The following is a 451,960-nucleotide window of genomic DNA, read 5'->3' on the forward strand; positions in this document are numbered from 1 at the left end:
AGCACTCGATCACCGTCCTGATGTGGGCAAGGACTACGCGCAACGCCTTGGCATCACGGCTGACCGAGCTTATGGCGACTGGCAAGAGATGTTGGCAGGTGAAAAAGATCGTGAAGATCGGATTGATCTGGTGACTGTGGCCACGCCAAACTCGACCCACTTTGAGATCACCAAATCTTTTCTCGAAAGTGGTTTCAACGTGCTGTGTGAGAAGCCGATGACCATGACGGTGGAGGAAGGCGAGGAGATCGTAAAAATCGCCGCAGCGTCTGGCAAAATCTGTGCGGTGAACTATTGCTATTCGGCCTACCCGATGGTGCGTCAAGCCCGCGCGATGGTGCGCCACGGTGAAATTGGCAAAGTGCGATTGGTGGTCACAAACTTCAGCCACGGACATCATGGTGACGCAACAGATGCGGACAACCCAAGGGTTCGCTGGCGTTATGACCCTGCCATGGCAGGTGTGTCGGGCCAGTTTGCCGATTGTGGCATCCATGCGCTGCACATGGCCAGCTTCATTGCGGATGACGAAGTCGAAACGTTGTCGGCGGATTTTGCCTCCACCATCCCCAGCCGCGAGTTGGAAGATGACGCAATGGTCAATTTCCGCATGACCGGGGGCACTGTTGGTCGGCTCTGGACCTCGTCGGTGGCGATCGGACGACAGCATGGTTTTGATATTCAGATCTTTGGCGAGACCGGCGGGCTTCGTTGGACTTCTGAGCAGCCAAACCAGTTGATTTACACACCGGTTGGCGGTCGCACGCAGATCATCGAGAAAGGCGAAGGCGGGCTACATGAAGATGCAAACCGTTTGAGCCGCGTTGCCATTGCCCATCCCGAGGGATTTCCACTGGCCGTTGCCAATATTTATTGCGATCTGGCGGATGCCATTTCTGGAGAACACCGTGACGGATTGCCTGATGCCGCCGCAGGTGTTCGGTCGATGGCTGCGGTCTATACGGCAGTAAAATCTGCCAAAGACGGTGGTGCGTGGATGGATGCGCGCCCCCCGATGTATCGGTAACCTCCGTTCTTCTTGCGGCGAACACTTGAAAGGGCCTGCTGGCCCTTTCAAATCGCGTTTCACTTTCAAAAATCGGCAAACCATCGGAATTTTTGGCCCAGAACAAGGCACACGCTTGCGGGAATAGTAAATCCTTAACTCCCGCATGAGCATATTTTCGTTGTCTTCAACCTAACGATGGAAAAACTAAATGAGCTTAAAATGGGCAGTGATTGCAGGTTTGGTGGCGCTTGCCGGATGCGGGTCAGGCAACGGCGCAGTGGTTGGTGTATCGTCAGACACGGGCGAAAGCTATAGCTCGACCGTGAATGCCGAAACTGACCATGCCAATGTCACCAAATCCTCAATTGAAACGTGCTGGACGCGGGCAGGTCTGAAAGGTGACATCTATAAATTTATGACGCCTGAGGAAGCCGCAGGCCTAAAATCCGTGGGGGGTGCATCGGACTCTCAGGTGACTGCGTTTCGGAGCTGCCTCACCTCTTAGATTTCTAAGATCTCTTAAATTGGCTAAAGCGCCCTGTGACAGGGTGTTTTAGCCAAACTTCCTCTAGACCATATTTCAATTGGCCTGCGCACGCAGGGTGCCCCGCTCGACAACCGAACAGGGAAAAATACGGGTTTCCGGATAGCGGTCCGGCTCATCTAACATGGTCACCATGAGCTCTATGGAACTGGTCACAATTTGGCGGATTGGTTGGTGAATGGTGGTAAGGTTGATGTTTTCCCACTTCGCCATTTCCATATCATTGAGGCCGATGATGCCCACATCATTTGGACAAGACAGATCGCTGTCATCAACCGCCGAGAGCGCGCCAATGGACAAAACATCATCGCCACAGAAATAGGCCTCAGCTGGCGCGGCGCGCAGCAAACGTAGCATTTCGCGTCGACCTGCATCAAAGGAATAGGCCTCCGCGAAGGAATAGCTGACTTTGACCTTCGGATGCGCCGACATTTCTGACATGAAGCCGGTATAGCGGTCTTGGGTTGAGGTTGCGTCTTGCGGCCCCCCCATAAAACCGACGTGATTGTAGCCGCGCTCCACCAATGTGCGGGCCGCCATCCGGCCGCACTCCGTGTTGTCGATACCGACCACATGGACCTGCGGGCTTGAGGAGGCGCGCCCAAAGGAATGCACAACCGGCACACCGGCATCGCGAAAGGCTTTGGCAAAGTTTGGTGGCAATGTGGATGAGGCGACCACAACGCCATCCACTGAATACTGCCGCAACATCCGCACCGAGTTTTCGGGGTTGATCTCATCCGTTAGGTTCACCAGCAACGGCCGCAGCCCGCGATCCTGCAGACCACGCGTAAAAAGGTCAAACACCTCAAGAAAGATCGGGTTGTGAAAGTTGTTGGACACAAGGCCAATCAGTTTGGTGCGTCCCGTGGTGAGCGAAGAGGCCAATGCGTTCGGGCTGTAGCCCAAATCGCTCGCCGCCTTCTCCACCTTCCGGCGCATCTTGTCAGAAACGGAGGCACCATCAGTGAATGTGCGAGACACAGCAGAGCGTGAAACCCCCGCCCGTTCTGCAACCTCTTTCAGTGTGATGGCCATTTTCGTCAGTCCCCAAGTCGTATTAAGCGCCTTGTTTAGCTTGTTTTCTCAATAGGTGCAGCATGAATCGAATTTACATATTTTGCAACCGGTTGCAAAATGACAAAGGATATGCTTTAACTTGAGTCGGAGAGGCGGCCCAAGCCGCCCACGTGACACGAAGACGTGATTTTGGGAGGAAAACATGACGTCACTTACAAAGAAACTGGCTCTGGCCACTGCCCTGGTGGCAGCGCCATTTGCCTTGGCAACCTCGGCGGCTGCCGATGGTGAGAAATATATTCTCGTCAGCCACGCTCCAGACAGCGACAGCTGGTGGAACACCATCAAGAACGGCATCGCACTTGCCGGTGAGCAGATGGATGTGGAAGTTGAGTACCGCAACCCACCGACTGGTGACTTGGCCGATATGGCCCGCATCATCGAGCAGGCTGCGGCCTCTGGCCCCAACGGCATCATCACCACTCTGTCCGACTATGATGTGCTGTCAGGCCCAATCAAAGCTGCTGTGGACAGCGGCGTTGACGTGATCATCATGAACTCCGGCACGCCAGATCAGGCGCGCGAAGTGGGTGCGTTGATGTATGTCGGTCAGCCAGAGTATGACGCAGGTCACGCTGCTGGTCTGCGCGCCAAAGGCGACGGCGTTGGCAGCTTCCTATGTGTGAACCACTATATCTCTTCACCGTCCTCCACAGAGCGTTGCCAAGGTTTCGCGGATGGTCTGGGTGTAGATCTGGGCAATCAGATGATCGACAGTGGGCAAGACCCGGCTGAGATCAAAAACCGTGTTCTGGCTTACCTGAACGCAAATCCAGATACGGATGCGGTTCTGACGCTTGGTCCAACATCGGCAGATCCAACTCTGCTGGCTTTGGATGAAAACGGCATGGCCGGCGACATCTACTTCGGCACATTTGACCTCGGCGAAGAGATCGTCAAAGGCATCAAAGCTGGCGTAATCAACTGGGGTATCGACCAACAGCCGTTCCTGCAGGCGTATCTCCCAGTTGTCGTACTGACCAACTACCACCGTTACGGCGTACTGCCAGGCAACAATATCAACTCCGGCCCTGGTTTCGTGACCGCGGACGGGTTGGAAAAAGTCGAGGAATTCGCAGGCGAATACCGCTAAGCGATACCCAATTCGCAAAGGGCGCCTAAGAGCGGCGCCCTTTGCCCCTACCCTACCAAACCCCACAATTCAAACCAAACGGGAGATGTCGCATGACAAGCGCGACGCAACCCACGGCCAATTCCGATGAACGCGTTAAGGAAATTTCCAGTTTCCGCAAAGCGTTGATCCGCCCCGAGCTGGGCGGGATCGTCGGAACCGTAACCGTGTTCACTTTTTTCCTTTTGTTCGCCTTTGACAGCGGCATGTTCAACAGCCAAGGCATCATGAACTGGAGCCAGATTTCGGCGCAGTTTATGATCATCGCGGTGGGCGCTTGCCTGCTCATGATTGCAGGCGAATTTGATCTGTCGGTGGGCTCGATGATCGGGTTTGCGGGCATGTTGATCGCCATTTTCAGCGTCACACTTGGCTGGCCGGTCTGGTTGGCGATCATCCTGACGTTTGCCATTGCTTTGGCGATTGGCGCACTCAACGGATTTATCGTGGTGCGCACTGGCTTGCCAAGTTTCATCGTGACCTTGGCGTTTTTGTTCATCCTGCGCGGCTTCGCAATCTACCTGCCACAAACACTCGAGCGCAAAACCATCATTGGCGGCGTCGCGGATGCAGCTCAAGGTGATTGGTTGGCCTCACTGTTTGGCGGAACCATTTTCAAAGGCTTCTTTCAGTGGCTTGGTGACAACGACATCATCGCGGTATTTGAACGCGGCACCAGAAAAGGACAGCCGGTGGTCGACGGGATACCCATGTTGATCGTCTGGGCCATCGCGCTCGTGATTGTTGGGCATATCATCCTGACAAAAACCCGCTTTGGGAATTGGATCTTCGCTGCCGGAGGCGATGCTGAGGCGGCCCGAAATTCGGGTGTGCCGGTTAACAAAGTAAAGATCTTGATGTTCATGTTCACCGCATTCTGCGCCACGGTGTTCGCCACCTGTCAGGTGATGGAGTTTGGCGGTGCGGGATCAGATCGTGGATTGCTCAAAGAGTTTGAGGCCATCATCGCCGTGGTGATTGGCGGCGCGCTACTGACGGGCGGTTACGGCTCGGTGATTGGCGCCGCGCTTGGTGCACTGATCTTTGGTGTGGTGCAACAAGGCTTGTTCTTTGCTGGCGTCGAGAGCTCGCTGTTCCGGGTGTTCCTTGGCATCATCCTATTGTTTGCCGTGATCCTGAACACTTATATCCGTCGCATCATCACGGGGGAGCGTTGATATGACTTCTGAACACGCACCTCTCATCCAAATGAAAAACATCGAGAAACACTTTGGTCGTGTGATTGCGCTCGCCGGCGTGTCTGTTGATGTGTTTCCTGGCGAATGTCACTGTCTGCTGGGCGACAATGGTGCAGGCAAATCTACCTTTATCAAGACCATGTCTGGCGTGCATAAACCCACCAAAGGAGAGATCCTATTTGAGGGAAAAGAGATGCATTTCTCCGATCCCCGAGATGCCATTTCGGCGGGGATTGCCACGGTGCACCAACACCTTGCCATGATCCCGCTGATGTCAGTCAGCCGCAACTTTTTCATGGGCAACGAACCGGTGAAAAAAGTAGGCCCAATGCAATTTTTCGACCATGACTATGCCAATCAGGTCACCATGGAAGAAATGCGCAAAATGGGGATCAACCTTCGGGGTCCTGATCAGGCGGTGGGCACTCTATCGGGCGGCGAACGCCAGACAGTTGCGATTGCAAGGGCCGTGCATTTTGGCGCCAAAGTGCTGATCCTAGATGAGCCAACATCAGCGTTGGGTGTGCGCCAAACGGCCAATGTTCTGGCGACCATCGATAAGGTGCGCAAGCAAGGCATTGCGGTGGTGTTCATCACCCACAACGTGCGCCATGCCCTTGCTGTGGGGGATCGCTTCACAGTGCTCAACCGCGGGCAGACGCTCGGCACCTCACAACGTGGCCAGATCACCCCTGATGAGCTGCAGGACATGATGGCAGGTGGTCAGGAACTGGTTGCGCTGGAAGGCAGCCTAGGCGGCACGGTATAAACACCAGTCACCTAAAGAACGATGCCCCATCGCCTTTTGGCGGTGGGGTTTGTCGTTGAAACGCTGAGACATCTAAGATTTTCGAAGCTTATCGCAAAATGTTATTGGTCGCTGCTCGGCTGGCAGTTGTCGCAGCAGTCGCCTCTGCGGAGACGTTCGAAATCACCTGTCCGCAGCTGAAAAACAATGCCGCACGGTTTGACGAGATCGACACCTATGAGGACTTCATAGCGCAATCGATCTGCCAGGGCCGCAAATGGGGCGACACGCATTTTGCGCGCGCATATATCGGTGACGCCTTGTACGGCCTTCAGCGTTTTTGATCGAATTGAACGCTACACAGAGACGCTGTTGAGCAACTCATCGCGGTCGATTTCCGCCTTCGTGCCCTCTAGCAAAACGGAACCTCGGCGCAGGACAACAAAGCGATCAGCCAGCCCGTAGGCAAAATCAAAGTACTGCTCCACAAGCACAATCGCCATATTGCCTTGATCTCGGAGCAATTTGATGACCTCCCCGATTTGCTGGATGATGTTGGGCTGAATGCCTTCTGTGGGCTCATCGAGCAACAGGAGTTTCGGCTTGGTGATCAACGCCCGAGCGATGGCAAGTTGCTGCTGCTGCCCACCCGACAAATCGCCACCACGCCGGTTTTGCATTTCTTTCAGCACAGGGAAGAGTTCAAACATCTGCTCCGGTACAGCGCGCTCGCCTTTGGGCAGGCAGTTAAAACCGGTTTCCATGTTTTCACGAACGGTCAGCAATGGGAAAATCTCCCGACCCTGAGGCACATAAGCCACGCCTTTGTGGGCCAAAGCCTGTGCGGTCAACGCGGGCAGTGTTTCCCCATCCAGCGCAAGAGTGCCACCTGAGCGCGCATGGGTGCCAGAGATCGCTTTGATCAAGCTGGTTTTTCCAACACCATTGGTGCCCATGACACAGGTGACTTCGCCTTTCTGGGCCTCCATTGAGATGCCATTTAGGATCTGAGAGTGGCCATAGTGCAGCGTAATATCATCTAGTTTTAGCATCTTAACGCTCCAGATAGACGTCGATGACGTTTTGATCAGACGTCACGTGATCAAGGCTGCCTTCGGCCAACACTGCGCCTTCGTGCAGCACGGTGACTTTGCAATTGAGGCGCCGCACAAATTCCATGTCGTGCTCCACCACCACCACCGCGCGGGTTTTGGCGGCTTCAACCAAAATGTCGGTGGTGTGCTCTCGCTCTGCCGGGGTCATGCCGGCGGCGGGTTCGTCCACGAGCAAAAGGCGCGGCTCTTGCGCGAGAAGCATGCCGATTTCCAGCCATTGTTTCTGACCGTGGCTCAGCTCTCCTGAGGTGCGTTGCAGCTGATCACGCAGGCCGATTTGGTCCGCAAGGTCATCCACCTTCTCAAGGTCTTCGTCGCTGGGGCGATACATCAACACCGAAAACCAACCCCGCGGCTTTTTGAGCGCCATCAGCAGGTTGGCCTGCACTGACTGATCCTCAAACACAGTGGGTTTCTGAAATTTACGGCCAATGCCAGACTGCGCGATCTTTGCCTCATTCATTTTCAGCAGGTTCACCGAGGCTTCCCCCCAGATCACACGCCCCTCATCGGGACGGGTTTTGCCGGTGACAATGTCCATAAATGTGGTTTTGCCTGCCCCGTTGGGACCAATCACCGCGCGCATTTCGGCTTCGCCAATTTGGAACGAGAGGTTGTTGATGGCACGAAACCCATCAAAGGTAACCGAGACGCCAGAGACTTCGAGAAGCGTTTTCATTGGCTTGCCTCCTGTTCACGCAAGGCACCGTCATCCGGCCCAAGGTCTGTACCGTGACGATTGGGTGCCCGACGGTCAGTGTAGAGGTCAATCAGGCCGCCGATGCCTTTGGGAGCAAAGAGTGTGACCAGCACAAAGGACAGCCCCAGAAGCACCAACCACCAGTCGACCCATTTGATGGTGTAAAAGCCGAGGTTGATGTCAGGGGCTTGCCCGCCGGTGAACCACGTGGACAGCAAGCTGACAAAGGCCGCGCCGATCACTGCCCCATAGAGCCGCCCGCGCCCACCGATGGCGACCCATACCGCGAGGTAGATAGATGCGATGGGCGCGATTTCGGCTGGGTTGATGATGCCCGCTTGCGGATAGTATAGCGCACCCGCGATGGCGGCGATGCAGGCCGTCAAAGTGAAGATCACCAGCTTATAGGTCTCCACCGAATACCCAAGAAAGCGGGCGCGCGCCTCATTGTCGCGAATGCCGCGAATGACAGAGCCGAACTTGCCGCTGACCAACCACGCGCAAAGCACGTAGCCTGCGGCCAGTGCCGCAGCAGAAGCCCAGAAGAACCAGAGCGATACGTGATCTTGGTTGGCTGTCACGCCCGGCAGGTTTTGCAAGCCAGACAACCCGTTGTTCCCGCGCAATCCGCTGTCGTTTTGGAAAAGATACAGCGCCAGTGCGAGTGTCATGGCTTGGGTCAGGATGGACAGGTACACGCCGGTCACACGGCTGCGAAAGGCAAGCCATCCGAAGACCAACGCCAACACGCCGGGCACCAAGAGCACCAGGATGAGTTGGAGCGTGAGGCTGTCTGCGAAGGCCCAGACGACAGGGAACTCGCTGCTTCCAACCACACCAAAAATCTGATTGCCGATCGCGTCGATGACTTCACCGTCTGTGGGCGGAATTTCCGCGCCAGACAGGCTTTCAACCACGATCAAACGGGTGCGCTCATACATGAGCCACATGCCGATCATGTAACCGCCAAGCCCAAAGAAGGCGAAATGGCCAAGGCTGAGAATGCCTGTGTAGCCCCAGATCAGATCCATCGCCAAAGCAATCAGGCAAAGGCAAAGCGTTTTGCCCAAAGTCTTGATGAAGCTGGTGGAAATGCCGCCGACGCCGAAACCTTCAGACATCACAGTGACCAACAAAGTGAACAGTGCCAACACGGCAAGGAAGATCAAGACCGATGGATTTTTGGCAATAAAACTACGCTGCATGGCTCAATCCCCCGCCGCGCGGCCTTTGAGGGCGATAATGCCCCGTGGCCTAAATTGGATGAAGATGATGATGAAGATGATCATATAGGTCTGCGCCGCCAACGTATTGGATGGGTTCATCCATTCGATGCCTTTTTGCAGGAAGCCAATCATCGCAGCCCCCGCCAAGGTGCCCCAGATGTTGCCAACCCCGCCAACAACCACGGTCATAAAGCTTTGCACGATATAGTCGCTGCCCAGTTCCGAGGTCACTTTGGCAAACAGGCCAATGGCGACCCCCGCAATCCCAGCAATGCCGGAGCCGAGACCAAAGGTCAGCATGTTCACTTTGTCCGGGTTGATGCCCATGGAGGCTGCCATGCGAGGGTTTTGCGTCACGGCGCGGGTTTCAAGACCCAGCCGCGTGCGCTTCATGATGTAGAGGAAAACACCGAGGAAAATTAGTGCGAGAATGAAGATCGCGATGCGAATATAGCTGATCGACACCACATCGTTCATCACCCATGCGCCATCCAGCCACCCCGGTGCGGTCAGCGGGCGCGCCTGTGTGCCAAAGATATTTTTCGCCAGCTGTTGCAGTGCGATAGAGATACCGAAGGTCGCCAGCAGGGTTTCCAGCGGACGCGCTTGCAACCAGCGGATCACCAAGCGCTCCATGGCGACACCTGCAGCAAAGGTCACAGCAAAGGCTGTGGGGATTGCCACAATGATTGACACCGTGTGATCCGGGATGAGTTGCTGCACCACATAACCAGTGTAGGCACCCATCATGATAAACTCACCATGTGCCATATTGATTACCCCCATCACACCAAAGGTGATGGCAAGACCAATGGCCGCAAGGAAATAGATCGACGCCAACGAGAGTGCATCAAGTGTCAGATCAAGTGTTTGGTTCAGGCCCACCTTCAATTCGATGTCTTTGAGGGCTTGTTTGGCGGCATCTGTTACGGCCGCGGAGGGCTCCGAATACGCATCAAAGAACACATGCGCGCCCAGCGCGGCATCAATGTCTGCTTCGGTCACATTGGCAGGCACTTTGCCCTCTGCCGCCAGCGTGTTGTAGGCCGTAAGCCGGGTCGCTTCTGTGTTGAGCTGTGCCACTGGCAGGCCACCAACGCGGCCCCCTTCTATGTTTTCACCCAAAGAGAGGCGGATGTCATTGCTCGACAGACGCGCGGGCGCGAGGCCATTTTCGGCAAGCATGTCATATGCGGTGAGGCGACCAAAATCTTCCTGCCCGGGCTCCAAAAAAGTGGCCACATTCACATCTTCGGGCACCTCAGAAGGGGCCACCTGACGTGTGGTGGTCAAAAGCGGATTTAGCGTGGCGCGCACATCCACACCCAGATCACCGGACATATCGGTGATGGCGGCAATACGCGCGGTATCATCCGCGTCATAGCCAATGGTCAGAAGGCGCTCGAGCCGCTGTTTCTGTGCCTTAAGCACCGCGTCCGGTTCCCCTGTGATCGAGGCGCGCAGCGGGATCAACAATTCGGGTTCGGGATCGCGTTCAATCGACAACAGTGCAGCACGGCGATTGTCGGCATTGGGATCACTCAGCTGGAACTGCACCAAGGCGGTGCCAATCAGGGCGCGGATGCCGCTGTTGGGTTTGATCTGTTTCAGATCGCTTTTGGCAAACTCACCAATGGCATCACCGGTATCAAAATCGGTGAGCGCATAGGTTTTGCTATCAATTTTTTCGCCAATGAAGAACAGCCCGTCTTCTGTGCGCTGCCACATGTTCTTTGCGGCCCAGACTTGCAGCACGTTTTGCGCTTGCGGCAGCCCTGAACTTGCGACGGCATCAATCGCCGGACCAATGGTCTTGCGCGAGCTTTTCACGATCAGCGCCTGATGTTCTTGGAGTATCGGTTGGATGTTGGCGTCTTGGGCCAACGTCGTGCCGGGCGAAATCAGGCAAGCCACCAAGAAGGCAAGGCTGGCCAAAAAGATCTGTCTCATGTGAGGAAGTCCGAGCGTGTTTGAATGGGGCCGCCTATGAAGCGGCCCCCAAAATGGTCTCTACTAAGAATTAGTAGTTTGACAGAGTCTGTACGCAGGTTTTGGTTTCGGTGTTGTACATACCACAATCCAAGTCTTTCCAATCCGACATCAGAACAGCAGATTCTGGCAGGAAGTCTGTCCATGCATCGCCGGGAACTTCGGTGGTCTGGGAGATGATATCAAACTGACCGTCGGCCTGGATCTCGCCGATCAGAACCGGCTTCGCCAAGTGGTGGTTTGGCAGCATGACAGCGGTACCACCGGTCAAGTTTGGATACTCCTGACCATACATTTCTGCGCGAACCGCATCAACTTCAGTAGAGCCTGCTTCGGTTGCCGCGTTCACCCACATGTTGAAGCCGATGAAGTGGGCTTCCATTGGATCGTTGGTCACGCGCTCGTCGCCCATGGTGGCTTTCCATGTTTCCACAAACTCTGCGTTCACGTCAGCATCTGCAGACTGGAAGTAGTTCCAAGCAGCCAAGTGGCCAACGAGGTTGGATGTGTCCAGACCAGCAAGCTCTTCTTCGCCCACCGAGAATGCCACAACTGGAATGTCGTCTGCAGAAATGCCAGCCGCGGCCAGCTCTTTGTAGAAGCCGATGTTTGCGTCACCGTTGATTGTGGAGATCACACCAACTTTTTTGCCGTCAGCGCCGAGTGCAACAACGTCTGCTACGATCTTGGACCAGTCAGAGTGTCCAAATGGCGTGTAGTTTACGAAGATATCTTCGTCCGCGATGCCTTTGCCCTTCAGGTAGGACTCAAGGATGTTGTTGGTGGTCCGTGGGTACACATAGTCGGTGCCCAACAGAGCGAATTTCTCGACACCCAGTTCGTCCAAGAAATAGTCAGTCGCTGGGATCGCTTGTTGGTTCGGCGCCGCACCGGTGTAGAATACGTTCTTGGAGCTTTCTTCACCTTCGTACTGAACAGGGTAGAACAGCAGGCCGTTCAGTTCTTCGATCACTGGCAGCACGGACTTACGGGACACAGATGTCCAGTTGCCGAAGATCACGTCAACTTCGTGTACGGTCAGAAGCTCACGTGCTTTCTCAGCAAACAGGGGCCAGTCAGACGCTGGATCAACAACAACCGCTTCCAGTTGTTTGCCCAGCAGACCACCTTTGGCGTTCTGCTGATCGATGAGCATCAGCATGGTGTCTTTCAGCGTGGTCTCAGAGATGGCCATTGTGCCGGACAGCGAGTGCAGCACGCCAACTTTAATGGTGTCGTCGTCAGCCATGGCAGCGCCGGCGAGCGAGGCAAAAACCAAAGATCCTGCGAGCGTGGATTTCAGAAAGGTCATTCTTTTCTCCTGGCGGGGAGGCCATAGAAACGCTTGCGCCCAGACGCGAGGTTCCATTACCTAAACCCGCAACTTCATGTTGCAAATCGTGTGGCGGCCGTTTCGAGGTCCAATTCGTCGGTCGTCACACACCCACCGGTTTCCCAGACATCCCGTCCCGTGGTAGGCGCTCCAACCCTTTGACATGCCTTGCTCAGAAGCAAACTCACGCACGGAAAAGGATTAAGAATTCGTGCATTCGGCTATTTTTTGGGCGGATATGGCGCAGTAAGCGACTTTTTTGGGCAAAATTCCGGGCAACCCACCTCAACTGTGCGTGTTTTTGGGGCATATGACCTAGAAGAGAGTCATTTCTTGATCACAACCAATGAGTGCGCTCATTTCCGCCGATACATTTATTTGGGACATGTCGTTGGCAGACAACAAAAAACGCCCAACAGGTAAACTGTCAGGCGCTTTTCGATTTTCTGAAATCAAACGGGGACTATGTGTTGAACAGAAAGTGCATGACATCGCCATCTTGCACTTCATAGCCTTTGCCTTCTGCACGCATCTTGCCCGCTTCTTTGGCGCCACTTTCGCCATTGCAGGCGATATAGTCCTCATAGGCAATGGTTTCGGCCCGAATGAAGCCCTTTTCAAAGTCTCCATGGATCACACCCGCCGCTTGCGGCGCCATGGTGCCCTGACGGATTGTCCAAGCCCGCGCCTCTTTTGGGCCAACGGTGAAATAGGTTTCCAAATGCAGCAACTCGTAGCCTGCACGGATCAGGCGATCGAGACCGGCCTCTTCCAAACCCATTTCCTCTAAGAACATGATCGCTTCGTCATCTTCTAGCTGACTGATCTCTTCTTCGATCTGCGCAGAGATAATCACATGGCTGTTGCCCTGAGCCGCCGCCATTTCGGCAACCTTTGCAGAATGCGCATTGCCATCAGCAGACTCAGCTTCGCCAACGTTGCACACATACAAGACGGGCTTGGTACTCAGCAGCTGCAACATTTTCCAAGCTTTGCTGTCGTCTTCATCAACCTCAACCACACGTGCAGGCTTGCCGTCTTCCAACACGGCCAGCGCCTCTTTGAGCAGACGCTCCTGCTGGACTGCTTCTTTGTCGCCGCCGCGGACTTTGCGGACCAAACCCTGAAGACGCTTCTCGATGCTGTCGATATCTGCAAGCATCAGTTCCGTCTCAATGGTTTCCGCATCTGCCACAGGATCAACGCGGCCATCTACGTGGGTTACATCGCCATCTTCAAAGCAGCGCAGCACATGGGCAATCGCATCGGTTTCGCGAATGTTGGCCAAAAACTGGTTGCCCAAGCCCTCGCCCTGAGAGGCGCCCTTCACAAGACCCGCGATGTCCACAAAGGTCATACGGGTCGGAATGATCTGTTTGGACTGTGCAATTGCAGCCAGCTTGTCCAGACGTGCGTCTGGCACACCAACCTCACCCACGTTGGGCTCGATGGTGCAGAACGGGAAGTTTGCCGCCTGAGCGGCAGCTGTTTTGGTCAACGCATTGAAGAGCGTGGATTTGCCGACGTTTGGCAAACCAACAATACCCATTTTGAAACCCATGTCCGGACTCCTGTCAGATGTTTGTGCCGCTCATAGGCAGAGTTGGATCGCGGTGCAAGCAGTGTGTTTGGTTCATAGGCCTTATTCCCCAATGGAAGAAGACCCCCAAAGGGCTCTGAGGCAACCGCCAAGCCGGGCACGACATCGGCTTAGCAGCGCAAACTGACCCTCTTCGTAAGTCAACACATCACGAAAACAGCATCCTCGATCACGAAGGCGTAATTCACCAAACCAGAGGGGTTTTAATACTTCTTTCTGCCCCCAAATCCTGCAGCCTCAACATCGCTACTTTGGACCATCACGACATGAAGTTTCTGGCCACACTTATTTCGCTGACCTTGTTTTGCACACCGATCTCTGCGCAACAGCTTATCTTTGGCATTGGGTATTCAGATTTTTCAGAAGGCAGTGCGCTTGATGCGCAATCCTTCAGCATTGAATACGTTGGCAAACCCTTTCGAGAGGTCGGGCGGCTTTCGGTTTCGCTCTCCGCCATTGCGTCTTTTGATGATGAAGACAACACGTTTGTGGGGGTGGGGATCACCAACCTTTATGATTTTACGGATCGCTGGTTTGCAGAGCTCAGCTTTATGCCGGGCGTATATTTGGAGGGGAACCCTCTAAACGATCTTGGCAACACATTGGAGTTTCGAAGCCTTCTGGGCTTGGGATTCCGGGTGACGGAGACCTCCGCGATTTCTCTCGCGTTTGATCACAAATCAAATGCGGGCATTTCTACGCGCAACCCGGGTGTGAACACATTGGCCTTGCGCTACCACTACAATTTTTGAGGGGATCCACTTCACAGCGCCGCGTGGGATTGATTTCCCCAGCGCCTTCCGGCACATGAAAGGGATCAAAGTACAAGGACCCGCCGATGACCCGTATCGACGCCAAATTCGCCGAACTCAACGCCGCAGGTAAAAAAGCCTTTGTTGCCTATGTGATGGCCGGAGATCCCGACTACGACACCTCGCTTGAGATTGTAAAAGGTTTGCCCGCAGCTGGTGTGGACATCATCGAGTTGGGATTGCCTTTCACCGATCCGATGGCAGATGGGCCCACCATTCAGCTGGCAGGTCAGCGTGCGCTCGACAAAGGCATGACTTTGGAGGACACGCTTGATCTTGCCACAGAGTTTCGCCGCGTCGACACCACCACACCAATTGTGCTTATGGGCTACTACAACCCGATCTATTCGCGCGGTGTTGATAAGTTTCTGATCGACGCTCAGACCGCTGGCATTGACGGCTTGATTGTGGTGGACCTGCCACCTGAAGAAGACAGCGAGCTGTGCATTCCAGCGCAGGCAGCGGGTTTGAACTTTATCCGTCTTGCCACCCCCACCACTGACGACAAGCGCCTGCCTACTGTTCTGCAGAACACTTCCGGCTTTGTCTATTATGTTTCCATCACCGGCATCACCGGCGCGGCTGAGGCCGAAGCGACAGATGTGGGTCCGGAAGTGGAGCGCATCAAAGCCAGCACCGATCTACCGGTCATCGTGGGCTTTGGCATCAACACGCCAGAAAAAGCGCAGAACATCGCATCTGTGGCAGACGGCGCGGTGGTGGGCTCTGCGATCGTTGGCCAGATTGGTGCCGGTAAATCTGTGGATGAGGTGCTCGCTTTTGTGAAGACCTTGTCGGACGGCGCGCACAGGGCCTGATCGCACCCTTCGGAGCATTGAGCCGCGCCCCAAGCAAAATTGAGGGGCGTTTAGGGCAGCACCCCTCTGGTTCTCAAGGCAGATTGCATGGCTGTCGCGAGCGTGTCGCGGCTGATGGGCTTGGGCACATGGCCACTCATACCTTCGCTCATATAGCCGGCAACTTGATGGACCATGGCGTTGGCGCTGACCGCCAAAATCGGAATGGGATCGCTCATGTTCCGGTATTCGCACTGCCGGATTTGACGCGTCGCTTCTATGCCATCCATGCCCGGCATATTGATGTCCATCAAGATGAGGTCGAATTCGCCTTTCTCCCATTCTTGCACCGCTTCCGCGCCATCACTCACAATGGTCAAGGACAGATCAAATTTCTTCAGCATGTGACGCAGGACAATTTGATTTGTTTTATTGTCCTCCGCAGCCAGCACTTTGAGCCCTTTGAGAGAAGGCTGCGTGGTGCCAACGGCATCAGCCTGCAGCGTCGTATCTTTGTCGGCGAGCACATCCACAGTCAGACTGGCCGCAAATGCAGCGCCTTGTCCGACATCACTTCGCAAGGTCACCGTGCCCCCTTGCAACTCACAGATTTGGCGCGAGATCGCCAACCCCAGACCTGTGCCACCGTGTTGGCGGGTGATGCTGCTGTTGGCTTGACTGAAGCGCTGAAACAAGTGCGCCTGTTGCTCTTTGGGAATGCCAGGGCCGGTGTCTGACACCGTCAAGACAACTCTGGCTCTCCCATCTGATCGCGGCAGCAAATCAACTTTCAGCCGGACACAGCCAGACGTGGTGAATTTGATTGCGTTGGACAGCAAATTGCCCACCACCTGCTGAAGCCGGACAGGGTCAGTCCGAACAACAGATTTCGCCCTGTCTGAGAAATGCACCTCAAAATCGAGCCCCTTTTCGCGGGCACGAAATCCAAATTGCTGCTGCATACTCTCTACCAGATCGGTCAGCGCATAGGGAATATACTCAAAATCAAGCTTGCCCGCTTCGATTTTGGACAGATCTAACACATCATTGATCAACGACAGCAACAGGTTGCCGCTGTCTCTGAGCAACTCCACCAGCTTGCGCTGCTCGCGCAACAAACCACTGTCTTCCAATGCCTGTGCCATCCCCAAGATGCCGTTCAGCGGCGTTCGGATTTCATGGCTGATTGACGCCAGAAAGATCGACTTGGCCTCGTTTGCAGCTTCTGCCGCGGAACGTGCCTCTTCGAGCTCCTTGGTGCGCTCTTTGACAGCGGTCTCAAGGGATCCAAGGAGCCTCTGCAAGCGTTGGTTGGACTCAAAAAGTTCACGGCTCTTAGCCTCAAGCAGGCTCTCGGCTTCCTCCCGGGCTTTCCGTTCCCGTGCATACCGCCGTCGGGAGACCTCCCCGGTTGACGGCGCAATTTGCTGGCCAAGAAACATTAAGCGGCCTTTGTAATGAGAAACTCTGCACAAAACCGCGTGTCATCAGGTCGTTCAGTCATCTGCAACGTGAACTCTTGTTCAAAATGCGCCATACAGGACTCAACCATGCCTCGGCAAAAGTGATGAAGTGGTCGCTCACTTGAATAGACCATTTTCAACGTATCTGTGCCGATCCGCTCCGTGGCGAAAGTGGGCAGTTCCACATCGGGATAGAGTTTGCGCACTTCGACATGCACTTCGTTTTCAATGGACTCAAGCATGCCAAAGCCGTCAGTCTTGCCTTCAAAAAAGATGGGGTAGCCCTCAACAAAGCGGCCAAACATCCAATTGCCAAATTTTTCATGAAGCGCCTCAACCGGCGCGTTCAATCGTTCCCCGATGGCATCAACAAGCGTGAGCAATTCGGAACACGGGTAGTTTCCCACGGAGCTAAAGGCGCCGTCACTTTCCAAATCAGCTGAATCCAAAATTTCATCAACAGCATCCTCACCCATTACGGATTCGGCCATGCGGACCAATTCGACAAAAACAACGCCCTTCATGCGAACCTCGCAGTACTAATAACAATCACAATAGGAACAGAATAGGCACAAAGGATAAACAATGCCTTAACCACACAAATCGTTTGCGCCAATTTGCCATCATTGGTAAGGAAGCCTTACCAAAATGAGGAGTTCCGTGAAGCCATGGCTGTCATCACCTGTATCGAGGACCTGAAGCGTCTTCATAAAAAGCGCGCACCGCGCATGTTCTATGACTATGCAGAATCCGGCAGCTGGACAGAAAAGACGTTCCGCGAAAACACCTCTGATTTCGAGGAGATTTACCTGCGTCAACGTGTGGCTGTCGACATGACCGGCCGCTCCACCGCAAGCCAGATGATTGGTGAGGACGTGGCGATGCCCGTGGCACTGGCTCCAGTTGGTCTGACCGGTATGCAATGTGCAGATGGCGAGATCAAAGCGGCGCGTGCGGCGGAAGCGTTTGGTGTGCCCTTCACGCTCTCGACCATGTCAATCAACTCCATTGAAGAGGTCGCCGAGGCCACCACCAAACCCTTCTGGTTTCAGCTGTATACGATGACAGACCAAGATTTTGTCGACCGGCTGATCCAGCGTGCCAAAGACGCCAATTGTTCGGCTTTGGTGATCACATTGGACCTGCAAATTCTGGGCCAGCGGCATAAGGACCTTAAAAACGGCCTGTCCGCCCCGCCCAAACTCACACCATCGACGATTGCCAACCTGATGACCAAATGGCGTTGGGGCATCGGAATGCTCGGCGCCAAACGGCGCAACTTTGGCAACATTGTTGGCCATGTCTCAGGCGTGACCGACACCGCAGACTTGGGCGCATGGACCGCTCAAAGCTTTGATCCGAGTCTGGATTGGGACAAAATTGCCAAGATCAAAGAACAATGGGGCGGAAAGGTAATCCTGAAGGGGATTTTGGACTCCGATGACGCACGCATGGCGCTGAAGGTCGGCGCGGATGCCATCATTGTGTCCAATCATGGCGGACGCCAGCTGGACGGCGCACAGAGCTCCATCCGGGCCTTGCCTTCCATCCTAGAGGCGGTCGGGGATCAGGTCGAAGTGCATTTGGACAGTGGCATACGGTCAGGGCAAGACGTACTGAAAGCCATCGCAATGGGGGCAACGGGCACCTACATCGGGCGTGCGTTTGTTTATGGCCTTGGCGCAATGGGCGAAGCAGGCGTCACCAAAGCATTGGAAGTGATCCACAAAGAGCTGGATATTTCGATGGCCTTGTGCGGACGCCGCACCGTTGCGGAACTGGACCGGGACGTTCTTATGGTGCCAGAAAACTTCGAAGGGCACTGGCAAACCTGACCCGTAGCCAATTCACTTTGACAAGCTCTTGCCCGGCACGCCATAAACAGGCCGGGCAAAAGGTATCAGGCATATGTTGGTCTTTTTTAAGCAGAATCTCGCGTTTTTGGCGGTTCCGAAAACTGGGTCCACCGCCTACGAGACCACTTTGCGTCGCAAGGCGGACGTCGTGTTCTCCAAAAGCGTGAAACATATGACGGTGGGCAAGTATCACGCCAAGCTCGCTCCTTTTCTTAAAAAGACATATGGGGTGATCCCAGAGCGTATGGCGGTGATGCGCGACCCTGTCGATCACGCCCGCAGCTGGTACAGGTACCGCAGTCCGGCCCGGATGGAATTGACCAACCCTGCCTGTCACGGCGGTATCAGCTTTGACGACTATATTCTGGATGCCATAAGTGAGGCCCCCTCCAAGCCCGCAGGCATAGGCTCACAAGCATCGTTTTTGTCTCTGGGTGTTGGCGTTGTACCGCTGCATCATCTCTTTGCTTATGAACGTCAGGATCTATTGCAGGCCTTTTTGTCCAATCGTTTTGAGGAGGACATCAAGCCGCGCTGGAAGAACGTTTCCCCGGCGGTGGACGCGGTTTTGTCTCCAGAGGTTGAGGCCGCTTTTCGGGCCGCCCGCCCTGCTGATTTTGCGCTTTATGACAGGGTCATGCAGGCAGATGGAGTTTTGCGCGATTTTCGCAGCCAATAGGTGCGAATTCCCTTTGCTTTCTTACCAAATCGCGCTATAGGCGCGGCTTCACGCGGGGATACAGCCTTGGAGGATCCCCGCCTATGCATATGGAGAATTCAAAATGGCTGGTCAAATTCCTGATCTTATTGCCGAAGCACGCACGGGGACAGGCAAGGGCGCCGCTCGTCAAGCGCGTCGCGACGGATACGTACCTGGTGTTGTTTACGGTGGCGACGCCGACCCAGTGTCGATCCAAATCCCTTTCAACGTTCTGCTGAAGAAGCTGAAAGACGGCCGCTTCCTGTCGACCCTTTTCAACCTGAAAGTTGAAGGCCAGGAAGATGTACGTGTGATCTGCCGTGGCGTTCAGCGCGACATCATCAAAGATCTGCCTACCCACATCGACTTGCTGCGCCTGCGTCGCACATCCAAAATCAGCCTGTTCATCCACGTTGATTTTGAGAACGAAGACGAGGCACCCGGCATCAAAAAAGGCGGCGTGCTGACCATCGTGCGCCCTGAAGTTGAGCTGAACGTGACCGCAGGTGACATTCCTGAGCGTCTGGTTGTGGATCTGACCGGTAAAGACATCGGCGACACCATCACCATCAGCCAGATCGATCTGCCTGAAGGTGCAAAGCCAACCATCGATCGTGACTTTGTGATTGCCAACCTCTCCGCGCCGTCTGGCCTGCGGTCTGCTGGTGATGATGAGGACAGCGAAGCCGCTGAAGGCGAAGAAGCAGCAGCTGAAGAATAAACACATCCCGGCTTTGGCCGATTGTGTGAACGCGGTGCCTTCGGGCGCCGCGTCTTTTTTGTGCGTGCGTTTGTATAGAGAACAGCCATTTTTGCGGAACGAAGCTACGTGAAATTCGACCCGGGCCGTTTGTCAGTTCAGCTGTGGGCCCGCTGGCTGATTGGCATACCCCCATTGTCTTGGAGATTGGCCGTACATGCGTTTAAACTCTCGGCTGAACTGCGACGCGCTGATGTAGCCCACATCGATAGCAGCGTCGTTGACCGTCATACCTGCTGCAATCTTCATAGCGGCATTGTTGAGGCGCATGGCTTTTACAAACTGAATCGGCGACATGGTCGTTGCCTGTTTAAATTTACGGTGAAACACCGCCCGACTCATCCCGGTATGCGCAGCCATGTCTTCAATCGTGATCGGTTCATTGACGTGCGAAGATAGAAACTCAATGGCGCGTGCGATTTCGTTGCCAACGCCAAATGCGCGCCGCGCAGAGGCGCCCGCCTCTCCCTTCAACACAGCATAATAGAGTTCCCGCAGTCGCCCTTCGCCAAGCACAGCGGTATCTGTCGCGCTATCGCCCAATTGCAGCAACCTTAGCAACGCCTCCGTAAAGGCATCGTCCCACTGCGAAAGCGCGATTCCCTGCGGGAGGGGCCCGCTTTGGGGGCGCCGAATGGCACCCGCCGCGCTTTCCATTTCGATCGCCAACTCGGTCATTACTTTTGTTTCGAGGGAAACGATCACGCCCAACAACGGGTTGTCAGAAGAGGCGGCAGGCGTTCCTGCTTCCACAGGCATCGACATGGAACAACACATGTATTGATCACTGCCATAGACGTAGCTGTTGCCGTCCAAAATCGCCTCTTTGGTACCGCTGACAATGGCTACAACGCTCGGTTCATACACAGCCGGAGCGCATCGCACCGGATCACTCACCCGAAACAACTGTACGCCCGCCACACCAGTTTCCACGACACCATCTTGGGACAGGGCGTGCTCAAGAAGGCACTTGATACTTTGCTTGCTCATAAGTTGATCATATCATCAAGCGGTCGCAACTCAAACACAACGATACAAATAGGCATGTATTTGCGAGTATTTCATCTATTTTAGAACCTTCCTGAGACCTAGATGTCAGTTCGACCCAAGAACAGAACGAACGTGCATACTTAGGAGATCTCGCATGAAACAGACACAGTTTGGCGCCAAAGGTTGGACGCCCGATCAAATCGGCTCTCTGAAAGGCAAAACATATGTCATCACAGGCGCAAACGCCGGTGCAGGTTTTGAGGCCACACGCCTGCTCCTATCCAAGGACGCAAGCGTGGTGATGATGAACCGAAGCGCTGAGAAGTCCGCGGCCGCTATCAAAAAGCTGCAACAAGAATTTGGCAGAGCTGTCCCTGTGAGCTTTGTGCGTATGGATTTGGCGGTGTTACAATCCGTGAGAGATGCGGCGGCTGAAGTTTTGGAGACAGCGCACAACATCGATGCCCTCATCTGCAACGCAGCCATTGCACAAGTCGCAGACCAAACCATCACCGTGGATGGTTTTGAAAGTCAAATTGGTGTGAACCACTTTGGCCATTTTCTCTTGTGTGGCCTGTTGTTTAACAGGATCGAGCGGTCAGCAGGACGCGTTGTGGTCGTCGGCAGCAATGCCTACAAAATGGGGTTGAAGAGAATTCAGTTTGAAGACCTGAACTTTGATACGAAGTACTCCGCCTGGAACGCCTATGCCCAGAGCAAGTTGGCGCAAATGGTTTTTGCGTACGAGCTACAACGTCGGGCCCGAGCGGCAAACAAATCCGTGCAGATTCAAGTCTGCCATCCCGGCGCGTCACGTACGAATTTGATCGGTGGCCAAACCAGCTTTGCCACAAAAATCATGTGGAAACTGATGTCCCCATTTGCACAATCCGCCGAAAAAGGCTCTTGGCCGGAAGTTTTATGTGCGACACAAGATGGGCTGCACCCCGAAATGTATCACGGCCCAACGCGATTTGAGATGGTGGGCCCAATCGATGCAAGGCCTGTCGAGAAAGTGGCCCTAAACCGCGATATGGCAAACAGGCTATGGGAACTATCCGAACAAAGTACGTCCTTAAACTGGTCGTTTTGACCGCGATCAAAGCCTAAGGTCGCTCCGGACAAATGGCACAGACATCCTGCGTAAAGAGCGGGTTTTCCATGTGTGTTGGAACGGCACTTTCCGTCACCTGTCGCGCGTTGCCGTGAGCTGCAAGAGGTCCCAACGGTTGCCGAAGGGGTCTCTCCAAACCGCGACTTTTCCGTAGTCTTCTACGCGGGGTGTTTCCTCAAACTGCACGCCCAGCGCAACCATCCGGTCATACTCTGCGTCAAAGGCATCGGTATGTAGAAACAAGCCAACGCGGCCGCCAAATTGATCACCCACTGCGGCCTCCTGGCGCCCGCCTTTGGCCTTTGCCAGCAAAATATTGGAAACACAATCTGCGTCAGGCGCAATCACCACCCAACGTTTTTCATCCGACAACCGAAGATCTTCGCGCAAAACAAAGCCAAGTTGTCCCACAAAAAAGTCCAGTGCCACATCATAGTCCGGCACCACCAGCGCAACAGCATGCAAATGACGGGCCATATTAGAATTTGGTGGCGCGCATGTCTGGTAAGGAGATGTTGGCGACCTGTTCGGCAATCGGCGGCGTGGACAGAGGATGGCGTTCTTCAGCAAACTCTTCCGGATTGCGCATCTCGCGCCACTCACCGGCAAAAAACACCTCAAGTCCGGAAAACTTGGCTTTGTAACTCATCTTAGCGCTGCCCGGCACCCAATAGCCGAGGTAGACATAGGGCAAGCCAGCTTCACGTGCGATTTCGATGTGATCCAGAATAAGGTAAGTGCCAAGAGAGGTGCGGCTGTGCTCAGGCTCATAGAAAGAATAAACCATGCTCAGCCCATCTTCGAGCATGTCCGTCAGACACACACCAATCAACTGCTCACTGTCTTTGTCTGTGTATTCCACCACGCGGCTGCGGATCGGCGTTTCCTCAATCATCGCAGCAAATTCAAACACATCCATATCCGCCATGCCGCCATCCGCGTGGCGCGCGCCCAAATACTTCCGAAACAGGTCGTACTGTTCTTCGGTCGCCCAAGGTGAGGTTGCCCTGCGCGTCAGATGGGTGTTGCGGCGCACAGCGCGACGCTGGCTTTTGGTGAGTGTGAATTTGGAAACGTCGATGCGGGCCGACATACAGGCGTTGCAGTCGGTGCAGGACGGACGATACAGCACGTTTTGTGAGCGGCGAAACCCCTGCCCTGACAGCGCATCGTTGAGCGTCGTGGCGTTGTCGCCCTGAAGCGCGGTAAACAGTTTACGCTCCATCCGCCCGTCCAGATACGGACAGGGTTGAGGGGCAGTGACATAAAACTGCGGTGCTATGGGTAGAGTATGACGCATGAGGCTCCTGCAACACGATACGGGAGCAAAGTTAGCAACAGGTTTGTGACAGGCCAAGCCCTCAAACCCCAACAAATGCGGGTTTTTGAGGTCTTGGTTAAAATTTGAAGGGTATTAACCGTACATTCGCCGCTCATTCATCGGAGTTTTTGATCAATTTCTATACCCATTGGTAAGGTGCTAGGTACAGGCCGCCAGCAACTTCTGCATAAAGTCATGGCCGGCGTCGAACTGAGCCACCGTCAAAAACTCATCAGGTTGATGGGCTTGGGCGATGTCGCCTGGGCCGCAGATCACCGTGGAGTACCCTGCTTCCTGAAAATGGCCGCCCTCTGTGCCGTAGCTGACCACGCGGCTGGCGTTGTCTCCCGTCAGGCGACGCACGAGGGATTCGGCCGCGCCGTCCTCTTCGGGCGTCAGTGGCGGAACAGAGAAGAATTCCTGCATGTCGATGTAGGTTTCTGGCACGACAGCCTGCATTTCCGCTTCGATGTCTGCGGCTTTCGCTTTGGCGCGCGCCACCCAATCGGCGCGTGATTCCCCGGGAACGAACCGAAAATCGAGGCCAAAGTGGCAATCCAGTGCGGTGATGTTGTGTGCGGTGCCGCCCTCGATCGTGCCCACATGCACGGTTGTCCAAGGCGGCTCAAAGGTCGCCGCAATCGCGGTTGGGTCATTGGCTCGGTTTTCGATATTCATCTCGTTGGCCCAGTCAATCAACTTGGCCCCATACATGATCGCGTTCACTCCGGTGTGCATCAGCGAGCTGTGCACCTCAAAGCCACGCACATGCACTTTGAAGCCAGTGCCCCCTTTGTGGCCGGTCACAGCCCCCATCATCGAGGGTTCGCCCACAATCACGGCGGATCCTTTTGGCAGATATTTGTTCATACTGACAATCAAAGGGGCCGCACCCGTGCAGCCGATTTCCTCGTCGTAAGACAAAGCCAGCTGTAGTGGCCGCGATAACCCAGCGTAGTGGCCCTCAACCAAAGCCCAGATGGCCAAAGCGTCAAACCCTTTCATGTCGCAGGTACCACGCCCAAAGAGCTTTCCGTCTTTCTCCACCACCGTGAACGGATCGGTGGACCATGGTTGCCCCGCAACTGGCACGACATCGGTATGCCCTGACAGCACAACCGCGCCTTCAATGTCAGGCCCCACATGCGCAAAGAGCGCGGCCTTAGCCGGGTCGGTTTCATGTGGGTGCTGACGCGCGGTGATGCCGTGGCCTGCAAGATAGGCCTGTACCCATTCAATCAGTGGCAAGTTGGTGTCATGACTAACCGTCGGAAAAGATACCAATTTGTCCAAAATCGCCCTTGGGCTCAGCTTTTCGGTCATCAGATCAATACCCACTGTCGGTGATCAGAACTTTGTGGCCGGGTCCAACCTCTTTGTACTCCGACGGGGCTGCTTCATAATTCGCCGGGTGAATCGGCGACGGGATTGGTTTGAAGTTAAGGTCTTTCTCAGACTTACGACGACGCGGGTCCGCAATTGGCACCGCTTTCATCAAGGCTTGTGTGTAGGGGTGCTGTGGGTTCTCAAACACTGCGCGGCGTGGGCCAATTTCAACGATTCGACCAAGGTACATCACCCCAACGTGGTGGCTCACACGCTCCACAACAGCCATATCGTGGCTGATGAACACAAAAGAAATTCCCAACTCTGCCTGCAATTCCATCATCAAGTTCAAAACTTGTGCCTGCACCGAAACATCAAGGGCGGAAACCGCTTCGTCAGAGACGATCAATTTCGGGTTCAGTGCCAGCGCGCGGGCGATTGCGATCCGCTGGCGTTGGCCACCTGACATCTCATGAGGGAAGCGCCTCATGAAGCTGCGAGGCAACTCCACGCGGTCAAACAACATCTCTACGCGCTTTTGCAATGCGTCACCGGAATGGGTGCCATAGTTGCGCATCGGTTCTGCCACTTGATCCTGCAACATCATCTGCGGATTCAAAGATGCAAAGGGATCTTGAAAAATCATCTGCATGTCTTGACGCGCTTTGTGCATATCACGCGGGTTAAGAGACAAGATATCTTGGCCATCAAAGCGTACCTGCCCAGATGTTGGCTCTACCAAGCGCAGCAAAGAGCGCCCCGCAGTGGATTTGCCACAACCGGACTCACCCACCAGCGACAATGTCTGACCTTTGTTGACCGTAAAGGACAGATCTTCAACCGCATGCACATTGGCCACAGTGCGGCGCATCAAGCCGCCTTTGACCGGGAAACGTGTCACAAGGTTGCTCACTTCAAGGATCACTTCGTCGGTGCCCGGAATCGGATCGGTGCTGTGTGTGTTGTCGCCAAACAGCTTCATGGGGCTTGGCACGTCTGTGCCCGTCATCTCACCCAGTTTGGGTACCGCAGCCAGAAGGGCTTTGGTGTAGTCATGTGTGGGATTCTCAAAGATCTCTTCGACAGTGCCCTCTTCGACTTTATTGCCGCGGAACATCACCACCACGCGATCCGCCATCTGCGCTACAACCGCCATATCGTGGGTGATGAACATCACCGCAGTGCCGGTCTCACGTTTCAAACGGTCCATAAGCGCCAGAATTTCTGCCTGAATGGTCACATCCAAGGCGGTTGTCGGCTCATCTGCAATTAGCAGGCGTGGCTCACAGGCCATGGCCATCGCGATCACAACACGCTGGCGCATACCGCCAGACAGCTCATGGGGATATTGCTTCAGACGGCGCTCTGGTTCTGGAATACGCACTTCCCGTAAAAGTTCTAATGCGCGGGCTTCTGCAGCGGCTTTTGATAGTTTTTTGTGCAACCGCAGCCCCTCAGTGAGCTGACGGCCCACTGTGAACACAGGATTGAGGGCCGTCATCGGCTCCTGAAAGATCATGCCAATCTCGTTGCCACGAATCGTTCGCATCATATCTTGGCTGGCTTTTGAGAGGTCGACGTCCTCCTGATCTTTGCGATCAAACAACAAGCGTCCATCGGCGATATCGCCGCCGCCAAACTCAACCAAGCGCATCAAGGACAGGCTAGAAACAGATTTCCCAGATCCGGATTCGCCAACAATACATACCGTTTCACCGGGATTGACCTTAAAGGACACGTCCTCGACGCCCACCACAGGCCCGTCTTTGGTTTGGAACTCGACGCGCAGATTCTCGATGGAGGCGATTGCGTTGTCCAGCATATGGGTAACTCCCCTAGTCTTTTTGTTTTCCCCTAAGCGCCGACGCTACAGACGACGTTCCATCAGGTCAAACCGATGGGAACGTCGTTCCTCAACGACGCGACAGCTAAAAACAAACGAACCCTTGCAATTTTTTACCGGCTGGTCTGTGATGCCCACAGTCGGAGGGGAGTACGGCGCTTTTTTGTGCACAGGCTGTGATAGATTCGCCGCCGGCTCCTTTTGTATGACAAAAAAAACTGGACGGAACCAATCCGCCCTTACGCACGATATTCGTGCCCAACTTGGAGTGAGACATGAAAGCAAAATCTCTTATGCTCGGCGCAGCTGCTGCGTTTGTGATGGCCCCAGCGGCCATGGCAGAACGTGGCGCAGACGGCCATGTGAACATCATCTATTGGCAAGCGCCATCGATCCTGAACCCCTACCTTTCCGGCGGGACCAAGGACATCGAAGCCGCGTCTCTGACAATTGAGCCACTGGCCCGCTATGACGAAACCGGCAAGATGGTTCCGTATCTGGCGACAGAGATCCCAACCGTTGCCAATGGCGGCGTATCTGAGGACCTCACCTCGATCACGTGGACCATCGCTGATGGCATGATGTGGTCTGATGGCACTGCAGTGACCTCTGCTGACGTCGTTTTCACCGGTGAGTACTGTATGCACCCTGAAGGGGGCTGTGCGCAGGCTGCATTCTTTGACGGCGTTGAAAGCATCGAAGCTCTGGACGAGAAAACCGTTAAGGTGACGTTCAATCAGCCAAAGCCAAACCCATACGGTCCTTTCGTGGGTGGTCAGTCTCCGATCATCCAGAAAGCTCAGTTTGAGAACTGCATCGGTGCTGCTGCACCTGAGTGTACAACTGAGAACTTTGGCCCAATCGGCACCGGCCCGTTTGTCGTAACTGAATTCAAAACCAACGACGTGATTCAGTACGAAGCCAACCCAAACTTCCGTGATGCGGCCAAGCCTGCATTTGCAACCGTGACTTTCAAAGGGGGCGGAGACGCAACCGGTGCTGGTCGTGCGGTTCTGGAAACAGGCGAATTTGACTACGCTTGGAACCTGCAGCTGGCACCCGATGTGATTGCCAAAATGGAAGAAGGCGGCAAAGGCGTTGCGATTGCTGGCTTTGGTCCTTTGGTTGAGCGTATCGAAATGAACATGACCAACCCATCTTCTGACCTACCAGAAGGTGAGCGCGCGACTGTTGCACATCCACACCCGTTCCTGTCTGACATCAACGTGCGCAAAGCACTGTCGATGGCGATTGACCGCGAACTGCTGGTGGAGATCGGTTACGGCAAAGCAGGTAAAGTGACCTGTGATCTGGTGCCTGTTCCTGTGAACTACGCATCTGGCAACACCGACTGTTTCACACAGGACATCGCCGGTGCGAACGCCCTGCTGGACGAAGCTGGTTGGGTTAAAGGTGGCGACGGTATCCGCGCAAAAGACGGCGTGAAACTGTCCCTTCAGTACCAGACGTCCACAAACGCTGTGCGTCAGGATTTCCAAGCGCTGATCAAACAGTGGTGGAGCGAAATCGGTGTTGAAACCGAACTGCGCAACCTGTCTGCATCCGTATTCTTCGGTGGTGACCCAGGTTCTCCTGACACTTTCCAGAAGTTCTACGCAGACGTGGAAATGTATGCCAACACCTTCAACGGCACCGATCCTCAGCAGTACCTCGCAGCGTATCGCTGTGGTGGTGAGCCGAAGCCGGACAGCCAGTGGCAGGGTGAGAACATCAACCGTTTCTGCGATCCAGCATATGACGCTCTGATCGACGAGCTGGCCCGCACCGGTGACATCGAGAAACGCGGCGAGATCGCGAAGAAGATGAACGACATGTTGACCAACGAAAGCTTCACCATCGTGCCATTGGTGCACCGTGGCCGTGTGTCCGCACACGCGAGCTCTCTCGGCGGCGTTGTTCTGAACACTTGGGACTCCGAGCTGTGGAATGTTGCTGATTGGCATCGTGTGAAGTAATCACACATTGCGGGGCGGGCCTTCAGGGGGCCGCCCCAATTCTTTCTAGCCCCGCAGTCAGGTCACTGCGCGCGGCTCAACAAAAAAAACAGACGCAAAAGGCGCCTTAGATGCTGACCTTCACAATACGACGTCTGATCCTTGCGATCCCGACGCTCCTCTTTATCTCGCTTGTCATCTTCCTCCTGCTCGAGCTCGCGCCGGGCGATCCGATGGCTCAAGTCCCGCTCACCGTTCCGCCGGAAGTCAAAGAAAAGATGCGCCAGGCTCTGGGCCTCGGCGAACCTGGCTACATCCGCTTCTACAAGTGGTTGGTGCAGTTCTTCTGGGTGGAACCTCAGGTCCTATTTGACCACATGTTTGGCACGACCTTCTCTGAAGGAAAGCTGCGTATCATCAGCTGGCAGCACCGCGGCCCCGTGATGGACGTGGTTGTCGAGCGCCTGCCACAGACCCTATGGGTCGTCGGCATGTCCTACATCGTGGGCATCCTGATCGCCCTGCCGATCGGGATTTATTCGGCCTACAAACAGTATTCGCTGTTTGATCAGGCTGGTACGTTCATCACCATGATCGGCTATTCCATTCCGCCTTTCTTCACCGGCCCGCTGGTGATTGTGTTGTTCTCGGTGAACCTAGGTTGGTTCCCATTTATCTATGACACCACCCATGAGGTGGTGGATTGGGACAGCTTTGTCTATCAGCTGCGTCAGATGATTATGCCAGTGATGGTGCTTGCCATGCAGACCACGGCGCAGATCAGCCGCTACATGCGCGCCTCGATGCTGGACAACCTCAATCAGGACTATGTGCGCACGGCGCGCGCCAAAGGCCTGAGCGAGCGGGTGGTTGTGCTGGTGCATGTGCTGCGCAACTCGATGATTCCGGTTGTCACTGTGATTGCTCTGGGGCTGCCAGCCATCTTTGGCGGCGCGATCATCACCGAACAAGTGTTCTCAGTGAACGGCATTGGCGGACAATTGATTGGTGCCATTCAGGCCAACGATCTGCCCACCGTGCAGACGCTGACCTTTATGTTCGCTATTTTGATTGTCTTCTTCAACCTGATCGCAGACGTGCTTTATGGCATTCTTGATCCGAGGATCCGCTATGACTGATACCACCAACACCGAACCGACCACACCGCAGCGGTCCCAATGGGTAGACGTCTGGCATCAGTTCAAAGCCCACAAAGGTGCGCTGCTCGGTGGGATCATCTTTTTGTTCATCGTGTTTGGCGTGTTTATAGGCCCATGGTTGTGGCCTTATGATGCGACCTACATCGACATCCGAGCCCGCAACCAAGGCCCAAGTTTCGCACACCCGTTTGGCACCGACCAATTGGGCCGCGACCTACTTGCACGTATGATGGCAGGTGGGCAAACGTCGATTGCCGTGGGCCTGACCGCCATGTTGCTGGCGCTAGGTTTAGGCAGCTTTGTTGGCATTGTCGCTGGGTACTTCAAAAAGTTGGATGGCCCACTGATGCGGTTGACCGACCTGTTTCTGGCGCTGCCGATCCTGCCGCTACTGTTGGTGATGATGATGCTGTTTCGCGAACCTTTGTCCTCCGCTGTGGGGCCGGAGCGCGGGATATTCATCCTGATCGTGGTTGCGATTGGCGTCACATCCTGGATGCCTACGGCACGGATCGTAAGGGGCGATGTGTTGGCGCTGAAAGAACGTGAGTTTGTTCTGGCAGCACGGTCCATTGGCACATCGAACACGAACATGATCACGCGGCACATCCTGCCCAACGTGCTGTCCCCAATCATGGTGTCCGCCACGCTTGGCATCGCAAACGCGATCATCACAGAAAGCGCGCTGTCGTTCCTAGGCCTTGGCTTCCCACCGGATTTCCCAACCTGGGGCCGTTTGCTGAATGACGCAGTACAGTATCTGCAAGACTATCCAGAGCGTGTCTTCTGGCCCGGTCTGGCAATCTCGTTGACCGTGCTGTCGGTGAACTACCTCGGCGATGGTCTGCGTGATGCGCTTGATCCGCGCATTCGTGGCCGGTAAGCCGCTTCTCTTCACAAACAAACAAAAGGCCGAGTGCATGCTCGGCCTTTTGGCGTTTAGTCGTAGTTACACACTTCGATCAAATTTCGATCCGGGTCGCGAAAGTAGACAAATTGAATGGGTCCCATCGCACCAGTGCGTGTAATTGGGCCCTCTTCAATTGTCACTCCCTTCTGCTGGAGATGTACAACCACCGCATCCAATGGTGTTGTTGCAATGAGGCAAAGGTCCGCAGAGCCCGGTGTGGGCCTATCGGCTTTGGGTTCAAACTCTCTCCCAGCCTCATGCAAATTGATTTTTTGCTCCCCAAAGGATAACGCCAAACGCCCATCTCCAAAGGCCACAACACCAAACCCCAAGACATCCCGATAAAACGCCACTGTGGCGTCAATACTGGCCACCGTCAGCACCAAGTGGTCGAGTCGGTTGATCTTTATCATGAGGGCCCTTTCATCCATTTTGTCAGCGGCACAAACGGCAGCCAGCTGTCTGCGTTCACTTTTCTGAATACACGCCTGATTTCCGGCTGCACAGCCAAAGGCGCCTGTTAGGGTGCCCCCATGTTGTTTGATCTGCCTTCCCATGACACACTTTATGCCGCGCTTTTGGCCCGCGACCCAGCCTACGACGGCCGCGCATATGTCTGTGTGTCTTCCACTGGTGTGTTCTGTCGCCTGACCTGTCCGGCCCGCAAACCAAAGTCGGAGAATTGCACGTTCTTTGCCTCTATCGGGGAATGCATCGAAGCTGGTTATCGCGCCTGCAAACGCTGCCATCCAATGGCGCCAGCCGCAGAGTCCGACCCCGCCATAGCCGCACTTCTAAGTGCCCTAGACGAACGCCCCGACATCCGTTGGTCTGAACGTCACGTGGCACAGATGGGCTTTGATCTCTCCACCGTACGTCGGTCTTTCAAACGCCAGTTTGGCATGACGTTTCTGGAGATGGCACGACAACGGCGATTGCGTGAAGGTTTTGAAGCCCTCAGTTCCGGTGAAAAGGTGATTGATGCCCAGCACAGCGCCAGTTTTGAAAGCCCTTCTGCGTTTCGCGCAGCCTTTGCGCGCCTTCTCGGATGTGCCCCTGCCGATTTACACCAAGGCGGACTATTGTGCGCTGACTGGATCACCTCACCTCTGGGCGACTTGATCGCGGTGTCCAGCGCGTCCCATCTGCACCTTCTGGAATTTGTTGAGCGCAAAGCCCTGCCCCGTGAGCTGTCCCGCCTCCGAGACTTTGCCAAGGGTGATCTTGGGTTAGGTCGGTACGCCCCCACCGATCAAGTCGAAGCTGAACTGCGCATGTTCTTCGCGGGAAAAAGCGCCAAGTTTCACACCCCCCTGGCTTTCCATGGCACGCCGTTCACCAAGGACGTTTGGCACGCGCTGTGCGACATCCCCGCCGGAGAAACTCGCACCTATTCCGAGCTGGCCCAAGCCATGGGCCGTCCCGCAGCCACACGTGCAGTGGCTAGAGCCAATGCGGCCAATCAAATTGCCTTGCTGGTGCCCTGTCACCGTGTGTTGGGCGCAGATGGCGCTCTGACTGGCTACGGTGGCGGTCTCTGGCGCAAGCAAAAACTCATTGAAATCGAACGCCAATACACCAAAGGACTAGCTCATGACTCAAGCTGACCGCGCCCGCATCTTTGCCGATCTTCACACACCCGGCACGCCGTTGGTGCTCTACAATTGTTGGGATGCTGGCAGCGGCGCAGCAATTGAGAAAGGCGGCGCGCCTGCCCTTGCCACCGGAAGCTGGTCGGTTGCTGCGGCCCAAGGCTATGCAGATGGCGAAGCCTTACCACTGGATACGCTTTTGAGCATCGCTACACGTATCACCTCAACCTGTGATGTGCCTGTATCGCTAGATTTTGAAGGCGGGTACGCGGTGGCACCAGATGCATTGCGTGCCAACGTAGCCCAAGTTCTGCAAGCCGGTGTCATCGGCATCAACTTTGAGGACCGCGTGGTCACAGGCGAAGGGGTGCACAGCGTAGAGACGCAATCCGACCGCATCCAAGCGATCCGCGCCGCAGCAGATGATGCGGGCCTGCCCCTCTTCATAAATGCCCGAACCGATCTCTTTTTACAATCGGCACCGGAGGCGCACGGCACCCATTTGCAAGAAGCTATCACACGTGGCAAAGCCTATGCCGACGCCGGAGCCAGTGGCTTTTTTGTTCCCGGACTAAGCGATCCAAAGATGATCACCCAAGTCTGTGACGCCAGCGCTTTGCCCGTGAATGTGATGTGTTTGGATATTTCTGCGGATACCGCTCCGTTGGCAGAGCTAGGTGTGTCTCGTATCAGCTTTGGTCCGGCCCCATATCGGGCGGCCTTGCGTGCGCTTACAGCTCAAGCAAAACAACTTTACGGCAAAGCAGGTTGAGGGCGGGGACGCGTACGGCCAAGACAAGAACAAAGGCACGCGTTTCTCAGGTCATCTTGGGTTGAGAGAAAAAATCATCTCTGGACTGGAGTATTCGTCAAACGCTGCGCCAGACCAGTCCCCCCAAAGCGCCGTCACACCAAAACCCGCAGCATCCGCCATCGCCAAAATCTCCGTTTTGCTCGAAAACCGCAATGTTGACGTGGACCGTTTTTGCCCGCCCCCGGGCAGGAACGTGTACCGTTCCTCAAACGTTACATAAGGGCCATCTTGCTTGATCACCTCATGTGTGAGCTGCACCGCGCGGCCATCCTCCAGAACAACAGGAGGCTCTGCATGGGCCGGTGTCCATTGCTGCCAGGCCTTGGTGTTTGGGTTGCGGCTCTCAAACAACAACACACCGCCGGGCGCCAACAGCGCCAAGGCGCTATGAAAGAATGCATCCATATCCGCAACTGTCAGCAGGCATTGAAAGGCGTGGCCGGTCATGACAATCACTTCAAACCGCTGTGTCACTGCAAAATCTGAAAGCACGCCGGTGTGCCATATTACCTGATGCGCAGCTCGGCGTGTTCTGGCAACAGCCAGCATTTCCACCGCCGGATCCAACCCGGTGACTGAGTGGCCAAGTGTGGCCAGTTCAACTGCAAAAAGCCCGGTGCCACAACCGACATCCAAGATGGTACAGGGGGTGCTAGGCAATTGTGACAGGTAAAAATCGAAATCAGCGCGCCCCGCATTGATTGCATCATAAATCTGCACAAGCTCTGGCTCTGAATATAAGCTGTCGATGTTCTTCATATCTGCCAAAAGATGTAAGTCAACGCGCCCTTGAGCTTACCCAAATCACCGCCTCGTTCCAAAAGAAAAACCCCACCATCACTGGCGGGGTTCTCCAATTCTGTAAGCGATAAAAGGTCGATTGACCTTATTCGTCGCCTGTTTTCAGCGCTGCGCCGAGGATATCGCCAAGAGACGCGCCGGAGTCGGAAGACCCATACTGTTCGACGGCTTCTTTCTCTTCTGCAATCTCGCGTGCTTTGATCGACAGACCCAGACGACGAGTCTTGCTGTCGATGTTGGTCACGCGCACATCAAGCTTGTCACCAACATTGAAGCGCTCTGGACGCTGGTCTGCACGGTCGCGAGACAGGTCGGAGCGACGGATGAAGGATTTCATGCCTTCATAAGCCACTTCGATGCCGCCATCTTCGATCGCTGTCACTTCACAGGTCACGATAGAGCCGCGCTTCACGCCGCCAACTGCATCTGCGAATTTGTCGCCGCCGAGTGCTTTGATCGAAAGAGAGATACGCTCTTTTTCGACGTCAACTTCGGAGACAACCGCCTGAACAACGTCGTTCTTGTGGTAGCTCTGGATCGCTTCTTCGCCGCGCTCGTCCCAGGACAAGTCGGAGAGGTGAACCATGCCGTCGATCTCGCCAGGCAGGCCGATGAACAGACCAAATTCGGTGATGTTCTTGACTTCGCCTTCGACCTCGGTGCCCTCTGGGTGTGTTTCTGCAAACACTTCCCATGGGTTGCGCTGAGTCTGCTTGAGACCCAAGGAAACGCGACGCTTGGAGCCGTCGATTTCCAGCACCATGACGTCCACTTCTTGCGAGGTGGAAACGATCTTGCCGGGGTGTACGTTCTTTTTGGTCCAAGACATCTCAGACACGTGAACCAGACCTTCAACACCCGGCTCCAGCTCAACAAATGCACCGTAATCGGTGATGTTGGTCACGCGGCCTTTGTGCACAGAAGACAGTGGGTACTTGCCAGCAACCAGATCCCATGGATCTTCCTGCAGCTGTTTCATGCCCAAGCTGATGCGGTGGGTTTCTTTGTTGATCTTGATGACCTGAACTTTGACGGTTTCGCCAATTGTCAGGATCTCAGATGGGTGGTTCACACGGCGCCATGCCATGTCCGTGACGTGCAGCAAGCCGTCAACACCGCCGAGGTCAACAAACGCACCGTATTCGGTGATGTTCTTGACCACACCGTCGACCGCTTGGCCTTCGGTCAGGTTGCCGATAACTTCGGCACGCTGTTCTGCGCGGGACTCTTCGAGGATCGCACGACGCGATACAACGATGTTGCCACGACGACGGTCCATTTTCAGAACCTGGAACGGCTGCTTCAGACCCATCAGTGGGCCAGCGTCACGCACTGGGCGCACGTCAACCTGAGAACCAGGCAAGAAGGCCACGGCGCCGCCGAGGTCAACTGTGAAGCCGCCTTTGACGCGACCAAAGATTGCGCCTTCAACGCGCTCTTCGTCTGCGTATGCTTTCTCGAGGCGATCCCATGCTTCTTCGCGGCGCGCCATCTCACGGGAGATAACCGCTTCGCCACGGGCGTTTTCAGCCGAGCGCAGGAAGACTTCTACTTCGTCGCCAACAGCGATTTCAGCAGCTTCACCAGGATTTGCGAATTCTTTAAGATCAACGCGGCCTTCCATTTTGTAGCCAACGTCGATGATGGCTTGGCCCGCTTCAATTGCGATGACTTTGCCTTTGACAACCGAACCCTCGTTCGGTGTGTCCATTTCGAAGCTTTCATTAAGGAGGGCTTCGAATTCCTCCATAGTTGTATCAGCCATGTGGCGTCATTTCCTTTACAAACATTTTTTCTGGCCGTGCGGTTGTCTCCGCCGGTCTGGGTTAGCGCCCCGCCATTCTGGCAGAACAGGTTGGTCAAGGGCGCGCCAACAACAAGAAAACACACAAAAAACAAAGAGGGCCGGTGCGTCCGACCCTGCTCGTCTTGTTGTTTTATGGCATTTGCGCCTTATAGACAGGGCGCTCTATAGCGATAATCGCTTATGTGGGCAAGTCGATTCCGACATGCATCTGGTCACGGCGCAGCGTCGCCTGCTCAATCATCTTAAGGCGTTCGATCGCCGCGTTGGGGTCTTTATGTCCACCCGCTTTGCGCCAAACCCCTCGTGCAGACGCCGGGCTCCATGGCAACGCCGCCGTGTGCAACCACTTGCGCAACTCGGGCGGGAGCGCATCATAGGCGGTCATGCTGTTTCCGTGCCGGCGCCGGCCACGCAAGCTGCTGTTCAGGTTTCTGCTCATGAGTCTCTGCCAAATCAGAAATTTGATATAGTATTACATATCAAATTGAAACAATGGCAACCGGGAAACTTTGGGCGAGGACCCTGTGCCCGAAACTGCGCGGCCAGCGCTGACAACAGGTGTGCCGGCCGCGCAAAATAGGAGGTTAGCTGATGGACTTGACCAAAGTATCGCGCGATTTTCGGACCTTCTGCATGGGTAACAACCAATCAGCGCCTTCTTGGCGGTATCCAAGCGGAAGGAGTGTGACAGAGCGCAGCCCCAGCTCCTTCAGGCCCATGATCTCGTCCACGGCCTCTGGATCAAATCCTTCCATAGGGCATGTGTCCACGCCAAGCTCTGCTGCCGCCAGCATGGCAAAACCCAACGCAATGTAACCCTGACGGGCCGCATGGTCGTGATTGACCTGCGTGTCGCGTGGCAGGTAGATGGACTTCAATTTTTCGTAATATTCGGTAAGCATCGGGTTTTCGCCCCGCAGCTCTTCCATGTGCGCACGCACAGCATCAATGCGTTCTGCCGTGTAGTTGTCCCACGCCGCAAACACCAACAAGTGACTGCTTTCAGTGATCTGGCTCTGATCCCAACCAACTTCACGAATTTTGGCACGCATCTCATCATTTGTCACCACAAACACTTCAAACGGCTGAGTACCGCTGGACGTTGGAGCCATGCGGATTGCATCAAGGATGGCCTCCACTTTGTCCTCAGAGACAGTTTTGCTCGGGTCCATTTTCTTGGTGGCATAGCGCCAGTTCATCAGGTCTTTAAGCGTGGTCATGTCGGCCTTACCTCTTGTCCCTCGGGGCTTTCAGAAGTCGCCTGAAGGGTGGTTTAATTTTGGTACTGACGATATAAGAGGAACCAGATTTGGCCACAAGAAGGCACTATTTTGAGACCTGGTTACACGGAAGGAACCACTATGACAGCGCCCAAAGCTCTGCCGCAATGCCCGGACTGCTCTCGCATCAACGAGGTGCTGGGACGCGTCGGGGATCGCTGGTGTGTGTTGATTGTGATCTCACTGGCAACCTACGATGTGCTGCGGTTCAACGCCCTCAAACGCCACTTAGGCATTTCACAACGCATGCTAGCACTCAAACTGCGGGAGTTGGAACGTGACGGGTTGGTCAGCCGCACCTATTACCCAACGATCCCACCCAAGGTGGAGTACTCTTTGACTGATTTGGGGCGTTCGTTTCACGAACCTTTGAGCGTGCTTGGCTATTGGGCTTTGAACAATTTGCCGAACATCGACGCTGCGCGCGCAGACTACGATGTCGAAAATCCCGAAGCCAAGACAGCTTAAAGCGCTAAGTGCGCGTCTGGATGTAGTTTGACAATCGCTGCGACAGCAGCGGACAACGCATCGTCAATGCTCAGATCCGTCGTATCAATCACAATTGCACTTTCGGCAGGCTTGAGCGGTGCCTCTTTGCGTTCCGTGTCACGCGCATCGCGCTCCAGAACGTCAGCCAACACAGCGTCCAACGTGATCTCGACACCTTTGTCGGAAAGCTCTTGAAAACGTCGCGCAGCGCGGATCTCAGCGCTGGCAGTGATGAACAGCTTGGCCTCAGCATTTGGACAAATCACTGTACCAATGTCGCGCCCATCAAGCACAGCCCCCCCTGCCCGACGCGCAAATGCACGCTGAAAATCCACAAGTGCAGCGCGCACCTCAGCGATGACGGCCACTCGGCTCGCCGCTTGGGCCACTTCCGGAGTACGCAATGTATCGGCCTGCAAATCCTCAGCCACAAGTGCTTTGGCCGCTTCAACCGGGTTGGTGCCGTCCAATGTCCGTGCGCCAACCGCCCGGTACAACAATCCTGTGTCCAAATGGGCAAATCCAAAATGCTCAGCCACTGATTTGGATATCGTGCCTTTGCCTGCAGCCGCGGGCCCATCAATCGCAATTGTGAAACGCATGTTCCGTCCTGTGTCTTCCGCGGCGACCAATGGAATGGTCTATCTGTCGCTGTACCCAGCAGCTCTGTTTAACGCAAGTCTTGCGTGTGTCTACACCCACCGACGGCGGGCCTTTCCCATCGCGCCAAGCAACAGTGCACAAAAAGCCACAGTTGCAGAGACCGATTTGCACGTTGTCCAAAAGCTTGCCAAAGCAACAACACTGTCATTGATACCGCTGGCACCGCCATGCAGCATTATGGAGATCATGTAGTTCTCCAAGTAGTCCGCCGACACCATGATCAAGGCCACCACAGAGAAAACGGTGGACCAAGGTGTGCCAAACACACGCTGAAAACCAATCACCAACATCATCCCAAGCAAAGCCGGGTAGAGCAGGTCGAGCCGAAGCTGCACCGACAGATAAAAATCGCGCCCCTCTTCACTTAGTGCCGCGAGAAACTGACGTGCATCTTGTACGGAATACCCCGTCGGACGCATGTCAAATGGCACAAGCCCGCCTGCCGATGCGCTGATCACTGGCAGCGACCAAAAGAGCATCAGTAGGTAAACCCCGCCAGCCGCCACAAAGCTACACCAGAACGCTCTCTGCATTTGGACCCTCTCTGTGTCCCCCCAACCGAATGTGGTGGAGGTGATCATGACCATGGCACTCGCAAAATCAACAAAAAGCTTTGAAAGCCCTCTGCGATCAATCCCGCGTCACGTTTGCGCCTAAACCGGCCATGAGGGGTTCAAAGATTGGGAAAGATGTTGCGATTGGACTGCCATCATCCACGCTGACTGGTTTCTGAGTGGCCATCCCCAGCACCATGAAGCTCATGGCAATGCGATGGTCCAAATGGCTTTCACAGGTTGCACCACCGGGTACGTTGCCATGACCAAGACCTTTCACGACCCACCAATCCGGGCCTTCGTCCACGTCAACACCATTGGCACGCAGACCTGTGGCCATGGCATCAATTCGGTCACTTTCCTTCACGCGCAGCTCTTTCACGCCCTTCATGACAGTGTCACCCTGAGCAAAGGCCGCAACCACCGACAGAACAGGATATTCATCAATCATGCTAGCGGCACGGGCTGGGTCAACCTCGATACCCTTGAGACCCGGCGAAAACTTCGCCCTCAGATCGGCCACGGGCTCGCCGCCCTCTTCGCGCTGGTTTTCATATGTCAGGTCCGCGCCCATTTCTTTGAGCGCCGTGAACAAACCTGCACGTGTGGGGTTCAGCCCGATGTTGGGCACCAACACATCAGAACCCGGTGTGATGATAGCCGCGCACACCGGAAACGCTGCCGAACTGGGATCACGGGGCACCACAATGGTTTGCGGTTTTAGCTCTGGCTGACCGGTCAAGGTAATCACCCGACCTTCGTTCGTTTCCTCAACAGAAATGTCAGCCCCAAAACCTGTGAGCATGCGCTCGGTATGGTCGCGTGTGGCCTCTTTTTCGATCACAATGGTTTGACCCGGCGCATTCAGACCGGCAAGCAACACCGCGGATTTCACCTGCGCGGAGGGCATCGGCACCTCATAGCGCACCGGGAGAGGATCTTTTGCACCCACTATGGTCATCGGCAAACGGCCACCTGAGCGACCAACCGCTTGCGCTCCAAACAGAGCAATCGGATCGGTCACTCGGGCCATCGGACGTCCATTGAGACTTGCGTCCCCTGTGAAAGTCACTGTGATGTCGCTGGTTGCCATTGCGCCCATGATCAGGCGCACACCGGTGCCGGAATTGCCGCAATCGATCACGTTGTCTGGCTCCGCGAACCCGCCGACACCCACGCCGTGCACCGACCAATTGCCGCCACCATGGTTGATCACCTCGGCACCAAACGCCGCCATAGCCTTGCCGGTGTCGAGCACATCTTCACCTTCCAAAAGGCCACTGATCTTGGTTTCGCCCACCGCCATCGCGCCCAGAATGAGGCTGCGGTGGCTGATCGATTTGTCGCCGGGCACATGCGCCTCGCCAGAGAGCGAGCCGCAGGGGGAAGAGGTCATCGGGATCGGAGTGCCGTGTCCGGACATAGGTGCGTTATCCTTCTTGCGTTCAGCCCTGCTGTTAGCGCAACAACTGAAGCGCGTCCATGGTCATAGGCTCAATGCCAAAAATTCTATCCAAACACGCCTGCACCTTCTATCGTTTAACGGGAAATTTACGGACATCATAACCGCCGGTGGAATAGGGAGATTGACAGGTGTGGCTCTTTGACCTTTTGGCAAACGGAACGACAAGGCGCTTTCAACCGGACGAAAGTTTGTTAGATCCAAGTAAATCCGACCCCACTCTCAAAAAGGCATCCAGCGAGCTCGCGGAGGTTTTGGGCCTTCTGGGACAAGGAGGTCTACCAACCGCTGCGATTGTACAGCCCGCGACCGGGCTAAACGTGCCGACACATCTCGCGGCGATTCGCAGAGCTCTTTCTAGAGCACTCAAGGCACACGCCGTGTCTTTTGGGCTCGAACAATCGGTCGATCAAAAGCGGCTCGCGTTTCTGGTCGGCGCTGTGAGCTTTTTGTTACCAGTTGCTGTTTCCAAAGTGGCAGACGTGACCGAGAACTGCGCAAGAGACAGCATTAGCCATTTCTATTTTGATCCCTATGCAGGGCCGATCTTTGTCGGCATGCTCTTCTTTATTGGCGCATTCTTGATGGCCTATAGAGGCGGGAGCAGAGGAGAGAACACGTGGTCCAACATCGCGGGCATTGGAGCTATTCTACTCGCGATTTTTCCAACAGCGGGCACGGGGTGTGACGAGACCGCACAGAGCATGTCTCGCGTCTTTGTAATGGTCAACAATCAAACCCCACCCAGTATTTCCGCCCAAAGTGGCGATGATCTTTTGCGCCTTTTTGATCACTCTGCCCTGCTTCATGCAGTTGGGGCGGCAACGGTCTTCCTGTTTTTGGGGTTCTATTGCTGGCGCCCGTTGCGACGCATTGTCCCTTCGATCCACCAACCAGACGGCGAGCTGTTACGTTCCAAATACTGGAGAAACAATCTCTATGGCCTCTGTGCACTTGTTGTTTTTGCGAGCTGCGCGCTTTTGGCGGCCAACACGGTTTCAGAGGCTTTGCGCAGTGCGCCTTTGTTTTCGGCCTGGAACCACTGGAATTTTACCTACTACGTTGAGGCCGCAGCTCTCTGGGCTTTTGGGTTGGCCTGGATTGTAAAAGCCCGGATCGTGTTGTTTCTCAACGACCCAGTGCAGCCTAAACCTTCCTAAACGTCAGATAGTGCGGCGTGCGCCCTTCACGAAATGCCTTTTGCTCATATCGTGTTGAAATCCAATCCTCCCAAGGCTCGCGCCAATCGGAGGGTTTTTCTGCGAGCCACTCAAACCCTTGACGTGGGACCTGCTCTAACGTCTGGCGCACATAGTCCTCAATATCCGTTGCGACCCGAAAAATTGCGCCCGGCTTAAGCTTGCGCGACAGAGGTTCGAGGTGATCTGCGGTCACAAAACGGCGGCGATGGTGGCGCTTTTTCGGCCAAGGATCAGGGTAGAGCAAAAACGCGCGGCTGAGACTTTCATCCGGCAGCACATCAAACATGTCACGTGCGTCGCCGGGGTGAACACGGATATTATCCGTCCCTGCCTGCCGGATCTTACCCAACAGCATCGCGACACCATTGATATAAGGCTCGCAGCCGATCATGCCCACATCAGGGTTTTGCGAAGCCTGATGCACCATATGCTCTCCGCCGCCAAAACCAATTTCCAGCCAGACGTCTTTGTCTCCAAACAATGCCTTCAGGTCGATGTTGTCGCGTTCAGGATTTTCCTCCCACCCTACTTTGCCGGGTGACAACGCTGCCAAATCTTCATCCAGATATGCTTCTTGGCTGGGGCGCATGCCTTTGCCTTTGAAACGTCCATAGAAGTTGCGCCAAGGCGCACCAGAAGGATGGTGGGTTGGGTTTTTGTCGTCAGACATGACAGAGTGATCCTTATATGCGGCCCCGCCTTTGCCCAAAGCCGCGCCAAAGGTCAAGTTTTGCCAAAGATCATCCGCAAAACGAACATGCCTGGAATGGTGACAACATACATCGTGATGCCGTACACAGCAGCGGGAATAGCGTAGTCCGGAATGCCTCCGGTTTGGGCAATAAGGCCCGCGACGGCAATGCCCAAAGTGGCATTCTGCACGCCCATTTCGACCGAGATACATAACCCGTCCGGTCCCGAAAGCCCTAAAACACGCGCCACAACCACCCCCAATATCAACAACACAGCATTGAGCCCGATGAGGATCGGCCCCAAACCAGCAATATGTGTCACAAACATCGTCCAGTTGGTGGCCAGAGCCGCAGCCACGATCACCACAAAAAGGACCAAGGCCGCCATCGAAACACGACTTTCTTGTTTGTCCGCAAAATCAGGCGCGATAAATCGCAACAAAACCCCCAGAGTGACCGGTACGGCCGTTATGACAAACATGCTCATACCTATGGCGGTGACGTTTATCTCAGGCGCAGCGCTGCCCAAAAACGTCGTTGCAGCCCACCCCACAAGCACGGGCACCGTAACAACCGAGAAGAGGCTCACCACAGCAGTGAGTGTGATGGACAATGCCACTGTGCCGCCTGCCAGTTTCGTAAGTATGTTTGACGTCACCCCACCGGGGCAGAAAGACAGGAGCATCACACCGAAGGCCATTGCCGGCGGCAGGTTTGTGAAACTAACCAAAACGAACGCCACGGCAGGCACCGCCAGAACTTGCATCGCCATCCCTGTGATCACCGCCCTTGGGATGGTCAACACCCTACCAAAATCGGCAAACGTCAGGCCAAAACCAAGTGAAAACATGATAATCGCCAGTGACAGCGGCAAAGCCACATCAATCAGCATTGCGTACTCCTCCCTTTTCCCAAGGCGAAGGTCGCACAAAACCCGATGCAAACCAAAGACTTCCGTAAGGTCAGAACGTCGAACAAAAAAGCCCGCCGGGATCACCAGCGGGCTTCTGTCTAAGGCTAAACAATTTTGCTTAGATGGCTTTCTTCAGATCCTCAACGAGATCCGTACGTTCCCAGCTAAAGCCACCATCTGCATCCGGCGTCCGGCCAAAGTGGCCATAGGCAGCAGTGCGTTGGTATATCGGCTTGTTCAGTTGCAGTTTCTCGCGAATGCCGCGCGGAGTCAGGCTCATCACATTGCGGATCGCTTTTTCGATCTCAGCAGGAGCAACATCGCCAGTCCCATATGTATCCGCATAGATCGACAGCGGCTCAGGCACACCAATCGCGTAAGACAACTGAATCGTACAGCGTTCTGCCATGCCCGCTGCGACAACGTTCTTGGCCAAATAACGCGCCGCGTAAGCCGCAGAGCGATCCACTTTTGTGGGATCTTTGCCCGAGAAAGCGCCGCCGCCATGCGGTGCTGCACCGCCATAAGTGTCCACGATGATCTTGCGACCAGTCAAACCTGCGTCGCCGTCGGGGCCGCCGATTACGAACTTGCCGGTTGGATTTACATGCCAGGCGGTGGACTCGGTGATCCAGCCACTGGGCAAGGTTTCAAGGATATAAGGTTCAACCACAGCGCGAACATCGTCGCTGGTCATGTTTTCGTCCAAGTGCTGAGTGGACAAAACAATCGAGCTCACCCCTACCGGCTTGCCGTCCTGATAGACAACCGAAAGCTGCGATTTGGCGTCTGGACCCAGCGTTGGCTCCTGGCCCGACTTACGCACTTCCGCCAAGCGACGCAGGATCGCATGTGCATACTGGATCGGCGCTGGCATCAGCGCGTCGGTTTCTGTGGTCGCGTATCCGAACATAATGCCCTGATCACCCGCGCCCTCGTCTTTGTTGTCTGCGGCATCAACCCCTTGGGCGATATGCGCAGACTGCTCGTGCAACAAGTTGGTGATCTCCACCGTCTCGTGGTGAAACTTATCCTGCTCATACCCGATGTCTTTAATGCATGCGCGCGCTATTTCATCAATGCGGCCCATGTAGTCATGCAGCTTGTCCTGATCAGACAGGCCCACTTCGCCCCCGATCACCACACGGTCAGTGGTGGCAAAGGTTTCTGCTGCAACGCGCGCTTCTGGCTCTTCGGCCAAGAACGCATCAAGCACAGCATCTGAGATACGGTCACAGACCTTATCAGGATGGCCCTCCGATACGCTTTCGGAGGTAAACGTGTAGTTCTGTCGTGTCATGAAATGCTCCATTGAAGTAGATCGCCACGTCAGGAAGCCGTTGTGGCGACAAAGTCCTCTTTGCCTTACGCAACCGTCAGGATGGGGTCAATCTCATTCGCCCCCCCTTGCGCCACCCTGTCAACAGAAGCAGCAGCACAACAATAGCTGCGACGGGCTTATCACCGCTTTGTGTATAAAGTGTTGCGGGGCGCGCCTCTGGGAGGGGTACGTCCAAGTACCCTTCTGTGTTTAGGTCCAATGCTGCCAGCACCCGTCCGTGCGCGTCGATCGCAGCGCTGACCCCGGTGTTGGCTGCGCGCAGGACCGGTAAGCCGTTTTCAATCGCGCGCATCCGGGCTTGGGACAAATGCTGAAAGGGCCCAGAGAAGTTTCCAAACCACGCGTCGTTGGTCAGGTGAAGAATGAACTCGGGGCGCTCCGGCGCGGCCCGCACGTCTTGCGGAAAAACCGCCTCATAACAAATCAGCAACAGCGCTTTGCCCAGCACACCAAGGTCCATCACCGTCGGACCTGGACCTGCTGAAAATCCATCTCCATCTCGGCTGGCCATACCGGTGACACCAAACCAACTCAATAGATCTCCAAGCGGTATATACTCACCAAACGGCACTAGGTGATGCTTGTCGTAAATTGCCGAAACACTTCCGGCGCTGTCCAACAAAACGGCCGCGTTATAAAGTCGATTGCCTTCAAACCGATTGAGCCCCAAGACAACCGGCACGCCTCGGGCGGATTTCGCTATGATCTCGAGGGACTCATCAGCGTAGTTCAGCAAAACCGGAACCGCAGTCTCCGGCCAAACAATCAAGTCAGGCCGTGCCTCACCTGCCGACGTGAAGCGCACAAGGCGCTCAAAAAAGATACCAACGTATTCGCGATCCCATTTCTGATGTTGCGGTGCATTTGGTTGGATCAAACGCACAATCGGGCGCACATCAGGTATGCTGGCCGTGGAGTTTGGGGCTGACATCGGCCAGCCAAGCACCAACAGCGCCACCACACTTGCCACGGCAAAAGCCCCACGTTTGCGGCCCCGTTGGGTGATGAAATGCGCCAATATCAGCGCCGCCGACAGAAATAGAAGGTTCAGCCCATGTGACCCCACAAAGGAAGCCACCTGCCCCACCATGCGATCCACCAAAACGTAAGCGGGCATCGCCCAGGGAAAGCCGGTCAGGATGTAGGCCCGCACAAGCTCCGCACCAGTCATGGTCAGCACAACAGGCCACGCTGATGGGCTGAGCAATTTTCCCAAGGCGAAGGCGGCTGCCCAAAACAAACTTAACCCAACAGACAAAAACACAATTGCAAACGGCGCCATCCAAGCGTGGCGCAGCGGATCAACAAAAAAGGGTTCCACAATCCAGTTTAACGAAACGGCGAAATAGCCGGTGCCAAAACTCAGCCCCAACCAAAACGCCGCGCGCCATCCAGCCGTCTGCATAAGCAGCGCAAATGCACCCGCAAAAGCCACAAGTGTCAGAGGCCAAAGATCAAAGGGCGGATGACCCAAGCCAGCCACACCGCCCAATCCAATTGCCAGCGCCACCGGACGCAGACGACCCCATCGCCCTCTGCCTCGCATCACGGCGTCAGCCATCTTGCACTACAACCGAGGGGCTGGGCATAAACACGCGCAGGCGTTTGATCCGGCGCGGATCAGCATCCACAACTTCAAACTCGACCCCATCCGGGCTCTCGACCACTTCACCACGCGCGGGCACATGACCGCTCAGCATGAAGACCAACCCGCCCAGCGTATCAATCTCTTCCCGGTCAACTTCCGCGTGATGACTGAGGGAGCGGCCTATGGCGGCCTCAAAGTCTTCCAGCGGAGTTTTGGCCAACGCCAGATAGCAGCCGGGTTTTTCTTCGATAAACAAATCGGCCTCTTCGACGTCATGTTCGTCTTCGATGTCCCCGATGACTTGTTCGATCAGGTCCTCGATGGTCAGCAACCCGTCGACACCACCATATTCATCGATCACCAACGCCATATGACGCCGCTCGGTCTGCATCTTGGTCAGCAAAACGCCAATCGCCATTGATGGGGGCACAAACAACAAATCACGGAGTTCTTTGGTGACGTCAAAGTCGCCGTTGCCATTGCCATTAAACCCATAACGCAGGGCGAAATCTTTCAAATGAACAAAGCCAACCGGCGTATCCAGAGTATTTTCATAGACCGGCAAGCGGGTCAGGCCGCTGTCGCGAAACAGCTGCACCAATTCGGGTTTGCTGATCGTAGAAGGCACCGACACAATATCTGCCTTAGGAACAGCCACATCTTCAACGCGCATGCGTCGTAAGTTGACCATACCATGTGCTTGATGGGGGGGGACCTTAGGCGTTGCCGCGCTATGCGCCTCGGCTGCTGGGGGCTCCGTCATACCAAAGAGGCGGGCAAACCAGCCTTTTGTCGGTGATGTTTGGCCTGTCGGCTGCGCGCGAAGCGCTGCGTTAGAAGACCCGTCTGTTGTGTCGCCCATTGGCCCTTTCCACAATTTATTTTCCGGGACTACCCCGTCAGTTCACGTCATATGGGTCCGATAGACCCATTTTGCCAAGTATGGCCACCTCAAGCGCCTCCATCAAAGTGGCATCTTTGTCACGGATATGGTCGTAACCCAAAAGATGTAACGTTCCGTGAACCATCAAATGGATGACGTGATCGGTGATAGGTTTCACCGCATCCGCCGCCTCCCGAGCACAAGTATCATAGGAAATCGCGATGTCACCCAGTTCTTCAGGTATGCTTGGAAATGCTGGTTCTGGTGGATCGGGTACTTCGCCGTCGATGTCTACGCCCCGCTCCTCACTGGGCCAGCTCAGCACATTGGTGGCATTTTCTTTGTCGCGAAAATCTGCGTTTAAAACCGCAATCTTCGCATCATCACAGGCCAGAACCGCGATTTCGAAGTCAGCAGGCCTTAGGTTCAGGTGCAGGAGAGTGGTTGTTGCGGCCGTTTCGGCTAGCGTTTCAAACTCTAGGACACGCCAACGATCGTCTTCGATGAGCGTTTCGGTCAACATTTAACGTGCGCCGCGTGAGGGCTGATAGCCCCCACGCCCTCGTGGATACCTTTGGTCATGGAGTGCCAAGTCTATTTTTCTTTGTTCTGCAGCGCACGTATAGCATCCGCATCGTAGGCTTTGATGATCGCAGCCACCAGAGGATGACGCACTACGTCATCTGCGGTGAAGTAATTGAAGCTGATATTGGGAATATGGGACAGGAGACGTTCCGCGTCTTTCAACCCCGATGGCACACCACGGGGCAAGTCTATCTGGCTTCGGTCACCCGTGATCACCATGCGTGATCCCTCGCCCAAACGCGTGAGGAACATCTTCATCTGCATGGTTGTTGCGTTTTGAGCCTCATCAAGCACAACAAAGGCATTCGCTAAGGTACGCCCGCGCATAAAGGCCAAAGGCGCGATTTCGATTTTCTTTTCTTCGATAAGCTTGCCCAGCTGTTTGGCGGGCAAAAAATCATTCAACGCATCGTAAAGCGGCTGCATATAAGGGTCGACTTTGTCCTTCATATCGCCGGGCAAATAGCCAAGTTTCTCGCCGGCTTCCACAGCGGGCCGCGATAAGATAATGCGGTCCACTTGGCCGGAGATGAACATGGACACGCCCACCGCCACCGCCAGATAGGTTTTGCCGGTGCCAGCCGGGCCAATTCCAAAGGCCAGCTCGTTGTTAAACAGCGACAACACATAGGCTTTTTGCGCATCTGTGCGCGGCTCGACCAGTTTTTTGCGGGTTTTGATTTCAACCGGCCCGCCTTTGAACATCTCGATCTGATCGCCGTCGCGAACACCGGTATCAACTTCAGAGCCCCCCATGCGCACTTCTCGATCAATGTCACCCGTTTCAACAGATTTGCCGCTTTCCAGCCGGGTGTAGAGCGCGTTCAGGATCTCAGCGGCTTCGGCCTGTGCGGTCGCGTCGCCGTGGATATCGAGCAAATTGCCACGTCGCAGGATCTGCACCCCGACCTTTTGTTCAATATCTGCAAGGTTGCGGTCGTATTCACCACAAAGCTCAATCAACAAGCGATTGTCTGGAAATTCAACAGCGGTGGGCTGAGCTGCAGAGGTGGCGGGCGGTGCGGTGGTTGTGCCGTTGGGCAATCACGTCTCCTGTGGCGAAAGGTCTGACCCAATGGTGCCAAGTTGCGTGCACAGGCGCAAGCGGTGACAAATGAATTTTCCATGACGGGCCACTTAATTTCGCGTTAGGCCCTGTTTTTCCGCAGCAAACGCAAAATCGCCGCCAGACATTTGTCGGCGGCGATTTACAATATTTTCTATGCGATCAGATCGAATCGGCGAAACCCGAGCCCGATTTGAACGGCCCCGTGGCCACACCGGGAGGGGCTGCACCAGAGCAGACTGGTTTGCCATATGGATCCAAGCGCTGAGACAAGTAGCCTTCAACACCATCATCAATAATCCAATGGTCACAGCCGTTGGGATCAACCCAGATGCCTGCTGTCAAATTGCTCAGGTGGCCGCTGTCACGCGCGTTGTCTACAGTTTTGTCAACTTTGTTGGTGATGCAACCGGACACGGCAGTGGCCAGAGACAAAAGCAAAACGCCTTTGATAAGTTTCATATCCAGCCCTCCTCAGCGCAGACAGATGATTTCGACACGACGGTTGTCCGCCATGCCAGCAGCTGTGCCGTTAGACGCACGCGGCACGCGTTCACCATAGCCACGTACATCCACAACCCGTGCGCCAGTGCCACGGGCAACTTTTGCCACAGAATTCGCGCGGTTATAGCTCAAGCGCATGTTGTATTCATCGCTGGCGCGGCTGTCAGTATGTCCCGCAATGATAAATGCCGAGGCCGTGGAGCTCTGAAAGAACTCCGCCAATTTTTGGCGGTTGGCCGTATTGATGTTGTACCGGTCAGTCGCAAAAAACTGATCCGCGTTCATCACGCCACATACGTTACCACGCCGACATACTGGTATGCCCTGACGATTGACGTGTGGTGTCATATATCCTTCCACACCGTCGTCCATCACCCAATGCTCACATCCATCCGGGTCAACCCAAACGGTCGGTACATACCGTTGTCCCAGAATGGTGCGCTGGTTTTGCGCCATTGCGGGCTCAACAACGCTCAGAAGCGCAACACAGGCAGCCGCCACGCCCCCCAGCGCAGCCCGCGCCTTGTTCTTGGAATTCTTCGCCACAGCGACTACCTCTCCATATCCCCCGAAAACCCGCTTAGTTGAAACACGTTCTAAATCAAGGCTTTCACTATCCGTTCAAGATGAACCGAATTGGGCCTTATGTGAAGAAGAAATCCTTAATTCACTGACCTCAGACGAGAAAATATGACCAAAATGTGGCAACGGCGCCCTACTTGATGCAGGACGCCGTTCTCAATGCTTTCATATGAGCAGTTATTGTTTCCGACTCGGGATCAATCCGACACCAGAACCCCACCCAGAGAATTACGCTCGCTTTCCACGATTCTCACACGTTTGATCTCGCCGATTTTTGCATTGGCATCAGCCACATGCACCGCATGCAAGTATTCCGACTTGCCAACCATCTGCCCCTCAAGACGCCCAGGCTTCTCAAAGAGCACATTCACGTTGCGTCCGACCATGCTGTCTTGAATGGCGCGCTGTTGTTGAGCAATCAAAGCTTGCAAGCGATACAGCCGTTCGCTGGCCTCAGCATCATCCACCAAGGGGCGCTCTGCCGCAGGAGTGCCGGGACGGGTGGAGTATTTGAAACTGAAAGCCTGCCCATATTTGACCTCTTCGATCAAATCCATGGTGTCCTGAAAATCCTGCTCTGTTTCTTCAGGAAAACCAACGATGAAGTCGCCAGACAACAAAATATCAGGCCGCGCCGCACGAATGCGCTCAATCAATTTGATGTAGCTTTCCCGGTCATGGTTGCGGTTCATACGTTTGAGAATTTTGTTGGAACCAGACTGCACGGGCAGATGCAGATAGGGCATCAGTTTGTCACAGCTGCCATGCGCCTCGATCAGATCGTCCATCATGTCATTGGGATGACTGGTGGTGAACCGAATGCGCTCGAGGCCGTCAACTTTGTTGAGTTCCCAGATCAAGCCAGCAAGCGTCATATCTCCGCTGTTGTGCGCCCCGTGGTAGGCATTCACATTCTGACCAAGCAAGGTGATTTCCCGCACACCGCGCTCCACAAGATCGCGCGCCTCGGTCAACACACGGTCTACTGGGCGGCTGACCTCGGCACCCCTAGTGTAGGGCACGACACAGAACGCGCAGAACTTATCGCAGCCCTCCTGCACCGTCAGAAAAGCAGTTGGCGCGCGTTTGGCTTTGGAGCGGCCTTTTAGCTTTTCGAACTTGTCCTCTTCGGGAAAATCCGTGTCCAGCGCTTTGACGCCTTGCTGCGTCTTGGCTTCCATCTCCGGCAAGCGATGATAGGCCTGAGGCCCAACAACCAAATCGACCAAAGGCTGGCGCCGCATGATTTCCTTGCCTTCGGCCTGAGCCACACAGCCAGCCACACCAATTTTCAGGTCCGGATTGTCCGCCTTCAATCCTTTGAACCGACCCAGCTCGGAATAGACTTTTTCAGCAGCCTTTTCTCGAATGTGACAGGTGTTCAGCAGGATCATATCTGCATCATCCGGCGTGTCAGTGGTCTCATATCCCGCGCCGCCCATGGCTTCGGCCATGCGCTCGCTGTCATAGACGTTCATCTGGCACCCGTAGGTCTTGATGAAGAGCTTCTTTTTGTCAGCGGTCGTGTTGTCGGCCATAAGACATATCCTGTCGCGGTTTCAGGGCGCTTCCCTACATCAAAAAGGGGGGTGCTTGCAATGCAGTGGATTTTGACCGATTTTGAAGCGCATAAAGGCAAAAACCACATGCGGGGCAGTGCATGACGTACGATTCATTGGCGCATTTTTTGCGCGATGGCAAAGAGCATTTTGCAAAAGGACCGCTTGCGCTGGTCTTTGTCGAAGATGATGTCGAAATTGACAGCACATTGCATCACCATCTGACACTTGGCTTCAAATCCGTGATCGCCTTTATGCCGCGCGAATTCGAATTGACCGAGGAACTGCAAGCGCTTTGCCCGCGCATCGACATGCCCTCACCCCGCGGGCAAGCCATGCTCGATACCGTCAATGCCATCAGCAAGGCCGCCCCGGACCTATGGGTCTATTATTGTTTCAATGCCGAATATCTGTTCTTTCCGTTTTGTGAGACTCGCAGCATCGCGGAGATGCTGGCCTTTCACACAGAAGAGCGTCGCGACGCGATGCTCACCTACGTGATAGATTTGTATGCCTCTGACTTGAACACCCACCCCAATGCCGTTTCTCTGGACGCCCCTTTGCTTGACCGCTCAGGCTATTACGCGCTGGCCCGCCCCGATGCAGACAACCACAACCACCCAAAAGACCGGCAGTTGGATTTTTTTGGCGGTCTGCGCTGGCGTTTTGAAGAGCATATCCCAACCACGAAGCGCAAAATCGACCGCATCTCGATTTTTCGCACACAAGAAAACTTGTCTCTGCTTGAAGACTTCACGTTTGATAACCAAGAATACAACACCTACGCCTGCCCATGGCATAACAATCTGACCGCCGCCGTGGTCTCATTTCGCACAGCCAAAGCGCTGAAATCCAATCCTGGCTCCACGTTCGATATCCAAGAATTCAGCTGGCACAACTCTGTTCCGTTTGAATGGCATTCAAGACAGCTGCTTGATCTAGGCCTGATGGAGCCCGGACAGTGGTTCTGAGCTGACGTCTCAATGGTTTTCCTGGTTGGTTTCCTCGCAATTTTTCTTGTTTCAGGATGGTGGGGTGCCATTATTTGGAGCCTCGCAAGGACGATTTCGCAAGAGAACCTCACGCATCAAAACAAACTTCACGTGGCGATGTTGCAGTCCTCGGTGATCTTTGTGTTTCTGGCGTGCTATGTGCCAATCGTGCACTGGCTGTATGTTGTGCCATTTCCGCCCTTGGTGGCGATGATTTGGGGTAACGTCGTACTTTCGTCCCTCAGCCAATCCAACCTTTTGGGTGTTTCCGCAATCACCCTAGTGCTTCTGTGCGGAGTGTGGGGCTTTGCCACTCAAAAGCTCGCCATCTTTCAACGCGTCTTGTTTCGCGTCGCACTCTTTCCCGTTTTTGGCGTACTAGCTCTGATTTTGACCATCAGCGCCACACAGTTTGCTGCACAACGGCAAATCGACAAAGCAGGAACACGCCAAGATGCCGCATGCGTCTCGTTGCTCGACCTACGAAGATCAGTGTCCCAATTGTTTGACCCCTATGGCCGCGCGCCACATGCGATTGCACTTATCGATGGTCAGGTTCTGACCTACAGCTTTGAAGAGGATCAATTCCTTGTTCAAGGTTGGGTTGCCAAGCTTGCGCCACCGTTTGATGACCGCTGCCGGACAATCCGGGGCTGATTTCAAAACGCAACAAGAACCGCACCTTTTCGACCACCTGCCTCCACACATTCATGTGCGGCTGCGGTCTCTTCAAAACCAAAAACATTGGGCGGCTCCATCGAGAGTGCGCCATCTGCTAGCGCGGCATGCAAACGTGCAATTGCCGCGTCACGCGCAACCTTAGGCAAAATGTAAATCAAGGAGATGTCGATCTTCAGTGCCTTAAACAGCATCGGACCAAACGGCAGTTCCGGCGACATGTCTTTGGCCGATCCATAGGCTGCAATCGTGCCAAGTGGTGCCATGACCTCCGCCAACAGCGCCAAATTAGCGCCCAGCTCAACCTCAACCGCCCGGTTCACACCAGTGCCCCCTGTTGCAGTAAGAATATCGCTGGACAGTGTTGGACTGGCGTAGTCAAAAACATGGCGGGCACCTGCCGCCTTAACCCGTTCGACATCGCGCGCACCACATGTGGCGATCACATGCGCCCCGCCCCAAACGGCCAACTGTACGGCCAAATACCCAACAGCACCGCCGCCGCCGGACACCAAAACGGTCTGTCCAGTCACGTCATCTCCGCCAAACACAGTATGCGCAGCGGTAAGTCCGGGAATACCCATCACCGCGCCCTCTTCAAATGACACGTCATTTGGCAATGTCACAGCCTGTGCCGCTGGCAACGCAACATAGTCTGCACATGTGCCTAAAGGGCGTTGCCATTGTCCGTTCCAAATCCAAACCCTTTCGCCAATGCGCGCAGGGTCAACAGACTCGCCCACAGCCTCAATAACGCCAGCGCCATCACTATGGGGAACAATCATTTCAAACGGCGGCTTGGTCACGCCCGGTCTGGCCCCGCTGCGCGCCTTGGCATCTGACGGGTTCACACCAGAGAACGCAATCTTGACCAAGACCTCTCCCGCCTGTGGCTGGGGTGTTGGCAAATCTTCGACACTCAAAACGTCTTGGGCGGGACCAAACGCCCGCCAAGTCACTGCTTTCATAAAACATCTCCCCACTTTGCATCCATGGTGTCACAGGCGCGCAGGCAGAACAATAATGTCGAATGAAAAGGACCCGGCGTCGCTTATGTGCGGCGCAGGCGAATGACCACGTCGATCTTGGAGATTTCAGCGCCCTCAGGCGCATTCGGCAAGCGCGAGATTTCCAACTCTTCGGCCGGAGCGTCCGTTAGCACCCGATCATCCTCCCAAAAGAAGTGTGGGTGATCCCCAGTGTTCGTGTCAAAATAGCTCTTGGCACCATCCACCGTGATTTCCTGCATCAACCCGGCATCGCAAAACGCCCGCAGCGTGTTGTAAACGGTGGCCAAAGACACGCTTTCGCCAGCGGTTTGAACCGACGCAAACAAGCTTTCGGCGGTTACATGCCGATCTTGGCCATCGCCCACCAGCAAAGCGGCCAGTGCGACGCGCTGCCGTGTCGGGCGCAAACCGCCCGATGCGAGCCAATGGGTGCCAGTGCGAAGTGCCTCGGTGCTCATGCAGTCATTCCTGTGTATCGGCTCTGGATGTAGCGCATTTTAGAGGGGGATTTCAATTGAAAAGGAGTTTCAGTCTATTTTGGACACCAGCTCAAACGCCACAGCCGCCTTGCAGGACGACACACGCAGGTGCTAGAGGGAGCGTAACTGACGCACTTAAGACAAGGGACCTCCAGAATGGCCAACCACCCCACGAGCTTTGACAAAGACGACTTGATTAAATGCGCCCGTGGTGAGCTGTTTGGTCCCGGCAACGCGCAATTGCCAATGCCGCCAATGTTGATGATGGACCGTATCACAGACATTTCCGCGGATGGCGGCGAGTTTGGCAAAGGCCATGTTGTGGCGGAATTCGACATCACTCCGGACCTCTGGTTTTTCGAATGCCACTTCCCCGGAAACCCAATTATGCCCGGCTGTCTGGGGCTTGATGGGCTGTGGCAACTGACCGGCTTCAACCTCGGCTGGCGCGGCATGCCGGGCAAAGGCATGGCGATGGGTGTTGGCGAAGTGAAGCTCAAGGGCATGGTCAAACCGGACCGCAAAATGCTGACCTACCACGTGGATTTCACCCGCATCATCGACCGCAAACTGAAACTGGGTGTTGCCAACGGCACCGTGCACGCAGACGGTGAGGAGATTTACGCCGTGAAAGACATGCGTGTGGGACTGGCGGCTGAGTAAGTCGACGCGGTTTTGAGTTTTCCAAAGAGGCCTACGGGCCTCTTTTTTGTTGTATTGAACGCACAATGCCGTTTGGTTGCTATTACCACTCACAATCATAGCGATAGTATAAACCAGCAAAAGCAAACATAAGCAGCACACAGCTCGAACGGAGATACTACCTTGCACTTCCGCCCATTGGTCGCACTCGCGTTATTCTCTTTCATCTCCGCCTGCGATCTGATCAATCCAAGTCCGATGGTCAATCTTACAGACGCCGAAGCTTATGAAATCTACAATGGTTGCAAGGAAGAAGCATCTTGCGTTGTTCCGAGGATTTTGGCCGCGAGGTTCCAAAAAACGCCGGAACAAGTCTTGATGAAGGGGTGATACTACGCGGTGGCAGAATCGTTGGGAACCGGACAATTTTTGAAGTCGACACAACCGAAGAACTTGGTCTTATCTGGGCGACCCAAAATGAAGCCCGCAAATTCGAAGAAGACATTCTCGATCTCATGCGAGCGGACTTCTGTGATGGCGACGTTTTCGAAGAGTACATCAACAGTGGCAACCAGATCGAATTTCACCTCTACCTGCCTTCTGGCAAGTTGTTCAGCAACAGCGCGCTGTCCCAATGTTAGACATATTATGCCAGAACAAATTATATAATCGCCACGCACCAAACTCGAAACTACCGCGACGCTCCGGCACCCGTACGCCCGTTGGGCAGGCGTGCATAGGCTACGTTACCTAATTCATATGCCTCTAACGGCGGCGCTCCAATCCCCCAACTTGCACCCTGTCCCCTAAATCCCCTACATAGCCCCCACAATTTATGAGGGAGTGCACATGCACCGTTTTTTTGCCACTCTTTGCCTCGTTGGGCCGGTAGCCGCCTGCAACGACACACCGACCAGCAAACCGACAAACAAGGCTTGGGTTATGCCCAGCCGAGCGGAGTCATTGGCGCTTCACGAATCCTGCAAAGGTGACATCCTGTGCTATTTCCCAAAGTCCCTTGAACAAATCGGCGACCTGAATACCGGTCGCAACATGGGCGGCGGAGCGGTGCTGCGCGACATCAAAGCACACGGAAGCAAAACGTTTGTCAGATGGGATGTGCCTCAGAATATGATCAAAGATTTGGACGAATACGGATTTCCCATCGGCAAACGGAGCTACGAGGCCAGTCTAAAAGAGTATCTCAAGAACAATTACTGCGGCGAACAGAACAGCCGTGCATATTTCGCAGCAGGCGGGCAGATCATTCTCGAAACCTATTTGCCATCCGGAGAACGCTTCAGCCGTAGCGTGGCCAGTTCTTGCTAATCGCTAAACCGCCCGAAGCTTTCAGCCCACCTTGCACCCTGCCCCCTAAATCCCCTACATAGTGCTCAACAAACTATGGGAGAGCGCACATGCGTCGCGTCGTTGTCACCGGACTGGGTATCGTGTCCTCAATTGGCACCAATGCCGAAGAAGTCACCGCATCACTCAAAGCGGGCAAATCCGGCATTTCCGCCAGTGCAGAAATGGCTGAACATGGCTTTCGCAGCCAGATTGCTGGCCACATAGACATCGACCCCAAAGAGCACGTGGATAAGCGCACGCTGCGCTTTATGGGTCCGGGGGCTGCTTATGCGCATATCGCCATGCAGCAGGCCATTTCTGATGCAGGGCTGTCTGAGGAGCAGGTGGTCAACGAACGCACCGGTCTGGTGGCGGGCTCTGGCGGCCCATCGACCTCTTCCATGTTGGTTGCGCATCAAACCGTCGCAAAAACCGGGGCGACCAAACGCATCGGGCCCTTTGCTGTGCCAAAATGCATGAGCTCGACAATTTCGGCGAACCTCGCCACTGCCTTTAAAATCAAGGGTATCAATTACTCGATCACCTCGGCCTGCTCGACCTCCCTGCATTGCATCGGCAACGCCTCTGAGCAGATCATGATGGGCAAACAAGACATCATGTTTGCGGGCGGCGGCGAGGAGCTTGATTGGACATTGTCCTGTCTGTTTGACGCCATGGGCGCGATGAGCAGCAAATACAACGACACCCCTGAAAAAGCCTCCCGCGCGTTTGACGAAAACCGCGACGGCTTTGTGATCTCTGGTGGCGGCGGCATTGTTGTGCTCGAAGATCTCGACCACGCTTTGGCACGTGGCGCCAAGATTTACGCCGAAGTCACCGGTTTTGCGGCCACCTCTGACGGCCACGACATGGTGGCTCCTTCCGGTGAAGGTGGCGAGCGCGCAATGCGTCTGGCGCTGTCCACGCTGCCTGAGGGCCGCAAGGTGAGCTACATCAACGCGCACGGCACCTCGACACCCGTGGGCGATGTCGGCGAAGTGGAAGCCGCGCGCCGTGTGTTTGGCGCCGGACACGTGCCCCCAATTTCATCGACGAAATCCATGACCGGCCATGCACAGGGCGCCGCAGGTGCATTGGAGGCAATCTTCTGCCTGCTGATGCTGGACCAGGATTTTATCACCCCATCCATTAACGTAGACACGCTGGCCACCGGTATTGAGCCGGGTGAAGTCGCCACCGCATATGTTGAAAACGCAGGACTGGACAGTGTTATGACCAACAGCTTTGGCTTTGGTGGCACCAATGGTTCTATGGTTCTCAGCAAATATAAAGGCTAAGAAATTTGATGTCCGATTTACTTAAAGGCAAACGCGGCCTCGTCATGGGCGTGGCCAACGACCGTTCGATTGCTTGGGGCATTGCCAAAGCCATGTCAGAGGCTGGTGCTGAGCTGGCGTTTACCTATCAGGGTGACGCCTTTGGCAAACGCGTGGCTCCTCTTGCAGAGCAATTGGGCAGCGATTTCTTGGTGGACGTGGATGTGACCGACGATGCCTCTCTGGATGCCGCCTTTGAACAGCTTTCATCTAAATGGCCCACCATCGACTTTGTTGTACATGCCATTGCCTACTCCGACAAAAACGAGCTGACCGGCCGTTTCGTGGACACGACACGTGCCAACTTCAAAAACTCGCTCGATATTTCCTGTTATTCGCTGATCGAGGTGGCGCGACGCGCACACCCGATGATGGCAGAAAACGGTGGCACCATCCTGACGCTGACCTATCAGGGCTCCAACCGTGTGACGCCCTACTACAACGTGATGGGCGTGGCCAAAGCCGCCTTGGAAAGCGCCACACGCTACCTTGCCAATGACCTTGGCCCTGACGGCATTCGCGTGAATGCGATCTCACCCGGACCAATGAAAACACTGGCGGGCGCGGCCATTGGCGGTGCGCGCAAAACGTTCAAGCATACCGACCAAAACGCGCCGTTGCGCAGCAATGCCACGTTGGAGGCCGTTGGCGGCACTGCCGTGTATTTGGCCTCTGATGCGGGCGCCTGCACCAGTGGTGAAATCCTGCGGGTGGATGGTGGCTATCACGTTTTGGGTATGCCACAGCCCGACAACCTCTAAAGTCAGCTCTAACTTATTTGGCTTCGCACACAAAGAAGGCCCGCACTGATTGATCAGCGCGGGCCTTCTTTGTGCCGGGTCTCTGAAAGCGACCTCTTACCCCTGGATCGCCATTTGTAGCAGCGACAGAGTGCCCAGCGCGATGTGGGGCAAACACAATTGCTCGGTCATTCTAGCATCCGCCTCACCATCGCGTTGGTGCAACAATTCATTGCTGGCCAATACACTGTGACACAGCGCCTGCGCAGTGGGCGTATCCACCACAACCGCCTCAGCCACCGTCGCCAAACAGCTTGAAATCGCGAGAACGGAAGCAGGCGCTGAGGCAGGTGTGCCCAGCTTCAAAGCCTCAGCTATCGCCTCACCCGTTGCCACATCATCCACAAACGCCACATGCAACGCGGTGCCTTTCACCGTTTGCAGGGCGGCCAATTGGGGCTCCACGACCATCCGACCTTGAAGCGCTGTCAGATCCGTTTCCGCCTGTGACAAAAGCTGCCTCAAGCGCAGCATCAGAGCCGTATCAGCGATGTCTTGCGGCGATGTCGCCTGCATCAAAAACTTGCTGTGCATCGACGCCTCCATCGCTTTGGCAAACGCAGCCACCAAGGCCGGCACATAGATCCCGTCGTGCGCAACCCCATCAGCCAACCCCGCCGGATCCACCTGAACCTCAATCGCGCTGCGATGAATGAAAAACGCGCTGTCCTCTGGAATATCGCCGCGCGTGCCTTGGACTTTTGCCAATGTACCCAGCACCAGCAGAGCGGCCCGGATTTCGGTACTGTGGGTGAACAGACGCCCGGCTTCTCCCACCGGAAACAGTTTGGTGAACATCGGGCTGTCAAATACAGAGGCAGTCATGTCGGGTCTTTCACTATACGATCCACAAGTTCAGCAAGCCCCACAGGGTCCGCAAAAAACGGCGAGTGGCTGGTGTTCATCTCATACACATCAGACACTGGCCAGTCCTGTGTCATTGTGACCTGAAATTCAGGCGGGATCGTCTGATCATCCAAGCACCGAATGTAGCTTTTCGGGCATGTCTTATGACCGTCTTTCAGGGTGATTTTGGTGTTCTGGGCCGCGATCGACTGCGGTGACAGATGCGCATTGGCGAAATCTTCGGTACCTTCCGGGCAGTCGTGATAAAACGCCGCGCGTGTTTTGGCGGGATCAACGGTGTAGCTTGCTCCGTCTGCACTCTTGACCACCGCATGCATCAAAGGTTGACGCGGCGCCGCGCGGCGCATGTCCGCGAGCGAAAACCCATCCCACGGCACATAAGCACAAAGGTAGATCAACCGAGCAATCCGGCCCGGCGCCATATCAGCGGCGCGGGTGATCGGGTAGCCTCCCCAACTGTGGCCCAACACCACTGTGTTTTCCCTCAGCGCGGCCACAACGGCTTGGGCACAGCCATCCAGTGTGACCTCGGTCACGGGTGTGAGGTCATCTCCATGAGACGGCAAATCAATGCTGCGCACTTGATGCCCTAGTGAAGTGAGCGCTGGGATCAAATCGCGCCAACACCACGCGCCGTGACACGATCCATGCACCAACAGAATGTCAGACATGTCCAATCTCTTTCATAAAATCAGTCAGCAACGCGCCATACTCCGTGGGCTTTTCCACACAGGGAAGATGCCCCGTACGACGCAGCAATTCCATCCGTGCCCCCGGTATCAACTCCACAGTTTCGCGCACCAAATCCGGCGGCGTCGCGCCATCCTCTGTTCCCGCAATGCCCAATGTAGGCAATCTCAGACTGGCAGTGGGTGTGTAGAAATCCGTGCCCTTGATGGCAGCACAACAGCCCGCATATCCGTCCACTGAAGTGCTCTCAAACATGGCCCTCCAATGTGGAAGTTCTGGCCGCGCGAGAAAATCCCGACTGAACCAGCGGGTCATTGTGCTCTCGGTCAGGGCGTCCAAGCCTTCGGTCTGTGCGACCATTATGCGGTCATCCCACATCTTTGGTGACCCGATTTTGGCCGCTGTATTGGACAACACAAAGGCACGCACCAGATCCAGACGCTTTACCGCCAGCCCTTGCGCGATCATGCCGCCGATCGACAGCCCCACCACCAGTGCGTCTTTAACCGTCAGGTGCATCAACAGGGATTCTGTATCACGCACCAACTGTCCCATAGAGTACGGCGCAGCAGTCACCTCTGTGTCGCCATGACCGCGCATGTCAGCACGTATGATGCGCAAGCCCTTTGGCAGATGCGGCAGGATCGGGTCCCACACATGCAGCGTGGTGCCCAACGAGTTTAAGAACACCACAGGCGCGCCATCGAGGTCGCCTTCGTCACGATAGTGCACTTGGATGCCGTTGAGTGTGGCAAAGGCCATGTTTTCAGTCCTTCAGGCGCATATGGGCCACGATCTGTCCGTGATCAGATGCCAGTTTATTGTAAGGTGCTTCGGCGTGACTGCCATCGGTAAGATGATCGTTGAGCACGCTGAAGTACTCCATATCGCCCAGACGCTCGGCGTTGTCCGGATGGAAATGTCGCGACAGATAAATCTGGTCGATGCTCTCGTAAACCCCACCAAACGCGGTGGTGTACACCATGTCGCGCAGGGACTTGCGAGTGAAGAGCGCCTCAGCTGAAGTCAACTTCACAGCCGCCACAGCCTCTTGAATGGCGTCGTTTTCTTCGCGTTTGTAACGGTCGTTGGCGTGTTTGGCATTGTGCCGCAACATCCAGCTATAGTTGCGAAACGGCACTTCGCCCGAGATAATTTCGCTGCTGACCGCATGCTCACCGTCGTTGAAATCTCCCATCACCATGACCGGACGCCCCAAATTCAGCTCTTCCACGATGGCCCGGCGCAGCACCCACGCCTCCGCCATGCGGCGCAGACTGGCGCGGATCGCCCCCATAGCGCGGCCCATTGGGTCATAGTTGGTCAGATCAGCTTCGGCTGCAAAATCGGCATTTGGGTTGCGCGGAAACTCTCCCAATTTGGATTTCAGGTGACAGTTAAAAACAGTGATCACCTGATCTCTGACCGGGATGCGCGCCTTCAAGATGGGCCGCGATGTCCGACGCAACACAAAAGCACCAGAGTGATCCCCATCCAACCCCTGAAACGGAATTTCGATCGGCACCTCCAACTCTTGAATAACCTCAGGAGGCTCCGCAAACCCAAACCGCGACAGGATCGCCAAACCGGGTCGGCGGTGCCCCGGCGCGCCAGTATCATTGATATTTGGGGCAACAAACAACCCGTTTGCACCATAAGGGGTGTAACCAAGTTTGCGAAAAATCGCTTTGCGGTGATAGCGCTTGGATTTGTCCGGGATCACCGCCTGGTTGGATTCCTCGCCAATTCGGTCGGCCTCAGCCACCACATCACGCAGCACGCGTTCCTCGAAAATCTCCTGAAACCCAACAATATCAGCATCCATCGAAAACAGCTGGCTGGCGGTCCAATCCTCTTTCCACGCGTATTCTTCCGGTGTGTAAGATTGGTATGTGTAATACTCCTGATCCGGTCCAATCAGGTTTTTGACGTTGAAGGACGCGATTGTAAATTCAGTCATGGTCGAAACCTCACGATTTGGCCCTGACGAAGGCAGGACTTAAGTGTTTTGGGATTACGCGTATCTGCGCAGTGCTTCGCTGAACACATCTGCATCCACATTGCCGCCAGTGGCGACGGCCACAACGGCCTCGCCCTCGATCTCGTCGCCATGAAACAGCGCAGCTGCAAGCGATACAGCGCCTCCCGGCTCCACCACCAGCTTGAGACGTTTAAACGCCAGCGCCATGGCGCGCAGGGCGTCATCCTCGGTCACCGCAAATCCCGGCCCCGCCAGCCGTGACAAGATCGGAAACGTCAACTCACCGGGTTGCCGGGTGATGATGGCGTCACACAGAGAGCCGCTCTCTCGGGCATTGCTTTGCACAGTTCCAGTCGCCAGCGAACGGGCCACATCGTCAAAATCCTTCGGCTCCGCCGTCCGAACACGCATATCCGGGGCTTTCGCCTCCAACGCAAGAGCAATACCGGACGACAGCCCCCCGCCCCCGCAACAAGTGACAACATCGCCAGAGGTTATGCCCATCTCAGCGGCTTGAGCGGCGATCTCAAGCCCCACGGTGCCCTGTCCCGCGATCACCTCTGGTTCGTCATAAGGCCGGATCAAAGTCAGCCCGCGCGCCTGTGCAATGGCCCCGCCAACCTCTTCGCGACTTTCGCCACCGGCGCGATCATAGAGCACCACTTCCGCCCCCAAGGCACGGGTGTTGTCAATTTTTAACGTCGGTGCGTTTTTGGGCATCACAATCACCGCAGGCGCATCATGCGCCGCAGCCGCCATCGCCACACCCTGAGCGTGGTTGCCTGACGAATAGGCAATGATCCCGTGTTGGCGCGTGTCCGCATCCAATGCCGACACCGCAGACCAGCCGCCTCGGAATTTAAACGATCCAGTGTGTTGCAGGCACTCCGCCTTCACCAACAACCTGCGCCCCGCGATTTCATCCAAGAAAGGTGAGGTCAGCATGGGCGTGCGCCGTGCATGTCCATTCAGGCGCAATGCGGCGGCTTGGATCATATCGATATTCATAGGGTCTCCTTAGACGGAAGGACGTTGATCCATTGCTGCAGAACCGTCAGACATTCAGGCTCATCCAGAAAGGGCACATGTGCGCGATCCGCAACTTCGGTGGCAAACATGGGCGCACGCGCTTGCATCTCTAGGAAAGTTTCGCGGCCAAGTATGTCGCTGTTGATCCCACGCAAAACCGCAAGTGGACGGCCCTTCAAGGCCTCAAACTGCGGCCACATATCACCTGCCGGGGCCTTGGGGTCAAATTCCGCCAAAACCGCATTGCGCAGCTTGGGGTCATAGTTGATCGCCAAGCCAGTCTCGGTTTGAACAAAATGATGCGCGGCTTCCTCTGACCAGCGGCTATCGGGCACATTTGCAAACCCAGGCAAACGCGTGGACAGGGCCTCTGCCGCTTCGGCGCGGCTTTTCCAGATCGGATTGCGGCCGATAAAAACAAGGATCACTTCCAATCCATCGGTTTGGATCACAGGGCCGACATCGTTGAAGCAGACGCCGGTTACGCGATCCGCCGCCATGTCCATCAACGTCAGCGCAATGAGCCCACCGCGTGAAGTACCAAGAATGGCGGTTTTCTCGATGCGAAGGTGGTCCAACAACTCCAAAGCATCCTGCGCCTCACGCGGCAAGGCATAAGTGGTGAAATCCTTGGCCCACTCCGATTGTCCACGCCCGCGATAATCCATGCGGATCACCCGCGCATTTTTGAGATGCGGCAGAACATAATCAAAATCGGTGGCATTGCGCGTCAAACCAGACAGACACAAAACAACCGGCCCTTCGCCGCCCGTGTCATCATAGTAAAGCGACAATCCGTCAGAGCTGGTGAAATGGGGCATCAGGCACTCGCATGTTCAGGGATCGTGGTGAGATCGGACAGGATATACTTCGGCGTCCATGGCAGGCGATCAACCGGCTCACCTGCGCGATTCACCCAAGCGGTGGTAAACCCATAACCAGTGGCACAGCCCGCATCCCACCCGTTGGAGGACACAAACAGCACCTCCTCTTTGGTGCAACCAAACCGCTTGCCCACAAGGTCATAGACCGCCGCCGCTGGCTTAAAGACACCAACGTCTTGCACACTCAGCACATCATCAAGCAGCATCTCAAGACCTGCGGACCGCACCGCGCCGTCCAACATATCGGGCGATCCATTGGACAGGATCGCTGTATTCATGCCTGCTGCTTTCAAAGTCGCAAGCATGACCGGCACCTCACGATAAGCTGACAGCTCCCAATAGAGCGCCAAAAGCCGCTCGCGAAGCTCCATATCGCCGTCCAAACCTGCGGCTTCCAAAGCCCAATCCAAACCGTCCTGCGTGACCTGCCAAAAATCGGTATGTGCGTCCGCGACCGCGCGTAACCAGGTGTATTGCAGCTGCTTCAGCCGCCAATTGTTGGCAACCTCCATCCACCGCGCCGCAAATGCATCACGTCCGGGCTCTTCCGAGGCCTCCCGCGCGGCGGCCGCAACGTCAAAAAGCGTGCCGTAAGCGTCAAAAATACAGGTCGTTATGGCCATGGTGTCCTCCCGTTTGGACAACAACTTGGCAGGTTTCGCTGGAGGCGAAAAGGCCTGTTTGCCAATCAAGACCAAGGTCTATAAGTTGCGCGCCTTAAGCCGGCCGTATGGGTCGGGACATGCTGACAGATGGGACACTTCATGAGCGCAGCAAAATCAGGCGACACGGTTCGCATTCACTACACCGGAACGCTGAGCGACGGCTCTGTTTTTGATAGCTCTGAAGGCCGCGACCCGCTGGAGTTCACTCTGGGCTCTGGTCAGGTTATCGCAGGTTTTGACACCGCCGTTGATGGCATGGAGATCGGTGAGAAAAAAGTCGCCGAAATCCCTGCGGATCAGGCCTACGGGCCCCGCCACGACGAAGGTATTCAAGACGTCCCACGCGAGCAAATTCCGGCAGAAATTCCGCTGGAAGTTGGCCTGCAACTGCAAATGCAATCTCCAACCGGCCAGATTGTTCCGGTGACTGTTGTTGAGGTCACCGAAGAGATCGTCAAGCTGGATGCCAACCACACGCTGGCGGGCAAAGACCTGACTTTTGCGATTGAGCTGGTCTCGATCAACTGAGTTTGAACATATGAGATTTTGTTGAGCCCGCCCTTCCTCGGCGGGCTTTTCTTTTTTGTAGAACGTATTAGCTTGCACAACGGAGGATGTCATATGGATCTCGTTGCGCGTTTGGGTTTGAAACACCCACTTTTTCAAGCCCCGATGGCAGGGGTTTCAACACCAGAAATGGCCGCTGCGGTCACCAATGCCGGAGGACTAGGCGCGCTTGGCCTTGGGGCAGCGGGTGTCGATGGTGCCCGCCAAATGCTGCAGGCTGCACGTGCGCTCACATCTGGACCGATAAATGCCAATCTGTTCTGCCACGCCCCGGCCCGACGCGACCCGGATGTGGAAGCGGATTGGTTGGCGACTTTGGCGCCAACATTCGCGCAAATGGGTGGCCAAACTCCCGGTGCATTGCATGAGATTTACCGCAGTTTTGTGGTGGATCGCGACATGTGCGACATGCTTTTGGAAGAGGCCCCCGGCGTGGTGAGCCTGCATTTTGGCCTACCAGACGGACAATGGATCAAAGAGCTACAGGCTGCGGGCAATCTGGTGTTTGCCAGCGCGACAAACCTGGAAGAGGCACAGGCTTGTGTGGCGGCGGGCGTCGATGCGATCGTGGCGCAGGGCATTGAGGCCGGCGGGCATCGCGGCATGTTTGACCCCGATGCTGAAGACAATGAGTTGGCGACGCTTCCGCTCGTGTCGCTTTTGGTCGCCTCCTGCGATGTGCCGATCATAGCTGCCGGCGGCATAATGAACGGACAGGACGCCGCGCGTGCCCTACAGAGCGGCGCGCAAGCCGCGCAATTGGGCACCGCCTTTCTGGATTGCACGGAATCAGCTGCGGATGCGGGATATCGCGCGGCTCTGCGCGATCCAGAACAGGGTCCGCCGGTGCTGACGCGTGTGGTGTCCGGCCGCCCGGCCCGCTGTTTACGCAACAAATTCGTCACCTTGGGTCAGAGCCTGCACGCACGCGTGCCAGATTACCCAGTGGCCTATGACGCCGGAAAAGCGCTGAATGCGTTGGCCAAGGCGCAGGGAGAGGTCGGATTTGGTGCCCATTGGGCGGGGAGCGGCGTGGCGCGAACTCCAAAAGGAGATGCGGCGCAAATCCTTTTGAAGATTGCGCAGGACCTGTTGCAAACGCAATCCGGTGGCGCGCCCTAAGCCTATTGTAACCGGTAAGAAACCGCCGATTTGATGGTAAGGTGGTGTATTCCTTAGGTGTGGGCATTCGGCGCGACTGCTAGGTCTGGCAGTGTTTGAGTCAACCCAGTGTTTCTCAGTTGACCCCTTTAGGATTTACTGACCACATGCCCACAAAAAGTGAGCCGTCTCTCTTCATGCGCAATCGCCTGCCTGTCTTTGTGATCCTTGCCACCGTTGTGATTGATGCAATGGGCATTGGGCTTATTCTTCCAGTGATGCCCGATTTGATTCAGGAGGTCACCGGCGGGGATTTGGGCGCGGCAGCCGTCTGGGGCGGCATTTTGGCGACGGTCTTCGCCTTCATGCAGTTCTTATGCGGCCCCCTTCTGGGCAATCTATCAGATCGCTTTGGCCGACGCCCTGTGCTGTTGGTATCGCTGGCTGTGATGTCTGCAGACTACGTTATCATGGCGTTGGCTGAGAATATCTGGGTGCTGGTGCTTGGGCGCATCGTGGCGGGGATTACAGCCGCCACCTATGCCACCGCTATGGCCTATATGGCTGATATTTCCACCCCTGAGGACAAAGCCAAAGCCTTTGGCTTGGTCGGCGCAGGTATTGGCATTGGCTTTGTATTGGGCCCCGCCATGGGAGGCGTTCTGGCACAGTTTGGCACCCGCGCACCGTTTTGGGCGGCGGCGGTACTGGCTGGCGGCAACGCATTGTTAGGTTGGGTGGTTCTGAAAGAAACCGTGACGGAGGCCACCCGCCGAGTGTTTGAATTGCGCCGCGCAAACCCGCTTGGCGCATTGGCAGCACTGAACACCTTGCCGTCCATGCCAAAACTCTTGGTGGTGTTTTTCCTGTATCAGGTGGCAGCAGCAGTCTACCCATCAATCTGGCCCTACTTTGTGACAGAACGCTTTGGGTTTGAGGAAGGCATGATCGGCCTGTCTCTCACCGCCTATGGCTTGACCTATGCGATTGTTCAGGCGGCCTTAATTGCCCCCACAATCAGCTGGCTAGGCAACCGGAAAACAGTGGTTTTCGGTCTTGTCTTGGAGGTCTTCGCTTTGATTTACCTAGGGTTGATCTCTACGGAACTGTTGTTGTTTATTGGCATCCCTTTGGCCGCATTGGCCTCTGTGGGATTGCCTGCGTTGCAGGGTATCATGTCGCGACGGGTAGCCAGTGATGCACAGGGAGAACTCCAAGGCGTCTCCGCATCACTCACATCCCTAGCGCATATCCTTGCCCCGCTGGTGATGACCCAAACCTTTGCCTATTTCTCTGACGCCCATGCACCGCTTTACCTACCCGGCGCACCATTCCTTCTCTCAGCGGTCCTCATGGTCCTGTCATTGCTAGTATTTTTGCGCTCACGTCGCGCCACTTAGTCCAAAAACGACTTTCTTTGTCCGTTTTGGGACAGGCCGTGTGATTCTATCCGACCAAACTGAAGGCACCTGCAGAACACGTCAGCCATTTAAGAGAGTCACATGAGCACTATAAAAGCAGCCGTTTGTCACACATTTGGCCAACCTTTGGTTGTCGAGAATGTCACCCTGCGCGCGCCCGCTATGGGCGAAATCGAAGTCACGCTGGATGCCGTGGCCATATGTCACTCAGACATCTCTTATGCGGATGGCGCATGGGGCGGAAGCCTGCCGGCTGTGTATGGACATGAGGCAGCGGGCCGTGTGACTTCGGTGGGCGAAGGCGTGGTCGGCTTGGCCCAAGGCGACCCGGTTGTGGTCACCCTTATCCGTGCTTGCGGCACTTGCCCAAGCTGTTCAGGCGGAAAACCGGTGATCTGTGAAACACCTTATGATGGTGACACAGGTCCACTGACAACCTCGGACGGTGGCAAACTGCATCAGGCCATGGCTTGTGGCGCCTTTGCGGAAAAAGTGGTTGTGGATCAGTCTCAGGTGGTGAAAATCCCAGAAGACATTCCCATGGAGGCTGCCAGCCTGATCGCCTGTGGTGTGATCACCGGCGTGGGTGCTGTCGTGAATGCCGCTGAGATCCGCGCAGGACAGGATATGGTGGTGATTGGTGCTGGGGGCGTTGGGCTCAACGCTATTCAAGGCGCGCGGATTGCCGGTGCCCGGCGCATCGTGGCGGTCGACATGTCTGAAGAGAAGCTTGCCATCGCCAAAGAGTTTGGGGCAACAGATGGAGTGCTGGCGACTGAGAAAAAACCATTTGTGAAAGCCATGCGCGCGATTGGACGCGGTGCAGATGCTGTGATCGTCACAGTGGGTGCGATTCCGGCCTATGATCAGGCCCCGCGCTATCTGGCACCCGGCGGAAAAGTCATCATGGTTGGCATGCCGCACCTGGGAGCCACATCGACCTATGAACCGGTGATCCTTGCCGCTGTTGGTCAGGGTCTTCAGGGGTCAAAAATGGGCGATGTGGTGATCAAACGCGACATCCCGTGGATGGTGGACCTTTATCAACAAGGGCGTTTGAAACTCGATGAGCTGATTTCAGGCCGGTGGTCATTGGATCAAATCAACGAAGCCATCGCCGACACAAAAACCGGCAGTGCCAAGCGCAATGTGATCCTGTTTGATCGTTGAGATCATCCGACGTCGGAGAAAGCTTTGCTAAAATTCATCACTGACCTGTTCAAACCATCCGCGCCCAAAGCGCCACAGCCGATATCGGCGGAAACCTCCATGAATTTCGGTGCGGAGGAGGTGATTCCGTTTCTCACGCGAGTGGCCAACAATCCGCGTTTTGAGTTCGCGACAGACTTTGCCAAAGAACTGGGGATCAACGTGCTCACCACCCCTGTCGAAGACACCAGGCGCTGGCGGGTTGGTGGAAGCTTTGATGGCCATCCCATACGTTTGGAAGTTGAAGCGTTTATGGACGACGTTGACGCGCCTGACCTCTATTTCCACAGCTCGCAGGCGGCAGTTCTCGAAATCGAGCAGGAACTGGACGCATTCGCAAGAGAGACAGGAAAGTAGCAATGAAACTTACGGATCTCGACATCATCGTAACGGCCCCCCCTGCTCCCGGCTGGGGTGGGCGGTATTGGATTCTAGTGAAGATCACCACCGACACTGGCATCATCGGTTGGGGAGAATGCTACGCCTCCACCGTGGGACCGGACGCCATGAAAGCGGTGCTTCGAGATGTGTTTGACCGGTACTTCCTTGGTGAGAACCCTGAAAACATAGAACGTCTGTTCCGCCGCACCTATTCTTCAGGCTTTACCCAACGCCCGGATCTCACGGTCATGGGCGCCTTCTCCGGTTTGGAAATCGCCTGCTGGGACATTCTGGGCAAAGATCGCGATCGTCCGGTCTACGCTCTTCTTGGTGGATTGATGAACGAACGCCTTCGGGCCTACACCTACCTCTACCCCCTACCACATCACAACATTTCTGAGTTCTGGACCTCTCCCGAACTGGCCGCAGAATCCGCAGTGGCGATGGTGGAAAAGGGCTATACCGCGATCAAATTTGATCCCGCCGGTCCCTACACCATGCGCGGCGGTCATATGCCTGCCATGAGCGACATCTCCATTTCCGTCGCGTTTTGCGCCGCTATCCGCGAGGCTGTCGGTGACAAGGCTGACCTGCTCTTTGGCACGCACGGACAATTTAACACGGCTGGCGCGATCCGTTTGGGGCAGGCTTTGGAGCCATTCGCGCCGCTTTGGTACGAAGAGCCCTGCCCGCCTGACAATATCGAAGACATGGCGCGCGTGGCCCGTCAGGTGCGCATTCCAGTGTCCACGGGCGAGCGCATGTGCACCAAGTCAGAGTTCGCAACTGTTTTACGTGCAGGCGCGGCTGAAATCCTGCAGCCCGCACTTGGCCGCGCAGGCGGCATCTGGGAAATGAAGAAAGTTGCGGCGATGGCCGAATGCTTCAATGCACAAATGGCCCCACATCTTTATGCTGGCCCCGTTGAGTGGGCGGCCAACATTCACTTGGCGGCCTCGATTCCGAACCTTTTGATGATCGAAACCATCGAAACCAACTTCCACGATGCGCTGATTTCTTCAACGCTGACAGTCGAGGATGGCTTTGTAACACCACCCACTGCGCCCGGATTGGGCATTGAGGTCGATGAGGACCTGGCCCGCGCCCATCCCTATGAGGGTCATGGCTTGCACCTTCAAATGCAGGATGCGCCTTGTGATTATGCAAACGGCAACAGCTTTGAGGGTGGCTCGCCGCCAAAAACCTGAGACATCTCGAAACCCGGGCCAACAGGTGGTATATAACATCACCCGTGCTTCTTGGATGTTTGACTTTGACCCTAGACACCTCACCAGCCCCCGCCTCCGAGATGGCGGAAAATGCCGAAGCGGCAGCGATCTACTTAAAGACGCTGGCGCATTCTGGTCGGCTTATGATCTTGTGTCATTTGGGGGTTGGCGAAAAATCCGTGTCAGAACTCGAAACCCTGCTCAATGTACGTCAGGCCGCTGCCAGCCAAATGCTCGCTCGCCTGCGTGAAGAGGGCTTGGTCAGCACGCGCCGCGACGGTAAAACCATTTATTACTCATTGGCGGATGACAAAACCAAACAAGTGATTGCCCTGCTCTACAATCTGTTTTGTGCGCCAGAGGCGGAGTAACACGTGTCCAAACATGTGGCTCTGCCGGATCGCATCGGTGCGTGGTTTGAACGCCAAGGATGGCTGCCTCACCCGCATCAGATCGATATGTTGGCCCGCGCGAATGATCCCTGTACGCTTCTGATCGCCCCCACCGGTGGGGGCAAAACACTGGCGGGTTTCTTGCCCACTTTGGCCGATTTGGCAGAGAAACCGCACGCTGGATTACACACTCTGTACGTTTCGCCGCTCAAAGCTCTGGCTGCGGACATCAAACGCAATTTGCGCACGCCGGTCGAAAACATCGGGCTGGACATACGCATTGAAGATCGCACCGGTGACACCTCACAAACCGTGAAAAAACGCCAACGCGTCGACCCACCCCACATCCTGCTGACCACGCCAGAGAGCCTTGCACTTTTGACCTCATACGAGGATTCACCGCGTATATTTGCAGGTCTCAAACGGGTTGTGGTTGATGAAATCCATGCGTTGGCAGAAAGCAAACGCGGGGACCAGCTGTTTTTGGCCTTGGCGCGACTGCAAACGATTTGTCCGGACTTGCGGCGCGTTGGCCTGTCCGCCACGGTGGATCACCCCGAGCAGATCGCCAAACTTCTCGCCCGCAATCCCGATCCCTGTGACATTCTTTATGCGGATCCCGGTCCTGCGCCGGACATCGCCATGCTGTGTACAGAAGAGGCCCCGCCATGGTCCGGCGGCGGCGCAGCCTATGCGATCCCTGCGGTACTCGAACAAGTCAAAGCCCACAAAACCACACTGATCTTTCACAACACCCGCGCACAGGCGGAAATCTTTTTTCACAACCTCTGGCTCGCCAATGAGACCTCCCTCCCCATCGGCATCCATCACGGCAGTCTGGACCGGCAGCAACGCGAAAAAGTCGAAACTGCCATGGTGCGCGGTGATTTGCGCGCGATTGTCTGCACCGGCAGTCTTGATCTGGGCATTGACTGGGGAGATGTCGATCTGGTCATCCAAGTCGGCGCGCCGAAAAACGTCAAACGCTTGGTGCAACGCATCGGCCGCGCCAACCACCGCTACAATGCGCCATCCAAAGCCCTCTTGGTGCCTGCCAATCGCTGGGAAGTCGTGGAGTGCGTGAACGCGCTGGAGGCTGTGCGAGCCGGTGATCTGGATGGTGATCCACAAGCCCTCGGCCCGCACGATGTGCTCTGCCAACATATCTTACTGACGGCCGCCGCTGGCCCGTTTGATGCGGACACGCTCTTTGCCGAAGTCACAAGCGTCGGAGCCTACACCACACTCACACGTGCGGAGTTTGATACGTGTCTCGATTTCTGCGCCACCGGCGGCTATGCGCTACAGGCCTATGATCGCTGGCAAAAGCTGCAAAAGCGCTCCGACGGGCTGTGGCAGTTGCGCGACCCACGTGCCGCCGCCCGTCTGCGCATGAATGCGGGGACGATCCAAGACAGCGACACGCTTAAGGTTCAACTCAAACGCAATCGCGGTGGCAAACCCTTGGGGGAAGTCGAAGAGGCTTTTGCAGCCACGCTTACGGCGGGTGACACCTTCCTCATTGGCGGGCAAATCGTGCGCTACGAAGGCCTGCGCGACATGACCGTTCAAGTCTCACGCAATGCAGCGCGCAAGCCACGCGTGGCTGTGTTTTCAGGTACCAAATTCTCCACATCAACTGAGCTGTCACAACGCACACTGAGTTTCCTACAATCTGACACTTGGCCGGAACTGCCCGACCACACGGCCAATTGGCTGCGGCTACAGCGCGACATGTCCCGACTGCCAGAGCCAAACCGCCTTCTGGTCGAAACGTTTGAACGCGACGGGCGCCAAAACATGTGTGTTTACGGCTTTGCCGGGCGCAATGCGCAGCAAACGCTTGGCCTTTTGCTGACCAAACGTATGGAAGAGATGGATCTCGCACCAATGGGGTTTGTGTCCTCTGACTATGCCACTCTAATTTGGGGTTTGGATGAAATCCTTGACCCGAAGCCTCTGTTTGATCTGGCCACATTGCGCGAAGGGCTAGATGGCTGGCTTGCAGGCAACGCCTTGATGAAACGCACCTTTCGCGGTGCAGCCACGATTGCAGGCTTAATAGAACGCAACACGCCCGGCGCGAGAAAATCTGGTCGTCAGGCGACGTTCAGTTCTGACATTCTCTATGACACCCTGCTCAAATACGATCCGGATCACCTGCTGATGCAGATCACCCGCACTGAGGCGTTGCGAGGGCTCGTTGATTTCGCACGCATCGAGGCGATGATGCATCAAGTCGACGATCGCATTGATCATGTGCGCGCGCCACACGTCACGCCACTGGCCGCTCCGTTATTGCTGGAAGTCGGCAAAGTCCCCGTACAAGGCGGCAGCGCAGAGGAACGCCTTTTGGCCGAAGAGGAAGCCAATTTGATGCAAGACAGCGGTCTGGCACAAGTTTAGGCACATGAAGCAACTCTGTGCTTGATCGAAGTGTCATGGCCGCCTAGGAACGTACCATGAACGGCGTTACCCTCAGTTTGGCAGGCTGTACTCTCACCGCGCTTGGCTCAGGCGCGCTTTGGTGGGAGGCAAAACGCCTTTTGGTGGTGTCTGACCTGCACCTCGGCAAAACCGAACGTGTCCTGCGCCGTGGCGGTCCTGCGATGCCACCGTATGAAACCCGCGATACATTGATCCGTCTTGAGAATGACCTCAACGCCACCGCGGCGGGCACTGTGATCTGTTTGGGGGACAGCTTTGATGATGTCGAAGCGGCCCGCACCTTGCCGGAGGCCGACCGCCTGTGGATTGCCCGTCTTCAAGCAGGGCGGCGTTGGGTGTGGATTGAGGGGAACCACGATCCCGGCCCCATCGACCTTGGAGGGGCACATTTGTCAGAATTACCGCTGCCGCCCCTCACATTTCGCCACATCGCTGAGCACGGCAAAAGTGGCGAAATTTCGGGGCACTATCACCCCAAAGTGCGCATCCAGACCCGCCTAAGGAAAATCTCTCGTCCCGCGTTCTTATTTGACAGCGACCGCATCATTCTACCGTCCTTTGGCACCTACACAGGTGGGCTGCGCAGCGACGACGCGGCCCTCAACGACATCATGCGCCCCGAAGCCATGGCGGTGGTCACCGGGCAAACCCCGCGCCTTCTGCCTATGCCTCGCTGACTTGACCGCAACATACTCAGCTTTCAGGGTGTGTCCTGAACATGGAGGGCCAAATGGCCGTAATCGCCACACTTGCACAGAAAATTCAGGACAGCTTTGTGAAGCAAAGCATGATGGCCACGATGGGAGCCGAACTCACTGAGATAACAGAGGGGTCTGTGACCATACGCGCGCCTGTCTTACCGTCTTGCCAACAACAACACGGCTATGGCCACGCCGCCCTGACCTTTGGCCTGGGTGACAGCGCCGCTGGATATTCCGCATTGTCGATCATGCCAAAAGAGGCAGAGGTCTTAACCAGCGAAATGAAAATCCATCTGCTGGCCCCGGCACAAGGCGACATGCTGGAGGCGGTGGGCAAAGTGATCAAACCGGGCCGCAGGCTGGTAATCGTGCAGGCCGAGGTCTTTGCGATCATGGGCGCGAACCGCACCCAAATTGCTCTGATGACCGGCACGATGGTGCCGATTTTACCCAAGTAACGCAAAAACCAAAAAGGCGGCCCCACTGGACCGCCTTTCACCGGAAACCTGCGCAAGTTTACGCCGTCAAACCTTCAGGCTCTGCCAACCCATTCGCGCGACAACATGCTGTGACCGTGTTGGCCAACAAACACGCAATGGTCATCGGGCCAACGCCACCCGGAACAGGTGTAATCGCGCCAGCCACGGCGGCTGCGCTTTCATAGTGCACGTCACCGACAAGGCGGGTCTTGCCCTCGCCTTTTTCTGGCGCGTCGATGCGGTTGATGCCCACGTCAATCACCGTGGCACCCTCTTTGATCCAATCGCCCGGCACCATCTCAGGGCGGCCAACGGCCGCCACCACAATATCCGCGCGTTTCACGACCTCTGGCAAGTCTTTGGTGCGGCTGTGTGCGATGGTCACGGTACAGCTGTCGCCCAACAGAAGCTGCGCCATTGGTTTGCCTACGATGTTGGAACGCCCAATCACAACCGCATCCAGCCCGGACAGCGACCCGTGGTGGTCACGCAGCATCATCAAACAGCCCAGCGGCGTACATGGCACCATGCTCTTCTGGCCCGTCCCCAACAGGCCGACGTTGGAAATGTGGAACCCATCCACATCTTTCTCCGGCGCAACAGAGTTGATCACCAGGTCTTCATCTAAATGTTTGGGCAGCGGAAGTTGCACCAAAATACCATGCACGGTTGGATCGTTGTTCAGCGTGTCGATCACCGCCAGCAAATCGGCCTCTGATGTGTCCGCATCAAGCTTATGCTCGTAGCTGTTCATGCCCACTTCAACGGTCTGCTTGCCCTTAGAGCGCACATAAACCTGACTTGCAGGGTCTTCTCCCACCAGCACCACGGCCAAACCCGGGGTGATGCCGTTCTCTTCCTTTAGACGAGCCACATGTCCCGCCACTTTCTCACGAACTGTGGCGGCAAAAGCCTTTCCGTCGATCACTTGCGCTGTCATCTCAGTTTTCCTTACACATCTGTCCGGGCATAGCTGTCCCGATAATGGTCCATCTGCATCCGTGTCGCCAACACGGCGTTTTTCATCAAGGTCGCCACTGTCACAGGACCCACGCCACCGGGTACGGGCGTGATCCAACCAGCCACGTCAGAGCAACTCGCGAAATCGGCGTCACCAACCGTGCGCGCACCATCCGGCGTCTCAACACGATTGATGCCAATGTCGATCACCGCCGCCCCCGGCTTGATCATGTCTCCTGTCACCAAACCGGGTTTGCCCACAGCGACAAATACCGCATCCGCTGCCCGGCTGTGCATCGCAACAGAGCGCGTCATATGGTGACACACCGTCACCGTCGCACCCAGACCCATCATCAGGAAGGCAATGGGCTTGCCCACAATCTCGCTGTGCCCAATCACGGTCACGTTCAACCCTTCCATCTGCAACGGCAGGGTTTTGAGGATCTCGACCGCAGCCACTGCCGTACAGGGCCCAAGCGCCAGATCGTTGTACACGATGTTGCCAATTGAGGCCGGGTGCATGCCCTCAACGTCTTTCAGCGGATGTACGGTTTTTTGCAGAGCTTTCACGGGGATATGATCCGGCAAAGGCCGCTGAATGATAATCCCGTTCACACGTGGATCATGGTTCAAACCCTGAAGAATGCCAATCAGCTGCTCAAGTGAAGTTTCCGCTGGATAACTGCGCGCTTCAAACTGCACGCCCGCACTCTCTGCCTGTTTTTGTTGGTTGCGCACATAGAGTTCTGCGGCGGCGCTGTCCCCAACACTGACAGACACCAAACGTGGCGACCAGCCAAGCTCGCTCAGCTTTTGCGCATCTGCCCTGACCTCTGCCCGCAGCTCCGCCGCAACCGCTTTTCCGTCAATCACCGCTGCGCGCATGTCGGGCTCCGCCTTATTCGAATTCTATGGTTTTCGCTTCCCGCGCAATCGACCAATCAATGAGATGTCGCCAAAGCGTTTCAACGATCTGAGGGTCCAGTCCCTCCGCCGTGGCATTTGTCTTCACCTTGGCCACCACATCCTCGATGCGGGCAGGAATGGAGGCCGGCAACCCAGCCTCCGTTTTGATTTCAACGGCGCGATCAATATAGCGCACCCGTTTCGCAAGCAGCTGAACCAACTCTTGGTCCAGCAGGTCGATCTGTGCCCGCAAAGTGGGCATATCCGGGCAGTCGGCGGGGCTCAGCATGACATCCTCTCGCAAGTGTTGCGCATGCCCTACCCCGCCTTTGCCGGAACCGCAATGCGTCAGAACAGACCTTCAACAAGACCTTCGTCGTTGATGCGAATACTCTCTGCAGCAGGGTGACGGGGAAGACCCGGCATGGTCATGATTTCACCGCAGATCACCACAACAAACCCAGCCCCCGCGCTCAGACGCACTTCACGTACCGGCACCGAATGCCCTGTGGGCGCCCCACGCAGGTTGGGGTCGGTCGAGAAGCTGTATTGTGTCTTCGCCATACAGACCGGGAGATGGCCATACCCTGCCTCTTCCCATGTCTTAAGCTGGTCACGGATCTTCTTGTCCGCAAGCACTTCGTCCGCGCGGTAGATCGAGGTTGCCACACGTTCGATTTTCTCAAACAGGCTCAGATCATCATTGTAAAGCGGTGCAAACTGGCTCACGCCTGCATCCGCAATTTCCGCAATCCGGGTTGCCAGCTCTTTGGTGCCTTCGGACCCTTTGGCCCAGTGCTGGCACAGGATGGCCTCAGAGCCTTGGCCTTGGACATAGTCCATGACCGCCTGAACTTCGGCATCAGTGTCCGTCACAAAGTGGTTGATCGCAACCACAACCGGCACACCAAATTGCTTCAGGTTGCCGATGTGACGACCCAAGTTTGCGCAGCCCTCATTCACGGCATCGACGTTCTCCGCACCGAGGTCTGCTTTCGCAACGCCGCCGTTCATTTTCATCGCGCGGATGGTGGCCACCAGCACAACCGCATCAGGGGCAAGCCCCGCTTTGCGGCATTTGATGTTCATGAACTTCTCGGCTCCCAAATCGGCGCCAAAGCCCGCTTCGGTCACAACATAATCGGCAACTTTCAGCGCCGTGGTTGTCGCAATAACAGAGTTACAGCCATGCGCGATGTTGGCAAAGGGACCGCCATGCACAAAGGCCGGGTTGTTTTCCAGCGTCTGCACCAGGTTTGGCTGCATCGCGTCTTTCAGCAGAACGGTCATTGCGCCGTCGGCTTTGATGTCACGTGCATAGATCGGGCTGCGGTCACGACGGTAGGCCACAATCATGTCGCCCAAACGTTTCTGCAAATCGGCTAGATCGTTAGATAGGCACAGAATTGCCATAACTTCAGAGGCCACAGTGATGTCAAACCCGGTCTGACGCGGGAACCCGTTGGCCACCCCACCAAGGCTGGTCACCGTGTCGCGCAGCGCACGATCGTTCATGTCCAGAACACGACGCCATGCCACACGGCGCTCGTCGATTTCCAGCTCGTTGCCCCAATAGATGTGGTTGTCAATCATCGCGCTCAGCAGGTTATGCGCGCTGGTGATGGCATGAAAGTCACCTGTGAAATGTAGGTTCATCTCTTCCATTGGTACGATCTGCGCATAACCGCCACCTGCGGCGCCGCCCTTCATCCCAAAGTTCGGGCCCAAGGAGGCCTCACGGATACACACGGCGGCCTTTTTGCCAATCGCATTCAGGCCGTCACCAAGACCAACAGTGGTGGTGGTCTTGCCTTCACCAGCTGGCGTTGGGTTGATCGCCGTGACAAGGATCAGCTTGCCATTGTCGCGATCTTGCACGGAATTGATGAACTCTTGGCTCACCTTGGCTTTGTCGTGGCCATACGGCAGCAAATCGTCACTGCCGATACCCAGCTTGGCACCAATCTCTTGAATCGGCTGTTTTTTGGCCTCGCGGGCGATTTGGATGTCGGTTTTGAAACTCATGTCAGTCCCTGTCACGTAAATGTTGAGGCTCTCTCGCCCCTTTTGTAACGCCCTCAGGGGCGACGGCGAGATGCATTTCCGACATTTCCGACGCTTGATGCGTCGGCATTGGCTGCCGCCGTTTCGTTTGGGAAACCCAGCGTCACCATGCGCGACATTTGTTCCTACATGCGACTCAGCGGGCGCGTGCGATGTCATAAAGCGCCCAAACGGGCTGATCCGGTACAAACAAACGCATTCGGTCCCCAACCGACAAACGCCCGGCGCGCTCGACCCAAGCCGTTACACCGCGTTTATCTTGTGCAGCAGCTTTGAACTTTGGCCCATGTCCGGGATGCTCCCCTTCGATCACCCGCCCGGGCAAAACACAGGGGCGGTTTTCCATGTCCACGGTGATGGTCACCCCATCAGAGCCTTGCAGACGGGAATTGGGCGGTACATGGGTGAAATCCGGAATGCCTTTCAGCACAATTGACGCCCCAACCCACGCCGGATCAATCGATTGCAACCCCATCTCCGCTGCGATCAAATCCAGCTCCTCTTGGGACAGAACAGAAAGCTGGCGCACATTCATGATCTCGGTGCCCGGCGTGTAAAGCCCGCTCACCCGGCTACAAGACGCCCGCGTGATGCCGGAGTGAGCCTCGCCAACATCTCCACCAAGCGCCAGATCCAGCGCCTCAACAGGCGCCGCACTCAGATTTTCCTTGGAATTGGCCACACGGCCCAACCAGACCACTTCGGCTTCAAATGATGTCTTTTTCAATACGAGCATAATACGTTTCCTCTTTCTTGCACCGATGGGTACTCCGCCATATCGCTCAATTCAAAAGACTTTCTTTGATGAATGTGTTCGACATTTGTCATGTCCACGCCGTCCAAGGCAAAAGTCCGAACTTTCTTGCACGCCTCAAGCAGGCGCGTATGTTGAATTTCGCATTTTACTCACACCAATAGATTGCAATATGACACGTTCTACTCCCAACCTCGGTGCCGTCCGTTTGATTCGCACCGCGACCCTCGACTGCGTCAAAAATTGGCGGTTTGTTTTCTCCATTGGAGTGCTCTGGTTTGCGCTCAATCTTGGGCTGTACAGCTGGATGAATTCGGTGGACATGGAGGCACAGGAGGGTAGCGCAGAAATCTGGTTGTGGGTGAAGCTCACCACCGGACTGCTCGCAACCTTTGTGATCGGGGTGGTTTTGGCAATTGCCTGGCACAGGCTTGTCTTGCGCAAATCCCGAGTATCAGAATCGCTCAAGTCGCAACCCATAGCTCGCTATGGGCTGACTGTGGCCAAAGCTCTCGTCCCTTTCCTGATCATCGCCGGAATCCTTAATATGATTGGCGACCAACTGTTTACGTCCATTCGGATGTACGAAGTCGTCGAGAATATGCCAAAGCCGTTTCAACGCATTGCCAATGGCGTCTGGCTCACACTGACACTCAATTGGTTTCCCCATGTAGCGGTCATATTCGGTTGGTTGGTCGTCGGTCTGTCGCTGCCTCAGGTTGCCATGGGTCGCCCCGCCAATGTGTTCCAAAGCCTGCGATTTTCATTGAGAAACGTCCTATCGCTGCTTTGGGTGTCTTCGCTTACAGCTCTGATTTTTGCCCTTCTGGATTTCTACGGCGGCGTTTGGTCCCATCGTTTGCTCAGCAATGCGTTTGGGATTGACCTTGCGTATCAACACATCAAAGCCATCATCAGCACAACAGTCGCTTTCCTATCGTCTTTTGTGTCTCTCAGCCTTCTGTCCCGCGTGTCCGAAGCCTGGCGGCCCATCTCCGACACAGCATAGAAAAAACCCCCGAAGCGTATTCACACTCCGGGGGTTTTCGATTTTGGTCTGTCGCCTGCGTCAAGCGGTTGGTTCTGGCTCCATCCCGCCATCGCCGCTTGGTTTGTTGCGCGGCTTGGTCTTGGGGATCGCTGTGACGCTTGGGGCATTGCCCTCATCCGTGTCATCATCGCTGTCATCACCAGAACTGGGCGGCTCGCCATTCAACACACGTTTGATTTCGTCCCCTGTGAGGGTTTCATACTCAAGCAAACCCTGCGCAAGACGCTCAAATTCTGTCTCGTTTTCCGAGATGATTTTATACGCCAACTCATAGCCATCTTCGATAAAGGTTTTCACCTCTTCTTCGATCAGCTCTTTGGTATGTGCCGACACCGAGAAGCCACCGGTCTGGCCTTCATAACCCTGATGTGCTTCCGCATAGTCAATGTTGCCAACTTTGTTTGACATCCCGTAGCGCATCACCATTGAGCGTGCCAACTGGCTGGCTTGCTGAATGTCGCCAACAGGTCCAGAGGACACGCTTTCCGCGCCATATTTAAAGATCTCAGCCGCTTTGCCTGCCATGGTCATGGCAATCCGTTGATGCGCCTCATCTTTGAACATCTGAAGCTTGTCCATCTCTGGCAGGCTCATCACCATACCCAGCGCACCACCGCGTGGGATGATTGTCGCCTTATACACGGGATCGCATTTTGGCAGTTTGATCCCAACCAGCGCATGTCCAGCTTCGTGATATGCCGTCTTCTCTTTCTGGTCCTGTGTCAGCACCATAGAGCGGCGCTCCGCGCCCATCATCACTTTGTCTTTGGCGGACTCAAAATCTTCCATGGTGACAAACCGACGACCCACACGGGCCGCCATCAACGCGGCTTCGTTCACAAGGTTGGCCAAATCCGCACCGGAGAAGCCCGGGGTCCCACGCGCGATGATCCGCAGATCGACGTCTGGACCCAGCGGAGTTTTGCGCGCATGCACGCCCAAAATCTTCTCGCGGCCTTTGATATCAGGGTTACCCACGGTCACGTTGCGGTCAAAACGGCCCGGACGCAGCAGCGCAGGGTCGAGAACGTCGCGACGGTTGGTCGCCGCAAGAATGATCACACCTTCGTTGGCTTCAAAACCGTCCATCTCGACCAGCAACTGGTTGAGCGTCTGCTCACGTTCGTCGTTGCCACCGCCGTAACCGGCACCACGATGGCGACCCACCGCGTCGATTTCGTCGATGAACACGATACAAGGCGCGTTTTTCTTTGCCTGTTCAAACATGTCGCGAACACGCGATGCACCCACACCCACAAACATCTCAACAAAGTCAGACCCGGAGATGGTGAAGAAAGGCACACCCGCCTCACCCGCAATAGCCCGCGCCAAAAGCGTCTTACCAGTGCCCGGAGGGCCCACCAGCAGCGCGCCTTTGGGGATCTTGCCACCGAGACGAGAAAACTTCTGTGGATTGCGCAGGAACTCTACAATCTCTTCGAGCTCTTCTTTGGCCTCGTCAATGCCAGCCACGTCGTCAAAGGTCACACGGCCCTGCTTTTCCGTCAGCATCTTGGCTTTGGATTTGCCAAAGCCCATCGCGCCACCTTTGCCGCCGCCTTGCATGCGGTTCATGAAGTAGACCCAGACACCGATCAGAAGCAGGAAGGGAAGAAGACTGATCAGAAAGGCCTGCAGCCCCGAGGTTTCTTGGCTTTCGGCACGCACCGGAATGCCTTTGTCGATCAGCAGATTGGTCACTTCAGCGTCTTTGGGCATCACTGCCACATAGCTGGACCCATCACGCATAGAGTACCGTACTTTTTCGCCATCCAGCGTCACGCTGGCCACCTGATCATTGTTCACCGACGCCACAAACTCGGAATAGCTCATGTCACGGCTTTGCAGAGAACCGCTGTCTCCGCTGAACAGATTGAACAAGGCTAGGATCAGCAAAAACAGCACGACCCAGAAGGCTACATTTCTCGCATTGCCCAAGGCAAGTCTCCCTTTCAGAACGCCCGTGACCTATCACGTCGGCGTACACAGTTAAATAGAGATCGCTGGCCCGTAATCAATGCGATATTTGGCATTCCCTCTAACAAGTCGCGCCAAATGACACCCAATTTAAGCCAATATCGCCTCCCAACCGTTTTTTGCACCTGCTAACGGTGCCGCAATCACAGTATCGCCCTGCCAGACTGCTGGCGAAGACAAGATACTTTGACGAGGGCGCGCCGCACTGCGCCAACTGTCCAGTTGCGCAATACCAAGCTCTCCGAGCGCTGCCACTTCCAAGCTCGACACCTCCGTGCCAGCCGGAGGTATCAGGCGCCACCGCTTGTCCCATACGTCATATACGGAACTGCGCAGGGTCTGGATCGCCGCCCACTCCCTTGTGATGCGCCAGCTCGCCTGAGAAGGCAGGATCAAACACCCATGCAAGGACACAGGCTGAATGGCAACGATCGCGGCTTGTAGGGCGCGAAACCGAGGTCGGTACACGGCACCTGAAACCTGCGAGAGCCCGTCGGCCACGATGCGCAAAAGCACGGCTTCTGGTACATTCACCGCACGATCCCGTGAAATCACCACGTCACCCGCATCCAGTGTAACACAGTTTTGTGCCGCTGTATTGGTGGCCCAAGTTGCAACTTCGCGCTCTCGGCGCATATGCGCTGCGGTCTGCGCCAACCTGTCCACGGTGATCCCGAGCGGCGCCAGCGTCGCCATCATCTGGCGCGCTTTCACCCGATCAAACCGTGTGTCCTCGTTGCTCGGATCATCAGCCCAGGTCAGCCCATGTGCGCGTAGGTAGGCGCGCAACTCGTCACGACCCACATTTAGGAGTGGGCGCACCCAAAAAACGTCATCATCTTCGCGGACACCAGCCATACAAGCCAGCCCCTCAACACCGGAGCCGCGCGCCAATCGCATCAAAAACGTTTCAGCTTGATCGTCTTTTGTATGTCCAAGCGCCACATGTGTAATGTTTCGCGCCTTCGCCCATTGCGCGATCATGTTCCGGCGGCCCTCACGGGCAGCCTTCTGTAAGTTGCCGCTGCCGTCCCACTGCCAATTTAGGATATCGTGAGAAAGCCCGTGCTGGGCCGCATAGTCAGAAACCAGAGCAAGCTCGCCCGCGGCCCCGTCACGCAACCCATGATTCACGCTGACCACCGCCAAAGGCACCTGATCCCAGCGCCTGAGCATGTCCAGCAAAGCCATGCTGTCCCCGCCGCCGCTCACGGCAACCCCCAAACAGTCCGGAAAATTGCCATCCAACGCCGCCGTCAATGCAAGTGACAACGTCGCCTCAATCGGCGTTACGGGCACTGCAACTTGACCATTTCGGCCTGCGCCTCGGTCACAAAAGCTGCACCGGGAAACCGTACGCCCACTTCGTTCAAGGTGACACAGGCCTCATTGATCTGCCCCAAGGCGCCCAAAGATTTCCCCAGACGGAACAGAGCCTCTGGCGCTGTGCCAGCAATAGGCGCACCCGAATAGGCCTCAAGATAGGCCCGCGCAGCCGCGGTGGTCTCAGCTTGCCCTTCCAGAGCTTGGCCGCGTCGCAAATGCGCTTCGGCCTCAAGCGGGCTGCCTGGGTAGGTCTGCACAAAAGTTGCGAACTGATCGGCAGCGGAGACAAACTCGCCATTGTCCAGTGCGGCGATCGCCCGAGCAAAATCCGCTTCCTCACCAACTGCCAATTCGGTTGGTGCGCCGTCGCCGGAGCCGTCATTTTCGCCAGCGCCAAGCGATGGCACATCTTCTACGTCGCCGCCCAATGTCGTTGTCTCACCGAGCGCAGACAAATCGCCGCCTTCCAGCTCCACCAGTCGAAACTCCAGATCACCAATCCGGTTGGTGCCATCTTCGACCACACGTTCGACGCGGTATTGCAGCTGTTCGGTTTTGCCAGTCAGAACCTGTAGCTGTTTTTCGATCACATCCATACGCTCAAGCGTCGATGCACCGGTCACGACTGTGCCCGGCGCTCCTGTGGTCGACAGCTCCCGTTTTAGGCGCTGAATTTCGACATATAGAACGGAGAGCTGCTGGCGCACATCCGCAAGCGTTTCATCCCGCGACTGCGCCGCGCTCATGACCGGAGCCAAAATAAGCGCAACCGCGCTCAGACCTGCAAATACCTGCGCCCGCATCATCGCTTACCCCGATACATTGGCGGTCAGCACCGTCACCGCGCGGCGGTTCTGGGCATAACAGCTTTCTTCAGAGCAGACCTCAATCGGACGTTCTTTGCCGAAGCTCACCGTACGGATCCGGTTGCCTGCCACACCTTGCGCAATCAACAACTCTTGCACCGCACTTGCGCGACGTGCGCCCAGCGCGAGGTTGTATTCGCGCGTTCCCTGCTCATCGGCGTGACCTTCCACAACCGCAATATAGTCGGTGTTGGCCAACAACCAATTGGCCTGTGCCAGCACAACCAGACGTCCGTCTTCGCTCAGCGTGGATTGATCCACCAAGAACAGCACGCGATCACCCACCGCCTCTTGGAAATACGCGATAGAGGACGGATCTGCGCTGCTGCCCAAACCATCGGTTCCATTGTTCACACCGTCCCCATAGGGATTGTCACTGCCAAATCGGCTCGCATCGTTACAGGCGCTTAGCGCCACTGCGGACACCAAAAGGGCCACCTTTGTCCAAGTCTTCATGAAATTGCCTCGCCTCTTAATCCGAACGTTCTTGTGTCGTTTTCATCTTTTTCTTGCGCTCTTTTAGCATATGCGCCCCCGCAAGAAAACGCCGCGTTGTTTTGCATCACTGTAATGGGGACCAACTCGGGTCAGATCCTCCGCCAGAAATTTTCACCGGCTTCAAATTACGCCCAGAGACATCCACCGAAAACAATGCTGCCGCACCTCCCGCGCCACGGGTTTCGCGGGTAAACATGATCACCCGGCCATTGGGTGACCACGTCGGGCCCTCATCCAAAAAGGATGCCGTCAACAACCGTTCTTCACTGCCATCTACGCGCATCACGCCGATATGAAACCGACCTTTGTTTTGTTTGGTGAAAGCAATCAGATCGCCGCGCGGGCTCCAGACCGGCGTGCCATAGCGCCCTTGCCCAAAGCTGATCCGTGTGGCTTCGCCGCCACCCGCGTTCATCACATACAACTGTTGCGTTCCAGACCGGTCGCTCTCAAAGACAATCTTACTGCCATCCGGGCTGTAACTTGGAGCAGTTTCAATTGACGGGGTCGATGTCAGCCGCTGTCGCTTCCCACTGCCGATATCCATCTTATAGAGGTCTGTGTTGCCACCTTCGGTCACCGACATCACCACGCTATTGCCATCTGGCGAGAACCGCGGAGCAAAGCTCATTGTGCCACTTTCATTGGACAACACCCGGCGCTGCACCGATCCCACGTCCAGCACATAAACCTGCGGAAACCCTGTTTCATAGCTGGTGTACAGCACCCGCTCTCCGTTGGGCGAGAACCGAGGTGCCAGAACAATGGCGCTGCTGTCGGTCAGATACTGCAGGTTCGCCCCATCGTAATCCATCACAGCCAGACGTTTCTTACGGTCGTTCTTTGGTCCGGTTTCGGCCACATAAACCACGCGGCTGTCAAAATATCCGCCTTCGCCAGTGATGCGCGAATACACCGCATCCGCCACCTTATGCGCCATTCGCCGCCAGCCGTCCGTGGTGCCTTTGAACCGCAACCCATTGCCAAGCTCAGTGCCCGCGAACACATCATAGACGCGGAACTTCACCTCCAACTGGTTGCCGCTGACCGACACGCCGCCCGTGATCAGCGCCTGTGCGTTGATCGCTTTCCAGTCGGCAAACTGAACCGGGCTGCCAAAATGGGTGATCGATGCGATATGCGCTTTTCCCGGAATCTCCCGAAACAGGCCGGTGCCGTTGAGATCCTCCGCGATCAGGCGGCTGATGTCCTTGGACACCTGATTGGAGCCCGGTGTTTCGGCCACAAAATCCGGCACCGCATAGGGCAATGGCTCAATCACACCATCGGTAATTTCGATGCGCAGCGGCGTGCTTTGGGCCAGTGCGGATTGTCCCCATGTCGCTGCCGACAAGATCGCAATCATCAGGGTCGCAAGGATTCTGCTCATCTGGACCTCATATTCTCTGGATTAAAGGTTATCTCAACATCCCGCCAATGGTCATATTTTTCCACTGGCAAGTCATATCCGGCCTTCTGACAGCGCAAAACTGCCCGTCTTGCGGCCTGAAAGGCGGTTTGTACGGCGGTTTCATCACCACCTTCGGAATTCAGCAGGCGCACAGCACCCTGCACTTTGCCATCGCGATCCAAAGACAAGCCAAGGACCACGGTCACGTCTGCGGCGCGAGAGCCCACATCAACAACCCAACATTGTTGGACCGCCACGCGCAGACCGTCTTTCTCCCCACGGGTCAGCGGCGGGCCTGTGGGTGCCGTCGCCGTTTCGGCGCTCTCCGCAGCGCCCGCCTCTGCCAATGCTGCAGCAATCGCATCCTCACTGGCCTCCGCTGTCGGCTGACTTGGACGCGAAGGTCGGATACGGGGGCGTAGAGACCGGGTTGGGGCCGCGCTCACCGCCTCGGTCTGCTTGGGCTCAGTGGCAATTTCGGTGGAAGCTGCCTCGGGCGCGGTCTCTTCTGTTACCTCATCCGGAACGGCGCTGGGACTGTCGTCAGGCTGCGTCGCTTCTTGCAGATCATCCGCAATGGTCACATCCGGTTCTGGCTGTGCCACAGGTTCAGGTGCCACGCGGTCCGCCGGGCGCGGCACAGGACGAACAGAGGCGTCCGGAACAACCACAGCCGCATCTGCTTCGGGCGTCGGCAATTGTGGCGGCTGTTCTGCCACATCGTCCGGCACGATCGGCGCAGGCGGCGTCACCTCAGTGACATCCGGCGTCTCCTCCGGCTCTGCCAGCGGGGCCACGGGTGCGACGCTTTGCTCAACGACTTGATCCGGCTCAGACGCCAAAGCCGGCGCAGTCTCGGTCTCCGTCGGCGGCTGCGGCAAGGCCACATCGGTGGCGGTTTCCGGTGCCTCTTGGCCTTGGGTGAGCGCGTCGAACTCCGCACTCGAAATCATCGCCACATCCACCACCTCAATGGGGGGCGGGTCGGAGTCAAACACCCCACCCAAAAGCACCCAGCCAATCAGGCCGGTGTGGGCAACGCCCGAGATATAATGGCCAATATGCACGCGGACGCCCTAGTTATCCGTCCCGTTGGCGACAGGCGCAGTCCCATCCAGCGTTGGTCCCCCGACGTCTGTCACAAGCCCCACATCGGTGAAGCCCCCGGCGTTCAATGCCCCCATCACCTGTACCACAGCTTCATAGGGAATGGCCCCATCCGCGCGCAGATACACCCGCTGCGACTCCCGTTCGGCCGCCACGGCGCGCAATTTTGGCACCAATTCATCGGCGGACACAGCTGTGGTCATAATGGTGATGCCAAGCGCGGCATCGATTGTCACAGTCAGCGGTTCTTCCTGCTCGCCGGGCAATGGATTGGCAGCGGTTTTGGGCAATTCGACCGGCACGCCCACCGTCAAAAGTGGCGCCGCCACCATAAAGATGATCAGAAGCACCAGCATCACATCCACAAACGGCGTGACATTGATCTCGCTCATCGGCTGGCTGCCGCGTCGATTACGCCGACGGCGCTTGCAGCCGCTGCCTGATTTTACGACACCCGCCCCCATGACCTATGCGTCCAACTGGCGGCTGAGGATTGTCGCAAACTCATCGGCAAAGGCCTCATAGCCTGATATGATCCGATCACTGTCCGCACTCAGCTTGTTGTAGAAAATCACTGCCGGGATCGCCGCAAGCAGGCCAAGCCCGGTGGCCAACAAAGCTTCCGCAATGCCCGGTGCCACCACCGCGAGGTTGGTGTTTTGCTGCGCTGCAATCTCAATGAAGGCGTTCATGATACCCCAAACGGTGCCGAACAACCCCACAAACGGCGCGGTCGAACCCACCGTGGCAAGGATCGGCAAGCCATGCTGCAACCCATCCGCCTCTTTGGCGATCGCCACATCCATGGATCGGTCAATCCGGCTGGTGGCATTGGCAATCAACCCGCCATCTTGTCGATGGCTGCGCTGCCATTCAACCATACCCGCGGCAAAAACCCGCTCCGCACGGCCCTTGGGTTCTGACCCAATTTCCTCAAAAAGCTTGTCCAGCGGTTCACCCGACCAAAACGCCCGATCAAACAGGGAGGCTTCGCGCCGCGCCTTGCGATACATGATGTGTTTCTGAACGATCACTGACCAAGACCAGAACGATGCGATGATAAGCATCACCATCACCAATTTGACGGTCAGTGTTGCGCGCGCAAAAAGCGCCCACATCGAGAAATCGACTGCTGCGTGTTCCATATTGCCTGCTCTGCTTTGCGGCCCTCTGTTGGGGCCTTGTTTGCGAGCAAACTTAGCGGGTTTCTACGGGGAAAGCCAATTAATTGGCGTCGCTCGCGAAAATTTGCCCGCTCAATGCACGATTTGGCGGATATTTGCCGGTAAGCGCACCGGTTGCCCTGCCTCGTTCATACACACAACAGTGACCATGGCATGAAACAACACTTCTTCGCCGCGTTTGACGCTTTGCTCCATCACCAGCCGCGCCGCGGTGACACTGGCCACCTCGGTTTCCACAGTCAGCTCATCATCCAGCACCGCCGAGCCAAGATAGTCCGCCTCCACCCGCCGCACGGCAAACACAATGCCCTCCGCCTTCATCTCCAGCTGATCCATGCCAATCTCACGCACCCATTCGCTGCGACCACGCTCAATGAACTTCAGATAATTGGCATAATAGACAATGCCCGCCATGTCGGTGTCTTCGTAATAGACGCGGATCGGCAAGGTGTAAGGCATTGTTGGCTCTCCAAGTTGGCGTGCCTCATGGGTAGGCAAGCCCACGCCGCATTGCAACGGTTTAGCGCCGCTGCGCTCCTAAACTAAGTGTCCGCTGTAGGGTCAAGAGTGTGTGTGTTGCCTCTGACAGTGGACGCGGTGATGTCAAAGATCATATCCATCCAAGGTCCGTCTTCGTCAGCCGGAATATGACTTTGAATGCATCTCACATTTCACTCCAATCGCAACCGCGCAAACAGCCGCAGCGCATGGCTCGCGTCATTCGCCGCAACCGGCATCATCCGATCATAGGCAGCCGCAATCACCGCCGCGATCTCTGGCCGCAAAACCGTGGCACCGCTGTCTGGCACCACAGCCAAAGGCGAGCGCCCCGCAAAGGCTTTGGGGCCCCAGCTCACAATTGTCTGCACCGCTTCGCCGAGCGCCAAAGCTTCTGCCGATATATTGGCCATCGCATCAGTCATGCGCAAAAATACAAAGGCCGCCTGAATGGCACCGTCGTTGTCAAACCGAAACGCCCGGTATTGCGTGGCATCTGCCTCCTGCAAACGCTCCACCAGCGCCGGCAAATCCGGGATCAAACGCTCAAGACCCGGCACCGCCAAAAGCTCTTCCCACTCGCGGAAGAAAAACATCATCAGATTGCTGCCGAGTTCTGGATCGGTCTCAGCCATCTGGTGTCCCACCAATGTGGCCACAGCCTCAAGCGCGCCCTTAACCGTGCTTAGCGTGTCATCTTCCACGCCAAACACCACGGGTGAAATCGGGCGTCCCCAGCGGGCAAACCCATAGCTGCCATCATGGCGGGTAAAGAGGTTTTCAACGTCCTGCGGTGTCATAGCGGCCTCCTGAAACGGTGGCCGCTACATGCCGCCCTTCGCAACACAAGGCAAGGGGCTATGCAAGCTCCCGCGCCCAAGGCGGGTTGGCGCCAGCACGCGACACAGTCACCGCAGCCACTTTGGCCCCAAACGCCAAGGCGGCTTCGGCCTCCTCTGGCGTCAGGTTGCGCACGCGGTCTTTGGTTAAGGCGCCAAGCTGATCCAGCTTGGCCAAGACACCCGCGTTAAACGTGTCCCCCGCGCCAACCGTGTCCACCACCTCGGCCTTTTCCGCCGCCACAGTCACCAAATCACCGGATGCCAAATAACCATCCGCACCGTCGCCACCCCGCGTGACAATCACCAGTGCTGGCCCTTGCGCAATAAGCTTGGCGGCACAATCCGCCAGATCAGCCCCATCCGGGATCAACCACGCCAAATCCTCATCTGACACTTTCACCACATCCGCCTGCGCAAACATCTTTGACAGCCGCGCGCGATACACCGCCTCGTTGCGAATAAAGCCGGGACGGATGTTGGGGTCCATCATGACCGCACGGTTTGCACCTTCACGTGCCAGAACATCTGCGTAGGTATCCGCACAGGGTTCAACCGCAAGGCTGATGCCGCCAAAAAACAGCGCTGTAACCCGATCCGATACCGCTGCCACATCTTGCGGCGCGATCATCCGGCCAGCGGTGTTTTCATCATAAAACGTATAGCTGGCGTGGCCGTCTTTTAGATGCACAAAGGCCATAGTCGTTGGGCGATCAGCGCGCACAAGTGCAGTTGTGTCCACCTGACTTTCGGCCAACCGTTCCACCAACTGCACCCCAAACTGATCCTCAGAGACACCGCTCAGAAGCCCAACTTCTGCCCCAAGACGCCCAAGACCAACTGCTGTGTTAAACACCGCACCGCCCACATGGGGCACAAACCCCGCGCGCCCACTTTCGGTGGGCTCCGGGATCATATCAATCAGGGCTTCGCCACAACACAGGATCATCTCAGCTCACCCCAACCACTTTTCATAATCGCTCACCAACAAATGTGTTGGCGCCACATCTTCGTCGATCTCCGCAAAACGCCCAATAGGCGCGCGGAAAACATTGTCGGTCTCATCGTCATTCACCGTAGAGACTTCGCCAATCAATACATCGCCGCCCTCGCCCCAAAACGCGTGCCAGTCGCCCGGCATCAGAGTCAGGCTTTCTCCGGGCGCAAACTTAAGTTTCTCACCCGCAGCAAATTCGCGGGCGATGCCGTCACACATCACCATACCGCCACGATCCTCGGCAAAATTGCCATCGTCGTCAGAGCCATAAAGCTCCACAACCATTGTGGCACCACCACGGTTGATGATGTCCTCAGCTTTGATCACATGCGTGTGCATCGGCGAAAGCTGATCTTGACGCGAAATCAAGAGCTTTTCAGCATAACACATGCCTCCGCCCCGCTGCAGATCGGCCAAACGCCCATTGCGCAGCGTGAATAGAAACAGGCCCATCTCGTCAAACTTCCCTGCGCCGTAGTCCGTGATGTCCCACCCGCAACGCGCCGTGATCAACGCCTTCGCCGCGCCCTTGCGCGCCGCAAACTCTTCCGGTGTCCAATACGCAAACGGCGGCAGCTGAAACCCGTAAGAACGGATCATATCATCCGCCGCGGCCATGATCTCGTTGATGGTAGAGCGTTTCATGAAATCCTCCTTCACGTCATCTCGGCGTGTCACTCATATGTCATGCCCCGGAAAGGACACACCATATTTAGCGCTAACATTCATTTGCCTTCCCCTATGTCAAACAGCCGCTCTTCAAGCAACAAAAATTGACATCGGCTCTGCCCAAATGGAGCAAAAACCCCCGAAACAAGTTTCGTCTCCAAATCCACAAAAACCACTTGCCGAAACCCATTTCCAATCGCATGCTAACGTCAACGGCCCTCTGCGGGTCAACGCTGGACCAGGTTGGCTCACACCACCATTTCAAACGGCCGGCATCCCTCAAACGACCACAAGACACAACGCCCTCTGGGGCGCCTTAAAGGACATAAACCCATGACCAAAATTGTTCTGGTGGGGGCAGGTAGCCTCCAATTTGGCACCGGTATGCTCGGAGATATTTTCCAAAGCGCGCATCTGACTGATGCGGACATCGTGCTGCACGATATCAACGAGGCCGCCGCCTTACGGACCCTGAAAGTCGCCCAAGACTATATGGTCGCAAACACCCTCACACCGTCGATATCGGCAACCACTGACCTGCGTGCGGCCCTGAAAGGCGCGCGATTTGTGGTGATCTCAATTGAGGTCGGTGACCGTTTCGCACTTTGGGACATGGATTGGAAAATCCCACAGCAATACGGCATCGCGCAGGTCTACGGCGAAAACGGTGGCCCGGGCGGCTTGTTTCACAGCTTGCGCATCATCCCGCCAATTTTAGACATCTGCCAACAGGTGATGGACATCTGTCCCAACGCCACGGTGTTTAACTATTCCAACCCGATGAGCCGCATCTGCACCACGGTGCACCGTAAATTCCCAGAGCTCAACTTTGTGGGCATGTGCCACGAAATCGCCAGCCTGGAGCGCCACCTTGCCCCGCTGCTCGGGGTGGACCGCGCCGACATCTCCTATCGCGCGGGCGGATTAAACCACTTCTCGGTCATGACCGACTGCACCTACGTGAAAGACGGCAGCAGCGCATATGCTGACGTGCGCTCCAAGGCCGAAGGCTACTTCTCCCAAATGCCCGGTTACTCCGAGGTGTTGCAAGCGTCCCGCAAAACCGGGAAATCGATCGAGACCGAAGGCTGGATGGACATTGACCTCAGCATGATCGACACCGTGCGCCCATGGTCCGACCGCTGGCTTTTTGCTGAAATTTTGGAGAAGTTCGGCGCACTGCCGATCACCTACGACAGTCACTTTGGCGAATACATCCAATGGGCGCATGATTGCTCTGATCATCAGGGCATCTTGGATTTCTATACCTACTACCGCAACTTCTTGGGCAAAACCGATCCGGTGATTGAGCCGGTTCTGAAAGAGCGTGTTGTGCCGATAATGGAAGCGTTGCTTGGCGCACCAACCTATGAAGAAGCGGCGGTGAACATTCCCAACAAAGGATACATCGCCAACCTGCCCGACTGGATCGCGGTCGAAGTCCCGGCAACAATCGACACCAACGGCCTGCATGGCATTGCGGTGGAGATTCCTGCCGGTGTGCGGGGCTTGTTGTCCAACCAGATCGGCATCCACGACATGACCGCAGAAGCCATCTTGGCGGGAAGCCGCGATCTTGTGGTACAAGCGCTGCTGGTTGACCCCGTGGTGACCAAGTCCAAAGGCATCCCGGCGCTTGTCGATCATATGATCGCGGAACAAAGTCCTTGGCTTGACTACCTCACCTAAAGCGCTGGCCTTCTAAACAGAAAGCGCCCCAAGGTCTTCCTTGGGGCACCGCTAACGCAGTTGCAGACCTTTAGAACGTGCGCACGTCCGTGATGATCTCCTGACCAAAGGAAGCGCCAAGGATATGGGCACAGATCTTGTCAGCCGTGTCCTGCGCTTGCGCCAAAGCACCTTCTTCTTTCATCGCTTTGAACTGATCAAGGATCGCAAAATTCTCTGCTGGTGTCGCACGGATCGTTTCTTGCATGCCTGTGTCAATCACACCCGGCGCGATGCTTTCCACTTTCAGCCCGTCCACCCCGTCCTCATTCATCGCACGCGCATGGTGATCCAACGCGGCTTTGGTCGCGCAATACACGCTCCACCCAGTGTAAGGGTTGCGCCCCGCACCGCTGGAAATGTGCGCTAGCCGCCGATCTGCGGCCCCTTGCGTCGCACCGACAAACGCATTGCTCAACAACAACGGCCCGGTGATGTTCACCGAAATCGCCCGCGCCACCAGCGCCGGATCCTGCCGCCCAATCGGCGCAACAGGATCAACGATCCCAGCGTTGTTGATCAGCACAGCCTCGGTGGCTCCCGCCAAAAACGCCGCAACCAATTCGCCATTGGCAAAGGCAGAGACCGCCTCTACATCAGCCAAATCCAATGCCACTTCCGCCAGCTTGTCATCTGTTGTGCCCAGCGCACTGCGTGACACACCCAAAACCTCAAACCCAGCCGCGATCAATGGGGCGACAAGCCCAGCCCCAAGACCTTTGGAGTGCCCTGTTACGATTGCCTTCTTCATGCCAATTCCCTCGCATGGTTCCGCGTCGGCCCTGCGCCGCGCGCTTGCTACCTATATCAATGCGCGCAGCAAAAGGTTCAATCACCCGTTGATGAAAATGGCGCGAAAATCGTTCACATTGGTCAAGGTCGGTCCGGGCACAACCTGCGCCCCAATGCGGCCAAAAAATCCGTGTGCGTCATTGATCGCCAAAGCGCCTGCGGCATCTTCCCCCTTGGTCGCCGCAACCTGCAACGTGTTTGGTCCAATCACCGCGCCTGCAACCTCTGCTGCCCCGTCCACGCCGTCGGTGTCGCACGCAATCGCGTAGACACCGTCGACCCCATCCAAAGCCGCCGCCAGCGCCAACGCATATTCCGCATTTGGCCCGCCAACCCCGTCGCCGCGCCGGGTGACAGTCAGCTCACCGCCAGACAATAAAACCACCGGCCCCTGCCCCAGACGTGCTTTTGCCAAATCAGCATGCGCCCGCGCCACATCACGCGCCTCGCCTTCCAGAGCATCCCCCAAAATCTCCACCGCACAGCCTGCGGCCTCGGCCACAGCTTTCGCCGCCTTCAAAGACTGCAACGGCGACGCAAACAGAATGTTCTCTGTTGTGCTCAGACGCCTGTCCTGCAGCGCAACCACGCCCCCATGCGCCTTCGCCGCCGCCACAACATGCGCGGGCAACGCAACGCCATATGTGGCCACAGCCGCCAACGCGCTGTCCAAGTCTCTCGGTTCTCCCACAGTCGGGCCGGAACCAATCATGCCCGGATCATCGCCCGGCACATCAGAAATCAAATAAGAAACGACTTTGGCCGGATAGGCCGCCGCCGCCAGCTGTCCGCCTTTGGCCTGACACAGATGTTTGCGCAGCGCATTCATCAGCGAAATTGGTGCTCCAGACGCCAGCAAATCCGCGTTAATCTGTTGCAATTCATCTAAGCTCACGCCAGGCACTGGCGCTGTCAAAAGCGCCGATGCCCCGCCGGAGATCAGACACACAACCGTATCTTCTTTCCCCAACCCGCGCAGCAACTCCAGCATCTCCAAGGTGGCGGCTTCACCGGCCGCATCCGGCACCGGATGTGCCGCCGCAGCGATCCGAATGCCCGCACAAGGCCGCTCATAGCCGTAGCGCGTGATCACCAAGCCGTCACAGGGCCCCCAAGCGCTTTCAAGTGCCTCCGCCATACGCGCGCTTGCCTTGCCTGCGCCGACAACGATCAGCCGCCCAGTGGGTCTGTCACCAAGCACAGTCGGCAGCGCCGCCATTGGGTCCGCCACCGCAACGGCTTCCGCAAACAGGTCTCTCAAAAATGTTTCCGGATTGTCCATCTCTCGGGCCTCCACACCACGTGATCACGCACACAGGTCTCAACACCGATCTGGCCCTGCCCGCAGCACTTGAGCTTACGTGTAAGAAGCCATGGTTTGATTGCAACTGTTTCGTTTGGTTTCGGAGCAGAAATGTTTCCGCTAACAAATCGAAATCTCAGACTGCGATGGCCAGAACCGTAAGACCAACAACTCTCCCCTACAGATGCACGACCATTTCCCCGACTCAAAATCTGCGCGGGTCATCGACGAAATTCTCTGACGTTGCCGTTCACAGCTTTCGGGAACCGAGCACCCCCATTGCGCTTGGTGAAAAATTTGTCACAATACCCGGCGGCACTGACACCAAAGGCACAAGGAAAACGTCTGATGACCACAGGCAAAATGGCCTCGATACCGGCCCAAACATCTTATGATGTTGTCATCATTGGCGGTGCGATTATGGGGTCTGCGACCGCATGGTTTCTCGCCAACAACCCGGATTTTAATGGTTCGGTATTGGTGGTTGAGAAAGACACAACTTACGCGCACAGCTCAACCGCCCACACCAATTCTTGCATGCGGCAACAGTTTTCAAACACCTTGAACGTGCAGATATCTCAGTTTGCCGCAGACTTTGTGAAAAACCTCCGCCAGCACATGGGCGGGGATCCCCGCATACCTGACCTCACCATCCAAAACTTCGGCTACCTGTATCTGGCCGACACAGAGGCGACCGCACAACGATTGCGCGACAATCAGAAAATCCAAATTGCAGCTGGCGCGGGAACACAACTCTTGTCCCCTGAAGACATCGCGGCCCGCTATCCGTTCTACAGCCTTGAGGACATCTTGCTTGGGTCACTCAACACCAAAGACGAAGGCTATTGGGACGGCGGGGCGGTGTTTGACTGGCTGCGCCGTTCTGCCCGCGAGGGTGGCGTAGAATATGTGCACAGTGAAGTCGTGGACATGGCCCGAAACGGCGACAAAATCACCTCCGTGACGCTTGCCACTGGAGAGGTGATATCTTGCGGACAGGTCGTAAACGCGTCCGGCCCACGCGCCGCGCGCACATCCGCGATGGCGGGTATCTCGCTGCCGGTAGAGCCGCGCAAACGCTTCACATGGGTGTTCTCCGCCGAAACGCCGCTGCCGATGGAGCTGCCGTTGACCATTGATCCTTCTGGCGTGCATTTTCGCCAAGACGGGCCACAGACATACATGGCCGGTGCCGGCCCCGAAATCGACGTGCCGGTGGCCTTTGATGATTTCCACATGGATCACAATAGGTGGCAAGACCATGTCTGGCCCATAATCGCCACACGCATTCCGCAATTTGAGGCCATCAAAGTTGTCGCCGAATGGGCTGGCCACTACGCCTTTAACACGCTCGATCAAAACGCAGTTCTTGGCCCCCACCCCGAGGTCACAAACTTTATCTTTCTCAACGGGTTTTCCGGACATGGGTTGCAACAAAGCCCAGCGATGGGCCGTGCAACCGCCGAATGGTTGACGTTTGGCGAATTCAGAACTCTGGACATGACGCCGTTTACATTCGAACGTGTGCGCGACAATGCCCCAATCATCGAAAAGGCGGTAATCTAATGGCGCACACCAACCCCTTCCTCGCCGCATTGCGCGAAGGCAAACCCCAAATTGGCCTTTGGGTGTCTTTGGGTGATGCCTTGACCACCGAAGTTGTGGCCGGTGCCGGGTTTGATTGGCTGCTTCTTGATATGGAACACGGCGCCGGTGAAATCACCGATGTTCAGGCACAGCTTCAGGTGATCAAAGGCTACGAGAGCACTGCCATCGTGCGCCCGGACTGGAACGACCCGGTCAAGATCAAACGCCTGATGGATCTTGGCGCACCGGGGCTGTTGTTCCCGATGGTGAACACCGCGGAAGAGGCCGCCGCCGCGGTTGCCGCAACACGCTACCCACCAGAGGGAACACGTGGCTATGGCGGCACAACGCGCGCCACAAGTTTTGGCCGGGACAAAACCTACGTCGACACCATCGAAGACTCCACCGCGGTCCTCATTCAGGTAGAAACACTTCAGGCGCTGGACAATATTGATGCGATCGCCTCTGTGGACGGCGTTGACGGGGTCTTCTTTGGCCCTTCTGACATCGCGTCGCAAATGGGATTGGTGGGCCAATCTGGCCATGATGATGTTTGGGCCAGAATTCTTCCGGCAGCGATGCGCCTGATTAGCAAGCGGATTCCGGTCGGCACGTTGGTGCGCGATGTGGAATTCGCGCGCCACCTCATCAAAGCCGGGTTCACTTTCGTCGCCTGCGGCTCTGACGCAGCGCTGCTCGCCAAAAGCGCGGATGCATTGCTTGCGGACATGACCGCGTCCGAATGAGCGCCTGCGGGCGTCCAAAAGAATGGCCCCGCACATCTCTGCACGAGGCCACCGCTGGGAGGAAACTTAACCCGATAGATCAGCTGGCAGGAGGCGCCAGTTCGATATGGGTACGGCCATCCATATTCAGGCCATTGGGATCAAAGATCGACGGGAAGAACTCACGCACAAGCGCGTCGCGCAGACCACTGTCCACCGCCGCTTCCAAAGCCGCTTGGATCACCGGCGCCGTGTCGGTTTCGGCTGGGGACATAAACAATTGAAAGTCACCAGGGTAGACAAACAAAAGATCGGATTCTGCGGCCAAATCTGGGTGTTGCGGTGCCTCAGCTTCAATCTCCATGATGCCACGAGAGAAGTAGTCAATGCCCCGGTTGCCCGCGCCCAGCATCTTGTAGATGTTGCGCCATTCGCCATCCACTTCGCTCACCGTCAGCGCGTTTTCGTTCCAGACGCTCACGTCATACCAGCCTTTGCCAAAGCCACCGACCATACCGCTGCCTTGCAAGTCACCCAATGACGCCATCTCAGAGAAAGCCGCCTGATCACTCGGGCGAATAAAGAACACGCGCTTGCCAATCAGACCACCGGTCAGGTCAACTGGCACAATCACCGCGTTGTCCAATGTCCGACGCCACAGCTTAAAGGTCACCATACCATCTTCGCCCTGTGACACCTGCGCATCAAAGCGGCGCGCTGGCACACCTTCCGCGATCTCGATGTTGGCCGTGTGACCCGCGGCTTCCAGCGACTGGGTCAACAACGCTTGCATGTATGCGGACATGGAATGCTCTGGCAGCTTCAGGCTGATATCGTCCGCCAGCGCCACTGTTGCAGTCAGCGTCATGGCAACGGCTGTGGTTGCCCATTTTACAATCTTCATTGCTTAGATCCTCAAAAGTAAAACTCTGAGGACAGAGGTAGAATTCAATCTTTAACGAGCCCCTACTGGACGCCCAAGGGGTCTGTTTTTCGACCAATCCGGTTAACGCGCGCGCAAAACTTGCGTTTTCATGTCGCCAACATGCATCTTCAAACCACCCCTCCACATGAAAAAAACTTCGCTAAATTAACAGCTTATTCGATGTTCTGCGCTGGATTGCCATCTCGAAAAACGGCGATTTGTGCAAAGAAATTGGTAAATGGTCGTCATTTGAGCATCACAACTTTCGTTATTTGTTTCGTCTTTCGACGCGCGGTTCATTAAACTTGTCTCCAATATTCGTGCGACGGCCCCCGGAAACGCAACAGGGCGCACAAAGGCGCCCCATCAAACACGTTCTGCTTGGGCGGTTAGGCGGCGCGAGTGCTGGCAAACATTTCAATGGGGGCCTCTTCTCCGGACACGCGCAGCTCAAAGCTTTGAACCATCTCAGAGACCTGATTGGTGTCGCGCTGCATTGAGGCCACCGCAGCGGCGGTCTGCTCAACCATTGCTGCGTTTTGCTGTGTCACCCCATCCAAATGGGAAATCCCTTTGGAAATTTCGGTCAAACCCTCTGATTGCGATCCGCCCGATTTCGCCACATCCGCGCTGAGATTGGCGACTCGTTCGACCCCAACCAGAATATCTTCCAACACACCGCCAGCTTGATCCACCAGCGCCACACCACTTTCAACCTGCTCACCAGATTCCTTGATCAGCTCATTGATCTCTTTGGCGGCATCACCGGCCCGCTGGGCAAGCCCGCGCACTTCAGAGGCCACAACCGCAAATCCACGTCCGGCTTCACCGGCCCGCGCGGCCTCCACACCTGCGTTCAGCGCCAACAAATTGGTCTGGAAGGCAATATCATCGATCACCGTGGTGATTTGTGAAATGCGCATCGAGCTCTCGGCAATCTCGCGCATCTTCCCCACAGTTTCAGACATCACCGCCTGACCGGTTTCAGCCTGCACATGGGTCTCGCGCATCATGGCGTCCGTGCGCTGCATCACCGCAGAGGCATCCTGAACACTTTCGCTGATCTCCGACAGGGACCGTGCGGTGCGCTCCAGTGTCGCCGCCTGCGTCTCCGTCCGATGCGCCAAGTCATTTGCACCGTCATTGACTTCCAACGCTGTCAGTTTCAGATCGTCGGTCGCATATTTGATCGCCTTGATCACAGAGCGCATGTTGCCCTGCAATCTGTTAAACGCCAACCGCACCCGCTCATAGGTCTCAGGGTACTGGCCCTCTTCGGGGGGCAAAATATCGGTTGAGAAATCCTTCTGCGCCATCCGCTCCATCGCCAATTCAAGCTCCGCAACAATCTCTTCTTGCACTGACCGCTTTGACGCAAGATGGCTCTCGATCACCACCCCCATGTCCAACTGAAATGCGCGCGCCAATAGCCCTACGTCACGCGCCACTTTCTTGCGGCCAAACATCACCCATGGCGTCCCTTTGGTCATCAAGGTCGTTTGCACGTGGCACGCGGCGCGCGCATACCCCGCCAACACCACTTCCTGCGGCAGCTTCATTTGGTGAAAATAGGCATGTGCCAATTTCTTGGCGGAGGCCTCATAGCGTGCGTCCAACGCCCCGGTGAGCAAGTATTGCCAATGCTGAATCTGCGCCGCCTTGACACCTGCCAGTATCGCCAAGTCGCCAACGCCATCGCCCAGTTCCGCCTGCGCGATAACAAGCGCTTCAAATGGTGCAAACGCAGCATCCAACCAAGGCACAACTTTGGTTGCCAGACGTTTCAGATCGGCGCTGCTGTCTCCGTCAAAACCATAGTTTTTAACAAGCATCTCTAGCGCATTGACCATCTCGCAAAGCCTCTTCATGTCGACCGAATTTCAAGTTGAGTTAACCAATACTGCGATCATAGTTAACGAAAGCCTTAACCCGCTCCAAAACGCAGCAGATAAAACGCTTTTTTTGCCCGGCCTCGCGCAGGTGCCTCTGCACCCCACACAACGGCCAAAACAAAGGGCGTGTCTGCTCTTACGCAGCACGCCCCGAAGCCCCAATATCGGGCCTGAAATGTGTGTCTAGATTAGGCTCAGCTCAGCGCTTCAATCTTTGCCCCGGCAAACTGCGCCACCATCTCAGCACCAGCCGCCACATCCATCAGGCACAGCGCAGTGGACAGGCCATCTGCGATGGCAGCTGTTGGCGCCGACACCGACGCCAGCGCGACAGCGCCTTCATTGCCGTCTGGACCAAAGATGTGCGCATCAGAGCCGGACAGCACAGTTGCCATAGGAGCAGAGGTGGCAAGCGCGCGATCAGACAGCTGAACCCGCTCAACAATCTCACCTGCGGGTGTGGACACACCAGCAACCCAAGCGGCACCATCCGCGCGGTGGCCCAACGCGGCAACTTCGCCCATGTCCATCAACACATCGGTCAGCCCGGCATCTTTCAGGATCAGTACAACGCGGTCGGTCACATAGCCCTGCGCCACGCCGTTCAATGTCAGTGCCATACCTTCAGTGCCAAACCGCACTTCATCAGCATCAAACGCCACCGCATCCCAGCCAACCAAAGCTTTGGCTGCGTCCACGTTGCCTTGACCACCCTTGGCCAACCAAAGAGGCTGAACAGTTGCGTCAAAAGCGCCGCCACTGGCACGGTTCAGATCGTCGGCAATCGCCAAGACTTCAAGCATCTCCGCTGATGGCGCTTTCAACACACCATCGCGGTTCAACGCCGTCAGTTCGCTGTCACGATACAAAGAGAAGATGCCTTCCAGACGATCTAGCTCAGCGGCGACTTGCGCAAAAACCGGTGCAGCCTGTGCATCGGTCATACCAACTATTTTCATCTGCGCCGGGGCGCCCAACGCAACACCGCTCCATGTGGCGGTTTCGGTCGCGGCCAAGGCCACGCCAGCAGGCAGCGCCGCGCTTGCGGCGGCGATGGTGAGGAAACGACGGCGATTGATGCGGGTCATGACGGGCTCTCCAGCGTCTGAATGAATACTCTGAGCCATGTAAGGCTGCGGGGGGCATATCACCCTGTGATCAGTTTTCCCAGCCCAGTTAGTGGCAAAAAACGCGTCGTGTGAATTTTACGCAGACCATTCCTATTGAGGACGCGTTTGCAGGCAGGCGTTAACGAATTTGGGCACCTCTGCAAAACCGTCGCACTACCGACGTGATACAGATGTGCCCAAAACCTACGCTCTTAACCTTTGACTTTACAGCCGTTGACCATCCGCACCAAAGAAATGCACCAGCTCTTGCGGGAACATAAGCCCAACACGGTCGCCCACTTTTTGGTCCACATTTCCGCCGCTGATCCGCACGGTGATCTTATCTTCCTGTCCCACATCAAGGATCAGAAACGTGTCAGCACCAAGGTATTCAATCACCTCAACCGTGCCATCACATTGCCCCGCACCGGCGTTGCAAATCTCGATATGTTCAGGCCGCACCCCAACCTTGGCCGCCGCACCAGTCAGGCCGAATGGGCCACTCCCGGACACCGCCAGCTGGTAGCTGTCATCACCCGGTTGCGCGGAACACTCCAGAATGTTCATCTTCGGGCTGCCAATGAACTGCGCCACGAAAAGATTCCCTGGCTTTTCATAGAGTTCTCTTGGTGTGCCCACCTGCGCGATGTGGCCATATTCCAGCACCACAATCCGGTCCGCCAACGTCATCGCCTCAACCTGATCGTGCGTCACGTAGATCATTGTGCGCTTCAAGTCTTGGTGCAGTTTTGCGATCTCATAGCGCATCTCCACCCGCAACGCTGCGTCCAGATTGGACAGAGGCTCGTCAAAGAGAAACGCCGTGGGGTCGCGCACAATCGAGCGCCCAATCGCCACCCGTTGCCGCTGCCCACCAGACAGATCCTTGGGCCGGCGTTCCAGATAGTCGGTCAACTTCAGGATTTCTGCCGCGTGCGACACCTGTCGGCTGATCTCGTCTTTGGCAACGCCCGCCACTTTAAGAGAAAATCCCATGTTTTCGGCCACAGTCAAATGCGGATAAAGCGCATAGGACTGAAACACCATGGTCAGCCCACGTTTGCTCGGCGGATGATCTGTGACATCGTTGCCGGCGATCTCCAGACCGCCCCGGCTGATGTCTTCCAACCCGCCAATCATCCGCAGCAAAGTCGATTTGCCGCAGCCTGACGGGCCAACAAAGACCACAAATTCACCGTCCTGAATCTCAAGATCAATGCCTTTGATGACCTGAATTTCACCAAACCACTTTTCGACCGCTTTTAGATTGATACTCCCCATCAGTCCCTCCCTGCCCATGCCAGCCACACTGCCGCAGTCCAGGTGAACGTGCCACCGCCTGCTGCCTTACCGTTCATTGGATCAAAATACTCAGCAAAACCGTGCTCTTTGATGAGCCCGGCCGTCTTGTCAGCCAAAGCCTTGGCCTCCGTTTTGTGGCCCATGTCCTCCAGACCGATTCCGATCAACAGATTGACCACCGCCCAAGTTGGACCACGCCAGTAACGCCGCGCATCAAAGCTCTCCGCGTTCGGGTCATTGCTTGGCACCGGATAGGGCACCCGCGTCATCACATCACGCAGACGTGCCAGCATCTTGGCGTTTTCCACACCTGCAAACCAGCATAGGTAAGACGCGTTCGACAAACATCCGGCCCATTCTCCGCTCAGCACATCACGCGAGTCGTACCCGCCCAGTTCCTCATTCCAGAGCGTCTCAGCCCCGGTCACCAACAACTCGATGCTGGCCGCAATGCCAGAGGTGTCTTCCCCCAAGGCCTCGCCAATCACCTGCAAGTCGCGCGCGGCGCGCAGAGTGGTGAAGGTCATTGTGGGATCCGCAACCCGGAACGGGCTTTCTGCCAACATGGCCGCTTGATCCCAATTCAGGCGCCGCCCCATCTGTACCAGCTTGATATAGCGGTCATAATCATACTTGGTTGGCCGGTCGTCACTGTTTACATGCGCTGTGTCACGGCGGGTATATTCCCCAACATCAGACGCATCCATACGCGCCATGGTATTGTCCCAATCCGGTGCGTTGTCTCGCCCGGTCTCCCATGGATGGGTCGTGCACACTGCGCCACGATGCAGACGCCACCGCATGATCCAGTTGTGCCATTTTACCATCTTGGGGTAGAGCGCAGCCAATCGCTCGCGTCCAACGCCCTTGTCTTGTTCCCACACGAACCGTGCCATGGTCGCAGCAATGGGGGGTTGGATGATCCCTGATGACGGGATCGGTCCTTCGCAGCCCCACACGTCCGGCCCGGGGAAATACCCCGGATCACTTTTGTGGAACAAGATATGCGGCACCATACCGTCCGCCCATTGGCCTTTAAACAGCGTCTCGATCTCAACCCATGCGCGGTCCACATCAAACTGCGCAAAGCCCAAGGCAGCCACGGCGCTGTCCCAATTCCATTGGTATGGGTAAAGCCCCGCTGTGGGCACGGTGTAGCCGCCCCGATCATTGGTGATCAGGATTTCACGTGCCTGTTCACTGATTGCGGTATTACTAGTCATCGTCTTATCCTTTGACAGACCCGGCCGTCAGGCCTTTGGTCATGAAGCGTTCTAATCCCAAAAACAGCGCCATAATCGGCAGCGTGGCGATCACCGCCCCTGCCATCAGGTGTTGCCTTGGAATCTCAGAAGAGTTGAGCATCGCCACCCCGCGGGTGAGCGTGAATTTAGAAGGGTCATCCAGCAGCATGAACGCGAGCAGGAATTCGTTCCACGCGATCATGAAGACATAAAGAGACACCGATGCCAGCGCTGGAAGGCTCAGCGGCAGGGTGATTTTCCAGATCACTGCCAGTCGCGACAACCCGTCCATCAACCCAGCTTCTTCAACCTCAGTTGGAAGACCTCGGAAATACCCCTGGAGCATGTATAGCGCGACAGGGATGGTTGTGACCGGATAGATCATCACAATCCCGGTGATTGAGTTGCGCAGCCCCGTCATCGAAAACGCGATGTAAATCGGCAGCGCCAAAACAATCATGGGCACCATGTAAATCAACAGGATAGAGCGTGAAAACGCTTTCTGTCCCTTGAACCGGAACCGCGCCACCGCATAGGCACCCGGCACGCTGAACGCCAATGTGATGAACACCGTCAGCACCGAGACGTAGAAAGATGTCCATAGATATGTGCCGAAATTGAAGTCCCGGAAAAGCTCAACATAGCTGCGGAACAGTGCTGTGCCTTTGCTCAGTTCAATGGAGAAATCCAGCGGGTTCTGCAGCAAGGCCTGCTGCGATTTCAGGCTGGTCATCACCATCACGTAAAACGGGATAATCACAATCGCGGTGAAAAAGATGTAGCCAAACCCCGTCAGGAACCGGATCACAGCGGCTTCATATTCATGCCGCGTCAACTCCGCAAAAGGTGTGTCATGCAAAATCGCTTTGAGCCCAAAGTGCATACCCACAAACACCGCCAACATCGCCACCAAAACCGCAGAGATCGAAACCCCCTCGCCAGTCAGCACCGGACCAAATTGGGAGAACAACGCCGCCGCCATGACCAGGCTTGCGGCCAATCGGGCCGGCGCCTCTGGCGCGGGGAAGCGCACATAGATCAGCCCCGTCACAGCGCCCCAGATGAGGCACAGAAGGATCTGCGGGCGAAACGCGGCACCGGTGGCAAATGACATGGCAATCGCGATGGTCGTGGCCATCACAACCAACCACAGCGCGCCCAAAATCGGGCCGGTTATATAACCTTTACGCATCACAAGCCCTCCTCGCGGCTGATGTATTTGAAGAAAACGAACGAGAAGCAAAGCAGGCACAGCAGGATGACCACCGCCACGGCCGCGCCGGCCCCGATGTTGGAAATCGCAAAGGCCTGTTCATACACATTCACGGTCAAAGTGCGTGTGCCCGCGTTGCCGCCTGTCAGCAGGAAAATGTCGTCAAACTTGTTAAAAGTCCAAATGAAGCGCAGCAGAAACAACACAGACAGGATGCCCAAAAGCTGCGGCAGACTCAGCAGCCAGAACTTCTGGAATGGCGACGCCCCATCCATATCGGCGGCCTCATACATCGACGTATCGATGCTCTGCATCCGCGCGAGAATGAACAAGAAGGACAGCGGGAAGTACCGCCAGATTTCAAACACCGTGACCATCACCAGCGCCAGCGGGCGATCACCAAAGAAGTTGATCGCACTCTGTGTGACGCCCATCTGAATCAACAGGGCGTTGGCAGAGCCTGAAAACGGATCAAACAACGTAACCCAGGTGAAGGCCACCGCAATCACCGGCGCCACATAAGGAAACAGGTACAGCCCGCGAATGAAGCCTTGCCCCTTAAAGCTCTTGTTCAGCAAGAGCGCCGCAAACAGCCCCATCAACAGTGCACCAATGGTGCCAAACACCGTGTAAAACATCGTCACGCCAAACACGGACCAGAACTCACCACCATCAAACAGACGTTTGTAGTTCTCCAAAGACAACTCGGGGCTGGTCAATGTGCTCTTGCCACCACCTGTCACCTCTGGCTCACTGTCTTCCACAGCGGCCTCAAGCGCATCCTCTCCCATGTCAGACGTGATTGGCAGGCGCAATCTTTCACGCTCGCCGCCCTCCATCTCACCAAAATCACAGAAGAAATCTCGTCCCTCTAGGGAACAAGCCTCTGGCAGGGTTTCACGAAACTGCACACCGTCCGGCAAGGTGTCAGCAAGCGTTACCCCTTGAATGCTCTCCTCCTGAGAGGAGTTTCGGACACGGTATTCGATGCGCATATCTTCGCCGCTGCCACGCAGGCTTTCGCGCACGATGGGCGCAGGCGGGCGCAGGTCCTGCAGAGCGAAGGGTTTGAAACTGATCCAGATGACAGCGAACAGGGGTAACACCACAACCAACGCAACACTGATCAGCGTAGGAGCCAGTAGCCCCCATGCCAGTCGTGCTTCACGTTTGGCCAGTGCACCCGTGCCTGTCGGCGGGAGAGCCGTAGACATAGGGGAACCTCACAAGGAAAAAGCTGCGAGAAAAAGGATAACAGCGGCCCACCTGCACGCCAGGCAGGCCGCTGCGTCAGACGCAGGAAGGGGTTACTGGACTTTCGACAATTCGTCGTTCATCGCAGCAACCGCCGCAGCAGCGTCAAGTTCATCATCGATGTATTGACGCACAATGCGGTTGATCGCCTGACTGTTGATGATCTTGGACGCGAGGGACAGCTGGCCTTCGGCCACACCCCAACGTTTGGCCACATCCAGGCCACCCACGATTTCGTCAATCATTGCTTGATCATAAAGCTCACCCAAGGGCGCTTTACGATCCACGCCCACTGGCAGCTTGGACCAAGCCACAGAGAAAGCGGTTGGATCGTCAGCCGTACCGCGGCGCACTGGGAACTTACCCTCAGGTGCAATCGACAGCGTCTGCGTATAGCCGTCATCCATCGCAAATTTCACAAAGTCCATCGCCGCATCGGTGTCTGCATCCGATGTAATGCCGAAGTAACGCACGTCACCCCAAGCAGCCCCATCAGGATTGGACGGACCAGAGAAGTTGGTCACGATGCCTGTCATACCAGCCAATTTGTTGGAGGTTGGATCATCGGTGATTGTGGGCGGAGCACTGTCGCGCAGACCGGCCAGTTCGTCCAAAATGAACGGAGACCAGATGATCATTGCGGCCTTACCAGCAAAGTAGAGCTCACGTGACTGTTTCCAGTACAGCTCACCCGGAGGGGACGCTTTGGCGATTGCTTTGTAGAAGTTCAGCACTTCGGTGGTCGCGGCTTCGTCCAGCGGCTTAAAGCCATCGGCACCCACAGGGCTCACACCATTGGCCAGGAACACGTGCTCAAGCACTTGGCTCATGAAGTTTTCATCAACCTTGGTCGCCGCCACAAAACCGTACATCTCTGGCGGGTTGTGCAGCGCTTCAAGAGCCGCCAGCACGTTGTCAAAACTGCTTGGCGCTTCCAGTCCAGCGGCGTCAAACAAGTCTTTGCGATAGACAACCATCTGTGTCCAGCCATCAACCGGAACAGAGGCTGTTTCGCCGTTGAAGTCGGCCATGGCCACCGCACCCGGTGCGAATGTCTCAACGCCCAGCGCCTCTACAACCTCAGAGGCCGCTTCGGTGTCAAGAATACCGGCTTCCGCCCAAGGCAGCGCGTACTGCAATGTGTGATAGATCACATCGGGCAAATCGCCTGCCGCAAACGCAGCTGTGGCACGTGTGCCCAGATCGCTTTCGCTGACCGGGATCACCTCAACTTCAGTGCCGCTGGCTGCTTTGAACTGTTCCGCCATTTCCTGCTGTTTCGCAAGACGCTCTGGCTGTTCCTCTGTTGTCCAGAACCGAATGGTGTCAGCCTGAACGGACATTGCCGTCAGAGCCAACGCCAAAGACGTGCTCATCAAAAGTTTCGAAGAAGTGTAGCGTGACATGATAATCCTCCCTGATTTCTGTTCACATTTTTTCTAATTTTGCGGCCAGCTCTTCAGAGCTTAGGGCCGGTGGGCCATCTGAGTGTCGCTCAACCAAAAGCGCCTCAGAAACTTCGCGCAGCGTTTCCGGGGCCTCACCCCGGATCTGGCGGATCAGCAGTTCTGCCAATCGCGCTCCAGCACGCCGCGTATCAACATTATATGTGGTCAATCCGGGGCGCGCGAACTCCGCCTCAGGCACCCCGTCATATCCAATCAAGGACACATCCTGCCCCACGCTCAATCCCAAATCGCCCAGCGCATCATAAGCGCCAAGTGCTGGCATATCGGTGGCAAACACTATTCCTGTTGGCGGCGTCGACAACGCCATCAGTCCCCGCACCGCGTCTGCGCCTTCTGCACGGGTGCGCGCCCCTTGGCACATCAGATCCGCATCAAACGCCAACCCCGCCGCACTCAGCCCGGCTTTAAAGCCTTCGCGACGCAAATGCGTGTAGTTGAAATTCTCGGTGCTACCGACGTATCCAATGCGCTGATGACCCAACCCCGCCAATCGCGTGACCGCGCTGCACATGGCCGCTTCACCAAGAATATCATACCAGGATCCGCTTTGCTGCGCAGGCGGCACCCCGTGTTCGGTCCGACCAAACATCACATGCGGCACGTTGCGCTCTCTGAGCATAGCAACACGCGGGTCGCTGACTTCGGTCCGCGGCAGGATAAAGCCGTCCGCTTTTCGCTCATCGATCAAACGTTCCAGAACCCGCTGCATATCTGCATCTGACAAAGCTGTCGAAACCGTCAACGTCCATCCAAATCCGCTGGCGGTTTCACAAGCGCCCATCAAGAACTCTTGCAAAAACGGGTTGTGCCGGTCCGGCTCGTCCATCTGCAAAACCAAGGCCAAAGCACGCACACGGCCTGTACGAATTGCCTGCGCATGGCTCAATGGCTGATACCCCAATTTTTTAGCGGTACTCGCCACGCGCTTGCGGGTGGTTTCGGAAATATCTGTGTAGCCATTCATAGCGCGGGAAACGGTGCTTTTGGACATCCCCAAATGCGCCGCCAAATCATTGATAGTCACACGCCCACCACTGCGACGTAGCGGGAGAGCCTCCAATGTTTCCGAGTTATTTCGAATCGCTGACATACTGGAACTATTTTCCCCGAAACCGGTTTCGGCAACAGGTTCTGCGAGGTTTTTTTCTCAACAAGACGCCGCAGCGGGCAAAAACAGCAGCAAACGCAGGAAAAAATAGGCACTTTTTGTACGTGAAAAACATCCAGACGTATGAACAAGGCCAACATATCTTGCAGTTTTGGTCGGACCATATATGATCGCCGCGGAAAATGGGGGACCAATCAGCAACGTGTCAGAGGATGCAAACATACAGCGCGCTGCAGACCAGATTGTGGAGTCTCTGACGCAGGCCATTCACACTGGCACACTTGAGGTCGGACAAGCGCCGCCGTCAGAGCGTCAACTTATGCAAGATTTCGGCGCCAGCCGCACCGTTGTGCGCGAAGCCATTGGCCGTTTGGCCGCACAGGGTCTCTTACATGTGCGCCCGCGTCACCGCCCCGTGGTGCGTGCGCCTGATTTTGATGCCGCTGCAGAGGCGCTGCAAAGCATTGTCACGCACCTTTTGAAAGCCCCCAATGGCACAAAGCAGCTGTTTGACACCCGCGTCTTTGTTGAAGCTGGCATCGTCAGGCTGGCAGCGCAAAAAGCAACCAAAGCGGACATTCTCAATATCAAAACCGCACTGGAGGCCAACCGCGCCGCCACTGAGGATTATGACCTGTTTTATGAAACTGACATCGCCTTTCACGGCGCCCTATTTGCGGTCTCCGCCAATCCGGCCTTGATCGCATTTCATAAGGCTTACACCTCTTGGATCGCGCCACAGTGGCAACAGATGCGACATCTACCAGCGCGCAACATACTGAACGTAACATCTCACGAAGCGATCTTTGACGCCATCCTCATGCGCGACCCCGACGCCGCCGAGGCGGCCCTGACCTCTCACTTGGCCGACGCTTGGGACCAAGTGCATGCCACCTTTGGAGACACGTGATGCCCCTACCCACTCACCCTATCAACAAAATCGCCTGCGTGGGCGAGGTGATGATTGAGCTCATTGCCAACGACAGCGACACCGCCCGTATCGGCGTCGCAGGCGACACGTTCAACACCGCCTACTACATCAATGCGCTGCTTGCAGACACTGAGGTTTCAACCTCTTATGTCACGGCTCTGGGCGACGATGCTTTTTCAGATCGGATCCTTAAAACGATCCAAGGCCATGGGATCAAAACAAATGCCATAGAGCGGCGCGCAGGACAAATGCCGGGTCTTTATGCGATTGAAACGGATGACGCAGGCGAACGCAGCTTTAGTTATTGGCGTTCTGCCGCTGCCGCGCGCTCGATTTTCACACCGCCATGCGCAGTGCCCATCGAGGTGCTCAACGGATTTGATCTTGTGCTCTTTTCGGGCATCAGCATGGCCATCTTGCCCCCGGAGACCCGCGCAAAGGTATTGGACTGGATCGACAGTTTCCGCGCCAATGGCGGCCTGTTGGCCTATGACAGCAACCACCGCCCACGCCTTTGGGAATCCGTAGAGGTCGCGCGCGCAACAAATGTCGCCATGTGGCAACGCGCCGACATTGCGCTGCCGTCTGTCGATGATGAAATGGATCTTTTTGGTGACGCATCGGAGGCCGACGCCCTTACAAGACTGCAGTCTTATGGAGTGACGTTTGGCGCCCTAAAACGCGGCGACAAAGGACCGCTAAATATCGCGACGGGGGCGCCACTGGAAAACGCCCTAGCAGCCCCCAAAGTGGTCGATAGCACAGCCGCAGGCGACAGCTTTAACGCAGGTTTTCTGGCAGCCATCGCAAAAGGAAAAGACGTCACCGACGCCATGGCGCTTGGCCATTCTTTGGCAGCCTATGTTGTGACCAAACGTGGCGCTATTCTCGATATCTCAGGTCAAAGATTGGCCTCACCAAAATAGGCGCACGGCCCCTTCCAAGAGGGGCCGCCCACTTTATCTTACGCAAGCCCAATCCAAGCCGCATCCCGCTGCGATGAACGCACACATGCATCAATGAACCGCATTCCGGCCATGCCTTCCTGAATACCGGGCAACAGCGTGCCGACATCTCCCACCGCACCAGCCTGATGCGCACGGATCATCGCCGCAGCCTCCAAATAAATGTTGGCAAACCCTTCCAAGTACCCTTCCGGATGCCCCCCCGGCGTCCGTGTCAGGCCCTCGGTCATCTCCAGTGCACCGCTCCCGGCACGTGTCAGGATCTGAGTGGGTTTGCCAAACTCCGTGAAGCGCATCTGGTTGGGATCTTCCTGCGCCCATTCCAGCCCGCCTTTGTCGCCATACACCCGCAGGCGCAGCGCATTCTCGTTGCCAGGTGCCACCTGTGAGCTCCACAGCATACCTCGGGCACCTTCGGCAAACCGCAGCATGATATGCGCGTTGTCGTCCACCTGTCTGCCCGGCACAAAGCTCTGCAAATCTGCGCACAGGCTTTCCGGGGTCAATCCCGTTACAAAACACGCCAGATTAAATGCGTGAGTGCCAATATCTCCAATCGAGCCGCCGGCACCGCTGCGGGCCGGATCGGTGCGCCACGCCGCTTGTTTGTTGTCCGCCGGCTGCGCTTCGGTCAACCAGTCTTGGGCATATTCGACCTGCACCACCCGCAGCGTGCCCAGCGCGCCATCTGCAATCATCTGCTGCGCCTGCCGGATCAACGGATACCCTGTGTAATTGTGAGTCAGGATCATCAAGGCATCAGACGTTTCCGCCAATTTCGCAAACTTGCGTGCCTCTGGCAGTGTTGCCGTCAAAGGTTTGTCGCAGATCACATGGATGCCACGCTTCAGAAACTCCCGCGCAGCCGGGAAGTGCATGTGGTTTGGTGTCACAATTGCCACGGCATCAATGCCGTCTTTCAAGCGGGCCTCACGGATCGCCATGGACTTGTAGTCATCATAGGTCCGGTCCGGAGCCAGCCCCAAGGCTTGGCCCGACGCCTGTGCCTTCTGAGGCGTCGACGACAACGCCCCCGCCACCAATTCATATTGGCCATCAAGCCGGGCTGCGATCCGGTGCACCGCGCCAATAAACGCGTCATTGCCGCCGCCAACCATGCCCAATCGCAATGGGCGCTCAAATCCGCTCATGATGTGATCCCCAGCATGCGTTTGTTCGCCTCTTCATCGGTGCCACCATCGGCAAAATCATCAAACGCTTTCTCCGTCACACGAATGATGTGGTCACGCACAAAAGCCGCCCCTTCACGGGCACCATCTTCTGGATGCTTCAGCGCGCATTCCCATTCGACCACGGCCCAGCCATCAAAATCATTGGCCGCCATCTTGGAAAACACTTTGCCAAAATCGACCTGCCCATCGCCAAGGCTGCGGAACCGCCCTGCGCGATCCACCCAGCTCTGGTAGCCGCCATACACCCCCTGCTTAGAGGTTGGGTTGAACTCCGCATCTTTGACATGGAACATCTTGATCCGGTCGGCGTAATCGTCAATATGCCCGATGTATTCCAAACACTGCAGCACAAAATGGCTCGGATCATACAGCATGTTGCAGCGGGGATGGTTCCCCACCCGCTCAAGGAACATCTCAAAGGTGACCCCGTCATGCAGATCCTCACCGGGGTGAATTTCATAACAGATGTCCACGCCCATCTGATCCGCATGATCCAAGATCGGGCGCCAGCGCCGCGCCAACTCATCAAATGCGGTTTCAACAAGTCCGGCGGGCCGCTGCGGCCACGGGTAAATATACGGCCACGCCAAAGCGCCCGAAAATGTCGCATGTTGGGAAATGCCAAGGTTGTAGCTTGCAGTGATGGCCAATTTCATCTGATCGACCGCCCAGGCTTGTCGGGCTTTCGGATTGCCACGAACCTCTGGTGCCGCAAAGCCATCAAATGCTTCGTCATAGGCGGGGTGAACCGCAACCAGCTGCCCTTGCAGATGGGTCGACAATTCTGTGATTTCAACGCCGTTCTCGCGCGCCACGCCCACAAGTTCTTCGCAGTAGGATTGTGAACTGGCGGCACGGGCAAGGTCAAACAGACGACCGTCCCAGCTGGGCACTTGCACACCCTTATAGCCACAATCAGCGGCCCATTTGGTGATGCTGTCCCAAGAGTTAAATGGGGCGTCGTCACTGGCAAATTGAGCCAAAAACAGCGCGGGACCTTTGATTGTTTGCATGATCTTTCTCCTGTTGAAAGAAGAGGGCCCTTGGGAGAAGGCCCTCTTCTCGGGTACCCGAATGGCGCTTTAGAAAGGCGAATCCGGGAAGTAGAAGGACGCAGCATTCTCAGGTGTGATCAACGTCGCACCCAGAATGTAGCGGCCAGCAACGGGGCCATTGGATTTGAAGGCTGCCACAGTGACATCCATCGCAGTTGCGATCATGGATGGTGGATACAGCACATCAACCGGCACAAGTTCATTGCCCTCCATGATGGCTTTGATGGTTTCTTTCATGCCAGCACCGCCAACAACAAACATTCCATCTCCATCACGGCCAGCCTGCTTCAGCGCGGCAACAACGCCAATCGCGATGTCATCATCCTGCGCCCACACTGCATCGATGTCGGGGAAGCGGGACAGGAAATCTTGCATCACTTCAAAGCCGTCATCGCGGTTCCAGTTGGCATGTTTGTGATCGAGAACGTTGATACCGGAACCTTCGATTTCCGCCATAAACGCGTCAAAGCGCTCGTTGTCGATCAGCGTCGGAATCCCGCGCAGCACCACGATGTTGTCGCCATCCTTCAGGCGGCCTTTCATGTATTCTGCAGACACACGCCCCAGCTCCGGGTTGTTGCCCGCAACATAGATGTCCTCAATGCCTGGCTGGCTCAAACCACGGTCCACCACGGTAATCAGCGCACCTGAATTTTTCACGTTAAGCACCGGGTCCGTCAGCGGCTCACTCTCAAAAGGCAGCACCACAAGGGCGTCGATCTGATGAACAGAGACCAGGTCTTCCAGCGCACTGGCCTGACTTGCGGGATCTGGCGAGTTCACCAACACAAGATCGACATCCGGGTAAAGCGCCTCAAGCCGTTTTTCGGCCTGTTCAGCATGCCAGTTCATACCAGCAGCCCAAGCGTGCGTTGGAGTTGGATAGCTGACCCCGATCTTGATGGTCTCAGCGGTTGCCATCCCCGTCATGGCCATCACCGCAGCGGCGGTCATGCTCCCAATTTTGTACAGTTTTTTCATGTCTTCCTCCCTAGGATTTGGGTGCACCTCTCCTGTCCGGTGCCCCCGGTTCTTTCGCGCAATCGCTTGCGAGAAACTTTAATTCGACTTGGTTTTGCGGCCCCAATCTCCGCGCTGCAGCCAGACCGCCACAATAATGATGACACCTTGCATTGTGCCGTTGAGGTAGTTGGAAATCATATCGGTGAAATTCAAAATATTGCCGATGGTGGTCAAAATCAGTGCGCCAATTATGGTGCCTCCAATCCGTCCATATCCACCTTTCAGAACTGTCCCGCCAATGATCACCGCCGCAATCGCTTCCAGCTCCCAAAGCACCCCGGTGCTTGACGACGCGGATCCCAATCTCGGCACATAAATGATGGTGGCCAACGACACGCACACACCCTGGATCACATATGTCAGTGTTTTCACACGATCCACTTTGATCGCGGAGTACTTTGCCACACTTTCATTGCTGCCAATCGCCGTGCAATAGCGGCCAAAAGCGGTGCGGTTCAACAGCAGCCATCCGGCGATCGACACTGCGATGAACACCCACACTGGGATGGGCAGCCCCATCACGCTGTCGTAATACACCGGGCGATACACCCCGCGAATGTCATAGTTCAGCGACAGGGTGCCCCCGTCGGCAAAGTAGGTCACCAGCGAGCGGTAAATCCCCATGGTGCCCAGCGTCACAATAAAGGCTTCGATCTTACCTTTGGTGGTCAACAGACCGTTCACCAACCCGGCACCAAGGCCAAGGATGATGGAGCACCCGCAGCCGATCAAAACCGTGGTAACCCCGGTGCCGAATGTGTCGACCGCATTGTTCATCACAATGATCATCACTCCGGCGATCACGGCGGCCATAGACCCCACCGACAGATCGATCCCGCCAGAAGTGATCACAAAGGTCGCCCCCACCGCGATGATGCCAATGAACGCTGACCGCGTGAGCAAGTTGGTGATGTTGCCCTCGCTCAAAAAGGCAGGGTTGAGCAGGTAACCGATGATGCACAATATGATCAGTGCAATGGCCGGTCCTGCAGCTTTCAGATCAAAACTGCTTAGAATGGATTTACGTTTCGGTGTCATGGCCGTCTCAGTCATGGTTGGTCTCCCGCTTCAGCCCGGCGGCAAAGCGCACGATTTCGTTTTCGTTGATATGATCGCCACTCAGTACTCCGGTGACCTGTCCCTCACGCATCACCACCACCCGGTGGCTCACACCGATGATTTCCGGCATCTCCGAACTGATCACCACAACCGACACGCCTTCGGAGGCGATAGCAGCGATGAAGTGATAGATCTGCTGTTTGGTGCCGACATCAATGCCGCGCGTGGGCTCGTCGATGATCACAATGCGCGGCTCGCATTCCATAACCTTGGCCAACAAGAGCTTCTGTTGATTGCCGCCTGACAGATCCCCCACATCCACGCCCGGATCGCGCGCTCGAATGTCAAACCGACGGATGGCCCGCTCCAGCGCGGCCTCCTCCGCTTTGCGGTCAATTCCGCCTTTCTTGAGAAACTTTGGCAGTGCGAACAGCGTCAGGTTCGGTTGCATCTTTTGGCGCAGCAACAGCCCTTTTTCTTTGCGATCCTTTGTCAGATAGACGATACCCGCATCCCGCGCCGCAGCGACACTGCTGAAATTTGCGACGTCGCCATCCACAAGCACGTCACCAGCCTCGCGCGGCACCAGACCACAGACAGCTTCAAACACCGCCGTGCGGCCGGACCCAATCAGTCCGGAAAATCCCAATACTTCGCCGCGACGCAAAGAGAAGGACACACCGTCCACGCCCGGAGCGCGCAAACCGCGCACTTCCAGAACTTTGTCAGCATCCACATCCACCTCGTTGATTGGCGGATATAGGTCTGACAACTCGCGCCCGACCATCATCTGCGCCATGGCGTCCGCTGTCAGATCGTCAGCTGCGTGCGTGCCGATCCACTGCCCGTCGCGCAACACCGTCACGCGGTCCGCAATCGCCTTAACTTCCGAGAGTTTGTGCGACACAAACACAATGCCCACACCCTGTTCTCTCAACCGCCTAATCTGGGTAAAGAACAGCTTGGTTTCTGCTTCCGTCAACGCCGCCGTGGGCTCATCCATAATCAGAATGCGCGCATCCCGGCTGATGGCTTTGACAATCTCCACCATCTGCTTTTGCGCAATCGACAAATCGCTGATCCGGTCAGTGGGTGCGATTTCCAGTCCAATCTGATCCAGATATTGCTGCACCGCTTGCTGCATCCGCGCACGGTCCAACACGCCACGGTGCTTGAGTTCGCGACCGAGGAAAACATTCTCCTCTACCGTCATTTGCTCGGCAAGGTTCAGCTCTTGGTGGATCAGAACCACACCCAGTTTTTCGGTTTCGCCATTGCCCGGCAACGCCACCTCTTCGCCATCCAATAGGATGCGGCCCGAGGTTGGCGGATGAAACCCCGCCAGTGTTTTCATCAACGTGGATTTTCCGGCACCGTTCTCGCCGATCAGGGCGTGGACCTCACCGGCGCAGACATCCATTGAGACGCTGAACAGCACCGGGACCGCCCCAAACGATTTGCTTACCCGATCCGCGCACAACACGGATTGGTTTATGGCGTGACCATCAGGCACAGCCGCTCCTCCCAGTATTTAACTTTTGCCCACCAAGGCAGGCCCTCCGACAACCGGATGTAAACCTTTTCATAACTTATGTAAACCTTTACATAGATCACTGTAAACCTTTTCACTATCCGCAAATACCGCTATAACCGGTCAAAACACCTTGATTTCAAAACCGAAACGCAGATCACAGCAGGCACAACTTAGTGAGCATCCCTCCTACAAAACCGGCCACCATTGAGGACGTCGCAAAGATCGCCGGGGTGTCAATTGCAACTGTTAGCCGGGCGATTCGATCCCCTGAGAAGGTCGCCGAAACCACCCGTAAAAAAGTCACTGCCGCGATTGCGCGGACAGGCTACACCGCCAACGCCATGGCGCAAAACCTGCGAATGCAGCGCTCCCAAATGGTCATGGTGATGACGCCTTCCATTGCGGACCCCAATTTTCCAGGAATCCTGATCGGGCTTGAAAAGGTCGCCAACGACCGAGGTTATGGCGTGCTCATCGGCAATACCGAAGGCGACCCTCAGTTAGAGGCCGCACACATGAGGTTTTTATCAACCGGCATGGCTGATGGTCTGATCCTGCTCACAGGCCACCACCCGGTCGCGGGCAACCCCACCCCGGCAACCGGCTTGCCGCCCACCGTCAGCGTCACCCGCCCGATGGAGGTCGACAATGTGCCCTACGTTGGGGTGGATGACGTCGCCGCGTCCAAAATGGCCGCCGAGTACCTTGTGTCTCTGGGACACCGCCAGATCGTCTTTGTCACCGGACCACAGGGGGATCTGGTCTCAGAGCTGCGACAGGACGGATACCGACAGGGCCTCGCAGAATACTCAGAACCACTAAAAGAGTGGACCATGCAAGGCGATGGCACGTCTGAGGGTGGCCGTGCCGCGGTAGAGCGCCTGTTCATTAAAGACACGCTGCCCACCGCGTTTTTCTGTTTTAACGACAACACCGCAATCGGTGTGATCTCCGCGCTCCGACTGCGCGGCTACAATGTGCCCGAAGACTTTTCGGTGATTGGCTTTGACGACATTCCCTTTGCCAGCCACATCACACCGGCCCTGACCACCATCCGCCAACCGCGTAACAGAATTGGTGAACGGGCCATGACGCGGCTGCTCGATCAACTGCAGAGCAGACAGGCTGACACGGATCGAGAACTGTTGCACGGAGACCTGGTGGTCCGTGAGAGCTGCGGCCCGGCCTAAGCATCTGAGAGGCAATCGCGCAGTCCGCAATTTTTCGCTCACGTCCCGCGCGATCGGGAGCGGTACGCCATATCTGCAGGAAATGGTCACTTGGGCCAAAAACGATCTCGGTCTATAAGGCACCTATCCAACCTTGTTTACACGGGGTTAATGCCCACCGCATACAACGCCTCAACCCCGCTTCACCTCGCCACAGGCGAACGTCTTGCAACTCCATTGCGTTTGGTATACATCCGCATACAATTAGCTTCCCGGGCTCAGAAACCCCTTCCGAGTCTCGGCGTTCATGCTTAAGCCAACATCAAATCGCTAGGATCACCATGAGCTTGTACACCGATTATTTGACAGAGATTGAAACGCGCAAAGAGCAGGGTCTGAACCCGAAGCCGATTGACGCTGGCGACCTTGTCGGCGAATTGATTGCGCAGATAAAAGACACCGCAAATGAGCATCGTGAAGACTCGTTGAAGTTCTTCATTTACAATACCTTGCCCGGAACCACGAGTGCCGCAGGTGTCAAAGCGGCCTTCCTCAAAGAGATCATCCTTGGCGAGTCGGTTGTCGCGGAAATCAGCCCAGATTACGCCTTTGAGTTGCTGAAGCACATGAAAGGTGGCCCCTCGGTTCGGGTGTTGATCGATCTGACGCTGGGGGACGATGATGCCATCGCCAAGCAAGCCGCTGAGGTACTGAAGACTCAGGTATTCTTGTATGATGCGGATATGAGTCGCCTGTCCGATGCTTTGAGCGCGGGCAACCCAATCGCCAAAGATCTGCTGGAAAGCTACGCAAAAGCTGAGTTCTTCACCAAACTTCCTGAGGTCGACGAAGAGATCGAAATCGTGACCTTCATTGCAGGCGAAGGTGATATTTCCACCGACCTGTTGTCTCCAGGAGCCGAAGCGCACTCACGTGCGGACCGTGAATTGCACGGCAAATGCATGATTTCTGAGGCGGCGCAAAAGCACATCGAAGAGCTCAAGCTTCAGCACCCAACCAAGCAGGTTATGCTGATCGCCGAAAAAGGCACCATGGGTGTGGGCTCCTCACGTATGTCAGGCGTCAACAACGTTGCACTCTGGACCGGCAAACAAGCCAGCCCCTATGTGCCGTTTGTGAACTATGCCCCGGTTGTCGCGGGCACCAATGGCATTTCCCCCATCTTCTTGACCACCGTTGGCGTGACCGGCGGCATCGGTCTGGACCTGAAAAACTGGGTGCGCAAAACCGATGAGGACGGAAACCCGATCCTCAACAACGACGGAAACCCCGTGCTGGAACAGAAATACTCTGTTGAAACCGGCACAGTTTTGAAGATCAACACCAAAGACAAAAAGCTGCTGAGCGAAGACGGCGAAGAGCTGGTGGACGTGTCGTCTTCCTTCACCCCGCAAAAAGCTGAGTTCATGAAGGCTGGTGGCTCCTACGCAATCGTCTTTGGTAAGAAGCTTCAGACTTTTGCCGCCAAAACGCTGGGTGTTGAGCCCACGCCGGTCTTTGCGCCTTCCAAAGAGATCAGCCACGAGGGCCAAGGCCTGACCGCCGTTGAAAAAATCTTCAACAAAAACGCGGTTGGCACCACGCCGGGCAAAACACTGCACGCCGGGTCTGACGTGCGGGTTGAGGTCAACATCGTTGGCTCCCAAGACACCACCGGCTTGATGACCATGCAGGAACTCGAAGCCATGGCCGCCACTGTGGTGTCGCCAATTGTGGACGGCGCTTATCAGTCCGGCTGTCACACCGCCTCTGTGTGGGACCTCAAAGCACAGGCCAACACACCACGCCTGATGAAATTCATGAATGACTTTGGTCTGGTCACCGGCCGTGACCCCAAAGGCGAATACCACGCCATGACCGACGTGATCCACAAGGTGCTCAACGACATCACCGTGGATGACTGGTCGGTGATCATCGGCGGCGACAGCCACACCCGCATGTCCAAAGGCGTGGCCTTTGGCGCGGACTCCGGTACCGTGGCGCTGGCGCTGGCAACTGGTGAGGCTTCCATGCCGATCCCAGAGTCTGTGAAGGTCACCTTCAAAGGCAAAATGGCCGAGCATATGGACTTCCGCGATGTGGTCCACGCCACACAGCAACAGATGCTCGCACAGCACGGCGACAACGTCTTCCAAGGCCGCGTCATTGAGGTGCACATCGGCACGCTGCTGGCAGACCAAGCCTTTACCTTCACCGACTGGACCGCAGAGATGAAGGCGAAAGCCTCTGTCTGTATCTCCAACGATGAAACGCTGGTGGGCTCGCTGGAGCTGGCCAAGTCGCGCATCCAGATCATGATCGACAAAGGTATGGAGCATGAAAATGGCATGCTGCAGAACCTGATCGACATCGCCGACAAACGCATCGCCGAAATCAAATCCGGTGAAAAACCTGCGTTGACCCCGGATGACAACGCCAAATACTTCGCCGAAGTGGTGGTGGATCTGGATCAAATCGTTGAGCCGATGATTGCTGACCCGGATGTGAACAACGCGGACGTATCCAAGCGCTACACCCACGACACCATCCGTCCTGTGTCTTACTACAACGCAGAAAAGCACATCGATCTGGGCTTTGTTGGCTCCTGTATGGTGCACAAAGGTGACATCAAAATCGTCGCACAGATGCTCAAAAATCTTGAGGCCGCCAACGGCAAGGTTGAATTCAAGGCCCCACTGGTTGTGGCCGCGCCAACCTACAACATCATTGATGAGCTCAAAGAAGAGGGCGACTGGGAAATTTTGCAGAAATACTCGGGCTTTGAGTTTGATGATCTCTTCCCCAAGGAAAAGGCGCGCACCGAGTATGAGAACATTCTCTACCTCGAGCGTCCGGGCTGTAACCTCTGCATGGGCAACCAGGAAAAAGCCGCCAAAGGTGACACCGTTCTGGCCACTTCAACCCGCCTGTTCCAAGGCCGTGTTGTCGCCGACAGCGCCACCAAGAAAGGCGAAAGCCTCTTGGCCTCCACCCCGCTTGTGGTGCTCTCCGCCATCTTGGGCCGCACGCCCACGCTGGAAGAGTACAAGGCAGCTGTGGAAGGCATCGACCTGACCAAGTTCGCGCCTCCACTTCAGGCGCCCTCAACCACAAGATCCGCACATTTCTAAAGCCTGCGGGTATTGCGAAAAACAAAAGCTCCCGAGGACACTCGGGAGCTTTTTGTTTTCAGCGCGGCACAAATACACTTTTTAGATGTTTTTCTTTTCGAAATTCTCCTAAATTGAAAAGACACACATCAAATCAGGTTCGTTCAATGGCGCACCCAATTACCGAAACGCTCCAAGAACTCGATAACGCAATAAGGCAACGCTTCGATCCTCTTGGCTTCTTCGAAGGCCCCAACGGCTCATTTGCAACCGGACGTGTGCCCGCTGTCGCACCCCAAGCACACTTATGTTGGCGGTATGCAGGGTTAGATGAAGCAGGAATTGAAGCCGCCGAGAACTCTGCAGGCCGATATATTCCCGAACCCTACAAAGCCTTACTTCGACATATGAATGGAGCAAGGTTTCTCGGTGTCTCATTACTCGGCGAAATCGGAGGATCTGTTGACAGGTCCGGGATTGGCATCGGGCAGCCCGTCAGTATTCGGTATCAAAACATCATCGGCCGCCCCGACTACATTCCCAACGGACACTTGGGTATCGGTGCAATCAATGGTGAATGGTTCTCACAAGGGCATCTTTATCTGACAACCACAGGAGAAGTTGAACTTTACAATGCCAGATGTGATCTGATTGGAAAACGCTGGCCGTCTCTTGTCGCTTTCTTCAATGAAGAAATGAACAGACGATTTACTCTCTATGAGCCGAACGGTAGTAAAAAAAGCGGCGCAAAACACATTCCGGGCGACACAGAGGACTGGGAACAGCTGGCTGAAGCTGCCAAAGCAAAACTGCGCGGTGACGGTTTCATCAAGAAAATCATGAACCGTCTGACGCCTCAATAAGTATGACCGAAAGCGCCGAACTCATGCGCTACGGGACCAAGAGAGAACAGCGAGCACACTAGAAAAAGTGTTTCCTCTAACGTGCCCTACCGCGAACAGGCCCTATCAACCTTCTCCGGAACACTCTCCCACGCAAGCAAGCTATAATCGCGTCCCTCAGCCGGAGAAAAGTTCACCAGAATTGGGAGGTCGCTTCCTGCGCGCCGCACCACCGCCCGATACCCACGCAGATCGCGGTACGTCAAATCAAAGTGGCAAATCTCCGAGGTCTGGCCAACGGCTCCCAAAACGTCCTCAAGAACCCGCACAGGCGCTCCATCGAACGCCTTCAAAGTGACCCCACACCCGCGGAAAACACCCTTGGACACCATTGTGCCAAAACTCACATTCGGATCGCCGGTCTGCCAAACCCGCCGCTCGACATCCATGCCTTTCACGCCAATATTCATATTGGGCAACGCGACAGGACCCATAAGCCCGGAAGTGTCAAACTCACCCCCCTGTATCAAAGGGTTCAAGCAACGGCTTAAAAATGCGCTTTGAAAACCAGACGCCTCTGCAAGGCCAGGGAAAGAAAGAGCTGTCAACATCGCCAAGGCATTGATTTGGGTCACGGCCTAACATCTCACATCATCTGAAATTCATAGGTTTCCTAAAGGGCTAGTGCCAATAGATGAACATTCTCTTTATTTCTACCATAGGTGGTGGCAACGCTCACACCCACCTTGCCCTCCCCCCAATCCCCACATAACGTCCAGGCGAAACAAGCGTGAGGGAAATCACCGTGGACACCATCAAACACGGCGGCAAGGTGCTCGTCCAAGCACTGGAACAACAAGGTATCAAACGGGTGTTTAGCGTCCCTGGCGAAAGTTTTCTCGCCGTGCTCGACGGGCTCTATGATGCCGGCATCGACAACATTGTCGCCCGCCAAGAAGGGGGCGCCACCATGATGGCGGATGCCCATGGCAAGCTCACCGGTCAGCCCGGTGTGGCCTTTGTCACCCGCGGCCCCGGCGCGACCAATGCGTCGTCAGGCGTACATGTAGCGTTCCAAGACAGCACCCCGATGATCCTCTTTATTGGCCAAGTCGCCAGTGATCAACGCGACCGCGAGGCCTTTCAAGAGGTCGATTACCGCGCGATGTTTGGTCCACTCGCCAAATGGGTCGCCGAAATCGACCGCGTGGACCGTATCCCTGAATATGTCGCCCGTGCCTATCGCACCGCCATGTCCGGGCGCCCCGGCCCTGTGGTGCTTGCCCTGCCAGAAGACATGATCTCCGCACCCTGCGATGCGCCCATTCCGCCCGCCGCAACGCTGCCCTCTGCCAAAGCACCGGATGAAGATGTGACCGAAGTGCTCACGCAACTTGCAGATGCGAAAAATCCGCTGATCTTGCTTGGTGGCGGACGCTGGACATTTGAGGCGGCAAAGGCTGTGGGCGCACTCGCCGAGACCCTTGATCTGCCCGTAGCCGCCACCTTCCGCTGTCAAGATTATCTGGACAACCGCCACCCTAACTACGTGGGGGACGTTGGCATCGGCATCAATCCCAAACTGGCACAGCGCGTGAGGGACGCAGATACCATCCTCTGTCTCGGTGCACGCTTGGGAGAGATGACCACCGGCGGCTATACGTTGCTTGCCTCGCCGATTCCGACGCAAAAACTGATTCACATCCATCCAGACGCAAACGAACTTGGGCGGGTCTATCACCCGACCTACGCGGTCTCCGCCGACGCCGGTGTTTTTGCACAGCAACTTGCCCTTGCCACACGCGCCACCAATCAACACGCCCCAAGTCGCCGCGTGACCGACTCCCGCGCGGATTATGAGGCATGGCAACAACCAGTCGAAACTCCCGGCGCGCTCAAGATGGAAAACGTCATTCACCACCTCAACGACGTGTTGCCTGATGATGCCATTCTGACCAATGGCGCGGGCAATTATGCGGCTTGGCTGCACCGCTATTATCGCTACCGCGATTTTGGCACCCAACTGGCCCCCACCAGCGGCTCGATGGGCTACGGGTTGCCTGCAGCTGTGGCTGCCAAACTGGAACGTCCCCACCAAGAAGTCATCTGCCTCGCGGGGGACGGCTGTTTCCAAATGACCATGCAGGAATTTGGTGTGGCCTGTGAACGCGGCGCCAATATCATTGTGTTGATCTCCAACAACGGCATGTACGGCACCATTCGCCTGCACCAACAAAAGAAGTTCCCCAAACGGCCCAGCGGCACCACCGTGTTCAACCCGAACTTTGCCAAACTCGCAGAAAGCTACGGCGGCTTTGGCGCGGTGGTTGAGACGGACACAAGCTTCCACACCGCTTTGGCCGAAGCCCGCGCGGCACAAATGCCCGCCATCATCGAGCTGCGCATTGATCCCAACGCACTTGGCCCAATGGCCGTGCTGGAACAGATAGAGGGTTAGTCCCCCGGCGCACGGCTTGCGTGTAAGAATACGTGAGCTTTCTTAAGGCGTCTGGCTGTGTCCAGGCGCCCCAAAATCCGCACCTCCGCGATACAGTCGCAACACCGACGTCATACCGACAGGCCAAATTGACACCCCAAACCGTTAACGCTGCACAAGGGGCCAGCGAAAAGGGATCACGCGGATAAGAGCCATATTTGAAAAATGGCGGAGGAGGTGGGATTCGAACCCACGGAGGGCGTTAACCCTCGTCGGTTTTCAAGACCGGTGCATTCGACCACTCTGCCACTCCTCCGACTAGGCCTCACTAATTGTCTAAGACAGCGGGATCAAGTCAAAAACCTACGCAAATTGTTGCGCAGTTTTGCCGCCGCACTTTCCTTGCCCCACCGCGCACGCTACACTTCGCGCTAAATAAGACCGAAGCGACGAAAAGAGCAGCAGCTGGCTTTGGAAAAACGTGGCACAGTCGAGCATACAGAGGGACTAGGATGATCAATCATACAGGTGTGTTGTCAAGACACTCACGGCGTAGGCTTTTGGCCATCCTGCTTGTCGGATCCACAGCGCTCAGCGCGTGTGACGACACGACAAATCCATTTGCCCAAAGCAAACCCTCACAAGAGACACAAGACACTGGAACGGCTGGACAAACGACAAAACTTGTTGAACGTGATGTGGAAGCACCAGAGGTCTTTTCTGCCTCTGAGGCGGGTCTCTGGGACGGGCGTCCTTCGCTTGGTGGTGTTTGGGCCGCACACCCAGATGTGGCTGACCCAGAACGGGTCATTATCCGCAACCAAGCAAACGGAAAGTTTGTGATCGGCGCCTTGTTTCGGCGCGAGCGCGACATTCCTGGACCACGTATCCAAGTGTCATCTGACGCTGCCGAAGCGCTGGGTATGATCGCGGGGCAACCGGTTGCCCTCAATGTCACAGCGTTGCGCCGTGAAGAAGTCGCCGATGAATCCTCCGCAGATGCGGATGTGGAAACCGCAGCAGGCGACACCCTCGCAGCCTCGCCAAGCGATGTCGAAGAAGCACCACTTGAACCCATCGCGGCAGCAACAGCTGCCATAGCAGCGGCAGAAGCCAGCCAAACGCCGGCCCCCGAAGCGAGCGTCGCTCCACCCGCCGCGCAATCCGAGGTGGCCCCGAAACCGACCTCTTCTTCATTGACCAAACCATACGTACAGATCGGTATTTTCTCTGTAGAAGCAAATGCTAACCGTGCAGCATCGCAGATGAAATCAGCCGGTCTGACACCACTGGTGAAGAAAACAACTTCGGGTGAAAAACAGTTCTGGCGCGTGCTTGTTGGTCCGGCATCAAGCAAATCTGATCTCAAGTCTATGACCAAAACGGTACATGGCGTGGGCTTTACCGATGCCTATGCCGTGACAAACTGACGGAGACGAAACCATGTTTCGAACAGCTCTCAGCGTCTTGACCACAGCGCTGTCCTTTGCCGCACTAACGCTTCAGGCCTCAGCTTTTGAGACCAAAGCCAAGGCGGCCTTTGTCATGGACCAAACCACGGGCACTGTGCTCATGGCCAAAAACGCCGATGATGCTTTGCCACCCGCGTCGATGTCCAAACTGATGACGCTTTATATGGCATTTGAGGCCGTTAGAGACGGACGCCTGTCCATGACCGAAACGCTCCCTGTGTCTCAACATGCAATGAATTATGGTGGCTCCACCATGTTCTTAGACACAACCGATCGCGTCAAAGTCGAAGACCTCTTGCGCGGAATCATTGTTCTGTCCGGCAATGATGCCTGTGCTGTGATTGCAGAAACGTTGAGCCCCAATGGCACAGAGGCAGGTTTCGCGCGCCAAATGACCCTACGCGCACGTCAGATGGGCATGACAAACTCAACCTTTGCAAACTCAAATGGGTGGCCAGCCCCCGGCCACAACATGAGCATGCGTGATTTGGTACTTCTCGCCAACCACCTGATCACTGATTTTCCGGAATTCTATCCAATGTTTGCCGAAACCGAATTTGCATTTGATGGGCGCGCACCGCAAAACACACAAAACCGTAACCCTTTGTTAAAGCTCGGTATCGGCGCTGACGGTTTGAAGACAGGCCACACAACTGAGGCTGGATACGGCCTGGTCGGATCCGCAAAACAAGGCGCGCGGCGCGTCATCTTTGCCTTTTCTGGCCTAGAAAGTGCCCGTGAACGTGCTGAGGTTTCGGAACAGATCGTCAATTGGGCCTTTCGTCAGTTTTCGGAGACCAAATTAGTTCGTGCAGGCGAACGCGTTGCCATGGCAGACGTTTGGATGGGCAAAACACCGCAAGTTGGGCTGGTACCCGCCCAAGACTTGGACATTTTGTTGCCTGTGATGGCCCGTGATACCGTCCCGGGCGAAGTTGTTTTTAACGGCCCAATTCAAGCACCGATTACCAAAGGAAGTCCAATTGCCGAGTTGGTTTTGTCACCGGATGACCTGCCACAGATGCGTGTTCCGTTGGTCGCAGAGACAGATGTGCCTGAAGGTGGCTTTCTCGTCCGCCTACGCACCGCGACCACTGTGTTGATATCGCGATTTGCTCCCCAAATCGAAGGTGCCACGTGACTGTCGGAAAGTTTATTACCTTTGAAGGTATCGACGGGTCGGGCAAATCCACGCAGGCAAAGTTGCTTGCAGAACGTCTCCAATCCGAGGGACATGAGGTTGTTCTGACGCGTGAGCCCGGCGGATCCGTTGGCGCTGAAGAAATTCGCGCCATGGTCTTGGAGGGTGATCCTGATCGTTGGTCCGCAGAAACAGAAATCCTTCTGTTCACCGCGGCGCGGCGCGATCACCTTGAACGCACGATCCTCCCAGCACTTGCAGCGGGAAAAATTGTTATTTGCGATCGCTTTGCGGACAGCACCCGCATGTATCAAGGCCTCTCACGCGGCGATTTGCGGACCGTGGTGGACCAGCTACACATGCTGATGATCGGTCGCGAACCTGATTTGACGATCCTCATCGACATGGATCCGGTAATCGGTTTGGCACGGGCTAAATCTCGCCAAACCTCTGAAGAACGGTTCGAGGATTTTGGCGCAGGTCTTCAGAAACGCATGCGCCGAGGTTTTTTGGATCTGGCCGAAGAATTTGCCGAGCGCTTCAGAGTCATCGACGGAGGCCGCACAACGGAAGACGTTGGCAACGATGTCTTTGAAACAATACGAACTCATCTTCAGGATAGCGCCTCGTGAGTGCCAACCAAATACACGAGGCCGACCGCGTTGAAGGCGCTCCGCACCCGCGAGAAACAGAGACACTGTTTGGGCAAGACCAAGCGGAACAAGATTTCTTATTGGCCTTAAATTCCAACCGCCTACACCATGGATGGTTGATTTCAGGCCCCAAGGGGGTCGGCAAAGCCACTCTGGCTTGGCGTATTGCGCGCTTTTTACTAACGCTTCCTGCCGAAGATGGCGGCGGTATGTTTGCGCCAGAACCTCAGGTACACCGGTCGCTAAACGTCGATCCAGATCACCCTGTTAGCCACCGCATTAGAGCCTTGTCAGAACCGGGGGTGTTTCTGTTGCGGCGCGGCTTTGCGGGCAGTACCGACAGTGCGCGCGAAAAGGCGCGGCAAGACGGAAAATTTGCCGCTGACATCCGTGTCAACGAAGTCCGGGAACTCAGCAGCTATCTACACATGTCGATGGCCGATGGGGGGAGACGAGTCGTGATCGTCGACAGTGCGGACGAAATGAACGTGAATGCGGCCAATGCATTGCTCAAAATGCTGGAGGAACCACCTGCGCGAACGGTGATGCTTTTGATCTCTCATCAACCCTCGCGGCTTCTCCCGACTATCCGGTCTCGGTGTCGTGAGCTGCGTCTCCATGCGTTGTCATCAGACAACATGCAATTGGCGCTTACGCAAGCGGGCTTTGAAGCGAACGACTCCCCTGCCCTATCAGAAATGGCGGCAGGATCGGTTGGCGAAGCGCTCAAGCATCTGCAGCAAGACGGACTGCCGCTGTATGCCGAATTGCTATCTCTCTTTTCATCTTCTCGCGGTCTGGATCGCTCCAAGGCGCTAAATTTTGTGAACGCTCTAAATGGCAAAGGAGCGGACGCAAAACTTGAGTTGATACTTGGCCTGTTCGACCTGTTCCTGGCACGCCTTGCGCGCACCGGAGCGATCGGTGCGCCGCCTAGAGTCGAAATTGCACCAGGAGAAGGCAACCTACTGATGCAATTGGCGCCGTCGGTGCACAAAGCGCGTGATTGGGCCAAGGCAGCACAAGAGATCACTGATAGAACCCGTCATGGTAAGTCTGTGAACCTTGACCCTGCCTCTCTGGTGCTCGATACGGTGTTTAAGATCCACCAAACTGCGGTTGCTTAGACTTGTCCAATTTCCCTGAGATCACCGATAGCCATTGTCACTTGGATTTCCCCGACTTTGAAGGGCAACTTGAGGACATTATCGCACGCGCCGCCGACGTGGGCGTGACCCGCATGGTAACCATTTGCACCAAGTTGCGAAATGAACCCAGCGTGCGAGCAATTGCCGAGGCCCACGCGCCTGTCTTTTACGCCGCAGGCACACATCCGATGAGTGCTGCAGATGAGCCAATGGCAACTGTCGAGCAACTTGTCGCAATGGCCCAGCATCCCAAAATGATCGGCATTGGCGAAACTGGGCTCGATTATCACTACACGGCCGACAGCAAAGACGTGCAACAAGCATCGCTGCGCATCCATATCGAGGCGGCGCGTCAGACAGGTCTGCCACTGATCATTCACAGTCGTGACGCCGACGATGATATGGCGCGCATACTAAGCGAAGAACACGCGCAAGGCGGGTTTGGCTGCGTTATGCATTGCTACAGTTCCGGACCAGAACTCGCCAAACGGATGTTGGACCTGGGCTTTTACTTGTCTATGTCGGGCATTGCCGCTTTTCCACGTTCCCAAGAAGTACGCGATATATTTGCTGCAGCACCTCTTGATCGAATTTTGGTCGAAACCGACGCCCCCTACCTTGCGCCACCACCCTTTCGCGGCAAACGGAATGAACCCGCATATACAGAGAAGACGGCAAGAGTGGGCGCAGACGTGTTTGGCGTTACCTATCCGGAGTTCGCAGCGCAAACGCAGCAAAATTTCCAACGTCTGTTTTCCAAAGCAACTCTGGCGGTCAGCGCCGCATGAGCGCGCGGTTGACATTCACAGTTTTGGGCTGCGGCAGCTCAGGAGGTGTTCCTCGGATCGGGGGACATTGGGGGGAGTGTGATCCAACCAACCCAAAGAACCGGCGGCGTCGATGCTCTCTACTTGTTGAGAAAGACACGGACGGCAAAAAAACCACCGTACTGATCGATACATCACCGGACATGCGCGACCAGCTTTTGTCGACAAACGTAGGTGCATTGGATGCTGTTGTTTACACGCATTCCCACGCAGATCATGTGCACGGCATCGACGATTTGCGTATGGTCGTGTTTAACATGCGCCAACGGGTGCCTGTTTGGGCAGACGGCGCGACGCAAAACGATCTTCTGTCTCGGTTCGGCTACGCCTTTGTGCAGCCAAAGGACTCTCCTTATCCGCCAATTCTGGAACTGCATACAATTGGTGATTCCGACTTCACGATTTCCGGGCCAGGCGGTGACATTGCATTCACCCCCATTCGGGTGGATCATGGAAGCATCGACGCTCTTGCATTTCGCGTCAACGGCGTCGTTTACATGCCTGACGTTTCAAATATCTATGAGGAGTCATGGTCAAATCTTGAAGCGATGGATTGTTTCATTGTGGACGCCCTGCGCCGCACGCCACATCCGACACATGCACATTTAGATCAAAGCCTACAGTGGATACGTCAACTGACACCCAAGCAGGCAGTTCTCACCAACATGCACATAGATCTGGACTACGACACAGTAAAAAGTGAAACGCCAGACAATGTACTTCCCGCCTTTGACGGCATGAAAATTTCTTTCGATCTGTGATGCAGATTAGGAACGTCGAGCACCTCGAATGCAAACGCTGATCTCTGTCGTTATGCCGGTCTTTATTTTGATCGGGTTTGGCTACCTTGCTGCTTGGCGGGGCTATTTCTCGGCCACCAATGTCGACGGCCTCATGCGATTTGCGACGAACTTTGCAATCCCTATGCTGCTGTTCAGAGCGATCTCAAATCTAGATTTAGCCGCAGAATACAACCTCGCCATGATGGGCAGTTTTTACAGCGCTGCGACGATCTGTTTTTTAGCAGGCATGATGGGTGCGAAATTCCTGTTTGGACGCGACTGGGAAGATGCCACGGCAATCGGGTTTGTCTGTCTCTTCTCGAATTCTTTGCTGCTTGGGCTGCCGATCATGGAGCGCGCTTACGGCGCCGACAGTTTGACCGGAAACTACACGATCATCTCAATCCACGCCCCGTTCTGTTACGGTCTAGGTATTGCGACGATGGAGATCATGCGCGCCCGGCACACCTCAAAAATTCGTATCGTGCCGAAGGTTCTCAAAGCCATGTTCTCCAATGCACTGATCCTGGGAATCGGTCTGGGCTTCGTTGTGAACATCGGCGGCGTTCCCCTCCCTGAGCCTGCCATTCATGCGGTCAATCTACTGGCCTCGTCGGCCTTGCCCGCCGCTCTTTTCGGTATGGGAGGCGTATTATACCGCTACCGTCCAGAGGGCGATACGCGTACAATATTGTTCTGTTGCGCGTTGTCGTTGGGGCTGCACCCTGCTTTGACTTACGCTTTTGGGACTTTTTCGAACATCTCAACTGAAAATATGCGTTCCGTGGTTGTCACCTCATCGATGGCACCAGGAATAAACGGCTATCTGTTCGCGAGTATGTATGGCCGAGGGCTTCGGGTTGCAGCCTCTACCGTGCTCATCGGCACTGCGGCTTCTGTGCTTACAGTTTGGATTTGGCTGGGTGTTCTACCGTGAAGTCACGCAAGCGTGACTTGAAACATCACCACGTGCAACACAGCTTCGACTTTGCAACTTCAGGAGCACAGCCCCATGACCGAAGAACCATTGCGTGTAGATATTGTCTCCGATGTAGTATGCCCCTGGTGCATAGTAGGATACCAACAACTACGCGCAGCGTCTGAGCAGACTGGTATCGAGATCGCCCCATATTGGCATCCATTTGAGCTAAATACGGAGATGACTGCAGAGGGGCAAAATCTCCAAGAGCAGATCATAGGCAAATACGGTTCAACTACGAAACAATCTCAGAATGCCCGCATTCAGTTGACTGAGGTTGGTCAAAGTCTTGGCATCACCTTCAACTGGTCAGATGAAAGTAGAATCTACAATACCTTTGACGCACATCAACTTCTGCACTGGGCGTCAGAAAGCGGCGCAACTCATAAACTGAAATTGGCGCTGTTCAAAGCTTACTTCGAAGATGGCCAGGACGTGAGCAATGCAGAAGTGCTTCTTGAGGTGTGCAAAGATCTCACGCTCGACACCAACGAGGCAGAACAGGTTCTCAAGCAACAAACCTTTGCGTCGCTTGTTCGAGAAAAGGAGCGGTTCTGGACATCGCGTGGTGTGTCAGGAGTCCCAACGATGATTTTTGCTGGAAAGCACGCCACATCTGGCGCTCAGGGCATCGAGACGTTTTCAAACATCTTGCAAACCATCTCCGTAGGCTGATCAGCAACATCAGTTCTAAGGCTGATCTCTCTATGGCAAGGCGCCATACAAAACTTTGCCGCCCAAAAACCTGAGACTCGCTGTCTTTCAGCGAGTGATTCCAAGACCCGAAGTTTGGGGTCTTCACTGTGAAATGATTTTCCTAGCTCCAAAAATTAAGAGTCGCTTCACCAAACAAAGAAGTTGATTGAGTTTATTCCGCGCCGGACCACGGCGGCACTTAAACATCAAAACATTCAGTACCATACGGGATTTTAGGTCTCCTTCAGACGTCGAAAAAACGAATGAATCTGGTCGTTTTTTTGCAGTTCGCTCCAAGCTTAGGCGACGAGTAACGGCGTGTTAATGGCTAGCGCATTACGTTGCCTCAGATCAGCCAGTCCGACAACGGTATTGAAGCAAACCATGAATACAGAAAACACAACTCCACAACCAGACTGCATCGCACTGCCACAGCAGCTGGATTTCGCTCATTGTTCAGAACTGCGCCTCGCCATCGAAGCGTCGCGTGGACAACCTTTGGCGCTGGATGCTCTCCATGTTGAGTTTCTTGGCGGTGCCGGTGCTGAGCTACTTTTGGCAACTCGCGCCGAATGGAAAGCACGCGGCCTTCCGTTTGAATTGAAGCAACCATCCGAAGATTTCCTAAAAGGTATGGAGCGGCTCGGCCTGCCCCATGACTGTCTTGTTGAAAGGGGCAACGCATGACAACCAAGATTCTTGCCGTTGATGATTCACGCACTATGCGTGCGATGATTCAAACAGCTCTGACCGATGCTGGGTTTGATGTCGATTTGGCAGAAGACGGCGTCGATGGTCTGGACAAATTATCCGGCGCGGATCCGGACCTCGTGATCACAGACATAAATATGCCCCGCCTTGATGGTTTCGGCATGATTGAAGGCGTTCGCGCCCGGCCAGAATGCGCGTCGCTGCCTATTTTGGTGCTGACCACAGAAAGTGGCGAAGAATTGAAACAGCGAGCACGCACCGCCGGTGCAACCGGTTGGATCGTCAAACCTTTTGACGCTGAAAAGCTGGTCGCAATTATTAACCGTCTGGTTGTCTGAAAGGAACTGAGTGATGTCCGATCTTCGTGACATGTTCTTTGAGGAATGCGACGACCTTCTTGAGGTTTTGTCGACCGGTCTGGATGATCTCCAGAACGAAAACTCGGATGCGGAAACCATCAATTCGATGTTCCGTTCCGTGCATTCCATCAAAGGTGGCGCCGGGGCTTTTGGCCTTGACCGTCTAATCAAATTTGCCCACGCGTTTGAAAACGTTCTGGATGACCTGCGTTCCGATAAACTGGCCGTGGATCCGACGATCACCGCATTGATGTTTTCAGGTTTCGATCACCTGAACGATCTTGTGGATGCAGCGCGTGACGACAATGACCTTCCTGAAACCGATGGCGCTGCCGTTTTGGCGGAGTTGAAACAAACAACTCAGGCAGCCAATGGCACAACTGGTGCGGAAGATGAAGACGCCAACGAAGTCTCCGAAGATGACTTCGTTGCCTTGTCAGTCAACATAGGCCTCGACTTAGGTGGAGACGACTCAGGTCTCCCCGATTTGCCAGGTTTGCCTCCTTTGGGGGAAACTTCAGATGGCAATAGCCAATTTGTGGTAAAATTCGAAGCTGACTCCGCTCTTTATGCGCGCGGGCATGATCCTGCCCTGCTTTTCCGAGCCATTGGTGAAATGGGCGACCTTACCATCGAGGCCGATTGCAGCGCTGTTGCACCACTTGAGAGCCTTCAGGACGCACCAGCCTCTATTTCTTGGACGCTGACCTTGCGCCCAGATGATGGCATTGACGAAGGTACCATTCGTGAGATTTTTGAGTTTGTTGAGGGTCAATGTACGCTGGAAATCTCTGAAATGATGGCCGAAGAAGAGGCCTCTGAACTGGTCGTGGCTCCCGCACCAGCTGCGAAAGCACCGGAACCTGTTGCCAAACCCATAGCCCAAAAGAGTCCTGCTAAAGCTCCAAAGGCCGAAAAGGTTGAGAAGGCCAACAAACAGGAGGCCAAGGGCGGAGACGGCGGAAAAAAGTCCTCTGAACCGCGCAACAGCACCATCCGTGTGGATCTCAATCGTGTTGATCGTCTGATCAACCTGGTGGGAGAGCTGGTCATAAGCGAAGCCATGTTGCGACAGTCGATGAACGAACTCCCGGTGTCTGCCAACAGCGCAGTCAGCGAGGCCATTGGTCAATTGAAAACGCTGTCAGGCGTGCTTCAAGAGAGCGTGATGGCGATTCGTGCACAACCTGTTCGTGGGCTGTTCCAGCGAATGAGCCGAATTGTGCGAGAGTCCTCTCGTCAAGCTGGCAAGACCTCTCGCCTTGTAATGGTCGGAGAAGCCACAGAAGTCGACAAGACCGTAACAGAGCGCTTGGTGGAACCACTGACGCACATGATCCGGAACTCTGTCGACCATGGCCTGGAGAAAGCAGAAGATCGCTTGGCCGCTGGCAAACCGGAAATGGGCACAATCAAATTGGAAGCTGCGCACCGCTCTGGTCGAGTTGTTATCTCTTTGTCTGATGATGGTGCCGGTGTGAACCGCGTCAAAGTCCGCCAAAAAGCCGAAGAAAAAGGCCTGGTGCGTCCAGAAGATGACCTCACCGACAGCGATATCGACAACCTCTTGTTCCGACCAGGTTTTTCAACTGCTGACGAGATATCTCAGCTGTCGGGACGCGGAGTGGGCATGGACGTCGTACGCTCTGAAATCCAAGCGCTTGGCGGTCGTATCAATTTGCAGTCCGAACCCAACAAAGGCACAACGATTACTATTTCGTTGCCGCTCACACTTGCGGTCATGGAAGGCATGTTGATCGAAGTGGCCGGTGAATCTTTGGTGGTCCCCACTGTGGCTCTGCGAGAAACACTACAACCAGGCCAGGCAAACATTCACGACTTCTGTGATGGTGATCGAGGTCTGTCAGTCAACGACTCTATGCTCCCTATTGTGGATCTTGGCGAAGCATTGGGTTTCCGGTCTCCACTTAAGAACTTCAACAATCAATCATTGCTTTTGATTGAAGGGGAATCCGGGCGCAGGTCGGCTTTGGCGGTCGACGGCATCGTTGAGCAGCGAGAAGTCGTGATCAAAGGTCTGGAACAAAACTACCAAACCATTCCCGGCATCGCGGCAGCGACCATCCTCGGAAACGGCAAAATCGCCCTCATCGTGGATACGGATCAAATGATCCCGTCGCCAGGTAACGGCAATCCAGGACTACGCAAGGGGTCCGAACTCACAGAGGTGAACTCTTATGTCTGAACAAGCAACCCTTGAAAAGACCGACAACCGCATGGAAATCGTGTCATTTACAATTGGCGAACAGGCGTTCTGTCTGGACATTGGCCATGTCTTGGAAATCCGTGGCTGGACCAACACGACAACGCTGCCACATGCGCCAGACTATGTCGTGGGCATGATGAACCTACGCGGTGCTGTACTTCCAGTGATCGATCTCTCCATGCGCCTTGGCCTTGGAAAGACAATCCCTGAATCGCGTCATGTCATTATCATTGCTCATATCGATGAAAAGAGCGTCGGTTTCCTTGTGGACGCGGTCTCCAACATCATCACCGTTAACCTAGAGGAAATGAAGCCGACACCTGAAGTTTCGTCGACCAAAACAACGGCCTTTATCCGGGGTGTCTATACTCTGGAAGAAACCATCGTTCGGGCGATCGACGTTCATCAGATTATGCCCCAGGAAACTCTGACAGCAGCATGACACAGATGGCGCAAAAAAACCTTGAAGAAGGCACAATAAGCGACGCGGACTTTGCCCGTATTGCAGAGTTGGTGCGGGAGATGATGGGAATCGATCTTCAACCGCACAAGCGGACGATGGTTGCGTCTCGGCTTTCCAAGCGCTTGCGCGCCACTGGCTACGACGCTGTGGGTGACTACATCGACTTCATGTTGTCGCCTCAAGGCAATGATGAACAGACGCGTTTTGTAAGTGCCTATACGACCAATATGACGCGCTTCAACCGTGAAGGGCATCATTTCGAGCATTTGGCAAATGAGGTCCTGCCAAACTTGATGGCAAAGGCCCGTAGCGGCAAGCGTGTTCGAATTTGGTCTGCAGGCTGTTCAAGCGGCGAAGAGCCCTATGGATTGGCGTTCAGTGTTCTGGATGCTTGCCCAGAGGCGGGCGACCTCGACGTAAAAATCTTGGCGACCGACATCGACACGGAGATTTTGGCCAATGCCAAGCGTGGCGTCTATCCTGCGTCCTCTTCGTCGGGCTTACCAAACGGTCAAGGCGACAAGTACTTTGTCGCTCACGAGGGTGCAAAAGACCGCCTCTCTGTATGCGACAAGGCGCGCAACTTGATCAGCTTTCGCCGGCTGAATTTGCACGGTGATTGGCCGTTCAAAGGTAAGTTTGACATCATCATGTGTCGCAATGTTGCGATCTATTTTGATGGACCAACTCAAAGCCGTCTTTGGGGCCGATTTGGCGAACAACTTTGCCAAGATGGGCTTCTTTTCCTGGGTCATTCCGAAGGGATTGGACCTGAACATGCCGAACTGTTCACGATGGTTGGGCGAGGCGTTTTTTCAACGGACACCTCTCGCGTTGGCAGCTCTAGCACCAATGCAACTTTGCACATGGGGAATACACAATGAGCTTGAAAGAAAAGCTACATATCTTGGTTGTGGATGACATGTCCACAAGCCGCGGTCTGATCACTCAGGCGCTCGATGAAATGGGTGTCGTGAATTATCGTACGGAAAACGACGGTGCAAACGCCTGGCGTAGCCTTGCAGCGAAGCCCGTGCATTTGGTCCTATCGGATTTCAACATGCCGGGCATGGATGGGCTGCAACTGCTTGAAGGCATGCGGTCCAACAAGGCCACCGCTCGTACTGGATTCATTTTGATCACAGGGCGCGCCGACCCAGACACCATCAACAAAGGTGTCAAACTGGGTATGAACAACTTCATCAAGAAGCCGTTTCAAACCGCCCAACTGAAAGCTTGCATCGAGAAGGTCGTGGGACCCCTTTAATTGGGCACCACAAGGGAGACGATCAAATGACCACTCGCACGACTGCAGATGTTCTGTCGACAATATCAGAGGATGTCGCCGATCTTGCGTCCATTGCACACGCTTTGGACAGCTTGACCAGCGAACTCGATTTGTCGGGAGCAGACCAAAGCAAGATCAGAGATCTGCAACGCGTGGATGCTTTGTTTCAGCACCTTGATGACATCGCCGTTTTGCTTTCGAACATGTCGGCGATGATAGAGTCAGGGCCGGATCTGAATGTGCAAGATCTAAAGAACTGTGTCCGCCTCGACTACCTCAAGTCACGCCTCAGCGATGACAAAAAGCCAACAGCCATGTCGCCTGATGCAGGCACCGTTAACCTTTTCTGAGTCACACTCACTCAGTTACCAAAAATTGGAATGTCAAAATGAATGCCATGACCAAGATCTCTAGCACCGGATCGGACGCCACAGCAAATGAAGTGCGGTTCCCCGCTGAGCAAATTCTGACCTCGGCGACGGATCAGCGTGGCGTTATTAGTTTTGCTAGCCAAGCGTTTGCAGATGTTGCCGGGTATAGCTGCGAAGAATTGACCGGTGCGCCTCATAAAATGGTGCGACACTCCGACATGCCTAAAGGTGTGTTCTATTTACTGTGGGACACGCTGAAGGCGGGCAAACCAATGTGTGCCTACGTAAAGAACCGAACCAAATCAGGTGGTTACTATTGGGTCTTAGCGAGCATAACTCAGACTGAATCTGGTTATTTGTCTGCGCGAATTCGACCTGGATCAGAGCTGTTTGAGACCACAAAGACCATTTATGCAGAGCTCCTAAAGGAAGAGGCCGCAGGCCTCACTCCCGAGCAAAGCGCGTCACGCTTTGCGGATCTTTTGAAAGACGCGGGCTTTCCCACTGTCGAAAGCTATGGCATGGCCGCGATAAACGTAGAGTTCAAAGACCGTGGGATTATGGTCCCAGAGCTTGCCCCGTCATTCACCTTGATGGACGATCTGGCCGTATTGATCCAAGAAATGCAAGAGTTGGTAAATAGCATTGAACAAGGCTTCGCTCGTGTTCGAGGCGAACCCGTCAACCTACGAATTCTGGCAGGCCGCCTGGAGGGCGCAGGCGCAGCACTAGGTACAATCTCGCAGAACTACGATGCCATGGCAAAGGAAATGCATGGCCTAGTCGGCCGGTTGCATGACGCCGAAAACGGTGCGTTGACTCAAATGTATTTGGCTGTGACGCAGGGCAGAGCCTCTCTACAAATGTCGCAGTTGCTAAGCGAAGCTCTAGCCTCCGTTGTTGAAGTCAGCGGGTCACAGGCGGACGGCAAAGCGTTGCTGAACGAGCATCATACGCGTCTTAGCCAAGAAAGCCGTACGCGTCTCAACGAAATTGGGTCAATTGGTAAATCCATTCCCGATATCTGCCGCAGTTTGCGGCGCCGAATCAACGGCTTGGATGTTGTGAAACTGCTTTGCAAAGTCGAAAGCGGGCGTATGCGCGATGTGGATAGCGGCTTGGACGGCATCATCGCACGTCTGGAAAACTTTCACGATAATACTGATCGCCATTTGGCTGATCTTTCCGCTAAGGCCTCCCAGATTATGCAAAAGGGAGCATCAATTTAGCATGCGCGCCAAACGAGTTCGAGAAATCGCGACCCAATCCCGATAGCCCAAAATACATAGTGTCAAAGATGCAAATTAAGTCTTGGAAAACAAATGCCAACGCCTCTCGGTTGGAAAAGCATCAAAGATTCTGCCTGATCAAGTCCGGGAAGAATTTCAAGTGACCGAGCGCCCACAAGAATGTCGCCACGAAGCAGCATCCGCTCAAAAGCCAACTCGAAGTAACGGAACCCGCCATGAGTATCAGTGAAGCAGAAGCCATCAAAGGCTACACAGTTCAGCCTCTCTTGCAAGGAGACGTCCAAGTCTCAAGCGATGGTCAAGTGGTGATGACCACCATCCTTGGATCTTGTGTGGCGGCATGTATGTGGGACGAAACATCCGGTGTCGGTGGTATGAACCATTTTCTACTGCCCGGAAACGAGGGGGCGTCCGCGGGTGCGATGAGCCACGGTGTGCATGCAATGGAACTCCTCGTAAACGGATTGATCCAAGCGGGTGCGAACCGCAACCGACTGCGCGTTAAGCTCTTAGGTGGCGCAAAGATGTTCAACAGTCGTATCGATATCGGGACGAAAAACGCTGAATTCGCAACTTGGTTTGTAAAAAACGAAGGTTTTGAACTAGTCGATTGTTGCCTGGGCGGGCAGCGAGGACGAAACCTCCGGTTTTGGCCGGTCGGTGGAAGGATCCAGCGCCGCTTCATGAAAGACACGCGGCTGTTGGAAGACGAAGTCACCAAGAAACCGACACCACGCAAACCGAAAGTCGACGACAGTATCGGAGATGTTCAACTCTTTTGATGGACGAACATCGGTTGAGCTCCCAACGCAAGGCAGACGCAACCCACCCGCGCATGAACCCAGGCCCCTTTGTGTGGGGCCTGAAACGCGTAATGTAGTTGGCGTAAACTGCTTGAACCTTCTCGTGCAAATTTCTCGGTTTTAGGTGAAACAATTCAGCGAAGCAAAAATTGCACTTAGTCCCTGAAGACATGGATGTTTCGGTTATTCAGGCCACGAGAGAGATCATTCAGAAAGCCCGATGATCGGAAGCATTTCCAAGCCGACAAAGTATCGTAAAACTCGCCCAGACCCAGCAAGCATACGCAAAATATAAAGAATTTAAAAAATCACATCAAAATGTGAAATGGTGCGGTCGAGAAGACTCGAACTTCCACTCCGGTTAAAGAACAGCGACCTCAACGCTGCGCGTCTACCAATTCCGCCACGACCGCACTTGCCCTGATGGGTGAGGGGCTGATACAGGGGCTCAGAGAGGATGTGAAGTCAAAAAATGCGTCGAGCCCGCTTTTTTTTGAGGAAATATTTCATCTTACAAAAAATGGTGAAGTCCGATTTTTGCACACAAGATTTCTCTAACGTTGTAGATTTATCCTTGCCACTCTATTTGTAAAACAAATCTAGATGTGTGAGCAAATACATGGTCGAATGGATCCACAGCGACACTTTGGTCGACTATGAAACAGCTTTGCAGTTCATGGAAAACCGTGTCGAAAAAATCTCGCAAGGACGCGCAGAAGAGTGTGTTTGGCTGCTAGAGCATCCACCGCTATACACCGCAGGCACTTCCGCCAAAATAGAAGACCTCACAGCCCCCGAACGGTTTCCCGTATATGACGCTAAACGAGGCGGGCAATACACTTATCACGGACCAGGCCAACGTGTGGTTTATGTGATGCTCGACCTGAACAAGCGCGGCAGGGACATCCGTAAATTTGTAGAGCAGCTCGAAGTTTGGGTTATCGACACACTTGCAGAATTCAATGTGCATGGTGAAATCAAGACTGGTCGTGTCGGCGTCTGGATCGAACGCGACGACAAACCGCGGCGCCCCGACGGCAAAAAGGCCGAAGACAAAATCGCGGCCATTGGAATTCGCCTGAAACGCTGGGTGAGCTTTCACGGCATATCCATCAATGTGGAACCCGACCTAGAACACTTTAGCGGTATTGTTCCCTGCGGAATAACCGAACATGGCGTCACATCATTGGTCGATCTTGGTTTGCCAGTTTGCTTGGAGGACGTTGATGTCGCTCTAAAACAGTGTTTCGATAAAGTCTTTGGACCCAGTGCTTGAATCCCAACCGTTTGCCGCAGAATTTCCCCAATGTGGGCCCATTCACCACCTACAACTACACAATAGTTCTGTTGAGGCATTGATGCCGCAATAAAAAATTAACCAAGGGAGCCCTATTCTTGTGGTTAATCGGCACGTTTGGACAGTTGCCTTTCGATAGTCTTCTCAAAGGATCGTCCAAAACTGCCTCTGCCGAAGGAAGAAGGCCCAATGTCCATTAAAAGACTTGCATCACTTGTCATTCTTTCGGCCTTGCTTTCACAGGCGCCGTTACACGCCTTTGCGGAAAACATACCGCAGGTGACGGATCAAGGGACCAATGCCCCCTCTCAGCCTTCTCTATTGATTGGATTGCACGATTTCGTTGAACGCATTACCTTTCAAAACAAAAGCACAAACGACTTTCACCTAGACGACACGAACGACGCTTCGCCTGCGAACACCAAACGCCAAAGCCTTCGTGATTTGATCCGCTTGGAAGTCGAACAAGCCACCATTTATGGGCTCTTTGACGAGAGCTTACACTCTGACGCCAATAGCGTGGCACGCGCCTCTGGTCCGACGTCAGTTGTCGGGTTTGGCGTGGAGCGCTCTCTGGAACGTGGTCTGGCCGTCAATTTTGAATTGTTCCAGAACACTTCCGGAAATGCTCAAAATGGTGATTTCTTAGAAAATACCAAGGCTGCTTTGCGTCTGCGTTTCAAATTCTAAATCCACCTAGACCCTCCATCTTCGGGAACACTGTTGACCCGCGCCCGATCGTCGCGGTTCGGGATCCAGCGGGTAATCGTGTTCGAATTGGTTTGCACATCCAGACACTTTGGCTGAGACTTCGCGAAGGAAACGCATCTAGCAATACCCACAATAGAGGTAACCCCATGAAGTTTTTAGTAGCCACGGTGGCATTTTTGGTCGCTTCCACAGCGTTCGCAGAGGGTGACGCAGAAGCCGGTGAAAAAGGGTTCAAAAAATGCAAGGCATGCCATTCAATCGTCAATCCCGAAGGTGATGTCTTGTACAAAGGTGGACGAACAGGGCCTAATCTTTACGGTGTGGTAGGCCGTGTTATTGGCTCTGAAGATTTCAAATATGGTGCGGGTCTTCTAGAGGCGAAAGATGCAGAGGCCGTATGGACAGAGGAGGCATTGGCCTCTTATGTCATCGACCCCAAAGCTTGGCTTGGCGACAATGGCTACGCTAAAAAATCCAAAATGTCTTTCAAGTTGAAAAAGGGCGGCGAGGATGTTGTCGCTTATCTCGTCTCAGTAGCACCTGCTACTGTGATTGAAGACGCCGCAGAAGAAGAGAAAACAGACTAAGTTTAAAAACTTCTCTTTGATGTAAAAAGCCCCACATCGACATACTGATGCGGGGCTTTTTATGTGTCGATTAGCACCTAGCGCTTAGTCAAGTTCTACCAAAAGATCTTTGGCGTCGATTTGGCCGCCGGGCGTCACGTGAACTGCCTTTACGACTGCATCGCGATCCGCGTGGATCCCTGTTTCCATTTTCATGGCTTCGATGGTCAGGAGCAAGTCTCCCTCTTTAACCTCCGCACCGGCGATGGCGGCCACAGAAGCGACCACGCCCGGCATCGGCGCGCCGATGTGGTTGTTGTTGCCAACTTCAGCCTTGGGACGAGATGCCGTAGCCGACTTCACCAGACGGTTTGGCACGCGGATAACACGTGGCTGACCGTTGAGTTCGAAGAAAACTTTGACCTCTCCGTTCTCGTCCGTTTCACCAAGTGCCTGAAGACGGATTTCCAGCGTTTTGCCTGGATCGATCTCAGCAGTGATCTCTTCACCCGGCTCCATGCCATAAAAAAAGGTGCGCGTTGGAAGGGCGCGGACAGGACCGTACTGCCGGTGCCTGCCCATATAGTCCAGGAACACTTTCGGGTACATTAGATAGCCATTGAGATCTTCGTCATCGACAGTGAAGCCTTCCAACTCAGCAGACAACTCCGCCCGCGCGGCCTCAAGATCAATGGGCTTCAGGTGTTTCCCTGGACGTTCCGTATTAGGTTTTTCTCCTTTGAGAACCTTGTCAATGATCGCAGAAGGAAATCCGCCATGCGGTTGGCCGAGACTGCCGCGCATCATATCGACCACTGAGTCCGGGAATGCCAATTCTTTTTCCGGGTCTTCAACGTCTTGGCGGCTTAGTCCTTGGCTGACCATCATCAAAGCCATGTCACCAACAACTTTGGATGAAGGCGTTACCTTGACGATATCACCAAACATCTGGTTCACATCGGCATAGGTCTGAGCGACCTCATGCCAGCGCTCTTCAAGACCGAGGCTGCGTGCTTGGGCCTTTAGATTTGTGAACTGGCCGCCTGGCATTTCGTGCAAATATACTTCAGATGCAGGGGCAGCCAAGCCACTTTCAAAGGCTGTGTATTGTGCACGAACACCTTCCCAATAATCACTAATCTCGCGCACGGCCTTGATGTCCAGACCGGTATCGCGATCTGTATTTCGGGTCGCTTCTACAATAGATCCCAAACACGGTTGAGATGTGCCTCCGGAGAATGCATCCATTGCCGCATCAACGGCATCAACCCCCGCATCAGCAGCAGCCAAAATAGTCGCTCCAGCGATGCCAGAGGTATCGTGTGTGTGGAAGTGTATCGGAAGGCCTACTTCTTCTTTCAAAGCTTTGACGAGCACACGCGCCGAGGCCGGTTTCAACAAACCTGCCATATCTTTCAGGCCCAGTACATGTGCCCCTGCCGCTTCGAGTTCTTTCGCCATCTCAACATAGTAATTGATATCGTACTTAGAACGGTTGGGGTCCAGAAGATCACCTGTATAGCAGATCGTGCCTTCGCAAACCTTGCCGCTCTCGACAACCGCATCCATGGCGACGCGCATATTTTCTACCCAGTTCAGACTATCAAACACGCGGAATACATCGATCCCTGTGGCAGCGGCTTGCTTTACAAAGGCCTGTACAACATTGTCTGGGTAGTTTGTGTAGCCCACGCCGTTGGATGCTCGCAGAAGCATCTGCGTCATTACGCTAGGCATCGCGGCACGCAAGTCGCGCAAACGCTGCCAAGGGCATTCTTGCAAGAAACGATAAGCCACGTCGAAGGTCGCGCCCCCCCAACACTCAACAGAGAAGAGCTTCGGCAGGTTCGCAGCGTAGCTTGGCGCGACTTTTATCATGTCGATTGAACGCATGCGGGTGGCCAACAGAGATTGATGACCGTCACGCATTGTGGTGTCAGTTAACAAAAGCTTTTTCTGGGCCTTCATCCAGTCCGCCACCGCCTGAGCACCCTGCTCTTCCAGCAAATTGCGTGTGCCGGGCAATATCTCACCATGTTTGGCAGGCGGAATAGGCTCTTTGAGGTCCGCAGCAGGCAAAGGCCGATCCGTGGTTTCAGGGTGACCGTTCACCGATATGTCGGCGATATAGGTCAACACTTTGGTGCCCCGGTCCCGACGCTTGGCGAATTGAAATAGCCCCGGGGTCTCATCAATAAACTTCGTTGTGTATTGATTGTTCAAAAACGTCGGATGCTTCAGCAGGTTCTCAACAAAGGCAATGTTCGTTGACACACCGCGCACACGGAACTCACGCAAAGCACGGTCCATACGCGCGATGGCTTTCTCTGGGGTTGGCGCCCAGGCAGTGACTTTGGTGAGCAGAGAGTCATAGTAGCGGGTGATGACCCCGCCCGCATAGGCCGTACCGCCGTCCAAACGAATGCCCATTCCGGTCGCTGACCTATAGGCCGTGATCCTTCCATAGTCCGGAATAAAGTTATTTTGCGGATCTTCTGTGGTGACTCTAGTTTGTAGTGCGTGACCATTCAGGCGAATGTCATATTGGCTGGATTTCCCTGTGGCCTCTGACAGCGATTTGCCTTCAGAAATCAAGATTTGTGCCTGAACGATGTCTATGCCTGTAACCTCTTCGGTCACAGTGTGTTCTACCTGAACCCTAGGATTCACTTCGATGAAGTAAAACTTGCCGGTTTCCATATCCATTAGGAATTCAACGGTACCAGCACATTCATAGTTCACATGAGCGCAAATCTTGCGACCCAATTCACAGATTTCTTCCCGCTGAGCTTCAGATAGGTAAGGTGCGGGCGCACGTTCTACCACTTTCTGGTTGCGACGCTGAACAGAGCAGTCACGTTCATACAGGTGATAGATATTGCCCTTGGTGTCGCCTAGTATCTGCACTTCAACATGGCGGGCGCGGGTGATCATCTTTTCGAGATACCCTTCGCCATTGCCAAAAGCAGCTTCTGCTTCGCGGCGGCCCTCTAGAACCTTCTCTTCCAGTTCGTCTTCGCCAAAGATTGGACGCATGCCGCGTCCGCCGCCACCCCAAGATGCCTTTAACATCAGCGGGTAGCCGACTTCTGTAGCTTCAGCTTTGATGGCATCCATATCGTCACCAAGCACTTCCGTAGCTGGGATCACTGGAACACCCGCCTGCACAGCAACTCTACGGGCTGATGCCTTATCACCAAGCGCCCGCATCGTCGCGGCCTTAGGACCAATAAACGTAATCCCGTTTGCAGCACAGGCGTCTACGAAATCCGGATTCTCAGATAGCAAACCATACCCAGGGTGAATCGCATCTGCGCCGCACTCTTTGGCGACACGAATGATTTCATCAATGCTCAGATATGCGGCAACAGGGCCCAAGCCTTCACCGATGCGATAGGCCTCGTCAGCTTTGAAGCGATGGAGGCCAAGTTTGTCTTCCTCTGCGAAAACGGCCACGGTTTTCTTGCCCATCTCGTTGGCAGCGCGCATCACACGGATCGCGATTTCGCCACGGTTGGCAATGAGTATTTTTGAAAATTCGGGCATGGGCAGGCTCCCCCTTGCTGGTGTCTGTCCGAGTGTGTGTCTAGGCCTTAAGGTAGGCGGCCCTTGCCGCGCAATACCAAGGACTGCGTAAACATGTAAGATTTGTGAAAGGATTTGTTCTCTAATTACTCAGAGATTGCAGCAGATTTTTCTGCAGGTGCGACATAAGCACACGATTCAGAGAAGATTGTCCGCAACATCAACCAATGTTCTCGCGCCCATTTGACCCATGTTGGCCTCAATGTCTTTCGCAAGAATATCTATGAGATGTGCTGGACCATGAGCGCCCAAAGCCGCAAGGGCATAGTGGAACCCTCTGCCCAAGAACACAAAATCCGCCCCCAAGGCTTTTGCACGCAAAACATCTAGGCCCGTCTCAAAGCCGCTATCGATAATTATCGGCAAGTCACATGCTGCGCGCACCTGTGGAAGTATCTCAATTGTTGCAGGTGCAGCATCAAATTGGCGCCCCGCATGATTTGAAACCCAAATCGCGTCGACACCAACAGACTCAAGTTTCGCCGCAGCATCCTCTCGCATGACGCCTTTCACGACAAAGTTTCCCTGCCAGTTGTCCCGCAACCATGTAACGTAGTTCCAATCTGGAGAGGTTCGTAGCAGATAGCCAGCATGTGCTGTGGAACTTAGCGCGCTCGGCTCTCCTGCATATTCGTCAATCAACCTCATTCGCGGCATTCCAGCCTGTGCCATCCCGATAGCCCAAGTCGGACATGTCGCAATTTGCGCAAGCAGTCTTGGCGTCAATTTGGGCGGGGTTTGAAGACCTGATCTCACCTGCCGTTCTCGACGGCTTGCGACCGGCACGTCAACAGTGAGTACAAGCGTCGAAAACCCTGACGCCTTAGCGCGTCTTAAGAGGTCCGCGCGGATGTCTTCATCTCTTGGCGGATACATCTGAAACCACGCATGCTCACCAATATCTGGCGCCAAATCTTCTGGCGTCTGGGTGGCAACAGTCGAAAGGCAATATGGAATGCCTGCCGTCGCGGCGGCTTGTGCCAGCAGCTTTTCTGCATGCGGCCACACCAATCCTGACATACCAACAGGCGCGACGCCTATTGGAAGCGGAAATTTGTGTCCCAACATCTCTGTCGACAGATCCGTTTGGATTTCGCCGTGAAGAATGGATGGGGCAAAGCGGATGTCATCCAGACAATCGCGGTTGCGCGCTTTTGTGCGTTCGTCCCCAGTTGCGCTGTCCAAGTACTCCCAAATAAACTTTGGAACCCTACGCTTGGCGTGAGAACGAAGGTCGCTGACGGCGGGATATTTGGCGTGTAGATCCATACAGCGACCGTCCAATGTACATCTTTAAAAGTCCAGAACGGTTTGGAGCTTAAACACAAACAACTCTCGAGAGAACAGAAGAAGCACAGGCTTTTGCCCATCAGTTCTTTGCGTTAGATTAGCGCTCATGAGCAGTTTTGACGAATATGACGCCTTTGAAGGCGCATCCCTATCGGCACGCGCAATGATGGCGCGACCAAGCCCTTACTTGGACGATCTCAACCCAGCGCAAAGAGAAGCCGTAGAGACACCGGATGGACCTGTGCTGATGCTTGCTGGAGCGGGCACCGGAAAAACCAAAGCGCTGACAGCGCGCATCGTGCATTTGCTCAACACAAACCGCGCGCGACCAAATGAAATTTTGGCGGTGACTTTTACCAACAAAGCGGCGCGGGAGATGAAAAACCGTGTTGGCAATATGTTGGGCCATCAGATTGAAGGTATGCCTTGGCTTGGCACATTTCACGCAATTTGTGTGAAACTGCTGAGGCGCCACGCCGAGTTGGTTGGGCTTAAGTCCAACTTTACAATTTTGGACACCGACGATCAGCTTCGCCTTTTGAAACAGCTGGTTGCGGCAGCCAATATCGATGACAAACGCTGGCCAGCAAGGCAGTTGGCGTCTTTGATCGATGGTTGGAAAAACCGTGCATTGACTCCAAAGAAGCTCCCTGCCGCAGATGCAGGGGCGTACAACCACATGGGCGGCGAACTCTATGCGCAGTATCAGACTCGTCTTAGGGAGCTCAACGCAGTGGATTTTGGCGATCTGCTTCTGCATGTGGTGACCATATTTCAGGACCACCAAGATGTGTTGGCCAACTATCAACGTTGGTTCCGCTACATCCTTGTGGACGAGTATCAGGACACCAATGTGGCACAGTATCTTTGGCTGCGGCTGCTGGCCGGCGCACACAAGAACATCTGCTGTGTAGGTGACGATGATCAATCCATCTATGGCTGGCGCGGCGCCGAAGTGGGCAACATTCTGCGATTTGAGAAGGATTTTCCCGGCGCGCATGTGGTCCGGCTGGAACAGAACTACCGGTCAACCGGCAATATACTTGCGGCTGCATCCAACGTCATTCGAGGCAATGAGAACCGGCTGGGCAAAGAACTTTGGACCGAAGCCGATATGGGCGACAAGGTGCGCCTTATTGGTCATTGGGACGGAGACGAAGAAGCGCGTTGGGTTGGCGAAGAAGTCGAAGCCATGCAACGCGGCACGCGCGGAAACGATCCCAAATCGCTGGAGGACATGGCAATCCTTGTACGCGCCAGCCATCAGATGCGTGCCTTTGAAGATCGGTTTCTGACCATTGGCCTGCCCTATCGAGTTATTGGCGGCCCGCGATTCTATGAGCGTCTGGAGATTCGTGATGCCATGGCCTACTTCCGACTTGTTGTGAGTTCTGAAGATGATCTGGCGTTTGAGCGCATTGTGAACACACCCAAACGTGGCCTTGGCAACGTTGCGCAAAAGAAAATCCAAACCTGCGCACGCGCCAATGGTGTGAGCCTTGTGGAAGGCGCGCGCATTCTCTTGGCAGAAAAGGGGATCGGCGGTAAAGGCGCCAAGGAGCTGGGCAATTTGCTTGATGGGTTGGATCGCTGGAAGGCGCAGGGATCAGCCCCAGTGATTGAAGTCCCCTTAGATGACGACGACGTCATTGACGACGGCGTCACGCAAACCGCAATGCGGCTACAGGAAGGCCAACCGGAGCTTGGTCATGTTGAACTTGCGCAAGTGGTTCTAGATGAGTCCGGCTACACGGCTATGTGGCAAAATGACAAAACGCCAGAGGCTCCAGGACGGTTGGAAAACCTCAAGGAACTGGTCAAGGCGCTGGAAAACTTTGATAATCTTCAGGGTTTTCTGGAACACGTCAGCCTGATCATGGACAATGAGAGTGATGACGCGGAACAGAAAATCTCGATCATGACGTTGCATGCGGCCAAGGGGCTTGAGTTTCCAGCGGTGTTTCTGCCCGGCTGGGAAGATGGGCTGTTCCCGTCCCAGCGGAGCATGGATGAATCCGGCTTAAAGGGATTAGAAGAAGAGCGGCGACTGGCCTATGTCGGGATCACCCGCGCCGAGGAAATTTGCACGATTTCATTTGCGGGAAATCGCCGGGTGTTCGGCCAATGGCAAAATCAGATGCCGAGCCGTTTCATCGACGAGTTATCCGATGAAAACGTCGAAGTTCTGACGCCTCCTGGCCTATATGGGCACACCGGAAGCACCCGCGAATTTGGTGGCAACCAAGGCTCTTCCGGATTGGAAAAGTCTGCCATGCAAGCGGATGGTTATAACTCGCCCGGTTGGAAACGTCTGCAATCGCGCGCGGGGCAATATGGCACGAGTCAGCCAAAAGAGAGCAAGGCCGCGGCTATCGACCTCACAGCAGTGAGCAGTTTTACTGTTGGTGATCGCGTGTTTCACGACAAATTTGGCTATGGAACAGTGTCCGCGATTGAAGGTGACAAGCTGACTGTGGACTTCGAAAAGGCAGGACAAAAGAAAGTTGTGGCACGATTTGTCAGCGCTCCAGACGACATTCCTTTTTGATCGCAGATCTGTGATTTAGCTCACGGTTGACAGGTAAGTCAGCCGCGGATTGAGTGGGGGTCCAGACAGGAGAACCCCATGATTTTTTATGATTGCGCGACCGCCCCCAGCCCACGGCGCGCGCGGATGTTCATCGCCGAAAAAGGTCTTGAAATCGAAACGCGGCCGGTTGATCTGCGCAACGGCGAAAACCGAACGCCAGAATTTCTGCACATCAATCCACAAGGCACCGTGCCCGTCTTGGTCACCGACGCAGGCCAACACCTTGCGGAAAACATCGCGATTGCCGCGTATTTGGAAGCGCGCGTCCCAGAGCCACCTTTGATGGGGACCACTCCGGACGAAAAAGGGGCCGTTCTCATGTGGAATGCAACCTGCGAGTTTCACGGAGGTTGGGCCATCGCAGAAGCGCTGCGCAACGCCTCCCCTGCCCTAAAGGGTCGCGCCCTACCCGGAGCAGTGGACTATGAACAAATCCCAGCACTCGCGGCGCGGGGCGTCAAACGACTGAATCTTTTCTATGAAACCCTCGAAGACCGATTGCAAAACAGCGCTTGGTTGGCGGGAGAGCATTTCTCTTTGGCAGACATCACAGGGTTTGTGTTTTGTGATTTTGCCAAGATCGTCAAAATGCCGGTCCCGGAGACGAATAGCGCAACTTTGCAGTGGTGTGAGGAAATTCAAGCCCGTCCGAGCGCGCTGGCGTAGACGTTTAACATCTTTGGCCACGCATCAGGCGCTCCTAGGAGCGCCTTTTCTTTTGCTTCAAGCATCTTTGGGAGGGAGCAGCGGCGACATCAGGGAGGAGGAAAGATGTCGCCGCGCTTCACACAAAACGCTCAGGGAGGAGGAGAGAGCGCCTTGATACCGTTGATCCGCACGGGATCGAAATTTAAGCGCGGCAGCACCAGGGAGGAGGAGAGGTACTGCCGCTCTAGTGTCAAGCGCCCTCAGGGAGGAGGAAAGAGAACGCTCGATACCGTTGGACCGTTGGGTCCGAAATTCTGCGCGACGACACCAGGGAGGAGGAGAGGTGCCGTCGCTGTAGTCACAAGAGCTCTCAGGGAGGAGGAGAGAGAACCCTTGATACCGTTGGATCTTTTGATCCGAATTAGGTGCGACGACACCAGGGAGGAGGAGAGGTGCCGCCGCTTAGTTCAAGTCACCCCAGGGAGGAGGAGAGGAGCAACTTGAGCTCGTTTGGACCGTTCTGGTCCGATGTTCGCTACGACGACACCAGGGAGGAGCGGTATCGTCGCAGAATTGGAGAACCTGAGGGAGGAGCGGTTCTCCAGAAACTTATGCGTCGCGGCTGGCTTCGATCGCCACGCGGCGGAGCATGGAGCGGCTCAGGCCCAAGTCGGCCAGCTCGCGGTCAGACAAGGTGCTCAGCTCGTTGAAAGTATCGCGATATACGCGGTACTGACGGAAGCGCTCGGCAACATTTGCCATAAAGTCAGAAAGGCCGGATGCCTTAGCCGTTGCTGCTGGAGCGTGGTTTGCTACATATGCCATGTCGTATTTCTCAATTTGGTAGATCGTCTGTTCGCTTGTGTTAGTGATATAGCCCCATGCTGCAGTTGCACAATAGCTGGTCTCGCAAAGCTGTTATGCGCTAACGGAATACCCGACGTCACGTCAGGATAAAGTGCGTAAATTTTAGGCAAGATGCGGAAATGGTTGAAGAAATATGAATTTTTTACTACATGATAAACTGAAATGTGCCGTCATTGTGCACTTGCAGCATAGGAGTTGAGCATGCCCGTCAAAAAAGAAGACGTTCAGGCAGTTTTGTCGAAACTGACATTGCCGGACGGAGGCGATCTCATCTCGCGAGACTTTGTGCGGGCACTGACAATTGGCGAAAAAAATGTGCAGTTTGTCATTGAAGCGCCCAATGCAGATATAGCACGGATGATGGAGCCGTTGCGCAAAGCGGCTGAAGCGGCCGTTGCGGCGCTGGACGGTGTCGAATCGGTTCAAGTCGCACTGACAGCCCATGAGGCCGCCCCAGCTTCGAAGCAACCAGCGCCCAGCCTGAAAATCGGTGGGCACCCAAAACCGCAGGCAGGCCCGATGAAAGTCGCAGGCGTAGACCGTATTTTGGCGGTGGGGTCCGGAAAAGGGGGCGTGGGCAAATCCACCGTGTCCTCAAATTTGGCAGTTGCGCTTGCAAAACAGGGCCGCAAGGTTGGCTTGCTAGATGCGGACATCTATGGCCCCAGTCAGCCCCGCATGATGGGTGTAAACAAGCGCCCGGCGTCTCCGGACGGCAAAACCATCATTCCACTCAAGGCACATGGCGTCACAATCATGTCCATTGGGTTTATGCTTGAAGAGGACAAACCCGTTGTCTGGCGTGGGCCGATGTTGATGGGAGCCCTGCAGCAGATGCTCAATCAGGTGCAATGGGGCGAGCTGGATGTGCTGATTGTCGATCTACCGCCGGGCACGGGTGATGTGCAGCTGACGCTGTGCCAGAAGACTGATCTGACCGGCGCGATTGTGGTGAGCACGCCGCAGGACGTGGCCTTACTGGATGCGCGCAAGGCGCTTGGTATGTTTGATCAGTTGAAGACGCCAGTGCTGGGACTCATTGAAAACATGAGCCTTTTCCATTGTCCAAACTGTGGACATGAGAGCCATATCTTTGGACATGGTGGCGTTGCGGCGGAAGCTGAGAAGCTGGGCGTTCCGCTTTTGGGCGCGTTGCCGATTGATCTGGACACCCGTTTGGCTGGGGACGGCGGCACCCCAATTGCCGCCGGTGACAGCGAAATGGCGAAGGCCTACGCGCAACTGGCCGATGGGTTGGTGCGAGGGGGCATGGCGTAAAGACGCCCCGTGCCCCACGTCAGCTGTAGATTTGACCAATCAAAACTTGCGGCTGCACATTTGTGAAGTTGGGTATGTCCGCCATGACGGGGCCTGATGCCCCCATGGCGGCATTCATAGCCGCTTGATCCGTAAAGGTAATTGTCGCAATGGCGTGAAAAGGCGGTGGCACATCCGGACCACCCGCCAAACCTTTGCTGGCCTGAGCGGACACAATATGTGCCCCCATATGTTCGGCCACAAGCGCCATATGTGTGGCGCTGTAGTAGTCGTGGTCAAAAGTGGTGCCCTCTCCTACCGGATAAAGCACTTGAAGTGATACAGCCATGAAATCCTCCCCGATCTGGCGTTTGTCGTGATCAGCGTAACAGGCAAATGTGATTCTGCGCGCTTAACTTTTGCGACTCACCTAAATGACCAAAATTGGCTTGTCGGTATCACGTCGGTATTGCGACTGTTTCGCGGAGGTGGGTGCGCCCATGATGATGCGTCCACGCAGCCCCGGTCAAACGTGACGACACCGCGCGGGCAACCCCTGAATGTGCGCAACACTTGAACGCTAACGCTGCGGCGCGGCATTTTCGCGTAGAAACGCTTCGAGCTCAGGGTAAAGCGTTTGGCGTTCTTCCTCTGAGAGGAAACGCCCGATTTCCACCGTACGGCCGTTGCCCGTCAAAGTTATGTAATAGGGTACGGGCCCGCCGTGGGCGTGGGAGCGAACTTGCACCCAATAGATATTGCATTCCCATTGCTGGCTCTGCCCGCGTGCCGGTTTGTGTGAAAGTCGCAGCGTGTCATCTTGCAGTGTCAGCTCCTCAAGGATGTCACCGTCTTTGTAGGAGCGTTCGAGCCCCCACCACAGCCCAGCCACCATCAGCAAGATAAAAGGCAAGAGCCCCCAAAGAAACGCGGTGCCAAGTAAGCCGTAGAGCGGAAGGGTGCCCATTGTGAACGCAAAGAGAACCATCGCCGCGAATCCCCGACGCGGTAAAGACCGATGCGGCCGCAACGAAAGGACAGGTTGGTCTGTGGACGCGGATGTGTCCCAACGGTACGGCATATTCAGTGTCTTTCAGAAGATGATCGGATCACACTGGCCTTGAGGCGGCGCATCACGCCAACAGATTGGGAGCCCAACGAAGTTGTAAGACCAACACGCAACCTCATGCCGACTGCTTCGACCGCGCTAACATCACATAGCGCCCAAGAACTGTGGGATCATTCGGTATGTAGGTGATGTCGGTGAAGCCGCCCCGGTCCAAAATCGCACGATATTCATCTTGAGACAGGCTGCCATGATATACGGGTTGCCCCGCAACAGTGCCTGTCACCTCACCTTCGCCATAGCCAACCGTCAAAAGCAGGCTGCCACCCGGGTTTACCAAAGCTATGATCTTGGGAAGAGTCGCGCGTTGTTCTTGTGGGCTGAGATGAAAGAAAGCATCCCAGCTGACAATGACATCAAAGGTGTCCGCCAACGTAAGCGCACGCATGTCCATCACATGCCATGTCGCGGTTTCAATGTGACTTTGCGCCAAATGGATCATGGCGCTGCTGGCATCCACGCCGGTCACATCATGCCCCAAGCTGGCGAAGTAAGCGGCAATAGGACGTCCAGTGCCACAACCGAGATCCAGCACTTTGGCAGGGGTGGTCAGGCCATCCAGCGTTTGGTCCAGCCAAGATTTTTCCCGCAAAGACGTATCACGACCCGCGTCCCATGCGTCCGCGTTGCGTTCATAAACACCGGCCATACCAGCTTTGATTTTGGCAAAATCAGTCATGTGTGAAGCATGACGGTCGCTGTACAACTTGAAAACCCATGTTGCGCCAGTGGCGACATTTTGGCTCTATTTGAGACAGCTACAAACAGGAGGGCGCGCGAGAAGCACCGTTTTTGCGCCAAAAGAGAAGGCCCCGGGCAGAGTTCTGCACCGGGGCCTTTTGATCTTTTACACTGAGTGGCTCACTTTAGTGAGAGTGGCTTTTGTCCCAGTCTTCCTGCTTTGGCAGGATTTCGAATGTGTGCTCTGGTGGTGGGCTCGGCAGAGTCCATTCCAGAGTATCCGCATATTCGTTCCAGTAGTTGTTCTCGGTCACTTTCGCGCCGCGGAACAGCGAGTAGAAGACGATGCCGAAGAAGAACAGGAAGGATGCAAAGGACAGGAACGCGCCGTAGGAGCTGATCTTGTTCCAATATGCGAAGGCTTCCGGATAGTCGATGTAGCGACGTGGCATACCCTGACGACCCAAGAAGTGCTGTGGGAAGAAGGTCAGGTTGGCACCGATGAAGAACATCCAGAAGTGCAGCTTGCCGGCCCATTCGGGGTACATGCGGCCTGTCATTTTGCCGAAGTAGAAATAGATACCGGCAAAGATGGCAAACACGGCGCCCAGGCTCATCACGTAGTGGAAGTGTGCCACCACATAATATGTGTCGTGGTAGTAGCGATCCACGGCAGCCTGAGACAGCACGATGCCGGTCACACCACCTGCGGTGAAGAGGAACAGGAAGCCAAAGGCCCAAAGCATTGGGGTTTTGAACTCAATCGAGCCGCCCCACATGGTGGCGATCCAAGAGAAGATCTTCACGCCCGTCGGTACCGCGATGACCATGGTGGCCAGCATAAAGTAGGACTGCTGGGTCAGGGACATGCCGACGGTGTACATGTGGTGCGCCCAAACAACAAAGCCCAGCGCGCCAATGGCGATGATCGCCCAAACCATTGGCAGGTAGCCAAACACGGGTTTGCGCGAGAAGGTCGCGATCACGTGGGAGATGATGCCAAATCCGGGCAGAATCACGATGTACACTTCCGGGTGGCCGAAGAACCACAGGATGTGCTGATAGAGGATCGGGTCGCCGCCGCCTGCAGGATCAAAGAAGGTGGTTCCGAAGTTGCGGTCTGTCAGCAGCATGGTGATGGCGCCGGCCAGAACTGGCAGGGCCAGAAGGATCAACCATGCGGTCACAAAGATCGACCATGCAAAGAGCGGCACCTTGAACAGGGTCATGCCGGGGGCACGCATGTTCAGGAAGGTGGTGATCATGTTGATCGCACCCAAAATGGAGGAGGCACCAGAGACGTGCACCGCAAAGATGGCGAGGTCCATGGACATGCCACCTTCGTTGGTGGAGAGCGGTGGATACAGAACCCAGCCCACACCGGACCCCAACTGGTCGTTGCCACCCGGCGCCAGCATGGAGGCCACACCCAAAGATGTACCGGCCACATAAAGCCAGAACGACAGGTTGTTCATCCGCGGGAACGCCATGTCCGGCGCGCCGATTTGAAGTGGCATAAAGTAGTTGCCGAAACCACCGAACAACGCCGGGATCACCACAAAGAACATCATCAAGACGCCGTGGTAGGTGATCAGCACGTTCCAGAGGTGGCCGTTTGGCGTACAGGGTCCGTCACCGCCGCCCAAGAAGCGCGCGCCTTCCAGACACATGTACTGTACACCGGGATCCATGAGCTCAAGGCGCATCAGAACGGTGAAGAAAACTGCGATCAGACCGGCAAATGCCGAAACGATCAAATAGAGAAGACCGATGTCTTTGTGGTTGGTGGACATGAACCAACGAGTGAAGAATCCTCGCTCGTCGTGATGGTCGTGGCCTGTAATGGCTGCGTCTGCCATGCCTCGCCTCCTGTTGGTATGTTTCAGGGCGCGCGGAATCCTGCCGACGCCGCGTGTTCCCCGCCGTTTTAGTGGGCTCTGGCCGGGGTCGCAATCTCCGTAATTGACGCAGATCAAAAAAAAGTGTCGCACCCTTGATTTGATGGCGTGACAAAAATCGCGGTTGGGATGGCGGAAATCACTGTAAAAATGGCCTGTCTGGTGGAAAGGTTGCCGCAAGCGGCACAGGTTTTTTTCGGGAGAGCGTCATGACCAGAGAAGAAAAATTTTCCATTTTTCATCAGCTACATAAGCAGGAAATGGCCTTTGTGATGCCAAACCCATGGAATGCTGGCACCACACGTTTGATGGCACAGGCTGGGTTTGAAGCTTTGGCCACAACAAGTGCGGGATGTGCCGTGTCAGCAGGATTGCGCGACGGCGCCGCGGCGGTAACGCGAAAAATGTTGTTGGACAATGCGGCCGAGATTGTTGGCGCAACAGAGCTGCCGGTGTCCGCGGATTTGGAGGATGGATTCGGTGTGTCCCCTGAGATCTGTGCCGAAACAATCGTGGCGGCGGCCGAGGTTGGGCTGGTGGGAGGATCCATAGAAGACGCCACCGGCGGGCCGGATGGCGGGGTGCATGACATTGAACTGGCAGCGGACCGCGTGCGCGCGGCCGCAGAGGCGGCGCAGGGCCGGCACTTTTTATTGACGGCGCGTGCGGAGAACTATCTGTGGGGGCGGCCTGACCTTGCGGATACGATTGCCCGGCTTCAGGCATTTGAAGCGGCCGGGGCTGATGTGCTCTATGCACCGGGGCTGCCCGACTTGGCGGCGATCCGCACGGTGTGTTCGGAACTGAGCAAGCCTGTGAATGTGGTGATGGGCTTGAGGCCGCCATTTTATACAGTAGAGGAATTGTCGGCAGCGGGCGTGACCCGGGTCAGTGTGGGTGGATCCCTGATGCGCGTGGCCTATGGCGCGGTTCAGTCCGCGCTTGATGGTATCTTGGAAGGGCGGTTTGACTACGACAGTATGGCTATGCCCGGCGGGACGTTGATGGACATGATGCGAGACGCCCCACGGGAACGGACGTGAGACCACTTAAACGCCTTTTTGTTGCAATCGCAGTTTCTGAGACAACCTGAACACTTCGTTTACCACAGTCACTGCACTGATGGCGTTACGCACTCAATACGTCTTCACTTTGACAATAAGGACTCTCCCATGAAGTACGCACTCGCACCGCTGCTGGCGGTGGCATTGGTCACGGCCTGCGGTCCCACGCCAAGCGCGTCCGCCCGAAAAGCCAAGAGCCTCAACCAAGATCTCCAAACTGCGGCCCTCAAAGACGCGCAGCAGATCACAATCGACGGCACCCAATTTCAAGTTCGGAAGGTCACAGGCAGCTATTCCGCGACAACGGGCAACGATCCAAACTACAGCGATGCGCCTTATGCTCTTGTGAACCGGATCGCCCCGCAAAGCGCAAGTTTCACAGGGCAAGACGTGGAGCAAGCCGCACGCAAAGCGACAGGATGCAGGTCGAAGCTCAACGGTGGTATCTTATCCTTTTTGCGGACGGATTTGGCGACGGAGAACTTAGCCGAGATCGAAGACAAGATAAAATCCGATTTCGTGGGTTGGTACGTGGATTTGACATGTTGAGAATAAAGGGATTGTTGGCCGCCGCTGTCGGCTCATTGGCCTTAGTCGCGTGCAACGCCACAACAACAGCTCCGGCGACAAGCGCGCAGGAGGCATTGGCGGAAGTCAGCGCGCGGAACATAGCGTTCCCTAAGTATCCGCAACCCGGAAAAACATACCTCTCGTTTTCTGGCGCGCATGGCTATCAGGTGAATTACATCGCCGCGGGCGGCAAAGCGTGGCTTTGGTATCCAGGCAACAGTCGCGGCGTCCCCGAAGAATACAAGCAAGATGTCGTGAGAGACACAAAAGCGCTCTGTTGGCGCCATCCAAGCAAAAGCTACAATCCCGTCACCAAGCAGAGCGGAGGACGTTTTGCGTGCCAGTCCCTGGAAACGGCGCGCAAAACCGTTGTCGCGGAACTGTCGGGAGACCCCTTTCAACTCGCCACTGGAAAAGTGCCTTATCCACTTAAGCGATGCACTGCTCCGGACGCCTTCGTATTTGACCGAGATCGGTTTGGCTGCTGATCAGGCTTTGGAAACAAAAACACCCGCGTTGGGTCGCGGGTGTTTTCGCGGTTTCGACCCTGTGCGCGCGCGGGTGGGCGCGCCGGGTTGTCACTATGTCTGAAACAGTGTGCTGTTCAACGACGCCGTTTGGCGAAGCTGGGATCCGGTGTGCCTTTGTGACAGCGCGGGATCACCGGGTAGCTGTCCGTCAGGAAATAGGCATAGGTGCCTTCGGGATACTCTGCTGAGTTGACAAAGGCACCATTGCACTCATCAAGCGCTCCAGCACCTTTCACGTACGTATAGTCCTGCACAAAAGTGCCGTCATGGTCTCCACCAGGACCCGCACCGGGGCGCTTGCCGGGATTGAGGCGATAGGAACTGCTCATTTCAATCACCCGGCCGTTTGCTGTTGCCGTGATGGCATATATCGGGAAGCCGTCCGCAGCATATCCGATCAAGGGGGAGGCTTCGGAGCGCGACCAACCGAGCTGTTGCATCAATCCAACCGGCAAGCCGTGATAATGGTAGGCCCCAGTGGGTTGCACATGCGCAAAATTGGCATCCAAACCCAGCGGCACCGCCCCTCCCAATGCCTCATATTGCCAACCTGATCGCGGGTTTCCCTGCCAGAACTCCGCAGCCCCCGGATCAAAAGGCACACCGTTGAGCGCAACACCAAAAAGCGTGCGCTTGCGTCCAGAGGTGGCTTGGTTTGCGGCGATCGGGCTGAGCGGCATCATAAACTGATACGATTGTGCCTTGATCCGGTTGGGATTGCCGGGGTTGGGAAAGCGCCCAACCTTATGGCGGGGTATGCCATTTGCGACAACAACCCGACGTGTCCCTTGCGTAGAGATGTCCACCTGAGATTGTCCAGCCGACCTGTTCGCCTTTGCCACGGTCAAGGGGAGCGTCTCTGTTGCAGTGTGCGCGCGCATTGGTGGGCGGCCTTGTGCGTCGCTTTTCGCAGCCACGCCCAGCACAACGGCCACGGCGAGAACGCCGATCTTCAAATTGTCTCCCAGTGTCACGGTTCTCTCCTGTGTTCTAAGGCGTGTCGGTGGCGTTACACCGTGACAGTGACGGGCCCCTGCCCGTCTTCGCCAAAATCAACCATCATCGTAAAAATGCCCGGCACAGCGCCGGGAAAGCGCACACACAGAAGGCTTTCAGACAGGCTTCCAGCCGCCACAACCATACGGTCAAGCTTCAGCACCTCTGCGCCGTCCACGGTCAAACCTTCAAGCGTGACAGGCGCGCTTCCCTGATTGAACATGGTCAGCGCGATATGCAGCGTGTCACCGCGACGCTTGGTGATGGTCACACTAAATTTGATATGGCTTATGCCATGCCCCTCATGTGCCGCAGCCTTTGTCGAAAAGACAGCTGTCGCGGCCAAGCTGATCAAAAGAAAGCTGCGTCTGTCCATGACTGGTCTGTGCGCCCCTGTGTGCGATTGGTTGAGAACAAAACGGACCATGCCATGGATTCCGTCGAAAAAGATCAGATTTTTTGCGAAGCGGCGCATTTTCCGCTTGCAGCCTGAGGCGAGTCTTTATATTCCACGCCTCACCCAAGGAAGCGGGCGTAGCTCAGGGGTAGAGCATAACCTTGCCAAGGTTAGGGTCGGGCGTTCGAATCGCCTCGCCCGCTCCAATATCTCTTCACAGAGACAGTGAACAAGGCGCGGATTTATCCGCGCCTTTTCGCATTTCCGTACATTTTCAAAGACGAACAACTTTCTCGAGGTTCGTGACACTTTCCTACGTTTTGGGTCTTGCAGTCCAAATCCGAGATGGGTAAATCACGCCCATCCAAACGGTGCGGGCGTAGCTCAGGGGTAGAGCATAACCTTGCCAAGGTTAGGGTCGGGCGTTCGAATCGCCTCGCCCGCTCCATTTGGATCAAACAAAAAGGCGCATGGATCTTACTCCACGCGCCTTTTGCTTTTTCAATACATATTGAGTTACTGCGCCAAGCCTCTGGCCAATTGATTCTGGCGATTGATGACGCCTTGCAGATCAATGGTGGTCATATGGCCGTCGCGCACAATCTGGCGGCCTTCAACAAATAGATCACGCACAGACGTTGGACCTGCCAAGAGCAGCGCCGCCGGATCCCAGCTGCCCGCGCTTTCGATGCCAGAGACATCCCAGAGGGCAAGATCCGCCCGCATGCCCACAGCGATCTGGCCGCAATCATCCCGCCCCAAGACTTGCGCCCCACCACGTGTGGCAATTTCAAGCGCCTCACGCGCGCTCATCGCATCCGCACCATTTGCAACACGCTGCAACAACATCGCTTGGCGCGCCTCCAACACCATATTGCCCGCGTCGTTGGAGGCGGAGCCATCCACACCCAAGCCAACCGGCACTCCTGCATCCCGCATGGCGCGAACGGGCGCAATGCCGCTGCCGAGGCGACAATTGGAACAGGGGCAATGCGCCACACCGGTTTTGGTACGTGCAAAAAGTTCAATTTCAGAGGCATCCAATTTCACGCAATGGGCGTGCCAGACGTCTTCGCCAACCCAGCCGAGGTCCTCAGCATATTGACCGGGCCGACAGCCAAAGGTTGCTAAGGAATACGCGATGTCCTCTTCGTTTTCCGCCAAATGCGTGTGCAGCATGACTGATTTGTCGCGCGCCAAAAGTGCGGCCTCGCGCATCAAATCGCGGCTGACCGAAAAGGGAGAGCATGGTGCAACACCGACACGGACCATGCTGCCCACCTTGGGGTCGTGATGTGTGTCGATCAATCGCAGCGCGTCTTCCAAGATGTGCGCTTCCGTCTCAACAAGCGAATCCGGGGGCAGACCACCGTCACTTTCGCCAATGCTCATAGCGCCACGGGTCGGATGAAACCGCATGCCAACCGTTTGTGCGGCTGAGATCGTGTCATCCAGCCGCGCCCCGTTTGGATAGAGATACAGGTGATCAGACGTAAGCGTGCAGCCAGACAGCGCCAACTCGGCCAGACCAACCTGCGCGGAGATGTGCATTTCCTCTGGACCAAAACGCGCCCAGATCGGATAGAGCGTTTTGAGCCAACCAAACAAAAGTGCGTCTTGGCCGCCCGGCACTGCACGGGTCAATGTCTGATAAAGATGGTGGTGGGTGTTCACCAAGCCAGGCGTGACCACACATGTCTCGGCATGTACAACTTCCGCACCCGAGACCTCTAAATCAGGGCCCATGTCTGCGATGACGCCGTCCCGAATGTAGATGTCGTACACCGTGTGTTCGTTGCGGTCATCATCCATTGTCAAAACGGACTGCGCCGACTTTATAAGATAGCTGTTGGGCTTTTGCATTTGCACGCTCCTGAGGCCGATAGATTGGCCCGATTCGGATGCGATTTTCTAAGGCACAGCGACAGAACGCGGGCAAAGGACTCGCTGTGCCGGACCAACATAGGTTGTCAGACCGGTTTCAATCAAGGGGTTGCGTCAACGAGCGGGTCAGAGCTGTTGAAGTTTCTCAAGCGCTTGCTTGTGCAGGGTTTCATTCGCTGCCGCCAAAACCTGTCCCCCCATATGAACGGGTCCCCCCTGCCAATTGGTGACAATCCCACCTGCTGCTTCGATCACAGCAATAGGACCCTGAATATCGTAGGCGTTCAGGCCTGCTTCGATCACCAGATCAACCTGCCCCACGGCCAGAAGAGCGTAAGCATAACAATCCATCCCGTATCGGGTCAGCTTCACGGTGCTGGCCACACGTTCAAAGGAAGCCCGCTCTTTGGCGGTGCCAACCTCTGGAAAGGTTGTGAACAGAATCGCATCTGACAGTCGCGCTGTGTCACGGGTGTGCAGAGGGCTGGTGCCATGTGGGCCGGTCATTTCAGCAACGCCAAGACCGCCTTTGAACCGTTCGCCAATGTAGGGTTGGTCCACAATTCCGAATATTGGCCCGTCGGCATCCGAGAGCGCAATCAACACACCCCAAGTCGGTGTGCCAGAGATAAAACCTCGGGTTCCATCGATTGGGTCCAGCACCCAAGTCAGGCCACTGGTCCCGGGTTTTTCACCGTATTCTTCGCCAAGGATCGCATCCTCAGGACGCTCAGCAGCCAAAACTGCACGCATGGCCTCTTCAGCGGCGCGATCAGCAACAGTGACCGGATCGAACCCTTCCTCCAATTTGTTGTCCGCGGTGAGTGCGCGGCTGCGAAAATGGGGAAGGATTGCGTTTCGGGCCGCGTTGGCCATGGCATCCGCCACGGCAATCAACGGATCTCGGTCATTGGTCATGTGAGTCTGATCTCCGCACTGAGCTTGCCCCATCTGGCTAGCTCAGTGCGGAAGAGGACTCAAGCGACGTCGCTCAAAACGCGCGCCAATTCGAACAACCGACGGCGTTGGTTTTCTGGAATCGCGTAGTAGCTGCGGACCAGATCCAAGGCTTCTTTGTCAGCCATGATATCAGAGGGCACAGATTGTGTGCCGCCATCTTTGTGGTTTTCCAGACCTTCAAAGAAGAAGCTAACCTGAACGTCAAGGGCGTCAGAAATGTCCCAGAGACGAGACGCGCTAACCCTATTGGCACCCGTTTCGTATTTTTGAATTTGTTGGAACTTGATCCCCACCTGCTCCGCCAATTGCTGCTGGGTCATCCCCGTCAGCCAACGGCGTTGGCGTATCTTCTTTCCAACATGCACGTCCACAGGGTGTGTCATCACACGTCTCCTTTAATACTCTTTTTCAGTACGCAACCACATCTTCAGCAGACGCTCAGAAGCGGCACCACAAGTTCTAAGTGAAGCATCGCGCATCCCTTTCGCGATATTTCACCATACCATTTTTAGCCTTGTAATCAAGGGTTGGAATATGATGCACGGGTTAAGCATCTTTGGCTGCGCTCAATTCAGAAGTGTCCTGCAAGAGCGGCGAATGTGACCGGCGGCTCGACCTAAGGATGACGTTGTGTCGCAATCTGCGGTTTTCACCGCACGCGCTTTGACTTGCAGCGCCGGGCATGTGTAATCGACCCCATTAAGAGGAGAGAGTCATGCGCGCATTCCAAGTCATATCCCACGATGAACCACCCTCACTGGTTGACCTACCGGTCCCAGAGCCCGGCCCCGGTCAAATCCGGGTCAAGATCCGGGCCTGTGCGTTAAACTTTGGCGATCTGCTTATGATCAAGGGCACTTATCAGGCCACGCCACCAGTGCCCTTTACCTTGGGCATGGAAGTGGCCGGGGTGGTCGACGCATTGGGACCCGACGTCGATGGGCCTGCGGTTGGAACACAGGTTTTGGTGTTTGGCGGCAGCGGCGGGCTGGCGGAGTATGGGATTTATGACGCGGCTGGCGCGGTCGCTCTGCCTGATGGCATGAGTTTTGAAGAGGCTGCGGCGTTTCCGGTGGCCTATGGCACCAGCCACGTTGCACTGGACTACCGCGCGCGCCTGCAGCCCGGCGAGAATTTGCTCGTGTTGGGCGCGGCAGGTGGTGTTGGCCTGACTGCAGTGGAGTTGGGCAAACTGATGGGTGCAAATGTGATCGCCTGTGCGCGTGGTCGGGACAAGTTGGAAGTGGCGCGCGCGGCGGGAGCAGATCATCTGATTGACGCGACAGATGCCGACATCCGCGCAGAGGTCAAAGCATTGGGCGGCGCCGACGTGGTGTATGACCCTGTGGGCGGTGAGCAGTTCAAAGCTGCGTTTCGCGCCTGTCGTCCAGAAGCGCGATTGCTCCCAATCGGATTCGCATCAGGCGACATTCCACAGATTCCCGCCAATCACCTGTTGGTGAAGAACCTGACGGTGATGGGCCTGTATTGGGGCGGCTATCTCGCGTTTAAACCGCAAGTGATCGCTGGCAGCATGCAGACACTGTTTGGCTGGTACGGGGAAGGAAAACTGAACCCGCACGTCAGCCACATTTTGCCACTGGAGGACGCTGCGCAGGCTTACGAGTTGCTGCGCAGCCGAAAATCCACCGGCAAAGTGGTTGTGTCGATCACCTAAAGGTTTAGCCGACCACACCCAGCCGCACAGGGTTATCCATCTGAGGGCGCATGGGCTGGAAGCTTTTGCGGACCAATTCGGCCAGATGGTCGATCACGTCGCCTTTGACCTTCTCGGCGCCATACATGTTAATGTACTGCTCTCCCAATTCGGGGAGAGCGCCACCATGCTCAATCACCTCAAGGTGCGGCGGTTCGGTCCCGAGAATCATTTCGCCAACACCCAGATCCGCGGCAATTGTTGCCTCAACAGTTCTGTCTGAGTCCGATTCCAGCACGGATTCCCACTCAACACCCGCACGATCCAACGCCGCAATGGCACGCTGCCGAAAAACACATTGGCGGGCAGACGCAAACGGAAAGGGGCGACGACGCCAGCTGGCCCCACCCGGCGCCCCAATCCAAACCAGCGGCAAGGCACAAAGACCCTCCGCGGAATCAGGTATTTTGGATTCGGTGGTGATGATCAAATCAACTTCGCCTTTCTCAAAGAACTCCTTCAATTGAAGCGTATAAGATGAAATCAAGTTCACCTTCACCCGCGGATATGCCGCGCTAAATTGCTGAAGAACGCGCGGAATGGCGGGATAAACGATGTCATGTGGCACCCCCAGTGAGATCGCCCCTTCGAATTCATCGTGAGACAAACGCCGCATAATTTCGTCATTGAGGGTGACCATGCGACGTGCGTAGCCCAACATCTGTTCGCCAGCTGGGGTCAATGCAATACCGCGTCCGGTGCGGTCCAAGAGCGCCACCCCGATCAACTCTTCCAGACGTTTGAGCTGCATGGAGACCGCCGATTGCGTGAGGTGCAGGAAGCCTGCGGCTTTGGTCACGCCCCCCATATCGGCAACAGCCACAAAACTTCTGAGCGTGGTTACATCAAGGTTTCGCATGGTTTTCCCTTTTAAAATCACGAATCTTGAACATCCATCATGATCTGTGATGGAGTTCGTCACAAACATTCGCTTTCAAGATACGCCGACTTTCCCATATACATCAAGTAACTTGATACAGACCGTGAAAACAATCGCATTCATGAAAGGAGCGACCCAATGGCTTTTATCAGCATCCCAACCGCCGCCCCTGGCGCAAACCCTTCTTTTGTAGCGCGCCTGCTGCAGATCATGTCCGTGCGCCGTCAGCGCCGCCAGCTGGCGCAGCTTGACGTGAACGCCCTTAGGGACCTTGGCCTGACAGATGCAGACGTCCAGACAGAGCTCAAGCGTTCCTCGTGGGATGTCCCTGCTCACTGGAAGGGCTAAAGTAGACAACTATGTCGCGGTGCGGGATTTTCGCTGCTCCGCGACCGGAAATCCTTGAATTCGCCTCATTGCTCACCGATATTTAGCAGGAACACTCTGTCGACAACAGTCGCTGGAGGGGAACGAACAACTCGGAGGCTTTGATGGCTGAATTTGACACAATGCGCGGCGCCGTTGGCGCGCGCTCTGCAGAAATCGATGCGGGACTGCGCGCGCACATGAACAAAGTCTACGGCACAATGTCCGTGGGCATGTTGATCACCTTTGCTGCGGCATGGGCGATTTCCGGCTTGGCTGTGACCACCGACCCATCCGGCGCATCCGCACAATTGAACGCAGACACATATTTGACCTCTTTCGGTTACGCGATCTACGGCTCTCCGTTGAAGTGGGTGATCATGTTTGCGCCTCTGCTGTTTATCTTCGGCCTGGGCGCGGCAGTTAACCGGTTGTCCGCCGCGGCTGCACAGCTGTTGTTTTACGTCTTTGCGGGCGTCATGGGCCTGTCTATCAGCTCGATCTTCCTGATCTTCACCGGCGCCTCCATTGTTCAGGTCTTCCTGATCACGTCCATCGCCTTTGCGGGTCTGTCGCTTTACGGCTACACCACAAAGCGGGATCTTGGCCCAATGGGCACATTCCTGATGATGGGTCTGATTGGTCTGATCGTGGCATCGGTCGTCAACATCTTCTTGGCGTCTTCTGCGATGACCTTTGCGATCTCCGCCATTGGTGTGCTGATCTTTGCCGGTCTGACCGCGTATGACACACAGAAAATCAAGAACACCTACCTCGCACACGCCCACAGCGGCGACAGTGAGTGGCTGGGCAAAGCGGCCATCATGGGTGCGCTGAGCCTGTATCTGGACTTCATCAACATGTTCATGATGCTGCTGCAGCTGTTTGGCAACCGCGAGTAAGCCAACACCTTCTGAATGCAAAAGGGCCGGTCATTGAGACCGGCCCTTTTTGTTTGCGCGCTGGCTGCTCAGCTGAGGTGACTTCAGGCCGCACAGGGCTCTGACAGAGTACGAGTCATTTGCACCGCAGGAAAATGCACACCTGGCGCCAGTGTAAGCTCGACCTCGGCGGTCTCTTCAAAGCCCATGGAGGCATAAAACGATCGCGCGGTGTAGGTGCTCATACAATTCATCTGCCGCATACCGTGGGCCTCAGCCGAAGCCAGCGAGACATCAATCAGCGAACGGGCAACGCCGCGGCGCAGCCAATCCGGGCGTGTCGCCACATGGCGCACATGACCCAGGTCTGTGCCGCTGACACCGCGGGATGGGCTGAGGTCGGTCCAGCCGCCTGCGCCAACAATGTCATCTGTCTCAGCACATTCCGCCACGAAGTAGGTGCCGCAGGCCAAAAGAGCGGTGCGGGCTTGAGTAATCAGCGGCAAGGCGTCCGCAAGAACATCTGCATTGTAATCCTGTGGCAACAAATCCGGGTAGGACTGTGCAAACAGATCTGAAACGGCCTGACGGTCATCAAGGCTGGCGGGGCGGATAAAAAATGGATGGGGCATTGGGGACCCTCCTGAAGAAAACGTTTTTTATGTTTTTTCAGGCGCGGTCTTTCTTAATGCAAAAAGCCGCGCCTTGGTCTGGCGCGGCTTTTGCATGTGTCTCAGAAAGCGATCTTACTTGATCTTGCCTTCTTTGTACTCGACATGCTTGCGCACCACCGGGTCGTATTTGCGTACGACCATCTTTTCGGTCATGGTACGTGCGTTTTTCTTGGTCACGTAGAAATGGCCCGTGTCCGCGGTCGAGTTCAGACGGATCTTGATGGTCGTCGGCTTCGCCATTTTGCTTCTCCTGCGCCGGGGTACAGTGACCCCGTGAAATTCTCTTGAAGCCCGCCTTTTACTGATGGATGGGGCCGAGTCAATGGGATTTGGCTGGAATCCCTTAAGAAAAATACACAAGTCGAAAAATAACCGCCCAGAGCGGCTTTGCAGTATGCAAACCAAAGGGTAATTTCGCGCCACTATTAAAGAGCAATGGCTCTTTTGAGGGGAAATGACATGGTTTGGTTCTGGATCGCAACAACGATTCCCATCGCGCTTTTGACGCTGGGTGGGCTGTTGGGCGGGGCATGGGCCGTGGCGGCGCTGCTGTACATGGGCGGACTGATCCATGTGATGGACCGTCTGGTGCACGGTGCCGCCGTCAGAACCGGTGACGATGAAGAGTTCCCAAGCGGGTTGGTGTTGTCTGTTGTGCTCGGGCTGGCCCACTTTCCTGTGATGGCCATTGGGATCGCGGCGGTGGCAGGAGTGACAGGACTAAGCCTTGGCGCCAAACTCTGCTGTTTTCTCGCGTTTGGGCTGTTCTTTGGGCAGGTCAGCAACGCCAATGCCCATGAGCTGATCCACAAGAGCGCGCGCTGGCCGCGCAGATTGGGCATGTGGGTCTACATCACGCTGCTGTTTGGGCACCACACATCGGCCCACCCAAAGGTGCACCATATTTGGGTTGCAACAGCCAAGGATCCCAACAGTGCGCGCGACGGTGAGAGTTTTTACCACTTTTGGCCACGCGCCTGGATTGGGTCGTTCAAAGCCGGCTGGCACGCGGAAAATGCGATGCGTGCGCGGGCTGGTGCACGAAAATCACCGCTGCATCCTTATGTGCTTTACGTTGTCGGTGGCGCAGCATGCGTACTGCTGACCGCGTGGCTCGCAGGTGTTGGCGGCATGCTCGCTTATGTCGCCTTGGCAAGCTATGGCACGATGCAATTGCTCTTGTCAGATTATGTACAGCACTACGGCCTCCGCCGGGCCGTGCGTGAATCGGGGAAACCTGAGCCCGTGGCTGCCGGGCACAGCTGGAACGCGCCACAGCTTTACACCTCTGCTTTAATGTTGAACGCGCCGCGTCATTCTGATCATCACGCAACGCCACATCGAGATTTTCCGGCCTTGCGATTAGAGGACGGCATGCCTGTTCTGCCGCAATCTTTGCCTTTGATGGCCAGTCTTGCACTTTGGCCGCGCATGTGGCGCCGGGTGATGGATCCACGTGTCGCAAAACTGCGCGCATCACAGCAATGAGACTGGATTGCACGTCCCCGTTGCGGCAGCATGGCACCATGAAACAGTTGATCTTGATTTTGTCGTTGCTTGCGGCGCCAGCCTGGGCGCAAGACGCGATGTCCGCCGCTGAGTTTGAAGCCTACACCAAAGACAAGACACTGTTCTTTGAGGCTGATGGACGACGTTATGGCGTGGAAGAATACCTGCCGGATCGGCGGGTGCGGTGGTCTTTTCTGGATGGCCGCAACCAATGCAAGGATGGGATTTGGTACGAACAGGCCGGTCAAATCTGTTTTGTTTATGAAGACCACCCAGGCCCACAATGCTGGAGCTTTTACGAGAGTCCGCAAGGGCTCCGCGCAAAATTTGAAAATGAGCCAGACGGCAGGATACTGTATGAACTGGCCGATAGTGACGACGAGATGCTGTGTCTCGGCCCGGAGGTCGGGGTCTAAAACAAGCTGCCCTGTTCCGGTGGGGGCGATTTTTTGACCTTTGGTTTTGGCGTGGGCTTGGTGGGCGCTTCAGACGCCGCCACTTCTGACGCATGCGGCGCTGGCGCCCCGCCCTTCCCAATTGGGAGGCGGCCGTCGGCAAATTCGATTTCCAAGCTTTGCGCCGCGCTGGCCTCAAGTGACGTTTTGACCAATGCGCCGTCGCCACGCACCACCGCGTAACCACGTTCCAGAGTGGCGGTGTAGCTGAGCGTTTCACGCATGCGGTCCAGAGACGAGAGGCGATCTTTGAGCGTTTGCACCTGCCGGGTGCCTGCATCTGACAGGCGGCGACTGAGATCGGTGACCTTTTCGCGGCGGCGGGCGATGTCACGCTGCAGGCCCACGGGGGTCAGGCGGTCCGCGCGGCGGCCCAGTGCCTGCCGGCGTGTTTCGATCATACGCAATAAGGTCTTGTCACTCAGCCCGCCGCTTTTCTGCGCCAAGGCAACTTTGCGCGATTGCACCCCAGCTTGAAGCGCACGTGGGAGCGCATCGCTGGCCGCGTCCAACCTCTGGCGCGGGGTCTGCAGCAGGTTTTCGGCGCGCGGCAACGCACGCGCCACATCGCGCAGCCGCTGATCGCGTTGGCGCAACCCCTGTTCAAGCCCCCGGGTGAGACGTGCACCCTGTTCCTCAATCCAGGCCAGCAACTCAAGGCGCACCGGCACAGCGATTTCAGCCGCCGCTGTGGGTGTGGGGGCACGTTTGTCCGACACAAAATCGATCAGCGTGGTGTCGGTTTCGTGGCCCACAGCAGAGATCAGCGGAATGTCTGAAGCTGCGGCAGCGCGGGCGACCACTTCTTCGTTAAAGCCCCAGAGGTCTTCGATGCTGCCCCCACCGCGCGCCACGATGATCAGATCAGGGCGCGGCATGCTGCCACCAGGGGTCATTTTGTTAAAGCCGTCGATGGCATTGGCGACCTGCGCCGCACATTGCTCACCTTGCACAGCCACTGGCCAAAGCAGCACCTTGCGTGGGAAGCGGTCGCGCAGCCGGTGCAGAATATCGCGGATCACGGCCCCGCTGGGAGAGGTCACCACGCCGATAATTTCTGGCAAATACGGCAGCGGTTTTTTCCGCCCCTGCTCAAACAGCCCTTCGGCCTGAAGCATGGCTTTGCGCTTTTCCAGCATCGCCATCAGGGCCCCTACGCCCGCCGGCTTAAGGTCTTCGATCACCAGTTGATATTTGGATTGGCCGGGAAAGGTGGTCAAACGCCCGGTGGCGACCACTTCCATGCCCTCTTCTGGGCGGGTGGACACCCGCGCAGCCACGCCTTTCCACATCACACCTGCAATCACGGACCGATCGTCTTTGAGATCCAGATATACGTGGCCCGAACGTGGAAACGACACGCGGCCAATCTCACCTTTGATACGCACATGAGAGAACTCGCCTTCGATCATGCGTTTGATCGCACCAGACAGTTCGGTGACGCTAAATTCTGGGGCGTTTTCGCCTTCTCTTGGGTCGTCGATCAGGTCAGACATCTTGGCTCGCTTGTAAGACTGCTCGCCACAGCTTAGAACGCCGCAAAGCGGAGGCCAAGCGGAAGGCGACGACATGAACATTCTTATTCTCGGCAGCGGTGGACGAGAGCACAGTCTCGCATGGGCGGTGATGCAAAACCCCAAATGTGACAAGCTGATTGTGGCACCGGGCAACGCAGGCATAGAGCAGATCGCGGAATGCGCGTCGTTTGACATTGAAGATGGTGCGGAGGTTGTCACCTTTGTGGCGGCCAATGCGATTGATTTTGTGATTGTTGGCCCCGAGGCCCCCTTGGCGACCGGCGTGGCAGATCGGCTGCGCGAAGCAGGTGTTCTGGTGTTTGGCCCCTCACAAGCGGCGGCGCGGCTGGAAGTTTCCAAAAGCTTCACCAAAGAAATTTGTGATGCCGCCAATGCGCCAACCGCTGGGTATGGTCACTTCACCGATGCAGAAGCCGCCAAAGCTTACATCCGTGAACAGGGCGCGCCCATTGTGGTGAAGGCGGATGGTCTGGCCGCGGGCAAGGGTGTGATTGTCGCGATGGACGAGAAGACCGCGTTGGCTGCGGTGGATGATATGTTTGACGGAGCCTTTGGTGGGGCCGGAGCTGAGGTGGTTATTGAGGAGTTCATGGAGGGCGAAGAGGCCTCGTTCTTTATCCTCTGCGATGGCAAAACCGCGCTTCCCGTGGGCACAGCGCAAGACCACAAACGCATGGGTGAAGGCGACACTGGACCAAACACAGGCGGAATGGGGGCCTATTCTCCTGCGCCTGTGCTGTCTGACGAAATCGCACAAAAGGCCTTGGATGAGATTGTCCAGCCGACCATCGATGAGATGGCCAAGCGCGGCACGCCGTATCAGGGCGTGCTGTATGTGGGTTTGATGATCAAAGACGGCCAACCAAGGTTGGTGGAATACAATGTACGTTTTGGCGATCCTGAGTGTCAGGTGCTGATGATGCGGCTTGGCGCTCAGGCGCTGGATCTGATGCATGCCGCCGCAGAAGAGCGGCTGCATGAGACACAGGTGAACTGGGCGGACGATCATGCGATCACCGTGGTGATGGCGGCCAATGGCTATCCCGGATCGTATGAAAAAGGTTCCGTGATTGGCGGGCTGGATGCGTTGACGCAAGACAGCAAGAACATGGTGTTTCATGCTGGCACCACGGCAAAAGATGGGCAGATCACGGCCACCGGTGGTCGTGTGCTGAACGTGACGGCTCGGGGTGCGAGCCTGCAAGAAGCACGAGACCGGGCGTATGCCATGGTCGATGCGATTGACTGGCCGGGTGGGTTCTTGCGCCGCGACATTGGCTGGCGCGCACTTTAATACGTAGTTTTGCGGGCGTTGCGCCCATCTGTGCAGCGCCCTATCCTCCGCCACAACTGGGGGAGATGACATGACCATTTCGGTGGAAGACGCGTTTGCGACTGGCGATTTTGTGGAACTGGCGTTCAGCTTTGCGCCTGTGGGCATTGTGGTGACCGAAAACCGCATGATCCGCGATTGCAACGACACCTTTGCCGAGATATTTCGCTACACCCGCGAAGCGCTCAAAGACAGCACCTTCGCAATCCTGTATCCCACACAAGAAGAATTCACCAACATCCGCAATCGCGGCGTGCAGGAGTTGCGCGATGGCAATTTTTACTGGGATGAGCGGGTGATGATGCGTCAGGACGGCGAGATGTTTTGGTGTCGCGTGCGCGGGCATACATTCACACCTGAAGACCCGTTGCAGCGCGCGGTGTGGAGTTTTGCCGATATTTCAGACACCCGCCCTTATCAGGCGCTGACCCGCCGGGAGCGCGAGGTGTTTTCGCTTTTGGCAGAGGGGCTGACCAGCAAAGAGATTGCCATCAAGCTGGAGATGAGCAACCGCACAGTGGAGGTGCACCGGGGGAAATTGTTGAAGAAGTTTGGTGTGTCCAACACCGCGAGCCTGTTTCAGTCATTGGGTGCAATTGGCACGCGGCATATCTATTCCGCCAGTGATGGAACTGTGCGGTAAGTCTTTGCTTTGAAGGTGGGCAGGGCCAGCCCCTCTTTGCCTGCGGCCAATTCATCCTGGGATATGTCAGGAAGGAGAAGCCTAGTTGGCTTTGCAGGCCAGCGCGGCACGCAGGCTGGCTTGGCCTTTGAAGGGACCAATGGCGCGTGAGGTCAGGGTTTTGCCGTCAAAGGATGTCGCAATGACCTGAGACCAGTTGGCGTTGACGGTGATCATTTCGAGGCCTTGGCCGGCAGTCTGGTCACAATCTCGAATGCCGCCAGAAATGAAGTCCTCGCCAATACGATGATTGGTGAGACCCGCCTTGTTGGCCACTTCGGTCAGAGCACCATCTTTGTAACGCCAGACACGCAGAGTTTTGGCCAAATGCGGCCGATCAATATAGGCAATTTCCATATGGCCGTCGCCGTCGAGATCAGCGGCACCAACCGGGGCCAGCCAGCGGTTGCGCTGTCCGATATGCGGAGTCGCTGCACGCAGGCCCGTTTCGTCATAGATCGCAAGACGCGCGCCGCCAGATTGACTGCTTTCCACCACGATCACTTCAACATCGCCGTTTCCGTCCACATCAACGAGGCGTGGTGCGATGTCTTCAAACACCCGGTCTTGTGGCAACGTCAGGACACGTCGCTTACCATTTGTGAGCGTGATCTCCAGCGCGCCGTATTCCACCGCATCACCCAACACTCCATGGGCGTATCGGGTGGTTTCCTTCGTGTAACGGGCAGCCTTGATATCCGCCAATGCGGCGCTCCCAGGCACCACCAGCACCACGCACAGAACATGCCAAGCGCGGCGCGCGCTACGGCGCAGCAAACGCATCAGAGGACGCCGCGCCGCCGAAACCATCAGATTTGTTTCTCAGGCATTTTGACCACCAGACCGTCCAATGCATCCGTTACCTTCAGCTGACAGGTCAAACGTGAGGTGGCGGGGTCTGGTTCAAAGGCGAAATCCAGCATGTCCTCTTCCATGTCATCTTTGGCGGGCAGTTTCTCAACCCAGGCAGAATCAATGTAAACATGGCAGGTCGAGCAGGCACAGGCCCCGCCGCAATCGGCTTCAATACCTGGAATATTGTTGTCACGAGCGCCTTCCATGACAGTCAGCCCCGTGGCGACCTCTACGACATGTTCGGTTCCGTTATGCTCGACATAGGTGATTTTGGCCATGCCTGGCTCCTTTGGTGAAACTGTTCGCATTCCTAGTTAGTCAAGCTGGGGCTCTGCTTCCACCCCCTTTTGCGACTTCAACAGTCGCTTTCCGTAAGAAAACAACGCAAACCATCCGCACCTGCGGTGTATTGAGACAACAGTGCTTGTGCGGCCTGAGATCATCGCGCCAAAATCAACTGCGCCATGTCGGAGTTTCGCTGCAGTGCAAAAGGCGCTACATTACAAAAAACTGATGAGGCGCGAGCATGCCCACATATTCTACCGCACGACCGGCTGTTGCCTTTTCGGCACTCCTAGCGCTGCTGTGTGTAGCGAGCTGTGATGCCCCGATCGCCGACGCCCCTTACGTTGCTGCCTTCAATGAACCGGAGATCGTGCGCGCGCAAGACGCTGGTGCGCCCCCCAACGCGCGCCCCGGAAGCTGTTGGGGACGGAATGTGACCCCTGCTGTGCTTGAAACCGTCACCGAACAAATCATGGTGCAGCCTCCGGAGGTCTTGGCAGATGGCACCGTGTTGGCACCGGGAATTTTTCGCACTGAAACGCAGCAACGCATCGTCAAAGAGCGTCGGGAACTGTGGTTTGAAACCCCCTGTGAAGAAGTATGGACCGAAGAGTTCACCGCCTCTTTGCAGCGGGCGCTTAAGGTGCGAGGCCTATATTATGGTGGGATCTCCGGCATTCAGGACGCACGCACACGCGCTGCCATCCGACGCTATCAAACAGCTGGAGGGTTGGACAGTCCGATCCTGTCTTTGGAAAGCGCCCGAAGATTGGGGTTGATCGCGGTGCCGCGTGACGCCGTCTAGCTGCTTCACATATAGCTGCTTCACATAAAAAAGGGCGCCACGATGGGCGCCCTTCAACATTCTTAAAACTATGATCTACTCTTCGAGGTTGAGTGCCACAAAGCGGGGTTCACCCGCACGGCGCACCAACAGCAGAAGGGATTTGCGCCCTGCCTCACCGGCCTCCGCGATGCGGTCTTCCAGATCAGACATGTTGTCGAGGGTCTGCTGGCCCGCTTCGGTCAGAACATCGCCCGCACGCAGGCCTTTTTCAAAAGCGCTCGACGCCTCGTCTACATCGGTGACAACCAGACCATCCACCTTGTCATCCAGATCCAATTCAGCACGTAGCTCATCTGTCAGTTCGGATAAGGTCAGTCCGAGGATCTGTTTGGTCACAGGCTCATCGGAAGGCACTGGCTGACTGGCAGGGACCGCGCCTTCGGCTTCTTCACGCCGGCCGAGGGTGACGGACAACGTGACTTCATCACCATTGCGAAGCACCAAGACATCCACAGCTTTGCCAACGGTGGTGTTGCCAACGGTGCGTACAAGCCCGCGCACATCTTTCACATCCGTGCCGTCAAACGTAAGGATGACATCACCAGACTGCATACCCGCTTCCATCGCGGGTCCTTCTGGGACATCGGTGACCATCGCGCCTGAGGCGTTTTTCAGCCCTTCAACAGCGTCTACCATATCTTCGGTCACGTCCTGAATACGCACGCCCAGCCAGCCACGGCGGGTTTCACCAAATTGCTGCAGCTGATCGACCACTTTGGTCACCACGTTGGACGCCATGGAAAAGCCAATGCCGATGGAGCCGCCATTGGGGGACAGGATGGCGGTGTTTACACCAATCACATCCCCATCCATGTTGAACAATGGACCACCGGAGTTGCCGCGGTTGATGGCCGCGTCGGTCTGAATGTAGTCATCATAAGCGCCTTGCAGCGACCGACCACGTTGGGACACGATGCCCGCTGAGACCGAAAAGCCTTGGCCAAGCGGGTTGCCCATGGCCATGACCCAATCGCCAACTCGCGCTGTGTCACTGTTGCCGAATTCCACAAAGTCCAAGGGTTCGTCGCTTTCCACTTTCAGCAGCGCGATGTCGGTGTTCTTGTCCGTGCCGATCACTTTGGCAGGCAATTCACCGCCCTCAAAGAACTCGACCAGGATTTCATCTGCCCCTTCGATCACATGGTTGTTGGTGACCACATAGCCATCCGCAGAGATCACAAAGCCGGAGCCCAGCGCAGAGGTGCGGCGTGGTCGATCCCCATTTTCATCCTCGCGATCTTGGAATTCCCGGAAGAAATCCTCAAAAGGCGATCCTTCGGGCACGATGCCTTGCGGCCCCGTACGCCCAGCCACAACCGTGGATGTGGTGATATTGACCACTGCGGGGCTGATTTCATCCGCAAGATCCGCAAAACTATCGGGCCGGGCGTCGGCAGAAACAGCCTGTGCAACGACGACCACGGCCGCCACCAGTGTAACCCAAGTTGCCCGCCAAAGCGGGGTGTTCGGACGTGTGTCCGTGAGTGTGTCAGAAAACACGATCGGCTCTCCTTTGGTGTTTCGTATCGGGTCAGGGTTTGCCTGACATCTGACTAGAGAATGTGCGCTCCTTGTCCTGAGTGCAAGGTCATGACACTCGCGTCGGTACAATTGCGCGTGAAGCAGATGTGAGACGTACCCTTACACAGAGAGCTGGTGCAGGCCGATCAATGCAATGTTGGTCGTGATGCCAACGATACGTGAGGCTCGGACGGGTTCCGCCTCTTTGCGCCCTGATTGTCAGGGCGAGATGGCCGCGGGCGTGCCGCAAAAACCCGAGACGCAGCCGCCAACGCCATGCCAAACTCCGCAGCCAAACCGGCGAAACACATGGCCATATCTGGGCGCACAACGAGAGCTGCCAACAAAGCGGCGTCTTCGGTTTCGCCATTTGCTGCGGCTGACACCATATGGGCAAAAACAGCTTCATCCGCGCCCAAACAGCGACAAGAACACCCGTGGCGACAGAGCTGACGACGGCCGTACTGACCACCAATTTCCATCAGATCGCCAAACACTGCGACCGCATTGCGTGCACGCTCTACGCCGAGGCCGGAGGCCAGCAAGCTATGAAGTTCTGCCTGTTGCTTGGGGTCACGTTCCCAATGGCGCAACCAGCGCACGGCCAGCCGTTGAACGTCATCCAGATCACCCAACCAACCCACCCGCTGAGCACCAGCGGTTGCTGCGGCATTCATTTTGTCAGGATCAATTTGCCCGCGCGGGTGATGCGCAGTGTGTAAAGTTGATCGTTCAACCGAATGTGGGCCAGTCCGTTTTCGCCTGTCAATGCCTGTGCATCATGTACTGGCAGGGCTGCAACGTAGTCGGTCATTTGGCTTTGGATGGTCATGGGGCTCTCCAAGAAAGTGTGGTCAATGGCTCCCCGTTGGGTGGCTGAGTCTTTTCTGATTGTTTTAGTCGGATTAGTCAAGCGCCATGTTGGCACGCGCTGCTCTGACACGAAAATCCAGCGCTAAGCAAAAAAAAGCGCCCCTTTTTAGAGCGCTCTTTGTGTTCAATTGTTGATCCCGAAGTGGCCGACTACCAAATACGGGAACAGCTCTTAAGCTGAGACTGGTATCGAGACGATCGGCTTGCGACCTCATCTGCCACGCGGTTTAACCATGCCTTGCTGCGATAAGTTCCGCGGGCATAACCTGTGTGTCCCTCGTGATAGTTTAGATACTGCGCCCGAGCGTCATGCATCGACACCCCGTTGCGTTCACGGGATTCAGCGAAATACCACCCCATGAAGTCAGACGCATCCTTGATGTTATCGCGTCGCGCACCACGGTTACGCGTTTCACGTTTGTATTGATCCCACGTGCCATCCAACGCCTGCGCATAGCCATATGCACTGCTTTGGCGGCCCATCGGCAAAATGCCCAAGGCGTACTTGTGGGGTGTGCGCGCGTTAGAGATGAATTTGCTCTCTTGATAGAGCACAGCCATCTGCACGTGCACGGGGACACCCCACTTACGTTTGGTGGACACAAAAGCCCGTTTAAAATGCGGCTTCTCTTGGAGAATCGCACACGCGTTGTCTAGATTGCGCGGCGCACTCGTGTCTTTGCCACCGCAGGCGGCCACAAATCCAAGAATCACCAACGCGAAGAGAAGTCTGCTCATCTGCCTCTCGCTATGTTTTGTTTTTTTGTCAGTCTAACGGAATTACCTCGGAAGGGTAAATCACATTTGGTTGGTTACAGAAGCAAGGTTAATAGCAGCGGCAAGCAAACCACCGACACAAGCGTCGAGACCACAGCAAAACCGGCCACCGCCTCTGCGTCCGCCTCGTATTTTTCCGCGAGCAGATAGCTGCTGATCCCCACCGGCATGGCCATTTGCAAGACAAGAACACCAAAAAGCGTGCCTCCCAGGCCAAATACACCAGCCAATGCCCAGCCCACTGCGGCGCAGATCAAAAACTTTAGACCAGAGAGATAGATAGCGGTCACAACACGCCCCGGCGTGAGCCGCGCCACCGCGACGCCAAGTGTCAAAAGCATCAATGGAATCGCCATTTGACCAATCAAGTCTAACGTCTCTGTCAGAAAATCTGGCGTTTTCCACCCTGTCACAAGGAACACAGCCCCCAGCAACGTCGCCCAAATCATCGGCTCTTGCAGCATTTTGCCAAAGGCACCCTCACCCGCAACCAGCCAAATCCCCCACGTAAACGACAAGAGCGCGGTGACAGCCAAGAGTACCACCGCAGCCTCAAGCCCGGCTTGCCCAAAGGCGAACAGCGCAAGCGGCACACCCAGATTGCCCGTGTTTCCAAAAATGAACGGCGCTAGGTAGCTGCGCAGATCCAAACCAAGCACCTTCAACAGGCACCAGCCCAAAGCGCCGATGACGACATATCCAGCCACCCCCGCCAAGGTCAGCCGCGCCAAATCCGCCAGCTCCGCATCGGTTTTCATGAGCGCCGTGAAGATCAAACAGGGCACCGCCAAATTGACCCCAAGGCGCGTGACAAACTGAATGCGGTATTCAAAACCCGCTTTCACCCAGGCAAATCCAACACCAGCAACCAAGAACACCGGGGCCACAATTTCCAAGACTGTTAAGATAAGGTTCACAGACTGTTTCCTGTTAAAATTCGCCTAAAGTTGGACAAAGCCCCCTTGCAGGGTCTAACTTTGAGAGGTAGGGGCTGCAATACATGCTTAGAACACGCGCAAAATATTACCTCGGTCAGGTTGTCCGCCATCGCAAACACCCGTTTCGCGGTGTTGTGTTTGATGTGGATCCAGAATTCTCCAACACGGAAGAATGGTACGAGGCCATTCCAGAAGACAGCCGTCCTCTAAAGGATCAGCCGTTTTATCACCTGTTGGCGGAAAACGACCAAAGCTACTACGTGGCTTATGTGTCCGAGCAGAACCTGATTGCGGACTATTCTGGTGAGCCCGTGAGCCACCCAGATCTGGATGAGATGTTTGGACCGTTTGAAGATGGCGCCTATCCACTTCACTTTCAGATGAACTGATCCCGACACACCACCACTGCATTGCGCCGGGCCAAAGAGACCCGGCGTTTCTGTTTAATCGAGCACCACCGGCGCGCCGCGCTTTTTCCATGTGCTGAAACCGCCTTCCATTTCGGCGATGTTTTCCACGCCCATGTCCTGCAAGGCTTTGACAGACAACGCGGAACGCCATGCGCTGGCGCAGAACAAAATGAGGGTTTTGCCTGTTGCCAGCTCGGGCTTGTGATAGGGGCTGTCTGGTGCAATCCAGAACTCCAACATGCCGCGTGGTGCGTGAAAAGCGCCCTCAATGCGCCCTTCACGTTTCAATTCACGCGGGTCTCGGATGTCCACTAAAAGCGCATCTCCTTGCGCCGCCATGTGCTCTGCCTCCGCTTGATCCAGACTGCGGATTTCAGTCTTGGCAGCTTGCACCAATTCTTTGATCGGAGTGATTGCCATACCTCAATACCCTATTGCCGCGCCGTCTTTGCGCGGATCAGAGGCCCCCTCAAGAACGCCATTTTTATGAATGCGGATCGCCTGTGCCCCGCCGATGGGCGCATCCGGCACCACAACGTTGTGCCCCATATCCGTCAGTTCCTGTTTGACCGCATCGCTGTATCCGCGCTCAAGTTTCAGATCACCGTCCTCAGCAAAAGAGCGTGGTGAATCCAGCGCGGTTTGCGGATCCATGCCAAAATCTTCCATATTGGAGAGCACGCGGGCGTGTCCGTTGGGTTGATAGTGCCCGCCCATCACGCCAAACGGCATCTCAACACGGCCTTCCCGGCGCACCATGCCGGGTATGATGGTGTGCATAGGGCGTTTGCCGCCTTTCATTTCGTTCGGGTGGCCGTCCTGCAAGGTGAAGCCCCCGCCTCGGTTCTGCATCAGAATGCCAAATTTGTCAGAGGCGATGCCCGACCCAAAGCCGTAGAAAATCGAATAAATCATCGACACGGACATGCCGTCTTTGTCGACCACCGAGAGGTACACGGTGTCTTTGTGCACAGCTTCGGTCCGCGGCGCGACGGCCCCCATGGCACGCCTGGGATCAATCAACGCCGCCAGCTTTTCTGCGGTGTCGGGCGACAACATATGCGCCGTGCGTGTGGTGGCGTCTGCATCAGCAATCAGCCTGTCACGGGCGTCATAGGCCAATTTTGCGGCCTCAGCCTCGATGTGTGTCCGCTCAGTTCCAAAAGGATCCATTCCCGCAATGTCAAAATGCTTGAGAATATTGAGCAACAAGATGGCCGTTGCCCCCTGCCCGTTTGGCGGATGCTCAAGAAGCTCGGCACCCTTGTAGGTGCCGCCAATTGGCGTGGTTTCATTGCCCGCGGTGGCATCAAAATCTTCCATTGTATGCACGCCGCCAAGCGCACGCAGAGTGGTCACCATATCCTCGGCGATTTCGCCAGTATAGAAGGCGTCTCGCCCCTGTGCAGAAACGCGGCGCAGCACTTCGGCTTGTCCGGGTGCCCGAAAAAGATCGCCTTTGGTGAGAGGCTTATCGTTTGTCAAATAGTGGCGGCGGGCGTGTCCTTTAAGAACATTCTCACAGAGTTTCCAATCAAAGGCTGAGCGCGGCCCCACCGGGATACCCGCCTCAGCATAGTGAATGGCAGGGGCAAGACTGTCGGCAATGCCCAGCTTGCCATATTGATCAGACAACGTACAAAAACCGTCAATTGCGCCGGGCACTGTCACCGCGTCGACATCAAACAGGGGCACAGCGGCAAGCCCTTTTGCACGTAAGTCAGCGGCATTCGCCGCTTTTGGCGCCCGACCAGACCCGTTGAATGCGAAGACTTCATCGCTCCCTGCCGGAGACATAAGAGTAAAACAGTCTCCCCCAATGCCGGTCGATGCGGGCTCACAAATTCCAAGCAGAACAGCGCCCGCAATGGCCGCGTCCATGGCGTTTCCACCCTGACGCAGAATGTTAACGGCAACCTCTGCCGCCAAAGGCGTGGATGTGGCACACATACCATTTACCGCCATAACAGGTGAGCGGCCTGGAAAATGAAAATCGCGCATAGAACCTCCCTCGTTCACATGTGAAGTTTAAGGGGGGACACAGGCTTTGCAAGCTTAAGGGCTCGTGCCTATTGGTTTTTTTCGCAGTATTGTGATGAGGCTGCTTAATCAGGCACCCGGAAACTCAACTCATTGTGGCCGGTTGAGTGTCGCTGATAGTCGATATCTTCGGCCAAAGAGCGCACCAGACCCCAACCAAATCCGCCCTCAGGCAGGTCTTTAAGCTCTTTGTCGAGACTGGGCATCACCCCATCTGGAAGCTGCGACCCCGGCATCGAACTGCCGTTGTCACGCACTTCGACAAACCAACAGTGTTCCGCATAATTACAGGCGACGATGATTTGCCCGTCGCTGCGTCCGGCCAATGCGTGCTCCACAACATTGTTGAGCACCTCAGCCAAAACAATTTCCAGAATTCCAGCGTTACACGCCGCAAACTCCTGCGCCGTTAATTTATGCCGCAGTGTTTCCAGCGCATTTCTCACCTCTTGAGGTGTGCCTTTAAGCTCTATGTGAATGTCAGCCTGCGGGTTTGTCACTCTAATGAGGGCCCTTACTGTGCACCTAGGAAGTCAGACGGCAACTGCGTCATCTAGAGAATTATGAATTCTGAATACCGTGTCCATACGCGTCAATCGGAAAACTTTATCGACATTTTCGTTCAGACCGGCGAGCTCCAAAGGCTTTGTACCGCCCAGCTGCTTCATGGCAGCCACGATAGCACCCAACCCGCTGGAATCGATAAAGTCCACTTCAGATAAGTTCAGGACGACCCGCCCAAGGGCGCTTTCGGTCTCTTCACGCATTCGATCTTTGAATTGAATCGCGACAGACGCGTCAATCCGCGCTTCATGAACAGATACCACCAAAGCATCACCCTCTGCCTTACTTGACAGATTCATATGACGTCTCCTTCACCTTTCGTCCGTAATGAACTGTATCCTTTATTCGTTACCAATCTATGAGCATGTCAATGTGCGCATAGACTTACTCGTATGGTTTACCCCACCTTTAGGGTCTGTAACATCCTTGCAAAGATTGTCATGCATGGCCATGGAGAAATAAAATTTCGTAGCGAAAGAGGAGTGCAGCCATGAGAAAAGTAGTGATAGCGGGGGCCGCTCGTACACCTATGGGTGGATTTCAAGGAGCGTTTGACGGTGTGGAGGCCGCAGAGCTGGGCGGTACTGCGATTCGCGCGGCCCTTAAAAATGCGGGAGCGACAACTGCGGACGAGGTTCTGATGGGCTGTGTGTTGCCCGCAGGTCAAGGACAAGCCCCTGCCAGACAGGCAGGCTTCAAAGGCGGACTCGGTGAAGATGTCCCGGCCACCACGCTCAACAAAATGTGCGGATCCGGCATGAAAGCCGCGATGATGGCCTATGACGCTGTGGCGCTGGGGGACCGAGACGTGATGGTGGCGGGCGGCATGGAAAGCATGACAAATGCGCCCTATGTGTTGCCAAAAATGCGAGGCGGTGCGCGCATTGGCCATCAACAGGTGATCGACCATATGTTTATGGATGGTCTGGAAGATGCCTACGACAAAGGGCGCCTGATGGGGACCTTTGCCGAGGATTGCGCTGAGAGCTTTCAATTCACCCGAGAGGCGCAGGACACATACGCGCTTAAGTCGCTGTCCAATGCGTTGGATGCACAGAAATCGGGTGCGTTTGAAGGCGAGATTGCCGCTGTCACAATCAAAACCCGCAAGGGTGACTTGGTGGTTGGCGAAGACGAGCAGCCCGGCAATGCACGGCCGGAAAAAATCCCGCACCTGAAACCCGCATTTAGAAAAGACGGCACAGTCACCCCCGCAAACAGTTCATCAATTTCGGATGGCGCGGCCGCGTTGATTGTCGCGTCCGAGGATGCGGCGCGCGCGCAGGGTCTGAATGTACGTGCTCAAATTGTTGGCCACGCAAGCCACGCACAAGCACCAGGTTTGTTCACAACCGCGCCGGTTCCAGCGACGCAAAAACTGTTGAAGAAGATTGGTTGGGCCAAAGAGGACGTCGACCTTTGGGAAGTGAACGAAGCCTTTGCAGTGGTGCCCATGGCGTTCATGCATGAAATGGGTTTGAGCCGTGACATCGTGAATGTGAACGGAGGGGCCTGCGCCTTGGGACACCCAATTGGCGCGTCCGGCGCGCGGATTATGGTGACCTTACTCAACGCTCTCGAGAAACGAGGGCTCAAACGCGGTGTGGCCGCGATTTGCATTGGCGGCGGCGAAGGCACGGCGATTGCCATTGAGCGAATGTAAGACACGCATACCTGAAAAAATGCAAAACGCCGCGACAGTTCCTCGCGGCGTTTTCTTGTTTGGTGTTGCTTGGTATGCTTAGGCGCCGAAGGATTTGGCGATCCAAACAACCGCAATCCCCAAACCCAACGCGGCCAACCCAAAGAACCGTCTTTGCGTTTCGGGAATGGCGCGCAGCATGTTTAGCAATTCTTCGACGACAGAAGGGGCCAGTGCGTACACCAGCCCCTCTACAATCAAGACAAGCCCTAGAGCAAGAAGTGCAGTTTCAACCATTACCGGCCTTCTGCATCCTTGAAATAGTTGAAGAAATCGCTGTTCGGCGACAACACCATGGTGGAGTTCCCAGATTGCAGCGCGCCGCGATAAGCGTTCAGTGAGCGGTAGAATTCAAAGAACTCAGGATCCGCGCCAAAGGCATCGGCAAAGATCGCGTTGCGTCGGGCATCAGCCTCACCGCGGGTGATCTCTGACTCCCGTTTGGATTTGGACACCAGCTCTACAACCGTACGATCTGCAGTCGCGCGGATACGCTGTGCAGCCTCTTCACCACGGGCGATTTCGTCAGCGGCCTCACGTTCACGCTCTGCGCGCATCCGTGCAAAGGTTGCTTCCAAGTTGGCCTGTGGCAAATCGGTGCGTTTAAGCCGCACGTCAATCACTTCCAGCCCCAGAGAACGCGCCTCTGTAATGGCCCCGTTGCGAATGCGCAGCATCAAAGCGGCACGATCCGAACTCAGGATGTCATTGGAGCTCACCGAGCCCAAAATCGCACGCGTTTGAGAGCGCAGAATCTGGTCCAGTTTGGTTTCAGCAAAGGCCACACCACCGTCCCCTACCGCTTCACGGAACTGAGTGACGTTTACAATGCGGTAGCGCGCAAAGGCATCAACCACCAGTCGACGATCGTCCGATGGGGTAATTTCCAAAGGACCAACTTCGCGGCTCAAAATGCGATCGTCATAGGTGACAACTTCGTTGATGATCGGCCATTTGAAGGCCAGACCCGGATCTTCTTTGACGTTAACCACGCGGCCGAACTGAAGAACCAGTGCTTTTTCACGCTCGTCCACGATGAAGATCGAGGACAGAAATGCAGCAATCGCGACCACCAAGATCGGCAAAAGATACGTTGTCTTTTTCATATCAGTTGCTCCCCTTGCGCAGCTCGTTGAGCGGCAGATACGGCACCACACCAGAGCCTTCGGATTGTTCGTCGATGATCACTTTGTCGATACCACCCAGAACTTCTTCCATGGTTTCAAGGTAAAGGCGCTTGCGGGTGACGTCCGGTGCTTTGACATATTCTTCCAAAACAGCCGTAAAGCGGCTGGCTTCACCTTCCGCCTCGTTGACGACCTGTGCGCGATACGCTTCGGCTTCTTCAAGGATTTGCGCAGCTTCACCACGCGCTCCAGCCGTCACACGGTTGGCATATGCGTCAGCTTGCTTTTCCAAACGGTCACGTTCCTGACCCGCAGATTGCACTTCGCGGAAGGCGTCTTTTACGGACTCGGGTGGATCGGCACCGTCGAAAGTCACACGCACGATATTGATGCCAGAATTGTAGCTGTCCAATGTGAGCTGAATCAGCTCTTCGAGACGATCTGCAATAACTTCACGATCTCGGTTCAGAATCGGAGCGAGTTCGGATTGCGCGATGATTTCGCGCATTGCCGATTCAGACACCGCCTGAATGGTTTGCTCCGGGTCACGTAAGTTAAACAGATATTGCGCAGGATCGTTGATGTTCCACACAACTTGGAAATCCACGTCGACGATATTTTCGTCACCCGTCAGCATCAAGCCCGCATCGCCGCCGCGAGACCCAGCACCGATTTGTTCGGATTGCTCCACAAGCACCGGGATGACTTCGGCAGTGACAAACGGCCATGGTGCGAAGTTCAAGCCCGGCTGCCCTGTTTTGAGGTATTCACCAAGGAACAACTCAACGGACCGTTCTTCGGTCTTAACTGAGTAGAAGCTTGAGAAGGCCCAAAGACCAACAGCAACCAACGCGCCAATCGCCACGGTGCCACGGTTCAGCCCTGGCCCACCTGAGCCGCCTTGACCGCTGCCATTTTGGCCACCGCCACCTTGACCGCCACGACCGCCCATCAGGACGCGCAGCTGATCCTGACCCTTTTTCATCAGGTCATCGATGTCGGGAATCTGCGGATTTTCACCTTCGGGGGGGCGTCGCCCGCCACCGTTGTTGTCTCCGCCGCGATTTCCACCGCCGCCTTGATTGTTGCCGCCCCCTCCCCAGGGGCCGCCATTGTTACCTGCCATTCGGGATCTTCCCTTTCTCGTTATTCTCCGGCGTCCCTCTAAACCTGAGGGTTACGCCGGAAAAATCAACCCATACTCAGCTCAGAGGCTGCGCACAGGCGTTTTCATGGTTACCAGTTCTTCAGACATTGTCGGGTGTACCGCCACTGTCCGATCGAAATCTTCTTTGGTTGCGCCCATCTTTACGGCGATGCCGGCCAGCTGGATCATCTCACCCGCGCCCGGTGCGACGATGTGACAGCCGAGCACTTTGCGTGTGGCCTTGCTGACAATCAGCTTCATCAGAACACGTTCGGCGCGACCGGCAAAGGCCTGCTGCATTGGTTTAAAGCTTGTAGCATAAACCTCAATAGGTTCCTGCGCTGCCGCTTCTTCTTCGCTGAGCCCAACTGTGCCCATTTCTGGCTGGGTAAAAATTGCTGTCGGGATCAAGTCATGATCCACCTTAGTTGGCTCGCCTTTAAACACCGTGTTCACAAAGGCCATGCCTTCGCGAATAGCCACTGGCGTCAAATTCACGCGGTCGGTGACGTCCCCGACGGCAAAAACGGAGGGCACACCGGTCTGGCTGTAGTCATCAACCACAACTTCTCCTTTGCGGCCAAGCGTTACGCCGATCTCTTTCAGCCCCATATCATCTGTGTTGGGGGCACGACCGGTGGCAAACATCACCTGATCAAACAGGCGTTCCTCACCATTGGTGGCTTTCACCCAGATCTTGTCGCCCTCTTTGCGCATTTCGAGCACATTGGTACCACAGTGGATATCCACACCGCGCTGGCGCATTTCTTCGGCCACGAGGCCGCGCGCCTCATCATCAAAGCCGCGCAGGATTTGCGCGCCGCGATAAAACTGTGTGGTTTTGACCCCAAGACCGTTCATGATCCCGGCAAATTCAGAGGCAATGTAGCCACCACCAACGATCAAGATGCTTTCAGGCAACTTCTCAAGATGGAAAATCTCATTGGAACTGATACCCAATTCTGCACCGGGCAGATCAGGCCACACCGGGCGCCCGCCCATGGCCAACAGAATGTGCTTCGCCGTCTTCTGTGTACCGTCTGCGAGCTCAACCGTATGCGCATCCACCATTTTGGCGCGCAGATCAAAGCTCTCAACACCGCTGTTTTTCAACAGGTTGCGATAGATGCCTTCCAAACGGTCAAGCTCTGCATGCAGCTTGCCCTTGAATGCGTCCCAATTGAAAGCGCCGGGGGTGATGTCCCAGCCATAGGCCTGTGCATCCTCAACCATGCCTGCGTACTCAGACGCAAAGACCATCAGTTTTTTGGGGACACATCCGCGGATCACACAGGTGCCGCCATAGCGGTCTTCCTCGGCCAGTGCGACTTTCACACCTTCAGCTGCCGCGACGCGCGCAGCCCGTACACCACCGGAGCCACCGCCGATGACAAAGAGATCATAATCAAAGGACATGATTTGCCTTTATGTTAGTCCACGAGGTCCGTGAACAGATTGTCTGTTTCTGCGAAATCGAGCATCGCCTCTTCGATTGTGCCGGCGTTGATGTCACGCACTTCGACACGCCCATCTCCATAGCCCACAACAACCGCGTCACAGATATCAATAAACAAGCCGTTTTCAACCACACCCGGCATCTGATTGATCGCCAACGCCAACTGACGCGCATCGCCAATGCGGTTGAGGTGCAAGTCCAGAATGTGATTGTTCTCATCGGTCATAAACGGCGCATCACCATTCATCCGCAAGGTGCTTGAACGGCCAAGAACATCCATGCTGACAAGGGTTTCCTCAATGAGCGCCTGTGTGGTTTGCCAGCCATAGGGCACCACCTCAATCGGCAAAGGGAACGCGCCCAGCGTTTCCACCTCTTTGCCCACGTCTGCAATCACAACCATTTGATCAGAGGCGGTCGCCACGATCTTTTCCTGCAAAAGTGCTCCGCCCCCGCCTTTGATCAGATTGAGGTCAGCGTCAAACTCATCAGCACCGTCAATTGTCACGTCCAGCCATTTGGCTTCATCCAAGCTCATCACTTCGATGCCCACTTCGCGCGCCAGTTGCGCGGTTCGGGTCGAGGTCGGAACGCCTTTGATGCGCAGACCTTCATCACGCACCATCTCTCCGAGACAACGCACAAACCACGCCGCGGTCGACCCGGTGCCCAACCCCACACGCATGCCATCCTCAACATAGTCGGTGGCGCGTTTGGCGGCGACAAATTTGGCCTTGTCGATGGGCGACAATTCTCCGGACATTGCGGCAACTCCCTGCATGCTTTGCCACTTTATAGGAAAGAAGCGGGCCGGGGGCGAGTGTCGATTGTGCAAAAATCAAACAGCCATAGCGCTTTTGTCGCTTTTGAGTCCCTGTGGCAACGCCACAGACGCTTGACGACCACAATTGTGCGTGTTTCCTATCGGAAACGTCGCTTTTGCGCCACCTCCGTTTCTTACCGACCGCTACAGGTTTTTCATGACCGATCTCTTGCGCCTGCACTATGCCCCAGACAACGCGTCGCTGATCATTCGATTGGCGCTGGAAGAGTTGCATTTGCCATATGAAACCATCTTGGTGGATCGCAAACAAAACGCGCACAACTCAGCCGCTTTTCGCGCCATTAACCCTGCAGGCAAAATACCCGCCTTAGAAACACCTTTTGGAGTGATGTTTGAGACCGCAGCGATCTTGCTGTGGTTGGCGGACAGCCATAAGGCGCTTGCCCCTCCCCCCGACAGCCCGGACCGGCCGCACTTTCTGAAATGGCTGTTTTACGTGTCAAACACGCTGCACGCCAATCTTCGGATGACATTCTATCCGTCGCAATACATCCCCGACGCCCCCGAGGCCGCGCCTGCGCTCACTGCGGGTGCCCGCGCCAACGTGCTACAGGGGCTCACGCTGATGGAGGCTGTGGCTGGCGCTGGTCACGACTGGTGCAACGGCAAAACACCCTCAGCACTGGATCTCTATATGGCTGCATTGATGCGCTGGATGGCGCTCTACCCCAATGACAGCACCGATTGGTTTGTTATCTCAGAGTGGCCAAACCTTTTACATATGGCCGCCCGTTTGCAGGCGCGCGCCAGCGTGACCGCGCTCTGTGCTGCTGAAGGTATGTCTGCGCACCCGTTTACCCAACCAAAGCCCCCACACCCCCCTGAAGGATCGGCGATCTAACCATGTTTCTTTCCGTCTTTGACATGTTCAAAGTGGGCGTCGGCCCCTCCTCTTCCCACACGATGGGCCCTATGGTCGCCGCCGCGCGCTTCCTAGACCTGTTGCGAAGCTCCCCTTTCGAAGCCCATGGACTGCGTGCCACATTACATGGATCTCTGGCTTTCACGGGCGTCGGTCACGCCACAGACCGAGCGACCATTTTGGGCCTCGCAGGCTTTATGCCGGACAGCTACGACCACGCCAAAGCAGAGATTGCGCTGCAAAAAATTCGCGACTCCCAAATGGTGACCCCGGAGGGCCTGCCTGCACTGCGGTTTGATCTGCACGAAGATCTCAAATTTGACTTCGGCCCCAATCTACCCGGCCATGCCAATGGTATGATCCTTATGGCAACTGACGCGCAGGGCGACGTGATCCTGCAGGAAACCTACTATTCCATTGGTGGCGGCTTTGTCCTCACAGAGGCTGAGCTGTCTGATGGCAAAGACACAGATGACGGCGCGCCGGTGCCCTACCCCTTCAAGACCGCCGCCGAGATGCTGGAAATGGCCGAGCACTCGGGAAAGTCAATTGCGCAGATGAAGCACGCCAATGAAATCGCCCGTGGCTGCTCTGACAGCCTGTCGCGTGGTTGTGCGCGTCTGTGGCAGGTGATGAATGACTGCATCGAGCGCGGACTGACCACCGATGGCACCTTGCCCGGTGGTTTGAATGTGCGCCGCCGCGCCAAGGGCATCCATGACGCACTGCAGGCGGAACGTGGCATGAACCTCAACGCACCGCACACCATCAACGATTGGATGAGTGCTTATGCCATGGCGGTGAACGAGGAGAACGCAGCCGGTGGCCAAGTGGTCACCGCCCCCACCAATGGGGCCGCAGGTGTGATGCCGGCGGTGATCCGCTATTGGATTGATCATGTCCCTGGCGCAACAGCGTCTCGGATTGACGAGTTCTTGCTGACGGCCGCCGCGATTGGCGGGTTGGTCAAATTCAACGCCTCCATCTCAGGTGCCGAAGCTGGCTGTCAGGCCGAAGTTGGGTCCGCGGCAGCGATGGCCGCAGCCGGGCTTTGCGCTGTGATGGGCGGCACCCCGGCGCAGGTTGAAAACGCTGCGGAGATCGCGCTTGAACACCATTTGGGCATGACGTGTGATCCGGTAAAAGGGCTCGTGCAAGTGCCCTGTATAGAACGCAATGGGCTTGGCGCCATCAAAGCGGTGTCCGCAGCCTCTCTTGCCCTTAGAGGGGACGGCCAACATTTTGTTCCGCTCGACTCGGTGATTGAAACCATGCGCCAAACCGGGGCAGATATGCATGAGAAGTACAAAGAGACTTCGCTGGGTGGCCTCGCAGTGAACGTGCCCAACTGTTAAATTGGCTGCGTCTTGGCCTTTGTATACTGAGACCCAATCAAGCCTGATGCGCGTGCTTTAGGGCTGAGCAAAAACACAGCCATCAGAGATCAACTCCGGCGGGGTTTGGCACAAGGCACGAGCGACTTGAAACGCAGCCAACACTTTGGGCACATAAGCGCGCGTTTCTGCAAAAGGCGGCACACCACTGTGTTCGGTCACCGCGTTCTCGCCCGCATTGTATCCGGCAAGAACCAGAATGGGGTCCCCGTCAAACTTTTCCATCAAAAAATCTAAGAATTTCGCGCCGCCGGAAATGTTGTCCACCCCGTCAAACACGTCTTCCACACCAAAACGCGCAGCCGTCGCGGGCATAAGCTGCATCAGCCCCTGCGCGCCTGCACCGCTCTTGGCGTCCACTTGCCCACCGGATTCCACCGCAATCACCGCCAAGATCAGCGCAGGGGACACCTGCTTGCCGATTGTCGCAATCAGAATGTCCGTGCCGTGTTCTTGCGCAATGCTGCGCAGTGTTGACAGTCGAGGTGTTGCCAAACGCTTGCCCTCTGGCGGATTGGACAAGCGCTGAAGTGCTGGCTCAAGCCGTCCCGGCCCGCTGGCGCCTAGGTCCGGAGAAATCTCGTTCCAAAACCACCCAACTGGCAGCGGCGCTGTTGTGTTTCCGTCGGCGCCCACTGCATTGTCCTCAGCAAGGTCAACAGCATCCGGAGACACGGCTTCTATTTGAACCGTGATGCGCTTGCTCTGCCCAGGTTTGGGCGGCGTCACGCGCTTGGCAGAGAAATCCGCGAACGGCTTTGGACCATCGGCCATCACAACCGAGGCCCCTGCGAAACCCAACATACAACACAGCGCCAGACGACCTGCGATTGATAAAGCAACCATATGTGTAATCCTGCTCGGACCCATTTTTTTAAGAGTTTCGCAGATTTGGCTGCAACAGGCCAGTTTTAGCCCTTCTAACCCGAGAAATTCGTTGCGATTCGTCCGCCTCAACGCCCCGCTCAGCATTAAGGTTAACAAAATTTTTCATTTTAAAATGTTTATTTTCAACGGCTTAAGCCACAAAATCCAACATTTTGCATTTGATCCAAAATCGAACCACTTGCGCCCAATTCCCGCCCCATTCCGAAAGGATATTGCATCCATACCAAGTCGGGCTGGCACGAGAGAGACACGCCAAAAGGTCTGACAGGGTGGCACAAACACATTGATCCTTTGGAGGGACACATCATGATCAAGTTCATCAAGAACTTCCGTAAAGACGAAGCTGGCGCCGTAACTGTTGACTGGGTTGTTCTGACCGCAGCCGTTGTTGGCCTGGCCGTAGCAGCTTTCACTGCAATCGAATCCACAACCGGCACGCTGACAACCGAAGCTGCTGTGGCTCTGAACGGTGCAGACGCAACAACTACTGCAATCGCAACCGAGTAATTTCGGCTGATCTCATGAACGGGCGCGGCCCATATCGCGCCGCCCTGTTTGTCTGACACATCTATTTTGGAGACTACCAATGATCAAATTCATCAAAAACTTCCGCAAAGACGAAGCTGGCGCCGTAACTGTTGACTGGGTTGTTCTGACTGCAGCCGTTGTTGGCCTGGCCGTAGCAGCTTTCACTGCAATCGAATCCACAACCGGCACGCTGACAACCGAAGCTGCTGTGGCTCTGAACGGTGCAGACGCAACAACTACTGCAATCGCAACCGAGTAATTTCGGCTGATCTCATGAACGGGCGCGGCCCATATCGCGCCGCCCTGTTTGTCTGACACATCTATTTTGGAGACTACCAATGATCAAATTCATCAAAAACTTCCGCAAAGACGAAGCTGGCGCCGTAACTGTTGACTGGGTTGTTCTGACTGCAGCCGTTGTTGGCCTGGCCGTAGCAGCTTTCACTGCAATCGAATCCACAACCGGCACGCTGACAACTGAAGCTGCTGTGGCTCTGAACGGTGCAGACGCAACAACTACTGCGATCGCAACCGAGTAATTTCGGCTGAATCGACCGAAGGGGCGCAGATACAGTGCCCCTTCGTCCTTATGGAGAGTCTGCCTCCGCCCCTAGTACTGGAGAACGCCATGAAAACGTTCATCACAAATTTCCGCAAAGACGAAGCTGGTGCCGTCACCGTAGATTGGGTCGTACTGACCGCCGGTGTTGTTGGTTTGGCCGTTGCTGCATTTGCTGCCATTGAATCTGTTGCTGACGCACCTGTGACTGCCGCTGCGATCACTTTGAACACGGCTGACGCGAGCAGTTCGGCAATCGCTACTGAGTAACGCTTGCACGTTATGCATTGCGCACCAACGGGCGTCCTTCACAGGTCGCCCGTTTGTCGTTTGCGCTCTCAAGAATTGTCGTGTTTGGCCATGAAAGCAGCCACACGCCTCCCTCAATTTGCCACATTTGCACGGCAGATTGTCAGATGAGCAACGCCCGGCTCGATATGTGAGTCGGGGTAGAAAATGAGGTGGAACCCATGCGTGCTATATTTGCAGCTGTTTTGCTGATTGGATTGGGGATCGCAGGATTCTCTGTCTACATGGCGCAGAACTACATCAAAGAACAGGAACGCAAGGCCGAGTTGGCGCGCGCAAACAGCGCCCCTGCCATTGAACTGGTGGACGGCTTTATCGTGTCACGCCAAATCAAGTTCGGCGAAAAACTCGAATTGAAAGACGTGCGTCGGGTCAAATGGCCCAAGGCGGCAATGCCCGAGGGCATGTTCACCGACGCTGATGTGTTGTTCCCGGACGGTAACAATATTCAACGTGTGGTACTGCGTACGATGGAAAAGGGCGAGCTGTTGATTGCTGCCAAAACCACCGAACCGGGCCAAGAGGCGGGGATTTCCTCGCGGCTGCAAGCTGGCGAACGCGCCTTCACCGTCAAAGTGGATGTTACCAGTGGTGTGTCAGGCCTGTTGCGGCCGGGTGATCGTGTGGATGTTTACTGGACCGGACGCGTTGAAAATGACAAATCCAAACGTGGCGAGTTCACAAAGCTGATCCAGCCAAACGTGAAGCTGATCGCGGTTGACCAATCCGTCAACGAAGAGATGGAAGGCCGCGGTATCGCCCGCACAGTCACGGTTGCCGTCGCGTCCCAAGAGGTTCCTGCATTGAACTTTGCGCAAAGCTCTGGCCGTTTGTCCCTGTCCTTGGTGGGCGCGGGCGACGAGACAGTGGCTGCGGTGATCGAGGTTGATCAGAAGTCACTGCTCGGGTTGGTGGACGCGCCTCTAGCGGTTGAGGAAAAGATCGTTCAGGTCGAGCAGCCCAAGGTCTGCACCATCAAGAACCGCAAGGGCGGCCAGGTGATAGAAATTCCGATCCCCTGCACCAATTGAGTTGGCTTTGGCCACCCATAGACAAAATATGTCACACTTATCAAAAAAGGCGTCCGGGTACGGGCGCCTTTGTTTTGTTAAGGAAACACCCGCAATCGTCGCGCCATGTGACCGAAGGCACACATCGACGCAGATCAAAATAGCGCTCAAAACCTTTGATTCTTGCAATAATTCTGCATTTGGCGCAGAGTGTCGGGAAATGTGGGCAAAAGATCCACGAACCGAGGCGTGATCGAGAGGCAGGTCACAATGATTATGAGACGATTGTTTGGGGCGGCCCTGTTGGGCGTCGCCGTTGGGGTTTTGCCGGTACTGGCACCCTCTTCCGTTGCGGAAAGCCTAAGGGTTGTGCGCAGTGGTACTTCTTCCACACTGGGGGTTCCGATGAACCGCGCGGTGGTGGTGGAAAGTGAAGTTCCCTTTGCGGAGCTCTCGATTGCCAACCCGGCGATTGCGGATATTTCTTCGTTGTCAGATCGCACGATCTACGTGTTGGGGAAAGCGCCCGGCATGACGACGCTGACGCTGTTGGACGCCACTGGCAAACTCATTACAAATGTAGAAGTACGGGTTGCCCCGGATCTGACCGAATTCAAGGAACGATTGAAGCAGATCTTACCAACTGAAACCATTGAAGTGCGCACCGCCAATGACGGCATCGTACTTTCTGGTACTGTGTCCTCGGCGCAGCGCCTAGATCGAGCATTGGACCTAGCTGAACGCTATGCACCTGAGCGAGTGTCCAATCTCATGGTGGTTGGTGGCATCCAGCAAGTCACCTTGAAAGTGCGCTTTGCAGAAATGCAGCGTAGCGTTTCCAAGGCCCTCACCACAGATTTTGAAATCTCTAATGGCTCCGATCGGATCTCAACTGGTTTCTTCAACCAAATTCCCGATGACGATGGCAACCGCTTCTTAAACGCCGATACCCGGGGCGCCGGCTTCTTCAACTTGAACGCCGGTGCGTTTGAGATCAATCTGATGCTGCAAGCGCTGGAAACCAAAGGTATGGTTCGCACCTTGGCAGAGCCGAACCTGACGGCATTGTCTGGTCAGGAAGCGAAATTCTTGGCCGGCGGCGAATATCCAATTCCCGTCGCACAGGATGACGGCAACATCTCCGTTGAGTTCAAACCCTTTGGTGTCGAGCTGAATTTCATTCCACGTGTTGTGGATGGCGATCTGATCAACCTCGAATTGGCCACAGCAGTTTCGGCGCTGGACCCAGCAAACGGCTTTACCAACGGTTCCCTGAACATCGCCGCCTTTACCCGCCGCGAAACGGCCACAACTGTGGAATTGCGCGACGGCGAAAGTTTTGCGATTTCCGGTTTGCTGCAGGACGATTTCCTTGACAACAACTCGCAGGTTCCGTGGCTTGGCGATGTACCAGTCCTGGGCACATTGTTTCGCAGCGCGGACTACGAACGTTCCCAATCAGAGCTGGTCGTGATTATCACAGCGCACCTGGTAACGCCGACACGTGGCGAAGCACTGTCCTTGCCAACAGATCGCGTAAAACCGCCCAGCGAACAGGACTTGTTTTTGTTTGGCCACACCAGCTCTAACGCTAAAAAACAACGCGGCGCCGAAGGTGAAGTTGCCAAACATGACTTCACTGGCTCTTATGGCTATGTGATGGATTGAGGAAGGGACGTAAGATGATCAAGAAACTTGCCGCTCTTTCAGTTCTGCTGATCTCCGCCTGTTCAGATGGCGACGGTAATGTCGTGCCATCTTGGGTGCGTGAATCCGGGTCAGTCGTGGACTCTGGCACCTTTGGTGAAGCCAATATCAACAATCTTGGCATTCAAAACGGCGACCGCAGCTATGTTCTGAGCCTCGCAAACCGGTTTGCTGAAGAAGTGCCCAATATGGTGAACTTCGACTTCGACAGCGCGACGTTGGATGAAAACTCTCGTGCAGTGCTGCGTCAACAGGCCAATTGGATTCGCGAATTCCCGGAAGTCCGTTTCAAAGTGTACGGTCACACCGATTCCGTGGGCTCCAATGGCTACAACAAATCGCTTGGCTTGCGCCGGGCGCAAGCTGTTGTCTCCTATCTGGGGTCTCAGGGCATTTCGCGTGATCGTCTGGAAGCCGTTGTCTCTTTGGGCAAAACCCAGCCGCTGATTGTCACCCAAGGTCGGGAACGCAAAAACCGCCGCACGGTGACTGAAGTCACCGGGTTTGTCTCGGGCCATCCTAATATTTTGGATGGAAAATATGCCGCGATCATCTATCGCGACTACGTGAACAGCGCCCAAGCAAAAACCGGCCTCGAAGGGTTAGCACTGGGCGGTGGCAGCGAATAGACGCCCTAAAAGCCATTTTCTTTCAATGCGATAAAAAAGGCCGACCCAAGGGTCGGCTTTTTTTATGCGCACGAAACACTTCTTCTGAGTGCCGGAGATCGTCGCACAATACCGCACAATTTCGGCTTTTTGGCCCCAATGTTGCCCAAGTTAAGGGTGATGTTCATTCCTGAGGCAAAGTGTGTTGGGTCGGAAAACGACCGATGCTGGTTCCTTTCTGGATCACGCCTTCTCGAGGTGGGCACCTCTGCACAAAAATACGCGCCTTAGGCGCAAGAGTAACTAGAGGCTGAATATGAGTAGCGAAGCGTTGCAGACAGATCAGAGTCGGATCCTGGCATGTACCGTATGCCGGGATGTGCAGAATTTTGAGCTGTTGATCGTGGATATGGAAGAGGCACTTGGGGAGCAATGGGGCGATCTGGGCTTAGAAGATGCACTCCCGTTCATGGAGCAACCCGACGCCGAACACCTGGAATTCATTGCGCTTGCGATCGATGATCTGGACGAAGATTCCCTTGATGATCTGACTGAGATCATCACGGAAGCCCGCAACCGCAACATTCGCACCTTGTTGATTGCAGAGGACGTTACGCCTGCTTCCCTGCATCACCTGTTGCGCCACGGTGCAGACGAATTTATCCCCTACCCTCTCCCGCCGGGTGAATTGCAAGCTGCCATCGAAAAGATGCGGAAATCTGCAACCACCCCAGAATCCGCGCCGAACGCCAAAGTAAAATTGGCCGCTGGCGGTGAGTCACGTGAAGGTGTGCTGATCGCGGTGCATGGTCTGGCCGGCGGCACCGGCGCAACAACGCTGGCGACCAACCTCGGCTGGGAACTGGCAACAATCACCAAAACACCACCAAGCGTGTGTGTGTTGGATCTGGATTTACAGTTTGGCACCGTCTCGACCTATCTTGACCTGCCGCGTCCGGAATCAGTTTTTGAGCTGATCACCGACACAGAAAGCATGGACAGCGAGAGTTTTGGGCAGGCGCTACAGACCTATGAAGACACATTGCATGTGTTGACAGCGCCGTCTGACATCATTCCGCTGGATTTGGTGACACCAGAAGACATCGAGCGCGTCCTCGAAATGGCACGCAAACATTATGACTACGTGATTGTCGATATGCCGTCGACGCTGGTGCAGTGGTCCGAAGTGGTCCTGCAAGCGGCCCATGTGTATTTCGCAACCATGGAAATCGACATGCGCTCGGCCCAAAACGCAATGCGCCTGAAACGTGCACTACAAGCCGAAGACTTGCCGTTTGAAAAGTTGCGGTACGTGATGAACCGCGCGCCCAAATTTACCGATTTGTCCGGAAAAAGCCGTGTCAAAAGACTGGCTGAGAGCCTCGGCATTTCGATCGATCTGCATCTACCGGACGGTGGGAAACAGGTGCCGCAAGCCTCTGACCATGGCCAACCTCTCGCTGTCGCAGCGGCCAAAAGCCCATTGCGCAAAGAAATCGCCAAACTCGCACACAGCCTGCATGCGTTGGATCAATCCGACGACCAAGCCGCTTAATAAGGGACCCGCCATATGTTCTCGCGTTACAAGAAAACAGATGCCAGCCCCGCGGAAGCGGTGGCACAGAAAGCCGTAAAAGCCGCGCCACAAAAGGCGGCCAAGCCGGCACCTTCTGCCCCTGCGCCTGAACCGAAGAAGGTCATGCGTCGTCCCGTGTCAAAAGTGTCCGCCATCGCGGCCACTGGCGACAAAGAGCGGCGCCGCAAGGAGCGCTTGGGCGAAATCAAGCTCGAGCTGCACCGTGAACTGCTCGACAATCTCAACCTGGCGGCGTTGGAAAAGGCCTCTGAACGGGAGCTCCGCACAGAAATCACAGCCATTGCGTCAGAAGTCTTGCAGGACAAAGCGATTGTTCTGAACCGAGAAGAGCGCACCACGCTCTTCCAAGAGCTGTATGACGAAGTGACAGGCCTGGGCCCGCTTGAAGCGCTGCTGCAGGATGAAACCGTCAACGATATTTTGGTTAACGGCCCCAAGCAGATTTTTGTGGAACGCGAAGGTAAGCTTGAGATCAGCGACATCGTCTTCAAAGACGAAAAGCACCTGCTGCGGATTATCGACAAAATCGTCTCAGCCGTTGGCCGTCGTGTCGATGAATCCAACCCCTATGTGGATGCGCGCTTGGCCGATGGTTCACGCTTTAACGCCATGGTGTCACCCATCGCAGTGGACGGCTCGCTGGTATCAATTCGTAAGTTCAAAAAGGACAAACTGGGCATTGATGATCTGGTGCGTTTTGGTGCGTTCTCAGAAGAAATGGCGGCTTATTTGCAAGCTGCGGTCGCCACGCGGCTGAACGTGATCGTGTCGGGTGGTACCGGCTCCGGTAAAACCACCACGCTCAACGCACTGTCAGCTTTTATTGCGAACGAAGAACGCATCCTCACAATTGAGGATACTGCGGAACTTCAACTGCAACAGACTCACGTAGGCCGGATGGAAAGCCGCCCCCCCAACGTGGAGGGCAAAGGTGAAGTGTCCCCGCGCGACTGTCTCAAAAACGCGCTGCGGATGCGTCCGGACCGCATCATTGTGGGTGAGACCCGTGGTGAGGAAGTGATCGACATGTTGCAGGCCATGAACACCGGCCACGACGGTTCTATGACCACGATCCACGCCAACAACGCACGTGATGGTATCAGCCGTCTTGAAAACATGATCGCCATGGCGGGAATTGAGATGCCACTTAAAGCTGTGCGCTCACAAATCTCTTCAGCTGTGAACCTGATTGTGCAGGCGTCGCGCTTGCAGGATGGCTCCCGGCGCATGACCTCCATCACCGAGATCACCGGTATGGAAGGAGATGTGATTTCTATGCAGGAAATCTTCCGGTTTCAGCGCACCGGCCTAACGCCGGAAAACAAAATCATTGGCCACTTCACGGCCACAGGTGTGCGGTCACACTTCTCAGAGCGGTTTCGCCTCTGGGGTTACGATTTGCCGCCTGAAATTTACGAACCGTCTGCGGGGTAACAGACATGCCATTTTCTCCCGAACTCATCGTCTATGTCCTAATTTTTGTCGGCGTCTTTGTGTTGGTCGAAGGGGCGTATCTGACGGTATTTGGCAAATCCATCAGCCTGAACAACCGCGTGAACCGTCGGTTGGACATGCTCGACAAAGGTGCCAAACGCGAAGAAGTACTAGAGCAGCTTCGCAAAGAATTGAGCCAGCACGGCGAAAACCGCGGCATTCCGCTGTATTCGATGCTGGCCGAAAAGGCGCAAAAGGCGGCGATTGCCTTCAGCCCGCAACAGCTGATCATGATTATGGTCGCCGTCACAATTTTCGCGTTCTTGGGTCTGACGGTTGGCACCCAAACCGGTACAGTGACCCGTGCGGCGATCAGTGTGATGATGGGTGTTGGTGGCGTCTATACATGGGTGTCGTTCAAAGCCAACAAACGGATTTCACTGATCGAAGAACAGTTGCCGGACGCGATTGAATTGATGGTGCGCTCGCTGCGTGTAGGACACCCGTTTTCCGCCGCCATCCAGATTGTCTCCAAAGAAGTGGACGATCCCTTGGCCACCGAATTTGGCATGATCGCTGACGAAGCCGCCTATGGTCGTGACCTAGGTGAAGCGCTCAAAGACATGGCGGAGCGGCTGGATATGCAAGATTTGCGCTTTTTGTCTGTGGCCGTGACCATCCAACAACAATCCGGCGGTAACCTTGCGGAAATTCTCGCAGGGCTGTCCAAAGTGATCCGCGCCCGTTTCCGGCTGTTCCGCCGAGTGCGCGCCATCACGGCAGAGGCGAAATGGTCCGGTAAATTCCTGTCCGGCTTCCCGATCATGGCGTTGATTGCCATCAATGTGATGGATCCAAACTACTACGACGAGGTGAAAGACCACTGGCTCTATATTCCCGGCTGTATTGCTGTGGGAATGTTCCTTGGTGTGAACCTCATCGTGATGAAAATTCTGACCAACATTAAAGTTTAAGGATATCCGACGATGACCACTATGGAAGCCCTAAACCTGATGTTGACCGATATCTTTGGTCCGCAAGGTCCTTTGATGGCAGTGCTGGTGCTTGGCGGTTTTTTTGCGCTGACACTGTTTGCGATCATGGCAGCACGCAAAGATGACCCGATTGAGAAGTTCAAACGCAGCCAGTCAGGCAAGAGCCTGAAAACAAATGGCAAAGATGACAAACTACGTCGCAAGGCTGCCAACGCCAAGCTCGACAAATACAAAGCCTTCCTTGAGCCTCAAACTGAAGAGGAACTCAGCTCAGTACGCTTACGCCTAATGCAGGCCGGGTACCCGTCACGCGACGCGGTGCGCGCTTACTATCTGGCGCAGATGGTGCTGGGTGTCGGGTTGCTGATCGTCGGCGTGAGCTACTTCATATTCGTGAAACAAACCCCTGAATCCACCACGTCTGACATGCTGATGTGGACCTTGGGACCCGGTGGTGCAGGCTACTTCCTGCCCAAGTATTGGGTGACCCGCCGCGTTGAAGAGCGCAAAGAAGAGATCACAGCAGGGTTTCCAGACAGTTTGGACATGATGTTGGTGTGCGTGGAAGCTGGACAATCGCTTGACCAGTCCATTGTCCGCGTGGCGAACGAATTGCATGCCTCCTACCCTGCACTGGCACACGAGTTTGACATCGTCGCGCAAGAGATGAAGGCTGGTAAGGACAAATCACAGGTTCTGTCAGACATGGGGGAACGCTGCGGCGTTCAGGATGTATCCTCATTTGTGACTGTGCTGATCCAATCGGCCACCTTTGGGACCTCGATTGCGGAAGCACTCCGGGTTTATGCCGGTGAGATGCGCGACAAACGGGTCATGCGCGCCGAAGAAGCCGCAAACAAGTTGCCAACAAAGATGACTTTGGCCACTATGATGCTGACTGTGCCGCCGTTGTTGATCATTCTGGTCAGCCCCTCCGTGATCGGGATCACTTCGCTCGGCCAGTGAGGCAAAAAAACGAGCGACAAGCGATCCACCAATGACACGAGTGCGGGCCTTCGCCCTGACAACTTGCATCCTTATTTTGGCCGCCTGCGACACAGGCGGCCTCTCTGCGCCCAAGGACTCTCCTTTCGCACCTGATGTTGACCGATCACAGGCGGCTGTTGACGGGCTGGTTGTGGGCTGGCGTCTTTTGGAGGCTGGCGAAACCGAATTGGCGATGGATGCCTTTGTGCGTGCCGCTGTCACCCACGGCCGCACGCCAGAAGTGCTTGCCGCCGTGGGCAGCGCCAATTTGGCACTAGGACGGTTGGGGCAAGCTGAAGAACTCCTACGGGAGTCCCTTGAGTTGGATGACAGCCATGCAGAGACTTGGAACAACCTTGGAGTTGTGCTGATGGAGAAAGGCGCCCTGCCCGAAGCGGAACTGGTTCTTGAGAAGGCGTATGCGCTGGACAACGGCGAAAGTGACGCAATTCGTGATAATTTGCGCTTAGCACTCGCAAAATCGAATCATCCCGGCTATGGTGACGAAAAACCACAAGAATATAAGTTGGTGCGACGGGGCAGTAGTGATTATCTCATCCGGCCGACACCATAATTGAGAGCACGAGCAGTAAAGGACGCAAACATGCGCCATCCTGTGTTTGGGACAATTTGTTTGGTGGGCTTGGTCGCAATGACCGCCTGCGCAGACAAAGGAGACGAAAGCGTTGAACGCGCCATTCAGGACGTGAACGCATTGGATGAAGCCAACCTGTCTGACGTTATGTTGACGGTGGCTGATCCAAACGAAGGTGTTTCGTATTTTCAGCGGACATTGAAAGGCAATCCTGACCGGCTAGATGTCCAGCGAGGACTGGCAATTTCTTATGTGCGTGCAAAGCGCTACACGGAAGCTGTGCCAGCTTGGGAACGTGTGGCAAAGCACACCGACAGCACTGCCAACGATCTTGTGGATCTTGCGGATGCACAAATACGTGCGGGTCAGTGGGACGAAGCTGAGAAGACGCTGGATGGCATCCCGCCGACTCATGAGACATTCAAGCGCTACCGTCTTGAGGCCATGATTGCAGACAGCAATCAGGAATGGAGCAACGCGGACAGTTTCTATCAAACCGCTGTTGGTCTGACAACACGGCCTGCCGGGGTTATGAACAACTGGGGATATTCCAAACTGACCCGCGGTGACTATGCCGAGGCTGAGCGTTTGTTTGGTGACGCCATCCGTCAAGACAGCACATTGTTCACGGCCAAAAACAACATGGTTTTGGCGCGCGGCGCCCAACGCAAGTACACATTGCCAGTGGTCCCAATGGTGCAAACCGAACGTGCCCAGCTGTTGCACACCTTGGCATTGTCGGCGATCAAACAAGGCGACACGGAAATCGGAAAAGTTCTGCTGCGCGACGCAGTTGAAACACATCCGCAGCACTTTGAAGCCGCAGTGCGTGCGCTCAACGCGCTCGAAAACTCCTAAGGTCTGATCCTATGCAGGTGTCCGCCACCTTCGCCCTGTGGTCGCTGATCTTTGCGTTGCCTCTCTGCGTTTACATCTTCTGGATGGACATGAAGCACAAGAAAATCAGCAACCTGTCTGTATGGGCGCTGTTTGCTGTATTTGTCGCTATCGGCCTGATAACGCTGCCATTTGTTGATTTCGCCTGGCGATTTGCCAACTACGCGGTGGTGTTTGCCGTTCTGCTGCTGATGTGGATGCTGCGCCAAGTTGGTGCAGGTGATGTAAAAATGGCCGCTGTTGCTGCCTTGTTTGTGGACCGTGCTGACACGAGCTCCATGCTGTTCATCACATTTGGCTCCGTGCTCGCGGCGGTTCTCGTCACTTTGCTTGTGCGCAACAGTCCGCTGCGCAATCTGGCACCAGATTGGGCCGCGTGGCGGCTGAAAGCGTCCGAAAACACGATCAATGTTGGCAAGGGCGATCAAATAACCCTGCCGATGGGCACCGGTATTGGCCTCGCGCTCTGTACGTACCTGCTTTTGGGCGCCCTCTACGGCACGTAAATTCCAGCTTCACGCTGATGGCCCGTTGCGGCCCCAAAACCGCCACCTTTTGACTGTCTAACAGCTCCAAACAGACCGGGGTCGTTGTGCGCCCCCATCAGGAGTGTTGCGTTTATGAATATGCAAACAGCCAACGTGATGGCCCCACCCGCGCCCAAACGGCTCGAGGAGATGCTTCTTCCTCCGGTGATGATGCGGGACATTCTGCTAAAGACCATCTTTCGCAAAAATATCGATATGGTCACGGATATTGCCAAGGCAGTCTGCCTGCCGATCGCAGTGACCCAGCAACTTGTAGACATGGCACGCGAGCAGAAATTGCTTGAGGCAACCGGCACCCTGAATGCAAACAGCGGCAACGAGATGGGCTATCAGCTTACCGATGCAGGCAAATCCCGTGCACAGGATGCGTTGGCGCAATCCGAATACTTCGGCGCGATGCCTGTGCCCTTGGAGGTGTACCGCGAACAGGTAAAACGCCAATCTATTCGCAACATCCAAATCACCCGCGATCAGTTGACGAACGCCATGGGGCACCTGATCTTGCCACCCGATTTGCTGGGCCAATTGGGCCCCGCCGTGGGCTCTGGCCGCTCAATCCTGATGTATGGCCCCCCTGGCAACGGTAAGTCTTCAATCTCCAACGGCATTCGTGACGCCATGGGTGACAAAGTCTATGTGCCGCACGCCATCGAATATGCTGGCCAAGTCATCACAGTTTACGACCCGATTGTGCACTCCGCCGCCGAAGGCGATGAGCAGGATATGAACAGCTTGCGACGCACCGCGCGCTTTGACAGCCGCTACGTGAAATGTGACCGCCCCACCGTGATCACCGGCGGTGAACTGTCGCTGAGCATGCTGGATTTGGTCTACAACCCAACGGCGCGCACCTATCAGGCCCCGCTTCAGCTCAAATCCACCGGTGGTATTTTTATCGTGGACGACCTTGGCCGCCAAGCAGAGCCACCGCAGTCTTTGGTCAACCGTTGGATCGTACCATTGGAAGAAAGCAAAGACATTCTCGCGCTACAATCCGGCGAGAAGTTTGAGGTGCCTTTTGACACGTTGGTGATTTTCTCCACAAACTTCCACCCCAACGAAATCTTTGACCAAGCCGCCTTGCGCCGGATTTTCTACAAAATCAAAATTGATGGCCCAAGTCAGGAAAACTTCCTAAAAATCTTCGCGCTTGTGGCCAAGAAGAAAGGTCTACCGCTGGATGAGGCTTCTCTGATCCATTTGCTAAAGACAAAATACCCAACCATCGACAATACCTATGCCAACTACCAACCGGTATTTTTGATCGACCAGATCATTTCAATCTGTGAGTTTGAGGGGATCCCCTACCAAATGCGTCCAGACTTGGTCGATCGCGCTTGGGCGAACATGTTTGTAAAAGACGAACACATCGTGAAGTAAAACAACTGGCGCTGACAAAACTATAACGTGTGCGCGTCTGTGTCATTCCAACTGATAGAAAGTGCCTTTGTTTGGGGAGCGCGATGCGTGGCGAGCGGAGCAAAGCCCCTTCCCATTTCTGCCACGCGCCCCTACATCTGCAGCATGTCTCCATTTGCCCATATCGTCGCGGTACCAGTCCGTGCCTACCGCTTGATCTTCAGCCCGTGGGTTGGCTTCAACTGTCGCTATCAACCAACCTGTTCAGCTTATGCGCTGGAAGCATTGGAGAAACACGGCGCGCTCAAAGGCGGCTGGCTTACCCTGCGCCGCATCGGCCGGTGCCATCCCCTCGGCAGCAGCGGATATGATCCGGTTCCAGAACCAAAAACAGAAGATCAGTCCTAGCGCCCCTGCGATGCAGTATCCCTTGCTATCGCTGAGAGTGTTCTGGACAGCCACACGCCTCAGGACTACCGTAGCCCCATCATTTTAGTGACGGAGCTCTTTATGCGTTTTTCCAATATTCTCACCTTCACATTGTCGCTTTCTCTGGGTGCAACTGCTGCATTTGCAGATAAATTTGTCGGCTACGGCGCCATCGAGGGATGGAACGTATATGTCGACACAGAAAAGAAATCCTGCCTTGTCGAAACCAAAGACGATTTTGACAATGTTATTCAAATGGGGCTGACCGATGATCGCGCCATTGGCTACATTGGCATCTTCACCAAGGCCAAAACCGACATCAAAAAGGGTGACAAATCCGGTGTGGCGCTGGTGATTGGCGATGATCTCTATGTCGGCGAGGCCACTGGCATGCGCGGCAATATCACCAAAGGATACAGTGGTGGTTATGTTCTGACCGACAATCCAAAGGTTTTTGAGGACATTCGCCGCGCGTATACGATGACTGTCTTTCCGGAAACAAAATTCTCATTCACCGTGGATTTGAGCGGAACAGCAAAGGCACTGGATCTGGCACGGGAGTGCAACAAAGAACAAGTGCAGTAAACACTGCTGAACTCTTGTAATGTCTGGCGTCCGTACTTTGGGTACGGGCGCTTTTTTGTGCGTGGTCTTCCCGGTGACATGCCGCTCCACTTGCCGTCACATCCCGTTGGTCTGGCTCACGCCTATCCCCTTGCTTTTCTTCCGGCCTCTTTGCGCTCTCGCCCACCCGCTCAGAACAAAAATTCAGCCGTTTGCTCTCTAAGTGGGATATAATGCAACACATCAAAAAGCAGTGCTTGCGACGCACCACCATCCTGTGGATATCCTTGGGGATAGATTGACCTATGCAAACCACTCTGCGTAAGGCGGCATATGCTAGACGACTTGAACGACATACACCCGCTGTTTCACAACGCCCCTTCTTCTTCTAATTTCAAGAAGTTGCGTAAAAGAATCGTGCGTCAAACCCGCGAGGCCATTGAGCAGTACGGCATGATCGAACGGGGGACCCGATGGTTGGTCTGCCTTTCGGGAGGTAAGGATTCCTATACTTTGCTCGCTGTCCTGCACGAATTGAAATGGCGTGGATTGCTGCCTGTGGATATCTTGGCCTGTAACTTGGATCAGGGCCAACCGGGGTTCCCCGCAACTGTGTTGCCAGAGTTTCTGGAACACATGCAGGTCGAGCACCGCATCGAATACCAAGACACCTATTCGATAGTGAAAGATAAAGTGCCCGCGGGCCGGACATATTGCGCTTTGTGCTCCCGCCTGCGTCGCGGCAACCTCTACCGCATCGCGCGCGAGGAAGGCTGTAGCGCCGTGGTTCTGGGACATCATCGCGATGACATCCTTGAGACCTTTTTTATGAACCTGTTTCACGGCGGGCGCTTGGCAACCATGCCGCCCAAACTGGTGAACGAGGAAGGCGATTTGTTTGTGTACCGCCCCCTCGCACATGTCGCAGAGGCGGATTGCGAGAAATTCGCCAAGGCCATGAACTACCCGATCATTCCCTGCGATCTTTGCGGGTCACAGGATGGGTTGCAGCGCCAGCAAGTGAAACAAATCTTGGATCAGTGGGAAGCCAACAGTCCGGGGCGTAGACAAGTGATGTTCAAAGCGCTGACCAACATTCGCCCCAGCCATATGATGGATCCGAAGTTGTTCGATTTCGCCGGGTTGATGCGAGACTCTGTAAAATTTGAGCAAAACTCCGAAGCTATTCCGAAGTTGCGTTAACGAGTCACTTAACAAATTCAATGACACTATACTGAGATTAATGCCGCACGGGACACCTCATATGCAGTCGCGATTGGAACCGCTCCTGACCACGATACGGGCTTTTTTGAGCCAGGAATCGGCGTTGCGGCGCGCGGTACCTTTGCTTATTCCCGCGATTTCGCTTGGTGCATGGTTTGCCTTTGGCGAAGTTGGACTCTTGGTGTGTGCCTTCTTGCTACCTCTGCCGTTCCTGATGACCACCTCATTTATGACCGGCACACGTCGGCGCGCGCGCAATGAGGTGGATGGCCTGACTGGTTTGCTGACCCCTGCTGGATTTGAACGCCAGATGCAGGAGAAAATGGCAACGCTCGACGAGGATGGGCGCACAACAGCGTGCTTCTCGATCAAAATTGATAATTTCGCCCGTTTGCGCGAAAATCATGGTGATCAGGCTGCAGAAGAGGTTCTGCGCTATGTCGCGGACAGGTTGAAAAACGCCTTGCGCGGCGGTGATTTGATTTCTCGGGCTGGCGACGCAGCATTTTCGGTCGCGCTCGATCCCATTGCGCACTTTGATATCGAAAGCGGCATTCAGATGGCGACACGCTTTCAGACCGCGATCGAGGAGCCCATTCCACTGCAAATGGCTTCGATCTATGTCACATGTTCGATTGGGTTCTGCTTGTCTTCCCGACTGAATCGTCCCAGCGCCACAGCGATGATACAGGCCGCTGATATGGCAATGTGTGAGGCACAGTTGACGGGTGACAGCAACATCCGGGCCTACTCCACCGACATGGGCCGCAAAGTAATTTCTCGGCGCAAAACCCAAAGCGAAGCAGCGCGCACGCTTCAACGCGACCAAATCCGCGCTTGGTTTCAGCCACAGGTCTCCACGGACACCGGCCAAGTCACAGGCTTTGAAGCTCTGGCGCGCTGGGAGCATCCAGAGCGTGGCATCCTTGCCCCAGTTCAATTCCTCGAAGTGCTGCACCAAACTGGTCAGATGGGGCAGTTGGCCGATCTGATGTTGCGCCAATCGCTTGATGCGGTGCGCGCATGGGATGACGCCGGGTTCTCCGTGCCGATGGTCGGTGTGAATTTTGCAGGAGAAGAACTGCGCAGTCCCACGCTGGTCGAACGTATCCAATGGGAGCTTGACCGCACCGAATTGGAGGCAAATCGCCTGGGAATCGAAGTCTTGGAAAGCGTCGTCGCTGGGACACCGGATGATATGGTTGTGCGCAACGTCGAAGCTGTGAATGCCATGGGCTGCTCTATAGATTTGGACGACTTTGGCACTGGCCATGCGTCAATTTCATCCATTCGCCGCCTTCCTGTGAAGCGTATCAAGATCGACCGTTCGTTTGTCACCAACATCGATCGCGATCCAGATCAACAACGCATGATTGCCGCCATCGTGACCATGGCTGAACGTTTGGGCCTTGAAACACTGGCTGAAGGTGTTGAAAACCCTGCGGAACATGCAATGCTGGCGCAACTTGGCTGCTCACACGTTCAGGGGTTTGGCATTGCCCGCCCCATGCCGTTCCACGAGACACTGAAGTGGATGAAGGCCCATCAAGAAAAAATCGGCCCTGCTCTTCAGATTGGCCAAAAACCGCGCTGATCTACTCCGTGTTGCGCCTTTTTGCGCGCTCTTCTACCAGCTCAGCGGGCAACGTCTTGCTGCCTTTGCCGCGTTTGCGGTCGAATCCCCTTGACCTTTGGTCGCCACCTCTGTTGAACCTCCCCAACGTTTCAACGACAGATGGCTTGCGGCAATGGACGATCAAAACAAAAACCTCATTCTCGCAACGGCGCTCAGCTTTGGCGTCATCCTGGTTTGGTTTTATTTTTTTCCGCCACCCGAAGTTGCTCAAGACCCCAACGCGCCCGAGGTCACCGCAAGCTCTGAAGCCCCAACGGCAACTTCGAGCCCGGCTCTGTCAACCGCGGATGCCTCAACCTCTGCTGTAGAAACCTCCGTTGCAACCGACGCACCGCGTGTTGACATCGCAACAGATCGCGTCTCCGGCACGATCTCTCTGCTGGGCGGTCGCATCGACGATCTGAAGCTCAACGACTATCGCGAAACGCTCGAAGATGGCTCTCCAATTGTGACGCTTCTGTCGCCCAATGGTGAACCAAATGCGTATTACGCGCTGTATGGCTGGGCACCTGGCGCAGGTCTGACGCTTGACCAAGTGCCTGGCTCCAACACACTTTGGTCTGTGGAAAGTGGCGACACACTCACCACCACCGCCCCTGTTGTGCTGGCATGGGACAATGGCGCAGGCCTGACATTCCGCCGCACGATTTCTGTGGATGACAATTTTATGTTCTCTGTGGAGCAATCTGTGGAAAACACCGGTGCGGGCACTGTGTCGCTGGCGCCTTATGGCGTGCTCGCGCGCTATGGTGAGCCGCAGGATCTGAAGAACTTCTTCATCCTGCACGAAGGTATGATCTCTATGGCCGACGGTGAGCTCACCGAGACGTCATATGATAAGATGACCGACTACATCTTCGAGCCGCGCGAAGGCGCCTTGGCTGAGGTGACACAGGTTGAAACCAATGGATGGGTCGGCTTCACCGATCACTATTGGATGGCCACCCTGATCCCAGGCGGCGACGCAGGCTTCAAATCAGTCGCCAAATATGACGCCACACGCGACATCTACCAAACCGAAGCGGTCATGCGCACGTTGACCGTCGCGCAGGGCGAAACTGCGGCAGCATCAAGCCAGCTGTTTGCTGGTGCCAAAGAATGGGCCACCATTCGCGCCTATCAAAACAATGGCGGTGTTGAAGGCTTCGTTGAATCCATCGACTGGGGGTGGTTCTCCTTCCTGACCAAGCCGATCTTTGCACTTCTGCATTGGCTCAACGGGTTTATCGGCAACATGGGTTGGGCCATCATTGGTCTGACAGTGATCCTGAAAATCATCGTCTTCCCGCTGGCCTATAAATCTTATGCCTCTATGGCGAAGATGAAAGAGCTTCAGCCGAAAATGGAGAAGCTGAAAGAAGAAGCTGGTGACGATCGCCAGAAGGTGCAGCAAGCCATGATGGAGCTGTACAAGAAGGAAAAGGTCAATCCGGCGGCGGGCTGTCTGCCGATCCTGATCCAAATCCCAATCTTCTTCTCACTCTACAAAGTGATCTTCGTCACGCTGGAACTGCGTCACGCCCCGTGGATTGGGTGGATCACCGACCTTTCCATGCCGGACCCCAGTTCGATCATCAACCTGTTTGGCCTGCTGCCATTTGCAGTGCCAGAGCTTGGATTCTTTGAAATCCTCAGCCTTGGCATCCTGCCAATCCTGCTGGGCATCTCGATGTGGTTGCAGCAGAAACTGAACCCGGCCCCCACCGATCCGACACAGCAAATGATCTTTGCTTGGATGCCTTGGGTTTTCATGTTCATGCTCGGCAGCTTTGCCTCTGGCCTTGTGGTGTACTGGATCACCAACAACGTGATCACCTTCATCCAACAGTACGCGATCATGCGACAGCACGGGTACAAGCCGGATGTCTTTGGCAACATAAAATCGAGCTTCAATAAGAAGAAAAAGTCCGAGGAGGACGCCAAGTAATGGGCACTGTTGCAGCTCTTTGGCGGCACCCAATTAAGGCCCACGGACGCGAGTCCGTGGGTCACATTTCTTTGGTCGAAGGTCAGACGTTCCCATGGGATCGCCGCTACGCTGTGGCCCATGAGGCCGCAAAAACCGAAGGCGGAGAATGGGCGTCTTGCCGCAATTTCTCGCGTGCTGCCGGCGCGCCATCATTGATGGCGATCACCGCCAAAGTAGACGAAGCCAGCAATAAGATCACATTGCAGCACCCCGATTTGTGGGATCTGACGCTTGATCCCAACACCCAAGGCGACAAGCTTATTGAGTGGGTCCGCCCGATCATGCCTGCTGATCGCGCGACCTCCGTGACATTGGTGCCCGCTGGCGAACATGGCATGACCGACAGCGCCTTCCCCTCAATTGCGATTCACACCACCGCCAGCCACCGCGCGCTGGAAGGCCGCATGGGGCAATCCCTGTCAACAGAGCGCTGGCGGGGCAACATCTGGCTTGACGGTTTTGCGCCTTGGGAAGAATTCGACTGGCTCGGCAAAACACTTCGGATCGGAACCACTGAGATCGAAATACGTGAACGTATCACGCGTTGCATGGCCACCACGTCCAACCCTGATACCGGCAAACGCGACGCCGACACGATCGGCACGTTGAACGAGGCCTTTGGTCATCAGGACTTTGGTGTCTACGGTGTGGTGACAAAATCCGGTGATATCGCCGTTGGCGACACAGCAGAGGTGCTTTGATGCAACTTCCATTCCCATTTGTTGACGATCCCGAAGCCTTTGCAATGGAACGCGGCCGCAAACTGTTTGACGGCAGCAATTCCGAATTCCTCAAAGGTGTTGTTGCCATGGACGGTCTGCCCGATGGCGACCGGATCGAGGTCTGTTTTGCCGGACGTTCCAATGTCGGGAAATCTACGCTGATAAATGCGCTGACAGGCCGCACACGATTGGCGCGGGCTTCCAACACACCGGGCCGTACGCAAGAAATCAACTTCTTCACGCTGACCGAAAGCCACTACCTTGTCGATTTGCCCGGCTATGGCTACGCCAACGCACCTCTGGCGGTGGTGGAGAAGTGGCAGAGATTGCTCAAACGATACTTGTCTGGCCGCGCAAACTTGCGTCGTGCATTTGTTTTGATCGATAGCCGCCACGGTGTGAAAGATGTGGACGAAGAGATCATGTCTTTGCTGGACAGCTCTGCGGTTACCTTTCAGGTTGTGATGACCAAAGCCGATAAGGTGAAAGACAAAGATCGTCAGAAAGTGTTCGACCAAGTGCGCAAGAAACTCGCCACACACCCCGCTGCCTACCCAGAGATGGTTCTGACCAGCTCCGAGAAAGGTGAAGGCATTGGCACCCTGCGCGCGATCATCGCAGGTCTCGAATAGATTTGCGGCTGCTGAGCACCCTCACCCTTCTGCTGGCAATTTTTGTGTCCGCCACCATCCCAACCGGATGGATGCCCAAAGCTCTGGCTGATGGGCAAATGGTATTGGTGATCTGTACCGGCAGCGACATGATCGAGGTGGTCGTTGATGATACGGGCGCCCCGTTGCCATTGCATGAACAGGTGGATGACGACCGAAGCCCCTGTGCGTTTTCGGTCTTGGCGTTCGCAATACCGGCGCTAAACGGGCCTTTCTCACTGCCATTGGACAGCGGCTTAACCGCGCGCTGGACACACCAAAGGTTCACCCACGAAAGCGCAGGCTTTCACCGTCGCTATGACGCACGCGGACCTCCGATCCTCTCCTGATCTTTCTTCACAAAACACAGATCAATTGACCGCCCCGCCAAGCTCGGGTTGCGGCACATCAGGAGATTCACACAATGGCTCAAAACAGCCAAATTGGTGGCGATGCCACCTCCAGAAACCTGTCCCAAAAACTCTATTTCGCCGCCTGGCGCTGGCATTTCTATGCCGGTCTCTATGTGGTGCCTTTCCTCATTATGCTGGCTGTGACCGGTATGATGATGATGTTCCTCACACAATTTGACGGCCGTGATGGCGAGAAGATCGCCGTCACCCCTGCTGGCACCGCGTTGACGATCAGCGACCAAGCCGCCGCCGCCACATCCGCGGTGCCCGGAGAGGTGGTCGAGTATATCGGTCCAAAATCAGATGCGCTGGCCACAGTGTTCCGCGTCAAAACAGACACCAATCAAATGATGGTGGCTGTGGATCCCTACACAGGTGACGTTTTGGACAGCTGGAACCGCCGCGCCGGGCTCTATGATTTGGCAGACAACATCCACGGCTCACTGTTGCTTGGAGACACAGGGGATCGGCTGATCGAGATTGCAGCCGGGCTTGGCCTCGTACTTGTGTTAACCGGCCTCTATCTGTGGTGGCCACGCGGCAACGCCGCCGCTGCCTTTGTCCCCAACTTCGCTGCGCGCGGTCGCGCCTTGTGGAAAAGTCTACACGCGGTTGTGGGCTTTTGGATGTCGGCAATCTTGGTGGTTTTCCTCATCTCGGGTCTCTCTTGGGCAGGCATCTGGGGCGGTAAGTTTGTACAAGCTTGGTCCACCTTCCCTGCCGAAAAATGGGACAATGTCCCTCTGTCTGATGACATTCATGCCAGCATGGGTCATGGCAACCAGAATGATGTGCCTTGGGCACTGGAACAAACTCAAATGCCTGCTTCTGGCTCTGACTCTGGTGTCGCCGGCACCGCTGAGGGCGCCCCTGTGGACATCGACAGTCTCACCGCCCTTGGTCGCGACCTTGGACTTGAAGGCCGGTTCCGTGTCGCATACCCCGGCAGTGAAACCGGTGTCTGGACCATCAACCGCGACAGCATGAGCAGCGACAGCACGGATCCGATGGGCGACGTCACCATCCACGTCGACCAGTACACGGGCAAAATCCTCGCGGATGTACGCTTTGCCGACTATTCGCTGGCAGGGAAATCGATGGCCGTCAGCATTCCGTTTCACATGGGTCTGATGGGACTTTGGAATCTGCTTCTGAACACGGTCTTTTGCCTCTCTGTGATCTTTGTCTGTGTTTCCGGCGTGGTCATGTGGATCAAACGCCGTCCAACCAACAGTTTGCGCCTGGCCGCCCCACCGGCACCGTCTGAAATGCCGCTGTGGAAAGGCGCATTGCTGATCGCTGCCGTGGTATCGGTGGCTTTCCCGCTGGTTGGGATCACACTTGTGGCCGTGCTTGCCTTTGACGTGTTAGTGCTGAGCAACATTCCGGCGCTCAAACGCGTCTTCTCTTAAAAACTGGATGGCCTCCGTGCACATCCATCGCACGGAGGCATCACCATGTACGGGGCATTCAAAAACGACGGCATCGGCCTTGCGGGATGCGGCCGTATGGGAGCCCCTATGTTGCGCGCACTTCAAAGGGCGGGATTTGATGCCAAAGGGTTTGACGTCAGATCCGCATCAGATCTTGGCATACGGTCCACCGACCTTTTGCCACTGAAGGACTTTGCGGCCTCCCTGCGCGTGCTCTTTACTGTGGTGCGTGACATTCCCCAAACCGACGACGTCCTATTTGGCGGTCAAAACCTCATCAGCTGTGCGCCGAACCTGACAACAGTTGTGATCTCTTCCACTCTATCGCCACGCTATGTCCGAAGCCTGAGGGAACGCGTCCCTGAGCACATCGCGCTGCTCGACGCCCCCATGTCTGGTGCTGCGATCGCCGCTCAAGATGCCCGCCTGTCCTTTATGCTCGGCGGCGCACCAGAGGACATTGCACAACTTCAGCCGTTGTTTGATGCCATGGGCAAAAATTTCCACAACATGGGTGCGTTTGGCGCCGGCATGCAGGCCAAGGTTCTGAACAACCTGCTTGCCGCCTCAAACACCGCTATGACGCGCCTTGTGCTTGACTGGGCGGATGCATCAGACATCGACGAGACTGCCCTGCTTAGCCTGATCCACACATCCTCTGGGCAGAACTGGCTCGCTTCAGGGTTCAACGATATCGAATTCGCGCGTGACGGTTGGCACGAAGACAACACGATAGGCATCCTCACCAAAGACGTGGCGTCAGCGCTCGACGCGGCTCCTCAGGGCGCAGACACAACGCTTCCAGAAACCATTCGGCAAGCGATCTTTTCGCTCACACCCCGCCGCTGATCACTGCGGTTTTGGGGGACATGCATCCTTGCCGGACACACCTGCCACCGACCTCAAACACTTGCCAACGTTCCGGGCTACAACCGTTGCACTCAGCCGCCGTTTCCGGCATGACACGAGGATGACACTTCGTAGCCGCGCTCTCTCCGTCCACCTCTTCACCGCCACCGGTGCCGTCTTTGCGATGCTCGCCATGCTTGCAGCAGTGGACGGCAATTGGAGCCTGATGTTCTTGTGGCTGGTCGTCGCCTTTATTGTGGACGGTATCGACGGACCGCTGGCACGCCACTATCACGTAAAGAAAAACGCACCGGAGTTTGATGGCGTCCTACTGGATTTGATCATCGACTATCTGACTTACGTGTTCATTCCGGCCTTCGCGCTGTTCAAATCTGGTTTGATGGATGGTTGGACCGGCTGGGTTGCGATCATTGTCATCACCTTTACCTCAGCGCTGTATTTCGCTGACACACGCATGAAAACAAAAGACAACTCCTTCTCCGGCTTTCCGGGATGCTGGAACATGCTGGTGATTGTGATCTTTGCGATTGAGCCAAACTTCTGGGTCAGCCTTGCGCTTGTCACGCTGCTGGCAACGTCGATGTTTCTACCGGTCAAATTTGTGCACCCAGTGCGCACAGAGCGCTGGCGTTGGGTCACCTTGCCCATGGCGTTGGCTTGGACCTTCTTTGCCGGTTGGGCCGCTTGGGTGGACTTTCATCCAGAAAGCTGGGCCCATTGGGGGCTGGTCGCCACATCGATTTATCTTGCGTTGGCGGGCGCAGCTCAACAAGTTATCTTCCGCGAAACGCTCTGATCAAATCAGCAAGCCACCGGCGCGCTCATGTTTGAGCAACCACACTTTGGTCTCCACGCCACCCCGTCCTGAAAACCCACCCAAACCCGATGCCCCCAAAACACGGTGGCACGGAATGATCACTGGAATTGGGTTGCCGCCACAGCCCTGCCCAATGGCCTGTGCGGGCACGCCAAGCGCCTTTGAGAGATCACCGTAGGTTAAGGTTTCACCCAATGGGATCGCCAGCATCGCCTCACAAACAGATTGCTGAAACGCCGAGGCCTCAACGCGCAATGGCACGTCAAACCCATTGTCTGCATCTTCAAAATAGGCCCGCAACTGCGCCGCTGCTTCTCGCAAAAGCGGCGTGTCATCGTCTCCGCCGTGCTCCCATTCCGCACGCACGATGGCGCCGTCCTTTTCGGTCAGCGTGATTGGGCCAGTCGGGGTCTCTACGGTCTTTTTGAACATGCACCCACCCTGCCTAAGACAAAGGCGCCCCGCAAGCGGGGCGCCTCTGATTAAGCATCAATTGGAGTGAAACTAGCCTTAGCCCAGCGCGTCATTACAACGTCCGCACACGCCAACATGGCTATGCTGACCTACATCAGGCAGAATCTTCCAGCAGCGCTGACATTTCTCACCATCGGCTTTTTCAAACACAACGCCCACGCCTTCGATCTCCGGAAGGCGGAACGCTTCTGCTGGCATCGGGTCGTTGTTCACCTCGACAGCTGATGTGATGCAAATATCGGCAAAATTCACCGATTTCAGTGCCGCAACCACATCCGCATCGCGCACATGTACCACCGGCGCCGCCTCAAGCGATGCACCGATCACTTTGTCAGTCCGCTGCACTTCCAACGCCGCCGTCACCACCCGGCGGACATCACGGACACCAGCCCATTTCGCCGCCAAAGGCTCGTTCAGCCAATCCGCAGGCGTTTCCGGGAAGTCGATCAAATGCACAGAGCTGTCCTCACCCGGGAACCGCTCAAGCCAGACCTCTTCCATTGTGAACACCATCACGGGTGCCAACCACGTGGTCAGGCGGTGGAACAAGATGTCGAGCACAGTGCGTGCCGCGCGACGGTTCAGGGTATCCCCGTCACAATACAGCGCGTCTTTGCGCACATCGAAATAAAACGCAGACAGCTCCACGGTGGCAAAGTTGAACACCGACGAGACAACGCCTTGGAAGTTGAAGTCCGCGTAGCCTTTGCGCACTTGGTGATCGAGTTCTGCCAGACGGTGCAGCACCCAACGCTCCAGCTCCGGCATATCCGCAACATCCACGCGATCCGCTTCGCTGAATTCAGACAAAGACCCCAGCATAAACCGCATGGTGTTGCGCAAACGGCGATAGCTGTCGGCCACACCTTTCAGGATCTCCGGGCCAATCCGCTGATCAGCGGTGTAGTCCGTCTGTGCCACCCACAACCGCAGGATATCCGCACCGTACTGCTGCACGACTTTTTCGGGCACAATGGTGTTGCCGAGCGATTTGGACATCTTGTTGCCCTTCGCATCCAACGTGAACCCGTGCGTGACCACATTGCGATAAGGCGCGCGTCCCTTGGTGCCACAAGCCTGCAACAGCGAGCTGTGGAACCAACCGCGGTGCTGGTCGGTGCCTTCCATATAGACATCGGCAATGCCATCAGCCGCGCCATCTTCACGATCACGCAGCACAAACGCATGGGTGGAGCCGCTATCAAACCACACGTCGAGCACGTCAAACACCTGCTCCCACTCATCGGAATTATAGCCATCCCCAAGGAACCGCTCTTTGGCGCCTTCCATGTACCAGCAATCCGCGCCTTCTTCTTCAAAGCCAGCTTTCACACGGGCGTTCACCTCAGGATCACGCAGCAAAAAGCCTTCATCGGTTGGCAGCGCACCCTTTTTCACAAAACAAGTGAGCGGCACACCCCAAGCCCGTTGACGCGACAGCACCCAATCGGGGCGATCCTCAATCATGGAATACAGACGGTTGCGGCCCTTTTGCGGGGTCCATTTGACCAGCTCATCAATGGAGCGCAGCGCGCGTTCGCGGATGCTGTCGCCCATCTCACCTTGCCCGTCATCCAGCTTGCGATCTACTGATGCAAACCACTGTGGCGTGTTGCGATAGATGATCGGCGCCTTTGAACGCCAGCTGTGCGGATAGCTGTGTTTGATCTTGCCACGGGCCAGCAAACCGCCGACCTCAACCAGTTTGTCGATGATGGTCTTGTTGGCATCTCCTTCGCCGCCTTTGCGGTTCAGGATGTATTTGCCCCCGAAGAACGGCAGGTCTTTGCGGAACCCACCGTCGTCCATGACATTGTACGTCAGAACACTCTCCAGCATGCCGAGATCACGGTAGAGCTCAAATTCCTCCATACCGTGAGACGGCGCACAGTGCACAAAGCCGGTGCCTTCGGTGTCGGTCACAAATGGCGCGGCGCGGAAATCGCGGATATCATCCCATTCGCCATTGCCGCCTTCTACACCGTGCAGCGGGTGAGTCAGCTGCAATGTTGCAAGCTCGTCAGCGGCCACATCACGCACGCGACTCCACATGCCGTCTTCCAAACGAGCACGTGCCATCACGTCCCCGGCCAGATTGTCCGCCAAAAGGAAGCGATCGCCGACATTGGCCCAGCTTTCCTCAGGTGTACCGGTCACTTCATAGACGCCGTAGGCAATGTCCTGACCAAACACGACCGCTTTGTTGGACGGGATCGTCCAAGGCGTCGTGGTCCAGATCACCACATGGGCGTCTTTCAGATCAGAGCCCTCGTTGGCCACCTTGAACTTCACCCAGATCGTGAAACTCTCTTTGTCGTGGTACTCCACCTCAGCCTCGGCCAGTGCGGTTTTCTCCACCGGCGACCACATCACAGGCTTGGAGCCCTGATACAGCGTGCCGTTCATCAGGAACTTCATGAACTCATCCGCGATCACAGCTTCGGCGTGGTAGTCCATGGTGATGTAGGGATTTGGCCAATTGCCGGTGATGCCCAGACGTTTGAATTCCTCGCGCTGGATGTCGATCCAGCCCTCGGCAAACTTGCGGCATTCCTGACGGAATTCAACGATGTCGACCGCGTCTTTGTCTTTGCCCTTTTTGCGATACTGCTCCTCGATCTTCCACTCGATGGGAAGGCCATGGCAATCCCAGCCCGGCACATAGCGCGCATCACGGCCCATCATCTGGTGGGAGCGCACGATCATGTCTTTGATGGTTTTGTTCAGCGCGTGGCCGATGTGCAGGTGGCCGTTGGCATAGGGCGGGCCATCATGCAGAATAAACGGCTCGCGGCCTTCCTTTTCGCGCAGACGGTCGTAAACGCCCAGTTTCTCCCACCGCTCCAGCCACGCGGGCTCACGCTTGGGCAGGCCTGCGCGCATGGGGAAATCGGTTTTTGGAAGGTTCAGCGTATCTTTGTATTCAGGTGTATCGGCACACATGTGTCCGGTCCTTTTCAGGCGGTCGTATTGGGAATGGTCAAGGGGCGGCGCGGTGTTCCATACGCCTTGTCCCGGCGGCTCGATGGATTAGAGCGCCGGGCTGATAATTCGAATAATGATTGCGATTATCTGCGTCATAAGCGCCTTATAGGGCGCGCGTTGCCTGTGGTAAAGCCGCGATACTTGCTCCTCGTGCCCTCTTTGCCTATTTGCGGAGACAAAGGAGAGGCTCATGCCCACACTGCCCCCCAAATTTGATGTCACCCGAGAGGACATCGCCCGTGTTGTGGCCAGCTTCTACGAAATGGTGCGCCAACATCCCGGTCTTGGCCCCGTCTTTGCCGTGCACGTCACGGACTGGCCCAAACACGAAGCCAAAATTATCGATTTTTGGGCCAATGCGATCCTGCACGAGCGCTCCTATGACGGCAATCCGCTTAAGGTTCATCGCGATGCTGGAAATGTCCGCCCAGGCATGTTTGACGCATGGTTGGCACTGTTTGACATGACATTGCGCCGGGAATTGAAACCGGATCAAGCGGCCGCGTGGTCCCTACTGGCCCATCGCATCGGGCGCTCGTTGCGCGCTGGCGTCGTGGAACAAACCAAAGACGCTGGCGGCGTGCCTATTCTGAGGTAACGCACGCTTAGCCAACGTTAAACAAACTGCCCACACCGTATGCAATTCCTGCCGCGACGCCGCCAATGGCCAACGTCTCCAGTCCAGATCGCCACCATGGCTCCAAGGACCACTTTGACTTCATGGTACCAATGGCAAAAAACGTGACTCCGGTCAGGTACGCCGACAACCGAAACGCGTCTGGCATGCCAAAAATGAACGGCAACAAGGGCACCATTCCAGCCACCAGAAACGCCAAAAAAGTTGCCAGTGCAGCGCGTTGAGGATGTGGGTCCACACTTGCAAGGCCATATTCGCCTTCCAACATCAATTGCACCGCGGCCTCTTCGTTGGCTGCAATGGCATCGGTTGCGGCCTCCAGCACATCCCCCTCAAGCCCTTTCAGGCGTAGGATTTCGCGGATTTCAAGACGCTCACCTTCCGGCCACTCTTGCAAATGGTGTTTCTCCACGACGCGCAGGCGTTTGGCATCATCCAACTCTGCCTTGGTGCCGAGGAAATTGCCCGCCGCCATCGAAAACCCGTCCGCCAAAACGTTGGCAATGCCCAAAGCAACGATGATCACCGGCGACAATCCCGCACCTGCCACACCAGCAACAATCGCAAAAGTCGTCACAGAACCGTCAATGCCGCCGTAGACCACATCACGCAACAACCCTCGTCCCGGTGGAGTGCTGATCCGACGTTGAACCTCTTGCGGCGAATGTCCGTGTTGCACGATGACCTCCTAGCTTTCTTTGGAAAACAATCCTGTCAGTGCCCGTTTGACCAGCCCCGCCACGCTAGGTCGGCGTCCTTCGCCAAACGGCAGCGGGCGACAGACCTCCATGGCCGCGACGCCAACACGCGCGGTCAGCGCACCGTTGACAATACCCTCACCAAAACGGCGGCTCAGCTTGGCCAAAGCTCCACCCCCAGCAATGGTCCCGATCAGATCATCTCCGGCGGCAACCGCACCCGTTGCCACCAAATGGGTCATCACCGCCCGAAACAGGCGCCAACTGCCAAGTGTGCCAGCCCGACCGCCGTAAATTTCCGCAATCCGCCGGATCATGCGAATGTTGGAGGTCAAAGCCGCCACAACGTCGGCCAAGGCCAATGGCACCAACGCCGTCACAGCTGCCACCTGCCGAGCCGCCGCTTCAACTTCCAACTGCGCCGCTTTGTCCAGCGGCCCCATCAGCTCACGCTCCGCCAACACCATAAGTGCATCCGCATCCAACACCTCGGCGCGCTGTTTTTGCAAACTGTCTCGCCCCCAAGCCAAATCCTCACGGCCTCGGTAAAACCGCAACAATTGATCCACAATATCGCGCGACTGCGCCATATCATGCGCCTGCGCCGCTGCATCGGCGCGCGCCTTTAGACCATCAACCCGCCGCAAACGCGCCAATCCCGCCAATTCTCGCAAGACAATCAAAACCGCCACAGCCAGAGCCGCCGCGCCAATCGCGGTCACCACCCAGCCAAGCACAGGCATGCGTGCCACCAAACCCGTGGCAAAATCCCAAGCTGCCATCGACACAGCCGCGCTCAGAAACAAACCAATCAGCGACCAAAACCACCGTGTCAGACGCGAGGGTTTGCCCGCGCCGAGCCGCGCAGCCACCTGCATGGCCTGCCCATTTGGCGAGGGCGTCAAAAGATCGGGCACCGGCGCCGCCTGTGCCACTTCAGGTGCTGGCTGATCTTCCAGCTCAATCAAAACAGGTCCGTTGCTCACAACACATCTCCGATCAAAAACTGCGCCGCTCGGTCCATGCGAATGTGTGGTGGCCCCTCACCGGGCCGCAGAGTGTTGGCGGCCGGTGCGAATTTCATCACCTGATAGTCCTGATCCAACCACGCTGTTTCGCCGGATTTGGCAGGCGACAACAACGTGCTGGGATCTTGAGGCAAATCACCGGGGTAAAACGCCGCTTGGCGACCACCATCCAGAAGCTGTCCACGCACGCAATCTAGTTTGCGCCCTTCATGCATTATGCTTTCCTCAACCGTGGTCCGCAGCGCTGCCAGCGAAAGCGCGTCACTCTTTGCCCCCGCAAACTGCGCCCGATCCGCAGCCTCACGCGTGAGCGCCTGCATGATATTGGTCAGTTGCGGATGCTGGCTGTGATGCAAATGATCCGCCTTGGTGGCCGCGAACAAGATTTTTTCCACCCGTTTGCCCATCAGCAAGCGTGTCAAAAACGCGTTCCGTCCGGGTCGAAACGCCGCCAATGTGTCCGCCAACCCGCCGCGCATATCTTCGACCGCAGCCGGTCCGGCGTGGATCGCACCCAGCACATCCACCAACACCACCTGCCGGTCGATACGTGCAAAATGATCCCGGAAAAACGGCTTCACCACCTGCGCTTTATAGGCCTCAAACCGCTTCTCAAACACGCGCCACATCGAGCGGCGCGCAGATTTGTCCGCTGGCAGAAGAGGCGCAAAAGTCAAAACCGGAGATCCCGCCAGATCGCCGGGCAACAAAAACCGCCCGGGGGTGCAGTCTGAATAGCCTGCTGCACGAGCGGCCTGCAGGTACTCCGTGAACCCGGCCGCCAACGCCTGTGCCTTTGGCTCCTGCAGCTCTGCGGCGCCATCCACCGCACGCACCAAACCGAGATACTCTGCGGCCTCCTCACGCACCTCAAGCCGCGCCAAAACCTCTGCACTCCACGTGGCAAAAGACTTGTCCATCAAACCAAGATCCAAGAGCCACTCGCCCGGATAGTCCACGATGTCCAGGTGCACCGTCCGCGCGCCTTGTAGCCCGGCCAACAACCCGTTTGGGCGCACCCGCAACGACACACGCAGCTCACTAATCGCCCGCGTGCTCTCTGGCCACTGCGGCGAAGCGCCCGTCATCGTCGCCAAATGATTCTCAAAATCAAATCTCGGCACAAGATCATCCGGCTGCGGCTGCAAGTAGGCGGCCTCTATTCGCCCTTCAGCCGCCGCCGCCAGCTGTGGCATACGTCCACGATCCAATAAATTTGCCACCAGAGAGGTGATAAACACCGTCTTTCCCGATCGCGCCAGCCCGGTCACGCCCAGCCGCACCACCGGCTCAAACACACCAGTCACACTGTCCGTGACAGCCTCAATCTGGCGTGCAACCCCATCCGCAAGTGTAGAAATGACCAAGTCTTTGGTCCCTTTGCCTGTTTCGCATCCAACCTAAGCCGCCCCCGGCGCCATTTCCAGTGGGCACAGGGACTTCAAATTCCCCGCCCGATGGTCTACCTCCAGCCACATGCCCAGATATGCTCTTCAAGTTGAATACCACGGCGCGCCCTTTGCAGGCTGGCAACGCCAAGCCGATCAGCCTTCTGTGCAAGGCGCGATTGAGGATGCGTTGGCGAAACTAGAGCCGCGCGCCCATACGATCGCTGCAGCGGGCCGCACGGACGCCGGCGTACATGGATTGGGCCAAATTGCCCATTGCGATATGGAGAAAGACTGGGATCCGTTTCGGCTTTCTGAGGCATTGAATTTTCAACTCAAACCTGCCCCGGTTGCCATTCTCAACTGCGCCCGCGTGTCCGATGAATGGCACGCACGGTTCTCCGCCACAGAGCGCCGCTATCTGTTTCGCATTCTGATGCGCCGCGCCCCGGCCACGCATCAGGCCGGATTGGTCTGGCAGGTCAAACATGACCTTGATGTTGCAGCCATTCAGGAAGGTGCCGATCGGCTGATTGGCAACCACGACTTCACAACCTTCCGCAGCACCATCTGTCAGGCCGCCAGCCCGCAAAAAACCTTGGATGCACTGGATGTGGAACGGTTCGACACAATGGGCGGTCCAGAGATCCACTTCCATGTGCGTGCACGCTCATTCCTACACAATCAGGTCCGCAGCTTTGTGGGGACACTGGAGCGTGTCGGCGCCGGAGCGTGGAGCCCCGACGATGTTTCCGCTGCGCTCAACGCACGTAACCGCGCAGCTTGCGGCCCTGTCTGCCCCCCTCAGGGTCTGTACTTGGCTGAAGTGACCTATCCTGAGGCGCCTTTCGCGCAGTAGACGCTGGACCCGCGGAGAATTGCAGCCCACAAAAGTCGTGCAACTCACTCTTTTCACAGGCCAAAAAACCCAACGGAAGCGATCACAAGGCGAGCGCTTGGCATGAGCTGTTGGTGCCGCGCGCACCAATAAAACAAGGCGGAAGATCCAGTTGACCATAAGTCAACTCTTGACCTTTTGCTCAAAAAGGATGCTAGCTTCCCGCCACCAGAACCACTTGGGGCCTCTTATGTTCAAGCCAGCCATCACCGGCACCGGCGTCTTCACGCCAGATCAAATCATCACAAATGACGAACTGGTTGCCAGCTTCAACGCCTACGCTGACAAGATGAATGCACAAAATGCCGAAGCCATCGCCGCCGGCGACGTAGAGCCATTACAACACTCCTCAAGTGCGTTTATTTTCAAAGCGTCTGGCATCGAGCAGCGACACGTCTTGGACAAAAAGGGCGTGCTAAACCCGGATGTCATGCATCCTGAATTGCGCCAACGCAGCGATGATGAACCTTCGATCATGACCGAAATGGCGCTGAAGGCCTGCCAAACAGCCTTGGAACAGGCTCAGGTGGATGCATCTGACATCGATCTGGTGATTTGTGCGGCTTCCAACATGGAGCGCGCCTACCCAGCTGTTGCAATCGAAATTCAAAAAGAACTTGGCGCGCAGGGATTTGCCTTTGACATGAACGTCGCATGCTCTTCCGCCACCTTTGGCATCCAAGCTGCTGCCGACATGGTGCGTGCGGGGTCCGTGCGTAAGGCCATCGTTGTGAACCCAGAAATCTGTTCGGGTCACTTGGAGTGGCGTGACCGCGACTGCCATTTCATTTTTGGTGATGTGGCCACAGCTTCGGTGATCGAACGTACAGATGACGCACAAGGCAGCCATTTCGAAATATTATCCACCCGCTGCGCGACACAGTTTTCCAACAACATCCGCAATAACAACGGCTTTTTGCGTCGCTCGCGCCCAGATGGCGTAAACGATCGCCGCGACATGCAATTTATGCAAAACGGCCGAAAAGTCTTTAAAGAGGTGGTGCCAATGGTGTCCGCCCATATGCTGGCCCATATCGCAGAAGAAGGCATCGCGCCCGATCAGCTTGATCGGCTCTGGCTCCATCAAGCCAACAAATCCATGAATGATTTTATCGGCAAGAAGGTTCTTGGCCGTACGCCGGACGCCAGCGAGCAGCCCAATATCTTGCAAGACTATGCCAATACGTCCTCTGCAGGATCCATCATTGCCTTCTCAAAATACTCCGCTGATCTCACGCCCGGGAACATTGGTGTCATTTGCTCCTTTGGGGCGGGATATTCGGTGGGCTCCGTGGTCGTACGCCGCCACTGATCCATCACATATCTTGGTTCAGTGTGATCTTTAGAAGCGGTCTGGTATCAGCGATTCGATTAGATTGGGTATACCGCCGCACACAGACTGTTATAAACTACAGTTAAAATCAAAAAAACTATCAAAATTATCAGCGGCCTTCACGAAGTATGAGAAGGCCCAACCTCCAGACTCGCGTTTGACTATGCACTAATATGATTGCTGGAGGGAGCTGTTGTCTCACCGTGGTGCTACCCCAAGCATTCTGAGATGACAGGTTCGAGAGGTGATTGTTTGCTGATCCCCTTCTGCTCTGCGCTGTCCCGTGCAGAGGTTAGTACGCACACCCGTGCATTTATTTCCCTGTTAGTCTTTTTATGACGCGAGGGTGTTCCGGTTCCCGGGACACCCTTTTTAATTGACTTGCAGGCGCATCAAAGACGCAACTATCGGATGCGAAAGCGGACTTTTTCAGCTGTCGGCACACCCATTTCAACCAACACGTCTCCGTCGTCATCTCGGGTGCGATTTAGCGGGTCTTGTACGAGCCCAGCACTCATTGCGAGTGCTGCCAGATCTGCTCTGTTGGACAGCCCTGTTTTACTCAGAATACTGTTCATACGTTGCCGCACGGCGGACACCGAAACTTGCAACTGCTCAGCAATCACTTTGTCCTGCAAACCCGCCCCAATCATTTCCAACAGCTCGCGCTGCTTTTCAGATATCCGATTGCGTTGCGTAAATTCCGCCGAAAAATGGGTGAGATACCGCTGATGTCCCATCATCGCAACGGTGGCCAAAACCCATCCATGGGTTTGAATTATATGATGCATCTCTCTTTTGGAGTGGTCTCCAGAAAAGGTAATGAGGGCGGCTTGAGGCGGAGCATGCAACCGCAATGGAACGGAAAAACCAGCTCTCAACCCACGCCGGGCCGCCTCACGCAGGACGGCATGACGTTCCTCGGGAATGTGGTGGTATTCGTCGATGAACTCCAAACCGACGGCCAAGGGCGTCAGATGATGCACCGCATGTGTGCGAAAATAACTCCACTTGGCGACATCCGGGTTCTGATTGACCGCATTCAGCCACGTGCTGTCATACGAGGTTCGAATGAACAAGGTACGCTTCCAATTGGCAAAATTGTCAGCACAAATGAAGTCAATAAATGGCAGGTTTAATGTGCGCCCCACCTCGACAATCAGTGACCAGACTTCAGTCGAGGTCTGCGTGGTTTCAAGATCGGCAAGAAACCCATGCAACAGTTCCGGTGTATGGCGTTCAGCCGCCAATAACGGTCGTCGCCCGGGAAGCGTGGTCATGCGTTAAACGGATTCCTCTTCCAGATGCAGTTTCATGTCCACCAGCACCTGTTGCAACGCCACTGTCTCACGCAAAAGGCGTTTGGCTTCGGTCATCGTAATGATGCCGTCCTCGATGGATTGATTGTATTCGCCCATCAACAGCGCAAAGCGTTGGCTTAGCGCAATCACGTCGGCGTTCACGCCACCCTTGTCAGATGAATTGCGACGTCGGCTTTCCATTTCAAGAGAATTACCACGAAGCTCGGCCAATGCGGCTGTCACATGTGGATAAGATGCGGCCTCTTCCAATGCGGCCACCGCATCCACCGGCATAAACCGGTCTGCATGTTCATCATGGCTGGAGTAGTACCGACCCAAAGTGGCCTTCGATTTGCCGGTCAATTCACAAGCGGCTTCGATTCCGACGTCCTTCACGAGGGCCTCGGAATGTTTCTTAAGATAGCTATGCACCACACTCATGTACTTGTCTCAACCTATTGTCTGATCAGCCGCATTTCCCGTTTGCTTTGGCACGGTAGGGGAATGCTGCGGTTTTTTTCCCATTCCCTGAATTAACCTGAATTTGGTATTTGAGAAAGACCGGATGTGTTTTCTCCGGCAGTATCAGTTTCCGGCGGGTGGGGCCGGACCGAAGAAAGGCGAGCTTCAGACTGTCACCTGACCCTCGTTTGGCCGAAAGGCCGCGCGGCACGGCCTCATCATCCCCATTGGCGATGCCAAGGTGGGTCGGGCCGCGTTTCTCTTTGGTCCCCCTCCCGTCGCTTTCCCCAAAATCACCCGCTGTGTGAATTTTTCGCCGAGGCGCATAGGCAGTCTTGCACCTTCCTACAAAGGCGGCTTAAGAGGCTTACATGGCCAAGCTCTACTTCCAATACTCGACCATGAACGCCGGCAAATCGACCGTTCTTTTGCAAGCATCTCACAACTACCGCGAGCGCGGCATGCAGACTTATCTGCTCACAGCCGGGCTTGATAACAGAGACGGTCCCGGCCGCATTGCCTCACGGATTGGCATCTCTGAGCCTGCGGACACGTTTGACGCTACGTCATCCCTCTTTGAGATCATAAAAGCCCGTTTGGATCAGGGACCTGTGGCCTGCGTATTCATCGATGAGGCCCAATTTTTAAGCGAATCACAGGTGTGGCAGCTGGCGCAAGCCGTGGACGATCTGAGTGTTCCGGTGATGTGTTTTGGCTTGCGAGTCGACTTTCAGGGTCGCCTGTTCCCGGGCTCCGCTGCATTGTTGGCCCTCGCGGATGAAATGCGCGAAGTGCGCACCATTTGTCACTGCGGGAAAAAGGCCTCGATGGTTGTGCGCCAAGACGAGAGCGGCAACGTCATTCGCGAGGGCGCTCAGGTTCAAATTGGTGGCAACGAAACGTATGTTTCCCTGTGCCGTCGCCATTGGCGAGCGGCCATGGGCGACTTGCCAGCAGACGAAACCAATTGATCTGCATATGGTGTTGCCCACAGATGCTCCGAGTTCATGGCAGCGCGCCTTAGAGACAATTTGGGGCAGTATTGCCGGTGGCAAACGCGACCAGATTGTCGACCGCCATCAGCCCCATTTCTGTCCGTACTTCCAAAGCAGCGGTGCCCAGATGCGGCAACAACGTCACATTGTCTAACTTGCGCAACGTGTCCGGCACTTTGGGTTCAAACTCATACACATCCAGCCCGGCGCCCGCGATGCGCTGATCCTGCAGCGCCGCAATCAGCGCCGCTTCCCGCACCACTTCTCCGCGCGCGATATTGATAAAATGGGCGTGGGGCTGCATCGCGGCAAAAATCGCGGCGTCAAACAAGTGATGTGTGCTTGCGCCTCCTGGAACGGCAGACACCAAAATGTCGACCTGTGCCGCCAATTCGGCAAGATCCTCAATGCGTTCAGCCGGATGGGACAACACCTTCTCAGAGCGGTTCCAATATTTGACGTCCATGCCAAATCCATAGTGGCATCGTTGCGCTATCGCCTGTCCAATCCGTCCCATACCGGCAATGCCAACGGTCTTTCCGCTGACATGCAGACCCAACATTTGCGTCGGGTGCCAGCCCTTCCACTGGCCAGACCGTGCCAACCGCTCGCCTTCGCCCGCCCGTCGCGCACTCATCAACATCAGGGTCATGGCCACATCCGCTGTGGCATCTGTCACCGCGCCGGGCGTGTTGCTCACCGCAACCCCCGCGCGCCGGGCAGCCTCAACATCAATGTGATTGTAGCCAACACCAAAATTCGCCAACAGCTTACACTTGGGAGAGGTCACATCAGCAAACACCGCAGCATCAAACTTGTCCCCCAGCGTCGGCAAGACCAAATCAAAATTGCGCAAAGCGTCGCGCAGCTCATCTGGTTGCATGGGCAAGTTGTTCAACCGCACCGTGACATGGAATTCTGCGCGCGCCGCAGACAGCACTGCATCTGGTAGCGGACGTGTGATCAACAGGGTCTTCAATGCATGCGCCCCCCGTTGGGCACAGCCCCATCAGGGCCCGCCAAAACGATCTCACCTTTGTCATCAGGCAACCCAAGGACCAGTATCTCCGACATGAATTTGCCAATCTGGCGCGGCGGAAAATTGACCACGGCCATGACCTGCTTCCCGATCAAACCCTCTGGGTTGTAGTGCGCGGTGATCTGCGCTGAGCTTTTGCGCACTCCCAATTCATCGCCAAAATCCACCCAAAGCTTGATCGCTGGTTTGCGCGCTTCAGGGTAGGGTTCCGCCTGCACAACTGTGCCGACACGAATATCCACTTTCAGAAAATCGTCGAAATCAATCTCAGCCATTGGCCAACTCCCGACTGCGATCCGCCGCCGCCCCAACAGTTTTGATCATCAAGGGAGGCAAGCCTTGGGCGGTGTCCATCAAAACTTCCAAGCCGGCCTGCGTGGTGCCGTTGGGGCTTGTGACATTCACACGCAATTGCGCGGGGCTGTCATCAGCGGTTTCCGCCAGCGCACCTGCCCCGGCAACCGTGGCCTTGGCAAGCGCCATAGACAGCTCAGGAGACAGGCCCTGTGCCTCCCCTGCAGCCGCCATACATTCAATCATGTGAAACACGTAGGCAGGACCAGATCCGCTGAGCCCGGTCACAGCATCCATTTGGCTCTCTCGTTCAAGCCGGACCACCTGCCCTACAGCCTGTAACAGCCCCTCCGCAGCCTCTAGCCCAGCAATGCCAGCAGGGCCATTGCCCACAATCGCGGTGATGCCTTTGCCAACCGCGGCGGGGGTGTTGGGCATCGCGCGCACAATGGGTGTCAGCGCGCCAAGGATGTCTTCATATGTCGCAATTGAAATTCCCGCGGCAACCGACACAAACACTGTGTCCCCGTTGCCCATCGCCGCCAATATTGGCAAGGCGTCAGCCATCATCTGCGGCTTCACTGCAATCAAAACCACGGCAGGTTTGCCCGGAAGGTCCGCATTCACATTGACGCCGCTGCCCTGCACCCAATCGCTGGGCTGGGGGTCCTGCACCCACACGGATGTTGCGGGCAGCCCATCCGCGAGCCACCCCTGCAACATGGCAGTTCCCATCTTGCCACAGCCCAAAAGCACCAGGCCGCGCTCGGCCACCGCTGTCATGTCCATAAAAGCCCCCTTAGTTGTGTTGGGGGCAAGTGTTACGCCCGGCCGTAAGCCTCTGCAATGGCAACTTGCATAGCATCTTTCACAGTCCGCTCACCCCAAACCACCAACTGGAAAGCCGGATAAAAGCGCTCTGCGTTCTGGATCGCGCCTTTGATCATCGTGTCGATCTGATCCGGGCTGGCCACCTGACCACCGCTGAGCACGAGGCCGTAGCGGTAAATCATCAGCTTCTGCTGTTCCCAAAAGGTGAATGCCCCCGACCAACACTCGTCGTTGACGGCGTTCAATGTCTCATAAAGCTGCGGCAACCGCTCTTCTGGGGGCTCGGCTTCATAGGAACACACCATGCGCAGGGTTTCGTCATAGGCCGACCACGCCAAAGTGATGGAATAGGTTTTCCACTGCCCTTCGACAGCCATCGCAATCTGATCGTCCGCGATGCGGTCAAAGCTCCAATCGCGCACTTCCGCGATATGCTCGACGATGTCGATAGGGTGTAGGTCCTCTTCGAGAAACTGTTCGGATAATGCCATGGCGCCACCTCATTTGTTTTCACACGCCGCAGGGAATGGCAGCTCCCCTAGCGTTTGGTGCCTGCTCTAGGAACTGTGGATAACTTCACATTCCTTACCACATATGGTGGTGCGCCGTTAACGACGTGTAAAGCAAAATATCTGTGGATAACGCAATAAGTTGTGGATTAAAGTGAAGTAAGCACAAGTCTTCGCCACTCGGTGAAAGACCCTGAAAAGGCCGGTGCAATGTGGTCCAATCTCCCGCGCGTCCAAGGATTTAAACCAAATGAAGCGACCGTTCCCGTTTTCTCAGGTGGATGTATTTTGCGAAACGCCAACACTCGGCAATCCTCTGGCTGTGGTGCATGAGGCCGCCGATCTGAGCGATGAGAAAATGGCGCAGCTTGCCCATTGGACCAATCTCAGCGAAACCAGCTTCCTGTTGCCTCCGAAAAACCCGGCAGCAGACTACCGAGTGCGCATTTACACCCCGGTGCAAGAATTGCCCTTTGCGGGCCATCCCACATTGGGAAGTTGCCATGCGTGGCTCACCAACGGCGGGGCACCCGCAAACGATGACATCCTACAGGAATGCGGCATTGGAGTGATCCGCATCCGTCAGGCTCAAAATCGCTTGTATTTTCAAGCGCCACCGCTCAAACGCAGTGGTCCCTTGCCCGCCGACATCTTGACCAAAGCGCTGGCCGGATTGTCGCTCACACCTTCGGATGTGCAAGCCGCCGCTTGGGTCGACAACGGCCCCGGCTGGGCCGCACTTTTGCTCAAAAGCCATGCCAAACTGATGCAAATCACCCCAGACTACGCCACACTCGACGGCCTGCGCATCGGGGGTGTCGCCACCGGATCCGATACAGACTTTGAAGTGCGCGGCTTTTCGGCAGGCGGCTTTGAAGACCCGGTCACCGGCAGCCTAAACGCAGGCATCGCACAATGGCTGATCGCCGACGATCACGCGCCAGATACCTATGTGGCCGCACAAGGCACAGTGTTGGGCCGAAAAGGCCGCGTGCATATCCAAAAAGATGGGGCCGACATCTGGGTTGGCGGCGCGGTACAAACCTGTGTCACAGGCACAATCACGCTCTGATACGCGCAAAACAAAAAGGCCAGCCCAACGGCCAGCCCTTCCAACGTCTCTCAAATCGCACGTCTCTCAAACGCGCAAAGCGGGTTTGGCTTACTTGCCTTCCAACGCTTCAAGCCGCGCTTTTAGCGCTTCATTCTCTTCGCGGGCCTTCTGTGCCATCGCGCGCACCGCATCAAATTCTTCACGGGTGACAAAATCGCGATCCGCCAACCAGCGGTCCATCAGCGACTTCATCGCATTGTCGGCCTCATCCTTGGCGCCCTGTGCCACGCCCATGGCGTTGGTCATCAACTGAGACATGTCGTCCATGAACTTGTTTCGGGTTTGCATTGCACTCTCCGCATTGTGATCCTGACTGACTATATGGGCACCAACGCGCGCAGACACAAGGTTGACTTTGTCGCGCGCTCAAGGCCACTTGTGGCGCAAATCCATATGCCAGAAAGCGGCCAGATGCAGTTTCCAAATGTTTCGCCAGAAATCTTCTCCGTCTCCCTGTTTGGTATGGAGTTCGCGCTGCGTTGGTACGCATTGGCCTATATCGTTGGCATCCTTATTGGCTGGCGCATCGTGGTCACCACCGTCAACCGCGCCGCGCTTTGGCCCAATGACACCGCGCCAATCACCGCGCGTCAAATCGAAGACCTGCTGAGCTGGGTGATCTTAGGCGTGATCGCTGGCGGCCGTTTGGGCTATGTAATCTTCTACAAACCCGCCTTCTACCTCGCCAATCCGCTCGATATCGTCCGTATTTGGGACGGCGGCATGTCGTTTCATGGCGGGATGATGGGCGTGATTGTGGCCGGTTGGTTCTATTGCCACAAACACAACTTGATCAAACTGCAAGTCGGCGACGCCATGGCGCTTGGCGTGCCCATTGGCCTGTTTCTGGGTCGTATCGCCAATTTCATCAACGCCGAGCTTTGGGGCCGTCCCACGGATGTGCCATGGGGGGTGATCTTCCCCGGCCAAGCGGCGCAAGACTGTGGCCAGCTCGCCGCGCTCTGTGCACGTCATCCCTCTCAGCTATACGAAGCCCTGATGGAAGGGCTGATCCTTGGCACCCTGATGCTCTACCTCGCCTACCGCCGCGGCGCGCTCAAAGCTCCAGGCACCCTCACCGGCACCTTCTTTGCTGGCTACGGTCTTGCACGTTTTATCGTCGAATTCTTCCGCCAGCCCGATGCGCAATTCATCACCCCCGGCAACCCACTGGGCCTTGCACTGCACCTCAACGGCTACGGTTTCACCATGGGACAGCTGTTGTCCCTGCCGATGATCGCCCTTGGCGCCTATCTGATCGTCCGCGCCCGCCGCACATGACGACGTTAGCCAAACATCTGCTCGCCCGGATCGAGGCGCACGGCCCTATGACCGTTGCCGACTTCATGGCCGAAAGCCTGCTGCACCCCACTTTGGGTTACTACACGACCCGCGATCCGCTTGGCGCAGAGGGCGATTTCACCACAGCGCCGGAAATCAGCCAGATGTTTGGCGAGCTGATCGGCCTCTCGCTTGCACAGGCGTGGCTCGACCAAGGCGCGCCCAGCCCCTGCACGCTTGCGGAACTTGGTCCCGGACGCGGCACGCTGATGGCGGACATCCTGCGCGCCACCCGTGCGGTGCCCGGATTTCACGACGCGATCCACGTCCATTTGGTCGAGGCCTCGCCAACATTGCGCGAGATGCAGCGCGCCACCATCAACACCGACGTGACATGGCACAACAGCATCGACACCCTGCCCGAGCAGCCCCTGTATCTGATTGCCAATGAGTTCTTTGACGCCCTGCCCATCCGTCAATTCCAACGGGGCGGCGAAGGCTGGCACGAGCGCCTGATTGCCATGCGGGAGGGCGCACTGACCTTTGCCTTTGGGCCCGAATTGCCACAACCACATCTGGAACACCGGCTCACAGACACCGTCAAAGACATGATTGTAGAAACCTGCGCCCCAGCCATCACCACCGCCGCTCAAATAGGGGGGCGCATTCGCGATCACGGCGGCGCGGCGCTGCTGATCGATTACGGCGACTGGCGCTCCAAAGGTGACACGCTACAGGCACTCAAAAGTCATGCGTTCGTCGCGCCACTTGCGGCACCGGGGGAAAGCGACCTCACCGCCCATGTCGACTTTGAGGCCATCGCACAGGCGGCACCTTGTGCCCATGCTCCGCTGACCCCCCAAGGCGTGTTCCTTGAACAGCTGGGCATCACACCCCGCGCCCAAGCGCTTGCCAACCGTCTCGAAGGCCCAGCCCTGAACAGCCACATTGCCGCACATCGCCGCTTGACGCACCCTGAAGAAATGGGAAACCTGTTCAAAGTGCTCGCGCTGTTTCCGCCAAACGGCACACCCCCACCAGGATGCCCAACATGACGCTCGAAATTCTGACTTCGGATTTGCTCGCCCCTATGCACCACGGTTTCTTTACCCGCCGTGGCGGTGCGTCATCCGGAGTGTTCCATGGGCTCAATTGTGGCGTTGGCAGCTCTGATCAAACCGAAATCGTTGAGATAAACCGCAAACGTGTGGCAGAGGCGATGGATGTCGACATCTCCCATCTCGCCAACGTGCATCAAATCCATTCCGCAGATGTGGTGACCGCAACTGGGCCGATCACCGGCACACGCCCTCGCGCAGATGCGATTGTCACCGCAACACCCGGCGTGGCCTTGGCGATTCTCACCGCCGACTGTCAGCCGGTGCTGTTTGCTGATTCTGAGGCAGGCGTGATTGGTGCCGCCCATGCCGGATGGCGCGGCGCCCTTGAGGGTGTTCTTGAAAGCACCGTGGAAGCCATGGAGGCCCTTGGCGCCACACGCGAAAACATCTGTGCCACCATTGGTCCGTCAATCAGCCAAAGCGCCTATGAGGTTGGCCCCGAGTTTTTGGACGCCTTCGTGGCAAGCACCCCAGACAACAACCGGTTCTTCACAGCGGGCGAAGGAGATCGGATGATGTTTGACTTGCCTGCTTATGGGCTGCACCGACTGCGCACCGCAGGTGTCGGCGAGGCAGAATGGACGCGCCATTGCACCTATTCTGACGCGGACCGGTTTTACTCTTTCCGCCGCGCCACCCATGCCAAAGAAGCCGACTACGGACGCCTCATCTCCTGCATCCGCCTGTAAGTCTTAACAAATTACAAAGAACGCAAAACTGTCTCTCTATTTTCCTAAAATCTGACCAATCCTGCCCCATCTCCGCCCCAATTCGGCACGAGACTGATCTCAAGTTGGAAACAATAGGCCCGCAGAGGCCAAGATCAATTCTAGGAGAGCAGACATGAAAACTCAGAGCCGCTTTATCAAATCCGTCGTCGCCGCATCCAAAACCGATGCCCCTCAAATGCCTTGGGCCCGCGGCGCGCGCCGCGCCGCCTTCATCGCGAAACGCAATGGCATCGTTCTAAAGGCGGCGGCTTAAGCCCCCACACCCCTCGCAATTTTGCAAAGCACCTTGCCCTCCAGCAAGGTGCTTTTGCGTTTTTGCCACAGAGCCCTGCCGCCATAGTGCCCAACTGATACGCAAAGGCGGCGATGTAATGCACCGGACTTGGCCCACTGGCGTCGCCGCATTGCTTAAACTGGGGAACCGTCTATAACGCAGGCCAAATTCTCATCTCAGAGGCGCAAATGACGGACACACCTCAAGTTGGCATCATCATGGGCAGCCAATCCGATTGGCCCACGATGAAAGAAGCGGCGACCATCCTCGACGCGCTTGGCATTTCTTACGAGAAAAAGATCGTCTCTGCCCATCGCACGCCCGACCGCTTGTGGTCTTATGGCAAGGCAGCGGCAGATCGCGGGCTGCAGGTGATCATCGCAGGGGCAGGCGGTGCCGCACATCTGCCCGGCATGATGGCGTCCAAAACCCGCGTCCCTGTTGTCGGCGTACCAGTACAGACCCGTGCGCTGTCAGGCGTCGACAGTCTCTACTCAATTGTACAAATGCCCAAAGGCTTTCCTGTGGCCACCATGGCCATTGGCGCGGCGGGCGCTGCGAACGCGGGCCTGATGGCGGCTGGCATCCTTGCCTTGCAGGATCCGGCGTTGGCCACACGGCTTGACGCATGGCGTGATGCACTGTCGGCCTCCATCCCTGATGAGCCCCAAGATGATTGAGGCACTCAAACCAGGCGCCACCATTGGCATTCTCGGCGGTGGCCAACTGGGCCGCATGCTTTCTGTTGCAGCCTCCCGCTTGGGCTACAAAACCTGTGTGTATGAACCGGGTGCGGATTGCCCAGCCAGTCACGTGGCCAACTATCATTTTCAAAAAAGCTATGATGACGCAGAAGCCCTGCGCGCCTTTGCCGATGCGGTGGATGTGATCACCTATGAGTTTGAAAACATCCCCACCTCCGCTTTGGATATCCTAGAGGCTCATTGCCCAATCCACCCCAACCGCGATGCCTTGCGCATCTCTCAGGACCGGCTGACAGAAAAGCACTTTCTACAAGACCTCGGGCTGAAAACCGCACCCTTTGCGGATGTCACCAGCGCTGAGACCATGGCAGAGGCGGTCGCCTCAATCGGAGCGCCATCGATCCTGAAGACCCGCCGCTTTGGCTATGACGGCAAGGGGCAGGCGCGGCTCAAAACACTCGAGGATGCCGACACAGCCTTGGCCGATATGGCGGGCGCTCCCGCGCTGCTGGAAGGCTTTGTTGATTTCTCCCACGAAGTGTCTGTGATCGCCGCACGTGGCCTTGACGGCCAAGTCGCCTGCTTTGATCCCGGCGAAAACGTGCATGCTGACGGCATCCTGCGCACCACCACCGTGCCCGCCCGCCTGACAGCAAGCCAACGTATGGACGCCGTACTGCTGGCCGCCAACATTCTGAACAAGCTCGGATATGTGGGGGTCATGGGGGTTGAGCTCTTTGTCACGCCAGAGGGGCTGATTGTGAACGAAATTGCGCCGCGCGTGCACAATTCTGGCCACTGGACTCAAAACGGCTGCACCGTGGACCAATTCGAACAGCACATTCGCGCCATCACTGGTTTGCCTCTTGGAGATGGCCAGCGTCACAGTGACGTTGTGATGGAAAATTTGATTGGCGATGATGTTGACCGATTGCCAGCGCTCTTGAATCAAGCGGACACAGCCGTGCATCTCTATGGCAAAGCCGAGACCAAGCCGGGACGCAAAATGGGCCACGTCAACAGCATCACACGCGGCGACTAATCCGCCACGTTCAGCAGGAAACGCCGGAAGATCTGCCCGCCGTGGCGGATCTCCCCGGCCTCCCGTGCCCCAATGCGCTGCAAGGCGCGCATCGAACGACGCGTTGGGGCCAGCAAAAACTGCACCGTGTCGATGCATGGTTCCGTTCTGGCAAACGCCAAGGCTTGGCGCGTGATTGCCGCCCCCTGGCCAAATGCGTCAGGCATCAGCACCAAGCCAAAATCCCACACGTCATCTTCTTTTTCAAAGCCGCCCCAGCCTAAAAACACGCCGTCACGCCAAAACGCCCAGTGGCCCAAACCGTCCTGTTCCCAACGCGCGGCCTTGATCTCCAGAAATCGATCCAAAGCCGCATCGTCAAAAACCCCATGAAGCAGCGGCAAATGCGCGATCACCCGCGCATCATTCAATTGCTCAATCAGCAGAGGCCGAGGCGTCTGCGCCAGCGGTTTGAACACCACATTGCTCATTGTTGTAAGGTCTCCAACCACACCGGCGCGTGCCACATCAATTTTCCACTGAGCCTTCCACGTCTTGACCCTCTACCAGACGCTGTGCTTCGCGCAACGCAACCTCTGCATCGATCAAGCTCAAATCGTGGTCAAATGCCCCCTCCGTCAGAAATTCACGCACCTGCAAAATCACCAGTGGATTGTTCATCATAAACGTATGGGTCACCGGCAATACGATGTGATCCGCCATGCCGTCCACTTTGGTGCTCTCAACGGACACTTTGCCGTCATCGGGCCCTTCAATCAGGCTGCTGTAATATGGGTTCAGCGATCTGTCTCCCGCGATCACTCCCAACTCAAAGTCAACGGGTGGCAAATGCGCTGGCAACCCATCTGTGCCAAGCTGCATGCCGGCCGGGCCGCTCATCCACTCAAACGCGGGCAGAAAACTGAACTCATCGACCAACTCGCTGCCCTGATTGGGTGGCCCTAACATCACCACACGCCCCAATTCTGGCGGGCGATGGTCTTGCAACCACACACGCGTCAGAATGCCCCCCATGGAATGGGTCACAAAATGAACCTTTGTCCAGCCGCACTGTGCAACAGCCTTGGGCAAGGTGGTGTCTGCCAGCGTTGCGATCTCGTCTTCGGTTGAAGGATACCCAAGCCGCACCACTTTGAAGCCATAGCGCTCCAGCGCCAATTGCATCAGCACAAACGAGTTTTCCGTGCGCGCAAGCCCGTGCAGCAACACAACACATTCCTGCGGCGCGGACACGTTCTGTTCTTCTGCTTGCGCCACGCCGGGCAACAATAGAAAAAATATCGCAATAATTTGGCCAATCCGTCTCATACCCTTGAGATAGGCTGTCGCGCCCGTCTACAAAAGCACAAACCTTGCGGAAAGCAGTATCATGCCGACACCCCGCCTCGCCGCCCGCGCCATTATTGTGCACAACAACCGTCTCTTGCTGGTCAACGCCTACCCGGAAGGGCAAAGCGATCTGTGGTGCGCGCCCGGTGGCGGTGTGGAAAACCACAGCAGCCTACATGACAATTTGGCCCGCGAAGTGCATGAGGAGACCGGTCTCACCGTCGCTGTGGGAGCCCCCTGCCTGATCAACGAATTTCACGACCCTGAGCTCAAATTTCATCAAGTTGATCTGTTTTTCCGCTGCACCATCACGTCCGGCGCGCTGACCAGCACATGGCAAGACCCCGAAAACATCGTCTCCAAACGGCGCTTCTTCACCCGTGCCGAATTGGCGACCATAAACTTCCGCCCGCTGAGCTTGCCGGAGGTCGCATGGGACAACGAGATGCGCTATGATCCATTGGAATTGCTGCTCAAACCAAGCGCACTTTGAGCCAGCCTAAACCTGTCAGAACCGAACGTTCAGCTCTTGCGCATCGACACCAAAACGCCGCCGATCACCAAGACGGCGGCCCCTACAAATCGCATGGTCAGTGGCTCTGACAAGAACACCATCCCCCCCGCCATGGCGATCACCGGCACCGTCAATTGCGCCACCGCGGCGCGGCTTGCGCCAAGGTCTGGCAGGATTGCGTACCACAACGCATATCCAGCACCCGAGGTGATCACGCCGGACACAATCGCCAAAGCCAGACCTGCCCCTGTGATTGTGCTCTCCGCACTCAGCAGCACGAAGACGACAACGGCCACCGGCGCGGCAAAAATAAAGTTCATGGCTGTGGCTTGTGTCGCGTCCACCTCTTTGCGCCCTTGCAACGAGTAGAGCCCCCAACCAAACCCAGCCAAAGCCATCGCACCTGCATGAGTGACAGAGATCGCGGCACCATCGCCCGGAGTAAGCAGCCAGACCAATCCGGCCAAAGCCAAGCCCGCGCCCAGCCAGCGCGCGGTTGGCACCGCTTCTCGCGCGGCGATCGCACCGCCAAACATGGTCATCTGCACCACGCCAAATAGGATCAGCGCGCCCAAGCCTGCGTCCAACCCACGGTAGGCCAGCGAAAACCCGAAAATATAGATCAGCAACCCCGCCACTGACACACCGCGCCCAGCGCCGCCAAAAGCAAATCCACGGTTTTGCCACACGACAAGCGCCGCCAAGGCCACGGCGCCCGCCACCAGCCGCACAACGCCAAAACTCAGCGCGTCCATGTCTCCCGTGCCCACGGCGGCCCGGTTCAGCACAGAGTTCGCCGCAAACGCCATCATCGTGACGGTGGTTAAGAACAAAAGTTTCATCGGGCCTAGGTGACACGCGCGGCTAGGAGGAGCAAGCCTTCCCAGCCGCGCGCTGGCCCTCAGACGACGGCAGGACCAACCCCGACGCCTGATTGGCCAGGCCTTGAACAAAATGATACCGCTTTAAGAAGCACCGCGAAGAACGGGGTACGGTGCCGCTCAGCTGGGGGAGCCCAAGCAGGTTAATTTTGTTCGGCCATGACTTGCCGCGCAAATTGCCGATCTCTGGCTTTTTCACTCAGCCAAATCGCCATATAGCGGTCTCGAATGTCACGATGGCGCAATGTGCATGTTTGAGCACCATTGACCCAAAAATTCAGCGCATCTTTGGATTTTGGCGCAGCAACAATGCGATCTCCGGGGCGGATATCGCGGTAACAAACCGTCAGTTTTTCAAGGATATCAGTATGATCAGACTGAGGCCCTTCAATGCGCTTTAGTTCGTTGAGAGACGCTTTGATCAGAACCCCCCGCTTTATTTTGCGGGCATATTCAATTTCCAACGCATACAGACCCTCTCGAGAGAACCCCTGCCCGCGCGGCGCAAACATCTGCGCGTCGTAGACCTTGAGGCCCAGATAGCGAAACTGACCTGCTCCCAATGCCTGAGGTTGCCCCAACAGGCCCCGCACTTCCGGCGCGGCCTCAGGGTTTGTGTCTGCGCGTGCGCACGCCACCCATCCGATGACAAGCGCACCTGATAGTAAAACCATCAACGCGCGGTCGCGCAGTGTCGTCCTCAGAACTGCTGTCCTATGCACCATGTGATCCGCGCCTCCCGTCGCTGGTCAAGTGGGATATTTACGCGCGTAAACGGCGCACGGATCACTCCGCACGCCGACTTAGGATCACTTAAATGTGAATGTGCTCAACGCCGCCCTTTGCGGCCTTTGTGCGCTTTGGTCACAGTCTTGATCATTTTGCCGAAGTTTTTGTCATAGGCGCGCTTCTCCGCCAACGACGCGGTGTTGTGCCGCTCCTCCGCTTCCAACTTGCGCCACCGCTCCAGGCGTGCGGCGTCCAATGTGCCTGTCGCAATCGCGGCTTGCACCGCACAGCCCGGCTCGCTCTCATGCGCGCAGTCACGGAACTTACACTGGCCTGCCAGCTCCACAACATCTGCAAAAAGATCCGCCAGCCCATCACCCGCCTCTGCCAGCTGCAACTCCCGCATGCCCGGCGTGTCCAGAACCGCCAGACCGTCATCGGTGAAATGCAACTGTCGCCGCGTGGTGGTGTGTCGTCCCCGTGCATCTTCCTCACGGATCGCACCGGTTGCGGCTTGCTCGCTGCCAAACAGGGCATTCACCAGCGTGGATTTCCCCACACCAGAGGTGCCCAGAAAGGCAATTGTCTGCCCCGGCGCGCACCAGTCCGCCAGTTTCGCCAAAGGCTCTTCACTTTTGGCATTGAGCAAAACCACAGGCACGCGATCTGATATCCGCTGGGCTTCGATGACAAAGGGTTCTGTGTCTTCGCACAAATCCGCCTTTGTCAGCAAAATAACTGGCGTCACATCGGCCTCAAACGCCAGCGCCAGAAACCGTTCCAGCCGCGCAACATTGAAGTCGTTGTTGCAGCTGGTGACCACAAAGGCTGTGTCCACATTGGCCGCAATCATCTGAATGCTGCGATCATGTCCTGCCGCGCGCCGTTTAAACAGGCTCTTGCGCTCCAAAACTGCGCTGCGGCTGGGCAGCTCAGCGTCGTAGAGCAACCAATCGCCCACCGTTGCATCCGGCCCCGGCGGCACCAGCGCGTCAACACCGTCACCGCGCACTTGCAAGCCATTGCGGTGCACTTCCACCACCCGCACCGGCGGCGTCGCGGCCAAAACCTCAAGATCCGTCTGCTGCGCGAAGTATGACTGCCAGCCAAGGATATCCAACACAGTGCGCTTGGGCTGCTCTGAAGCCGCGCCACCGTTTGGCAAAAATTGGGAATAGTCCCGTGTCATTGTATATGAACTTTCATGGAGCGGCCGCACAGAATGCTTCGGCCGCAAAGTAACAGAAAAAGAAAGCGGCACAAACGATCTACTCCCGCCAAACAGGCGGAGTCTGCAATCTGGTTTGTGCAACGGGTGCGCGCTCTGTCACCCCTTATGACCGGGCCATAAAATCTCCATCAAAGTCGCATCCAAAATAGGCATGCAACCGGCTTCACACAAGCCCCGCGATCAGCTTGCGCGCCGACTGATGAAATCCTGCACCAACGCCACCATCATGGGTGCCAACTTGGGGGTGATCACGTGGCCCATTCCGTCAATGGCATGATAGTCACATCGCGGTATCAACCCGGCAATTTCCGCTCCCAAATCTGCCGGGATCAGCGCGTCATCTGTGCCGTGTATCACCTGACAAGGCACGGCAACCGAGGTCAGCCCCGCCCGGCGATCCGGGGCGGTGAGCACCGCCAAGACTTGCCGGTTGATGCCCGTGGCATCAAAGCCGCGCTCATAGGCCAGACCAGCCTGCACACGCAGTTCTGCCTCACTCATCGGAAATCCCGGGCTGCCATAGATGGCATCATCACGCACCCAATTGTCGACATATGTGTCCCGGTCTACAGGCTCTGCCAAAAGCGCTGGCAACATCTCCGCCACTTGCGCACGTGCGACCAACGGCCGTGCCGCTGTCATCACAATTGTTGCGCTCAACACCCGATCCGCATGATCCAGACACAAGATTTGTGTGATCGCACCCCCCATCGAAATCCCAAACAGATGCGCTTTCGCGATGCCCAGCGCTTCCATCACGCCCAGCACATCATCGGCCATATCATCCAGCGTATAGGCCGCGCGCATTACATCCCCGTTGGTTGCAAGCGTCGTGATCTCCTCTGCGCGGCTCGGCACGCCGCCCCTTGGGCAACGTTGCGACAATCCCACGTCGCGGTTGTCAAACAACACCACACGATATCCCAGCGCCGCCAGCCCTTCATACAATTCAACGGGCCAGTGAACCATCTGTGACCCCAGCCCTCGGATCAACACCAGCGGCACCCCCTCTTTCGGGCCATAGGTTTCCACTTCCAACATTATGCCATTGGCGCTCACTTGCATGGCCACACTCCTTTTGGGTGCGTCCAGCCTAGCCCGATCCCAAGCATTGTAAATCGCATCCCCACGCGAGTTTGGCACAATCTGCAATTGCAGCTTTAGAAAATCACACCATTTTTGCTCGAACACAGGTCCAAGGAGCCCCACATGAGTGCAGCAGATCAAGTCCCCGTCGCCTCTCCATTTCACGCCAAATCCACCGCCGCTGAGGTGCTAGCCGGTCTCGACCTCACTGGCAAAACCGCCATTGTCACCGGCGGCTACAGCGGCATCGGGCTTGAAACCACACGTGCATTGGCCGCCAAAGGTGCCAAGGTCATTGTCCCGGTGCGCACAGCAGAGAAAGCAGAAACCGCGCTGGCTGATGTTGCCGGTGACATCACGGCGGTCACAATGGATCTGGCCGACATTCCCTCCATCGCCAGCTTTGCCAACACCGTTGCGGCTGAACTCCCTCACCTTGATCTGTTAATCAACAATGCTGGCATCATGGCCTGTCCAATGGGCCGTGTCGGCCCCGGTTGGGAAAGCCAGTTCGGCGTCAATCACATGGGACATTTCGCACTGACCCAAGCCATTATGGGCCTGCTGTCTGCGGCCAAGGCGCCACGTGTTGTTACGCTTTCGTCCACAGCACATAAAATGTCCCCGGTGCGTTGGGGGGATATCCAATACATCGAAGCAGACTACGACAAATGGCAGGCTTACGGCCAAGCCAAAACCGCCAACGCCCTGTTTGCCAACGCCCTGTCGCGCCGCTTGAAGGTGACAAACGGATTGGCCTTTTCTGTGCACCCCGGTGGTATTTTCACCCCTCTACAGCGTCACTTACCGCAAGAAGAAATGATCGCGCTTGGGTGGCTGGACGATGATGGCGCGCCGTCAGAGCTGGCCAAGCAAGGTTTCAAGACGCCGGAGCAGGGCGCAGCCACCACGCTTTGGGCGGCCACCTCCCCTCTGCTTGAAGGCAAACCCGGCGTCTATTGTGAGGACTGCAACATTGCTGCGCCAACTGACCCCGACAGCCCGACCGCGCGCTTCTTTGGCGTGGATGGTCATGCCACCGATGACGAGGCCGCCGAACGGCTCTGGGAGGTGAGTGAGGCTCTGCTGCAGGACAGCTAACAGCGCGATCTAGTCCACCGGCCTCCGACGAAATGTGGTACCAACGGCAGCATGTGTTCATTTTAGAAAGCCGCAAATGCGCCGCCAGTTGCCACATGAGGGCACTCAGCTATTCCTGACTTACACAGGTATGGAAACCGATTTGATCTTCACGCAGGGCGTGGACCTTCCCGGGTTCGCGTCTTTCCCACTTTTGGAAACCGCCGAGGGGCGGCGCCGTCTTTTGTCATATGTTCAGGACTTGGCCAAACTGGCCCAAGCCACCGACATGGGGGTGATCTTTGAGAGCACCACATGGGTCGCAAACGCCGATCGCGGCCATGCCATAGGCTATCGTGCTGCCGATTTGGACAAGGCCAATCGCGACGCCATCGCCTTCTTGGTGGAGGCGCGCAGCACATTGGGCGATGTCCCAACTCTGATCAGTGCCAATATAGGCCCTCGGGCAGACGCCTACGCTCCGCAAGATCGGATGACCCCGGAGCAAGCGGCCGCCTACCACGCGACGCAAATCGCCACTTTGACCACCACCCAAGCAGATCTTATCACCGGCTATACGCTCGCCTACCCCAACGAGGCCATCGGCATTCTTCAGGCCGCCAAAGCACACAGCCTGCCCTGCATCATTGCCTTCACCGTTGAAATGGACGGGCGCCTGCCCACAGGAGACACGCTGGAAGCGGCAATCACTGCGGTTGACGCCGCCACCAATGGGTACGCCAGCTATTTTATGATCAACTGCGCGCATCCCGACCATTTCGCAGATGTTCTGACAAACGCACCTTGGGCCCATAGGGTGCAAGGCATCGTCGCCAATGCCTCTCGCTGCAGTCACGCCGAGCTGGACAACGCCACCGAACTCGATGCTGGCAACCCAACCGAATTTGGCGCGCAACTGGCCGCTCTGCGACACACCCACAGACAACTGCGTGTGCTCGGGGGCTGTTGCGGCACAGACATGCGCCATCTTGGTGAACTTGCTGGACGCCTTTGAACCACGTGCTCGGCCCACCCAGCCCGTCTGATGCGCTTGCATTCCCGATGTGCGCTGTTAGCGTCCGCGCATGACCAAACGCACCATCGAATATTTCTACTCCACGCATTCCGCCTACGCGTACCTTGGCGCCCCTCGGCTGATGGAAATCAGCCAAGCGCATGGATGCTCACTGGTCCACAGACCGTTTGAACTTTCCCCAGTGGTCGAGCAAGCGGGCGGTTTGTCCTTTGCTGGTCGCTCACAAGCCCATGTCGACTACTTCTTTGGCCGGGAAATCGAGCGATGGGCTCAATTCAGAGGTCTTGATGTCCTCGACCACCGCCCAACGCACCATGACAACGCGCTACATCTCTCAAGCGGCGTGTTAATCGCGGCCCATGCCCGCGGGCTTGATCTGGACGCGTTGTCCTTCGCGTTTCTGCAAGCCCATTGGCGCGATGACATTGATTTGGACGACGCCGACGCTCTCGCAACCGCCGCTCTCAAAGTTGGTATTGATGCAGCACCGCTGATCGACGCGGCCATGAAACCCGCCACGCAAGCAGTCTTTGAGGACAACACCCAACGCGCCAAATCCCTCAACCTGTTTGGCTCACCCACCTACATTCTGCAGGGCGAGATGTTTTACGGACAAGATCACCTAGAGCTGCTCAACCATGCGCTGACCACCCCATTCACCCCGTCTACGTTTCGCAACCCATCTGTTGCAGGGGCTTAAAAATCTGGGCGACGAGGCACTCTCACCAACGAAACTCTTTGCCGCTTTCACAGATCCTGAAAATTCTAACGCAACACCCGTTGACTCCCCTCCAAACAGCCCCTACCTCTTTCGCCGTTAGCACTCACCATCGAGGAGTGCTAATCGCCCCTTGGACAATTCGGACCGGGGCGTAGGGAGAAACTTTGAGCGAAGGAACCTCGAAGATGGCATTTACACCGCTGCACGACCGTGTGCTTGTACGCCGCGTTGAAAGCGACGAAAAAACCGCTGGCGGATTGATCATCCCCGAAAGCGCAAAAGAAAAACCAGCCGAAGGCGAAATCGTATCCGTAGGCGCAGGCCTGCGTGACGATGCCGGCAAGCGCGTCGAGCTCGACGTCAAAGCAGGCGACAAAGTTCTGTTCGGCAAATGGTCCGGCACCGAAGTCACCGTTGACGGTGAAGAGCTGCTGATCATGAAAGAATCCGACGTCATGGGCATCATCGCCTGATCGTCTGACGACAAAAATTCCAATTAGGAGCAAACAAAATGGCAAAAGACGTCAAGTTTGATACCGATGCCCGCAACGCAATGCTGCGCGGCGTAAACGTTCTGGCCGATGCGGTCAAAGTGACCCTCGGTCCAAAAGGCCGCAACGTGGTCCTGGACAAATCCTTCGGTGCACCACGCATCACCAAAGATGGTGTTTCCGTGGCCAAAGAGATCGAACTGGAAGACAAGTTCGAAAACATGGGCGCACAGATGGTGAAAGAAGTTGCTTCTCGCACCAACGACGAAGCAGGCGACGGCACAACAACCGCGACTGTTCTGGCACAAGCCATCGTCAAAGAAGGTCTGAAGCAGGTTGCAGCTGGCCTGAACCCAATGGATCTGAAGCGCGGCATCGATCTGGCAACGTCCAAAGTTGTTGAAAACATCGTTGCTTCCGCTCGCGAAGTAAAAGACAGCGACGAAGTTGCGCAGGTTGGCACCATCTCCGCCAACGGCGAAGCTGAAATCGGCCAGCAGATCGCAGACGCGATGCAGAAAGTTGGCAACGAGGGTGTTATCACTGTTGAAGAGAACAAAGGTCTGGAAACAGAAACCGATGTTGTCGAAGGCATGCAGTTTGACCGCGGCTACCTCTCCCCTTACTTCGTGACCAACGCTGACAAGATGATCGCCGATCTGGACGACTGTCTGGTTCTGCTGCACGAGAAGAAACTGTCTTCCCTGCAGCCAATGGTTCCACTGCTCGAGCAGGTGATCCAGTCTCAGAAGCCTCTGTTGATCATTGCTGAAGATGTTGAAGGCGAAGCCCTGGCAACTCTGGTTGTGAACAAACTGCGCGGCGGTCTGAAAATCGCAGCTGTCAAAGCACCTGGTTTCGGCGATCGCCGCAAAGCCATGCTGCAGGACATCGCGATCCTGACTGGTGGTCAAGTGATCTCCGAAGATCTGGGCATGAAGCTTGAGTCCGTGACTATGGACATGCTGGGCACAGCCAAGAAAATCGAAATCACCAAAGACGAGACAACCATCGTTGACGGTGCTGGCGAGAAAGCTGAGATCGAAGCACGTGTGGCTCAGATCCGCACACAGATCGAAGAAACCTCTTCTGACTACGACCGTGAGAAGCTGCAAGAGCGCGTTGCCAAACTGGCAGGCGGTGTTGCTGTGATCCGTGTTGGCGGCATGACCGAAGTGGAAGTGAAAGAGCGCAAAGATCGTGTTGACGATGCTCTGAACGCAACCCGCGCTGCTGTTCAAGAAGGCGTGATTGTTGGCGGTGGTGTTGCTCTGGTTCAGGCCGGCAAAGCACTGGCTGATCTGAAAGGCGCAAACGCTGATCAGGACGCTGGTATCGTGATCGTACGCAAAGCCATCGAAGCGCCTCTGCGTCAGATCGCTGAAAACGCGGGTGTTGACGGTGCGGTTGTTGCGGGCAAGATCCGTGAATCTGACGACAACACCTTTGGCTTCAACGCACAGACCGAAGAATATGGTGACATGTTCGCATTCGGCGTGATTGACCCAGCCAAAGTGGCACGCACAGCTCTGGAAGATGCAGCCTCCATCGCGGGCCTGCTGATCACCACCGAAGCTATGGTTGCTGACAAGCCAGCCAAAGACGGCGGCGCAGCCGGCGGCGGCATGCCCGATATGGGCGGCATGGGCGGCATGGGCGGCATGATGTAATCACAACTCCCGTCAGGGATTGTGATGGCGACAGTGCCTTGGCCCCGCAAGGGCCAAGGTCACGAAAGCCTCCGCCAGACAATTTCAAAGGGTCGCCTCCGGGCGGCCCTTTTCTGTAAATGGTGTATGAGAGACGACTAGAAAGCTTAAGGCGCTATGGCCGGTTTGAGCCCTTAGTTACCAACAAGAGTTGCGCAAATTGGATGGTTTGCTAGAGTCTTGGTCTATGAAAGAAACCAATTTTCTGTACGTCACAACAGCGTTGGCCACTTGCTTAGCTATGATGGTGGGTGGATATTTTTTGGCACGAACCGCTCAACCATCAGCAGATGTTCTGGCAGCTATGGAAGAAGCAACTCCAAGCATAAACGTAGGAGATTTTGAACCCGGAGAGGTAAGGGTTCTTAGGCTCGGCAATCTTCCAATTATCGTTTGGCGCAGAGACGAAGCCGATATGGCTTTAGCCAATAGACAAAATGACGCGTCAAGCTGGAAAGTTAAGTATTCGAGTGTCTTGGGCCGTGCCGAGCCCCTCTACGCAGAAGACGCAAATCTAACGTTGAACGGGGAATGGTTCTTTGCCGTTGCCCACGCGCCGGGAAGTCCGGGTTGGGTGCCATTGCTAAGAGCGGGAAATTTCGATGGGTTCTTTGACGTCAAATATGCGGGTCACTACGATTTGGCTGGCCGCATCAGATATCAGGGGCGAGATAACCTAACTGTTGTGCTGGCGGAATTGTCAGAAGACGGTCAGACCATTCAGCTCGACTTGCGCCAATGAGGGATATTGTGTCTTCGACTTGCTCATTTCCCTTAGATGCTTCACGTCACTATGTCCGCGCAGCAGACATCCACTGCAGCCCTCCAAAGGCATCGCCGAGTAGTCCTTTTTCTCTCTGAACCTAACGCCCGGCCTCGCCGGGCAGCCCCCGACCGCCCCCATGGGCGGGGGCTTCTCCCCCACCCGCGGTCAGGCGCAGCCCTACCGTCGCGCCATCCCCAACAAACTGCTCCACCGACGCAGCCGCATAAAACCGTTCGCGCCACCCTGCGGTGCGCTTGGTCGATATCCGGGCGGATCGCGAAACTCATCCAATGCCGCATCTCTATGAGGCCACCAATCATTGCGCCCCGAAGAGCAACGGCGCTGCTCGTTGTACGGGTCATGCGGCAGCACAAACTCGCGTGCCGAAGCGCGATACGTCTGTCCCAAGTCATCTATCAATAGCACTACGCATATCAACTCACGCACCGACACCGAACTGACTGCAACGCCGCCCTGTGCGCACCAGCCCTCCGGCATTTTACGCACAGCCAACTGGCTTTGAAATACAAGCTGATAGGCCCGTTGCTCCCGTGCAAATCGAGATGTGTCCATTGCGTCAAAAGGGGCACAAAAATCAAACCACATGCTGTGGGAGGCGGCCTTACGCACAGCATTTTGGTATTGACCTAACGCCCAGTATCCATCCAAATCGTTATTTCTGCTTACAAAAAATCCAAGGTAGCTGTTGCATATTCCTTGAAATTCACGACGCCGTGCCATGTCATTTTCCTTTCGCCAAAGATGACAAAGCCCAGCTTTGCCCCAACGAAGGATTTCGCAGGGAACGTCGGTATTCGACCGTTGTGCCTCTGTAAACCACGCACTAGCCTCCTTGCATTGATGCGCCAATTGGCAGCAGCAGCTCCACGTTCTCCATACTTAAAAGGCGGCGTGCGCTATCTGATTAAACGCCGCACCAGAAACACTTGGAAAAAACCCACGTGGCTCCGATAATCTTGTTGTGTTTCAGTATAGAATGACTGCCATGTACAACCCCAAAGGCAACAGCAAAGACCGCACCATTGGCCAGGTCCAGTTCACCGAAACCGAACCGCCAGCTCATTTGCGCGCCGTCGTGCACAGATTTTTAGAACTGCGCACCACCGCCCCGTTGCCAACAGACTACCGCTTCCATGCCCTCCCAGACGCCTGCACCTATGCGATCTTTGATCAACGTGATCCCGCCATCACCGGCATCACCCGCCTGCGTGCGTCCTCTGAGGAGCTGTCTCTGGGCCAAACCTTTCACTTCATCAACATCCGGTTCCTGCCCGGCGTCTGGCAGGGCGATCACAGCCATCTGTCTTTCGGCCTGATCAACACTCCCTACACGGGGCCATTGCCGTTGCGTGACACCAACGCTGCGCTGATCGGCCACCCACATGCGGCACAACAGGCCACGCTCACCACCTTTGTTGAACACCTCTTGGATCTTGGCCTGTTGCATCCCAACCCGGTGACCCAAGCGATCTTTGCTCAAATGGAAGACATCCATTCCGTCGCGGATATGGCGACCGCTGTCGACTACTCCCCGCGACAATTGCAGCGCTTGCTCAAGCGCACCACTGGCTTCACACCACATGACTTCCTGAAAATCCTCCGCCTGCAGCAATCCCTGCTCGGCGAACCCTCTCTGTCCTACGCGGATCAATCCCATTTTATCCACGCCTTTAAAAAAGCCACCGGCTACACGCCCGGCCAATTCAGCAAAAAATTCGATGTCTGAAATCTACAATACGCGCAGCGGCGGCTGATCTACCTGTTGTCTAGAAACACAGACAGACAGGAGCTCCCCATGACCAAAATGAACGCCATTGGCTGGTTTGACATCTACGCAGACGATCTCGACCGGGCCGTCCAATTCTATCAAACCGTTCTGGGCTGCACGCTTGAAACCATCGGCGACCCTACCGGCGAGATGCAAATGCGCGCCTTCCCAACTGAAATGTCGCAATACGGCGCAGGTGGTGCAATTTCCAAATCCCCATACGCACGCCCCGGCGCGGGTGGCACAGTGGTCTATTTCAATTGCACAGACTGCGCGGTGGAGGAGGCCCGCGTCACAGAGGCTGGCGGCCACATTCTCCGTCCAAAATTCTCCATCGGCGAGTTTGGATTTGTCACTCTGTGCCAAGACACCGAGGGCAATGTGTTTGGACTGAGTTCCCCGCAATAAGGTCAAACCCCCGACCCACAATCCATACAGCGCCCGCCCCCTCACCACGGGAGGGCGCTTTTGCAACCAACCAACCCAAAACGATGTCAGAACTTTGGGTGATGTCCTGGACAGCTGAAAAGCGGGCATGCGCGCCCTTGGCTCAGGCGCTGACCTGCCGCCTGCTAGGTGATAAACCCGCTCACGCTCTTCACCCCCGCTTTCAAACGCCCGTTCTCATCAAAATCGCTGTCCGCGTTGAACGGCAGCAGGGCCCGCTTGCCCAACCCGTCAACCAACTCCGCCTGCCCGTCCAACACGCGGCCTAGTCGCGCCTGTAACGCCGCTTCCTCAGCCCCCGCAAAATACCCATGCACGCTGTGCACAACTTCGGGCACATAGACGTCCATCCCTAGGTACCGCAGGGTGTAGGCTGATGGCCAAAGCAGCATGTTCACATCACCCTCTTTGCCACCCGGCCCGCATTCCGCTGCACTTGCACCGGTGGTCACACAAAACAGCGCGCGTTTGCCACGACACAGACCAGTGTCAAAGCGGTCCTCCACCCTGTGCAGATCGCCATGCACCAACACGCGATCAAACCAACCTTTCAACACGGCTGGTGGCGCAAACCACCAAAGCGGGAAATGGAAAATGATCAGGTCAGCGGCTTTGATCTTCTCAACCTCCGCCGCTGTATCGCGCGGTAACATGCCCTCCGCCACCGCAGCCTCATGAGCTTTGAGCGGATCAAACTGCCCCGACGGGTCTTGTCCAAAATGCCGCGCGCCCTCCACCGCATCAAACTGATGTGCAGACAAATCGCTCCACAACACCTTGTGACCTGCGGCCTCACAGGCCGCCGCCGACGCTTCAGCCCATGCGCCGTTAAACGACTTCCGGCTGGGATGGGCTAGAACGAGGAGTGTGGTGGGCATTTTGAAAATCCTGATACGGGTCTTATCCGCCCTAAACCGTTGCCAAATTTCGCGCAAGCACGGCCGGTGGTGTAACCGTTTTGACGCGGGCAACGGCGCGATCCCCCACCTCCGCGAAACAGCCGCGATACCGACGCAATACCGACGCCGTCAATCGGCCCAACACACCGGTTAACGCACCAACATGGCCACGGCGGACACTCCGGCCTCACTGAGCATATAGACACCCTTCTCAACCTTCTCAAACCAACCATAGTGATTGTCACGCATCATCGTTGTGGCTTTCTCCACACCAGTGCCTTTGACAACATCACGCCCTTTGCTGGCCCCGAATTCATTCAAGAACCGTGCGCATTTTTCAGCGTCTTGCCGGTAGACCGTAACCTTAGCCCCCTGCGTCCCGCCCACATTCGGATCGCCCTCAAGTCGTGAAAAATCCTTCAAAAGCCGCGCCTTACGCCGCTTTGACTTGCGCGGCTTAAATGGCAGTGGATCGCAATGCGCCTCAACCGCGCCGTCTGACAGACGCACCGAAAGCACCCCCAATCCAAGCCGTTTGCACAGCCCGATATTGCCGGAAAATGCTTTCCATCCCGTGCGACCTTTCCAACGCGGCACGGCCACATATACCGCATCAGTCACGGCCTGCCGCGCCACAGCTTGTTGTAACAACGTGAGTGAGAAGCCAGTTTTTAGTTCAATGATAACAGGGTCTTCTCCAGCCTTGACCGCAACGACATCTGCCGCGCCAACTTCGGCTTTAACCTCAAATCCCCGCGCCTCAAGCCAGGCTTTAATCGGGGCATATAGCTCTGTCTCTGCGATCTTGCTCATCCATTCTGTCATAGCGCCAAATGGTCAACCTGCCTACCCGCTCTTGCCGCCGTCAGCAGGGTTGTTACTGTGGCGCAACTTGACCAAGAGGCCCACATGCGCTTACTCACTAGTCTTCTGTTTCTTATATCTTTTTCGAGTTCTGTGGCCGCGAACTGCTCCGGGCCAAATCTCTTCGAACAACGGCCCGAAGCGGAGCGCACTGCCCTCATCAAGAAAGCCCAAAAGACCCCTTTTGCCGAAGGCTTGCTTTGGCAAATCGAAAAAAATGAAGTCACATCCTACATCATCGGGACCTTTCATGTGCATCTGCCAGAACACGCCGCGATGGTGGACCGCGTGCGCGGGCTATCCCCACGCCCTGAACAGCTGTTTTTGGAACTCACGGCTGAGGACCAATTGGCCTTTCAACAGCATCTTGTGAAACACCCTGAACTCTACCTTATCCAAGAGGGCGGCAGCCTAATCGACCGCCTTGGCCCCAAGCTCTGGGCCGGCGTAGTTGAACAGCTCAAGTCCCGCGGCCTCCCCCCCTTCATGGCTGCAAAATACCAGCCGTGGTTTCTCGGAATGACCTTGATGATGCCTCCGTGTGCTATGGAAATCGTGAAATCGGGCGCCAAAGGCCTCGATGTGCAAATCGAAAAGATGGCAGAAGACCGCGACCTACCCATTCATTCTTTGGACACCGTGGAAAGCCTGCTCGACATTTTGGCGGGCACGCCATTGGAACAACAACTCGACGACCTTCGTTGGAGCCTAACATTACAAGGCGATCTTGCGGCTCCAGAGATGATCCCGGCTGTGATCGACATGTATTTGACCGAACAGGTTCAGCTCATTTGGGAGGTCAATAACGCTGATTTTATAGAACAATCAGCTGACTATGATGACACGGCCCGCGTGGTTGAGATGTTGCAAGAGGTCGAAGACCAGCTGTTGATCCGCCGCAATACGACATGGGTTCAAACACTTGTGCCCGCGCTAGAGCAAACCCCGTCTTTGGTCGCTGTGGGTGCACTTCACTTGCCTGGGGAAGCTGGCGTTCTGTCACAATTGAAAAATGCTGGTTTCGCCATCACACGCCTACCTTTGTGATCAAATCAACAACGCGGCAAGGGCCAAACCGCGCCTCGAAGTCGCAGCTGCACGCGCCCCCGTGACAAAGAGTGCGTCCCCTTCTATAAGGCGCGCAACTGCACAGTTATCCGTTGTTTTTAAGGACGTCACGACATGACAATTCAAGTATTTGGCCATAAGTCTCCCGACACTGATTCCACCGGCTCTCCGATTATTTGGGCGTGGTATCTGAACGAGGTCAAAGGCGCGTCAGCCGAAGCCAAACTGCTAGGTGAACCCAACACGGAAGCCGCTTGGCTGCTGAACCGCTGGGACCTGCCGAAGCCTGCAATCATCGAAGACGTTGCGGATGATGCGGCCGTTGTGATTGTTGACACCAACAACCCAGCAGAGCTGCCTGCCAACATCAACGGCGCCGACGTTCAGGCGATCATCGACCACCACAAGCTGGTTGGCGGCCTGGAAACCAAAGGCCCCATCGACATCACCATCCGCCCGCTGGCGTGTACCGCGACCATCATGCACGATCTGATGGGCGATATCGACATGCCCGATTGGGTCAAAGGCACCATGCTGACCTGCATTCTCTCCGATACGCTGGAATTCCGCAGCCCGACCACCACGGATCACGACAAAGCTGTATCCGAAAAACTGGCTGCGGATCTGGGCATCGACATTCCGGGATATGCCGCTGAAATGTTTGCAGCAAAGTCAGACGTGTCTTCTTTCTCCGATGCAGAGCTTCTGCGTATGGACTCCAAAGAATACGAAGTTGACGGCACCAAATTCCGCGTGTCCGTGCTGGAAACCACGGCTCCATCGGTTGTGCTGGACCGCAAGGCTTCTTTGATGGAAAGCATGACCACCGTGGCCTCTGAGGACGGTGTGGATCAGGTGTTGTTGTTTGTTGTCGACATCTTGAACGAAGAAGCCACCTTGCTGGTGCCAAATGATCTGGTGAAATCCGTTGCCGCCAAATCTTTCGATGTTGAGGCGACCGGCGACAACGTTGTGCTGCCTGGTGTTATGAGCCGCAAAAAACAGATCATTCCAAACCTGAAAGTCTAATTTTAGGGTCTCTGAATTCAAAGGCCGGCCCCCAATTGGCGGCCGGCCTTTTTTGTCTCGATACCTGCTCAATCTAATTTGCTTGTGCGGACGTCGGCAAGATTCCACACGACAGCCAATCCCACAACTCTTCCCAAAGTGGTTCATGCCCTTTGCGAAACGCGCCGTCATGTCCAACCTTCTTTGACCCCAAATCAAACGGTCGCCGAACAACCAAGTGTTTCTGGCAATTGGGATAGTGAGACAACGTATCAGAACAGGCGGTTTCGGTCGCAATGGGATCATCTGACAACACCCAAGCACTGATCGGCGCCTCTACTTTGTCAAAGTGATGTGGATATCGCCCGTCAGCAAGCTCTGGTAAAAGGTAGCTGCGCCGTGCACTCCATCGCCGCCACGTCTTAAACACATCGGGCGGCAATGCTTCTCCCCCCCAAAGCCCACCAGCAGGAATGAAGCCAAAACGTGCCAAACAATACGATCCGTAGCCCCACCAAAAGAACAGTTCTATTGGCACGTTTCGCCATTTGTGAACGCCCCAATACCCACTCCCGACACCAACAAAGGCATGGCGTTCTACGTCGGATTGGGCTTCCATAAAGCCGACAAACTGCCCGCCGATGCTGTGGCCCAATGTGGTCAATGGCGCATTTGGAACGGCCTCTGCCAAACGATGCAACGCCGCAGACATGTCGTGTCGACCCCAATCCGGGTAGTCGATGCCAGAGCCAGCTAAGTCTGCTGGCTTTGAGTCACCAATCCCGCGGAAATCATATGTCAACACCGCCGCCCCGCGGGCGGCAAAATAGGCCGCCACGTGGCGGTAGATACGACGGGGGAAGCCCGTACCGGCCGAGATCAAGACGCCGACCTGTGGGTCGCCCCCCTGAAAGAGGTTGCCCGACAACAACCAGCCGTCTTCGGTCTTAATGGCCACCTCTTCAACCTGAACTGTGCTGATGTCCAACATGGCCTTCACTCCTTTGGGGGGGCTGCTTGGGCAATCAACGTTTCTGCGTTCTCTGCAACATGCCTCAGAAATCGGGCAATGATTGCCACCTCTGCTTCATCAAATGGCGCCAACATCTGCCTGTTGATATGGCGCACAACTGGCATCGTGCGTTGCAGTAAATCCAATGCGGCTGCTTGCAGATAAATTCGCACCACGCGCCTGTCTTCCAAGTCCTTTTTCCGCTGCACCAAACCACGTTCTTCCATTCTATCGATCAATCCGCTTAGGCTCGACTTTCGCACGGACAGCGACTTGGCTAGCTCCGTAGCGGTTTGGCCGTCGCGGCGGGACAAAAACAACAGAACGCCAAGTTGCGTAGACGAGAGGCCAGCGACCTGTTGCGTCTTCTTGTCTGCCGCCCGAGCGATCGCGGCATACGCCTTGTTGATCATCAAAAATATTCGAGGTTGTTGAGGCATTTTGGGTAGGATCCTAACCGTCACCTTTAATTCGTATACGAACTAATATTCAAAACAACCGCGATTCTGACTGACGTTGCGACATGCAAAAGGGCGAGAAGCATACGCCTCTCGCCCCGTTAATCACCCAAAAGGTTTGGATCAGTCAGTACTGAGATCACACGCTGCAATCGGTTCATCATCTTCAAATACAAGCACGCCACAGGCGGGCACGCGGTGCCCATCCACGATCGCGGAGAAGCTGTTGTAGTTGATGACGAACTCCAACTCACCAAATTGTCGTTTGCGTACCCCCTCTTGCATCGGAGAAGTCGCAACACCGGCATGATCACAAGCCATCGCGACAACCCGATCCCAGAGTTCATCATCAGGGAAGCTGCCCAGATACCAACGATCCTCGTGTCCCATCAGAACCGGCCCGCCATCTTGCACATGCAAACGTACTTTGGCACCGCCAGACAAGCGTTCATGCCAATGCGCAGCCATACCGCCTCCGGCAACCTGCATGCTGGCGTTCGGTGGCAGGCTTTCAATCAGCTCCACGCGCACGTCCAGTCCCGGCAAATCTGGGCGGCCCGCCGCTGGAATAAAGAAGTCTTCCGTGATGGCCCCTGTGCGTGGCCCATAAAGCCCAAGCGCACCCGCATCCGAAACGGCCTCTACCATGGCGGGATCAACCGTCGCCACGCCCGGCGCAAACACGGATTTGTAGCCCGTGAAGTCTCGTGTGTCTGGGCTGACGATGTCCACTGACAACCCCGCCCGACGCAGCCCCCGATACGCAGAAAACACCAATCGGAAATAGTCAAACCCAGCGCCTTGTGGTTGCGTTTGCCAAGCCCAATCAGAAGCGTAGTCAAACACCAATGCCACATCAGCCTGCTTGGTGTCCTGCTCTTTAAGAGACGCCAAAACTGCACCAACTGCACGCGCCTCGTCCATACCGGGCGCTTCAAACCCATCCGGTGTCTGAAGCCCCGCGTGCATCTGTTCTTGCGCAAAAGGCGCTTGCCGCCAGCGGAAATAGCTCACCACTTCAGCCCCATGCGCGAACGCTTCCAGCGACCAGAGCGCGACCATACCCGGCAAAGGTGCCGGGTTGTAGGGCGCCCAGTTCACCGGACCGGGCTGCTGCTCCATGACCCACCAACGGCCTTTGCCCACAGCACGATAGAGATCGTGGTGGAAAGCCTGCATGTCAGGATCACCTTGACGCAAGAAGCGCGCCTTATGTTCATCTGTGGCTTCTAAACGGTCCGACAAGAAGCCAATTGGGTAGCTGTCCCAGCTGGCAATATCCAAATCTTTGCCCACGTCAAAATGGTCAAACTCCAGAATCCGCCCCATGTAATTGTGGATCAGGGGCGCCGAGGTGTGTAGGCGCAAAATGTCGGTTTGCACCTTGTTGAAGGCCACCACCTGATCGGAGGAGAACCGGCGAAACGCCAGAACATGAGCTGGATTGGGCTCAGTCACGGTCAGATTTGGCAACTCGATCTGATCAAAGCTGTAGTATTCCATCGACCAAAAGATATTGCCCCACGCGTCATTCAGCGCCTCAACGGTGCCATACCGCTCTTTGCACCATGCCTGAAAAGCCACTTTAGCGGGCTCGGAGTAGCTGATGATGGTGTCGTGACACCCATATTCGTTGTCCGTCTGCCATGCCACCACATGCGGGTTCTTGCCGTAACGCTCAGCCACAATCTGTGTGATACGCGCGCTTTCTTCGCGGAACCCTGCGTGGCTAAAACAATAGTGTCGACGGGACCCAAATTTGCGTGGGTTCCCATTCTCATCCACGGCGACCATGTCAGGATGCTTGTCAACCATCCAACGGGGTGGCGTCGCGGTGGCCGTGCACATGACAACCTTCAGACCAGCAGCGCCCAGCACGTCAATCGCACGGTCCAGCCACTCCAGTGTCAATATGCCAGGCACCGCCTCCATGCGGCTCCAAGCAAATTCACCAATCCGCACCCACGAAATGCCTGCAGCCACCATATCAGCTGCATCTTTGACCCAGATGTCCTCAGGCCAGTGTTCGGGGTAATAGCAAACACCCAGTTCTTGCTTCATAAGATCACTCGTGGTTCAGCCACACCCTGTGCAACGTTCTTGATTACAAAAGTCATGCCATTTTCCGGCGCCTCATCCAGAACGTCTTGAGAGACGTCTTCGAGGGCGGTCGTCACGTAGAGATCCTTCAAATCGGGGCCGCCAAATGCGGGGCATGACGCATGCTGCCCACCAACCGAGACCGCTTTCAAAAACACCCCTTCGGGTGAATAGGCGGCCACACGCGAAGCGCCCCACTGCGCAATCCAAACGTTGCCGTCTGCGTCCGTCACAGCCCCATCAGGATTGAGCCCGTCAGCCGTCAAGTCCACGAACACCTTCGCATCATCCACAGGCCACCCGGATTGCGGATCAAGGCTTTGGCGCATCACCTGCCCCGTCGCCGTATCGGTGTAGTAGGCACAAGTGCGCACCTTATCAAAACAGATCGAGTTGGAAATCGTGACGTCCCCTACGACCTTACGCATCTCACCTTGGTAAAAGCGGTAGATCGCCCCTGCCTTGTGTTCCGCAGCTTTCCCCATGGTGCCAATCCAAAACCCGCCCCATGGGTCTGCCCGTCCGTCGTTTGACCGTGTGACAGGGTTGTCTGCTTCCAAATCAACCAGATGCTCCCGCACACCGCATGTCAAATCCATACGCCAAAGCGCGGTCTCTGATGCCACGATCAATGTGTTGTGATCCACCCAGCCCGCTGCCGAAAAAAACTCATCAAAAAGCCATTCCTGCGCGCGGCCCTCGACCTGTGTCAGCATCCGCTTCCCAAGAATATCGAACCAAAACAACTGTTCACGTTCGGGATGCCACAAAGGGCCCTCACCAAGCTCACAAACGCGATCATCGAAAACCAAAGTCATACCAATGCCTCATCATATGCGGCCACGATGGCCTCTGCTTTAGAGCGCACCTCTGCGGCAGTCATACCAGACTTATAGATAGCCGAGCCGATGCCAAATCCGTTGGCACCCGCATCTGCCCATTCTTTGAAGTTCTCAGGGCCAGCGCCCCCAACCGCGTACACTTGGCAGCCCTTTGGTAGCACCGCGCGCACCGCTTTTAAGCCATCAGGCCCCGCCATATTGCCCGGGAAAAGCTTCAACCCCGTTGCACCAGCTTTCAGAGCGGCAAAAGCCTCGGTTGGTGTGAAGACCCCCGGCCAGCTTTCCATCCCTTGGGCCACTGAATGTGCAATCACTTCGGGGTCGCAATTGGGCGAAACGATCAGCTGACCACCTGCTGATTTCACCGCATCAACCTGTGCCACGTTCAAAACTGTACCAGCGCCGACCAACGCCTTGTCACCAAACGTTTTGGCCAAAATACCAATGCTTTTGAGAGGGTCCGGCGAATTCATCGGCACCTCAATTTTGTCGATGCCAGATTCCAGAACTGCCGCTGCAACCGCTTCGACCTCCTCCGGGGTCACGCCCCGGATAATCGCAATAATCGACCGTGTCATTGATTTATCCCAAAAGGTTGCGCGCGGCTGTGAGCCCCGCAAGTGTCATTTCTTCACAATCCGCAATGTCGACCTGCGCCCCTTGCGCACGTAGGGCCGTCGCGTAAACGTCGGACAATGCACTGTCCCCAATCACCGCAATCTGTTGCCCAAGCCAATACGCACGTGATGCTGCCAACTCGGCCCCAATCAAGAGCCCTGAAAGCCGCGCGCGCAACTCCGCAGAAGGGGTGGCCAACAACAAATCGCTGGCCCGGATCGAAAACAGCTCCGCCGCAAGCGTTTCTGGGCGTGACAGAGTGACATCCATACCGGCGGCAAAAGCGTCTGCATCCCAACCGTCTTTGATCGAGTGCCGCAGGACAGATTGTTCGGACAACATCTCAAACACTTCGCCCGTCATGAAGGTGCGAAAACTCACTGCTTCATTCGCGCTCACGTGCACCCACTTGGTGTGCGTTCCCGGCAGGCACAGCACCCCGTCCCAATCGTGTTTCAGCGACAGAAACCCACCAACTTGTGTCTCTTCCCCCCGCATCACATCCGCAGGTTTCATCTGTTTCAGACCAGGTACGACGAACACACGCAAACGCGCATCGGTGTCGGGCACTTGAATAGGCTGGGGCGCCAATGCAGGCGCTGGCACTTCTGAGTAAGGAGCCTCGACCCACCCTTGGCGCGCGCCAACCATTCCGCAGGCAATCACATCGGTTTGACCTGCACCAAGCCAATCCTCGACAAGCTCCAACAGCGCGGTCTCAAACTCTGGCTTGGCGAGTTTGGACATGCCCTTGTCGGAGTGCGCTGTGGCCAGCACCTCGCCGCCAGACATGGCCCACACCCGCAATTTGGAGGTGCCCCAGTCTACCGCGATCCATTCTGCTTGCGTTGTCATCACTTACCCCGAGACCACCACGCCACCATCAACCGCCATACACTGGCCGGTCATCATGCGGCTGGCGTTTGACGCCAGATACAGGGTTGGGTCAATCATGTCATCCGGTGTCAAGTGTTCCTTCAGGCATTGACGGTCCATATGCGCCTGCAGCGACTCTGGATCAGCCCACATATCAAGCTGCTTCTGCGTAAGCACCCAACCGGGTGCCAATGCATTTACGCGAATGTTTTTTGGGCCAAGCTCACGGGCAAGACTACGAGTCATTCCCGTAATCCCTGCGTTGGCGGTGGTGTAGATCGGATACCCTGCATTGCCCATGATATAGCTGATCGAGCTGAAATTGATCATCGACCCACCGTCCGTCATATGCCGCGCGGCTTCCTGACAGGCAAAGAAATAAGCCTTAAGGTTCACCGCCTGCATCCAGTCAAAGAACTCTTCGTCAACCTCATCCAAGGCATGGCGCTTGTCATTGGCTGCATTGTTGACCAACACATCCAAACCACCGTTCTCGCCAACAGATTGCTGAATGGTTTCACGCAGTCGTGGCACATCAGAGATGTCACATTGCATGAACAACGGTGTCACACCATGTTTGGTCTCCATCTCGGCAATAAACGCATCTGCTGGGCTGCGGCCAACAATGGCGACCTTTGCCCCCTGCGCCATAAACCCATCCGTCAACGCTGCGCCAATGCCGCTGGCACCGCCAGTGATATAAACAGATTTGCCTTTGAGATCTGGAAAAATCGTGCCGCTCATCAGTGGCTCTCCCGTGTAACAAGACGTGTGTCTTTGCCAACGAGGAAGTCCAAATCGGCTCCTTTGTCAGCTTGCAGAACGTGGTCGTAATATAGCTTGGCGTAGCCTCTTGAGTAGTGCTCAGGATCAGGTTTCCACTCGCCGCGTCGCGCATCGAGCTCTGACTGATCAACCAGCAACTCCAACACGCCATTTTCGGCCGAAACCCGAATACGGTCCCCTGTTTTCACCAAGCCAAGATTTCCCCCTGCCTGCGCTTCGGGACTAACGTGCAAGATCACTGTGCCATAGGCCGTGCCGGACATCCGAGCATCAGACACACGAATCATGTCACGCACGCCCTCTTTCACAAGCTTACCCGGAATAGGCATATTGCCCACTTCTGGCATGCCCGGATAACCTTTTGGGCCGCACCCTTTGAGCACCAAAATAGTGTCTGCAGTGACTGGCAAATCAGGCTTGTCGATGTTGGCTTTCAGGTCTTCGATATTCTCAAAAACATAGGCCTCACCTTCATGCTCAAGCAAACGATCGGTGGCTGCCGAAGGCTTCACAATCGCGCCATTGGGCGCAAGGTTGCCGCGCAACACCCGCAGGCCCGCCGCCGCCTTTACTGGATTGTCCAATGGTCGGATGACGTCATCGTTGTAAATCTCTGCACCATCGTAGTAGGCGCTGATATCTTGACCCAGCACCGTCTTCGCAGGACGCACGTGCTCTTTCAATTGGCTCAACACGGCGGGTACGCCACCGGCGTAACAGAAGTCCTCCATCAGATATTTGCCCGACGGCATACAGTTCACCAAAAGCGGGATTTCCGAACCGATCTCAAAGTCTTTCAGGGTCAGGTCGATCCCCACTCGCCCAGCCAAAGCCAACAAGTGTACAACCGCGTTGGTGGATCCCCCAACGGCTGCGTTGGCGAGAATGGCATTCTCAAACGCTTCTTTGGTCAAAACATCGGACGGTTTCAGGTCTTCATCCACCATCTCAACAATGCGTTTGCCCGTCAGATGCGCCAAGGCCATCCGGCGCGCATCCACTGCAGGCAATGCCGCGTTGGTTGGCAAAGACATGCCCATCGCCTCGACCAAAGATGCCATGGTGGAGGCCGTGCCCATCGTCATGCACACACCCGCGCTGCGGCTCATGCCGCTTTCCGCGTTCATAAAGTCCTTCAGGGTCATTTCACCGGCGCGCACCTCTTCGGAGAACCGCCAAACGTCGGTGCCGGAGCCTATGTCTTGACCTTTGAACTTACCGTTGAGCATTGGGCCAGAACTCACGACGATGCTTGGAAGATCCACAGAGGCGGCCCCCATCAACTGGCCCGGAGTCGTTTTGTCACAGCCGCCCAAAAGCACAACGCCATCGATACCATAGGCCCGAATGCTCTCTTCCACATCCATCGCCAGCAAATTGCGGAACAACATCGCTGTGGGCTTCATCTGTGTCTCACCCAATGACATCACCGGGAATTCCACAGGGAAGCCACCGGCCTCCCACACACCACGCTTCACGCCCTCGGCCAACGTCCGCAGACCAGAGTTACACGGTGTCAATTCAGACCAAGTGTTGCAGATGCCAATGATCGGACGCCCATCAAAGGCGTGATCCGGGAAACCTTGGTTCTTCATCCAGCTGCGGTGAATGAACCCATCTTTGTCCAGCTTGCCATACCAGTGTTCTGAACGGCGCTTCTTAGTCATACTCGTCTTCCTTCAATCACCCACATCCGGTCTGGAAACGACCACGGCAGGATGAGTCCATGTTGCATCAGGAATTGACCGTTCAGCGTAAGAGGTCCGCTCTTTAGTGGCATCTCTCGGCGAGACAAGTGGTGTGCCTCACTGCGGTTAATCAACTCAATTTTGTAATCCGCATCTGCGTCCAATCGGGTCAGACGCAGAGGACGCGGCATAATTTGCGCGCTGGTCGCAGCCTTGCCAGCAAAAACCACAAACTGCGTACCATCACCAGCCATCTGCTGCTCTGCAAGTACGCTTGGATCAGCACTGTCCAGACGTAAGATGTCAGCGGCCATGCGCCAATCACGATTGGCCTTCCACCAAGCCGTCACCTCGGTCAAAACTTGGGCCTCTGCCTCGGTCAACTCGCGTGGGTCCATTTCAAAGCCCATATGGCGCTGCGCCGCCACCCATGCCCGAAATGCGATATCATGCACCCGCCCGGATGTATGGCAATGGCGCGGCCCAACATGGCTGCCGGTGATCGCCGCCGGCAACATCAATGCCGCATCATGCTGAATGCGCAACCGCTCTTGTGCGTCATTGCTGTCGCTCAACCAAACCCGCTGCGTGTGTTTCAGGATGCCTGCATCAATACGGCCACCACCAGATGCACAGCTCTCGATTTCCACTGTTGGGAAATCTGCCCGCAGCTGCGCCATGAGCGCGTAAACACCTTCGGCCTGCGTCGCGTCTGAAATGGGCAGCAACCGGTTATGATCCCACTTAATGTAGTCAACGTCATGCGTACTCAAAACCGCTGCGATTTTGTCGTACAGATACGCCCGCACCTCCGGGTTCGCCAGATCCAACACACGCTGCTGGCGCCCCTCGATCTGATCGACCGCGCCAAGCACCCATTCCGGATGCGCCCGCGCCAAATCACTGTCCATGTTGACCATTTCTGGCTCAAACCACAGACCGAACACCATGCCCAAAGAGTGCACATGATCAATCAGAGGCGTCAGACCATCCGGCCACTTGCGCGGATCAATATCCCAATCCCCAAGGCTTGAGGTGTCATCGTCCCGTTTGCCAAACCAACCGTCGTCTAACACAAACCGCTCCGCGCCCAGCGTGGCCGCGCGATCCGCAATCGCCTTCAGTTCCTGCAGGTCGTGGTCAAAGTAAATGGCTTCCCAGCAATTGTAATGCACGGGGCGCGGCCGCTCAGGATGAGGCCAAGTCACAACTCGATCCCTCAAGTGCCGCTGAAACGCCACCGCACATCCGTTGAGACCTGCCTCCGAAACCGACATGTACAGTTTCGATGTCTCAAAATGCGCACCCGCAGGCCGTGTGCCTGTCGCATGGCCCCATTGGATTTGCCGCCGCCCATCGGGCAGTTCTTCTGCATACATCACATGGCCACCGGACCAGCCATAATGCATGGCGAAAACCGCTCCTTGCGTGTTGGTCGCGCCGCGCTCGGGAAAATAGGCAATCGGCGGATGTTCATGTCCAGACCGGCCGCTCCGCGCTTCGCGCATGAGCAGCCCAGCACGCCACGGGCTCCGTTCCAATTGAAACTCGCCAATCCAACGGCCCGTAAAGTGAAGAATGTCCTCGCCATATTGCGGCCCCGGCAACACCGGCGCAGCCAGATGGTGCAGCGCGACCACCCCGTCGGCGTCCAAGGTCGTCTTTGCGGAAATCACATCTCCTTCCACCGCGAAGGTGAAGGTCAATGTGAGTTTTTCCGTTGCATCGCGGCACACAAACCGCAAACCATCTGCCTCTGTCAGCAAAAACCTCGGATGTAGCGCAACACCGTCACGGTATGCCACCAACCCGGCCTGCCCCTGAAAACTATTGCCAGCTTCAGGGCACAAAGACAGCTCCGGCAGGACGTCAATCATCCCACCTGTCACATCGCGTGCAACGCCTGCGGCCAAGCTTGACACGTCCACTGACGTTGGCAAAGCAGCGCCCCAGTACAGCGCGCCGGGAATGCCGCCGCTTGACGCAAGCACCAAGGTCTGACCCGGCGCATCAATGCGCCAGGTTTGAACGTCTTTCGTCACTTAACCGCTCCCAGCGTGAGACCGGCAATGAAGTGCCGCTGCATCAGGAAGAACATCGCCACCGGCGGCAAAGCCGCCACAATCGAACCTGCACTCATCAAGTGGTAGGCCGCGCGATATTGAGCGTTGAAAGACGTGATACCCGCTGTCACCGGCTGACTTTCAATGCCCTGTGTCAACACAACCGCCCAAAAGTAGTCATTCCAGATGAAGGTGAAAATCAACACGGACAAGGCGGCCAACGCGGGCTTCATCAACGGCAAAACAACATACCAAAAGATCCGCCACTCACTCACACCTTCAACCCGCGCAGCCTCGATCAATTCAAATGGCAAAGCCCGGATAAAGTTGCGCATGAACAAGGTGCAAAAACCGGTTTGGAACGCCACATGGAACAGCACCAATCCGGTCTTGGTGTTATACAAGCCCAACTCAAGTGTCAGATCCCGCACAGGCACCATCAGGATCTGGAACGGCACAAAGTTGCCCGCAACAAACATAAAGAAGATCCAGAGGTTGGCGCGAAACTTGTAGATGCCAAGTGCAAAGCCCGTCATCGAACTCAGTGCAACCGCGCCGATCACAGTCGGGATGGTGATCATAAAGGAGTTCAGCAGATAGCGCGGCATGTCGGAATTGAAAAAGACTTGCCCATAGTTGGCGCCGCCCTCAAAACTGGAGGGCCAGCCCCAATAGTTGCCAGAGGTAAAATCCGCATCAGGTTTGATCGAGAACAGCGCAACAGCCAACAAGGGCGCAAGCCAAAACAGAAGCGCAACAGGCAGCATCGATTTATAGGCAAGCTGCGCAGATTGCGATTGTTTTTCAATGGGTTTCGGAAACATCTCAGTGCCCCTTCTCTTCGCGATACATCGACCACAAGAAGTAGGCAATGAAGCACAGCATGATCATGAACAGCACCACAGCAATTGCCGCGCCATAGCCCATACGGAAACCATATTCCGACAGCGCCACTTCGAACATGTAGTAAGCCAACACGCGCGAGCTGCCAAACGGGCCGCCCTGCGTCATGATGGAAATCAAATCAAACGACCGCAGCGCGCCAATGATGGTCACAACAAATGCGATAAACGTCGCGGGGCGCAGTTGCGGCAAAATGATGTTCCAAAGCATCTTCCAACCTTTGGCACCATCCAACCGCCCGGCTTCGATTTGCTCGGGGTCCACAGCGTTCAGGCCTGTAAGGTACAAGATCATGCAATAGGCGGTCTGCGGCCATAGGCCAGCAGCGACGATGCCGTAGGTCACAAGGTCTTCGTTGCCCAGCACGTTGATTGGGCCCAAACCGACAACACCCAGAATGCTGTTCAGCAATCCAAAGTTCGGGTCATAAAACCAGCTGAACACCAATCCAACAACCACCTGCGAGATCACAAACGGAAAGAAGAACAAGGATTTGTAGATGCGGATGCCGCGCACGGTCTGGTTCAAAAACAACGCAATGAACAACCCTGCAGGGATGGCAAGAAGGTAGAGAAACAGCCAAAGAACGTTGTTTTTCAACGATATAAAAAAGGCGTCTCGATCTGTGTATTCCCAATAAAGGTCTTCGTAGTTGCGCATACCTACATAGGTTTTTTCGCCAAGTCCGTCCCACTCGTAGAGAGACAGATTGAAAGATTGAAAAACCGGCGCGATTACATAAACCGCAAAGAACAAAATACCTGGCGCCAGAAAAAGCCAGGGCGCAATACGCTGTTGATTGCGGTGAAACCAGCTTTCGGTCTCAGGAGCTTCAGAAGAAACGGTCATAACGTAACCCGGGATTTGAGAGTGGAAAGGCGGAGATTGCCCCCGCCCATCCTTTCAGATGAAGGTCAGGCCGCCGACTGGCAGGCCCGACACAATGTCATCACTTGTAGATACGGCCGCGTGCGCGCTCGAGTTTCGCAAGGATTTTGTCCAGCTCATCAGGCTTAACCATGAACTCCTGGAAACCTTCCATGGAAGCTTTGGCCATTTCTGCACCTGTGTCGCGATCCCAGAACTGGGCCACACCACCGGTGGAGTTGGTGGACAACATCTCAAAGCCCTGCTGCAGGAATTTATCATCATCCACGCTGGAGGCTGCGTTTACAGGCAGCTGACCCAGGTTTTTACCGTTGTTGATGATGGTCTGCTCTTCTGGCGAAGTGGCAAAGCGCAGGAATTCACGTGCAGCTTCTTTGTTCTTCGCATTCGCAGGAATGTGGAACGTATCGGTTGGCGCATCTTCAGACAGCGCAACCTCTGGGTTGATCTTCGGGAACTGATAGAAGTCCAGTTGATCATCAGACAGACCTGCTTCACGCAGTGGTGCCACAGCAAAGTTGCCCATCAGGTACGCAGCGGCTTCGCCTTTGACCATGAAGGGCAGTGCTTCCTGCCAGCTGTATGTCTGGTGGTCAGCAATGAAGCCGCCCATGTCGATCAGCTCTTTCCAGTTCATGAAAGTCGCTTTGACACGCTCATCTTCCCAAGACACGTTGCCCGCAGCCAGATCCATGTGGAAATCAAAGCCGTTGGTGCGCATGTTCAGATAGTCAAACCAACCGCCAGCGGTCCACAGGTATTTGGTACCAATGGTGTAGCACGCACGACCAGAATCGACGATCTTGGCACAGTTCGCTTTTTCTTCGTCCCATGAGGTTGGCTCAGACAGACCCAGTTCAGCGAAGATGTCTTTGCGGTAGTACACGCCCCACTGGTAGTAGGTATAGGCGACGCCCCACTGCTTGTCGTCGATGGTCAGCGCACCTTTGGTGGACGCCAGACCTTCTGCGATTGCAGGCTCGGCATAGAGATCAGAAACGTCTTCAAACAGACCTGCCTCTACATATGGGCGCATGCGGTTGGCCGCATACCATGTGGCAACATCCGGCGCGTTGGCAGTCAAGAAGTTACGGATTTGAGTCTTGTAAGCTTCACGATCGATCACCGTTGTTTCGATGTTCAAATCTGGATGTTGTTCGCCAAAACGCGCAATCATTGCTTCCATTGTCGCACGTGGCGCAGGGTTTGATGTGTCCAAGAAAATGGACAGGTCACCTGTCAGTTCAGCTGAAGCAGGCACGGCAAACGCCGACGAAACCGCAAGCGCGGCTGCGGTTGTTTTCATTTTGGATAGCATAGTGTCCTCCCTGAGATCCAAAAATCATGCAATTTTCGGTTTCATTATTTGAAACCACGTTTTACATATTGAAATCTACACACGGTTGCGGCTAGGTTGTCAACAGATTCCTGCACCTGCGCAGGAAAGTGGAGGAGATACGGAACCATATGTCTGGGGACGGTACAGTTGGAAAAGCACTTAAGGTGCTGGATCAGGTCGCGGCCTTTAAGCGCCCTGTGCGCTTTGGTGAATTGCAGGAACACAGTGATTTTCCGAAGGCGACCCTCTATCGGTTTTTGCAAACACTCACCAATCAAGGCATGCTGGCCTATGACGCGGAGCGGCAAACCTACACACTCGGCATTCGCCTTGTGCGGTTGGCCCACGCGGCTTGGACACAAAGCTCTCTTGCCCCGATCGCACGTCCTTTTTTAGACAACCTTTCAAAGGCATGCGATGAAACCGTTCACTTGGCCCAACTCGACGCGTCACAGGTGCTTTATGTGGACAAGCGTAACGCGCGAGAACCCGTTGAGATGTATTCCCAAGCCGGCAAAGTGGGCCCGACCTATTGCACCGGTGTCGGTAAAGCCATGTTGGCATTTCTGGACGAAGAGACTTTGGAGCGCACCATCGCGCAGCAGAGTTTCCATCGGTTCACGCCTTCGACACTGGCCTCCGAGGCTGAGCTGCGCGCCGAACTAAAGGCCATCCGCGAACGTGGCTACGGATTTGATCGCGAAGAACATGAGCCCGGCATCGTGTGTATCGCAGCCCCGATTCGCACCCCAAGTGGGCAATTGCTCGGAGCGCTTTCTGTGACGGGCCCAACCAGCCGCACATCTCTTGAACAACTAGAAACCTGGGCGCCGCGCGTGACTGACACCGCCGCCCAAATTGGACGGGAGGCCCAAGCATGGCGTTTCCCCGAAACTCATAGACAAAAGGTAACATCATGACTGGCGTAACGCTGAATAAAGCGATCAAGAAATACGGCGAAACGCAGGTGATCCATGGGATCGATCTGGAAATCGAAGACGGCGAGTTTTGCGTGTTCGTTGGCCCGTCTGGCTGTGGTAAATCCACGCTGTTGCGCATGATTGCGGGTCTGGAGGAAACCACAGATGGCGCGATCAATATCGGCCAGCGCGATGTGACCCATATGGATCCAGCCAAACGTGGGGTCGCGATGGTGTTTCAAACCTATGCGCTGTACCCCCACATGACTGTTGCGGAAAACATGGGGTTCGGCCTGCGCATGAACGGCGTTCCAAAGCCGGAAATCAACGAAAAAGTGTCCAAGGCCTCTTCGATCCTCAAATTGGACCAGTACCTCAACCGCAAACCCAAGGCGCTGTCTGGCGGCCAACGTCAGCGTGTTGCCATCGGCCGTGCCATTGTGCGTGGACCCGAAGTGTTCCTGTTTGACGAACCTCTTTCCAATTTGGATGCTGAACTGCGTGTTGAAATGCGCGTCGAGATTTCGCGTCTGCATCAGGAAATTGGCGCCACCATGATCTACGTGACTCACGATCAGGTCGAAGCGATGACCATGGCTGACAAGATTGTGGTGCTAAGAGATGGGCGCATTGAACAGGTTGGGGCACCGCTGGATCTGTACCGTGATCCCGACAACAAATTTGTGGCCGGTTTCATTGGCTCCCCTGCCATGAACTTTCTGGAATGTGACATCGTTGACGGCAAGCTGGCGCATCCTGCCTTTGCCACCCCACAGGACTGCCCGATCACATTGCCAACAGGCCTGACAAGTGTGACGGTAGGCGCGCGCCCTGAGCACATCGAGATGGATCAAAGCGCGGACCAGCTGACCATCGAGCTGACGGAAGCATTGGGCGGCGTGTCCTACTGTTATCTGACTGGTCCCAACGACACCCGTTTGATTATTGAAGAGCGCGGCGACAACCGCAGCTCTGAGGGACAAACTGTGGGCTTATCGATCCCCACAGAGCGGCTATATCTCTTCGACCCAGAAACTGGATCGCGTTTGCGCTGATCCTGCGCGGTCTACAGTTGGTTGTGTACAGAACGCCCTACTTTCCGGAGGTAGGGCGTTTTTTGCACGCAAAATCCGCCCGTTAGACCCCGCATCCAAGCCAGAACAAAAAAATTAAATTTAGATACAAGTTATCGCGAACCAGCTAGAGCTGTTTATACAGTTTACTTAATTGATCGGAAAATTCATGACTGGTTCTACTCCGTTTGACTTAAACGGCTACATTCTCGACGTGCCTCCCACAGGCAAATTTGCCGCTAACGCCCCCCCACTTGGCGCTTCATGGCCCAGCAGCGACGGAACACAATGCGCGGCGGCATGGATCATCTACCCGTTTATCAAGACGGATGCGATGACCCCCGAAAGCCTGATGTCAAACATTTGGAGCATCGGTGACGGCCATCATGTCCGTGAGCTGGGTTCACAGAGTAATTTTGCGTGGCAAGAAAAGTACACAGGATCGACCTTTTTTGTCTTGCGCCCTGTGACGATGCACTACGTTTGGAGGGCCATCATAGTCGACCTCAACACGGCTGGCGGGTATTCTCAGGATCAAACCTTCCAGACCGGCGTGCAAACCTCCTCTGAGACCACCACCACTTTTGGCGAAACACTGGGCGCGGAGGCCTCTGGCAAGGTCCCATTGCTCGGCGGCATCGGCCTCAAGTTGACCGCAGCCTACAATGCAGGCTCAACCACTAAGAACGCAACCGTTCTGACCCAATCTTCCTCTGTCACGCAGCACATAAAAGCGGACCCCAACCAAACTTTTGTTCAGTGGCAACTTTTCACGCGCCACCACATCGCCCCACCAATTCTAAGCGGCATAGGTGACGCAGAACCAGACTTAGGAGCTGCCTTCTATAAAGCCTTTGATGAAAGCGGCTATGCTGCGGCAAATCCCGCAGTCGAAATTGAGCAGGCGCCCCTTCTGGCCAGTGGCCAAGGCGTGTATTCGGCCACGATGTATCCGGCCCAATAGGACAAACGTTGGGCGCAGCCCAAGACCAACCGGCCTACGTTTCAGTCAACGTAGGCCGACTTTGACGTATCAATGTCTGAGGTCACAGCACGACACCAAGCGCGCGCACCAAAAATTGCTTGCACGCTTTAGTCGTCAATCACCCAATCATCCACGAAGGCAAGCTCACCAATTGCCAGCCAAGACATGCGCACACGCGCCACACGGCTGTCGCCCCAAGTTCGGAACACCAAATGAAACCCAAGGTTGGTGACCTCTTCGGCAACCACCTCGGCGCGAATGTTGGCCGTATTGTCCATATCCCAAAGCGACAGAGCCACCTGTACAGCGGGCGGCACGCGATACTTCGACGAGAACTTGATCAGCTTCCGGCGCTCGCGCGTACCGGCGCCGGTCCACATCTCGCCGTCTTCTTCAAAGTCCGAGAACAGGGTCTCGTCTCCCTGATCCACACCAACATAACTATTTCTAATCCGTTTCATTGCGCCCAATCTGATCGGCAAATTGGACATCTTCAAGGCAAATTTCGCCGCAAAAAGCAAAAGGCCCCGCCTGTGATGGCGGAGCCTCTTTCAGTTCTTAATCCTAAATGTGGATCAGACCATGTTCTCTGCGAGCTGTTCCAGATCAGAGAGGAACTTCTCCGCGCCGTCTTTGTGCTCGTCACCAGCGTCCGATGCGGCCTTGCGGGCGTCTGCAATGACGTCCTCAAGATCAGCTTTGGTCACTTCGTCACCTTTGTGCGCGTGTTCCGCGATGACTGAGATGGAGTCCGAAGAGACTTCCGCGAAACCGCGGGTCACAACAAAATCTTTCTCACCATCTGCGGTCTGAACCCGCACAACGCCGGGGCGCAGAGAGGTCAGCAAAGGCGCATGGCCCGGCATGGCGGTCAAGTCGCCATCAGCACCGGGGATCTGCACGGAGGTTGCCTCAAGCGAAGCAAGGCTCCGCTCAGGGCTAACCAGATCAAATTGCATCACGTTTGCCATTACGGGCCTCCTTAGGCCGCTTCAGCAGCCATCTTTTCGGCTTTTGCGATCACTTCATCGATGCCGCCAACCATGTAGAAGGCCGCTTCGGGGAGGTGGTCATATTCGCCAGCCACAACAGCTTTGAACGACGAGATGGTGTCTTCCAGAGGCACCTGTTTACCGTCTGCACCGGTGAACACTTTCGCAACGTCAAACGGCTGAGACAAGAAGCGCTCGATCTTACGCGCACGGGCCACAGCCAGTTTGTCTTCTTCCGAAAGCTCGTCCATGCCGAGAATGGCGATGATGTCCTGAAGCGACTTATAACGCTGCAGAATTTGCTGAACGTCGGTCGCAACCGTGTAGTGCTCTTCACCAATCACAAGTGGGTCGAGCAGACGTGAGGTCGAGCCCAGTGGATCCACAGCAGGGTAGATACCTTTTTCCGAAATCGAACGATCCAGAACGGTTGTCGCATCCAAGTGCGCAAACGATGTCGCAGGTGCAGGGTCAGTAAGGTCATCCGCAGGTACGTACACGGCCTGAACCGAAGTAATCGAACCGGATTTGGTGGAGGAAATACGTTCCTGCATCGCACCCATGTCGGTCGCCAGTGTTGGCTGGTAGCCCACCGCAGAAGGAATACGACCCAGCAGAGCCGAAACCTCAGAACCCGCCTGTGTAAAGCGGAAGATGTTGTCCACGAAGAACAAAACGTCCGAACCAGACTCGTCGCGGAATTGTTCCGCCAGAGTCAGACCTGACAGAGCAACACGCATACGCGCACCGGGAGGCTCGTTCATCTGGCCGTACACCAGAGCAATCTTGGATTTCTCAAGATCGTCAGGCACGATAACTTCGGATTCGATCATCTCGTGGTACAGGTCGTTCCCTTCACGAGTACGCTCACCAACACCCGCGAACACGGATACACCAGAGTGCACCTTAGCAATGTTGTTGATCAATTCCATGATCAAAACGGTTTTACCAACGCCGGCACCACCGAACAGACCAATTTTACCACCTTTGGTGTAAGGTGCCAGCAAGTCGATGACTTTGATGCCGGTGGTCAGAATTTCAGTTTCTGTCGACTGATCAGCAAACGCTGGTGCTTCGCCGTGAATCGCGCGTGTCTCGGTCGATTTGACCGGACCTTTTTCGTCCACTGGTTCGCCGATCACGTTCATGATCCGACCCAGAGTCCCGTTACCAACTGGGACCGAGATTGGAGCGCCTGTATCCGTCACAGCCGCGCCGCGAACGAGACCTTCGGTCGCATCCATCGCGATTGTACGTACAGTGTTTTCGCCCAGGTGCTGAGCCACTTCCAGAACCAGGTTCTTGCCGTTGTTGTCCGTGTTCAACGCGTTGAGGATTTCTGGCAGGGCATCCTCGAATTGCACGTCTACAACGGCGCCGATGACCTGGGTCACTTTGCCTTTTGCATTAGCCATGTTTCGTCTCCGGTTGTCTCTTAGAGCGCCTCAGCGCCCGAAATAATTTCAATCAGCTCGTTGGTGATCACAGCCTGACGCGAGCGGTTAAACTCAATGGTCAGCTTGTCGATCATCTCGCCCGCGTTGCGGGTCGCATTGTCCATCGCGCTCATCCGGGCACCCTGTTCAGAGGCACCATTTTCCAGCAGCGCTGCAAAAATCTGTGTTGCAACTCCGCGCGGCAGCAGGTCAGCCAAAAGGGCCTCTTCGCTGGGCTCGTAGTCATACAGAGTGCTTGCACCTTCCGCATCCGCGTCAAACGCGGCTGGGATAATCTGCTGGGCGGTTGGGGTCTGGCTCACGACGTTCACGAACTTCGCGTAGAAGATCGTCGCAACATCAAATTCTCCTGCGTCGAAACGCACAAGAATATCACGGGCAATGCCCTGAGCGTCATCATAACCCACGCGCTTGACCTCAGTGAGATCAACGTGGCCTACAAAGTCTTCTCCCAGTTCGCGTTTGATCGCGTCACGGCCCTTCTTGCCAACAGTCAAAACCTTAACGGTTTTGCCTGCAGCTTTCAGTTCCGCAGCTTTCGCGCGCGCCAACTTGGCGATGTTCGCATTGAAACCGCCACACAAGCCCCGCTCAGCAGTCATCACCACCAACAGGTGGGTCTGATCGCTGCCGGTGCCAGAAAGCAATTTCGGTGCTGAATCCGAGCTGCCAACTGAGGCCGCAAGCCCACCCAGAACAGCGTTAAACCGTTCTGTGTAAGGCCGCGATTGCTCAGCAGCTTCCTGCGCGCGGCGAAGCTTCGCCGCGGCAACCATTTGCATGGCTTTTGTGATCTTACGCGTGTTTTTCACGCTCGAGATCCGGTTTTTTAGGTCCTTGAGATTTGGCATCTGTGAGACCTTTCTTAAGCGAAGTCAGCGGCGAATGCGTCCAGCGCTGCTTTAACTTTGTCCGCGGCATCACCCTTGATCTTGGGATCTTCGTCGGTGATCCACTGGAGCAAGTCTGCGTTTTTGGTGCGCAAATGGGTCAGCATAGCCTCTTCAAAGCGGCCAACTTCGGACACATCGATATTGTCCAAGTAACCGTTCACGCCAGCAAAGATGACGCAGACGATTTCAGCGTTGGTCAGCGGTGAGTACTGTGGCTGTTTCATCAGCTCGGTCAGACGTGCACCACGGTTCAGCAATTGCTGAGTTGCGGCATCAAGGTCAGAACCAAACTGCGCAAATGCGGCCATTTCACGATACTGAGCAAGGCTCAGTTTCACGGGACCAGCAACCGAAGACATCGCTTTGGTTTGAGCAGAGGAACCCACGCGCGAAACCGACAGACCGGTGTTCACAGCAGGGCGGATACCTTGGTAGAACAATTCAGTTTCCAAGAAGATCTGACCGTCGGTGATGGAGATCACGTTGGTTGGAATAAACGCAGAAACGTCGCCACCTTGGGTTTCGATGATCGGCAGCGCAGTAAGCGAGCCAGAACCGAAATCTTCGTTCAGCTTCGCGGAACGCTCAAGCAGACGAGAGTGGAGATAGAAAACGTCACCAGGATAAGCTTCACGTCCGGGCGGACGACGCAGCAGCAAGGACATTTGACGATACGCAACAGCTTGCTTGGACAAATCATCATAGATGATCAGCGCGTGCTTGCCGTTGTCGCGGAAATACTCAGCCATTGCGGTCGCGGCGTAAGGCGCCAGGAACTGCAGAGGCGCAGGCTCAGATGCGGTCGCTGCCACAACAATGGAGTATTCCATCGCGCCGGACTCTTCCAGCTTCTTAACCAGCTGCGCAACGGTGGAGCGCTTCTGACCAATCGCGACGTATACGCAGTACAGCTTCTTGCCTTCGTCGTCGCCAGCGGCGTCGTTGTAAGACTTCTGGTTCAGGATCGCATCCAGAGCCACAGCGGATTTACCAGTCTGACGGTCACCAATGATAAGCTCACGCTGGCCACGGCCAATCGGGATCATCGCATCCACAGATTTCAGACCTGTCGCCATTGGCTCGTGCACAGACTTACGCGGGATGATGCCCGGCGCTTTAACGTCTGCAACACCGCGGGTATCCGACTTGATCGGGCCCTTGCCGTCCAGTGGGTTACCCAGACCGTCAACAACACGACCCAGAAGGCCGTCACCAGTTGGAACGTCCACGATGGAGTTGGTACGCTTAACTGTGTCACCTTCTTTGATGTCACGGTCAGACCCAAAGATAACAACACCAACGTTGTCGCTCTCAAGGTTCAGCGCCATGCCTTGAATACCACCTGGGAATTCAACCATCTCACCGGCTTGAACGTTGTCTAGGCCATAGACGCGCGCAATACCGTCACCGACGGAAAGCACACGGCCGACCTCGGCCACTTCAGCCTCTTGGCCAAAGTTTTGAATCTGCTCCTTAAGGATCGCAGAGATTTCGGCTGCTTGGATACCCATTATCCGACCTCTTTCATTGCATTCTGGAGGGACGCGAGCTTGGAGCGGATCGACGTGTCGATCATCTTCGAGCCCACTTTAACGACAAGACCGCCAACGAGGCTTTCGTCAACGGTCGCTTTGATTTTGACATCTTTGCCTACACGGGCGGCCAGCGACTTCGCTAGCTTTTCGCTTTGGGTCTTGGTCAATGCTTTTGCAGTGGTGACATCAGCCGTCACTTCACCTTTGTGCTCCGCAATCATCGCCTGCAGCTGTTCAATCAGCTGTGGCAAAACAAACAGACGGCGTTTTTGCGCCATCAGGGCCAGCGTTTTTTTCAAAACAGGCTGCAAGCCCATTTTGGCCGCAACTGCTGCAATCGCAGCTTCCTGCTCGTCGCGGCTAACCAACGGCGAGTGGATCAAGTTGCGCAATTCAGCGCTTTCAGCCAGAGCGGCATTTAGGTCTGAAACTCCGCTTTCCAATTTGGTCAGCGATTTGTTCTCTTGTGCGATCTCAAAGACCGCAGCGGCATAGCGTTCTGCAATGCCGGAGGAGATCGAAGCTGGTTCGGACACGTCCACCCTTCCGCTTGCTGGCCTCGCACATTGCATACAATTGTATGCCACACACGAGGGCGTTTCATGGCCCCGGGACTAACGGGGCGTTAAAATCCGTCGCGGGTGTAGCAGAGGCTTGCTCAGCTAGCAACATTGTTTACAGGTTTGGCCTCATGCCTTAGTCGCCTTATTTTTAAGGCTTTTGTGCAGGTGCGACCCTTTGCCTGCTCATACAAGACCAAAAAATGTACATCAAACACTCGTTTTCTGCGATTCCCGTGTCCATATTGCGTCGTTTCGCAAAGGTGACGCCCGGTCAGATCGCAGGCGTTTTCTCCATTGGCGGCCGTTCCTGACCCGCTTTGCGTCGAAATCTGCAATCAACGAAATCTCAATCAATATTCCGTCCATATGAGCGCAGGGGAAAACCGTCTGATTCTGAGATTTGAGGCACTATGGGACCGCTTGTACTTTTGTCACTGTTGGGGATCGGCGCAGCCACTGCGATTGTTGACATTATGGGCAACTCCGATGGGGATGACGGGTCCAGCTCCTCCGACTCCGACGCAAACCCAGATCAAAACAGAGACGATCTGGACGGTGAAGAAACACAGGACGGTCCCTCAGATCCACAAGGCCAAACCAATTATGGAACCGATGGCGACGATGATCTTTTTGCGCGTGGCGCTGAAAACATCGACGCCAAGGACGGCAATGACCGGCTTTTTTCCCGTGGCTCCGGCATTCTCTTGGGCGGCGATGGCGACGATGCCTTTGCGCTTGGCGGCAGCACAGAGGGCTTTGGCGAAGAGGGTGACGACTATATGCACATCTCCGATGCCGCAGCCGGTTTTGGTGGCGAAGGCAACGACACGTTTTTCCTCAAACCGTCGCAATCCACCACCGACGGCCCGGCAACTGCGGACGGCGGTGAAGGTGATGATACGTTCCTTTTGCACCCACTGGATGGGTTGCCAGAAAATACAGTGGCCCATATTCTCACCGGCGGAGCAGGTGCGGATGTCTACGCTTTAGACATCGACAGCGCTATCTCCGTGCGCCCGGCGGACGCAGACGACAATCAAATCATTGCCACCATCACCGATTTTGACCCTGACGAAGACCTTTTGTTGGTCGACTTGGGTGCGGCGGCCAATTTTCAAGACGTGGACGAACTGCCGCTGCCAGACATCACCACCACCGAAGACCCAGATGGGGCCTATACGGACGTGCACTTTAGCTGGACCAACCCACTGAACCCCGACAACGTGGAAATGCGCACCATGCGGTTGGAAGGGGTCACAGACTTCTCTGCGGGCGAGGTCCAACTGACCAGCGTCTTTGATCCGGACAGTCAGCACTTTGACGATGCAACAAACGGGCATGCAGAACATCGCCTTTATGCGCTCACCCCCACCGATGGCAGCGCTGATGATGATACACTCGCCCTTGATGAGAGCGCTGCAACAACACTCAAAGATGGCGACGATACACTCACGCTCACGGGTGGCACACATCTTGCCTATGGGGGAGAAGGTGACGACACCATGACGGTTGCGACGGATGAAACCGGCGCGGCCCAGTTATTTGGTGGCGAGGGTGACGATGTGATCACTGCGGACCTTGTACAAGACAACGACACCTCCCTATTTGGCGGTGACGGGGATGACACCATCACCTTTGGCCTCGGGCACTATGTCGAAGGCAATGCAGGTACAGACACGTTGACTTTGAATGTGCATGCGAATGCTCTCAATCAGGGGCCCGCAGTTCTGGACGAATTGACGGGAAATCATCTCACCATCAATGTCTCACCTGACGTGCAGGGTGACCTGCAGATCGTCAATCACACCTATGGCAACGGGTTTGAGGTTGCCTACTCTGAAATCTTCATCGGCGACGTGCCGATCCTGAAACTGTTGGAAGAAGACTTCACCAACGGTGTCGGTATTGCGGAGATCGACTCGCGGATCACCATCATGCGCGACGCGGTCCTCTAAAAAGCGCACCAAATCGGGCGTTAGGCAGGTGTCACTTCTGGACTAGGGCTGAGCACACGCAGCGGCTTGGCAATCCGTGCATGCACGCCGGGGCCTTTTGCGGCATGCACACGTTTACTGGCCTCCACAATCAAAACACCTCCGGCCAACACAGGCGATACCGTTTTGCCAAAACCTTCCAGAAGCACGCCCGTTTTGCGCCAAAACCGTTTGTGGCTGGGCGGCTGGTACAAGGTCGCGCGCTGGCGTTCTGGCATAAACCCATGCTGCCTTAGCTGCGCCTCAAGCTGACCCGCCGAATAGGGACGGCCAAAGCCAAATGGCGTTTTATCACTGCGTGACCACATGCCCGATCGGTGCGGCACCACAAACAACGCACGCCCCCCCGGCCCCAAAACACGATGCGCCTCTTGCAACACATCGCTGGGCCGGTCGCTGGTTTCCAGACCATGCATCATCACCAGCCGGTCCACATGCCCAGTTTCCAATGGCCACAGCGTTTCTTCGCAAAGCACAGAGACATTTGCCATGCCCGCAGGCCAAGGCATCACCCCTTGTGGTCCAGGCATCAGCCCAACAACACGGCGCGCTTCGGGCAAATAAGGGCGCAACAACGGCACAGCAAACCCAAACCCGGCCACGGTCAGCCCCTTGGCTTCAGGCCACAGTTCCAGCATCTGATCACGCACAGCTTTCTGCGCCGCCCGCCCCAATGTGCTGCGGTAATAGAAGTTGCGAAGATCTTGTACATCAAGATGCATTGCACCCGGCCCTCTGATAGGCAAATCTAGGGGTAACATAGCAACGCAGAGACAGATTTCCATGCCCCATCACATCGTGACCATCCCGTGCCTGTCCGACAATTACGCATTCCTTGTACATGATGCTGACACCGGCGCGACAGCCTTGATTGACGCCCCCGACGCACCGCCAATTCTTGCGGAGCTGAAAAAGCGAGGCTGGCAGCTTTCCCATGTGCTTCTGACCCATCATCATTGGGATCACGTTGAGGGTTTGGCTGACATTCTTGCAGAACATTCTGCCAAAGTCTTTGGTGCCGTCGCAGATGAACACCGTCTGCCCGCCCTAGATCATGCCCTCTCTGAAGGTGACACCTTTGATTTTGGTGGTGAGGCGGTTGCCGTTTTGGACGTGTCCGGCCACACTGTGGGCCACATCGCCTTTCATTTCCCAGACACCAAAGCCGTGTTCACCGGTGACAGCCTGATGGCCATGGGCTGTGGTCGGCTGTTTGAGGGCACCCCAGCACAGATGTTTCACAGTTTAGAGAAACTGGCCGCCCTACCAGAGGACACCACCGTGTGCTCTGGACATGAATACACCACATCCAACTGCAGATTTGCCACTTCACTGGGCGAAGACAACGCCGCGGTCGACCAGCGTGTTGCCGAAACCGCCGGGCTGCGCGCCAAAGATATCGCCACAGTTCCCTCGCTCTTGGGGCTGGAAAAACAAACCAACCCGTTCTTGCGCAGCGCCGATCCGGCCCTGCAAGCCGCCATCGGCTTGGCCGGAGCGGATCCAGTCGACGTCTTCACAGAAGTACGCAAACGGAAGGACAACTTTTGATCTGGCAGCCAAACATGCGCGTATCTCCTGTAAATACACGCTCAAAAGGGCAGCGGATCACCACAGCGTGACCTATCCAAAAGGTGATTCGTGAGAATTACGTATCAATTTTTGCAGAAAGTCCTTGAAGACCGCCGCCAATCGACCAAACTTTAATACAAAGACCCTAAGGTGAGAGGCGGGCTTTCCGCCATCATCCAACCCCGGAGGGAGCAGTCACACCGTGCCGTCATTTTCTAACACGCTCGAACAAGCTATTCATGCCGCGCTCGCGCAGGCCAACCAGCGCAAACATGAGTTTGCCACGCTAGAGCATTTGCTCCTGTCGTTGCTGGAAGAGCCTGATGCACTGCGTGTGTTGCAGGCCTGCAGCGTGAACGTCGACGAATTGCGCAGCGACCTAATCGAATTCATCGATGATGATCTGTCCAACCTCGTGACAGACGTCGAAGGCAGCGAGGCGGTGCCAACCGCCGCTTTCCAACGCGTCATCCAACGCGCCGCCATACACGTTCAAAGCTCTGGCCGCACCGAAGTGACCGGCGCCAACGTGCTGGTTGCCATCTTTGCAGAACGCGAATCCAACGCAGCCTACTTCCTGCAAGAACAGGATATGACCCGCTATGATGCCGTGAACTTCATTGCGCATGGTGTGGCCAAGAACCCTGCCTTTGGTGAAGCACGATCAGTGTCTGGCTCTGACGAAGACCAAGAGCAGCGTATCGAAGCCACCGCCGAAGGTGGCGAGGCCAAAGAAAGCGCGCTGGCCAAATACTGCGTGGATCTGAACGTCAAAGCGGACCAAGGCGACGTTGATCCGCTGATTGGCCGCGCCGATGAAGTGGAACGTTGCATTCAGGTTCTCTGCCGTCGCCGCAAAAACAACCCACTTCTGGTGGGCGACCCCGGCGTAGGCAAGACGGCCATTGCCGAAGGTCTTGCGCGCAAAATCGTGCAGGGAGACATCCCCGAGGTTCTGTCTGAAACCACGATCTATTCGCTGGACATGGGCGCGCTTTTGGCGGGCACCCGCTATCGCGGCGATTTTGAGGAACGCCTCAAAGCTGTGGTAACCGAATTGGAAGACCACCCAGACGCGGTTCTGTTCATTGACGAAATCCACACTGTGATCGGTGCAGGTGCCACCTCTGGCGGTGCCATGGATGCATCAAACCTGCTGAAACCTGCTTTGCAGGGCGGCAAACTGCGCACCATGGGCTCCACAACGTATAAGGAATTCCGTCAGCACTTTGAGAAAGACCGCGCCTTGGCCCGTCGTTTCCAAAAGATCGACGTGAACGAGCCAACAGTGCCCGACAGCATCAAAATTCTCAAAGGCCTCAAAGAGTATTTTGAGGAGCATCACGGCGTGAAATACACCGCTGATGCGATCAAGACTGCTGTTGAACTGGCTGCACGCTACATCAATGACCGCAAACTGCCGGACAAAGCCATCGATGTGATCGACGAAGCCGGTGCCGCGCAACATCTTTTGTCCGCCTCCAAGCGTCGCAAGACCATCGGTGTAAAAGAGATCGAGGCGGTTGTCGCCAAGATCGCGCGCATTCCCCCCAAAAGCGTCTCCAAAGACGACGCCGAAGTGCTCAAGGATCTCGAAAAGTCCCTCAAGCGCGTGGTGTTTGGTCAAGATGACGCCATTGTGTCCCTCAGTTCCGCGATCAAACTGGCCCGTGCCGGTCTGCGCGAACCTGAAAAACCCATCGGCAACTACCTGTTCGCGGGGCCAACCGGTGTCGGCAAAACCGAAGTGGCAAAACAACTGGCTGATACGCTGGGTGTTGAGCTGCTGCGCTTTGACATGTCTGAGTACATGGAGAAACACGCCGTGTCCCGCTTGATCGGCGCGCCTCCCGGCTATGTTGGTTTTGACCAGGGCGGCCTTTTGACAGACGGCGTCGACCAACATCCACACTGTGTCCTGCTGCTTGACGAGATGGAGAAAGCTCACCCTGACGTCTACAACATTCTGTTGCAGGTGATGGACAACGGCGAGCTCACCGATCACAACGGCCGCACGGTCAGCTTCCGCAATGTGGTTCTGATCATGACATCCAATGCGGGTGCAACGGAGCAGGCGAAATCGGCCATTGGCTTTGGCCGTGACCGTCGCGAAGGCGAAGACACCGCCGCCATCGAGCGGACGTTTACACCGGAATTCCGCAACCGCTTGGATGCTGTGATCTCCTTCCAGCCACTGCCAAAAGACACCATCCTGCGCGTGGTCGAGAAATTTGTGCTGCAGCTTGAGGCCCAGCTGATGGACCGCAACGTGACCATCGAGCTGACGCCAAAGGCCGCACAGTGGCTTGCGGACAAAGGCTATGACGACAAGATGGGCGCCCGCCCACTTGGCCGTGTCATCCAAGAGTACATCAAAAAACCGCTCGCCGAAGAGCTGTTGTTTGGCAAGCTTGCCAAAGGTGGTGTGGTCAAGGTGAAGGTCAAAAATGGCGAGCTCATTCTTGATCTTGCCGGGCCTGACAGCCCGCGCATCACGGGGGACAAGCCTCCGCTGCTCACGGCAGACTGATGCTGACACGCAGTATTGCACTGATCGGCGCGCTCGCAGCTTACCCAGCTGCGGGCGCGCCAACGTTTTCGCTTCCTGTTGACTGTGCCTTGGGCGAGACCTGCTTTATTCAAAACTACGTCGACCAAGATTCAGGCCCTGATGCGGTGGATCACACCTGTGGGCCCCTGACCTATGACGGCCACAAAGGTACGGATTTTGCCCTCCCCTCGACAGCGGCGATGGATCACGGTGTGAATGTCCTGGCGGCGGCGGACGGCATTGTTCTTGGCACCCGGGACGGTATGGCCGACCGCGTGATCCGCACCGAAGACATCCCAAGCCTGCAAGGCAAGGATTGTGGCAATGGCCTTGCGCTGGATCACGGCGACGGCTGGGTCACACAATACTGCCATATGAAACAAGGGTCTGTGTCAGTATCGACGGGAGACACGGTTTCACGTGGCCAGATTTTGGGAGAAATCGGCCTCTCCGGACGCACTCAATTCCCACATCTTCATATTTCTGTGCGCGCCAATGATGAGGTGGTTGATCCCTTCTCGGCAGAGGACACGAGCACCTGCACCGGCAGTCATGTCTCTCTTTGGGATGCCCCAATGCCCTATGTCGGCGGCGGCATGATCCGCGCAGGTTTTGAGGTCGGCGTTCCCAGCTACGAAACGGTCAAATCCGGCATCGCTGGACGCGACAAAATCCCGTCTCAAGCCAAGGCTTTGGTGCTCTTTGGCTACGCGTTCGGCAGCTTACCCGACGATGAGATGTCCCTGGTCATCACCGGCCCACAGGGCCACGTGTTTGCCCATACTGAAGTCCTGACAAAAACGCAGGCACAGTACTTTCGCGCAGGCGGCAAGCGCACCCCCATGGGGGGCTGGCCGGTCGGGCACTATCACGGGGAGGTCACCATCACACGCGACGGCGCCACCTTGGATCAACAGCGTGTTGAGCTCCTCATAGAGTAGCCCCCACTATTTCTCGGTGAATTTCAACTCGATACGGCGGTTGCGCGCCCGCGCTTCGGCGGTGTCGGCGGGGTCAACAGGCTGATATTGGCCAAAGCCATTGGCCGACACCCGCGTTGGCGGCAGCCCAAGCACATCGATCATATAGCGCACAACCGACAGGGCCCGCGCTTGGCTAAGTTCCCAGTTGTCAGAAAATTCTCCACCGTAGATCGGCACATCGTCCGTGTGGCCATCAACGCGCAAAATCCAGTCGATATTGCTTGGAATGTCATCAATCACACTCTGCAGAATGTTGGCCACTTTGGCGACCTCACCCTGCCCTTCAAAAGACAGGTCCGCGCCACCGGGCGGGAACAACACCTCAGACGAGAACACAAACCGGTCGCCGACAATGCGCACGCCTTCCTGTGTCCCCAGCAGGTTGCGCAGCTCACCAAAGAACTCCGACCGATATTGTGCCAAATTCTGTGTCTCAGCCTCCAGCACACGCTTCTCTTCTTCAAGCCGCAACCGTTCTGCTTCTTCCAGCAAGCGCCGTTTGCGCTCTTCTGCGGCGGCACGTGCAAGGGCTGCATTCAAATCTGATCCCAAAGCATCCAGCTGGACCTGCGCCGCCGCATCTTTCTCAGAATACTCATCCAAAATAGTCTGCAACTGCCCCAATTGCGTGCGTAAAGCCGCAATCTGTTGGTTCAACGCCGCGATCTGGCGCAAGCTTTCCGCAGACTTTGCTTCTTCCTCTGACAACGCTTTGTTGGCCTCTGCCAGCAAAGCGTCTCGCCGCTCAGCTTCACTTAAGGACTCTGCCTGAGCATTCTCTGCGGCCTTTTGTGCTGCCAAAGCCGCAGCCAATTCTGCTTCGACGTCAAGCGTGTCACGCAGTCTCTGCTCTGCTGCAAGCTTGGCCGCCAGTGCTGCGGCCAACCGTTCGCGCAGCGACGACCCGCCCTGCTCCGACTGGGTTTGCGCCACAATTGCTGCGGCCAATTGCTCTTCGAGATTGGCGACCTGCGTGGTCAACCCATCCACCTGTGCCGCCGTTTCAGCCCCGCGTGTTTCCGCGGTCAGTTTCGCAGCCAAGGCCTCAGCCAACTGCGCCTCTAGTTCCTCAAGATCAGAGCTGCGCTCGCCAACCTGTGTCTCCGCAATGGCCCGCGCAGCCACTTCGTCCACCAATTTGCCTTGCAGCTCCGCAACCGTGCGCCGGTTCTCTTCAAGTCCCAACAACGCCGCCGCCAATTGGGCTTTGATGGATGCCAACTCGCCTTCGCGCGTTTCCAGCTCAGTTTCGACAGTTGCAAGCTTGAGCACCGTCTCTTCCAAATCCGCACCAACACTCTGTTCCTGCACCAGTGCAGCTGCCAATTTAAGATCCAAATCTTCACGCGCGGCTTCTGCCGCCGCCAACAGTGTCAACGTGTCCTCAGCCTCTTTGCGCTGCGCTTCAAGCGCCAAGGTCATCGCCGTGAGTTCCGCATCTGCGTTCTCAAGCCGTTTGCGCAGCTCTTCTGCTGCTGCGGCTTGCAAAATCCGCTGTTGTTCCTCCGCCGTGAGCGCCCGATCCAACTGATCTGCTTCGGCGGCCAACTCGTCTATCTGCAACTGCCCCTCGGCCACATCGGTGCGTAGGCTGTCGATCAACGCCTGCATCGCCTCCGTCTCTGCTGCGGCCAAACGCGCGGCTTCGACACCTGCGTCAATTTCATCACGGGCCTGCGCCAGCGCCAGATTGAGCGTCGCGCGTTCGTCCTCCAAGGCGTCCCGCTGACCCTCAAGCGCGACAATGTCGGCCTCCGCTTGATCCCGTTGCGCCAAAAGACCAGCGACTTGCGCTTCAAAGCTGGTGATCTGCGTTTGCGCTGCCTCCAATGCAGCCGCTTGGGCATCACGCGTGGCACTCAGCGCAGCGATCAAGGCCGACTGTTCCCGCAAGGCCGTATCCCGATCCGCCAAGGTTGCGCTCAGGCCACCAATCTCTGTCTCCAAGTCTTGCGCCCGCGTGCGCTCCAGCCCCAGAGCATCAGCCAAGGCCGCAACCTCGGTCTGCAGCGCATCCAGTTCCGTGTCTTTCTCAGTGATGGTTTCCGACAGCACAAACTGCACAATCATAAAAATTGTCAGCACAAACATCAGCACCAACAAAAGCCCGGTCATCGCATCCACGAATCCGGGCCAGATTGAGGCCTGAAACCTTTGACCAGTACGGCGGGACAGAGCCATATGTTAGCCCTCCCGTCCGCCCTTGGGCCTTGGTGTCTGCTTCAGATTGACTTTGGTATTTGGCCCGTCGGCTTGAGCCTCTTGCAATTTGACGTTCCGACGCAAAAGCCGCGTGATCATGGCCATCTCTGTACGCAGCTCTGTCATGCTTTCCTGCCGACCTGCGGAGATCTCTTCCAAAATCCTCAGCATCTGCACATCAATCGAGCGCAAGCGCATGCGGCTTTCCGCATCCATGCCACCATCTGCCGCGCCGCTTTCTTGAATGCTCGCCAAAAGCTGTTCTTGCCCTTCGGCAACCCGCAACAACGCCTGCGTTGCAGGTGCCTGAGTTTCCATACGGTCAGCCATCCGGTGGATCGCCGCCACCAATTCACTCATGTCGCCACTGCTCTCGCTGCGCACATGTGCGGTCTGCACCATCGTATCGCGCAGCTGATCGAGCTGCCCCGACATATGCTCAAACGCAGCGCCGAGAACCTGAACGTCACCGCCTTCGCTGTCACCAGAGGTGAAGCCCACCCGTGTGATCGAGCTCAGCCATTCCTCAAGCTCGCGGTAAAACCGGTTTTGTCCGTGGCTGGCAAACAGTTCCAGCAAGCCAACAACCAAAGACCCAGCCAACCCTAAGAGTGAGGATGCAAAGGCCACGCCCATGCCGCCCAACTGGCTTTCCAACCCATCCATCAATCGCGCGACGACATCCACGCTGGAGTCGCCCTCGCCCAAATCAAGACTTTGGATCGTGTCAACGACCGCCGGAACAGTGGTGGCCAAGCCGTAGAACGTGCCCAACAGGCCAAGGAAGATCAACAGATTGACGATGTAACGCGTGATCTCACGCCCTTCATCAATGCGTGTCGCCACGGATTCCAGAATGGAACTGGAAGAGGTTGACGAAATCTGCCCATGCGCCCCGCGCTCGCGCAACAATGTCGCCAAAGAGGCCAACAGAGTTGGGGGGCTGTGGGGATCATGACCGACCCGAAGCCCTGCAAACCCTTCAATCCAACGCACAGACCTGAAGAGCGACAACACCTGCCCAAAGGTCGCGGCGACACCCACCAAAAAGACAAAGAAAATGAACCCGTTTAGCTCTGGATTGGCGGTGAACACCGGCAACACCTGAGGCAGCGCGACATAGGCGACACCACCTACCAGCGCCAGCACAATCAGCATAAGCACAATCTGGCGGGTGGGTTTATTGAAACGCGGCTCGATTTTACGGTCCGGCTGATCCATGTGGACGGATCCTGACACTTGTTTTTTCTGTCGTCACCCTACTGGCATGCCTCTGCGCTGCCAAGGAATTTTCCGCTAAATCGCGTCAGTCCGGTCAGCCAGAGGCCATATTGTGCACTTCGCGCGACAGCCAACGTAAATCTGCGTCTTCAATGCCCAGTTCAAACAGATGGCTGGCGGTATTGTGGAGGTATTCGGTGTTCGGGCCTCGCCCCCCAACTGCGGTAGAAATGATCTGCGCTTGTTCGAGCAAATCCAGATGACAATATTGCACGTGATCGGGATCAATCACGTAGGTCACGGCCTCTACGCTGCGCCCATCGGCAAGGCTCAGCGGCAATGTGCGCTCAAGGTAGGCAGAGCTTACAAGTTCGCGTTCCCGCAAATAGTCCAATGTGCCCGCTTCATGCCCGTCCGCCACCTTGAGAGCCAACCCCTGACAGTGAGCGCCGTCCGCCGCATCCAGAGCCAAAACCAAACCGGGATGTTCCACCGTGCCGCGATGATGGATCGATCGCATGCAGAAACTCCGGTGCCATCCGTCAAGGCGTGCCACACTTTGTTCAGCCACCTCAAAACCGGGGTTCCACAAAAGTGATCCGTATCCAAATACCCACATAGTCTACCTCTGGTCCTGCGTGCTTTGCGCCGTTAAACACCAATCTGAAACGCGACAAAAGGGGCCGTGGGGCATGAAACGACTGGCATATCTGATTCTCATCGCCGCGATGGCGTGGTCAGGCTTCTGGCTGGCGGGCTACTGGGGCGTGACCACCGCCTTCCCCGCTTGGTTTGATGCCCGTCAAAACGACGGCTGGGTCGCCGAATATGATGAGCTTTCGGTTGCAGGATATCCGAGCCGTCTGGACAGCACCTTCACCAACATCACGCTCGCCGATCCACGCACTGGCGTGGCGTGGGAAGCTCCTTTCTTTCAGTTGTTTGCCCTGACCTATCGCCCAAATCATCTGATCGCCGTTTGGCCCGACACCCAAACCTTGGCAACACCCACAGAAAAACTCGACATCACCTCCGGCGACATGCGCGCCTCCTTGGTGTTGGACGCAGGCACAGACCTCACGTTGTCCCGCACCAATCTTGCAATCACCGACCTTGGCATCGCGTCCAGCGCCGACTGGCAGCTCTCCGCCAAATCTGTGACCGTTGCGATGCACCGTGACGAAGAAAACCCAACCCGCTACCGTATCGCATTCAACGCTGACGATCTCACCCCACCCGCAGGCTTTGACCTGCCGGACGGAGTGGATCTGCCTCGAAGTTTTTCCAGCTTTAAGGCCGACCTGACGGCTGACTTTGATCAGCCTTGGGACAGAACCGCCATCGAAACCGCGCGACCGCAACCTGTGACTCTTGACCTGACACTGGCAGAAATTGTCTGGGGAGATTTGCAACTCAACGCCGCGGGCTCCGTCACTGTGGACAGTTCGGGATATCCCACCGGAGAGGTCACCATACGTGCGGTCAACTGGCGCGAGATATTGGCCGTTGCGCGCCAATCGGCAAAGGTATCACCCTCCGTTGTGGACACTCTGGAGCAAGCACTTGGCTTTGTCGCTCAACTCTCCGGCAACGGTCGCGAATTGGACATTCCATTGACGTTTCGTGGTGGCGCAACTCGTCTGGGCCCGCTGCCAATCGGCCCTGCCCCCAGACTCGTGCTGCGCTAAAGTCTTACCGGCAGTAAGATCCGCTGCGGTGACGCGCCACGTCAAAATGAAAGTGGTCTTTGTGGTAGCGATCCGCATTGGGACCCAAAACTGTGCCAAACGGCCCACAGGCGCTTTTGTGCATCTTCTTGAGAATGCGGCCCTTCTTGCCGTTGTTCCAATCTTTGAGCACAGAGATTGTATCGCCATTTTTGAGCGTCACAGCAGAGATATCAATCGCATTGCCTTTGCCATGCTCGCTGATCTTCGCACCCTTCTTGTGATTGCGCGTGCGACAGGCGTAATGTGCCGCCACTTTGATCTCGCGTGCGCCGCCACCATAGCTGCGCACCGCTTTGTTCATTCCTTTGTCGACCCATGTCTGCAACGCCTTGGCCGTATCACAGTTCATAACGGAGGGTGTGCTGAGCTTGACCCCTTCCACCTCATAGAGCCGGATCGCGCCTTTGGAGATGCCACAGCCCGGCAGCTTGCCCGGCACCGGATCAATTTCCTGACCAATCAATTTTCGATCTCGGCACACTTTGCCAATACCCGCTTTGCGTCGCTCTTTCTTCTTGCTTTTGAACAATCCAGCCTGCGTGGCTTCGAGCTGTGGTGCAGCCGCCACCGCAGGTACCGCTGTGACAGTTGCGGCACGATCCACGGCCGCGCTGGTTTGCACCGGGCGCAGCACAGGCCGCAACGACCGCTCTGGCGCCAAACTTGGCAAGGCCACGGGGTAAATCTGCGGGCGAAGGACCGGACGCAAACTTGAGTCCGGCGGGCTTGCTGGTACCGCAGAGGCTCCCATCACGCAAAAGGCCAATACTGAGGCCAAAAGTCCTGCGCTGCGCGTCACGTCTTTGGCGCCCCCCGTCCAAAGTTTGGCGCGGCTGTGTCCTGCCCCGCCTCAATGATCCCGCGCCGGATTGCCCGCGTGCGGGTGAAGTAGTCAAACAGCTGATCACCATCTCCGGTACGTATGGCCCGCTGTAGTGCAAACAATTCTTCGGTGAAACGTCCCAAGATTTCAAGGGTCGCGTCTTTGTTGGTCAAAAACACGTCGCGCCACATGGTGGGATCAGAGGCCGCAATACGGGTAAAGTCTCGAAATCCAGCGGCCGAATACTTGATCACTTCGCTGTCTGTCACGCGGCGCAAATCATCCGCAACACCCACCATCGTGTAAGCGATCAAATGCGGTGCATGGCTGGTTACGGCCAGCACAAGATCATGATGGTCCGCATCCATCTCATCCACGTTGGCGCCCATGCCTTCCCAAAGCGCCCGCAATTGCGCCACAGCCTCAGGTTTGCTGCCCTCAACAGGCACAAGCAAACACCAGCGATTGTCGTAAAGTTCCGCAAAGCCACTTTCTGGACCAGAATGCTCGGTTCCGGCCAAAGGGTGAGCTGGCACAAAATGAACGCCTTCGGGCAAATGTGGGGCCACCGCGTCAATCACGCTGCGCTTAACCGAGCCCACATCCGTCACGGTCGCACCGGGTTTGAGCGCCGGCGCAATCTCCGCCGCCACGGCGCCCATCGCGCCAACCGGCACACACAGCACCACAAGGTCTGCGTCTTTCACAGCCTCAATCACGCTGTCATAAACCTGATCGCACAGGCCGATCCGGCGGGCCGTGTCGCGAGTGGCTTCAGAGCGGGCATACCCGGTCACTTCACCGGCAAGCCCCCCCCGTTTCATGGCCCAAAACATGGACGACGCGATCAGTCCAAGACCAATCAGTGCAACCCGGTCATAGACCGGCGCACTCATCGCGCCCCGCCTTTGAACTGGCCAATCGCATGCGCAACCCGGCGACAGCTTGGCTCATCCCCAACCGTGATACGCAAACAGTTGGGCAAGCCATAGCCCGCCACACGGCGCACAAGCAGCCCTTGGGTTTTCAGATACTCATCACAAGCCTCAGCCTCAGCCTGATCCGCAAATCGCGCCAAAATAAAGTTGGTGCAGGACGTATCAGACGGCACCCCCAACTCCATCAACGCTTCGGCCAACCAAGCCCGCATACGTGCGTTCTCGGTGCGGCACTTTGCGACCCACTCTTGATCACGCACCGCCGCTTCAGCCAACGTCATCTGAATATTGGACAGGTTAAACGGCTGGCGCACTCGGTTGAGCACGTCAATGATCTCTTGCGAAGCATAGCCCCAACCGACGCGCAATCCACCAAGCCCGTAGATCTTTGAGAACGTGCGGGTCATCACCACATTGTCGCGTGCTTCGACAAGCCCAGCGCCACCATCTGATCCCTGCACATATTCGGTATAGGCACCGTCGTGCACCAGAATGCAGCCTTTGGGCAAACCATCTGCGAGACGTGCCAGATCATTGCCGCCAATCATCGTTCCCGTGGGGTTCGCAGGATTGGCAATAAACACGATTTTGGTTTTTTTGGTGCAGGCTGCCAAGATCGCATCCACATCGACGACGCGTTCGCGCTCTGCGGCGACCACCGGCTTGGCCCCCACCATCTTGGCCAAGATCGGATACATTGAGAATCCGTGTTCGGGATACACAACCTCATCCCCAACCCCGGCATAGGCCTGAGTGATAAACTGCAGCACCTCGTCGCTACCGACACCACAGATAATCCGCGCGGCGTCCAATCCGTGCACTTCGGCAATTGCCGCGCGCAGGTCGGCGTGATCGGTATTGGGATAACGATGCAAGTTCAGACCCGTTTTGGCATGCGTGTCTTTCACGACATCACTGCATCCCAATGGGTTTTCGTTGGAGGACAGTTTGGTGACATCTTTGACACCATCAACTGTCGCCTTGCCGCCAACATACAACTCAATGTCCATAACACCTGGTTGCGGCTCAATTCGTGACATGCACTACACTCCCTCGTTGCCCGCTGTGTAGCGATGCCTTGAGGTCTTGGAAAGGCAGGATCACTTCTGCATGCGCAAATGTCCCAACGGAAGATGCTCGCTGTTGCACAGCGGCCCCATCTTCGTGGCGAACACAACCTCAAGGGATAGTTTGACCGGTCCCGATTCCCGTGCGCCTTCGCGCAACCAACCAGCTTTCATCCGCGCCGTCTTTTGCCATCTCTAGGACACGACCCGCCAAAGACCAAGGCGCCCTCGTGCCTTGGTCGTACACATCAACAGACTCCGAAGAGTCTCGGAAAGTCAGGCGTAGTAGTCCACCACCGACTTTGTGGTATCAATGCCCGCCGCATCCAATTTGCCTTTGAGAACCTTGGCAAAGTCGCCACCTTCAGAGTTTTGATGGCTGGCCACGGCAGAGCGAATGGCGCTCATTACCGCGCTGTCCATCTGATTGCGGCGCTGCGCCTCATTGGCTGTTGGCGCACTGCGCGACGTTTCACGCACCGGCTCAACCTTTTCCGCCTTTGGGGGTGGCGGCGGCTCAACTGCTGACTGCCCCGCGTATTTTGACAAAGCTGCATGCAACATCGCGTTTTGAGTTGCGCTCAATCCAGACCACCCGGTGGTCTCTCCTAGAATGCCGACGACTGCGACCATTGTGTGTCTCCTTCTTGCACTTACCCGCTGGAACGGAGCAGCCCCCAATGCCGCCGTGCTTAAGGTGGTCTTAACATGGCACAATTTTAACGTTTCGCCAACCAAGCCTATAAAATTGTTAACAAAATTATCTGCTGCGCCACAGGATAACTCTGGACATCTCTCGACACCTGCAGTTCTGCGCCGCGCAAAAGAAAACCCCGCCACTTGGGCGGGGTTTTGCAAACTTCTTGAAAGACGTCGGCGAAGATTAGTTCTTCGCGTAGAATTCCACCACCAGGTTCGGCTCCATCATCACCGGGTAAGGCACATCGCCCAGCGCCGGTGTGCGCACGAAAGTGGCGGTCATTTTGGAGTGGTCCGCATCGATGTAGTCAGGCACATCGCGCTCAGACAGCTGTGTCGCTTCCAGCAGAACTGCGAGCTGCTTGGACTTGTCACGCACCTCGATCACGTCGCCTTCTTTAACGCGGTAAGATGGGATGTTGACGCGCTTGCCGTTCACTTTCACGTGGCCGTGGTTCACGAACTGACGGGCGGCAAAAACGGTTGGCACAAACTTGGCGCGGTATACAACTGCGTCCAGACGGCGCTCCAGCAGACCGATCAGGTTTTCACCCGTGTCGCCTTTAACACGTTCCGCTTCCGCATAGATGCGGCGGAACATTTTCTCGGTCATGTCGCCGTAGTAGCCTTTCAGCTTCTGCTTGGCGCGCAGCTGTGTGCCGAAGTCAGACAGCTTGCCTTTGCGGCGCTGACCGTGCTGGCCTGGGCCGTAGTCACGACGGTTGACGGGAGATTTGGGGCGGCCCCAGATGTTTTCGCCCATGCGGCGATCAATTTTGTATTTGGCAGTCGTGCGTTTGGTCACGGCTGTTCTCCTTCGTTTAGGTTTCGAAGGGCGTTGTCCTCTTGCCAGATTTGGCTGACATGACAGGCATCCTCTTGCGAGGGCCACCAACACCAATGAAGCCGCGCTTATACGTGGGATTCTTGGGGAGTCAAGCGTCCGGGCTGGCAAACTTGTCCAAGTAGTGACGGGTATATTCGGTGTCGATCTCAATCCACAATGGGGAATGGTCTGACATCTGGAAAGTGCGCCACTTGTCGTATCTCTTTTTCAAAGGTTCGTCCGGCTCCATATCCTCCGGAATCAACGGCTCCCATAGGGAGCGATCTTCCTCAGTGTCGCGAAAAACGTCTTCAAACATGTTGACCACACCGCCGCCAAGCACCTTAAAGCGCTCGTCCTCCACACGCAGGGCAATCTGGTCATAGTATTTGCCGTGATCCAGCCGCACAACATTGCCACCAATCTCGTCTGGCACGTGAAACCCGTTGCTTTCCAACGCTTCCATTGTTTCGTGCTCGGGTGACACCACGTTGAAGTCCCCCAATAAGATGTAGTTCTCAGCCTTTTCCGGACGATGGCGCACATACCTGTTTTCTTTGTCCTGACGTCGTCGGAAAAACTTCATCAGCCGCGCGATTTCATCAATGCGGCGCTGCAACTTGGCGCCAGAAGCGCTGCCGTAGTAGATGTGGACCGTGCACAGGTTGAATTTGAACCACCCAGATTGGAATGCAACGGTGTAGGGCGTCCGCGCAAATTGATTGTCCACCTCTTCCATGATCTTCTGGCCATCTTCGGTTTCCGCCAGTTTTTTGGTGACGATCAACTGCCCTTTCGGCAAGACCACCTCGCCTGCCATTTTCCGAAACCACACCTTCTCTGTATTGTAGACAAAGGCCAGTCGCTCGGCATTGCCACTCCATCCTTCGGTGACATCAGTAACAATGTAGTCCCACTCACGCCCAAGGATGCGCACCAACTTTTGCAAAGGTTTCAGATCACGGTTCACTTCCTGCACAGCGATAAGGTCAAAACAGGACATCATTTCTGCAAGATAGTAGAATGTTTCCGGCAACCTTGGGCCCCACTTGAACTTGTTGCCGTCAAAGTCGCGAATGTTCCAGGTGGCCAATAAAAGCTTTGAGTCCGATTTGCGGTTTCGCAAAGGCGCCAACCGCTCCCGCATCAACAACAGGCGTTCTGCACAGCGTTCCCGCATGGCGCTATCGCGAATGTAGCGCATACCCGTGTAGTTCAATGACATAACAATTCCCCCCTTAAAAACGATACACACCTATAGCACGAAATCGCGACAAAGTTGTAACATTTATGGAGGTGGCAGCGTTCATTGAGATCAGGCTGACAAGCTCTCAGACCCGCATGAAACCGTGTTGATTTTTAAGCCGCCAGCCCAATCACCTGATTGATCCGTTCCCCGGCGTTGACCGCCTGATAGGTCGGAAACGGCACCCGTTCTGATAGATCAATCTCCCGCGTCACCCAGTCTTGCGCCTCCAACGTCTGCAAAGACGTCGACAACGCCCGATCCGTGATTGCCCCCAGACGTGCCTTCAACCCGGAGAACCGCTGCGGTTGCGCCGCCAACGCCAGCACAGGCACGGTCCAACTTTTGCGCAGCAAGCTGACCTCACTGTCCTCGGCTGCCGACACCACGGCATCCGCCATGGCCGCCGCCGCGACCCCCAGCTCTGTGAGCACAAACTCCGGCCTGAGCGGATGCCCGTGCCCGGGATTGCGCGCGACAAGTCCCAGCTCCATCAAATGCGCCAAACTCACGCCAAACGCCGTGCGCCCCGCGCCACTCGCGGCGATCAACGCCGCCTGACGGCCCGGAACCCCGCGGTGCATCTGCGCCATAATGTCGAGCGCCCAAGCGCGTGAGGTGATCTTGACAAGCAACTTAATGTCCATAAAGTATATTTACTTTATTTTACGATTCATGCAACCACATACCGCAAACCACAAGGACCACCCCCATGGCTCTCGCCGCATTGACCAACATCATCACGCTCTCAATTTCCGTGAGTGATCGCCACGCAAGCGCTGCGTGGTATGAAGAAAAACTTGGGTTCACGCTCCGCTTTCATCTCGATGATGTGGGTTGGAGTGAGATGACCACCAAAACCGACGGCGTGATCCTCGGCATGGGCGAACAAACCGAACCGAAGCCCGGAAATTGCGTGCCGGTGTTTGGGGTGGAGGACATCGACGAAGCGCGTGCCGCTTTAGAGGGCGCGCAGGTGCGCTTTGATGGGCCCACGCAGGAAATCCCAGAGATGGTCAAGCTGGCGACGTTTTACGATCCAGACAACAACGCCTTCATGTTGGCGCAAGACCTCTCGCAGCAGTAACAAAAAACCCCCGCGCATTAGCCGGGGGTCTTTTTTAAGTATTGCAACCGGATCAGGCCGCGTCATGCATCAAAATCGCGGCCTCGCTGGCGCTCAGATTGCGGCGCGCGGCTGGCCCATAGTCATGTGGATTATGCGCCACTTCAGGCAGCTTCTGCAGCAATCTTGCTCGATCGTTCTGCGCCAAACTGTCCAGCGCCGCATTGGCTGGATGGAAGCTCTCCGTTTCCACGCCATTGGCCCAGATCACTTCGTGGCTCGGCAACAGCAGATGCACATAGGTCACCTCGCGTAAGGCAGAGTCCACACAGATTGTGTCCCCATTCACCATATCACGGGCGGCCACCAACACCTCTTTGGCGTTAAACAACGCCCTCGCCGCGTGCCCACGCACCAACATCCGATGCTCTGGGCTGACCAACAATTCCTGATCTGGGCGATCAATGCCCAGCGCCCCCGGCTTGATCCGAATAGGCCGCAGCTTCGGCATGGCAAATAGACGTGCGCCGGTCATGCGGCGACTGCCAATCCACTGCACCTCTTGTGCGCCATTGTCCCGCGTCTGCACACGGTCGCCTTCACGCAACTCTTCAATCAGCTTTGGTCCTTCAGGCGTCGCGATCCGCGTGCCTGGCGTGAAGCAAATCACCCCCGCATCCGGTGCCCGCACCTGCGAACGTTGCAACGCACTCATTGTGTGATGCACCACCCAAAGCTCGCACCCCTTGGGCGGCAACTCATCAAGGAACATCACCAACGGTCCACTGCCCGCCACTTCAATCACCGTGGCCGTGTAACTGTTTCGCCCATCGGTCACAACAAACCCGCCTTCCATCAGCGGATCGTCCATTTCTATTTCGTCCAGCGATTGCAAAGGTGTCTGATTGGTGACGGCTGCCCCTACCAATCGACGCACCATATGCGCCGCCCGCTTGCGGATGTTTGCCCCTTCTTCACCTCGGTCCAGACACAACAGCCCATTGGGGCCGTCCACACGGACGGCATCCCTTGTCCAAGACCACACCACGCCTGTTTCCAGCGCCTGCAACGGTGCGGCCTTCTGACCATCTATTTCTGTCTGTGACCAGGAGATGACAAACGTGCCACGAAAGCCCGTTTTCATTGCCTGATTACCTGCCTTGTCTTTTTTTATTGAGTGCAGGCTAACAAATGCGCGGAGTCCTGCCTAGGCCGTATTTTAAGAATTTACAGTTTCTTAAAATGGTGCGGCCTTCCGGCACTGAGGCGTGGCGATCAGAATTGATAGGTGAAGTTGATTGCGCCCACCACTTGGCCCTCTGTCTGGGCTTTGAATTCCTTGCCCAACCAAGATGCGCCATAAAATACGCTGTGCCGCTTCCCGCGCCAATGAACACCGGCCCGTGCGCGCGCCCTTACATCGGTCCGCTCTAGCCCATTCACCTCAGGCAAATAGACGCTGTTCACAACCTGCGCCGCATCAGCCCCCACAACAACACTCCATCCCGGCTGTTGGTTGCGGATCACGCTATAGCGATGCCCCGTGACGCTGTCGCGCGCCAAAAGCTCGCCCTGACCAAACCCGCCCAATGTGGCGTCAAAACCAACGCGCGCCAGCGTCTCATCTCCGGCCCGAACTTCGGCAAACGGCCGCAGAGAAAACGCATTACCCAGCGAGACAGTGTTGCCGACCTCTACAACACCACGCAGGCGCCATGTGTTTTGAATTTGTGCGTCCAGAACCGCCTGCGACGGCAATTGCACATCTGCGTTTCGGTGAATCCACGCTTGGATCTCGTCCAAATTGGTCATCGGACCAATCGCAACCACATCTGCACCGATGCTGGCTTCCAACCCACCGCGCTGAATGTGTGTATGCGCGCCCAAGAACGCCGAAGACGCATAGTGACGATCCCAGCTGCGCTGACGACCAAGGCTGATTGGCGCAATGATTTCCCCGCCAAATCGCACTTCCCAAAGGTCGCCAAACTCTGATGGAGCTTGCCCGGTCCAGTCGGACCCAACCGCGAGACTGGCGACCGCAGACCCCGTGCGCCACCGATCGTAGCTGTCACCAAAGGTGTCATTGACCAGAAGGTAGCCGAACCCCAGCAAAGAGCGCTCTTCTTCTGCGTGCACCGGCTGTACCGCCACAAATGCTGCCAAGGCAGCCCCCGCTAATTTCCTAAACATTTCAGTACCCCAGTAGTCGCCCCTGAGGCTCTAGGTACCGATGACAGGCATTTGCAGCGAGTAAGAACTTAATAAGTGGTTAATGCCTGTAAAATTCTATGTAATTACAAACAAACTTGGAAACACGGCACGCCTAATTGGTTTCGGCAACTGTCAAAAGACACCGAAAAATCAGCTAAGTATCATATTTTATTGAGGAAAATTTGCGACCTACGCACAGGTCAGAACAAGCCAGCTTCCCGCGCGATGAGGGCAGCCTGCGTCCGATTGCCTGCGCCAATCTTACGGTACAGGTTCTTCACATGCAATTTGATGGTTGGTTCAGACAAGTTCAGATCCCGCGCAATTTCTTTGTTGGCTTTGCCCTCAGCCAGCCCTTCAAGAACCTGCATCTCTCGATTTGTCAGTTTTTGCGCAATGGGATGTTGTGCACCAGCCTCAGCCGCCTCACTCATCAAATCTGCTGGAACAAACTGCTCCCCGGCCACCATAAATCGGATCGCATTGACCAAAGATTTTGCCGGCAATGTCTTGGGCACAAATCCCGCGGCCCCCACGGCCATCGCTTTCTGCACAACTCCACGAGGCGCTTCACCAGAGATCAGCGCCACACGCACACCACTGCGATGCGCCACAACGCGCTTTAGGCCCTCAAGCCCATGCATGCCCGGCATATTGTAATCCAAAAGAACCAGATCAAAGCCGCTCTGAGCGTCCAAAGCCGTCAATGCGCCAGCCAAGTCAGACACCGAGACAGTCGATATACCTCCGGCCCCTTCAATAAAGGCAACCAATGTGTCTCTCAAAAGATCATGATCATCCGCGATCAGAATTTTCAATTCTATGCTCCGTCGCTGGCCGCCTTTGTGCAACCCACTGCAATGTCAGTCCCGAATATCGGCCTCAACAACCTACCGTTTAGTTACGTTTTCGACCGTTTCGGCACAACAGTCTGAAAACGTGTTGAAAAGCCCGAATAGATAAAATCTTATACAACTTAACGTAAGGTCATGACAGAAACCTACCCCTTTGTATAGGGTCAGTATACCCTTGACCACATGCCAAATCCACGCGGTCGCGTTATTAAATTCAGTAAGCAGATGAGGCAGCACTAAATGCGGAAAAGAATACACGTTATTTTCGCTGTAGCTGTCGGCCTCATGCTACCACTCACGACCGCCCTTCGGGCAAACGACGCCATGGAATCTCCTTCCGGAAGCGTCATACTGACCGTGTCGGGCACGATCGACACCACAAATGTCGACGACACGGCTCAGTTCGATTTGGATATGTTGCGTTCATTTCCGGCAACGTCCTTTTCGACATCGACCATTTGGACTGATGGGGTCCACATGTTCACGGGTGTACCGTTGGCGTCGTTGCTTGATACTTTGGGGAGTACAGGCAACACGCTGCGGGCCTCGGCCATAAATGACTATGCCATCGAAATCTCAATCGACTCGCTGGAAGATGCGGCGCCTGTTCTGGTGTACGAGATGAATGGTGAGCCCATGCATCGACGTGACAAAGGCCCGCTTTGGATCGTCTATCCGTATGACTCTGAAGAGAGATTTCGCACCGCGAAGATCTATTCGCACAGCGTTTGGCAACTCGACAGGATCGAGATCCTAGACTAGTCTCTGCGCATGTCGCACGCATTCTTCAAAATGGCTCTCGGGTTCCGTCCCACCGCTCTTCAAGACGCCCTGTCTGCCGTTTGTGACCGGCAAGCCGCAACCTCGGCCTAGTCATGCGCCGCGGTACACTCCCGATACTGGACAGAACGCGCGGCAAACGAAATGCTCTCAGTCTCACGTTGCCCGACACCACCGGATGGCGGCGCATCCTGAGCTTGATGCTCATTCTCTGTGCGACATTGCTCGCAACGGTCGCCGCCATCACCACCTATGAGGTCGGCACCAATTTTCGCGACGTTCGCTCTGAGGCATCAGACAATGTCGAATGGTCCTTGGCCCAGGCCGAATTGGAAACCAGAGATTTCACCGCAGCGCTCGAAGCTGCAATGCTGGACCCAGAAGCAAGCTTGGACCGCCTCCGGTTGCGGTACGATATTTTTTACAGCCGTTTCGTCACAATCATGCGGTCCCCGAACTATCAACGCCTGAACACAACCCCAGAGTTTGACGCCGCCCTCCATCGGATTGAGCGATTCGTACTCGGTTCCGAAACCCTGATCGATGGTCCAGATGACGCTTTGCGCGCGGCCCTGCCCGATCTCAGAAAGAGATCAGAACACCTACGGAACGACACCCGCACCCTGTCTTTGAAGGGGCTGACGTTTTTTGCAGAACAGGCTGACCAACGCAGAGACCGTGTCACCAACACCTTTGTACGCCTCACAGCCAGCACAGCTGCATTGATCGCTGCGCTGATCGCGCTCATCATTCACACCTTCAACATCTATCGGCGCACCCGCCAACGCGGCCATGCCTTGGTGCAGGCCAACGTCCGCATGAACACCATCCTTACAGCGTCCTTTGATGGGGTGATTGTTGTGGACCGCGCCGCACGCATCTTAGAATTTAATCAGGCCTGCGAAGACATGTTTGATTATCATATTGAGGACGTCCACGGCAAAAGCTTTCTGGAAATGCTGGCGCCGGCCCACACACGGATGGCGCACGCGGCGGCCATGGAACGTCTGGCGAAACGCGAACAGGGCAACATAGCGGGAACCGGACGTATCCGCATGGATGCGATGCGGGCAGATGGCAGTATTTTTCCCGTCGAAGTCGCTGTGGAAATGGCCGAGGAAAACAACCAGACCATCTTCATCGGCTTCATTCACGACATCTCTGAGCGGGTCGCAACAGAGCGCGAACTGGTGCAGGCGCGCGACCGTGCTCTGACCGGTGAGAAAGTCAAAGCCGAGTTTTTGACCGTGATGAGCCATGAAATACGCACACCGCTGAACGGTGTCCTTGGCAATCTAAACCTGCTCAATGACACTGCACTGACATCCACTCAAACACGCTATGTCCGCAATATGGAAATCTCCGGTCGCGTGTTGATGCGTCATGTTGATACCGTACTCAACATCGCCCGTCATGAGGCGGGCGTCTTAGATGTCTCTCTGAGCAACGTCGATTTGTCGGTGTTGTTGCAAGAGCTGATCGACAGCCAACTCAGTGCCGCCATCGCACGAGGCACCTCCCTCAGTTGGCGCTGGGAGGGGGCGCCCCGTGCTTGGGTCCAAACCGACCGCGCCGCCGTTGAGCAAATTCTGTTGAACCTGATTGGCAACGCCATCAAATTCACCGAAGGCGGCACAATCATCGTCGAAGCCGAGGCCCTGAAAGACACAGACGAAGAGACGTCGATGATCGAACTGCGCGTGGTCGACACCGGCGTTGGCATCGCGCCTGATCGGATTGACCACGTGTTTGACGATTTTGTCACCAATGACTCCACCTTTGGTCGTGTGCCCGGCGGCACCGGCCTTGGCCTTGGGATCGCGCGCCGATTTGCCGAAAACATGGGCGGCGGAGTCGGCGTTGAAAGCCTGCATGGGCAAGGTTGTGCGTTTTGGGTACGCCTGCCCATGGCTCCCGGAACACGCACACTACACAGCACCACACCACGCCGCGCTGCCCCGGTGCCGCCGATGCATATTCTTCTGGTAGAAGACAACCCCATCAACATCGAACTCGCGCAGGACATGCTCACCCGTGAAAACCACAGTGTGATCTGCGCCACGGATGGCGAACAGGCAGTACAGGCCGCTGAAAGGGCGACATTTGATGTGATCTTGATGGACATTGCGATGCCCGTGATGAACGGACAGCAGGCAACACTTGCCATTCGCGCAGGCGACGGCCCCAATCAGAACACACCGATCGTTGCGATCTCCGCCAACATCTTGCCTGACGAACGCAAACGCCTGATCGCGGCGGGGATGAACGGGTTTCTGGGCAAGCCGCTCAATCGATCAGAGCTTGAAGCGCAATTGCGCCAAATTGCGCAAAACAGCATCTCAGCAGTGACGCTCACAAGCGACACGCCCGCCGCCCAAACACAGGCGCGCGACACCGACCAGCTTTTGGACACCGCCGCAATCCGTGGCAACCGCGCCGGGCTCCCCGAAGACACGTACCACCGCCTGTTGGCGCGCTTTCTGGTAGAGGGCGACGCGCTCAACGCCGCCATCACCGCGCCTTACCGGCAATCCCGGCACGTTGCGAAACTCTGTCATGATCTTGCCAGTGCCTCTGCCATTTTTGGCGCACGCGCGTTGCACACAGCCTTGGTGGAAGCGGACACCGCTGCCAAACAAAGAGACATCGCAAAGTTTGAGCAATGCCTCGTCACCTTGCCCCCTCTTTGGCGCAAGACCCGCGCCGCACTGGAAACAGAGCTGCCCAGTGATGTCGCACAAAAGGGGTTAAGCCATCTGCGCCCCAAGCATTGAGCAAGACCTTAACTGAACCCGCAAATGTTTGATGTGAACTGCACAGAAATCATCGGCCTTCAGCACATCATTGCGTTCAGATCGCCCAGCCCCATCCCTCCTTCAAGCAAACGTTGCGTCACTCCCATGTCCTTAAAGGGTAACTTGGGAGAATATTGAATTTGCGAGATGCGCCAAACAATCTGATACTTTAGCGTGGATCTCGGAGCGGGGAGGACGACCAATGAGACACGACACAATTGTTGCCGGTGTCGGCATGATCAAATTTGCCAAGCCGGGTGCATCAGACAGCTATGATCAAATGGGGGCCGCTGCGGTACGTGCTGCCCTGAAAGACGCCGGTCTCAACTACGATGATATACAACAGGCCTATGCAGGCTACGTCTATGGTGACAGCACTTGCGGACAAAAGGCGCTGTATCACGTCGGCATGTCCGGCATCCCAATCATCAATGTGAACAACAATTGCTCCACGGGCTCGACCGCGCTGTATATGGCACGTCAAGCCATCGAAAGTGGCATCGCCGATTGTGTGCTTGCGGTCGGGTTTGAGCAAATGCAACCCGGCGCGCTCACCTCTCACTGGACCGACAGACCCACACCATTTGATGACTTTGACGCCGCCTGCGACACGCTTGTGGGACACGCCGAGGTGCCCCTTGCGCTGCGCTACTTCGGCGGGGCTGGCAAATCTCATATGGAAAAATATGGGACCGAACTCAAAGACTTCGCCAAAATTCGCGCCAAAGCCTCTCGTCATGCTTCGCGCAATCCACTGGCGCTCTTTGCGCAAGAGCTGACCGAGGATCAAGTCCTGGCCGCTCCGGTCATGTGGGACGGTGTGATGACCCGCCTGATGGCCTGCCCACCAACCTGTGGCGGTGCTGCTGCAATCCTCTGTTCCAGAAGCTTCGCCACCAAACATGGCCTCGACACAACGGTGCAGATCAAAGCCCAAGCCATGACCACCGACTACGCCTCTACCTTTGAGAGCCGCGATATGATGCAGGTTGTCGGTTACGACATGACCGCCGCCGCCGCTCAGCAAGTTCAGGAAACCTCCGGCATCGCCATCGCAGATGTCGATGTGGTCGAGCTGCACGACTGTTTCGCGCACAACGAGCTGATCACCTATGAAGGTCTTGGTCTCACTCCGGAAGGGACTGCACAGAAATTCATTGCTGATGGCAACAACACCTATGGCGGCACCTTTGTGACCAACCCCTCTGGCGGCCTGCTATCCAAGGGCCATCCCCTGGGCGCCACTGGATTGGCACAATGTTACGAGTTGACCCATCAGCTGCGCGGCACCGCAGAGGCCCGTCAGGTTGACGGTGCACGCACCGCGTTGCAGCACAACCTTGGCCTTGGTGGTGCCTGCGTCGTAACGCTGTATCAGGCGGCGTAATCGACATGGGTATTTTTGACCGCACAACCAAAGGCCACGTGACCCCAGCTGTCGCCGTCACGTTGGAACATGGCGCACTGGCGTTTTTTGCCGAAACCATTGGCGAAAGTGACCCGATCTACTTTGACACACAGGCCGCAGTGGCGGCAGGTCATCCCGACATCCTTGCACCAGCCACCTATGCCGTGGCGATTGGCGCCTTTGCAGGCCAGCAGGCTTTGCGCCAAGGCCTGCCCGACATCATAGATCTGATCAAAGCGGATCTGCGGGTCCTGCTGCATGGCACTGAGGCCTACACCTACCACGGCCCGATGTTTGCCGGGGACACCGTGCTGGTCGAGAACGAGATCACCGATTTCACCGATGCCAAAGGCGGCAAACTGGAAATCGCCCATGTCACCACCCGCATCAGCCACGCAGAACGCGGCCCGCGCGTCACCGCCACGCGTGCCATGATCCATCGTCTGGGCTAGGGGAGAGAAACTTTGACTGTGACACCCCAAACAGCCGACATCGGCGACACGCTTCCCCCGCTCACTTTCGGGCCAATCACACGCAGCACACTTGCGCTCTATGCCGGGGCCTCCGGCGATCACAACCCGATCCACATCGACATCGATTTTGCCCATCAGGCGGGGATGGACGATGTCTTTGCCCATGGCATGCTGTCCATGGCGCAACTTGGGCGTGTTGCGGTCAACTGGGCGGGCCAATCTCGCCTACAAAGCTTGTCGTGCCGTTTCACCGCCATCACCCCGGTGGGCGCCACCCTCACCTGCACCGGCGCAGTGATTGATCGTGTGGAGGACAAAGGCCAAATCACGCTTACCGTGAAACTCGCCGCCCACATCGACGATGGCACCCAAACCCTGCGCGGCGAAGCCCAAATCTGCGGCACGCCCTAACTCCTTTGCCCCGGCATCGCCGGGGCGCGCCCGACCCTCCCCACGGGAGGGCGCTTCGCACCCACCCAGGGTCGCCCGCGCCCCTCGTGTCTGACAAGGAACAGCCAAATGCCCAATCACATGTGGATGACCGAAGACCACACCGCCTTCTCCGACACCGTCAAACGCTTCTTTGATGAAGAGGTCACCCCCAACAAAGACGCTTGGACCGAGGCGGGTGTTATCCCCAAATCGCTGTGGCAAAAGGCCGGTGCACTTGGCATTCTTGGTGCCACTTTCCCCGAAGAACACGGCGGCCTCGGTCTGTCGCGCCACTTTGATGCGGTGACATTTCTAGAGCAAACCAAAGCGGGCGACAGCGGCTGGGGCGTCTCGGTGCACAACATCGCTGCGCATTACATCACGTCCTTTGGCACCGAAGAACAAAAAGCCCGTTGGCTGCCGGATCTGGCGACAGGCGATAAAATCGCCGCGATCGCCATGACCGAACCCGGCACCGGCTCTGACCTGCAAGCGGTCAAGACCACGGCCATCCGCAATGGCAACGAATATCTCATCAATGGCTCAAAAACCTTCATCACCAACGGCGCCACCGCCGATCTCATTGTGCTGGTCGCCAAAACCGACCCCACGGCCAAAGGCCGCGGTGTGTCGCTGATCGTGGTGGACACCAAAGACCTCGAAGGCTTCGCTGTGGGCCGCCGACTCAAGAAAATGGGTATGAAGCGCAACGACACCGCTGAGCTCTCCTTCACCGATGTGCGTGTGCCGCTCACCAACCTGATTGGCACAGAAGAAGGCCAAGGTTTCATTCAACTGATGCAGCAACTGCCGTGGGAGCGTTTGATCCTTGGCTACATGGCCCTTGGTGCATCGCAATGCGCGCTGGAGCACACGTTGGCTTATGTGAAAGAGCGCAAAGCCTTTGGTCAAAGGGTGATGGATTTCCAAAACACCCGCTTCAAGCTGGCCGAATGCGCCACCAAAATTGAACTGCTCGCGGCGTTTTGTGATCAATGTTTGGCCGAACTCGACGCCGGTCAGCTCACCGCAGAGAAAGCCGCCATGGCCAAATGGTGGGGCACCCAAACCCAATGCGAAATTGTCGACGAATGTCTGCAGCTGCACGGCGGCTATGGCTACATGTCCGAATATCCCATCAGCGAGCTCTACACCGATGCACGTGTGCAAAAAATCTACGGCGGCACCAATGAAATCATGAAAGAAGTGATTGCCCGGTCCTTGGACATCGACTGATGGGGCACGACAACAGACAAAGCGCGCGCGTGTTGGGCAAGCAACAATGGCCTTTCGCACTTAGCCCGCCACGCCCCGTTGGCGTCTGATCAGAATATGGAGAAAACCATGCTGCACGGCACACGCGTTATCGAAATCGAAGGCCTCGGCCCCGGCCCTTTCGCCGCCATGCATTTGGCCGACCTTGGTGCAGATGTCATCACCATCCACCGCAAAGGCGGCAGCAGCATCACCGCCGACCAAAGCGTGCTGGATCGTGGCAAACGCTCCATTGCACTTGACCTCAAAGACCCCGCCGATCTGGACACCGCGAAACAACTCATCGCCACGGCCGACGCATTGATCGAAGGCTTCCGCCCCGGTGTGATGGAACGCCTCGGACTTGGGCCCGCCGAGTGTCACGCTGAGAACCCGACGTTGGTCTATGGCCGCATGACGGGCTGGGGCCAATCTGGTCCGCGTGCCGACACGGCCGGGCATGATCTCAACTACATCGCCCAATCTGGCGCACTTTGGTACGCCTCTGAGCCCGGCTCCCCCCCGATCAGCCCGGCCACGCTGGTCGGAGACATCGGCGGTGGCGCGCTGTATCTCGTCATCGGCATTCTGTCGGGCATCCTCAACGCCCGTGCCACGGGACATGGCACCGTGGTCGACGCCGCCATCGTCGACGGTTCCGCCCATATGATGGCGCTGTTGATGGCGCTGCGCCAAGCCGGCGGCCTCTCGATGGAGCGCGGCCACAGCCTGCTGGATGGCCCCCATTGGTCACGAAGCTACGCCTGCGCTGATGGCGGGTTTGTTTCCGTGCAATGTCTGGAGCCTCAATTCTATGCAAGTTTCCTTGCAAAGCTGAACTTCTCCGATGACCCCGAATTTGCCAAACAACATGACCGCGCACTTTGGCCCAAACTCACCACCCGCCTCGCCGATCTGTTTCTCTCAGAGCCGCGCCAGCATTGGGATGATCTTTTCTCTGGCTCAGATGCCTGCGTCGCGGTTGTGCTTTCGCCCGAAGAAAGTGCGCAGTCCCCGCATATGTCCGCACGCCATGTCTGGCATCACACAAATGGCCATCTGCAACCCGCCCCCGCACCACGCTTTGAGGGACAGACGGCATCCATCAACCCCGCTCCCAAACGCGGACAGCACACCAAAGAGATTTTGGCCGAGCTTACGCAAAAATCGGCCCTGCAACGCGCGGTCCCTTAACGCAAAAGAGGCGCGCCGCAGGCGCACCTCTGTGAAACAGTCGCAATACCGACGCGATACCAACGTTCGAAATCGTGGTTAGCGACCCCGTACAGTGTCAATCATCAGCTTAACGTTTTCAGGATCCGCATCCGGTGTAATGCCGTGGCCAAGGTTGAAAATATGCGGTCCATTGCCCAATGCAGCCATAATTTTGCGGGTCTCATCGACCAAATCCTGACCTCCTGTCACCATATGTGACGACTTCAGGTTGCCCTGTACACAGCCATCAACCTGCACATTGGCCGCCGCCCATTCGGGCGTCACACCATCATCCAGCGCCACGCAATCCGCGCCGGTTGCTTTGGCAAACCCAACATAGCGTTCCCCGGCACCACGTGGGAATGCGATGATGGGTGTGTCTGGATGCCGAGCCTTAAGCTCGGAAATGATTTTCTTTGTGGGCTCAAGTGCATAGCGGTCAAAATCCGCCCCTTTCAGCGACCCGGCCCAACTGTCAAACAGCTTCACAACCTCGGCGCCTGCCTCGATTTGCTTGGACAGATAATCCACAGTTCCCTCGACCAGACGGTCAATGATGGCACCAAACAGCTCTGGGTTTTCGTCCTTTAGCTTATGCGCGGGTCCTTGATCTGGCGTGCCACGGCCCGCCACCATATAGGTCGCAACCGTCCAAGGCGCGCCGGCAAACCCGATCAACGTGGTCTCCTTTGGCAGCTCCTGACGCAAAATGCGGACGGTTTCATAAATCGGGTTCAACGTTTCATGAATCGCGCTCGCGGCATTAAGCTTGTCAAAGTCCGCTTGTGTTTCAATGGTGGAAAGCCGCGGCCCCTCACCAGTCACAAACCACAAATCCGCCCCCAACGCCTGCGGCAACAACAGAATGTCGGCAAATAAAATAGACGCGTCAAATCCGTAACGCCGGATAGGTTGCAGCGTCACTTCAGCCGCTAATTTGCTGTTATAACAAAGACTTAGAAAGTCTCCCGCTTGCGCACGCGTGGCGCGATACTCGGGCAGGTAGCGACCGGCCTGTCGCATCATCCAGATTGGCGGCGTTTCCAATGTTTCGCCTGCCAGCGCCCGCAAGATCGTCTTCTCGGCCATGCCTGTCCCCTCAAGTGTTGCGTGTTTGTGGTCTGGCAACAGCGACAAGAAGTCAAGACCACAGCGCTTGTCAGGACACCCTGTCGCGGCTATCCCTGCGGGCATGAGACTGACTTTGCCCAATCCCGACTCGACGCTGAAAATTGGCACCCGTGGTTCCCCGCTTGCGCTTGCTCAAGCCTTTGAAACCCGTCGCAGACTGATGAAAGCCTTCGATCGCGACGAGGAATCCTTTGAGATCGTGGTCATCACAACCTCTGGGGACAATGCACAGCTCATCGCCAAGGACAAACCGCTTAAAGAGCTCGGTGGTAAGGGCCTTTTCACCAAGGAGATCGAAGAAGCGCTTGTTGCCGGGCGCATTGACATAGCGGTTCACTCCATGAAGGACATGCCCGTGGCACAGCCTGAGGGCCTCCTGTTGGATACCTACTTGCCCCGCGAAGACACACGCGACGCCTTTGTTTCACCAAACCACACCTCTTTGGCCGATCTGCCTGAAGGGGCTGTTGTCGGCACGTCAAGCCTACGTCGTCGGTCCCAACTGTTGAATTATCGCAACGACCTCAAAGTTGTAGAGTTTCGTGGAAACGTACAGACTCGCCTCAAAAAGCTGTCAGACAACGTGGCAGACTGCACCTTCCTTGCGATGGCAGGCCTAAATCGCTTGAATATGGCGCATGTCGCAACAACGGCCATTGAACCTGAAGACATGCTGCCAGCGGTTGCTCAAGGCGCCATCGGAATTGAACGGCGTGCATCAGATATGAACACTGCTGCGCTACTCGAAGCCCTGCACGACACGCCAACCAGTCAACGTCTGGCAGCAGAGCGGGCGTTCCTTGCGGCGCTGGACGGTTCTTGCGAAACACCAATAGCCGCCCTAGCGGAACTCGACGGCACTACCCTCCGGTTGCGCGGTGAGGTTCTTCGTCCAGATGGCTCAGAAAGCCTTAAGGATGACACATCCGCTGCCGTGGAAGACGGCGCTGAGCTCGGAAAAGCCATGGCAGCCAAATTGTTAGCTCAAGGTGGTGTGGGTTTTTTTGACTGGCGAAACCAAGGCTAACCCGAGGTTAGGTTCCTTTTAACAGCGCCATTGCTTCCACGATTTTGCCATGTTTTGAAACGATCCTGTTCTCGTGAGCGACACAGAGGACAGATCTCATGACCCCTTTGGCCCAAAGTGGCACTATTGACGTAGACAGCTGGGACACGCTGCAATCCACCCCGATGGACACCGGCCTTTGCGTGCGCGAAACGGATGGTGAGTTCCGCCACAACAACAACACCGAAACGGTGCTCCGTTTTGTGGGTGTCCTATTTATCCTAAGCGCCTTTGTGCAATGGAGTTTCCCAGACGCAAATTTTGTGGGAGATCCGATGCTATCAAAGACGTTGCTGTCTGTTGCTTTCGCCCTCATCGGCATGGCGGCTTATCGCTTTGCTATCAAAGGCCACCGCGCCGAGATCCGATTTGATTCAAAGTCCAAGTCTATCGAAATCGCGGCCCTCAACCGACGTGATCGGACAAAGGGAAAACGCAGCCTGAAACTCAATGAAATCAAGAGTATCTATGTGCGCCGCGCAGACATGCCACAGGGCAAAGCAGCGCTTCGCATACGTCTAAAAAGTTGTTCGAAAGAAATCACGGCCATCCGCGGCAGTCTCGCGGAAATCGAGGCGGCCCACGCAGTTCTTTGCAGCAACATCCGGCACGGGAACCGCGCCTAGCCACTGGCCTGCCTCAGCTTGCTCAAAGACACGCGGTTTCTGCGGTTTTGTCGCGTCACACCCATTTTGCCATTGGGGGCAGGCTCATCAGCACAGCATTGGCATCATGCCCTGTCTCGAGGCCAAACTTGGTACCGCGATCATAGACCAAATTGTACTCAGCATAGAGACCGCGGTGCTGCAACTGTGCGTCTTTCTCGGCATCCCCGAAAGCCTCGCCCCGCCGTTTCTCCACCAGCGGCACAAAGGCCGGAAGAAACGCGCGGCCTATTTCCTGAATAAATGCAAAATCTGAGGCCCAATCTCCGGTGTTGTGATCGTCCAAAAATATGCCGCCAACACCCCGTGCACGGTTGCGGTGAGGAATGTAGAAATACTCGTCCGCCCAAGCCTTTAGCCGAGGGTACTGCGTGTCATCATACCTGTCGCAATGTGTCTTCTGAACAGCGTGAAAATGGGCTGTATCCTCATCATACTCCAAGCAGGGATTCAAATCCGAACCACCACCAAACCACCACCCATGCGGTGTCCAAAACATCCGCGTGTTCATATGTACAGCTGGGCAGTGGGGGTTTTGCATATGCGCCACAAGGCTGATGCCCGCAGCCCAGAACCGGGGATCATCCTTCATGCCCGGCAAGCCCTTGCGCGCCGCCATGGCCACCTGAGCGCGCTCACTCAATTGACCATATACCGTGGACACATTTACACCCACTTTCTCAAACACCCGTCCGCCGCGCATCACCGACATTAGGCCGCCACCCGCATCAGATCCGTCCGCGCTTGCGCGCGTGGTCTTGCTGACTTCAAATTGTCCTATCGGTTGGTCTGAAAAAGGTCCTGTGGTGTGGCTTGCTTCAAGACCTTCAAAAGTCGTGACAATCTCGTCGCGCAAACAGCGAAACCACGCGCTGGCCGTTTGCTTTTCGCTGTCCATCTGTCCGCTCATCTCAGCCTCCACAAGTGTTCGGTGGGGGCCTATCATCAGCTGCCAGTGCAGACCAGATGCTCGCCCCCGCCAAAGTGCCGCATCAATGGGCGGGCGTACTAACCGTATCCAGCAAAGAGCGGCCGCCGTCCACAGTCACAATTTGCCCTGTCATAAAGCCAGAGGCCTCCGAAGAAAGGAACTGAACTGCATCCGCAAGCTCGCCAGGAGAGGCAATGCGACCCAACGGTGTGTGTTGCTCAATCTCATTTCGGCAGTCGTGATTGTCTTTCAGCGCAGTCTGAAGGCTGGCCGACATGACTGACCCAATCGCCACTGCATTCACGCGAATACGTTCTGGTGCCAAGGCAACGGCCATGGCACGCGTCATTTGATCCAAAGCCGCTGTGGCGATCGAATATCCCAGCAAATCAGGTTGCGATCTCTGCGCGGCAATCGAGGAAAGATTCACAATGGCCCCAGCCGCGCCGTCTTCTTTACCGTCGGCCTGTTTGATCATGCGCTTTGCGACCATCTGACTGAGCTTGAGAGAGGTCATCAGGTTTTGCTGCAGCATGAGTTCAACAGAGGCATCATCGGGGTTGAGTGGATCGCTGGTTGTCACCTGACGACAGCCATTGATGAGGATATCGACCTGCTCAAACGCATCAATTGTAGCAGAGATCAAGTTTTTGATGGTCAGCTTTTCGCGCAAATCTCCGGCGAAATAGCGCACGTTGCCGTCTTCCGGACGCTCACCAAACTCCGCGCATAGGCTTTTTTCGTCCATGTCCGCGAACATGACATTGGCACCGTGCTCGACAAAATGCCGACCAATTGCCAAACCGATACCATTGGCAGACCCGGTGATAATGGCAGTCTTACCTGCGATTGAAAATGACATCTACGATCCCCATCACGCTGTCAGAATAGCCCATATGTGCAGTTTCACCTACGAACACGAGTTGGGCGCTGTGCATGCAATACCTTGAAACGGGTGTCACCGCCAACATCTTCCACCTCTTGGAAAGACTCACGCAACGTCGCCTCATACGGCAAGTGTCGGTTGGCCACCATCCAAAGGTGCCCGGACGGTGCCATCATTTTGGCCGCAGCTGTAATGAAGGCTTTGCCCAGATCCGGGTCCGCTTTGCGGCCGGTATGAAACGGTGGGTTCATGACGACAGTTTCAACGCGATGACCCGGTTTGAAGTTTGTGGCATCTGCCCAATGAAACTGAGCGCGTTTGTCCTGAACATTCACCTCGGCACAACTCAGAGCCACGTGATCAGCTTCGACCAAATGCAAAACCTCAACTCCGTCACGCTCTAAGACACGTTTGGAAAGATACCCCCAACCCGCACCCAAATCAGCTACGACACGCCCTAACTTTGCGGGTAATACCTCCGCCAACATTTCAGATGCCGGATCAACCGCGTCTGCACTGAAGACTCCAGGGCGGGTTTCGAAACCACCTTCGATTTGAGTGGCAGGGCCCGCCTGCCAATCAGAGAAATCACCGCCGGAAAACCAAAACAAGCGCCCGTGTGATTTCGCAAAACTTCCCAAAATCTCACCACGCTTGCGGCATTCTTTGAAAAGACTATCGACACCATCCGTCTTTTGGCCATCAACGATGACCAGGTCAGCGCACTTTACGGCACGCGCAATCAGATCGCGCGCTTGCTCTTTGGCGCGTGGCAACACAACAATCGCTGTAGTGTAGAGCCCCTCCTCAACCACTTTGACGTTGTAACCAGCGCCTTCATAGGCGTCATACACCGGCTTTAGCGGTTGAATGATATCACATTGCTCCCGAGAAACGGCGTGCACGTCATATCCGACATACGGAGCAAAAATGGCCACCCGTGCATCGGACGGGAGGTTCAGGCCGTGCTCTTGAACGGCCAAAGACAATCTATTTTGAGACATAGCTCTTAGGTCGACCAGCCTGAGCCGGTCACTCCTTCTCCATGGTGCATTGCAAAGGATGTTGGTGTCGCTGAGCCAGATCCATCACTTGCGTGACTTTGGTTTCCGCAATTTCATGGCTGAAAACACCTACGACAGCCACTCCCTTCTTGTGCACCGTCAGCATGATTTCAAAGGCCTGCGCATGGGTCATAGCAAAGAAACGCTCCAGCACATGAACAACAAACTCCATCGGCGTATAGTCATCATTCAAAAGCAACACTTTATAAAGCGGAGGCTTTTTCGTGCGCACACGGGTTTCGAGCGCGACACCAAGGTCACCCCCGTCGTCATCACCCATGGACATCTGTACGTTCGAAAATGGCATAGTCACGAGAATCCGGTCTGTGGTTTCGTGTTTATATAACCTGAAGTTGGCTTTAGAAAAGAGGTCTGGAACAATCGGATCTTTTTCATGCCCAAATTGCTGACCACAATCGCCTTTGATGCGGACGATACCCTTTGGCATACGGAGCGCTTCTTTCGACTAACCCAAGTGCGTTTCGCGGACCTTTTGTCGGATTTCGCCGACCCTGAACACCTCGAAGATCGCTTGCTTGCTGCCGAACGCCGCAACGTCGGACATTACGGCTTCGGAGTGAAGGGGTTTGTATTGTCTATGATTGAAACCGCCATTGAAGTAACCGAAGAAAGAGTTCCGGCGTCAGTCATCGCCGAACTCATGTCCTGTGGTCGAGATATGCTGGAACACCCGATCGATTTACTGCCTGACGTGCAGCAAGTGGTTGAAGCTCTTGCCAGTTCATACAGGCTCATTTTGATCACCAAAGGTGATCTTCTGGATCAGGAACGTAAGCTTGCGCAATCAGGGCTTGGTGATTTGTTTGATTGGATCGAAATCGTGAGCCACAAGACGGAGGACGTCTACGCGCGCACATTTGCACGATACGCAGACGGGGCTGACAGAGCGATGATGATCGGGGATTCTCTGCGCTCAGACGTTGTACCCGCATTGGACGCTGGAAGCTGGGCCGCACACATACCAAATGGCGAGCCATGGGCATTGGAGACCGCTGAGATTCCTCAAAACAACAAGAGATTTGTGGCGCTTTCGTCACTATCAGAAGTTTTACCGATTATTGACAGCGTGGGCTAACGCCATAAAACGACAGCTTTAGGGGATTGGCTTTTGGGAGGCACAACATCTTCCAACGCGATTGAACGGGCGCGAAAGCTGCTAGAAACATTCGCTTTATTCGATGCGGGCCCTGTGCTAGCCTGACCTCAATAATAAAGGTCAGACCGAAAAATCGGCGACCAGAGGCAGACAAAGGGCAGTTCAAGTGAAGGTGCGGCACATACAGCCGGCCCGTTTCGGGCTATTTTTGACAATGCTTGCATTCTGTGTGGCAATGGCGCCGATGGCGACCACTGCGGCGCCCTATGCAGCTATGGTGGTGGACGCTCGGGACGGAAAAGTTCTGCACAGTCGCAACGCCGACACCCGTCTTCATCCGGCGTCTTTGACCAAGATGATGACTCTCTACATCGCTTTTGAGGCCGTGGAGAACGGCGAGATTAGTCTAGACACCAAGGTCAAAATTTCCAAAAATGCGGCGGCCGAACCTCCCTCGAAGCTCGGACTTCAATCAGGACAACGGATTGCCTTCCGCTATCTTATCCGTGCTGCCGCAGTAAAGTCTGCAAACGATGCTGCCACTGCGATCGGAGAGGCTATCGAAGGGTCAGAGGCGGCCTTTGCCCGCCGAATGAATCGCACAGCAAAAGCACTCGGCATGTCCAATACAACATTCAAGAATGCCCATGGGCTGACGGAAAGCGGCCACATGTCCACCGCACGAGACATGACCACACTTGGACGCCACGTGCTTTACGACTACCCCGAATACTACAATTTGTTCTCTCGCCGCTCTACAAGCGCGGGAATTAAGACTGTCAACAACACCAACCGGCGCTTGCTTGCTGCCTACCGTGGCGCAGATGGGATCAAAACCGGATATACTCGTGCTGCTGGCTTCAACCTTGTGGCGTCCGCCGAGCGTGGCAACAAACGAGTGATCGCGACCGTTTTTGGGGGGCGCTCCACAGCGACTCGCAACGCAAAAGTGGCCGAGCTTCTGGATCTCGGCTTTGGCAGATCTGCGACACGTGTCGCTCTGCGCAAACCCGCACTTCCAGGATATCAAGGCAGCAACAAAGCAACGGGAAAAACCATTCGCGTCACTACTGCAGTCAAGAAGTCTCTGCGCCCAAGATTGCGCCCTTCGCAGACCGCCGAAGCGCAACCATCCGTGGTGGCTGGAGCCGCCATTGCCGAAGCCTCTGTTGTCGCAAGTGCAGAGCTTATCGAACATGACATTCAATCTGCCCTTTTACAGGCACAAGATGATGGCAGTATCACTCTCGCCAGCCATCAGGAAGAGGCAACACCGCCCCCCCAGCCCAAAGTGGTCACCCGCATTTCAACCGCGGGCGGTCGCCATTGGGGGATCAACGTGGGTCGATACAACAGCCGCTATGCAGCCGAAAAAATGCTCTTAAAGACTGCGCTCGCTGAGATGGCGACGCTTGACGGAAGCTTACGCAAAGTCGTGAAAAATTCGCGTGGATTTGAAGCTAACTTTATGGGGCTCTCCAAAGACACCGCCGATCTCGCCTGTCGCCGTCTACAGGCACGCCAAATCACGTGTTATACATTGGGGCCCGGCTGATAGGTTTCCCAGCGAAGTTAGATACAAACGCCTTCCCCTGACATCAGCGGAAGGCGTTTTTCATTTGAACCCGTGCCCGCTATATTACGATTTGGGTTTGTCATCGTATTGCCCAGACAAAATGCGATGCGCATTTCCTTCGGGATCATCATATTGGTTTGACCGCACCGTATACAGAAATGCTGCGAGGCCCACACCGCCCAACAAGAGCGAAACCGGTATCAAGTAAGACAGAACTTGCATCTCATTACCTCAGGCGCAACGCGTTTAGCGACACTGTAATCGACGACAGTGACATCGCCAATGCCGCAATCAAAGGCGTCGCCAATCCAGCCACGGCCAAGGGAACAGCAACGATGTTATATATCGTGGCGATACGGAAGTTTTCACGGATGCGTCCTGTTGCACTTTGCGCCGTCTCGATCGCCATCGGGATCGGTGACAAATCTCCACCCAGCAGCACGATATCGGAGGCCACGCGCGCGGCATCCAAGGCCGATGCCGGAGAAATGGACACATGCGCCGCGGCCAATGCTGCCGTATCGTTAAGTCCATCGCCAACCATCAAAACATACCGGCCTTTCTCAGAAAGTGCCTGAATGCGCTTTGCTTTGTCTTCGGGAAGCGCTTCTGCTTCCCAATTTGCTATGCCCAGTTTCTCAGCCAAAGCCCGTACCGCATCAGAGCTGTCCCCAGAGATCAAGACAATGTCTTTGCCGCCTTCACGTAAAGCCGTCACGGCCTCTTCAGCACCAGCCCGCAGTGAATCTTCAAACACGAAGCCCTCTGAAACCTTACCCGCTATGCTAAGGTAGGCTGCTGTTGAGCCTTCATTTGATGCGCCAACCCAGCTGGCACGCCCCAGTCGTACCAGATCGCCATTGTATAGGCCTTGCGTACCATATCCGGGCACCTCTTGCAGCTTCTGCACCGCCGCAGGCTCCACCCCAGCCATTTGTGCCGCTTGGGTCAGGGCCACGCTCAAAGGGTGTGCAGACACCCGTGATAGAGCCAGTGCGATGGACAAGGTTTCTGAATCAAACGCGTCGAGATTGATAAGCTTTGGCGTCCCAGCCGTCAGCGTGCCCGTCTTGTCAAACACCACGGTGTCCACCTGGGCCATGCGTTCAAGCGCAGTACTGTGTTTGACAAGCATACCTTTACGAAACAAGCGACCAGAAGCGGCCGTCGTCACGGCTGGCACCGCCAATCCCAGTGCACAGGGACAGGTGATGATCAATACTGCCGCTGCAATATTGAGTGCTGTGCGCACATCGAAGGTATAAAGGTACCAGCCGACAAAACTCAGCGCAGACAGGATATGCACACCGGGAGCATAGAGCTTGGCTGCCTTATCCGCCAAAGACGTGTAGTTGGATCGACCAGATTCAGCCACAGCCACCAGATCCGCCATACGATGCAGACTGGTTTGTTCACCTACCGCACTAGCGCGGATCATCAGCGGGCCGGTCAAATTTACTTCGCCAGCGCTCACAGTCTGACCAGGCTCTGCAAAGACGGGCAAAGTTTCTCCAGTCAGCAACGAGCGATCCAGCTCTGATTGCCCCTCTAGAATCTCACCATCCACTGGCATGCGCCCGCCGGGGCGCACCAAGATCACGTCACCGACCTGCAAATCTCGCACTGCGACGCTCTCTTCCCGCCCATTTACGACTCGAAACGCACGTGGCACCTCGAGAGCCGCCAGTTCCTCAGCAGCAGAGCGTGCGACCGCCCTTGTGCGGTGATCCAGATAGCGCCCGCCCAACAGGAAGAACACCAAAGTCAACGCAGCATCGAAGTAGGCATGCTCGCCGGATAGACTCGTTTCCCAAAGCGATGTGACAACGGCTAAAACAATGGCCAAGACAATCGGCACATCCATGTTCAAACGTCGGTGCTTTAGTGCACTCCAAGCATGAACAAAAAACGGCTTGCCGGAAAAAAGGATGGTCGGAAGAGCAATCGCCGCAGAAATCCAATGAAACAAATCACGTGTTGCAGCCTCAGCCCCGGACCAAACGGAGACCGACAAAAGCATCACATTCATCGAAGCAAAACCCGCCACCGCCAATCGCATCAACAGATCGCGCCCAGCCTTGTCATTTTGCGTCGCACTGAGCGTTCCGGCATCGAGCTCATGCGCCTCATATCCGACAGCCGCCAATACGGAGACCAAATCCGAGGCGGTGATTTCAGCCCCGGCTTCTACCGATGCGCGCTTAAGAGTCAGGTTGACCCGTGCGGACGTAACATTGGGATACGCCTCCAAAGCACGTTCAACCGTGGCAATGCAGGCGGCGCAATGCACACCCGGCACCGACAACGCGATACGGGCCTCCTGTTCTGTTTGCGCATGATCTGCCAAGGCCTGCGCCGCGGGAACGGCATCGCAGGCGGGACAGGCCGAGAGATGAGCGCGCGCCACAGCCGTCATCGGTCAACTTTTCTCGATTCGCAGCACAACCCGCTGCTCAAATGCCGTGCCATCAAGCGCCGTAGCCTTCATGCGAATGTTCCAGTTTCCCGGCTTTAGCTCTTCACGCGCGACATAAGCTTTGCCATCGAACTGAAAATCAGGCTCCCGATCGTCCTGAACATGGGTGGCCCTACCCAGCACCGCTTGTAAATTGCTCACTTGAACAGGGCGTCCGTCTACATCGATGATCGACAAGATCAGCAACCCGCCAGACGACTTCGCTGATACTGTCCAGCCCAAAGCCTCTTGCGCGTCCCGTCGCTGATCAAACTCCTGACTGGCCACGTAAGAATTCTTGACCTCAAGGCCCGGGAACGTTGCAACAGCCTGCCATGCCAATGTGATGTTCACGGCAATGATTACCCCAAACGCGCACACAAAAATCATCAAGAAGTGGAAGCCCGTGAATTTTTTCTCAGCTTGTTGTTCGGCCATCATTGGCCCTTTCCGTTAAAAATCGTGTCTTTGTGAACGCGATCTCCGTTTCCGGTGTCTTCGAACCAAAAACGGAAAGGCGATGTGTGACTTGTCGCGGGCACTGAGCCCGCAGGCGCGATCACATAGACCCGCTGTATTTTCATTTGATCTGCTTCGACCTCCACAGCTTCATAAGGCGTACCCTCAAGATGCACCCGCAAGGACGGATCGCCTTTGACTGAAATACGAAACATTCGATTTTCACCATGTTTGTTTCGCAGCCGGACCTCGTAGGTGTTGCGAATAGAACCGTCAGACAGGGTCACAAACGTCGGATTGCGAATGGGAGCCACTGTGGCCTCAATGTCTGAACGCATAAACAGCGCCACCACCAAGGCTATGCCTACCAGAGACCACAAGGAGGTGTACATGATGGTCCTTGGCCGAAAGATGTGTTTCCAAACGCCGCGCGGCGGCTCGCCAGATCGCTCGCGGTCCTCGTCAGATAGGGCCAGGTAGTCAATCAACCCACGCGGCTTACCGATCTTGTCCATGACATCATCGCAAGCATCGATACACAAACCACAGGTGATGCACTCCATCTGCTGACCATCGCGGATGTCGATCCCCACAGGGCATACATTCACACACGCCATACAGTCGATACAGTCTCCAAGCTCGCTGGTCTCACTCCGGCGCCCTTTGCCACGCGGCTCGCCCCGCCATTCACGGTATCCAATAGTGAGGGTATCCTCATCCATCATGGCCGCCTGAATCCGCGGCCACGGACAAGCATAGATGCAGATCTGCTCACGCGCGAAGCCGCCAAACAAGAAGGTGGTGAACGTTAAAATGGCGATCGTGGTGTAAGCCGCTGGATGTGCCGCCCCTGTAACAAGATTGACAGCCAAGGTGGGAGCATCCGCAAAATAGAACACCCAAGCACCACCGGTCGCCATGGCGATCACCATCCAAGTGACCCACTTTGTCGCCCGCAGGCGCACCTTGCGAAAATCCAAATTCTTTTGCCGATGAAGCCGTAGCCGGGCGTTGCGGTCGCCTTCAATCCAGCGTTCCACGAGTATGAAAAGATCCGTCCAAACGGTTTGTGGACAGGCATAGCCGCACCAAACCCGCCCCAAAGCAGAGGTAAACAGGAACAGTCCAAGACCTGCCATGATCAGCAAACCGGCCACGAAGTAGAATTCATGTGGCCAAATCTCAATCATGAAAAAGAAGAAACGGCGGTTTGCCATATCGATCAACACGGCTTGGTCGGGCAGGCTTGGCCCCCGATCCCACCGCAACCATGGCGTCAGGTAGTAGATTCCCAACGTAACTGCCATGATGATCCATTTCATATTGCGGAACGGACCGTACACGCGCTTTGGAAAAATTGGCTCTCGTGCCGCATAAAGAGAGGGGGCGGGGCTTTTGCTCACGGAATCACTCGTATGTTGGGAATAGAGTTTTTCTGTCTTGTCTCAGCCATAGGACGTCAAAACATTGACATGAGTCAAATGCCACATCTCCGAGTCATCTTTGTCACAGACAAATTCAGAGCTGTCTGAGCTTCAAGCGAATCTTTCTTGCAGCTCCCCACGCACCTGCGCGGGAGTACGACCAGTCCAATTGTGAAACGCGCGATAGAAAGAATTTGGGTCTCGATATGCAAGTAAATAAGAGATTTCTTCAACACTCATGTCGCCCTGTCGAAGGTAATGCAGAGACAAATCAGAGCGCGTATGATCCAGCACAGACTGAAATGTCAGTCCCTCACGGCTCAGGTGGCGTTGTAAGCTGCGGCGGCTTGTCACAAGCCGCCCACAAACCGCATCCACTGACGCCTGCCCAGCAGGGAGCAGTTCCAAAAGCGCGTTGCGCACGCGCAATGACATCGACGTGTTGCGCTGTTGTTCAGCAAGTTGCCTCCGAAGCTCGCGTTCAAATCCAGACCAAAGTTGAGGGTTTTCGGATATCAACGGACGATAAGCATCCTCTCTGGTCATTGTTAAGCGCGGCAGCCGGCTTACGACCGCTTGCCGCCCAAAATGGCGATCATATACATCTTGATGTTGCACAAGATCGGGCAGACCAACTTCCAAAGGTACAAAATCCACCCCGGTGAATGTCCGGCCCAGTTCCAGAAAATAGACCATTTCAAACGCCGCCAAACAATCGGGCATGCGCAACCCTGGTTCCGCCACATCAAGTTCCAATATGACAAGGTGTTCCGTTTCCGTGACGATCAAACGGATCGGAGCGACCAAAGGTTTGAAAACCGCAAGTCGCTGTAAACCAGTGGCAATGTTGGGGCTGCAGGAGAAGGCAAATACGGCTGGGATAAATGGGCCTTGCGCAACTTTTCGCGCCATCTTGACCGCTAACTCCGGGTCATTCGCCTCCGCGAACATCGCCTCCCAGAGAGCAAAACACTGCACTGCGGTAAGGCCTCGCGTGTCCGTCTCAAACAGACTTTGGGGCAAGCCGCAGCGCCTCAAAACGCGCTCAGTCGATATGCCTTCGCTTTCCAGAAGTACCGGGGTGGATTTGTGCGCTGGGTATCGAAGCTGCTTTTGCAATGCCGTCTCCTGTGTTGCATCGAAACCTAAGCATCAGAGACGCTCGATCCAAGACAAACACTGCAAATTAGTACGAGAGGATCGCGGGTGTGAGTGCCAGCCTTTCCAGGAAACGCGCGAACAGGACGGAAAGGCCAGCACCCAATGCCCGTACGGCTTTGCGCCGGGCGACAGGCAATAGCGTTTGCGCCGCAATGCCTGTTAGAAAAATGTACTGACTTTGGGGACTCTAAAACTTGATCTCGGTCAAACGGCTGAAACTTTTTCTGCCTTTATCAAAGATGCGGCCGCCCCAATCTATTGGAGCGGCCAACTTATTGAACCACATGAAATGCCAGCCCTTATTCACCGCCTCCGAGCTGGTGAACATACGCGGAAACGGCTCTCACTTGGGCTTCAGACAAGCGTTCTGACCAGGCAGGCATGACCCCGTAACGGCTATAGGTCACTGTCTCCTTGATGGTCTCGTAGTCTCCACCATAGAGCCAGATTGCGTCCGCAAGGTTAGGTGCGCCTTGTTCTCGATCGCCTGTGCCATCTTCCATGTGACAGACTGAACAATTGTCTTCATAGACAACTGCGCCTGCAGCCACTTGCGCTGTATCAATCGCCTCACCAGAGAGCGACATCACGAAGTTCACCACTTGGTCGATCTCTTCTTTTTCAAGAAGGTCACCAAAAGCAGGCATTTCCGAGTAACGCGCATCGTCGTCCTCTTCGTTGCGAATTCCGTGTTTGATGGTCAGGTAGATGTTTTCGACATCACCGCCCCAAAGCCAGGCGTTGTCCAAGAGGTTCGGATATCCCACCGCACCAGCCGCACCCGAACCATGACATTGAGCGCACCAAGTTTTAAAAACCGCATCCCCCGCCGATACCGCATAAGGGCCCAGCTCTGCATCCGTAGCAATAGAAGTCAGCTCTGCGGCTTCCAGCTTAGCATTGATCGGGGCCAGTTTGTCTTCGGCTGCTTGAATATCGGCAGCCACATTGGCCCGAGTAGACCAGCCCAGAACTCCCGCCGTCGCACTGCTGATACCGGGCCAAGCTGGGTAGGCGATTGAGTAACCAATGGCCCAGACAATAGTGGCGTAGAACACCCACAGCCACCATCGTGGCATCGGATTGTCGAACTCTTCGATTCCGTCCCACTCATGACCAGTGGTGTTTGGATCGTCGTCGTATTTTTTCATCTTGCTCATGTCCGCGCCTCCTCGTTCGTGGCGGGTTTGTCGTCATGGCGAAAAGGGATGTTGGCCGACTCGCGGTGTTCTTTGTTGGCACCAGGGCGAAACACCCAAAACACTATTGCCATGAAGAACCCAAACAGGAACAAAAGCATCCAGCTGTCCGCAAACTCACGCAATAAGGAATAGGTTTCCATGTGTAATCCTCCCTTTACCGCGATGCATCAGGCGTGAAGGTCGAGAAATCGACCAACGTGCCTAACATTTGCAAATACGCAACCAGCGCATCCATTTCTGTAACTTCGGCGTGTCCGTCAAAGTTGCGCACATTCACGCTGTCTTCGCCGTAACGCTCCAAAAGCCCATCGTAGTCACTGTCAGGATTGGCCTGCGCCGCGAAATCCGCCTGCGCATTTGCCACCATATCGTCGGTATAGGGCACACCAAGTATCGCTTGCGTGGCCATCACCTCTCCGATGTATCTGCCGTCGATCCGCTTCTTTTCAAGGAAGCCATACTTCGGCATCACCGTCTCCGGCACGACAGCTTGCGGATCACGCAAATGATCAACATGCCAATCGTCAGAATAGCGACCACCAACCCGAGCGAGGTCAGGCCCCGTTCGCTTGGATCCCCACTGAAACGGTCGATCATACTTAGATTCCGCTGCCAAAGAGTAGTGACCATAACGCTCAACCTCGTCCCGCATTGGGCGGATCATTTGGCTGTGGCACACGTAACACCCTTCCCTGACATAGATCTCACGACCAGTAAGTTCCAATGGTGTATAGGGGCGCATACCCTCCACGTCTTCGATGGTGTTTTCGAGCCAGAACAGCGGTGCAATCTGCACAATGCCGCCAATTGTTACGACCAGAAAACTGCAGATCAGCAGGAGGGTCGCGTTGGTCTCGAGGATTTTGTGTTTGTCGAGAATAGCCATAGCTGCCGGCCCTCCTTATTCAGCCGGAACTGCGACGGTCAGGCTGGCCTCTTTGGCCGGTGCCCTACGCACAGTCATCCACAGATTGTAGCACATGATGAGGGACCCAAGCAGGAACATCAGTCCTCCAAGCCCACGCACCACGTACATCGGGAATTTCGCTGCCACAGTGTCGGCAAAGGAATTCACCAAGAAGCCGTTGGCATCCACTTCGCGCCACATCAGGCCTTCCATGATACCAGTCACCCACATGGATGCGGCGTAGAGCACGATTCCAATGGTGGCGAGCCAGAAGTGCCAACTGACAAGCTGCAGCGAGTACAGGCGCTCGCGTTTCCACAAAACCGGTGTCAGATAATACAGCGCACCAAATGTGATCATACCGTTCCAGCCCAATGCACCAGAGTGCACGTGACCAATGGTCCAGTCAGTGTAATGGCTCAGCGAGTTCACAGCGCGGATTGACATCATTGGACCTTCGAACGTCGACATGCCGTAAAAGCCAACTGAGATCACCATCATGCGGATCACCGGGTCGGTACGCAACTTGTCCCACGCGCCAGAAAGCGTCATCAGTCCGTTGATCATACCACCCCAGCTGGGCATCCACAGCACCACGGAGAACACCATGCCCAAGGTTGAAGCCCAGTCAGGCAGCGCGGTGTAGTGCAGGTGGTGCGGACCGGCCCAGATATACAAAAAGATCAACGCCCAAAAGTGAATGATCGACAGCTTGTAGGAAAACACCGGGCGCTCTGCTTGTTTCGGGATGAAGTAGTACATCATCCCCAAGAAACCCGCCGTCAGAAAGAAACCCACCGCATTATGGCCGTACCACCACTGCACCATTGCATCTTGTACCCCAGCCCAAACGATCACGGATTTCGAACCCCAGATCGAGACCGGAATGGTCAGGTTGTTCACCACATGCAGCATTGCCACGGTGACAATGAACGCAAGGAAGAACCAGTTTGCCACATATATATGTGGCTCTTTCCGCTTGATGATCGTGCCCAAAAACACGCCCAGATAGGCCACCCAAACAAGTGTCAGCCACAAATCTACATACCATTCAGGCTCGGCGTATTCTTTGGACTGTGTTCCGCCCAACAGGTAACCCGTTGCCGCCAACACAATGAACAGTTGATAGCCCCAGAAAACAAACCACGCGAGATTGCCGCCCCAAAGGCGCGCTGCGCTCGTACGCTGCACCACATAGAACGAAGTGGCGATCAACGCGTTTCCACCGAAGGCAAATATAACTGCGGATGTATGCAACGGGCGTAAACGGCCAAAATTGGCGTACCCATCGGCCCATTCAAAATTAAGAACCGGAAAGGCCAGTTGAAACGCGATGAATACACCCGCGAGAAATCCAACAACGCCCCAGAAAGCGGTGGCGATGACCCCATACCGGATCACATCGTCCATATATTCATCCTGCGGTGCAGGCAAAACCTTGGTGCCGGTATTACGCAGCACCCAAATAAAAAGCCCAAAGGACACGCCCGTGATAATCAGGGCGTGTACCATATAAGCCAAATCACGCGCGTAGTTGGCCGCGATCATCGCAAAAAATGTGATGAGGCCAAGCGCGATCAGCTTGAAGTAGTTTACCATTTCGCGTCCCTTCGTCTGGCTTCGCCTGATTCTTCCAGGCTTTAAGCGGATTTAGACAACCCGTGTTTTGCTGTTGCAGCGAAGAAGCCGCCTTGATCTGCATCAAGGAATTTGGGGAAGATCTGAGTCTTTATCAGTTTCAAGTCATGTGGCTACAAAAACGCTACAGTTTAAAGTCGCATCAAATTTATACCTTTTCTTACCACGGGTAGATGACAATGGACTACAAATCTTTGCTGTGCATCCTTACGGACTCCGAGCTCTCGAACGTGCCTTTACAGCAAGGTATTTCACTTGCTGCATCCAGAGATGCGCATTTGGACGTCCTTGCCCTAGGCGTGGATCGGTCCCAAACGGGATATTTTTACGCAGGTGCGGACGCCCTTTTGATGCAGGAAATGCTCAATCGCGCCCATGAAGAAGCTGATGCTATCCACTCCAAAGCGGAGGCCGCATTGCGAAACGCGGGTATTCAGTGGGGATGTGACAAGGGGGTGGCTCAGATCGCTGATTTGGGTCGGCACGTGGCGGCACGCGCACGATTTTCAGATCTTGTGATCTTGCCGAAACCCTACGGCAAGGACCGAGGGACCGAACTTGAACCCACATTGGAGGCGGCGATTTTTGAGGGGCAGGCTCCGGTGCTGATGGTTCCTGACACATCGACCCCGATGACATCACCAAAAAAGATCTCCATTGGTTGGAACGAAAGTGCAGAAGCCTTGGTTGCGACCCGTGCCGCACTGCCATTCCTAAAAGCAGCCGATGTCGTGCACGTGGTCGTTATTGATCCCCCCACCCATGGGCCAAACCGGTCTGATCCCGGGGGTCTTTTGTCGCAGTTTCTGTCTCGCCATGGCGTGAAGGTTGAGGTGGACGTGCTATCCAAAACCCAACCTCGTGTGTCAGATGTGCTGCTCCGGCATGCCGCAGACGCCGACATCGATATGCTTGTGATGGGAGCTTACGGCCATTCGCGCTTCCGAGAAGCCATTCTCGGCGGCGCAACACGCAACATGTTGGAACACGCAACAATCCCAGTGTTCCTGGCACACTGAGGCTGCACGCAAACGACAGAAAACAAACCGATTCAAAACGGCGTCCACCTCTCATACAGCAAATATATAGTGGTAACGCGTTGGACTACGCCATCATACCGCCGTCGCTGTCGTCGCCCGCCTCGTCCAACAAGCGTTGAAAGTTTGGCACCGTCACATGACGCTTGCCTTCCAATACAATCACGCCATCCCGCTTGAGGGCAGAAATCTGACGGCTCACAGTTTCCAAAGTCAACCCAAGGTAGTCGGCCATGGCTTCACGGGTCAGTGGCAGATCGAACACCATCGCGTCCGCTGTTCGCCCTAAATTCAACGACGCGTCACGACGTCCGATGATCGCCAATAGACTGGCGATCTTCTCCCTTGCCGTTTTGCGCCCCAAGACCAACATCCACTCGCGCGCAGCGTCCAATTCATCCAGCGTCATTTCAAGCAAGCGTTGTGCCACATGTGGCGTCTCGTTCATAAGCTTCTCAAAAGGCTTGCGGCGGAAGCAACACATGACGAGATCTGTTGTAGCCACAACGTCGTAGCTCGCAGAGTCACGCCCAGGGCGGCCCATAAAATCGCTTGGTAACAACAAGCCAACCATCTGGGTTCTACCATCTTCCATCGTTTGCGTTAGAGACGCGATTCCCGAAACAACCGACCCCACAAATTCCATCCGATCGCCGGACCAGATCACCGTTTGTCCAGCCTCAAAGCTTCGATAGAACTTTATCGCATCTAATTGCTCTAACTCATCTGCATCACAGCGCGCACAAACGGCTCGATGTTTTATCGGGCAATTGTCACATCCCATGGACAGGTTGACGATTTCATTCATGATCTGGCTCGCTCATCGACTTGATCTGGGTCAAGGGAAGGCCTTGAACCGCCCTCTATAGCTACGCCTATGGAAACGGAAAAACAATTGGCGAAGCTGGGACTGTTCGACGCAAAGGTGCCGCGGTACACCAGCTACCCCACAGCACCGCACTTCAACAACGACGTCACTCCACAGACCTATCAGGCCTGGATCGAAGCGATTCCGGTGGGCGCACAGGTCTCGCTTTACGTGCATGTGCCATTTTGTCGCCGCTTATGTTGGTTCTGTGCGTGCCGTACTCAGGGCACCTCTACGTTGTCGCCGGTCGCCGCATATGTCGAAACACTGAAAGCTGAACTAAAAATTCTTAAGGCCAGTTTGCCAGAAGGTGTCTCACTGTCTCGTCTCCATTGGGGAGGCGGCACGCCAACATTGCTTAGCCCTGCCATGATGGAAGATCTCGCAGGAGCCATATTTGATGTGGCACCGATGGCGTCGACCAGTGAATTCTCTGTCGAAATCGACCCCAACGAAATCGACGAAGCCCGCCTGGCCGTGTTGGCCAAGGCCGGCATGAACCGCGCCTCTATCGGAGTGCAGGATTTTGACAACGAAATCCAACAAACCATCGGCCGCATCCAAGGTTATGACATAACCCGAGACGCCGTTGATATGATCCGGGCACATGGCGTGCAAAGCGTAAATGCCGATATTCTTTTCGGACTGCCGCACCAAACCCAAGCGCGCATCACAGAAAGTGTGCAAAAACTGTTGTCGCTGTCACCTGATCGGGTCGCACTTTATGGCTATGCACACGTACCTTGGATGGCCAAACGTCAGCAAATGATTCCGTCAGATGCGCTACCGACGCCCCAAGAACGCCTGCGGCTCTTTGAAACCGCACGCAAATTGTTCCTCTGGGATGACTACGACGAAATCGGCATCGATCATTTTGCCACAAAAACTGATGGCCTATCCGTGGCACAACGCAACGGCACCCTGCGCCGAAATTTCCAAGGATACACCGACGACACGGCGGATGTTTTGCTCGCAGTTGGCGCGTCCTCAATCGCCCGCTTTCCTCAAGGCTACGCGCAAAACGCACCGGCCACTTCAGCTCACACAGCCGCCATCCGCAACGGGAGCTTTTCCACTTCACGTGGCCACAAGTTCCGAAATGAAGACCTTATACGCGGGCGTATCATTGAGGCTCTCATGTGTGACTTCCGTGTCAACGCCTTAGAAATTACCGAGCGTTTCGACATCCCACGTGCACGGTTTGACGAGATGATCTCAGAGGTCACAGCGCAGTTCCCCGATGTGTTGATCCACGAAGGCGACATCCTTCTGATTCCACAAAATGCACGCCCACTGACCCGTATGATCGCCCGCGCGTTTGACGCCTACGACATGAGCAAAGCGCAACATAGCGCCGCGATATAGCGAGCAACTAGATAGCTTTCGACACCCACTCATAGTGGGTGTCGAGCGTATCTTTATCGGTCTCGCGAAAACCACATGCTTGATAGAACCCATTTGCCGGGCTGCCATTGAGCGCAACAAGCCGCACTGGTTTACCCGCAAGCGCGGCGGTCTCTTGCACCAGAGTCACGACAAACCGCCCAGCTCCTCTACTTTGGAAGTTTGGGGCGACATACAAGTGATCAAGGTACAGACACTCCAAGACATTGCGCACCACAAAGAATCCAGCCAAATACTCACCACGCCACAAAAGCTTGGTGTCTTCAGCGACAAAACTATCTAGAAGCCGATGCCGCGCACGAACAGGATCGAACCGCCCCACTGCCTCAAGGCTGTCACGCATGGCAGCCACACGTATGTCCGCAAGCCGCGCTGCGTCTTGCGGCTTTGCGCCCGTAATTTCGTACATCTCTATGGTCCGGGCGCGGCAGCCAAGAGTTCACGGGTGTAGTCCGTCTGAGGATTGGTAAACAAACTCTCCGATGACCCGTGTTCCACCACATCTCCCGCCTTCATCACCATAATCTTGTGGCTCATGGCCCGTACCACATGCAAATCGTGACTGATGAACAAATAGGCCAACCCGTATTTGCTCTGTAGATCACGCAACAGCTCTACAATCTGCACTTGTACCGTCATGTCCAATGCCGACGTCGGTTCGTCCAACACCACCAATTTGGGTCTCAAAATCATCGCACGCGCAATCGCGATCCGTTGTCGTTGACCACCAGAAAACTCATGTGGATAGCGGTCCATCGATGCCGGATCGAGCCCAACTTCCTCCATGACCTCTCCAACCAACGTGCGTGTGTCTCTCCCATCAGGATTGCCATGAACCCCCAGACCTTCTGCAATAATCTGCTCACACGTCATGCGCGGGCTCAGGCTGCCAAACGGATCTTGGAACACAATTTGCATGTCTTTTCGTAGCTTGCGCAGTTCGCGCGTGTTCCACTGCCGCACATCTTGGCCAACAAAGCCGATCCTACCTTCGCTGGAAATAAGCCGCATCATTGCCAACGCAAGCGTGGTCTTACCGGAGCCACTCTCACCAACCACACCCAACGTTTCACCGGCACGCACTGTCAGGCTCGTGTCGTTCACCGCCTTCACATGACCAACGGTTCGTTTGAGCAATCCACGCTGAATCGGGAACCAGACACGCAGATTTTCCGTCTCTGCAATCACTTCCGCATCCGCAGACACTGGCTCCGGCACGCCCACTGCGCGCGCGCTTAGCAACAACTGCGTGTAAGGATGCTGAGGATTGTCAAAAATCTCGGCAACGGGTCCGGCCTCGACGATTTCACCGTCTTTCATAACGCAAACACGATCCGCAATCCGCCGTACAACGCCCAAGTCATGGGTGATGAACAACAACCCCATGCCTTCGGATTTCTTCAAGTCTGCCAGCAATTCCAAAATCTGCGCCTGAATGGTCACATCCAACGCTGTCGTCGGTTCATCCGCGATCAAGATGTCCGGCTTATTTGCCAGCGCCATGGCGATCATTACCCTCTGTCGTTGCCCGCCAGACAGTTCATGCGGATAGGCTGTCAGCCGCTGCTCCGCATCGCGCAGCCCTACTTTGTTGAGCAAATCCAATATCCGCGCCCGCGCATTGTCGCCCGCCACGCCTTGGTGCAACGCCAAACTCTCTCCCAGCTGCTTATCGATCGTGTGCAACGGGTTAAGAGATGTCATCGGCTCCTGAAAAATAAAGCTGATGTCGTTGCCACGCACCTTGCGCAGAAGTTTGTCTGAGGCGCCCACCATCTCTTGACCATCGTATGTCACAGAACCCGACACTTCAGCACTTTCAGGCAACAACGACACTGTCGACAAGGCTGACACCGACTTGCCGGAGCCAGACTCTCCCACCAAGGCGACGGTTTCCCCGCGATCCAAGGAGAAGCTCACGCCTTTCACGGCCTCATGAAGCTGCCCGTCTTGGCGGAAAGCCACCCGCAGGTCTTTGACGTTCAGAATGCTCATGAAAAGGTCTTCCTCGGATCGAAAGCGTCCCGCACGCCCTCAAAGATAAACACCAACAGCGACAGCATGATCGCAAAAGTGAAAAACGCGGTGAAACCGAGCCACGGCGCTTGAAGGTTCTGTTTGGCCTGCAAGGTCAGTTCGCCCAAACTTGGTGCCGAAGACGGCAGGCCGAAGCCCAAGAAATCCAACCCTGCGAGCGTGCTGATTGAGCCTGTTACAATGAACGGCAGCATGGTCACCGTCGCCACCATCGCATTGGGCAGCATGTGGCGGAACATGATCACCCGGTTGCTGACACCCAGCGCCCGTGCCGCACGCACATATTCTAAGTTCCGCGCCCGCAGGAACTCCGCCCGCACCACGCCCACCAATGCCGTCCAGCTGAACAACACTGTCAGCAGCACAAGAAGCCAGAAACTGCGTCCCAAAATCGCGAACATAATGATGATGATATATAGGCTAGGTGTGGCGCCCCAAATCTCGATCACCCTCTGGAAAACTAAGTCCAACCAGCCACCAAAAAAGCCCTGAACAGCACCGGCAAATATCCCGATAAGGCTTGCCGCAGTGGTCACAACCAATGTGAAAACGATCGACAGTCGGAAGCCATAGATCACCCGCGCCACCACATCGCGTTTTCGGTCATCCGTGCCCAGCCAGTTCTGCGCATTGGGTGGCAATGGTGCAGCGCCAGCACGGTCCACGGGTGTGTCAAAGCTGTAGGGGATCAACGGCCAAAGGGTCCAACCTTTGTCAAATCCGTCAGCCGCATAGCTTCCCGCATCAACCTCTGTGATTATGTCTTCAGGAGAGTCAAAGCACTCTTCGACCCCACCTGTGGTGATCAAACATTCCACCACAGGGTCGGTGTAATCAGCTTCGGTTTTGAAGTCCCCACCAAAGGTGGTCTCAGGATAGAAATTTAAAATCGGCGTGAAGTAGTCGCCGCGATAGTTCACCAAGATCGGTTTGTCGTTTGCAAGAAGTTCCGCAAACAGCGACACCCCAAAGGCCACACAGAAAATGATCAGCGACCAGAAGGCGCGACGGTTGCGCTTAAAATTGCTCCACCGGCGCTGGTTCAGAGGGGACAATGCCATCAGCCTTCCCTCTTCTCAAAGTCAATGCGCGGGTCAACCAGCACATACATAAGGTCTGACAGGATTCCCACTACGAGGCTTATCAAGCCAAAAACAAAAAGCGTTCCAAAGATCACTGGGTAGTCTCGTGCAACGGCCGCCTCGAAACCGAGTCTGCCCAAACCATCAAGCGAGAAGATGGTCTCGATCAAAACTGATTGACCAAAGAACACGCCAATAAACATCGCTGGAAAGCCCGCAATCACAATGAGCATGGCGTTGCGGAAGACGTGACCGTATAGCACACGCTTTTCGGTCAGGCCCTTGGCCCGCGCGGTCATCACATAGTGTTTCTTGATCTCATCCAAAAAGCTGTTTTTGGTCAGCAAAGTGAGGGTCGCAAATGCAGAAATTGTCGACGCAGCCACAGGCAAAGCGATGTGCCACATGTAGTCCAGTATTTTGCCAATCAGAGTCAGATCTTCAAACCCATCGGACGTCAATCCGCGCAAGGGAAAGATCTTCCAATACGATCCGCCCGCAAACAAAACCAGCAACATAATCGCAAACAGAAATCCGGGGATCGCATAGCCAACAATGATCGCGCCAGAGGTCCATGTGTCAAAAGGTGTGCCATCTTTCACCGCCTTGCGAATACCAAGGGGAATGGACACCGCATAGGCGAGCAACGTGGCCCAAAGTCCTAACGTGATGGACACCGGCATCTTTTCCAGCACCAAATCCACTACGCTGATTTTGCGGAAATAGCTCTCCCCAAAATCAAGCCGCATATAGTTGCCCATCATGCTCAGGAAACGCTCAAGCGGTGGTTTGTCAAAGCCGAACTCTTTTTCCAGTTCTTCAATGAATTCCTTGGGCAGCCCGCGCGCGCCCAAATATTCACTGTCGGAACCAAAGGTCTCTTCCCCTCCAACATCTTCATTGCCACCTGCAAAACCGGAGAATACGTCTCCCTCGCCCTGCATTTGTGCAATGACCTGTTCTACTGGCCCACCCGGGACAAACTGTACAAGTGTGAAGTTGATGATCATGACCCCAAGCAACGTTGGGATCACCAGAAGCAGTCGTCGAAGTATATAGGCGCCCAATGCTTACTTCCTCAGAGCGCCAGAGGCGATCAACGCCTCGTGTTTCTCTTTGTTATACCACCAGAAATCCAACACACCCACGGAATAGGGCGGCAACTCTTCTGGTCGTTCAAACATATCAAAATATGACACCCAAGTTTCCGGCACATAGCCTGCATGGGCGATCACGCGCTCATACCGTAGCGCGCGGTCCAAAGCCGTAAGCGCCACGACTTCGTCTTCCCGCGACGTCGTGGCCAAGGCTGCATCTATGATCGCATCCACCATCGGGCTGCGCAGTGCGGAAGGATTGTACGAAGACACTTCCGCGGTCTTGGAACCAAACAACTGCTTCAACCCAGTCCCCGCGGAGGTAAACGTCAGAATGCGGGTGTGGATCAGGTCATAGTCTTTGTCTAGAAACCGTTGTTGCCCTTGCGCGCTATCCACCTTGTCGGCCTTCACCTTAATGCCCCAATTTGCCAACGTCTTCACGTAGGCCCCAATCGTTGCTTGGCGTGTTTCGTCCCAACTCGAGATCACAAGGAAGTCCAGCGACATCTGTGCACCAGATCCATCAACCATTTGACCTTCGTCGTTCACGGTCCATCCCGCTTTTTCAAACAGTTTTAGCGCGGCGCGCTTGCTGCGGCGGTCAATCGGATTGGAAGGGTTAGAGCTGTGCGGCATGACCGCTGACTCTGTGAGCATCTCCTGAGGTACAATCTCACCAAGAGATTCAAGAAGTGCCAACTCCGCACCTTCTGGTACCCCCTTGGCTTCCCAATCCTGCCCTTCAACAAAAGAGTTTCGCTGCGTGGTCAACTCGTACTGAAGGGACTCACGCGTCCATTCAAAGTTGAACGCCAGTGATAGCGCATGGCGCACATCGCGATTGTCCAAAGGCGCGCGCAGCGTGTTGAATATCACACCGCTATTGTTGGGAGCCGTGCCACTTGGCAATGCAACTTTTTTGACGGTCCCATTGTCAATTCCCGGGAAATCATACCCTGTTGCCCAACGTTTGGTGGAGCCTTCGGTACGGAAAGTGAACTCGCCAGCCTTAAAAGCTTCGAATTCCGCAGTGGCATCGCTAAAATACTCAATCCGCACACGGTCGAAGTTAAAGCGCCCAATATTCGCAGGGTGGTCCCACCCCCAATAATTTGGGTTCTTCTCGTAAACGACATATCGATTGAACTCATAGTCACCCACTTGGTAGGGTCCTGATGCCATCGGCGAAAGCACAGATGGCTCGTCCAACCGCTCACCGGTTTCTTGGTACCAAGCTTCCGAGAATATCGGCGTCCCGCCGACTTGGCCGATCAAGGAACGGCGCGAGATGCCATCTGCAAATGTGTATTTCAACGTATGATCATCAATCACCTCAACTCCGGTGATGCGCTCACTCACAGATCGCGCATACGACCGAATGCCCTGTTCTAAGAAGAGGTTGTGTGTAAAAGCCGCATCCTGCGCTCGAAGCGGCGAACCATCGCGGAACACAACATCATCGCGCATGTGGAACACACACCACTCTTTGCTCTTGGGGTATTCCACTTCTTTGGCGATCAAGCAGTAGCTATCGGTGATCGAATCTGCTGGCGCGCCGCCGCCCCATGGCATCTCGGCAAACATCGACTCCGCAACAACCCCTGAGGCGGTTTCGGGGTTACCCCGCCAAGCAAAGCGATTAAACCCATCAAAGGTGCCCCGTGAACTCAGAGTGATCTCACCCCCCTTTGGCGCATTGGGGTTCACATAATCGAAATGCGGAAAATCTGCTGGATACTTCAAATCCCCAAAAAACGAATACCCATGGGAGCGAATGATTTGATCTTCATTGGCAAAGGCCATTCCACTGCCAAGTCCGGCACCAATTGACAGAGCACTGCCTCCCATAAGGCGTAGTGCCCCACGGCGATCAAACATAGGACCTGAAATTTTAAAGGTTTTTTCGCTCATCTAGCTTCCCCTGGGCCTGCGCGGTGTACCGCCGCTGGTGTATCTAACAAGCTAAAGGCGTCCGGTGGCAATGTTCAAGTTCTCAATGCCTCAACAACCCGTGAAAGTCCCCAGTATCTTCATTTGACTGCGAATATCCCGGGGTCCTTCGGTTGTCCCGTCGCCTGCGGACCCTGTTTGGAACATGGCACGAAACCCAGAAACAGCTGGCCTGGTTGGTGCCCACACACCAAAAGATCATGCTAAAGGAGAAAGGTGAGAGGCTGGACAACGACCCAAGCGGGGCTCGTTACGGCTGCTTCCTTCCGGATCTGACCGGGTTGGCGAGGCGCTTACCCGCGCCAACCTCTCAGGACGGCATATATGTTGTCATGTCGTATGATGCAAGCGTTGAGGTCTGCATTCTCACTTAGGTACTTTGGGTCTTTACTGCGTCACCCAAATTCAGAAAACCGCAACTGATAGCGCTCAAATCCACCAACCGCGGGCCCGATTCTGTCAATTGGCATTCCGCCGCGCTTCAAATATGCCCCCGCACCAGGGCCCGTTTCAAAAAATGCCGTTGTGTTGGCAAGCGACTTCATTTTCCACGTGTCCAGTTTTTGTTCTTGTTCCGCTGTTGTTCTGGCAATGTGCTGCTCCAAAATGTCTCGCACGCTTGCTGAGCCCACATCAATTTCGTCTGCGGTTTGGATCATTGGAAAGTTTCCGCCCCCGCCCCCACGGTAGTCGTTGGTCGCCAACAAAAATCGCTTATCAGGCGCAACCGGCGCGCCTCGCCATGTCATATCAGCAATACGACGCGCTTGCGGATTTCTGACTTCCCCATCAAGTCCGTATCGCGCCGGCTGGGATAAATCGACCAAATAGGACAAACCATAGATGGCTTCGCGGTTGTACGTCGGCGCGTCACGATCATGCAAAAATTGACCCTGCACACCAACACGGATTTGGTTGTAAACGGAAAACCCTTTCTCCAACCATTCCATAACATGCGACCCGGATACGTCATACAAGCATATGTGGTTGGAATAGGGCTGAATGTCTTCCACCACACGCGCGCTCATTTCACCAGAAGGCACGTCGACGTAGTGCGCCGGACCGGCACGCCCCCCGCATTTCAGCGGTGCGACAGAAGCCAACACAGGGTAGGCCGCGAAGGCGGTGCCCGCAATTGCCTCCCGTACAAAAGCAACTTTTGCTTCCGCCACCAACCGCGACGCATGGTCATCCTCCACCATCGCGAAATAGCTTGTCACGGGCCAAGGCAGATGTCCCAGCTTTCGGCGCATTCTGGCAATCGTTGCGACGTGACTGCTTTCGACTACAGCGCACATGGCGTCGTCCTCTGGTATGGGATCCACTCCCCCAAGCGCGTGCACTTTGGATTGCGCGTCTATGACCTCCCACCTTGCGGCCTGCTTGACCAGAGTCAGGTCGATTTGCCCCAAATGAGATCCGTGTGCACCTGGCATGACCGCAGGCTTTCCACTCAAAGTACCATTTTCTGGATCGATCCCCTTCTGCGACGCATAAGACGGCCCCGGAAACACCCGATGCACGTGCCCACAGACCACGGCACTCACGCCATCAAGTTCCGACAAACGCAAAGCCACGTTCTCGGCGCTACCGTGTCCTTCATGTTCGGAAATCCCACTGTGAGCCAAGACCACAATCACATCGACGCCCCGTTGTTGCAAACGCGTCACCTGCCGACGCACAGCCACACTCATATCCTCGCCGCGCAACCGGCCTTTGATACGTAACTTGTCCCAAGAGACCACCTGTGGTGGCAAAACGGAGATCACACCAACGCAAAGATTATGCGGGGTCCCAAACTGGTCTTCACTGGACACCCTCAAAAGAATACTTGGCTGCCAAAGGGCATCGTAAACAGCAGAATCAGACACTGTGCTGATGTGCAAATTGGCACAGAGTATCGGAAATTTCGCTTGTTTTAAAATGCCCTGCAAGTCTTCCGCAGGTAGGTTGAACTCATGATTTCCCAGTCCAACTGCGTCGTAGGCCAAATGGTTCATGGCGGCGATCACTGGATTTTTCTTAGCGATAGGCGGCGCCTCTCCTTCTCCACCGGCAATCGCTGCGCCTTGCAGAAAGTCCCCATTGTCAAACAACAACGTTGCGTTTCCATCTGCGCGTAATTCCGCAATTTTGGTAGCTGCCCGCGCCAAAGATCCATTTAAGGTTCTGTGATCTTTGGCATAATCATAGTCCATCAAGGTTGCGTGAACATCGCTCGTTGCCAAAAGGCGCAGCGAAACTTGTCGCTTTGTCACCTGATCATCGCTTTGCTCAATCACATCTCATCCCTTGCTGCTCAACCGCACCAACCCCATGGTGTCACGCATCATCAAAGAAACTATCCCGCGATGTGCGCACTCGTCAGAAGCGGCAGACTGGATGAACTTCTCAAGAAAGAAAACCGCGTTCACCGACAATCGCTTTGGCTCACCATAAATTCACGCTGCAGCCTAGTTAAAACGTTTCAAAGCCGGATTGCAGCTAGCGCACGAAAATGCGACGTCTGTAGGAAGCAGGAGACCATCATGAGACACGCAGAAACCGTAACCTTCGGAGGGTCACACCTCAATCGCGCAGCAGAACTGCGAGGCAACGAAGCCACCACTCTTGCGACCCAGTCCTGCAGTCGCAGCATCGTTATGTGGCGGGGAAAACCGCTTGTCAGAGGGGCAGGGTTGGATCAACTCGCGCATCTTCCAATGGACCACGCATTGTTTGAGACCACGCTAAAACCACCGGTTCCGCCAATCTTTCTTGGCCTATCTAACGATGGGCACGGCTTGTTTGCTCATGACATCTCAGCTTGGGAACCTGAGGCGCTAGATGCTGAAAGCCTCACCCAATTCTTTGACCCGTCACAGCAGCATCACCCCTCTCTGCCAGCCGATCATCTTTTTGTGGAGTTGCGCGGCATCATGGCCCGTCTGTCTGCGCGCGACGCGGAACTCGCGGCCACTGCGCGCGCCATTTATGGCTGGCACCGCTCCCATCGGTTCTGTGCAAGTTGTGGTGCAGAAAGCCGCATGGCCATGTCAGGCTGGCAACGCAATTGTCCAGCTTGCCACACCCCCCACTTTCCTCGCACTGACCCTGTTGTCATTATGCTCATTACAATGGGCAATAAGGTGTTGATGGGACGTTCGCCCGGTTGGCCTGAAGGCATGTATTCACTGCTCGCAGGATTTGTTGAGCCTGGAGAACCTCTGGAGGCCGCGGTAAGACGCGAAGTTTTTGAAGAAGCCGGTGTTCGCGTTGGCGCTGTGAGCTACCTCTCAAGCCAACCTTGGCCTTTCCCCTCTTCTTTGATGTTTGGCTGTGCAGGCGAAGCTCTCACAGACGAAATCACCCTTGATCCCCACGAACTAGAAGATGCCATTTGGGTCAACCGCGAAGAAATGTTAGATGTTTTCGCTGGGCAGCACGCTTTTCTGAAACCTGCTCGAAAAGGTGCGATCGCGCATTTTCTATTGCGAAACTGGCTTGCGGACCGTCTGGAATGACGCGACTATAGCGTCAAAATTTCCCTTTCAAAATCTACCGTTTTTATCAGACAGAGGCACCATGGAACTCACAGGCAGAGAAGACATTGACGTCCCAATAGAGCAAGCCTTTGAAATGTTGACGGACGTGGAAGTCTATGAACGCTCCGCATTGCGGCGCGGTGCCGAAGTCACCCGTCTCGACAACCTCCCACGTGTCGGTGTGGGGGCAAAATGGGATATTGGCTTCATATTTCGAGGCAAAGAACGTGATGTACGCCTTGAAATTAAAGGATTTGATTCCCCAAACGAGATCGACATGGAGGCCAAGCTCCAAGGGCTTGAGACCGACATCAAAATCGAATTGGTGGCCCTCTCGCGCAAAAAAACGCGCATTCAATTCTGGAGCGGCATGCGCGCAAAAAGCCTGTCGGCGCGGTTGCTGTTGCAGTCACTAAAGCTCGCGAAGTCTAGCTTAAACAGCCGCATCGAGAAACGCATGGTCAACCTGCGTAAAGATCTGGAAGACCGCTACACACGGCGTGCGTAGAGCAACATTTTTTCCTTTCCGCTACTTCAATGAACAAAGGCGCCGAATTTGGCGCCTTTGTGCATTCGACAGGCTTCATGGCTGGTCACGCCATTCTGTCGCGTTCAGCAGGATATACGCCAATGATCGAGACATGGGTGGTGAAGTATCGCAACTCATCCATCGCCAATCGCACGGCGCGGTCCTCGGGATGGCCTTCAATGTCAGCGTAAAATCGTGTCGCCGTGAAATTGCCGCCAACCATGTAGCTCTCTAGCTTGGTCATATTGATGCCGTTGGTGGCAAAGCCGCCCATCGCTTTGTAAAGTGCAGCGGGGATATTACGCACTTCGAAGACAAAGGTCGTGATCATTTTCCGATCGGTTCGACGTGTGTGATCCGGATCACGTGACATGATCAAAAAGCGTGTTGTATTGTGCCCATGATCCTCAACATCTCGCGCGAGAACCTGAAGCCCATAGATGTCCGCTGCCAACTCCGAGGCCAAAACACCTTCATTGCTCGGCTTTTTCTCGGACAGCTCACGCGCGGCGCCTGCGCTATCAACGGCTGAAAAAGCCTTCATGTTGTGCGCTTTCAAAAATCCCGCAGACTGTGGCAGCAGCACCAAATGCGCACGGACCGTATCAATGTCCTGCATCGGCACGCCGGGCAGCCCCAATAGGCTGATCCGCACGCGTACAAAAGCTTCATCAATAATGTGCAAACCACTTTCAGGCAGCAACCGATGAATATCAGCGACGCGGCCATAGGTCGAATTCTCGATCGGAAGCATGGCCAAATCCGCTTCGCCACTTTTGACCGCAGCAATCACATCTTCAAACGTGCGACATGGCATCGCCTCCATGTTGGGACGTGCAGCCTGGCACGCCTCATGAGAATAGGCGCCAGCTTCCCCCTGAAACGCGATGCGATTGGTCAATTCGGTCATTTTTGTCCCTTTTCTCCCCGATTTGTGCAGAGTTTCTGCACAGTTTCTCCAAGGGGGGCGTTTGGTCGCGGTAACTATACCTTGCGTTCTCTTAGGGGAAGCGGATAGATACGCGGCAAACGCCACGAGACGGAAACGTAGCATGTTCGACACGATGACAATGACCAAGGTAGTAGGCGCCCTCTGCGGTACGCTTCTGGTATTCCTGCTGGGCGGCTGGACCGCCGAAACTCTCTATCACACCGGCCCTTCCGGTCACGGTGATGGCCATGCGCAACAAGCTTATGTGATTGAAGTCGAAGGCGGCGACGACCACGGTGGTTCTGACGTCGAAGAAGGACCATCGCTTGAAGAGCTCCTCGCCAGCGCAGACGTTGCAAAAGGCGCAAAAGTATTTGGCAAATGCAAGGCGTGCCACAAGCTCGACGACGGCGCGAATGGCACAGGCCCACACCTGTTTGGTGTTGTAGACCGTGCCGTAGATTCGGTGGCTGGCTTTAACTACTCCGGCGCTCTCGAAGAAGTCGCAGATGTTTGGTCTCCCGATAACCTGAACGGTTTCTTGGCCAACCCAAAGAAATTTGCACCCGGCACCAAGATGTCTTTCTCAGGTTTGAAGAAAGACACGGACCGCGCAAACCTGATCGCGTATCTGCAGACCATTGGCGGATAAGACAAGACACGATCCAAATCATGAGAGACCGCAGCACCGCCTGCGGTCTTTTTTGTTGGAACGCGCAGTATCATACTAAGCTTTGTGAATCCGGCCCTCGGTGGCCCACACCATCTGCGGATCGGTTTCCACAGCACAGGGGCGCACATCGCGCAGGCGCGAGAGCGCCTCGCCGCTGGGCAGGCCACTCGCCACCATCAGTTTCAGCGCAACCATGCCCGACCGTCCACATCCGCCTCGGCAATGCACCAACACACGTCCACCGCCGCCCAAAATATCCAATGCGCGCTGGCAAAGACCCTGCCATGAAACTGTGCCCGCAGCGTCAGGAATGTCATAGTCCCGAATCGGGAAATGCTGCCAGGCCACGCCAGCCTCATGCAACAACTCTGGTAAATCTGCCGCCGCTGCAGACGCCAACTCCACCTGCTCCACAAGGCTGATTACCAAATCTGCGCGCCACGTTACTATGGCTGCGAGGTCATGCGCCAAGCTGTTGTGTAGACCCGGCATAGCCGACAGCGCCAGACGACCTCTGCCAAACCTCATCTCAAACAGTTCTAAGCCCACTAACCGCCCCCTGCTGCTAAGCCGCCCACAATTCACGTAGTGCGCCCGTTCGGGTCTCAACCCGCATATCCGGTGGACGCGCCGCCTCGCCCCGCTTAACCTGCGCCACAGCACCACCACAGACCAGCCGAATCTCACAATCGGCCTCAAAATTTCAGGACGCCCATGACCGACACACCCGACACCGCCTATCAGGTTCTCGCGCGTAAATATCGCCCTGAAACCTTTGCGGACCTCGTCGGACAGGACGCCATGGTCCGCACACTGAAGAACGCCTTTGAGGCGGACCGCATAGCACAAGCCTTTGTGATGACTGGTATCCGCGGCACCGGCAAAACCACCACAGCCCGCATCATCGCCAAAGGTATGAACTGCATTGGCCCCAACGGCAACGGCGGCCCTACCACCGAGCCTTGCGGTGAGTGTGAGCATTGCAAAGCCATCATGGAAGGCCGCCATGTCGATGTGATGGAAATGGACGCCGCGTCGCGCACTGGCGTGAATGACATTCGCGAGATCATTGATTCGGTGCACTACCGCGCCGCGTCTGCACGCTACAAAATCTACATCATCGATGAGGTGCACATGCTTTCCACCAGCGCGTTCAACGCGCTGCTTAAGACGTTGGAAGAGCCGCCCTCACATGTGAAATTCATCTTTGCCACCACTGAGATTCGCAAAGTACCTGTTACTGTATTGTCTCGGTGTCAGCGCTTCGATCTACGCCGAATTGAGCCCGAAGATCAAATTGCCCTATTGCGCAAGATTGCCGTCGCAGAAGGTGCCGAGATCACAGACGAGGCCTTAGCTTTGATCACCCGCGCAGCTGAAGGCTCTGCCCGAGATGCGCAATCCCTGCTCGACCAAGCCATTTCTCATGGCTCCGGCGAAACCACCGCCGATCAGGTCCGCGCGATGCTGGGTCTGGCGGATCGCGGGCGCGTGCTTGATCTGTTTGACATGATCCTACGCGGCGACGCAGGTGGTGCGCTGAGCGAGATTGCCGCGCAATATGCAGATGGGGCTGACCCGATGGCCGTGCTACGCGACTTGGCCGAAATCACTCATTGGATCTCAGTTGTTAAAATCACGCCTGAGGCCGCAGACGACCCCACCATCAACCCGGACGAGCGTGCACGCGGCATGACCATGGCCACTGAGCTGCCCATGCGTGTGCTGACCCGCATGTGGCAGATGCTGCTGAAAGCGCTCGAAGAGGTCGCCGCCGCCCCCAATGCCATGATGGCCGCTGAAATGGCCATCATCCGCCTCACCCATGTTGCCGACCTGCCCAGCCCCGAAGAGCTGCTGCGCAAGCTAAAAGACACGCCTGCTCCGCCCGCTGCGCCAAATGGCGGCGGTGGCCTCAACTCGGGCCACACACACGGCGGACAACAAATGGGACATGCACAGGGCGGCCCTGTGGGTAGCGGTGCTGGCGGCTCTGGTCCAGTGCATGGCGCTCCGACCGCCGCACGCGGAGGCACGGTGACCGCTTTGGCGGTGCAAGACGATGCCGCCTTGGCCAAATACGTGACGTTTGAACATGTGTTGGAGCTGATCCGCACACGGCGCGATGGTGTTCTGCGTGTACAAGTCGAAGAATACGTGCGGCTGGTGTCCTATCAGCCCGGGCGCATCGAATTTGAACCTGCCCCCAATGCCCCTGCCGATCTGTCCCAACGGCTTGGCAGTCAGTTGCAACGCTGGACCGGGCGTCGGTGGGCCATCACACTTGTGAACGAAGGTGGTGCGCCCACAGTGGCCGAAGTCCGCGATGCCGCCGCCACAGAGATGCGCAATGAAGCTTTGGCCCATCCACTCGTGCAGGCCGTGATGGATGCGTTTCCAAAAGCCAAGATTACTGAGATCAAATCTCGCCGCGACCTGGCCAATGAAGCCCTCGCAGAGGCCCTGCCTGAAGTCGAAGACGAGTGGGATCCCTTCGAAGAATAAGCCCGACAGGGCCATCCTTCACACGGCAAACTCTTGTCTGTGGGGACGCTGATGCGTATCTAGACGGCAACCAATGAATTAGGAGACACTCAATGCTCAAAGGACTCGGCAATCTCGGCGACATGGCCGGAATGATGAAAAAAGCGCAAGAAATGCAATCCAGAATGACGGACATGCAAGACGAGCTTCATAACATCATGGTGGTCGGCGAGAGTGGCGCTGGCCTTGTGAAAGCGACAGCCTCAGCCAAAGGTGAGCTCAAAGCTCTCGACATTGATCCATCGATTTTCAATGGCGAGGACAAAGAGGTGGTCGAAGATCTGATCCTTGCGGCGATCAAAGATGCGCAAACCAAAGCCAATGATCGTGCCCAAGACGAACTGGGCAAAATAACCTCTGATCTGGGTCTTCCAGCGGACATGAAGCTGCCATTCTAAGACGGGTGTGTTCCGGGTTGGTTCTTGTTATAACCACTCAAATTGGTCGCGCATAAAGGGCCCGGACATGAGCAGTTCCGATATCGACACGCTGATTGAGATGATGGCCAAGCTTCCTGGGCTTGGCCCAAGGTCTGCGCGCCGGGCAGTGCTCCATCTGATCCGCAAACGCGCGTTGCAGCTGACTCCGCTTGCCGACGCGATGCAGCAGGTTGCTGCAACCGCGCGCGAGTGCCTCAATTGCGGCAACGTCAGCACATCGGATATCTGCGACATTTGCCAATCCGAGAAACGTGCCACCGGTGTGCTCTGTGTGGTCGAAGACGTGTCGGACCTCTGGGCGATGGAACGCGCCGGGGTTTTTGATGGTCGCTACCACGTCTTGGGCGGCACCTTGTCAGCGCTTGAAGGTGTGGGGCCTGAGGACCTCTCGATCCCGCGATTGATGGACCGTGTAACGAGCGAAGACATAACCGAGGTGATCCTCGCCCTGAATGCCACCGTAGATGGTCAAACAACAGCACATTACATCGCCGACCAACTGGAAAGCCGGGTCACCTTAACCTCACTTGCACAGGGGGTGCCGGTCGGTGGAGAGCTCGACTATTTGGATGAGGGCACGATTTCGGCTGCGCTCAACGCTCGAAAAGCACTCTGACGGCCGCGGCAGAAGCTGGTGACACCAACCCGTTTTTTTTGCGCCGTAAATGGCAAAATGGCCGCGCTCTGGAAAGCACGGCCATAAGATTTTCAAAACGCATATACGTTGCAGCTTAGCGCGGCTGCTCGTCTTCATCGCCACCAGGCAGATTGAAGAAGCTGTCGGCATCTGAGAAATCGCCATCTGATTGCGTGTCTTCATCATCGTCATCCGCCAAAGAGAAAGTTTCCAAACCTTCAATAGCCGATGGGATTTTAGGCTCAGCTTCCATCTCAAGCGATTGCTCTGTCGACACCAACTTGCGACGTTCGTCATCAGACATCACGCCACCCTCAGCAGCAGTTTTGGCAGCAGCTTTCTGAACAGCAGCATCCAACTCAGACTGTTTGCAAAGACCCAGTGCCACCGGATCGATGGGCTGAATATTACTGATGTTCCAATGGGTGCGCTCACGGATCGCTTGGATGGTGGGCTTTGTTGTACCTACCAGCTTGCCGATCTGACCGTCAGACAGCTCTGGATGGAACTTCACCAGCCATAGGATCGATGCGGGGCGGTCCTGTCGCTTGGACAGTGGAGTGTAACGCGGGCCGCGACGGTTTTCTTCGCCTGTGGCCGCTGCGTTAAACTTCAAGCGCAACTTATGCATCGGGTTGTTTTCCGCCGATGTGATATCTTCTTGAACCAGCTGGTTGTTGGCGATCGGGTCAAACCCTTTTACGCCGGTGGCAACATCGCCATCCGCAATGCCCTGAATTTCCAACTCATGCATGCCAACAAAATCCGCGATCTGCTTGAAGCTGATCGTGGTGTTGTCCACCAGCCAGACGGCGGTGGCCTTGGGGTGCAGCAGCTTGGCCATGTCTCTACTCCTTACGAAATCTTGCCCCGACCCAGCATATAGATTTCCCGTCGCCTGACTTTTGTCAGACGGCACCGATGGTCTGGCGCGGGTTTCCGTTGTGGGGGAACTTCAGGCCGATATAGTGCGCCTGAACAAAAAAGGAAAGAGTGAATGCGCAGAGTGCTTGGGGCTGCTTTGGCCCTTTTGATCAGCTCCGTGTCCTGCGGGCCCGGTTTAGCCGACGGAGAGCCCGCCGGAGAGTTTGACTACTACGTTTTAGCGCTGAGCTGGTCACCCAATTGGTGTGCCATCGAAGGTGATGCCAAACAAAGCCCGCAATGTGATCCATCGGAGGACCATGGCTGGGTCATGCATGGGCTATGGCCGCAATTCCATCGGGGCTGGCCAAGTTATTGTACATCAGCCGAACGCAACCCACCACGCCATGTGACAAACAGCATGGCTGACATCATGGGCACATCTGGGCTTGCGTGGTATCAATGGAAGAAACATGGCACCTGCTCGGGGCTTTCTGGTGAAGACTATTTCGCCACCGCACGCGCAGCCTACAACAGCGTCACCCGCCCCGCCGTGTTTCGCAAATTGAAAGACACCGTGACCCTTCCAGCTGCCGTGGTGGAGGCGGCGTTTCTAAAAGCCAATCCCACATTGGAGCCGGATATGCTGACAATCACCTGTCGCGATGGTTTTATCCAAGAGGCGCGCGTGTGTTTGAGCAAAGATCTGTCACCGGTGCCCTGTGGACGCGATGTCATTCGAGACTGCCGCTTAACAGACGCACAGTTCGATCCGGTGCGCTGATTCAAAAAAGGTTGCGGATCATACTTTGTTGATCCGCAACGCCCCGTTGCGTGCGTCCTGACATTTCTTTGAAGAAAAGTCCGCGCTTTCGCTGCTCCAGTTCACAGCCTTCACGTCGCCACCGCTGCGTCGCATATAGAAGGGCACAAAACCTTGGGCCAGACCTGATCTGCTGATTTCATTCATCTCGCCGCAATACACCCGATCGCCATTGCTCAACTCCAAAAGCTCAAAGTCACGAAACTGAGCTTCGCCGGGCATTTCGGTCTGCTCCGCCAGCTTGTTCTTTGCCCAGAACACCTCTCCGGGCTCCATTCCCGCAGATTTGGTCGAGACCTTCGTAGTTCCACCGGAACATCCGGCCAGTCCCACCACTGCTGTAGCTGTACAAATAAAAACCAAGGCGCGCATTTGACCCTCCAGATGTCTCACTCAGCGAACTGAGACACATCATGAAACCGTATTGCGGCAACACCGGGGCAGAAAACGAAAAAACCGATCCCGAAGGGGACCGGGTTTCTTCAATATCTTTTTAAATGCAAGCTTAGTGCAGCTTGGCATCTACCTCAGAAATACCAGAGTCGATGAGCTTGTTGGCATCCGCCGCACTCATCTGACCTGCGATCACATTACGTGCTGCGCCAATCGCCACAACAATCGCTTGATCACGCACTTCTTTGACAGCAGAAGCCTCTGCAGAGGCAATCTGATCTTCCGCTGCAGCCAGTCGGCGCGAGATAGAGTTCTGCAAGTCCACCTTGGCCTGTTCAGCAGCCGCTTCAGCTTCGGTTTTGGCCTGCGCAACAATGCGGTTTGCCTGTTCTTGCACTTCTTTCTGCTTACGCTCATAAGACGCCAGAACTGTCTGGGCTTCTTCACGCAGCGCGCGGGCTTCGTCGAGCTCGGATTTGATCTCGTCTGCGCGCTTGTCCAGCATGCCGCCTAGAATGGAAGGCACTTTGAAGTAGAACAGAACCGCGATGAACAGGATAAAACCCAAAAGCACGATAAAGTCGGTGTTCTTCAGAGAGAAGAACGGGCCGCTTGCCGCCAAAGCGGGTGTCGCGCTCAGTGTCATGAGGGCTGCAACTGTGGTCAGTTTCCGCATTGTCTTAGCCCTTCATCTGCGCATCAACTGCCTTTGCCACGGCCGCGTCATCTGCTTTGCCACCAAGGGCTGAGATCACTTCGGTTGTGGTGGCATTGGCCACGTCTTTGATGCTGTCCAGCGCACCGGCACGGATTTCGGCGATTGCCTTTTCCGATTCAGCGGCTTTTGCTGCGATTTCTGCATCGGCCGTTTCAATGGCCGCGTTCAGGTCAGCCTGGATCTCCACCTTGGCTTCAGCAACGATGCGCTGTGCCTCAGCTTTGGCGTCGGCGAGTGCTTTGTTATAAGCCTCTTCCGCTTCCACGGCCTTCGCCTTCAGCTCTTCAGCTGCGGCGATGTCATTCGTAATGGTCCCCTGGCGTTCAGCCAGAACCGCGGCAATGCGCGGAAGCGCGATGCGCGACAGGACGAGATAGATCACAATCAGTGTGATCAAGAGCCAGAAAATCTGGTTACCCCAGTTCGAAAAATCGAGCTGTGGCATGCCCGGTGCAGAGGCGGCCTCTGCTGCGTGGCCTGCGGCGTCAGTTGTAGTGGTCGCCATGACGTCCTCCTGGGAACTTCCGTTGGGTTACGGGTGGGGCGCAGTCATTCGCGCCCGCACCCGCACGTAAGGATGGTTCCGTAGGCTTAGACGGCGAACATCAGCAGCAGAGCAACCAGGAACGAGAAGATGCCCAGTGCTTCTGCAAACGCGATGCCGATGAAGAGAGTTGCAGTCTGGCTAGCAGCTGCAGATGGGTTGCGCAGAGCGCCGGCAAGGAAGTTGCCTGCGACGTTACCAACACCGATAGCGGCTGCGCCGGAACCGATTGCTGCGAGACCTGCGCCGATGTGTGCGAGTTGACCTTCCATGTGGGTATCTCCTTACGATTGGAAGTTAATAGATAGAGTAGAGTTTCTGGGAACCTTAGTGCGAAGGATGCAGCGCATCTTTCAGATACACACAGGTCAGAATGGTAAAGACGTAGGCCTGAATGAAGGCCACGAGGACCTCGAGACCGTACATTGCAGTGATCGCGACAACCGACACAGGGCTGACGACTGCGATCGCGGCAAAGCCTGCGAACACTTTGATCACGGCGTGGCCAGCCATCACGTTACCCGCAAGACGGATGCTGTGGCTGACGGGACGCACGAAATAGGAAATCACCTCGATGATTGCGAGGATCGGGCGCAGCGGCAATGGCGCGCTGGACACCCAAAACAGGCCGAGGAAACCGGCGCCGTTTTTGACAAATCCAACCACGGTCACGGTAACAAACACCAACAACGCGAGCACTACAGTGACAGCAAAGTGGGAGGTCGTGGTGAAGGACATCGGAATAAGGCCGAGGAAGTTGGCCATCACGATGAACAGAAACAGTGTCATGATATATGGGAAGAATTTGATGGCATCTTTGCCTGCAACATCTTCGACCATTTTGTAGACGAAGCCATAGGCCAATTCGCCGATCGATTGACCGCGGCTTGGGACGATGGCGCGACGACGCGTCCCAATCACCATCAAGGCCACAACTGCCACAACGGCCAATGCCATCCAGAGGGTTGCGTTTGTGATTGTGAACAGGCCGATGTGATCGCCACCAAACAAAGGTTTGATGATGAACTGGTCCATTGGGTGGAATACCAGACCGCCTTCTTCTGCGCCTTGTGCTTCGCTTGCCACGTTCAATCCCTCTCGTCTCTCTCAGCAGCCTCAGCCGCTTGTTTCTCTTCGATCTCTTTGGCGGTGCGCATCATCACGTTGATGCCCGCGGCCAGACCAAACAATGTAAACAGCACCATGAAGATCGGGAGTGTCCCGAACACGCTGTCCAGCGCATATCCGATGCCAAAGCCGATCCCGAGACCGGCAACCATTTCGATCACCATGCGCCATGCCTGATTGGCGGACGAATAGTGCTCATCAGCGCGGGGCTTTGGGTCCTGGGCCTTTCGGGCCGCCTCGATCCTCTCCTCCAGACGCTGCATTTGGTCTTTGTGGTTCGTCTCGGTCACGCGCAATTTACCCCTTGCTAACGTTGGCGCATTGCTACGGCGGCAGGGGCTGTGAGTCAACGCTCGAATTCCCATAGCGATTTTCAAATCAAATCACTGAAAATAAACATTTATTTTTTGTGGCTCGAAGCCGCATATGCCCCGGCAGGCGCGCCTGTTCGGCGTTTCCGCACCAAATGACATATTCAACAGTTTGGTTGAACTTCCACTCACCAGAAGGGCCGTGCCTTATGAGCGAAGGGACGCCTTGGTAAGTATGGCAGGTAGTTTTTGCCGAAGTAAGGCGATCAATTCAGGCTGCATGAACTGAAACTGATCAGGAATGGATAGGCATGCCAGTCTCGTGCTTTTTGGCAATGCGCCCATCAGCGATGTCATCTGCTTTGATTGCCGACGCTCCATTACAACCACGAGATCTGCCCACTCCAAATGCTCACGGGTAAGGTGCTCATCTGCATCTCGGCTAAGTCCAGCAAAATCTACGTCTACGTCGAACCACTCAGCCGCCATCTGCGCAGCCGTCGGGCTGCGCATTCGCGCCTTTCCGCATACAAAAAGAACTCGTTGGGCCAAGCGCGTTTCTCTCCGAAGCGATAGAGTCACCGTCCACATTTAGACCACAGCAAGGGCCCTACGTCACGCACTGACAGCCGCTGAGTGCGTTATGCGCCTATAGTGACAGCCCTTCTCACGGAGCCTGCTCACTAAACCATCCCACATTAACGGCCAGTCTCGCCAGCGATGCCCCTCAGTCACCCGAGCGAAACAGCGCAGTCTCATCCAACAACCACTGTTGAAACTGCCGCACAGCAGACCGTCGCACGCCGCGACTGCCGTGCACCAGAAAGAATGCTCCGTCTCGTAGACCCACATCAAAACACCGTACCAAACGTCCCTGCGCCACATCTGCAGACACCACTTCCGAGGACACCAAAAGCACCCCCAATCCGTTCAGAGCAGACTGATAGGCCAAAGCCGAATGCATCCGCCAACTTCTTTCCGACACAGCTTCCGTCGGTACGCCAGCAGCTTGGAACCATTGCCGCCATAGGTCTGTGTTCCGCTCACGATATCGCGCGACATCCAAAAGTTCTGACGGTGCCTCTCCCTTTATGACATTGGGTGCCGCATAGGGGTAAATCTGCGCATCCGACAGCAGTTCACACGGTTCCGCCAGCGCCCCACTATGTGCAAACCGCACAGCCAAATCCGCCTCGTGCCGTTCCACATCCGCAAGATGACGAGACGTTTCCAGCCTCAGATCAATTTCGGGATGTGCTGTGTGAAAATTCGCCAATCGTGGAACGATGAACCGCTCCGCAAACAGCGGCTCGCAGTTCACCCGCACCTGCCCTGCTGGCACTGCCGCCAAATCTTCGGTGGCCTCCGAAATCACATCCAAAGCAGGGAGCACCCGCTCCAAGTACCCACGCCCCTCCAATGTCAGCTCCACACCCCGTGGCAAATCGCGGAACAGCTTTATGCCCAACCGCGCTTCGAGCCCACGCACATGACGGCTCACAGCGGAGTGCGCCACATTCAGCTCTTCGGCCGCTTTGCTAAAGCTTTCATGCCGACCGGCCGCTTCAAAAGCGCGAAGAGCATTCAGGGGAGGGAGGTTTCTGGCCATGGGAGCACTTGTGCCTTTTTGGCACACAACCTGTCAATAAACGATGTTTGATACCCAAATACGCATCTGAAATAGTCACATAACACCTCAATTCCTGGAAAGCGTCATGCCCCATTCGACAAACGCGCCTCGGCGCGCATTGATACCCCTTGTCCGACCCGCGCTGCGCGTTTTGCAAGCGGCGATCTACAAACTCAAAGACATTCTGACCGACAAGCGGCAATTCTACCCTGACCTCTCAGATTCCATGGCGCATGATATCGGAATGAGCCCCGTGGATCTGGAAGTGCGCAGATTACGCCTACCATCTCGCTATACACATCACCCCTATGGCTAAGTCTCTTTCACATCCTCACTGGTATCGTTAAACAAAGGTCTATGGCCCCGTCCCTCGATACAGTCTTCTCCGCTCTCGCCGACCCAACCCGTCGAGCAATTTTAAATATGCTGCTCGAAGACGACATGGCAGTCACCGATGTGGCAGAGCCATTTGACATCTCTCTGGCCGCAATTTCCAAACATTTGGTGATCTTGTCCAAGGCAGGGCTCATTGCACAAGAAAAACGCGGCCGGGTGAAATGGTGTAAACTACAGCCTGACGCTATGCGCGCGGCCTCAGTCTGGATGCAAGGTTTCGGTCAATTTGAACCGGTTAATCTGGACGCCTTTGAGCGGTTTTTGGAGGGCGAACTTAGCGACCAACAGATGCCTGCTTCAGACACGTCCGAATGAACTTTGCCGCTGACCGATAATGTGACGGCCCAGCAGCCTCCGCCCAGCGCCCACACGTCCAATTGTTGTTGCCGCCTGTCATTGGCGCGCCATAAAGCGCTTCCTGAGTCAAACCGCTCACCAACTTGATCCATCTATCATGTGCTGCCAAAAACCGCACCTGTGCGTCCTCCCAGCTCACATCTGCATGCTGCGCCAAAACCGTTTCGTTGTAGGCTGCCAGCTGGTTCCACTTGTACCCCGGCGCTGGGAACGCGACCTTCTTGCCAGCCTGTCCATCCGCGTACCACCCCAAGAACAAATCAATCCAGTGGGCGCGATGCACCAACACGTCACGAATGCTCCAGTTTTCTTCAATGGATTGCGTCGCAACATCCGACGGAACGGTCACCATCAAACTCTGGAGCTTGGCAAACTCTTTTGCCGAGACAGCTAACAAGTCATCTTTGGTTTGTGCAGCAGGCATAAGGCAAATCCTCCAAAATCCCTCACTCCTGCGTACATATTATCGCGCTGCCGCGGTCTCTGTCTTTGTGTTCGATCAAGTCACGCGTGTATTCTCAAAAATGATTCACGGCGTGCATAGCAGGTCATAGCCCACCAAATTAATGTCCAAGTCTGCGCGTTCCCATTGGCTGTCCGGGTAAAACCAAATTGGCTCTGCCAGAAGTTTGATGTCCGATAAGCCCAGTTGCGGAATGGTCCACCCCATAGAATGCGACATTGCCACCCGCACACCCGGCTTGGGATTGAGACCGGGCGCAATTTCGGACACGCCCATTTTCATATGATGCGCAATGTCCCATTCCTGCACCCCAGCGTCGGTGCGAGTGACAACCCAGCAGTGCATATCCGTTGTATGGCTGCGCTTTTCTTCGGGAATGAAATACCCGGTCACGTAACCGGCCTCGATCCCGGCCGCACGACAGCAGGCGATCAGATAGGCATTGATGTCCACACAACTACCGCGCGTCATAGTGCACAGCTGCGGCATCTCATTGGTGCCTTCATAAAACGGATTGCCATGTCCATATTGAAAGAGCCCAGCCACATGATCGACCAAACACCGAAGCTTTTCGTCATCAGAGGCCATGTCGCAAACCAGCGCGCGCACCTCTCCAACCAGTTCTGAGGCGGCGCGTGTGAACCTGCTGTCGCGTGGCTGGAACATGCTCTCGACGTAGTCCAGCCCGCCACGTTCAAACATCCATTGAAACGAAATCTGCTCACCGGTCGGCGTCACTTCCACCACGGTTTGACCAGTGCCCACTTCGAACATAAAACGACTTTCGCCGCCCGACACCGTCAAAGATACAGGTGCGACATCAGGCGTAGAAAACCCAATTGGCGCGATCAACCGCGCACCACTCTTCGCGCGCAGCGCAACGTTCAAAGTGATCATGATGACTCCTCACATTCGTCATTTCTAAAATTCTAGCATTATAGAAATAACTGCTCGCAGACTTATGTGTCACTTTCAAGAAGCATCACCAAGGCAAGGCACGTTAAGGCTATTCCAACAAGCACAAAGCCACTGGGCGCGCCATGTCCTAACGCCATCTCCCACAAGATCACCCAGCTGGGAACCAAATAGGTGTAGGCCATGACCTTGGCACTGGGCAGATGCAGCGTGGCGAATTGCAAAAGAACAAACGTAGCCGCGCTGGCGAAGATCGCAAGATACAAAATTGTCCCCCACACCAATGCATCCAGCGCCAGCCAATCCGTCGCCCAAATGTCGCGCGCACCCACAATGCTCAGTATAACCAAACCTGCGATTAGCATGCCAAAGGTGAACACCACCGGTGCTTCGCCGCGATTAAGCTTGCGCACCATTGGGGTGTACACCGCGTGCAACATGCAGCCCCAAAAGTAATAAACTTCGCCTTTCCCCACTTCGAAGCGCAAAAACGCCTGCCAATCCGCCCGAAAGATCACCCAAAGCGCACCGGCCGCACCGATTCCCAAAGCCAAAAACATGCGTCTGGTTGTGACCTGCCCCAACAACCCCCATCCAAATCCAGCGGACATCAGCGGCGTCAAGGTGAACACCGCTGCGGTACTGACAGGATGGGCCGTTTTCAGACCTTCAAACATCAGGACAAAGTATCCTGCAAACAATCCACCAAGAATGAGATACCGCCATGGCGCGCGCCATGCTGAGCGCGGCACCCCCTTGGTTGTCAAAGCCGCCGCACCAATCACAATCGCCGCAATCAAAAATCGCACTGCATTCAACGCCGCTGGGTCCACAGCGTTTGCACTCATCGAACCCAGAGAAAACGACCCTGCAACAAGTGACGAAAACAACAACATCGCCAAATGCCCGCGCAGTGGTAGGCTGAGTTTCGACCGCGCATCCGGTCCAGCAGGCGCGGTCATTAAATTGTCGTCCAATCGCGTGCGCGTTCCTTTAGATAGGACAAAAACGTCTGCACCTTGGTTGTGCGGTGCAGGTCGACATGTGTGATCAGGCGCACATTGATATCCCATTCCGGGTTACTCGCCATAACTTCCGAAATGTCGCTTGCCTCCTGCGCCGCCCAAACGGGCAAAAATCCAAGACCAGCCCCACGCAAAATTGCCGCCGAGATTGCCCGATCTGATGTTGAGCGAAACACCACGTTCTCACGAGGCACCCGCGTCTTAAGCCACCGATAAAATGGCGCGCGACTATCTGGGCTATCATGGCCCACAAAGCGGTGGTTGGCCAAATCCGCCTCGTCCTTTGGGACCCCATAGCGCGAAATGTAGCTCTGCGCGCCGTACAATGCCGTGGGCAAATGCGCCAACTGCTGAACCACATTGTCCGGTTGCACCTGTCCATCCCCCGCGCGAATGGCCACATGTGCCTCGCCATATTCCAGTCGGAACACGCGATCACCTGTCAAAAACCGTACCACCAAGTCCGGATGCTCTGCCTGAAAATCTGCCAGGATCGGTGAAATCAGCGGCGCAAACCCGCCAAGTGACGTCACCACCAATTCCCCCGCCACATCTGACCCGCGCCCCTTAATGCGCCCTTCAAGCTGACCAAACTGATCGTCTGTGGCCTGTGCCACTCGCATCAGATCTTCGCCTGCTTCGGTGGCGGTATAACCGCGCGCATGTCTCTGAAACAACTTTACGCCCAGTTGAGCTTCCAACGCATCTATATGACGGATCACCGTCGCATGGTGCACTCCCAAAACCTCGGCCGCGCCGCTCACGGTGCCAAGCCGCGCCACCTGAAACGCGGTTCGTATCTCGTCCCAATTTTTCAAAAGTAGCCCTCCAACGTCAAATCAATATGTGCATTTTCAAACATGAGCTGCGCAATAATCGATGTTGAGTGTAAAATTACAATAGCTAATTTCTAACGCACACGCATCAGTTACACGTCCAAAAGGAACCGACGCCATGTCACTCACAGTACTTCACATCGACAGCTCCGCCCGCTTTACAGACTCAGCCTCACGCACAGCCTCGGCGGCGCTGGTGAGCAAACAAAACCCAGATACGGTGATCAAGCGCGACTTGTCCACCACCACTCTCCCGTTTTTGGACGAAGCCTTCACCCAAGCCACTTTCACTCCAGTTGATGCCCGCACAGACGCGCAAAACGACGCATTGAAAATTTCTGACGAGCTTGTCGCCGAACTGCAAGCTGCGGACACGCTGGTGATTGGTGTTGCGATTTACAATTTCGGCATACCTGCTGCTCTCAAAGCTTGGATTGACCAAATTGCCCGCGTTGGCGAGACCTTCGCCTACACCGAAAATGGCCCCCAAGGATTGCTCAAAGATAAGAAAGCCATCATCACAATTGCATCCGGGGGCACTGAAATTGGCTCTGACATCGACTTCGCCTCAGACTACCTGCGCTTTGTGCTGGGATTTGTTGGCATCTCTGATGTGACCATACTGAACAACGACGGCGTTGAAGTCGCCCCCAAAGCCGCCTAATGCGCATCCCCCGCTGCATTTGGTGAAACGCTCCATAGAGAACCACTCCCGATGCAGCGGGAATACCCTGTGACATCCAAAAGGGTGTCAGTTTTGCCACGCAATTGGCTTCATGACAAAATTCCTTCAAACAATCTGGCAACAGCTTCTGCACCCGGGTCAGTGTGGCCCTTTAGTTGATCCGCACTGATGTAAGACGCTCGGCCTGCCTTGGCTTGCGTTATGGACGCGGTCAATGTGGCACCCTCACGTGCAGCAAGCGCTGCAGCCTCAATCCCCTCATCCAACGCTTCAAGGGCCGGATGCAGCGCGTCGACCATTGTCCTGTCGCCCAAATTCGCTCCACCAATCTTTTGCATGCGGTTCAAGCCTTCTTTCAAAGCATCCACCATGGGCAACCCACTGGAGGCAGCGTCACCCGCGGCTGTGAAAAAGATCGCAAGCAAAACACCGGAAGACCCGCCCATTGTCTGGCTAAGTTCCTGACCGATGGCGCGGTACAACTGGGTGGGATCTGCAAGTGGTAGTCGATCCAATGCGCCAATCAGTGCCCTAGCGGCGCCGGACAGTGTTGACCCTGTGTCGCCGTCACCCGATTTTGCATCCAAGGCATTGAGGTCAGGTTCAGCGGCAATAAGTAAGTCACAGCATTTCGTCAAAAACGCTCTGGTTTCAATGTGCTCTGAGGGGATCGGTTGGATCGGGGACAGTCCATCGGGGAGTTCAACAATTTCGACGGGCCGCACCGGTATAACACCCGTCCAAGCGTTGGGTTCAACCGGCGCCTGCAGAAGTATCTCTTCCTCTGGGTTCGGTGCATAGACCGATATGGAGAAGCCGCGCATGTCCAAAGAGGTCATCAAAGCGGCTGGACCGATGATCAGTTTGATCTTATCGCCAATGGATGATGACAATAGCTCATTGGCCAAAATAGACATTTCAAGAACCGACGCGCCCCCAAGGTTGTTCAGCAGAACCACATGCGGCGCGTCCTCCATGAGATGAGCCAACTTATCACTGACCGCTGCGACGGCCTGCTTTGCAGTTTCATAGTCGATTTGCTCAACACCGGCTTCACCGTGGATGCCAAGACCCAGTTCCGCTTTGCCAGATGCGATCCGCTCCTCCTTTGGAGAGCCCGGAACGGTGCAGGTGTCCAAAGACATTCCAAGGCTCTTGGTCCCCGCCACAACCCGGCTGGCCGCAGTTGCAACTTGCTCCAAAGACTGGCCTTTTTCAGCCAACGCCCCTGCAATCTTGTGCACAAACATCGTCCCGGCCACACCACGGGGTTGTGGCAATTCTGGCAGCGCAACGTCATCATCTACGATCACCATATTGACCTTGAGACCAAAAGCCCGCGCGCGTTCGGCTGCCAGGCCAAAATTCAGCCGATCACCTGTGTAGTTTTTCACAATCAACAAACACCCGGCAGGCCCGGTCACCGCCAATATGCCTGCAAGAACCGCATCAACAGACGGCGAGGCAAAAACGTCTCCACAGACGGCTGCTGTCAACATACCTTTGCCAACAAAGCCAGCATGCGCTGGCTCATGACCTGAGCCGCCTCCAGAGACCAATGCAACTTTAGATTTGTCCCAGTCTGTGCGCATCACCACGCGGATATGCGGATATCCATCAAGCCGCGTTAACCTGCCTCCTGAGCCTTTGATCAAGCCATCAATTGCCTCGGTGACCGTGTTTTCTTTTTCATTGATGAAATGTGCCATCATGATTTCCTTTATGCGATGCGGGTGCCGCTGGCGTCGAAATAGAATGGGTTTTGCGGGCGAATTTTAACGATGTCACCAGAACGAAGCGGGGTGTGCGGTTCAGTCACTGTGATCAGGTCGTGATCTTTGAAGGACAGGTGTAGACGCGTCTGATCACCCAAATGCTCGACACGTTCAACAAGACTGTCCTCACCGTCGCCTTGATAGATTTGCTCAGGGCGCAGCCCAATTTCGGTGGCATTGGCGGGAGCGCCTTCAAAGACATCTGCTGGCAACACGTTGATACGCGGTTGCCCCAACCGGCTGGCCGCATAAACACTCACTGGATCTTCGTAGATTTCACGGGGGGTACCAAATTGCACCAACCGGCCCTTGTCCAGCACACCCACATGGGTTGCCATCGTCATGGCCTCAATCTGATCGTGGGTCACGTAGAGGAGGGTCGCGCCGGAATTGGCCTGAATGTTCTTAAGTTCGACACGCAGGTCAGAACGCAATTTGGCATCCAAAGAACTGAGTGGTTCATCCATGAGGTAGACCGAGGGGTTGCGCACCAACGCCCGTCCGATGGAGACACGCTGCATCTCCCCCCCTGACAGCGCCGTGGCCTTATTGTCCAGCTTGTGAGAGATCTGCAGCACCTCTGCGACGTCTCCCACCTTACGTTTGATGTCGTCGGCCTGCGTTTTAAGCAGGGGAGATTTAAGAGGGAACTCAAGGTTTTGACGAACTGTGAGATGCGGGTAAAGCGAGTACTGCTGAAACACCATCGCCACATCGCGTTGAGCAGGCGTCAGGCCAGCCATATCGCGCCCGCCGATATGCAACTGTCCGCTGTCAGGCAGATCAAGCCCCGACACCATCCGTAGGGTCGTCGTTTTCCCCGCACCAGTTGGTCCCAGGAGCACAACAAACGACCCGTCAGGCACCGTCATTGATACATCCTCAAGCGCGACATCCGGTCCAAAGGACTTTGACACATTGGTCAGTTTGACTTCAGCCATGAGACAACACTCCTTCATTCGCCACAGATTTCAGTGCCCGGCCCGTTTCACTGCTAAACAGCGTGATCGTGCGAGGATCAAAGTGCAGGCCAGTTGTGTCGCCCACTTTGATTTTGTGATGACTGGCAATGCGCGCCTTGATCACCCCGTTTGGGGCTTCAAAGCTCACAATTTGCGTGGTTCCGAGGTATTCGGTTGCGGTCACTCTCGCTTTGTAAGGCGCATCGTCATTGAGCCTTACGTGCTCGGGCCGGATGCCAAAGGTCAATCCACCATGTGCCCCTTCCAGTTGTTCCGGAATGCCAAACGAGCAGCCCGACAGATCAACCGATGTCATCCCGTGGCCAACCATTCCGTGAAAATCGAGGAAGTTCATGGGTGGTGAGCCAATGAATTCGGCCACAAAGCGCGTTGCCGGCCAATCGTAGATGTCTTGAGGGACACCAAATTGCTCAACAACCCCATGGTTCATGACGACAATTTTGTCCCCCATTTGCATGGCTTCGAGCTGATCATGAGTGACATAGACCGTGGTGGCCCCCATTCGGTCATGCAGCGCGCGCAGCTCTTCAGACATATGCTCGCGAAACTCGGCATCCAACGCGCCCAGAGGTTCATCCATAAAGAACGCCTTGGGATCACGCACAATCGCGCGCCCCAGCGCGACCCGCTGGCGATCGCCGCCAGACAAGCCACCAACCGGGCGGGACAGAATGTCAGAAATGCCCAGAATCTCCGCGACCTCACCAACTTTGCGTTTGACTTCGGCCTTTGGCATCCCTTGGGACAACAGAGGATAAGAAATGTTCTTACCCACGTTCATATGCGGGTAGAGCGCAAACATCTGGAACACAAAGGCAATGTCGCGCTGGCTGGCGGGTTTCATACCGACCTCTTCGCCGTCGATAAAAATCTCACCAGATGTGGGCAACTCGAGCCCGGCCATCATCCGCAAAGTTGTGGTCTTGCCACATCCAGACGGGCCCAAGAGCATGAAAAATTCGCCATCTTCAACGGTGAAGCTTGAGGATTTCACCGCATTGAACGACCCGAAATCCTTGCGCAGGTTTTGTATATTGATCTGGGCCATGACTTACTCCGGAAAGTGGCTGACAATGATGAACATCACCGTCCCGACGAGTGTGATGATGAAAGAGTACGTGAAGAGCCACAGCGCAAAAGGCTGCATCAACATCACCACTCCCACCGCGATCAGAATCGAGGCCAACATCTCCCAAGGACCGCGCCGCAGACTCAGGATACCTTTGATAAATCTACTCATTTGCGAACCGCTCCGAATGTAATGCCGCGCAGAAGGTGTTTGCGGAGAAGGATGGTGAAGACCATGACAGGAACCAAAAAGATCGTGGCGCCCGCGGCGACAGCGGGCCAGTCTTTGCCGCCGACACCAATGATGGTGGGAATGAAAGGCGGTGCGGTCTGGGCTGTGCCGGAGGTTAAAAGCACCGCAAAGGCATATTCATTCCAAGCAAAAATCAGGCAAAAAATGGCCGTGGAGGCGATACCTGTTGCCGCTTGAGGCAACACAACTTTGTAAAAGGCCTGAAACCTTGTGTAGCCATCAATCAGCGCCGCCTCTTCATACTCAATTGGGATTTCGTCGATGAAACCTTTGAGCAGCCAGACCGACAGCGAGAGGTTCACCGCTGTGTAAAGAAGGATCATGCCCAAATGGGTGTCATTTAGGCCCAGATTGCGAAACATCAGAAAAATCGGGATCGCGACGGCAATCGGCGGCATCATCCGCGTGGACAGGATAAAGAACAGCAGATCGTCCTTAAGGGGCACCCGAAAGCGGCTGAATGCATAAGCCGCAGCGGTGCCAAGGATCATGCAAAGCGCCGTAGACCCAAAGCCTATGATCACCGAGTTCATGAACCGCGCACCATAACGCGACGGACCAGCAATGACCTGACCTTGGTCGCGGACAATCTGCTCATACCAAGTATCTGCCGGTGCAAGATCATCACGATCGTTTTCGTTTATGCGTGTGCGTGTGGTGAACAGATTCACGTAGCCCTCAAGCGTGGGCTGAAACACAACCTTGGGCGGATAGGCGATTGAGTCCGAGGGCGATTTAAACCCCGTTGCGACAATCCACATGAGCGGCATGATGGTGATCAATGCGTAAAGCACCACCAATAGGCCAGCGAACCATTTTGTCCGTTGGGACGGTTCTGTGACTGAGAAACTCATCTTTCTTTCACCTTGTTCAAAGCTTTGACATAGATCGACGCCAGGCCGAAAACTGTGACAAACAGGATGACGGCGTAAGCCGAGGAATAGCCGGTGCGCCATTTCTCAAAGGCTTCGCGTTTGAGGTCGATAGACGTCAGCGTGGTGGTGTTGCCCGGCCCCCCACCTGTCAGTTGAACAACCAAATCAAACATTTTGAAGTTCTCGATCCCACGGAACAGAACCGCCAACATCAGAAACGGGAGAACCATCGGAATGGTGATTGTCCAAAACTGGCGCCACTTACTGGCTCGATCACATTCCGCCGCCTCGTAAATAGAGTCTGGGATTGAGCGCAATCCTGCCAAACAGATCAGCATCACAAAAGGCGTCCACATCCAGGTATCGGCAATCACAATCGCCCAAGGTGCAAGATGCACATCCCCGATCATCGAAAAACTGGCCGGATCTGCACCGCTGAAAAACGCGATGACGTAATTGAACAAGCCGATCTGAGGTTGATACAAAAAAGTCCAGAAATTGCCGACCACAGCCGGGCTCAGCATCATGGGGAACACAATGATTGTGGTCCACAGATCGTTGCCCTTAAACTTCTTGTTGATGAGGTAGGCCAAAGTGAAACCAATCAAGACCTGCAACACAATTGTCCATATCAGGAAGTGCGCGGTGGCTTGCATGGTATTCCAAATGTCGCTGTCACTTAGGATGCGCTCATAGTTGCGCAATCCCACCCATTCGACATCGCGGTTGGGGCGATTAACTCGAAAGTTGGTAAAGCTGAGACGGATCGTCCATATCAGTGGGAAGATGTTCACTGCCAACAACAAGAATATTGAAGGTGCAACGAATATCCACGCAATCGTGCGATCCGAAAGACCGCGAATGCGCCTTGCAACCGGGTCAGGTGTGGCCTTCGCGGCTCTGGCGATCGGCGAGTTGGTCATGGTCAAGTTTCCTTCTTCGCGACCTCCACTGAGAGGTTCGCGTCGAGCATATCCGCATGTGTGTTGAATTGAGAAATCGCTCTGACCGAACGGTCAGCGGTTGGTCGGGCGCCTCAAACGCCCGACCAGACTGAAAGCTTAGATCTTACCTTCATCTTCAAAGACTTCGATCCAGTCTTTGACAAGCCCGTCCAAAGCTTCCTTTGCAGTGCCTTCACCGGCGATCACATAGCCATGCACCCGTGCCTGCATCGCCAGCAACAACTCGGCATAGGCGGGCTCCGCCCAGAAATCTTTGACGATGGCCATGGAGTCCAAGAAAGTCTGCGCATAAGGCTGGCTTGTGGCAAACTCCGGATCTTCAACCACTGCACGCAGCGCAGAATATCCACCTGACTCCCACCATTTTTGCTGAACATCAGGTTGGGCAAACCACTTGATATATTCAAGCGCGGCGTCCTGCTTTTTGGAGGCTGCCACAACCGAAATCCCTTGCCCGCCAAGTTGGGCAAAATGTCCATCGGGACCAGCCGGGTTTGGGAAATAGCCAGATTTTCCGCCACCCACGTTGGGATCAGCCTCAACACCGGGCCAGATAAAGGCGAAGTTCATCTGCATTGCGACCTGACCGGACTTATAGGCGTCGATGTTTTCACCCATGTACCAGTTTGACGACCCCGGAGGTGTGGCCGTGTCATAGAGCTCTTTGTAGAACTCAAGACCTGATACCGCGCCGTCTGAGTTTACAAACCCTTCAAGATCGTAGGGCTTGTCTGGGTTGCTGTATTCAAAGCCATAGTTGTAAAGCGCATTGGTCACGCCCATCGTGATACCTTCGGACCCCCGTTCGGTATAGATTGCCGCTCCGTACACGGTGTTGCCGTCAATCTCGCGCCCCTGAAAGAACTGCGCAATGTCTTTGAGTTCGCCCAAATTGGCAGGCACACCCAAATCACGCCCATGTGCTGCTTTAAATTCAGCCTGCACCTCTGGCCGCTCAAACCAATCTTTACGATATGTCCAGCCAACAACGTCGCCAAAGGCAGGCAACGCCCAGAAGTTTGGCGAGCCCTTCGGCCATTCTGCATAACCCGTGACCGTGGCGGGAATGAAATCCGCCATGTCGATGCCTTCTTGGGCAAAGAAGTCGTTCAACTTAACGTACTGACCGTTTTCGGCAGCGCCCCCAATCCATTGACTGTCACCAATCAACAGATCACAGAGCTGTCCACCGGAGTTGAGCTCGTTGAGCATACGGTCTGCAAAGTTTGGCCAAGGCACAAACTCAAAGCTCATTGCGTGGCCAGATTGGGCCTCGAATTCTTTGCTGAGTTCCACAAGTGCATTGGCCGGATCCCACGCAGCCCAACACAAAGTCAAATCTTCTGCTTTGGCGGCATGGGTTCCGGCGGCCAAAGCAATTGCGGCTGCGGAATATATCAATTTCGTCTTCATGGCGAATACCCTCCCTAGATTTCGGATCAGCGCGGCTCCTCCGCCACGAATCGATCAACGCCTCCATTGCTAAATGAGGTGCGTACCTCAGATCAAGATATTTTTGAGGTACGCACCTCATTTAGTATTGCAAATCTTGGAAATACCCATCAAAAGTGCCAAAGAAATATGCAAAAAGCGGGGCACTCCGACACATGCGTCCAACGACCAAAGATCTGGCAGAGACAGCGGGCGTGAGCTTGGCAACTGTTGATCGCGTGCTGAATGGACGATCCGGTGTCCGACAAAAAACCATTGATGCCGTGAATGAGGCGATCAGGTCTCTTGGGTTTGAACGCAATCAATTCGCCGCCACGCTTGCCCGTCAAAAAGGCTATCGCTTCGCGTTTATTCTGCCAAAAGACGGAGACGAATATCTGGCTGAAATCATCAAGCGTATCGAGGAAACAAAAGAAGCCGGTCGCGCAGAGATGCTTGATATCAAGGTTTTACGTGTGGATGAACAAAATCCCCACGAAACCGCACGCTACCTCTCGCGCCTGAAAGGCGAAGACTATGATGGCGCCGCGATCATGGCGCCCGAGACACCACAAATTCGCGATGCCATCCGCCGCATGAAAGAGCGCGGCATTCTGACAATTCCCTTTGTGTCCAATCAGCGGGACGAAGACCAACATGATTTTGTGGGCATCGACAACCGCGCTGCCGGGCGAACCGTGGGACGTCTGATGGGGCGGTTCATCGGCCCCCGTGAGGGCACGATCGCCGTTTTGACCGACACGATGCAGGCCCGAGACAGCCTTGAACGGCGCCTTGGTTTTGATGAAGTGATAAATGGCTCGTTTCCAATGCTGTCAGTCTTACCCACGCTGGAAACATACGGTGAGCCGGAGCGGACATTTGACATCGTGCGCAATGTTCTGTCCCACCAAAAGGCCTTGGCCGGGTTCTACGTAATGGGATCTGAAGCGCGTGTTCCACTTAAGGCACTTGCAAACTTTTGCGACACACAGACCTTTACAGCGATTGCGCATGAAAAGACGCCGACGACCATCCAGGGATTGCGCGCAGGCAAACTTGACGCCGTTGTGACACAGGATCCAGGACACCTCGTCAGAAGCGCCGTGCGAATTCTGCGCTCCAAATGCGAAAACAGAACCACCTTGGCGTCTCAGGAAAAAATTCGCATCGAGATTTTGATCGAAGAGAACCTGTGACCGTGCGTCCGATCAGGACACCTCCAACACCTCGGCGCTCACACCTACGCGGTCAAAAAAACCCCACAAATCGGCGACATCCATCGCGACAGTCCGGTCATTGACCAGCGGATGCATGTAGATCCGATCCGCGCCCTTCACGGCGGCATCAATCAAGAAACGCACATTGTTTTGCGCCCCATTGATCATCGCCAACGGCGTCACCGCACCCGGCCGAACACCTAAGGTCTGCATCAACCGATCAGGCGAGCCGAACGACAACCCACCCACGCCCAACTGCGCCCCCAAGGCCTTCAGATCGATCTCCCGATCCTGCTCCAGCGTCACCAGATAATTGCGCTTCTTCTTGTCGCGCAGATACAGGTTCTTCACCCGAAACGCCGCCTCGCCGGGCACCTCCATGGCATCCTCAACCGACTTGGCATCCTCCACCGTGCGCAGCGGCACATGCTCGTGCAGCATATAGTCCAATCCCCAGCCTTGAAGCTGCGCCAAAAGCGCATCCGAAGTGATGGGCAACGTGTCCTGAAACTGAGATGATGCGTCCATCGATCTTGATGCCTTTTTTTCATTTCATCTTGCCTGTCCGACCACGCATTCTGATTATATACAACCCGCACCACACAAATCACTTGAAATGGTCGCGAATGCAGTGCCAACACTACAACCAATGAGAGTGACGCGCATTTCCTCCGATGGTTTGACCTTTGAGTGGGGCCCAACGTGGCGCGCGCTTCCATTTTGTGCCGCTTGGCTCGCTATAGTCTTGCTTGTTGAAAAATCTTCACCGGCGAACGGACCTTTAGCGACTACTGGGTCGCTCTCGTCTTTTCCTTAGCATGTGCGGTGGGTGTTTTTGGCTCCCTGCAATACAAGACACTTTCACTGGATCCAGAATTGAAAAAAGTTCTCTGGTACAGAAAAACTTTGCTTGGCATTCGCAAACAGGAATATTCCCTACCGGACCTAAAAGTTGCGAAGTACTCGAAAAAGGAAACTGAGGACGGAAGCAGCTTCCCTCTTCATCTGTATTTTCAAACCAGCTCGACAGCCTACCTTCACCTTGCGCTCGATGGCGCTGAGGAAAGGGAGGAAAAGCAGTACATCGAAATCAGCACGACCATCAACACTTGGCTCGCAAACCACCGCCCTGTTGACTCCTCACCTCCACAGGCGTAAACGCGCACCCAATTCCGGGAGTCCGTCAAACTTCCGGTCCTAGGCCTTGTGCCGGGATCGCCCCCCATCAGCGCGTCGCGCCCATGGGGGACATTGGCGTTTGGCCGGTCCGCACCTATATTGCGGGCCATATTGAAACGGTGAAAGGAACCGGCAGCGATGTTTGAAAATCTAAGCGAACGCCTCTCCGGAGTCTTTGATCGCCTCACCAAACAGGGCGCCCTGTCTGAGGACGATGTCAAAACCGCCTTGCGCGAAGTGCGCGTTGCTCTGCTTGAGGCCGACGTCTCGCTGCCAGTGGCGCGTGATTTCGTCAAAGCCGTACAAGAAAAAGCCACCGGTCAGGCCGTCACAAAATCTGTGACCCCCGGTCAACAGGTTGTGAAAATCGTTCACGACACGCTGAAAGATGTGCTTGCAGGAGATGAGAGTGCTGAACCCGGCACACTGAAAATCGACAACCCGCCCGCGCCGATCCTGATGGTGGGTCTGCAAGGTTCTGGTAAAACCACCACCACTGGTAAGCTTGCCAAACGCCTGACCGAGCGCGATGGCAAACGTGTGCTGATGGCTTCCCTCGACATCTACCGCCCCGCCGCGATGCAACAGCTCGCCATTTTGGGCACGCAAGTTGGCGTCGACACCCTGCCGATTGTGGCGGGTGAGACCGCCGTTCAGATTGCCAAACGTGCGAAACAACAGGCCACCTTGGGTGGCTATGACGTCTACATGCTGGACACCGCCGGTCGTCTGCAGATCGACGAGACCTTGATGCAAGAGGTCGAAGACGTGCGCGACGCGGTCAACCCGCGCGAAACGCTGCTGGTTGTGGATGGTCTCACCGGTCAGGTCGCCGTTGAAGTCGCTGAAGAATTTGACGGCAAAATCGGCATCTCCGGCGTGGTGCTGACACGTATGGATGGTGACGGCCGCGGCGGTGCGGCGCTCTCCATGCGCGCAGTGACCGGCAAGCCGATCAAATATGTGGGTGTGGGTGAAAAACTCGACGCACTGGAAACTTTTGAAGCGGACCGTGTCGCCGGTCGCATCCTTGGCATGGGCGACATCGTCGCGCTGGTTGAGAAGGCTCAAGAAACCATCGAGGCCGAACAGGCCGAACGCATGATGAAGCGCTTCCAAAAGGGCCGCTTCAACATGAACGACATGAAAATGCAGCTTGAGCAGATGCAGAAAATGGGCGGCATGGAAGGCATGATGGGCATGCTTCCGGGCATGGGCAAAATGGCCAAACAGGTGCAGGACGCGGGTTTTGATGACCGCATGATTGTGCGTCAGGTCGCCATGATCCAATCCATGACCAAGATGGAGCGCGCCAACCCGCAGCTCCTGCAAGCCAGCCGCAAAAAGCGCATCGCCAAAGGCTCCGGCATGGAGGTTTCTGACCTCAACAAACTTCTGAAAATGCAGCGCCAAATGGGCGACATGATGAAGAAGATGGGCAAAATGGGCAAAGGCGGCATGCTCAAGCAAGCCATGAAAGGCATGGTTGGCGGCAAGGGCGGCGATATGGCTGGTATGGCGGGCATGGACCCCACCCAAATGGACCCCAAACAGCTTGAAGCGGCGGCCAAAGCATTGGGTGGCAAAGGCGGTATTCCCGGTGGCCTGCCCGGTCTGGGCGGCGGCATGGGCCTGCCCTCTGGCCTGTCTGGCTTTGGGAAGAAAAAGTAAGGGATGACCATCGCCCCCACCATATCCACTGCGCGCTTGACGCTGCGCCATCACGTGCTCGAAGATTTTGAGCCGCTGGCCGCGCATTTCGCGACGGATTGGGCGCAGTATATGGGCGGCCCGATTTCCGCCGATGAGCTGTGGCGCTGGATCGGGGCCGAAATCACCAGTTGGCAATGGCTGGGCTATGGCAGCTGGGCGGTAGATCTCACCGAAACAGGCACGCTTATTGGTCAGGTTGGCATTAACAAGCCGCCACGCTTTGCCGAAACCGAAATTGGTTGGTGCATCTTCCCAGAAGCACAGGGCAAAGGCTATGCAGCAGAAGCAGCCCGCGCGGCGCGCGATTGGGCGTTTGACACCAAAGGCATGCGCACCTTGGTAAGCTACATTGATGCCACCAACACGGCGTCCATGTGCTTGGCCGAAAGGCTTGGCGCAACCCGTGACGATCGCGCCGCGCGGCCTGACCCAGCCGATTTGGTGTATCGCCACACGCTGGAGGGCCGCGTGTGACACCTCACACCGCATATCCTTGGGAGGCACCTGCCTCCGGCGCTGCCGCCGCTTTGGCGACGCAGCTGGCGATGAGTGTGCCCACGCTGGAAACCGCGCGCCTGACGCTGCGCGCCATTCAGCTGTCTGACTTTGACACCTTTGCCGACATCCTGATGAGTCAACGCGCGCTCTATATGGATGGACCATGTGATCGCGAGACCGCTTGGTCAGAGTTCACCCAATGCGCCAGCGGCTGGATGTTGCGCGGCGCGGGGTATTTCACCATATTGCTGCGGGACACAGGCGCCGTTGTTGGCTTTGTCGGCATGGGAATGGAATATGGCGATCAGGAACATGAACTCGGCTATTTCTTAACAGCCGAAGCCGAAGGCAAAGGTTACGCAACCGAGGCCGCAGAAGCGGTGCGCGACTACGCGCTCGGGCATCAGGAAGTGCCCTCTCTGGTCAGCTACATCGATCCACCGAACACATCCTCTGCCGCAGTCGCGGCCCGTTTGGGCGCAACCCGCGACACGCTCAGCGAAGCTGCATTTGACACCCCTGTTCAGGTCTGGCGCCACCAGCTGGAGGCCTACGCATGATGCGCTACGTTGTCCCCCGTCTGGAAACAGAACGACTCATCATGCGCGCCCATGTGGAAAGCGACATCGAATCTGAGATCGAGTTCTACCAAACGGACGCTTCGGAGACCGTTGGCGGTCCAATGGAGCCCACAGACGTCTGGCGCTATATCTCCATGATGATGGGGCATTGGGCTCTGCGCGGCTACGGCTTCTGGGCATTGGAAGAAAAAGCCACCGGCATCTACTTGGGCCGCGCCGGGCCTTGGATGCCAATGGGTTATGACGAACCCGAAATCGGCTGGACCCTGATGAACCACGCGACAGGCAAAGGCTACGCCACCGAAGCCGCTCTGGCCGCGCGCAGCTATGCCTATGATGTTTTGGGTTGGGAAACCGCTGTGTCGCTCACCCTTCCGGACAACATCGCGTCCCAAGCGGTCGCCAAACGTCTGGGCGCCACACTGGAACGCACATTTGAGAGCAAATACGGCACAGCACAGGTTTGGCGTCACCCCAGGCCGGATGATCTCGAAAACGGCGGAATGGAGGCCTACGCATGAGCCTCAAGTTGGATATCCCGGTGGTGGAAACGGACCGCCTCGTTTTGCGCGCCCCGCGTGAGGACGATCTTGAGGTTATCGCCAACTTCTTCGCATCCGAGCGCAGCCAGTATGTGGGTGGACCCAAAAATCGCGCCGAAAGCTGGCGCGTGATCTCTGGCCACCTTGGTCATTGGGTGGTGCGCGGATATGGTATGTGGCTGGTAGCGGACAAAGCCACCGACACCGCCGTTGGATCCGTCGGCCCATGGAACCCCGAGGGCTGGGACGAACCCGAACTCGGCTGGCACCTCTATGAAGGCCACGAAGGCAAGGGCTATGCCTTTGAAGCAGCCGTGGCGGCCAAAGAATACGCTGCCGCCCACTTCGGCATTCCCGCCCCGATCAGCTACATTGACCCTACGAACTCCCGCTCTGTCGCCTTGGCCACGCGCCTTGGCGCGACATTTGAGCGAGAGAGCGAGGTCATGGGCAAACCCTGCCACGTCTATCGCCATCCAAAAACGGAGGGCTTCTGATGTCAGACATGACCATCCCCGTTCTGGAAACCAAACGCCTGATCCTACGTGGACCTGAGCCCGAGGATTATCCAGACTTCAAGGCCACATTCGCCTCTTACCGGTCTCGCTTTATGGGCGGTCCTTTAAATGCCTATGAAACATGGATGCTCTACGCGGCTGAAATCGGCCACTGGAACATCCGCGGCTACGGCATGTGGATGATCCACGATAAGAAGACCGACGAAACACTCGGTATGGCTGGCGGCTGGTTCCCAGCCAAATGGCCAGAGCGTGAAATCGCTTGGATCATCTGGCCCGACAAAGCTGGACACGGTTACGCACTGGAGGCCACCCACGCCGTGCGCCGCTATCTGTATAACGAGTTGGGGTGGGATGGTGCCGTGTCCTATATCGACCCCAAGAACCTCGACAGCATTCGGCTGGCAGAGCGCCTCGGCGCTGTAAAAGACAAAACTGCCCAATCTGTTGATGGGCATGACGTGGTATATCGCCACCCTTCACCAGAAGCGCTGGCCACCACACAAATCGGCGATGCCATCGAGATGGAAATCAGCCACTACGCCGACCCGATGTTCAAACCGAAAGGCTACGCACTTGACTGATGCAGTAACCCGCGCCGCTGATGTGCTCGCTGAGCACCGTGACAGCATCGACCGCCTCGATGCGATCCTTGTCTATACGCTGGGCGAGCGGTTCAAACACACACAGGCTGTCGGGAAACTGAAAGCCACCCACGACCTTCCTCCGTCCGATCCGACCCGCGAAGCGAAACAGATCGCACGACTAGAAGATCTTGCAAAACGGGCCGATCTGGATCCCGAATTTGCCAAGAATTTCCTGAATTTCATCATCGCTGAGGTCATTCAGCATCACAAGAAACATCAGGAATAACAAACCGTTGAGCAGGAAAAATCCTGTTCTTCGACACAGACCCGCACCGTGCCGGTGCACACCAAACGCACCCCGGTGCACATGCCAATTTAGGAGATACAAACCATGGCTATGAAAATTCGTCTCGCCCGCGGCGGTTCTAAAAAACGTCCTTTTTACCGTGTTGTTGCAGCAGACAGCCGCATGCCACGTGACGGCCGCTTCATCGAGAAACTGGGCACATACAACCCACTGCTGCCAAAAGACAGCGAAGAGCGCGTAAAACTGAACATGGAGCGCGTCCAGTACTGGTTGGATCAAGGTGCGCAGCCTTCTGATCGTGTGGCGCGCTTCTTGGAAGCATCTGGCACGCTGGCAAAAACCGAGCGTTCCAACCCAAACAAAGCGAAGCCTGGCAAGAAAGCTCAGGACCGCGCTGAAGAAAAAGCCGCCAAAGCAGCAGAAGCTGCGGAAGCACCAGCAGAAGAGTAAGTCAGATTGGCCCCGGAATGACCGATTTCACTTCAGATTTCCGGGACGATTTGCAACGGCTCATGCAGTGGCGGCGCGATGTGCGCCGCTTCCGCACCGATCCCGTAGACGAGGCACTCCTAACGGAGTGCCTCGACACGTTTCTGCTGGCCCCATCTGTGGGCCTGTCAGAACCTTGGCGTGTCCTGCGTGTTGACAGCAACACCGCCCGCACCGCCGCACTTAGAAATTTCGAGGCCGCCAACGCCACCGCTCTGGCAGGATATGATGGCGCGCGCGCAGCGCTTTATGCCGATCTAAAGCTGTCAGGCATGAAGGACTCCCCAATCCAACTGGCCATCTATTGTGATGATGCCACCCCCAAAGGCAGCGGCTTGGGAGCTGCCACCATGCCGGAAATGCGCCGCTATTCTGTGGTTGGCGCCATCACCCAATTCTGGCTGACCGCGCGCAGCTTTGGCCTTGGTGTGGGTTGGGTGTCGATCCTTGACCCGGATCAGCTAAACCGCGATCTGGACGTCCCTGCCGATTGGTCGCTTGTCGCGTACCTCTGTGTGGGCTGGCCCGAAGAGCTGTCTGACACGCCTGAACTCGCCAAAGCCGGATGGGAGGACAGAGACACCTCTGTTTCCGTCCAAACCCGATAAACCCACAAATGCAATGATCCGCCTCCCTTGCGTCCCGCCACGCAATCAGAGAAAACGGGAGTTAAGCAAAGCAAAGGCCCCGCTATGAGCGACACCACCTCTGAACTTGTCTGTGTTGGCGCCATTGGCGGCGCCTACGGCGTGCACGGCGATGTCCGCCTCAAGAGCTTCACCGCAGAGACCTTCGCCATTCAGGACTATGCCCCGTTGCTGACCGAAGATGGTGCCTTTGAATTTGACATCGACATCACCCGCGCCATCAAAAACGGTCTGGCCGCGCGCCTGTCGGGCATCGTCACCAAAGAACAGGCAGATGCGCTCAAGGGCGTCAAACTTTTTGTCCCACGCAGCCGTCTGCCGGAAACCGATGAAGACGAATACTACTACACCGACCTCGTGGGGCTTGAAGTGCGCGACACGGGCGGCACCGTTCTGGGCACCGTCAAAAACGTGCTGAACCACGGCGCGGCTGACCTGCTGGAGGTGCTGCCACCAAACACCTCTGAAACCGTCTTTTTACCCTTCACAATGGCGGCTGTACCCACTGTAGACATCGCTGCAGGCCGCATCATTGCTGATCCGCCCGAAGGGGTGTTTGACGCATGAGCGACAAACCCAAATCACACGGGCGCCTCTCGATTTCTGCAAGCCTAAAGCCGCGCGAATTGATCAGCCACACGCCCCGTCTCGCGGGTGTCTGGACCGCGCGCCTGATCACACTGTTTCCAGACGCCTTTCCCGGCGTGCTGGGCGAAAGCCTCACCGGAAAAGCGCTCAAAGATGGCAAATGGCAGCTGGAAACCACCAACCTGCGCGACTTTGGCCTGACCAAACACCGCAACGTCGATGATACCCCGGCGGGCGGCGGTGCCGGCATGGTGCTGCGCCCGGATGTGTTGGGCCCAGCCATTGCACACACTATGCGCGGCGCGCGTGGGAACTGGCCTTTGGTCTATCTGTCCCCCCGTGGACGCCGCTTTGATCAAAGCATGGCGCGCGCGTGGTCCAAAGCGGATGGCATCACCCTGCTTTGTGGCCGCTTTGAAGGTGTGGATCAGCGCGTGCTGGATCACTTCAACATCATGGAAGTGTCCTTGGGAGACTTTGTGCTCACAGGCGGCGAGATCGCCGCGCAAGCCATGATTGACGCCACCGTGCGCCTGCTGCCGTCTGTGCTCGGCAACGCTGACAGCATCGAAGAAGAAAGCCACTCAAATGGCCTTCTAGAGCATCCGCAATATACCAAACCCGCAGAGTGGCAGGGCCACGCCATTCCAGATGTGTTGATGTCCGGTCACCACGGCAACATCGAAAAATGGCGCCGCGAGATGTCTGAGGAGATCACCAAAGAACGGCGTCCCGATATGTGGAGTGCCTATGAAGCCAAGCAAAAGTAGCGTCACGTCCTGAGCATGATTCAACGGCAACACTCAAAACACCTCTCCTCATCAAGAGGTTTTGTAGGTCCCGGCGGCTTGACATTGGAAAATGATGCCACAATATCGATGCTTAACAGCGCGCTAAGTCTTCCGTCACAGCCAGCCAATGAGCCAATGTTGGACAGAGCCAATTTCCGTTCAGCATATCTATCTGGACTGGACGATGCCCCTTTTTCGAAATGCTGTATTAGGCCTTGCAACGCTGTTCACTTGCGCCAACGCTGTCTTGAGTGAAACCATCACCATTCCCGGCCCTGCGGGCCCCCTTGCAGGGGATCTTCTTGATCCGGGCGAAGCAGCACATATCGTGATCGTTATTCCCGGATCGGGTCCAATTGATCGTGATGGCAATATGCCGGCGTTTCACTCAAAAACAGATCTCTACAAACAGCTCTCTGAAGCTCTGGTGGCGGAAGGCATCGCCACATTGCGCGTCGACAAACGGGGGTTCTTTGGCAGTAAAAACGCCATAGCAGACCCAAATGACGTTACCATTGAAGCCTATAGTGACGACATGTTGAACTGGATTGCACGGGCCAAAGATGTTGCGCCATGTGTCTGGCTCGCCGGTCATTCAGAAGGCGGACTGGTCGCTCTCTTCGCCGCAAGCACAGCACCAGACAACCTGTGCGGCGTTATCTTGATGGCTGCAAGCGGCCGGCCAATTGGTGAGCTGTTGATCGAACAGATGGAAGCCAACCCCGCAAATGGCCCCATTTTAGAAGATGCCAGGGCTCTTGTTTTGGACTTGGAACAAGGCAAAACCCGCCCACTGTCAGAAATCCCTCCCGCCCTACATGGCCTCTTTCAGCCGGGTCTACAGCAATACATGATTGATCTGTTTTCACACGATCCACTGGTACTTGCACAAAAATGGGATCGTCATACGCTGATCCTTCAGGGCGATCGTGACCTGCAAGTCACTCCGAAAGACGCGGAACTGCTCGCACAGGCCCTGCCTCAGGCGCGACTTGTCTTTTTGGAAGGTGGCACACACATTCTGAAACAGGATGTACCAAACAGTCCCTATGCCACCTATTCTGATCCAACTCTTCCGCTCCATCCTGACCTCGTCCCCGCGATCATCAGCACACTGGCAGATGCCGGTGGCGCAGACTAAGGCTTCTGCATCACGTTCCGCACCTGCGACGGACAGCAAGTCCTTGCACCTTTGACCCTCTCTATGCTCTTGTCTGCCCATAGTAATTCTGAACAGGGACCAACGACATGGCCGCCAAATTTGAACTCTACACCGACAAAGCTGGTGAATACCGCTTCCGCCTAAAAGCTGGCAACGGCGAAAACATCCTCGCCTCAGAGGGATACAAGCAAAAATCCAGCGCAGAAAACGGCATCGAATCCGTCAAGAAAAACGCCGCCGAAGAGGCGCGCTATGAGCGCAAGGAAACGGCCGCTGGCAAATTCATGTTCAACCTGAAAGCCACCAACGGCCAAGTGATCGGCACCTCGCAGAGCTACACAAGCGCCTCGGGCCGCGACAACGGTATTGATAGCGTGATGCGCAATGCACCAGACGCTGACGTGGTCGAGGTCTAAGTCTAGCCTTCGAATGGTAAAAGATGCGCGGATCGGGCGCCCCACGCCCCCGACCCGCGCGCTCCCTGGGAGGGGATCCAGGAAGCTACAGCGTCGGCGGCATTGCCGCCAATTCTCCCACGATCACTTTGATAACTTTTGAGCGCAGCGGCCCCAAACGACAGTCGCGTTGGATGTTCGTATCTGCGCAAAACTTCACCACTGCGTTTAGAGTTCGCGTGTTGAAGATCCCCGTCGTTTTCCCCACACGATACCCACGTGTGCGAAGCTCTTCTTGTAGCACGTGAACAAAAGCATTCTTGTCTAAGCGTGAGACCACCAAAACCGCCCGTGCATAATCTGAACGCGCGGTTTGCGCGATGATCTGTTCCGCCTCTTTTCGAAAGGCGCGTGCATCATGCGTGTCATAAGCCAACAAAAGTCTATCCTCTGCCCGAATGCGCCCGCGCAGCCCCGCGTGTGCAACCATCTCCGCGCGGAGGGCCAAAGCCTCTTTGTCGGTTCTTTCGCGCCAAAGCCTCAGCAAACCCTCGGCCGCCTGCCCTCCTGTTTTTCCGTCGTCATTGCGCGCTGTGCTGATCATGTGTTCAGACATCCGCACGGGGTCGACGTCAAACGTCTTCCCAGCATTCATCGCCATCAGGACCACCTGCATCGACGTCATGTCTCCAGCTTTTGCAAACCGAGTTAGCTCCGCGCGCCCAAACTCCACATCAGACTTTGCCCCAAACTTTCCCTCATAGTGATAGATCGCCCGAATGACCTGCGCTTTTTCGATCCCGGCGGCGGACGCCAATGTCAGCTGTTCCAGAGCAGCATCTGTTTGACCTTGCCTCATCAGCACTTTCCCAAGGGAAGTCCGAACGCCTTCGCGTCCGCCGTCAATCGCCTGTTTGTACCATTCAATTGCGGCGTCCGGGTCTGGCACGGTGCCGACCCCCTTAAGGTGGTAGTAGGCCAACTTAGCTTGCGCACGCGCGTTCCCGGTCTGAGCCAACGCCTGCATCTCTTGATACGCAGCAACGACATCTTGGGTCCCTGCCAGCCCGAGCCGCAGAGACTCCGCCAACGCATAGCGCTCTTTCTCAGACAAGACCTGCTCCGAAGAGGCCATTGCCTCTTTGGCAAACACGGTCGCAAGTACAAGAATTGATAGTGCCAGCAGTGCCAAACGTCGCATGTGTACCTCCTGTGCCCAAGTTGCGTTCACAATGCGCGAATTGCCGATGCCAAACACCGTCCCAAACGGGTGTCAGCCTATTCTTTGGGTCAGGTCACCCTCACCTTTGCGGCACAAATGGATGTGTATCACCTCAAGGCAACAGGCGATCCCGCCACTTCACCCACCCCTCAGGTGTGCCTCTAAACACGTTCAGATCAACAGGGCCCTCAATGCCGTCAACGCGCCCGGTGCCACTGTATTGCCAGAACATCCAATAGGCGCCGGGGTAAGTCTTCTGAGGATGATCCGCAACTGATCGCAACCAGAACTCGGTCCCACCAAGCGCGCCAATCCCGGTGTCACGATAGAAATCAACCGTGGTGTACACAACCGGACGCCGCCCATAATGCGCTTCCAAAATGTCGAGAAATTTGCGCGCCTCGCGCCGCACATCTCGCCCGTGGGGCCGCAACCTGCAGGTTCGCGACTTTGGTGTCCATTCCATATCCAACACATGAGGCAACGGCGCTCCTCTGGGCACATTGCGGATAAACCACTGGGCCTGAGACTCCGCTGACCGGCAGAAATAATAATAGTGATATGCGCCCCAGGGCACTCCAGCGGCAACCGCGCCTCGCCGGTGCGTGTCAAACATCGGATCTGCCACATCACCGCCCTCCGTCGCTTTCAAAAAGGCGAAATTGACACCTGCTCTGCGCGCTTGTGCCCAATCAATAGAGCGTTGCCAGCGCGACACATCAATACCGTGCACGGGATAGGTTTCCGGCGCCCGACGATCCCACTCAACGGGGTCATCATCCCCAAACCTCGGATAGGTCACAACCTGTCGGGCCAAAGCGGACACCCGCGCCGCCTTTTGCGCCGCGGCCGCATCCACTGGTGTGGCCACCCTGCCCGCGGACCGCCCGCAGCCAAACACCAAACTGCATGCCACCATCATCCAGACAAAACTGCGCATCACTCACCCAAACAAAATTACATCAAATCAATTGTCTTACACACAGTAGGCCGCGCCATTGTCTGATTTTGCAAGCGCGGAAACCCTGACGCTGCGTGGACGGCAACTCGCCGCCCACGTCATAGGAACACCTAGTTCGCTTTGGCTTTTTGCGCCAAGAAGATTTCCTTCGCTTGCAATCCCTTTAGGGCGGGCAATCCAATGGCGTGCACCACCAAAGCCCCCAATTTGCACAATGTCGCAAACACCAACGCATCCATGAACCATCCCAATGGAACACCGGCCGCTCCCCAAAAAGATGGCAATTGTGCAAACGCGTCAAACACCCAGCGGCCGGTTGCGGCATGCACGCTCAACCCGATCCAAAACCCTGCGCAATAGGGACAGCGCCATTGCTCATAAAGCGCCTGCAGGGGTTTGGGCAGCATGCCAAGCAAGCGATTGAACCACCTTCCCCAATGCGGCAGGTGTTCCCAAAACAGCTGATGCACCGCGATTCCTAACAGAACATTCTCAACGTTCATGACACTTCCACCCTTATGTTAGTTAGATTTACTTACTATATTTGGCGCAATGAAACCCTTCACACCCCAACCTCACTGACCGGATGTTGAACGTGGTGAAATCGCCTGCCCCAGACTCGGCGGCAACTCAGACGCGATCTTGGCATATAAACGCTGTCCGCCCGCCAATTTGATCTGCCCTTCTTCGGTCAAAATAATGTGCTGCGCCCGTGCATCGACTTGGCATTGAAACCGCGTCACCCAACCCCTTGCCTCAAGTTTGGACACCATCGTGCTGGCACTGGCTTTGGTAACCCCCAAAGCCTCGACGATATCCTGCAAATGTTGACCGTGAACATCCTCATACCGCTGGAGATCAGCCTGCTCCTGTACCGCGCTCAGGTATTCGAACTCGCTGAAACTCACCCCGGCTTCACGCGCGGCTTTTGACCACGCGCGGTGGCAAGCCTGATGCAACATTTGCAATGAGTGCGCTAGATCTGACATTGGAATCCCATATAGTTCGCTTGTCTAACTATGTATTTCCCCGCACAGTGTCAACAGACTTGCATCAAAGCCCTGATTGGCCTAGACACCGCCTGTCCGCGGCTCTTCTGAGTCGTTCGGACGTGCTGTGCATTGCGACAGTCTCCGGTTTCTTCGCTGGCGATGACAAAGACACATCACATTGGACGACAAGAAAAGACGACCTGATCTCTGGCGGGCGCTGCGGCGGACCCGGAAGAAGACCGAGAGCTCTGAGGTGCATCAAACCTTTGTGGATATAACCACAAGCAACATAGGAGATGATCCCAATGGATCTGATCGCACAGCTCGAAGCGGAGCAAATTGCTGCGCTGGGGAAAGACATCCCCGATTTCAAAGCCGGTGACACCATCCGTGTCGGCTTTAAAGTGACCGAAGGTTCGCGCACCCGTGTGCAGAACTACGAAGGCGTTTGCATCAGCCGTAAAAACGGTGGCGGCATTGCTGGTTCGTTCACCGTTCGCAAAATTTCCTTTGGTGAAGGTGTGGAACGTGTGTTCCCACTGTTCTCGACCAACATCGACAGCATCACTGTTGTGCGTCGCGGTCGTGTTCGTCGCGCCAAACTGTACTACCTGCGTTCGCGTCGTGGTAAATCCGCACGTATCGCAGAAGACACCAACTACAAAGCAAAAGCGTAAGGAGCGGTATCATGAAAAAAGACACTCATCCCGATTACCACTTCATCGACGTGAAAATGACCGATGGCACCATCGTCAAGATGCGTTCCACCTACGGTTCCGAAGGCGACACACTGGCGCTGGACGTCGACCCATCCGTGCACCCAGCATGGAACGGTGGCTCCACCCGCTTGATGGACGCCGGTGGCCGCGTGTCCAAATTCAAAAAGAAATACGAAGGCCTGGGCTTCTAAGCTTAGCAACCAACGTTTCAGAAAACGCCGCCTCCCTCGGGGCGGCGTTTTTTGTTGGAGACTGTCCCGACAAACACGGTCCTGCACGGCTCGAAGTCGCCTGTTCAGCCACTTGCAGCGTCACGTCTCCTTGCCCTCCAGGATCGCAGCTTCAAATCCAGCGCGATCAGATTGAACCGCCTCAAAAGTGCTCTGCATTGGATCATCAGCTTCGTTGTACGTGCCTCCCCATAGAACAATTTCGGCCAGCAGCGGTGCAAGAGCCCGCCCTTTCGGCGTCAATTCGTAAATAGAACTGCGCCAGTTGGCTGGGTTCTTGTATTTCTCAACAATCCCCCGGTCCTCCAAATGTTTCATCCTCTGGACAAGTATGTTTGAGGATATCCCCTCCCACCCATCCAACAGCTCGGCATATGTCTTCGCGCCTTTGATCGCGAGATCGCGAACGATGATCAAAGACCAACGGTCACCAAAGACGCTGAGCGCGTAATCGATGGGGCATCCAGACAAGTTTCGTCTCGGTTTTGTGTTCATAGCACCCGTATAAATTATCATATTGCAAATTGCAATTTGATATGTGAGACATGAATCACCTTGCATTTTGCAAGTTGATAGGAGCACTCGCATGAAACCACCCAAACCTACCGAACTCTCTCGCCGACAATTGTTGGTTGCAGCCGCCGGAGCTGCTGTGACCCCAATCGCCGTTCAAGCACAGGAAAAATCGATGACACCAAAAGCTTTCGTTTACACCGAAGTCGCCATTTCAGTTCCGTTCGACCAAGCCCCGTGGCCAAAGATCAACGAGGACATCAAGAAACAACCGGGCTTTTTGAACAAAACTTGGCTGCATGGTCATGGCACCGGGTCCCTTGGAGGGTTTTATGCGTTCGACAGTCTGGAAAACGCCCGCAGTTTTGTAACCGGCTATTTTCCCACGGAACCTCGCGCCTTTGGAGTTGCGCATAATACACGCGTTTTTGATGCCGTGACTGTCAGAGAAGCCAGTGAAGACCTCGGAGCGCTCCACTACGGAGCACCGTCCCCCGCAACCCCTCCGGGAGCATTTGTCTATACTGAACTGCAGTTTTCCCAGCCTTTCGAAACCTTCGACTGGCGCGCACGAAATCAGAAACTCAAGCAAGTTCCCGGCCTCCAGAACAAAGTCTGGCTCAGCGGCGTTTCAACCAACACGCTGGGTGGCTTTGATGCCTTTGACTCTGTGGACTCTGCCCTCAGTTACGCGATCGACCAGTTCCCAGAAGTTGCGGCAAATTTGGGAGCAGCGTTTTACACAAGGGTCTTTGATGCAACGACGACAGCGGACGCCAGCCGTCAAATGCGGTCACCATTTTACATCTGATTAAAACGACGTAGCGCGCCTCGGCCGAAACCGAGGCGCGCTCAAACCCATCACCCGCGCCACAGCTCCGTCCCCGGATAGAACTGTGACCAAGCAAACCAAAACGCCTGATGACTGCCCAGGTCTTTTCCGCCGACATCCACCGCTCTGATACCCCCGGCATCCAACACCAGCCGCACATTCTCCACCGTCACTTCCTGTCCGGCTTGCAGCGCGACCAACGCCTTCGCGCGTTCAAACGCCACAGGTGTGCCAGAGGCCGTCACAATCCCGATCACATCTTCATGTACAGGTAGGCGCGGGTCGACGTCGCCCACAGGGAAAATCGGCCCATCCGCATCGCGCCCATTGCGGAAATCAAAGTCCCGCCCCAATGCCAGCTCCTCAACCAGCACTGTTGTCTCCGGATGCGCGGCCTTCCAAGCCCCCCATGTGCTGGTCACCACACTCGCCTGCTCCAATTGAATGCCGCGTTTGGCCAAGGGGCCGGTCACAGCTTTACCCAAAAACGTGTCAAAGACAGAGTAGGTTTCCACGTCATACATGACCTTGTTGGATCGGATCAAAAGCCCGGACGTGCGCAACACCGGTCGCTTTACGCCCGCTGGCATGCGATCCGTGAAATACGCCTGTGCCGCGCCACAGAGAGTACAATACGGAATGCCAAGATCACGCCCCCCCAACGTGTCATTCACCATCTCGCGCACCTCCATGATGCGCCGCGGGTAAGCACGCGCCTCACCGTTTATCTCCACCCCAAACACAATTGCATCATCCGCCAACCACGTGGCCGCTGCCGCACTGCTGACCTCAGGATTGTCCGCCGCCGGGATGCAATTGCACAGCTCATCGGTGGTGTCATACGCCCGGTCATCGATCATCACACCGCCCCAAGACACGTGCCGCCAATCGATGTCGCCTTTGACAAAAATCTTGTCCCAACCGGGCACAATGTTGGTGAATATGGCCCGCTTGGCCTTGAGGTATTTGGGCGGCGCAGGAATGTCCCACGCGATCAAATGATCCGTCACAATCCCCCAATGATTGTAGTTAGGCAGTTCTTTATCCAGCAACCGCCCCGCGGCATCTCCCAACACAGCCGCAAACTCTGGCCCAGTGGCAAACCGCATCAAATCGCTGATGATCCAGACCAATCGTGGATCACCTGAGGCCGCGATTGTCTCCAAAGCGATCGCTTGATCCGGCCCCCATCCGCCTTGAGTAATGCTGTCGATAAAGGCCACTTTCACCGCCGAGCGCACGTCTTTTGACAACGGCCCCGTCGGCACCTCAGGTGGAGTGCCAAATTCGGCAACCACATATTGCGGCAGCCCCTCCACATCTTGCGCGTGCACAAAATGCGCCGCAAAAAGCATCGTGAGCAGAAACACTGCGTGTCTCCAGCCGCGTATCCAGACGCGCGTTGTTTGTTGCATGACCATGTCTTCCCTGTGCAAATTTGTGCACCACCATCGGCGCATTGACCGTGTCTGGCCAATCACCTTTGGATCAAACTCTGGTGAGTGGCCTGCGCCTCTGCCGCCACACACAGCCTGTTTCGCCGCAACCTTGCCCAGTTTTCGATATGCAAAAGCCATGGCCATGGAGTGGTATGGGAAAAACAGGAAGCTTTCGTGTCCCAATCAACGCCTACTCATATCCCCTCGCTTGATGGCCTGCGCGCCGTGGCCATCCTGATCGTGTTCGCCAGCCACGTCGGTGTGTCTCACTTGATCCCCGGCGGCTTTGGCGTGACGCTGTTCTTCTTCCTCTCAGGCTTTCTGATCACCGAATTGATTCAACGTGAGATCGCCGCCACAGGTCAGCTCAACATTCGCGCCTTCTACCTGCGTCGCGTTCTACGTCTGATGCCACCTCTGATCGTCACGCTGGCGGCCGGGTACCTGCTTGTGACCGCGGGGCTGACCACTGGCACGCTCAACCCAACCACCTTCCTCAGCCAGTTGTTATTCTTCTATAACTACCACTCTTTGCATTCGGACCTGTCTAACAACGTCGATGGTTTCAGCGTCTTTTGGTCGTTGTCGATCGAAGAACACTTCTACTTACTCTGGCCCGCCCTGTTCCTCGTGATCCATCACCGCGCAAAGGCAAACACGCTGGTCGCGATGTTGCTGCTCCTTGCGCTGATCTGGCGCTACTTTCGTGTCCTATTGCTCAACAGCACCGAATGGGAAATCTACATTTCAACCGACACCCGGTTGGATGCGATCCTGTTTGGCTGCTACCTTGCGATGCTCTGTCACACGGGCACAGCCCAGCGCCTGTTTTCGGAGGGCTGGCGCATGTACATCTGGCTTGGGGCCGCCATCGTCGCGCTGCTTTTCACCTTCGCCTTTCGCGACCCGATGTTTCGCGCGACCCTGCGCTACACTGTGCAAGGCCTCGCGCTGATCCCGCTCTTTTTCTACGCCGTGCACCACGCAGACCACCCGCTTTTCCGCCCACTAAACCATGCGTGGGTACGGCGCGTCGGCGTGTGGTCCTATTCGCTCTATCTGGTTCATTTCATGATCATCCACGCGCTTCTACACAACGGCGTCATGCTGGGCAGTTGGCAAATGATCCTTTTCTCTGCGCTGCTGGCGCTCGCCTGCGCAGCGGCGATTCATCGCTTTGTCGAACGCCCGCTCTTGGCTCTCAGACGACGCCTGAACCCAGTCCCTGCCCCGTCGTCCTAATCCAAGACAAACCCACAGTCCGTCAAGTGCATTGGGCCCTTTTCGCGCACAAACTCCCGGCCAAGTGTGAGGTCTGAGCCTCATATTCTGACGCGGAGCCCAAGCAGCCCTGTGAATACCGCCGCCGGGTCACACCCTGCGAAGCCGCGGGTGGGCTTTGATCAGGATCATTCCCATGATCCCGATATTCAATGCATTCCACGCAATGCCGTTCACAAACGCCAATTCATAGCTGCCGCTGATGTCGTAGATCCACCCCGACATCCATCCGCCCAACGCCATACCCATGATCGTTGCCATCATCACAAAGCCCACCCGGCTCCCGGCCTCTTTGGCAGGCATGTATTCCCGCACCACCAAAGCATAGGCCGGGACAATCCCGCCCTGCGCCAAGCCAAAGGCGAGACTGACCAAATACAGCGGCACCAAGCCGTCAAACGGCAAGAACAAAAACAACGCGCCCGCTTGCAGCACCGACCCAATCAACAAGGTCAGCACACCGCCAAGCCTGTCCGCGACCAATCCGCTGATCAAGCGGCTCACCACCCCCCCCATCAACATCAACGCCAGCATTTCTGCACCCACTGCGGCGCCAAACCCCAAATCCACGCAGAAACTCACGATATGCACCTGCGGCATGCTCATCGCGACACAACAGCCAATTCCGGCCAGCCCCAAAACCCACATCAACGGGGCAGGTTTCATCGGCGCGCCTGCCTGCCGCGCTTGGGCTGCGTTGTCCTGCGCGGCCAACGCCTCCATCGGCACTTTGGGCCGCAACAAAAACGCCAAGGGCACCACGGCCACCACCGTCATCACGGCCAGCACAACGAACACCGCCCGCCAGCCATGATCACGCAACACACCAGACAACAACACTGGCCAGATTGCGCCGGACAGGTAGTTGCCACTAGCCGCCACCGCCACCGCAATCCCACGTCGCTTCTGAAACCAAAGCGATACATCCGCAATCAGCGGACCAAACCCCACAGCTGTGCCAAAGCCCAAAAACAGATGCACCAACGACAGCATCACCACCGAGCCGCTCATCGCCGCCACGCCGTAGCTCACCGAACTCAGCACCGCCGCGCCAATCAACGCCCGCGTCACCCCCCAGCGGTCCACCGCTTGGCCAATAACAAAATTGCCAACGGCAAATCCCACCATCGTCAGCACATAGGGCAGCGATGCCTGCGCCCGATCGATGCCAAACTCCGCCTGCACCGCAGGCATCACCACAATCACCGCCCACATGCCAACATTGGCAAAGACGCCGATCAACAGCGTGATGGCAAGCCGGGTCCAGCTATAGCGACTGTCAAGACTGGGGTGATCTGTCATGGGCCCACGCTAGGCGCGCGGCCACTGAGTGTATAGGGCCAGTTTGCCCTGCCGCGCGACACCACTCAGCCTGCGGTGTGCACTTGTTGATGCACCTCGATCACATTGCCTTCGGGATCGTGGAAAAACACCTGATGCCACTCTTTGGCAAAGGCCGTGCCATAATCGGAATACGGCACATTGTGCGCCTCCAGCACTTTCAAAAATGCCTCCAGATCATCGGTGCGAAACGCAATGTGCCCGCGCTCGACCGGATTGATCACCTGCCCGTTTACAAAGGCCACATCCAACCGCCGTTCGGCCAAGTGCATCTGCATATCACCATCGGTGGCAAATCGGATTTTGCCATCATACCCGGTCTTCTCATCCGCCTCTGTGCGCGGAAACTCAGATTGCGGGATGTCGGCCAGCCCCAGCACGGTGGTGTAGAAATCATGCAGCCGATCCACATCATCGCCAACAAAATTAATGTGGTGAAATTCGAGTTTCATGGGGCGGCTCCTATGATCTTACCTGCATCATTCAGCATTGAGACCACAGCTCAGGCAAAGTGCAAGCGCGAAACCCCGCCTCCCTAAAGCACACGGCACCCACCAGAGGTTGCGCCTCGCTCTGCACGCCTTAGAATCCGACCATGACCAATATTCTCGCGCCATTTGACCACAAATTTCCTTGCACCGAATTTCCCCACGCTCTGTTTTACGAATGGGATCACGTGCTGCGGTTTGAACTCGGGGGAGAGGATGTTCCAACCTCCCGTCCCCTCAAGCGCTTCAATCAAGCGCTAGAGCGGGCCAGCACTGTGGCCGACGCGCTGTTCAAAGAGACCGAAACACTCTGGCTGCTTACCTCTTACTACGGTGAGACACCCCGCCCGAAAAAACGCCTCAAACCCCTAAAACACTGCGGGCTTGCATTGGCTGATTTCACCCATTTGGGCGCTGTTGCACAAAACGATACTGACCACATTGAAGATTGTGGCCGCGACATACATCGCTATTGGGACGCGACCCAACTGACGGAGCACAGCCAAAGACAAGAAGTACTTTGGCTGACCCTAGGCGCCGAGCTTGGCATCCGGCCAAGACTTAGCACCGATGTGTTTTTGGTAGATTTTGCGCAGAATCTCGTGCTGCATCCATATGACGATCGCGGCATGGACGTAGCTGCGACCGACAATAACGCTCTGCGTCCTTTGTACCAGCGGTTCGGAACGTGGCTATTGGAGTGGAATCGCCCCGAAATGCATGACCAATTCGGCTCCTGATTCTGGCGTTGGGCCAAGGCTATTCCAATAGGATCAAAAGCCCCCTACCCGCCGTTCGGCCAAGTGCATCTGCATGTCGCCATCGGTGGCAAAGCGGATCTTGCCGTCATAGCCGGTGGTATCGTCGGCCTACGTGCGTGGAAACTCCTCCTGCGAAATATCCCCCAACCCCAGCACCCGCGTATAGAAATCATGCAACTGATCCACATCGTGGGAGACAAAATTGATGTGGTGAAATTCGAGTTTCATGGAGTGGCCCCTGAGCGGGGTGGATTTTGCCGTCATAGAGACCACAACCGCGCCCAGAATCAAGCCGAAGGCATTACACAAAGGGCGGCACGGGTCTATCGCGGTCTCCAAACGAGTTGCCGCGTGCACGTTGATATGCAACCAATGCGCAAAATCTGCCGCAAAGGGCGTTTCAATTGATGACCTCTGAACTTGACCTATTCGCAGCTTCGTTTCCCTATTTGGACTTTCCCCGAGGCTTAACTGATGACTGTCCATATTGGTTAACTTTTGAATTGGGAGGGGAAACCTATTCAACACGTCGTCCCATGCGTCGCTTCATGCAGGCCTTTGACCGAGCCGACGCGGTGTCCCGAAACCTCTTCGTGAACTCAAAAAATATCTGGATGATCTCCGCGTCCTACGGCGGGAGGAAACACAAAAAACGGTTCCTAAAAACCTACAATCTATGCGGCCTAAAAAGGTCCCACTTCATCTCTCTTGGCATTCGTCGTCAGAACGAGAACTATTTAAACGATGTTACCGGTGACCTATTCCAACACCTGTTTGCCGCGAGGCTGCAGGATCATGATCACTTAAAGGAAATTCTCTGGCTCACTTTGGGCGGCGACATGGGGATCAGGCCAATTGCACCGGGTACAGTTTATTTTGTGGACCTCGACAACAAGCTCGCGCTGCATGTTTATGATGATCGCGGAATGAATTTGTTTTCAGCACAGAAACAAGGGCTGCATGGAATCTACAATGACTTCAATCCGTGGCTTTTGGACTATGACCTGCCTGAGATGAAAGCTATTTTTGAAGGCGTTTAACCCCGTCGCCGAAACACGGTTTTGAAACGTTGAACCGGAGTTTCGTGCCCCAGCTCAGTCACGCCATTGAGTGCAGCCTTTTGCGTCAATTCAGCTTCAGTTTTTTACGTTGGCTTTCATATCAACCCTCTCCTGAAACGGCGGCTCGCCAAAGCTGCGAAACTCACCGCTGTCTGTGTTAAACGCCCAACGCGCCACCAAAAGCTGATACTGTCGGGCGTACCATTCTTGCTCATCTTCCACGATACGGGTGCGCCAAGACCCCTGTATCCGCGTGGGCACGCGAATGTCGCTGCGTTCGGGCGCTTTCGTCCCTTTGGGCAGACGATAGTTTGCCGCCTCCCACTGGCGGTTTAGCAGCGTTACCAACTCGTCGGCTTGTTTCTTTCTGCGGCCCGCAAATGTGACCGCAATTTCCACGTCGTTTTTCACCAATCCCGCGATGATCGTATCGCCACGGGTGTTCTTTCCAAATCTCGGAATCAGATTCACAATCAACTCCGTTGGCGGTTTCTTGAACAACCCGCGATCTTCATAAGACGGGGAGATCAAAGCCGGATTTTTGATGCGTTTCTTCAAGGTCCTGTTCCGCTGCTGCCCTGGTCGATGCCAACTCAAATTTGCTGCGGCGAGTTTTGCCGAAACGGATTAACAATTGATTGGCACGGGGGCGCCTCAGGCCGTATGCGGCCGTGCTTTGGCGCACAATGGCGAGCTTGAGTCTCTTCAAATCGCCACTGTCGCAAAACAGCCGCGATACAGACGCAATACCGACGTGCAAAATTTGGGCTTATTGCCCTAAAGCTTGGCCCAAATCAGACATCAGATCGCCGGCGTCTTCGACCCCCACCGAAATCCGCAACAACGTGTCCGGAATACCGGTGTGCGGCTCAATCGTGTGGCGGTGTTCCACAAGGCTCTCCACCCCACCCAATGAGGTCGCACGGTGGAAAAGCTGCATCTTTCCAGCGGCTTGCAACGCCCGCTCCCGATCACCCTTGACCAAAAATGACATCAAGAACCCGGCACCGCCTGGCATCTGATGTTTGGCCAATTCATGCTGCGGATGGCTCTCGAGACCAGGGAACAGAACACTATCGACCTTTGGGTGATCGTCTAAAAAGCGCGCTATTTTCAGTGCGTTATCGACCATCCGTTCCACCCGCAACGCCAGCGTACGCATGCCGCGCAACAGCAGCCATGCCTCAAACGGCCCCATAATTGCGCCCGCACTGGCGCGGTCGTTCACAATCTCGTCCCAGACAGCAGTCAACTCCTTGGTGACAAGCACCCCGCCCATCACATCAGAGTGCCCGTTGATCACTTTTGTGGCCGAGTGCATCACAATATCCGCCCCCAATTTCAAGGGGTTGGTCAAAATCGGAGAGGCCGCCGTGCTGTCCACAGCCAACAGCGCACCACAGCTCTTGGCCGCCTGTTTTGCCGCCGCCACATCGGTCACTTTCAACCAAGGATTCGAGGGGGTCTCGACCCAAACCACGTTGGCCGGGCCCTGTGCACAAACCGCAGCCAAAGCGGTGCTATCACTGGCATCCACTTCATCGATAACAATTTGACGACGCTTACAAAATTCTCGAATCCACTTGGTGGTATTCCAATAGATGCCGCTCTGAACAATCACCCGACCGCCGCTGGGCACCGTGCGAAACAGCGCCGCGATCGCGGCCATGCCAGACGGAAACAACAGCGCAGCCGCACCACTTTCCAACTCTGCCAACACGCCTTCGGCCTGTCGCACCACGTCATTGTGTGGGCGCGCATAAACGTTATTTGCATTCAGAGGGTTATAGTCTTCATCCCGCGCAAACGTGGTTGCAGGCTGAATGGGGGGCACCACGCCGCCACTTTGCATGTCAATTGCACCACCGGCTTGTGCCAAAATGGTTTCTGGCTGCATATCTTTGAAATTCATGGTCTTTTCCCTCACGCTCGCGCAACATAGCAGACCTCAGAGCGGAGGAACTTGCAACCCCATCTCACGCCCGTGTAGGAAGCTTTCATGACCCGTGTAATACTCTTCAACAAACCCTTCGATGTGCTGTCGCAATTCACCGACAAGGGCCTTGAGGGCAGCAAACGCCGCACCTTGTCGGACTTCATTGACGTCCCAAAGGTCTACCCGGCCGGGCGTCTTGATCGTGACAGCGAAGGCTTGATGGTGTTGACAGACGATGGAAAGCTTCAAGCCCGCATCGCGGACCCGCGTCACAAGATGGCAAAAACCTATTGGGTGCAGGTCGAAGGCACGCCCGATGACACCGCACTCGGTGCGCTGCGCAAAGGGGTGGCACTCAAAGACGGGTTGACCAAACCCGCGCAGGTGCAACGTATTGATGAACCAGATAATCTTTGGCCTCGCACCCCGCCGGTGCGGTTTCGAAAATCAGTCCCCGACTGCTGGATCGCTCTTACAATTCGGGAAGGTCGCAACCGACAGGTCCGCCGGATGACCGCTGCTGTGGGCCACCCGACGTTGCGTCTTATTCGTGCTCAGATCGGAGAATGGTCACTTGAGCAGCTTGAAACCGGAACATGGCGCGATGCTTAGCGTTTAAGCCACTTTTCCTGTGGATAAACACAACATATAGTAGACACTAACAAGGCCGCACCGTATCAGCCGCGGCACAGAAACATCGAGCAGGAACAACGGGCATGGCACATATCATTGTGGTCGGGAACGAGAAGGGCGGCGCGGGTAAATCCACATTGTCGATGCACATCGCCACCGCCTTGGCGCGCATGGGGCACAAAGTTGGTGGCTTGGATCTGGACCTGCGCCAAAAGAGCTTTGGCAGCTATATCGCAAACCGCCGGAAATTTGCGCAGAAGGCGGGGCTTGAGTTGCCCAGCCCAGATTATCATGACCTACCAGAAATTGAGCAAGATGCTCTGCAACCTGGCGAAAACATATATGATCACCGACTGTCAGCCGCCGTTTCCATGCTGGAACCAGACAATGATTTCATCCTAATTGACTGCCCCGGCTCACACACCCGCCTCAGCCAAGTGGCCCACTCTCTGGCCGATACTTTGGTCACACCGCTCAACGATAGCTTTGTGGATTTTGACCTGCTGGCGAAGGTTGATGAAGACGGTGAAAAAATCATTGGACCTTCCGTTTATTCCGAAATGGTTTGGAATGCGCGCCAGTTGAGAGCGCAAGCAGGGCTCAAACCAATTGACTGGATCGTTATGCGCAACCGGATGGGCGCACAACAGATGGTGAACAAAGAAAAAATGGGCAAAGCGTTGGACCGCCTGGCCAAACGGATCGGCTTCCGCGTCGCACCGGGTTTCAATGAACGCGTTGTGTTTCGCGAACTCTTTCCGCGCGGTCTCACACTGCTCGACTTGCGCGATATTGGTGTGAAACAACTCAACATCTCAAACGTCGCCGCGCGCCAAGAGCTGCGCGAGTTGATAAAGGCGCTCGACCTTCCTGGCGTCTCTGTTGATTTCTAGACATGACGCAAGGGCGGGACATATCGCAAGATAGCAGGCCAGTGCGTCCGACCCGCTTGATGACGATGGCTGCCCTTGCCGTGGCAGAACTTCTGTTGGTCATTTTTGCCTATCAGGTGATGGCCTCCATCGAGTGCCGCAACACAGAGATCGAAACCGCCTGTCGCGCCCTACGGTCCATGACAGCGCGCGGCCTGTCAGTGATCACCGTCATGGCGATCTATTTTTGGCTACGACCCGCGGCCTATCGTGCGCTTGCCACCGCTGCACATGCTGCGCCGGGACATTACGCTTGGCTCGCGGCACATGTGACGGGACTTGCGCTGATATTCGCGCCGTTGTCCTTATTTGGCGCAGAGGAAATCGGCGCTGCGTTCACACCAACACTCATCCTGCTTTGCCTAGGGGGGAGCATGGCTGCGGCGGGTGCGTTTCTTTGGATCACCCCTTTGAACAGTTGGCGCGAATGGATGCGCAACGACAGCTACATGCTGCCTCTCGCGCTATTTGTCGGCTTTCTGGTCCCGGACCTCGCGGATCTCATGCGTCCGATTTGGGAGTGGTCTACCCTTTCCAGCCTAACTTTCTTTCTTGTATTTTTGGTCCTTACGCTGCTGGGGTTCGACGTGGGTGTCCACCCGCCAACTTTTGAAATTGGCATTAAGGAGTTCTACGTCCAGATTGCCAGTCAATGCTCAGGCGTCGAAGGCATCGCTCTTATCTCCATTTTCATGGGATTTTATGCGCTGCTGATGCGTCCAGATCTGCGCCAACGCCGTTTCTGGCTCATTCTATTCCCCCTAGCCGTTCTCACAAGTTGGCTGTTTAACATCCTACGCATTGCGATCCTGATTATCATTGGTGCCAATGTGTCCCCGGAACATGCGCTCAACGGATTTCACTCGTACGCAGGTTGGCTGTTGTTTACTGCGCTTGCGCTCGGGGTCGTGATCGTCGCGCATCGAGCTCAGTGGCTGCACCGCGCACCGCTGACCAAAACAAACCGCGCGTCTATCCGCGCAGATCGTCTCGCCGCAACGATCATCCCGTTCATTGTTATGATGGTGTCAGGCGTGATCGTTTCTGCTTTTTGGCCCAATCCAGAAGATGGATATCCTCTGCGTGCAGCCCTGATGATTGCTGTGCTTTTGTACTTCTGGCCCGCAGTGCGCGACCTGTGTCAAAGCCCCTCAGCGCTCTCTCTCGCTGTAGGTGTACTTATTGGCATTATCTGGATTGCAACTGCGCCAAATTCAACTGAGGTCATTGGTGAAAGACCAGATGTAGCCTGGATCATTCTGCGCTTGGCCGGCACAATCTTATTGGTTCCGGTCATCGAAGAACTGTTCTTCCGCGGGTACATCCTGCGGCGTCTGAACCGAAGCAACTTGGCTTGGACGCTTGTCGCCGTCACCGTGTCCAGTTTGCTGTTTGGATTGATGCACGATCGCGCGATCGCTGGAACGCTCGCCGGTGCGGCCTTTGGGCTTCTGTATTTGCAACACAGACGCTTGGCAGATGCTATTGCAGCCCATATTGCAGCAAACGCGTTGATCGCAATTGCGGCTCTATGGACAGCAAAATGGGCGCTCATCTGAACGCCCACCCACATGCAGAAAACTGTTTTGCCTAAACGAAGAAGGTTAAACCTGCTTCGAACGTCGGCGACGTAATTCCCAAACAAGAGCCAATGTCGCAAGCACTGCTGCCAGCGCCAGCAACCCTGCGCCCGCGTCAATTTCTGGAACTGCGTTTGAGCCACCACCGTGGTTACCACCACCATGGTTGCCCCCGCCGTGGTTTCCTCCGCCGTGGTGACCACCCCACCAGCTCCACCACCAGCCACTCCAACCGGAATAGCTTTGGGCCATCGCAGCCGGCGCGCTAGCGGCTATCGCAGCAATAGATGCGCCAGCAACCTTAACTTTACTCAAGAGAGTCATCATAAACTCCTAAAACTATCCAATCTGATGGCGACAAAAGTGGCATAAAACTGCCGGAAACCTCAAGCTTTTTAGCTCAAATTGGACCAAATTGCGGCATTTCATGCACCCAAGGTTGCCACATCAAGAACAATCGCCACCCAACTTCGGCACTGTCGCAAAAGTCGCATCAACCTCAAACGAATCGCTTGCAACGGGTCACGCTTTAGGGCGCGGGCATCGATAGTCGCTTTAGCATACCCTTCAGAAATTCAGCATCCTCATCGGTCAATTGCATACGCAACTTGTCCTCATATGCTTTGGCCACCGCCTGCAGGTCCTCGTATGCAGCTTGCCCGGAAGGTGTCAGCTCCAGCCATTCTACCCGCCGATCCACATCACTGCGCGCTCTTTTTACAAATCGCCTGTCGGTCAATCGTTGTACTGCACGGCTGATTTTGGTCTTGTGCACTTTGGCTTTACTGCCGATTTCGGTGGCTGTTAGCCGCCCAAAAATCCCCAAATGGAAAAGCACGCGCCATTCGCTGCGCAGCATTCCATATCGATCTTTGTATATTTTTTGAAATCCTAAACTGGCTTCTTCCGCCGCCTGATTGAGCAAATACGGAAGAAACTCCGTCAGATCAAAATTTTGGTTCTGAGTCATTTTGTATGCAGCCTCCCACTTGTTAGTTACAAAATCAACTATTACCAATGCAACCAAATTCGTCACAGGAGCGCACGGATGACCAAACATACAGTTCCAAGCCGCATGCAAATCGCCCCGTCAATGGTCGGACCACATTCCGGTTACATGCCCGGGTTTGGCAACGACTACGAAACCGAGGCTCAACCCGGGGCACTTCCACAGGGCATGAACAGCCCCCAAAAATGTAACTACGGTCTGTATGGCGAACAGTTGTCTGGAACAGCATTCACCGCAGAGCAGGTTGAGCGCACATGGTGTTATCGCCTACGCCCTTCAGTGAAGCACAGTCATCGCTACGAAAAAATCGACGTCCCAAACTGGCAATCCGCCCCCAACATCGACCCGGAAATCTCGTCTTTGGGACAATATCGATGGAACCCAGTACCCCATACCCAAGACCCACTCACGTGGATCACCGGCATGCACACCATGACCACTGCCGGCGATGTAAACACCCAAGTCGGCATGGCCAGCCATGTCTACCTGGTGAACACATCCATGGAAGATGACTATTTCTTTTCCGCGGATTCTGAACTCCTGGTTGTCCCACAAGAAGGCGTCTTGCGGTTTTCGACGGAATTGGGGGTGATAGATCTCGAACCCAAAGAAATCGCAATCTTGCCAAGAGGACTTGTTTACCGCGTCGAAGTACTGGAAGGCCCGGCCCGCGGCTTTGTTTGCGAAAACTATGGCCAGAAATTCGATTTGCCGGGCCGGGGCCCCATCGGTGCCAATTGTATGGCCAACCCACGTGACTTCAAAGCGCCCGTGGCAGCCTATGAAGATCGCGAGGCCCCCTCAACAGTGACCGTCAAATGGTGCGGCCAATTCCACCGCACGCACATAGACCAATCGCCGCTAGATGTGGTGGCTTGGCATGGCAACTACGCCCCGGTAAAATACGATCTGCGTACGTACTGTCCGGTTGGTGCCGTCCTTTTCGACCACCCGGACCCATCGATCTTTACCGTGTTGACTGCACCGTCAGGTATCCCCGGCACCGCAAACATCGATTTTGTCCTGTTCCGTGAACGTTGGATGGTCGCCGAAGATACTTTCCGCCCGCCGTGGTATCATAAAAACATCATGTCGGAGCTGATGGGCAATATTTACGGACAATACGATGCCAAGCCGAAAGGCTTTGTTCCCGGCGGTATGAGCCTACACAACATGATGATGCCGCACGGCCCGGACAAAAACGCTTTCGAAGGGGCCTCCAACGCCAATCTCGGGCCTGACAAGCTCGAAAACACAATGTCCTTTATGTTCGAAACCCGCTTTCCACAGCACTTGACCCGCTTTGCGGCCAAAGAGGCGCCGGTGCAAGACGACTACATCGATTGCTGGGTCGACATCGAAAAGAAGTTCGATGGCACCCCGGGCAAAAAGTAAGTTTTCCGATAGAAGACGTTCAAACTGGAATACAAATGACGACTGATCAAGTGACGCTATTGGGCACGAAAGGCGGACCGGCAATCCGACCCGAAACCCGCATGCCCACCTCCGTATTAGTAGAACTCGACGGCTTCACATTGCTGGTGGATGCGGGCCTTGGCGTTAGCCGAGCCGTGTGCGACGCAGGCGTAGCGCTCACTGATTTGGACGCGATTTTGATCACACATCTGCACTCTGATCATTATCTGGAACTCGGACCACTCTTACACACGGCATGGACCGCAGGTCTCAATAAACCAGTGCCGATATACGGCCCCAAAGGCCTTGATCACTATTGGGCAGGTTTTTTGAATTCTATGTCCTTTGACGTAGAGTTACGCCTGCGCGACGAAGGTCGGCCCGCCCTGGAACCTCTTGCGCAGCTGCACGTTATGCAGCCTGGCGTGATGGAACTGGGACCACTCAAAGTGACCACGATACGCAATGTGCACCCTCCGATCTCTGACAGTTTTGCGTTGCGTTTTGACGGGGCTGAGCACAGCGTTGTACTCTCCGGTGACACGGCCCCCATCCCTGAGATGGTGGAACTCGCAAAGAACGCAGACTTATTGGTCCATGAGGCCATGCTCTCCGCCGGTATCGACGCACTATGTGCCCGCGTAGGCAATGGCGACGACAGATTGCGCATCCATCTGGAGCGCAGTCACACACCAGCTGCAGAAGCAGGTCACATAGCGACCGAAGCGGGAGTGACGCGTTTGGCGCTCAACCATCTCGTCCCCTGTGACGACCCGAACTTCACCGAAGATCACTGGCGGGCAGAAACTTCCCGCACGTGGTCTGGCCCTCTATTCATCGGCACTGACGGACTAAAGATCCCTCTCTAAAAACCGCCAGCTAAGGAAACACGTATGTCTTTGTTGAAATCTTGGGTTCACAGCGCCAATGACCCTGCTTCCCCCTTTCCTTTGAACAACCTGCCCTATGGGGTGTTCTCTGTGGAAGATGGGGAGATGCGCTGCGGCACAGCCATTGGTGACCGCATCATTGATCTGACAGGCTTGGAAGAAGCTGGCACTCTTCGTGCGGACCCCGATGCGGATGTATTGGATGCACCTTTCTGGAACGATTTTATGGAACTCGGCCCCGCGGTGTGGACCTCATATCGAGCAAAGTTGCAGGAGATGCTGTCCGCAGACGCCGCTGAGAGCGTGCAGGACGCATTGACTTTTTTCTCTCTGCCAATGTCTGACGCGACGCTACACATGCCGTTTGCAGTCAGCGAATACACGGATTTCTATGCAGGACGACATCATGCAGTCAACGTCGGCACCATGTTTCGCGGCGCCGAAAATGCACTGCCACCCAATTGGCTGCACATCCCAATCGGTTACAACGGGCGTGCCTCCTCGGTGGTGGTTTCCGGCACCGACATCCGTCGCCCTTGGGGGCAACTCAAATCACCAGACCACGACACACCGGCGTTCCTCCCATCCCGCCGCTTTGACATAGAGTTGGAGATCGGCGCTGTTGTTGGAAAACCTTCAGATGGACCCGTTACCGTCCAAGAAGCGGACGACATGATCTTTGGGTATGTGCTGCTCAATGATTGGTCCGCCCGTGATATTCAGGCATGGGAATACCAACCGCTTGGCCCCTTCCAAGCGAAAGCCACAGCAACCTCCATTTCTCCGTGGATCGTCACCAAGGCTGCGCTGGAACCCTTCCGCACCAACACACCACCGCGCGAATTCGAACTGCTCGATCATCTCAAAGACGTCGGTCCAATGCTCTATGACATCGATCTGTCGGTCACCATGGCGCCTGAAGGCAAACTCCCTACCGAAATCGCTCACACCAACTACAACCAAATGTACTATTCCGCCGCACAACAACTGGCACATCACAGCACATCAGGCTGTCCAATGAATGCAGGTGATCTTCTGGGCTCAGGCACGATCTCTGGTCCAATGAAAACAGAGCGCGGCAGTCTGTTGGAGCTGAGCTGGGGTGGAAAAGAACCCCTCACTCTTAATACTGGGGAAACGCGCACCTTCATTGAAGACGGAGACACGCTCACGCTGTCCGGCGCGGCAAAAGGTGACGGCTATACAATCGGGTTTGGCGACTGTGCCGGCAAAATTCTGGCGGCGCTGTCGGACCCGTTCAAAAGGTAAACGTCATGCAAACCGCCCCGCATTTTGTCGGCTACATCGCGATGAGTTTGGATGGATTTATCGCCACGCCTGACGGCGGCGTCGAGTGGCTGGATCAATTCAACACAGCCTTGTCAGAGTGCAGTAGTGAAGATGCGGGCGGCTACAACGCTTTCATCGAAAAAGTAGACGCCGTCCTAATGGGGCGTACAACCTACAATCAGGTGCTCGGCTGGGGCTGGCCTTATGGCGAGCGTGCCGGGTATGTACTGACCCATCGGCGTGATTTCACAGGTGATCACGTGACCGCTGCGGGACCGATAGAACATCTGCGCGACGCGATTCAAACCAATGGCCACAAACACGTTTGGGTTATGGGAGGCGGTGCCACGCAACGCGCTGCGTTGGATGCTGGGATGTTTGACGAGCTTTCGCTCTTTGTCATGCCAATACTTCTCGGCGACGGGTTGCCATGTTTTGCTAAGGGCACCCAGCGCAATCTTTCTCTCAACAATGTTGCCGCAAAGCCAGGTGGCATCCTGCAAATTGACTACACGTTCAAGGAGTAAATCATGGCTATGGCATTTGCCTCCCAAGGAGACACCAGCGAAAAAAGCATATCCTTCACCGAAGTCGGCGAGGGCCTCTACGCCTTTACCGCAGAGGGCGACCCAAACTCGGGCGTGATCATCGGCGATGACAGCGTCATGATCGTCGAAGCACAAGCCACGCCGCGCTTGGCGCAAAAGGTCATCGACTGCGTCCGCTCAGTCACCGACAAACCAATCTCTCACGTGGTTCTGACACATTACCATGCGGTTCGGGTGCTCGGTGCCTCGGCTTATGGGGCGCACCAAATCATCATGAGTGACGCTGCGCGCGCGATGGTGGTCGAACGTGGGCAAGAAGATTGGGACAGCGAATTTCAACGTTTCCCGCGCCTGTTTGAGGGGCATGAAAGCATCCCCGGCCTGACCTTTCCAACGACCACTTTCTCAGATGAGATGACAATCTACCTCGGCAACCGTCGAGTTGATCTCATGCATCTCGGGCGCGCGCATACTGCGGGCGACATTGTGATCCATGTGCCGGATCAAAACGTCATGTTCACTGGCGATATCGTAGAGTACCACTCAGCTTGCTATTGCGGCGACGGGCACTTCTGTGATTGGGGCGACACGCTCAACAACATCAAAGCCTTCGATCTAGATGCAATTGCACCGGGCCGAGGTGATGCATTGATCGGCAAAGACATGGTCCAAGCCGCGATTTCGAACACGCGCGACTTTGTCGAAAGCACCTATCGACCAGCGGCAAAGGTTGCTGCACGTGGCGGCACTTTAAAGGAAGCGTGGGATGCCGTACGCGCAAAATGCGATCCAAAATTCTCCGAATATGCGATCTATGAACACTGCCTGCCTTTCAATGTCTCCCGTGCCTATGACGAAGCCCGAGGCATGGACACCCCACGGATATGGACCGCACAGCGCGATCTGGACATGTGGGAGGCTTTGCAGGGCTAAGTTCGGTGTCTTTGATCCAGATCGTGGTGCCATCGCGCATTTTGGGTATCATTTCGTCAGATCCGCGCGCATTTGAAAAAGGAGACACTCCTTGACCAAGATCTTTGATACCCCCCTGTACGCCTATGAGCGCAGCGCCGATCAAGAAGAAGGCACGCGCGCGCGTCACTCTGTTGTCATCATCGGTGCCGGTCCCGTGGGGCTAACCACAGCAATTGATTTGGCGCAGCAAGGCGTCGACGTTGTTGTGTTGGACGACAACGACCGCGTCTCTTTTGGGTCTCGTGCAATCTGTTTCGCTAAAAGACCACTGGAAATTTTTGACCGTTTAGGATGCGGCCAGAAAATGGTCGATCAAGGGGTGCAATGGCACAAAGGCAAAGTGTTCTTTGACACCCGAGAGGTCTACGATTTCAGCCTAACAGAGGAGCAGGGCCACAAGCGCCCCGCGTTCATCAATCTTCAGCAATATAAGCTGGAACAGATACTTGTCGAACGCATCCGCACACTTCAGGAAGAAGGCGCGCCGGTCGAAATCAGAGGGCGCAACAAGGTTGAGGCCGTTGGCCAGCATGACGATCACGTCGCGCTAGAGGTCGAAACACCTGAAGGCAGCTACACGATAGAAGCGGATTGGCTTGTGGCTTGCGACGGCGCTAATTCCGCGACCCGGCGTATGCTAGGCATTGGTTTCGACGGAGAGGTTTTTGAAGATAATTTCCTGATTGCTGACGTGGTGATGGAGGCAGACTTCCCGTCTGAGCGTTGGTTCTGGTTTGACCCTCCCTTCAATCAAGGCCAGTCCGCCCTACTGCACAAACAGCCAGATAACCTCTGGAGAATTGACCTGCAATTGGGGCGTGATATCGACAAGGAACGTGAAAAACGTCCCGAAAACGTATTGCCGCGGCTGAGAGCGATGCTGGGAGATAAGGTGAAATTCAGCCTAGACTGGATCTCGATATACAGTTTTCAGTGTAGTCGCATGGATCGGTTTGTGCATGGCAGAACCATATTCGCTGGTGACAGCGCACATCAGGTGTCGCCCTTTGGTGCACGCGGTGCCAACTCTGGCCTACAAGATGCAGATAACCTCGCTTGGAAGCTCAAGCTGGTGCTTGACGGAGCGGCACCACCAACCCTGATTGACAGCTACCATTTTGAACGCGCGCAGGCCGCGGATGAAAACATTCGCCACTCCACAAACGCGACGGAGTTCATCACGCCCAAAACCGAGATGAGCCACATCTTGAGAGATGCCGTTCTGGATCTGTCTATGCACCATGCCTTTGCCCGCCCGATGGTGAACTCCGGCCGGTTGTCCAGCCCATGCACCTACGATGACAGCCGTCTGAATTCGGCCGATGCACTTCAGGCACCTGCAACAACACGTCCCGGTAGCCCTTGCATGGATGCCCCTTTGGGTGATGGGCACTTGTTGGATCTTTTGGGTAACAAATTTTGCTTACTGACCATCGATGCTGATGCCCCCGACAGTCTCACAGAGGGTGGCGTAACCGCGCATCGAGTTTCGTTGTCAATCAAAGATGACCCCACCCTCACGCTCAAACGCCAATACCTGGGCAACTGTCCAAGTGGCGTATACCTGATCCGCCCCGATCAGCACGTCGCCGCCCGTCGCGAAGCCTATGATGAGCCCCATTTCCGCGCAGCCTTGCGCCGTGCAACAGGCAAGGAGTGACCCGATGCCAACATCTCTGATCCTCAGCCCCAATTTTGAGAAGCCCGACGAGTTTTACGCTGCGCTTACCGCCGCGCACGACGGCCTAGGTAAAGAGGCCAGCGACGCGCTTAATGCCCGTCTTCTCCTGATACTCGCAAATCACATTGGTGAGCCGAGTATTTTGTCCGACGCGCTTCATGCCGCCCAATCTTCAGCTCCGAAATAGATTTGTGCCATGACTGCTGTGCTCTTTGACTATTGGCGCTCCTCCGCAAGCTATCGTGTGCGGATCGCTTTGCATCTCGCAGAGATTACGTTTGATCGTGTGCCGGTCGATTTGCGTGCTGGAGAGCAAACATCACCAGAGCATCTGTCGCGCAATCCACAAGGATTTGTGCCTGTGTTAGAAATTGACGGTCTGCGCCTGACGCAATCTCTGGCAATTTTGGAATATCTCAATGAGAGCCGTCATCTTGGATTGTTGCCCCCAACCGCATCAGATGCCGCACACGTGCGCGCTTTGGCCTATAGCCTTGCGGTCGATGTGCATCCAGTTTGCAACCTTTCGGTGGTAAAGCGCGCCTTGGGGGCGGCACAAAGTGATCCGATGATCGCGCAAGAGTGGATGTCACACTTCATCCGGCGTGGGTTGGAGACATTTGAAACGCTCCTCAATCAACGTGAGCCAACGCGATATAGCCATGGAGACACGTTGTCGCTTGCAGATCTTTGCTTGGTGCCCCAACTCTATAATGCGCGTCGTTGGCACGTGAATTTTGACGATCTACCTCACATCCGCGACGTCGAAGCGGTCTGCATCAAACACCCATCGATCCGCGCGGCACACCCAGAAATGTACCGGCCGTAGACCATGATAGGTTACGTGCTGGAATCAGAATTTTATCTGGTTCAGATCATCTAACAGGACCAACAACTTCTCATATCTGTCGTCGCCCAGATGATCACGCAACTGCTGCGCGTAACCACTCGCGGCAGGCATGTTGCTTGCAATAAGCTCGCATCCCAACTGCGTGCTGCTGATAACTTGACGCCGCCCGTCATGGTCGTCTTTTGCGCGCACAATTAGGCCTTTTTCGTCCAGCTTATGCAAAATCCGCGTCAGACTGGGCAGCAAAAGCACTGCTCGATCCGCAATCGTCGTCGGATCCATCGGCCCTTCTTCGACCAAAACACGCACCACACGCCACTGCTGCTCTGTCACGCCGGCATCTACCAAAAGTGCCCGGGCTGGCTTCATCACCTTCTCTCTAGCGCGCAACAAAGCAATCGGAAGCGACTGAGAAGTACTAGGAATATTACTCTTACCTGTCATGGGCCATTCATGCACCGGAACAATTTAAAACGCAATTTCTTTGAATTGCGGGTGCCATATCGGCTTGTAAACGCCACTTGCCCTGTTACAAAAATGTCAGACATTTGGAGAATTCTTATGAATTGGGCCGATTTCGCCCAATGGGGCGCACGCATCGCAGAATGGGGTAAAACCTACCACGAGACACTACGTGACCGACCTGTTCGGGCCAAAACTGCACCCGGTGACATCTTTAACGCGTTGCCAGTTAAGCCACCTCAGTCGGGTGAGAACATGGACGCTGTGTTTGCCGATTTCGAAAAAACCGTGATGCCCGGCATCACCCATTGGCAACACCCACGCTTCTTTGCTTACTTCCCAGCCAATGCCACGCCGCCGTCCATGTTGGCCGACTTCCTCACAACCGTCATCGCTCCGCAATGTATGCTGTGGCAAACGTCGCCAGCGGCGACCGAAATGGAAACACGCATGATCGACTGGCTGCGCCAATCCATTGGGCTGCCAACCGACTTTATGGGCGTGATCCAAGACAGTGCTTCCAGCGCAACGTTGGCTGCTGTGCTGACCATGCGCGAAAAAACACTCGGATGGGTTGGCAATGCCGAAGGCCTCCCGGGCCAAGCGACCCTGCGGGTTTACAGCTCGATTGAGGTACATACATCTGTAGACCGCGCCATTTGGGTTACAGGTATTGGGCAAGATAACCTCGTGCGCGTGCCCACATCTGGTCCCTCACGGGGCATGGATCCCGAAGCGCTTGATACCGCCATAGCGGCAGACCTCGCAGCCGGTTATCGACCCGCAGGCATCATCGCCAGCACCGGCGGCACCGGCACTGGCGGCAGCGACAATATTGACGCTGTGTGTGATGTGGCCGAAAAATACGGCCTGTTTGTCCATGTGGATGCGGCTTGGGCCGGTGCAGCTATGATTTGCCCGGAATTTCGCGACATGTGGCAAGGTGTCGAACGCGCGGACTCCGTGGTCTTCAACCCTCACAAATGGCTAGGTGTTCAGTTTGACTGCTCAGCCCACTTCTTGCGCAATCCCGATGACCTTGTGAAATCCCTCGCCATTCAGCCAGAGTTCCTCAAAACCCATGGCAAAGACGGGGTCATCAACTATTCTGAATGGTCTGTGCCTTTGGGCCGCCGCTTCCGCGCCCTCAAAATCTGGTTTGTCCTGCGCACCTATGGTTTGGGCGGCCTGCAAGACATGATACGCAACCACGTGCTTTGGGCGAAAGAGCTGTGTGAAGCTTTCCGCGCGACGCCTGATTATGAAATCGTCACAGAGCCCGTACTCTCTCTCTTCACCTTCCGCTACGCCCCTGCCGGCGTCGTAGATCTAGACAACTTAAATCTACGGCTGGTGAACGCGATCAATGATGATGGTCGTATTTATCTCACCCAAACACGCACCGATGACAAACTGGTGATCCGGTTTCAAGCGGGCCAATTCAGCGCCACCCGTGACGATGTGATGACTGCGCTTACTGTGACCGATGAGATTGCAAAAACGCTGAACTGACATCCGCAAGACCACCTACGTAGTTTCCCCGAATTGACCGTTTTCCTCCCATCAACCTACCATGAGGGCAATCGCCGCGCCTTAAACGTGCGGTTGAGCTTAGGGAGGAAAACCGATGAAGAAGTGGCTCATTTCGAGTGCGATTTCTGCTGTGGCACTGACCACCGCGGCATCCGCAGATATCAAGATTGCCCATGTCTATGGCAAAACCGGCCCCTTTGAGGCCTATGCAAAACAAAGCCACGACGGGCTGATGCTGGGACTGGAATATGCCACCGGCGGCACCATGGAAATCAACGGCGAAAAAATCGTTGTGATCGAAAAAGACACCCAGCTGAAACCCGACAATGGCAAGGCCCTTCTGGAGGAAGCCTATGGCGATGACGAAGTCGATCTGGCGATCGGGCCTGTCAGCTCCGGTGTCGCTCTGGCTATGCTGCCCGTTGCCGAAGAGTACGAAAAACTGCTGATTGTGGAACCTGCCGTTGCTGACAGCATCACCGGTGCCAACTACAATCGCTATATCTTCCGAACCTCACGCAACTCTTCGCAAGACGCAGTGGCCAACGCCATAGCGCTGGCGGGAGAAGAAGTACACATCGCCACGTTGGCACAAGACTACGCCTTTGGGCGCGACGGCATCGCCGCCTTTAGCGAAGCATTGGATGGGCAGGGCCAGTCGATTGTGCACGAAGAGTACGTGCCCACCGATACCACCGATTTCACCGCCGCCGCAGAGCGCATTTTCACAGCTATGAAAGACCTTGAAGGTGACAAGAAGCTCTTCATCATCTGGGCTGGCGGAGGCAATCCGATGGGTAAAATCCAAGCCATGGACCCGTCCCGCTTTGGTGTCGAAATCGCCACCGGTGGCAACATTCTGGCGGCGATGAAAGGCTACAAGGATTTCCCCGGCCTCGAAGGCGCAACTTACTACTACTATGACATCCCAAAGAATGATGTAAACGACTGGTTGGTGGCCACCCACCAAGACCGTTTTGGCACCCCACCTGATTTCTTCACCGCAGGCGGCATGTCCGCAGGCATCGCCGCGGTTGAGGCGATCAAAAAGGCCGGTGGCACCGATACGGAAGATCTGATCGCCGCAATGGAAGGCATGGAGTGGGAAACCCCCAAAGGCACCATGAAATTCCGTGCCGAAGACCATCAGGCCATGCAGCCGATGTATCACTTTAAAATTCGTGTTGATGACGATGTCGAATGGGCGATCCCCGAGCTGGTGCGCGAGCTCAAGCTTGAAGACCTGCCCATCCCCGTTCGCAACTAAATGTCCTTCGCTGGTTCCGTCCCCGCGTCGGGACCAGCCCTTTCCCGCTTTAGGGATCATACTGATGTCTCACACAATTCTGGAAACCACCGACCTGACCGTGCGCTTTGGCGGTCACGTGGCGGTTGACCATATTTCTTGCAGCTTTAATGCCGGTGAGCTGACCGCGATTGTTGGCCCCAATGGCGCAGGCAAGACCACCTATTTCAACCTGATCTCAGGTCAAATTCCCGCCTCTGAGGGACGTGTGATATTGAACGGTCACAATATCACGCGCATGTCGGTCGCCCAGCGCACCCACCTCGGTGTTGGTCGCGCATTTCAACTCACCAACCTTTTTCCCAATCTCAGTGTGCTGGAAAATATCCGCCTTGTGATCCAATCCAAGGCTGGCCGTGGGTTTCATATCTTCTCGATGGCCGACAGCCACGAAGAACTCACCCAACCAGCTCAAGACATTCTCGCCCGTATCCGCATGGCCGATCAAGCCGAACAGATCGTGTCCGAACTCTCCCACGGTGACCAACGCAAGTTGGAGGTGGCCGTGCTGATCGCACTTGATCCGCTGGTCTATATGTTTGACGAACCTACCGCGGGGATGAGTGTCGACGAAGCCCCTGTGGTGCTTGATCTCATCGCCGAGCTTAAGGCCCGCAAAGACCGCGCGATATTGCTCGTGGAGCACAAGATGGATGTGATCCGCACCTTGGCCGACCGCATTATCGTTTTGCACAACGGCGCATTGGCCGCAGATGGCGACCCCACTGAGGTCATGGCATCTGATGTGGTGCAAGAGGCCTACATGGGCCGCGATCTCGAAGAGGCGCTGGCCAATGTCTGAACCGATCCTGAGGCTTGAGGGCGTTTTTACCAACATCGCCCAATACCACATCCTGCAAAGTGTTGACCTGACCGTACCGCGCGGCGAAGTCACCATGCTTTTGGGCCGCAACGGTGTTGGCAAAACCACCACGCTGCGCACCATTATTGGCCATTGGCGCGCGCACCAAGGTCGCGTTATGTTTGACGGCCAAGATATCACAAAATTGCCCACCCCCGCCATTGCGCGTACAGGCATCGGATTTGTTCCAGAAGACATGGGGATCTTTGCGGATCTCACTGTCGAAGAAAACATGATCCTTGCCGCTGTCACTGGCGCGATTGATCAGACCCGCCTGCAATGGCTGTTCACGGTTTTCCCTGCACTGGAAACCTTCTGGAAGAAAGACGCAGGCACTTTGTCGGGTGGCCAAAAACAGATGTTATCGATTGCCCGTGCGATGATCGAAGAGCGCGCGCTCTACCTGATTGATGAACCCACCAAAGGGTTGGCGCCTGCAATCATCACCACCATGGCGCGCGCCATCAAAGAGCTCAAACGCCAAGGCGCATCGATCCTTTTGGTGGAGCAGAATTTTGCCGTCGCCAAAGCTCTGGGTGACAGCGCCAACGTCATGGATGACGGCCGCATGGCCTGGTCCGGTCAAATGGCAGACCTAACAGAAGACGCAAAGCTGCAGGAGCGGCTGATGGGTCTCAGCATGGAGGGCCACTGATGCGGTCCCAAAACCTAATCGCAGAGGAGAGCCAGCCATGAGCGTCGCCCCTGAACACGCCCCCACCATGGCGCGCATGTCGCTGGCCGAGCGGCTCGCACCCTATGCACCTATTCTGTTGGTCATCGGCCTGATCATCGCCGGGTTCATCGCCATACCCGCAACCTCCAGTTGGCTGACCCTCACCGTATCTGGCCTCGCCATGGGGATGATGATTTTCATCATGGCTTCCGGCCTCACGCTGGTGTTTGGCCTCATGGATGTGATCAACTTTGGCCACGGAGCGTTTGTGTCTGTTGGCGCCTTTGTGGGCGTGTCCTCCTTGTTGCTCTTGGAACATATGACCGGCGCACCAAGCTTGATGATGAATCTCACAGCGATGTTGGTGGCGATCATAGGCGCCATGGCGGCCACCGGCCTGATGGGCTGGGCGTTTGAGCGCGTGATCGTAAAACCGGTTTATGGCCATCACCTCAAACAGATCCTTGTGACCATGGGTGGTCTCATTGTGGTGGAGCAATTGATCATCGTGTTTTGGGGACCGGAAGAGATCTACATCACCCGTCCTGAAAGCCTCAAAGGCGCGATCACTTTTGCTGGCGCCGCGCTTGAAAAATATCGGCTGGTTGCGGTCGGCATTGGGCTGGTGGTGTTTCTCGCCATGCGCTTCACGCTGCGCCGCACAAAGATCGGCCTGATCGTGCGCGCCGGGGTAGAGAACGGGGAAATGGTGCAAGCGCTTGGATACAACCTACGGCTGGTCTTCATCGGAGTGTTTGTAGCAGGGTCCGCGCTGGCCGGACTGGGCGGTGTGCTTTGGGGCCTATACCAAGAAGTCGTCACCGCCCATATGGGCAACCAGACCATGATCCTTGTGTTCATCGTGGTGATCATCGGCGGGCTCGGCTCGGTGGAGGGCTGCTTCATCGGTGCGCTTCTGGTCGGCCTGCTGCAAAACTACGTGGCCTTTCTCGAGCCCAAAGCAGCGTTGATCTCCAACATCGCCCTCATGGTGGCGATCCTGATGTGGCGCCCAATGGGCATGATCCCCGTGGTAAAGGCGAAATAGCGATGCTGAGAAAACTGCTGTCCGGCGACACACCTCGCTCGCCAATTTTGACCGTCCTCCTCATTGCGATTTTGGTCTGCCTTGCCTTGGCACCATTCTTGTTTCCTGGTGTCCGTTCGGTCGACACAGCCGCCCGCATCTGCATCTTCATCGTGTTGGTGGCGTCTTATGATCTGCTGTTGGGCTATGGCGGCATCGTCAGCTTTGCTCACACCATGTTCTTCGGCCTCGGCGCGTATGGTGTTGCACTGGCCAGCACCCACATCGGGCGCGGCTTTGATGCCATGTTGGTGGGTACCGTCACCGGCGCCGCACTTGCGGCTGTGCTTGCACTTGTGATTGGCCTGTTTTCGCTACGGGTCCGCGCAATCTTCTTTGCGATGATCACATTGGCGGTCGCCTCCGCCGTCGCTGTGCTGGTCAGTCAACTCTCAAGCCTGACAGGGGGAGAGGACGGCTTGTCCTTCAAAATCCCCCGCACGCTTGGCCCCGCTTTCAAATTTGCCGATGGCGAGCTCTTCGGCGTGAAAGCGAACGGAAAGCTTCTGAAATACTACCTTGTCTTCATCTCCTGCTTCTTGCTGTTCCTGCTGATGTTACGGGTGGTAAACTCGCCTTTCGGCCGCGTGCTCCAAGCGATCCGCGAAAACGATTTTCGCGCAGAGGCCATCGGCTACCGCGTCGTTCACTACCGTGTGGCTGCAACCTGCTTGTCAGCAGCCATCGCAGCCACAGCTGGCGCGCTCTACGCAATCTGGCTGCGCTACGTGGGCCCTGACACCACGTTGTCCATGGAGATCATGATCGACATCCTGCTGATGGTGGTGATTGGGGGGATGGGCACGATGTATGGCGCAGTGATAGGTGCCACCCTCTTTGTGCTTGCGCAAAACTACTTGCAGGGCGTGCTCTCGCTCGCAGGCGACAGCGTCAGCGCGCTGCCCCTGTTGCCCGACCTGCTCAATGCAGATCGCTGGCTCCTTTGGCTCGGTGTGCTCTTTATCCTGTCGGTCTACTTCTTCCCAACAGGGATCGTCGGCCGGCTGCGCAGCAAATGATGCGTCACGCGGCCTGCGCACGTAAGTTGCGGGCCGCAAGCGCATAGCCACCAGCGGCACCATCCACGAAGTGCATGTGGGCTGCATCCATTGGCGACTGCACAAGGCAGGTCATCATCGCCTCTGCCTGTGCATGAATTCCATATCGTATCGAACCCGCCTTCCGCGCTTCACGCAAAATACCTTCCAGCACAGCCTGTGATTCCGGATCACAGTCCAATGTCATCTTCAGTCCATCATCAAACTTCCGATAATCTGCGTTCTGCGCCACTTCGGCACGATAAAGTTTGGGGTCAAAGGCGCCAATCCGCAGCCCACTTTTCATCACGGCCCAAATCAACGCATTGCTCACAAACAGACCTGCCAACCGCAGCACATAACTGCCACGTTGCCGCACACGCGCTTCAAGTGTCATGCCTGGCGGTGGGAATTGTACGCCCGGCCCGTGGCGCGGCACGGGGTGCGCTTCACGTTCCCCCCCGCTTGCGGCGGCAACAAGGCTGCGCGCGATTTTTGCGAATTCGTCCTCCGGGACACCAGGTTGCGGTGCAACAACCAAGGATACAATCGCGCCGCGCTGCGTTTTGACATTAGACCAGCGACACGACAGCCCAGTCAGATCCGGCGCATCGCCACTGCTCACCCCTTCGGCCAGCTTAAGCGCACCTAGCTTCATCTGCGCTTCAGCCCATGCAAGTCCCCCACCGGCGAACATCGCATAGTCTACGCCCTGCGACGGCGCATAGCGCGCAACGCGTACATCTGCCCCCGCGGCGCGGATCTCGCCCACGGTCACGGTCGCCACGCGCAGCTCTATTCCGTATTCTTGTCGAGCCCAGCGCCGCACGTCATCCAATGCGCGTTCTGCCGCCACACGTTGGGTGGGCCATACCGCAAATCCGGCCCCATCGCCGCCAAACACATAAGGCAGCGCTTGTTTCTGGGCCGCATTCAATTGCGCTGAAATCACAGCAGCGCCAACAAGGTTCACAACCTTATATCGCCCGCGGCTGATTTCATGGGTGGACCCAACGATATCGGCGACGCCGACGACCCAATCATCCGGCAGCGGTACATACCGGCGCAGCTCGGTCATCAAGGCAAAGTCATCGTGACGGGGAATGTTTCCGTAGTAAGCATGTGTGGATTGTTCAATAAACACTTTTTCCAAGGCTCCCTGCAGCGTTTGGCGAAATACGTATTCCAATTGGCCCTTCCCTAAGGCCTAAGTGGGAGCAGTACGCACCAATTCAACTTTTGGGTCATGCACGTCTGCACACAGCTGCGTGATCATCCCACTTGCCTTTCACCCCTCAATCCGATCAAGTCCGCGACGCAGTGCCTCTGACCATCGGGGCCGGGGAGGAGACCCACATGCGCATGGATTTGATGTTGCTGTGCTTGGCATATGTGCTGAGCCAGTTTTTTCGCGCCTTTTTGGCGGTGCTGACCAAAGTGTTAGAGATCGACGTCGGCGCTATTCCTGCTGATCTCGCGTTTGCATCTGGTCTTTGGTTTTTGATCTTTGCCGCGATGCAAATCCCGGTTGGCGCCGCGTTGGACAAATATGGTCCCAGACGTACGTCGGCGATTTTGCTACTCATAGGCGGCGGTGGCGGGGCCGCGCTGTTTGCAATGGCCAGTACTCCGCTGCACATATCCGTTGCGATGGGCCTCATCGGTGTGGGCTGCTCGCCGGTGCTGATGGCCAGCTATTTCATTTTTGCGCGCACCTATCCGCCTGCGCGCTTTGCCACTTTGGCCGCGCTCATGCTTGGCGTTGGATCCTTTGGCAATCTTATTGCCGCCTACCCAACCGCTTGGGCTGCGGAAACCATCGGATGGCGTGCCACGCTCTGGGTGCTGGCAGCAATCAGTGCCGCGATCTCTGTTGGCCTTTGGGCTACCGTTCAGGACCCGGCCCCAGCCGAAGGCGACGCAAAAGGCTCCGTTTTGGATCTTTTGAAGATCCCCGCTCTGTGGCTTTTGTTCCCGCTGATGTTTGTAAATTACATGCCTGCCGCAGGTATTCGTGGACTTTGGATTGGGCCCTATCTTTCGGATGTATTCAGCCTCACCACCAACCAGATCGGGCAAGCCACTTTGGTCATGGGCGTTGCTATGATCGTTGGCACCTTTGCATATGGACCCGCAGATCGCATCCTCAAGACCCGAAAATGGGTGATCATTGGTGGCAATCTGCTGGGCGCTCTGGGGTTGATCGGCCTCACTTTGTTTACAGACAGCAGCGCCATTCGCGCCATTCTCATGATGTCCGTGGTTGGGTTCTGTGGCGCCAGCTTTCCGGTGCTCATCGCCCATGCCCGCAGCTTCTTTCCCGAACATCTCACCGGGCGCGGGGTCACTTTGATGAACCTCTTTGGCATCGGCGGGGTTGGCATTATGCAATTTGGCTCAGGCAAACTGCATAGCGCAATTGCCCCCACAAGTCCGCTCTTGGCCTACCAGTCTCTCTTTGGCCTACTGGCAGGACTGGTTCTGCTTGGTGCGCTGATCTACTGCTTCTCTGAAGACCGGATGGATTGATGCAAAATTCTCCGCCAAAACGCCATCATCGAAAACCTGAATGGACCTCATCAGCAATTTCACGCACCGTCCCCCTTTTTTCTTGGCTCAAACGGGGCTAAGAGGGCGCGTCGTTAATATTGGAGACCTAAGATGGGCTATCGCATCGTTATCGCTGGCGCCACGGGCAACGTGGGTCGCGAAATGCTGAATATTCTGGAGGAACGCCAGTTCCCAGTGGATGAGCTTGCCGTACTGGCCAGCCGCCGCAGCCAAGGCACCGAGGTCACCTTCGCCGACAAAACCCTGAAAATTCAGGATATTGAGCAGTTCGATTTTTCCGGCTGGGACATTGCGTTGTTTGCGATTGGCTCAGACGCTACCAAAAAATACGCGCCTGTTGCGGCGGCTGCTGGATGTGTCGTCATCGATAACAGCTCGCTCTACCGTTACGATCCGGACGTGCCGTTGATTGTACCGGAGTGCAACGCCGAAGCGATTCACGGCTATTCCAAGAAAAACATCATCGCCAATCCAAACTGCTCCACCGCGCAGATGGTTGTGGCACTCAAGCCGCTGCATGACCGCGCAAAAATCAAACGCGTTGTGGTATCCACATACCAATCGGTGTCTGGTGCAGGCAAAGATGGAATGGACGAGCTGTGGGATCAGACCAAAGCGGTCTACAACCCAACCTCTGATGTGCCGCCAAACAAATTCACCAAAGAGATCGCATTCAATGTGATCCCACACATCGATGCCTTCATGGAAGACGGCTCCACCAAAGAAGAGTGGAAGATGGTCGCTGAAACCAAGAAAATCGTCGATACCTCGATCAAAGTTACTGCGACTTGTGTGCGTGTGCCTGTATTTGTGGGCCACTCCGAAGCGATCAACATCGAATTCGAAGAGTTCCTCGACGAAGACGAAGCGCGCGACATCCTGCGCGAAAGCCCAGGCATCATGGTGATCGACAAGCGTGAAGATGGTGGCTACGTCACACCCAAAGAATGTGTCGGTGATTTTGCGACCTTTATTTCGCGCATCCGTCAAGACAGCACTTTGGACAATGGTCTGAACTTGTGGTGCGTGTCTGACAACCTGCGCAAAGGCGCTGCACTGAACGCTGTGCAAATCGCCGAAACACTGGGCCGCGAAGTGCTCAAGAAGGGCTAAACCGACCTAACCAATACAAAAAAGTGCGCCTCATTTCGGGCGCACTTTTTTTGCGGCCTATGTATGCCGCCAAAAACTTATTTGGTGAGGTCAGGTTTCAGCCAGCTGACACTCTAAAGTCACTTGCCACATGTTCACGCAGTTCTTTGCGCTGTTCATCGGTCAGCCCGTGCCCGAGGCGAAGAGCCAAACGTTTCGCAGCATATTCGACGTAAGAGTCCACCATATCTTCTTGGACGCTTTTCCCTTGATCACGGAGATACGCGTGCTCGCGTTTCCAAAGGGCCGAAGACTTTCGAAGTGTCATTTTGCGGATCCACTTAGTGGTTTTTTTGAGTTCTTGGGTCGGGGTCATACCACACTGGCCTTTAGCCGTAAATATGGTCCTCCAAAGCCCTTTCAATGGCAAAGTTACACACAGTCTCGTGTGCTCATCCTAATTTAGTATTGACGAAACGCACAAATCAAATGTCTTTTGTGAGAACTATTTATTTTTTTTCAGGAATTAAATTTGAATACCGGGAACAAAAACCTAATCGCCCATTCCGTGGGAAATGCTATTTCAACATTACTACCTACGGGATCGCTTACGCTCCCAAGTGGAATGACGTCTCTGGACTCCGACCTATTTGCCACTCTTTTACCCAAAGACCCCAAAGAGCGATGCAGTGACGTTCCGATGTTCCCGACAGATGTGTTCGCTGTAGCTGGCTATCTCCTAAAGCTGGGTGGGGTGATCGCCTTTTTTGATCCCTCCCCCTACACGCCACCTGAAAAAATGCAGCCCTGCCATTTCAGCCTTTCGATCCAAGAAAGAGAAGATGCCGACATCGCAGCCGAAAACTGGAGAGATCCCAAACAGAAAGTGAAAGGTGAGCCTCCTGAGTTGGTTCAAAAGCTTTGGGACACCTTAATCGCCGCATGGGACGATCCCGTCACTCCGGGCACTTACCTTTCCAAAAACAGCGACCGGTATGGCACACCAGAGTGGTGGAAAGCCGCAACTTTGCTGGCCATGATTGCCGATATGGCCTGCAATCGTCTCCTAAGGGATCCCCTGCCAAAATATGATCCAAGCCCGTTTGAACAGTGGGTGGCGGGTTGGTATCTCAGCGAAGACAACCCCGACGGCTCCTCACCGTCTTCTGAAGACCCTGATGCCGACAGCGGCATCGCGGCCACAAGCAAACCCCCGGCGTCTCTTTGTCAAATGGTCGATAGCGCGGTCGTCTGCGTTATGCCCAAGGTCCGAGTGGCGCCGGTTGGCGCGGCCATGCGCAACCTATCGCGCAATCTTGCTTTGCTGCCTGGTCGCGGGGAAGTTCGCTGTTCCTGGATTTTGTCGCCTGCGGTCGACGAAAACGACAAGATCGAAGATTTTGAAACCCTAGACATCCTACTTATCCCGGAACCGGCAGAACTTTTTGCACATAGTTTCATCGCGGAAAACGACGAGCATATCTCAGCCAAAGACAAACACTACTACAAGCGCAATTGGGAGAATTTCGGCATTCGTCAAGATTGGTTGCTTGATCCAGACGACGACGAAGAGCACCACGAAAAAACCAGCGAATTTTTGAAGCGCTGTATCGGCTTCATGAAAGAAGCCAAAAAGCAGTCACGCACCGTCAATGGCGTCGTGTTGCCGGAGTATGCGCTCACTTTCAAGGTTTTCGAGGACCTCTGTAAACTGCTCAAAAAGGTCGAGCCCAACCTAGAATTCATCATTTCCGGAAGCAGTGACAACTGCGAAGTTGTCAACGGTGGGGAGCCTGAGCCGGGTAACCACGTGCTCACACGCGTGTGGTATTCGGCGGAAGATCATGAAACCACCAGCCGCCGCAAGCATCACCGCTGGCGCATGGACCGCAACCAAGTGGAAACCTATGCGCTCTCCAGCGCCCTAAATCCCAAAATTCCATACTGGTGGGAGGACTCTCCACTTGGGCGCCGCGAAGTTCATTTTCATCGGTTCCGGAAAAAATCAGTGTTCAGTGTGCTCATTTGTGAGGAATTGGCACGCTCAGAACCTTGCCACGAAATTCTAAGGTCTGTGGCGCCAAACTTGATTTTTGCTTTGCTTATGGATGGTCCGCAAATCCGCGAACGCTGGCCCGCGCAATATGCGTCCAATCTTGCGGATGATCCCGGAAGCTCGGTGTTGACGTTCACGTCTTTTGGACTGATTGACCGCGCCAACAAACAAGGTCGATATACACCCAACCGTTCGATTGCACTGTGGAAGGATGACGGCGGCAATGTGGTGCAACTGAACATGCCCGAAGGTGCCAAACACGGTGCGGTTCTGCTCTCACTTTGGTCAGAGCATGTGCTGGACCGCACCATCACTGGGAAAAACTCTGAGGCGCGGAGCTGGCGCTACAGCAGCCATTTCCCGATCACCTTAGCTAAGTAACCAACCGTCAGACGGCAAAACAAGCGACCTCTCGCCAAAATTCTTGTGTCTCGCAAACCTACCTTGCCACGCCTGATCCCACGTGGTCGTCTTCGCGCAAACAACACACAGGTGATTGATGAAACACGTCCTTTTTGCTGCCGCGCTCACGCCGCTGACGTCGCCCCTATGGGCGGACACCATTTTGGTCAACGCGCCGGTCACGGCCGCTACGCTCTATTCAGAAGGCGCAACCGTCACCCGAAGCGTGCCGTTTTCTGCTCCGGAAGGCAGCCACGAAATCCTGATCACCAACTTGCCGGAAAGTCTTGATCCACTCTCGGTGCGGGTCACTCTTGATGGTGCAAATTTGGGCACCGTCGCTGTACGCGAAAGTCGCACCCTGCCCCACCTTACCGAAGACAGCGTCGACCTAAAGACTGCCAAGTCCCTATTGGAAGAGGCCGAAGCCACTCTTGCCAGCACCCAAGACGCCCGCGACGATGTGCTAATGCAGGCAGAAGCCGCCCGCGCGCGAATGACCTATCTGGCCACCCTTAAAGGCCCGTCGGACACAGCCGCGTCGCCGGAAACGTTGAGTGCCACGCTGGCCCTGATCGGCAAAGAAACTCTGGCTGCCCAACGCGAAGCCGCAACCGCAGAACGGGAGGCCCGGCGCTTTGACAAAGCGCTTGAGGAGCAGACAGAGGCGGTTAAGGAGGCACAGCAAACTGTCGATGCCCTGACCCCGTCTCAATCTGACAACGCCATGCTGGCCATCGCCATGACGGCCTCAGCGGACACCGATGCCACATTGACACTGACCCATCTGGCTGACGACGTAGAATGGGTACCCGTGTATGACATCCACTTGGACAATCTCGACGATCCAAGCCTGCGCATGAAACGCGGCGCATTTCTTTACCAAGACACTGGCGAAGATTGGGACAACGTCGCAATCACACTCTCGACCAGCCGTCCGGACGAACAGAACACCCCAGCGACGCTTTATCCAAGACGCCACTACATCTACAAACCAGAACCACAGCCCAAAATGCAGTTGGACCGCAGCTATGTAGCCTCGGAAATGGGCGCTATGGCAGACCCAGTGGTTGAACCGGTCCTAATAGAGGAATCGGCCGACTTTGGCATGGGCTTGGACGGTCTCACCGCCACCTACACCTATGACAAATCCGTCTCGCTCACTTCAGGTAGTGATTATCTGCGCATCGCGCTGGACACTCTGGATTTGTCGCCAAAGATCTATGCAATGGCCAACCCACTGCATGACGACACAGCTTTCCTGATGGCTGAGGCCACCAACACCAGCGGCGAGATGATCCTGCCCGGCTTTGTCTCCAACGCCTACCTCAACGGCACGTTTGTTGGTGAAATCGACCTCCCGCTCATTTCCAAAGGCGCAGAAATGGATCTGCCGTTTGGGGCCATTGACGGCCTGCGTTTGACCGATGTCGTGACCGACCGCATAACCGGGGACACCGGCGTGATCACCACCCGCAACGAGCGCAGCGAAACTCGCGTGTTCACCGCTGAAAACCTCACCGACCGCGCTTGGGACCTGCGCCTGATTGGTCAGGTGCCCTACAGCGAACAAGAAGATCTGGTGATCACCCATCAAGCCCAACCCGCCGCCACAGACACAAACTACGACGACAAACGTGGTGTTCTAATGTGGCAAACACCCTTGAACGCCGGTGCCAGCTTTGACGTGACCCTCTCACACAAACTGCAATGGCCAACCGATATGGAATTGCGCTGATGCGCGTATGAGGGCTCTCAAAAACAAAATGCCCGCAGGAAAATAGCGGGCATTTTAAACGTCTTTGCATGGAACCGTCATCGGATCAGACCTGCGAAAACCCCTCAATGGCGCTGTCGTAAGCCTCAAGTCCACCTTCCGCAATATTGTGCCACAGACCGTGCAATGTCAGCGTCCCGGCGTCCACACGATCTTTCACAAACGGGAAGGTCATCAGATTGTCCAGAGACACCAGCACAGAGCGTTTTTCCAAGGCGCGCGCCTGCTCTGCCGGGTCTTTGATATCGGCCACATCGTCGTAACCTGGCCGCAGCACATCCATCCACCGCCCCACAAAGCTGTCTTTGGCCTCCAGCGCAGGTGCATGGCCTTTGCACATGTCGATGCACCCTTGCACACCACCACACTGGCTATGGCCCAACACCACAACATGCGCGACTTTCAGGGCTGTCACAGCATATTCAACGGCCGCACTCGTACCGTGTTGATTGCCGTCGGGTTGATAGGGGGGCACGAGGTTGGCGATATTGCGGTGAATGAAGAATTCACCTTGGTCTGCGCCAAAGATCGACGTCACATGCACACGGCTGTCACAGCAGCTGATAATCATCGCGCGCGGATGCTGTCCTTCAGTGCCCAGATGTCGGTACCAACTCTGGTTTTCCTGATAGGTCGTTGCTTTCCAACCTTGGTAGCGTTGCACCAAATAGGACGGCAGGGGTTTGATATGATCCATGGTTTCTCCTCACGCGTTCTATGCGGAATAGGAGATATTTAGCTGTAATTCGAGAGAAAATCACGATCCTAAGAAACTTTTTGAGAAGGATTAGCCGCCAATGATGCAAGCAACCGTTGGGGGTGCCACGGGAATACTTAGGGTGAACTATGTCTCAAATTGCAAAGCTCAAAATGTCGGAGCATGCCGTCGTTGATCAAGATGAACTGACGCGCATCTTCATTCGCATGGATCCAAAAGAGGCCGAAGAGACCTTTATGGGGCTCATCAAATCTCTCACCGATCATCTCGCGATGGCCGGGAACCATCTTCGATCCAACAATATCTCCGAACTGGCAGATACGATGGCTCTTGTCGAATTGATCTCTGGTCGTCTCTGTATGACGGCATTGGCGCAAGTGGCCGAAGACGTGATGGAATGCTGTGATCGCAATGATGCGGTCGCGCTTTCAGCCACGCATGCCCGTTTGATCCGCGTCGGCGAAAGCGCGCTGCGTGAAATTTGGGATCTGAAGCGCGACTATATCTGAACACGCTTGCAGGCAGCGCACCAACCGCTAGGCTGATGATCAAACAGCCCATTACCGGTGTGAAAGGTGCGATATGTCTCTTACGTTTGCTTCTCCTGACAGCTCTGCCGTTGTCCCCCTACACGTGGTGGACAGCGACGGGTTTGCCCATTGGAAAGAGGCGCAACCCGAGGCCCTCCGCGCCTTTGTCACAGCAGCAGGGTTCAAGCCCTCCATCGGAACCACGCTTTTGGTACCAGATGCCACCGGTGCGCCACGCCTCGCGCTGGCGGGTTTGGGCAGCGCCAAAACCCGCGCACGGGGCCGCTTTGCCTTGGCGGCTGCCGCTGCCAACCTGCCCAAGGGCACCTATGCGTTGGCGACGCCGTTACCTGCAAGCGATATTGAAGTTGAAGCTTTGGGCTGGCTGCTGTCGGGCTACGCCTTTGACCGCTATGCCAGCAACAAAGGCAGCACAGCCAGCCTGATCTGTCCCGAAGGTGTGGACAGCACCAAAGTTGAAGCCATTGCTGCAGGTGAAGCCTTAACTCGGGATCTGATCAACACGCCGGCATCTGATATGGGCCCCCAAGAGCTCGAAGATATGACACGAGCCTTGGCCCTGCGCTTTGGAGCCACTTGCATTGTCACCACTGGTGCTGCCTTGTTGGAACAGAACTTTCCCATGATCCACGCGGTTGGCCGCGCCGCCAGCGAGGATCGCGCGCCCCGTCTGATTGACATGCGTTGGGGCAGTGATGGTCCCACCCTAACCTTGGTTGGCAAAGGGGTGTGTTTTGACACCGGTGGGCTCAATCTGAAACCCGGCGCGTCTATGGGCTTGATGAAAAAAGACATGGGCGGAGCTGCCACGGTGCTCGGACTGGCACAAATGATTATGGCGCTGAACCTTCCACTGCAACTGCGCGTGTTGATCCCAGCTGTCGAAAACGCGGTTTCGGGCGACAGCTTCCGCCCCGGCGATATCCTGACCTCACGCAAAGGGCTCACCGTTGAAATCAACAACACCGATGCCGAAGGCCGCCTTGTGTTGGCTGATGCGCTTGCTTTGGGCGCAGAAGAGACCCCTGATTTGATGATTTCCATGGCGACCCTTACAGGTGCTGCACGTGTGGCGGTTGGCCCTGACTTATCCCCCTACTACACCGATGACGCGTGGTTTGTAACGGCATTGGAAAAAGGCAGCGCTACAGTGGCTGATCCAGTGTGGCGCATGCCGTTTTGGGACCCTTATGAAAAAATGATTGAACCTGGCATCGCCGATTTGGACAACGCACCCGCAGGTGGCTTCGCAGGATCCATCACCGCAGCCCTTTTCTTGCGCCGCTTTGCCGAAGATCAACGCTATGCCCATTTTGACATTTACGGCTGGAACCCGTCAGCCGCCCCTGCCCGCCCGAAAGGTGGTGTTGGTATGGGAGCAAGGGCCATTCTGGCGGCCTTGCCTGAGGTGCTCAATCTCTGATGAACACGCATCCTGACAAGCGCCTGATCGCCAGCACTGGTCGCATCGCAGCTGAGCATTTGCGCGGCGTTGTGAAGGCTGACAGATACGTCAGCACCACGCCCTATCGCGTTGCCATGGTGGTGGCCGATCTCCTGTCCGCGCCCGGCGGCACCCGGGAACGCCAAATGCTGCGTGGCGAAGTGTTTCACGTTGTGGTCAAAGAGGCCGGCATGGCATTTGGCTACGCCGAAAAAGATGGCTATGTCGGCTGGGTGGACATTGGGGATGTGCTCAGTCACCCCAAACAGACTCCAACGCACCGTATTTCGGCGGCACGCAGCTATGCAAAATCCACGCCGGGCCTCAAGACAATGGGACTTGTCACGCCGTTGCCTTTTGGCACCCGCCTGGTGGTCACTGCAGAACGGGACGGCTGGTCCCGCATCGCATGGGACGGGGGACAGACCACCCGCGACCTCTTTGTTCCCAGCGGCCATTTGGTGCCGATTGACACCGTCGAAACCGACCCTGCATCCGTCGCAGAGCGCCTGATTGGCACGCCGTACCTTTGGGGCGGGAATTCGTCGTTTGGATTGGACTGCTCAGGCCTTGTACAAGCCGCTCTGCACGCCTGCGACATCACCTGCCCCGCTGATAGCGATCAGCAAGAGGCCGCCTTCGCTGATGCAGAAGGTGATCCTCAACGCGGCGATCTGCTGTTTTGGAAAGGCCATGTGGCCATGGTCACCGACCCCGAAACCATGATCCATGCCAACGCGCACCACATGGCGGTCGCCTATGAACCCATCGCACAGGCCATTGTGCGCATTGAGAGCCAAGGCGACGGAGCGCCCACATACCACAAACGCCCACCAAACGGAGATCCAAGATGAGCAGTGGTTTTTTTCAACCGGTGTCAGGAATGGACGTCCCGCGATTTGCCGGTGTGCCTTCGTTTATGCGCCTTCCGGTGATGGAGCTTGATCATCCGCGCATTTCAGACCTGCAGCTCGGCGTGATAGGTGTTCCTTGGGACAGTGGCACCACCAACCGCCCTGGCCCTCGGCATGGGCCCCGGCAATTGCGCGATGCCTCCACGATGATCCGCGCTCAGAACGGCGCCACACGGGTGCGCCCTTTTGATCTTGTGAACTGTGCCGATCTTGGCGATGTCGGGCCAAATCCCGCGGACATCCATGACAGCATGGAGCGCATCACCGCCTTTTACGAAGAGGTTCTGGCAAAAGACATCGTGCCTTTGACCGCAGGCGGAGACCATTTGACCTCCCTGCCCATCTTGCGCGCCTTGGCCAAAGACCGCCCGCTGGGAATGGTACATTTCGACAGCCACACCGATCTGTATCACAGCTACTTTGGGGGCACGATGTACACCCATGGCACACCGTTCCGCCGGGCCGTCGAAGAAGGGCTGCTGGATCCCAAACGTGTGGTACAGATCGGCATTCGCGGCAGCACCTATGACGATGAAGACACTGACTTCGCCAAATCTGTTGGCATCCGTGTGATCCGGATCGAAGAGTTTTTTGCCCGTGGCTGCGCGGATGTGATGGCAGAGGCACGCGATATCGTCGGCGATGCCGCCACATACGTCAGCTATGACATCGACTTCGTCGATCCAACGTTCGCGCCCGGCACCGGCACGCCCGAAGTTGGTGGTCCCAACAGCTTTCAAGCCCTCGAGGTCGTTCGGGCATTGGATGGGTTGAACATCGTTGGCGCTGACATGGTTGAAGTTTCGCCGCCCTTTGACAGCAGCGGCGGCACTGCATTTTTGGGCGTATCGATCATGTTTGAATTGCTCTGTGTGATGGCGACACACCTGAGCAAATAATCCAGATATGCACCTTTCCGCGCGGGTGTTGGGGGCGTTGCCCCTGACACACCTGAGATGAATCCCAACGGGATTTCGAACCCCCAAACAAGACATCTGCGGCCTCTGCAACGGAGGGCGATCAGAATCTTCGGGACGCTGCTCCCGCCTCATTTTTGAAGGTCAGCCGACCGACCGGATCAGCTTGCGCTCTAGAACCCGTAAGACCGACTTCAGTTCATGCCCCCGCTTGAGAACCTGCCCGTCCATCCCGATCACTGCATATAGCCCCTGCTTATTGCGCAGTTTTGGGCGTTTCTCGATGCGGTAAAGCGGATTTTCCGCTGTCCGCCGAAAGATGGAAAAAACCGCCACTTCTCTCAAAGAGGAAATGCCATAGTCGCGCCACTCGCCTGCGGCCACCATGCGACCATAGAGACCTAAGATAAGCGCCAACTCGGTGCGATGAAACGCGACCTGTTCAGGAGGTTTTTTAGGAGGGTGCAACGCGGAAGGTGGGTGTGCATTCATAACTTTAGATTTGCGCTCTTTAACAGCAAAAGCAACCCCTGTGCGGTTTCGCGTGGTGCGCGCCTTACTTCCGCCACAGATTCATCCGGAAATGGCCCCTGTGCGATCCTCTTTTCGCCCAAGCTGGAGGGCATCTTAGTCTCATAGCGAAACTAAGACGCTACCTTCGGCGGCGCGGCATTATTGCCCCCACCCAGTCTGCGCCGCCGGGGGGCACTTATTTTTGGGGGCACGTTCCAAAACATGCATCTTCACCGTCCTTTTGGGGCGGTGTTTTTTTTGACGCCCCTCCGCCTTCAACACGCATAAAGCCTGATTGCCAGGGCGTCACAGGTCAAACCTCACGCTTCAACTGTGCGTGTACAGATGATTTCGGCCACGTTTTCACTTGATTTTAGGCTCCATAGTGCGCTGCACTGTCCCCAAACAACACAGGACACCTCATGCGCCGCCACATCTTTATTGCCGCTGCTATCTGTTTCATGACGCCCGCGTATGCACACAACGGTGTGAAGGACCCAGACGTCATGGCCCGGATGATGTCTATGGAGCAAATCGGTGCTGCCTTTAAAACACTGGTCAGCATGGCCAAACAAGAAGTGCCATTGCATCAGGCAAAAGCGCGCATGGCACGCGACACCATTGTCATTCAGAGTGGTAAAGTAAGCGCACTCTTTATGAATGGGGCCACCGACCCAAAATCTGAGGCCTTACCGGCGATTTGGGACGATTGGGCGGCGTTCACCGCTAAGGCCGACAAGCTCACCAAATCTGCACAGGCGCTAGACTTTACAGATCGCGCAGCTTTGGCAGATACACTTGGTGCCGTGGGCAGTGCCTGCCGCGCATGCCACAAACCCTACCGTGCGAAAAAGAAATGAGCGCGCGCCTAAAGGCCTAACCACAGCTCACTTTCAAGATTTTCCCGTCAGCGTTGTGCACAACGTTTAATCTGTTCTCGTGATAGTCCATGGTTGCCGGGTCGTTTTCACCCAAAACCCGCACCATTTCGGGAACAATGACCCCCTCAAGTGCGCTTTTGTCTTGTCCGACAAGAAACTCAAAGGCGGCAGGGTCACAAGACGTACTCCCTTGAACTGCCACCTTTTCTTCTTTGCACGCGGCCAACGCCGCCAACCCGGCGACACCCGCCGCTGTCAAAAAACCAAACCGCATTACAACACTCCTTTGTCGCACACCATCACAGTTGCTTCGTCCTTACATTGCACCTATCACAAGGACTTCGCTATGCTTCCAATAAGGTTGCAACGCGACACTGTTTCAACCACGCTCCATGCAAACTAGGGAGAATAGGCAGAATGATGCGCACCCGTGCCGCCGTCGCTTTGGAAGCCGGCAAACCATTGGAAATTATGGAAGTAAACCTCGAAGGCCCAAAAGCGGGCGAGGTTCTCGTTGAAATTAAGGCCACTGGGCTTTGCCATACCGATGAATTCACCCGATCCGGCGCAGATCCGGAAGGGCTGTTCCCGTCTATTCTGGGCCATGAGGGTGCAGGCGTCGTGATGGAAGTTGGCGAGGGCGTCACCACGCTGAAGCCAGGCGACCATGTGATCCCGCTCTACACTCCGGAATGCCGCGAATGCCATGCCTGCTTGTCGGGCAAAACCAACCTCTGCACCGCCATCCGAGGCACTCAGGGTCAGGGGCTTATGCCAGATGGCACCTCGCGCTTCTCCATGCTGGATGGCACGCCGATCTATCACTACATGGGGTGCTCGACCTTCGCGAACCACACCGTGATGCCCGAAATTGCGCTGGCCAAAGTGCGCGAGGACGCGCCATTTGACAAGATTTGCTACATCGGTTGTGGCGTCACCACCGGCATCGGTGCGGTGATCAACACTGCGGGCGTAGAAATCGGCTCTTCCGCAGCGGTCTTCGGCCTTGGTGGCATCGGCCTGAATGTGATCCAAGGCCTACGCATGGCAGGGGCGGACACCATCATCGGTGTCGATCTGAACGATGACAAAGCGGAAATGGCCAAGAAGTTTGGCATGACTCACTTTGTGAACCCATCCAAGCTGGGGGATCAATCCACCGTTGAGGCTATCGCGAACATCACCAAAACTGAGAAAGATCAGTTTGGCGGCGTCGATTACTCCTTTGACGCCACGGGCAATGTGCACGTCATGCGTGATGCATTGGAATGCTCTCACCGTGGTTGGGGTGTTTCTGTGATCATCGGCGTGGCGCCCGCAGGTGCCGAAATCTCCACACGCCCGTTCCAGCTGGTCACCGGCCGCGTTTGGAAAGGCACAGCCTTTGGCGGCGCAAAAGGCCGCACCGACGTGCCGAAATTTGTCGATTGGTACATGGACGGCAAGATTGAGATCGACTCCATGATCACCCACAAGTTGGCCCTAGATGAAATCAACCACGGGTTCGATCTGATGCACGAAGGCAAATCCATCCGTGCTGTTGTGGAATTTTAGATCCTCACACACCATAAAAAACGTGCGCCCAAGGGCGCACGTTTGTCTGTTCTGGGGCGAGCCTCTTCCCAGAGTTCTAGAGCTTGGCGTGTTCCGCTTTCAAAGCCAGCCAGAGGCAATAGCACATGATCAGCACCACTAAGGTGAATGGAATGCCGGTGGAGACCGCTGCCCCCTGAAGTGCTGACAATCCACCGCCCAACAGCAGTGCAATTGCTACCAGACCTTCCAGCGTGCACCAGAACACCCGTTGCACCACCGGCGCATCCATTTTGCCGCCGGCTGTAATCGTATCAATCACCAACGAGCCACTGTCGGAACTGGTCACAAAGAAGATGATGATCAGCACCAAGGCGATGGGTGCCACAATCGGATACAACGGCAGCTCTTTGAGGAACCCAAACAACGCGCCTTCTGGTTTGTAGCTGTCGATCACCGTCGCACGCACGCCTTCGGCAGCACCTGCATTCAGCAAGTCGATCGCCGCCCCCCCAAAGGTAGACATCCACAATGCACAGACCGCGGTCGGCGCAATCAGCGCGCACAAAACAAACTCACGTACTGTGCGGCCTTTGGAAATCCGCGCAATAAACATGCCCACAAACGGCGACCACGCGATCCACCATGCCCAATAGAAGGTGGTCCATCCGTGGAAAAAGCTGGTGTCCTCGCGCCCAAATGGATTGGACAGCGCGGGCAACATGACCACGTAATCCACCATAACCGAGAAGTAACGCGAAATGGCTGCGCCAATACCAGTGGCCAGCATCACAAACACAAACAGCCCAACCGCCATGATCATATTGATCTCAGAAAGGCGTTTCACACCCGCGTCCATGCCCAGCAAAACGGAGCCCAACGCGATCACTGTGATGCCGATAATCAACAACACAATCACCGTATTGCTCGGCTCGATGCCAAACACCTCATAAAGCCCCGCAGCAACTTGTTGCGCGCCCAAACCCAAGGAGGTGGTCAGCCCAAACAACGTCGCGAAGACGGCCAGCGTGTCGATAAGATGACCCCACCATCCCCAAACACGCTCCCCCAAAATCGGGTAGAACGCAGAGCGCAGCGTCAATGGAAGATCCAGATTGTAGCAAAAAATCGCAAGCGACAAACCAACAGCCGCATAGATCGCCCAACCTTCCAGCCCCCAATGGTGAATGGTGCCGACCACACCGATGTATTCATTCCCGGGTGCTGAGGCATCAATCCCCAACGGGCTTGCGCCGCCGCCTTCAGAGAAGTTGTAGTACACCGGCTCCAGAACGCCAAAGAACAGCAACCCGATGCCGATACCCGCCGCAAACATCATCGCAATCCAACCCGCGTAGGAGTAGTCAGGCGTAGCATCTTTGCCGCCAATCCGAACGGCCCCGACGGGCAAAACGATCAGCGCGAGACAGAACAACGTGATTGCATCAACCGACAACACAAGAAACCAATCAAATGTGCTGGTCAACCATGGCCTCAACCAGCCGAAAAACGTGGCTGACGCCTCTTGATTGGCCAATGCCAAAAGCACAAAGGCCCCGATCAAAATACTGGATATGAGGAACACAGGATTGTGGATATCTAGGCCAAATGGCCGGATATTGTCCTGCCCCAATTCATATTCGGTTTCATAGTCCCAGACCCGTGGATCTGGATCGAGCATCTTCTTTGTTTTTGACATAATCGCACCTTGTTACACGCACCAAGTCCTTAAAGCGTTGCACAGAAAATATGCATCTGTCCAACATCTTACTTGGAATGACTCCGTAACCGGCCCACACTCGACCATGCTATTTGCGAGGTCTATTGCTATGGTTTGCAACTCCCCTACCAACAACAAGAAAGCAGAAAATAGGATTGCTATTCAAACGCTTAATTCACTCAAAAGTTGAAATCAGGGACGGCCAACACGTGGGGCCGATGCGATGTTAGAGCTGCAAAATTTGGCTCGGAGTTTTCGCTTTACCGCGTTTCAAAATGTCGGTGCTGATAGACCGGAGAACCGGACTGCAAACAGTTGAACGGCCCAAATCAGGCCACGTCCGGCACTCCATACCGCGCCATAAACGTCGCAATGGCGCCATCCACCACATGATCAATCTCGCTTTGGGCAAAGCTGGTCTGAACCCCAGTAACTTGCCGTAAAAACAGCCCCGCTTTGCACAGTTCCGCAAATTGATCTGCCGCCAAAGCATAGTCTTCAATCTCCAGCTCACCGCGCTCTACCGCCAGATCAAAAAACTCGATCAATCGGGTTTTCAAAACACCGGGTCCGGTTTCGTAAAACTGTCGGCCAATCTCGGGAAATCTCTCGCCTTCGGCGACGCATACGCGAAACATATTACGCCCAAAATCGGACAGAATGATTGCCATCAACCCGCGTCCAACCACGCCGAGCACCTCCGGCACCCGCTGTTCAACATCCACCGATGCCTCCAACTGCTCGGCCTGTTGACTGCACACAAAACGCGCCACTTCCATGAACAACATACTTTTGTCAGGAAAGTAGTTGTACAGGGTTGCTTTGGACACACGGGCATCTTGGGCAATCAAATCCATGCTGACGCTCTCAAACCCGCGCTGCATGAACAAACTGCGTGCGCTGTCCAAAACCTGCGCAAATTTGCGCCCCTTGCGAATGATTGGAGCCTGTTCGTTCATAAGTGTATGCAGGTGGCCTCCCAGCGTGCCGTATCGATGACCCTACACTGCCATACAACATCGCAGCAAGTCTTGCACATCTAACAAAGACGTGATTTTTTAGAATCATTCTAAAAAGGAGATGTCATGCGATTTCTACCCCATCACAAGAGATTGCGCGATTTGTCAGAACAAGAAGTCCTCGCGCTTGCAATTTCCTCAGAGGAGGACGACGCCCGCATCTATCGTGGCTTTTCCCAACAGCTGCGCGAGACCTATCCCGCAACCGCTCAAATCTTTGAGGACATGGCCAAAGAAGAAGACACGCACCGTCAATCGCTGATATCCCGACATCAGGCACGGTTTGGTGAAACAATCCCACTCCTGCGACGCGAACACGTCGCCGGGTTTCACACCCGCCGTCCGGTTTGGCTCGCCACCAATCAGAGTTTGGACACCATACGCGGCCTCGCAGCGCAAATGGAGCGGGACGCTGAAAACTTCTACCTGAAGGCGGCCAAGCAAGTGTCGGATTTGCAGACTCGCAAATTGCTTGGCGATCTCGCCGCCGCAGAAGCAGGACACAAGCAATCCGCTGAACAGTTGGAGGACGCCCACCTTGATCCAAGTGTCCGTGAGACCGAAGATGAAAAGGCCAACCGCCAGTTCATCCTGACGTGGGTACAGCCAGGGTTGGCCGGGTTGATGGACGGCTCTGTTTCCACGCTGGCCCCAATTTTTGCCACAGCCTTTGCCACACAAGACACTCATACCACGTTTCTGGTTGGATTGGCGGCCTCCGTTGGCGCAGGCATCTCTATGGGATTCACAGAAGCGGCGTCAGATGACGGTGAGCTGTCTGGGCGCGGGTCCCCAATCAAACGCGGTGTGGCGTCTGGTGTTATGACAACCGTTGGCGGTCTGGGACACGCGATGCCCTATTTGATTCCGGACTTCTGGACAGCGACCATTCTGGCGCTCATCGTCGTGTTTGTTGAACTTTGGGCAATTGTCTGGATTCAGAACCGTTTCATGAAAACGCCCTTTGGACGTGCCACATTCCAAGTGGTTTTGGGCGGCGCATTGGTGTTCGCCGCCGGAGCATTGATTGGCAACGGGTAGCCACCTTGAGACATCTGCGTCTTTGGGGCGAATGCCCGCATGGCGGCGCCCTTTCGGAGCTGCTTTCTGCAACCGATCTTTGCACTTGCGCGAAATACTCGCCGTCAATGTCGGTTGCAGGTGACGTTCCCGAAGCGAAACGTCGCGTGTGATCGCAACCCTGTCCAAGTCTTCAGCGGCCCATTTGCCAACACCAACAAACCTGATAAGGCATGCTGCATGCTGGCAATTTTTCTGAAAACACTGCCGTTCTTTGCGATCATCGGCCTGGGCTATTGGGCCGGACGCACGCGATTCTTCTCATCCGAAGCCACCGCCTACCTCACCAAATTTGTTTTCTACTTTGCACTCTCAGCCATGTTGTTCCGTTTCGCTGCCAACCTCAGCCTTGCCGAGGTGCTCAACTGGCGCCTGATTGGCGGCTACCTCTTTGGCTGTTCCGCCATCTATGCCATTGCCACCGCCGTCGCGCTGCTGCGCAAACAAGACATCGCCACCGCTGCGGTTGAGGCGCAATGCGCCATCATTGGCAATGTTGGTTTTCTCGGTGTGCCCATGTTGACGCTTCTGATGGGACCAAAGGCCATTGGGCCGGTCATGTTGGTGTTGGCCGTGGACCTGATCGTTTTCTCGAGCTTGATTGTGATCCTGATCACAGGCAGCCGCGATGGCCGTATGCACATCGGCGTGTTGAAAACGGTCGCCATGGGTCTGCTACGCAATCCGATGATTGTTGCCATTTCACTTGGGTTCCTCTGGTCCGCTCTGGAAATTCCGATCCCTGAACCCATGAACGAGTTTCTCGCCATCCTTGGAGGAGCGGCCACCCCTGGCGCGCTCTTTGCCATTGGTGCGTCACTCGCGGGCAAGTCTGCCGAACGCGTCGAAGTGGCACTTTGGTTGACCTTTGCCAAACTGATCCTGCACCCACTTCTTGTGGCCGTCGCAGTGCTTTGGTTGTTCCCGATCGACGCCTACTCAGCTTCTGTGGTGATTGCAGCCGCAGCGCTGCCGGTGGCTGGAAATGTCTATATGCTCGCGCAACATTACGGTGTCGCGCCACAACGGGTGTCGGCTGCGATCCTGTTCTCCACCCTATTCTCCATCGCCACGGTCAGCCTTGTGATTGCATGGGTCACCCAACTCTGACATCTTGGTCTCCGATCCTTTTGGCAGGAGGCCATTCCCATGGAAATCATCTCAGAAAACCGCGCCTTTGGCGGCACCCAAGGCGTTTATAGCCACAGTTCCCACAGCACCCACTGCGATATGACCTTCGGCCTGTTCCTGCCCGAAGAAGCCCAGGGGGGTCCTGTGCCCGTGATCTGGTATCTTTCCGGCCTGACCTGCACCCATGAAAACGCCATGGTAAAAGCGGGTGCGCAGCAATGGGCGGCGGAACAGGGCATCGCCCTTGTGTTCCCGGACACCTCACCACGCGGTGAGACTGTTGCGGACGATCCCGCGTATGATCTGGGCCAAGGCGCAGGGTTTTACGTGAACGCCACCCAAACGCCGTGGACCCCGAACTACAACATGTGGGACTACATCACCGAAGACTTGCCGTCGTTCCTGCAAGAGGAATTCCCAGTTGACCTGTCACGCCAATCCATAATGGGCCACTCCATGGGCGGCCATGGCGCGCTGACCATGGCCATGTCCCTGCCCCGCCGGTTCCGCTCTGTGTCAGCCTTTGCGCCAATCGCCAACCCCACCGCCTCTGAATGGGGCCGCAAACAACTGACCGCCTATCTGGGCAACGACGAAGCAGCTTGGGCCCCTCATGACGCCACATTGCTTATGAAAGACAAGGGCTTTGACGGCCCCATGCTGATCGACACGGGCACCAACGATCAGTTCATTGACCTCCTGCGTCCCGAAGCTTTGGCACAGGCCGCCAATGCCCGCCGTCAGGAAGCCACGCTGCGGCTGCAAAAGGGCTATGATCACAGCTACTTCTTTGTCTCAACCTTCATGGAAGAGCACATCGCCTTCCACGCTGAAGCCCTCTACGCAGATTAAGCGAGATCCATACCTATGACTGCCATCTACGTGGATGCTGACGCGTGCCCGGTAAAAACCGAAGTCGAACGCGTTGGCACCCGCCATAAAGTGAAAATCTACGTTGTATCCAACGGCGGGTTACGTCCGTCGCAAAACCCGTTGGTGGAAAACGTGATTGTGCCCGAAGGCCCTGATGTGGCTGACATGTGGATCGCCGACCGTGCCAAGACAGGGGATGTGGTTATCACCGGCGACATTCCTTTGGCGGCCAAGTGTGTGGAGAGCGGTGCGCGCGTGTTAAAACACAATGGCGAAGCGCTCACCTCTGCCAATATCGGCAATGTCCTCGCCACCCGCGACCTCATGGCAGACCTGCGCGCCGCAGATCCTTTCCGCCAAGGTGGCGGCAAAGGGTTCACCAAAGCTGACCGCTCGCGGTTTCTTGAGGCTTTGGAGCGGGAATTGCGCACGGCACAACGCTAAAACCTGCACGCCGCAGACCAAAGGATACGGTGAACGCGAAAGTCGGGCGGCCTGACTGCGCAGATCAGCCTTAGACACCGAAACGCCCGCCCGAGCGCAGACCAAGGCAGGCGTTTCTTGTAACAAGAATAGAATTTCCTGACGTCTTACAGCAGCGTTTCCAGAAGGTCGAAACCTTTGCCCCAACCGCTGTCCATGCCCCCCATCATTTCGGCAAAACAAGCCGCTTCTTCTGCACTGGCATCCACCGGCACCTGCTCCAACTTCACCTTTGTCTGCCCTCCATCCTCAACGAATGTCACCGTGGTCAAAAGTTTCTGAGGCCAGTTCGGCATCATAGGGTTGGGGCTTTGTAGCCACTCAGCATCCGTGCTGTGATGTAACCACACAATTTTCTCCGCCTGTGTGACCTCTTGAAACTCCATGCGGCTGTAATCTGATGTCTCGCCCCACTTCATCTCATTGAGCCACCGACCACCGGCGCGCAGATCAAACTCATGGATCACCGTCTCCACCCCTGGACCATACCACACAGCCAACAGTTTTGGGTCACTCCACGCTTTCCAAACCAACGCCTTGGGCGCGTCAAACACACGAGAAAAAATGTAAGTTGGCATGTCAGTCATCGTTCAAATCATCCTTTTCAATGGTGGTCGGCGTCTCGGCTTTTAAAGTCTCAAGCAAGTCATCCAACTGATCAAAACTGGTTCCCCAGAAACGTTTGAATTGCTCCATCCATGCCACAGCCTCTTTCATAGGGGCGGCCTTCAAATAGGCAGGGCGGCTTTGCCCAATCTGTCCGCGCGCGATCAGACCCGAAGCCTCCAACACCTTCAAATGTTTGGAAATTGCGGGCTGGCTCATCTCAAACGGTTCCGCCAATTCTCCGACACTGGCCTGCCCCTCAGACAGCCGCGCCAAAATGGCGCGACGGGTCGGATCGGCCAGCGCCGCGAAGACGGCGTTCAATTCCGGATTTATATAATCAATTGGTTTCATAACTTAATGGTTATGATATTCATCCCCACCGCGTCAACCCATTGGACCTCAACAGGCGCGAAACACACATTGCCGACACCTTGGTCGTTTTTGGTCTAGACCTGCCGGTTGTTTCGCGCCTTTCTGCCGCCATGCCTCACACCCGCGCCACTTTGCCTCTCGGCCCAATCTCCGCTCTCGTTGCGACGTTTTTCTTTTCGATCAACGACGCTGCAATCAAATTTTTATCCGGAGACTACGCGCTGCACCAAATCGTGCTGACGCGCTCGCTGATCGGACTGGCGATTTTGCTGGCGATCATCGTTCCGCTAACGGGCGGCCTATCGGTTTTGCGCACAAAGCGCATGAGCATGCACATGCTGCGCGGCTGCTGTGTGGTCTTTGCCAATACCAGCTTTTTCCTCGGCCTTGCGGTCCTGCCTTTGGCCGACGCCATGGCTGTGTTCTTTATCTCTCCCTTGATCATCACCTTGTTTTCGGCGCTGTTCCTGCACGAAAAAATCGGCCCTCGCCGTCTGATCGCGGTGGCCGCAGGAATGGTCGGGGTTGTGATTATGATCCAGCCCGGTGGCGGCAGCTTCAACGCCGCGCTCCTTCTGCCGATCATCGCAGCAGTGGCTTATGCCTTCCTGCATGTGCTGACCCGAAAAATCGGGGGCACCGAAAGCGCAGCGACCATGTCCGTCTATATACAACTGGTGTTCATCGTGATCTCTGCCACCGTCGGTCTGCTGCTGGGACACGGCAAATGGGAAGATGCGGGCGGCGATATGCTTGGATTTCTGATGCGCGCGTGGCACCTGCCCGCAGCCTCAGACTGGTGGCTGTTGACCCTACTGGGAATCGCCAGCGCTGGCGGTGGCTTTTTCATCTCTCAGGCGTACCGCTTGTCTGAAGCCAGCCTGATTGCCCCGCTCGAATATGTCGCTTTGCCCATGGCGGTTGGCTTTGGGATTGTGGTCTTTGATGAATGGCCAGCGCGCACAACATGGCTTGGCATGGCGTTGATCATCGGTGCCGGCCTCTTTGTCTTTTGGCGAGAGACCAAAGTGGGCACAAAAACAGGCACGTCGGTGGCACCTGACCGCCCCCGCACCCGTCGCTAAGCGCGCCCGGTCAAAAACCGGTTTCCCAATGTGATGCCGCGCACTACGGTCTGCATCAAACAGACTAGTAGGGGGCAACATGGGCCAAATCGACGTCGTGGTGTTTGACATCGGCAATGTGCTGATCAAATGGCAACCAGAAGACTTCTACGACAGCGTCGTCGGCGAAGCCCGTCGCCGCGCCTTCTTTACCGACACCAATATCCACAAACATCACGAAGCTATTGATGCGGGGGCCTCGCTACCGGGCATGATTGACCACCTTGTTCCGCAACACCCTGAGTATGAACGTGAATTGCGCATGTGGAACGACAATTGGAATGATCTTGCCGCACCTGCAATCCCGCATTCCGTGCGCCTGCTGAATGCGCTGGCTGACAAAGGTGTGACGCTTTTCACTCTCACCAATTTTGGTCATGATAACTTCCCGCGCTCCCAAGCAGTCTATCCTTTTCTCAATCGCTTTGACCGCGAATACGTTTCCGGTCGCATCAAGCTGATCAAACCAGATCCTGCCATTTATGCGCATATTGAGACCGACAGCGGCATCGCCCCGGAACGCATGCTGTTTGCCGATGATCGCGCCGAAAACATTGCCGCCGCTGCCGCGCGCGGATGGAACACCCATCATTTTACTGAGCCTCAGGCTTGGGCTGACCGATTGGTCGCCGAAGGCCTGCTGACACAGGAGGAGGCCAAATGACCACCATAATCTCATTTGAAGAGGGCGAGCGAAACATCAACTGGCTTGATCTCACTGACGCGCTTGTGGCCGGCCATAGCCTGCCCAAGGCCGAGATTTCGGACAGCTTCCTGTATCGGGGCAAAGACACACTTTTGCAGCGTCAGGCTTGGATTGATGGCCTCGGCATCGCGGTGAAATCGGCCACTGTTTTTCCCGGCAATCCGAACCAAGACCTGCCAATGGTCCACGGGGCGGTCACCCTGTTTGACGACGCTCATGGCATCCTGTCTGCTCTGATCGACTTCCACCTCGTGACAAAATGGAAAACGGCTGGAGACAGCTTGCTTGCCGCACGGCGTCTCGCGCGTCCAGAGAGTTCCAAAATCCTCATTGTGGGTGCGGGCACCGTTGGCCGCAACCTGCACGCGGCGTATTCCGCCGCCTTCCCAAACGCCTCCTTCACCATCTGGAACCGCACCCAAGCCAACGCAGAGAAAATGGCCGCCGAGATTGAGGGGCTCACCGTGGCTGTCGATCTGGAGACCGCCGTCGGTGAGGCGGACATCATCACCTCTGCCACTATGTCAACTGAGCCAACCCTACGGGGTGACTGGCTACAACCAGGACAACACGTCGATCTGATTGGGGCTTATCGCCCGGATATGCGTGAAATTGACGACGCCGGGCTCAAGCGCGCACGGGTGTTTGTCGACAGCTTCGACACCACTCTGGACCATATTGGCGAGCTGAAAATTCCTCTGGCATCTGGGGCAATCACGCGCGCAGATGTGCTTGCCGACTACTACAGTCTCGATGCATTTACCCGCACCTCAGACACAGAGATCACCTTGTTTAAAAACGGCGGCGGCGCGCATCTTGACCTGATGACCAGCCGCTACATCCTCGACCAATGGCGACCTACGAGGTCTTAAACCATCACTATGGCGCTCGGTGCCCTCAAACTTGGGTGCCGCGCGCCTCCAAAGCTGGGCGTTTAAGCCACCGGGCTTCTGGGAGATGACGCCAAACCGCCTGTTAAGCGGCAAGCGTTGCGCTTCGGTTTTCCCGGATCGGCAGATGCACAATGGCGCTGAACGCCCCGACGGCCACGCCAACCCACCACACGGCTGTGTAATCACCGTATTGATCGTACAAACGCCCCCCCAACCAGACGCCCAAAAAGCTGCCCAATTGGTGAGAGAAAAACACGATCCCATACAACGTGCCCATGTAGCGCAAACCATACAAATGCGCCACGAGGCCCGAGGTCAGCGGCACGGTTGCCAACCAAAGCGATCCCATGACCACAGAGAAAATCACCACGCTCATCGGCGTGATCGGCATCAGGATAAACGCCGCCGCCGCAAGGGTGCGTCCGGTGTAAATCCCGGCCAGCAAATACTTCTTTGAGTAATGTTTGCCCGCCCATCCGGCCAGCAATGTGCCGCCAATATTGGCCAAGCCGATCAACGAAATCGACACCGCGCCCAACGCTGAGGTCGAGGTGATCCCCATGTTTGCCAACATGCTGCCCGCAGCAATGGGACCGCACATCTCAGTGATCATCGCAGGGAAATGCGCGGTCACAAATGCCAGCTGATAGCCGCAGCTGAAAAAGCCAAGGAAGATCAATGTATAAGATGGATCACGAAACGCCTTCATCAGGATCGTCCCCATGCTTTCCTGCAACTCAACCTTGCTTGCCGCAGGCGCGCGCATCATTGGCAACAGCATCAGCACCGCCAAAATCGCTGCTGCAAACACCAAGAAGGTCTGCTGCCAGCTGATGAATGACAAAAGCCACTCCGCAGTTGGGGCGCCAAACACTTGACCGGCAGACCCCGCCGCTGTGGCAATGGCCAATGACATAGAGCGGTTTTCATCCGAACTCGCGCGCCCCACCACGGCCAAGATCACGCCAAAGCCTGTGCCCGCGATGCCAAATCCCACAAGGATCTCCAGCATCTGATGCGCCTCTGGTGTCACCGCAAAGGACGACAGAACCAAACCCCCCGCATAGATCAGCGCCCCAAAAACGATGGCCTTACGGTCACCAATCTTCTCAGCAATTGCGCCGAAAATCGGCTGACCAATCCCCCAGGCGAGGTTTTGAATGGCAATCGCCAAGGAGAACTCACTGCGCAGCCAGCCAAACTCTTCCGCAATCGGAATTTGAAACACACCGAAGCTTGCACGGATGGCAAAGCTCACCAAAATGATGATGCAGCCCACCATTAGGACCGGTGTCATCAAAGGTGTTTTCTGTTGCATCTGATGTCTCCCGTGGCGCGATGTACACTCTGAACAAATTCAGGAGTTTGGGTCAATTCACCATTTGTCCCCCGCACCATCACGTTCCTTCATAAGATCCGAACTGGCCCTTTTCCTCACGCGCTCAATTGGCTAAGGGACTGAGCATGAGCACCCTGCCCGAGATCTACGCCGCCAAAGTGGCGGATGGCACCCTGCAAGCCGACGACGCCCAAGTCGCCGTCCTGCCGCAGTTTGAGCGAATCCGCAGCGAAATTTCCAAACCCGTCAAAAAATCATGGTTCCGAAAAACCGCACCCGAGGTGGTGCAGGGCCTGTACCTTTGGGGCGGCGTCGGCCGGGGCAAATCCATGGTGATGGATCTCTTTGTCGACAGCCTCTCGGTGCCCGTCCGTCGCGTGCATTTCCACGCCTTTATGCAAGAAATCCATGACGCGATGCACAAAGCGCGCTCCGAAGGTGTCGAAGACGCCATCCAACCAGTGGCAGACGCAGTGGCCCAAAGTGTGCGCGTGCTGGCATTTGATGAGATGCAAATCACCGACATCACCGACGCGATGATCGTGGGGCGGCTGTTTGAACAGCTGTTTGCTGCCGGGGTGGTGGTTGTGACCACCTCCAATCGCGTTCCCGATGACCTCTACAAAAACGGTCTAAACCGTCAGCTGTTCCTGCCGTTCATCGCATTGATAAAACAGCAGATGCAGGTGTGGGAATTGGTCAGCCCAACAGACTACCGCCAAAACCGCCTTGCCGGAAATCAGGTCTATTTTGTGCAAGCAGGCACTGAGGCCCGCGACCAAATCCGCGCCATCTGGCAAGACCTCACAGGCGGAAGCGCTGAGCCGCTGGTTCTCACGGTCAAAGGCCGGCAGGTCACGCTGCCCGCCTATCGCAACGGTGTGGCGCGTGCGTCCTTCTTTGATCTCTGCGGTAAAATGCTGGGACCGGGTGACTACCTTGCCATCGCCACCGCGGTGAAAGTGCTCATTTTGGAGGACATCCCAACCCTGAGCCGCAACAATTTCAACGAGGCAAAGCGCTTTGTGACGCTGATTGATGCCTTGTATGAGGCCAATGTGCGCCTGATCTGTTCCGCTGCGGCCGAGCCTGAGATGCTTTATCTGGAAGGCGAAGGTATATTTGAGTTCGAACGCACCGCCTCTCGCCTGCGCGAAATGCAAGACGCCGACTGGGGTCAGGATGGGGCCAACCCCGCCTAAGGCTTTGTGGCCCGCCATGGGTCAGTCGGGCGTGTCGATCTGCAGGAACACCTTCGTGAGCATGGATGTTTGCACCCATGGCACCTGTGCACCTTGTGTTCCGGTCACCACATCCAACCGCATCATCCGCAACACATCGCTCAGCACTGGCGCCTCGGCGGTCACATGGCGCAGAAACGCCTGAGCAAACGGGCTGCGTCCATTGCTGCCATCATACGCCTCAGAGCCCGGTGCGGATGCATAGGCCACCGTGACCCCTGCAGGCCAACTCAGCAGTGGCACAGCCCCTTGGATCAACCGCAGCTCCGATGGGGTACGGCACGCGTCAAAAAAGATGATTTTTTGGCGCGGGCGATCTGAGAGCGCTTTGGCAAAAATGCTCACAGGCAGCGCGGACACCACGGAGGCCATATCAAAATCAGATGTCGCCAGCCCACCACCACTGGGCACCGCATCGACGGTCAGGTAGTAAGCCGCCCCGCGTTGCATGCCTCCGTGGCCCGATAGGTAGACCACAACCTGCTGCGCCTCCTGCGCCGCAACTTGCAGAATCGCAAGCGCGCGCAGCACCTCCTCGCGGGTTGGGTTGGCCAAAGACACCACCGAATATCCAAGCGTTTCAAGGCGAGCCGCCACCAAAGCCGCATCCTGCACCGCATTGGGCAGCGCCGCCTGCGCAGGATAGGCGCCGCTGCCGATCACCAGTGCCACATGGCTATGCCCTCGCACCTTTGCTTGGGCGCTTGACCCGACCAACACAACACAAGCCAACACCACACATCTGAACCCGCACGCGATGGCACTTGGCGTCACTGACATATGGTCCCATCACGCGCCCGCGCCAGAATCTCCACCCGGCGGTTAAGCGGATGTGGCCCCGGCACGCCACTCAACAAGGCAAGCTCGCCGCGCGCCTCCGTGACAATGCGCTCCGTCGCAATGTTGGAGGCCACCACCAAGGTTGTCGCAACCTTGCGCGCCCGCGCCTGTGACAATTGAAGGTTCGTTTGCGCGCTACCGACGCTGTCAGCATGACCCACAAGCTTGATACAGCTATCGATCAGCATATCGCTTTTCAAAACCTCGCCCAGACGCGCCAAATGGGCCCGATATTCCTCTGTCAGGTCATGCGAATTGAACGGGAAGCGAATGAAATACCCCTGTTCTTGTGGCGTGCTGCTCAAGGGTGCGGCCCCAAGGTCAAACCCCGTCGGCGGCAGCCGTCGCGCGACCCCCAAATCACGAACCGACGGCGGCGCACAGCCAACGCCCACGTCCTCAGTCAGAGCAAAATAGATTGCACAGCGGTCTGCGGAAACAGGCAGCTCCTGTGGCGCTGCGACACTTGAGAAAGGAAAGAGAATAAGGGGCACAAAACGGCCCAACAACCGGAACCAGAACACAACAAAAGCCTCAACAATGGCACATCGATAACGGCCCATATTATGCCAGATAAGGGTAAACCACTTGTGTGTTTTCTCGTGCTAAATTTCTGAAAATTCTCTGCAAGATCATCGCGGTGTTGGGCTGGCGTAAAGGAATGTGATGAATACTTATTGGGTGTTTTATGTTTGTTAAGTGGTGCTCTCGTGGTTCGAGTTTCTCCCGTAGTCCTATTGGGTTGCTGCCTTGTGAGCAGCGTGATGCTGAGCGGCTGTTCTCCGTCACGCCCCGGTTTCACCGCAGCCATTGCGCAACCCAACGCCCGCCCTGCGCGCAATTTCACCTCTTTTTCCGGCGCGCTGCGCTGTATGGATGGGTTGCTCGCTCAGCTGCCAAAGCGCCGCTATCTGGTGTCGTCGTCAGACATTCCCGACCAAACTCGTGCGGTGTCGGTTGGGGCCGACGACATGTTGATCAACGCTCTCAATCAAATGAATCGCACCAGCCAACGTTACGTGTTTCTGGATCAGGCCCGCATTTCCGGGTTCGGACAACTGGAACTGATCACCACCCGTAAAAAGGGCGAGGTCAAACCAAACCTCTATATTCGCGGGTCGATCTCCCAACTGGATTCTGACACCGCAGAACAAAACATCAGCCTTGGCAGTGACTCGAGCCGGGTGACCGGGTTGAAAACCTCGCTCTATCGCGACAGCCGAACACTTTCCGTGGTCTCTGTGGACCTGCACCTCGTGCAATATCCCAGCCGCCGCGTGCTGCCGGGCGGGTCTGTGTCCAACTCGATGGTCGTGACCAAACGCGGCCTGACCGGCACCATCGCCGGGGTGATCAATGCTGCCACCGTGGCAGTTCCCATCACAATCAATCGGGTTGAGAGTGAAGGCCAGGCGGTGCGCAATCTGGTGGAACTGGGCTTGATCGAACTGTTGGGACAACACGCGGGCGTGCCTTATTGGCACTGTCTCGCCGCCCCGTCCACCGACGCGCGCGCCGCCGAAAAACGGGAGCACAAACATGTAGTGACCGGCGCAGACATGCGCGCGATTCAGGCGAATTTGATCACCCTTGGCTATCTGCAAGGCGCGCCGAGCGGCACCTTGGACACCGGCACTCGCCGCGCAATCTCCAAGTTTCAGACGGCGCAAAACCTGTTGCCCAATGGCACGCCGGATTTTGACCTTGTGGAGCGTTTACAATCCCTTGCCGCCGCAAAAGCCCCCACACCCAGAGCTGTGGTGCCCGCGCCTCAAGACCCGACAAAAACCATCCGGGCTACGGCGAGCAAACCAGCACCTGCCATAGCCGCCGCCAATCCTGCGGCGCCCAATGTGGCCACGTCTCCGCAATGTACGGCTGACGGCACCCCGGCCTGCGAAGACATCTACAAAAATCTCTACGATTTCATCACAGACGACATCGGATTTTGATGCACGGCGCTGCTGGACAACACATCTGGCTTTTGGAAGGAAATGGCAGGGGCACCAGGGCTCGAACCCGGGACCTACGGTTTTGGAGACCGTCGCTCTACCAACTGAGCTATACCCCTAACGTGGGGAGTTTCGTAGTGCAGTGCCGCGCCAGTGGCAAGAGGGAAAACGCGCAAAAATCCAGACACTGGCCACCTTTGCCGTTGCCATGTATGAAGCCTGCCACATGCGAGAGGTAAGCCATACGTGTCCCTGAAAAAGCTGCGCAAAAAAATCGCCAACAATCCGCGCCTCAACCACTTCGTGGAAGGCCTGTTTGCCCGCTATGTGCGATTCGCCTTTCGGACCTCTCGGTTTGAGCGCACAGGCTGTGAAGACATGGACGCCTGTGTGGCCCGTGGGGAGCCGGTGATCTTTGTGGTTTGGCATCAACGGCTCATCATGGCACCGTTTATGTTCAACGCCCCACCGGGCGCACGCATCTGCGCGCTGACCTCTGCGGCCCGTGCTGGGCGCCTTGCTGGGCAAATCTTGGTCAATTTGGGGTGGGAAACCATCCCCATGTCGAGCCATCAGCGCCATATCACCCTGTCGCGCGAGGTGCTCAAGCGTATCAAACAGGGCTGCTCCATTGGCATCGCCGCGGACGGCCCACGCGGCCCGGCGCGCGTCTCTTCAACCGTGCCGATCGTCTGGGCCCGCACGTCGGGGGCACGGGTGTTCACCGTGGCCTTTGCCCAAAAACGCGTGTTTCGCTTCCCAACATGGGACAAACAGATGTTGCCCATGCCGTTTTCGCGCGGCGTGATCACCTGTCAGGAATGGACGGACGCGGTGCCGCGCAAACCCTCTGGGGAACAAGTAGAAGAATTGCGGCTCAGCCTGCAATCCGCGCTGGATCACATCACCGATGCCGCAGACGCGGCCCTTGGCAAGCCTCACGAAAACCCAAACACTCCGGCCTAGCCTCCGGACAAAGCCAGATACCGCTGCACATCGTCCCGATCCGCGGCATCAAACAGCTGCTCTGATGCTGCCGCCTGCACCACCGCGGACATACCCCACAAAAAGCGCGCGCCAAACTGTCGTGAGACCGCCGGGGCAAGTGTTGGCTGTTGGGTGACGGCGTCGCCGAGCAGCGCATAAATCTCATGCGTCACAAGGGGATCAACACGCTGCGCGTGTATGGCCAAAGCCTCAATGATCAATTCCTGCCCGGTTGCCGAGACATCCGCCGCCGCCAAGTTCAACATCAGCGCGCGCACAGCTGGCGCGCCTTGCGCCTCGATCAGCGCGGTCGCAAAGGCCCCCAATTCGGCGCCATCGGCGGGCAAAAACGCCGCCACACCTCTCTGCAAAATGGGCACCACCGCCGGATCACGCGCCAACCCCAACAACAGCGCCCGAATCGGCACAAGGTCGCGCTGTTGTGGGTCATACAAGCCTTTGCTCAACCGCAGAGTCTCCAGAGGCAACGGTAAGGCGCGCAGCACCTCATAGGGCACCCTATCCAATTCGCGCAAAGCCAGCCGGTGCACCCGCACATCCGGATGTGCCAACAACTCCGCAAACATGGCGTAGCGATCCGCCTCCCCGCCTTGCTTCCAAATGGCAAGTTTCGCCACGATGCGCTCGGTCACCGGCCCGGTCCGGCTGTCCGCTATGATGATCCGGTCCCACGGCGCATGTGCGTCTTGCTGTGCAAAGACAACCTGCGCGTTTGGCTTGAGCATAAGTATCCGCCGTGTCGGGGTGTCCACGAGGAAAGGAATATTGGCGTTTTCAGCCGATCCCAAAAGGGCCTTTTGTGCCTGAAAATGAAAGGGATCGTCTGATGTTGGGCGTGCCAAAACGATCCTCTCGGCCTCCAAAAGCCGCTCAACAAGTGTCGGTTGCGGCGCGTAGTTGTGAAATCCACAGGCCAGTAAGGCGGAAGCGCTTGTGACACACCCCATCAGCGCGCCCCACGCAAAACGAGGCACCCAAAGCCGATGTGCTGCCCGTCCCGCGATATTCACACCCTCCTGCCTGTCAGCTGTCGCTGTCGTCCCTCATCTCCGAGTACCTTACCCGCATTTGAATGGCCTGCACATATTGCGCAGCGCCAACCAGCTGTCCCAAAAAATAAGCCAGTTCATCATCGGGCAAACCCGCCGCCGCAGCCTCGTCAAACCGCGCTTCTGCGGCTGCAAATTTCTTCTCGCCAATCAAGGTAAGTGCATCATAGAAGATCAAAAATTCTTCCTCTGGATACAACACCAACGACTGATCCAGCGCAGCACGGGCGTCTTCAAGCCGATCTTCGCTTAACAGGATTTGCACCCTCAGCTCATGCTCAAAGTAGTGATCCTCACCTTGCGCAAACACCGGCTCCAACATGGCAAAAGCTGCTTGCATTTGCCCGTCGTCAAACAACATCGATGCATGCCAATAGTTCAGGTAGCTCTCATAACCCACCCTTTCCACCGCTGTTTGCAAACTTTCCAAAGCATCGCCAGCGCGCCCTAAAGCCTGCTGCGCCCGGGCCATACGCACATAGCCGTCGCTGTCATCTGGCCAAGAGGCCACCAACGCCTCTCCGTCGCGAAGCGCCTGTGCGGGTCGGTCCAGATAGAGCAAAATCAGCGAGCGACGCGACAGCGCAGATCCATACTTAGGGTCGGCCTGAAGGGCCCGGTTTACATATGAAAGCGCCGCCTCCCAGTCGTTGCTTTCAGACAAAACATACGCCATGCCATAATTTGCATTACTGTCATCAGGGTCGGCCGCCAACACCGCTTCAAAAGCGATCTGAGCCTCCGCATCCTGACCTTCCTCTAAATACAGCCAAGCCTTCTCCCGCTGCGCCCAGAGATAATCAGGAGAAATCGCCAAAGCAGCATCAAGATAGGCCGCCGCTTCTGAAAGGGGCAATGCCCCCGCGCGGTACAGGCTGCTGCCCAACCCAGCCAGCGTCTGTGCTTCAGGCGCCGTGGACATGGCCTTTTCAAACCAGACCGCGGATTGCGCGTAGTCACTGGCCATAAAGTCTAGCCAACCCAACCCGTTTAGCGCGAGCGCGGACTCTGGCGCACTGGCATACATGTCCTCAAAAAGACGGCGCGCCTCTGTGTCATTGCCCAGACTTTGATGCGCCCAAGCCAAGGACTCTTTCATTTCCAACAGCTGCGTCGCACTGGCGCCACTGGCCTCAAGTGCTTTGCCACAGATCTCAATCAAACGTTCTGGCGTTTCCGAATATTCCAAACAGACACTTTGAAATGTCTCTTCACTGCTGGTCACCAAAGGTTTCGCGAACACAGCAGGCGCCAAGAGCACCGCCACAATCACAGGAAGACTTATCAGGCGCATGGCTCCACCGTTCTTACCATTCATCACACACAGCGTAACGTCTTTGTGCAGAATGAAAAGAGACCACATCCAATGTCTCCCGTTGAACCGGCCCCACGCAAAAAGGCCGCCCATTTGGGCGGCCTTTTCGTCGATCAATCAGATGGTCTGATTAAGCGATAACTTTGGACACAACACCGGAGCCAACGGTGCGGCCACCTTCGCGGATCGCGAAGCGCAGGCCCTGCTCCATCGCGATAGGCGCGATCAGCTCAACGTTGAATTTCAGGTTGTCGCCTGGCATCACCATTTCGGTGCCCGCTGGCAGCTCAACAGTGCCGGTCACATCTGTGGTCCGGAAGTAGAACTGTGGACGGTAGTTCGCGAAGAATGGCGTGTGACGGCCACCTTCATCCTTGGTCAGGATGTAGGCTTCTGCTTCGAACTTGGTGTGTGGGTTCACGGAACCTGGCTTACACAGAACCTGACCACGCTCAACCGCTTCACGGTCGATGCCGCGCAGCAATGCGCCAACGTTGTCGCCAGCTTCACCGCGGTCCAGCAGCTTGCGGAACATTTCAACACCGGTACAGGTGGTTTTCTGTGTGTCTTTGATGCCAACGATTTCGATTTCGTCACCAACGTTGATCACGCCACGCTCAACACGGCCGGTCACAACAGTACCACGACCAGAGATCGAGAACACGTCTTCGATGGGCATCAGGAACGGCTCATCAACAGCGCGTGGTGGCTGTGGGATGTATTCGTCAACAGCCGCCATCAGCTCAGCAATTTTCTCTTTGCCGATGTTGTCGTCACGGTCTTCCAGAGCGGCCAGAGCCGAACCCGCGATCACAGGGATATCATCACCTGGGTAGTCGTATTCGGTCAGCAGTTCGCGGATTTCCATTTCAACCAGCTCAAGCAGCTCTTCGTCGTCAACCTGATCCACTTTGTTCATGAAAACAACCATGGCCGGGATGCCAACCTGGCGGCCCAGAAGGATGTGCTCACGGGTCTGTGGCATGGGGCCATCAGCCGCGTTCACAACCAGGATCGCGCCGTCCATCTGCGCCGCACCGGTGATCATGTTTTTCACATAGTCAGCGTGGCCAGGGCAGTCGACGTGCGCATAGTGACGCGCGTCGGTTTCATATTCCACGTGCGCTGTGGAGATGGTGATGCCGCGGGCTTTTTCTTCAGGTGCGCCGTCGATTTCGTCGTAGGCTTTGAAGTCACCAAATTGCTTGGTGATCGCAGCTGTCAGTGTGGTTTTACCGTGGTCAACGTGACCAATGGTGCCGATGTTGCAGTGCGGTTTACTGCGCTCAAACTTTTCCTTAGCCATCTCGGGCGCCTTCTAATATTTGGGGGGCCGGTGTTGGCCCGTTTTCCTCTACCGCGCGCGACATATTGTGTTGTGCAACAAAAATCAAGCGGGGTTTGCCTATCGTAGGTCCTGTTCTGCGAGACGCTTGCGCATTTCTTCGTCCCGGTTGTCCAGCCAGCAGGTTTTCAGCACCTCAGCACTCACATTATCGACCAGACACGCGCGATTTTCGTACATCCATTTTTCCATCTGGCGGGCTGCGTTGAAGGTCAGGTTGTCCATTTGCTCTTGCACCGTCATGCTAAAGCCACTGGACAGCACCAGAGAGTCGCCAGTGAATGTCTCCAGAACAAAGATCTCTTTGGCCTCATCATTAAATTTGCGCCCCGCCCGATCATCCCAGGCAGAAACCGACAGGATCAGCCCCGACTTTGGCTGCAACAACAGCGGCACACCTTTTTGGGCCAACACATAGCCAGAGATATTCACCCCAAAATGCACCAACCGCGTCCCGTCATACCGGGTTGCACCCATGCGGGAATCAATGGCGTTTTTCATGGAGGCGATAAAGGCATCGGTGTCAGCTTCACGCGACAGCGGGCCTTTCTGAATGTTCTTTGCGACAACGATGTTGTGGCCCAGAACAAAATCTCCGAGGTCCAGCACTTCGTCGGTGACATCTTTGGTTGGCACGGTGCAGGACACCAAAACGGCCAGAGCCGCCAAACACGTAACCAGTCTTAGCATCAGCAAAATTCCCCACCGCTCGGTCGTTTTCTTTGCAAGGTGACATAGCCGATGCCCTGCCTGCGCGCAATCGCGCCCTTTTTTCGTGGTGATCTTCTGCCTATCCTGACACGTAGGGAGAGTCATGATGTCTCAAACACCACCACACGCCGCACAAACATCCCCGCCTGACACCGCACGCCCTGTGCGCGCAGATCTGGCAACCGAACCGCTGGGGTTGTTTGGCTCTTTGAAAGCCGCGCGCAGCAATCTTTTGTCCATCTTGCCAGAAATCGCAGTGCGCCAACCGATGGTATCGGGCCGCACGGGCCTGCGTTGGCATATGGTCATGGATCCGGGCGCCATCCGGCAAATGCTGCTGGAGAAAGTGGATGACTATCCAAAATCCAAAGCCACCAAAAACATTCTGAGACCCGCGATCGGCGACAGCCTGTTTGTCGCCGAAGGCGCGCATTGGCGCTGGCAACGCCGTGCCGCTGCACCGGTGTTCACACATCGCAACATCGCAAACCTCGCCCCGATCATGGCCAATGCTGCTGAGCGCGCAGCAGATCGGATTGCCAGCGTTGACGGTCGGGCTGTCGATTTGCTCGACGAAATGGTCAAAACCACCTTTGACGTGATCTCTGATGTCACGTTTTCTGGCGATGGCACCTTTGACAGTGGCGCCGTCCACACCGCCATCGATGCCTATATCGCGGAAGCCGGGAAAATTTCCCTTCTCGATATGTTGGGCGTGCCAGATTGGGTGCCCCGCCCCGGGCGCATGATGTCTGGCCATGCCGTGGGCGACATGAAAAAAGTGGCCGACCAAGCCATCGAGGCGCGCCGCACACGTGGTAGCAAAGACACACCGGACCTGCTTGATCTGTTGCTGGCCGGCGAAGATCCTGAAACCAAGAAACGGATGAACACCGCAGAGCTGCGCGACAACCTGCTGACCTTCATTGTGGCCGGTCACGAAACCACCGCGTTGACTTTGGCTTGGGGGCTTTACCTCTGCGCCTTTGATCAAGACGTACAAGACAAAGCCCGCGCCGAAATCGCCGACATCTGTGGTCAGGGCCCGATCACCGGCGACCATGTGCCTGAGCTCACGTTTCTGCGCCAGATCGTTGATGAAACCCTGCGCTTGTACCCGCCCGCCGGGATCATCTCCCGCACCGCGCAAAAGCACAACACGCTCTGCGCACGAGACATCCGTCCCGGTGACACAGTGATGATCCCTATCTACGCCCTACAGCGCAACCACCTGCTGTGGGACAATCCCGACGCCTTTGACCCCGACCGTTTTGCCGACCGCAAAGCGATTGACCGCTACGCCTATCTGCCCTTTGGCGACGGTCCGCGCATTTGCATTGGCGCAAGCTTTGCGATTCAGGAAGCGGTGATCATCCTCGCCACATTGCTTCGCCGCTCTCGTTTTGAGCCTGTGAAAGGCCGTCCGCCAAAGCCGGTGATGATCCTGACGCTGCGACCAGAAGGCGGGGTCTGGTTGCAGGCAATACCAATCGAAACGCCCCAAGCGTAGACCAACGATGCCGCAGACACGTTGAACGGGGTAAAACGCCAATGCCCTGCGCCAGCACCAATGCTCTTTAGACACAGGCACGTGGCGTCAGATGTATGCCCGCAATCGTGCAACGCACCGACCCGCCGGACAACTCAATGGTGGGGATCTTCAAGGGGACCAAAACCGCGCTATCAGATATCTTGGCCTTCTGATCTACACGCAAAGCGTTCATCGCTGTTTCCGAGAGGGCGAGAATACGTTGTTCTGATCCTTGCAGCTCTATTGCATTGCCCGCAAACTTTCTGATCTGGTCTTCACTGAGATCGATAACAATACGCCCCGATTGGCCCAGACGATTCAAAACGTCCCGACGGCGGGCGTCATTCTCAATCATCCGGCTTCCAATCATTACAAAATCAGTCGCAATGCACATCAGAACATTGGTGTGATAAACCGCTTGCCCATGTGCATCAACGGCGCGAAATGCCATTGGCTCATAGTTGAAATGGGTACAAAATCGCTCCAGCGCAATTTGACTTGTGCGCTCAGACTCAACGGCATAGGCAATGCGGTCTACGTAATCGAGCACCATCGCACCTGTCCCTTCAAGGTACAGGCCATCGTGTTCGAGACCAGAGTAATCCAATATGTCCTGCACACGGAAATTGGTCTTCAACATGTCCAGAATGTCGGAGCGCCGCTCTAACCTGCGATTGGGCGCCATCATTGGGTATACCGCGATATGACCGCCAGCATGTGTGGAAAACCAGTTGTTTGGAAAGACACAGTCAGGTGTTCTGCGGTCCTCCCCATCAAAAAGATGTACTTCGACACCATGCCGCCGAAGCACTTCAACCGCATCGGAAAGCTCCTGATAGGCCTTCCGCGCATCATCGCCTGACGAGGGCTTTGAGGACTGAAAGGCGTTGTCAAATGTCTCCGAGTTCACAGAAAAATGGTGTGGCCTTATCATGACGACAGATGAGGGTGCTTGCAGACTTTTGGAAACGGTCATGTGGTTCTCCGGCTAGATCACCCAAAAATCGACCACAAATAATGCACCACCAATACGAGAATATACTACATTCTGATCAGCAATCGTGCAAAATGCTAACATCAAACTTACATATGTTGGCCATGACGTCCGAAACCCCACAAAAGCACCGCTTCGATGATCTTGACCGCAATCTTGTTGCGCTACTGATGCGCGATGGGCGCGCGCCAATCGCCAAACTGGCTGATATCTTGGATGTGTCGCGCGGCACCGTACAAAGCCGCCTTGACCGGATGTTACAGTCAGGGGCATTGCTGGGTTTCACGGCCCGCGTCAGAGAGGATTATGAAAACGACCTGATTCACGCGATTATGATGATCAAAATATCCGGTAAGAGCACAACACAAGTCATTACAAATTTGCGCCGCCTGCCCGAATTGCGCCGGGTTCACACAACCAGCGGAAGGTGGGATCTGGTCGCAGAAATCCGCGTGTCTTCCCTTGCAGAGTTTGACCGCGTCCTGCGGGAAGTTCGGCAGATCGACAATATCTCAGACAGCGAGACGAGCATGTTGCTGACAAGTGTCTGACGCTTGCGTGATCAGACTTGGAGCGCGCAGGACGTGATAATTTGGATCGGTGGCGAATTTTCTTCGCGCGGGTGAATACGCACACGAACATGAAGCGCCGCCGCCGCGGATCACACTAACTCGTCCCACTTGGTAAACACATCGAACGGTGCCACGAACCATTTCGGGCTCAAAAACACCACCTCTGCGTTACAGCCGCAATACAGATGCAATACCGACGTGGGTTTCAAACTAAAAACGGGGGCGCAACGGCCCCCGAAATTTATTTAAACTTGTTGTCTTTAGGGAAGCCATAAGGTGGCTTTTTGCCCACCCCGGCCCGTTTTCCCAGCCAATCAGACAAATCCGGCTCGTGGCGTGTCTTGCCACTGCCGCCCATCGACCAACTCAGCCCTTCTTCCCAAGCAAAGGTGGTGATGTCAGACAAGCCACCGTCCAGCTCCAGCGTCCCCTGACGGCCACGCGCCATGTTATACTTCTGAAGTCGCACGCCTTTTCCGCGTCCAAGCTCTGGCAGCTCATCGACGGGGAACACAAGGAACCGGGCGTTCTTAGACACCACAGCCACGTGGTCTCCGTCCACCGGCTGACAGATCATCGCCTTGGTCTCATCTTTGACGTTAAGCACCTGTTTGCCGGTTCGCGTTTGCGCAATCACATCTTTTTCCGGAACCACAAACCCATCGCCAGCGCTGGACGCCACCAGAAGTTTACGCTCTGGACTGTGAACGAAAATGTCAACGATTTCAGTCTCATTGGGCAGATCCACGATAAGACGCACAGGTTCCCCCATGCCACGTCCACCCGGCAAATTTGCAGCTCCCAGCGTGTAGAAACGCCCGTTGGAGCCAAACATCAAAAGCCGGTCGGTTGTCTCCGCATGGAAGATAAACCGTGGTCCGTCACCGTCTTTGAATTTCAACTCACGAGACAGATCAATGTGGCCAGACATGGCCCGGATCCAACCCATCTCTGAGCACACCACGGTGATCGGTTCGCGATCGATCATCGCCTCAATCGGCACCTCTTCAACTTCCGCGGCCTCAGAAAACACAGTGCGCCGCACACCGCCCTCATACCCTTTGCCGAAGGTTTTCTTGGCTTCCTTTAGCTGCTCGGAAATGCGATCCCATTGCAGCGCGTCGCTGCCCAAAAGTGACACGATTTCAGCACGTTCTTCTTGCAAAGCGTCGCGCTCTCGGATCAACTCCAGCTCTTCCAAACGCCGCAAGCTGCGCAGGCGCATGTTCAGAATTGCCTCTGATTGAACCTCGGACAGTTGTATCTCGCCGCTGCCCGGCAGAGGTGACTTGTAGTCACGTTCTGAGGCCGCACGTGGATGATCCAAATCCCAATTTTCAGCCATCAAGGCCTGTTTGGGCGCATCATCATAGCGGATGATATCAATCACACGATCCAGATTGAGGAAGGCAATGATAAAACCTTCCAGCACTTCCAAGCGGTGGTCGATCTTCTCCATCCGGTGTTTGGACCGACGGATCAGAACCTCACGGCGAAAGTCCAAGAAAGCGCGCAGGACCTCTTTCATGGAGCAGACTTTTGGCGTCACCCCATCGATCAAGACGTTCATATTCAACGAAAACCTGATCTCAAGATCACTGCTACGATAGAGCATATTCATGAGCACATCAGGCTCAACGTTCTTGCTACGCGGTTCCAGCACCAAGCGAATGTCATCCGCCGACTCATCGCGCACATCCGCGAGGATCGGAACCTTCTTGGTCTGGATCAGCTCTGCCAGCTTCTCGATAAGCTTGGACTTTTGAACCTGATATGGAATCTCAGTAACAACAATCTGCCACTGCCCGCGTCCCAGATCTTCTTTCTCCCACTTACACCGCAGCCGGAACGATCCACGCCCTGTACGATAGGCCTGTGCAATGCTTTCAGGTGGCTCAACAATCACGCCACCCGTCGGAAAGTCCGGCCCCGGCACATAGTTGAGCAAGGTGTCTTCGCGCACATCAGGTGTCTTGATCATATGCAGACAGGCGTCGCACAACTCACTGATATTGTGGGGCGGAATGTTGGTCGCCATACCCACCGCAATCCCACTGGACCCATTGGCCAGCAGGTTCGGGAAGGTCGCAGGCAGCACCACGGGTTCACGCAGAGTGCCGTCGTAGTTCTCTCTAAAATCAACGGCGTCTTCGTTAAGCCCCTCAAGAAGCGCCTCGGCCACGGAGGTCATCCGAGCCTCTGTGTATCGGCTCGCCGCGGGGTTATCGCCATCGATGTTGCCGAAGTTGCCCTGACCGTCAACCAACGGGTAGCGCACGTTGAAATCCTGCGCCAGACGCGCCATAGCGTCGTAGATCGCAGCGTCACCGTGCGGGTGATAATTCCCCATCACGTCGCCGGAAATCTTTGCCGACTTTCGGAACCCGCCCGTTGCGGAAAGTTTCAATTCACGCATCGCGTACAAAATACGCCGATGCACAGGCTTCAGTCCGTCTCGGGCATCCGGCAATGCACGGTGCATAATCGTACTCAACGCATAGGTCAGGTAGCGATCACCGATTGCACGCCGTAGCGGTTCGGTCACGTTTTGAATGGGGAGGTCTTCTTCATCGATCAGGTCTGTCATACCCAGCGTGATAGCTTTTGGCGCGGCGACGGTAAAGCATCCGTGCGGGAACTCTCGCCGTTTTTTCCCCGACGTGGTAAGATAAGGCGCATGTTAATCTTTCCCACGGTTAAATCTAGCGGCGCAGTGCGGTAGTTGATTCTTGCGGGGGTGTGTTTTGAACAAGTTTGTTTTGATCAGTTTTGTCTTCATAGCCTGGGGTTTTTGGGAACTCAGCGGCGGTTCTGACTTTGAACCCAAGTCAAAAAGCGTGCCTGAAGTTACCGCAAAAGCAACACAAGCAGATTCGACTGTGACCTCCCTCACATCTGAGGCCAGCGTGCCAATCGTCAAAGCATCGTTGTCTCACAACACTGCCAACCTCGTAGGCGTGCCGAGTAATGATGCGACGACAGCCAAACCGGTCGTGCAAAACACTGGAGCAGAAATCCTAGTAGCATCTTTGGCAGGTGGGGCTGAGAGCTTCGCAACGCCGGGAGCGCCACTTTTCACAATCACTCCAGCCATAACCACAACTCAAGACGCCACCTTAGAGCTTTCGACAGCCACAAATTCCTCAACAGATCAGCGCATCGTGCGAGGATCGCGCGTGAACATGCGTGGCGGGCCCGGTACGTCATTCGGCGTCATTACGGTTTTGACCCAAGGCCAAGAGGTCCAAGTGCTTCGAGAAAGCGGCGGTTGGGTCAAACTCAAAGAGACCACGAGCGGAAGAATTGGGTGGATGTCGGCAAAAATGCTGATGCCCCAGCAAGCCACGTCAGAAAATTAGAGCATTTTAGTCAGGATTGACATCCTGACTAAAATAATCAATTACCGTCTCACATCAAAAGAGACGGCCTAATGATTGTATGCCATTGCCAAACCATCCGTGACCACGAAGTTCACGCCGCAATCAATTGGATGCGGGCCGCAGATGAGTCCGCGATCATTACACCCGGAAAAATCTACCATGCCCTTGGCAAAACGCCCGAATGTGGCGGCTGCATGAAGCTTTTTGTTGCCAAGATGCGCGAGAACCCTAATCTGGAGGTTCCAGCAGAGCTTCGCGGTTTACGAAGCGCGCCATCCAGAAGGAATATGTGTGATGAAGGGCGATCCAAAAGTCATCGAGTATCTCAACAAAGCATTGCGCGTTGAACTCACTGCGGTCAGCCAGTTTTGGCTGCACTACCGACTTCAGAAAGACTGGGGTTACGGTAAGTTGGCCAAAAAGATGCGCGAAGAGAGCATCGAAGAAATGGAACACGCCGACAAGCTGATCGACCGTATCATCTTTCTGGAAGGCCACCCAAACTTGCAAACGCTAGACGCTCTCCGCATTGGAGAGAATGTGCGTGAAACGCTTGCATGCGATTTGGAAGCGGAAATGGAAGCCGTAGCGTTGTATTCCGAAGCCCGCAAATTCTGTGCGGACGTAGGTGACTTTGCGTCCATGGGGCTCTTCGAAGAGCTCATAAATGATGAACAAGGACACATAGATTTCCTTGAAACACAGCTTGAGTTGCATGACACAATTGGTGCTCAAAACTATGGACAACTCAATGCCGAAAGCGCCGACGAAGTCGACGACTAAGCTCTAACAACTGGGCAGCCTACGATCGTATGACAAACAAGACCCTGTTGATCACGGGCTGCTCTAGCGGCATTGGTCTGGAATCGGCGCGCCACATGCGCGCTCGAGGCTGGCGCGTATTTGCAAGCTGCCGCGCACAAGCGGACTGCGACCGCCTTATCGCCGAGGGCTTTGAGAGCCCACAAATCGACTACAGCGTGCCAGAAACGATCCGTGATGGGCTCGACAGCGTGCTCGCAGCAACCGGCGGCACACTTCATGGGCTTTTTAACAACGGCGCGCGCGGGTTGCCCGGTGCGATCGAGGACCTACCAGCTGCTGGGCTGCGCAGCCTGCTGGAAAGCAATCTGATTGGATGGCACGACCTGACACAAAAGGTGCTTCCGGTGATGCGCAGACAGGGCCATGGCCGTGTCGTCAACAACTCCTCGGTGTTGGGCTATGTGTCGATGCGTTATCGCGGTGCATATGTCGCCTCAAAATTCGCTCTGGAAGGCTGGAGCGACTGTTTGCGTATCGAAATGCGCGACACGCCGATCCACGTCAGCCTGATTGAGCCAGGGCCGATCACATCTGAGATGCGGCGCAACAATGCCCGACAGTTTTTTCAATGGATCCAATGGGAGTCTTCCCCCCATGCGGAGAATTACCGAACTGGTCTGGTCAAACGGTTTTCAGAAGACAAGTCTGACCCAGACCCATTCGAGCTTCCCGCAGAAGCCGTTTGCAAGAAACTTGTCCAAGCGCTGGAGGCGCCGCGCCCGCGACCACGCTATCGCGTCACAACTCCAGCACACGCCATGAACGTTCTAAAGCGCGCTTTGCCAACAAATCTCATGGATTGGGTCATCTCAAAGGGCTGACCCTTCGTATTGGCAATTGAGGTTCAACTTTGCGCATGATGGGTCTACTACCTATTGCAACACAGACCAACGGAGCAGACTTATGGCCAACGATCCCCTTTTTTGGGTAGCTGCAATCGCATGTATTGGCGTGTTGATCATCTTGATGATCGGCGTCGGTGGATTTGCCAAAGGTGGCGAATTCAACCGAAAGTATGCCAATAAGATCATGCGACTGCGTATCGCCGCGCAGTTCTTCGCGGTTCTGCTAATCCTTGCATTTGTTTGGCTGCGATAGGAGACACATGATGGTTGTTCTCAATAAGATATACACCCGCACTGGCGATAAAGGCACCACCGCTCTTGGCAACGGAGAACGGGTCGCCAAATATGATACGCGTGTCACAGCCTATGGGACATCAGATGAGCTCAACGCCTTTGTCGGAGTTGCCCGTCTGAGTGCAACCGGCGAAATGGACACCGCTTTGATGCGCATTCAAAACGACTTGTTTGATTTGGGCGCTGACCTGTGTCGTCCAGATATGGCCAAAGACGCGGATGCAGAATATCCCCCTTTGCGCATGGCAGCGCGACAAGTGAGCCGACTCGAAGAAGAAATTGATGTGATGAATGCGAACCTGCAACCATTGCGTAGCTTTGTGCTTCCAGGGGGGGCTGCCCTCGCCGCGCACCTCCATGTCTGCCGCACAGTGGCGCGGCGCGCGGAGCGATTGACCGTGGAGCTCTCGCAATCCGAGGACATCAACATCAACGCAGTGACGTATTTGAACCGACTTAGTGATTGGTTCTTCGTGGCGTCTCGCGCAGCCAACAACAATGGTCAAGACGATGTGCTCTGGGTACCCGGTGCCAACCGTTGACTTGACCGTGCGAATCGCTGTCACGGGGCGAAACCAACTGATTGCGCTAACGAACAGGGTGACGCAATCCGCCCTTACGTAACTTTTCTGCATCGCGGAAACATTCCTGCAAAGAACGTAGCGTGAATTTGGCGATACGCGACGTCCAAGCGGCAAAACATGACGATTTTTCTCTGTTTCACCTGCCTCTGAATATATATCAACGCGGTGAGAGCATTCGACGAGCTGCGCCTGCAGCTTAACAAACTTTAAGGAGTCCTACGCCCATGAAGGTACTTGTGCCTGTCAAGCGCGTGATTGACTACAACGTGAAAGTCCGTGTGAAAGCGGACGGGACCGGTGTTGATCTCGCCAATGTAAAAATGTCGATGAACCCATTTGACGAAATTGCCGTCGAAGAGGCCATCCGCCTGAAAGAGGCCGGTAAGGCGGACGAGGTTATCGCTGTTTCCATCGGCGTAAAGCAAGCTCAGGAGACGCTGCGCACCGCGTTGGCAATGGGCGCTGACCGCGCCATCCTGGTTGTTGCATCTGACGACGTACACCAAGATATCGAGCCTCTGGCTGTTGCTAAAATCCTCGCCAAAGTCGTGGAAGAAGAGCAGCCCGGAGTCGTGCTCTGCGGCAAGCAGGCCATCGACAATGACATGAATGCAACCGGACAGATGCTGTCTGCATTGCTGGGTTGGTCACAAGCGACGTTTGCGTCTGAAGTGGACATCGATGGCGACACCGCCGTTGTGACCCGCGAAGTGGATGGCGGCCTGCAGACCATCAAGGTCTCCACTCCGACCATCATCTCGGTCGACCTGCGTCTGAACGAGCCACGCTATGCGTCTCTGCCAAACATCATGAAAGCCAAGCGTAAGCCGCTGGACGAGAAAACGGCAGCAGACTACGGCGTAGACGTAACGCCTCGTTTGGAAATTGTGAAAACCTCTGAGCCATCTGAGCGCGCTGCAGGTATCATCGTCGGCTCTGTTGATGAGCTGGTTGAGAAACTCAAAGAAGCGGGGGCTGTGTAATGGCTGTTCTTCTTCTCGCAGAAGTAACCAATGGTGAACTGGCGCTTGACGCCACCGCCAAAGCTGTCGCCGCTTCCAAAGCATTGGGCGATGTAACTGTTCTGGCCGCCGGCGCATCTGCTGCCGCTGCAGGCGAAGCCGCCGCAAAGATTGATGGTGTTGCCAAAGTTCTTGTAGCCGAAGACGCCTCGCTGGGTCACCGCTTGGCCGAGCCAACGGCCGCTCTGATTGTATCGCTTGCGGACGACTACAGCCACATCGTTGCACCAGCCACCACCGACGCCAAAAACGTTATGCCCCGAGTGGCAGCGCTGTTGGACGTGATGGTGTTGTCTGAGGTAACCGCTGTTGTGGATGCCGACACATTTGAGCGTCCAATCTACGCCGGCAACGCTATCCAGACCGTCAAATCGTCCGACGCCAAGAAGGTGATCACCTTCCGTACATCTACCTTTGACGCAGCTGGCGAAGGCGGCTCTGCATCTGTCGAAACCATCAGCGCTGCGGAAAACCCAAGCCTGTCTGAGTGGGTTGAAGACAAGGTCGCGGAAAGCGACCGGCCTGAGTTAACCTCTGCTGGCATCGTTGTGTCAGGCGGCCGCGGTGTTGGCTCTGAGGAAGACTTCAAAATCATCGAGGCACTGGCCGACAAGCTGGGAGCCGCCGTTGGTGCGTCTCGGGCCGCGGTTGACTCTGGCTACGCGCCCAACGACTGGCAGGTTGGTCAAACTGGCAAGGTCGTTGCTCCTGAGCTGTACATCGCCGCAGGTATCTCCGGCGCCATTCAGCACCTCGCGGGTATGAAGGATTCCAAGATCATCGTAGCGATCAACAAAGACGAAGAAGCGCCAATTTTCCAAGTGGCAGACTTTGGTCTGGTGGCTGACCTGTTTGACGCGGTTCCTGCGTTGACCGAAAAGCTCGGCTAACACAAACCACGTGTGAAATTTTAAAGGCCCGCCCAATTAGGCGGGCCTTTTTCAGTTCATTAAGCACCTCAACGCGTGATTTACAAAGACGCCTTCAAGGCCCGAGA

Annotated in this window: 469 protein-coding genes, 5 tRNA genes, 1 other RNA gene and 1 riboswitch (2 of these 476 running past the window's edge); of the genes, 233 read left to right on the plus strand and 242 right to left on the minus strand. The window is 55.7% G+C overall.

All coding sequences use genetic code 11. The annotated features are described in order from the left end of the window. Together ABWV47_RS12845 and ABWV47_RS12850 are read left to right on the plus strand one after the other, a co-directional pair. Positions 1–1,027 carry the 3' portion of a Gfo/Idh/MocA family protein gene (locus tag ABWV47_RS12845; protein WP_353312413.1) on the plus strand. It extends 107 nt beyond the left edge of the window, so 1,027 of the gene's 1,134 nt are visible here — the last part of the coding sequence; its start codon lies off the left edge, out of view; its stop codon occupies positions 1,025–1,027. A gap of 190 nt (positions 1,028–1,217) precedes the next feature. Next, the gene (locus ABWV47_RS12850; protein ID WP_353312415.1) at positions 1,218–1,514 is read left to right on the plus strand and encodes a 50S ribosomal protein L20; all 297 of its coding nucleotides are present in this window, start codon (positions 1,218–1,220) and stop codon (positions 1,512–1,514) included. Positions 1,515–1,589: 75 nt separating this feature from the next. Here the strand turns inward: ABWV47_RS12850 and ABWV47_RS12855 are convergent, their stop codons facing one another. Further along, positions 1,590–2,591, minus strand: a complete 1,002-nt coding sequence (locus tag ABWV47_RS12855; RefSeq protein WP_353312417.1) for a LacI family DNA-binding transcriptional regulator — start codon at positions 2,589–2,591, stop codon at positions 1,590–1,592. Positions 2,592–2,775: 184 nt separating this feature from the next. Here ABWV47_RS12855 and ABWV47_RS12860 point away from each other — a divergent pair, with 184 nt between their 5' ends. From ABWV47_RS12860 to ABWV47_RS12875, 4 genes are all read left to right on the plus strand, one after another. Further along, positions 2,776–3,726, plus strand: coding sequence for a sugar ABC transporter substrate-binding protein (locus ABWV47_RS12860; RefSeq protein WP_353312419.1), 951 nt, complete (start codon positions 2,776–2,778; stop codon positions 3,724–3,726). Positions 3,727–3,818: 92 nt separating this feature from the next. Further along, entirely contained in the window at positions 3,819–4,943 is a 1,125-nt protein-coding gene (locus ABWV47_RS12865; protein ID WP_353312421.1) for an ABC transporter permease, read from the plus strand. 1 nt (position 4,944) lies between these two features. Then, positions 4,945–5,733 carry an ATP-binding cassette domain-containing protein gene (locus ABWV47_RS12870; RefSeq protein ID WP_353312423.1) on the plus strand — a complete coding sequence of 263 codons (789 nt, stop codon included), beginning with the start codon at positions 4,945–4,947 and terminating at the stop codon, positions 5,731–5,733. A 98-nt stretch (positions 5,734–5,831) separates the two neighbouring features. Beyond that, a complete protein-coding gene (locus ABWV47_RS12875; RefSeq protein WP_353312425.1) occupies positions 5,832–6,056 on the plus strand; it encodes a hypothetical protein in 225 nt (74 codons plus the stop codon). Between the two features lie 12 nt (positions 6,057–6,068). On the opposite strand, the gene urtE is transcribed toward ABWV47_RS12875, so the two are convergent. From urtE to ychF, 6 genes are all read right to left on the minus strand, one after another. Beyond that, the gene (gene urtE, locus ABWV47_RS12880; RefSeq protein ID WP_353312427.1) at positions 6,069–6,764 is read right to left on the minus strand and encodes an urea ABC transporter ATP-binding subunit UrtE; all 696 of its coding nucleotides are present in this window, start codon (positions 6,762–6,764) and stop codon (positions 6,069–6,071) included. 1 nt (position 6,765) lies between these two features. Next, positions 6,766–7,506: an urea ABC transporter ATP-binding protein UrtD gene (gene urtD, locus ABWV47_RS12885; protein WP_353312429.1), complete on the minus strand. Its 741-nt coding sequence runs from the start codon at positions 7,504–7,506 to the stop codon at positions 6,766–6,768. Continuing rightward, positions 7,503–8,732 carry an urea ABC transporter permease subunit UrtC gene (gene urtC, locus ABWV47_RS12890; RefSeq protein WP_353312431.1) on the minus strand — a complete coding sequence of 410 codons (1,230 nt, stop codon included), beginning with the start codon at positions 8,730–8,732 and terminating at the stop codon, positions 7,503–7,505. Before urtC ends, urtD begins: the two co-directional genes overlap by 4 nt. A 3-nt stretch (positions 8,733–8,735) precedes the next feature. Continuing rightward, positions 8,736–10,703, minus strand: coding sequence for an urea ABC transporter permease subunit UrtB (gene urtB, locus ABWV47_RS12895; protein WP_353312432.1), 1,968 nt, complete (start codon positions 10,701–10,703; stop codon positions 8,736–8,738). Between the two features lie 70 nt (positions 10,704–10,773). Further along, positions 10,774–12,054 (minus strand): urea ABC transporter substrate-binding protein, encoded by a 1,281-nt coding sequence (urtA, locus tag ABWV47_RS12900; protein ID WP_353312434.1) that lies wholly within the window; start codon positions 12,052–12,054, stop codon positions 10,774–10,776. 484 nt (positions 12,055–12,538) lie between these two features. Next, positions 12,539–13,636 carry a redox-regulated ATPase YchF gene (ychF, locus tag ABWV47_RS12905; RefSeq protein WP_353312436.1) on the minus strand — a complete coding sequence of 366 codons (1,098 nt, stop codon included), beginning with the start codon at positions 13,634–13,636 and terminating at the stop codon, positions 12,539–12,541. Positions 13,637–13,941: 305 nt separating this feature from the next. Between ychF and ABWV47_RS12910 the strand changes: the two genes are divergently transcribed. Both ABWV47_RS12910 and trpA read left to right on the plus strand, forming a co-directional pair. Continuing rightward, the gene (locus ABWV47_RS12910; protein WP_353312438.1) at positions 13,942–14,427 is read left to right on the plus strand and encodes an acyloxyacyl hydrolase; all 486 of its coding nucleotides are present in this window, start codon (positions 13,942–13,944) and stop codon (positions 14,425–14,427) included. 86 nt (positions 14,428–14,513) lie between these two features. Beyond that, a complete protein-coding gene (trpA, locus tag ABWV47_RS12915) occupies positions 14,514–15,305 on the plus strand; it encodes a tryptophan synthase subunit alpha (protein WP_353312440.1) in 792 nt (263 codons plus the stop codon). Positions 15,306–15,355: 50 nt separating this feature from the next. Here the strand turns inward: trpA and ABWV47_RS12920 are convergent, their stop codons facing one another. Both ABWV47_RS12920 and ABWV47_RS12925 read right to left on the minus strand, forming a co-directional pair. After that, a complete protein-coding gene (locus ABWV47_RS12920) occupies positions 15,356–16,726 on the minus strand; it encodes an ATP-binding protein (protein ID WP_353312442.1) in 1,371 nt (456 codons plus the stop codon). Further along, complete coding sequence (locus ABWV47_RS12925) at positions 16,726–17,271, minus strand: heme NO-binding domain-containing protein (RefSeq protein WP_353312444.1); 546 nt, start codon at positions 17,269–17,271, stop codon at positions 16,726–16,728. Before ABWV47_RS12925 ends, ABWV47_RS12920 begins: the two co-directional genes overlap by 1 nt. 144 nt (positions 17,272–17,415) lie before the next feature. Between ABWV47_RS12925 and ABWV47_RS12930 the strand changes: the two genes are divergently transcribed. The 3 genes from ABWV47_RS12930 to ABWV47_RS12940 all read left to right on the plus strand — a co-directional run bounded on the left by ABWV47_RS12930 (position 17,416) and on the right by ABWV47_RS12940 (position 20,024). Further along, positions 17,416–18,582, plus strand: a complete 1,167-nt coding sequence (locus ABWV47_RS12930) for an alpha-hydroxy acid oxidase (RefSeq protein ID WP_353312445.1) — start codon at positions 17,416–17,418, stop codon at positions 18,580–18,582. A gap of 73 nt (positions 18,583–18,655) precedes the next feature. Beyond that, entirely contained in the window at positions 18,656–19,282 is a 627-nt protein-coding gene (locus ABWV47_RS12935) for a hypothetical protein (protein ID WP_353312447.1), read from the plus strand. A 103-nt stretch (positions 19,283–19,385) separates the two neighbouring features. Beyond that, a complete protein-coding gene (locus ABWV47_RS12940) occupies positions 19,386–20,024 on the plus strand; it encodes a 50S ribosomal protein L25/general stress protein Ctc (RefSeq protein WP_353312449.1) in 639 nt (212 codons plus the stop codon). Positions 20,025–20,156: 132 nt separating this feature from the next. Here ABWV47_RS12940 and ABWV47_RS12945 read toward each other — a convergent pair whose 3' ends face one another. Further along, positions 20,157–21,053, minus strand: a complete 897-nt coding sequence (locus ABWV47_RS12945) for an AraC family transcriptional regulator (protein ID WP_353312451.1) — start codon at positions 21,051–21,053, stop codon at positions 20,157–20,159. A gap of 154 nt (positions 21,054–21,207) precedes the next feature. Between ABWV47_RS12945 and ABWV47_RS12950 the strand changes: the two genes are divergently transcribed. Next, the gene (locus tag ABWV47_RS12950) at positions 21,208–22,146 is read left to right on the plus strand and encodes an SDR family oxidoreductase (RefSeq protein ID WP_353312453.1); all 939 of its coding nucleotides are present in this window, start codon (positions 21,208–21,210) and stop codon (positions 22,144–22,146) included. A gap of 93 nt (positions 22,147–22,239) precedes the next feature. Here the strand turns inward: ABWV47_RS12950 and ABWV47_RS12955 are convergent, their stop codons facing one another. The 4 genes from ABWV47_RS12955 to ABWV47_RS12970 form a co-directional block, all read right to left on the minus strand. Next, positions 22,240–22,644, minus strand: coding sequence for a VOC family protein (locus ABWV47_RS12955; RefSeq protein ID WP_353312455.1), 405 nt, complete (start codon positions 22,642–22,644; stop codon positions 22,240–22,242). Position 22,645: 1 nt separating this feature from the next. Continuing rightward, positions 22,646–23,467, minus strand: coding sequence for an arginyltransferase (locus tag ABWV47_RS12960; RefSeq protein ID WP_353312457.1), 822 nt, complete (start codon positions 23,465–23,467; stop codon positions 22,646–22,648). Positions 23,468–23,647: 180 nt separating this feature from the next. After that, positions 23,648–24,811 (minus strand): acetylornithine deacetylase, encoded by a 1,164-nt coding sequence (gene argE / locus ABWV47_RS12965; RefSeq protein ID WP_353313868.1) that lies wholly within the window; start codon positions 24,809–24,811, stop codon positions 23,648–23,650. 4 nt (positions 24,812–24,815) lie between these two features. Beyond that, positions 24,816–26,636, minus strand: coding sequence for an ABC transporter ATP-binding protein (locus tag ABWV47_RS12970; protein WP_353312459.1), 1,821 nt, complete (start codon positions 26,634–26,636; stop codon positions 24,816–24,818). Between the two features lie 296 nt (positions 26,637–26,932). Here ABWV47_RS12970 and ABWV47_RS12975 point away from each other — a divergent pair, with 296 nt between their 5' ends. From ABWV47_RS12975 to ABWV47_RS12985, 3 genes are all read left to right on the plus strand, one after another. Continuing rightward, entirely contained in the window at positions 26,933–28,633 is a 1,701-nt protein-coding gene (locus ABWV47_RS12975; RefSeq protein WP_353312461.1) for a peptide ABC transporter substrate-binding protein, read from the plus strand. A gap of 110 nt (positions 28,634–28,743) precedes the next feature. Then, positions 28,744–29,751, plus strand: a complete 1,008-nt coding sequence (locus ABWV47_RS12980) for an ABC transporter permease (protein WP_353312463.1) — start codon at positions 28,744–28,746, stop codon at positions 29,749–29,751. Next, the gene (locus ABWV47_RS12985; RefSeq protein ID WP_353312465.1) at positions 29,744–30,655 is read left to right on the plus strand and encodes an ABC transporter permease; all 912 of its coding nucleotides are present in this window, start codon (positions 29,744–29,746) and stop codon (positions 30,653–30,655) included. The genes ABWV47_RS12980 and ABWV47_RS12985 overlap by 8 nt, the downstream gene beginning before the upstream one ends. 56 nt (positions 30,656–30,711) lie before the next feature. Here ABWV47_RS12985 and ABWV47_RS12990 read toward each other — a convergent pair whose 3' ends face one another. Beyond that, complete coding sequence (locus ABWV47_RS12990) at positions 30,712–31,095, minus strand: VOC family protein (protein ID WP_353312467.1); 384 nt, start codon at positions 31,093–31,095, stop codon at positions 30,712–30,714. 120 nt (positions 31,096–31,215) lie between these two features. Here ABWV47_RS12990 and ABWV47_RS12995 point away from each other — a divergent pair, with 120 nt between their 5' ends. Both ABWV47_RS12995 and ABWV47_RS13000 read left to right on the plus strand, forming a co-directional pair. Beyond that, a complete protein-coding gene (locus ABWV47_RS12995; protein ID WP_353312469.1) occupies positions 31,216–32,289 on the plus strand; it encodes a bifunctional transcriptional activator/DNA repair enzyme AdaA in 1,074 nt (357 codons plus the stop codon). Further along, positions 32,276–33,046 (plus strand): isocitrate lyase/PEP mutase family protein, encoded by a 771-nt coding sequence (locus ABWV47_RS13000; protein WP_353312471.1) that lies wholly within the window; start codon positions 32,276–32,278, stop codon positions 33,044–33,046. Before ABWV47_RS12995 ends, ABWV47_RS13000 begins: the two co-directional genes overlap by 14 nt. Before the next feature lie 51 nt (positions 33,047–33,097). Here ABWV47_RS13000 and ABWV47_RS13005 read toward each other — a convergent pair whose 3' ends face one another. From ABWV47_RS13005 to ABWV47_RS13020, 4 genes are all read right to left on the minus strand, one after another. Further along, on the minus strand, positions 33,098–33,847 hold the full coding sequence (locus ABWV47_RS13005; protein ID WP_353313870.1) for a class I SAM-dependent methyltransferase: 750 nt from the start codon (positions 33,845–33,847) through the stop codon (positions 33,098–33,100). 127 nt (positions 33,848–33,974) lie between these two features. Then, positions 33,975–35,639: a 30S ribosomal protein S1 gene (gene rpsA, locus ABWV47_RS13010; RefSeq protein ID WP_422063645.1), complete on the minus strand. Its 1,665-nt coding sequence runs from the start codon at positions 35,637–35,639 to the stop codon at positions 33,975–33,977. 235 nt (positions 35,640–35,874) lie between these two features. Next, positions 35,875–36,135, minus strand: coding sequence for a DUF6525 family protein (locus tag ABWV47_RS13015; RefSeq protein ID WP_353312475.1), 261 nt, complete (start codon positions 36,133–36,135; stop codon positions 35,875–35,877). A 145-nt stretch (positions 36,136–36,280) separates the two neighbouring features. After that, entirely contained in the window at positions 36,281–36,916 is a 636-nt protein-coding gene (locus ABWV47_RS13020; protein WP_353312477.1) for an NAD(P)H-dependent oxidoreductase, read from the minus strand. Between the two features lie 141 nt (positions 36,917–37,057). On the opposite strand from ABWV47_RS13020, the gene ABWV47_RS13025 reads away from it, so the two are divergent. Next, positions 37,058–37,444 carry a winged helix-turn-helix transcriptional regulator gene (locus ABWV47_RS13025; RefSeq protein WP_353312479.1) on the plus strand — a complete coding sequence of 129 codons (387 nt, stop codon included), beginning with the start codon at positions 37,058–37,060 and terminating at the stop codon, positions 37,442–37,444. On the opposite strand, the gene ABWV47_RS13030 is transcribed toward ABWV47_RS13025, so the two are convergent. The 3 genes from ABWV47_RS13030 to aroA all read right to left on the minus strand — a co-directional run bounded on the left by ABWV47_RS13030 (position 37,441) and on the right by aroA (position 40,105). Beyond that, complete coding sequence (locus ABWV47_RS13030) at positions 37,441–38,067, minus strand: (d)CMP kinase (RefSeq protein ID WP_353312481.1); 627 nt, start codon at positions 38,065–38,067, stop codon at positions 37,441–37,443. The genes ABWV47_RS13025 and ABWV47_RS13030 overlap by 4 nt on opposite strands. Positions 38,068–38,157: 90 nt before the next feature. Then, positions 38,158–38,715, minus strand: coding sequence for a hypothetical protein (locus tag ABWV47_RS13035; RefSeq protein WP_353312483.1), 558 nt, complete (start codon positions 38,713–38,715; stop codon positions 38,158–38,160). Positions 38,716–38,758: 43 nt separating this feature from the next. After that, positions 38,759–40,105, minus strand: coding sequence for a 3-phosphoshikimate 1-carboxyvinyltransferase (gene aroA / locus ABWV47_RS13040; RefSeq protein WP_353312485.1), 1,347 nt, complete (start codon positions 40,103–40,105; stop codon positions 38,759–38,761). Positions 40,106–40,275: 170 nt separating this feature from the next. Here aroA and ABWV47_RS13045 point away from each other — a divergent pair, with 170 nt between their 5' ends. Further along, on the plus strand, positions 40,276–41,304 hold the full coding sequence (locus ABWV47_RS13045) for a hypothetical protein (protein WP_353312487.1): 1,029 nt from the start codon (positions 40,276–40,278) through the stop codon (positions 41,302–41,304). On the opposite strand, the gene trmB is transcribed toward ABWV47_RS13045, so the two are convergent. The 10 genes from trmB to miaB form a co-directional block, all read right to left on the minus strand. Further along, positions 41,291–42,016 carry a tRNA (guanosine(46)-N7)-methyltransferase TrmB gene (trmB, locus tag ABWV47_RS13050; RefSeq protein WP_353312489.1) on the minus strand — a complete coding sequence of 242 codons (726 nt, stop codon included), beginning with the start codon at positions 42,014–42,016 and terminating at the stop codon, positions 41,291–41,293. The genes ABWV47_RS13045 and trmB overlap by 14 nt on opposite strands. A 53-nt stretch (positions 42,017–42,069) precedes the next feature. Then, on the minus strand, positions 42,070–42,930 hold the full coding sequence (locus ABWV47_RS13055) for a bile acid:sodium symporter family protein (RefSeq protein WP_353312491.1): 861 nt from the start codon (positions 42,928–42,930) through the stop codon (positions 42,070–42,072). 139 nt (positions 42,931–43,069) lie between these two features. After that, positions 43,070–44,251 (minus strand): methionine adenosyltransferase, encoded by a 1,182-nt coding sequence (metK, locus tag ABWV47_RS13060; protein WP_353312493.1) that lies wholly within the window; start codon positions 44,249–44,251, stop codon positions 43,070–43,072. Between the two features lie 4 nt (positions 44,252–44,255). Continuing rightward, positions 44,256–44,303: riboswitch (SAM-SAH riboswitch) on the minus strand. 24 nt (positions 44,304–44,327) lie between these two features. Then, complete coding sequence (lnt, locus tag ABWV47_RS13065; protein ID WP_353312495.1) at positions 44,328–45,854, minus strand: apolipoprotein N-acyltransferase; 1,527 nt, start codon at positions 45,852–45,854, stop codon at positions 44,328–44,330. Continuing rightward, the gene (locus ABWV47_RS13070) at positions 45,847–46,743 is read right to left on the minus strand and encodes a hemolysin family protein (protein ID WP_353312497.1); all 897 of its coding nucleotides are present in this window, start codon (positions 46,741–46,743) and stop codon (positions 45,847–45,849) included. Before ABWV47_RS13070 ends, lnt begins: the two co-directional genes overlap by 8 nt. 37 nt (positions 46,744–46,780) lie before the next feature. Beyond that, the gene (gene ybeY / locus ABWV47_RS13075; RefSeq protein WP_353312499.1) at positions 46,781–47,287 is read right to left on the minus strand and encodes an rRNA maturation RNase YbeY; all 507 of its coding nucleotides are present in this window, start codon (positions 47,285–47,287) and stop codon (positions 46,781–46,783) included. 71 nt (positions 47,288–47,358) lie between these two features. Next, positions 47,359–48,393, minus strand: a complete 1,035-nt coding sequence (locus ABWV47_RS13080) for a PhoH family protein (RefSeq protein WP_353312501.1) — start codon at positions 48,391–48,393, stop codon at positions 47,359–47,361. Between the two features lie 184 nt (positions 48,394–48,577). Further along, on the minus strand, positions 48,578–48,877 hold the full coding sequence (locus ABWV47_RS13085; protein ID WP_353312503.1) for a hypothetical protein: 300 nt from the start codon (positions 48,875–48,877) through the stop codon (positions 48,578–48,580). Between the two features lie 12 nt (positions 48,878–48,889). Next, entirely contained in the window at positions 48,890–49,465 is a 576-nt protein-coding gene (locus ABWV47_RS13090; protein ID WP_422063382.1) for an OmpA family protein, read from the minus strand. 233 nt (positions 49,466–49,698) lie between these two features. After that, positions 49,699–51,039: a tRNA (N6-isopentenyl adenosine(37)-C2)-methylthiotransferase MiaB gene (gene miaB, locus ABWV47_RS13095; protein WP_353312505.1), complete on the minus strand. Its 1,341-nt coding sequence runs from the start codon at positions 51,037–51,039 to the stop codon at positions 49,699–49,701. Between the two features lie 122 nt (positions 51,040–51,161). On the opposite strand from miaB, the gene ABWV47_RS13100 reads away from it, so the two are divergent. Together ABWV47_RS13100 and ABWV47_RS13105 are read left to right on the plus strand one after the other, a co-directional pair. Beyond that, entirely contained in the window at positions 51,162–52,031 is an 870-nt protein-coding gene (locus tag ABWV47_RS13100; RefSeq protein ID WP_353312507.1) for a hypothetical protein, read from the plus strand. Between the two features lie 132 nt (positions 52,032–52,163). Continuing rightward, the gene (locus tag ABWV47_RS13105; RefSeq protein ID WP_353312509.1) at positions 52,164–52,709 is read left to right on the plus strand and encodes a hypothetical protein; all 546 of its coding nucleotides are present in this window, start codon (positions 52,164–52,166) and stop codon (positions 52,707–52,709) included. 2 nt (positions 52,710–52,711) lie between these two features. Here the strand turns inward: ABWV47_RS13105 and ABWV47_RS13110 are convergent, their stop codons facing one another. Further along, on the minus strand, positions 52,712–53,698 hold the full coding sequence (locus ABWV47_RS13110; protein WP_353312511.1) for an NADPH:quinone reductase: 987 nt from the start codon (positions 53,696–53,698) through the stop codon (positions 52,712–52,714). 83 nt (positions 53,699–53,781) lie between these two features. Further along, positions 53,782–54,198 (minus strand): iron response transcriptional regulator IrrA, encoded by a 417-nt coding sequence (irrA, locus tag ABWV47_RS13115; RefSeq protein WP_353312512.1) that lies wholly within the window; start codon positions 54,196–54,198, stop codon positions 53,782–53,784. A 177-nt stretch (positions 54,199–54,375) separates the two neighbouring features. Here irrA and fabA point away from each other — a divergent pair, with 177 nt between their 5' ends. The 5 genes from fabA (at position 54,376) to ABWV47_RS13140 (ending at position 58,309) form a co-directional block, all read left to right on the plus strand. Next, the gene (fabA, locus tag ABWV47_RS13120; protein WP_353312514.1) at positions 54,376–54,882 is read left to right on the plus strand and encodes a bifunctional 3-hydroxydecanoyl-ACP dehydratase/trans-2-decenoyl-ACP isomerase; all 507 of its coding nucleotides are present in this window, start codon (positions 54,376–54,378) and stop codon (positions 54,880–54,882) included. 299 nt (positions 54,883–55,181) lie between these two features. Further along, the gene (locus ABWV47_RS13125; RefSeq protein ID WP_353312516.1) at positions 55,182–55,502 is read left to right on the plus strand and encodes a hypothetical protein; all 321 of its coding nucleotides are present in this window, start codon (positions 55,182–55,184) and stop codon (positions 55,500–55,502) included. Positions 55,503–55,710: 208 nt separating this feature from the next. Continuing rightward, positions 55,711–56,190, plus strand: coding sequence for a hypothetical protein (locus ABWV47_RS13130; protein WP_353312518.1), 480 nt, complete (start codon positions 55,711–55,713; stop codon positions 56,188–56,190). 89 nt (positions 56,191–56,279) lie between these two features. Beyond that, entirely contained in the window at positions 56,280–57,509 is a 1,230-nt protein-coding gene (fabB, locus tag ABWV47_RS13135) for a beta-ketoacyl-ACP synthase I (RefSeq protein ID WP_353312520.1), read from the plus strand. A gap of 8 nt (positions 57,510–57,517) precedes the next feature. Next, entirely contained in the window at positions 57,518–58,309 is a 792-nt protein-coding gene (locus ABWV47_RS13140) for an enoyl-ACP reductase FabI (RefSeq protein ID WP_353312522.1), read from the plus strand. A gap of 96 nt (positions 58,310–58,405) precedes the next feature. Here the strand turns inward: ABWV47_RS13140 and ABWV47_RS13145 are convergent, their stop codons facing one another. From ABWV47_RS13145 to ABWV47_RS13175, 7 genes are read right to left on the minus strand one after another with little or no spacing between them, the layout of a single operon-like run. Next, positions 58,406–59,173, minus strand: a complete 768-nt coding sequence (locus tag ABWV47_RS13145; RefSeq protein WP_353312524.1) for a lyase family protein — start codon at positions 59,171–59,173, stop codon at positions 58,406–58,408. Then, positions 59,170–59,886 (minus strand): alpha/beta fold hydrolase, encoded by a 717-nt coding sequence (locus ABWV47_RS13150; RefSeq protein WP_353312526.1) that lies wholly within the window; start codon positions 59,884–59,886, stop codon positions 59,170–59,172. The genes ABWV47_RS13145 and ABWV47_RS13150 overlap by 4 nt, the downstream gene beginning before the upstream one ends. Further along, entirely contained in the window at positions 59,879–60,667 is a 789-nt protein-coding gene (gene pcaD, locus ABWV47_RS13155; RefSeq protein ID WP_353312528.1) for a 3-oxoadipate enol-lactonase, read from the minus strand. The genes ABWV47_RS13150 and pcaD overlap by 8 nt, the downstream gene beginning before the upstream one ends. Before the next feature lie 4 nt (positions 60,668–60,671). After that, positions 60,672–61,865: an endonuclease/exonuclease/phosphatase family protein gene (locus ABWV47_RS13160; RefSeq protein WP_353312530.1), complete on the minus strand. Its 1,194-nt coding sequence runs from the start codon at positions 61,863–61,865 to the stop codon at positions 60,672–60,674. Positions 61,866–61,919: 54 nt separating this feature from the next. Continuing rightward, positions 61,920–62,894, minus strand: a complete 975-nt coding sequence (locus ABWV47_RS13165; protein ID WP_353312532.1) for a threonine ammonia-lyase — start codon at positions 62,892–62,894, stop codon at positions 61,920–61,922. Next, on the minus strand, positions 62,891–63,736 hold the full coding sequence (locus ABWV47_RS13170) for an alpha/beta fold hydrolase (RefSeq protein WP_353312534.1): 846 nt from the start codon (positions 63,734–63,736) through the stop codon (positions 62,891–62,893). Before ABWV47_RS13170 ends, ABWV47_RS13165 begins: the two co-directional genes overlap by 4 nt. After that, a complete protein-coding gene (locus ABWV47_RS13175; RefSeq protein WP_353312536.1) occupies positions 63,736–64,422 on the minus strand; it encodes a haloacid dehalogenase type II in 687 nt (228 codons plus the stop codon). Before ABWV47_RS13175 ends, ABWV47_RS13170 begins: the two co-directional genes overlap by 1 nt. 141 nt (positions 64,423–64,563) lie before the next feature. Between ABWV47_RS13175 and ABWV47_RS13180 the strand changes: the two genes are divergently transcribed. From ABWV47_RS13180 to ABWV47_RS13225, 10 genes are all read left to right on the plus strand, one after another. Then, positions 64,564–64,992 carry an FKBP-type peptidyl-prolyl cis-trans isomerase gene (locus ABWV47_RS13180; protein ID WP_353312538.1) on the plus strand — a complete coding sequence of 143 codons (429 nt, stop codon included), beginning with the start codon at positions 64,564–64,566 and terminating at the stop codon, positions 64,990–64,992. 93 nt (positions 64,993–65,085) lie between these two features. After that, entirely contained in the window at positions 65,086–66,153 is a 1,068-nt protein-coding gene (locus ABWV47_RS13185; RefSeq protein WP_353312540.1) for an NAD(P)H-dependent flavin oxidoreductase, read from the plus strand. Positions 66,154–66,299: 146 nt separating this feature from the next. Then, positions 66,300–67,532, plus strand: a complete 1,233-nt coding sequence (locus ABWV47_RS13190; protein WP_353312542.1) for a TCR/Tet family MFS transporter — start codon at positions 66,300–66,302, stop codon at positions 67,530–67,532. Positions 67,533–67,634: 102 nt separating this feature from the next. Continuing rightward, the gene (locus ABWV47_RS13195) at positions 67,635–68,723 is read left to right on the plus strand and encodes a Zn-dependent alcohol dehydrogenase (RefSeq protein ID WP_353312544.1); all 1,089 of its coding nucleotides are present in this window, start codon (positions 67,635–67,637) and stop codon (positions 68,721–68,723) included. A 24-nt stretch (positions 68,724–68,747) separates the two neighbouring features. Next, positions 68,748–69,119, plus strand: coding sequence for a hypothetical protein (locus ABWV47_RS13200; RefSeq protein WP_353312546.1), 372 nt, complete (start codon positions 68,748–68,750; stop codon positions 69,117–69,119). Between the two features lie 2 nt (positions 69,120–69,121). Then, positions 69,122–70,351 (plus strand): mandelate racemase/muconate lactonizing enzyme family protein, encoded by a 1,230-nt coding sequence (locus ABWV47_RS13205; RefSeq protein WP_353312548.1) that lies wholly within the window; start codon positions 69,122–69,124, stop codon positions 70,349–70,351. A 101-nt stretch (positions 70,352–70,452) separates the two neighbouring features. Next, a complete protein-coding gene (locus ABWV47_RS13210) occupies positions 70,453–70,743 on the plus strand; it encodes an ArsR/SmtB family transcription factor (protein WP_353313874.1) in 291 nt (96 codons plus the stop codon). A 3-nt stretch (positions 70,744–70,746) separates the two neighbouring features. Then, a complete protein-coding gene (locus tag ABWV47_RS13215) occupies positions 70,747–73,170 on the plus strand; it encodes a ligase-associated DNA damage response DEXH box helicase (protein WP_353312550.1) in 2,424 nt (807 codons plus the stop codon). Positions 73,171–73,226: 56 nt separating this feature from the next. Next, complete coding sequence (pdeM, locus tag ABWV47_RS13220; RefSeq protein WP_353312552.1) at positions 73,227–73,889, plus strand: ligase-associated DNA damage response endonuclease PdeM; 663 nt, start codon at positions 73,227–73,229, stop codon at positions 73,887–73,889. A 53-nt stretch (positions 73,890–73,942) separates the two neighbouring features. Beyond that, positions 73,943–74,371 (plus strand): PaaI family thioesterase, encoded by a 429-nt coding sequence (locus ABWV47_RS13225; RefSeq protein WP_353312554.1) that lies wholly within the window; start codon positions 73,943–73,945, stop codon positions 74,369–74,371. Between the two features lie 58 nt (positions 74,372–74,429). On the opposite strand, the gene folD is transcribed toward ABWV47_RS13225, so the two are convergent. From folD to ABWV47_RS13250, 5 genes are all read right to left on the minus strand, one after another. Continuing rightward, positions 74,430–75,332 (minus strand): bifunctional methylenetetrahydrofolate dehydrogenase/methenyltetrahydrofolate cyclohydrolase FolD, encoded by a 903-nt coding sequence (folD, locus tag ABWV47_RS13230; RefSeq protein ID WP_353312556.1) that lies wholly within the window; start codon positions 75,330–75,332, stop codon positions 74,430–74,432. Positions 75,333–75,343: 11 nt separating this feature from the next. Further along, on the minus strand, positions 75,344–76,237 hold the full coding sequence (locus tag ABWV47_RS13235) for a bifunctional 5,10-methylenetetrahydrofolate dehydrogenase/5,10-methenyltetrahydrofolate cyclohydrolase (RefSeq protein WP_353312558.1): 894 nt from the start codon (positions 76,235–76,237) through the stop codon (positions 75,344–75,346). Positions 76,238–76,250: 13 nt separating this feature from the next. Continuing rightward, the gene (locus tag ABWV47_RS13240) at positions 76,251–76,547 is read right to left on the minus strand and encodes a chorismate mutase (RefSeq protein ID WP_353312560.1); all 297 of its coding nucleotides are present in this window, start codon (positions 76,545–76,547) and stop codon (positions 76,251–76,253) included. 59 nt (positions 76,548–76,606) lie between these two features. Further along, positions 76,607–78,283 carry a formate--tetrahydrofolate ligase gene (locus tag ABWV47_RS13245; protein ID WP_353312562.1) on the minus strand — a complete coding sequence of 559 codons (1,677 nt, stop codon included), beginning with the start codon at positions 78,281–78,283 and terminating at the stop codon, positions 76,607–76,609. 175 nt (positions 78,284–78,458) lie between these two features. Beyond that, positions 78,459–79,058 carry an MOSC domain-containing protein gene (locus ABWV47_RS13250; RefSeq protein WP_353312564.1) on the minus strand — a complete coding sequence of 200 codons (600 nt, stop codon included), beginning with the start codon at positions 79,056–79,058 and terminating at the stop codon, positions 78,459–78,461. A 190-nt stretch (positions 79,059–79,248) separates the two neighbouring features. On the opposite strand from ABWV47_RS13250, the gene ABWV47_RS13255 reads away from it, so the two are divergent. Further along, entirely contained in the window at positions 79,249–80,085 is an 837-nt protein-coding gene (locus tag ABWV47_RS13255) for a hypothetical protein (protein ID WP_353312566.1), read from the plus strand. 60 nt (positions 80,086–80,145) lie between these two features. Here ABWV47_RS13255 and ftsH read toward each other — a convergent pair whose 3' ends face one another. The 12 genes from ftsH to ABWV47_RS13315 all read right to left on the minus strand — a co-directional run bounded on the left by ftsH (position 80,146) and on the right by ABWV47_RS13315 (position 91,475). Beyond that, positions 80,146–82,065 (minus strand): ATP-dependent zinc metalloprotease FtsH, encoded by a 1,920-nt coding sequence (gene ftsH, locus ABWV47_RS13260; protein WP_353312568.1) that lies wholly within the window; start codon positions 82,063–82,065, stop codon positions 80,146–80,148. 129 nt (positions 82,066–82,194) lie between these two features. After that, positions 82,195–83,403 carry a tRNA lysidine(34) synthetase TilS gene (tilS, locus tag ABWV47_RS13265; RefSeq protein WP_353312570.1) on the minus strand — a complete coding sequence of 403 codons (1,209 nt, stop codon included), beginning with the start codon at positions 83,401–83,403 and terminating at the stop codon, positions 82,195–82,197. Then, positions 83,394–84,233 (minus strand): tol-pal system protein YbgF, encoded by an 840-nt coding sequence (ybgF, locus tag ABWV47_RS13270; RefSeq protein WP_353312572.1) that lies wholly within the window; start codon positions 84,231–84,233, stop codon positions 83,394–83,396. Before ybgF ends, tilS begins: the two co-directional genes overlap by 10 nt. Before the next feature lie 6 nt (positions 84,234–84,239). Further along, the gene (gene pal, locus ABWV47_RS13275) at positions 84,240–84,752 is read right to left on the minus strand and encodes a peptidoglycan-associated lipoprotein Pal (protein ID WP_353312574.1); all 513 of its coding nucleotides are present in this window, start codon (positions 84,750–84,752) and stop codon (positions 84,240–84,242) included. A 106-nt stretch (positions 84,753–84,858) separates the two neighbouring features. Further along, on the minus strand, positions 84,859–86,160 hold the full coding sequence (gene tolB, locus ABWV47_RS13280) for a Tol-Pal system beta propeller repeat protein TolB (protein ID WP_502959714.1): 1,302 nt from the start codon (positions 86,158–86,160) through the stop codon (positions 84,859–84,861). Positions 86,161–86,180: 20 nt separating this feature from the next. Further along, positions 86,181–87,272: a cell envelope integrity protein TolA gene (gene tolA / locus ABWV47_RS13285; protein ID WP_353312578.1), complete on the minus strand. Its 1,092-nt coding sequence runs from the start codon at positions 87,270–87,272 to the stop codon at positions 86,181–86,183. 9 nt (positions 87,273–87,281) lie between these two features. Continuing rightward, complete coding sequence (gene tolR, locus ABWV47_RS13290) at positions 87,282–87,776, minus strand: protein TolR (RefSeq protein ID WP_353312580.1); 495 nt, start codon at positions 87,774–87,776, stop codon at positions 87,282–87,284. 3 nt (positions 87,777–87,779) lie between these two features. Beyond that, positions 87,780–88,457, minus strand: coding sequence for a protein TolQ (tolQ, locus tag ABWV47_RS13295; protein WP_353312582.1), 678 nt, complete (start codon positions 88,455–88,457; stop codon positions 87,780–87,782). A 111-nt stretch (positions 88,458–88,568) separates the two neighbouring features. Beyond that, positions 88,569–88,955 (minus strand): tol-pal system-associated acyl-CoA thioesterase, encoded by a 387-nt coding sequence (gene ybgC / locus ABWV47_RS13300; RefSeq protein WP_353312584.1) that lies wholly within the window; start codon positions 88,953–88,955, stop codon positions 88,569–88,571. A gap of 212 nt (positions 88,956–89,167) precedes the next feature. Next, on the minus strand, positions 89,168–89,794 hold the full coding sequence (locus ABWV47_RS13305) for a hypothetical protein (RefSeq protein WP_353312586.1): 627 nt from the start codon (positions 89,792–89,794) through the stop codon (positions 89,168–89,170). A gap of 58 nt (positions 89,795–89,852) precedes the next feature. Then, a complete protein-coding gene (locus tag ABWV47_RS13310) occupies positions 89,853–90,782 on the minus strand; it encodes a carbohydrate kinase family protein (protein WP_353312588.1) in 930 nt (309 codons plus the stop codon). A 6-nt stretch (positions 90,783–90,788) separates the two neighbouring features. Continuing rightward, complete coding sequence (locus ABWV47_RS13315) at positions 90,789–91,475, minus strand: D-lyxose/D-mannose family sugar isomerase (protein WP_353312590.1); 687 nt, start codon at positions 91,473–91,475, stop codon at positions 90,789–90,791. Between the two features lie 357 nt (positions 91,476–91,832). Here ABWV47_RS13315 and ABWV47_RS13320 point away from each other — a divergent pair, with 357 nt between their 5' ends. Then, positions 91,833–93,188, plus strand: a complete 1,356-nt coding sequence (locus ABWV47_RS13320) for a family 4 glycosyl hydrolase (protein ID WP_353312592.1) — start codon at positions 91,833–91,835, stop codon at positions 93,186–93,188. A gap of 70 nt (positions 93,189–93,258) precedes the next feature. On the opposite strand, the gene ABWV47_RS13325 is transcribed toward ABWV47_RS13320, so the two are convergent. After that, a complete protein-coding gene (locus ABWV47_RS13325; protein ID WP_353312594.1) occupies positions 93,259–93,978 on the minus strand; it encodes an SDR family NAD(P)-dependent oxidoreductase in 720 nt (239 codons plus the stop codon). An 81-nt stretch (positions 93,979–94,059) separates the two neighbouring features. After that, a complete protein-coding gene (locus ABWV47_RS13330) occupies positions 94,060–95,301 on the minus strand; it encodes a glycerate kinase type-2 family protein (RefSeq protein WP_353312596.1) in 1,242 nt (413 codons plus the stop codon). A gap of 369 nt (positions 95,302–95,670) precedes the next feature. On the opposite strand from ABWV47_RS13330, the gene ABWV47_RS13335 reads away from it, so the two are divergent. Then, complete coding sequence (locus tag ABWV47_RS13335; RefSeq protein ID WP_353312598.1) at positions 95,671–96,888, plus strand: NAD(P)/FAD-dependent oxidoreductase; 1,218 nt, start codon at positions 95,671–95,673, stop codon at positions 96,886–96,888. Next, positions 96,888–97,655: an HpcH/HpaI aldolase family protein gene (locus ABWV47_RS13340; protein WP_353312600.1), complete on the plus strand. Its 768-nt coding sequence runs from the start codon at positions 96,888–96,890 to the stop codon at positions 97,653–97,655. Before ABWV47_RS13335 ends, ABWV47_RS13340 begins: the two co-directional genes overlap by 1 nt. 79 nt (positions 97,656–97,734) lie before the next feature. Here the strand turns inward: ABWV47_RS13340 and ABWV47_RS13345 are convergent, their stop codons facing one another. The 9 genes from ABWV47_RS13345 to ABWV47_RS13385 form a co-directional block, all read right to left on the minus strand. Continuing rightward, on the minus strand, positions 97,735–98,538 hold the full coding sequence (locus tag ABWV47_RS13345) for a hypothetical protein (protein ID WP_353312602.1): 804 nt from the start codon (positions 98,536–98,538) through the stop codon (positions 97,735–97,737). Between the two features lie 410 nt (positions 98,539–98,948). Continuing rightward, positions 98,949–100,391: a methyl-accepting chemotaxis protein gene (locus tag ABWV47_RS13350; protein ID WP_353312604.1), complete on the minus strand. Its 1,443-nt coding sequence runs from the start codon at positions 100,389–100,391 to the stop codon at positions 98,949–98,951. A gap of 254 nt (positions 100,392–100,645) precedes the next feature. Next, positions 100,646–101,539 carry an FAD:protein FMN transferase gene (locus ABWV47_RS13355; RefSeq protein WP_353312606.1) on the minus strand — a complete coding sequence of 298 codons (894 nt, stop codon included), beginning with the start codon at positions 101,537–101,539 and terminating at the stop codon, positions 100,646–100,648. A 246-nt stretch (positions 101,540–101,785) separates the two neighbouring features. Beyond that, positions 101,786–102,841 carry an ABC transporter ATP-binding protein gene (locus ABWV47_RS13360; protein ID WP_353312608.1) on the minus strand — a complete coding sequence of 352 codons (1,056 nt, stop codon included), beginning with the start codon at positions 102,839–102,841 and terminating at the stop codon, positions 101,786–101,788. After that, on the minus strand, positions 102,841–104,085 hold the full coding sequence (locus ABWV47_RS13365) for an MGH1-like glycoside hydrolase domain-containing protein (protein ID WP_353312610.1): 1,245 nt from the start codon (positions 104,083–104,085) through the stop codon (positions 102,841–102,843). Before ABWV47_RS13365 ends, ABWV47_RS13360 begins: the two co-directional genes overlap by 1 nt. 4 nt (positions 104,086–104,089) lie before the next feature. Beyond that, complete coding sequence (locus ABWV47_RS13370; RefSeq protein ID WP_353312612.1) at positions 104,090–105,298, minus strand: carbohydrate ABC transporter permease; 1,209 nt, start codon at positions 105,296–105,298, stop codon at positions 104,090–104,092. Next, complete coding sequence (locus ABWV47_RS13375) at positions 105,298–106,533, minus strand: carbohydrate ABC transporter permease (RefSeq protein WP_353312614.1); 1,236 nt, start codon at positions 106,531–106,533, stop codon at positions 105,298–105,300. The genes ABWV47_RS13370 and ABWV47_RS13375 overlap by 1 nt, the downstream gene beginning before the upstream one ends. 93 nt (positions 106,534–106,626) lie before the next feature. Beyond that, positions 106,627–107,979, minus strand: coding sequence for an ABC transporter substrate-binding protein (locus ABWV47_RS13380; protein WP_353312616.1), 1,353 nt, complete (start codon positions 107,977–107,979; stop codon positions 106,627–106,629). A gap of 22 nt (positions 107,980–108,001) precedes the next feature. Then, positions 108,002–109,132: a LacI family DNA-binding transcriptional regulator gene (locus ABWV47_RS13385; protein ID WP_353312618.1), complete on the minus strand. Its 1,131-nt coding sequence runs from the start codon at positions 109,130–109,132 to the stop codon at positions 108,002–108,004. Between the two features lie 184 nt (positions 109,133–109,316). Between ABWV47_RS13385 and ABWV47_RS13390 the strand changes: the two genes are divergently transcribed. After that, on the plus strand, positions 109,317–110,060 hold the full coding sequence (locus ABWV47_RS13390) for a FadR/GntR family transcriptional regulator (RefSeq protein WP_353312620.1): 744 nt from the start codon (positions 109,317–109,319) through the stop codon (positions 110,058–110,060). Beyond that, positions 110,060–111,007, plus strand: coding sequence for a sugar kinase (locus ABWV47_RS13395; RefSeq protein WP_353312621.1), 948 nt, complete (start codon positions 110,060–110,062; stop codon positions 111,005–111,007). The genes ABWV47_RS13390 and ABWV47_RS13395 overlap by 1 nt, the downstream gene beginning before the upstream one ends. A 38-nt stretch (positions 111,008–111,045) precedes the next feature. Here the strand turns inward: ABWV47_RS13395 and ABWV47_RS13400 are convergent, their stop codons facing one another. The 5 genes from ABWV47_RS13400 to ABWV47_RS13420 form a co-directional block, all read right to left on the minus strand. Then, positions 111,046–112,197 (minus strand): Gfo/Idh/MocA family protein, encoded by a 1,152-nt coding sequence (locus tag ABWV47_RS13400; protein ID WP_353312623.1) that lies wholly within the window; start codon positions 112,195–112,197, stop codon positions 111,046–111,048. Next, complete coding sequence (locus ABWV47_RS13405; RefSeq protein WP_353312625.1) at positions 112,194–113,252, minus strand: sugar phosphate isomerase/epimerase family protein; 1,059 nt, start codon at positions 113,250–113,252, stop codon at positions 112,194–112,196. Before ABWV47_RS13405 ends, ABWV47_RS13400 begins: the two co-directional genes overlap by 4 nt. 69 nt (positions 113,253–113,321) lie before the next feature. Continuing rightward, a complete protein-coding gene (locus ABWV47_RS13410; protein ID WP_353312627.1) occupies positions 113,322–114,275 on the minus strand; it encodes a substrate-binding domain-containing protein in 954 nt (317 codons plus the stop codon). 78 nt (positions 114,276–114,353) lie between these two features. Then, complete coding sequence (locus tag ABWV47_RS13415) at positions 114,354–115,370, minus strand: ABC transporter permease (RefSeq protein ID WP_422063427.1); 1,017 nt, start codon at positions 115,368–115,370, stop codon at positions 114,354–114,356. Further along, positions 115,363–116,871, minus strand: coding sequence for a sugar ABC transporter ATP-binding protein (locus ABWV47_RS13420; protein WP_422063649.1), 1,509 nt, complete (start codon positions 116,869–116,871; stop codon positions 115,363–115,365). Before ABWV47_RS13420 ends, ABWV47_RS13415 begins: the two co-directional genes overlap by 8 nt. Before the next feature lie 212 nt (positions 116,872–117,083). Here ABWV47_RS13420 and ABWV47_RS13425 point away from each other — a divergent pair, with 212 nt between their 5' ends. From ABWV47_RS13425 to ABWV47_RS13435, 3 genes are all read left to right on the plus strand, one after another. Further along, complete coding sequence (locus tag ABWV47_RS13425) at positions 117,084–118,100, plus strand: LacI family DNA-binding transcriptional regulator (RefSeq protein ID WP_353312631.1); 1,017 nt, start codon at positions 117,084–117,086, stop codon at positions 118,098–118,100. Positions 118,101–118,420: 320 nt separating this feature from the next. Continuing rightward, positions 118,421–121,210, plus strand: a complete 2,790-nt coding sequence (locus ABWV47_RS13430) for a bifunctional aconitate hydratase 2/2-methylisocitrate dehydratase (RefSeq protein WP_353312633.1) — start codon at positions 118,421–118,423, stop codon at positions 121,208–121,210. A gap of 146 nt (positions 121,211–121,356) precedes the next feature. Further along, positions 121,357–122,052, plus strand: a complete 696-nt coding sequence (locus tag ABWV47_RS13435; RefSeq protein ID WP_353312634.1) for an SMI1/KNR4 family protein — start codon at positions 121,357–121,359, stop codon at positions 122,050–122,052. Positions 122,053–122,138: 86 nt separating this feature from the next. Here ABWV47_RS13435 and ABWV47_RS13440 read toward each other — a convergent pair whose 3' ends face one another. Beyond that, on the minus strand, positions 122,139–122,525 hold the full coding sequence (locus tag ABWV47_RS13440) for a hypothetical protein (RefSeq protein WP_353312636.1): 387 nt from the start codon (positions 122,523–122,525) through the stop codon (positions 122,139–122,141). A 296-nt stretch (positions 122,526–122,821) separates the two neighbouring features. Between ABWV47_RS13440 and ABWV47_RS13445 the strand changes: the two genes are divergently transcribed. Beyond that, positions 122,822–124,489 (plus strand): thiamine pyrophosphate-binding protein, encoded by a 1,668-nt coding sequence (locus ABWV47_RS13445; RefSeq protein ID WP_502959706.1) that lies wholly within the window; start codon positions 122,822–122,824, stop codon positions 124,487–124,489. 205 nt (positions 124,490–124,694) lie between these two features. Here ABWV47_RS13445 and ABWV47_RS13450 read toward each other — a convergent pair. Further along, positions 124,695–124,784: transfer RNA gene (locus tag ABWV47_RS13450), tRNA-Ser, on the minus strand. A 196-nt stretch (positions 124,785–124,980) separates the two neighbouring features. On the opposite strand from ABWV47_RS13450, the gene ABWV47_RS13455 reads away from it, so the two are divergent. The 17 genes from ABWV47_RS13455 (at position 124,981) to ABWV47_RS13535 (ending at position 139,617) form a co-directional block, all read left to right on the plus strand. After that, the gene (locus tag ABWV47_RS13455; protein ID WP_353312638.1) at positions 124,981–125,898 is read left to right on the plus strand and encodes an SPOR domain-containing protein; all 918 of its coding nucleotides are present in this window, start codon (positions 124,981–124,983) and stop codon (positions 125,896–125,898) included. 13 nt (positions 125,899–125,911) lie between these two features. Next, positions 125,912–127,081, plus strand: a complete 1,170-nt coding sequence (locus tag ABWV47_RS13460; RefSeq protein ID WP_353312640.1) for a D-alanyl-D-alanine carboxypeptidase family protein — start codon at positions 125,912–125,914, stop codon at positions 127,079–127,081. Next, positions 127,078–127,713: a dTMP kinase gene (tmk, locus tag ABWV47_RS13465; protein WP_353312642.1), complete on the plus strand. Its 636-nt coding sequence runs from the start codon at positions 127,078–127,080 to the stop codon at positions 127,711–127,713. Before ABWV47_RS13460 ends, tmk begins: the two co-directional genes overlap by 4 nt. Next, positions 127,710–128,861 (plus strand): DNA polymerase III subunit delta', encoded by a 1,152-nt coding sequence (locus tag ABWV47_RS13470; RefSeq protein ID WP_353312644.1) that lies wholly within the window; start codon positions 127,710–127,712, stop codon positions 128,859–128,861. Before tmk ends, ABWV47_RS13470 begins: the two co-directional genes overlap by 4 nt. Before the next feature lie 2 nt (positions 128,862–128,863). Further along, positions 128,864–129,670 carry a TatD family hydrolase gene (locus ABWV47_RS13475; RefSeq protein WP_353312646.1) on the plus strand — a complete coding sequence of 269 codons (807 nt, stop codon included), beginning with the start codon at positions 128,864–128,866 and terminating at the stop codon, positions 129,668–129,670. Further along, complete coding sequence (locus ABWV47_RS13480) at positions 129,667–130,470, plus strand: MBL fold metallo-hydrolase (RefSeq protein ID WP_353312648.1); 804 nt, start codon at positions 129,667–129,669, stop codon at positions 130,468–130,470. The genes ABWV47_RS13475 and ABWV47_RS13480 overlap by 4 nt, the downstream gene beginning before the upstream one ends. A gap of 28 nt (positions 130,471–130,498) precedes the next feature. Next, positions 130,499–131,428: an AEC family transporter gene (locus ABWV47_RS13485; RefSeq protein ID WP_353312650.1), complete on the plus strand. Its 930-nt coding sequence runs from the start codon at positions 130,499–130,501 to the stop codon at positions 131,426–131,428. A 75-nt stretch (positions 131,429–131,503) separates the two neighbouring features. Continuing rightward, positions 131,504–132,145 (plus strand): DsbA family oxidoreductase, encoded by a 642-nt coding sequence (locus ABWV47_RS13490; protein WP_353312652.1) that lies wholly within the window; start codon positions 131,504–131,506, stop codon positions 132,143–132,145. A gap of 405 nt (positions 132,146–132,550) precedes the next feature. Further along, positions 132,551–132,853, plus strand: coding sequence for an STAS domain-containing protein (locus tag ABWV47_RS13495; RefSeq protein WP_353312654.1), 303 nt, complete (start codon positions 132,551–132,553; stop codon positions 132,851–132,853). Beyond that, the gene (locus tag ABWV47_RS13500; RefSeq protein WP_353312656.1) at positions 132,850–133,215 is read left to right on the plus strand and encodes a response regulator; all 366 of its coding nucleotides are present in this window, start codon (positions 132,850–132,852) and stop codon (positions 133,213–133,215) included. The genes ABWV47_RS13495 and ABWV47_RS13500 overlap by 4 nt, the downstream gene beginning before the upstream one ends. Positions 133,216–133,228: 13 nt before the next feature. Further along, on the plus strand, positions 133,229–135,442 hold the full coding sequence (locus ABWV47_RS13505) for a chemotaxis protein CheA (protein ID WP_353312658.1): 2,214 nt from the start codon (positions 133,229–133,231) through the stop codon (positions 135,440–135,442). Then, positions 135,435–135,905 carry a chemotaxis protein CheW gene (locus ABWV47_RS13510; protein ID WP_353312660.1) on the plus strand — a complete coding sequence of 157 codons (471 nt, stop codon included), beginning with the start codon at positions 135,435–135,437 and terminating at the stop codon, positions 135,903–135,905. The genes ABWV47_RS13505 and ABWV47_RS13510 overlap by 8 nt, the downstream gene beginning before the upstream one ends. Before the next feature lie 5 nt (positions 135,906–135,910). Further along, positions 135,911–136,810 carry a CheR family methyltransferase gene (locus ABWV47_RS13515; protein WP_353312662.1) on the plus strand — a complete coding sequence of 300 codons (900 nt, stop codon included), beginning with the start codon at positions 135,911–135,913 and terminating at the stop codon, positions 136,808–136,810. Beyond that, positions 136,807–137,193, plus strand: a complete 387-nt coding sequence (locus tag ABWV47_RS13520; RefSeq protein ID WP_353312664.1) for a response regulator — start codon at positions 136,807–136,809, stop codon at positions 137,191–137,193. The genes ABWV47_RS13515 and ABWV47_RS13520 overlap by 4 nt, the downstream gene beginning before the upstream one ends. Positions 137,194–137,219: 26 nt before the next feature. Continuing rightward, positions 137,220–137,564 (plus strand): DUF8776 family protein, encoded by a 345-nt coding sequence (locus tag ABWV47_RS13525; protein WP_353312666.1) that lies wholly within the window; start codon positions 137,220–137,222, stop codon positions 137,562–137,564. A 47-nt stretch (positions 137,565–137,611) separates the two neighbouring features. Further along, complete coding sequence (locus ABWV47_RS13530; protein ID WP_353312668.1) at positions 137,612–138,814, plus strand: PAS domain-containing protein; 1,203 nt, start codon at positions 137,612–137,614, stop codon at positions 138,812–138,814. 236 nt (positions 138,815–139,050) lie between these two features. Further along, a complete protein-coding gene (locus tag ABWV47_RS13535; protein WP_353312670.1) occupies positions 139,051–139,617 on the plus strand; it encodes a chemotaxis protein CheD in 567 nt (188 codons plus the stop codon). Positions 139,618–139,964: 347 nt separating this feature from the next. Here ABWV47_RS13535 and ABWV47_RS13540 read toward each other — a convergent pair. After that, positions 139,965–140,051: transfer RNA gene (locus ABWV47_RS13540), tRNA-Leu, on the minus strand. A 206-nt stretch (positions 140,052–140,257) separates the two neighbouring features. Between ABWV47_RS13540 and lipB the strand changes: the two genes are divergently transcribed. From lipB to ABWV47_RS13555, 3 genes are all read left to right on the plus strand, one after another. Next, positions 140,258–140,914: a lipoyl(octanoyl) transferase LipB gene (lipB, locus tag ABWV47_RS13545; protein ID WP_353312672.1), complete on the plus strand. Its 657-nt coding sequence runs from the start codon at positions 140,258–140,260 to the stop codon at positions 140,912–140,914. Positions 140,915–141,124: 210 nt separating this feature from the next. Further along, positions 141,125–141,625, plus strand: coding sequence for a hypothetical protein (locus ABWV47_RS13550; protein WP_353312674.1), 501 nt, complete (start codon positions 141,125–141,127; stop codon positions 141,623–141,625). A gap of 167 nt (positions 141,626–141,792) precedes the next feature. Further along, complete coding sequence (locus ABWV47_RS13555; RefSeq protein WP_353312676.1) at positions 141,793–142,233, plus strand: c-type cytochrome; 441 nt, start codon at positions 141,793–141,795, stop codon at positions 142,231–142,233. An 84-nt stretch (positions 142,234–142,317) separates the two neighbouring features. Here the strand turns inward: ABWV47_RS13555 and ABWV47_RS13560 are convergent, their stop codons facing one another. Together ABWV47_RS13560 and ABWV47_RS13565 are read right to left on the minus strand one after the other, a co-directional pair. Then, positions 142,318–145,758, minus strand: a complete 3,441-nt coding sequence (locus ABWV47_RS13560; protein WP_353312677.1) for a pyruvate carboxylase — start codon at positions 145,756–145,758, stop codon at positions 142,318–142,320. 177 nt (positions 145,759–145,935) lie between these two features. Beyond that, a complete protein-coding gene (locus ABWV47_RS13565) occupies positions 145,936–147,066 on the minus strand; it encodes an alpha-hydroxy acid oxidase (protein ID WP_353312679.1) in 1,131 nt (376 codons plus the stop codon). A 127-nt stretch (positions 147,067–147,193) separates the two neighbouring features. On the opposite strand from ABWV47_RS13565, the gene ABWV47_RS13570 reads away from it, so the two are divergent. Next, positions 147,194–149,635 carry a UvrD-helicase domain-containing protein gene (locus ABWV47_RS13570; protein WP_353312681.1) on the plus strand — a complete coding sequence of 814 codons (2,442 nt, stop codon included), beginning with the start codon at positions 147,194–147,196 and terminating at the stop codon, positions 149,633–149,635. 78 nt (positions 149,636–149,713) lie between these two features. Beyond that, complete coding sequence (locus ABWV47_RS13575) at positions 149,714–150,343, plus strand: glutathione S-transferase family protein (RefSeq protein WP_353312683.1); 630 nt, start codon at positions 149,714–149,716, stop codon at positions 150,341–150,343. Positions 150,344–150,934: 591 nt separating this feature from the next. Here the strand turns inward: ABWV47_RS13575 and ABWV47_RS13580 are convergent. Further along, a complete protein-coding gene (locus ABWV47_RS13580; RefSeq protein ID WP_353312685.1) occupies positions 150,935–151,150 on the minus strand; it encodes a DUF1127 domain-containing protein in 216 nt (71 codons plus the stop codon). 243 nt (positions 151,151–151,393) lie between these two features. On the opposite strand from ABWV47_RS13580, the gene ABWV47_RS13585 reads away from it, so the two are divergent. Beyond that, positions 151,394–152,470: an Mrp/NBP35 family ATP-binding protein gene (locus ABWV47_RS13585; RefSeq protein ID WP_353312687.1), complete on the plus strand. Its 1,077-nt coding sequence runs from the start codon at positions 151,394–151,396 to the stop codon at positions 152,468–152,470. Between the two features lie 19 nt (positions 152,471–152,489). Here the strand turns inward: ABWV47_RS13585 and ABWV47_RS13590 are convergent, their stop codons facing one another. From ABWV47_RS13590 to ctaD, 4 genes are all read right to left on the minus strand, one after another. After that, positions 152,490–152,798, minus strand: a complete 309-nt coding sequence (locus ABWV47_RS13590; RefSeq protein ID WP_353312689.1) for an EthD family reductase — start codon at positions 152,796–152,798, stop codon at positions 152,490–152,492. 231 nt (positions 152,799–153,029) lie between these two features. After that, on the minus strand, positions 153,030–153,530 hold the full coding sequence (locus ABWV47_RS13595) for a DUF2244 domain-containing protein (protein WP_353312691.1): 501 nt from the start codon (positions 153,528–153,530) through the stop codon (positions 153,030–153,032). Positions 153,531–153,633: 103 nt separating this feature from the next. After that, a complete protein-coding gene (locus tag ABWV47_RS13600) occupies positions 153,634–154,254 on the minus strand; it encodes a class I SAM-dependent methyltransferase (RefSeq protein ID WP_353312693.1) in 621 nt (206 codons plus the stop codon). A 187-nt stretch (positions 154,255–154,441) separates the two neighbouring features. Next, positions 154,442–156,115 carry a cytochrome c oxidase subunit I gene (gene ctaD / locus ABWV47_RS13605; RefSeq protein WP_353312695.1) on the minus strand — a complete coding sequence of 558 codons (1,674 nt, stop codon included), beginning with the start codon at positions 156,113–156,115 and terminating at the stop codon, positions 154,442–154,444. A 248-nt stretch (positions 156,116–156,363) separates the two neighbouring features. On the opposite strand from ctaD, the gene ABWV47_RS13610 reads away from it, so the two are divergent. The 3 genes from ABWV47_RS13610 (at position 156,364) to ABWV47_RS13620 (ending at position 158,276) form a co-directional block, all read left to right on the plus strand. Then, positions 156,364–157,197, plus strand: a complete 834-nt coding sequence (locus ABWV47_RS13610; RefSeq protein WP_353312697.1) for an isocitrate lyase/PEP mutase family protein — start codon at positions 156,364–156,366, stop codon at positions 157,195–157,197. A 129-nt stretch (positions 157,198–157,326) separates the two neighbouring features. Beyond that, positions 157,327–157,767 (plus strand): hypothetical protein, encoded by a 441-nt coding sequence (locus ABWV47_RS13615; protein WP_353312699.1) that lies wholly within the window; start codon positions 157,327–157,329, stop codon positions 157,765–157,767. After that, positions 157,761–158,276 carry a hypothetical protein gene (locus tag ABWV47_RS13620; protein ID WP_353312701.1) on the plus strand — a complete coding sequence of 172 codons (516 nt, stop codon included), beginning with the start codon at positions 157,761–157,763 and terminating at the stop codon, positions 158,274–158,276. Before ABWV47_RS13615 ends, ABWV47_RS13620 begins: the two co-directional genes overlap by 7 nt. 116 nt (positions 158,277–158,392) lie before the next feature. On the opposite strand, the gene ABWV47_RS13625 is transcribed toward ABWV47_RS13620, so the two are convergent. Next, positions 158,393–159,292: a YHYH protein gene (locus ABWV47_RS13625; protein ID WP_353312703.1), complete on the minus strand. Its 900-nt coding sequence runs from the start codon at positions 159,290–159,292 to the stop codon at positions 158,393–158,395. Positions 159,293–159,327: 35 nt separating this feature from the next. Beyond that, complete coding sequence (locus ABWV47_RS13630) at positions 159,328–159,690, minus strand: hypothetical protein (protein WP_353312705.1); 363 nt, start codon at positions 159,688–159,690, stop codon at positions 159,328–159,330. A gap of 152 nt (positions 159,691–159,842) precedes the next feature. On the opposite strand from ABWV47_RS13630, the gene ABWV47_RS13635 reads away from it, so the two are divergent. Then, positions 159,843–159,917, plus strand: a tRNA-Gly gene (locus ABWV47_RS13635). Between the two features lie 167 nt (positions 159,918–160,084). Beyond that, positions 160,085–160,159 (plus strand) — tRNA-Gly (locus tag ABWV47_RS13640). A 68-nt stretch (positions 160,160–160,227) separates the two neighbouring features. Here the strand turns inward: ABWV47_RS13640 and ABWV47_RS13645 are convergent. From ABWV47_RS13645 to ABWV47_RS13655, 3 genes are all read right to left on the minus strand, one after another. Beyond that, positions 160,228–161,574, minus strand: a complete 1,347-nt coding sequence (locus ABWV47_RS13645) for an 8-oxoguanine deaminase (protein ID WP_353312707.1) — start codon at positions 161,572–161,574, stop codon at positions 160,228–160,230. A gap of 147 nt (positions 161,575–161,721) precedes the next feature. Continuing rightward, positions 161,722–162,513, minus strand: a complete 792-nt coding sequence (hisN, locus tag ABWV47_RS13650; RefSeq protein WP_353312709.1) for a histidinol-phosphatase — start codon at positions 162,511–162,513, stop codon at positions 161,722–161,724. A gap of 59 nt (positions 162,514–162,572) precedes the next feature. Further along, a complete protein-coding gene (locus ABWV47_RS13655) occupies positions 162,573–162,938 on the minus strand; it encodes a helix-turn-helix domain-containing protein (protein ID WP_353312711.1) in 366 nt (121 codons plus the stop codon). 332 nt (positions 162,939–163,270) lie between these two features. On the opposite strand from ABWV47_RS13655, the gene ABWV47_RS13660 reads away from it, so the two are divergent. After that, positions 163,271–164,233 carry an NADPH:quinone oxidoreductase family protein gene (locus tag ABWV47_RS13660; protein ID WP_353312713.1) on the plus strand — a complete coding sequence of 321 codons (963 nt, stop codon included), beginning with the start codon at positions 163,271–163,273 and terminating at the stop codon, positions 164,231–164,233. A 4-nt stretch (positions 164,234–164,237) separates the two neighbouring features. Here the strand turns inward: ABWV47_RS13660 and ABWV47_RS13665 are convergent, their stop codons facing one another. Next, on the minus strand, positions 164,238–165,131 hold the full coding sequence (locus tag ABWV47_RS13665) for a LysR family transcriptional regulator (protein ID WP_353312715.1): 894 nt from the start codon (positions 165,129–165,131) through the stop codon (positions 164,238–164,240). 159 nt (positions 165,132–165,290) lie between these two features. Between ABWV47_RS13665 and ABWV47_RS13670 the strand changes: the two genes are divergently transcribed. After that, on the plus strand, positions 165,291–165,500 hold the full coding sequence (locus ABWV47_RS13670) for a DUF1127 domain-containing protein (RefSeq protein WP_353312717.1): 210 nt from the start codon (positions 165,291–165,293) through the stop codon (positions 165,498–165,500). A gap of 143 nt (positions 165,501–165,643) precedes the next feature. Further along, complete coding sequence (locus ABWV47_RS13675) at positions 165,644–166,420, plus strand: Bax inhibitor-1/YccA family protein (protein WP_353312719.1); 777 nt, start codon at positions 165,644–165,646, stop codon at positions 166,418–166,420. Between the two features lie 83 nt (positions 166,421–166,503). Here the strand turns inward: ABWV47_RS13675 and ABWV47_RS13680 are convergent, their stop codons facing one another. After that, positions 166,504–167,031, minus strand: coding sequence for a GNAT family N-acetyltransferase (locus ABWV47_RS13680; RefSeq protein ID WP_353312721.1), 528 nt, complete (start codon positions 167,029–167,031; stop codon positions 166,504–166,506). 114 nt (positions 167,032–167,145) lie between these two features. Beyond that, a complete protein-coding gene (gene rpmG, locus ABWV47_RS13685) occupies positions 167,146–167,313 on the minus strand; it encodes a 50S ribosomal protein L33 (protein ID WP_058261865.1) in 168 nt (55 codons plus the stop codon). A gap of 219 nt (positions 167,314–167,532) precedes the next feature. Between rpmG and ABWV47_RS13690 the strand changes: the two genes are divergently transcribed. Next, positions 167,533–168,561, plus strand: coding sequence for an alkane 1-monooxygenase (locus ABWV47_RS13690; RefSeq protein WP_353312723.1), 1,029 nt, complete (start codon positions 167,533–167,535; stop codon positions 168,559–168,561). 38 nt (positions 168,562–168,599) lie between these two features. Then, a complete protein-coding gene (locus tag ABWV47_RS13695; RefSeq protein WP_353312725.1) occupies positions 168,600–168,998 on the plus strand; it encodes a hypothetical protein in 399 nt (132 codons plus the stop codon). Here ABWV47_RS13695 and xseA read toward each other — a convergent pair. Then, positions 168,995–170,533, minus strand: a complete 1,539-nt coding sequence (gene xseA, locus ABWV47_RS13700) for an exodeoxyribonuclease VII large subunit (RefSeq protein ID WP_353312727.1) — start codon at positions 170,531–170,533, stop codon at positions 168,995–168,997. The genes ABWV47_RS13695 and xseA overlap by 4 nt on opposite strands. A gap of 73 nt (positions 170,534–170,606) precedes the next feature. Between xseA and purD the strand changes: the two genes are divergently transcribed. Then, complete coding sequence (purD, locus tag ABWV47_RS13705; RefSeq protein ID WP_353312729.1) at positions 170,607–171,869, plus strand: phosphoribosylamine--glycine ligase; 1,263 nt, start codon at positions 170,607–170,609, stop codon at positions 171,867–171,869. 70 nt (positions 171,870–171,939) lie between these two features. After that, on the plus strand, positions 171,940–172,551 hold the full coding sequence (locus ABWV47_RS13710) for a LuxR C-terminal-related transcriptional regulator (RefSeq protein WP_353312731.1): 612 nt from the start codon (positions 171,940–171,942) through the stop codon (positions 172,549–172,551). A gap of 81 nt (positions 172,552–172,632) precedes the next feature. On the opposite strand, the gene ABWV47_RS13715 is transcribed toward ABWV47_RS13710, so the two are convergent. Continuing rightward, a complete protein-coding gene (locus tag ABWV47_RS13715) occupies positions 172,633–173,373 on the minus strand; it encodes an FG-GAP repeat domain-containing protein (protein WP_353312733.1) in 741 nt (246 codons plus the stop codon). A gap of 26 nt (positions 173,374–173,399) precedes the next feature. Beyond that, positions 173,400–173,723, minus strand: a complete 324-nt coding sequence (locus tag ABWV47_RS13720) for a 2Fe-2S iron-sulfur cluster-binding protein (RefSeq protein ID WP_353312735.1) — start codon at positions 173,721–173,723, stop codon at positions 173,400–173,402. Between the two features lie 248 nt (positions 173,724–173,971). Here ABWV47_RS13720 and ABWV47_RS13725 point away from each other — a divergent pair, with 248 nt between their 5' ends. Further along, positions 173,972–174,535, plus strand: a complete 564-nt coding sequence (locus ABWV47_RS13725; protein WP_353312737.1) for a peptidoglycan-binding domain-containing protein — start codon at positions 173,972–173,974, stop codon at positions 174,533–174,535. A 75-nt stretch (positions 174,536–174,610) separates the two neighbouring features. Here ABWV47_RS13725 and ABWV47_RS13730 read toward each other — a convergent pair whose 3' ends face one another. The 5 genes from ABWV47_RS13730 to ABWV47_RS13750 form a co-directional block, all read right to left on the minus strand. Continuing rightward, positions 174,611–176,077: a Do family serine endopeptidase gene (locus ABWV47_RS13730; RefSeq protein WP_353312739.1), complete on the minus strand. Its 1,467-nt coding sequence runs from the start codon at positions 176,075–176,077 to the stop codon at positions 174,611–174,613. A gap of 167 nt (positions 176,078–176,244) precedes the next feature. Next, the gene (locus tag ABWV47_RS13735) at positions 176,245–176,775 is read right to left on the minus strand and encodes a hypothetical protein (protein WP_353312741.1); all 531 of its coding nucleotides are present in this window, start codon (positions 176,773–176,775) and stop codon (positions 176,245–176,247) included. Beyond that, positions 176,772–176,930, minus strand: coding sequence for a hemin uptake protein HemP (gene hemP, locus ABWV47_RS13740; RefSeq protein ID WP_353312743.1), 159 nt, complete (start codon positions 176,928–176,930; stop codon positions 176,772–176,774). Before hemP ends, ABWV47_RS13735 begins: the two co-directional genes overlap by 4 nt. A gap of 191 nt (positions 176,931–177,121) precedes the next feature. Further along, positions 177,122–177,709, minus strand: coding sequence for a transglycosylase SLT domain-containing protein (locus ABWV47_RS13745; RefSeq protein ID WP_353312745.1), 588 nt, complete (start codon positions 177,707–177,709; stop codon positions 177,122–177,124). Between the two features lie 74 nt (positions 177,710–177,783). Further along, complete coding sequence (locus tag ABWV47_RS13750; protein WP_353312747.1) at positions 177,784–178,665, minus strand: AEC family transporter; 882 nt, start codon at positions 178,663–178,665, stop codon at positions 177,784–177,786. Between the two features lie 83 nt (positions 178,666–178,748). Here ABWV47_RS13750 and hspQ point away from each other — a divergent pair, with 83 nt between their 5' ends. Beyond that, positions 178,749–179,075 carry a heat shock protein HspQ gene (hspQ, locus tag ABWV47_RS13755; protein ID WP_353312749.1) on the plus strand — a complete coding sequence of 109 codons (327 nt, stop codon included), beginning with the start codon at positions 178,749–178,751 and terminating at the stop codon, positions 179,073–179,075. 54 nt (positions 179,076–179,129) lie between these two features. On the opposite strand, the gene ABWV47_RS13760 is transcribed toward hspQ, so the two are convergent. The 4 genes from ABWV47_RS13760 to ABWV47_RS13775 form a co-directional block, all read right to left on the minus strand. Next, complete coding sequence (locus tag ABWV47_RS13760) at positions 179,130–179,516, minus strand: rhodanese-like domain-containing protein (protein ID WP_353312751.1); 387 nt, start codon at positions 179,514–179,516, stop codon at positions 179,130–179,132. A gap of 3 nt (positions 179,517–179,519) precedes the next feature. Beyond that, the gene (locus ABWV47_RS13765) at positions 179,520–181,097 is read right to left on the minus strand and encodes a gamma-glutamyltransferase family protein (RefSeq protein ID WP_353312753.1); all 1,578 of its coding nucleotides are present in this window, start codon (positions 181,095–181,097) and stop codon (positions 179,520–179,522) included. Positions 181,098–181,201: 104 nt separating this feature from the next. After that, on the minus strand, positions 181,202–181,636 hold the full coding sequence (locus ABWV47_RS13770; RefSeq protein WP_353312755.1) for an ATP-binding protein: 435 nt from the start codon (positions 181,634–181,636) through the stop codon (positions 181,202–181,204). A 33-nt stretch (positions 181,637–181,669) separates the two neighbouring features. After that, on the minus strand, positions 181,670–181,999 hold the full coding sequence (locus ABWV47_RS13775) for an STAS domain-containing protein (protein WP_353312757.1): 330 nt from the start codon (positions 181,997–181,999) through the stop codon (positions 181,670–181,672). Positions 182,000–182,190: 191 nt separating this feature from the next. Here ABWV47_RS13775 and ABWV47_RS13780 point away from each other — a divergent pair, with 191 nt between their 5' ends. Further along, complete coding sequence (locus ABWV47_RS13780) at positions 182,191–183,363, plus strand: thiolase family protein (RefSeq protein ID WP_353312759.1); 1,173 nt, start codon at positions 182,191–182,193, stop codon at positions 183,361–183,363. Positions 183,364–183,441: 78 nt separating this feature from the next. On the opposite strand, the gene ABWV47_RS13785 is transcribed toward ABWV47_RS13780, so the two are convergent. The 5 genes from ABWV47_RS13785 to rpiA form a co-directional block, all read right to left on the minus strand. Beyond that, positions 183,442–183,639, minus strand: coding sequence for a DUF2065 domain-containing protein (locus ABWV47_RS13785; protein WP_353312760.1), 198 nt, complete (start codon positions 183,637–183,639; stop codon positions 183,442–183,444). Further along, a complete protein-coding gene (hflC, locus tag ABWV47_RS13790) occupies positions 183,639–184,508 on the minus strand; it encodes a protease modulator HflC (protein WP_353312762.1) in 870 nt (289 codons plus the stop codon). The genes ABWV47_RS13785 and hflC overlap by 1 nt, the downstream gene beginning before the upstream one ends. 1 nt (position 184,509) lies before the next feature. After that, on the minus strand, positions 184,510–185,655 hold the full coding sequence (gene hflK / locus ABWV47_RS13795; RefSeq protein ID WP_353312764.1) for an FtsH protease activity modulator HflK: 1,146 nt from the start codon (positions 185,653–185,655) through the stop codon (positions 184,510–184,512). A gap of 81 nt (positions 185,656–185,736) precedes the next feature. Then, positions 185,737–187,092 carry a glutathione-disulfide reductase gene (gor, locus tag ABWV47_RS13800; RefSeq protein WP_353312766.1) on the minus strand — a complete coding sequence of 452 codons (1,356 nt, stop codon included), beginning with the start codon at positions 187,090–187,092 and terminating at the stop codon, positions 185,737–185,739. A gap of 14 nt (positions 187,093–187,106) precedes the next feature. Further along, the gene (rpiA, locus tag ABWV47_RS13805; protein ID WP_353312768.1) at positions 187,107–187,895 is read right to left on the minus strand and encodes a ribose-5-phosphate isomerase RpiA; all 789 of its coding nucleotides are present in this window, start codon (positions 187,893–187,895) and stop codon (positions 187,107–187,109) included. A 217-nt stretch (positions 187,896–188,112) separates the two neighbouring features. On the opposite strand from rpiA, the gene ABWV47_RS13810 reads away from it, so the two are divergent. Together ABWV47_RS13810 and ABWV47_RS13815 are read left to right on the plus strand one after the other, a co-directional pair. Next, on the plus strand, positions 188,113–188,817 hold the full coding sequence (locus ABWV47_RS13810; RefSeq protein WP_353312770.1) for a glutathione S-transferase family protein: 705 nt from the start codon (positions 188,113–188,115) through the stop codon (positions 188,815–188,817). Between the two features lie 2 nt (positions 188,818–188,819). Next, positions 188,820–190,193 (plus strand): L-serine ammonia-lyase, encoded by a 1,374-nt coding sequence (locus ABWV47_RS13815; RefSeq protein ID WP_353312772.1) that lies wholly within the window; start codon positions 188,820–188,822, stop codon positions 190,191–190,193. Positions 190,194–190,250: 57 nt separating this feature from the next. On the opposite strand, the gene ABWV47_RS13820 is transcribed toward ABWV47_RS13815, so the two are convergent. Next, positions 190,251–191,078 (minus strand): lytic transglycosylase domain-containing protein, encoded by an 828-nt coding sequence (locus ABWV47_RS13820; RefSeq protein WP_502959707.1) that lies wholly within the window; start codon positions 191,076–191,078, stop codon positions 190,251–190,253. Between the two features lie 348 nt (positions 191,079–191,426). Between ABWV47_RS13820 and ABWV47_RS13825 the strand changes: the two genes are divergently transcribed. From ABWV47_RS13825 to ABWV47_RS13950, 26 genes are all read left to right on the plus strand, one after another. Beyond that, the gene (locus tag ABWV47_RS13825; RefSeq protein WP_353312774.1) at positions 191,427–191,627 is read left to right on the plus strand and encodes a hypothetical protein; all 201 of its coding nucleotides are present in this window, start codon (positions 191,427–191,429) and stop codon (positions 191,625–191,627) included. Between the two features lie 79 nt (positions 191,628–191,706). Further along, the gene (locus ABWV47_RS13830) at positions 191,707–191,907 is read left to right on the plus strand and encodes a hypothetical protein (RefSeq protein ID WP_353312774.1); all 201 of its coding nucleotides are present in this window, start codon (positions 191,707–191,709) and stop codon (positions 191,905–191,907) included. Positions 191,908–191,986: 79 nt separating this feature from the next. Beyond that, entirely contained in the window at positions 191,987–192,187 is a 201-nt protein-coding gene (locus ABWV47_RS13835; RefSeq protein ID WP_353312774.1) for a hypothetical protein, read from the plus strand. Positions 192,188–192,276: 89 nt separating this feature from the next. Next, positions 192,277–192,477 carry a hypothetical protein gene (locus ABWV47_RS13840; RefSeq protein WP_353312776.1) on the plus strand — a complete coding sequence of 67 codons (201 nt, stop codon included), beginning with the start codon at positions 192,277–192,279 and terminating at the stop codon, positions 192,475–192,477. 200 nt (positions 192,478–192,677) lie between these two features. After that, on the plus strand, positions 192,678–193,547 hold the full coding sequence (gene cpaB, locus ABWV47_RS13845) for a Flp pilus assembly protein CpaB (protein ID WP_353312778.1): 870 nt from the start codon (positions 192,678–192,680) through the stop codon (positions 193,545–193,547). A 249-nt stretch (positions 193,548–193,796) separates the two neighbouring features. Continuing rightward, on the plus strand, positions 193,797–195,194 hold the full coding sequence (locus ABWV47_RS13850; protein ID WP_353312780.1) for a type II and III secretion system protein family protein: 1,398 nt from the start codon (positions 193,797–193,799) through the stop codon (positions 195,192–195,194). Positions 195,195–195,208: 14 nt separating this feature from the next. Continuing rightward, positions 195,209–195,862 carry an OmpA family protein gene (locus ABWV47_RS13855; protein ID WP_353312782.1) on the plus strand — a complete coding sequence of 218 codons (654 nt, stop codon included), beginning with the start codon at positions 195,209–195,211 and terminating at the stop codon, positions 195,860–195,862. Between the two features lie 295 nt (positions 195,863–196,157). Then, positions 196,158–197,396: a CpaE/TadZ family protein gene (locus ABWV47_RS13860; protein ID WP_353312784.1), complete on the plus strand. Its 1,239-nt coding sequence runs from the start codon at positions 196,158–196,160 to the stop codon at positions 197,394–197,396. Positions 197,397–197,411: 15 nt separating this feature from the next. Further along, positions 197,412–198,872 carry a TadA family conjugal transfer-associated ATPase gene (locus ABWV47_RS13865; RefSeq protein ID WP_353312787.1) on the plus strand — a complete coding sequence of 487 codons (1,461 nt, stop codon included), beginning with the start codon at positions 197,412–197,414 and terminating at the stop codon, positions 198,870–198,872. 5 nt (positions 198,873–198,877) lie between these two features. Beyond that, positions 198,878–199,846: a type II secretion system F family protein gene (locus ABWV47_RS13870; RefSeq protein ID WP_353312789.1), complete on the plus strand. Its 969-nt coding sequence runs from the start codon at positions 198,878–198,880 to the stop codon at positions 199,844–199,846. A 12-nt stretch (positions 199,847–199,858) separates the two neighbouring features. Then, positions 199,859–200,833 (plus strand): type II secretion system F family protein, encoded by a 975-nt coding sequence (locus ABWV47_RS13875; RefSeq protein ID WP_353312791.1) that lies wholly within the window; start codon positions 199,859–199,861, stop codon positions 200,831–200,833. 31 nt (positions 200,834–200,864) lie between these two features. Continuing rightward, positions 200,865–201,428 carry a tetratricopeptide repeat protein gene (locus tag ABWV47_RS13880; RefSeq protein WP_353312793.1) on the plus strand — a complete coding sequence of 188 codons (564 nt, stop codon included), beginning with the start codon at positions 200,865–200,867 and terminating at the stop codon, positions 201,426–201,428. A gap of 30 nt (positions 201,429–201,458) precedes the next feature. Next, complete coding sequence (locus ABWV47_RS13885; protein ID WP_353312795.1) at positions 201,459–202,307, plus strand: tetratricopeptide repeat protein; 849 nt, start codon at positions 201,459–201,461, stop codon at positions 202,305–202,307. An 11-nt stretch (positions 202,308–202,318) separates the two neighbouring features. Beyond that, entirely contained in the window at positions 202,319–202,852 is a 534-nt protein-coding gene (locus ABWV47_RS13890) for an A24 family peptidase (protein ID WP_353312797.1), read from the plus strand. A gap of 114 nt (positions 202,853–202,966) precedes the next feature. Beyond that, positions 202,967–204,274: a DUF8689 domain-containing protein gene (locus ABWV47_RS13895; RefSeq protein WP_353312799.1), complete on the plus strand. Its 1,308-nt coding sequence runs from the start codon at positions 202,967–202,969 to the stop codon at positions 204,272–204,274. A 144-nt stretch (positions 204,275–204,418) separates the two neighbouring features. Beyond that, positions 204,419–204,661 (plus strand): membrane protein insertion efficiency factor YidD, encoded by a 243-nt coding sequence (gene yidD / locus ABWV47_RS13900; RefSeq protein WP_353312801.1) that lies wholly within the window; start codon positions 204,419–204,421, stop codon positions 204,659–204,661. Positions 204,662–204,763: 102 nt separating this feature from the next. Then, positions 204,764–205,267, plus strand: coding sequence for a hypothetical protein (locus ABWV47_RS13905; RefSeq protein WP_353312803.1), 504 nt, complete (start codon positions 204,764–204,766; stop codon positions 205,265–205,267). Between the two features lie 312 nt (positions 205,268–205,579). Further along, the gene (gene ttcA, locus ABWV47_RS13910; protein WP_353312805.1) at positions 205,580–206,449 is read left to right on the plus strand and encodes a tRNA 2-thiocytidine(32) synthetase TtcA; all 870 of its coding nucleotides are present in this window, start codon (positions 205,580–205,582) and stop codon (positions 206,447–206,449) included. A gap of 106 nt (positions 206,450–206,555) precedes the next feature. Beyond that, the gene (locus tag ABWV47_RS13915; RefSeq protein ID WP_353312807.1) at positions 206,556–208,064 is read left to right on the plus strand and encodes a putative bifunctional diguanylate cyclase/phosphodiesterase; all 1,509 of its coding nucleotides are present in this window, start codon (positions 206,556–206,558) and stop codon (positions 208,062–208,064) included. A 154-nt stretch (positions 208,065–208,218) separates the two neighbouring features. Continuing rightward, positions 208,219–210,033 carry a membrane protein insertase YidC gene (yidC, locus tag ABWV47_RS13920; RefSeq protein WP_353312809.1) on the plus strand — a complete coding sequence of 605 codons (1,815 nt, stop codon included), beginning with the start codon at positions 208,219–208,221 and terminating at the stop codon, positions 210,031–210,033. Then, positions 210,033–210,776 carry an MOSC domain-containing protein gene (locus tag ABWV47_RS13925; protein ID WP_353312811.1) on the plus strand — a complete coding sequence of 248 codons (744 nt, stop codon included), beginning with the start codon at positions 210,033–210,035 and terminating at the stop codon, positions 210,774–210,776. The genes yidC and ABWV47_RS13925 overlap by 1 nt, the downstream gene beginning before the upstream one ends. Next, on the plus strand, positions 210,776–211,429 hold the full coding sequence (gene yihA, locus ABWV47_RS13930; RefSeq protein WP_353312813.1) for a ribosome biogenesis GTP-binding protein YihA/YsxC: 654 nt from the start codon (positions 210,776–210,778) through the stop codon (positions 211,427–211,429). The genes ABWV47_RS13925 and yihA overlap by 1 nt, the downstream gene beginning before the upstream one ends. 44 nt (positions 211,430–211,473) lie before the next feature. Continuing rightward, positions 211,474–211,797 (plus strand): DUF2946 domain-containing protein, encoded by a 324-nt coding sequence (locus tag ABWV47_RS13935; RefSeq protein ID WP_353312815.1) that lies wholly within the window; start codon positions 211,474–211,476, stop codon positions 211,795–211,797. A 74-nt stretch (positions 211,798–211,871) separates the two neighbouring features. Next, on the plus strand, positions 211,872–213,272 hold the full coding sequence (locus ABWV47_RS13940) for a PepSY-associated TM helix domain-containing protein (RefSeq protein WP_353312817.1): 1,401 nt from the start codon (positions 211,872–211,874) through the stop codon (positions 213,270–213,272). A gap of 45 nt (positions 213,273–213,317) precedes the next feature. Continuing rightward, the gene (locus tag ABWV47_RS13945) at positions 213,318–214,142 is read left to right on the plus strand and encodes an NAD(P)-dependent oxidoreductase (protein WP_353312819.1); all 825 of its coding nucleotides are present in this window, start codon (positions 213,318–213,320) and stop codon (positions 214,140–214,142) included. Between the two features lie 121 nt (positions 214,143–214,263). Continuing rightward, positions 214,264–214,959, plus strand: a complete 696-nt coding sequence (locus ABWV47_RS13950; protein ID WP_353312821.1) for a CDP-alcohol phosphatidyltransferase family protein — start codon at positions 214,264–214,266, stop codon at positions 214,957–214,959. Here the strand turns inward: ABWV47_RS13950 and ABWV47_RS13955 are convergent, their stop codons facing one another. Further along, positions 214,960–215,412 carry a methylated-DNA--[protein]-cysteine S-methyltransferase gene (locus ABWV47_RS13955; protein ID WP_353312823.1) on the minus strand — a complete coding sequence of 151 codons (453 nt, stop codon included), beginning with the start codon at positions 215,410–215,412 and terminating at the stop codon, positions 214,960–214,962. A 78-nt stretch (positions 215,413–215,490) separates the two neighbouring features. Next, positions 215,491–218,397 carry an isoleucine--tRNA ligase gene (gene ileS / locus ABWV47_RS13960; protein ID WP_353312825.1) on the minus strand — a complete coding sequence of 969 codons (2,907 nt, stop codon included), beginning with the start codon at positions 218,395–218,397 and terminating at the stop codon, positions 215,491–215,493. 232 nt (positions 218,398–218,629) lie between these two features. Here ileS and ABWV47_RS13965 point away from each other — a divergent pair, with 232 nt between their 5' ends. Then, positions 218,630–219,037: a group III truncated hemoglobin gene (locus ABWV47_RS13965; RefSeq protein ID WP_353312827.1), complete on the plus strand. Its 408-nt coding sequence runs from the start codon at positions 218,630–218,632 to the stop codon at positions 219,035–219,037. A gap of 7 nt (positions 219,038–219,044) precedes the next feature. Here the strand turns inward: ABWV47_RS13965 and ABWV47_RS13970 are convergent, their stop codons facing one another. The 3 genes from ABWV47_RS13970 to ABWV47_RS13980 are packed head-to-tail and all read right to left on the minus strand — an operon-like array spanning position 219,045 to position 222,169. Then, positions 219,045–219,758 carry a VIT1/CCC1 transporter family protein gene (locus tag ABWV47_RS13970; protein ID WP_353313882.1) on the minus strand — a complete coding sequence of 238 codons (714 nt, stop codon included), beginning with the start codon at positions 219,756–219,758 and terminating at the stop codon, positions 219,045–219,047. Between the two features lie 6 nt (positions 219,759–219,764). Then, complete coding sequence (locus ABWV47_RS13975) at positions 219,765–220,760, minus strand: YcjF family protein (RefSeq protein ID WP_353312829.1); 996 nt, start codon at positions 220,758–220,760, stop codon at positions 219,765–219,767. Next, positions 220,757–222,169: a YcjX family GTP-binding protein gene (locus ABWV47_RS13980; RefSeq protein ID WP_353312831.1), complete on the minus strand. Its 1,413-nt coding sequence runs from the start codon at positions 222,167–222,169 to the stop codon at positions 220,757–220,759. Before ABWV47_RS13980 ends, ABWV47_RS13975 begins: the two co-directional genes overlap by 4 nt. A 109-nt stretch (positions 222,170–222,278) precedes the next feature. On the opposite strand from ABWV47_RS13980, the gene truA reads away from it, so the two are divergent. Both truA and ABWV47_RS13990 read left to right on the plus strand, forming a co-directional pair. Continuing rightward, on the plus strand, positions 222,279–223,049 hold the full coding sequence (gene truA, locus ABWV47_RS13985) for a tRNA pseudouridine(38-40) synthase TruA (RefSeq protein WP_353312833.1): 771 nt from the start codon (positions 222,279–222,281) through the stop codon (positions 223,047–223,049). 229 nt (positions 223,050–223,278) lie between these two features. Beyond that, positions 223,279–224,400: a beta-ketoacyl-ACP synthase III gene (locus ABWV47_RS13990; RefSeq protein ID WP_353312835.1), complete on the plus strand. Its 1,122-nt coding sequence runs from the start codon at positions 223,279–223,281 to the stop codon at positions 224,398–224,400. A 425-nt stretch (positions 224,401–224,825) separates the two neighbouring features. Here ABWV47_RS13990 and ABWV47_RS13995 read toward each other — a convergent pair whose 3' ends face one another. Continuing rightward, positions 224,826–225,701, minus strand: coding sequence for a helix-turn-helix transcriptional regulator (locus ABWV47_RS13995; RefSeq protein ID WP_353312837.1), 876 nt, complete (start codon positions 225,699–225,701; stop codon positions 224,826–224,828). 3 nt (positions 225,702–225,704) lie between these two features. Then, positions 225,705–226,163 (minus strand): hypothetical protein, encoded by a 459-nt coding sequence (locus tag ABWV47_RS14000; protein ID WP_353312839.1) that lies wholly within the window; start codon positions 226,161–226,163, stop codon positions 225,705–225,707. A gap of 392 nt (positions 226,164–226,555) precedes the next feature. On the opposite strand from ABWV47_RS14000, the gene ABWV47_RS14005 reads away from it, so the two are divergent. Continuing rightward, positions 226,556–227,155 carry a thymidine kinase gene (locus ABWV47_RS14005; RefSeq protein ID WP_353312841.1) on the plus strand — a complete coding sequence of 200 codons (600 nt, stop codon included), beginning with the start codon at positions 226,556–226,558 and terminating at the stop codon, positions 227,153–227,155. Between the two features lie 49 nt (positions 227,156–227,204). Here the strand turns inward: ABWV47_RS14005 and ABWV47_RS14010 are convergent, their stop codons facing one another. The 4 genes from ABWV47_RS14010 to ABWV47_RS14025 are packed head-to-tail and all read right to left on the minus strand — an operon-like array spanning position 227,205 to position 229,834. Beyond that, a complete protein-coding gene (locus tag ABWV47_RS14010) occupies positions 227,205–228,158 on the minus strand; it encodes a 2-hydroxyacid dehydrogenase (protein ID WP_353312843.1) in 954 nt (317 codons plus the stop codon). Further along, the gene (locus ABWV47_RS14015; RefSeq protein ID WP_353312845.1) at positions 228,155–228,493 is read right to left on the minus strand and encodes a tRNA-binding protein; all 339 of its coding nucleotides are present in this window, start codon (positions 228,491–228,493) and stop codon (positions 228,155–228,157) included. Before ABWV47_RS14015 ends, ABWV47_RS14010 begins: the two co-directional genes overlap by 4 nt. Next, complete coding sequence (gene proC, locus ABWV47_RS14020) at positions 228,486–229,301, minus strand: pyrroline-5-carboxylate reductase (RefSeq protein ID WP_353312847.1); 816 nt, start codon at positions 229,299–229,301, stop codon at positions 228,486–228,488. Before proC ends, ABWV47_RS14015 begins: the two co-directional genes overlap by 8 nt. Positions 229,302–229,333: 32 nt before the next feature. Beyond that, the gene (locus tag ABWV47_RS14025) at positions 229,334–229,834 is read right to left on the minus strand and encodes a type III secretion system chaperone family protein (protein ID WP_353312849.1); all 501 of its coding nucleotides are present in this window, start codon (positions 229,832–229,834) and stop codon (positions 229,334–229,336) included. A 268-nt stretch (positions 229,835–230,102) separates the two neighbouring features. Between ABWV47_RS14025 and ABWV47_RS14030 the strand changes: the two genes are divergently transcribed. Next, positions 230,103–230,924 (plus strand): PhzF family phenazine biosynthesis protein, encoded by an 822-nt coding sequence (locus ABWV47_RS14030; protein WP_353312851.1) that lies wholly within the window; start codon positions 230,103–230,105, stop codon positions 230,922–230,924. Between the two features lie 90 nt (positions 230,925–231,014). Here ABWV47_RS14030 and ABWV47_RS14035 read toward each other — a convergent pair whose 3' ends face one another. Further along, positions 231,015–231,254: an accessory factor UbiK family protein gene (locus tag ABWV47_RS14035; protein WP_353312853.1), complete on the minus strand. Its 240-nt coding sequence runs from the start codon at positions 231,252–231,254 to the stop codon at positions 231,015–231,017. Between the two features lie 105 nt (positions 231,255–231,359). On the opposite strand from ABWV47_RS14035, the gene lgt reads away from it, so the two are divergent. The 6 genes from lgt to ABWV47_RS14065 all read left to right on the plus strand — a co-directional run bounded on the left by lgt (position 231,360) and on the right by ABWV47_RS14065 (position 236,119). After that, positions 231,360–232,247: a prolipoprotein diacylglyceryl transferase gene (gene lgt, locus ABWV47_RS14040; protein WP_502959715.1), complete on the plus strand. Its 888-nt coding sequence runs from the start codon at positions 231,360–231,362 to the stop codon at positions 232,245–232,247. Beyond that, positions 232,244–233,302, plus strand: coding sequence for a class I SAM-dependent methyltransferase (locus ABWV47_RS14045; RefSeq protein ID WP_353312855.1), 1,059 nt, complete (start codon positions 232,244–232,246; stop codon positions 233,300–233,302). The genes lgt and ABWV47_RS14045 overlap by 4 nt, the downstream gene beginning before the upstream one ends. After that, positions 233,299–234,057, plus strand: coding sequence for a peptidoglycan editing factor PgeF (pgeF, locus tag ABWV47_RS14050; protein WP_353312857.1), 759 nt, complete (start codon positions 233,299–233,301; stop codon positions 234,055–234,057). Before ABWV47_RS14045 ends, pgeF begins: the two co-directional genes overlap by 4 nt. Before the next feature lie 154 nt (positions 234,058–234,211). Then, a complete protein-coding gene (locus ABWV47_RS14055; RefSeq protein ID WP_353312859.1) occupies positions 234,212–234,352 on the plus strand; it encodes a hypothetical protein in 141 nt (46 codons plus the stop codon). A 209-nt stretch (positions 234,353–234,561) separates the two neighbouring features. Further along, complete coding sequence (gene purE / locus ABWV47_RS14060; protein WP_353312861.1) at positions 234,562–235,053, plus strand: 5-(carboxyamino)imidazole ribonucleotide mutase; 492 nt, start codon at positions 234,562–234,564, stop codon at positions 235,051–235,053. Further along, positions 235,046–236,119, plus strand: coding sequence for a 5-(carboxyamino)imidazole ribonucleotide synthase (locus ABWV47_RS14065; protein WP_353312863.1), 1,074 nt, complete (start codon positions 235,046–235,048; stop codon positions 236,117–236,119). Before purE ends, ABWV47_RS14065 begins: the two co-directional genes overlap by 8 nt. Here the strand turns inward: ABWV47_RS14065 and ABWV47_RS14070 are convergent. Beyond that, positions 236,116–236,589: a GNAT family N-acetyltransferase gene (locus ABWV47_RS14070; protein WP_353312865.1), complete on the minus strand. Its 474-nt coding sequence runs from the start codon at positions 236,587–236,589 to the stop codon at positions 236,116–236,118. The two genes, ABWV47_RS14065 and ABWV47_RS14070, sit on opposite strands and share 4 nt — an antisense overlap. 37 nt (positions 236,590–236,626) lie before the next feature. Continuing rightward, a complete protein-coding gene (locus tag ABWV47_RS14075; RefSeq protein WP_502959708.1) occupies positions 236,627–237,427 on the minus strand; it encodes an alpha/beta fold hydrolase in 801 nt (266 codons plus the stop codon). Positions 237,428–237,488: 61 nt separating this feature from the next. Between ABWV47_RS14075 and ABWV47_RS14080 the strand changes: the two genes are divergently transcribed. Next, positions 237,489–237,941, plus strand: coding sequence for an NUDIX domain-containing protein (locus ABWV47_RS14080; protein WP_353312869.1), 453 nt, complete (start codon positions 237,489–237,491; stop codon positions 237,939–237,941). Positions 237,942–237,970: 29 nt separating this feature from the next. Here the strand turns inward: ABWV47_RS14080 and ABWV47_RS14085 are convergent, their stop codons facing one another. From ABWV47_RS14085 to ABWV47_RS14100, 4 genes are all read right to left on the minus strand, one after another. Beyond that, the gene (locus tag ABWV47_RS14085) at positions 237,971–238,804 is read right to left on the minus strand and encodes a DMT family transporter (protein ID WP_353312871.1); all 834 of its coding nucleotides are present in this window, start codon (positions 238,802–238,804) and stop codon (positions 237,971–237,973) included. A 182-nt stretch (positions 238,805–238,986) separates the two neighbouring features. Continuing rightward, positions 238,987–239,568 carry a hypothetical protein gene (locus tag ABWV47_RS14090; RefSeq protein WP_353312873.1) on the minus strand — a complete coding sequence of 194 codons (582 nt, stop codon included), beginning with the start codon at positions 239,566–239,568 and terminating at the stop codon, positions 238,987–238,989. A 104-nt stretch (positions 239,569–239,672) separates the two neighbouring features. After that, positions 239,673–240,761, minus strand: a complete 1,089-nt coding sequence (gene rsgA, locus ABWV47_RS14095) for a ribosome small subunit-dependent GTPase A (RefSeq protein WP_353312875.1) — start codon at positions 240,759–240,761, stop codon at positions 239,673–239,675. A gap of 222 nt (positions 240,762–240,983) precedes the next feature. Beyond that, the gene (locus tag ABWV47_RS14100; RefSeq protein WP_353312877.1) at positions 240,984–241,868 is read right to left on the minus strand and encodes an alpha/beta fold hydrolase; all 885 of its coding nucleotides are present in this window, start codon (positions 241,866–241,868) and stop codon (positions 240,984–240,986) included. 144 nt (positions 241,869–242,012) lie between these two features. Here ABWV47_RS14100 and ABWV47_RS14105 point away from each other — a divergent pair, with 144 nt between their 5' ends. The 6 genes from ABWV47_RS14105 to ABWV47_RS14130 all read left to right on the plus strand — a co-directional run bounded on the left by ABWV47_RS14105 (position 242,013) and on the right by ABWV47_RS14130 (position 247,668). Beyond that, complete coding sequence (locus ABWV47_RS14105) at positions 242,013–242,990, plus strand: oxidoreductase (RefSeq protein WP_353312879.1); 978 nt, start codon at positions 242,013–242,015, stop codon at positions 242,988–242,990. Between the two features lie 76 nt (positions 242,991–243,066). Then, positions 243,067–243,984 (plus strand): homocysteine S-methyltransferase family protein, encoded by a 918-nt coding sequence (locus tag ABWV47_RS14110; RefSeq protein ID WP_353312881.1) that lies wholly within the window; start codon positions 243,067–243,069, stop codon positions 243,982–243,984. 70 nt (positions 243,985–244,054) lie between these two features. Beyond that, positions 244,055–244,705 carry a 2-hydroxychromene-2-carboxylate isomerase gene (locus ABWV47_RS14115; RefSeq protein WP_353312883.1) on the plus strand — a complete coding sequence of 217 codons (651 nt, stop codon included), beginning with the start codon at positions 244,055–244,057 and terminating at the stop codon, positions 244,703–244,705. A gap of 206 nt (positions 244,706–244,911) precedes the next feature. Next, positions 244,912–245,199, plus strand: coding sequence for a co-chaperone GroES (locus tag ABWV47_RS14120; protein WP_353312885.1), 288 nt, complete (start codon positions 244,912–244,914; stop codon positions 245,197–245,199). 38 nt (positions 245,200–245,237) lie between these two features. After that, the gene (gene groL / locus ABWV47_RS14125) at positions 245,238–246,887 is read left to right on the plus strand and encodes a chaperonin GroEL (protein WP_353312887.1); all 1,650 of its coding nucleotides are present in this window, start codon (positions 245,238–245,240) and stop codon (positions 246,885–246,887) included. A 226-nt stretch (positions 246,888–247,113) separates the two neighbouring features. Next, on the plus strand, positions 247,114–247,668 hold the full coding sequence (locus ABWV47_RS14130; protein WP_353312889.1) for a Rieske (2Fe-2S) protein: 555 nt from the start codon (positions 247,114–247,116) through the stop codon (positions 247,666–247,668). A gap of 201 nt (positions 247,669–247,869) precedes the next feature. On the opposite strand, the gene ABWV47_RS14135 is transcribed toward ABWV47_RS14130, so the two are convergent. Continuing rightward, positions 247,870–248,433 carry a hypothetical protein gene (locus ABWV47_RS14135; protein WP_353312891.1) on the minus strand — a complete coding sequence of 188 codons (564 nt, stop codon included), beginning with the start codon at positions 248,431–248,433 and terminating at the stop codon, positions 247,870–247,872. Between the two features lie 256 nt (positions 248,434–248,689). Here ABWV47_RS14135 and ABWV47_RS14140 point away from each other — a divergent pair, with 256 nt between their 5' ends. Then, complete coding sequence (locus ABWV47_RS14140; RefSeq protein ID WP_353312893.1) at positions 248,690–249,439, plus strand: helix-turn-helix domain-containing protein; 750 nt, start codon at positions 248,690–248,692, stop codon at positions 249,437–249,439. Positions 249,440–249,508: 69 nt separating this feature from the next. Further along, a complete protein-coding gene (locus ABWV47_RS14145; RefSeq protein WP_353312895.1) occupies positions 249,509–249,889 on the plus strand; it encodes a VOC family protein in 381 nt (126 codons plus the stop codon). Between the two features lie 164 nt (positions 249,890–250,053). Here the strand turns inward: ABWV47_RS14145 and ABWV47_RS14150 are convergent, their stop codons facing one another. Together ABWV47_RS14150 and ABWV47_RS14155 are read right to left on the minus strand one after the other, a co-directional pair. Then, positions 250,054–250,806, minus strand: coding sequence for an NAD(P)H-dependent oxidoreductase (locus tag ABWV47_RS14150; protein WP_353312897.1), 753 nt, complete (start codon positions 250,804–250,806; stop codon positions 250,054–250,056). Positions 250,807–250,977: 171 nt separating this feature from the next. Beyond that, positions 250,978–251,640, minus strand: a complete 663-nt coding sequence (locus ABWV47_RS14155; RefSeq protein WP_353312899.1) for a DUF2161 domain-containing phosphodiesterase — start codon at positions 251,638–251,640, stop codon at positions 250,978–250,980. A gap of 96 nt (positions 251,641–251,736) precedes the next feature. Here ABWV47_RS14155 and ABWV47_RS14160 point away from each other — a divergent pair, with 96 nt between their 5' ends. Both ABWV47_RS14160 and ABWV47_RS14165 read left to right on the plus strand, forming a co-directional pair. Continuing rightward, positions 251,737–252,738: a TraB/GumN family protein gene (locus ABWV47_RS14160; protein ID WP_353312901.1), complete on the plus strand. Its 1,002-nt coding sequence runs from the start codon at positions 251,737–251,739 to the stop codon at positions 252,736–252,738. A gap of 135 nt (positions 252,739–252,873) precedes the next feature. Further along, on the plus strand, positions 252,874–253,788 hold the full coding sequence (locus ABWV47_RS14165) for a manganese-dependent inorganic pyrophosphatase (RefSeq protein WP_353312903.1): 915 nt from the start codon (positions 252,874–252,876) through the stop codon (positions 253,786–253,788). 73 nt (positions 253,789–253,861) lie between these two features. Here the strand turns inward: ABWV47_RS14165 and ABWV47_RS14170 are convergent, their stop codons facing one another. The 12 genes from ABWV47_RS14170 to ABWV47_RS14225 all read right to left on the minus strand — a co-directional run bounded on the left by ABWV47_RS14170 (position 253,862) and on the right by ABWV47_RS14225 (position 267,319). After that, positions 253,862–254,758 (minus strand): alpha/beta hydrolase family protein, encoded by an 897-nt coding sequence (locus ABWV47_RS14170; RefSeq protein ID WP_353312905.1) that lies wholly within the window; start codon positions 254,756–254,758, stop codon positions 253,862–253,864. Between the two features lie 5 nt (positions 254,759–254,763). Continuing rightward, complete coding sequence (locus tag ABWV47_RS14175; RefSeq protein ID WP_353312907.1) at positions 254,764–255,192, minus strand: MarR family winged helix-turn-helix transcriptional regulator; 429 nt, start codon at positions 255,190–255,192, stop codon at positions 254,764–254,766. Positions 255,193–255,360: 168 nt separating this feature from the next. After that, entirely contained in the window at positions 255,361–257,298 is a 1,938-nt protein-coding gene (locus ABWV47_RS14180) for a beta-galactosidase (RefSeq protein ID WP_353312909.1), read from the minus strand. After that, entirely contained in the window at positions 257,295–258,155 is an 861-nt protein-coding gene (locus ABWV47_RS14185) for an SMP-30/gluconolactonase/LRE family protein (protein ID WP_353312911.1), read from the minus strand. The genes ABWV47_RS14180 and ABWV47_RS14185 overlap by 4 nt, the downstream gene beginning before the upstream one ends. Next, positions 258,152–258,757, minus strand: coding sequence for a 2-dehydro-3-deoxy-6-phosphogalactonate aldolase (locus ABWV47_RS14190; RefSeq protein ID WP_353312913.1), 606 nt, complete (start codon positions 258,755–258,757; stop codon positions 258,152–258,154). The genes ABWV47_RS14185 and ABWV47_RS14190 overlap by 4 nt, the downstream gene beginning before the upstream one ends. Positions 258,758–258,761: 4 nt before the next feature. After that, a complete protein-coding gene (locus ABWV47_RS14195; RefSeq protein ID WP_353312915.1) occupies positions 258,762–259,652 on the minus strand; it encodes a 2-dehydro-3-deoxygalactonokinase in 891 nt (296 codons plus the stop codon). A gap of 3 nt (positions 259,653–259,655) precedes the next feature. Continuing rightward, a complete protein-coding gene (locus tag ABWV47_RS14200; RefSeq protein ID WP_353312917.1) occupies positions 259,656–260,417 on the minus strand; it encodes an SDR family NAD(P)-dependent oxidoreductase in 762 nt (253 codons plus the stop codon). After that, positions 260,417–262,126 carry an IlvD/Edd family dehydratase gene (locus ABWV47_RS14205; RefSeq protein WP_353312919.1) on the minus strand — a complete coding sequence of 570 codons (1,710 nt, stop codon included), beginning with the start codon at positions 262,124–262,126 and terminating at the stop codon, positions 260,417–260,419. The genes ABWV47_RS14200 and ABWV47_RS14205 overlap by 1 nt, the downstream gene beginning before the upstream one ends. Then, positions 262,123–264,189, minus strand: a complete 2,067-nt coding sequence (locus tag ABWV47_RS14210; RefSeq protein WP_353312921.1) for an alpha-galactosidase — start codon at positions 264,187–264,189, stop codon at positions 262,123–262,125. The genes ABWV47_RS14205 and ABWV47_RS14210 overlap by 4 nt, the downstream gene beginning before the upstream one ends. Continuing rightward, the gene (locus ABWV47_RS14215; RefSeq protein WP_353312923.1) at positions 264,186–265,034 is read right to left on the minus strand and encodes a carbohydrate ABC transporter permease; all 849 of its coding nucleotides are present in this window, start codon (positions 265,032–265,034) and stop codon (positions 264,186–264,188) included. The genes ABWV47_RS14210 and ABWV47_RS14215 overlap by 4 nt, the downstream gene beginning before the upstream one ends. 1 nt (position 265,035) lies before the next feature. Beyond that, complete coding sequence (locus ABWV47_RS14220; protein WP_353312925.1) at positions 265,036–265,962, minus strand: carbohydrate ABC transporter permease; 927 nt, start codon at positions 265,960–265,962, stop codon at positions 265,036–265,038. A gap of 100 nt (positions 265,963–266,062) precedes the next feature. Beyond that, positions 266,063–267,319, minus strand: coding sequence for an ABC transporter substrate-binding protein (locus ABWV47_RS14225; protein ID WP_353312927.1), 1,257 nt, complete (start codon positions 267,317–267,319; stop codon positions 266,063–266,065). Positions 267,320–267,468: 149 nt separating this feature from the next. Here ABWV47_RS14225 and ABWV47_RS14230 point away from each other — a divergent pair, with 149 nt between their 5' ends. The 3 genes from ABWV47_RS14230 to ABWV47_RS14240 all read left to right on the plus strand — a co-directional run bounded on the left by ABWV47_RS14230 (position 267,469) and on the right by ABWV47_RS14240 (position 270,297). Then, the gene (locus ABWV47_RS14230) at positions 267,469–268,260 is read left to right on the plus strand and encodes an IclR family transcriptional regulator (protein ID WP_353312929.1); all 792 of its coding nucleotides are present in this window, start codon (positions 267,469–267,471) and stop codon (positions 268,258–268,260) included. Further along, the gene (locus ABWV47_RS14235; RefSeq protein WP_353312931.1) at positions 268,257–269,315 is read left to right on the plus strand and encodes an ABC transporter ATP-binding protein; all 1,059 of its coding nucleotides are present in this window, start codon (positions 268,257–268,259) and stop codon (positions 269,313–269,315) included. Before ABWV47_RS14230 ends, ABWV47_RS14235 begins: the two co-directional genes overlap by 4 nt. Positions 269,316–269,502: 187 nt before the next feature. Next, entirely contained in the window at positions 269,503–270,297 is a 795-nt protein-coding gene (locus ABWV47_RS14240; RefSeq protein ID WP_353312933.1) for a hypothetical protein, read from the plus strand. Between the two features lie 128 nt (positions 270,298–270,425). On the opposite strand, the gene ABWV47_RS14245 is transcribed toward ABWV47_RS14240, so the two are convergent. The 6 genes from ABWV47_RS14245 to ABWV47_RS14270 all read right to left on the minus strand — a co-directional run bounded on the left by ABWV47_RS14245 (position 270,426) and on the right by ABWV47_RS14270 (position 275,731). Beyond that, positions 270,426–270,779, minus strand: a complete 354-nt coding sequence (locus tag ABWV47_RS14245; RefSeq protein WP_353312935.1) for an H-type lectin domain-containing protein — start codon at positions 270,777–270,779, stop codon at positions 270,426–270,428. Positions 270,780–270,893: 114 nt separating this feature from the next. Beyond that, positions 270,894–271,289, minus strand: coding sequence for a F0F1 ATP synthase subunit epsilon (locus ABWV47_RS14250; RefSeq protein ID WP_353312937.1), 396 nt, complete (start codon positions 271,287–271,289; stop codon positions 270,894–270,896). Positions 271,290–271,300: 11 nt separating this feature from the next. Then, positions 271,301–272,725, minus strand: a complete 1,425-nt coding sequence (atpD, locus tag ABWV47_RS14255; protein WP_353312939.1) for a F0F1 ATP synthase subunit beta — start codon at positions 272,723–272,725, stop codon at positions 271,301–271,303. A gap of 20 nt (positions 272,726–272,745) precedes the next feature. Further along, a complete protein-coding gene (locus ABWV47_RS14260) occupies positions 272,746–273,618 on the minus strand; it encodes a F0F1 ATP synthase subunit gamma (RefSeq protein WP_353312941.1) in 873 nt (290 codons plus the stop codon). A gap of 14 nt (positions 273,619–273,632) precedes the next feature. Further along, positions 273,633–275,171: a F0F1 ATP synthase subunit alpha gene (atpA, locus tag ABWV47_RS14265; protein ID WP_353312943.1), complete on the minus strand. Its 1,539-nt coding sequence runs from the start codon at positions 275,169–275,171 to the stop codon at positions 273,633–273,635. Continuing rightward, on the minus strand, positions 275,171–275,731 hold the full coding sequence (locus ABWV47_RS14270) for a F0F1 ATP synthase subunit delta (protein ID WP_353312945.1): 561 nt from the start codon (positions 275,729–275,731) through the stop codon (positions 275,171–275,173). The genes atpA and ABWV47_RS14270 overlap by 1 nt, the downstream gene beginning before the upstream one ends. A gap of 437 nt (positions 275,732–276,168) precedes the next feature. Here ABWV47_RS14270 and ABWV47_RS14275 point away from each other — a divergent pair, with 437 nt between their 5' ends. After that, positions 276,169–277,713: a hypothetical protein gene (locus tag ABWV47_RS14275; protein WP_353312947.1), complete on the plus strand. Its 1,545-nt coding sequence runs from the start codon at positions 276,169–276,171 to the stop codon at positions 277,711–277,713. 20 nt (positions 277,714–277,733) lie between these two features. Here the strand turns inward: ABWV47_RS14275 and ABWV47_RS14280 are convergent, their stop codons facing one another. Further along, positions 277,734–278,474: a class I SAM-dependent methyltransferase gene (locus tag ABWV47_RS14280; protein ID WP_353312948.1), complete on the minus strand. Its 741-nt coding sequence runs from the start codon at positions 278,472–278,474 to the stop codon at positions 277,734–277,736. Between the two features lie 61 nt (positions 278,475–278,535). On the opposite strand from ABWV47_RS14280, the gene gloB reads away from it, so the two are divergent. From gloB to ABWV47_RS14295, 3 genes are all read left to right on the plus strand, one after another. Further along, the gene (gloB, locus tag ABWV47_RS14285) at positions 278,536–279,303 is read left to right on the plus strand and encodes a hydroxyacylglutathione hydrolase (RefSeq protein WP_353312950.1); all 768 of its coding nucleotides are present in this window, start codon (positions 278,536–278,538) and stop codon (positions 279,301–279,303) included. A gap of 223 nt (positions 279,304–279,526) precedes the next feature. Further along, positions 279,527–281,854, plus strand: coding sequence for an ATP-dependent Clp protease ATP-binding subunit ClpA (gene clpA, locus ABWV47_RS14290; protein WP_353312952.1), 2,328 nt, complete (start codon positions 279,527–279,529; stop codon positions 281,852–281,854). Further along, on the plus strand, positions 281,854–282,816 hold the full coding sequence (locus ABWV47_RS14295; RefSeq protein WP_353312954.1) for a M23 family metallopeptidase: 963 nt from the start codon (positions 281,854–281,856) through the stop codon (positions 282,814–282,816). Before clpA ends, ABWV47_RS14295 begins: the two co-directional genes overlap by 1 nt. A gap of 6 nt (positions 282,817–282,822) precedes the next feature. Here ABWV47_RS14295 and ABWV47_RS14300 read toward each other — a convergent pair whose 3' ends face one another. The 3 genes from ABWV47_RS14300 to ABWV47_RS14310 form a co-directional block, all read right to left on the minus strand. After that, positions 282,823–285,039, minus strand: coding sequence for a peptidoglycan -binding protein (locus ABWV47_RS14300; protein WP_353312956.1), 2,217 nt, complete (start codon positions 285,037–285,039; stop codon positions 282,823–282,825). Positions 285,040–285,042: 3 nt separating this feature from the next. Further along, positions 285,043–286,281 carry a biopolymer transporter ExbB gene (locus ABWV47_RS14305; protein WP_353312958.1) on the minus strand — a complete coding sequence of 413 codons (1,239 nt, stop codon included), beginning with the start codon at positions 286,279–286,281 and terminating at the stop codon, positions 285,043–285,045. A gap of 94 nt (positions 286,282–286,375) precedes the next feature. Continuing rightward, positions 286,376–286,900, minus strand: a complete 525-nt coding sequence (locus ABWV47_RS14310; protein WP_353312959.1) for a gamma-glutamylcyclotransferase — start codon at positions 286,898–286,900, stop codon at positions 286,376–286,378. Between the two features lie 73 nt (positions 286,901–286,973). Between ABWV47_RS14310 and ABWV47_RS14315 the strand changes: the two genes are divergently transcribed. Then, the gene (locus tag ABWV47_RS14315; protein ID WP_353312961.1) at positions 286,974–287,969 is read left to right on the plus strand and encodes a DUF2125 domain-containing protein; all 996 of its coding nucleotides are present in this window, start codon (positions 286,974–286,976) and stop codon (positions 287,967–287,969) included. A gap of 4 nt (positions 287,970–287,973) precedes the next feature. Here the strand turns inward: ABWV47_RS14315 and ABWV47_RS14320 are convergent, their stop codons facing one another. From ABWV47_RS14320 to ABWV47_RS14350, 7 genes are all read right to left on the minus strand, one after another. Further along, the gene (locus ABWV47_RS14320) at positions 287,974–288,810 is read right to left on the minus strand and encodes an extensin-like domain-containing protein (RefSeq protein ID WP_353312963.1); all 837 of its coding nucleotides are present in this window, start codon (positions 288,808–288,810) and stop codon (positions 287,974–287,976) included. After that, a complete protein-coding gene (locus tag ABWV47_RS14325; RefSeq protein WP_353312965.1) occupies positions 288,807–289,730 on the minus strand; it encodes a prephenate/arogenate dehydrogenase family protein in 924 nt (307 codons plus the stop codon). Before ABWV47_RS14325 ends, ABWV47_RS14320 begins: the two co-directional genes overlap by 4 nt. After that, positions 289,727–290,812: a histidinol-phosphate transaminase gene (gene hisC, locus ABWV47_RS14330; protein WP_353312967.1), complete on the minus strand. Its 1,086-nt coding sequence runs from the start codon at positions 290,810–290,812 to the stop codon at positions 289,727–289,729. The genes ABWV47_RS14325 and hisC overlap by 4 nt, the downstream gene beginning before the upstream one ends. A gap of 303 nt (positions 290,813–291,115) precedes the next feature. Continuing rightward, positions 291,116–291,472, minus strand: coding sequence for a hypothetical protein (locus ABWV47_RS14335; RefSeq protein WP_353312969.1), 357 nt, complete (start codon positions 291,470–291,472; stop codon positions 291,116–291,118). Positions 291,473–291,722: 250 nt separating this feature from the next. Next, positions 291,723–292,343, minus strand: coding sequence for a 30S ribosomal protein S4 (gene rpsD, locus ABWV47_RS14340; RefSeq protein WP_353312971.1), 621 nt, complete (start codon positions 292,341–292,343; stop codon positions 291,723–291,725). 130 nt (positions 292,344–292,473) lie between these two features. Next, entirely contained in the window at positions 292,474–293,589 is a 1,116-nt protein-coding gene (locus ABWV47_RS14345) for an endonuclease/exonuclease/phosphatase family protein (protein ID WP_353312973.1), read from the minus strand. A gap of 134 nt (positions 293,590–293,723) precedes the next feature. Then, positions 293,724–294,257: a winged helix-turn-helix transcriptional regulator gene (locus tag ABWV47_RS14350; RefSeq protein ID WP_353312975.1), complete on the minus strand. Its 534-nt coding sequence runs from the start codon at positions 294,255–294,257 to the stop codon at positions 293,724–293,726. Between the two features lie 65 nt (positions 294,258–294,322). Between ABWV47_RS14350 and ABWV47_RS14355 the strand changes: the two genes are divergently transcribed. Next, on the plus strand, positions 294,323–294,697 hold the full coding sequence (locus tag ABWV47_RS14355) for a VOC family protein (RefSeq protein ID WP_353312977.1): 375 nt from the start codon (positions 294,323–294,325) through the stop codon (positions 294,695–294,697). 52 nt (positions 294,698–294,749) lie between these two features. On the opposite strand, the gene ABWV47_RS14360 is transcribed toward ABWV47_RS14355, so the two are convergent. The 3 genes from ABWV47_RS14360 to ABWV47_RS14370 all read right to left on the minus strand — a co-directional run bounded on the left by ABWV47_RS14360 (position 294,750) and on the right by ABWV47_RS14370 (position 297,708). Beyond that, positions 294,750–295,820 carry a Hint domain-containing protein gene (locus ABWV47_RS14360; RefSeq protein WP_353312979.1) on the minus strand — a complete coding sequence of 357 codons (1,071 nt, stop codon included), beginning with the start codon at positions 295,818–295,820 and terminating at the stop codon, positions 294,750–294,752. Between the two features lie 131 nt (positions 295,821–295,951). Further along, positions 295,952–296,869 (minus strand): lipid A-modifier LpxR family protein, encoded by a 918-nt coding sequence (locus ABWV47_RS14365; RefSeq protein ID WP_353312981.1) that lies wholly within the window; start codon positions 296,867–296,869, stop codon positions 295,952–295,954. Positions 296,870–297,090: 221 nt separating this feature from the next. Next, positions 297,091–297,708, minus strand: coding sequence for a LuxR C-terminal-related transcriptional regulator (locus tag ABWV47_RS14370; RefSeq protein ID WP_353312983.1), 618 nt, complete (start codon positions 297,706–297,708; stop codon positions 297,091–297,093). Positions 297,709–298,029: 321 nt separating this feature from the next. Here ABWV47_RS14370 and ABWV47_RS14375 point away from each other — a divergent pair, with 321 nt between their 5' ends. The 7 genes from ABWV47_RS14375 (at position 298,030) to ABWV47_RS14405 (ending at position 306,080) form a co-directional block, all read left to right on the plus strand. Beyond that, a complete protein-coding gene (locus ABWV47_RS14375) occupies positions 298,030–298,506 on the plus strand; it encodes a putative pterin-binding protein (RefSeq protein ID WP_353312985.1) in 477 nt (158 codons plus the stop codon). Positions 298,507–298,619: 113 nt separating this feature from the next. Beyond that, on the plus strand, positions 298,620–301,298 hold the full coding sequence (locus ABWV47_RS14380; protein ID WP_353312987.1) for an ATP-binding protein: 2,679 nt from the start codon (positions 298,620–298,622) through the stop codon (positions 301,296–301,298). 223 nt (positions 301,299–301,521) lie between these two features. Beyond that, a complete protein-coding gene (locus ABWV47_RS14385; RefSeq protein WP_353312989.1) occupies positions 301,522–302,706 on the plus strand; it encodes a lipid-transfer protein in 1,185 nt (394 codons plus the stop codon). Positions 302,707–302,711: 5 nt separating this feature from the next. Further along, entirely contained in the window at positions 302,712–303,179 is a 468-nt protein-coding gene (locus ABWV47_RS14390) for an FAS1-like dehydratase domain-containing protein (protein ID WP_353312991.1), read from the plus strand. Positions 303,180–303,197: 18 nt separating this feature from the next. Continuing rightward, the gene (locus tag ABWV47_RS14395; RefSeq protein ID WP_353313886.1) at positions 303,198–303,611 is read left to right on the plus strand and encodes a MaoC family dehydratase; all 414 of its coding nucleotides are present in this window, start codon (positions 303,198–303,200) and stop codon (positions 303,609–303,611) included. Positions 303,612–303,719: 108 nt separating this feature from the next. After that, positions 303,720–304,868 carry an acyl-CoA dehydrogenase family protein gene (locus ABWV47_RS14400; protein WP_353312993.1) on the plus strand — a complete coding sequence of 383 codons (1,149 nt, stop codon included), beginning with the start codon at positions 303,720–303,722 and terminating at the stop codon, positions 304,866–304,868. Positions 304,869–304,976: 108 nt separating this feature from the next. Continuing rightward, positions 304,977–306,080, plus strand: coding sequence for a CaiB/BaiF CoA transferase family protein (locus tag ABWV47_RS14405; RefSeq protein WP_353312995.1), 1,104 nt, complete (start codon positions 304,977–304,979; stop codon positions 306,078–306,080). 78 nt (positions 306,081–306,158) lie between these two features. On the opposite strand, the gene hemE is transcribed toward ABWV47_RS14405, so the two are convergent. Then, on the minus strand, positions 306,159–307,190 hold the full coding sequence (gene hemE / locus ABWV47_RS14410; protein ID WP_353312997.1) for a uroporphyrinogen decarboxylase: 1,032 nt from the start codon (positions 307,188–307,190) through the stop codon (positions 306,159–306,161). Positions 307,191–307,293: 103 nt separating this feature from the next. Here hemE and hemC point away from each other — a divergent pair, with 103 nt between their 5' ends. Further along, a complete protein-coding gene (gene hemC, locus ABWV47_RS14415; RefSeq protein ID WP_353312999.1) occupies positions 307,294–308,259 on the plus strand; it encodes a hydroxymethylbilane synthase in 966 nt (321 codons plus the stop codon). A gap of 98 nt (positions 308,260–308,357) precedes the next feature. Continuing rightward, positions 308,358–308,924: a hypothetical protein gene (locus ABWV47_RS14420; RefSeq protein WP_353313001.1), complete on the plus strand. Its 567-nt coding sequence runs from the start codon at positions 308,358–308,360 to the stop codon at positions 308,922–308,924. A 55-nt stretch (positions 308,925–308,979) separates the two neighbouring features. On the opposite strand, the gene hemF is transcribed toward ABWV47_RS14420, so the two are convergent. The 4 genes from hemF to clpS all read right to left on the minus strand — a co-directional run bounded on the left by hemF (position 308,980) and on the right by clpS (position 312,130). Next, a complete protein-coding gene (hemF, locus tag ABWV47_RS14425; protein WP_353313003.1) occupies positions 308,980–309,873 on the minus strand; it encodes an oxygen-dependent coproporphyrinogen oxidase in 894 nt (297 codons plus the stop codon). A gap of 82 nt (positions 309,874–309,955) precedes the next feature. Further along, a complete protein-coding gene (locus tag ABWV47_RS14430; protein WP_353313005.1) occupies positions 309,956–310,756 on the minus strand; it encodes an SDR family NAD(P)-dependent oxidoreductase in 801 nt (266 codons plus the stop codon). A 44-nt stretch (positions 310,757–310,800) separates the two neighbouring features. After that, positions 310,801–311,784: a class I SAM-dependent methyltransferase gene (locus ABWV47_RS14435; RefSeq protein WP_353313007.1), complete on the minus strand. Its 984-nt coding sequence runs from the start codon at positions 311,782–311,784 to the stop codon at positions 310,801–310,803. A 28-nt stretch (positions 311,785–311,812) separates the two neighbouring features. Then, complete coding sequence (clpS, locus tag ABWV47_RS14440) at positions 311,813–312,130, minus strand: ATP-dependent Clp protease adapter ClpS (protein ID WP_502959716.1); 318 nt, start codon at positions 312,128–312,130, stop codon at positions 311,813–311,815. Positions 312,131–312,238: 108 nt separating this feature from the next. Between clpS and ABWV47_RS14445 the strand changes: the two genes are divergently transcribed. Both ABWV47_RS14445 and ABWV47_RS14450 read left to right on the plus strand, forming a co-directional pair. Further along, positions 312,239–312,940 (plus strand): HAD family hydrolase, encoded by a 702-nt coding sequence (locus ABWV47_RS14445; protein WP_353313011.1) that lies wholly within the window; start codon positions 312,239–312,241, stop codon positions 312,938–312,940. Between the two features lie 235 nt (positions 312,941–313,175). Then, the gene (locus tag ABWV47_RS14450) at positions 313,176–314,516 is read left to right on the plus strand and encodes a D-alanyl-D-alanine carboxypeptidase family protein (RefSeq protein WP_353313888.1); all 1,341 of its coding nucleotides are present in this window, start codon (positions 313,176–313,178) and stop codon (positions 314,514–314,516) included. An 84-nt stretch (positions 314,517–314,600) separates the two neighbouring features. Here ABWV47_RS14450 and ccoS read toward each other — a convergent pair whose 3' ends face one another. The 9 genes from ccoS to ccoN form a co-directional block, all read right to left on the minus strand. After that, the gene (ccoS, locus tag ABWV47_RS14455) at positions 314,601–314,759 is read right to left on the minus strand and encodes a cbb3-type cytochrome oxidase assembly protein CcoS (RefSeq protein ID WP_353313013.1); all 159 of its coding nucleotides are present in this window, start codon (positions 314,757–314,759) and stop codon (positions 314,601–314,603) included. Between the two features lie 4 nt (positions 314,760–314,763). Continuing rightward, a complete protein-coding gene (locus ABWV47_RS14460; protein ID WP_353313015.1) occupies positions 314,764–316,953 on the minus strand; it encodes a heavy metal translocating P-type ATPase in 2,190 nt (729 codons plus the stop codon). Between the two features lie 3 nt (positions 316,954–316,956). Beyond that, positions 316,957–317,430 carry a FixH family protein gene (locus tag ABWV47_RS14465; RefSeq protein ID WP_353313890.1) on the minus strand — a complete coding sequence of 158 codons (474 nt, stop codon included), beginning with the start codon at positions 317,428–317,430 and terminating at the stop codon, positions 316,957–316,959. Next, positions 317,430–318,854, minus strand: coding sequence for a cytochrome c oxidase accessory protein CcoG (gene ccoG / locus ABWV47_RS14470; protein WP_353313017.1), 1,425 nt, complete (start codon positions 318,852–318,854; stop codon positions 317,430–317,432). The genes ABWV47_RS14465 and ccoG overlap by 1 nt, the downstream gene beginning before the upstream one ends. 132 nt (positions 318,855–318,986) lie before the next feature. Further along, positions 318,987–319,994: a helix-turn-helix domain-containing protein gene (locus ABWV47_RS14475; RefSeq protein ID WP_353313019.1), complete on the minus strand. Its 1,008-nt coding sequence runs from the start codon at positions 319,992–319,994 to the stop codon at positions 318,987–318,989. 341 nt (positions 319,995–320,335) lie between these two features. After that, on the minus strand, positions 320,336–321,196 hold the full coding sequence (ccoP, locus tag ABWV47_RS14480) for a cytochrome-c oxidase, cbb3-type subunit III (protein WP_353313021.1): 861 nt from the start codon (positions 321,194–321,196) through the stop codon (positions 320,336–320,338). Further along, a complete protein-coding gene (locus tag ABWV47_RS14485; protein ID WP_353313023.1) occupies positions 321,193–321,378 on the minus strand; it encodes a cbb3-type cytochrome oxidase subunit 3 in 186 nt (61 codons plus the stop codon). The genes ccoP and ABWV47_RS14485 overlap by 4 nt, the downstream gene beginning before the upstream one ends. 14 nt (positions 321,379–321,392) lie before the next feature. Next, positions 321,393–322,124 (minus strand): cytochrome-c oxidase, cbb3-type subunit II, encoded by a 732-nt coding sequence (ccoO, locus tag ABWV47_RS14490; protein ID WP_353313025.1) that lies wholly within the window; start codon positions 322,122–322,124, stop codon positions 321,393–321,395. 15 nt (positions 322,125–322,139) lie between these two features. Continuing rightward, positions 322,140–323,744, minus strand: coding sequence for a cytochrome-c oxidase, cbb3-type subunit I (gene ccoN, locus ABWV47_RS14495; protein ID WP_353313027.1), 1,605 nt, complete (start codon positions 323,742–323,744; stop codon positions 322,140–322,142). Positions 323,745–323,962: 218 nt separating this feature from the next. Here ccoN and ABWV47_RS14500 point away from each other — a divergent pair, with 218 nt between their 5' ends. Next, a complete protein-coding gene (locus ABWV47_RS14500) occupies positions 323,963–324,802 on the plus strand; it encodes a universal stress protein (RefSeq protein WP_353313892.1) in 840 nt (279 codons plus the stop codon). Positions 324,803–324,887: 85 nt separating this feature from the next. Here the strand turns inward: ABWV47_RS14500 and fnrL are convergent, their stop codons facing one another. Beyond that, positions 324,888–325,628: a transcriptional regulator FnrL gene (gene fnrL, locus ABWV47_RS14505; protein ID WP_353313029.1), complete on the minus strand. Its 741-nt coding sequence runs from the start codon at positions 325,626–325,628 to the stop codon at positions 324,888–324,890. 69 nt (positions 325,629–325,697) lie between these two features. On the opposite strand from fnrL, the gene hemN reads away from it, so the two are divergent. Then, positions 325,698–327,053 carry an oxygen-independent coproporphyrinogen III oxidase gene (hemN, locus tag ABWV47_RS14510; protein ID WP_353313031.1) on the plus strand — a complete coding sequence of 452 codons (1,356 nt, stop codon included), beginning with the start codon at positions 325,698–325,700 and terminating at the stop codon, positions 327,051–327,053. 7 nt (positions 327,054–327,060) lie between these two features. Here hemN and ABWV47_RS14515 read toward each other — a convergent pair whose 3' ends face one another. From ABWV47_RS14515 to ABWV47_RS14545, 7 genes are all read right to left on the minus strand, one after another. Continuing rightward, positions 327,061–327,501, minus strand: a complete 441-nt coding sequence (locus ABWV47_RS14515; protein ID WP_353313032.1) for a GNAT family N-acetyltransferase — start codon at positions 327,499–327,501, stop codon at positions 327,061–327,063. A gap of 2 nt (positions 327,502–327,503) precedes the next feature. Next, positions 327,504–329,087, minus strand: a complete 1,584-nt coding sequence (locus ABWV47_RS14520) for an ABC transporter ATP-binding protein (protein WP_353313034.1) — start codon at positions 329,085–329,087, stop codon at positions 327,504–327,506. Beyond that, entirely contained in the window at positions 329,084–330,190 is a 1,107-nt protein-coding gene (locus ABWV47_RS14525; protein ID WP_353313036.1) for an ABC transporter permease, read from the minus strand. The genes ABWV47_RS14520 and ABWV47_RS14525 overlap by 4 nt, the downstream gene beginning before the upstream one ends. Further along, the gene (locus tag ABWV47_RS14530; protein WP_353313038.1) at positions 330,190–331,278 is read right to left on the minus strand and encodes a microcin C ABC transporter permease YejB; all 1,089 of its coding nucleotides are present in this window, start codon (positions 331,276–331,278) and stop codon (positions 330,190–330,192) included. The genes ABWV47_RS14525 and ABWV47_RS14530 overlap by 1 nt, the downstream gene beginning before the upstream one ends. 3 nt (positions 331,279–331,281) lie before the next feature. Beyond that, the gene (locus ABWV47_RS14535) at positions 331,282–333,222 is read right to left on the minus strand and encodes an extracellular solute-binding protein (RefSeq protein WP_353313040.1); all 1,941 of its coding nucleotides are present in this window, start codon (positions 333,220–333,222) and stop codon (positions 331,282–331,284) included. Positions 333,223–333,475: 253 nt separating this feature from the next. After that, positions 333,476–333,574, minus strand: an RNA gene (gene ffs, locus ABWV47_RS14540) — signal recognition particle sRNA small type. 82 nt (positions 333,575–333,656) lie between these two features. After that, positions 333,657–335,543 carry a bifunctional 2',3'-cyclic-nucleotide 2'-phosphodiesterase/3'-nucleotidase gene (locus ABWV47_RS14545; RefSeq protein WP_353313042.1) on the minus strand — a complete coding sequence of 629 codons (1,887 nt, stop codon included), beginning with the start codon at positions 335,541–335,543 and terminating at the stop codon, positions 333,657–333,659. A 246-nt stretch (positions 335,544–335,789) separates the two neighbouring features. Here ABWV47_RS14545 and nudC point away from each other — a divergent pair, with 246 nt between their 5' ends. Beyond that, positions 335,790–336,764 carry an NAD(+) diphosphatase gene (gene nudC / locus ABWV47_RS14550; protein ID WP_353313044.1) on the plus strand — a complete coding sequence of 325 codons (975 nt, stop codon included), beginning with the start codon at positions 335,790–335,792 and terminating at the stop codon, positions 336,762–336,764. 61 nt (positions 336,765–336,825) lie between these two features. Then, positions 336,826–337,293, plus strand: a complete 468-nt coding sequence (locus ABWV47_RS14555) for an SRPBCC family protein (protein ID WP_353313046.1) — start codon at positions 336,826–336,828, stop codon at positions 337,291–337,293. 85 nt (positions 337,294–337,378) lie between these two features. Here the strand turns inward: ABWV47_RS14555 and ABWV47_RS14560 are convergent, their stop codons facing one another. Then, entirely contained in the window at positions 337,379–338,215 is an 837-nt protein-coding gene (locus ABWV47_RS14560) for a prephenate dehydratase (RefSeq protein ID WP_353313894.1), read from the minus strand. Positions 338,216–338,366: 151 nt separating this feature from the next. Here ABWV47_RS14560 and ABWV47_RS14565 point away from each other — a divergent pair, with 151 nt between their 5' ends. Next, positions 338,367–338,897 (plus strand): c-type cytochrome, encoded by a 531-nt coding sequence (locus ABWV47_RS14565; protein ID WP_353313048.1) that lies wholly within the window; start codon positions 338,367–338,369, stop codon positions 338,895–338,897. Between the two features lie 75 nt (positions 338,898–338,972). On the opposite strand, the gene ABWV47_RS14570 is transcribed toward ABWV47_RS14565, so the two are convergent. Further along, a complete protein-coding gene (locus tag ABWV47_RS14570; protein ID WP_353313050.1) occupies positions 338,973–339,446 on the minus strand; it encodes a phosphatase domain-containing protein in 474 nt (157 codons plus the stop codon). Positions 339,447–339,632: 186 nt separating this feature from the next. On the opposite strand from ABWV47_RS14570, the gene ABWV47_RS14575 reads away from it, so the two are divergent. From ABWV47_RS14575 to recR, 3 genes are all read left to right on the plus strand, one after another. Continuing rightward, on the plus strand, positions 339,633–341,423 hold the full coding sequence (locus ABWV47_RS14575; RefSeq protein WP_502959709.1) for a DNA polymerase III subunit gamma/tau: 1,791 nt from the start codon (positions 339,633–339,635) through the stop codon (positions 341,421–341,423). 92 nt (positions 341,424–341,515) lie between these two features. Continuing rightward, positions 341,516–341,860 carry a YbaB/EbfC family nucleoid-associated protein gene (locus ABWV47_RS14580; RefSeq protein WP_353313052.1) on the plus strand — a complete coding sequence of 115 codons (345 nt, stop codon included), beginning with the start codon at positions 341,516–341,518 and terminating at the stop codon, positions 341,858–341,860. Positions 341,861–341,927: 67 nt separating this feature from the next. Continuing rightward, entirely contained in the window at positions 341,928–342,518 is a 591-nt protein-coding gene (gene recR / locus ABWV47_RS14585) for a recombination mediator RecR (RefSeq protein ID WP_353313054.1), read from the plus strand. A 115-nt stretch (positions 342,519–342,633) separates the two neighbouring features. Here the strand turns inward: recR and ABWV47_RS14590 are convergent, their stop codons facing one another. Further along, positions 342,634–343,383, minus strand: a complete 750-nt coding sequence (locus ABWV47_RS14590) for a DUF1013 domain-containing protein (RefSeq protein WP_353313056.1) — start codon at positions 343,381–343,383, stop codon at positions 342,634–342,636. A gap of 153 nt (positions 343,384–343,536) precedes the next feature. Here ABWV47_RS14590 and ABWV47_RS14595 point away from each other — a divergent pair, with 153 nt between their 5' ends. Further along, positions 343,537–344,187, plus strand: coding sequence for a ribonuclease T2 family protein (locus ABWV47_RS14595; RefSeq protein WP_353313058.1), 651 nt, complete (start codon positions 343,537–343,539; stop codon positions 344,185–344,187). Between the two features lie 18 nt (positions 344,188–344,205). Here ABWV47_RS14595 and ABWV47_RS14600 read toward each other — a convergent pair whose 3' ends face one another. The 8 genes from ABWV47_RS14600 to ABWV47_RS14635 form a co-directional block, all read right to left on the minus strand. Next, positions 344,206–344,598, minus strand: a complete 393-nt coding sequence (locus ABWV47_RS14600) for a hypothetical protein (protein ID WP_353313060.1) — start codon at positions 344,596–344,598, stop codon at positions 344,206–344,208. Positions 344,599–344,731: 133 nt separating this feature from the next. Continuing rightward, complete coding sequence (locus ABWV47_RS14605; protein ID WP_353313062.1) at positions 344,732–345,295, minus strand: F0F1 ATP synthase subunit B; 564 nt, start codon at positions 345,293–345,295, stop codon at positions 344,732–344,734. Positions 345,296–345,299: 4 nt separating this feature from the next. Next, the gene (locus ABWV47_RS14610; RefSeq protein ID WP_353313064.1) at positions 345,300–345,842 is read right to left on the minus strand and encodes a F0F1 ATP synthase subunit B'; all 543 of its coding nucleotides are present in this window, start codon (positions 345,840–345,842) and stop codon (positions 345,300–345,302) included. Positions 345,843–345,928: 86 nt separating this feature from the next. Next, the gene (locus tag ABWV47_RS14615) at positions 345,929–346,153 is read right to left on the minus strand and encodes a F0F1 ATP synthase subunit C (RefSeq protein ID WP_090027589.1); all 225 of its coding nucleotides are present in this window, start codon (positions 346,151–346,153) and stop codon (positions 345,929–345,931) included. 55 nt (positions 346,154–346,208) lie between these two features. Then, entirely contained in the window at positions 346,209–346,967 is a 759-nt protein-coding gene (locus ABWV47_RS14620) for a F0F1 ATP synthase subunit A (protein ID WP_353313066.1), read from the minus strand. A 2-nt stretch (positions 346,968–346,969) separates the two neighbouring features. Then, positions 346,970–347,272: an AtpZ/AtpI family protein gene (locus ABWV47_RS14625; protein WP_422063654.1), complete on the minus strand. Its 303-nt coding sequence runs from the start codon at positions 347,270–347,272 to the stop codon at positions 346,970–346,972. A gap of 255 nt (positions 347,273–347,527) precedes the next feature. Then, positions 347,528–347,833 carry a phosphotyrosine protein phosphatase gene (locus ABWV47_RS14630; protein ID WP_353313070.1) on the minus strand — a complete coding sequence of 102 codons (306 nt, stop codon included), beginning with the start codon at positions 347,831–347,833 and terminating at the stop codon, positions 347,528–347,530. A 214-nt stretch (positions 347,834–348,047) separates the two neighbouring features. Then, positions 348,048–348,929 carry a LysR substrate-binding domain-containing protein gene (locus ABWV47_RS14635; RefSeq protein ID WP_353313072.1) on the minus strand — a complete coding sequence of 294 codons (882 nt, stop codon included), beginning with the start codon at positions 348,927–348,929 and terminating at the stop codon, positions 348,048–348,050. A 106-nt stretch (positions 348,930–349,035) separates the two neighbouring features. Here ABWV47_RS14635 and ABWV47_RS14640 point away from each other — a divergent pair, with 106 nt between their 5' ends. Together ABWV47_RS14640 and ABWV47_RS14645 are read left to right on the plus strand one after the other, a co-directional pair. After that, positions 349,036–349,266, plus strand: a complete 231-nt coding sequence (locus ABWV47_RS14640; RefSeq protein WP_353313074.1) for a hypothetical protein — start codon at positions 349,036–349,038, stop codon at positions 349,264–349,266. Positions 349,267–349,307: 41 nt separating this feature from the next. Then, positions 349,308–349,661: an ArsR/SmtB family transcription factor gene (locus ABWV47_RS14645; protein ID WP_353313076.1), complete on the plus strand. Its 354-nt coding sequence runs from the start codon at positions 349,308–349,310 to the stop codon at positions 349,659–349,661. Here the strand turns inward: ABWV47_RS14645 and ABWV47_RS14650 are convergent. The 4 genes from ABWV47_RS14650 to ABWV47_RS14665 form a co-directional block, all read right to left on the minus strand. Then, positions 349,621–350,127 carry a ClbS/DfsB family four-helix bundle protein gene (locus tag ABWV47_RS14650; protein WP_353313078.1) on the minus strand — a complete coding sequence of 169 codons (507 nt, stop codon included), beginning with the start codon at positions 350,125–350,127 and terminating at the stop codon, positions 349,621–349,623. The genes ABWV47_RS14645 and ABWV47_RS14650 overlap by 41 nt on opposite strands. Before the next feature lie 105 nt (positions 350,128–350,232). Next, the gene (locus tag ABWV47_RS14655) at positions 350,233–351,063 is read right to left on the minus strand and encodes a transglutaminase-like domain-containing protein (protein WP_353313079.1); all 831 of its coding nucleotides are present in this window, start codon (positions 351,061–351,063) and stop codon (positions 350,233–350,235) included. Between the two features lie 62 nt (positions 351,064–351,125). Next, positions 351,126–352,043: a DMT family transporter gene (locus ABWV47_RS14660; protein ID WP_353313081.1), complete on the minus strand. Its 918-nt coding sequence runs from the start codon at positions 352,041–352,043 to the stop codon at positions 351,126–351,128. Continuing rightward, positions 352,043–352,924, minus strand: a complete 882-nt coding sequence (locus tag ABWV47_RS14665) for a LysR family transcriptional regulator (protein WP_353313083.1) — start codon at positions 352,922–352,924, stop codon at positions 352,043–352,045. Before ABWV47_RS14665 ends, ABWV47_RS14660 begins: the two co-directional genes overlap by 1 nt. A gap of 136 nt (positions 352,925–353,060) precedes the next feature. Here ABWV47_RS14665 and ABWV47_RS14670 point away from each other — a divergent pair, with 136 nt between their 5' ends. After that, positions 353,061–353,606, plus strand: coding sequence for an FMN-dependent NADH-azoreductase (locus ABWV47_RS14670; RefSeq protein ID WP_353313085.1), 546 nt, complete (start codon positions 353,061–353,063; stop codon positions 353,604–353,606). Between the two features lie 110 nt (positions 353,607–353,716). On the opposite strand, the gene ABWV47_RS14675 is transcribed toward ABWV47_RS14670, so the two are convergent. From ABWV47_RS14675 to ABWV47_RS14705, 7 genes are all read right to left on the minus strand, one after another. Then, positions 353,717–355,336, minus strand: coding sequence for a dihydroxyacetone kinase subunit DhaK (locus ABWV47_RS14675; RefSeq protein ID WP_353313087.1), 1,620 nt, complete (start codon positions 355,334–355,336; stop codon positions 353,717–353,719). A gap of 11 nt (positions 355,337–355,347) precedes the next feature. Further along, positions 355,348–356,343: an ABC transporter ATP-binding protein gene (locus tag ABWV47_RS14680; RefSeq protein WP_353313089.1), complete on the minus strand. Its 996-nt coding sequence runs from the start codon at positions 356,341–356,343 to the stop codon at positions 355,348–355,350. Continuing rightward, the gene (locus tag ABWV47_RS14685; protein WP_353313091.1) at positions 356,336–357,433 is read right to left on the minus strand and encodes an ABC transporter ATP-binding protein; all 1,098 of its coding nucleotides are present in this window, start codon (positions 357,431–357,433) and stop codon (positions 356,336–356,338) included. Before ABWV47_RS14685 ends, ABWV47_RS14680 begins: the two co-directional genes overlap by 8 nt. A 3-nt stretch (positions 357,434–357,436) precedes the next feature. Beyond that, positions 357,437–357,625 carry a hypothetical protein gene (locus ABWV47_RS14690; protein WP_353313093.1) on the minus strand — a complete coding sequence of 63 codons (189 nt, stop codon included), beginning with the start codon at positions 357,623–357,625 and terminating at the stop codon, positions 357,437–357,439. Further along, positions 357,622–358,560: a carbohydrate ABC transporter permease gene (locus ABWV47_RS14695; RefSeq protein WP_353313095.1), complete on the minus strand. Its 939-nt coding sequence runs from the start codon at positions 358,558–358,560 to the stop codon at positions 357,622–357,624. Before ABWV47_RS14695 ends, ABWV47_RS14690 begins: the two co-directional genes overlap by 4 nt. Continuing rightward, on the minus strand, positions 358,557–359,504 hold the full coding sequence (locus ABWV47_RS14700; protein WP_353313097.1) for a carbohydrate ABC transporter permease: 948 nt from the start codon (positions 359,502–359,504) through the stop codon (positions 358,557–358,559). The genes ABWV47_RS14695 and ABWV47_RS14700 overlap by 4 nt, the downstream gene beginning before the upstream one ends. A gap of 138 nt (positions 359,505–359,642) precedes the next feature. Then, positions 359,643–360,959 carry an ABC transporter substrate-binding protein gene (locus ABWV47_RS14705; RefSeq protein ID WP_353313099.1) on the minus strand — a complete coding sequence of 439 codons (1,317 nt, stop codon included), beginning with the start codon at positions 360,957–360,959 and terminating at the stop codon, positions 359,643–359,645. A gap of 194 nt (positions 360,960–361,153) precedes the next feature. On the opposite strand from ABWV47_RS14705, the gene ABWV47_RS14710 reads away from it, so the two are divergent. Continuing rightward, entirely contained in the window at positions 361,154–362,176 is a 1,023-nt protein-coding gene (locus ABWV47_RS14710; protein ID WP_353313101.1) for a LacI family DNA-binding transcriptional regulator, read from the plus strand. 12 nt (positions 362,177–362,188) lie between these two features. Here the strand turns inward: ABWV47_RS14710 and ABWV47_RS14715 are convergent, their stop codons facing one another. Continuing rightward, the gene (locus ABWV47_RS14715; protein WP_353313103.1) at positions 362,189–362,725 is read right to left on the minus strand and encodes a prolyl-tRNA synthetase associated domain-containing protein; all 537 of its coding nucleotides are present in this window, start codon (positions 362,723–362,725) and stop codon (positions 362,189–362,191) included. Positions 362,726–363,022: 297 nt separating this feature from the next. Here ABWV47_RS14715 and ABWV47_RS14720 point away from each other — a divergent pair, with 297 nt between their 5' ends. The 14 genes from ABWV47_RS14720 to ABWV47_RS14785 all read left to right on the plus strand — a co-directional run bounded on the left by ABWV47_RS14720 (position 363,023) and on the right by ABWV47_RS14785 (position 372,215). Next, the gene (locus ABWV47_RS14720; protein WP_353313105.1) at positions 363,023–363,355 is read left to right on the plus strand and encodes a hypothetical protein; all 333 of its coding nucleotides are present in this window, start codon (positions 363,023–363,025) and stop codon (positions 363,353–363,355) included. A gap of 159 nt (positions 363,356–363,514) precedes the next feature. Further along, a complete protein-coding gene (gene ffh, locus ABWV47_RS14725) occupies positions 363,515–365,047 on the plus strand; it encodes a signal recognition particle protein (RefSeq protein ID WP_353313107.1) in 1,533 nt (510 codons plus the stop codon). Between the two features lie 3 nt (positions 365,048–365,050). After that, on the plus strand, positions 365,051–365,563 hold the full coding sequence (locus ABWV47_RS14730) for a GNAT family N-acetyltransferase (RefSeq protein WP_353313109.1): 513 nt from the start codon (positions 365,051–365,053) through the stop codon (positions 365,561–365,563). Then, the gene (locus ABWV47_RS14735) at positions 365,560–366,147 is read left to right on the plus strand and encodes a GNAT family N-acetyltransferase (protein WP_353313111.1); all 588 of its coding nucleotides are present in this window, start codon (positions 365,560–365,562) and stop codon (positions 366,145–366,147) included. Before ABWV47_RS14730 ends, ABWV47_RS14735 begins: the two co-directional genes overlap by 4 nt. Further along, positions 366,144–366,689 carry a GNAT family N-acetyltransferase gene (locus ABWV47_RS14740; RefSeq protein ID WP_353313113.1) on the plus strand — a complete coding sequence of 182 codons (546 nt, stop codon included), beginning with the start codon at positions 366,144–366,146 and terminating at the stop codon, positions 366,687–366,689. The genes ABWV47_RS14735 and ABWV47_RS14740 overlap by 4 nt, the downstream gene beginning before the upstream one ends. After that, on the plus strand, positions 366,686–367,207 hold the full coding sequence (locus ABWV47_RS14745) for a GNAT family N-acetyltransferase (RefSeq protein ID WP_353313115.1): 522 nt from the start codon (positions 366,686–366,688) through the stop codon (positions 367,205–367,207). The genes ABWV47_RS14740 and ABWV47_RS14745 overlap by 4 nt, the downstream gene beginning before the upstream one ends. Further along, positions 367,207–367,812: a GNAT family N-acetyltransferase gene (locus ABWV47_RS14750; RefSeq protein WP_353313117.1), complete on the plus strand. Its 606-nt coding sequence runs from the start codon at positions 367,207–367,209 to the stop codon at positions 367,810–367,812. The genes ABWV47_RS14745 and ABWV47_RS14750 overlap by 1 nt, the downstream gene beginning before the upstream one ends. Continuing rightward, entirely contained in the window at positions 367,805–368,101 is a 297-nt protein-coding gene (locus tag ABWV47_RS14755; protein ID WP_353313119.1) for a chorismate mutase, read from the plus strand. The genes ABWV47_RS14750 and ABWV47_RS14755 overlap by 8 nt, the downstream gene beginning before the upstream one ends. A 105-nt stretch (positions 368,102–368,206) precedes the next feature. Beyond that, positions 368,207–368,572 (plus strand): 30S ribosomal protein S16, encoded by a 366-nt coding sequence (gene rpsP / locus ABWV47_RS14760; RefSeq protein ID WP_353313121.1) that lies wholly within the window; start codon positions 368,207–368,209, stop codon positions 368,570–368,572. Between the two features lie 17 nt (positions 368,573–368,589). Beyond that, a complete protein-coding gene (gene bluB / locus ABWV47_RS14765; protein ID WP_353313123.1) occupies positions 368,590–369,219 on the plus strand; it encodes a 5,6-dimethylbenzimidazole synthase in 630 nt (209 codons plus the stop codon). 84 nt (positions 369,220–369,303) lie between these two features. Then, entirely contained in the window at positions 369,304–369,825 is a 522-nt protein-coding gene (rimM, locus tag ABWV47_RS14770) for a ribosome maturation factor RimM (protein ID WP_353313125.1), read from the plus strand. Beyond that, complete coding sequence (trmD, locus tag ABWV47_RS14775; protein WP_353313127.1) at positions 369,822–370,616, plus strand: tRNA (guanosine(37)-N1)-methyltransferase TrmD; 795 nt, start codon at positions 369,822–369,824, stop codon at positions 370,614–370,616. Before rimM ends, trmD begins: the two co-directional genes overlap by 4 nt. A gap of 148 nt (positions 370,617–370,764) precedes the next feature. Further along, a complete protein-coding gene (locus ABWV47_RS14780) occupies positions 370,765–371,778 on the plus strand; it encodes an alpha/beta hydrolase (RefSeq protein ID WP_353313129.1) in 1,014 nt (337 codons plus the stop codon). 107 nt (positions 371,779–371,885) lie between these two features. Beyond that, entirely contained in the window at positions 371,886–372,215 is a 330-nt protein-coding gene (locus tag ABWV47_RS14785; protein WP_353313131.1) for a YegP family protein, read from the plus strand. A gap of 85 nt (positions 372,216–372,300) precedes the next feature. Here ABWV47_RS14785 and ABWV47_RS14790 read toward each other — a convergent pair whose 3' ends face one another. From ABWV47_RS14790 to ABWV47_RS14805, 4 genes are all read right to left on the minus strand, one after another. Beyond that, positions 372,301–373,395: a hypothetical protein gene (locus tag ABWV47_RS14790; protein WP_353313133.1), complete on the minus strand. Its 1,095-nt coding sequence runs from the start codon at positions 373,393–373,395 to the stop codon at positions 372,301–372,303. Positions 373,396–373,528: 133 nt separating this feature from the next. Beyond that, positions 373,529–374,356, minus strand: a complete 828-nt coding sequence (locus tag ABWV47_RS14795; protein WP_353313135.1) for a glycoside hydrolase family 25 protein — start codon at positions 374,354–374,356, stop codon at positions 373,529–373,531. A gap of 131 nt (positions 374,357–374,487) precedes the next feature. Beyond that, complete coding sequence (locus ABWV47_RS14800) at positions 374,488–374,880, minus strand: hypothetical protein (RefSeq protein WP_353313137.1); 393 nt, start codon at positions 374,878–374,880, stop codon at positions 374,488–374,490. A 72-nt stretch (positions 374,881–374,952) separates the two neighbouring features. Next, a complete protein-coding gene (locus ABWV47_RS14805; RefSeq protein ID WP_353313139.1) occupies positions 374,953–375,366 on the minus strand; it encodes a MarR family winged helix-turn-helix transcriptional regulator in 414 nt (137 codons plus the stop codon). Positions 375,367–375,674: 308 nt separating this feature from the next. Between ABWV47_RS14805 and rplS the strand changes: the two genes are divergently transcribed. Together rplS and rpmE are read left to right on the plus strand one after the other, a co-directional pair. Further along, a complete protein-coding gene (gene rplS / locus ABWV47_RS14810; RefSeq protein WP_353313141.1) occupies positions 375,675–376,046 on the plus strand; it encodes a 50S ribosomal protein L19 in 372 nt (123 codons plus the stop codon). Positions 376,047–376,057: 11 nt separating this feature from the next. After that, the gene (rpmE, locus tag ABWV47_RS14815; protein WP_353313143.1) at positions 376,058–376,279 is read left to right on the plus strand and encodes a 50S ribosomal protein L31; all 222 of its coding nucleotides are present in this window, start codon (positions 376,058–376,060) and stop codon (positions 376,277–376,279) included. A gap of 120 nt (positions 376,280–376,399) precedes the next feature. On the opposite strand, the gene ABWV47_RS14820 is transcribed toward rpmE, so the two are convergent. Further along, positions 376,400–376,813, minus strand: coding sequence for a winged helix-turn-helix transcriptional regulator (locus tag ABWV47_RS14820; RefSeq protein WP_353313145.1), 414 nt, complete (start codon positions 376,811–376,813; stop codon positions 376,400–376,402). Between the two features lie 91 nt (positions 376,814–376,904). Here ABWV47_RS14820 and ABWV47_RS14825 point away from each other — a divergent pair, with 91 nt between their 5' ends. Further along, positions 376,905–377,642: a YdhR family protein gene (locus tag ABWV47_RS14825; RefSeq protein ID WP_353313147.1), complete on the plus strand. Its 738-nt coding sequence runs from the start codon at positions 376,905–376,907 to the stop codon at positions 377,640–377,642. Between the two features lie 50 nt (positions 377,643–377,692). Here ABWV47_RS14825 and ABWV47_RS14830 read toward each other — a convergent pair whose 3' ends face one another. Further along, positions 377,693–379,078: a DUF3179 domain-containing (seleno)protein gene (locus ABWV47_RS14830; protein ID WP_353313149.1), complete on the minus strand. Its 1,386-nt coding sequence runs from the start codon at positions 379,076–379,078 to the stop codon at positions 377,693–377,695. A gap of 198 nt (positions 379,079–379,276) precedes the next feature. Here ABWV47_RS14830 and ABWV47_RS14835 point away from each other — a divergent pair, with 198 nt between their 5' ends. Further along, a complete protein-coding gene (locus ABWV47_RS14835) occupies positions 379,277–380,344 on the plus strand; it encodes an acyltransferase family protein (protein ID WP_353313151.1) in 1,068 nt (355 codons plus the stop codon). 129 nt (positions 380,345–380,473) lie between these two features. Here the strand turns inward: ABWV47_RS14835 and ABWV47_RS14840 are convergent, their stop codons facing one another. After that, on the minus strand, positions 380,474–381,685 hold the full coding sequence (locus tag ABWV47_RS14840; protein ID WP_353313153.1) for an MFS transporter: 1,212 nt from the start codon (positions 381,683–381,685) through the stop codon (positions 380,474–380,476). A gap of 65 nt (positions 381,686–381,750) precedes the next feature. Next, positions 381,751–382,176 (minus strand): VOC family protein, encoded by a 426-nt coding sequence (locus ABWV47_RS14845; RefSeq protein WP_353313155.1) that lies wholly within the window; start codon positions 382,174–382,176, stop codon positions 381,751–381,753. Positions 382,177–382,319: 143 nt separating this feature from the next. On the opposite strand from ABWV47_RS14845, the gene ABWV47_RS14850 reads away from it, so the two are divergent. After that, on the plus strand, positions 382,320–382,952 hold the full coding sequence (locus tag ABWV47_RS14850; protein ID WP_353313157.1) for a DUF3885 domain-containing protein: 633 nt from the start codon (positions 382,320–382,322) through the stop codon (positions 382,950–382,952). 129 nt (positions 382,953–383,081) lie between these two features. Here the strand turns inward: ABWV47_RS14850 and ABWV47_RS21060 are convergent, their stop codons facing one another. Then, positions 383,082–383,201: a VOC family protein gene (locus tag ABWV47_RS21060; RefSeq protein WP_502959710.1), complete on the minus strand. Its 120-nt coding sequence runs from the start codon at positions 383,199–383,201 to the stop codon at positions 383,082–383,084. A 179-nt stretch (positions 383,202–383,380) separates the two neighbouring features. Between ABWV47_RS21060 and ABWV47_RS14855 the strand changes: the two genes are divergently transcribed. Next, on the plus strand, positions 383,381–384,013 hold the full coding sequence (locus tag ABWV47_RS14855) for a DUF3885 domain-containing protein (RefSeq protein WP_353313896.1): 633 nt from the start codon (positions 383,381–383,383) through the stop codon (positions 384,011–384,013). A 96-nt stretch (positions 384,014–384,109) separates the two neighbouring features. Here the strand turns inward: ABWV47_RS14855 and ABWV47_RS14860 are convergent, their stop codons facing one another. Further along, positions 384,110–384,592, minus strand: a complete 483-nt coding sequence (locus tag ABWV47_RS14860; RefSeq protein WP_353313159.1) for a hypothetical protein — start codon at positions 384,590–384,592, stop codon at positions 384,110–384,112. A 211-nt stretch (positions 384,593–384,803) separates the two neighbouring features. Then, positions 384,804–385,946, minus strand: coding sequence for a trans-sulfuration enzyme family protein (locus ABWV47_RS14865; protein WP_353313161.1), 1,143 nt, complete (start codon positions 385,944–385,946; stop codon positions 384,804–384,806). Between the two features lie 87 nt (positions 385,947–386,033). Here ABWV47_RS14865 and ABWV47_RS14870 point away from each other — a divergent pair, with 87 nt between their 5' ends. From ABWV47_RS14870 to xrtE, 3 genes are all read left to right on the plus strand, one after another. Continuing rightward, on the plus strand, positions 386,034–386,582 hold the full coding sequence (locus ABWV47_RS14870) for a pseudouridine synthase (RefSeq protein WP_353313163.1): 549 nt from the start codon (positions 386,034–386,036) through the stop codon (positions 386,580–386,582). Positions 386,583–386,686: 104 nt separating this feature from the next. Continuing rightward, entirely contained in the window at positions 386,687–387,496 is an 810-nt protein-coding gene (locus tag ABWV47_RS14875; protein ID WP_353313165.1) for a division plane positioning ATPase MipZ, read from the plus strand. Positions 387,497–387,555: 59 nt separating this feature from the next. Continuing rightward, on the plus strand, positions 387,556–389,094 hold the full coding sequence (gene xrtE, locus ABWV47_RS14880) for an exosortase E/protease, VPEID-CTERM system (RefSeq protein ID WP_353313167.1): 1,539 nt from the start codon (positions 387,556–387,558) through the stop codon (positions 389,092–389,094). 45 nt (positions 389,095–389,139) lie between these two features. On the opposite strand, the gene ABWV47_RS14885 is transcribed toward xrtE, so the two are convergent. Further along, complete coding sequence (locus ABWV47_RS14885; RefSeq protein WP_353313169.1) at positions 389,140–389,439, minus strand: VPEID-CTERM sorting domain-containing protein; 300 nt, start codon at positions 389,437–389,439, stop codon at positions 389,140–389,142. Positions 389,440–389,644: 205 nt separating this feature from the next. Continuing rightward, the gene (locus ABWV47_RS14890; protein WP_353313898.1) at positions 389,645–390,085 is read right to left on the minus strand and encodes a MarR family winged helix-turn-helix transcriptional regulator; all 441 of its coding nucleotides are present in this window, start codon (positions 390,083–390,085) and stop codon (positions 389,645–389,647) included. A gap of 78 nt (positions 390,086–390,163) precedes the next feature. On the opposite strand from ABWV47_RS14890, the gene hmgA reads away from it, so the two are divergent. The 8 genes from hmgA (at position 390,164) to maiA (ending at position 397,753) form a co-directional block, all read left to right on the plus strand. After that, positions 390,164–391,519, plus strand: coding sequence for a homogentisate 1,2-dioxygenase (gene hmgA, locus ABWV47_RS14895; protein ID WP_353313171.1), 1,356 nt, complete (start codon positions 390,164–390,166; stop codon positions 391,517–391,519). Positions 391,520–391,554: 35 nt separating this feature from the next. After that, positions 391,555–392,409, plus strand: a complete 855-nt coding sequence (locus tag ABWV47_RS14900) for an MBL fold metallo-hydrolase (protein ID WP_353313173.1) — start codon at positions 391,555–391,557, stop codon at positions 392,407–392,409. 24 nt (positions 392,410–392,433) lie between these two features. After that, entirely contained in the window at positions 392,434–393,699 is a 1,266-nt protein-coding gene (gene fahA / locus ABWV47_RS14905) for a fumarylacetoacetase (protein WP_353313175.1), read from the plus strand. A 5-nt stretch (positions 393,700–393,704) separates the two neighbouring features. Beyond that, positions 393,705–394,247: a dihydrofolate reductase family protein gene (locus ABWV47_RS14910; protein ID WP_353313177.1), complete on the plus strand. Its 543-nt coding sequence runs from the start codon at positions 393,705–393,707 to the stop codon at positions 394,245–394,247. A gap of 3 nt (positions 394,248–394,250) precedes the next feature. After that, complete coding sequence (locus ABWV47_RS14915; protein ID WP_353313179.1) at positions 394,251–395,201, plus strand: MBL fold metallo-hydrolase; 951 nt, start codon at positions 394,251–394,253, stop codon at positions 395,199–395,201. 91 nt (positions 395,202–395,292) lie between these two features. Then, positions 395,293–396,903: an FAD-dependent oxidoreductase gene (locus ABWV47_RS14920; protein ID WP_353313181.1), complete on the plus strand. Its 1,611-nt coding sequence runs from the start codon at positions 395,293–395,295 to the stop codon at positions 396,901–396,903. Between the two features lie 4 nt (positions 396,904–396,907). After that, positions 396,908–397,111 (plus strand): DUF2783 domain-containing protein, encoded by a 204-nt coding sequence (locus ABWV47_RS14925; RefSeq protein ID WP_353313183.1) that lies wholly within the window; start codon positions 396,908–396,910, stop codon positions 397,109–397,111. A gap of 9 nt (positions 397,112–397,120) precedes the next feature. Continuing rightward, positions 397,121–397,753 carry a maleylacetoacetate isomerase gene (gene maiA, locus ABWV47_RS14930; RefSeq protein WP_353313185.1) on the plus strand — a complete coding sequence of 211 codons (633 nt, stop codon included), beginning with the start codon at positions 397,121–397,123 and terminating at the stop codon, positions 397,751–397,753. A 24-nt stretch (positions 397,754–397,777) separates the two neighbouring features. Here the strand turns inward: maiA and hpaR are convergent, their stop codons facing one another. Continuing rightward, complete coding sequence (hpaR, locus tag ABWV47_RS14935) at positions 397,778–398,218, minus strand: homoprotocatechuate degradation operon regulator HpaR (RefSeq protein WP_353313187.1); 441 nt, start codon at positions 398,216–398,218, stop codon at positions 397,778–397,780. Between the two features lie 117 nt (positions 398,219–398,335). On the opposite strand from hpaR, the gene ABWV47_RS14940 reads away from it, so the two are divergent. The 6 genes from ABWV47_RS14940 (at position 398,336) to ABWV47_RS14965 (ending at position 404,719) form a co-directional block, all read left to right on the plus strand. Then, positions 398,336–399,748, plus strand: coding sequence for a pyridoxal phosphate-dependent decarboxylase family protein (locus ABWV47_RS14940; protein WP_353313189.1), 1,413 nt, complete (start codon positions 398,336–398,338; stop codon positions 399,746–399,748). Positions 399,749–399,863: 115 nt separating this feature from the next. Further along, on the plus strand, positions 399,864–401,036 hold the full coding sequence (locus tag ABWV47_RS14945) for a substrate-binding domain-containing protein (RefSeq protein WP_353313191.1): 1,173 nt from the start codon (positions 399,864–399,866) through the stop codon (positions 401,034–401,036). Between the two features lie 64 nt (positions 401,037–401,100). Then, positions 401,101–401,877: an ABC transporter ATP-binding protein gene (locus tag ABWV47_RS14950; protein ID WP_353313193.1), complete on the plus strand. Its 777-nt coding sequence runs from the start codon at positions 401,101–401,103 to the stop codon at positions 401,875–401,877. Further along, on the plus strand, positions 401,870–402,592 hold the full coding sequence (locus ABWV47_RS14955) for an ABC transporter ATP-binding protein (protein WP_353313195.1): 723 nt from the start codon (positions 401,870–401,872) through the stop codon (positions 402,590–402,592). The genes ABWV47_RS14950 and ABWV47_RS14955 overlap by 8 nt, the downstream gene beginning before the upstream one ends. A gap of 37 nt (positions 402,593–402,629) precedes the next feature. Continuing rightward, positions 402,630–403,661: a branched-chain amino acid ABC transporter permease gene (locus tag ABWV47_RS14960; RefSeq protein WP_353313197.1), complete on the plus strand. Its 1,032-nt coding sequence runs from the start codon at positions 402,630–402,632 to the stop codon at positions 403,659–403,661. A 2-nt stretch (positions 403,662–403,663) separates the two neighbouring features. After that, positions 403,664–404,719, plus strand: a complete 1,056-nt coding sequence (locus tag ABWV47_RS14965) for a branched-chain amino acid ABC transporter permease (RefSeq protein WP_353313199.1) — start codon at positions 403,664–403,666, stop codon at positions 404,717–404,719. 4 nt (positions 404,720–404,723) lie between these two features. On the opposite strand, the gene ABWV47_RS14970 is transcribed toward ABWV47_RS14965, so the two are convergent. Continuing rightward, on the minus strand, positions 404,724–405,926 hold the full coding sequence (locus tag ABWV47_RS14970) for a DUF3095 domain-containing protein (RefSeq protein ID WP_353313201.1): 1,203 nt from the start codon (positions 405,924–405,926) through the stop codon (positions 404,724–404,726). A gap of 167 nt (positions 405,927–406,093) precedes the next feature. Between ABWV47_RS14970 and ABWV47_RS14975 the strand changes: the two genes are divergently transcribed. Continuing rightward, positions 406,094–407,266 (plus strand): MFS transporter, encoded by a 1,173-nt coding sequence (locus ABWV47_RS14975; protein WP_353313203.1) that lies wholly within the window; start codon positions 406,094–406,096, stop codon positions 407,264–407,266. A 132-nt stretch (positions 407,267–407,398) separates the two neighbouring features. After that, a complete protein-coding gene (locus ABWV47_RS14980) occupies positions 407,399–408,421 on the plus strand; it encodes an aspartate-semialdehyde dehydrogenase (RefSeq protein WP_353313205.1) in 1,023 nt (340 codons plus the stop codon). A gap of 97 nt (positions 408,422–408,518) precedes the next feature. Here the strand turns inward: ABWV47_RS14980 and ABWV47_RS14985 are convergent, their stop codons facing one another. Further along, positions 408,519–408,728 (minus strand): hypothetical protein, encoded by a 210-nt coding sequence (locus ABWV47_RS14985; protein ID WP_353313207.1) that lies wholly within the window; start codon positions 408,726–408,728, stop codon positions 408,519–408,521. 297 nt (positions 408,729–409,025) lie between these two features. Here ABWV47_RS14985 and ABWV47_RS14990 point away from each other — a divergent pair, with 297 nt between their 5' ends. Then, positions 409,026–410,837 (plus strand): hypothetical protein, encoded by a 1,812-nt coding sequence (locus ABWV47_RS14990; RefSeq protein WP_353313209.1) that lies wholly within the window; start codon positions 409,026–409,028, stop codon positions 410,835–410,837. 118 nt (positions 410,838–410,955) lie between these two features. Then, positions 410,956–412,596 (plus strand): mucoidy inhibitor MuiA family protein, encoded by a 1,641-nt coding sequence (locus ABWV47_RS14995; protein ID WP_353313211.1) that lies wholly within the window; start codon positions 410,956–410,958, stop codon positions 412,594–412,596. 85 nt (positions 412,597–412,681) lie between these two features. Here ABWV47_RS14995 and ABWV47_RS15000 read toward each other — a convergent pair whose 3' ends face one another. Further along, on the minus strand, positions 412,682–413,332 hold the full coding sequence (locus tag ABWV47_RS15000) for a carbonic anhydrase (RefSeq protein ID WP_353313213.1): 651 nt from the start codon (positions 413,330–413,332) through the stop codon (positions 412,682–412,684). A 149-nt stretch (positions 413,333–413,481) separates the two neighbouring features. Between ABWV47_RS15000 and ABWV47_RS15005 the strand changes: the two genes are divergently transcribed. The 4 genes from ABWV47_RS15005 (at position 413,482) to speB (ending at position 417,161) form a co-directional block, all read left to right on the plus strand. Continuing rightward, complete coding sequence (locus ABWV47_RS15005; RefSeq protein WP_353313215.1) at positions 413,482–413,862, plus strand: hypothetical protein; 381 nt, start codon at positions 413,482–413,484, stop codon at positions 413,860–413,862. A 73-nt stretch (positions 413,863–413,935) separates the two neighbouring features. Then, entirely contained in the window at positions 413,936–415,327 is a 1,392-nt protein-coding gene (locus ABWV47_RS15010) for a leucyl aminopeptidase family protein (RefSeq protein WP_353313217.1), read from the plus strand. After that, positions 415,327–416,202, plus strand: a complete 876-nt coding sequence (locus ABWV47_RS15015; protein WP_353313219.1) for a C40 family peptidase — start codon at positions 415,327–415,329, stop codon at positions 416,200–416,202. The genes ABWV47_RS15010 and ABWV47_RS15015 overlap by 1 nt, the downstream gene beginning before the upstream one ends. Beyond that, the gene (gene speB, locus ABWV47_RS15020) at positions 416,199–417,161 is read left to right on the plus strand and encodes an agmatinase (RefSeq protein ID WP_353313221.1); all 963 of its coding nucleotides are present in this window, start codon (positions 416,199–416,201) and stop codon (positions 417,159–417,161) included. The genes ABWV47_RS15015 and speB overlap by 4 nt, the downstream gene beginning before the upstream one ends. Positions 417,162–417,323: 162 nt before the next feature. Here the strand turns inward: speB and ABWV47_RS15025 are convergent, their stop codons facing one another. Continuing rightward, positions 417,324–417,671, minus strand: a complete 348-nt coding sequence (locus ABWV47_RS15025; RefSeq protein WP_353313223.1) for a DUF2794 domain-containing protein — start codon at positions 417,669–417,671, stop codon at positions 417,324–417,326. A 482-nt stretch (positions 417,672–418,153) separates the two neighbouring features. Here ABWV47_RS15025 and ABWV47_RS15030 point away from each other — a divergent pair, with 482 nt between their 5' ends. Continuing rightward, entirely contained in the window at positions 418,154–418,552 is a 399-nt protein-coding gene (locus tag ABWV47_RS15030) for a c-type cytochrome (protein ID WP_353313225.1), read from the plus strand. A gap of 16 nt (positions 418,553–418,568) precedes the next feature. On the opposite strand, the gene ABWV47_RS15035 is transcribed toward ABWV47_RS15030, so the two are convergent. Beyond that, complete coding sequence (locus ABWV47_RS15035; protein ID WP_353313227.1) at positions 418,569–418,847, minus strand: I78 family peptidase inhibitor; 279 nt, start codon at positions 418,845–418,847, stop codon at positions 418,569–418,571. A gap of 146 nt (positions 418,848–418,993) precedes the next feature. Here ABWV47_RS15035 and ABWV47_RS15040 point away from each other — a divergent pair, with 146 nt between their 5' ends. Continuing rightward, positions 418,994–420,127 carry an S-(hydroxymethyl)glutathione dehydrogenase/class III alcohol dehydrogenase gene (locus ABWV47_RS15040; RefSeq protein ID WP_353313900.1) on the plus strand — a complete coding sequence of 378 codons (1,134 nt, stop codon included), beginning with the start codon at positions 418,994–418,996 and terminating at the stop codon, positions 420,125–420,127. A gap of 76 nt (positions 420,128–420,203) precedes the next feature. Here the strand turns inward: ABWV47_RS15040 and ABWV47_RS15045 are convergent, their stop codons facing one another. Then, positions 420,204–421,805, minus strand: coding sequence for a BCCT family transporter (locus tag ABWV47_RS15045; RefSeq protein WP_353313229.1), 1,602 nt, complete (start codon positions 421,803–421,805; stop codon positions 420,204–420,206). A gap of 350 nt (positions 421,806–422,155) precedes the next feature. Continuing rightward, positions 422,156–422,785 (minus strand): TetR/AcrR family transcriptional regulator, encoded by a 630-nt coding sequence (locus tag ABWV47_RS15050; protein WP_353313231.1) that lies wholly within the window; start codon positions 422,783–422,785, stop codon positions 422,156–422,158. 126 nt (positions 422,786–422,911) lie between these two features. Between ABWV47_RS15050 and mbfA the strand changes: the two genes are divergently transcribed. The 4 genes from mbfA (at position 422,912) to ABWV47_RS15070 (ending at position 426,373) form a co-directional block, all read left to right on the plus strand. Then, positions 422,912–423,886, plus strand: a complete 975-nt coding sequence (gene mbfA / locus ABWV47_RS15055; protein WP_353313233.1) for an iron exporter MbfA — start codon at positions 422,912–422,914, stop codon at positions 423,884–423,886. A 219-nt stretch (positions 423,887–424,105) separates the two neighbouring features. Further along, positions 424,106–425,035: an AEC family transporter gene (locus tag ABWV47_RS15060; RefSeq protein WP_353313235.1), complete on the plus strand. Its 930-nt coding sequence runs from the start codon at positions 424,106–424,108 to the stop codon at positions 425,033–425,035. A 39-nt stretch (positions 425,036–425,074) separates the two neighbouring features. Further along, entirely contained in the window at positions 425,075–425,908 is an 834-nt protein-coding gene (gene fghA / locus ABWV47_RS15065) for an S-formylglutathione hydrolase (protein ID WP_353313237.1), read from the plus strand. 15 nt (positions 425,909–425,923) lie between these two features. Further along, positions 425,924–426,373: a YaiI/YqxD family protein gene (locus tag ABWV47_RS15070; protein WP_353313239.1), complete on the plus strand. Its 450-nt coding sequence runs from the start codon at positions 425,924–425,926 to the stop codon at positions 426,371–426,373. A gap of 146 nt (positions 426,374–426,519) precedes the next feature. Here ABWV47_RS15070 and ABWV47_RS15075 read toward each other — a convergent pair whose 3' ends face one another. Continuing rightward, a complete protein-coding gene (locus ABWV47_RS15075) occupies positions 426,520–426,999 on the minus strand; it encodes an SRPBCC family protein (protein WP_353313241.1) in 480 nt (159 codons plus the stop codon). Next, complete coding sequence (locus ABWV47_RS15080) at positions 426,992–427,372, minus strand: ArsR/SmtB family transcription factor (protein ID WP_353313243.1); 381 nt, start codon at positions 427,370–427,372, stop codon at positions 426,992–426,994. The genes ABWV47_RS15075 and ABWV47_RS15080 overlap by 8 nt, the downstream gene beginning before the upstream one ends. A 131-nt stretch (positions 427,373–427,503) precedes the next feature. Between ABWV47_RS15080 and ABWV47_RS15085 the strand changes: the two genes are divergently transcribed. From ABWV47_RS15085 to ABWV47_RS15095, 3 genes are all read left to right on the plus strand, one after another. Then, positions 427,504–428,478 (plus strand): DMT family transporter, encoded by a 975-nt coding sequence (locus ABWV47_RS15085; RefSeq protein WP_353313245.1) that lies wholly within the window; start codon positions 427,504–427,506, stop codon positions 428,476–428,478. Positions 428,479–428,557: 79 nt separating this feature from the next. Beyond that, positions 428,558–429,181, plus strand: coding sequence for an HAD family hydrolase (locus tag ABWV47_RS15090; protein WP_353313247.1), 624 nt, complete (start codon positions 428,558–428,560; stop codon positions 429,179–429,181). Beyond that, positions 429,178–430,095 carry an ornithine cyclodeaminase family protein gene (locus ABWV47_RS15095; protein ID WP_353313249.1) on the plus strand — a complete coding sequence of 306 codons (918 nt, stop codon included), beginning with the start codon at positions 429,178–429,180 and terminating at the stop codon, positions 430,093–430,095. The genes ABWV47_RS15090 and ABWV47_RS15095 overlap by 4 nt, the downstream gene beginning before the upstream one ends. A gap of 103 nt (positions 430,096–430,198) precedes the next feature. Here the strand turns inward: ABWV47_RS15095 and ABWV47_RS15100 are convergent, their stop codons facing one another. Beyond that, complete coding sequence (locus ABWV47_RS15100) at positions 430,199–431,434, minus strand: MFS transporter (protein WP_353313251.1); 1,236 nt, start codon at positions 431,432–431,434, stop codon at positions 430,199–430,201. Between the two features lie 146 nt (positions 431,435–431,580). Here ABWV47_RS15100 and zapE point away from each other — a divergent pair, with 146 nt between their 5' ends. After that, on the plus strand, positions 431,581–432,657 hold the full coding sequence (gene zapE, locus ABWV47_RS15105) for a cell division protein ZapE (protein ID WP_353313253.1): 1,077 nt from the start codon (positions 431,581–431,583) through the stop codon (positions 432,655–432,657). Positions 432,658–432,678: 21 nt separating this feature from the next. Here the strand turns inward: zapE and ABWV47_RS15110 are convergent, their stop codons facing one another. After that, the gene (locus ABWV47_RS15110) at positions 432,679–433,368 is read right to left on the minus strand and encodes a caspase family protein (protein ID WP_353313255.1); all 690 of its coding nucleotides are present in this window, start codon (positions 433,366–433,368) and stop codon (positions 432,679–432,681) included. 98 nt (positions 433,369–433,466) lie between these two features. Then, positions 433,467–434,099, minus strand: coding sequence for an OmpA family protein (locus ABWV47_RS15115; protein ID WP_353313257.1), 633 nt, complete (start codon positions 434,097–434,099; stop codon positions 433,467–433,469). A 189-nt stretch (positions 434,100–434,288) separates the two neighbouring features. Here ABWV47_RS15115 and ABWV47_RS15120 point away from each other — a divergent pair, with 189 nt between their 5' ends. Next, positions 434,289–435,488: a peptidoglycan-binding protein gene (locus ABWV47_RS15120; RefSeq protein WP_353313259.1), complete on the plus strand. Its 1,200-nt coding sequence runs from the start codon at positions 434,289–434,291 to the stop codon at positions 435,486–435,488. A 43-nt stretch (positions 435,489–435,531) separates the two neighbouring features. On the opposite strand, the gene ABWV47_RS15125 is transcribed toward ABWV47_RS15120, so the two are convergent. Next, positions 435,532–435,607 (minus strand) — tRNA-Trp (locus ABWV47_RS15125). 127 nt (positions 435,608–435,734) lie between these two features. On the opposite strand from ABWV47_RS15125, the gene ABWV47_RS15130 reads away from it, so the two are divergent. After that, positions 435,735–436,454, plus strand: coding sequence for a lysophospholipid acyltransferase family protein (locus ABWV47_RS15130; RefSeq protein ID WP_353313261.1), 720 nt, complete (start codon positions 435,735–435,737; stop codon positions 436,452–436,454). On the opposite strand, the gene ABWV47_RS15135 is transcribed toward ABWV47_RS15130, so the two are convergent. The 4 genes from ABWV47_RS15135 to ABWV47_RS15150 form a co-directional block, all read right to left on the minus strand. Further along, positions 436,451–437,506 carry a hypothetical protein gene (locus ABWV47_RS15135; protein ID WP_353313263.1) on the minus strand — a complete coding sequence of 352 codons (1,056 nt, stop codon included), beginning with the start codon at positions 437,504–437,506 and terminating at the stop codon, positions 436,451–436,453. The two genes, ABWV47_RS15130 and ABWV47_RS15135, sit on opposite strands and share 4 nt — an antisense overlap. A gap of 13 nt (positions 437,507–437,519) precedes the next feature. Then, complete coding sequence (locus tag ABWV47_RS15140) at positions 437,520–438,908, minus strand: tetratricopeptide repeat protein (protein WP_353313265.1); 1,389 nt, start codon at positions 438,906–438,908, stop codon at positions 437,520–437,522. Between the two features lie 82 nt (positions 438,909–438,990). Continuing rightward, positions 438,991–440,166, minus strand: coding sequence for an elongation factor Tu (tuf, locus tag ABWV47_RS15145; protein ID WP_353309730.1), 1,176 nt, complete (start codon positions 440,164–440,166; stop codon positions 438,991–438,993). 99 nt (positions 440,167–440,265) lie between these two features. Next, the gene (locus ABWV47_RS15150; protein WP_353313267.1) at positions 440,266–440,895 is read right to left on the minus strand and encodes a hypothetical protein; all 630 of its coding nucleotides are present in this window, start codon (positions 440,893–440,895) and stop codon (positions 440,266–440,268) included. Between the two features lie 127 nt (positions 440,896–441,022). Between ABWV47_RS15150 and ABWV47_RS15155 the strand changes: the two genes are divergently transcribed. After that, a complete protein-coding gene (locus tag ABWV47_RS15155) occupies positions 441,023–442,426 on the plus strand; it encodes a cytochrome P450 (RefSeq protein ID WP_353313269.1) in 1,404 nt (467 codons plus the stop codon). Between the two features lie 67 nt (positions 442,427–442,493). Here the strand turns inward: ABWV47_RS15155 and ctlX are convergent, their stop codons facing one another. Continuing rightward, positions 442,494–443,423, minus strand: a complete 930-nt coding sequence (gene ctlX, locus ABWV47_RS15160; protein ID WP_353313271.1) for a citrulline utilization hydrolase CtlX — start codon at positions 443,421–443,423, stop codon at positions 442,494–442,496. A 122-nt stretch (positions 443,424–443,545) separates the two neighbouring features. Between ctlX and ABWV47_RS15165 the strand changes: the two genes are divergently transcribed. Then, positions 443,546–443,992: an Lrp/AsnC family transcriptional regulator gene (locus ABWV47_RS15165; protein ID WP_353313273.1), complete on the plus strand. Its 447-nt coding sequence runs from the start codon at positions 443,546–443,548 to the stop codon at positions 443,990–443,992. Between the two features lie 262 nt (positions 443,993–444,254). Here ABWV47_RS15165 and ABWV47_RS15170 read toward each other — a convergent pair whose 3' ends face one another. Continuing rightward, positions 444,255–446,600, minus strand: coding sequence for a DNA topoisomerase IV subunit A (locus ABWV47_RS15170; RefSeq protein ID WP_353313275.1), 2,346 nt, complete (start codon positions 446,598–446,600; stop codon positions 444,255–444,257). Between the two features lie 250 nt (positions 446,601–446,850). On the opposite strand from ABWV47_RS15170, the gene ABWV47_RS15175 reads away from it, so the two are divergent. From ABWV47_RS15175 to ABWV47_RS15205, 7 genes are all read left to right on the plus strand, one after another. Beyond that, entirely contained in the window at positions 446,851–447,372 is a 522-nt protein-coding gene (locus tag ABWV47_RS15175) for an SH3 domain-containing protein (RefSeq protein WP_353313277.1), read from the plus strand. A 315-nt stretch (positions 447,373–447,687) separates the two neighbouring features. Further along, the gene (gene bfr / locus ABWV47_RS15180; protein ID WP_353313279.1) at positions 447,688–448,176 is read left to right on the plus strand and encodes a bacterioferritin; all 489 of its coding nucleotides are present in this window, start codon (positions 447,688–447,690) and stop codon (positions 448,174–448,176) included. Between the two features lie 29 nt (positions 448,177–448,205). After that, positions 448,206–449,039: an SDR family NAD(P)-dependent oxidoreductase gene (locus ABWV47_RS15185; protein ID WP_353313281.1), complete on the plus strand. Its 834-nt coding sequence runs from the start codon at positions 448,206–448,208 to the stop codon at positions 449,037–449,039. A gap of 82 nt (positions 449,040–449,121) precedes the next feature. After that, positions 449,122–449,316 (plus strand): twin transmembrane helix small protein, encoded by a 195-nt coding sequence (locus ABWV47_RS15190; protein ID WP_353313283.1) that lies wholly within the window; start codon positions 449,122–449,124, stop codon positions 449,314–449,316. Positions 449,317–449,326: 10 nt separating this feature from the next. Further along, complete coding sequence (locus tag ABWV47_RS15195; RefSeq protein ID WP_353313284.1) at positions 449,327–449,899, plus strand: cob(I)yrinic acid a,c-diamide adenosyltransferase; 573 nt, start codon at positions 449,327–449,329, stop codon at positions 449,897–449,899. A 266-nt stretch (positions 449,900–450,165) separates the two neighbouring features. Then, positions 450,166–450,924: an electron transfer flavoprotein subunit beta/FixA family protein gene (locus tag ABWV47_RS15200; protein ID WP_353313285.1), complete on the plus strand. Its 759-nt coding sequence runs from the start codon at positions 450,166–450,168 to the stop codon at positions 450,922–450,924. Continuing rightward, positions 450,924–451,853 (plus strand): electron transfer flavoprotein subunit alpha/FixB family protein, encoded by a 930-nt coding sequence (locus ABWV47_RS15205; RefSeq protein ID WP_353313287.1) that lies wholly within the window; start codon positions 450,924–450,926, stop codon positions 451,851–451,853. Before ABWV47_RS15200 ends, ABWV47_RS15205 begins: the two co-directional genes overlap by 1 nt. Before the next feature lie 80 nt (positions 451,854–451,933). Here ABWV47_RS15205 and ABWV47_RS15210 read toward each other — a convergent pair whose 3' ends face one another. Further along, positions 451,934–451,960, minus strand: the final stretch of a protein-coding gene (locus ABWV47_RS15210; protein WP_353313289.1) for a DUF6473 family protein. 801 nt of this gene lie beyond the right edge of the window; the window shows 27 of its 828 coding nt (coding positions 802–828); the start codon falls outside the window, past its right edge; the stop codon is at positions 451,934–451,936.

Origin of the sequence: Shimia sp. NS0008-38b (assembly GCF_040370365.1) — a bacterium.
Classification (GTDB): domain Bacteria; phylum Pseudomonadota; class Alphaproteobacteria; order Rhodobacterales; family Rhodobacteraceae; genus Shimia.

What these genes read in the sequence shown, in the direction of transcription:
- ABWV47_RS12850 (WP_353312415.1), top strand. Translation starts at nt 1,218, where the DNA reads ATGAGCTTAAAATGGGCAGTGATTGCAGGTTTGGTGGCGCTTGCCGGA.
- ABWV47_RS12855 (WP_353312417.1), bottom strand. Translation starts at nt 2,591, where the DNA reads ATGGCCATCACACTGAAAGAGGTTGCAGAACGGGCGGGGGTTTCACGC.
- ABWV47_RS12860 (WP_353312419.1), top strand. Translation starts at nt 2,776, where the DNA reads ATGACGTCACTTACAAAGAAACTGGCTCTGGCCACTGCCCTGGTGGCA.
- ABWV47_RS12865 (WP_353312421.1), top strand. Translation starts at nt 3,819, where the DNA reads ATGACAAGCGCGACGCAACCCACGGCCAATTCCGATGAACGCGTTAAG.
- ABWV47_RS12870 (WP_353312423.1), top strand. Translation starts at nt 4,945, where the DNA reads ATGACTTCTGAACACGCACCTCTCATCCAAATGAAAAACATCGAGAAA.
- ABWV47_RS12875 (WP_353312425.1), top strand. Translation starts at nt 5,832, where the DNA reads ATGTTATTGGTCGCTGCTCGGCTGGCAGTTGTCGCAGCAGTCGCCTCT.
- urtE (WP_353312427.1), bottom strand. Translation starts at nt 6,764, where the DNA reads ATGCTAAAACTAGATGATATTACGCTGCACTATGGCCACTCTCAGATC.
- urtD (WP_353312429.1), bottom strand. Translation starts at nt 7,506, where the DNA reads ATGAAAACGCTTCTCGAAGTCTCTGGCGTCTCGGTTACCTTTGATGGG.
- urtC (WP_353312431.1), bottom strand. Translation starts at nt 8,732, where the DNA reads ATGCAGCGTAGTTTTATTGCCAAAAATCCATCGGTCTTGATCTTCCTT.
- urtB (WP_353312432.1), bottom strand. Translation starts at nt 10,703, where the DNA reads ATGAGACAGATCTTTTTGGCCAGCCTTGCCTTCTTGGTGGCTTGCCTG.
- urtA (WP_353312434.1), bottom strand. Translation starts at nt 12,054, where the DNA reads ATGACCTTTCTGAAATCCACGCTCGCAGGATCTTTGGTTTTTGCCTCG.
- ychF (WP_353312436.1), bottom strand. Translation starts at nt 13,636, where the DNA reads ATGGGTTTCAAAATGGGTATTGTTGGTTTGCCAAACGTCGGCAAATCC.
- ABWV47_RS12910 (WP_353312438.1), top strand. Translation starts at nt 13,942, where the DNA reads ATGAAGTTTCTGGCCACACTTATTTCGCTGACCTTGTTTTGCACACCG.
- trpA (WP_353312440.1), top strand. Translation starts at nt 14,514, where the DNA reads ATGACCCGTATCGACGCCAAATTCGCCGAACTCAACGCCGCAGGTAAA.
- ABWV47_RS12920 (WP_353312442.1), bottom strand. Translation starts at nt 16,726, where the DNA reads ATGTTTCTTGGCCAGCAAATTGCGCCGTCAACCGGGGAGGTCTCCCGA.
- ABWV47_RS12925 (WP_353312444.1), bottom strand. Translation starts at nt 17,271, where the DNA reads ATGAAGGGCGTTGTTTTTGTCGAATTGGTCCGCATGGCCGAATCCGTA.
- ABWV47_RS12930 (WP_353312445.1), top strand. Translation starts at nt 17,416, where the DNA reads ATGGCTGTCATCACCTGTATCGAGGACCTGAAGCGTCTTCATAAAAAG.
- ABWV47_RS12935 (WP_353312447.1), top strand. Translation starts at nt 18,656, where the DNA reads ATGTTGGTCTTTTTTAAGCAGAATCTCGCGTTTTTGGCGGTTCCGAAA.
- ABWV47_RS12940 (WP_353312449.1), top strand. Translation starts at nt 19,386, where the DNA reads ATGGCTGGTCAAATTCCTGATCTTATTGCCGAAGCACGCACGGGGACA.
- ABWV47_RS12945 (WP_353312451.1), bottom strand. Translation starts at nt 21,053, where the DNA reads ATGAGCAAGCAAAGTATCAAGTGCCTTCTTGAGCACGCCCTGTCCCAA.
- ABWV47_RS12950 (WP_353312453.1), top strand. Translation starts at nt 21,208, where the DNA reads ATGAAACAGACACAGTTTGGCGCCAAAGGTTGGACGCCCGATCAAATC.
- ABWV47_RS12955 (WP_353312455.1), bottom strand. Translation starts at nt 22,644, where the DNA reads ATGGCCCGTCATTTGCATGCTGTTGCGCTGGTGGTGCCGGACTATGAT.
- ABWV47_RS12960 (WP_353312457.1), bottom strand. Translation starts at nt 23,467, where the DNA reads ATGCGTCATACTCTACCCATAGCACCGCAGTTTTATGTCACTGCCCCT.
- argE (WP_353313868.1), bottom strand. Translation starts at nt 24,811, where the DNA reads ATGACCGAAAAGCTGAGCCCAAGGGCGATTTTGGACAAATTGGTATCT.
- ABWV47_RS12970 (WP_353312459.1), bottom strand. Translation starts at nt 26,636, where the DNA reads ATGCTGGACAACGCAATCGCCTCCATCGAGAATCTGCGCGTCGAGTTC.
- ABWV47_RS12975 (WP_353312461.1), top strand. Translation starts at nt 26,933, where the DNA reads ATGAAAGCAAAATCTCTTATGCTCGGCGCAGCTGCTGCGTTTGTGATG.
- ABWV47_RS12980 (WP_353312463.1), top strand. Translation starts at nt 28,744, where the DNA reads ATGCTGACCTTCACAATACGACGTCTGATCCTTGCGATCCCGACGCTC.
- ABWV47_RS12985 (WP_353312465.1), top strand. Translation starts at nt 29,744, where the DNA reads ATGACTGATACCACCAACACCGAACCGACCACACCGCAGCGGTCCCAA.
- ABWV47_RS12990 (WP_353312467.1), bottom strand. Translation starts at nt 31,095, where the DNA reads ATGATAAAGATCAACCGACTCGACCACTTGGTGCTGACGGTGGCCAGT.
- ABWV47_RS12995 (WP_353312469.1), top strand. Translation starts at nt 31,216, where the DNA reads ATGTTGTTTGATCTGCCTTCCCATGACACACTTTATGCCGCGCTTTTG.
- ABWV47_RS13000 (WP_353312471.1), top strand. Translation starts at nt 32,276, where the DNA reads ATGACTCAAGCTGACCGCGCCCGCATCTTTGCCGATCTTCACACACCC.
- ABWV47_RS13005 (WP_353313870.1), bottom strand. Translation starts at nt 33,847, where the DNA reads ATGAAGAACATCGACAGCTTATATTCAGAGCCAGAGCTTGTGCAGATT.
- rpsA (WP_422063645.1), bottom strand. Translation starts at nt 35,639, where the DNA reads ATGGAGGAATTCGAAGCCCTCCTTAATGAAAGCTTCGAAATGGACACA.
- ABWV47_RS13015 (WP_353312475.1), bottom strand. Translation starts at nt 36,135, where the DNA reads ATGAGCAGAAACCTGAACAGCAGCTTGCGTGGCCGGCGCCGGCACGGA.
- ABWV47_RS13020 (WP_353312477.1), bottom strand. Translation starts at nt 36,916, where the DNA reads ATGACCACGCTTAAAGACCTGATGAACTGGCGCTATGCCACCAAGAAA.
- ABWV47_RS13025 (WP_353312479.1), top strand. Translation starts at nt 37,058, where the DNA reads ATGACAGCGCCCAAAGCTCTGCCGCAATGCCCGGACTGCTCTCGCATC.
- ABWV47_RS13030 (WP_353312481.1), bottom strand. Translation starts at nt 38,067, where the DNA reads ATGCGTTTCACAATTGCGATTGATGGGCCCGCGGCTGCAGGCAAAGGC.
- ABWV47_RS13035 (WP_353312483.1), bottom strand. Translation starts at nt 38,715, where the DNA reads ATGGTCATGATCACCTCCACCACATTCGGTTGGGGGGACACAGAGAGG.
- aroA (WP_353312485.1), bottom strand. Translation starts at nt 40,105, where the DNA reads ATGTCCGGACACGGCACTCCGATCCCGATGACCTCTTCCCCCTGCGGC.
- trmB (WP_353312489.1), bottom strand. Translation starts at nt 42,016, where the DNA reads ATGTCTGACGACAAAAACCCAACCCACCATCCTTCTGGTGCGCCTTGG.
- ABWV47_RS13055 (WP_353312491.1), bottom strand. Translation starts at nt 42,930, where the DNA reads ATGCTGATTGATGTGGCTTTGCCGCTGTCACTGGCGATTATCATGTTT.
- metK (WP_353312493.1), bottom strand. Translation starts at nt 44,251, where the DNA reads ATGACACGACAGAACTACACGTTTACCTCCGAAAGCGTATCGGAGGGC.
- lnt (WP_353312495.1), bottom strand. Translation starts at nt 45,854, where the DNA reads ATGGCTGACGCCGTGATGCGAGGCAGAGGGCGATGGGGTCGTCTGCGT.
- ABWV47_RS13070 (WP_353312497.1), bottom strand. Translation starts at nt 46,743, where the DNA reads ATGGGCGACACAACAGACGGGTCTTCTAACGCAGCGCTTCGCGCGCAG.
- ybeY (WP_353312499.1), bottom strand. Translation starts at nt 47,287, where the DNA reads ATGTTGACCGAAACGCTCATCGAAGACGATCGTTGGCGTGTCCTAGAG.
- ABWV47_RS13085 (WP_353312503.1), bottom strand. Translation starts at nt 48,877, where the DNA reads ATGAAACTTATCAAAGGCGTTTTGCTTTTGTCTCTGGCCACTGCCGTG.
- miaB (WP_353312505.1), bottom strand. Translation starts at nt 51,039, where the DNA reads ATGGCCGACAACACGACCGCTGACAAAAAGAAGCTCTTCATCAAGACC.
- ABWV47_RS13100 (WP_353312507.1), top strand. Translation starts at nt 51,162, where the DNA reads ATGACGTACGATTCATTGGCGCATTTTTTGCGCGATGGCAAAGAGCAT.
- ABWV47_RS13110 (WP_353312511.1), bottom strand. Translation starts at nt 53,698, where the DNA reads ATGAAAGCAGTGACTTGGCGGGCGTTTGGTCCCGCCCAAGACGTTTTG.
- irrA (WP_353312512.1), bottom strand. Translation starts at nt 54,198, where the DNA reads ATGAGCACCGAGGCACTTCGCACTGGCACCCATTGGCTCGCATCGGGC.
- fabA (WP_353312514.1), top strand. Translation starts at nt 54,376, where the DNA reads ATGGCCAACCACCCCACGAGCTTTGACAAAGACGACTTGATTAAATGC.
- ABWV47_RS13130 (WP_353312518.1), top strand. Translation starts at nt 55,711, where the DNA reads ATGCACCGTTTTTTTGCCACTCTTTGCCTCGTTGGGCCGGTAGCCGCC.
- fabB (WP_353312520.1), top strand. Translation starts at nt 56,280, where the DNA reads ATGCGTCGCGTCGTTGTCACCGGACTGGGTATCGTGTCCTCAATTGGC.
- ABWV47_RS13140 (WP_353312522.1), top strand. Translation starts at nt 57,518, where the DNA reads ATGTCCGATTTACTTAAAGGCAAACGCGGCCTCGTCATGGGCGTGGCC.
- ABWV47_RS13145 (WP_353312524.1), bottom strand. Translation starts at nt 59,173, where the DNA reads ATGACTGCCTCTGTATTTGACAGCCCGATGTTCACCAAACTGTTTCCG.
- ABWV47_RS13150 (WP_353312526.1), bottom strand. Translation starts at nt 59,886, where the DNA reads ATGTCTGACATTCTGTTGGTGCATGGATCGTGTCACGGCGCGTGGTGT.
- pcaD (WP_353312528.1), bottom strand. Translation starts at nt 60,667, where the DNA reads ATGGCCTTTGCCACACTCAACGGCATCCAAGTGCACTATCGTGACGAA.
- ABWV47_RS13160 (WP_353312530.1), bottom strand. Translation starts at nt 61,865, where the DNA reads ATGACTGAATTTACAATCGCGTCCTTCAACGTCAAAAACCTGATTGGA.
- ABWV47_RS13165 (WP_353312532.1), bottom strand. Translation starts at nt 62,894, where the DNA reads ATGAATATCGATATGATCCAAGCCGCCGCATTGCGCCTGAATGGACAT.
- ABWV47_RS13170 (WP_353312534.1), bottom strand. Translation starts at nt 63,736, where the DNA reads ATGCCCCATTTCACCAGCTCTGACGGATTGTCGCTTTACTATGATGAC.
- ABWV47_RS13175 (WP_353312536.1), bottom strand. Translation starts at nt 64,422, where the DNA reads ATGGCCATAACGACCTGTATTTTTGACGCTTACGGCACGCTTTTTGAC.
- ABWV47_RS13180 (WP_353312538.1), top strand. Translation starts at nt 64,564, where the DNA reads ATGAGCGCAGCAAAATCAGGCGACACGGTTCGCATTCACTACACCGGA.
- ABWV47_RS13185 (WP_353312540.1), top strand. Translation starts at nt 65,086, where the DNA reads ATGGATCTCGTTGCGCGTTTGGGTTTGAAACACCCACTTTTTCAAGCC.
- ABWV47_RS13190 (WP_353312542.1), top strand. Translation starts at nt 66,300, where the DNA reads ATGCCCACAAAAAGTGAGCCGTCTCTCTTCATGCGCAATCGCCTGCCT.
- ABWV47_RS13195 (WP_353312544.1), top strand. Translation starts at nt 67,635, where the DNA reads ATGAGCACTATAAAAGCAGCCGTTTGTCACACATTTGGCCAACCTTTG.
- ABWV47_RS13205 (WP_353312548.1), top strand. Translation starts at nt 69,122, where the DNA reads ATGAAACTTACGGATCTCGACATCATCGTAACGGCCCCCCCTGCTCCC.
- ABWV47_RS13210 (WP_353313874.1), top strand. Translation starts at nt 70,453, where the DNA reads ATGGCGGAAAATGCCGAAGCGGCAGCGATCTACTTAAAGACGCTGGCG.
- pdeM (WP_353312552.1), top strand. Translation starts at nt 73,227, where the DNA reads ATGAACGGCGTTACCCTCAGTTTGGCAGGCTGTACTCTCACCGCGCTT.
- ABWV47_RS13225 (WP_353312554.1), top strand. Translation starts at nt 73,943, where the DNA reads ATGGCCGTAATCGCCACACTTGCACAGAAAATTCAGGACAGCTTTGTG.
- folD (WP_353312556.1), bottom strand. Translation starts at nt 75,332, where the DNA reads ATGACAGCGCAAGTGATCGACGGAAAGGCTTTTGCCGCCACAGTTCGT.
- ABWV47_RS13235 (WP_353312558.1), bottom strand. Translation starts at nt 76,237, where the DNA reads ATGCGCGCAGCGGTGATTGACGGAAAAGCGGTTGCGGCGGAGCTGCGG.
- ABWV47_RS13240 (WP_353312560.1), bottom strand. Translation starts at nt 76,547, where the DNA reads ATGCTGAGCCCCGCCGACTGCCCGGATATGCCCACTTTGCGGGCACAG.
- ABWV47_RS13245 (WP_353312562.1), bottom strand. Translation starts at nt 78,283, where the DNA reads ATGAGTTTCAAAACCGACATCCAAATCGCCCGCGAGGCCAAAAAACAG.
- ABWV47_RS13250 (WP_353312564.1), bottom strand. Translation starts at nt 79,058, where the DNA reads ATGCTCGTATTGAAAAAGACATCATTTGAAGCCGAAGTGGTCTGGTTG.
- ABWV47_RS13255 (WP_353312566.1), top strand. Translation starts at nt 79,249, where the DNA reads ATGACACGTTCTACTCCCAACCTCGGTGCCGTCCGTTTGATTCGCACC.
- ybgF (WP_353312572.1), bottom strand. Translation starts at nt 84,233, where the DNA reads ATGCGGGCGCAGGTATTTGCAGGTCTGAGCGCGGTTGCGCTTATTTTG.
- pal (WP_353312574.1), bottom strand. Translation starts at nt 84,752, where the DNA reads ATGAAGACTTGGACAAAGGTGGCCCTTTTGGTGTCCGCAGTGGCGCTA.
- tolB (WP_502959714.1), bottom strand. Translation starts at nt 86,160, where the DNA reads ATGATTGCGATCTTGTCGGCAGCGACATGGGGACAATCCGCACTGGCC.
- tolR (WP_353312580.1), bottom strand. Translation starts at nt 87,776, where the DNA reads ATGGGGGCGGGTGTCGTAAAATCAGGCAGCGGCTGCAAGCGCCGTCGG.
- tolQ (WP_353312582.1), bottom strand. Translation starts at nt 88,457, where the DNA reads ATGGAACACGCAGCAGTCGATTTCTCGATGTGGGCGCTTTTTGCGCGC.
- ybgC (WP_353312584.1), bottom strand. Translation starts at nt 88,955, where the DNA reads ATGCCTTACACCTTGCCGATCCGCGTCTATTACGAAGACACCGACATG.
- ABWV47_RS13305 (WP_353312586.1), bottom strand. Translation starts at nt 89,794, where the DNA reads ATGACACCGCAGGACGTTGAAAACCTCTTTACCCGCCATGATGGCAGC.
- ABWV47_RS13310 (WP_353312588.1), bottom strand. Translation starts at nt 90,782, where the DNA reads ATGATCCTGTGTTGTGGCGAAGCCCTGATTGATATGATCCCGGAGCCC.
- ABWV47_RS13315 (WP_353312590.1), bottom strand. Translation starts at nt 91,475, where the DNA reads ATGAAACGCTCTACCATCAACGAGATCATGGCCGCGGCGGATGATATG.
- ABWV47_RS13320 (WP_353312592.1), top strand. Translation starts at nt 91,833, where the DNA reads ATGACCAAAATTGTTCTGGTGGGGGCAGGTAGCCTCCAATTTGGCACC.
- ABWV47_RS13325 (WP_353312594.1), bottom strand. Translation starts at nt 93,978, where the DNA reads ATGAAGAAGGCAATCGTAACAGGGCACTCCAAAGGTCTTGGGGCTGGG.
- ABWV47_RS13330 (WP_353312596.1), bottom strand. Translation starts at nt 95,301, where the DNA reads ATGGACAATCCGGAAACATTTTTGAGAGACCTGTTTGCGGAAGCCGTT.
- ABWV47_RS13335 (WP_353312598.1), top strand. Translation starts at nt 95,671, where the DNA reads ATGACCACAGGCAAAATGGCCTCGATACCGGCCCAAACATCTTATGAT.
- ABWV47_RS13340 (WP_353312600.1), top strand. Translation starts at nt 96,888, where the DNA reads ATGGCGCACACCAACCCCTTCCTCGCCGCATTGCGCGAAGGCAAACCC.
- ABWV47_RS13345 (WP_353312602.1), bottom strand. Translation starts at nt 98,538, where the DNA reads ATGAAGATTGTAAAATGGGCAACCACAGCCGTTGCCATGACGCTGACT.
- ABWV47_RS13350 (WP_353312604.1), bottom strand. Translation starts at nt 100,391, where the DNA reads ATGCTTGTTAAAAACTATGGTTTTGACGGAGACAGCAGCGCCGATCTG.
- ABWV47_RS13355 (WP_353312606.1), bottom strand. Translation starts at nt 101,539, where the DNA reads ATGACCCGCATCAATCGCCGTCGTTTCCTCACCATCGCCGCCGCAAGC.
- ABWV47_RS13360 (WP_353312608.1), bottom strand. Translation starts at nt 102,841, where the DNA reads ATGGGGAGTATCAATCTAAAAGCGGTCGAAAAGTGGTTTGGTGAAATT.
- ABWV47_RS13365 (WP_353312610.1), bottom strand. Translation starts at nt 104,085, where the DNA reads ATGACTAGTAATACCGCAATCAGTGAACAGGCACGTGAAATCCTGATC.
- ABWV47_RS13370 (WP_353312612.1), bottom strand. Translation starts at nt 105,298, where the DNA reads ATGCGTAAAGGTTATATAACCGGCCCGATTTTGGGCGCGCTGTGGTTG.
- ABWV47_RS13375 (WP_353312614.1), bottom strand. Translation starts at nt 106,533, where the DNA reads ATGTCTACGGCTCTCCCGCCGACAGGCACGGGTGCACTGGCCAAACGT.
- ABWV47_RS13380 (WP_353312616.1), bottom strand. Translation starts at nt 107,979, where the DNA reads ATGTCACGCTACACTTCTTCGAAACTTTTGATGAGCACGTCTTTGGCG.
- ABWV47_RS13385 (WP_353312618.1), bottom strand. Translation starts at nt 109,132, where the DNA reads ATGTCAGCGATTCGAAATAACTCGGAAACATTGGAGGCTCTCCCGCTA.
- ABWV47_RS13390 (WP_353312620.1), top strand. Translation starts at nt 109,317, where the DNA reads ATGATCGCCGCGGAAAATGGGGGACCAATCAGCAACGTGTCAGAGGAT.
- ABWV47_RS13395 (WP_353312621.1), top strand. Translation starts at nt 110,060, where the DNA reads ATGCCCCTACCCACTCACCCTATCAACAAAATCGCCTGCGTGGGCGAG.
- ABWV47_RS13400 (WP_353312623.1), bottom strand. Translation starts at nt 112,197, where the DNA reads ATGAGCGGATTTGAGCGCCCATTGCGATTGGGCATGGTTGGCGGCGGC.
- ABWV47_RS13405 (WP_353312625.1), bottom strand. Translation starts at nt 113,252, where the DNA reads ATGCAAACAATCAAAGGTCCCGCGCTGTTTTTGGCTCAATTTGCCAGT.
- ABWV47_RS13410 (WP_353312627.1), bottom strand. Translation starts at nt 114,275, where the DNA reads ATGAAAAAACTGTACAAAATTGGGAGCATGACCGCCGCTGCGGTGATG.
- ABWV47_RS13415 (WP_422063427.1), bottom strand. Translation starts at nt 115,370, where the DNA reads ATGACTGAGACGGCCATGACACCGAAACGTAAATCCATTCTAAGCAGT.
- ABWV47_RS13430 (WP_353312633.1), top strand. Translation starts at nt 118,421, where the DNA reads ATGAGCTTGTACACCGATTATTTGACAGAGATTGAAACGCGCAAAGAG.
- ABWV47_RS13435 (WP_353312634.1), top strand. Translation starts at nt 121,357, where the DNA reads ATGGCGCACCCAATTACCGAAACGCTCCAAGAACTCGATAACGCAATA.
- ABWV47_RS13440 (WP_353312636.1), bottom strand. Translation starts at nt 122,525, where the DNA reads ATGGGTCCTGTCGCGTTGCCCAATATGAATATTGGCGTGAAAGGCATG.
- ABWV47_RS13455 (WP_353312638.1), top strand. Translation starts at nt 124,981, where the DNA reads ATGATCAATCATACAGGTGTGTTGTCAAGACACTCACGGCGTAGGCTT.
- ABWV47_RS13460 (WP_353312640.1), top strand. Translation starts at nt 125,912, where the DNA reads ATGTTTCGAACAGCTCTCAGCGTCTTGACCACAGCGCTGTCCTTTGCC.
- ABWV47_RS13480 (WP_353312648.1), top strand. Translation starts at nt 129,667, where the DNA reads ATGAGCGCGCGGTTGACATTCACAGTTTTGGGCTGCGGCAGCTCAGGA.
- ABWV47_RS13485 (WP_353312650.1), top strand. Translation starts at nt 130,499, where the DNA reads ATGCAAACGCTGATCTCTGTCGTTATGCCGGTCTTTATTTTGATCGGG.
- ABWV47_RS13490 (WP_353312652.1), top strand. Translation starts at nt 131,504, where the DNA reads ATGACCGAAGAACCATTGCGTGTAGATATTGTCTCCGATGTAGTATGC.
- ABWV47_RS13495 (WP_353312654.1), top strand. Translation starts at nt 132,551, where the DNA reads ATGAATACAGAAAACACAACTCCACAACCAGACTGCATCGCACTGCCA.
- ABWV47_RS13500 (WP_353312656.1), top strand. Translation starts at nt 132,850, where the DNA reads ATGACAACCAAGATTCTTGCCGTTGATGATTCACGCACTATGCGTGCG.
- ABWV47_RS13505 (WP_353312658.1), top strand. Translation starts at nt 133,229, where the DNA reads ATGTCCGATCTTCGTGACATGTTCTTTGAGGAATGCGACGACCTTCTT.
- ABWV47_RS13510 (WP_353312660.1), top strand. Translation starts at nt 135,435, where the DNA reads ATGTCTGAACAAGCAACCCTTGAAAAGACCGACAACCGCATGGAAATC.
- ABWV47_RS13515 (WP_353312662.1), top strand. Translation starts at nt 135,911, where the DNA reads ATGGCGCAAAAAAACCTTGAAGAAGGCACAATAAGCGACGCGGACTTT.
- ABWV47_RS13520 (WP_353312664.1), top strand. Translation starts at nt 136,807, where the DNA reads ATGAGCTTGAAAGAAAAGCTACATATCTTGGTTGTGGATGACATGTCC.
- ABWV47_RS13525 (WP_353312666.1), top strand. Translation starts at nt 137,220, where the DNA reads ATGACCACTCGCACGACTGCAGATGTTCTGTCGACAATATCAGAGGAT.
- ABWV47_RS13530 (WP_353312668.1), top strand. Translation starts at nt 137,612, where the DNA reads ATGACCAAGATCTCTAGCACCGGATCGGACGCCACAGCAAATGAAGTG.
- ABWV47_RS13535 (WP_353312670.1), top strand. Translation starts at nt 139,051, where the DNA reads ATGAGTATCAGTGAAGCAGAAGCCATCAAAGGCTACACAGTTCAGCCT.
- lipB (WP_353312672.1), top strand. Translation starts at nt 140,258, where the DNA reads ATGGTCGAATGGATCCACAGCGACACTTTGGTCGACTATGAAACAGCT.
- ABWV47_RS13550 (WP_353312674.1), top strand. Translation starts at nt 141,125, where the DNA reads ATGTCCATTAAAAGACTTGCATCACTTGTCATTCTTTCGGCCTTGCTT.
- ABWV47_RS13555 (WP_353312676.1), top strand. Translation starts at nt 141,793, where the DNA reads ATGAAGTTTTTAGTAGCCACGGTGGCATTTTTGGTCGCTTCCACAGCG.
- ABWV47_RS13560 (WP_353312677.1), bottom strand. Translation starts at nt 145,758, where the DNA reads ATGCCCGAATTTTCAAAAATACTCATTGCCAACCGTGGCGAAATCGCG.
- ABWV47_RS13565 (WP_353312679.1), bottom strand. Translation starts at nt 147,066, where the DNA reads ATGGATCTACACGCCAAATATCCCGCCGTCAGCGACCTTCGTTCTCAC.
- ABWV47_RS13570 (WP_353312681.1), top strand. Translation starts at nt 147,194, where the DNA reads ATGAGCAGTTTTGACGAATATGACGCCTTTGAAGGCGCATCCCTATCG.
- ABWV47_RS13575 (WP_353312683.1), top strand. Translation starts at nt 149,714, where the DNA reads ATGATTTTTTATGATTGCGCGACCGCCCCCAGCCCACGGCGCGCGCGG.
- ABWV47_RS13580 (WP_353312685.1), bottom strand. Translation starts at nt 151,150, where the DNA reads ATGGCATATGTAGCAAACCACGCTCCAGCAGCAACGGCTAAGGCATCC.
- ABWV47_RS13585 (WP_353312687.1), top strand. Translation starts at nt 151,394, where the DNA reads ATGCCCGTCAAAAAAGAAGACGTTCAGGCAGTTTTGTCGAAACTGACA.
- ABWV47_RS13590 (WP_353312689.1), bottom strand. Translation starts at nt 152,798, where the DNA reads ATGGCTGTATCACTTCAAGTGCTTTATCCGGTAGGAGAGGGCACCACT.
- ABWV47_RS13595 (WP_353312691.1), bottom strand. Translation starts at nt 153,530, where the DNA reads ATGCCGTACCGTTGGGACACATCCGCGTCCACAGACCAACCTGTCCTT.
- ABWV47_RS13600 (WP_353312693.1), bottom strand. Translation starts at nt 154,254, where the DNA reads ATGACTGATTTTGCCAAAATCAAAGCTGGTATGGCCGGTGTTTATGAA.
- ctaD (WP_353312695.1), bottom strand. Translation starts at nt 156,115, where the DNA reads ATGGCAGACGCAGCCATTACAGGCCACGACCATCACGACGAGCGAGGA.
- ABWV47_RS13610 (WP_353312697.1), top strand. Translation starts at nt 156,364, where the DNA reads ATGACCAGAGAAGAAAAATTTTCCATTTTTCATCAGCTACATAAGCAG.
- ABWV47_RS13615 (WP_353312699.1), top strand. Translation starts at nt 157,327, where the DNA reads ATGAAGTACGCACTCGCACCGCTGCTGGCGGTGGCATTGGTCACGGCC.
- ABWV47_RS13620 (WP_353312701.1), top strand. Translation starts at nt 157,761, where the DNA reads ATGTTGAGAATAAAGGGATTGTTGGCCGCCGCTGTCGGCTCATTGGCC.
- ABWV47_RS13630 (WP_353312705.1), bottom strand. Translation starts at nt 159,690, where the DNA reads ATGGACAGACGCAGCTTTCTTTTGATCAGCTTGGCCGCGACAGCTGTC.
- ABWV47_RS13645 (WP_353312707.1), bottom strand. Translation starts at nt 161,574, where the DNA reads ATGCAAAAGCCCAACAGCTATCTTATAAAGTCGGCGCAGTCCGTTTTG.
- hisN (WP_353312709.1), bottom strand. Translation starts at nt 162,513, where the DNA reads ATGACCAATGACCGAGATCCGTTGATTGCCGTGGCGGATGCCATGGCC.
- ABWV47_RS13655 (WP_353312711.1), bottom strand. Translation starts at nt 162,938, where the DNA reads ATGACACACCCTGTGGACGTGCATGTTGGAAAGAAGATACGCCAACGC.
- ABWV47_RS13660 (WP_353312713.1), top strand. Translation starts at nt 163,271, where the DNA reads ATGCGCGCATTCCAAGTCATATCCCACGATGAACCACCCTCACTGGTT.
- ABWV47_RS13665 (WP_353312715.1), bottom strand. Translation starts at nt 165,131, where the DNA reads ATGCGAAACCTTGATGTAACCACGCTCAGAAGTTTTGTGGCTGTTGCC.
- ABWV47_RS13670 (WP_353312717.1), top strand. Translation starts at nt 165,291, where the DNA reads ATGGCTTTTATCAGCATCCCAACCGCCGCCCCTGGCGCAAACCCTTCT.
- ABWV47_RS13675 (WP_353312719.1), top strand. Translation starts at nt 165,644, where the DNA reads ATGGCTGAATTTGACACAATGCGCGGCGCCGTTGGCGCGCGCTCTGCA.
- ABWV47_RS13680 (WP_353312721.1), bottom strand. Translation starts at nt 167,031, where the DNA reads ATGCCCCATCCATTTTTTATCCGCCCCGCCAGCCTTGATGACCGTCAG.
- rpmG (WP_058261865.1), bottom strand. Translation starts at nt 167,313, where the DNA reads ATGGCGAAGCCGACGACCATCAAGATCCGTCTGAACTCGACCGCGGAC.
- ABWV47_RS13690 (WP_353312723.1), top strand. Translation starts at nt 167,533, where the DNA reads ATGGTTTGGTTCTGGATCGCAACAACGATTCCCATCGCGCTTTTGACG.
- ABWV47_RS13695 (WP_353312725.1), top strand. Translation starts at nt 168,600, where the DNA reads ATGAAACAGTTGATCTTGATTTTGTCGTTGCTTGCGGCGCCAGCCTGG.
- xseA (WP_353312727.1), bottom strand. Translation starts at nt 170,533, where the DNA reads ATGTCTGACCTGATCGACGACCCAAGAGAAGGCGAAAACGCCCCAGAA.
- purD (WP_353312729.1), top strand. Translation starts at nt 170,607, where the DNA reads ATGAACATTCTTATTCTCGGCAGCGGTGGACGAGAGCACAGTCTCGCA.
- ABWV47_RS13710 (WP_353312731.1), top strand. Translation starts at nt 171,940, where the DNA reads ATGACCATTTCGGTGGAAGACGCGTTTGCGACTGGCGATTTTGTGGAA.
- ABWV47_RS13715 (WP_353312733.1), bottom strand. Translation starts at nt 173,373, where the DNA reads ATGCGTTTGCTGCGCCGTAGCGCGCGCCGCGCTTGGCATGTTCTGTGC.
- ABWV47_RS13720 (WP_353312735.1), bottom strand. Translation starts at nt 173,723, where the DNA reads ATGGCCAAAATCACCTATGTCGAGCATAACGGAACCGAACATGTCGTA.
- ABWV47_RS13725 (WP_353312737.1), top strand. Translation starts at nt 173,972, where the DNA reads ATGCCCACATATTCTACCGCACGACCGGCTGTTGCCTTTTCGGCACTC.
- ABWV47_RS13735 (WP_353312741.1), bottom strand. Translation starts at nt 176,775, where the DNA reads ATGAATGCCGCAGCAACCGCTGGTGCTCAGCGGGTGGGTTGGTTGGGT.
- hemP (WP_353312743.1), bottom strand. Translation starts at nt 176,930, where the DNA reads ATGACCATCCAAAGCCAAATGACCGACTACGTTGCAGCCCTGCCAGTA.
- ABWV47_RS13745 (WP_353312745.1), bottom strand. Translation starts at nt 177,709, where the DNA reads ATGAGCAGACTTCTCTTCGCGTTGGTGATTCTTGGATTTGTGGCCGCC.
- hspQ (WP_353312749.1), top strand. Translation starts at nt 178,749, where the DNA reads ATGCTTAGAACACGCGCAAAATATTACCTCGGTCAGGTTGTCCGCCAT.
- ABWV47_RS13760 (WP_353312751.1), bottom strand. Translation starts at nt 179,516, where the DNA reads ATGGCAATCACTCCGATCAAAGAATTGGTGCAAGCTGCCAAGACTGAA.
- ABWV47_RS13765 (WP_353312753.1), bottom strand. Translation starts at nt 181,097, where the DNA reads ATGCGCGATTTTCATTTTCCAGGCCGCTCACCTGTTATGGCGGTAAAT.
- ABWV47_RS13775 (WP_353312757.1), bottom strand. Translation starts at nt 181,999, where the DNA reads ATGAATCTGTCAAGTAAGGCAGAGGGTGATGCTTTGGTGGTATCTGTT.
- ABWV47_RS13780 (WP_353312759.1), top strand. Translation starts at nt 182,191, where the DNA reads ATGAGAAAAGTAGTGATAGCGGGGGCCGCTCGTACACCTATGGGTGGA.
- ABWV47_RS13785 (WP_353312760.1), bottom strand. Translation starts at nt 183,639, where the DNA reads ATGGTTGAAACTGCACTTCTTGCTCTAGGGCTTGTCTTGATTGTAGAG.
- hflC (WP_353312762.1), bottom strand. Translation starts at nt 184,508, where the DNA reads ATGAAAAAGACAACGTATCTTTTGCCGATCTTGGTGGTCGCGATTGCT.
- hflK (WP_353312764.1), bottom strand. Translation starts at nt 185,655, where the DNA reads ATGGCAGGTAACAATGGCGGCCCCTGGGGAGGGGGCGGCAACAATCAA.
- gor (WP_353312766.1), bottom strand. Translation starts at nt 187,092, where the DNA reads ATGTCCTTTGATTATGATCTCTTTGTCATCGGCGGTGGCTCCGGTGGT.
- rpiA (WP_353312768.1), bottom strand. Translation starts at nt 187,895, where the DNA reads ATGTCCGGAGAATTGTCGCCCATCGACAAGGCCAAATTTGTCGCCGCC.
- ABWV47_RS13810 (WP_353312770.1), top strand. Translation starts at nt 188,113, where the DNA reads ATGACCGATCTCTTGCGCCTGCACTATGCCCCAGACAACGCGTCGCTG.
- ABWV47_RS13815 (WP_353312772.1), top strand. Translation starts at nt 188,820, where the DNA reads ATGTTTCTTTCCGTCTTTGACATGTTCAAAGTGGGCGTCGGCCCCTCC.
- ABWV47_RS13820 (WP_502959707.1), bottom strand. Translation starts at nt 191,078, where the DNA reads ATGGTTGCTTTATCAATCGCAGGTCGTCTGGCGCTGTGTTGTATGTTG.
- ABWV47_RS13825 (WP_353312774.1), top strand. Translation starts at nt 191,427, where the DNA reads ATGATCAAGTTCATCAAGAACTTCCGTAAAGACGAAGCTGGCGCCGTA.
- ABWV47_RS13830 (WP_353312774.1), top strand. Translation starts at nt 191,707, where the DNA reads ATGATCAAATTCATCAAAAACTTCCGCAAAGACGAAGCTGGCGCCGTA.
- ABWV47_RS13835 (WP_353312774.1), top strand. Translation starts at nt 191,987, where the DNA reads ATGATCAAATTCATCAAAAACTTCCGCAAAGACGAAGCTGGCGCCGTA.
- ABWV47_RS13840 (WP_353312776.1), top strand. Translation starts at nt 192,277, where the DNA reads ATGAAAACGTTCATCACAAATTTCCGCAAAGACGAAGCTGGTGCCGTC.
- cpaB (WP_353312778.1), top strand. Translation starts at nt 192,678, where the DNA reads ATGCGTGCTATATTTGCAGCTGTTTTGCTGATTGGATTGGGGATCGCA.
- ABWV47_RS13850 (WP_353312780.1), top strand. Translation starts at nt 193,797, where the DNA reads ATGATTATGAGACGATTGTTTGGGGCGGCCCTGTTGGGCGTCGCCGTT.
- ABWV47_RS13855 (WP_353312782.1), top strand. Translation starts at nt 195,209, where the DNA reads ATGATCAAGAAACTTGCCGCTCTTTCAGTTCTGCTGATCTCCGCCTGT.
- ABWV47_RS13860 (WP_353312784.1), top strand. Translation starts at nt 196,158, where the DNA reads ATGAGTAGCGAAGCGTTGCAGACAGATCAGAGTCGGATCCTGGCATGT.
- ABWV47_RS13865 (WP_353312787.1), top strand. Translation starts at nt 197,412, where the DNA reads ATGTTCTCGCGTTACAAGAAAACAGATGCCAGCCCCGCGGAAGCGGTG.
- ABWV47_RS13870 (WP_353312789.1), top strand. Translation starts at nt 198,878, where the DNA reads ATGCCATTTTCTCCCGAACTCATCGTCTATGTCCTAATTTTTGTCGGC.
- ABWV47_RS13875 (WP_353312791.1), top strand. Translation starts at nt 199,859, where the DNA reads ATGACCACTATGGAAGCCCTAAACCTGATGTTGACCGATATCTTTGGT.
- ABWV47_RS13880 (WP_353312793.1), top strand. Translation starts at nt 200,865, where the DNA reads ATGACACGAGTGCGGGCCTTCGCCCTGACAACTTGCATCCTTATTTTG.
- ABWV47_RS13885 (WP_353312795.1), top strand. Translation starts at nt 201,459, where the DNA reads ATGCGCCATCCTGTGTTTGGGACAATTTGTTTGGTGGGCTTGGTCGCA.
- ABWV47_RS13890 (WP_353312797.1), top strand. Translation starts at nt 202,319, where the DNA reads ATGCAGGTGTCCGCCACCTTCGCCCTGTGGTCGCTGATCTTTGCGTTG.
- ABWV47_RS13895 (WP_353312799.1), top strand. Translation starts at nt 202,967, where the DNA reads ATGAATATGCAAACAGCCAACGTGATGGCCCCACCCGCGCCCAAACGG.
- yidD (WP_353312801.1), top strand. Translation starts at nt 204,419, where the DNA reads ATGTCTCCATTTGCCCATATCGTCGCGGTACCAGTCCGTGCCTACCGC.
- ABWV47_RS13905 (WP_353312803.1), top strand. Translation starts at nt 204,764, where the DNA reads ATGCGTTTTTCCAATATTCTCACCTTCACATTGTCGCTTTCTCTGGGT.
- ttcA (WP_353312805.1), top strand. Translation starts at nt 205,580, where the DNA reads ATGCTAGACGACTTGAACGACATACACCCGCTGTTTCACAACGCCCCT.
- yidC (WP_353312809.1), top strand. Translation starts at nt 208,219, where the DNA reads ATGGACGATCAAAACAAAAACCTCATTCTCGCAACGGCGCTCAGCTTT.
- ABWV47_RS13925 (WP_353312811.1), top strand. Translation starts at nt 210,033, where the DNA reads ATGGGCACTGTTGCAGCTCTTTGGCGGCACCCAATTAAGGCCCACGGA.
- yihA (WP_353312813.1), top strand. Translation starts at nt 210,776, where the DNA reads ATGCAACTTCCATTCCCATTTGTTGACGATCCCGAAGCCTTTGCAATG.
- ABWV47_RS13940 (WP_353312817.1), top strand. Translation starts at nt 211,872, where the DNA reads ATGGCTCAAAACAGCCAAATTGGTGGCGATGCCACCTCCAGAAACCTG.
- ABWV47_RS13945 (WP_353312819.1), top strand. Translation starts at nt 213,318, where the DNA reads ATGTACGGGGCATTCAAAAACGACGGCATCGGCCTTGCGGGATGCGGC.
- ABWV47_RS13950 (WP_353312821.1), top strand. Translation starts at nt 214,264, where the DNA reads ATGACACTTCGTAGCCGCGCTCTCTCCGTCCACCTCTTCACCGCCACC.
- ABWV47_RS13955 (WP_353312823.1), bottom strand. Translation starts at nt 215,412, where the DNA reads ATGTTCAAAAAGACCGTAGAGACCCCGACTGGCCCAATCACGCTGACC.
- ileS (WP_353312825.1), bottom strand. Translation starts at nt 218,397, where the DNA reads ATGTGTGCCGATACACCTGAATACAAAGATACGCTGAACCTTCCAAAA.
- ABWV47_RS13965 (WP_353312827.1), top strand. Translation starts at nt 218,630, where the DNA reads ATGCCCACACTGCCCCCCAAATTTGATGTCACCCGAGAGGACATCGCC.
- truA (WP_353312833.1), top strand. Translation starts at nt 222,279, where the DNA reads ATGCCCAGATATGCTCTTCAAGTTGAATACCACGGCGCGCCCTTTGCA.
- ABWV47_RS13990 (WP_353312835.1), top strand. Translation starts at nt 223,279, where the DNA reads ATGTTCAAGCCAGCCATCACCGGCACCGGCGTCTTCACGCCAGATCAA.
- ABWV47_RS13995 (WP_353312837.1), bottom strand. Translation starts at nt 225,701, where the DNA reads ATGACCACGCTTCCCGGGCGACGACCGTTATTGGCGGCTGAACGCCAT.
- ABWV47_RS14000 (WP_353312839.1), bottom strand. Translation starts at nt 226,163, where the DNA reads ATGAGTGTGGTGCATAGCTATCTTAAGAAACATTCCGAGGCCCTCGTG.
- ABWV47_RS14005 (WP_353312841.1), top strand. Translation starts at nt 226,556, where the DNA reads ATGGCCAAGCTCTACTTCCAATACTCGACCATGAACGCCGGCAAATCG.
- ABWV47_RS14015 (WP_353312845.1), bottom strand. Translation starts at nt 228,493, where the DNA reads ATGGCTGAGATTGATTTCGACGATTTTCTGAAAGTGGATATTCGTGTC.
- proC (WP_353312847.1), bottom strand. Translation starts at nt 229,301, where the DNA reads ATGGACATGACAGCGGTGGCCGAGCGCGGCCTGGTGCTTTTGGGCTGT.
- ABWV47_RS14025 (WP_353312849.1), bottom strand. Translation starts at nt 229,834, where the DNA reads ATGGCATTATCCGAACAGTTTCTCGAAGAGGACCTACACCCTATCGAC.
- ABWV47_RS14030 (WP_353312851.1), top strand. Translation starts at nt 230,103, where the DNA reads ATGAAGCGACCGTTCCCGTTTTCTCAGGTGGATGTATTTTGCGAAACG.
- ABWV47_RS14035 (WP_353312853.1), bottom strand. Translation starts at nt 231,254, where the DNA reads ATGCAAACCCGAAACAAGTTCATGGACGACATGTCTCAGTTGATGACC.
- lgt (WP_502959715.1), top strand. Translation starts at nt 231,360, where the DNA reads ATGCCAGAAAGCGGCCAGATGCAGTTTCCAAATGTTTCGCCAGAAATC.
- ABWV47_RS14045 (WP_353312855.1), top strand. Translation starts at nt 232,244, where the DNA reads ATGACGACGTTAGCCAAACATCTGCTCGCCCGGATCGAGGCGCACGGC.
- pgeF (WP_353312857.1), top strand. Translation starts at nt 233,299, where the DNA reads ATGACGCTCGAAATTCTGACTTCGGATTTGCTCGCCCCTATGCACCAC.
- ABWV47_RS14055 (WP_353312859.1), top strand. Translation starts at nt 234,212, where the DNA reads ATGAAAACTCAGAGCCGCTTTATCAAATCCGTCGTCGCCGCATCCAAA.
- purE (WP_353312861.1), top strand. Translation starts at nt 234,562, where the DNA reads ATGACGGACACACCTCAAGTTGGCATCATCATGGGCAGCCAATCCGAT.
- ABWV47_RS14065 (WP_353312863.1), top strand. Translation starts at nt 235,046, where the DNA reads ATGATTGAGGCACTCAAACCAGGCGCCACCATTGGCATTCTCGGCGGT.
- ABWV47_RS14070 (WP_353312865.1), bottom strand. Translation starts at nt 236,589, where the DNA reads ATGAGCAATGTGGTGTTCAAACCGCTGGCGCAGACGCCTCGGCCTCTG.
- ABWV47_RS14075 (WP_502959708.1), bottom strand. Translation starts at nt 237,427, where the DNA reads ATGAGACGGATTGGCCAAATTATTGCGATATTTTTTCTATTGTTGCCC.
- ABWV47_RS14080 (WP_353312869.1), top strand. Translation starts at nt 237,489, where the DNA reads ATGCCGACACCCCGCCTCGCCGCCCGCGCCATTATTGTGCACAACAAC.
- ABWV47_RS14085 (WP_353312871.1), bottom strand. Translation starts at nt 238,804, where the DNA reads ATGAAACTTTTGTTCTTAACCACCGTCACGATGATGGCGTTTGCGGCG.
- ABWV47_RS14090 (WP_353312873.1), bottom strand. Translation starts at nt 239,568, where the DNA reads ATGGTGCATAGGACAGCAGTTCTGAGGACGACACTGCGCGACCGCGCG.
- rsgA (WP_353312875.1), bottom strand. Translation starts at nt 240,761, where the DNA reads ATGACACGGGACTATTCCCAATTTTTGCCAAACGGTGGCGCGGCTTCA.
- ABWV47_RS14100 (WP_353312877.1), bottom strand. Translation starts at nt 241,868, where the DNA reads ATGCAAGTGAGCGCCAATGGCATAATGTTGGAAGTGGAAACCTATGGC.
- ABWV47_RS14105 (WP_353312879.1), top strand. Translation starts at nt 242,013, where the DNA reads ATGAGTGCAGCAGATCAAGTCCCCGTCGCCTCTCCATTTCACGCCAAA.
- ABWV47_RS14110 (WP_353312881.1), top strand. Translation starts at nt 243,067, where the DNA reads ATGCGCCGCCAGTTGCCACATGAGGGCACTCAGCTATTCCTGACTTAC.
- ABWV47_RS14115 (WP_353312883.1), top strand. Translation starts at nt 244,055, where the DNA reads ATGACCAAACGCACCATCGAATATTTCTACTCCACGCATTCCGCCTAC.
- ABWV47_RS14120 (WP_353312885.1), top strand. Translation starts at nt 244,912, where the DNA reads ATGGCATTTACACCGCTGCACGACCGTGTGCTTGTACGCCGCGTTGAA.
- groL (WP_353312887.1), top strand. Translation starts at nt 245,238, where the DNA reads ATGGCAAAAGACGTCAAGTTTGATACCGATGCCCGCAACGCAATGCTG.
- ABWV47_RS14130 (WP_353312889.1), top strand. Translation starts at nt 247,114, where the DNA reads ATGAAAGAAACCAATTTTCTGTACGTCACAACAGCGTTGGCCACTTGC.
- ABWV47_RS14135 (WP_353312891.1), bottom strand. Translation starts at nt 248,433, where the DNA reads ATGGCACGGCGTCGTGAATTTCAAGGAATATGCAACAGCTACCTTGGA.
- ABWV47_RS14140 (WP_353312893.1), top strand. Translation starts at nt 248,690, where the DNA reads ATGACTGCCATGTACAACCCCAAAGGCAACAGCAAAGACCGCACCATT.
- ABWV47_RS14145 (WP_353312895.1), top strand. Translation starts at nt 249,509, where the DNA reads ATGACCAAAATGAACGCCATTGGCTGGTTTGACATCTACGCAGACGAT.
- ABWV47_RS14150 (WP_353312897.1), bottom strand. Translation starts at nt 250,806, where the DNA reads ATGCCCACCACACTCCTCGTTCTAGCCCATCCCAGCCGGAAGTCGTTT.
- ABWV47_RS14155 (WP_353312899.1), bottom strand. Translation starts at nt 251,640, where the DNA reads ATGAGCAAGATCGCAGAGACAGAGCTATATGCCCCGATTAAAGCCTGG.
- ABWV47_RS14160 (WP_353312901.1), top strand. Translation starts at nt 251,737, where the DNA reads ATGCGCTTACTCACTAGTCTTCTGTTTCTTATATCTTTTTCGAGTTCT.
- ABWV47_RS14165 (WP_353312903.1), top strand. Translation starts at nt 252,874, where the DNA reads ATGACAATTCAAGTATTTGGCCATAAGTCTCCCGACACTGATTCCACC.
- ABWV47_RS14170 (WP_353312905.1), bottom strand. Translation starts at nt 254,758, where the DNA reads ATGTTGGACATCAGCACAGTTCAGGTTGAAGAGGTGGCCATTAAGACC.
- ABWV47_RS14175 (WP_353312907.1), bottom strand. Translation starts at nt 255,192, where the DNA reads ATGATCAACAAGGCGTATGCCGCGATCGCTCGGGCGGCAGACAAGAAG.
- ABWV47_RS14180 (WP_353312909.1), bottom strand. Translation starts at nt 257,298, where the DNA reads ATGAAGCAAGAACTGGGTGTTTGCTATTACCCCGAACACTGGCCTGAG.
- ABWV47_RS14185 (WP_353312911.1), bottom strand. Translation starts at nt 258,155, where the DNA reads ATGACTTTGGTTTTCGATGATCGCGTTTGTGAGCTTGGTGAGGGCCCT.
- ABWV47_RS14190 (WP_353312913.1), bottom strand. Translation starts at nt 258,757, where the DNA reads ATGACACGGTCGATTATTGCGATTATCCGGGGCGTGACCCCGGAGGAG.
- ABWV47_RS14195 (WP_353312915.1), bottom strand. Translation starts at nt 259,652, where the DNA reads ATGACAACGCAAGCAGAATGGATCGCGGTAGACTGGGGCACCTCCAAA.
- ABWV47_RS14200 (WP_353312917.1), bottom strand. Translation starts at nt 260,417, where the DNA reads ATGAGCGGCACGATTTTTCCAGATCTCAAAGGCAAATCTGTTTATATC.
- ABWV47_RS14205 (WP_353312919.1), bottom strand. Translation starts at nt 262,126, where the DNA reads ATGACTAAGAAGCGCCGTTCAGAACACTGGTATGGCAAGCTGGACAAA.
- ABWV47_RS14215 (WP_353312923.1), bottom strand. Translation starts at nt 265,034, where the DNA reads ATGTTTCCGAAACCCATTGAAAAACAATCGCAATCTGCGCAGCTTGCC.
- ABWV47_RS14220 (WP_353312925.1), bottom strand. Translation starts at nt 265,962, where the DNA reads ATGACCGTTTCTTCTGAAGCTCCTGAGACCGAAAGCTGGTTTCACCGC.
- ABWV47_RS14225 (WP_353312927.1), bottom strand. Translation starts at nt 267,319, where the DNA reads ATGCTATCCAAAATGAAAACAACCGCAGCCGCGCTTGCGGTTTCGTCG.
- ABWV47_RS14230 (WP_353312929.1), top strand. Translation starts at nt 267,469, where the DNA reads ATGTCTGGGGACGGTACAGTTGGAAAAGCACTTAAGGTGCTGGATCAG.
- ABWV47_RS14235 (WP_353312931.1), top strand. Translation starts at nt 268,257, where the DNA reads ATGACTGGCGTAACGCTGAATAAAGCGATCAAGAAATACGGCGAAACG.
- ABWV47_RS14240 (WP_353312933.1), top strand. Translation starts at nt 269,503, where the DNA reads ATGACTGGTTCTACTCCGTTTGACTTAAACGGCTACATTCTCGACGTG.
- ABWV47_RS14245 (WP_353312935.1), bottom strand. Translation starts at nt 270,779, where the DNA reads ATGAAACGGATTAGAAATAGTTATGTTGGTGTGGATCAGGGAGACGAG.
- ABWV47_RS14250 (WP_353312937.1), bottom strand. Translation starts at nt 271,289, where the DNA reads ATGGCAAACGTGATGCAATTTGATCTGGTTAGCCCTGAGCGGAGCCTT.
- atpD (WP_353312939.1), bottom strand. Translation starts at nt 272,725, where the DNA reads ATGGCTAATGCAAAAGGCAAAGTGACCCAGGTCATCGGCGCCGTTGTA.
- ABWV47_RS14260 (WP_353312941.1), bottom strand. Translation starts at nt 273,618, where the DNA reads ATGCCAAATCTCAAGGACCTAAAAAACCGGATCTCGAGCGTGAAAAAC.
- atpA (WP_353312943.1), bottom strand. Translation starts at nt 275,171, where the DNA reads ATGGGTATCCAAGCAGCCGAAATCTCTGCGATCCTTAAGGAGCAGATT.
- ABWV47_RS14275 (WP_353312947.1), top strand. Translation starts at nt 276,169, where the DNA reads ATGGGACCGCTTGTACTTTTGTCACTGTTGGGGATCGGCGCAGCCACT.
- ABWV47_RS14280 (WP_353312948.1), bottom strand. Translation starts at nt 278,474, where the DNA reads ATGCATCTTGATGTACAAGATCTTCGCAACTTCTATTACCGCAGCACA.
- gloB (WP_353312950.1), top strand. Translation starts at nt 278,536, where the DNA reads ATGCCCCATCACATCGTGACCATCCCGTGCCTGTCCGACAATTACGCA.
- ABWV47_RS14295 (WP_353312954.1), top strand. Translation starts at nt 281,854, where the DNA reads ATGCTGACACGCAGTATTGCACTGATCGGCGCGCTCGCAGCTTACCCA.
- ABWV47_RS14300 (WP_353312956.1), bottom strand. Translation starts at nt 285,039, where the DNA reads ATGGCTCTGTCCCGCCGTACTGGTCAAAGGTTTCAGGCCTCAATCTGG.
- ABWV47_RS14305 (WP_353312958.1), bottom strand. Translation starts at nt 286,281, where the DNA reads ATGGATCAGCCGGACCGTAAAATCGAGCCGCGTTTCAATAAACCCACC.
- ABWV47_RS14310 (WP_353312959.1), bottom strand. Translation starts at nt 286,900, where the DNA reads ATGTGGGTATTTGGATACGGATCACTTTTGTGGAACCCCGGTTTTGAG.
- ABWV47_RS14315 (WP_353312961.1), top strand. Translation starts at nt 286,974, where the DNA reads ATGAAACGACTGGCATATCTGATTCTCATCGCCGCGATGGCGTGGTCA.
- ABWV47_RS14325 (WP_353312965.1), bottom strand. Translation starts at nt 289,730, where the DNA reads ATGAGTGCGCCGGTCTATGACCGGGTTGCACTGATTGGTCTTGGACTG.
- hisC (WP_353312967.1), bottom strand. Translation starts at nt 290,812, where the DNA reads ATGTCACGAATTGAGCCGCAACCAGGTGTTATGGACATTGAGTTGTAT.
- ABWV47_RS14335 (WP_353312969.1), bottom strand. Translation starts at nt 291,472, where the DNA reads ATGGTCGCAGTCGTCGGCATTCTAGGAGAGACCACCGGGTGGTCTGGA.
- ABWV47_RS14345 (WP_353312973.1), bottom strand. Translation starts at nt 293,589, where the DNA reads ATGTCATTGAACTACACGGGTATGCGCTACATTCGCGATAGCGCCATG.
- ABWV47_RS14350 (WP_353312975.1), bottom strand. Translation starts at nt 294,257, where the DNA reads ATGGACATTAAGTTGCTTGTCAAGATCACCTCACGCGCTTGGGCGCTC.
- ABWV47_RS14355 (WP_353312977.1), top strand. Translation starts at nt 294,323, where the DNA reads ATGGCTCTCGCCGCATTGACCAACATCATCACGCTCTCAATTTCCGTG.
- ABWV47_RS14360 (WP_353312979.1), bottom strand. Translation starts at nt 295,820, where the DNA reads ATGAAAACGGGCTTTCGTGGCACGTTTGTCATCTCCTGGTCACAGACA.
- ABWV47_RS14365 (WP_353312981.1), bottom strand. Translation starts at nt 296,869, where the DNA reads ATGTTTAGGAAATTAGCGGGGGCTGCCTTGGCAGCATTTGTGGCGGTA.
- ABWV47_RS14375 (WP_353312985.1), top strand. Translation starts at nt 298,030, where the DNA reads ATGCTACCACTCACGACCGCCCTTCGGGCAAACGACGCCATGGAATCT.
- ABWV47_RS14380 (WP_353312987.1), top strand. Translation starts at nt 298,620, where the DNA reads ATGCGCCGCGGTACACTCCCGATACTGGACAGAACGCGCGGCAAACGA.
- ABWV47_RS14385 (WP_353312989.1), top strand. Translation starts at nt 301,522, where the DNA reads ATGAGACACGACACAATTGTTGCCGGTGTCGGCATGATCAAATTTGCC.
- ABWV47_RS14390 (WP_353312991.1), top strand. Translation starts at nt 302,712, where the DNA reads ATGGGTATTTTTGACCGCACAACCAAAGGCCACGTGACCCCAGCTGTC.
- ABWV47_RS14400 (WP_353312993.1), top strand. Translation starts at nt 303,720, where the DNA reads ATGCCCAATCACATGTGGATGACCGAAGACCACACCGCCTTCTCCGAC.
- ABWV47_RS14405 (WP_353312995.1), top strand. Translation starts at nt 304,977, where the DNA reads ATGCTGCACGGCACACGCGTTATCGAAATCGAAGGCCTCGGCCCCGGC.
- hemE (WP_353312997.1), bottom strand. Translation starts at nt 307,190, where the DNA reads ATGGCCGAGAAGACGATCTTGCGGGCGCTGGCAGGCGAAACATTGGAA.
- hemC (WP_353312999.1), top strand. Translation starts at nt 307,294, where the DNA reads ATGAGACTGACTTTGCCCAATCCCGACTCGACGCTGAAAATTGGCACC.
- ABWV47_RS14420 (WP_353313001.1), top strand. Translation starts at nt 308,358, where the DNA reads ATGACCCCTTTGGCCCAAAGTGGCACTATTGACGTAGACAGCTGGGAC.
- hemF (WP_353313003.1), bottom strand. Translation starts at nt 309,873, where the DNA reads ATGAGCGGACAGATGGACAGCGAAAAGCAAACGGCCAGCGCGTGGTTT.
- ABWV47_RS14430 (WP_353313005.1), bottom strand. Translation starts at nt 310,756, where the DNA reads ATGTCATTTTCAATCGCAGGTAAGACTGCCATTATCACCGGGTCTGCC.
- ABWV47_RS14435 (WP_353313007.1), bottom strand. Translation starts at nt 311,784, where the DNA reads ATGTCTCAAAATAGATTGTCTTTGGCCGTTCAAGAGCACGGCCTGAAC.
- clpS (WP_502959716.1), bottom strand. Translation starts at nt 312,130, where the DNA reads ATGTCCATGGGTGATGACGACGGGGGTGACCTTGGTGTCGCGCTCGAA.
- ABWV47_RS14445 (WP_353313011.1), top strand. Translation starts at nt 312,239, where the DNA reads ATGCCCAAATTGCTGACCACAATCGCCTTTGATGCGGACGATACCCTT.
- ABWV47_RS14450 (WP_353313888.1), top strand. Translation starts at nt 313,176, where the DNA reads ATGCTTGCATTCTGTGTGGCAATGGCGCCGATGGCGACCACTGCGGCG.
- ccoS (WP_353313013.1), bottom strand. Translation starts at nt 314,759, where the DNA reads ATGCAAGTTCTGTCTTACTTGATACCGGTTTCGCTCTTGTTGGGCGGT.
- ABWV47_RS14460 (WP_353313015.1), bottom strand. Translation starts at nt 316,953, where the DNA reads ATGACGGCTGTGGCGCGCGCTCATCTCTCGGCCTGTCCCGCCTGCGAT.
- ABWV47_RS14465 (WP_353313890.1), bottom strand. Translation starts at nt 317,430, where the DNA reads ATGGCCGAACAACAAGCTGAGAAAAAATTCACGGGCTTCCACTTCTTG.
- ccoP (WP_353313021.1), bottom strand. Translation starts at nt 321,196, where the DNA reads ATGAGCAAGATGAAAAAATACGACGACGATCCAAACACCACTGGTCAT.
- ABWV47_RS14485 (WP_353313023.1), bottom strand. Translation starts at nt 321,378, where the DNA reads ATGGAAACCTATTCCTTATTGCGTGAGTTTGCGGACAGCTGGATGCTT.
- ccoO (WP_353313025.1), bottom strand. Translation starts at nt 322,124, where the DNA reads ATGGCTATTCTCGACAAACACAAAATCCTCGAGACCAACGCGACCCTC.
- ccoN (WP_353313027.1), bottom strand. Translation starts at nt 323,744, where the DNA reads ATGGTAAACTACTTCAAGCTGATCGCGCTTGGCCTCATCACATTTTTT.
- ABWV47_RS14500 (WP_353313892.1), top strand. Translation starts at nt 323,963, where the DNA reads ATGGACTACAAATCTTTGCTGTGCATCCTTACGGACTCCGAGCTCTCG.
- fnrL (WP_353313029.1), bottom strand. Translation starts at nt 325,628, where the DNA reads ATGAATGAAATCGTCAACCTGTCCATGGGATGTGACAATTGCCCGATA.
- hemN (WP_353313031.1), top strand. Translation starts at nt 325,698, where the DNA reads ATGGAAACGGAAAAACAATTGGCGAAGCTGGGACTGTTCGACGCAAAG.
- ABWV47_RS14515 (WP_353313032.1), bottom strand. Translation starts at nt 327,501, where the DNA reads ATGTACGAAATTACGGGCGCAAAGCCGCAAGACGCAGCGCGGCTTGCG.
- ABWV47_RS14520 (WP_353313034.1), bottom strand. Translation starts at nt 329,087, where the DNA reads ATGAGCATTCTGAACGTCAAAGACCTGCGGGTGGCTTTCCGCCAAGAC.
- ABWV47_RS14525 (WP_353313036.1), bottom strand. Translation starts at nt 330,190, where the DNA reads ATGGCATTGTCCCCTCTGAACCAGCGCCGGTGGAGCAATTTTAAGCGC.
- ABWV47_RS14535 (WP_353313040.1), bottom strand. Translation starts at nt 333,222, where the DNA reads ATGAGCGAAAAAACCTTTAAAATTTCAGGTCCTATGTTTGATCGCCGT.
- nudC (WP_353313044.1), top strand. Translation starts at nt 335,790, where the DNA reads ATGAGACACGCAGAAACCGTAACCTTCGGAGGGTCACACCTCAATCGC.
- ABWV47_RS14555 (WP_353313046.1), top strand. Translation starts at nt 336,826, where the DNA reads ATGGAACTCACAGGCAGAGAAGACATTGACGTCCCAATAGAGCAAGCC.
- ABWV47_RS14565 (WP_353313048.1), top strand. Translation starts at nt 338,367, where the DNA reads ATGTTCGACACGATGACAATGACCAAGGTAGTAGGCGCCCTCTGCGGT.
- ABWV47_RS14570 (WP_353313050.1), bottom strand. Translation starts at nt 339,446, where the DNA reads ATGAGGTTTGGCAGAGGTCGTCTGGCGCTGTCGGCTATGCCGGGTCTA.
- ABWV47_RS14575 (WP_502959709.1), top strand. Translation starts at nt 339,633, where the DNA reads ATGACCGACACACCCGACACCGCCTATCAGGTTCTCGCGCGTAAATAT.
- ABWV47_RS14580 (WP_353313052.1), top strand. Translation starts at nt 341,516, where the DNA reads ATGCTCAAAGGACTCGGCAATCTCGGCGACATGGCCGGAATGATGAAA.
- recR (WP_353313054.1), top strand. Translation starts at nt 341,928, where the DNA reads ATGAGCAGTTCCGATATCGACACGCTGATTGAGATGATGGCCAAGCTT.
- ABWV47_RS14590 (WP_353313056.1), bottom strand. Translation starts at nt 343,383, where the DNA reads ATGGCCAAGCTGCTGCACCCCAAGGCCACCGCCGTCTGGCTGGTGGAC.
- ABWV47_RS14595 (WP_353313058.1), top strand. Translation starts at nt 343,537, where the DNA reads ATGCGCAGAGTGCTTGGGGCTGCTTTGGCCCTTTTGATCAGCTCCGTG.
- ABWV47_RS14600 (WP_353313060.1), bottom strand. Translation starts at nt 344,598, where the DNA reads ATGCGCGCCTTGGTTTTTATTTGTACAGCTACAGCAGTGGTGGGACTG.
- ABWV47_RS14605 (WP_353313062.1), bottom strand. Translation starts at nt 345,295, where the DNA reads ATGCGGAAACTGACCACAGTTGCAGCCCTCATGACACTGAGCGCGACA.
- ABWV47_RS14610 (WP_353313064.1), bottom strand. Translation starts at nt 345,842, where the DNA reads ATGGCGACCACTACAACTGACGCCGCAGGCCACGCAGCAGAGGCCGCC.
- ABWV47_RS14615 (WP_090027589.1), bottom strand. Translation starts at nt 346,153, where the DNA reads ATGGAAGGTCAACTCGCACACATCGGCGCAGGTCTCGCAGCAATCGGT.
- ABWV47_RS14625 (WP_422063654.1), bottom strand. Translation starts at nt 347,272, where the DNA reads ATGCAGCGTCTGGAGGAGAGGATCGAGGCGGCCCGAAAGGCCCAGGAC.
- ABWV47_RS14630 (WP_353313070.1), bottom strand. Translation starts at nt 347,833, where the DNA reads ATGCGCAGCCCGACGGCTGCGCAGATGGCGGCTGAGTGGTTCGACGTA.
- ABWV47_RS14635 (WP_353313072.1), bottom strand. Translation starts at nt 348,929, where the DNA reads ATGGCCAGAAACCTCCCTCCCCTGAATGCTCTTCGCGCTTTTGAAGCG.
- ABWV47_RS14640 (WP_353313074.1), top strand. Translation starts at nt 349,036, where the DNA reads ATGCCCCATTCGACAAACGCGCCTCGGCGCGCATTGATACCCCTTGTC.
- ABWV47_RS14645 (WP_353313076.1), top strand. Translation starts at nt 349,308, where the DNA reads ATGGCCCCGTCCCTCGATACAGTCTTCTCCGCTCTCGCCGACCCAACC.
- ABWV47_RS14650 (WP_353313078.1), bottom strand. Translation starts at nt 350,127, where the DNA reads ATGCCTGCTGCACAAACCAAAGATGACTTGTTAGCTGTCTCGGCAAAA.
- ABWV47_RS14655 (WP_353313079.1), bottom strand. Translation starts at nt 351,063, where the DNA reads ATGATCACTTTGAACGTTGCGCTGCGCGCGAAGAGTGGTGCGCGGTTG.
- ABWV47_RS14660 (WP_353313081.1), bottom strand. Translation starts at nt 352,043, where the DNA reads ATGACCGCGCCTGCTGGACCGGATGCGCGGTCGAAACTCAGCCTACCA.
- ABWV47_RS14670 (WP_353313085.1), top strand. Translation starts at nt 353,061, where the DNA reads ATGTCACTCACAGTACTTCACATCGACAGCTCCGCCCGCTTTACAGAC.
- ABWV47_RS14675 (WP_353313087.1), bottom strand. Translation starts at nt 355,336, where the DNA reads ATGGCACATTTCATCAATGAAAAAGAAAACACGGTCACCGAGGCAATT.
- ABWV47_RS14680 (WP_353313089.1), bottom strand. Translation starts at nt 356,343, where the DNA reads ATGGCTGAAGTCAAACTGACCAATGTGTCAAAGTCCTTTGGACCGGAT.
- ABWV47_RS14685 (WP_353313091.1), bottom strand. Translation starts at nt 357,433, where the DNA reads ATGGCCCAGATCAATATACAAAACCTGCGCAAGGATTTCGGGTCGTTC.
- ABWV47_RS14690 (WP_353313093.1), bottom strand. Translation starts at nt 357,625, where the DNA reads ATGAGTAGATTTATCAAAGGTATCCTGAGTCTGCGGCGCGGTCCTTGG.
- ABWV47_RS14695 (WP_353313095.1), bottom strand. Translation starts at nt 358,560, where the DNA reads ATGAGTTTCTCAGTCACAGAACCGTCCCAACGGACAAAATGGTTCGCT.
- ABWV47_RS14700 (WP_353313097.1), bottom strand. Translation starts at nt 359,504, where the DNA reads ATGACCAACTCGCCGATCGCCAGAGCCGCGAAGGCCACACCTGACCCG.
- ABWV47_RS14705 (WP_353313099.1), bottom strand. Translation starts at nt 360,959, where the DNA reads ATGAAGACGAAATTGATATATTCCGCAGCCGCAATTGCTTTGGCCGCC.
- ABWV47_RS14710 (WP_353313101.1), top strand. Translation starts at nt 361,154, where the DNA reads ATGCGTCCAACGACCAAAGATCTGGCAGAGACAGCGGGCGTGAGCTTG.
- ABWV47_RS14715 (WP_353313103.1), bottom strand. Translation starts at nt 362,725, where the DNA reads ATGGACGCATCATCTCAGTTTCAGGACACGTTGCCCATCACTTCGGAT.
- ffh (WP_353313107.1), top strand. Translation starts at nt 363,515, where the DNA reads ATGTTTGAAAATCTAAGCGAACGCCTCTCCGGAGTCTTTGATCGCCTC.
- ABWV47_RS14730 (WP_353313109.1), top strand. Translation starts at nt 365,051, where the DNA reads ATGACCATCGCCCCCACCATATCCACTGCGCGCTTGACGCTGCGCCAT.
- ABWV47_RS14740 (WP_353313113.1), top strand. Translation starts at nt 366,144, where the DNA reads ATGATGCGCTACGTTGTCCCCCGTCTGGAAACAGAACGACTCATCATG.
- ABWV47_RS14745 (WP_353313115.1), top strand. Translation starts at nt 366,686, where the DNA reads ATGAGCCTCAAGTTGGATATCCCGGTGGTGGAAACGGACCGCCTCGTT.
- ABWV47_RS14750 (WP_353313117.1), top strand. Translation starts at nt 367,207, where the DNA reads ATGTCAGACATGACCATCCCCGTTCTGGAAACCAAACGCCTGATCCTA.
- rpsP (WP_353313121.1), top strand. Translation starts at nt 368,207, where the DNA reads ATGGCTATGAAAATTCGTCTCGCCCGCGGCGGTTCTAAAAAACGTCCT.
- bluB (WP_353313123.1), top strand. Translation starts at nt 368,590, where the DNA reads ATGACCGATTTCACTTCAGATTTCCGGGACGATTTGCAACGGCTCATG.
- rimM (WP_353313125.1), top strand. Translation starts at nt 369,304, where the DNA reads ATGAGCGACACCACCTCTGAACTTGTCTGTGTTGGCGCCATTGGCGGC.
- trmD (WP_353313127.1), top strand. Translation starts at nt 369,822, where the DNA reads ATGAGCGACAAACCCAAATCACACGGGCGCCTCTCGATTTCTGCAAGC.
- ABWV47_RS14780 (WP_353313129.1), top strand. Translation starts at nt 370,765, where the DNA reads ATGAGCCAATGTTGGACAGAGCCAATTTCCGTTCAGCATATCTATCTG.
- ABWV47_RS14785 (WP_353313131.1), top strand. Translation starts at nt 371,886, where the DNA reads ATGGCCGCCAAATTTGAACTCTACACCGACAAAGCTGGTGAATACCGC.
- ABWV47_RS14790 (WP_353313133.1), bottom strand. Translation starts at nt 373,395, where the DNA reads ATGCGACGTTTGGCACTGCTGGCACTATCAATTCTTGTACTTGCGACC.
- ABWV47_RS14795 (WP_353313135.1), bottom strand. Translation starts at nt 374,356, where the DNA reads ATGCGCAGTTTTGTCTGGATGATGGTGGCATGCAGTTTGGTGTTTGGC.
- ABWV47_RS14800 (WP_353313137.1), bottom strand. Translation starts at nt 374,880, where the DNA reads ATGAACGTTGAGAATGTTCTGTTAGGAATCGCGGTGCATCAGCTGTTT.
- ABWV47_RS14805 (WP_353313139.1), bottom strand. Translation starts at nt 375,366, where the DNA reads ATGTCAGATCTAGCGCACTCATTGCAAATGTTGCATCAGGCTTGCCAC.
- rplS (WP_353313141.1), top strand. Translation starts at nt 375,675, where the DNA reads ATGGATCTGATCGCACAGCTCGAAGCGGAGCAAATTGCTGCGCTGGGG.
- rpmE (WP_353313143.1), top strand. Translation starts at nt 376,058, where the DNA reads ATGAAAAAAGACACTCATCCCGATTACCACTTCATCGACGTGAAAATG.
- ABWV47_RS14820 (WP_353313145.1), bottom strand. Translation starts at nt 376,813, where the DNA reads ATGAACACAAAACCGAGACGAAACTTGTCTGGATGCCCCATCGATTAC.
- ABWV47_RS14825 (WP_353313147.1), top strand. Translation starts at nt 376,905, where the DNA reads ATGAAACCACCCAAACCTACCGAACTCTCTCGCCGACAATTGTTGGTT.
- ABWV47_RS14830 (WP_353313149.1), bottom strand. Translation starts at nt 379,078, where the DNA reads ATGCAACAAACAACGCGCGTCTGGATACGCGGCTGGAGACACGCAGTG.
- ABWV47_RS14840 (WP_353313153.1), bottom strand. Translation starts at nt 381,685, where the DNA reads ATGACAGATCACCCCAGTCTTGACAGTCGCTATAGCTGGACCCGGCTT.
- ABWV47_RS14845 (WP_353313155.1), bottom strand. Translation starts at nt 382,176, where the DNA reads ATGAAACTCGAATTTCACCACATTAATTTTGTTGGCGATGATGTGGAT.
- ABWV47_RS14850 (WP_353313157.1), top strand. Translation starts at nt 382,320, where the DNA reads ATGACCAATATTCTCGCGCCATTTGACCACAAATTTCCTTGCACCGAA.
- ABWV47_RS21060 (WP_502959710.1), bottom strand. Translation starts at nt 383,201, where the DNA reads ATGAAACTCGAATTTCACCACATCAATTTTGTCTCCCACGATGTGGAT.
- ABWV47_RS14855 (WP_353313896.1), top strand. Translation starts at nt 383,381, where the DNA reads ATGACCTCTGAACTTGACCTATTCGCAGCTTCGTTTCCCTATTTGGAC.
- ABWV47_RS14865 (WP_353313161.1), bottom strand. Translation starts at nt 385,946, where the DNA reads ATGAATTTCAAAGATATGCAGCCAGAAACCATTTTGGCACAAGCCGGT.
- ABWV47_RS14870 (WP_353313163.1), top strand. Translation starts at nt 386,034, where the DNA reads ATGACCCGTGTAATACTCTTCAACAAACCCTTCGATGTGCTGTCGCAA.
- ABWV47_RS14875 (WP_353313165.1), top strand. Translation starts at nt 386,687, where the DNA reads ATGGCACATATCATTGTGGTCGGGAACGAGAAGGGCGGCGCGGGTAAA.
- xrtE (WP_353313167.1), top strand. Translation starts at nt 387,556, where the DNA reads ATGACGATGGCTGCCCTTGCCGTGGCAGAACTTCTGTTGGTCATTTTT.
- ABWV47_RS14885 (WP_353313169.1), bottom strand. Translation starts at nt 389,439, where the DNA reads ATGACTCTCTTGAGTAAAGTTAAGGTTGCTGGCGCATCTATTGCTGCG.
- ABWV47_RS14890 (WP_353313898.1), bottom strand. Translation starts at nt 390,085, where the DNA reads ATGACTCAGAACCAAAATTTTGATCTGACGGAGTTTCTTCCGTATTTG.
- hmgA (WP_353313171.1), top strand. Translation starts at nt 390,164, where the DNA reads ATGACCAAACATACAGTTCCAAGCCGCATGCAAATCGCCCCGTCAATG.
- ABWV47_RS14900 (WP_353313173.1), top strand. Translation starts at nt 391,555, where the DNA reads ATGACGACTGATCAAGTGACGCTATTGGGCACGAAAGGCGGACCGGCA.
- fahA (WP_353313175.1), top strand. Translation starts at nt 392,434, where the DNA reads ATGTCTTTGTTGAAATCTTGGGTTCACAGCGCCAATGACCCTGCTTCC.
- ABWV47_RS14910 (WP_353313177.1), top strand. Translation starts at nt 393,705, where the DNA reads ATGCAAACCGCCCCGCATTTTGTCGGCTACATCGCGATGAGTTTGGAT.
- ABWV47_RS14915 (WP_353313179.1), top strand. Translation starts at nt 394,251, where the DNA reads ATGGCTATGGCATTTGCCTCCCAAGGAGACACCAGCGAAAAAAGCATA.
- ABWV47_RS14925 (WP_353313183.1), top strand. Translation starts at nt 396,908, where the DNA reads ATGCCAACATCTCTGATCCTCAGCCCCAATTTTGAGAAGCCCGACGAG.
- maiA (WP_353313185.1), top strand. Translation starts at nt 397,121, where the DNA reads ATGACTGCTGTGCTCTTTGACTATTGGCGCTCCTCCGCAAGCTATCGT.
- hpaR (WP_353313187.1), bottom strand. Translation starts at nt 398,218, where the DNA reads ATGACAGGTAAGAGTAATATTCCTAGTACTTCTCAGTCGCTTCCGATT.
- ABWV47_RS14940 (WP_353313189.1), top strand. Translation starts at nt 398,336, where the DNA reads ATGAATTGGGCCGATTTCGCCCAATGGGGCGCACGCATCGCAGAATGG.
- ABWV47_RS14945 (WP_353313191.1), top strand. Translation starts at nt 399,864, where the DNA reads ATGAAGAAGTGGCTCATTTCGAGTGCGATTTCTGCTGTGGCACTGACC.
- ABWV47_RS14950 (WP_353313193.1), top strand. Translation starts at nt 401,101, where the DNA reads ATGTCTCACACAATTCTGGAAACCACCGACCTGACCGTGCGCTTTGGC.
- ABWV47_RS14955 (WP_353313195.1), top strand. Translation starts at nt 401,870, where the DNA reads ATGTCTGAACCGATCCTGAGGCTTGAGGGCGTTTTTACCAACATCGCC.
- ABWV47_RS14960 (WP_353313197.1), top strand. Translation starts at nt 402,630, where the DNA reads ATGAGCGTCGCCCCTGAACACGCCCCCACCATGGCGCGCATGTCGCTG.
- ABWV47_RS14965 (WP_353313199.1), top strand. Translation starts at nt 403,664, where the DNA reads ATGCTGAGAAAACTGCTGTCCGGCGACACACCTCGCTCGCCAATTTTG.
- ABWV47_RS14975 (WP_353313203.1), top strand. Translation starts at nt 406,094, where the DNA reads ATGCGCATGGATTTGATGTTGCTGTGCTTGGCATATGTGCTGAGCCAG.
- ABWV47_RS14980 (WP_353313205.1), top strand. Translation starts at nt 407,399, where the DNA reads ATGGGCTATCGCATCGTTATCGCTGGCGCCACGGGCAACGTGGGTCGC.
- ABWV47_RS14985 (WP_353313207.1), bottom strand. Translation starts at nt 408,728, where the DNA reads ATGACACTTCGAAAGTCTTCGGCCCTTTGGAAACGCGAGCACGCGTAT.
- ABWV47_RS14990 (WP_353313209.1), top strand. Translation starts at nt 409,026, where the DNA reads ATGACGTCTCTGGACTCCGACCTATTTGCCACTCTTTTACCCAAAGAC.
- ABWV47_RS14995 (WP_353313211.1), top strand. Translation starts at nt 410,956, where the DNA reads ATGAAACACGTCCTTTTTGCTGCCGCGCTCACGCCGCTGACGTCGCCC.
- ABWV47_RS15000 (WP_353313213.1), bottom strand. Translation starts at nt 413,332, where the DNA reads ATGGATCATATCAAACCCCTGCCGTCCTATTTGGTGCAACGCTACCAA.
- ABWV47_RS15005 (WP_353313215.1), top strand. Translation starts at nt 413,482, where the DNA reads ATGTCTCAAATTGCAAAGCTCAAAATGTCGGAGCATGCCGTCGTTGAT.
- ABWV47_RS15010 (WP_353313217.1), top strand. Translation starts at nt 413,936, where the DNA reads ATGTCTCTTACGTTTGCTTCTCCTGACAGCTCTGCCGTTGTCCCCCTA.
- ABWV47_RS15015 (WP_353313219.1), top strand. Translation starts at nt 415,327, where the DNA reads ATGAACACGCATCCTGACAAGCGCCTGATCGCCAGCACTGGTCGCATC.
- speB (WP_353313221.1), top strand. Translation starts at nt 416,199, where the DNA reads ATGAGCAGTGGTTTTTTTCAACCGGTGTCAGGAATGGACGTCCCGCGA.
- ABWV47_RS15025 (WP_353313223.1), bottom strand. Translation starts at nt 417,671, where the DNA reads ATGAATGCACACCCACCTTCCGCGTTGCACCCTCCTAAAAAACCTCCT.
- ABWV47_RS15030 (WP_353313225.1), top strand. Translation starts at nt 418,154, where the DNA reads ATGACGCCCGCGTATGCACACAACGGTGTGAAGGACCCAGACGTCATG.
- ABWV47_RS15035 (WP_353313227.1), bottom strand. Translation starts at nt 418,847, where the DNA reads ATGCGGTTTGGTTTTTTGACAGCGGCGGGTGTCGCCGGGTTGGCGGCG.
- ABWV47_RS15040 (WP_353313900.1), top strand. Translation starts at nt 418,994, where the DNA reads ATGCGCACCCGTGCCGCCGTCGCTTTGGAAGCCGGCAAACCATTGGAA.
- ABWV47_RS15045 (WP_353313229.1), bottom strand. Translation starts at nt 421,805, where the DNA reads ATGTCAAAAACAAAGAAGATGCTCGATCCAGATCCACGGGTCTGGGAC.
- ABWV47_RS15050 (WP_353313231.1), bottom strand. Translation starts at nt 422,785, where the DNA reads ATGAACGAACAGGCTCCAATCATTCGCAAGGGGCGCAAATTTGCGCAG.
- mbfA (WP_353313233.1), top strand. Translation starts at nt 422,912, where the DNA reads ATGCGATTTCTACCCCATCACAAGAGATTGCGCGATTTGTCAGAACAA.
- ABWV47_RS15060 (WP_353313235.1), top strand. Translation starts at nt 424,106, where the DNA reads ATGCTGGCAATTTTTCTGAAAACACTGCCGTTCTTTGCGATCATCGGC.
- fghA (WP_353313237.1), top strand. Translation starts at nt 425,075, where the DNA reads ATGGAAATCATCTCAGAAAACCGCGCCTTTGGCGGCACCCAAGGCGTT.
- ABWV47_RS15070 (WP_353313239.1), top strand. Translation starts at nt 425,924, where the DNA reads ATGACTGCCATCTACGTGGATGCTGACGCGTGCCCGGTAAAAACCGAA.
- ABWV47_RS15075 (WP_353313241.1), bottom strand. Translation starts at nt 426,999, where the DNA reads ATGACTGACATGCCAACTTACATTTTTTCTCGTGTGTTTGACGCGCCC.
- ABWV47_RS15080 (WP_353313243.1), bottom strand. Translation starts at nt 427,372, where the DNA reads ATGAAACCAATTGATTATATAAATCCGGAATTGAACGCCGTCTTCGCG.
- ABWV47_RS15085 (WP_353313245.1), top strand. Translation starts at nt 427,504, where the DNA reads ATGCCTCACACCCGCGCCACTTTGCCTCTCGGCCCAATCTCCGCTCTC.
- ABWV47_RS15090 (WP_353313247.1), top strand. Translation starts at nt 428,558, where the DNA reads ATGGGCCAAATCGACGTCGTGGTGTTTGACATCGGCAATGTGCTGATC.
- ABWV47_RS15095 (WP_353313249.1), top strand. Translation starts at nt 429,178, where the DNA reads ATGACCACCATAATCTCATTTGAAGAGGGCGAGCGAAACATCAACTGG.
- ABWV47_RS15100 (WP_353313251.1), bottom strand. Translation starts at nt 431,434, where the DNA reads ATGCAACAGAAAACACCTTTGATGACACCGGTCCTAATGGTGGGCTGC.
- zapE (WP_353313253.1), top strand. Translation starts at nt 431,581, where the DNA reads ATGAGCACCCTGCCCGAGATCTACGCCGCCAAAGTGGCGGATGGCACC.
- ABWV47_RS15115 (WP_353313257.1), bottom strand. Translation starts at nt 434,099, where the DNA reads ATGGGCCGTTATCGATGTGCCATTGTTGAGGCTTTTGTTGTGTTCTGG.
- ABWV47_RS15140 (WP_353313265.1), bottom strand. Translation starts at nt 438,908, where the DNA reads ATGTGGTCTCTTTTCATTCTGCACAAAGACGTTACGCTGTGTGTGATG.
- tuf (WP_353309730.1), bottom strand. Translation starts at nt 440,166, where the DNA reads ATGGCTAAGGAAAAGTTTGAGCGCAGTAAACCGCACTGCAACATCGGC.
- ABWV47_RS15150 (WP_353313267.1), bottom strand. Translation starts at nt 440,895, where the DNA reads ATGCTAAGACTGGTTACGTGTTTGGCGGCTCTGGCCGTTTTGGTGTCC.
- ABWV47_RS15155 (WP_353313269.1), top strand. Translation starts at nt 441,023, where the DNA reads ATGTCTCAAACACCACCACACGCCGCACAAACATCCCCGCCTGACACC.
- ctlX (WP_353313271.1), bottom strand. Translation starts at nt 443,423, where the DNA reads ATGACCGTTTCCAAAAGTCTGCAAGCACCCTCATCTGTCGTCATGATA.
- ABWV47_RS15165 (WP_353313273.1), top strand. Translation starts at nt 443,546, where the DNA reads ATGACGTCCGAAACCCCACAAAAGCACCGCTTCGATGATCTTGACCGC.
- ABWV47_RS15170 (WP_353313275.1), bottom strand. Translation starts at nt 446,600, where the DNA reads ATGACAGACCTGATCGATGAAGAAGACCTCCCCATTCAAAACGTGACC.
- bfr (WP_353313279.1), top strand. Translation starts at nt 447,688, where the DNA reads ATGAAGGGCGATCCAAAAGTCATCGAGTATCTCAACAAAGCATTGCGC.
- ABWV47_RS15185 (WP_353313281.1), top strand. Translation starts at nt 448,206, where the DNA reads ATGACAAACAAGACCCTGTTGATCACGGGCTGCTCTAGCGGCATTGGT.
- ABWV47_RS15190 (WP_353313283.1), top strand. Translation starts at nt 449,122, where the DNA reads ATGGCCAACGATCCCCTTTTTTGGGTAGCTGCAATCGCATGTATTGGC.
- ABWV47_RS15195 (WP_353313284.1), top strand. Translation starts at nt 449,327, where the DNA reads ATGGTTGTTCTCAATAAGATATACACCCGCACTGGCGATAAAGGCACC.
- ABWV47_RS15200 (WP_353313285.1), top strand. Translation starts at nt 450,166, where the DNA reads ATGAAGGTACTTGTGCCTGTCAAGCGCGTGATTGACTACAACGTGAAA.
- ABWV47_RS15205 (WP_353313287.1), top strand. Translation starts at nt 450,924, where the DNA reads ATGGCTGTTCTTCTTCTCGCAGAAGTAACCAATGGTGAACTGGCGCTT.